This is a genomic window from Dactylosporangium sp. NBC_01737, assembly GCF_035963215.1.
Classification (GTDB): domain Bacteria; phylum Actinomycetota; class Actinomycetes; order Mycobacteriales; family Micromonosporaceae; genus Dactylosporangium.
On the sequence record NZ_CP109153.1, the window covers coordinates 9053965 to 9506076 of the forward strand.

426 protein-coding genes, 1 tRNA gene and 12 pseudogenes (2 of these 439 cut by a window edge) are annotated in these 452112 nt (G+C 72.9%); 206 read left to right on the top strand and 233 right to left on the bottom strand.

Features of this window, described 5'->3' with window-relative positions; translation table 11 throughout:
* A protein-coding gene (locus OHA72_RS41255) for a glycoside hydrolase family 48 protein (protein ID WP_327001518.1) crosses the window boundary here: on the top strand, positions 1-2547 show its 3' portion. 378 nt of this gene lie to the left of the window's left edge; only the last 2547 of its 2925 coding nucleotides appear in the window; the start codon falls outside the window, past its left edge; it ends in the stop codon at positions 2545-2547.
* Between the two features lie 105 nt (positions 2548-2652).
* Here OHA72_RS41255 and OHA72_RS41260 read toward each other — a convergent pair whose 3' ends face one another.
* Together OHA72_RS41260 and OHA72_RS41265 are read right to left on the bottom strand one after the other, a co-directional pair.
* Positions 2653-6495, bottom strand: a complete 3843-nt coding sequence (locus OHA72_RS41260) for an ATP-binding protein (RefSeq protein WP_327001519.1) — start codon at positions 6493-6495, stop codon at positions 2653-2655.
* Positions 6496-6510: 15 nt separating this feature from the next.
* A complete protein-coding gene (locus OHA72_RS41265) occupies positions 6511-6885 on the bottom strand; it encodes a hypothetical protein (RefSeq protein WP_327001520.1) in 375 nt (124 codons plus the stop codon).
* A 79-nt stretch (positions 6886-6964) separates the two neighbouring features.
* Here OHA72_RS41265 and OHA72_RS41270 point away from each other — a divergent pair, with 79 nt between their 5' ends.
* The 4 genes from OHA72_RS41270 to OHA72_RS41285 all read left to right on the top strand — a co-directional run bounded on the left by OHA72_RS41270 (position 6965) and on the right by OHA72_RS41285 (position 11669).
* Positions 6965-7324: an MmcQ/YjbR family DNA-binding protein gene (locus OHA72_RS41270; protein WP_327001521.1), complete on the top strand. Its 360-nt coding sequence runs from the start codon at positions 6965-6967 to the stop codon at positions 7322-7324.
* Positions 7325-7366: 42 nt separating this feature from the next.
* A complete protein-coding gene (locus OHA72_RS41275; protein ID WP_327001522.1) occupies positions 7367-9124 on the top strand; it encodes a serine/threonine-protein kinase in 1758 nt (585 codons plus the stop codon).
* A gap of 217 nt (positions 9125-9341) precedes the next feature.
* Entirely contained in the window at positions 9342-9773 is a 432-nt protein-coding gene (locus OHA72_RS41280; RefSeq protein ID WP_327001523.1) for a class F sortase, read from the top strand.
* A 72-nt stretch (positions 9774-9845) separates the two neighbouring features.
* The gene (locus OHA72_RS41285; RefSeq protein ID WP_327001524.1) at positions 9846-11669 is read left to right on the top strand and encodes an ATP-binding protein; all 1824 of its coding nucleotides are present in this window, start codon (positions 9846-9848) and stop codon (positions 11667-11669) included.
* On the opposite strand, the gene OHA72_RS41290 is transcribed toward OHA72_RS41285, so the two are convergent.
* The 12 genes and pseudogenes from OHA72_RS41290 to OHA72_RS41345 form a co-directional block, all read right to left on the bottom strand.
* Positions 11664-12095: a hypothetical protein gene (locus OHA72_RS41290; protein ID WP_327001525.1), complete on the bottom strand. Its 432-nt coding sequence runs from the start codon at positions 12093-12095 to the stop codon at positions 11664-11666. The genes OHA72_RS41285 and OHA72_RS41290 overlap by 6 nt on opposite strands.
* Positions 12096-12160: 65 nt before the next feature.
* The gene (locus OHA72_RS41295; protein WP_327001526.1) at positions 12161-13009 is read right to left on the bottom strand and encodes a hypothetical protein; all 849 of its coding nucleotides are present in this window, start codon (positions 13007-13009) and stop codon (positions 12161-12163) included.
* Between the two features lie 304 nt (positions 13010-13313).
* Positions 13314-13502 carry a hypothetical protein gene (locus OHA72_RS41300; RefSeq protein WP_327001527.1) on the bottom strand — a complete coding sequence of 63 codons (189 nt, stop codon included), beginning with the start codon at positions 13500-13502 and terminating at the stop codon, positions 13314-13316.
* A 317-nt stretch (positions 13503-13819) separates the two neighbouring features.
* Positions 13820-15456 (bottom strand): annotated as a pseudogene (gene ptsP / locus OHA72_RS41305) (phosphoenolpyruvate--protein phosphotransferase).
* A complete protein-coding gene (locus OHA72_RS41310) occupies positions 15449-15724 on the bottom strand; it encodes an HPr family phosphocarrier protein (protein WP_327001528.1) in 276 nt (91 codons plus the stop codon). The pseudogene ptsP and the gene OHA72_RS41310 overlap by 8 nt, the downstream one beginning before the upstream one ends.
* A gap of 12 nt (positions 15725-15736) precedes the next feature.
* Entirely contained in the window at positions 15737-16777 is a 1041-nt protein-coding gene (locus tag OHA72_RS41315) for a zinc-dependent dehydrogenase (RefSeq protein WP_327001529.1), read from the bottom strand.
* Positions 16774-17208, bottom strand: coding sequence for a PTS mannitol transporter subunit IIA (locus tag OHA72_RS41320; protein WP_327001530.1), 435 nt, complete (start codon positions 17206-17208; stop codon positions 16774-16776). The genes OHA72_RS41315 and OHA72_RS41320 overlap by 4 nt, the downstream gene beginning before the upstream one ends.
* Positions 17201-17509 (bottom strand): PTS sugar transporter subunit IIBC family protein, encoded by a 309-nt coding sequence (locus OHA72_RS41325; protein ID WP_327001531.1) that lies wholly within the window; start codon positions 17507-17509, stop codon positions 17201-17203. Before OHA72_RS41325 ends, OHA72_RS41320 begins: the two co-directional genes overlap by 8 nt.
* 5 nt (positions 17510-17514) lie before the next feature.
* Positions 17515-18660 (bottom strand): mannitol-specific PTS transporter subunit IIC, encoded by a 1146-nt coding sequence (locus tag OHA72_RS41330; protein WP_327001532.1) that lies wholly within the window; start codon positions 18658-18660, stop codon positions 17515-17517.
* 11 nt (positions 18661-18671) lie between these two features.
* Entirely contained in the window at positions 18672-19625 is a 954-nt protein-coding gene (pfkB, locus tag OHA72_RS41335; protein ID WP_327001533.1) for a 1-phosphofructokinase, read from the bottom strand.
* A complete protein-coding gene (locus OHA72_RS41340; RefSeq protein WP_327001534.1) occupies positions 19622-20383 on the bottom strand; it encodes a DeoR/GlpR family DNA-binding transcription regulator in 762 nt (253 codons plus the stop codon). Before OHA72_RS41340 ends, pfkB begins: the two co-directional genes overlap by 4 nt.
* A 9-nt stretch (positions 20384-20392) precedes the next feature.
* Positions 20393-21004 carry a hypothetical protein gene (locus tag OHA72_RS41345; protein ID WP_327001535.1) on the bottom strand — a complete coding sequence of 204 codons (612 nt, stop codon included), beginning with the start codon at positions 21002-21004 and terminating at the stop codon, positions 20393-20395.
* Positions 21005-21051: 47 nt separating this feature from the next.
* On the opposite strand from OHA72_RS41345, the gene OHA72_RS41350 reads away from it, so the two are divergent.
* Positions 21052-22176, top strand: a complete 1125-nt coding sequence (locus OHA72_RS41350; RefSeq protein WP_327001536.1) for a sensor histidine kinase — start codon at positions 21052-21054, stop codon at positions 22174-22176.
* Between the two features lie 236 nt (positions 22177-22412).
* Complete coding sequence (locus OHA72_RS41355) at positions 22413-23045, top strand: response regulator (RefSeq protein ID WP_327001537.1); 633 nt, start codon at positions 22413-22415, stop codon at positions 23043-23045.
* Positions 23046-23062: 17 nt separating this feature from the next.
* On the opposite strand, the gene OHA72_RS41360 is transcribed toward OHA72_RS41355, so the two are convergent.
* Complete coding sequence (locus OHA72_RS41360) at positions 23063-24523, bottom strand: glutamate synthase subunit beta (RefSeq protein ID WP_327001538.1); 1461 nt, start codon at positions 24521-24523, stop codon at positions 23063-23065.
* 204 nt (positions 24524-24727) lie between these two features.
* Between OHA72_RS41360 and OHA72_RS41365 the strand changes: the two genes are divergently transcribed.
* The 3 genes from OHA72_RS41365 to OHA72_RS41375 all read left to right on the top strand — a co-directional run bounded on the left by OHA72_RS41365 (position 24728) and on the right by OHA72_RS41375 (position 28866).
* Positions 24728-25051, top strand: a complete 324-nt coding sequence (locus OHA72_RS41365) for an ArsR/SmtB family transcription factor (protein ID WP_327001539.1) — start codon at positions 24728-24730, stop codon at positions 25049-25051.
* Positions 25048-25530 carry an SRPBCC family protein gene (locus OHA72_RS41370; protein ID WP_327001540.1) on the top strand — a complete coding sequence of 161 codons (483 nt, stop codon included), beginning with the start codon at positions 25048-25050 and terminating at the stop codon, positions 25528-25530. The genes OHA72_RS41365 and OHA72_RS41370 overlap by 4 nt, the downstream gene beginning before the upstream one ends.
* Positions 25531-25713: 183 nt before the next feature.
* Complete coding sequence (locus OHA72_RS41375) at positions 25714-28866, top strand: glycosyl hydrolase family 95 catalytic domain-containing protein (RefSeq protein WP_327001541.1); 3153 nt, start codon at positions 25714-25716, stop codon at positions 28864-28866.
* A 185-nt stretch (positions 28867-29051) separates the two neighbouring features.
* Here OHA72_RS41375 and OHA72_RS41380 read toward each other — a convergent pair whose 3' ends face one another.
* Positions 29052-30524, bottom strand: coding sequence for a penicillin-binding transpeptidase domain-containing protein (locus OHA72_RS41380; protein ID WP_327001542.1), 1473 nt, complete (start codon positions 30522-30524; stop codon positions 29052-29054).
* Between the two features lie 193 nt (positions 30525-30717).
* Between OHA72_RS41380 and OHA72_RS41385 the strand changes: the two genes are divergently transcribed.
* The 10 genes from OHA72_RS41385 to OHA72_RS41430 all read left to right on the top strand — a co-directional run bounded on the left by OHA72_RS41385 (position 30718) and on the right by OHA72_RS41430 (position 42604).
* Entirely contained in the window at positions 30718-30963 is a 246-nt protein-coding gene (locus OHA72_RS41385) for a hypothetical protein (RefSeq protein WP_327001543.1), read from the top strand.
* A gap of 427 nt (positions 30964-31390) precedes the next feature.
* Positions 31391-31810 (top strand): enolase C-terminal domain-like protein, encoded by a 420-nt coding sequence (locus tag OHA72_RS41390; protein ID WP_327001544.1) that lies wholly within the window; start codon positions 31391-31393, stop codon positions 31808-31810.
* Between the two features lie 44 nt (positions 31811-31854).
* Positions 31855-32892 carry a sugar ABC transporter substrate-binding protein gene (locus tag OHA72_RS41395; RefSeq protein WP_327001545.1) on the top strand — a complete coding sequence of 346 codons (1038 nt, stop codon included), beginning with the start codon at positions 31855-31857 and terminating at the stop codon, positions 32890-32892.
* Positions 32892-34379: a sugar ABC transporter ATP-binding protein gene (locus OHA72_RS41400; RefSeq protein WP_327001546.1), complete on the top strand. Its 1488-nt coding sequence runs from the start codon at positions 32892-32894 to the stop codon at positions 34377-34379. The genes OHA72_RS41395 and OHA72_RS41400 overlap by 1 nt, the downstream gene beginning before the upstream one ends.
* Entirely contained in the window at positions 34376-35368 is a 993-nt protein-coding gene (locus OHA72_RS41405; protein ID WP_327001547.1) for an ABC transporter permease, read from the top strand. Before OHA72_RS41400 ends, OHA72_RS41405 begins: the two co-directional genes overlap by 4 nt.
* A 90-nt stretch (positions 35369-35458) precedes the next feature.
* Positions 35459-35944: a nitroreductase family deazaflavin-dependent oxidoreductase gene (locus OHA72_RS41410; RefSeq protein ID WP_327001548.1), complete on the top strand. Its 486-nt coding sequence runs from the start codon at positions 35459-35461 to the stop codon at positions 35942-35944.
* Between the two features lie 59 nt (positions 35945-36003).
* Positions 36004-36339 carry a CU044_2847 family protein gene (locus OHA72_RS41415; protein ID WP_327001549.1) on the top strand — a complete coding sequence of 112 codons (336 nt, stop codon included), beginning with the start codon at positions 36004-36006 and terminating at the stop codon, positions 36337-36339.
* Positions 36336-37580 (top strand): S1 family peptidase, encoded by a 1245-nt coding sequence (locus OHA72_RS41420; protein ID WP_327001550.1) that lies wholly within the window; start codon positions 36336-36338, stop codon positions 37578-37580. The genes OHA72_RS41415 and OHA72_RS41420 overlap by 4 nt, the downstream gene beginning before the upstream one ends.
* Positions 37580-38512, top strand: coding sequence for an AAA family ATPase (locus OHA72_RS41425; RefSeq protein ID WP_327001551.1), 933 nt, complete (start codon positions 37580-37582; stop codon positions 38510-38512). The genes OHA72_RS41420 and OHA72_RS41425 overlap by 1 nt, the downstream gene beginning before the upstream one ends.
* Positions 38513-38515: 3 nt before the next feature.
* Positions 38516-42604, top strand: coding sequence for an FtsK/SpoIIIE domain-containing protein (locus tag OHA72_RS41430; RefSeq protein WP_327001552.1), 4089 nt, complete (start codon positions 38516-38518; stop codon positions 42602-42604).
* Here the strand turns inward: OHA72_RS41430 and OHA72_RS41435 are convergent.
* Positions 42592-44208 (bottom strand): amidohydrolase, encoded by a 1617-nt coding sequence (locus tag OHA72_RS41435; protein ID WP_327001553.1) that lies wholly within the window; start codon positions 44206-44208, stop codon positions 42592-42594. The two genes, OHA72_RS41430 and OHA72_RS41435, sit on opposite strands and share 13 nt — an antisense overlap.
* A gap of 166 nt (positions 44209-44374) precedes the next feature.
* On the opposite strand from OHA72_RS41435, the gene OHA72_RS41440 reads away from it, so the two are divergent.
* The gene (locus OHA72_RS41440) at positions 44375-45943 is read left to right on the top strand and encodes a putative Ig domain-containing protein (RefSeq protein ID WP_327001554.1); all 1569 of its coding nucleotides are present in this window, start codon (positions 44375-44377) and stop codon (positions 45941-45943) included.
* Positions 45944-46090: 147 nt separating this feature from the next.
* Positions 46091-46549 carry an Rv0361 family membrane protein gene (locus OHA72_RS41445; RefSeq protein WP_327001555.1) on the top strand — a complete coding sequence of 153 codons (459 nt, stop codon included), beginning with the start codon at positions 46091-46093 and terminating at the stop codon, positions 46547-46549.
* A gap of 9 nt (positions 46550-46558) precedes the next feature.
* Here the strand turns inward: OHA72_RS41445 and OHA72_RS41450 are convergent, their stop codons facing one another.
* Together OHA72_RS41450 and OHA72_RS41455 are read right to left on the bottom strand one after the other, a co-directional pair.
* Positions 46559-47563, bottom strand: a complete 1005-nt coding sequence (locus tag OHA72_RS41450) for a hypothetical protein (RefSeq protein WP_327001556.1) — start codon at positions 47561-47563, stop codon at positions 46559-46561.
* Positions 47564-47659: 96 nt separating this feature from the next.
* Complete coding sequence (locus OHA72_RS41455) at positions 47660-47968, bottom strand: hypothetical protein (protein ID WP_327001557.1); 309 nt, start codon at positions 47966-47968, stop codon at positions 47660-47662.
* A 495-nt stretch (positions 47969-48463) separates the two neighbouring features.
* On the opposite strand from OHA72_RS41455, the gene OHA72_RS41460 reads away from it, so the two are divergent.
* On the top strand, positions 48464-48685 hold the full coding sequence (locus tag OHA72_RS41460; protein ID WP_327001558.1) for a hypothetical protein: 222 nt from the start codon (positions 48464-48466) through the stop codon (positions 48683-48685).
* Between the two features lie 208 nt (positions 48686-48893).
* Here the strand turns inward: OHA72_RS41460 and OHA72_RS41465 are convergent, their stop codons facing one another.
* The 6 genes from OHA72_RS41465 to OHA72_RS41490 are packed head-to-tail and all read right to left on the bottom strand — an operon-like array spanning position 48894 to position 53265.
* The gene (locus OHA72_RS41465) at positions 48894-49574 is read right to left on the bottom strand and encodes a nucleotidyltransferase family protein (protein ID WP_327001559.1); all 681 of its coding nucleotides are present in this window, start codon (positions 49572-49574) and stop codon (positions 48894-48896) included.
* A 34-nt stretch (positions 49575-49608) separates the two neighbouring features.
* Positions 49609-50466 carry an MFS transporter gene (locus OHA72_RS41470; protein ID WP_327001560.1) on the bottom strand — a complete coding sequence of 286 codons (858 nt, stop codon included), beginning with the start codon at positions 50464-50466 and terminating at the stop codon, positions 49609-49611.
* Positions 50463-50666, bottom strand: a complete 204-nt coding sequence (locus OHA72_RS41475; RefSeq protein ID WP_327001561.1) for a hypothetical protein — start codon at positions 50664-50666, stop codon at positions 50463-50465. The genes OHA72_RS41470 and OHA72_RS41475 overlap by 4 nt, the downstream gene beginning before the upstream one ends.
* A 58-nt stretch (positions 50667-50724) precedes the next feature.
* Complete coding sequence (locus OHA72_RS41480; protein WP_327001562.1) at positions 50725-51510, bottom strand: HEAT repeat domain-containing protein; 786 nt, start codon at positions 51508-51510, stop codon at positions 50725-50727.
* Between the two features lie 20 nt (positions 51511-51530).
* The gene (locus OHA72_RS41485) at positions 51531-52193 is read right to left on the bottom strand and encodes a response regulator (RefSeq protein WP_327001563.1); all 663 of its coding nucleotides are present in this window, start codon (positions 52191-52193) and stop codon (positions 51531-51533) included.
* Between the two features lie 10 nt (positions 52194-52203).
* Positions 52204-53265: a sensor histidine kinase gene (locus OHA72_RS41490; RefSeq protein ID WP_327001564.1), complete on the bottom strand. Its 1062-nt coding sequence runs from the start codon at positions 53263-53265 to the stop codon at positions 52204-52206.
* A gap of 132 nt (positions 53266-53397) precedes the next feature.
* On the opposite strand from OHA72_RS41490, the gene OHA72_RS41495 reads away from it, so the two are divergent.
* Genes OHA72_RS41495 through OHA72_RS41505 form a run of 3 tightly spaced genes read left to right on the top strand, consistent with a single transcriptional unit; the run spans position 53398 to position 54714 of the window.
* The gene (locus tag OHA72_RS41495) at positions 53398-53685 is read left to right on the top strand and encodes a hypothetical protein (protein WP_327001565.1); all 288 of its coding nucleotides are present in this window, start codon (positions 53398-53400) and stop codon (positions 53683-53685) included.
* Complete coding sequence (locus OHA72_RS41500) at positions 53643-53999, top strand: chemotaxis protein CheW (RefSeq protein ID WP_327001566.1); 357 nt, start codon at positions 53643-53645, stop codon at positions 53997-53999. The genes OHA72_RS41495 and OHA72_RS41500 overlap by 43 nt, the downstream gene beginning before the upstream one ends.
* The gene (locus OHA72_RS41505; RefSeq protein WP_327001567.1) at positions 53950-54714 is read left to right on the top strand and encodes an aminotransferase class IV; all 765 of its coding nucleotides are present in this window, start codon (positions 53950-53952) and stop codon (positions 54712-54714) included. The genes OHA72_RS41500 and OHA72_RS41505 overlap by 50 nt, the downstream gene beginning before the upstream one ends.
* Positions 54715-54723: 9 nt before the next feature.
* Here OHA72_RS41505 and OHA72_RS41510 read toward each other — a convergent pair whose 3' ends face one another.
* Entirely contained in the window at positions 54724-55575 is an 852-nt protein-coding gene (locus OHA72_RS41510) for a DUF4262 domain-containing protein (RefSeq protein ID WP_327001568.1), read from the bottom strand.
* Positions 55576-55727: 152 nt separating this feature from the next.
* On the opposite strand from OHA72_RS41510, the gene OHA72_RS41515 reads away from it, so the two are divergent.
* Positions 55728-57743, top strand: coding sequence for an MMPL family transporter (locus OHA72_RS41515; protein WP_327001569.1), 2016 nt, complete (start codon positions 55728-55730; stop codon positions 57741-57743).
* Between the two features lie 177 nt (positions 57744-57920).
* On the opposite strand, the gene OHA72_RS41520 is transcribed toward OHA72_RS41515, so the two are convergent.
* On the bottom strand, positions 57921-60110 hold the full coding sequence (locus tag OHA72_RS41520) for a pectate lyase-like domain-containing protein (protein WP_327001570.1): 2190 nt from the start codon (positions 60108-60110) through the stop codon (positions 57921-57923).
* 270 nt (positions 60111-60380) lie between these two features.
* Here OHA72_RS41520 and OHA72_RS41525 point away from each other — a divergent pair, with 270 nt between their 5' ends.
* The 3 genes from OHA72_RS41525 (at position 60381) to OHA72_RS41535 (ending at position 62758) form a co-directional block, all read left to right on the top strand.
* Positions 60381-61292 (top strand): phytanoyl-CoA dioxygenase family protein, encoded by a 912-nt coding sequence (locus OHA72_RS41525; RefSeq protein WP_327001571.1) that lies wholly within the window; start codon positions 60381-60383, stop codon positions 61290-61292.
* A 38-nt stretch (positions 61293-61330) separates the two neighbouring features.
* Positions 61331-61708: a VOC family protein gene (locus OHA72_RS41530; RefSeq protein WP_327001572.1), complete on the top strand. Its 378-nt coding sequence runs from the start codon at positions 61331-61333 to the stop codon at positions 61706-61708.
* A gap of 153 nt (positions 61709-61861) precedes the next feature.
* Entirely contained in the window at positions 61862-62758 is an 897-nt protein-coding gene (locus tag OHA72_RS41535) for a Ppx/GppA phosphatase family protein (RefSeq protein WP_327001573.1), read from the top strand.
* 195 nt (positions 62759-62953) lie between these two features.
* Here the strand turns inward: OHA72_RS41535 and OHA72_RS65110 are convergent, their stop codons facing one another.
* The 3 genes and pseudogenes from OHA72_RS65110 to OHA72_RS41545 all read right to left on the bottom strand — a co-directional run bounded on the left by OHA72_RS65110 (position 62954) and on the right by OHA72_RS41545 (position 65671).
* Positions 62954-63880, bottom strand: coding sequence for an LppU/SCO3897 family protein (locus OHA72_RS65110; RefSeq protein ID WP_442788766.1), 927 nt, complete (start codon positions 63878-63880; stop codon positions 62954-62956).
* Between the two features lie 257 nt (positions 63881-64137).
* Positions 64138-64794, bottom strand: a pseudogene (locus OHA72_RS65115) (Hsp70 family protein); the annotation flags it as partial.
* Positions 64795-65158: 364 nt separating this feature from the next.
* Entirely contained in the window at positions 65159-65671 is a 513-nt protein-coding gene (locus tag OHA72_RS41545) for a group II truncated hemoglobin (RefSeq protein WP_327001575.1), read from the bottom strand.
* Between the two features lie 34 nt (positions 65672-65705).
* Here OHA72_RS41545 and OHA72_RS41550 point away from each other — a divergent pair, with 34 nt between their 5' ends.
* On the top strand, positions 65706-66038 hold the full coding sequence (locus OHA72_RS41550; RefSeq protein ID WP_327001576.1) for a winged helix-turn-helix transcriptional regulator: 333 nt from the start codon (positions 65706-65708) through the stop codon (positions 66036-66038).
* Here OHA72_RS41550 and OHA72_RS41555 read toward each other — a convergent pair.
* On the bottom strand, positions 66031-66504 hold the full coding sequence (locus OHA72_RS41555) for a zinc-binding dehydrogenase (protein WP_327011766.1): 474 nt from the start codon (positions 66502-66504) through the stop codon (positions 66031-66033). The two genes, OHA72_RS41550 and OHA72_RS41555, sit on opposite strands and share 8 nt — an antisense overlap.
* Positions 66420-66959 (bottom strand): alcohol dehydrogenase catalytic domain-containing protein, encoded by a 540-nt coding sequence (locus OHA72_RS41560; RefSeq protein WP_327011767.1) that lies wholly within the window; start codon positions 66957-66959, stop codon positions 66420-66422. Before OHA72_RS41560 ends, OHA72_RS41555 begins: the two co-directional genes overlap by 85 nt.
* Before the next feature lie 84 nt (positions 66960-67043).
* Between OHA72_RS41560 and OHA72_RS41565 the strand changes: the two genes are divergently transcribed.
* Positions 67044-67754, top strand: coding sequence for an HD domain-containing protein (locus tag OHA72_RS41565; protein ID WP_327001577.1), 711 nt, complete (start codon positions 67044-67046; stop codon positions 67752-67754).
* Positions 67755-67788: 34 nt separating this feature from the next.
* On the top strand, positions 67789-68166 hold the full coding sequence (locus OHA72_RS41570; RefSeq protein WP_327001578.1) for an SgcJ/EcaC family oxidoreductase: 378 nt from the start codon (positions 67789-67791) through the stop codon (positions 68164-68166).
* Here OHA72_RS41570 and OHA72_RS41575 read toward each other — a convergent pair.
* Genes OHA72_RS41575 through OHA72_RS41590 form a run of 4 tightly spaced genes read right to left on the bottom strand, consistent with a single transcriptional unit; the run spans position 68163 to position 72124 of the window.
* A complete protein-coding gene (locus OHA72_RS41575) occupies positions 68163-70364 on the bottom strand; it encodes an FtsX-like permease family protein (protein WP_327001579.1) in 2202 nt (733 codons plus the stop codon). The genes OHA72_RS41570 and OHA72_RS41575 overlap by 4 nt on opposite strands.
* Complete coding sequence (locus tag OHA72_RS41580) at positions 70361-71035, bottom strand: ABC transporter ATP-binding protein (RefSeq protein WP_327001580.1); 675 nt, start codon at positions 71033-71035, stop codon at positions 70361-70363. The genes OHA72_RS41575 and OHA72_RS41580 overlap by 4 nt, the downstream gene beginning before the upstream one ends.
* On the bottom strand, positions 71029-71583 hold the full coding sequence (locus OHA72_RS41585; protein ID WP_327001581.1) for a PadR family transcriptional regulator: 555 nt from the start codon (positions 71581-71583) through the stop codon (positions 71029-71031). Before OHA72_RS41585 ends, OHA72_RS41580 begins: the two co-directional genes overlap by 7 nt.
* Before the next feature lie 34 nt (positions 71584-71617).
* Positions 71618-72124 carry an HIT family protein gene (locus OHA72_RS41590; RefSeq protein WP_327001582.1) on the bottom strand — a complete coding sequence of 169 codons (507 nt, stop codon included), beginning with the start codon at positions 72122-72124 and terminating at the stop codon, positions 71618-71620.
* Between the two features lie 23 nt (positions 72125-72147).
* Here OHA72_RS41590 and OHA72_RS41595 point away from each other — a divergent pair, with 23 nt between their 5' ends.
* Entirely contained in the window at positions 72148-72666 is a 519-nt protein-coding gene (locus tag OHA72_RS41595) for a hypothetical protein (RefSeq protein WP_327001583.1), read from the top strand.
* Here OHA72_RS41595 and OHA72_RS41600 read toward each other — a convergent pair.
* Positions 72656-74413 carry a glycoside hydrolase family 76 protein gene (locus OHA72_RS41600; protein WP_327001584.1) on the bottom strand — a complete coding sequence of 586 codons (1758 nt, stop codon included), beginning with the start codon at positions 74411-74413 and terminating at the stop codon, positions 72656-72658. The genes OHA72_RS41595 and OHA72_RS41600 overlap by 11 nt on opposite strands.
* A gap of 4 nt (positions 74414-74417) precedes the next feature.
* Positions 74418-77690: a glutaminase domain-containing protein gene (locus tag OHA72_RS41605; RefSeq protein WP_327011768.1), complete on the bottom strand. Its 3273-nt coding sequence runs from the start codon at positions 77688-77690 to the stop codon at positions 74418-74420.
* A gap of 153 nt (positions 77691-77843) precedes the next feature.
* Between OHA72_RS41605 and OHA72_RS41610 the strand changes: the two genes are divergently transcribed.
* The 4 genes from OHA72_RS41610 (at position 77844) to OHA72_RS41625 (ending at position 80589) form a co-directional block, all read left to right on the top strand.
* Positions 77844-78257 carry a hypothetical protein gene (locus tag OHA72_RS41610; RefSeq protein ID WP_327001585.1) on the top strand — a complete coding sequence of 138 codons (414 nt, stop codon included), beginning with the start codon at positions 77844-77846 and terminating at the stop codon, positions 78255-78257.
* 53 nt (positions 78258-78310) lie between these two features.
* Complete coding sequence (locus tag OHA72_RS41615; protein ID WP_327001586.1) at positions 78311-78784, top strand: SecDF P1 head subdomain-containing protein; 474 nt, start codon at positions 78311-78313, stop codon at positions 78782-78784.
* A 298-nt stretch (positions 78785-79082) separates the two neighbouring features.
* On the top strand, positions 79083-79271 hold the full coding sequence (locus OHA72_RS41620; RefSeq protein ID WP_327001587.1) for a hypothetical protein: 189 nt from the start codon (positions 79083-79085) through the stop codon (positions 79269-79271).
* 52 nt (positions 79272-79323) lie between these two features.
* Positions 79324-80589, top strand: a complete 1266-nt coding sequence (locus tag OHA72_RS41625; protein WP_327001588.1) for an outer membrane protein assembly factor BamB family protein — start codon at positions 79324-79326, stop codon at positions 80587-80589.
* A gap of 120 nt (positions 80590-80709) precedes the next feature.
* Here OHA72_RS41625 and OHA72_RS41630 read toward each other — a convergent pair.
* Both OHA72_RS41630 and OHA72_RS41635 read right to left on the bottom strand, forming a co-directional pair.
* A pseudogene (locus OHA72_RS41630) lies at positions 80710-81075 on the bottom strand (EamA family transporter); the annotation flags it as partial.
* The gene (locus tag OHA72_RS41635) at positions 80976-81425 is read right to left on the bottom strand and encodes a DMT family transporter (protein WP_327001589.1); all 450 of its coding nucleotides are present in this window, start codon (positions 81423-81425) and stop codon (positions 80976-80978) included. The gene OHA72_RS41635 and the pseudogene OHA72_RS41630, both read right to left, overlap by 100 nt.
* 65 nt (positions 81426-81490) lie before the next feature.
* On the opposite strand from OHA72_RS41635, the gene OHA72_RS41640 reads away from it, so the two are divergent.
* The gene (locus tag OHA72_RS41640) at positions 81491-82390 is read left to right on the top strand and encodes a LysR family transcriptional regulator (RefSeq protein ID WP_327001590.1); all 900 of its coding nucleotides are present in this window, start codon (positions 81491-81493) and stop codon (positions 82388-82390) included.
* On the opposite strand, the gene OHA72_RS41645 is transcribed toward OHA72_RS41640, so the two are convergent.
* The 7 genes from OHA72_RS41645 to OHA72_RS41675 are packed head-to-tail and all read right to left on the bottom strand — an operon-like array spanning position 82362 to position 87737.
* A complete protein-coding gene (locus OHA72_RS41645; RefSeq protein WP_327001591.1) occupies positions 82362-83258 on the bottom strand; it encodes a phosphotransferase enzyme family protein in 897 nt (298 codons plus the stop codon). The two genes, OHA72_RS41640 and OHA72_RS41645, sit on opposite strands and share 29 nt — an antisense overlap.
* 1 nt (position 83259) lies before the next feature.
* Positions 83260-83889, bottom strand: coding sequence for a class I SAM-dependent DNA methyltransferase (locus tag OHA72_RS41650; protein WP_327001592.1), 630 nt, complete (start codon positions 83887-83889; stop codon positions 83260-83262).
* Positions 83886-84290 (bottom strand): cupin domain-containing protein, encoded by a 405-nt coding sequence (locus OHA72_RS41655; RefSeq protein ID WP_327001593.1) that lies wholly within the window; start codon positions 84288-84290, stop codon positions 83886-83888. Before OHA72_RS41655 ends, OHA72_RS41650 begins: the two co-directional genes overlap by 4 nt.
* Before the next feature lie 26 nt (positions 84291-84316).
* Entirely contained in the window at positions 84317-84706 is a 390-nt protein-coding gene (locus tag OHA72_RS41660; protein ID WP_327001594.1) for a VOC family protein, read from the bottom strand.
* Entirely contained in the window at positions 84706-84999 is a 294-nt protein-coding gene (locus OHA72_RS41665; protein WP_327001595.1) for an ArsR/SmtB family transcription factor, read from the bottom strand. The genes OHA72_RS41660 and OHA72_RS41665 overlap by 1 nt, the downstream gene beginning before the upstream one ends.
* Before the next feature lie 31 nt (positions 85000-85030).
* Positions 85031-85684 (bottom strand): SIMPL domain-containing protein, encoded by a 654-nt coding sequence (locus OHA72_RS41670; RefSeq protein ID WP_327001596.1) that lies wholly within the window; start codon positions 85682-85684, stop codon positions 85031-85033.
* Entirely contained in the window at positions 85647-87737 is a 2091-nt protein-coding gene (locus tag OHA72_RS41675; RefSeq protein WP_327001597.1) for a dipeptide ABC transporter ATP-binding protein, read from the bottom strand. Before OHA72_RS41675 ends, OHA72_RS41670 begins: the two co-directional genes overlap by 38 nt.
* Before the next feature lie 27 nt (positions 87738-87764).
* On the opposite strand from OHA72_RS41675, the gene OHA72_RS41680 reads away from it, so the two are divergent.
* Entirely contained in the window at positions 87765-88172 is a 408-nt protein-coding gene (locus OHA72_RS41680) for a periplasmic substrate-binding domain-containing protein (protein ID WP_327001598.1), read from the top strand.
* A 3-nt stretch (positions 88173-88175) separates the two neighbouring features.
* Here OHA72_RS41680 and OHA72_RS41685 read toward each other — a convergent pair whose 3' ends face one another.
* Genes OHA72_RS41685 through metX form a run of 3 tightly spaced genes read right to left on the bottom strand, consistent with a single transcriptional unit; the run spans position 88176 to position 91170 of the window.
* Positions 88176-88649 carry a CoA-binding protein gene (locus OHA72_RS41685; RefSeq protein WP_327001599.1) on the bottom strand — a complete coding sequence of 158 codons (474 nt, stop codon included), beginning with the start codon at positions 88647-88649 and terminating at the stop codon, positions 88176-88178.
* The gene (locus OHA72_RS41690; RefSeq protein WP_327001600.1) at positions 88649-89965 is read right to left on the bottom strand and encodes an O-acetylhomoserine aminocarboxypropyltransferase/cysteine synthase family protein; all 1317 of its coding nucleotides are present in this window, start codon (positions 89963-89965) and stop codon (positions 88649-88651) included. Before OHA72_RS41690 ends, OHA72_RS41685 begins: the two co-directional genes overlap by 1 nt.
* Positions 89962-91170, bottom strand: coding sequence for a homoserine O-acetyltransferase MetX (gene metX, locus OHA72_RS41695; protein WP_327001601.1), 1209 nt, complete (start codon positions 91168-91170; stop codon positions 89962-89964). Before metX ends, OHA72_RS41690 begins: the two co-directional genes overlap by 4 nt.
* 88 nt (positions 91171-91258) lie before the next feature.
* Here metX and OHA72_RS41700 point away from each other — a divergent pair, with 88 nt between their 5' ends.
* The 4 genes from OHA72_RS41700 (at position 91259) to OHA72_RS41715 (ending at position 93818) form a co-directional block, all read left to right on the top strand.
* Positions 91259-91807 (top strand): OsmC family protein, encoded by a 549-nt coding sequence (locus OHA72_RS41700; RefSeq protein ID WP_327001602.1) that lies wholly within the window; start codon positions 91259-91261, stop codon positions 91805-91807.
* Between the two features lie 2 nt (positions 91808-91809).
* Positions 91810-93027, top strand: a complete 1218-nt coding sequence (locus OHA72_RS41705) for an NAD(P)-binding domain-containing protein (protein WP_327001603.1) — start codon at positions 91810-91812, stop codon at positions 93025-93027.
* A gap of 102 nt (positions 93028-93129) precedes the next feature.
* On the top strand, positions 93130-93627 hold the full coding sequence (locus OHA72_RS41710) for a hemerythrin domain-containing protein (RefSeq protein WP_327001604.1): 498 nt from the start codon (positions 93130-93132) through the stop codon (positions 93625-93627).
* Positions 93628-93668: 41 nt separating this feature from the next.
* Complete coding sequence (locus OHA72_RS41715) at positions 93669-93818, top strand: hypothetical protein (RefSeq protein ID WP_327001605.1); 150 nt, start codon at positions 93669-93671, stop codon at positions 93816-93818.
* 5 nt (positions 93819-93823) lie between these two features.
* On the opposite strand, the gene OHA72_RS41720 is transcribed toward OHA72_RS41715, so the two are convergent.
* Entirely contained in the window at positions 93824-94633 is an 810-nt protein-coding gene (locus OHA72_RS41720; protein WP_327001606.1) for an alpha/beta fold hydrolase, read from the bottom strand.
* A gap of 57 nt (positions 94634-94690) precedes the next feature.
* On the opposite strand from OHA72_RS41720, the gene OHA72_RS41725 reads away from it, so the two are divergent.
* Positions 94691-95113, top strand: coding sequence for a MarR family winged helix-turn-helix transcriptional regulator (locus tag OHA72_RS41725; protein WP_327001607.1), 423 nt, complete (start codon positions 94691-94693; stop codon positions 95111-95113).
* 78 nt (positions 95114-95191) lie between these two features.
* The gene (locus OHA72_RS41730) at positions 95192-95809 is read left to right on the top strand and encodes a hypothetical protein (protein ID WP_327001608.1); all 618 of its coding nucleotides are present in this window, start codon (positions 95192-95194) and stop codon (positions 95807-95809) included.
* A 6-nt stretch (positions 95810-95815) separates the two neighbouring features.
* Here OHA72_RS41730 and OHA72_RS41735 read toward each other — a convergent pair whose 3' ends face one another.
* The 5 genes from OHA72_RS41735 to OHA72_RS41755 all read right to left on the bottom strand — a co-directional run bounded on the left by OHA72_RS41735 (position 95816) and on the right by OHA72_RS41755 (position 102547).
* Positions 95816-96844: a tetratricopeptide repeat protein gene (locus OHA72_RS41735; protein WP_327001609.1), complete on the bottom strand. Its 1029-nt coding sequence runs from the start codon at positions 96842-96844 to the stop codon at positions 95816-95818.
* A gap of 254 nt (positions 96845-97098) precedes the next feature.
* The gene (locus tag OHA72_RS41740) at positions 97099-98256 is read right to left on the bottom strand and encodes a helix-turn-helix domain-containing protein (protein ID WP_327001610.1); all 1158 of its coding nucleotides are present in this window, start codon (positions 98254-98256) and stop codon (positions 97099-97101) included.
* A gap of 283 nt (positions 98257-98539) precedes the next feature.
* A complete protein-coding gene (locus OHA72_RS41745) occupies positions 98540-101227 on the bottom strand; it encodes a DUF6493 family protein (RefSeq protein WP_327001611.1) in 2688 nt (895 codons plus the stop codon).
* Positions 101224-101787 (bottom strand): SWIM zinc finger family protein, encoded by a 564-nt coding sequence (locus OHA72_RS41750; protein ID WP_327001612.1) that lies wholly within the window; start codon positions 101785-101787, stop codon positions 101224-101226. Before OHA72_RS41750 ends, OHA72_RS41745 begins: the two co-directional genes overlap by 4 nt.
* On the bottom strand, positions 101672-102547 hold the full coding sequence (locus OHA72_RS41755) for a hypothetical protein (RefSeq protein WP_327001613.1): 876 nt from the start codon (positions 102545-102547) through the stop codon (positions 101672-101674). Before OHA72_RS41755 ends, OHA72_RS41750 begins: the two co-directional genes overlap by 116 nt.
* Before the next feature lie 217 nt (positions 102548-102764).
* Between OHA72_RS41755 and OHA72_RS41760 the strand changes: the two genes are divergently transcribed.
* The 6 genes from OHA72_RS41760 to OHA72_RS41785 all read left to right on the top strand — a co-directional run bounded on the left by OHA72_RS41760 (position 102765) and on the right by OHA72_RS41785 (position 108741).
* Positions 102765-102837: transfer RNA gene (locus tag OHA72_RS41760), tRNA-Arg, on the top strand.
* 20 nt (positions 102838-102857) lie between these two features.
* The gene (locus OHA72_RS41765; RefSeq protein ID WP_327001614.1) at positions 102858-104414 is read left to right on the top strand and encodes an ankyrin repeat domain-containing protein; all 1557 of its coding nucleotides are present in this window, start codon (positions 102858-102860) and stop codon (positions 104412-104414) included.
* A gap of 99 nt (positions 104415-104513) precedes the next feature.
* On the top strand, positions 104514-105935 hold the full coding sequence (locus OHA72_RS41770; protein WP_327001615.1) for an iron-containing redox enzyme family protein: 1422 nt from the start codon (positions 104514-104516) through the stop codon (positions 105933-105935).
* Entirely contained in the window at positions 105932-106267 is a 336-nt protein-coding gene (locus tag OHA72_RS41775) for a Rieske (2Fe-2S) protein (protein ID WP_327001616.1), read from the top strand. The genes OHA72_RS41770 and OHA72_RS41775 overlap by 4 nt, the downstream gene beginning before the upstream one ends.
* A gap of 93 nt (positions 106268-106360) precedes the next feature.
* Positions 106361-107380, top strand: a complete 1020-nt coding sequence (locus tag OHA72_RS41780) for a 50S ribosomal protein L11 methyltransferase (protein ID WP_327001617.1) — start codon at positions 106361-106363, stop codon at positions 107378-107380.
* Positions 107377-108741, top strand: coding sequence for an iron-containing redox enzyme family protein (locus OHA72_RS41785; protein ID WP_327001618.1), 1365 nt, complete (start codon positions 107377-107379; stop codon positions 108739-108741). The genes OHA72_RS41780 and OHA72_RS41785 overlap by 4 nt, the downstream gene beginning before the upstream one ends.
* On the opposite strand, the gene OHA72_RS41790 is transcribed toward OHA72_RS41785, so the two are convergent.
* Both OHA72_RS41790 and OHA72_RS41795 read right to left on the bottom strand, forming a co-directional pair.
* The gene (locus tag OHA72_RS41790) at positions 108728-109987 is read right to left on the bottom strand and encodes an ATP-grasp domain-containing protein (protein WP_327001619.1); all 1260 of its coding nucleotides are present in this window, start codon (positions 109985-109987) and stop codon (positions 108728-108730) included. The two genes, OHA72_RS41785 and OHA72_RS41790, sit on opposite strands and share 14 nt — an antisense overlap.
* 20 nt (positions 109988-110007) lie before the next feature.
* Entirely contained in the window at positions 110008-111381 is a 1374-nt protein-coding gene (locus OHA72_RS41795; protein ID WP_327001620.1) for a hypothetical protein, read from the bottom strand.
* Between the two features lie 135 nt (positions 111382-111516).
* Between OHA72_RS41795 and OHA72_RS41800 the strand changes: the two genes are divergently transcribed.
* Entirely contained in the window at positions 111517-112782 is a 1266-nt protein-coding gene (locus OHA72_RS41800; protein WP_327001621.1) for an MFS transporter, read from the top strand.
* A 90-nt stretch (positions 112783-112872) separates the two neighbouring features.
* Positions 112873-113889 (top strand): phytanoyl-CoA dioxygenase family protein, encoded by a 1017-nt coding sequence (locus OHA72_RS41805; RefSeq protein ID WP_327001622.1) that lies wholly within the window; start codon positions 112873-112875, stop codon positions 113887-113889.
* Positions 113890-113951: 62 nt separating this feature from the next.
* Here the strand turns inward: OHA72_RS41805 and OHA72_RS41810 are convergent, their stop codons facing one another.
* Positions 113952-115460, bottom strand: a complete 1509-nt coding sequence (locus tag OHA72_RS41810; protein ID WP_327001623.1) for an MFS transporter — start codon at positions 115458-115460, stop codon at positions 113952-113954.
* A gap of 85 nt (positions 115461-115545) precedes the next feature.
* Between OHA72_RS41810 and OHA72_RS41815 the strand changes: the two genes are divergently transcribed.
* Entirely contained in the window at positions 115546-116514 is a 969-nt protein-coding gene (locus tag OHA72_RS41815) for an Lrp/AsnC family transcriptional regulator (RefSeq protein ID WP_327001624.1), read from the top strand.
* On the opposite strand, the gene OHA72_RS41820 is transcribed toward OHA72_RS41815, so the two are convergent.
* Positions 116483-118969 carry a GH116 family glycosyl hydrolase gene (locus tag OHA72_RS41820; RefSeq protein ID WP_327001625.1) on the bottom strand — a complete coding sequence of 829 codons (2487 nt, stop codon included), beginning with the start codon at positions 118967-118969 and terminating at the stop codon, positions 116483-116485. The two genes, OHA72_RS41815 and OHA72_RS41820, sit on opposite strands and share 32 nt — an antisense overlap.
* A 225-nt stretch (positions 118970-119194) precedes the next feature.
* Between OHA72_RS41820 and OHA72_RS41825 the strand changes: the two genes are divergently transcribed.
* The 8 genes from OHA72_RS41825 (at position 119195) to OHA72_RS41860 (ending at position 128489) form a co-directional block, all read left to right on the top strand.
* Complete coding sequence (locus OHA72_RS41825) at positions 119195-120178, top strand: LacI family DNA-binding transcriptional regulator (protein ID WP_327001626.1); 984 nt, start codon at positions 119195-119197, stop codon at positions 120176-120178.
* 128 nt (positions 120179-120306) lie between these two features.
* Complete coding sequence (locus OHA72_RS41830) at positions 120307-121623, top strand: ABC transporter substrate-binding protein (RefSeq protein ID WP_327001627.1); 1317 nt, start codon at positions 120307-120309, stop codon at positions 121621-121623.
* A gap of 26 nt (positions 121624-121649) precedes the next feature.
* Entirely contained in the window at positions 121650-122597 is a 948-nt protein-coding gene (locus OHA72_RS41835) for a carbohydrate ABC transporter permease (protein WP_327001628.1), read from the top strand.
* Complete coding sequence (locus OHA72_RS41840; protein ID WP_327001629.1) at positions 122594-123430, top strand: carbohydrate ABC transporter permease; 837 nt, start codon at positions 122594-122596, stop codon at positions 123428-123430. Before OHA72_RS41835 ends, OHA72_RS41840 begins: the two co-directional genes overlap by 4 nt.
* Positions 123427-124050: a hypothetical protein gene (locus tag OHA72_RS41845; protein WP_327001630.1), complete on the top strand. Its 624-nt coding sequence runs from the start codon at positions 123427-123429 to the stop codon at positions 124048-124050. The genes OHA72_RS41840 and OHA72_RS41845 overlap by 4 nt, the downstream gene beginning before the upstream one ends.
* A 334-nt stretch (positions 124051-124384) precedes the next feature.
* A complete protein-coding gene (locus OHA72_RS41850; protein ID WP_327001631.1) occupies positions 124385-125377 on the top strand; it encodes a LacI family DNA-binding transcriptional regulator in 993 nt (330 codons plus the stop codon).
* Positions 125374-126855 carry an FGGY-family carbohydrate kinase gene (locus tag OHA72_RS41855; protein WP_327001632.1) on the top strand — a complete coding sequence of 494 codons (1482 nt, stop codon included), beginning with the start codon at positions 125374-125376 and terminating at the stop codon, positions 126853-126855. Before OHA72_RS41850 ends, OHA72_RS41855 begins: the two co-directional genes overlap by 4 nt.
* Complete coding sequence (locus OHA72_RS41860; RefSeq protein ID WP_327001633.1) at positions 126852-128489, top strand: fucose isomerase; 1638 nt, start codon at positions 126852-126854, stop codon at positions 128487-128489. Before OHA72_RS41855 ends, OHA72_RS41860 begins: the two co-directional genes overlap by 4 nt.
* Positions 128490-128584: 95 nt before the next feature.
* On the opposite strand, the gene OHA72_RS41865 is transcribed toward OHA72_RS41860, so the two are convergent.
* The 8 genes from OHA72_RS41865 to OHA72_RS41900 all read right to left on the bottom strand — a co-directional run bounded on the left by OHA72_RS41865 (position 128585) and on the right by OHA72_RS41900 (position 136155).
* Entirely contained in the window at positions 128585-129829 is a 1245-nt protein-coding gene (locus OHA72_RS41865) for a hypothetical protein (protein WP_327001634.1), read from the bottom strand.
* A complete protein-coding gene (locus OHA72_RS41870) occupies positions 129822-130361 on the bottom strand; it encodes a SigE family RNA polymerase sigma factor (RefSeq protein ID WP_327001635.1) in 540 nt (179 codons plus the stop codon). Before OHA72_RS41870 ends, OHA72_RS41865 begins: the two co-directional genes overlap by 8 nt.
* Positions 130362-130422: 61 nt before the next feature.
* Positions 130423-131061: a hypothetical protein gene (locus OHA72_RS41875; protein ID WP_327001636.1), complete on the bottom strand. Its 639-nt coding sequence runs from the start codon at positions 131059-131061 to the stop codon at positions 130423-130425.
* Positions 131062-131129: 68 nt separating this feature from the next.
* Positions 131130-132299, bottom strand: coding sequence for a winged helix DNA-binding domain-containing protein (locus tag OHA72_RS41880; RefSeq protein ID WP_327001637.1), 1170 nt, complete (start codon positions 132297-132299; stop codon positions 131130-131132).
* A 210-nt stretch (positions 132300-132509) separates the two neighbouring features.
* Positions 132510-133190, bottom strand: coding sequence for a GOLPH3/VPS74 family protein (locus OHA72_RS41885; protein ID WP_327001638.1), 681 nt, complete (start codon positions 133188-133190; stop codon positions 132510-132512).
* A gap of 48 nt (positions 133191-133238) precedes the next feature.
* The gene (locus OHA72_RS41890) at positions 133239-134471 is read right to left on the bottom strand and encodes a sugar efflux transporter (protein ID WP_327001639.1); all 1233 of its coding nucleotides are present in this window, start codon (positions 134469-134471) and stop codon (positions 133239-133241) included.
* A gap of 52 nt (positions 134472-134523) precedes the next feature.
* The gene (locus tag OHA72_RS41895; RefSeq protein WP_327011769.1) at positions 134524-135129 is read right to left on the bottom strand and encodes a response regulator; all 606 of its coding nucleotides are present in this window, start codon (positions 135127-135129) and stop codon (positions 134524-134526) included.
* A 396-nt stretch (positions 135130-135525) separates the two neighbouring features.
* The gene (locus OHA72_RS41900) at positions 135526-136155 is read right to left on the bottom strand and encodes a sensor histidine kinase (protein ID WP_327001640.1); all 630 of its coding nucleotides are present in this window, start codon (positions 136153-136155) and stop codon (positions 135526-135528) included.
* A 330-nt stretch (positions 136156-136485) separates the two neighbouring features.
* Between OHA72_RS41900 and OHA72_RS41905 the strand changes: the two genes are divergently transcribed.
* From OHA72_RS41905 to OHA72_RS41915, 3 genes are read left to right on the top strand one after another with little or no spacing between them, the layout of a single operon-like run.
* The gene (locus OHA72_RS41905; RefSeq protein WP_327001641.1) at positions 136486-137202 is read left to right on the top strand and encodes an ABC transporter ATP-binding protein; all 717 of its coding nucleotides are present in this window, start codon (positions 136486-136488) and stop codon (positions 137200-137202) included.
* On the top strand, positions 137196-137948 hold the full coding sequence (locus OHA72_RS41910; protein ID WP_327001642.1) for a hypothetical protein: 753 nt from the start codon (positions 137196-137198) through the stop codon (positions 137946-137948). Before OHA72_RS41905 ends, OHA72_RS41910 begins: the two co-directional genes overlap by 7 nt.
* Positions 137945-138475: a hypothetical protein gene (locus tag OHA72_RS41915; RefSeq protein WP_327001643.1), complete on the top strand. Its 531-nt coding sequence runs from the start codon at positions 137945-137947 to the stop codon at positions 138473-138475. The genes OHA72_RS41910 and OHA72_RS41915 overlap by 4 nt, the downstream gene beginning before the upstream one ends.
* Positions 138476-138489: 14 nt before the next feature.
* Here the strand turns inward: OHA72_RS41915 and OHA72_RS41920 are convergent, their stop codons facing one another.
* Both OHA72_RS41920 and OHA72_RS41925 read right to left on the bottom strand, forming a co-directional pair.
* Entirely contained in the window at positions 138490-138675 is a 186-nt protein-coding gene (locus OHA72_RS41920) for a hypothetical protein (RefSeq protein ID WP_327001644.1), read from the bottom strand.
* Positions 138676-138736: 61 nt separating this feature from the next.
* Positions 138737-138820 (bottom strand): annotated as a pseudogene (locus OHA72_RS41925) (hypothetical protein); the annotation flags it as partial.
* Here OHA72_RS41925 and OHA72_RS41930 point away from each other — a divergent pair.
* Positions 138780-139586 (top strand): MmyB family transcriptional regulator, encoded by an 807-nt coding sequence (locus OHA72_RS41930; protein ID WP_327001645.1) that lies wholly within the window; start codon positions 138780-138782, stop codon positions 139584-139586. The pseudogene OHA72_RS41925 and the gene OHA72_RS41930 sit on opposite strands and share 41 nt — an antisense overlap.
* Here OHA72_RS41930 and OHA72_RS41935 read toward each other — a convergent pair.
* The 3 genes from OHA72_RS41935 to lepB (OHA72_RS41945) form a co-directional block, all read right to left on the bottom strand.
* Positions 139579-139941, bottom strand: a complete 363-nt coding sequence (locus OHA72_RS41935; protein ID WP_327001646.1) for a Het-E N-terminal domain-containing protein — start codon at positions 139939-139941, stop codon at positions 139579-139581. The two genes, OHA72_RS41930 and OHA72_RS41935, sit on opposite strands and share 8 nt — an antisense overlap.
* Before the next feature lie 248 nt (positions 139942-140189).
* The gene (locus tag OHA72_RS41940; protein ID WP_327001647.1) at positions 140190-140327 is read right to left on the bottom strand and encodes a hypothetical protein; all 138 of its coding nucleotides are present in this window, start codon (positions 140325-140327) and stop codon (positions 140190-140192) included.
* 134 nt (positions 140328-140461) lie between these two features.
* On the bottom strand, positions 140462-141070 hold the full coding sequence (gene lepB / locus OHA72_RS41945; protein ID WP_442788381.1) for a signal peptidase I: 609 nt from the start codon (positions 141068-141070) through the stop codon (positions 140462-140464).
* Positions 141071-141119: 49 nt separating this feature from the next.
* Between lepB (OHA72_RS41945) and OHA72_RS41950 the strand changes: the two genes are divergently transcribed.
* Complete coding sequence (locus tag OHA72_RS41950) at positions 141120-141824, top strand: MOSC domain-containing protein (protein WP_327001649.1); 705 nt, start codon at positions 141120-141122, stop codon at positions 141822-141824.
* 55 nt (positions 141825-141879) lie between these two features.
* Complete coding sequence (locus OHA72_RS41955) at positions 141880-142923, top strand: DUF4331 family protein (RefSeq protein ID WP_327001650.1); 1044 nt, start codon at positions 141880-141882, stop codon at positions 142921-142923.
* 1 nt (position 142924) lies between these two features.
* Here the strand turns inward: OHA72_RS41955 and OHA72_RS41960 are convergent, their stop codons facing one another.
* Complete coding sequence (locus OHA72_RS41960; RefSeq protein ID WP_327001651.1) at positions 142925-143380, bottom strand: tellurite resistance TerB family protein; 456 nt, start codon at positions 143378-143380, stop codon at positions 142925-142927.
* Positions 143381-143493: 113 nt separating this feature from the next.
* On the opposite strand from OHA72_RS41960, the gene OHA72_RS41965 reads away from it, so the two are divergent.
* From OHA72_RS41965 to OHA72_RS41980, 4 genes and pseudogenes are all read left to right on the top strand, one after another.
* Positions 143494-144300 carry a 2-keto-4-pentenoate hydratase gene (locus OHA72_RS41965; RefSeq protein WP_327001652.1) on the top strand — a complete coding sequence of 269 codons (807 nt, stop codon included), beginning with the start codon at positions 143494-143496 and terminating at the stop codon, positions 144298-144300.
* Positions 144297-145220 carry an acetaldehyde dehydrogenase (acetylating) gene (locus OHA72_RS41970; RefSeq protein ID WP_327001653.1) on the top strand — a complete coding sequence of 308 codons (924 nt, stop codon included), beginning with the start codon at positions 144297-144299 and terminating at the stop codon, positions 145218-145220. The genes OHA72_RS41965 and OHA72_RS41970 overlap by 4 nt, the downstream gene beginning before the upstream one ends.
* Positions 145217-145399: pseudogene (locus OHA72_RS41975) on the top strand (4-hydroxy-2-oxovalerate aldolase); the annotation flags it as partial. The gene OHA72_RS41970 and the pseudogene OHA72_RS41975, both read left to right, overlap by 4 nt.
* A 7-nt stretch (positions 145400-145406) precedes the next feature.
* Positions 145407-145652 (top strand): hypothetical protein, encoded by a 246-nt coding sequence (locus OHA72_RS41980; protein ID WP_327011968.1) that lies wholly within the window; start codon positions 145407-145409, stop codon positions 145650-145652.
* Between the two features lie 57 nt (positions 145653-145709).
* On the opposite strand, the gene OHA72_RS41985 is transcribed toward OHA72_RS41980, so the two are convergent.
* A complete protein-coding gene (locus OHA72_RS41985) occupies positions 145710-146723 on the bottom strand; it encodes a helix-turn-helix transcriptional regulator (protein WP_327001654.1) in 1014 nt (337 codons plus the stop codon).
* A gap of 67 nt (positions 146724-146790) precedes the next feature.
* Between OHA72_RS41985 and OHA72_RS41990 the strand changes: the two genes are divergently transcribed.
* Complete coding sequence (locus OHA72_RS41990; protein WP_327001655.1) at positions 146791-147075, top strand: hypothetical protein; 285 nt, start codon at positions 146791-146793, stop codon at positions 147073-147075.
* Between the two features lie 7 nt (positions 147076-147082).
* On the opposite strand, the gene OHA72_RS41995 is transcribed toward OHA72_RS41990, so the two are convergent.
* Positions 147083-147481, bottom strand: a complete 399-nt coding sequence (locus tag OHA72_RS41995; protein WP_327001656.1) for an MmcQ/YjbR family DNA-binding protein — start codon at positions 147479-147481, stop codon at positions 147083-147085.
* A 114-nt stretch (positions 147482-147595) separates the two neighbouring features.
* Here OHA72_RS41995 and OHA72_RS42000 point away from each other — a divergent pair.
* Together OHA72_RS42000 and OHA72_RS42005 are read left to right on the top strand one after the other, a co-directional pair.
* A pseudogene (locus OHA72_RS42000) lies at positions 147596-148120 on the top strand (penicillin acylase family protein); the annotation flags it as partial.
* Positions 148121-148407: 287 nt separating this feature from the next.
* Positions 148408-150552 (top strand): penicillin acylase family protein, encoded by a 2145-nt coding sequence (locus OHA72_RS42005; protein WP_327001657.1) that lies wholly within the window; start codon positions 148408-148410, stop codon positions 150550-150552.
* Here the strand turns inward: OHA72_RS42005 and OHA72_RS42010 are convergent.
* From OHA72_RS42010 to OHA72_RS42020, 3 genes are all read right to left on the bottom strand, one after another.
* Positions 150494-151066 (bottom strand): RNA polymerase sigma factor, encoded by a 573-nt coding sequence (locus OHA72_RS42010; protein ID WP_327001658.1) that lies wholly within the window; start codon positions 151064-151066, stop codon positions 150494-150496. The two genes, OHA72_RS42005 and OHA72_RS42010, sit on opposite strands and share 59 nt — an antisense overlap.
* Positions 151059-152051 (bottom strand): maleylpyruvate isomerase family mycothiol-dependent enzyme, encoded by a 993-nt coding sequence (locus tag OHA72_RS42015; protein WP_327001659.1) that lies wholly within the window; start codon positions 152049-152051, stop codon positions 151059-151061. Before OHA72_RS42015 ends, OHA72_RS42010 begins: the two co-directional genes overlap by 8 nt.
* A 578-nt stretch (positions 152052-152629) precedes the next feature.
* On the bottom strand, positions 152630-153202 hold the full coding sequence (locus OHA72_RS42020; RefSeq protein WP_327001660.1) for an SDR family NAD(P)-dependent oxidoreductase: 573 nt from the start codon (positions 153200-153202) through the stop codon (positions 152630-152632).
* Between OHA72_RS42020 and OHA72_RS42025 the strand changes: the two genes are divergently transcribed.
* Together OHA72_RS42025 and OHA72_RS42030 are read left to right on the top strand one after the other, a co-directional pair.
* Positions 153195-153707, top strand: a complete 513-nt coding sequence (locus OHA72_RS42025) for a TetR family transcriptional regulator (RefSeq protein WP_327001661.1) — start codon at positions 153195-153197, stop codon at positions 153705-153707. The two genes, OHA72_RS42020 and OHA72_RS42025, sit on opposite strands and share 8 nt — an antisense overlap.
* 127 nt (positions 153708-153834) lie before the next feature.
* Entirely contained in the window at positions 153835-154947 is a 1113-nt protein-coding gene (locus OHA72_RS42030) for a hypothetical protein (protein WP_327001662.1), read from the top strand.
* Here OHA72_RS42030 and OHA72_RS42035 read toward each other — a convergent pair.
* The 4 genes from OHA72_RS42035 to OHA72_RS42050 all read right to left on the bottom strand — a co-directional run bounded on the left by OHA72_RS42035 (position 154941) and on the right by OHA72_RS42050 (position 158529).
* On the bottom strand, positions 154941-155786 hold the full coding sequence (locus OHA72_RS42035; protein ID WP_327001663.1) for an alpha/beta fold hydrolase: 846 nt from the start codon (positions 155784-155786) through the stop codon (positions 154941-154943). The genes OHA72_RS42030 and OHA72_RS42035 overlap by 7 nt on opposite strands.
* Positions 155787-155818: 32 nt before the next feature.
* The gene (locus OHA72_RS42040) at positions 155819-156436 is read right to left on the bottom strand and encodes a TetR/AcrR family transcriptional regulator (protein WP_327001664.1); all 618 of its coding nucleotides are present in this window, start codon (positions 156434-156436) and stop codon (positions 155819-155821) included.
* 40 nt (positions 156437-156476) lie between these two features.
* Entirely contained in the window at positions 156477-157862 is a 1386-nt protein-coding gene (locus tag OHA72_RS42045) for a hypothetical protein (RefSeq protein WP_327001665.1), read from the bottom strand.
* 130 nt (positions 157863-157992) lie between these two features.
* Positions 157993-158529: a mycothiol transferase gene (locus OHA72_RS42050; protein ID WP_327001666.1), complete on the bottom strand. Its 537-nt coding sequence runs from the start codon at positions 158527-158529 to the stop codon at positions 157993-157995.
* A 53-nt stretch (positions 158530-158582) separates the two neighbouring features.
* On the opposite strand from OHA72_RS42050, the gene OHA72_RS42055 reads away from it, so the two are divergent.
* From OHA72_RS42055 to OHA72_RS42065, 3 genes are read left to right on the top strand one after another with little or no spacing between them, the layout of a single operon-like run.
* A complete protein-coding gene (locus OHA72_RS42055; RefSeq protein WP_327001667.1) occupies positions 158583-159623 on the top strand; it encodes a helix-turn-helix transcriptional regulator in 1041 nt (346 codons plus the stop codon).
* On the top strand, positions 159620-161962 hold the full coding sequence (locus OHA72_RS42060) for an ATP-binding cassette domain-containing protein (protein ID WP_327001668.1): 2343 nt from the start codon (positions 159620-159622) through the stop codon (positions 161960-161962). Before OHA72_RS42055 ends, OHA72_RS42060 begins: the two co-directional genes overlap by 4 nt.
* A gap of 37 nt (positions 161963-161999) precedes the next feature.
* Entirely contained in the window at positions 162000-165314 is a 3315-nt protein-coding gene (locus OHA72_RS42065) for a DUF4132 domain-containing protein (protein WP_327001669.1), read from the top strand.
* A gap of 234 nt (positions 165315-165548) precedes the next feature.
* Here OHA72_RS42065 and OHA72_RS42070 read toward each other — a convergent pair whose 3' ends face one another.
* The 3 genes from OHA72_RS42070 to OHA72_RS42080 form a co-directional block, all read right to left on the bottom strand.
* Positions 165549-166256, bottom strand: a complete 708-nt coding sequence (locus tag OHA72_RS42070) for a class I SAM-dependent methyltransferase (protein ID WP_327001670.1) — start codon at positions 166254-166256, stop codon at positions 165549-165551.
* Positions 166257-166514: 258 nt separating this feature from the next.
* On the bottom strand, positions 166515-167480 hold the full coding sequence (locus OHA72_RS42075) for an alpha/beta hydrolase (protein ID WP_327001671.1): 966 nt from the start codon (positions 167478-167480) through the stop codon (positions 166515-166517).
* A gap of 60 nt (positions 167481-167540) precedes the next feature.
* Positions 167541-167846, bottom strand: a complete 306-nt coding sequence (locus OHA72_RS42080; protein WP_327001672.1) for a putative quinol monooxygenase — start codon at positions 167844-167846, stop codon at positions 167541-167543.
* Between the two features lie 194 nt (positions 167847-168040).
* Between OHA72_RS42080 and OHA72_RS42085 the strand changes: the two genes are divergently transcribed.
* Positions 168041-168325, top strand: coding sequence for a hypothetical protein (locus tag OHA72_RS42085; RefSeq protein ID WP_327001673.1), 285 nt, complete (start codon positions 168041-168043; stop codon positions 168323-168325).
* 103 nt (positions 168326-168428) lie between these two features.
* Here the strand turns inward: OHA72_RS42085 and OHA72_RS42090 are convergent, their stop codons facing one another.
* The 4 genes from OHA72_RS42090 to OHA72_RS42105 all read right to left on the bottom strand — a co-directional run bounded on the left by OHA72_RS42090 (position 168429) and on the right by OHA72_RS42105 (position 175655).
* The gene (locus tag OHA72_RS42090) at positions 168429-169496 is read right to left on the bottom strand and encodes a DUF2855 family protein (protein ID WP_327001674.1); all 1068 of its coding nucleotides are present in this window, start codon (positions 169494-169496) and stop codon (positions 168429-168431) included.
* A 179-nt stretch (positions 169497-169675) separates the two neighbouring features.
* Positions 169676-171307, bottom strand: a complete 1632-nt coding sequence (locus OHA72_RS42095; RefSeq protein ID WP_327001675.1) for a cellulose binding domain-containing protein — start codon at positions 171305-171307, stop codon at positions 169676-169678.
* Positions 171308-171520: 213 nt separating this feature from the next.
* The gene (locus OHA72_RS42100) at positions 171521-174265 is read right to left on the bottom strand and encodes a beta-L-arabinofuranosidase domain-containing protein (RefSeq protein WP_327001676.1); all 2745 of its coding nucleotides are present in this window, start codon (positions 174263-174265) and stop codon (positions 171521-171523) included.
* Positions 174266-174455: 190 nt separating this feature from the next.
* Positions 174456-175655, bottom strand: a complete 1200-nt coding sequence (locus OHA72_RS42105) for an amidohydrolase family protein (protein ID WP_327001677.1) — start codon at positions 175653-175655, stop codon at positions 174456-174458.
* Between the two features lie 54 nt (positions 175656-175709).
* Between OHA72_RS42105 and OHA72_RS42110 the strand changes: the two genes are divergently transcribed.
* Together OHA72_RS42110 and OHA72_RS42115 are read left to right on the top strand one after the other, a co-directional pair.
* On the top strand, positions 175710-176291 hold the full coding sequence (locus OHA72_RS42110; RefSeq protein ID WP_327001678.1) for a TetR/AcrR family transcriptional regulator: 582 nt from the start codon (positions 175710-175712) through the stop codon (positions 176289-176291).
* Positions 176288-176965, top strand: a complete 678-nt coding sequence (locus OHA72_RS42115) for a maleylpyruvate isomerase family mycothiol-dependent enzyme (protein WP_327001679.1) — start codon at positions 176288-176290, stop codon at positions 176963-176965. Before OHA72_RS42110 ends, OHA72_RS42115 begins: the two co-directional genes overlap by 4 nt.
* A gap of 94 nt (positions 176966-177059) precedes the next feature.
* On the opposite strand, the gene OHA72_RS42120 is transcribed toward OHA72_RS42115, so the two are convergent.
* Positions 177060-177872: a helix-turn-helix domain-containing protein gene (locus OHA72_RS42120; RefSeq protein WP_327001680.1), complete on the bottom strand. Its 813-nt coding sequence runs from the start codon at positions 177870-177872 to the stop codon at positions 177060-177062.
* A gap of 60 nt (positions 177873-177932) precedes the next feature.
* On the opposite strand from OHA72_RS42120, the gene OHA72_RS42125 reads away from it, so the two are divergent.
* Entirely contained in the window at positions 177933-178667 is a 735-nt protein-coding gene (locus OHA72_RS42125) for a helix-turn-helix transcriptional regulator (RefSeq protein WP_327001681.1), read from the top strand.
* A 1-nt stretch (position 178668) separates the two neighbouring features.
* Here the strand turns inward: OHA72_RS42125 and OHA72_RS42130 are convergent, their stop codons facing one another.
* Positions 178669-179274, bottom strand: a complete 606-nt coding sequence (locus OHA72_RS42130) for a VOC family protein (protein WP_327001682.1) — start codon at positions 179272-179274, stop codon at positions 178669-178671.
* 131 nt (positions 179275-179405) lie between these two features.
* Here OHA72_RS42130 and OHA72_RS42135 point away from each other — a divergent pair, with 131 nt between their 5' ends.
* On the top strand, positions 179406-180806 hold the full coding sequence (locus OHA72_RS42135; protein WP_327001683.1) for a TerD family protein: 1401 nt from the start codon (positions 179406-179408) through the stop codon (positions 180804-180806).
* 9 nt (positions 180807-180815) lie between these two features.
* Here OHA72_RS42135 and OHA72_RS42140 read toward each other — a convergent pair whose 3' ends face one another.
* Entirely contained in the window at positions 180816-181775 is a 960-nt protein-coding gene (locus tag OHA72_RS42140) for an NADP-dependent oxidoreductase (RefSeq protein WP_327001684.1), read from the bottom strand.
* Between the two features lie 90 nt (positions 181776-181865).
* Between OHA72_RS42140 and OHA72_RS42145 the strand changes: the two genes are divergently transcribed.
* Entirely contained in the window at positions 181866-182465 is a 600-nt protein-coding gene (locus OHA72_RS42145) for a TetR/AcrR family transcriptional regulator (protein WP_327001685.1), read from the top strand.
* 34 nt (positions 182466-182499) lie between these two features.
* Here OHA72_RS42145 and OHA72_RS42150 read toward each other — a convergent pair whose 3' ends face one another.
* Positions 182500-183732: a glutamate-cysteine ligase family protein gene (locus tag OHA72_RS42150; protein WP_327001686.1), complete on the bottom strand. Its 1233-nt coding sequence runs from the start codon at positions 183730-183732 to the stop codon at positions 182500-182502.
* Between the two features lie 84 nt (positions 183733-183816).
* A complete protein-coding gene (locus OHA72_RS42155) occupies positions 183817-184854 on the bottom strand; it encodes a methyltransferase domain-containing protein (protein ID WP_327001687.1) in 1038 nt (345 codons plus the stop codon).
* 101 nt (positions 184855-184955) lie between these two features.
* Between OHA72_RS42155 and OHA72_RS42160 the strand changes: the two genes are divergently transcribed.
* The 4 genes from OHA72_RS42160 to OHA72_RS42175 are packed head-to-tail and all read left to right on the top strand — an operon-like array spanning position 184956 to position 188100.
* On the top strand, positions 184956-185381 hold the full coding sequence (locus tag OHA72_RS42160; protein ID WP_327001688.1) for a TOBE domain-containing protein: 426 nt from the start codon (positions 184956-184958) through the stop codon (positions 185379-185381).
* An 11-nt stretch (positions 185382-185392) separates the two neighbouring features.
* On the top strand, positions 185393-186190 hold the full coding sequence (modA, locus tag OHA72_RS42165; RefSeq protein ID WP_442788767.1) for a molybdate ABC transporter substrate-binding protein: 798 nt from the start codon (positions 185393-185395) through the stop codon (positions 186188-186190).
* A gap of 6 nt (positions 186191-186196) precedes the next feature.
* On the top strand, positions 186197-187039 hold the full coding sequence (locus tag OHA72_RS42170) for an ABC transporter permease (RefSeq protein WP_442788768.1): 843 nt from the start codon (positions 186197-186199) through the stop codon (positions 187037-187039).
* Complete coding sequence (locus tag OHA72_RS42175) at positions 187036-188100, top strand: ABC transporter ATP-binding protein (RefSeq protein ID WP_327001691.1); 1065 nt, start codon at positions 187036-187038, stop codon at positions 188098-188100. Before OHA72_RS42170 ends, OHA72_RS42175 begins: the two co-directional genes overlap by 4 nt.
* 4 nt (positions 188101-188104) lie before the next feature.
* On the opposite strand, the gene OHA72_RS42180 is transcribed toward OHA72_RS42175, so the two are convergent.
* Positions 188105-188467 (bottom strand): cupin domain-containing protein, encoded by a 363-nt coding sequence (locus tag OHA72_RS42180; RefSeq protein WP_327001692.1) that lies wholly within the window; start codon positions 188465-188467, stop codon positions 188105-188107.
* A gap of 23 nt (positions 188468-188490) precedes the next feature.
* Between OHA72_RS42180 and OHA72_RS42185 the strand changes: the two genes are divergently transcribed.
* Together OHA72_RS42185 and OHA72_RS42190 are read left to right on the top strand one after the other, a co-directional pair.
* Positions 188491-189081, top strand: coding sequence for a TetR/AcrR family transcriptional regulator (locus OHA72_RS42185; protein ID WP_327001693.1), 591 nt, complete (start codon positions 188491-188493; stop codon positions 189079-189081).
* Positions 189082-189107: 26 nt separating this feature from the next.
* On the top strand, positions 189108-189863 hold the full coding sequence (locus OHA72_RS42190; RefSeq protein WP_327001694.1) for an SIR2 family NAD-dependent protein deacylase: 756 nt from the start codon (positions 189108-189110) through the stop codon (positions 189861-189863).
* A gap of 6 nt (positions 189864-189869) precedes the next feature.
* Here the strand turns inward: OHA72_RS42190 and OHA72_RS42195 are convergent, their stop codons facing one another.
* Positions 189870-190025 (bottom strand): hypothetical protein, encoded by a 156-nt coding sequence (locus OHA72_RS42195; protein WP_327001695.1) that lies wholly within the window; start codon positions 190023-190025, stop codon positions 189870-189872.
* Between the two features lie 235 nt (positions 190026-190260).
* On the opposite strand from OHA72_RS42195, the gene OHA72_RS42200 reads away from it, so the two are divergent.
* Both OHA72_RS42200 and OHA72_RS42205 read left to right on the top strand, forming a co-directional pair.
* The gene (locus OHA72_RS42200; RefSeq protein WP_327001696.1) at positions 190261-190941 is read left to right on the top strand and encodes a hypothetical protein; all 681 of its coding nucleotides are present in this window, start codon (positions 190261-190263) and stop codon (positions 190939-190941) included.
* A 42-nt stretch (positions 190942-190983) separates the two neighbouring features.
* Positions 190984-191658, top strand: coding sequence for an HAD family hydrolase (locus tag OHA72_RS42205; RefSeq protein WP_327001697.1), 675 nt, complete (start codon positions 190984-190986; stop codon positions 191656-191658).
* Here OHA72_RS42205 and OHA72_RS42210 read toward each other — a convergent pair.
* On the bottom strand, positions 191627-192364 hold the full coding sequence (locus OHA72_RS42210) for a class I SAM-dependent methyltransferase (RefSeq protein ID WP_327001698.1): 738 nt from the start codon (positions 192362-192364) through the stop codon (positions 191627-191629). The genes OHA72_RS42205 and OHA72_RS42210 overlap by 32 nt on opposite strands.
* Positions 192365-192368: 4 nt before the next feature.
* Positions 192369-193004, bottom strand: coding sequence for a class I SAM-dependent methyltransferase (locus OHA72_RS42215; RefSeq protein ID WP_327001699.1), 636 nt, complete (start codon positions 193002-193004; stop codon positions 192369-192371).
* Positions 193005-193104: 100 nt separating this feature from the next.
* Between OHA72_RS42215 and OHA72_RS42220 the strand changes: the two genes are divergently transcribed.
* Positions 193105-193629, top strand: coding sequence for a DUF4240 domain-containing protein (locus tag OHA72_RS42220; RefSeq protein ID WP_327001700.1), 525 nt, complete (start codon positions 193105-193107; stop codon positions 193627-193629).
* A 24-nt stretch (positions 193630-193653) separates the two neighbouring features.
* Positions 193654-194124, top strand: a complete 471-nt coding sequence (locus OHA72_RS42225; protein WP_327001701.1) for an AAA family ATPase — start codon at positions 193654-193656, stop codon at positions 194122-194124.
* 120 nt (positions 194125-194244) lie between these two features.
* On the opposite strand, the gene OHA72_RS42230 is transcribed toward OHA72_RS42225, so the two are convergent.
* Positions 194245-194667, bottom strand: a complete 423-nt coding sequence (locus OHA72_RS42230; protein ID WP_327001702.1) for a hypothetical protein — start codon at positions 194665-194667, stop codon at positions 194245-194247.
* A 117-nt stretch (positions 194668-194784) separates the two neighbouring features.
* On the opposite strand from OHA72_RS42230, the gene OHA72_RS42235 reads away from it, so the two are divergent.
* Genes OHA72_RS42235 through OHA72_RS42245 form a run of 3 tightly spaced genes read left to right on the top strand, consistent with a single transcriptional unit; the run spans position 194785 to position 196850 of the window.
* Positions 194785-195576, top strand: coding sequence for a helix-turn-helix domain-containing protein (locus OHA72_RS42235; protein WP_327001703.1), 792 nt, complete (start codon positions 194785-194787; stop codon positions 195574-195576).
* A gap of 24 nt (positions 195577-195600) precedes the next feature.
* Positions 195601-196107 (top strand): GNAT family N-acetyltransferase, encoded by a 507-nt coding sequence (locus tag OHA72_RS42240; RefSeq protein ID WP_327001704.1) that lies wholly within the window; start codon positions 195601-195603, stop codon positions 196105-196107.
* Entirely contained in the window at positions 196104-196850 is a 747-nt protein-coding gene (locus tag OHA72_RS42245) for a hypothetical protein (protein ID WP_327001705.1), read from the top strand. Before OHA72_RS42240 ends, OHA72_RS42245 begins: the two co-directional genes overlap by 4 nt.
* A 55-nt stretch (positions 196851-196905) precedes the next feature.
* Here OHA72_RS42245 and OHA72_RS42250 read toward each other — a convergent pair whose 3' ends face one another.
* The gene (locus OHA72_RS42250; protein ID WP_327001706.1) at positions 196906-198582 is read right to left on the bottom strand and encodes a diguanylate cyclase; all 1677 of its coding nucleotides are present in this window, start codon (positions 198580-198582) and stop codon (positions 196906-196908) included.
* Positions 198583-198686: 104 nt separating this feature from the next.
* A complete protein-coding gene (locus tag OHA72_RS42255; RefSeq protein ID WP_442788382.1) occupies positions 198687-199820 on the bottom strand; it encodes an NYN domain-containing protein in 1134 nt (377 codons plus the stop codon).
* Positions 199821-199993: 173 nt separating this feature from the next.
* On the opposite strand from OHA72_RS42255, the gene OHA72_RS42260 reads away from it, so the two are divergent.
* Both OHA72_RS42260 and OHA72_RS42265 read left to right on the top strand, forming a co-directional pair.
* Positions 199994-200713: a hypothetical protein gene (locus OHA72_RS42260; RefSeq protein WP_327001708.1), complete on the top strand. Its 720-nt coding sequence runs from the start codon at positions 199994-199996 to the stop codon at positions 200711-200713.
* Between the two features lie 188 nt (positions 200714-200901).
* Positions 200902-203211 carry a cellulose binding domain-containing protein gene (locus OHA72_RS42265; protein WP_327001709.1) on the top strand — a complete coding sequence of 770 codons (2310 nt, stop codon included), beginning with the start codon at positions 200902-200904 and terminating at the stop codon, positions 203209-203211.
* Between the two features lie 56 nt (positions 203212-203267).
* Here the strand turns inward: OHA72_RS42265 and OHA72_RS42270 are convergent, their stop codons facing one another.
* The 3 genes from OHA72_RS42270 to OHA72_RS42280 form a co-directional block, all read right to left on the bottom strand.
* On the bottom strand, positions 203268-205688 hold the full coding sequence (locus OHA72_RS42270) for an ATP-binding protein (protein ID WP_327001710.1): 2421 nt from the start codon (positions 205686-205688) through the stop codon (positions 203268-203270).
* A gap of 113 nt (positions 205689-205801) precedes the next feature.
* Positions 205802-206191, bottom strand: coding sequence for a helix-turn-helix domain-containing protein (locus OHA72_RS42275; protein ID WP_327001711.1), 390 nt, complete (start codon positions 206189-206191; stop codon positions 205802-205804).
* A 70-nt stretch (positions 206192-206261) separates the two neighbouring features.
* Positions 206262-208502, bottom strand: a complete 2241-nt coding sequence (locus tag OHA72_RS42280) for an AAA family ATPase (RefSeq protein ID WP_327001712.1) — start codon at positions 208500-208502, stop codon at positions 206262-206264.
* Positions 208503-208657: 155 nt separating this feature from the next.
* On the opposite strand from OHA72_RS42280, the gene OHA72_RS42285 reads away from it, so the two are divergent.
* Positions 208658-209065: a hypothetical protein gene (locus OHA72_RS42285; RefSeq protein ID WP_327001713.1), complete on the top strand. Its 408-nt coding sequence runs from the start codon at positions 208658-208660 to the stop codon at positions 209063-209065.
* Here the strand turns inward: OHA72_RS42285 and OHA72_RS42290 are convergent.
* The 5 genes from OHA72_RS42290 to OHA72_RS42310 all read right to left on the bottom strand — a co-directional run bounded on the left by OHA72_RS42290 (position 209060) and on the right by OHA72_RS42310 (position 213457).
* Positions 209060-210412, bottom strand: a complete 1353-nt coding sequence (locus OHA72_RS42290; RefSeq protein WP_327001714.1) for a condensation domain-containing protein — start codon at positions 210410-210412, stop codon at positions 209060-209062. The two genes, OHA72_RS42285 and OHA72_RS42290, sit on opposite strands and share 6 nt — an antisense overlap.
* Before the next feature lie 27 nt (positions 210413-210439).
* Positions 210440-210802 (bottom strand): PadR family transcriptional regulator, encoded by a 363-nt coding sequence (locus OHA72_RS42295; protein WP_327001715.1) that lies wholly within the window; start codon positions 210800-210802, stop codon positions 210440-210442.
* 178 nt (positions 210803-210980) lie between these two features.
* Entirely contained in the window at positions 210981-211838 is an 858-nt protein-coding gene (locus tag OHA72_RS42300; protein WP_327001716.1) for an alpha/beta hydrolase, read from the bottom strand.
* Positions 211839-211934: 96 nt separating this feature from the next.
* On the bottom strand, positions 211935-212774 hold the full coding sequence (locus OHA72_RS42305) for a hypothetical protein (RefSeq protein WP_327001717.1): 840 nt from the start codon (positions 212772-212774) through the stop codon (positions 211935-211937).
* A 137-nt stretch (positions 212775-212911) separates the two neighbouring features.
* Complete coding sequence (locus tag OHA72_RS42310) at positions 212912-213457, bottom strand: hypothetical protein (protein WP_327001718.1); 546 nt, start codon at positions 213455-213457, stop codon at positions 212912-212914.
* A gap of 289 nt (positions 213458-213746) precedes the next feature.
* Between OHA72_RS42310 and OHA72_RS42315 the strand changes: the two genes are divergently transcribed.
* Together OHA72_RS42315 and OHA72_RS42320 are read left to right on the top strand one after the other, a co-directional pair.
* Positions 213747-215105, top strand: coding sequence for an esterase/lipase family protein (locus tag OHA72_RS42315; RefSeq protein WP_327001719.1), 1359 nt, complete (start codon positions 213747-213749; stop codon positions 215103-215105).
* Positions 215102-220828 carry an AAA family ATPase gene (locus OHA72_RS42320; RefSeq protein WP_327001720.1) on the top strand — a complete coding sequence of 1909 codons (5727 nt, stop codon included), beginning with the start codon at positions 215102-215104 and terminating at the stop codon, positions 220826-220828. Before OHA72_RS42315 ends, OHA72_RS42320 begins: the two co-directional genes overlap by 4 nt.
* On the opposite strand, the gene OHA72_RS42325 is transcribed toward OHA72_RS42320, so the two are convergent.
* The 3 genes from OHA72_RS42325 to OHA72_RS42335 all read right to left on the bottom strand — a co-directional run bounded on the left by OHA72_RS42325 (position 220797) and on the right by OHA72_RS42335 (position 222922).
* On the bottom strand, positions 220797-222089 hold the full coding sequence (locus OHA72_RS42325; protein ID WP_327001721.1) for a glycosyltransferase family 4 protein: 1293 nt from the start codon (positions 222087-222089) through the stop codon (positions 220797-220799). The two genes, OHA72_RS42320 and OHA72_RS42325, sit on opposite strands and share 32 nt — an antisense overlap.
* Before the next feature lie 19 nt (positions 222090-222108).
* Positions 222109-222303, bottom strand: a complete 195-nt coding sequence (locus OHA72_RS42330) for a DUF397 domain-containing protein (RefSeq protein WP_327001722.1) — start codon at positions 222301-222303, stop codon at positions 222109-222111.
* 112 nt (positions 222304-222415) lie between these two features.
* On the bottom strand, positions 222416-222922 hold the full coding sequence (locus OHA72_RS42335; RefSeq protein ID WP_327001723.1) for a cupin domain-containing protein: 507 nt from the start codon (positions 222920-222922) through the stop codon (positions 222416-222418).
* A gap of 120 nt (positions 222923-223042) precedes the next feature.
* On the opposite strand from OHA72_RS42335, the gene OHA72_RS42340 reads away from it, so the two are divergent.
* Positions 223043-223609, top strand: coding sequence for a TetR/AcrR family transcriptional regulator (locus OHA72_RS42340; protein ID WP_327001724.1), 567 nt, complete (start codon positions 223043-223045; stop codon positions 223607-223609).
* A 10-nt stretch (positions 223610-223619) separates the two neighbouring features.
* Here the strand turns inward: OHA72_RS42340 and OHA72_RS42345 are convergent, their stop codons facing one another.
* The 4 genes from OHA72_RS42345 to OHA72_RS42360 form a co-directional block, all read right to left on the bottom strand.
* Positions 223620-224009 carry a trypco2 family protein gene (locus OHA72_RS42345; RefSeq protein WP_327001725.1) on the bottom strand — a complete coding sequence of 130 codons (390 nt, stop codon included), beginning with the start codon at positions 224007-224009 and terminating at the stop codon, positions 223620-223622.
* A 45-nt stretch (positions 224010-224054) separates the two neighbouring features.
* The gene (locus OHA72_RS42350; protein WP_327001726.1) at positions 224055-226385 is read right to left on the bottom strand and encodes an MMPL family transporter; all 2331 of its coding nucleotides are present in this window, start codon (positions 226383-226385) and stop codon (positions 224055-224057) included.
* A gap of 69 nt (positions 226386-226454) precedes the next feature.
* Complete coding sequence (locus tag OHA72_RS42355; protein WP_327001727.1) at positions 226455-227132, bottom strand: DUF899 domain-containing protein; 678 nt, start codon at positions 227130-227132, stop codon at positions 226455-226457.
* Entirely contained in the window at positions 227129-228505 is a 1377-nt protein-coding gene (locus tag OHA72_RS42360; protein WP_327001728.1) for an FAD-binding oxidoreductase, read from the bottom strand. Before OHA72_RS42360 ends, OHA72_RS42355 begins: the two co-directional genes overlap by 4 nt.
* A 65-nt stretch (positions 228506-228570) precedes the next feature.
* Here OHA72_RS42360 and OHA72_RS42365 point away from each other — a divergent pair, with 65 nt between their 5' ends.
* Entirely contained in the window at positions 228571-229428 is an 858-nt protein-coding gene (locus OHA72_RS42365; RefSeq protein ID WP_327001729.1) for a DUF6597 domain-containing transcriptional factor, read from the top strand.
* Here the strand turns inward: OHA72_RS42365 and OHA72_RS42370 are convergent.
* Both OHA72_RS42370 and OHA72_RS42375 read right to left on the bottom strand, forming a co-directional pair.
* Positions 229375-230091, bottom strand: coding sequence for an Hsp70 family protein (locus OHA72_RS42370; protein WP_327001730.1), 717 nt, complete (start codon positions 230089-230091; stop codon positions 229375-229377). The two genes, OHA72_RS42365 and OHA72_RS42370, sit on opposite strands and share 54 nt — an antisense overlap.
* Positions 230092-230107: 16 nt before the next feature.
* Positions 230108-230923: a GDSL-type esterase/lipase family protein gene (locus OHA72_RS42375; RefSeq protein WP_327001731.1), complete on the bottom strand. Its 816-nt coding sequence runs from the start codon at positions 230921-230923 to the stop codon at positions 230108-230110.
* A gap of 87 nt (positions 230924-231010) precedes the next feature.
* Between OHA72_RS42375 and OHA72_RS42380 the strand changes: the two genes are divergently transcribed.
* The gene (locus OHA72_RS42380; RefSeq protein WP_327001732.1) at positions 231011-232693 is read left to right on the top strand and encodes a sensor histidine kinase; all 1683 of its coding nucleotides are present in this window, start codon (positions 231011-231013) and stop codon (positions 232691-232693) included.
* A 3-nt stretch (positions 232694-232696) separates the two neighbouring features.
* Complete coding sequence (locus OHA72_RS42385; RefSeq protein ID WP_327001733.1) at positions 232697-233371, top strand: response regulator transcription factor; 675 nt, start codon at positions 232697-232699, stop codon at positions 233369-233371.
* Between the two features lie 10 nt (positions 233372-233381).
* Here the strand turns inward: OHA72_RS42385 and OHA72_RS42390 are convergent, their stop codons facing one another.
* Positions 233382-234302 (bottom strand): FAD-dependent monooxygenase, encoded by a 921-nt coding sequence (locus OHA72_RS42390; RefSeq protein ID WP_327001734.1) that lies wholly within the window; start codon positions 234300-234302, stop codon positions 233382-233384.
* Positions 234303-234311: 9 nt separating this feature from the next.
* Between OHA72_RS42390 and OHA72_RS42395 the strand changes: the two genes are divergently transcribed.
* Positions 234312-234728, top strand: coding sequence for a hypothetical protein (locus OHA72_RS42395; protein ID WP_327001735.1), 417 nt, complete (start codon positions 234312-234314; stop codon positions 234726-234728).
* On the opposite strand, the gene OHA72_RS42400 is transcribed toward OHA72_RS42395, so the two are convergent.
* The 6 genes from OHA72_RS42400 to OHA72_RS42425 all read right to left on the bottom strand — a co-directional run bounded on the left by OHA72_RS42400 (position 234679) and on the right by OHA72_RS42425 (position 240497).
* On the bottom strand, positions 234679-235374 hold the full coding sequence (locus OHA72_RS42400) for a class I SAM-dependent methyltransferase (RefSeq protein ID WP_327001736.1): 696 nt from the start codon (positions 235372-235374) through the stop codon (positions 234679-234681). The two genes, OHA72_RS42395 and OHA72_RS42400, sit on opposite strands and share 50 nt — an antisense overlap.
* Positions 235375-235493: 119 nt before the next feature.
* Entirely contained in the window at positions 235494-235832 is a 339-nt protein-coding gene (locus tag OHA72_RS42405; RefSeq protein ID WP_327001737.1) for a DeoR family transcriptional regulator, read from the bottom strand.
* A 4-nt stretch (positions 235833-235836) separates the two neighbouring features.
* Complete coding sequence (locus OHA72_RS42410; protein ID WP_327001738.1) at positions 235837-237342, bottom strand: glycoside hydrolase family 36 protein; 1506 nt, start codon at positions 237340-237342, stop codon at positions 235837-235839.
* Positions 237343-237415: 73 nt separating this feature from the next.
* Positions 237416-238762, bottom strand: a complete 1347-nt coding sequence (locus OHA72_RS42415; RefSeq protein WP_327001739.1) for an ABC transporter substrate-binding protein — start codon at positions 238760-238762, stop codon at positions 237416-237418.
* Positions 238763-238791: 29 nt separating this feature from the next.
* Positions 238792-239673, bottom strand: coding sequence for a carbohydrate ABC transporter permease (locus OHA72_RS42420; RefSeq protein ID WP_327001740.1), 882 nt, complete (start codon positions 239671-239673; stop codon positions 238792-238794).
* Complete coding sequence (locus tag OHA72_RS42425) at positions 239673-240497, bottom strand: carbohydrate ABC transporter permease (protein WP_327001741.1); 825 nt, start codon at positions 240495-240497, stop codon at positions 239673-239675. Before OHA72_RS42425 ends, OHA72_RS42420 begins: the two co-directional genes overlap by 1 nt.
* Positions 240498-240779: 282 nt before the next feature.
* Here OHA72_RS42425 and OHA72_RS42430 point away from each other — a divergent pair, with 282 nt between their 5' ends.
* From OHA72_RS42430 to OHA72_RS42445, 4 genes are all read left to right on the top strand, one after another.
* Positions 240780-243116, top strand: a complete 2337-nt coding sequence (locus OHA72_RS42430; RefSeq protein WP_327001742.1) for a DUF4832 domain-containing protein — start codon at positions 240780-240782, stop codon at positions 243114-243116.
* 56 nt (positions 243117-243172) lie between these two features.
* Positions 243173-245686, top strand: a complete 2514-nt coding sequence (locus OHA72_RS42435; RefSeq protein WP_327001743.1) for a DUF4832 domain-containing protein — start codon at positions 243173-243175, stop codon at positions 245684-245686.
* Between the two features lie 154 nt (positions 245687-245840).
* Complete coding sequence (locus OHA72_RS42440) at positions 245841-246068, top strand: hypothetical protein (protein ID WP_327001744.1); 228 nt, start codon at positions 245841-245843, stop codon at positions 246066-246068.
* Positions 246065-246634, top strand: a complete 570-nt coding sequence (locus OHA72_RS42445) for an ATP-binding cassette domain-containing protein (RefSeq protein ID WP_327001745.1) — start codon at positions 246065-246067, stop codon at positions 246632-246634. Before OHA72_RS42440 ends, OHA72_RS42445 begins: the two co-directional genes overlap by 4 nt.
* Before the next feature lie 4 nt (positions 246635-246638).
* Here the strand turns inward: OHA72_RS42445 and OHA72_RS42450 are convergent, their stop codons facing one another.
* On the bottom strand, positions 246639-247898 hold the full coding sequence (locus OHA72_RS42450; RefSeq protein WP_327001746.1) for a Gfo/Idh/MocA family protein: 1260 nt from the start codon (positions 247896-247898) through the stop codon (positions 246639-246641).
* Positions 247899-247945: 47 nt separating this feature from the next.
* On the opposite strand from OHA72_RS42450, the gene OHA72_RS42455 reads away from it, so the two are divergent.
* Together OHA72_RS42455 and OHA72_RS42460 are read left to right on the top strand one after the other, a co-directional pair.
* Positions 247946-249118, top strand: coding sequence for an ROK family transcriptional regulator (locus tag OHA72_RS42455; protein ID WP_327001747.1), 1173 nt, complete (start codon positions 247946-247948; stop codon positions 249116-249118).
* 131 nt (positions 249119-249249) lie between these two features.
* A complete protein-coding gene (locus OHA72_RS42460) occupies positions 249250-250137 on the top strand; it encodes a haloalkane dehalogenase (protein WP_327001748.1) in 888 nt (295 codons plus the stop codon).
* A gap of 9 nt (positions 250138-250146) precedes the next feature.
* On the opposite strand, the gene OHA72_RS42465 is transcribed toward OHA72_RS42460, so the two are convergent.
* Positions 250147-251712: a DUF2334 domain-containing protein gene (locus OHA72_RS42465; protein WP_327001749.1), complete on the bottom strand. Its 1566-nt coding sequence runs from the start codon at positions 251710-251712 to the stop codon at positions 250147-250149.
* 95 nt (positions 251713-251807) lie between these two features.
* Between OHA72_RS42465 and OHA72_RS42470 the strand changes: the two genes are divergently transcribed.
* From OHA72_RS42470 to OHA72_RS42485, 4 genes are all read left to right on the top strand, one after another.
* The gene (locus OHA72_RS42470; protein WP_327001750.1) at positions 251808-253274 is read left to right on the top strand and encodes an ankyrin repeat domain-containing protein; all 1467 of its coding nucleotides are present in this window, start codon (positions 251808-251810) and stop codon (positions 253272-253274) included.
* Between the two features lie 11 nt (positions 253275-253285).
* A complete protein-coding gene (locus tag OHA72_RS42475; RefSeq protein ID WP_327001751.1) occupies positions 253286-254503 on the top strand; it encodes an MFS transporter in 1218 nt (405 codons plus the stop codon).
* Between the two features lie 69 nt (positions 254504-254572).
* Entirely contained in the window at positions 254573-256195 is a 1623-nt protein-coding gene (locus tag OHA72_RS42480; protein WP_327001752.1) for a M28 family peptidase, read from the top strand.
* A gap of 68 nt (positions 256196-256263) precedes the next feature.
* On the top strand, positions 256264-256650 hold the full coding sequence (locus tag OHA72_RS42485; RefSeq protein WP_327001753.1) for a hypothetical protein: 387 nt from the start codon (positions 256264-256266) through the stop codon (positions 256648-256650).
* Positions 256651-256914: 264 nt separating this feature from the next.
* On the opposite strand, the gene OHA72_RS42490 is transcribed toward OHA72_RS42485, so the two are convergent.
* Entirely contained in the window at positions 256915-257562 is a 648-nt protein-coding gene (locus OHA72_RS42490) for a hypothetical protein (RefSeq protein ID WP_327001754.1), read from the bottom strand.
* Positions 257563-257777: 215 nt separating this feature from the next.
* Here OHA72_RS42490 and OHA72_RS42495 point away from each other — a divergent pair, with 215 nt between their 5' ends.
* The gene (locus OHA72_RS42495; RefSeq protein WP_327001755.1) at positions 257778-258467 is read left to right on the top strand and encodes an FKBP-type peptidyl-prolyl cis-trans isomerase; all 690 of its coding nucleotides are present in this window, start codon (positions 257778-257780) and stop codon (positions 258465-258467) included.
* Positions 258468-258515: 48 nt separating this feature from the next.
* Here the strand turns inward: OHA72_RS42495 and OHA72_RS42500 are convergent, their stop codons facing one another.
* The gene (locus OHA72_RS42500) at positions 258516-260810 is read right to left on the bottom strand and encodes a transglycosylase domain-containing protein (protein ID WP_327001756.1); all 2295 of its coding nucleotides are present in this window, start codon (positions 260808-260810) and stop codon (positions 258516-258518) included.
* 108 nt (positions 260811-260918) lie between these two features.
* Between OHA72_RS42500 and lepB (OHA72_RS42505) the strand changes: the two genes are divergently transcribed.
* A complete protein-coding gene (gene lepB, locus OHA72_RS42505; protein WP_327001757.1) occupies positions 260919-261434 on the top strand; it encodes a signal peptidase I in 516 nt (171 codons plus the stop codon).
* Between the two features lie 25 nt (positions 261435-261459).
* On the opposite strand, the gene OHA72_RS42510 is transcribed toward lepB (OHA72_RS42505), so the two are convergent.
* The 3 genes and pseudogenes from OHA72_RS42510 to OHA72_RS42520 form a co-directional block, all read right to left on the bottom strand.
* A complete protein-coding gene (locus OHA72_RS42510; RefSeq protein ID WP_327001758.1) occupies positions 261460-261768 on the bottom strand; it encodes a hypothetical protein in 309 nt (102 codons plus the stop codon).
* A gap of 64 nt (positions 261769-261832) precedes the next feature.
* Positions 261833-262999, bottom strand: a complete 1167-nt coding sequence (locus tag OHA72_RS42515) for an outer membrane protein assembly factor BamB family protein (protein ID WP_327001759.1) — start codon at positions 262997-262999, stop codon at positions 261833-261835.
* A gap of 446 nt (positions 263000-263445) precedes the next feature.
* Positions 263446-264075, bottom strand: a pseudogene (locus OHA72_RS42520) (Hsp70 family protein); the annotation flags it as partial.
* Between OHA72_RS42520 and OHA72_RS42525 the strand changes: the two are divergent.
* Positions 264054-264449 (top strand): hypothetical protein, encoded by a 396-nt coding sequence (locus OHA72_RS42525; RefSeq protein WP_327001760.1) that lies wholly within the window; start codon positions 264054-264056, stop codon positions 264447-264449. The pseudogene OHA72_RS42520 and the gene OHA72_RS42525 sit on opposite strands and share 22 nt — an antisense overlap.
* Positions 264450-264531: 82 nt before the next feature.
* Here the strand turns inward: OHA72_RS42525 and OHA72_RS42530 are convergent, their stop codons facing one another.
* A complete protein-coding gene (locus tag OHA72_RS42530; RefSeq protein ID WP_327001761.1) occupies positions 264532-268176 on the bottom strand; it encodes a helix-turn-helix transcriptional regulator in 3645 nt (1214 codons plus the stop codon).
* Between the two features lie 177 nt (positions 268177-268353).
* On the opposite strand from OHA72_RS42530, the gene OHA72_RS42535 reads away from it, so the two are divergent.
* Positions 268354-268554, top strand: a complete 201-nt coding sequence (locus tag OHA72_RS42535) for a hypothetical protein (RefSeq protein WP_327001762.1) — start codon at positions 268354-268356, stop codon at positions 268552-268554.
* A 26-nt stretch (positions 268555-268580) separates the two neighbouring features.
* Here OHA72_RS42535 and OHA72_RS42540 read toward each other — a convergent pair whose 3' ends face one another.
* The 7 genes from OHA72_RS42540 to OHA72_RS42570 are packed head-to-tail and all read right to left on the bottom strand — an operon-like array spanning position 268581 to position 282133.
* Positions 268581-270467 (bottom strand): N,N-dimethylformamidase beta subunit family domain-containing protein, encoded by a 1887-nt coding sequence (locus OHA72_RS42540; RefSeq protein WP_327001763.1) that lies wholly within the window; start codon positions 270465-270467, stop codon positions 268581-268583.
* Positions 270464-271804: a condensation domain-containing protein gene (locus OHA72_RS42545; protein WP_327001764.1), complete on the bottom strand. Its 1341-nt coding sequence runs from the start codon at positions 271802-271804 to the stop codon at positions 270464-270466. The genes OHA72_RS42540 and OHA72_RS42545 overlap by 4 nt, the downstream gene beginning before the upstream one ends.
* Entirely contained in the window at positions 271797-272057 is a 261-nt protein-coding gene (locus OHA72_RS42550) for a phosphopantetheine-binding protein (protein ID WP_327001765.1), read from the bottom strand. The genes OHA72_RS42545 and OHA72_RS42550 overlap by 8 nt, the downstream gene beginning before the upstream one ends.
* Positions 272054-272251, bottom strand: a complete 198-nt coding sequence (locus OHA72_RS42555) for an MbtH family protein (RefSeq protein WP_327001766.1) — start codon at positions 272249-272251, stop codon at positions 272054-272056. Before OHA72_RS42555 ends, OHA72_RS42550 begins: the two co-directional genes overlap by 4 nt.
* Entirely contained in the window at positions 272248-275172 is a 2925-nt protein-coding gene (locus OHA72_RS42560; protein WP_327001767.1) for a non-ribosomal peptide synthetase, read from the bottom strand. The genes OHA72_RS42555 and OHA72_RS42560 overlap by 4 nt, the downstream gene beginning before the upstream one ends.
* Positions 275169-276620 (bottom strand): class I adenylate-forming enzyme family protein, encoded by a 1452-nt coding sequence (locus tag OHA72_RS42565; protein WP_327001768.1) that lies wholly within the window; start codon positions 276618-276620, stop codon positions 275169-275171. Before OHA72_RS42565 ends, OHA72_RS42560 begins: the two co-directional genes overlap by 4 nt.
* Complete coding sequence (locus OHA72_RS42570; RefSeq protein WP_327001769.1) at positions 276617-282133, bottom strand: non-ribosomal peptide synthetase/MFS transporter; 5517 nt, start codon at positions 282131-282133, stop codon at positions 276617-276619. The genes OHA72_RS42565 and OHA72_RS42570 overlap by 4 nt, the downstream gene beginning before the upstream one ends.
* A 236-nt stretch (positions 282134-282369) precedes the next feature.
* On the opposite strand from OHA72_RS42570, the gene OHA72_RS42575 reads away from it, so the two are divergent.
* Complete coding sequence (locus OHA72_RS42575; RefSeq protein WP_327001770.1) at positions 282370-283623, top strand: IS110 family RNA-guided transposase; 1254 nt, start codon at positions 282370-282372, stop codon at positions 283621-283623.
* Positions 283624-283693: 70 nt separating this feature from the next.
* Here the strand turns inward: OHA72_RS42575 and OHA72_RS42580 are convergent, their stop codons facing one another.
* Entirely contained in the window at positions 283694-286717 is a 3024-nt protein-coding gene (locus tag OHA72_RS42580) for a non-ribosomal peptide synthetase (protein ID WP_327001771.1), read from the bottom strand.
* Positions 286718-286909: 192 nt separating this feature from the next.
* Between OHA72_RS42580 and OHA72_RS42585 the strand changes: the two genes are divergently transcribed.
* The 3 genes and pseudogenes from OHA72_RS42585 to OHA72_RS42595 all read left to right on the top strand — a co-directional run bounded on the left by OHA72_RS42585 (position 286910) and on the right by OHA72_RS42595 (position 289893).
* On the top strand, positions 286910-287788 hold the full coding sequence (locus OHA72_RS42585; protein WP_327001772.1) for an esterase/lipase family protein: 879 nt from the start codon (positions 286910-286912) through the stop codon (positions 287786-287788).
* 210 nt (positions 287789-287998) lie between these two features.
* A pseudogene (locus OHA72_RS42590) lies at positions 287999-289023 on the top strand (aldo/keto reductase).
* Between the two features lie 60 nt (positions 289024-289083).
* Entirely contained in the window at positions 289084-289893 is an 810-nt protein-coding gene (locus OHA72_RS42595; RefSeq protein ID WP_327001773.1) for an SAM-dependent methyltransferase, read from the top strand.
* A 16-nt stretch (positions 289894-289909) separates the two neighbouring features.
* Here OHA72_RS42595 and OHA72_RS42600 read toward each other — a convergent pair whose 3' ends face one another.
* The 3 genes from OHA72_RS42600 to OHA72_RS42610 all read right to left on the bottom strand — a co-directional run bounded on the left by OHA72_RS42600 (position 289910) and on the right by OHA72_RS42610 (position 291852).
* Positions 289910-290935: a Gfo/Idh/MocA family protein gene (locus OHA72_RS42600; RefSeq protein ID WP_327001774.1), complete on the bottom strand. Its 1026-nt coding sequence runs from the start codon at positions 290933-290935 to the stop codon at positions 289910-289912.
* Positions 290936-291027: 92 nt separating this feature from the next.
* The gene (locus OHA72_RS42605) at positions 291028-291309 is read right to left on the bottom strand and encodes a hypothetical protein (protein WP_327001775.1); all 282 of its coding nucleotides are present in this window, start codon (positions 291307-291309) and stop codon (positions 291028-291030) included.
* A 321-nt stretch (positions 291310-291630) separates the two neighbouring features.
* Positions 291631-291852, bottom strand: coding sequence for a hypothetical protein (locus tag OHA72_RS42610; protein WP_327001776.1), 222 nt, complete (start codon positions 291850-291852; stop codon positions 291631-291633).
* 81 nt (positions 291853-291933) lie between these two features.
* Here OHA72_RS42610 and OHA72_RS42615 point away from each other — a divergent pair, with 81 nt between their 5' ends.
* Positions 291934-293010: an Hsp70 family protein gene (locus OHA72_RS42615; protein ID WP_327001777.1), complete on the top strand. Its 1077-nt coding sequence runs from the start codon at positions 291934-291936 to the stop codon at positions 293008-293010.
* 63 nt (positions 293011-293073) lie between these two features.
* Here the strand turns inward: OHA72_RS42615 and OHA72_RS42620 are convergent, their stop codons facing one another.
* Entirely contained in the window at positions 293074-293493 is a 420-nt protein-coding gene (locus OHA72_RS42620; protein ID WP_327001778.1) for a DUF4328 domain-containing protein, read from the bottom strand.
* A 315-nt stretch (positions 293494-293808) separates the two neighbouring features.
* Positions 293809-294462, bottom strand: a complete 654-nt coding sequence (locus OHA72_RS42625; RefSeq protein WP_327001779.1) for a 2'-5' RNA ligase family protein — start codon at positions 294460-294462, stop codon at positions 293809-293811.
* Positions 294463-294555: 93 nt separating this feature from the next.
* On the opposite strand from OHA72_RS42625, the gene OHA72_RS42630 reads away from it, so the two are divergent.
* From OHA72_RS42630 to OHA72_RS42660, 7 genes are all read left to right on the top strand, one after another.
* Positions 294556-295695, top strand: a complete 1140-nt coding sequence (locus OHA72_RS42630) for an NAD(P)/FAD-dependent oxidoreductase (protein ID WP_327001780.1) — start codon at positions 294556-294558, stop codon at positions 295693-295695.
* Positions 295696-295879: 184 nt separating this feature from the next.
* Positions 295880-296305 (top strand): YbaB/EbfC family nucleoid-associated protein, encoded by a 426-nt coding sequence (locus tag OHA72_RS42635; RefSeq protein WP_327001781.1) that lies wholly within the window; start codon positions 295880-295882, stop codon positions 296303-296305.
* A gap of 1 nt (position 296306) precedes the next feature.
* A complete protein-coding gene (locus OHA72_RS42640; protein WP_327001782.1) occupies positions 296307-296639 on the top strand; it encodes a type VII secretion target in 333 nt (110 codons plus the stop codon).
* Positions 296636-297337, top strand: coding sequence for a WXG100 family type VII secretion target (locus OHA72_RS42645; protein WP_327001783.1), 702 nt, complete (start codon positions 296636-296638; stop codon positions 297335-297337). The genes OHA72_RS42640 and OHA72_RS42645 overlap by 4 nt, the downstream gene beginning before the upstream one ends.
* Before the next feature lie 5 nt (positions 297338-297342).
* A complete protein-coding gene (locus OHA72_RS42650) occupies positions 297343-297948 on the top strand; it encodes a hypothetical protein (protein WP_327001784.1) in 606 nt (201 codons plus the stop codon).
* Between the two features lie 45 nt (positions 297949-297993).
* Positions 297994-298329, top strand: coding sequence for a hypothetical protein (locus OHA72_RS42655; RefSeq protein WP_327001785.1), 336 nt, complete (start codon positions 297994-297996; stop codon positions 298327-298329).
* 3 nt (positions 298330-298332) lie between these two features.
* Positions 298333-299184, top strand: coding sequence for a metallophosphoesterase family protein (locus OHA72_RS42660; RefSeq protein ID WP_327001786.1), 852 nt, complete (start codon positions 298333-298335; stop codon positions 299182-299184).
* Here the strand turns inward: OHA72_RS42660 and OHA72_RS42665 are convergent.
* Both OHA72_RS42665 and OHA72_RS42670 read right to left on the bottom strand, forming a co-directional pair.
* Complete coding sequence (locus tag OHA72_RS42665; RefSeq protein ID WP_327001788.1) at positions 299090-301744, bottom strand: ATP-binding protein; 2655 nt, start codon at positions 301742-301744, stop codon at positions 299090-299092. The genes OHA72_RS42660 and OHA72_RS42665 overlap by 95 nt on opposite strands.
* Before the next feature lie 186 nt (positions 301745-301930).
* On the bottom strand, positions 301931-302377 hold the full coding sequence (locus OHA72_RS42670; protein ID WP_327001789.1) for an SRPBCC family protein: 447 nt from the start codon (positions 302375-302377) through the stop codon (positions 301931-301933).
* A gap of 180 nt (positions 302378-302557) precedes the next feature.
* On the opposite strand from OHA72_RS42670, the gene OHA72_RS42675 reads away from it, so the two are divergent.
* The 3 genes from OHA72_RS42675 (at position 302558) to OHA72_RS42685 (ending at position 304295) form a co-directional block, all read left to right on the top strand.
* Positions 302558-302884, top strand: a complete 327-nt coding sequence (locus OHA72_RS42675) for a hypothetical protein (RefSeq protein ID WP_327001790.1) — start codon at positions 302558-302560, stop codon at positions 302882-302884.
* Positions 302885-302898: 14 nt separating this feature from the next.
* Positions 302899-303783 carry an arginase family protein gene (locus tag OHA72_RS42680; RefSeq protein WP_327001791.1) on the top strand — a complete coding sequence of 295 codons (885 nt, stop codon included), beginning with the start codon at positions 302899-302901 and terminating at the stop codon, positions 303781-303783.
* A gap of 74 nt (positions 303784-303857) precedes the next feature.
* A complete protein-coding gene (locus tag OHA72_RS42685) occupies positions 303858-304295 on the top strand; it encodes a hypothetical protein (RefSeq protein ID WP_327001792.1) in 438 nt (145 codons plus the stop codon).
* 64 nt (positions 304296-304359) lie between these two features.
* Here OHA72_RS42685 and OHA72_RS42690 read toward each other — a convergent pair whose 3' ends face one another.
* Positions 304360-304527, bottom strand: coding sequence for a hypothetical protein (locus tag OHA72_RS42690; RefSeq protein ID WP_327001793.1), 168 nt, complete (start codon positions 304525-304527; stop codon positions 304360-304362).
* Positions 304528-304708: 181 nt separating this feature from the next.
* Between OHA72_RS42690 and OHA72_RS42695 the strand changes: the two genes are divergently transcribed.
* The 4 genes from OHA72_RS42695 to OHA72_RS42710 all read left to right on the top strand — a co-directional run bounded on the left by OHA72_RS42695 (position 304709) and on the right by OHA72_RS42710 (position 307753).
* Positions 304709-305308, top strand: a complete 600-nt coding sequence (locus OHA72_RS42695) for a hypothetical protein (protein WP_327001794.1) — start codon at positions 304709-304711, stop codon at positions 305306-305308.
* A gap of 165 nt (positions 305309-305473) precedes the next feature.
* Complete coding sequence (locus OHA72_RS42700) at positions 305474-305824, top strand: hypothetical protein (protein WP_327001795.1); 351 nt, start codon at positions 305474-305476, stop codon at positions 305822-305824.
* Positions 305825-305969: 145 nt separating this feature from the next.
* Entirely contained in the window at positions 305970-307256 is a 1287-nt protein-coding gene (locus OHA72_RS42705) for an ArsB/NhaD family transporter (RefSeq protein ID WP_327001796.1), read from the top strand.
* A complete protein-coding gene (locus OHA72_RS42710; protein ID WP_327001797.1) occupies positions 307253-307753 on the top strand; it encodes a cation:proton antiporter regulatory subunit in 501 nt (166 codons plus the stop codon). The genes OHA72_RS42705 and OHA72_RS42710 overlap by 4 nt, the downstream gene beginning before the upstream one ends.
* On the opposite strand, the gene OHA72_RS42715 is transcribed toward OHA72_RS42710, so the two are convergent.
* From OHA72_RS42715 to OHA72_RS42725, 3 genes are all read right to left on the bottom strand, one after another.
* Positions 307750-308703, bottom strand: coding sequence for a hypothetical protein (locus tag OHA72_RS42715; RefSeq protein ID WP_327001798.1), 954 nt, complete (start codon positions 308701-308703; stop codon positions 307750-307752). The two genes, OHA72_RS42710 and OHA72_RS42715, sit on opposite strands and share 4 nt — an antisense overlap.
* A gap of 37 nt (positions 308704-308740) precedes the next feature.
* Entirely contained in the window at positions 308741-309355 is a 615-nt protein-coding gene (locus tag OHA72_RS42720) for an MBL fold metallo-hydrolase (RefSeq protein WP_327001799.1), read from the bottom strand.
* Positions 309356-309441: 86 nt separating this feature from the next.
* Positions 309442-309708 (bottom strand): hypothetical protein, encoded by a 267-nt coding sequence (locus tag OHA72_RS42725; RefSeq protein WP_327001800.1) that lies wholly within the window; start codon positions 309706-309708, stop codon positions 309442-309444.
* A 74-nt stretch (positions 309709-309782) separates the two neighbouring features.
* Between OHA72_RS42725 and OHA72_RS42730 the strand changes: the two genes are divergently transcribed.
* Positions 309783-309977, top strand: a complete 195-nt coding sequence (locus tag OHA72_RS42730) for a hypothetical protein (RefSeq protein ID WP_327001801.1) — start codon at positions 309783-309785, stop codon at positions 309975-309977.
* Positions 309974-310627: a DUF2306 domain-containing protein gene (locus OHA72_RS42735; RefSeq protein WP_327001802.1), complete on the top strand. Its 654-nt coding sequence runs from the start codon at positions 309974-309976 to the stop codon at positions 310625-310627. The genes OHA72_RS42730 and OHA72_RS42735 overlap by 4 nt, the downstream gene beginning before the upstream one ends.
* A gap of 205 nt (positions 310628-310832) precedes the next feature.
* On the opposite strand, the gene OHA72_RS42740 is transcribed toward OHA72_RS42735, so the two are convergent.
* Positions 310833-311033: a ferredoxin gene (locus OHA72_RS42740; protein ID WP_327001803.1), complete on the bottom strand. Its 201-nt coding sequence runs from the start codon at positions 311031-311033 to the stop codon at positions 310833-310835.
* A complete protein-coding gene (locus OHA72_RS42745; RefSeq protein ID WP_327001804.1) occupies positions 311033-312292 on the bottom strand; it encodes a cytochrome P450 in 1260 nt (419 codons plus the stop codon). The genes OHA72_RS42740 and OHA72_RS42745 overlap by 1 nt, the downstream gene beginning before the upstream one ends.
* A gap of 103 nt (positions 312293-312395) precedes the next feature.
* Between OHA72_RS42745 and OHA72_RS42750 the strand changes: the two genes are divergently transcribed.
* The gene (locus OHA72_RS42750; RefSeq protein WP_327001805.1) at positions 312396-312668 is read left to right on the top strand and encodes a hypothetical protein; all 273 of its coding nucleotides are present in this window, start codon (positions 312396-312398) and stop codon (positions 312666-312668) included.
* A 42-nt stretch (positions 312669-312710) separates the two neighbouring features.
* On the opposite strand, the gene OHA72_RS42755 is transcribed toward OHA72_RS42750, so the two are convergent.
* Complete coding sequence (locus OHA72_RS42755) at positions 312711-312995, bottom strand: hypothetical protein (RefSeq protein ID WP_327001806.1); 285 nt, start codon at positions 312993-312995, stop codon at positions 312711-312713.
* 243 nt (positions 312996-313238) lie between these two features.
* A complete protein-coding gene (locus OHA72_RS42760) occupies positions 313239-314375 on the bottom strand; it encodes an Hsp70 family protein (protein WP_327001807.1) in 1137 nt (378 codons plus the stop codon).
* Positions 314376-314496: 121 nt separating this feature from the next.
* On the opposite strand from OHA72_RS42760, the gene OHA72_RS42765 reads away from it, so the two are divergent.
* The 3 genes from OHA72_RS42765 (at position 314497) to OHA72_RS42775 (ending at position 319390) form a co-directional block, all read left to right on the top strand.
* Entirely contained in the window at positions 314497-315243 is a 747-nt protein-coding gene (locus tag OHA72_RS42765) for an alpha/beta hydrolase (protein ID WP_327001808.1), read from the top strand.
* A 126-nt stretch (positions 315244-315369) separates the two neighbouring features.
* The gene (locus tag OHA72_RS42770) at positions 315370-317712 is read left to right on the top strand and encodes a putative bifunctional diguanylate cyclase/phosphodiesterase (protein WP_327001809.1); all 2343 of its coding nucleotides are present in this window, start codon (positions 315370-315372) and stop codon (positions 317710-317712) included.
* A gap of 400 nt (positions 317713-318112) precedes the next feature.
* Positions 318113-319390, top strand: coding sequence for a PP2C family protein-serine/threonine phosphatase (locus OHA72_RS42775; RefSeq protein WP_327001810.1), 1278 nt, complete (start codon positions 318113-318115; stop codon positions 319388-319390).
* A gap of 48 nt (positions 319391-319438) precedes the next feature.
* On the opposite strand, the gene OHA72_RS42780 is transcribed toward OHA72_RS42775, so the two are convergent.
* Entirely contained in the window at positions 319439-319822 is a 384-nt protein-coding gene (locus OHA72_RS42780; protein WP_327001811.1) for a hypothetical protein, read from the bottom strand.
* A gap of 53 nt (positions 319823-319875) precedes the next feature.
* Between OHA72_RS42780 and OHA72_RS42785 the strand changes: the two genes are divergently transcribed.
* Complete coding sequence (locus OHA72_RS42785) at positions 319876-320790, top strand: helix-turn-helix domain-containing protein (RefSeq protein WP_327001813.1); 915 nt, start codon at positions 319876-319878, stop codon at positions 320788-320790.
* 168 nt (positions 320791-320958) lie between these two features.
* On the opposite strand, the gene OHA72_RS42790 is transcribed toward OHA72_RS42785, so the two are convergent.
* Positions 320959-321201: a hypothetical protein gene (locus tag OHA72_RS42790; RefSeq protein WP_327001814.1), complete on the bottom strand. Its 243-nt coding sequence runs from the start codon at positions 321199-321201 to the stop codon at positions 320959-320961.
* A 69-nt stretch (positions 321202-321270) separates the two neighbouring features.
* The gene (locus tag OHA72_RS42795) at positions 321271-322239 is read right to left on the bottom strand and encodes an ArsR/SmtB family transcription factor (RefSeq protein WP_327001816.1); all 969 of its coding nucleotides are present in this window, start codon (positions 322237-322239) and stop codon (positions 321271-321273) included.
* 76 nt (positions 322240-322315) lie between these two features.
* Between OHA72_RS42795 and OHA72_RS42800 the strand changes: the two genes are divergently transcribed.
* Positions 322316-323530: an MFS transporter gene (locus OHA72_RS42800; protein ID WP_327001817.1), complete on the top strand. Its 1215-nt coding sequence runs from the start codon at positions 322316-322318 to the stop codon at positions 323528-323530.
* On the opposite strand, the gene OHA72_RS42805 is transcribed toward OHA72_RS42800, so the two are convergent.
* Entirely contained in the window at positions 323522-323698 is a 177-nt protein-coding gene (locus OHA72_RS42805) for a hypothetical protein (protein ID WP_327001818.1), read from the bottom strand. The genes OHA72_RS42800 and OHA72_RS42805 overlap by 9 nt on opposite strands.
* A gap of 88 nt (positions 323699-323786) precedes the next feature.
* On the opposite strand from OHA72_RS42805, the gene OHA72_RS42810 reads away from it, so the two are divergent.
* Positions 323787-324278, top strand: a complete 492-nt coding sequence (locus OHA72_RS42810) for a MarR family winged helix-turn-helix transcriptional regulator (protein ID WP_327001819.1) — start codon at positions 323787-323789, stop codon at positions 324276-324278.
* Here OHA72_RS42810 and OHA72_RS42815 read toward each other — a convergent pair.
* The 4 genes and pseudogenes from OHA72_RS42815 to OHA72_RS42830 form a co-directional block, all read right to left on the bottom strand.
* On the bottom strand, positions 324260-325915 hold the full coding sequence (locus OHA72_RS42815; RefSeq protein ID WP_327001820.1) for a glycoside hydrolase family 6 protein: 1656 nt from the start codon (positions 325913-325915) through the stop codon (positions 324260-324262). The two genes, OHA72_RS42810 and OHA72_RS42815, sit on opposite strands and share 19 nt — an antisense overlap.
* A gap of 139 nt (positions 325916-326054) precedes the next feature.
* Complete coding sequence (locus tag OHA72_RS42820; RefSeq protein WP_327001821.1) at positions 326055-326564, bottom strand: GtrA family protein; 510 nt, start codon at positions 326562-326564, stop codon at positions 326055-326057.
* A 57-nt stretch (positions 326565-326621) separates the two neighbouring features.
* Positions 326622-327371 (bottom strand): FAD-dependent oxidoreductase, encoded by a 750-nt coding sequence (locus tag OHA72_RS42825; protein ID WP_327001822.1) that lies wholly within the window; start codon positions 327369-327371, stop codon positions 326622-326624.
* A 256-nt stretch (positions 327372-327627) separates the two neighbouring features.
* Positions 327628-327804, bottom strand: a pseudogene (locus OHA72_RS42830) (NAD(P)-binding protein); the annotation flags it as partial.
* Between OHA72_RS42830 and sigJ the strand changes: the two are divergent.
* Positions 327803-328654 (top strand): RNA polymerase sigma factor SigJ, encoded by an 852-nt coding sequence (sigJ, locus tag OHA72_RS42835; protein ID WP_327001823.1) that lies wholly within the window; start codon positions 327803-327805, stop codon positions 328652-328654. The pseudogene OHA72_RS42830 and the gene sigJ sit on opposite strands and share 2 nt — an antisense overlap.
* Before the next feature lie 6 nt (positions 328655-328660).
* Here sigJ and OHA72_RS42840 read toward each other — a convergent pair whose 3' ends face one another.
* From OHA72_RS42840 to OHA72_RS42855, 4 genes are read right to left on the bottom strand one after another with little or no spacing between them, the layout of a single operon-like run.
* Positions 328661-329560: a hypothetical protein gene (locus OHA72_RS42840; protein WP_327001824.1), complete on the bottom strand. Its 900-nt coding sequence runs from the start codon at positions 329558-329560 to the stop codon at positions 328661-328663.
* 45 nt (positions 329561-329605) lie between these two features.
* Complete coding sequence (locus tag OHA72_RS42845) at positions 329606-330250, bottom strand: response regulator (RefSeq protein WP_327001825.1); 645 nt, start codon at positions 330248-330250, stop codon at positions 329606-329608.
* Positions 330247-331443, bottom strand: coding sequence for a sensor histidine kinase (locus tag OHA72_RS42850; protein ID WP_327001826.1), 1197 nt, complete (start codon positions 331441-331443; stop codon positions 330247-330249). Before OHA72_RS42850 ends, OHA72_RS42845 begins: the two co-directional genes overlap by 4 nt.
* Before the next feature lie 52 nt (positions 331444-331495).
* Positions 331496-332386 (bottom strand): hypothetical protein, encoded by an 891-nt coding sequence (locus OHA72_RS42855; RefSeq protein WP_327001827.1) that lies wholly within the window; start codon positions 332384-332386, stop codon positions 331496-331498.
* A 121-nt stretch (positions 332387-332507) separates the two neighbouring features.
* Here OHA72_RS42855 and OHA72_RS42860 point away from each other — a divergent pair, with 121 nt between their 5' ends.
* Positions 332508-332921, top strand: coding sequence for a VOC family protein (locus OHA72_RS42860; protein ID WP_327001828.1), 414 nt, complete (start codon positions 332508-332510; stop codon positions 332919-332921).
* A 247-nt stretch (positions 332922-333168) separates the two neighbouring features.
* On the opposite strand, the gene OHA72_RS42865 is transcribed toward OHA72_RS42860, so the two are convergent.
* The 4 genes from OHA72_RS42865 to OHA72_RS42880 all read right to left on the bottom strand — a co-directional run bounded on the left by OHA72_RS42865 (position 333169) and on the right by OHA72_RS42880 (position 337345).
* Complete coding sequence (locus OHA72_RS42865; protein WP_327001829.1) at positions 333169-333597, bottom strand: hypothetical protein; 429 nt, start codon at positions 333595-333597, stop codon at positions 333169-333171.
* 121 nt (positions 333598-333718) lie between these two features.
* Positions 333719-335980, bottom strand: coding sequence for a catalase (locus OHA72_RS42870; protein WP_327001830.1), 2262 nt, complete (start codon positions 335978-335980; stop codon positions 333719-333721).
* Between the two features lie 188 nt (positions 335981-336168).
* Positions 336169-336450 (bottom strand): DUF4193 family protein, encoded by a 282-nt coding sequence (locus OHA72_RS42875; RefSeq protein WP_327011770.1) that lies wholly within the window; start codon positions 336448-336450, stop codon positions 336169-336171.
* 220 nt (positions 336451-336670) lie between these two features.
* Complete coding sequence (locus tag OHA72_RS42880) at positions 336671-337345, bottom strand: hypothetical protein (protein WP_327001831.1); 675 nt, start codon at positions 337343-337345, stop codon at positions 336671-336673.
* Between the two features lie 127 nt (positions 337346-337472).
* Between OHA72_RS42880 and OHA72_RS42885 the strand changes: the two genes are divergently transcribed.
* From OHA72_RS42885 to OHA72_RS42905, 5 genes are all read left to right on the top strand, one after another.
* Positions 337473-337919: an Hsp20/alpha crystallin family protein gene (locus OHA72_RS42885; protein ID WP_327001832.1), complete on the top strand. Its 447-nt coding sequence runs from the start codon at positions 337473-337475 to the stop codon at positions 337917-337919.
* A gap of 39 nt (positions 337920-337958) precedes the next feature.
* The gene (locus tag OHA72_RS42890; RefSeq protein ID WP_327001833.1) at positions 337959-338150 is read left to right on the top strand and encodes a hypothetical protein; all 192 of its coding nucleotides are present in this window, start codon (positions 337959-337961) and stop codon (positions 338148-338150) included.
* A 325-nt stretch (positions 338151-338475) separates the two neighbouring features.
* Positions 338476-338940: a DUF6582 domain-containing protein gene (locus tag OHA72_RS42895; RefSeq protein ID WP_327001834.1), complete on the top strand. Its 465-nt coding sequence runs from the start codon at positions 338476-338478 to the stop codon at positions 338938-338940.
* Between the two features lie 148 nt (positions 338941-339088).
* A complete protein-coding gene (locus OHA72_RS42900; protein ID WP_327001835.1) occupies positions 339089-339307 on the top strand; it encodes a hypothetical protein in 219 nt (72 codons plus the stop codon).
* Between the two features lie 39 nt (positions 339308-339346).
* Positions 339347-340225 carry a universal stress protein gene (locus OHA72_RS42905; RefSeq protein WP_327001836.1) on the top strand — a complete coding sequence of 293 codons (879 nt, stop codon included), beginning with the start codon at positions 339347-339349 and terminating at the stop codon, positions 340223-340225.
* Here the strand turns inward: OHA72_RS42905 and OHA72_RS42910 are convergent.
* Positions 340210-341418, bottom strand: coding sequence for an FAD-dependent oxidoreductase (locus tag OHA72_RS42910; protein ID WP_327001837.1), 1209 nt, complete (start codon positions 341416-341418; stop codon positions 340210-340212). The genes OHA72_RS42905 and OHA72_RS42910 overlap by 16 nt on opposite strands.
* Before the next feature lie 202 nt (positions 341419-341620).
* Here OHA72_RS42910 and OHA72_RS42915 point away from each other — a divergent pair, with 202 nt between their 5' ends.
* A complete protein-coding gene (locus tag OHA72_RS42915) occupies positions 341621-342130 on the top strand; it encodes a hypothetical protein (protein WP_327001838.1) in 510 nt (169 codons plus the stop codon).
* A gap of 34 nt (positions 342131-342164) precedes the next feature.
* On the opposite strand, the gene OHA72_RS42920 is transcribed toward OHA72_RS42915, so the two are convergent.
* Genes OHA72_RS42920 through OHA72_RS42940 form a run of 5 tightly spaced genes read right to left on the bottom strand, consistent with a single transcriptional unit; the run spans position 342165 to position 347549 of the window.
* Positions 342165-342932: a BPL-N domain-containing protein gene (locus OHA72_RS42920; protein ID WP_327001839.1), complete on the bottom strand. Its 768-nt coding sequence runs from the start codon at positions 342930-342932 to the stop codon at positions 342165-342167.
* Between the two features lie 29 nt (positions 342933-342961).
* Positions 342962-344488, bottom strand: coding sequence for a heparan-alpha-glucosaminide N-acetyltransferase domain-containing protein (locus tag OHA72_RS42925; RefSeq protein ID WP_327001840.1), 1527 nt, complete (start codon positions 344486-344488; stop codon positions 342962-342964).
* A complete protein-coding gene (locus tag OHA72_RS42930; protein ID WP_327011771.1) occupies positions 344485-345231 on the bottom strand; it encodes a BPL-N domain-containing protein in 747 nt (248 codons plus the stop codon). The genes OHA72_RS42925 and OHA72_RS42930 overlap by 4 nt, the downstream gene beginning before the upstream one ends.
* Entirely contained in the window at positions 345228-346040 is an 813-nt protein-coding gene (locus OHA72_RS42935; RefSeq protein ID WP_327001841.1) for a dimethylarginine dimethylaminohydrolase family protein, read from the bottom strand. Before OHA72_RS42935 ends, OHA72_RS42930 begins: the two co-directional genes overlap by 4 nt.
* A 54-nt stretch (positions 346041-346094) precedes the next feature.
* Positions 346095-347549: a hypothetical protein gene (locus OHA72_RS42940; RefSeq protein WP_327001842.1), complete on the bottom strand. Its 1455-nt coding sequence runs from the start codon at positions 347547-347549 to the stop codon at positions 346095-346097.
* Positions 347550-347812: 263 nt separating this feature from the next.
* Between OHA72_RS42940 and OHA72_RS42945 the strand changes: the two genes are divergently transcribed.
* On the top strand, positions 347813-347977 hold the full coding sequence (locus OHA72_RS42945) for a hypothetical protein (RefSeq protein ID WP_327001843.1): 165 nt from the start codon (positions 347813-347815) through the stop codon (positions 347975-347977).
* A 371-nt stretch (positions 347978-348348) separates the two neighbouring features.
* Here OHA72_RS42945 and OHA72_RS42950 read toward each other — a convergent pair.
* Both OHA72_RS42950 and OHA72_RS42955 read right to left on the bottom strand, forming a co-directional pair.
* Positions 348349-350043 (bottom strand): annotated as a pseudogene (locus OHA72_RS42950) (non-ribosomal peptide synthetase); the annotation flags it as partial.
* A gap of 420 nt (positions 350044-350463) precedes the next feature.
* Complete coding sequence (locus OHA72_RS42955; protein WP_327001844.1) at positions 350464-350889, bottom strand: hypothetical protein; 426 nt, start codon at positions 350887-350889, stop codon at positions 350464-350466.
* Here OHA72_RS42955 and OHA72_RS42960 point away from each other — a divergent pair.
* Positions 350851-351054, top strand: coding sequence for a hypothetical protein (locus tag OHA72_RS42960; RefSeq protein ID WP_327001845.1), 204 nt, complete (start codon positions 350851-350853; stop codon positions 351052-351054). The two genes, OHA72_RS42955 and OHA72_RS42960, sit on opposite strands and share 39 nt — an antisense overlap.
* A gap of 9 nt (positions 351055-351063) precedes the next feature.
* On the opposite strand, the gene OHA72_RS42965 is transcribed toward OHA72_RS42960, so the two are convergent.
* The 4 genes from OHA72_RS42965 to OHA72_RS42980 all read right to left on the bottom strand — a co-directional run bounded on the left by OHA72_RS42965 (position 351064) and on the right by OHA72_RS42980 (position 353402).
* Positions 351064-351540 (bottom strand): hypothetical protein, encoded by a 477-nt coding sequence (locus OHA72_RS42965; protein ID WP_327001846.1) that lies wholly within the window; start codon positions 351538-351540, stop codon positions 351064-351066.
* A 2-nt stretch (positions 351541-351542) separates the two neighbouring features.
* Positions 351543-351899: a PadR family transcriptional regulator gene (locus OHA72_RS42970; protein ID WP_327001847.1), complete on the bottom strand. Its 357-nt coding sequence runs from the start codon at positions 351897-351899 to the stop codon at positions 351543-351545.
* A gap of 62 nt (positions 351900-351961) precedes the next feature.
* Complete coding sequence (locus tag OHA72_RS42975) at positions 351962-352399, bottom strand: TIGR03618 family F420-dependent PPOX class oxidoreductase (RefSeq protein ID WP_327001848.1); 438 nt, start codon at positions 352397-352399, stop codon at positions 351962-351964.
* Between the two features lie 25 nt (positions 352400-352424).
* Positions 352425-353402 (bottom strand): SDR family oxidoreductase, encoded by a 978-nt coding sequence (locus OHA72_RS42980; RefSeq protein ID WP_327001849.1) that lies wholly within the window; start codon positions 353400-353402, stop codon positions 352425-352427.
* Between the two features lie 189 nt (positions 353403-353591).
* Between OHA72_RS42980 and OHA72_RS42985 the strand changes: the two genes are divergently transcribed.
* From OHA72_RS42985 to OHA72_RS42995, 3 genes are all read left to right on the top strand, one after another.
* A complete protein-coding gene (locus tag OHA72_RS42985) occupies positions 353592-353906 on the top strand; it encodes an MmyB family transcriptional regulator (RefSeq protein WP_327001850.1) in 315 nt (104 codons plus the stop codon).
* A 198-nt stretch (positions 353907-354104) separates the two neighbouring features.
* Positions 354105-354974 carry an AraC family transcriptional regulator gene (locus tag OHA72_RS42990; RefSeq protein WP_327001851.1) on the top strand — a complete coding sequence of 290 codons (870 nt, stop codon included), beginning with the start codon at positions 354105-354107 and terminating at the stop codon, positions 354972-354974.
* A 57-nt stretch (positions 354975-355031) separates the two neighbouring features.
* Positions 355032-355619, top strand: a complete 588-nt coding sequence (locus OHA72_RS42995) for a methyltransferase family protein (protein ID WP_327001852.1) — start codon at positions 355032-355034, stop codon at positions 355617-355619.
* A gap of 12 nt (positions 355620-355631) precedes the next feature.
* Here the strand turns inward: OHA72_RS42995 and OHA72_RS43000 are convergent, their stop codons facing one another.
* The 3 genes from OHA72_RS43000 to OHA72_RS43010 form a co-directional block, all read right to left on the bottom strand.
* On the bottom strand, positions 355632-355886 hold the full coding sequence (locus OHA72_RS43000; RefSeq protein WP_327001853.1) for a Fic family protein: 255 nt from the start codon (positions 355884-355886) through the stop codon (positions 355632-355634).
* Between the two features lie 159 nt (positions 355887-356045).
* The gene (locus tag OHA72_RS43005) at positions 356046-357515 is read right to left on the bottom strand and encodes a sensor histidine kinase (RefSeq protein ID WP_327011772.1); all 1470 of its coding nucleotides are present in this window, start codon (positions 357513-357515) and stop codon (positions 356046-356048) included.
* 185 nt (positions 357516-357700) lie between these two features.
* Entirely contained in the window at positions 357701-360664 is a 2964-nt protein-coding gene (locus OHA72_RS43010; RefSeq protein ID WP_327001854.1) for an AAA family ATPase, read from the bottom strand.
* Positions 360665-360829: 165 nt separating this feature from the next.
* Here OHA72_RS43010 and OHA72_RS43015 point away from each other — a divergent pair, with 165 nt between their 5' ends.
* Both OHA72_RS43015 and OHA72_RS43020 read left to right on the top strand, forming a co-directional pair.
* Positions 360830-362299 (top strand): serine/threonine-protein kinase, encoded by a 1470-nt coding sequence (locus OHA72_RS43015; protein ID WP_327001855.1) that lies wholly within the window; start codon positions 360830-360832, stop codon positions 362297-362299.
* Positions 362300-362426: 127 nt separating this feature from the next.
* A complete protein-coding gene (locus OHA72_RS43020) occupies positions 362427-363614 on the top strand; it encodes an MFS transporter (protein WP_327001856.1) in 1188 nt (395 codons plus the stop codon).
* A 30-nt stretch (positions 363615-363644) separates the two neighbouring features.
* On the opposite strand, the gene OHA72_RS43025 is transcribed toward OHA72_RS43020, so the two are convergent.
* Complete coding sequence (locus tag OHA72_RS43025; RefSeq protein WP_327001857.1) at positions 363645-364259, bottom strand: dihydrofolate reductase family protein; 615 nt, start codon at positions 364257-364259, stop codon at positions 363645-363647.
* A gap of 120 nt (positions 364260-364379) precedes the next feature.
* Here OHA72_RS43025 and OHA72_RS43030 point away from each other — a divergent pair, with 120 nt between their 5' ends.
* Positions 364380-364712 (top strand): cupin domain-containing protein, encoded by a 333-nt coding sequence (locus OHA72_RS43030; RefSeq protein WP_327001858.1) that lies wholly within the window; start codon positions 364380-364382, stop codon positions 364710-364712.
* 43 nt (positions 364713-364755) lie between these two features.
* Entirely contained in the window at positions 364756-365424 is a 669-nt protein-coding gene (locus tag OHA72_RS43035; protein ID WP_327001859.1) for an MBL fold metallo-hydrolase, read from the top strand.
* 434 nt (positions 365425-365858) lie between these two features.
* Here OHA72_RS43035 and OHA72_RS43040 read toward each other — a convergent pair whose 3' ends face one another.
* Positions 365859-366272 (bottom strand): (R)-mandelonitrile lyase, encoded by a 414-nt coding sequence (locus OHA72_RS43040; RefSeq protein ID WP_327001860.1) that lies wholly within the window; start codon positions 366270-366272, stop codon positions 365859-365861.
* Positions 366273-366287: 15 nt separating this feature from the next.
* On the bottom strand, positions 366288-367322 hold the full coding sequence (locus OHA72_RS43045) for a zinc-dependent alcohol dehydrogenase family protein (RefSeq protein WP_327001861.1): 1035 nt from the start codon (positions 367320-367322) through the stop codon (positions 366288-366290).
* 163 nt (positions 367323-367485) lie between these two features.
* Here OHA72_RS43045 and OHA72_RS43050 point away from each other — a divergent pair, with 163 nt between their 5' ends.
* Entirely contained in the window at positions 367486-368013 is a 528-nt protein-coding gene (locus OHA72_RS43050; protein WP_327001862.1) for an aldo/keto reductase, read from the top strand.
* A 133-nt stretch (positions 368014-368146) separates the two neighbouring features.
* Here the strand turns inward: OHA72_RS43050 and OHA72_RS43055 are convergent, their stop codons facing one another.
* Entirely contained in the window at positions 368147-370948 is a 2802-nt protein-coding gene (locus OHA72_RS43055) for an AfsR/SARP family transcriptional regulator (protein ID WP_327001863.1), read from the bottom strand.
* Between the two features lie 201 nt (positions 370949-371149).
* On the opposite strand from OHA72_RS43055, the gene OHA72_RS43060 reads away from it, so the two are divergent.
* Positions 371150-371494 (top strand): hypothetical protein, encoded by a 345-nt coding sequence (locus tag OHA72_RS43060; RefSeq protein ID WP_327001864.1) that lies wholly within the window; start codon positions 371150-371152, stop codon positions 371492-371494.
* Between the two features lie 137 nt (positions 371495-371631).
* Here OHA72_RS43060 and OHA72_RS43065 read toward each other — a convergent pair whose 3' ends face one another.
* Positions 371632-372093: a hypothetical protein gene (locus tag OHA72_RS43065; RefSeq protein ID WP_327001865.1), complete on the bottom strand. Its 462-nt coding sequence runs from the start codon at positions 372091-372093 to the stop codon at positions 371632-371634.
* A gap of 24 nt (positions 372094-372117) precedes the next feature.
* Positions 372118-372633 (bottom strand): hypothetical protein, encoded by a 516-nt coding sequence (locus OHA72_RS43070; RefSeq protein ID WP_327001866.1) that lies wholly within the window; start codon positions 372631-372633, stop codon positions 372118-372120.
* 255 nt (positions 372634-372888) lie between these two features.
* On the opposite strand from OHA72_RS43070, the gene OHA72_RS43075 reads away from it, so the two are divergent.
* Positions 372889-374184 carry a hypothetical protein gene (locus OHA72_RS43075; protein ID WP_327001867.1) on the top strand — a complete coding sequence of 432 codons (1296 nt, stop codon included), beginning with the start codon at positions 372889-372891 and terminating at the stop codon, positions 374182-374184.
* Positions 374185-374256: 72 nt separating this feature from the next.
* Here the strand turns inward: OHA72_RS43075 and OHA72_RS43080 are convergent, their stop codons facing one another.
* Positions 374257-375240, bottom strand: a complete 984-nt coding sequence (locus OHA72_RS43080; RefSeq protein WP_327001868.1) for a cation diffusion facilitator family transporter — start codon at positions 375238-375240, stop codon at positions 374257-374259.
* A gap of 32 nt (positions 375241-375272) precedes the next feature.
* Between OHA72_RS43080 and OHA72_RS43085 the strand changes: the two genes are divergently transcribed.
* Positions 375273-375629 (top strand): ArsR/SmtB family transcription factor, encoded by a 357-nt coding sequence (locus tag OHA72_RS43085; RefSeq protein ID WP_327001869.1) that lies wholly within the window; start codon positions 375273-375275, stop codon positions 375627-375629.
* A gap of 13 nt (positions 375630-375642) precedes the next feature.
* Here the strand turns inward: OHA72_RS43085 and OHA72_RS43090 are convergent, their stop codons facing one another.
* The 3 genes from OHA72_RS43090 to OHA72_RS43100 form a co-directional block, all read right to left on the bottom strand.
* On the bottom strand, positions 375643-376968 hold the full coding sequence (locus OHA72_RS43090) for an MFS transporter (protein WP_327001870.1): 1326 nt from the start codon (positions 376966-376968) through the stop codon (positions 375643-375645).
* An 85-nt stretch (positions 376969-377053) separates the two neighbouring features.
* On the bottom strand, positions 377054-377326 hold the full coding sequence (locus OHA72_RS43095; protein WP_327001871.1) for a GlsB/YeaQ/YmgE family stress response membrane protein: 273 nt from the start codon (positions 377324-377326) through the stop codon (positions 377054-377056).
* Positions 377327-377526: 200 nt separating this feature from the next.
* Positions 377527-378441 carry an ABC transporter permease gene (locus tag OHA72_RS43100; RefSeq protein ID WP_327001872.1) on the bottom strand — a complete coding sequence of 305 codons (915 nt, stop codon included), beginning with the start codon at positions 378439-378441 and terminating at the stop codon, positions 377527-377529.
* 39 nt (positions 378442-378480) lie between these two features.
* Between OHA72_RS43100 and OHA72_RS43105 the strand changes: the two genes are divergently transcribed.
* Together OHA72_RS43105 and OHA72_RS43110 are read left to right on the top strand one after the other, a co-directional pair.
* Positions 378481-378708 (top strand): acyl-CoA-like ligand-binding transcription factor, encoded by a 228-nt coding sequence (locus tag OHA72_RS43105; RefSeq protein ID WP_327001873.1) that lies wholly within the window; start codon positions 378481-378483, stop codon positions 378706-378708.
* 67 nt (positions 378709-378775) lie between these two features.
* Positions 378776-379708 carry a nucleoside hydrolase gene (locus tag OHA72_RS43110; protein WP_327001874.1) on the top strand — a complete coding sequence of 311 codons (933 nt, stop codon included), beginning with the start codon at positions 378776-378778 and terminating at the stop codon, positions 379706-379708.
* Positions 379709-379775: 67 nt separating this feature from the next.
* On the opposite strand, the gene OHA72_RS43115 is transcribed toward OHA72_RS43110, so the two are convergent.
* The 12 genes from OHA72_RS43115 to OHA72_RS43170 all read right to left on the bottom strand — a co-directional run bounded on the left by OHA72_RS43115 (position 379776) and on the right by OHA72_RS43170 (position 393669).
* Positions 379776-381203: a cytochrome P450 family protein gene (locus OHA72_RS43115; RefSeq protein WP_327001875.1), complete on the bottom strand. Its 1428-nt coding sequence runs from the start codon at positions 381201-381203 to the stop codon at positions 379776-379778.
* A gap of 87 nt (positions 381204-381290) precedes the next feature.
* The gene (locus OHA72_RS43120) at positions 381291-381797 is read right to left on the bottom strand and encodes a flavin reductase family protein (RefSeq protein ID WP_327001876.1); all 507 of its coding nucleotides are present in this window, start codon (positions 381795-381797) and stop codon (positions 381291-381293) included.
* Positions 381794-382306, bottom strand: coding sequence for an NADPH-dependent FMN reductase (locus OHA72_RS43125; protein WP_327001877.1), 513 nt, complete (start codon positions 382304-382306; stop codon positions 381794-381796). Before OHA72_RS43125 ends, OHA72_RS43120 begins: the two co-directional genes overlap by 4 nt.
* Positions 382303-383460, bottom strand: a complete 1158-nt coding sequence (locus OHA72_RS43130) for an LLM class flavin-dependent oxidoreductase (protein ID WP_327001878.1) — start codon at positions 383458-383460, stop codon at positions 382303-382305. Before OHA72_RS43130 ends, OHA72_RS43125 begins: the two co-directional genes overlap by 4 nt.
* On the bottom strand, positions 383460-384653 hold the full coding sequence (locus OHA72_RS43135) for an SfnB family sulfur acquisition oxidoreductase (protein WP_327001879.1): 1194 nt from the start codon (positions 384651-384653) through the stop codon (positions 383460-383462). The genes OHA72_RS43130 and OHA72_RS43135 overlap by 1 nt, the downstream gene beginning before the upstream one ends.
* On the bottom strand, positions 384650-385816 hold the full coding sequence (locus OHA72_RS43140) for an acyl-CoA dehydrogenase family protein (RefSeq protein ID WP_327001880.1): 1167 nt from the start codon (positions 385814-385816) through the stop codon (positions 384650-384652). Before OHA72_RS43140 ends, OHA72_RS43135 begins: the two co-directional genes overlap by 4 nt.
* Positions 385813-387492, bottom strand: coding sequence for a dipeptide ABC transporter ATP-binding protein (locus OHA72_RS43145; protein ID WP_327001881.1), 1680 nt, complete (start codon positions 387490-387492; stop codon positions 385813-385815). The genes OHA72_RS43140 and OHA72_RS43145 overlap by 4 nt, the downstream gene beginning before the upstream one ends.
* Entirely contained in the window at positions 387489-388331 is an 843-nt protein-coding gene (locus tag OHA72_RS43150) for an ABC transporter permease (protein ID WP_327001882.1), read from the bottom strand. Before OHA72_RS43150 ends, OHA72_RS43145 begins: the two co-directional genes overlap by 4 nt.
* Positions 388328-389269: an ABC transporter permease gene (locus OHA72_RS43155; RefSeq protein ID WP_327001883.1), complete on the bottom strand. Its 942-nt coding sequence runs from the start codon at positions 389267-389269 to the stop codon at positions 388328-388330. The genes OHA72_RS43150 and OHA72_RS43155 overlap by 4 nt, the downstream gene beginning before the upstream one ends.
* A gap of 7 nt (positions 389270-389276) precedes the next feature.
* A complete protein-coding gene (locus OHA72_RS43160) occupies positions 389277-390911 on the bottom strand; it encodes an ABC transporter substrate-binding protein (protein ID WP_327001884.1) in 1635 nt (544 codons plus the stop codon).
* Positions 390908-392329 carry an NtaA/DmoA family FMN-dependent monooxygenase gene (locus tag OHA72_RS43165; RefSeq protein WP_327001885.1) on the bottom strand — a complete coding sequence of 474 codons (1422 nt, stop codon included), beginning with the start codon at positions 392327-392329 and terminating at the stop codon, positions 390908-390910. Before OHA72_RS43165 ends, OHA72_RS43160 begins: the two co-directional genes overlap by 4 nt.
* Positions 392326-393669, bottom strand: a complete 1344-nt coding sequence (locus OHA72_RS43170) for an LLM class flavin-dependent oxidoreductase (protein WP_327011773.1) — start codon at positions 393667-393669, stop codon at positions 392326-392328. The genes OHA72_RS43165 and OHA72_RS43170 overlap by 4 nt, the downstream gene beginning before the upstream one ends.
* Positions 393670-393992: 323 nt before the next feature.
* On the opposite strand from OHA72_RS43170, the gene OHA72_RS43175 reads away from it, so the two are divergent.
* The 3 genes from OHA72_RS43175 (at position 393993) to OHA72_RS43185 (ending at position 399475) form a co-directional block, all read left to right on the top strand.
* The gene (locus OHA72_RS43175; protein WP_327001886.1) at positions 393993-394910 is read left to right on the top strand and encodes a LysR family transcriptional regulator; all 918 of its coding nucleotides are present in this window, start codon (positions 393993-393995) and stop codon (positions 394908-394910) included.
* A gap of 46 nt (positions 394911-394956) precedes the next feature.
* Positions 394957-395796 (top strand): pentapeptide repeat-containing protein, encoded by an 840-nt coding sequence (locus OHA72_RS43180; protein WP_327001887.1) that lies wholly within the window; start codon positions 394957-394959, stop codon positions 395794-395796.
* A gap of 307 nt (positions 395797-396103) precedes the next feature.
* Complete coding sequence (locus OHA72_RS43185; protein ID WP_327001888.1) at positions 396104-399475, top strand: SIS domain-containing protein; 3372 nt, start codon at positions 396104-396106, stop codon at positions 399473-399475.
* 67 nt (positions 399476-399542) lie between these two features.
* Here OHA72_RS43185 and OHA72_RS43190 read toward each other — a convergent pair whose 3' ends face one another.
* Entirely contained in the window at positions 399543-400814 is a 1272-nt protein-coding gene (locus tag OHA72_RS43190; RefSeq protein ID WP_327001889.1) for a M48 family metallopeptidase, read from the bottom strand.
* Positions 400815-401110: 296 nt separating this feature from the next.
* Here OHA72_RS43190 and OHA72_RS43195 point away from each other — a divergent pair, with 296 nt between their 5' ends.
* Entirely contained in the window at positions 401111-401614 is a 504-nt protein-coding gene (locus OHA72_RS43195; protein WP_327001890.1) for an OsmC family protein, read from the top strand.
* 24 nt (positions 401615-401638) lie between these two features.
* Positions 401639-402442: a class I SAM-dependent methyltransferase gene (locus OHA72_RS43200; RefSeq protein ID WP_327001891.1), complete on the top strand. Its 804-nt coding sequence runs from the start codon at positions 401639-401641 to the stop codon at positions 402440-402442.
* 590 nt (positions 402443-403032) lie between these two features.
* Here the strand turns inward: OHA72_RS43200 and OHA72_RS43205 are convergent.
* The 8 genes from OHA72_RS43205 to OHA72_RS43240 form a co-directional block, all read right to left on the bottom strand.
* Positions 403033-403863, bottom strand: coding sequence for a metal ABC transporter permease (locus tag OHA72_RS43205; RefSeq protein WP_327001892.1), 831 nt, complete (start codon positions 403861-403863; stop codon positions 403033-403035).
* Positions 403853-404710 (bottom strand): metal ABC transporter permease, encoded by an 858-nt coding sequence (locus tag OHA72_RS43210; RefSeq protein WP_327001893.1) that lies wholly within the window; start codon positions 404708-404710, stop codon positions 403853-403855. Before OHA72_RS43210 ends, OHA72_RS43205 begins: the two co-directional genes overlap by 11 nt.
* Positions 404711-404719: 9 nt before the next feature.
* Positions 404720-405475, bottom strand: coding sequence for a metal ABC transporter ATP-binding protein (locus tag OHA72_RS43215; protein ID WP_327001894.1), 756 nt, complete (start codon positions 405473-405475; stop codon positions 404720-404722).
* A complete protein-coding gene (locus OHA72_RS43220; protein WP_327001895.1) occupies positions 405468-406400 on the bottom strand; it encodes a metal ABC transporter substrate-binding protein in 933 nt (310 codons plus the stop codon). Before OHA72_RS43220 ends, OHA72_RS43215 begins: the two co-directional genes overlap by 8 nt.
* A 126-nt stretch (positions 406401-406526) precedes the next feature.
* Positions 406527-406919 carry an SCO5389 family protein gene (locus OHA72_RS43225; RefSeq protein ID WP_327001896.1) on the bottom strand — a complete coding sequence of 131 codons (393 nt, stop codon included), beginning with the start codon at positions 406917-406919 and terminating at the stop codon, positions 406527-406529.
* Positions 406920-407046: 127 nt separating this feature from the next.
* Entirely contained in the window at positions 407047-408018 is a 972-nt protein-coding gene (locus OHA72_RS43230; protein ID WP_327001897.1) for an ATP-binding protein, read from the bottom strand.
* Positions 408019-408068: 50 nt separating this feature from the next.
* Positions 408069-408983, bottom strand: coding sequence for a phosphotransferase (locus OHA72_RS43235; protein WP_327001898.1), 915 nt, complete (start codon positions 408981-408983; stop codon positions 408069-408071).
* Positions 408984-409943 (bottom strand): GlxA family transcriptional regulator, encoded by a 960-nt coding sequence (locus OHA72_RS43240; RefSeq protein WP_327001899.1) that lies wholly within the window; start codon positions 409941-409943, stop codon positions 408984-408986. It abuts the gene before it with no gap.
* A gap of 81 nt (positions 409944-410024) precedes the next feature.
* Here OHA72_RS43240 and OHA72_RS43245 point away from each other — a divergent pair, with 81 nt between their 5' ends.
* Entirely contained in the window at positions 410025-410213 is a 189-nt protein-coding gene (locus OHA72_RS43245; RefSeq protein WP_327001900.1) for a hypothetical protein, read from the top strand.
* A gap of 15 nt (positions 410214-410228) precedes the next feature.
* Here OHA72_RS43245 and OHA72_RS43250 read toward each other — a convergent pair whose 3' ends face one another.
* Entirely contained in the window at positions 410229-410729 is a 501-nt protein-coding gene (locus tag OHA72_RS43250) for a hypothetical protein (RefSeq protein WP_327001901.1), read from the bottom strand.
* 384 nt (positions 410730-411113) lie between these two features.
* Here OHA72_RS43250 and OHA72_RS43255 point away from each other — a divergent pair, with 384 nt between their 5' ends.
* Both OHA72_RS43255 and tnpB read left to right on the top strand, forming a co-directional pair.
* Positions 411114-411692, top strand: coding sequence for an IS607 family transposase (locus OHA72_RS43255; RefSeq protein WP_327001902.1), 579 nt, complete (start codon positions 411114-411116; stop codon positions 411690-411692).
* Positions 411689-412642: pseudogene (tnpB, locus tag OHA72_RS43260) on the top strand (IS607 family element RNA-guided endonuclease TnpB); the annotation flags it as partial. The gene OHA72_RS43255 and the pseudogene tnpB, both read left to right, overlap by 4 nt.
* Positions 412643-412723: 81 nt before the next feature.
* Here tnpB and OHA72_RS43265 read toward each other — a convergent pair.
* Positions 412724-414424, bottom strand: coding sequence for an IS1182 family transposase (locus OHA72_RS43265; RefSeq protein WP_327001903.1), 1701 nt, complete (start codon positions 414422-414424; stop codon positions 412724-412726).
* A 93-nt stretch (positions 414425-414517) separates the two neighbouring features.
* On the opposite strand from OHA72_RS43265, the gene OHA72_RS43270 reads away from it, so the two are divergent.
* The 4 genes from OHA72_RS43270 to OHA72_RS43285 all read left to right on the top strand — a co-directional run bounded on the left by OHA72_RS43270 (position 414518) and on the right by OHA72_RS43285 (position 418009).
* Complete coding sequence (locus OHA72_RS43270; protein WP_327001904.1) at positions 414518-414907, top strand: zinc ribbon domain-containing protein; 390 nt, start codon at positions 414518-414520, stop codon at positions 414905-414907.
* A 17-nt stretch (positions 414908-414924) separates the two neighbouring features.
* Entirely contained in the window at positions 414925-416175 is a 1251-nt protein-coding gene (locus OHA72_RS43275) for a hypothetical protein (protein WP_327001905.1), read from the top strand.
* Between the two features lie 50 nt (positions 416176-416225).
* Entirely contained in the window at positions 416226-417404 is a 1179-nt protein-coding gene (locus tag OHA72_RS43280) for a GNAT family N-acetyltransferase (RefSeq protein ID WP_327001906.1), read from the top strand.
* 101 nt (positions 417405-417505) lie between these two features.
* Complete coding sequence (locus OHA72_RS43285) at positions 417506-418009, top strand: TolB family protein (RefSeq protein ID WP_327001907.1); 504 nt, start codon at positions 417506-417508, stop codon at positions 418007-418009.
* A 14-nt stretch (positions 418010-418023) separates the two neighbouring features.
* Here the strand turns inward: OHA72_RS43285 and OHA72_RS43290 are convergent, their stop codons facing one another.
* On the bottom strand, positions 418024-418314 hold the full coding sequence (locus OHA72_RS43290) for a hypothetical protein (RefSeq protein WP_327001908.1): 291 nt from the start codon (positions 418312-418314) through the stop codon (positions 418024-418026).
* Between the two features lie 161 nt (positions 418315-418475).
* On the opposite strand from OHA72_RS43290, the gene OHA72_RS43295 reads away from it, so the two are divergent.
* Genes OHA72_RS43295 through OHA72_RS43305 form a run of 3 tightly spaced genes read left to right on the top strand, consistent with a single transcriptional unit; the run spans position 418476 to position 420982 of the window.
* Positions 418476-418985, top strand: a complete 510-nt coding sequence (locus OHA72_RS43295) for a GNAT family N-acetyltransferase (RefSeq protein ID WP_327001909.1) — start codon at positions 418476-418478, stop codon at positions 418983-418985.
* Complete coding sequence (locus OHA72_RS43300) at positions 418982-419347, top strand: DUF2004 domain-containing protein (protein WP_327001910.1); 366 nt, start codon at positions 418982-418984, stop codon at positions 419345-419347. Before OHA72_RS43295 ends, OHA72_RS43300 begins: the two co-directional genes overlap by 4 nt.
* A 36-nt stretch (positions 419348-419383) precedes the next feature.
* On the top strand, positions 419384-420982 hold the full coding sequence (locus OHA72_RS43305) for a TIGR03086 family metal-binding protein (RefSeq protein WP_327001911.1): 1599 nt from the start codon (positions 419384-419386) through the stop codon (positions 420980-420982).
* A 16-nt stretch (positions 420983-420998) separates the two neighbouring features.
* Here OHA72_RS43305 and OHA72_RS43310 read toward each other — a convergent pair whose 3' ends face one another.
* On the bottom strand, positions 420999-421325 hold the full coding sequence (locus tag OHA72_RS43310; protein WP_327001912.1) for a hypothetical protein: 327 nt from the start codon (positions 421323-421325) through the stop codon (positions 420999-421001).
* Positions 421326-421410: 85 nt separating this feature from the next.
* On the opposite strand from OHA72_RS43310, the gene OHA72_RS43315 reads away from it, so the two are divergent.
* The 3 genes and pseudogenes from OHA72_RS43315 to OHA72_RS65120 all read left to right on the top strand — a co-directional run.
* Complete coding sequence (locus OHA72_RS43315) at positions 421411-421806, top strand: GntR family transcriptional regulator (RefSeq protein WP_327001913.1); 396 nt, start codon at positions 421411-421413, stop codon at positions 421804-421806.
* The gene (locus OHA72_RS43320) at positions 421803-422669 is read left to right on the top strand and encodes an ABC transporter ATP-binding protein (protein WP_327001914.1); all 867 of its coding nucleotides are present in this window, start codon (positions 421803-421805) and stop codon (positions 422667-422669) included. The genes OHA72_RS43315 and OHA72_RS43320 overlap by 4 nt, the downstream gene beginning before the upstream one ends.
* A gap of 225 nt (positions 422670-422894) precedes the next feature.
* Positions 422895-423206 (top strand): annotated as a pseudogene (locus OHA72_RS65120) (ABC transporter permease subunit); the annotation flags it as partial.
* Between the two features lie 420 nt (positions 423207-423626).
* Here the strand turns inward: OHA72_RS65120 and OHA72_RS43325 are convergent.
* Positions 423627-424601, bottom strand: coding sequence for a serine hydrolase domain-containing protein (locus OHA72_RS43325; protein ID WP_327001915.1), 975 nt, complete (start codon positions 424599-424601; stop codon positions 423627-423629).
* 89 nt (positions 424602-424690) lie between these two features.
* Here OHA72_RS43325 and OHA72_RS43330 point away from each other — a divergent pair, with 89 nt between their 5' ends.
* Entirely contained in the window at positions 424691-425038 is a 348-nt protein-coding gene (locus OHA72_RS43330) for a hypothetical protein (RefSeq protein WP_327001916.1), read from the top strand.
* On the opposite strand, the gene OHA72_RS43335 is transcribed toward OHA72_RS43330, so the two are convergent.
* A complete protein-coding gene (locus OHA72_RS43335; RefSeq protein ID WP_327001917.1) occupies positions 424992-425867 on the bottom strand; it encodes a hypothetical protein in 876 nt (291 codons plus the stop codon). The genes OHA72_RS43330 and OHA72_RS43335 overlap by 47 nt on opposite strands.
* A 40-nt stretch (positions 425868-425907) precedes the next feature.
* Here OHA72_RS43335 and OHA72_RS43340 point away from each other — a divergent pair, with 40 nt between their 5' ends.
* A complete protein-coding gene (locus OHA72_RS43340) occupies positions 425908-426561 on the top strand; it encodes a DUF998 domain-containing protein (protein ID WP_327001918.1) in 654 nt (217 codons plus the stop codon).
* On the opposite strand, the gene OHA72_RS43345 is transcribed toward OHA72_RS43340, so the two are convergent.
* On the bottom strand, positions 426556-427686 hold the full coding sequence (locus OHA72_RS43345; protein ID WP_327001919.1) for a hypothetical protein: 1131 nt from the start codon (positions 427684-427686) through the stop codon (positions 426556-426558). The two genes, OHA72_RS43340 and OHA72_RS43345, sit on opposite strands and share 6 nt — an antisense overlap.
* An 80-nt stretch (positions 427687-427766) precedes the next feature.
* Here OHA72_RS43345 and OHA72_RS43350 point away from each other — a divergent pair, with 80 nt between their 5' ends.
* The 3 genes from OHA72_RS43350 to OHA72_RS43360 are packed head-to-tail and all read left to right on the top strand — an operon-like array spanning position 427767 to position 431553.
* Entirely contained in the window at positions 427767-428354 is a 588-nt protein-coding gene (locus tag OHA72_RS43350) for a PadR family transcriptional regulator (protein ID WP_327001920.1), read from the top strand.
* Positions 428351-429079, top strand: a complete 729-nt coding sequence (locus OHA72_RS43355; protein ID WP_327001921.1) for an ABC transporter ATP-binding protein — start codon at positions 428351-428353, stop codon at positions 429077-429079. Before OHA72_RS43350 ends, OHA72_RS43355 begins: the two co-directional genes overlap by 4 nt.
* Entirely contained in the window at positions 429076-431553 is a 2478-nt protein-coding gene (locus OHA72_RS43360; RefSeq protein ID WP_327001922.1) for an FtsX-like permease family protein, read from the top strand. Before OHA72_RS43355 ends, OHA72_RS43360 begins: the two co-directional genes overlap by 4 nt.
* Before the next feature lie 45 nt (positions 431554-431598).
* Here the strand turns inward: OHA72_RS43360 and OHA72_RS43365 are convergent, their stop codons facing one another.
* Positions 431599-435468 (bottom strand): ThuA domain-containing protein, encoded by a 3870-nt coding sequence (locus tag OHA72_RS43365; protein WP_327001923.1) that lies wholly within the window; start codon positions 435466-435468, stop codon positions 431599-431601.
* A 432-nt stretch (positions 435469-435900) separates the two neighbouring features.
* Here OHA72_RS43365 and OHA72_RS43370 point away from each other — a divergent pair, with 432 nt between their 5' ends.
* The 3 genes from OHA72_RS43370 to OHA72_RS43380 all read left to right on the top strand — a co-directional run bounded on the left by OHA72_RS43370 (position 435901) and on the right by OHA72_RS43380 (position 440472).
* A complete protein-coding gene (locus OHA72_RS43370) occupies positions 435901-439035 on the top strand; it encodes an ATP-binding protein (protein ID WP_327001924.1) in 3135 nt (1044 codons plus the stop codon).
* A 24-nt stretch (positions 439036-439059) separates the two neighbouring features.
* Positions 439060-440259 carry an FAD-dependent monooxygenase gene (locus OHA72_RS43375; protein WP_327001925.1) on the top strand — a complete coding sequence of 400 codons (1200 nt, stop codon included), beginning with the start codon at positions 439060-439062 and terminating at the stop codon, positions 440257-440259.
* A gap of 69 nt (positions 440260-440328) precedes the next feature.
* Entirely contained in the window at positions 440329-440472 is a 144-nt protein-coding gene (locus OHA72_RS43380) for a hypothetical protein (RefSeq protein ID WP_327001926.1), read from the top strand.
* Positions 440473-440799: 327 nt separating this feature from the next.
* Here OHA72_RS43380 and OHA72_RS43385 read toward each other — a convergent pair whose 3' ends face one another.
* Positions 440800-441261, bottom strand: a complete 462-nt coding sequence (locus OHA72_RS43385) for a hypothetical protein (protein WP_327001927.1) — start codon at positions 441259-441261, stop codon at positions 440800-440802.
* 92 nt (positions 441262-441353) lie between these two features.
* On the opposite strand from OHA72_RS43385, the gene OHA72_RS43390 reads away from it, so the two are divergent.
* Both OHA72_RS43390 and OHA72_RS43395 read left to right on the top strand, forming a co-directional pair.
* The gene (locus tag OHA72_RS43390; RefSeq protein ID WP_327001928.1) at positions 441354-441929 is read left to right on the top strand and encodes an ArsR/SmtB family transcription factor; all 576 of its coding nucleotides are present in this window, start codon (positions 441354-441356) and stop codon (positions 441927-441929) included.
* Complete coding sequence (locus OHA72_RS43395; protein WP_327001929.1) at positions 441926-443188, top strand: MFS transporter; 1263 nt, start codon at positions 441926-441928, stop codon at positions 443186-443188. The genes OHA72_RS43390 and OHA72_RS43395 overlap by 4 nt, the downstream gene beginning before the upstream one ends.
* On the opposite strand, the gene OHA72_RS43400 is transcribed toward OHA72_RS43395, so the two are convergent.
* From OHA72_RS43400 to OHA72_RS43415, 4 genes are all read right to left on the bottom strand, one after another.
* Positions 443150-445084, bottom strand: coding sequence for an amylo-alpha-1,6-glucosidase (locus OHA72_RS43400; RefSeq protein WP_327001930.1), 1935 nt, complete (start codon positions 445082-445084; stop codon positions 443150-443152). The genes OHA72_RS43395 and OHA72_RS43400 overlap by 39 nt on opposite strands.
* A complete protein-coding gene (locus tag OHA72_RS43405; protein ID WP_327001931.1) occupies positions 445081-447699 on the bottom strand; it encodes an MGH1-like glycoside hydrolase domain-containing protein in 2619 nt (872 codons plus the stop codon). Before OHA72_RS43405 ends, OHA72_RS43400 begins: the two co-directional genes overlap by 4 nt.
* A gap of 64 nt (positions 447700-447763) precedes the next feature.
* Positions 447764-448108 carry a VOC family protein gene (locus OHA72_RS43410; protein ID WP_327001932.1) on the bottom strand — a complete coding sequence of 115 codons (345 nt, stop codon included), beginning with the start codon at positions 448106-448108 and terminating at the stop codon, positions 447764-447766.
* Positions 448105-448503, bottom strand: a complete 399-nt coding sequence (locus OHA72_RS43415) for a DUF6292 family protein (protein WP_327001933.1) — start codon at positions 448501-448503, stop codon at positions 448105-448107. Before OHA72_RS43415 ends, OHA72_RS43410 begins: the two co-directional genes overlap by 4 nt.
* 121 nt (positions 448504-448624) lie before the next feature.
* Between OHA72_RS43415 and OHA72_RS43420 the strand changes: the two genes are divergently transcribed.
* The 3 genes from OHA72_RS43420 to OHA72_RS43430 all read left to right on the top strand — a co-directional run bounded on the left by OHA72_RS43420 (position 448625) and on the right by OHA72_RS43430 (position 451673).
* On the top strand, positions 448625-449749 hold the full coding sequence (locus OHA72_RS43420; protein WP_327001934.1) for a glycoside hydrolase family 19 protein: 1125 nt from the start codon (positions 448625-448627) through the stop codon (positions 449747-449749).
* Positions 449750-449809: 60 nt separating this feature from the next.
* On the top strand, positions 449810-450310 hold the full coding sequence (locus OHA72_RS43425) for a GNAT family N-acetyltransferase (protein ID WP_327001935.1): 501 nt from the start codon (positions 449810-449812) through the stop codon (positions 450308-450310).
* A 67-nt stretch (positions 450311-450377) separates the two neighbouring features.
* Positions 450378-451673, top strand: a complete 1296-nt coding sequence (locus tag OHA72_RS43430) for an EAL and HDOD domain-containing protein (protein WP_327001936.1) — start codon at positions 450378-450380, stop codon at positions 451671-451673.
* Here the strand turns inward: OHA72_RS43430 and OHA72_RS43435 are convergent.
* Positions 451667-452112 carry the 3' end of an alpha,alpha-trehalose-phosphate synthase (UDP-forming) gene (locus OHA72_RS43435; RefSeq protein ID WP_327001937.1) on the bottom strand. Its footprint extends 955 nt past the window's final position, so 446 of the gene's 1401 nt are visible here — the last part of the coding sequence; its start codon lies off the right edge, out of view; it ends in the stop codon at positions 451667-451669. The two genes, OHA72_RS43430 and OHA72_RS43435, sit on opposite strands and share 7 nt — an antisense overlap.

The window sequence follows — 452112 nt, forward strand, 5'->3', positions numbered from 1 at the left end:
AGCTTCTCGCTCAACGGCGTCGCCTGCACCGGGCCGAACACGGCGCCGACGGCGACCATCACCTCGCCGGCCGCCAACACCCGCTACACGGCGCCGGCGACGATCCCGATCGCCGTGACCGCCACGGATCCCGACGCCGGTGACTCGATCGCGAAGGTCGAGTTCTACCACGACGGGCTGCTGCTCGGGTCCGACACGTCCGCGCCGTACACGTACAGCTGGACCAACGTGCCGAGCCAGAGCGGGGCGTACTCGCTGCAGGCCAAGGCGTACGACAGCAAGGGTGCGGTGGGCACGTCGACCGCGGTGCCGGTGTTCGTCGACCCGTTCGTCGGGCCGTCGATCGTGGCCGCGCCGTCGCCGCTGACCGTGCCGGAGGGCGGCTCCACGCCACTGTCGGTGAAGCTGAACCAGGCGCCCTCCTCGAGCGTCACGGTGGCGGTGGCCCGTACCGGCGACACCGACGTCACGGTGTCGCCTGCCTCGCTGACGTTCACCACCGCGAACTGGAACACCGCCCAGACGGTCACCGTCGCCGGCGCCCAGGACGCGGACACCACCAACGGTGCCGCCACGATCAACCTGACCGCCAGCGGCTGGGCGTCCGCGGCGGTACCGGCGAACGAGAGCGACGATGACGTCGCCGGCGGCGTCTACGTGCAGCGCTTCCTCGAGCAGTACACGAAGCTGCACAGCTCCGGGTACTTCTCGCCCGAGGGCGTGCCCTACCACTCGATCGAGACACTCGTCGTCGAGGCGCCCGACTGGGGTCACGAGACGACGTCGGAGGCGTTCAGCTTCTGGCTGTGGCTCGAGGCGCAGTACGGCCGGGTGAAGCAGGACTGGGCCCCGTTCAACAAGGCCTGGGACACGATGGAGAAGTACATCATCCCGACCCACGCCAACCAGCCGACCGGCGGCTACAACCCGAGCGACCCCGCCGACTACGCGCCCGAGGCCGGGCAGCCCAGCCTGTACCCGCAGCAGGGCGGCCACCTCGACTCGTCGGTGAAGGTCGGCGTCGACCCGCTGTACACAGAGCTGACCTCGACGTACGGCAACACCGACGTGTACGGCATGCACTGGCTCGAGGACGTCGACAACGTCTACGGCTTCAGCTCGTGCACCCCGCAGGCCGGCTCCACGGTGTCGTACATCAACACCTACCAGCGTGGCCCGCAGGAGTCGGTGTGGGAGACCGTCGCCCACCCGTCCTGTGAGGACTTCCGCTACGGTGCCAAGGCCAACGGCGGCTTCCTGCCGCTGTTCATCGACGGTACCCCGGCCAAGCAGTGGCGCTACACCAACGCCCCCGACGCCGACGCGCGCGCCATCCAGGCCGCGTACTGGGCGCAGCAGTGGGCGACCGCGCAGGGCAAGGGCGCGGACGTGGCCGCCGTCGTGGCGAAGGCCGCGAAGATGGGCGACTACCTGCGCTACGCGATGTACGACAAGTACTTCAAGAAGCCCGGCTGCACGTCGACGGCCTGCGCCGCCGGCACCGGCAAGGACTCCGCGGCGTACCTGCTGAACTGGTACTACGCGTGGGGCGGCGACGCGGGCGGCCAGTGGTCGTGGCGCATCGGCTCCAGCCACAACCACCAGGGGTACCAGAACCCCCTGGCGGCCTACGTGCTGTCCAACGTGTCGGGCTTCGCGCCGCTCTCGCCGACGGCGAAGGGCGACTGGCAGACCAGCCTCGGGCGGCAGCTCGAGTTCTACCAGTGGCTGCAGTCCTCCGAGGGTGCCTTCGCCGGTGGCGCCACCAACAGCGTCAACGGCAACTACTCCGCGCCGGCGTCCGGCACGCCGACGTTCTACGGCATGTTCTACGACGAGAAGCCGGTCTACCACGACCCGCCGTCCAACCAGTGGTTCGGCTTCCAGGCGTGGTCGGTGGAGCGGGTCGCGGAGTACTACTACGCGACCGGTGACGCCAAGGCCAAGACCATGCTCGACAAGTGGGTCTCGTGGGCGATCGCGAACACCACGTTCACCGCGGACGGCGACTTCAAGATCCCAGACACGCTGCAGTGGACCGGCGCGCCGGCCACGTGGAACCCGTCCAGCCCGGCCGCCAACACCAACCTGCACGTCAGCGTCGTCAGCTCCGGCACGGACGTCGGCATCGCCGCCGCCTACGCCCGGCTGCTGACGTACTACGGCGCGAAGGCGAACAACACGGCGGCGAAGACCACGGCGAAGAAGCTGCTCGACGGCATCTGGCTGCACACCGACAGCAAGGGCGTCGGTATCCCGGAGACCCGCAACGACTACAACCGCTTCGACGACATCTGGTCCTCGTCCAACCAGCAGGGCCTGTACATCCCGTCCGGGTACAGCGGCGTCATGCCCAACGGTGACGTCATCGCCCCCGGCAAGTCGTTCCTCGACACCCGTTCCTTCTACAAGAACGACCCGAACTGGCCGGCCGTGCAGGCCTACCTGAACGGGACCGGCCCAGCGCCGACGTTCACCTTCCACCGGTTCTGGGCACAGTCCGACATCGCCATGGCGATGGCCGACTACGGCCTGCTGATCGGCTAGCGCTCCACCGTTCGACCCCGGCGGCCATCGTCCCTGACGGTGGCCGCCGGCCCTTTCCTGTCGTACCCCGCCGGTAGGTTCCTCGGCATGACGGGGGTCGTGCGGCTACTGCGGCAGTTGTTCCAGCGCGGCTTCCGCGCGGGCCTCCGCGCCCGCGTAGTGCAGCTTCCGGGCGACCAGCAGGGCCGCTTCGGCCTCGTCCTGGTCACCGGTGGCGAGGGCGTGGACGCGGCGCAGGTCGGGTTCGGCGAAGCCGGTCTGCCCCGGCAGGCCGCCCTCGAGGGCCTTGCCGGCGACGGCGGCCGCCTCCGCCGTGCGCCGCAGCGTCAGGCAGGCGTCGGCGTGCAGCGCCTCGAGCCGGCCGAACCTGCGCATTGCCTCGCCCAGGTGGGTGCGGCCCTCGACGATCCGGGCGAGCCCGCCCTCGTCGCCGGCGCGGACCTCGGCCCAGCCGAGCAGGATCGCCGACATCGCCCGGTATTCCAGGTGCCCGCCGCGCACCGCGAGCTGCAGCGTCGTGCGGGCGGCCTCGGCGGTCGCGGGCGCGTCGTAGCGGTCCGCCGCCACGGACGCGGCGTAGTGGCTGACGTACATCTCCAGGAACGGCTCACCCACGCGGGCGGCGCGTTCCCTGGCGGCCCGCAGGTGCTTGGCGGCGGTCGCGTGGTCGCCGAGCATGCCGCACACGATCGCCGCGGGTGCCTGCGCCCCGATGACCGGGTCCCAGTTCACGATCGGAAACTTCGGCAGGTCCCCGGCGGGCAGCGCGTCCAGGGCGGTGTCGAAGCACTCGCGGGCCTTCGGCAGGTCCAGCACCGCCAGGGCCGCCGCGCCCTCGTGCACCTCGGCCACGATCGACGCCCACGGGTCGGTGCTGCCGTGCTCGCTCGCCGAGCGGGCCATCGCGACCGCCCGCGCGACGTCACCGGATGCGGTGTGGAACGACGCGTATCCCCACAGCGCCGGCAGGATGTCCAGCACCGGCCGGCCGCGCAGCCGCACCAGCAGCGGCTCCATGGCGGCGTACTGGGCCGTCACGAAGGGCGCCAGGTAGCCGTCGGTCGCCTGGTGCATGTAGGCGAGCCGGATGCGCAGGTCCAGCTCCGCGACGTCGCGCCGCTCCCCGGCCGGCGCCCGGTGCAGCACGCCGACGGCCTCCTCCAGCAGCCCCGAGGCCTCCTCGTGGGCCGTCTGCTCGTATGCCTCGCCGGCCGCCTCGATCAGCGCCGGCACCACGTCGAAGGGCGACAGCACCGGCAGTGCGGCCCGCAGGTGCGCGGCCAGCTCCGGCACCGTCGCGAGGCCCGTGTCCCGCAGCGCCTGCGCGGCCCGCGCGTGCAGCCTCGCTCGCCTGAGCGGCCCCTGGTCGAGGTAGGCGGTCTGCCGCACCAGGTCGTGGGAGAAACGCAGCAGCCCCGGGTCGTCGGTCGCGGTCAGGATGCCGCTGACCACGGCGGTGTCGAGGGTGTCGAAGAGCGCCAGCTCGTCGATCTGCACGACCTCGCGCAGCACCGGCACCGACACGTCCCGGCCGAGCACCGACGCGACGGCGATGACGGCGTTGACCTGCCCGGGCAGCTTGGCGAGCCGCCTGCGGACGACCTCCTGCACCCGCACCGGCACGTGCTCCGGCGCCAGGGTGTGCTCGGCGACCAGCACCCGCAGCAGCTCGACCACGAAGAACGGGTTGCCGCCGGTGCGGTCCAGCAGCATCGCCACGGTCTGCTCCGGCACGTCGGCGCCGGTCACGTCCCGCGCCAGGGCCGCGACTCCGTCGGCGCCGAGGCCCTGCAGCGGCATCCGCACTGCCGACGGGTCGGCGAGCAGCTCGCCGAGCGCGCCGGCCAGGGGCGCGTCCGGGGCGAGTTCGGCCTCCCGGTATCCGACCGCCAGGAGCACCCGACTGCGCCGGACCGCCGTGGCGAACATGGTCAGCAGCACCGTCGACGGCGCGTCCAGCCAGTGCGCGTCGTCGACGATGAGCACCAGCGGCCGGTGCGCGGCGAGGCGGCACAGCCCGTCGACGATGCCCTGATACAGCCGCGACCTGGCCAGCTCCGGGTCGGCGATGCGCTCGGCGGCCGCCAGCGGCAGCGCCTCGATGAGCGTCGGGTCCAGGACGGCGGGCAGATTGCCGTAGGGCGCGAACGCGACGGCCAGGGCCTCGGCCGCGTCGGGGGCGGCGGCGATGGAGCGCAGGATCTGCGCCCACGGCAGGAACACGGGCGGTGCCTCACCGTCGACGCCGGTGCCGGTGCCGACGAGGGCGGCGGCCGCCCGGGCGGACAGCTCGCGCAGCAACGCGGACTTGCCGATGCCGGGGCTGCCGGACACGAGCAGCAGGCGTCCGCGGCCGGTGGCGGTGCTGGTCAGGAGCCCGTCGACGGTGCGCAGTTCAGCGTCACGCCCGACCAGCCCACCGTCGTCGCCGACGTCCCGGCCGCCTGATTGCCGGTGATCCGGCGCGCCGATGCCTGCGTGGCTCTGGCCGGGCGCACCGCTCCCCGGGCCGCTCCAGCCCGCGCCGCCCGCACCGCTCCCACCCGCAACGCCCACGCCCGCGACGCCCGCACCCGCACTGTTCCAGCCCGCGCCGCTCCAGCCCGCGCCGCCCGGGGCCGCACTGCTCCCACCCGCAACGCCCGTGCCCGTGCCCGCGCCCGTAACGCCCGTGCCCGCACCACCCGCGCTCGCGCCGCTCCAGCCGGCACCGCTCCCACCTGCACCACCCGCACCCGCGCCGCTCCCGCCACTCCCGCCCGCACCGCCCGCGCCGCTCCAGCCTGCGCCACTCCCACCTGCATCGCCCGCGCCCGCAGCGCCCGCACTGGCACCACCCGCACCCGCACCCGCTCCGCTCCCACCTGCACCGGCCGCGCCGCTCCCGGCCGCACCACTCCCGGGCGCACCACTCCAGCCCGCGCCTGCACCGCTCCCGGCCGCACCGCTCCAGCCTGCACTGCCCTCGCCCGCACCGCTCTCGCCCGTGCCGCCCGCGCTGCTCCAGCCCGCGGCGCCCCAACTGGTCGCGCCGGGAGCGGTTGCCGCTCCCTGGCCACTGGCGCCGGTGGCTGACGTGCTGGTGGCTCCACCGGCGCTGCCACTTTGAGCGGACATTTCGGATATGTCCGTGCTGCTCGGGCGGATCGGGGCCGCGGGTGGTGGGGGTGCGGTCAGGTGTGCGGCCTGGCGCAGGATGTCCTGCTCCAGCTGTTGCAGCGCCGGTCCGGGTTCGATGCCGAGCTCGTCGACCAGTCCCGCACGGGCCCGGCCGTACGCGGCGAGGGCCTCGGCCTGCCGGCCGGAGCGGTACAGGGCGAGCATCAGCTGGCCCCACAGCCGCTCCCGGTACGGCGCCTCCGCGAGCGCGCTCTCGCTCAGGTACGCCACCTCCGCGGAACGGCCGAGTCGCAGCAGGGCCTCGGAGCGCTCCTCGACGGCGATCAGTCGCAGTTCCTGCAGGCGGCCACGTTCGGCCCGGGCCAGGGGCGAGTCGCCCAGCTCCGGCAGCGGGTCGGCGCGCCACAGGTGCAGGGCGTCCGTGAGCACTCGCAGCGCCTCCGCCGGGTCGGTGCCGGTGCGGGCGTGCTCGACGGCCGCGGCGAAGCGGGCGGCGTCGATCGCGTCGGCCGGCACCATCAGCTGGTACCCGGGGGCGCGGCTGACCAGGACGGTCGAGCGGTCGCGGGCCGTCCGGCCGGGTTCCAGGGCGCGGCGCAGCCGGGAGACGTACGCCTGGAGGGAGGCGATCGCGCGCTCCGGCGGCTCGTCGGCCCACAGCTCGTCGATCAGCCGCTGCACCGACACGGTCCGGCCGGGCTGCATCGTCAGCATCGCCAGCACGGCGCGCTGCTTCGGGGTGCCGGTGTCCACCGGCCCGCGCTCCCCGACCACCTCGAGCGGGCCCAGGATCCGAATCTGCAGGATGCGAAACTCCCGGAACTCCACCTCGGCCGCGGAGGTCTACAACTCCACGGCGAACGACCCGTCGTCGAACGGTCCGAAGCCCGCTCGACGCAGCAGCTCCTCGCCGTGCGCCAGAGGCGCCGCGACGAGCCTACGGGCTGGACCGGCCCGCAGGGCGTCCACCAACGAGATCAGCACCTGAACGGCGAGGTCGCTGCGTCCGCCCGGCGTCACGAGACCGACCAGTCGGACGATGGACTCCCCCGGTCGCACGGCGGCGAGCGCCGCCGCGGGCTGCTCGTCGCCGTCGGCCGGGTCGATGAGCTCCCACCACTCGAGCCCGTCGAACAGGAACTCGTCCACGACGGACACGCCGAGCGCGAGCCGGGTCACGGCGCGCCGCCCGGGCGGTACGCGCCGCACCAGCCGCATTTCTTCTCCCACCGCCACAGCAAACCCGGCCCGACTTGCAAACGGCTTGCCACCCTTTCCACTTGGTAGCGTCGCAGGTGTGACGCGTGATGAGCTGATCGCACATTGCCTGGCGAAGCCCGGGGCGTGGCAGGACATGCCGTGGGAGGGCGACGTCGTCGTCAAGGTGGGGACGAAGATCTTCGCGTTCCTGGGCGGGGGCGGTGAGGGCGCCGACCGGGCGAGCGTGGGTGTCAAGTGCGCGCCGACGCGGGAGGTCGCCGACGAGTGGCTGCAGCGGTTCCCGGACGACGCGGCAGCGATGCCGTACATCGGGCGGTCCGGGTGGAACTCGCTGACGGTCGGCGGGGCGATCCCCGACGAGGAGATCCTCGAGGCGGTCGACGAGTCGTACCGGTGGGTGGTGTCCAAGCTGCCGAAGAAGGACCGGCCGCAGTAACGGCGGACCCATCCGTACCAGGGTCGTCTCCGAACAACATTCATGGATTCGGGGACGGTCGCCGGGCGGTACCGGCTGCTGCGCGTCATCGGCACGGGCGGGATGAGCCGGGTCTGGCTGGCGCGTGACGAGATCCTCGCACGGGAGGTCGCGGTCAAGGAGGTCCTCGCGATGCCCGGGTTGCCGCCGGGGCAGGCCGACCTGTGGGCCAGGACGATCGCCGAGGGGCGGGCCGCCGCGCGGCTGGCGCATCCGAACGTGGTGCGGGTCTACGACGTGCTGTTCACCGGCGGGCGGCCGTGGATCGTGATGGAGTACGTGCGGTCGCGCTCCCTCGAGGACGTGGTGCGCGGGGACGGGCCGCTCGAACCCGACGTCGCGGCACGGGTGGGGCTGGCGGTGCTGGACGGGCTCGCCGCGGCGCACCGGGCCGGGGTGCTGCACCGCGACGTCAAGCCGCCCAACGTGCTCATCACCGACGACGGGCGGGTCCTGCTCGGCGACTTCGGCATCGCGGTCCTGCACGACGAGGTCGACGGGCCGGAGACGCTGCTCATCGCGTCACCGAGCTATGTGGCGCCGGAGCGGGTGCGGGACCACGTGTCCAGCGTCGAGACCGATCTGTGGTCGTTCGGCGCCACGGTGTACTGGTGTGTCGAAGGCCGTCCGCCCTATGGGCGCGCGACCACGGCGGAGGTGCTCGCGGCGCTGGCCGCGGGGCCGCCGGATCCGGTGGAGCGGGCCGGGCCGCTGCGGGAGGTCCTCGAGGGGTTGCTGCGGCGCGACCCGGCGGAGCGGCTGACGGCCCAGCAGGCCAGGGCGATGCTCGCGGACGTGGCGCCGGTGCAGCAGTCCTCGGTGGTGCCGGCGCTGGTCGCCCCGCTCGCCGCGACCATGCGGCTGTTCCGGGCGGCCGCGGCGCCGGTACCGGCGCCCGCACCCGTGGTGCCGGGGCCGGTGGACGGGCCGGACGGTGTGCAGGAGGACCGGCGCCGGACGGTCGCGCGGATCCTCGTGGCGGCGCTCGGGGTGCTGCTGGTCGCGGGTGGGGTCGTGGGCCTGCTGTCGGCGACCGGCGGTGACGGGCGGCCGGTGTTCGTCGACCGCGGGCAGAGCGCGCAGGACGGCGGGTCCGGGCCCGGCGGCGAGGCGACGAACGGGGCGGCCGCCGCGGCACGGGCGGCCGCCAGCTGTGCGGACGGGGCCGTTCCGCCCGGGGTCGCGCTGCTGGGCACCGGCCCGGCCGGTGGCGGCCCAGCGGGCACCGGAGCGGGCGGACCTGTTTCCGGCCCGGCGGCCACCGGAGCGGGCGGTGCCGGCGGGCCGGGCGGCGGTTCCCCGTTGCCTGGTGGGGTGGGGCTGCCGGCGGGGTGGGTGTGGCAGGACGATCCCGGCGGGTTCCGGATCGGGCGTCCCCGCGACTGGGTCCGGGCCGCCGGCGACGGCGTGGTGTGCTTCCTCGACCCGGCCGGCGGGCAGCGGCTCACCGTCGGCGTGGGGCCCGTCGCGGTGGCCGACCGGGTTGCGTACTGGCGGGCCGCCGAGCAGGACCTGCTGCGGCTCGGCCCGCCCGCCGGATACGCCTCGATCAGCATCAGTCCGGTGGTGTACGCACGGGGCGCCGCCGACTGGGAGTTCACCTACGACGGGGCGGGCGGGGCGCGGTGGCACACGCAGCGGCGGCTGTTCGGGGTGGGCGACGGGCGTGAGCTGACGCTGTCGTGGACGACGGGCGACGGGGTGTGGGGTCCCGGGCAGGGGGCGTTCCGTGCGTTCGCCGCGTCGTTCGAGGCACGCTGAAAGCATGGCGGTGCGACGGGCCACGGTGGCGGCGCTCGGGGTGCTGCTCGTCCTGGCCGCCGGCGGGTTGAGCCGGGCAACCACACCGCCCACGGGGCCGGGTGGGGCGACCGCCCCGCCGGCCGGCGTTCAAGACGGTTCGCCGCCTTCTTTGGTGGCGGGAGGCGCCAGTCGTAAACCTGGAGCAGCGGCAACCGCGATGGACGGATCGCCTCCGGTGAGGGTCTGGATTCCCCGGTTGCGCGTGGACAGCGGGCTCGTCGCGTTGACGCTGCTGGGTGACGGCACGATGGAGGTGCCGGACGACGCTTCGACGGTGGGGTGGTTCACGGGGGTGCCGACGCCCGGGTCGAGCGGTCCGGCCGTCCTCGCCGGGCACGTCGATCGGCGCGGGCGGGACGGGGCGTTCGCGCGGCTCGCCACGCTCGTCGCCGGGGACGAGGTGCGGGTGGAGCGGCTGGACGGCAGCGTGGCGGTGTTCGCGGTGACGACGTCGGGGCGGTACCCGAAGGACCGGTTCCCCACCGACGCCGTCTACGGGCCGATCGACCACGCGGGGCTGCGGCTCATCACGTGCGGCGGCGAGTTCGACCGCGCGACGGGGCACTACCGCGACAACATCGTCGTCTGGGCCGTGCTGCGCCCGTGAATCGCCCGCCTGCGTGCCACCGGCAGACTAGGTTGGAAGGGGCCTGGGGGCGACGCGGCGGGGGAAACACGCGTGCCGAATCCGATCGCGGTCACACTGCGCCGGCAGTTCGTCTGGCTCGTCATCGTGCTGCTGTCGGTCGGCGCCGCGCGGTTCGTCGGCGGGCAGTACCTCGGCGACGTCTACGACGGGCAGCTGCGGCGCATCGCCGACGCCGCCCATGCCAACCAGCGGATCCTGCAGGACCTCACCGACGTCGAGACCGGGGTCCGCGGGTATCAGCTGACCGGCGACCCGCTGTTCCTGTCGCCGTTTCGCACCGGCGCCGCCGACTATCCCCTGGCGCGCGCCGCGGCGCTGCGCGCGGCGCCCGACGACCGCACCCGGGTCCTCGTCCGCGACCAGGACCAGCTGGCGCAGCAGTGGCTGGCGCAGGTCGCGCTGCCGATCAGCGCGCTGCCGCCGGGGTACCCGGGCATCGACGCGGACCGCAGCGCCCGGGGCAAGGAGCTCTTCGACGCCGTCCGCGCCGCGAACGCGGCCGTGGCCACCGCCGTCGAGGAGGCGCACCGGGCGGCGAGGGCGTCGTACCGCACCGCGAGCACCGTCCTCGAGGCGGCGCTCGCCGTGCTGGCGCTGCTGTCGGTGCTGGTCGCGCTGCGCATCCACCGGGCCGCCAAGCGGATGCTCCTCGCGCCGCTCGCCGCGCTGCAGGACCCGCTCGACCGGCGCGCCGGCGGCGACCTGACCGCCCGGGCCGCCGTCACCGGGCCGCCGGAGGTGCAGCGGCTCGGCGCCGCCCTCAACGCCGGGCTCGACGAGGCCGGCCGGGCCCGCGAGCGCACCGTCGCCGCGGCCGAGGCGGTGGCCGCGCAGAAGGCGTACCTCGACCAGGTCCTCGACGTCATCGAGGTCGCCGTGCTCACCTGCGACACCGACGGCCGGATCGTGCACCTCAATCGAGTCGCCCGCGGCCGGCGCGCGGACGGGGTGCCGCAGACGATCGCCGACCTCGACCCCGTCCACGTGCCCGGCACGGGGGCCGCCGACCCGCGGCCGCACCCGCTGGCACGCGCGCTGGCCGGGGACGCCGTCACCGCCCAGGAGATGGCGCTCGTCGGTGCCGCCGGCGAGCGGCGGGTCGTGGCCGACGCCCGCCCGCTGCGCGACGACGCCGGCCGGGTCATCGGCGCCGTCCTCACCGGCTATGACGTCACCGACCTGCGCGAACGCGAGGCGGACCTGGCCGCGTTCGCCGCGATCGCCGCGCACGACCTGCGCTCGCCGCTGACGACGATCTCGGGGTACACGGAGATCCTCGCCGAGAGCCTCACCGACCCCGACGACGCCGCGGTCGTCACCCGCATCGGCTCGGGCGTGGAGCGCATGCGGAGGCTGATCGACGATCTCCTCGCGTACGCCACCGCCCGCGACGCGCCGCTGGAGCCCGCGCCGGTCGACCTGTCCTCGCTGGTCGCGTCGATCTCGCCCGTCGTGCGCGTCGCGGGCCCGCTGCCGGTCCTGGACGCCGACGCGGGGATGATGCGGCGGCTGTTCGAGCACCTGATCGGCAACGCGCTCAAGTACACCCCGCCGGGTCGCCCCGCCGACGTCTGCGTGTCCGCGTCGCCGTCGCCGTCACCGTCGGCTGGTGGGGGCGTGCGCGTGACCGTCGCCGACCGCGGCATCGGTATCCCCGCCTCGCAGCGGGCCCAGGTGTTCACGTCATTCCACCGCGTGCACGGTTACTCCGGTACCGGTCTGGGCCTGGCCATCTGCCAGCGGATCGTCACCCGCCACGGCGGCACGATCACCGCCGCGGACAACCCGGGCGGCGGGACCTGCATCCACGTCGACCTGCCGACCGCGTGCGTCGCGCAGCCGGTCGGCTCATGACCGCTTCCTGTACGAGTACCTGTCCATGCCCAGCACGATCACGTCGTCCGGCTTCGACGCGCTCATCCGCGTGCTGTAGCCGCCGCTCGTGCCGGGCACGCCGCGCAGGTCGAGCTCGACGATGTTGCGTTGATCCTCGTCGCCGCCGATCGGCGAGGTGATCCGCCAGGTCCCGGTGCACGACCAGGGGCCCGCCGCGCCGGACGCCTCCGACGCCGGCAGCACGTCGGCCGGAAGGTCCCGCGCGGCCAGCGTCCCGTCCGCGGCGAACACGAACGTGCCCGCGCCCTCCGTCGCGGTCCAGGTGCCGATCACCTGCTGCTCGGTGACGTCCACGGGCAGCGGCGGGCCGAAGATGTCGCCCATCGCGCACGCGGGCAGCAGGCACGTCAGCACCAGCAGCAGCGTGCGGCCTCGGTGAGCCATGCTCCGGACGATCGCGTGCCCACCGGTACGCCGTCAACGGCCGCCGCGCAATCTCCCCAACCTCTTCACGCCCCTGCCGGCGACTGCTTCGTGACCGTCGCCTTCGTCCGCCCGGCGATTGCCACGACCAGTGCGAGGGCCGCGGCGATGACGAGGAGGCCGACCGGGTCGACGAGCCGCGTGCCGTGCTCCCACGGAGGGGCGCTGTTGCGGACCCAGCCGTGCCCGAGCGGCAGGAGCCCGTCGATCGCGGCGGCCACGACGGCGGCCGTGACCATCGCCGCGACCACCGCTCCGATGACCGCCGCCGTGCTCGTGGTCCGGCCGTCCCCGGACGGCTGCGACCGGCCGCGTTCGATGAGGCGGGCGGCGATGACACCGGTCGCCAGCATCGCCAGGACCGCGGGCACGTTGCTCGCCGCGACCCAGGGCGCGACCGCCGCGAGGCCGAGCCACACCGCCGCCGCCGCAAACCCGCACCCGGCGGCGATGCCGACCGCGGCCGGCCGGAGCCCGGTGTGCCGGCCGGTCACCCGCACCACGGCGAGCAGAACCAGCCCGAGCAGGAGCACCCACACGACGAGGACGGTCGTGGCGTCACTGGTCCGCGGTCCCCCGTCGCGCGTGATCGGCGGCAGCACCCGGAACAGCTGCGTCACCCCCAGCACCTCGAACGCGACCACGCACCCGACCGCGCCCCGGACCACGGCGCCGAGGCTCCCCCGCGCCGCAGCCGGCCCGACCGGGACCGCTGTGACGAGGATGAGCACCGCGACCGCCGCGATCATGAACTCGACGCGGTGGCGCAGCACCTCGAACCCGACGTCCCGCGCCAGCACCGCCGCCGCGACCAGCGCACCCGCGGCCGCCAACCACAGCAGCGCCGCCCCCACGTACCCGACCACCTTCGCCATGGTCCGTAACTCTATCTAGATAGAGTTATTCGCGGAAGCCCCTCGTTTGATGACACTGCTGAGCGAAGGTGACGTCCTCGAAGCGGCCGACGTCGCCGTGATCGGCGAGGTCCTGACCTCCGGCGACGCGGGCATCGACGGGTCGCCGAGATGCACCTCTATGCGGATGCGGGCATCGGCCGGCATCTGCTGCTGGAGCAGGAGCCGTCAGCGCTGCGGCTGCTCACGGTTCGACGGAGCGCACCACGTCGAGCATGCGGCCGTAAGCGGCGGCGGAGTCCTTGAGGTCGAGGTGCCCTTCCGATCAGGGGCAGCCGGACCTGGCCGTCAGCGAGGTGACGCGCGCACAGGTTGCCGGGCCGGCGGGGGCGGACAGGCGGTGGGTGGCGGCGAGACCGATCCCGGCGAGGGACAGCAGCGAGGCCGCGACGAGCAGGAATGGTGCGAGGAATGTCCGGATCGTGCCGTGCTCTGCCAGGTCGTCGGTATCCAAACGCTGCTCCGTCGCTCGTCGGAAGGGTCGGCCACGGTGAGACTAGCCGCAATGCCGCCGTCCGGGTAAGGCGGCACTTGTCCTGTGGTGATGCGGGAACCGGCGGCCGGCGTGGGGACGCGGAGGTGCGCCGATCCTGCCGCCGCGATGTCCCACAATCCCGGGCCTGGCGGAGCGTCCGGGCATCGCAACGGCAGGATCGGCGCGGCCCCTGGCCGGATGGGGCGGACCACGCCTGCCGGCGCTGCGAGGAGGCATCGAGACGTCGGCAGGCAAACGGTTCGTCGGACCGGCCAAAGAGGGCAACGGGGCAAGCGTCAGGGGCGCACGACGGCGCGGGCGGCGGTCGGGGTGTCGGCAGCGAGGGCGGCCTTGGCGAACTGGACGCATTCGTCGTAGGTGTGGGTGGACAGGGCCTCGCGGACGGCCGGAATGCTGCGGGCGGCCATCGACAGGCTGGTGATGCCGAGGCCGACGAGGACGAGGGCGAAGTCGGGGTCGGCGGCCGACTCGCCGCAGACGCCGACGGGCTTGCCGGCTTCGCGGCCGGCGGTGGCGCAGGCGGCGATGAGGGCGATGAGGGCCGGCTGCCAGGGGTCGAGGAGTTCGGCGAGGTCGCCGCACATCCGGTCGGCGGCGAAGGTGTACTGGCTCAGGTCGTTGGTGCCGATGCTGAGAAAGTCGACGTCGCGCAGGACGGTGCCGGCGCGCAGGGCGGCGGCGGGGACCTCGATCATGACGCCGGCGGTGCGCAGGCCGTGGTCGCGGCAGGTGGCGGCGAAGGCGGTGGCCTCGGCGGCGGTGGCGACCATCGGGGCCATGACCCAGACGTCGGCCGGCGTCGTCGCGGCGGCGGCGGCGATCGCGGAGAGCTGGGTGTCCAGGACGGAGGGCATGGCACGGGCGACGCGCAGGCCGCGGATGCCCAGCGCCGGGTTGGGTTCGTCGGCGAGGTGCAGGAACGGCAGGGGCTTGTCGGCGCCGGCGTCCAGGGTGCGCACGACGACCTTGCGGCCGGGCAGGGCGGCGAAGACCTCTGCGTACGCCGTGACCTGCTCCTCGAACGACGGGGGGTCGGTGCGGTCGAGGTAGAGCAGCTCGGTGCGGAACAGGCCGACGCCTTCGACGTCGACGCCGGCGGGCAGGTCGCGGGCGGAGCCGATGTTGGCCAGGAGCGCCACGGAGTGGCCGTCGGCGGTCGCGCCGGGGCCGCTGGAGGCCGAGCGGCGGTCGAGCAGGGCCCGCTGCGCGTCGTTGACCGATTTGACGGACATGTCGGATATGTCTACCGCGACGGCGCCGGACGAGCCGTCCAGGCTCACCAGTACGCCATCCGGAATGTCCAGCACAGCGCCGCAGCGGACCACGGCGGGGATGCCGAGGGTCCGGGCCAGGATCGCGGTGTGGCTGGTCGGGCCGCCCTCTGCGGTGATCAGGCCCAGCACGACCGAGGGGTCGAGGCCGGCCGTGTCGGCGGGGGCGAGGTCGCGGGCCACGAGGATGAACGGGTGGCCGGGTGACGGCACCCCGGGCATCGGCAGGCCCAGGCACGCTGCGACGAGCCGGTCCCGCAGGTCGTCGAGGTCGCTGACGCGTTCGGCGAGGTATCCCCCGGCGGCCTCGAAGGCGGCACGGTGCTCGGCGAGCGCGTCGGTGATCGCGTGGGGCGCGTCGGCGCCGCCGTCGATCGCAGTGTCGACGGCGTCCAGGAGTGTCTCGTCGGCGGCCATGAGGACCTGGGCGCGCAGGACCTCGGCCGCGGTGGCGTCCGCGGCGGCGTCGGCGCGGCGGGTCAGGTCGGCCGCGACGGTGGTGACGGCGGCACGGGCGCGGGCCCGTTCGGCGGCGATGTCGATGACCGGCGGCGCCGGCGGAGCGGGGGCGGCGGGGCCAGCCGGTGGACCGGCCCCGCCGCACGCCCGGGACTCACGCCGATGCCCGAGAGGTCACCCATCTTCGGCGTCCAGGTCCCGCTCCAGGAGGGCGGCGAGCGCGTCGACGGCGTCCTGCGCGCCGTCGCCGTCGGCCTCCAGGGTCACCTCGGTGCCCTTCTTCGCGCCGAGCGACAGCACGGAGAGCATGCTGCGGGCCGGCACGGGCTTCTTCTCACCGGTGCGGATGGTGACCTGCACCGGCTGCTTCGCGGCCGCGGCGACGAACAGCGCGGCGGGACGCGCGTGCAGGCCGCTGGCGGAGCCGACGAGGACGGTCCGAGTGGGCATCGCAAACCTCCTTCAGGGCTCGATGGTCACCTTGATCGCCTCGCCGCGGGCCACGATGCCGAAGGCGTCGAGGGCATCGGCGAGGGGCAGGCGGTGGGTGATGAGGTCGGCGACGGGGACGGCGCCGGAGGCGATGAGCTGCAGCGCCTCCTTGTTGTGGGCGGGGCTGGAGCCGTTGGCGCCGACAATGGTGAGCTCGCGGTAGTGCACGACGTTGGAGTCGACGGAGACGACCGGCTTGTCCTTCGGCAGGCCGCCGAAGAAGCTGATCCTGCCCTGCCGGGCGGTCATCTGCAGCGCCTGCTCCTGGGCGGCACCGGACGCGGCGGCGGTGATGACGACGTCGGCGCCGCGGCCCTCGGTGAGCTTCATGACGGCGTCGACGACGTCGGTCTCGGCGCCGCAGATGGCGGCGTCGGGGCGGACCAGATTCGCGGCGAGGTCGAGCCGCTCCCGGTTGAGGTCCACGAGGAAGACGCGGCCGGCGCCGCGGGCGCGGGCCAGGCGCACGTGCAGGCAGCCGATCGGGCCGGAGCCGACCACGACCACGTCGTCGCCCTCGCCGACGCGGGCCAGGTTCTGGCCGTTGAGGACGCAGGCGAGCGGCTCGGCGACGGACGCCTCGGCGTAGCTGACGCCGTCGGGGATGCGGTTGAGGCCGTCGACGTCCAGGACGTTGTGCGGCACCACCATGTATTCGGCGAAGCCACCGTCGAAGTGGTACCCCATCGACACCTGCTCGGAGCAGACCGTCATGTGCCCACGCCGGCACTCGCCGCAGCGGCCGCACGGGATCGCGGCGATGACCTGGACCCGGTCGCCGGGTGCCCAGCCGGTCACGTCGGCGCCGACCTCGACGACCTCGCCGGCGATCTCGTGGCCCATGACCCGCGGCGGCACGATGTGGTGATGGCCGTGGTTGTAGATCTTCACGTCGGTGCCGCAGGTCGAGCAGGCCCGGACGCGGATCTTCACGTCGGCGGGGCCCGGGGCAGGCTCCGGCGCGTCTTCGATGCGGACGTCGCCGGGGGCGTGGAACGTCAGGACTTTCACGATGCTTCCTCTGTGAGTAGGCGGATGACGAAGTCGGCATCCGTCGCGTTTCGCAAGGCCTCCGCGCGGGCGGGGTCCATCAACACCTCGGCGAGCGAGGCCAGGATGTCGATGTGGCCGTCCCCGGCGGCGGCGATGGCGACGCAGACGCGCACGTCGTTGCCGTCCCAGTCGACGCCGTCGGGGAAGCGCAGCACCGCGAGCGCGTCGCGGCGCACGTTCTCCTTGCTGTTCAACGTGCCGTGCGGGATGGCGACGCCCTCCCCGATGTACGTGGAGACGCTCTGCTCGCGGGCGAGCATGGCATCGACGTAGTCCTCACTGACGGCGCCCACCGAGACGAGCACCTCGCCGCAGCGGCGGATCGCCTCGTCCCGCGATCCGGCCCGCTCCTGGAGCCGGATCGCGTCGTCGGTCAGCAGGTCAGCCACTGAGCTCACCGCCGCGTTGGACGGCGTTGACCACCTTCGTCACCGCTGGGTCGCCGATGAACACCTGGATGGGCACGATCACCTTGTCGGGGGCGCTGACCCGGGCCCGGGCGGCGAGGCCCTGGTGGCAGATGACCACGTCGGCGTCGGCCGGGATCCTGTTGACCGGGGTGTGCTCGACGATGACCGAACTCTTCGACAGCTGCCGCCGCAGGGTGCTGGCGAGCATGACGCTGCTGCCCATGCCGGCGTCGCATGCGACGACGACCTTCTTGATCTCGGTGCCGTTGATGGTGGGCATGAGCGCTAAACCTCCTGGCGGGCCGGGCGGGTGGGTGCGGTGCTCCCGTCAACGGCACCGTCTTCGAACGAGGCGGCGCCGTCGGCGTCGTCCGGGTCTGCCGGCGGCTCACCGCGCCCGAAGCCCAGCAGCAGCGAGGCGACCGCGAAGGTGACGGCGGCGGAGATCGCGATGCCGAGCAGGACGACGAAGTAGCCGCCCTTCGGGGTCACCGCCATGTAGGCGAAGATGCTGCCGGGCGCCGGGGTGGCGACCAGTCCGGCACCGGTGATCATGAAGGTGCCGACGCCTGCCGCGCCACCGGCGATCATGGCGAGGATCAGCTTGGGCTTCATCAGCACGTACGGGAAGTAGATCTCGTGGATGCCGCCGAGGAACTGCACGATGATCGCGGCCGGGACGCTGGGGCGCAGCGCGCGGGGGCCGAAGAGCATGAACGCGAGCAGCAGGCCGAGGCCCGGGCCGGGGTTCGACTCGATCATGAACAGGATGGACTTGCCCTTGTCGGCGGCCTCGGCGACGCCGAGCGGGCCGAGCACGCCGTGGTTGATGGCGTTGTTGAGGAACAGCACCTTCGCCGGCTCGACCAGGACCGAGGTGAGCGGCAGCAGGTCCTTGTCGACGAGCCAGTCGACGCCCGAGCCGGCGCGCTTGGTGAGCCACTCGACGACGGGGCCGATGCCGTAGACGCCGCCGATGGCCATGGCGCCGCCGATGATGCCGGCGCTGAAGTTGTCGACCAGCATCTCGAAGCCGGGACGGATCCGGTTCTCCACGAGCCCGTCGAAGAGCTTGAGGATGTACGCGGTCAGCGGGCCGATGATCATGGCGCCGAGGAACATCGGCACGTCGGCGCCGATGACCAGGCCCATGGTGGCGACCGCGCCGACGACCGCGCCGCGCTGGCCGTGCACCAGCCGGCCGCCGGTGTAGCCGATCAGGACCGGGAGCAGCACGGTGATCATCGGGCCGACGAGCCCGGCGAGCTTCGCGTTGGGCAGCCAGCCGGTCGGGATGAACAGTGCGGTGATCAGCCCCCAGGCGATGAAGGCGCCGATGTTGGGCATGACCATGGCGGCCAGGTAGCCGCCCACGCGTTGCACGGAGGCCTTGAAGCCGCCGCCTTGGACCTGCGGGGTGTAGGTCGACACGGGGTTCTCCTTCAGGAGGGCGGGCCGGAGCGCAGCAGGGGGCGGAGCTGGTCCGGTTGGGGGTGGATGGTGACGTTGTGGCGGATCAGGTCGGCGGGGCCGGGCATGCGGCTGCCGGGCAGGCTGACCGCGGCGGCGCCCCAGGCGAGGCCTTCGGCGAGGGCGGCGGCGCCGCGGGCGCCGGCGGCGAGGAATCCGGCGAGCAGCGCGTCGCCGGCGCCGACGGTGCTGCGCGGGCGCACCACGGGGCAGGTGCCGGCGATGACGCCGTCGGTGTCGACGAGGACCGCGCCGTCGGCGCCGAGGCTGGCGACGACCGCGCCGGCGCCCCAGGCGCGCAGCTGCTGGCAGGCCTCGACGACGGCGGCGAGGTCGGGCAGCGGCGCGCCGACGACCTCGGCGAGCTCGTCACGGTTGGGCTTGAGCAGGGTCGCCCCGGCCAGCGCGGCCTCGCGCAGGGCGGGGCCGCTGGTGTCGACGGCGACCCGGATGCCGGCGGCCCGCAGCCGGCGGCAGAGCAGCGCATAGGAGTCGTCCGGCAGCCCCGGTGGGACGCTGCCGCACAGCACGACCCAGTCGGCGCTGCCGGCGCGGGTCAGGACGCGGTCGGTGATCTCGTCGAACTCGGCGCGGAACATCGCCGGGCCGGGCTCGTTGACCTTGGTGACCGTGCCGTCGGGCTCGGCCAGGGTGATGTTGGAACGGGTCCGGCCGGTGATCGGGACCGCGAGGACCTCGACCCCTTCGCCCTTGAGCAGCCGGACGAGCTGGCCGCCCTCGTCGCCGCCGCAGGGCAGGACCGCCACGGACGGCACCCCGTTGGCCAGCAGCGCCCGGGACACGTTGACGCCCTTGCCGCCGGGGTCGAGGTGGGCGGCGGTGGCGCGGATGACCTCGCCGCGGGTCAGCGCCTCCACCTCGACGGCGCGGTCGAGGCTCGGATTCAGCGTGACGGTGACGATCATGCGCGGGTCACCCGCACGCCGGCGGCCTCGAGGTCGCCGACCAGGTCGCTGTCGGCGACGGTGTCGGTGATGAGCAGGTCCAGGTCGGCGAGCTCGCCGAAGCGGGCCAGGTAGTCGTTGCCGAGCTTGGTGTGGTCGGCGAGCAGGACCGCGCGCCGGGCGGCGCGGATCATCGCCCGCTTGACCGCGGCCTCGGCCGGGTCGGGGGTGGTCAGGCCGCGCTCGACGGAGATGCCGTTGGTGCCGAGGAACGCCACGTCGACGTACAGGTCCGCGAGGGGCCGCAGCGACCAGTCGTCGACGGTGGCGAGGGTCTTGCCGCGGACCCGGCCGCCGAGCAGCAGCACGTTGAGGTTGGGGCGGACCCCGAGGGTGGTGGCGATGACCGGGGAGTTGACCACGACGGTCAGCTCCCGGTCGGCGGGCAGGAGCTGCGCCAGCCGGGCGGTGGTGGTGCCGGCGTCGAGGATGATGGCGCCCTCCTCGGGCACCTCGGCGAGCGCGACCTTGGCGATGCGCTCCTTCTCCTCGATGAGGACCGCGTCGCGGGCCGCCAGGGCGGGCTCGAAACCGATCCGTTCGACCGGGATCGCCCCGCCGTGCACCCGGCGCAGGACGCCAGCCCGCTCCAGCATGGTGAGGTCCCGGCGGATGGTCTCCGACGTGACGTTGAGCTCGTCGGCCAGCCCGGCGACCTCGACCCGGCCCTGCTCGCGGGCGATCCGGAGGATCTCCTGCTGCCGTTCTTCGGCGTACATCGTGTTGTTTCACCGCCGTTTCGTTTTGCTTGTGCTTTGTTTACGCCCGCTTGTGTTGGAAGTCAAGAGTGGGCCCACAACGAACCAGATGGCGAGCACGAGGGACACCTGACCGGCGCCGGCCTTGAGCGCGACGGTGCGCGCGGGGTCGCCGATCCACCAGATGCCGACGCCGAGCAGTGCGCAGGTGATGGCCCACGCGATCGCCGCGAGACCGAAGAGGCGCCACTCGTGCGCGCGCTTGTCGACGGGCTTCTGCGGCGCGGGGCCGCCCGCGAAGCGGTGCGCGAACCGCACATCGGCCCAGCGCACCATGGACGGCCCGAATGCGAGGGAGAAACCGAGGTACAGCGCGGCGAGCGCGTGCCGCGGCCCGGCCGTGGCGCCTCCGTGCAGGTCCGCCGCGCACGCGACGAGCAGCACCAGGTCGACGAGGGGCACGGCGGCCAGCACGGCCGCACCGGCCCGAGGGCGGCGCAGCGGGTACCGCAGGAGCAGGCCGACCGCCAGGACGGCCCAGAAGGCAATCTCACAACCGATGATGAATCCGATGACCATGTCCTGAGCGTCGCGTGCGGCACGCCCCGACGCGTCGGCCGCGGCGACGGCTCGGGTGTACATCCTTCGTCGCATATCGGGAGTTGCCGCCCGGGTGGTGGAATCGGGGCATGAAGGGACGCACCGTCGACGTCGTGCTGGCCGGCACCGGGCTCGGCGTGGGCCTGCTCATGCTCGTCACCGGGCAGTACCACGCCAGGGCCGGGGTCGGCTGGCTGCTGCCGCCCCTCGTCGTGTGCTGCGCGGCGCTGCTGCTGCGGCGCACCGCACCCCTGGCGTCGGTGCTGATCGGCACCGCCGCGGTCACCGCCGACGTGGTGGTCGGGCCGTCGCTGGCCACGCCGCTGGTCTACACGCAGGTCCTGTACGACGCGTGCGTGCACGGCCGCCAGTCCCTGGCCCGGGCGCTGCTGGCCTGCTCCGTCGTCGGCTCGGTGGTGACCGCGGTCGTGGCCCTGGTGGTGTTCCGTGACGTGCAGGCCCTCGGCCTGGCGATCCTGCTCGCGCTGGTCACCGTCGTGCCGGTGCTGACCGGCACGCACGTGCGGCACCACCGGGAGCAGGCGCAGATCGCGCGGCAGCTGGTCCGTCTCGCCGAGCTGGACCGGGCCAACGCCGTCGCCTCCGAGCGGGCCCGGATGGCCCGGGAGCTGCACGACGTCATCGCCAACCACCTCAGCGCCGTGGCGATCCACGCGACCGCGGCGCTGAGCACCGACCTCGGGCCCGGCGGCACCCGCGACGCGCTGCGGGTCATCCGCGAGAACAGCGTCCGGGGCCTCACCGAGATGCGCCAGCTGGTCGGGTTCCTACGTGACCCCGCGGGCGGGTCGGCCGCCGAGGACGTCACGGCCGGGCTGGCCGACCTCGAGGATCTCGCCGGCCGGGCCAGGCGTTCGGGTCTGGCGGTGGCGGTGTCGGTACGGGGTACGCCCGCCGACCTGCCGACCTCGGTGGACCTGGCCGCCTACCGCATCGTGCAGGAGTCGCTCACCAACGCCCTCAAGCACGGCGACGGCGGCCGGGTCACGGTCGAGGTCGCCTACCAGCCGTCCACGGTGGACATCTCGGTGGCCTCATCGCTGATCGACAAGGCGACCCGGGCCGACGGCGCCGGCGCGGGCGTGATCGGCATGCGGGAGCGGGCCGAGCTGCTCGGCGGCTCGTTGGACGCCGGCCCGCGCGACGGCGGCTGGCTGGTCGCGGCGCGGCTCCCCCGCGAGGTCACGGCATGACCGGCCAGCGCAGCGGCTCGGGCCGGTCATCAGCAGAGCAGTCCTGGGTCACGCGCCCGGAACGAAGTGAGGACGCATGACCGGCCAGCGCAGCGGCTCGGGCCGGTCAACAGCAGAACAGCCCCGGGTCACGCGCCCGGAACGAAGTGAGGACGCATGACCGGCCAGCGCAGCGGCTCGGGCCGGTCAACAGCAGAACAGCCCCGGGTCACGCGCCCGGAACGAAGTGAGGACGCATGACCGTGCGGGTGCTGGTCGCGGACGACCAGGGCGCGGTGCGGGCCGGCCTGGTGCTCATCCTGGGCTCCGCGCCCGACCTCGAGGTGGTCGGCGAGGCCGCCGACGGGCAGCAGGCGATCGACCTGGCCCGTGAGCTGCGCCCCGACGTCGTGGTCCTCGACGTGCGGATGCCGCGCCTCGACGGCATCGCCGCCACCCGCGAGCTCGTGGCCGCGGGCGTGCCGGGCGTGCTGATCCTGACCACGTTCGACCTGGACGAGTACGTGTTCGGCGCGCTGCGGGCCGGCGCCGCCGGCTTCCTGCTCAAGGACGCCGAGGCCGCCGACCTGCTCGCCGCCGTGCGTGCGGTCGCCCGCGGCGACGGGGTGATGGCGCCCGCGGTGACCCGGCGGGTCATCGCCACGTTCGCGGGCCCGCCCGCGCCGCCGGTCGACCTCGACGGGCTCACGGAGCGTGAGCGCGACGTGCTGCGCTGCCTCGCCGACGGGCTGTCCAACGCCGAGATCGCCACCCGGCTCGGCATCGCCGAGGCGACGACGAAGACGCACGTGAGCCGGGTCCTGGCGAAACTCGGCCTGCGCAGCCGGGTCCAGGCCGCGATCGCCGCCCGGGGCCTCAGCATCGACTGAGGCCCCGGGCGACTTCGTCAGCTCAGTGGCACCGAGGCCGGGGTGATCGGGGCCGGCAGCCGGCCGCCGCCGCCCAGGTACTGGTGGACCGCCGCGGCCGCGGAGCGGCCTTCCGCGATCGCCCAGACGATCAGCGACGGGCCGCGACGGGCGTCACCGGCCACGAACACGCCCGGGGCGGAGGTCTGCCAGTCCTTGTCGGTGTCGATCGTGCCGCGGCGGTTGCGGGTCAGCTCGGCCTGCTCCAGGTGCGGGCCGGGCTGCGTGCCGGCGAAGCCGATCGCCAGGAACGCCAGGTCGGCCGGGATCTCCCGGACGGTGCCCTCGACCTCGGTCAGCGTGAAACCCGGGCCGAGGACGACGTCGACGAGCTCGACCGCCCGCAGCTGCCCGTCGTCGTCGCCGATGAAGCGGCGGATCGTGCAGCCGTAGTTGCGCTGGCCACCCTCCTCGTGGGCGGAGGCGGTGCGCAGCATGATCGGCCAGGTCGGCCACGGGTTGCGGCTGGCGTCGCGCTGCGGCGGCGGCAGCGGCACGACCTCGACGAGCTGCACGCTCACCGCGCCCTGGCGGTGCGCGGTGCCGAGGCAGTCCGCGGCCGTGTCACCGCCGCCGACGACGATGACGTGCTTGCCCGCCGCGGAGATCGGCGGGGCGTCCAGCTTGCCGGCGACGACCTTGTTGGAGCCCTCCAGGTACACCATCGCCTGATGGATGCCGGCGAGGTCGCGTCCCGGGGTCTCGGGCACGTCGCGGGCGTCGAGCGCGCCGCAGGCCAGCACGACGGCGTCGTGCCGCTGGCGCAGCTCGGCGAGGGAGACGTCCACGCCCACAGCGCAGTTGGTGACGAACGTCACGCCCTCCGCCACCATCTGGGCCAGCCGCGCGTCGATGTGATGCTTCTCGAACTTGAAGTCCGGGATGCCGTAGCGCAGCAGACCGCCGGGTGCGTCGCTGCGCTCGTACACCGTGGTCGCGTGCCCGGCGCGGGCCAGCTGCTGCGCCGCGGCGAGGCCCGCCGGTCCGGAGCCGACCACGGCCACCGTGCGGCCCGACGGCGCCACCGACGGGAAGGGCCGCAGCGGCCCGTCGTCGGTGGCGCGGTTGATGATCTCGACCTCGACCTGCTTGATCGTGACCGGGTCGTCCCCGATGCCGAGGACGCAGGCGGCCTCGCACGGCGCCGGGCAGAGCCGGCCGGTGAACTCGGGGAAGTTGTTGGTCGCGTGCAGCGTGTCGGCGGCGCGGTCCCAGTCGCCGGTGCGCACCAGGTCGTTCCAGTCCGGGATCAGGTTGCCCAGCGGGCAGCCGTTGTGGCAGTACGGCACGCCGCAGTTCATGCACCGGCTGGCCTGCTCGTGGATCAGCTGGCCGTCGGCGCGCTGGTAGACGTCGTGCCAGTCGGCGACCCGCTCGGGGACCGGCCGCAGCAGCGGGAGTTGACGACCGTACTTCATGAAGCCAGTCGGGTCTGGCACAGCTGACCTCCACCGTTGCCTGGCGGTGCATCGGAACACGGTGGGACAGCGTTGGCCCGGCCTGTCGGTGCGGCCGTGCAAAGCCGCGGAACGCACCATAGCCGTTACGCCCATGTTTCCCACAAGGGGCCCGTCCTGCCCAATGCGCCACACCCGGCCGGCGCGGTCTTGACATGTGACCTATTGGTCACATAACTTTGGGTAGTGGATGACGACGACCGCGTGTTCAAGGCCCTCGCCGATCCCACCCGCCGGTTCCTGCTCGACCTGCTCTTCGCGCGTGACGGCCGCACGCTCACGGAGCTCGAGTCGGAGCTGGAGATGTCCCGCTTCGGCGTCATGAAGCACCTCAAGGTGCTCGAAGAGGCCGACCTCGTCGTGACCCGGCGGGCCGGGCGGGAGAAGTTGCACTTCCTCAACCCGATCCCGATCCGCCAGGTCCACGACCGGTGGATCGACAAGTACACCGAACACCACGTCACGGCACTGCTGGAGCTGAAAGCCGAACTCGAGGAGAACGAACCATGAGCAGCACGCAGGTGTACAAGGTCTACATCAAGGCCACCCCGCAGAAGATCTGGGACGCGATCACCACTCCCGAGTGGACGTCGCGCTACGGGTACCGCGGCGCCAACCACATGGACCTGCGCCCCGGTGGCGAGTTCCGCGGCATGTCGAACGAGGGCATGATCGCCGCCGGCGCCCCGGAGCTCGGGGTCGACGGCGAGATCGTCGAGGTCGACGCGCCGTTCCGCCTGGTGCAGACCTGGCGGATGCTGATGGACCCGAACAACGTGCCGGAGGGGTTCACCCGGCTCACGTACCAGCTGAAGGAGGGCAAGGACGGCGTCACGTCGCTGACCGTGACCCACGAGATCGGCGACGAGGCCGGCCTGGCCGAGATGCTCGCCGGTGACCTGGAGGACATGGGCGCCGGCGGCGGCTGGCCGTGGATCCTCAGCGATCTCAAGTCGCTGCTGGAGACCGGCGTCGCGATGGCCGGCTGAGGCAGACCTGGCCGCCGGTGGCGCGATACATCCCATGTATCCGCCAGCGGCGGCCGTGTCATCACGGGTCGTCTCGGACGATGCAGGCATTGACGAAGCCAGACGTCCAATGTTGACTGCATGTCACACGAGAGGGACTCGACGGCGCGAGGCACCCGCTCCCAGATTCGAAGGAGAGTTTCTGTGGGCAAGCCCCGCCGACTCGCCCTCCTGGCGGCCGCCACCGTCCTGTTGGGCACGTTCGTCACACTGATCCACGGCCCGAACGCCACCGCGTCGACGACCGACGAGGCGTTCAACCCCGGCACCGGCGCGCTCGACGTCAACTACGCCGGGTACATGGGCAAGCACGACATCGTGTACAACAGCCCTCAGACCAACCCGCTGCACGGGCTGACCGTCGGCAACGGCAGGACCGGCGCGATGGTGTGGAACGCCAACGGGCTCACCATGCAGGTCTCCGGCGTCGACCTGTCGCAGCAGTCGGCGTTCGCGGCGGGCCTGGTGAACCTCAACACCAGCCCCGGCCTGGACACCGGCGCCGACGGCTACCAGCAGCGGCTGTCGCTGTACAACGGGACCCTGACCACCCGGTACACCTCCGGCCGCAGCGTCACCGTCATGGGCGTGCCCGGCTCCGAGGTGATGGGCGTGCACGTCGAGGACGACCGCACCGGCCTCGGCACGACCACGCTCGACCTGAGCATGTGGGACCCGAACTCGGTCACCAACAGCGCCGACGTGCCCAACCTGGACACCTGGAAGCAGGTGAGCACGTTCGCCGACGCGACCGCCGCCGGGTTCAGCCGCGGTCAGAGCGACCCGAACGGGTTCGGCTACACCTTCGCCGCGACGGTGGAGGGCGCCGCGTACACCACGCAGGTCGTCAACGGCACCCGGGTGCGGCTCAACATCACGCCGACCGGCAGCTACACGATCTGGTTCACCGCGGCGAGCCGGGTCAACTCCCCCGGCGCCAACTCGGTGACCCAGGCCCGCAACCAGCTCGCGGCGGCGAAGAGCACCGGGTACCTCACCAACCTCAACAACTACCGCGACTGGTGGCACGCGTTCTGGGCGAAGAGCTTCGTGCAGTACAGCGGCGCCCCTCAAGGGCAGTACGGCAACACCGGCGACTACCTGGAGAACGTGTACTACCTGTCGACGTACATGATCGCCGCCGGCGGGTACGGCAACTACCCGCTGCACTTCATCAACGGCGTGTTCCGGGCGACCGAGGACCGCACCAAGTGGAGCAACGGCTACTGGTTCTGGAACCAGCGCGACGTCTACAACTCGTTCCTGGCCTCCAACCACGTCGACCTGTTCGCCACCGAGAACAAGCTGTACAGCCGCAACCTCACCGCGTTGAAGGCCTACACGCAGACCAGGTACGGCATCGACGGGCTGTGGGTGCCGGAGACGATGGGCTGGGACGGCAACGCGCGCGGCACCGTCGGTAGCGACTTCGTCAACGACATCTACTCCACCGGCACCGAGGCCGCGTACAACATGTACCTGCAGTACCGGTACACGAACGACACCGCGTACCTGCAGAACACCGCGTACCCGTACATGCGCGAGGCGGTCAAGTTCTACCAGTCGAAGCTCAGCTACGACGCCGGCACAGGCCGCTACTACATGGCCACGTCGAACGCGCACGAGACGTACTGGGACGTCAAGAACGCCATCACGGACCTCGCCGCGGTGCGGCTGCTGTTCCCGCTCACGATCCAGGTCAGCAACCAGCTCGGCCTCGACGCCGGCCTGCGCGCCGGGTGGCAGAACGTGCTGGACCGCATCGAGCCGTACAAGACCAGCAACGGCGCGTGGCTGCCGCACGACCCGCCGGCGCCCGCGCAGCAGCGCAACGGTGAGAACGTCACCTCGGAGCTGATCTGGCCCTACGACCTGACCGGCATCGGCGCGCCCGACTACCAGACCGCGCTCAACAGCTGGAACACCCGGCCCAACCCGTACAGCAACGTCTGGGCCAACGACGCCGTCCAGGCCGCCCGCCTCGGCCTCGGCGACCAGGCGCTGCAGGGCATGAAGCTCATGCTCCAGCGCTACCAGAACTACCCCAACGGCATGACCAACAACACCAACGGCGTCTTCGAGTACCTCGGCGTGCACCTCGCCGCGATGAACGAGACGCTGCTGCAGTCCTACAACGACAAGATCCGGGTGTTCCCCGCGGCGCCGAACGACACCAACTTCGTCGGGAAGTTCACGCTGCTGGCCAAGGACGGGTTCCAGGTCAGCTCGGAGCGGGAGGGCAACGAGACCAAGTACGTGGGCCTGAAGAGCCTCTACGGCAAGCAGGCCCGGGTGGTGAACCCGTGGGGCACCGCCGAGATCCGGGTCCGCCGGGCGTCGGACAACGTGACCGTCACGACCACCACCGCCGGCGAGGTCACCTTCGCCACCGCGGCCGGCACCGTCTACATCGTGGAGCGGACCGCGAAGCCGCTGACGTCGTACACCTCGACCTCGCTCAACGGCACGCAGAACAACGGCGTGAAGGCGCTGTCGGGCACCGCCTCCACGCTCGGCACCGGCGGATCGGGCACGCCCGGCCTGGTCAACGACACCTCGCTGACCTACGACGCGAACTGGTTCCACACCACCGGGCGCGGCTACGGCGACTACAACGACGACACCCACCACTCCACCACCGTCAACGCCGCCGCCAGCTACACGTTCACCGGCACCGGCGTGGAGCTGCTGTCGGAACGGTTCAGCGACATGGGCAACGTCGACGTGTACATCGACAACGTCCTGCAGGCCAACGTGAACCTCAACGCGTCCGGCGCCCGCCAGGCACAGCAGGTGGTGTACAGCAAGACCGGCCTGACCAACGGCAGCCACACCATCCGCATCGTGAACAGGACGACCTCGGTCGGCATGGTCGACGCGCTGCGGATCATCACCGGCGGCACCCCGCCGATCAGCGGCTCGACGCTCATGGCACAGGTCAACAGCCGCTACGTCAGCGCCGCCTCCGGGCCGCTGATCGCGAACACGACGACCGTCAGCGTGTCGGAGCAGTTCGACGTCGTGGACCTCGGCAACGGCAACGTCGCCCTGAAGGCCAAGGTCAACGGTCAGTTCGTGTGCGCGGAGAACGCCGGCGCCAACCCGCTCGTGGCCAACCGCGCGGCGGCCGGCGCGTGGGAGACGTTCAAGCTGATCCGCAACTCCGACGGCACCGTCAGTCTGCAGGCCACCGTCAACAGCAAGTACGTGGTCGCCGAGAGCGCCGGCGCCGCCGCGCTCATCGCCAACCGCGACGCGATCGGCCCGTGGGAGAAGTTCATCCTCGCGGCGTCGTAGGTCACCCGCCGGGTGGGGCCCGCCAGCCCCACCCGGCGCCACCGGAAGGACACACCCGCATGCATCGCACCCGCCTCACCCGGCGTGGGCTGCTCGGCGCCAACCGCACCGCTGTCGGCCAGTGGGAGAAGTTCGACCTCGTCACCCCGTGACGCGGCGCCGTGCGAGCCCTCGCCCCGCGGCCGTCACGGGGCGAGGGCGAGCTCCCGCGGCGGGGCGGTGAAGTCGCGGGCGGGCAGCGGGCCCAGGCCGTCGTGCACGACGGTGGCGACCGCCGCGACGGCGCCCTCCGGCACGCCGTCGGCGACCGGCACCGGGCCGCCGTTCACTCCCGGCGGGGCCCCGATCATGCCGGCGGTGGCCAGCTGCGGGGAGGCGACCACGACGGAGAACGCACGGCGGTTGCCGGTCAGACCGTACTGGCCGGACACCGGGCGCCCCACCGCGTCGCGCACGGTCGTGGTCAGGACCTTGCCGGCGCCGCAGCGGTCGCCGAACGCGGAGTGGTCGCCGAGCGGGCAGCGGCCCGCGTCGATCGCGGCGCGGGCCACCTCGGGCCGCAGCACCGGCTCGCAGCGCGGCCCGACGCCGGGAACCGCCCGGCCGGCGGCGTCGGCGACCCGGGCGACCGGGAGCGGATCGCAGCGGGTGCCGTCCGCGGCGAGGGTCGCGTACACGTTGGCCAGGTCCAGCGCGGTCGTCGCCGAGACACCGAGCGTGAACGCGCCCCACGACGCGCCGCTCGCCGGCTTGCTGAGCATCTGGTCCTCCTTGGCCCGCAGGACGATGCCCAGCCGCTGGGCCACGGCGATCGCCTTGTCCACGCCGAGCCGCTCCTGCAGCGCCACGAAGTAGGTCACCACCGAGTGCCCGAACGCGTCCCACATGGTGCGCCGCCCCGACAGGTACGCCGGATCGCCGGTGTTGGCGGGGCACCAGTGCCCGCCGTTGCAGGCCACCGGGCTGTGCGGGTCGATCCTGTAGTTCGACTCGTACACCCGCTTCGTGTCGATCGCGTGGTCCAGCCTCAGTCCGCTGTCCAGCGCCGCGACCAGCGTGAACATCATGAACGTCGCCCCGGCCTCGTCACCGGGCGTGTCCTCGTCGCCGGAGACGAGCGGGTCCACCAGATCGGGTCCGCCTGACCGCCACGGCGGCTGATCCTGACCCGCCGGGCTCGGCGGCGGCGGCGGGCGGCGGAAGTTGCGGTTCGCGGCCATCGCCTTGACCAGGCCGGTGCCCGGCTCGATCGTGGCCAGCGAGAACACCTTCGGGTCGCTGACCGGCAGGGTCGCGTCCACCCGCTGCTTCGCAACCGCCTGCAGCCGCGGGTCGAGCGAACCGCCGATGCGATACCCACCGTGCCGCAACCGGTCGAGCCGCTGCGGCACGTCGACCCCGAACGCCTCCTGCGCCTGCCACCACGTGACCACGAGGTCGCAGAAGTAGCCCCAGTCGTTGACCGGCACCCGCAGGCAGCTCTCCCGGGGGTCGTCGGCGTCGAATCGGGCGATCAGCGTCGTGCCGTCGGCGGCGTACAGCTCCGACGCCCGCCGCGGCTCGGGTGACGCCGCCGCCGGCGTGGCGGGCTTCCCGCTGTCCTGTGAACGCCACAGGACGACGCCCAGCGCCGCGGCGAGCACCACGACCACAGCCACCGCCAGCACCGCACGCCTGCTCACACCCGGCCCGGATCCATGCCCCGACTCGATGGTCGACTCACTCGTCGATGCGCCCGTCATTGCCGTTCCCCGTTCACCGCGCCTTGCTCCCCGTAAGGGGTTGGATGCTATCGATTGCCCGGCCCGGCCGCTGACCCTTCAGCATGTTCCTGCCTGTACCGTGACCTCTATGCGACGTGGGGTGGACCCGTTCGAGCAGCGGCTCGTGTCATCGACGGACGTGCTCGAAGGCACGGTGGATCTCAACACCTATCCGCACCGCTATCTGCTCGTCCACGCCGACACCGGCATCACCGCATCCCGCCAGGCGATGCCCCGCCTGCTCGCCGCCGTCGAGGCCCTCGAGGGCCGATCGTGGGAGCTGGTCAACATCCTCGCCAAGGAAAACTTCTACGCCGTCATGCGCCGCCCCTGACCCGGCGGCTCCGCCACCGCCGCACTTCGTGATCGAAGTTCCGCGATCACGAGGGCGGGCGGGCATGCTGACCGTCGTGAGAAACAGGCTTGAGTGCGGCGCGCAGCGTCGCGGGGTGCAGCACAGCACAATATCGGCTCTGGAGGGGCCCCTCCAGAGCCGATATCTACCCTGCTCGGCGTCGGCGTCGCTCTGCAGGGTGTCGTCCGCAGGCCTTCGAGCGGTGGGTCCGCTCATCGAACCATGGACAACCCTCGACACCGAGTGAACATCGGAGGTATCACTTCGTCAAGAAGGGTTCCGAACTTCTGTCCCATCGAACAAAAGCCACAGCCTCCAAGATTTTACCCCTTGCCGATCCCGGTTCGCGCCTGCTAGACATCGGATGTCTTCGTGGGAGCGGCCGTATTTGATCGAGGGAGGGACAATGACCGACCGATTCGCGTCGCTGGACACCACCGACGCCGCCGGCGGTCACGACGACGGCACCGATGCACAGGGGCACGGGTTCGCGTTCACGATCGGCCGCGGCGACGAGGTGCAAACCGCCGCGATCGCGGTCGACACCAACCAGCGCTGGGACGTCGGCGCCGCCGTCGACTGGGTGCGCGCCCTCGCGCCGTTCGACCCGTGGTGGGTCGAGGAGCCCACCTCCCCCGACGACGTCGTCGGGCACGCCGAGATCGCCCGGCGGATCGCCCCGATCCCCGTCGCCACCGGCGAGCACGTCCACAATCGGATCATGTTCAAGCAGCTGCTGCAGCTCGACGCGGTCTCGTTCGTCCAGCTCGACGCCGCTCGCATCAGGCATGCGGGCCGACAGCCGCGCCCGCCACGCGTTCCCTGACGGCCCCATCTGGAAACACGCCCACACCCCCTGAGGATCCCGCCATGAAGCTGCTACGACCGGCCTTGCTGGCCACCGCCCTGGTCGTCTCCCTCACCGCCTGCGACTCCACCGCCACACCCGGCAACTCCGCGTCCGGCGACCAGAAGCCGATCGCCGTCGACCTGCCCCGCGCCGACTCCGACTTCTGGAACTCCTACGCCAAGTACGTCCCGCAGTTCGCCAAGGAGAGCGGCATCAACCTGATGACGCCCACGAACTCGCAGAACGACATCGCCAAGCTGGTCGCGAACACCCAGGCGCTCACCAGCCAGGGCGCGAAGGCCATCGTCATGGCGCCGCAGGACACCGGCGCGATCGCGACCACGCTGACCCAGCTGGAGCAGAAGAAGATCCCGGTCGTCACCGTCGACACCCGGCCCGACAAGGGCAACGTGTACATGGTCGTGCGGGCCGACAACCGGGCGTACGGGCAGAAGGCCTGCGAGTTCCTCGGCGCGAAGCTCGGCGGCAAGGGCAAGGTCATCGAGTTCCAGGGATCCCTGTCCAGCGTCAACGGCCGGGACCGCTCCGAGGCGTTCGCCGAGTGCATGCAGAGCAAGTTCCCCGGCATCACCGTCTTCGCCGAGCCGACCGACTGGGAGGGGGCGAAGGCGTCCGCCGCCCTGCAGACCCGCCTCGCCCAGCACCCCGACATCAATGGCATCTACATGCAGGCGGGCGGCGTGTTCCTCGCACCGACGCTGCAGCTGCTGCGCACCAAGAACCTGCTCGTCCCGCCGAGCGACCCGAAGCACATCTTCATCGTGTCCAACGACGGCATCCCGCAGGAGTTCGAGGCGATCCGCAAGGGCGAGATCGACGCCACCGTGTCGCAGCCCGCCGACCTGTACGCCAAGTACGCGCTGTTCTACGCGAAGGCGGCCGTGGACGGCAAGACGTTCCAGCCCGGCAAGACCGACCACGACAGCACCATCGTCCAGGTCCGCGCGGGCCTGCTGGAGGACCAGCTGCCGGCGCCGCTCGTGACCAAGGACAACGTCGATGACTCGGCGTTGTGGGGCAACCAGATCGGCAAGTGATGACCGACGCACCGGCGGTGGAGGCCGTCAACACGAGCAAGCGCTTCGGCGCCACCACGGCGTTGCAGGACGTGTCGGTGACGATCGCGCCCGGCAGCACCCACGCCCTGGTGGGGCGTAACGGCGCCGGCAAGTCGACGCTCGTGTCGCTGCTCACCGGGCTGCAGAGCGCCGACGCCGGCTCGATCCGCTTCGACGGCGAGCCGGCCCCGCCGGTGTCGGACCGGGCCGCGTGGCGCCGCCGCGTCGCCTGCGTCTTCCAGCGCTCCACGATCATCCCGGACCTGTCGGTGGCGGAGAACCTCTTCCTCAACCGCCAGGGCAACCTGGTCCGCTGGGGTACGCTGCGCCGCCGGGCGGCACGGCTGCTGGACGAGTACGCCGTCGAGGTCGACCCCGCGGCCCGCGCCGGTGACCTCGGCGTCGAGCAGCGGCAGCTGGTCGAGATCGCGCGGGCCCTGTCGCAGGGCGCCCGCTTCATCATCCTCGACGAGCCGACCGCCCGGCTCGACGCGACCGCCATCGAACGGCTCTTCGGCCGGCTGCGGGCGTTGTCCGCGACCGGTGTGACGATGCTGTACATATCCCACCACCTGCAGGAGATCTACGCGGTCTGCGACACGGTGACCGTGCTGCGGGACGCGCGGCACGTGCTGACGGCGCCCGTCACCGACGTCGACCACGACGCGCTGGTCGCCGCGATGACGGGCGAGGCGGTCGGGCTGACCACGGTCGAGGCCCGTCAGCCGGTCCAGCCCGACGCCCCGGTCGCGTTGCGGCTGGCGGGGTTGACGTTGCGCGGGTCGTACACCTCGATCGACGTCGACGTGCGCGCCGGTGAGATCGTCGGGGTCACCGGCTCCGGCAGCAGCGGCAAGGTCGCCCTCGCCGAAACCGTCGGCGGGCTGCGGCGCGCCACCGCCGGGACCGTGACCGCCGGCGGGACACCCGTCCCAGCGGGCAGCGTGCCGGCCGCGCTCGCCGCCGGGATCGGCCTGGTGCCGCAGGACCGGCACCGGGAGGGGCTGATCCCGCTGCTGTCGGTGGCCGAGAACGCCACGCTGCCGATCGCCTCGTCGTTCGGCCGGCTCGGTTACGTCGCCCCCGGGAGGCAGGCGGCGACCGCGCGGTCATTCATCGAGCGGTACGACATCCACACCTCCGGGCCGTCGGCGCCGGTGAGCAGCCTGTCCGGCGGCAACGCGCAGAAGGTCGTGCTCGCCCGCGCCCTGAGCACGTCGCCGTCGGTCCTGGTCCTGATCAACCCGACCGCGGGCGTCGACGTGCGCTCCAAGGAATCACTGCTCGGCGCGGTGCGTACCGCCGCCGACACCGGCACAGGAGTACTGATGATCTCCGACGAGCTCGACGACCTGCGCCACTGCGACCGGGTCCTCGTCATGTTCCACGGCCGCGTCGTGGCGGCCCTGCCCGCGGGGTGGAACGACACCGACGTGGTCGCCGCCGTCGAGGGAGTCACGCGATGACCGCGCTCCCGGCCCGGCTGTCCGGGATCCGCCTGGCCAGGATGCGGGACCTCACCCTCGTCCCGGCGATCCTCGTCCTGCTCGTCGTCGGCGCCCTCGTCGACCCGGTGTTCCTGACCAGCGCCAACATCACCAACGTGCTGCAGCAGCAGACCGAGCTGTCACTGCTGGTCCTCGCCGAGACGGTCATCCTGATCGGCGGCCGGTTCGACCTGTCCCTCGAATCGACCGTCGGCCTGGCACCGGCGCTGGGTGTCGCCCTGGTCATCCCCGCCGCCAGCAACGGACTCGGCACCGGCTGGCCGTCCGCCCTGGCGGTGCCCCTCATCCTGCTCGTCGGCCTGCTCGTCGGCGCGCTGAACGCGCTGCTGATCCTGCGCTTCGGGCTGTCGGCGTTCATCGTCACGCTGGGCATGCTGATCACGCTGCGGGGGCTGCAGATCGGCATCACCGGCGGGCAGAGCCTGTTCGAGCTGCCGCCGTCGGTGCTGTACCTCGGCAACGCCACGTGGCTCGGGCTGCCCCTGTCGGTCTGGATCTGCGCCCTCCTCTTCGCCGTCGGCATCGCGGTGCTCGGCTGGTTCCGCCACGGCCGCGCGGTCTACGCCATCGGCGGCAACATCGACGCGGCCCGCGCCGCCGGCATCCGCAGCGAACGCGTCATGTGGGTCGTCTTCATCGTCGCCGGCGGCCTCGCCGCCTTCGCCGGCCTGCTGATGACCGGCCGCCTCGGCTCCATCGCCGCCGGTCAGGGCGACGGCATGATCTTCACCGTGTTCGCCGCCGCCGTCATCGGCGGCGTCAGCATGGACGGCGGCAAGGGCACCCTCTTCGGCGCGCTCTGCGGCGTGCTGGTCCTCGGCCTGATCACCAACATCCTGACCCTCGCCGGCGTCTCGGCGCAGTGGATCCAGGCGGTGTACGGCCTGATCATCCTCGTGGCCCTGATCCTCGCCCGCGTCACCACGGGCAAGGCGCAGGACTCCTAGAACCGGCATGGTGGGCGGTGTCTTGGCGGTCGCCGCCCACCATGTCGTCAATGCGTTGACGCACGCCGGCGCACGGACCAGGCTGGAACCATGACCGAACCGGCACCCGGCGGCCCGCAGCGCCGACGCCCGTCCCGGCAGTTCCGCCGCAGCCGCACCCGCCGCATCGGCGACGCCGTCATCGGCGTCTTCGTCCAGGCCGGCCTGATCCCCAGCACGTACATGCTGACGACGACCGGCCGCAAGACCGGCCGCGCGGTGACCCACCCGGCCACGATCGTGCAGGACGGCGACCGGCGCTGGCTGGTAGCACCGTACGGAGCCGTGTCATGGGTCCACAACGCCCGCGCCGCCGGCCGCGTGAGCCTGGCCCGCCGCGGGGACCGCAGCGACCACGCCGTCCGCGAGGTGCCGCCGGCCGAGGCCGGCCCGATCCTCAAGCGCTACGTCGCCGTGGCCAGCGCCACCCGGCCGTACTTCGACGCGGACCGGCACGCCCCCGCCGAGGCATTCACCGCCGAGGCCCATCGCCACCCGGTCTTCGAACTGCTCCCGATCGCCTCCGTCGTCCCGTGACGCGCGACCGGCCGGAGTGCCGATAGTGAGCACGATGCATGCGGCAGTACGGTGTGGCGATGAGCGAGGCGGCGGTGGCTGACGGTGTTGTGGTGCAGGTGGTCGAGTTGGCCGGGGGGCGGGAGATCTCGTGGGGTGACGGGGCCGTGGAGCGGCTGCGGGACCGGATGGGCGACGTGCAGGCGGCGGTCGTCGCCGGGGTGCGGGCCGTCGCGGCGAGCGTGACGCCGGACCTGTCGGGGTGGGAGGTCGCGGAGCTGCAGGCGAAGTTCGGGGTCACGCTGACCGCCGAGGCCGGCGTCGTGGTGTCGCGGGCCACGACCGGGGCGACGTTCGAGGTGACGGTGACGCTGCGGCGCAAGGCCGCGCAGGACGAGGCCGGCCAGAGCGAATGATCGACGGGCGGATCGTCGCCGGCGGCGCGGACCTGGGCAGCGGCTTCTGCCTGACGGACCGGATCGTGGCCACGGCGGCGCACGTGGTCCGGCAGCGCCGAGCGGAAGACCTCGAGTTCGTCACCGCCGCGGGGGTACGGCTCGCCGTCGAGGCCGTGCACGCCGACCCGGCGATCGACGTGGCGACGCTGCGGGTCGCGGAGTCCCTGGCGATCGTGCCGGCGCTGACCCACGCGGTGCTGCGCGCCGACTGGCGGGTGACCGCGCGCCCGAAGGACCACGACGCGCAGCTGACCGGGACCGTGACCGCGACCGACCACCTCGTCGTCAACCAGGGCGGCCACGAGATGACGGTGCTGCAGCTGCACGTGGCGGAGGCGTTGAGGGACTACCGGGGCTACTCCGGCAGCGCGGTCACCGTCGACGGCGCGGTCGTCGGGGTGCTGGTCGAGCAGGTGCCCGAGCGGGCCGCCGTGGCGGACGGCCGGCGGGCGGCGGCGAACGTGCTGTACGCGGTGCCGGTCGCGCTGGTCGTGCGGCGGTTCCGGCTCGGGGTCGCGGTCGGGCGGGCGGACCGGGCGCTGCCCGTACATCAGCTGCTGGACACCGCATACTTCGACCTGGACCGGCTCAAGACCGCGATCCTCGACGCGATGGCCGGGGACGGGCAGCGGGTGCTGGTGTTCGGCGTCGACGCCGGCGAGCAGGCCGTGGTGGAGAACCTGTGCGCGTGGCTGCGGCTGTATGTCGGCGACATCGACCGCAAGCACTGGCTGGACCTGAGCGCCGAGCTGCACTCCGTCGACACGGCGGCGCGGGCGGTCTCGCGCTACGCGGCGGTGCTGGGGGCCCGCAACGTGATCTGCCCGGTGTCGGTGCGGGGAGCGCCGGCCGGCGACGTCGCGGAGCTGGTTCGGCGGGTCCGGGAGGCGTACGGGCGGCCAAAACGCTGGTACATGCTCTTCCTGCTGGGCGTGCCGGACGGTGGGTTCCCCGACGGGGTCACGTTGCTGCCCCCGCCGCGGTTCGCGCACCGTGACGTCGAGCAGTGGGCGAAGCACGTGATCGCGTACAAGCGCTGGCCGCGGCCCCTCGCGGCGGCGTGGACCAGCGGCATCGTCGCACGGATCGGCGAGGAGCTCGACGTGCGCTACACGTATGAGGAACTCACCGACTGCATCGACCGTGTCCGGCACGAACCGGACAAGCTGCTCGGCGAACTCGAAGACCCGGAGGCCTGATGCTCACCCGCCACAGCGTCGACACGTCGCTGCGATTCGACCGGCTCGCGGAGCTGCCGGACCGGCGCGACATCGAGGTCGCCGGTTCATCCGACGCCCAGGCGCGGTTCGAGTCGCGGCGGCGGGAGCCATACCGCGCCTCGGCCGAGCTGGAGGAGGCGGTGAACGTGGCGGTCGCGCTCGGCCGGCCGCTGCTGCTGCAGGGCGATCCCGGCGCGGGCAAGACCCGGCTCGCGCACGCCGTGTCGTATGCGCTCGGGCTTCCCCTGGAGGAGGCGTACATCAAGTCGACCAGCCGTGGGCAGGACCTGCTGTACGTGTACGACGCGGTCCGCCGCCTGTACGACACGCAGGCGGGCCGTGGCTTCGGTCGCAGGGTCCCCGATGAGGGCGACTACGTGCGGCTCGGCCCGCTCGGCCGGGCGATCGTGCGGGCCGGGCACGGCCGGCGGTCGATGGTGCTCATCGACGAGATCGACAAGGCCGACATCGACTTCCCCAACGACCTGCTCCGGGAGCTGGACCAGCTCGCGTTCGACGTGCCCGAGGCGCGCGGCGAGCGGCACGCGGTGCCCGCCGACCGGCCCGACCTGCGGCCGGTCATCGTCGTGACGAACAACGAGGAGAAGGCGCTGCCGGCCGCGTTCCTGCGCCGGTGCGTGTTCCACCACGTGCGGTTCCCCGACTCGGCCGCCGAGCTCGACGCGATCCTCGCCCTGCACGGCATCGGCGACGTCGAGCTGCGCGCGGAGGCGATCGACACGCTGCTGCGGCTGCGGGCCCTGGAGCTGGCGAAGAAGCCGGGCCTCAGCGAGCTGCTCGACTGGGTCAGCTACCTGCACGCGGTCGGGGCCCGGCCCGGCGACGGCCGGCTGCCGTTCGCCGGGGTGCTCATCAAGCACCACGCCGACGCGCAGCGGCTGGAGCGCTGAGGCGTGCCGCCGTTCGTGCACGCGATCATCGGCCAGCTGCGCCGGCGCGGCCTGCCGCTCGGCGTCGACGACTGTGACGCGCTGCGCCGGGCCCTGGCGGCCGGGTTCGGCTGGACGTCGGCCGCCGCGCTGACGGAGCTGTGCGTGACGCTGTGGGCGAAGACCGCGGCGGAGGCGGACATGGTGCGGGCGGCGTTCGCCCGGGCCGACATTCCACAGTGGACCGTCACGGCGGTCACCGTCGGCGCGGGCATGCCGGCCGGCACGGTCCCGGCGGCACCGTCCGCTGTGGACGGTCCGACGCCGGCTCTTGTCGTTGCCGCGCAGCCCCAGCCGCCGCCGGTGGCCGCGCCCAGTCACGACCTGCCCGCGGCCCCGCCCGGCACCGGCCGCGTCGACTCCACGCTGGTGCTGACCCCGCAGTACCCACTGACCGAACGCGAAATCGTCCAGGTGTGGCGGGGCTTGCGCCGCCCGACCCGGCACGGGCCGCCGGTCGAGCTCGACGTCGCAGAGACCCTGGACCGCTCCGCCCGCCTCGGCGTCCCGGTGCCGCCGGTGCTGGTCCCGGCCCGCCGCAACACCACCCGGCTGCTGCTGCTCGTGGACCGGCAGGGGTCGATGGCGCCGTTCCACCACTACGTCGAGCACATCCAGCAGGCCATCCGCCGCGCCGGCCGGCTCAGCGCCCTCACCGTCGTCTACTTCCACAACACCGCCGGCGGTTTCGCCGGCCCCGCGCTGCTGGACGGCGTCCCGGACCCGTTCGACCCCGCGATCGACGCGGTCCTGCCGCTGGTCGAGCCGCTTCAGGACGGCACCGTGTACCGGGATCCGGCGCTCACCGACCCGCTGCCGCTGCGCGACGTCCTCGACACGGTCACCGCGACGACCGGCGCCGCCGTCATCAGCGACGCCGGTGCGGCCCGCGGCGCACACAGCCCGACCCGCCTGCTGGACACGGTGGCGCTGGGCAAGGCGCTGCGGGCCGCCGCGGGCGCCGTCGCCTGGCTCAACCCCGTCCCGCCGCACCGGTGGCGGCGCAGCACCGCCGAGCAGGTCGCCCGGCACGTGCCGATGTTCCCGCTGACCAGGGTCGGCATGTACCAGGCGGTCGACGTCCTGCGCGGCCGCCCGTTCCCGGTGCCGAGGCCCCTTGACCGCCGGCGCCTGGGTCCGCGCCTCCCCGTCGCCGCCCGCCTCGCCGCCGCGCGGTCCCGGCTGCCCGCGGGCGCCCTGGAGCTGGCCTGCCACGCCGCCGTCCCGGTCGCGGTCGACGCGGGCCTGCTGCACCTGCTGCGGATCAACTTCTTCCTCGACCCGCCGGCCGTCCTGCCCTATGAGGCGGAGGCGGCGCTGCTGCTGTCGCCGCTGTTCCGCGAGGTCGGCGAGGACCTGTACGAGATCGATCCGCCGCTGCGCGACGCCCTGCTCACCGCGCTCGTCGCCGGTTTCGGCCCCGAACGACCGGCGCGGGTCGCGCTGCTGCTGGAGCAGTACACCGACCAGCACCCGGCGTGGCACACGCAGCCGGAGCTGGAGCACGCCCAGCGCCTCACCGCGCTGAACCTCGTCGACCCTTCGCGCGCCACGGACTGGCTCGCCGCGAACCGCACCTCCGCCGGCGGCCCGGCGCTGACCCGCGAGTGGTTCGTCGCCATGACCGACCGGCTGCGCCCGCGCGCCTCGCTGCAGGACCGGCTCGCTGATGCCCTCGCCGCCGCCGACGCTGCGTCGCACGACCTGCGGCTCGCGGCGATCACCGAGCTCGGCGAGCTGGCGATGCTCCCGGGCGCGGACGTGCGGGCCATCGCCCTGCAACTGGAGCGGTCGACCCGCATCGAGGACGCCGAGCTGCGGGCCCTCGCCGGCGACGTTCTGAGCACCGTCACGCACCTGGTCCCGCCGCCCCCGCCGCGCCGGCCCGTCGAAGCGGCGGCGGACGGCTACGGTTCGTTGCCCTTCCCTCAGCTGTACGGCATCGACCCCGCCACCTTCGACCCCGAGCGCGCGTGGGCGGCGCCGGGGAACCTGACCGTGCCGATCGGCACCGACCCCGACGGCCGGCCGGTCCTGCTCGACCTGCGCGAGCCGGGCCACGGCGGCATGGGTCCGCACGGGCTGATCGTCGGCACCACCGGCTCAGGCAAGTCCGAGCTGGTCCGCTCGCTGATCCTCGGCCTCGCCGTCACCAACAGCCCCGCCGAACTGCACATCCTGCCCGTGAACTTCCACGGCGGCGACACGTTCGCGGGCCTGGAGTCCCTGCCGCACCTCGCCGGCATGGCCACGGGCCTCGGCGAGGACTTCTCGCTGCTGGAACGCTTCATGGACGTCATCGCCGGCGAGATCACCCGCCGGCAGCAACCGGCCACGGACCGCCGGGCACACCTGCTCGTCGTCGTCGACGAGTTCACCGACCTGCTCGCCGCCAACCCGGCGGTGCTCGACACGTTCCTCACCCTCGGCCGGGTCGGGCGTTCCCTCGGCATCCACCTGCTCCTGACCAGCCAGCGGCTGGAGGAAGGCAGGCTCCGCGGCCTGGACACACACCTGTCGATCCGGATCGGCCTGCGCACCGCCTGGACGAGCGAGTCCCGCACCGTCCTGGGCGTCCCGGACGCCGCCGAACTGCCGCACGGCCCCGGCCACGGCTACCTGCGGACCAGGGACGACGACCTGCGCCGCTTCCGCGGGACACCCGTGTCAGGCCCATTCCCGCCGCCGCCACCGTCCTGGAGCGACGTCCTGGACCCCTTCGCCGCGCGCCACACCGCGACGCTGCTGCAGCTCCTCGTCGAGCGGATGGCCGGCCACGGCGGCCCGGTGCATCAGATCTGGCTGCCGCCCCTGTCGAACGGGCTGGCCCTCGGCGACCTGCCGAGGCCTCCCGAGGAGGGGTGGATCGCGCTGGGCGAAGTGGACGTTCCCCGAGACCACGGCCGCGCGCCATACTTCGTGGACCTGACCGGTTCGGAGGGGCACGTCGCCATCGCCGGTGCACCCGGTAGCGGCAAGGTGACCGCGTTGCGCACCATCGTGACCGCCATCGCGCGCAGCGGCAGGGCGTTTCAGGTGTACTGCATCGGTGGCGAGCTCAGCACCTTGGCCGGCCTGCCGTACGTCGGCGGCGTCTACCACCGCGACGACCGGGGCGCCATCGCCGACCTGATCAGCTTCCTGCTGCACCGCCCGGCGAACGCCGGGCCGACGGCTGTGCTCGTCGTCGTCGGCTGGTCACGCACCCTTGAGGAACACCCGGATCTGGACCAGTTGGTCTTCGCGGGCAAGGCGGTGATCGTGGCGAGCACCGACCTGCTCCGCAACATCGGCGCCGACTACCTCCCGGCCTTCGGCACGTTGGTGGAGCTCCGGCTCACCGACCCGGGCCAGTCATACATCTCCCGCCTCGACGCGCGGCAGGTTCCGTTCCTCCCGGGCCGCGGAATCGTCGTCGGCGGGCACCAGATACAGGTCGCCAAGCCCGTCCGGGCGGCGGGCGGCGGGCACGAGGACTACGTGCGGGACCTGGCCATGGCATGGACAGGTCCCCGCGCCCCGCGGCCCGAGCCGAACCTGCGGGTGCGGCTCGGCGCTTTCGAGGACGACGACACCGAGTTCGCCGTGGATTTCGCGGCGGACCCGCACCTGTTGATTCTCGGCGACGCCGACAGCGCCGCCCCGCTCCTCGGCCGGATCGCCCGCTCGGTCGACGGCGCCACCGTCGGCCCGGACCTGTCCGAGGACATCGCCCGGACGCTCCGGACACGGTTGCCCGGGCCGACCGTCACCCCCGATCAGCTCCGACGACGCTCGTGGTGGAGCGGTCCGGACCTGTGGGTGCACGCCGTTGAGGATCTGGATGCGCTGGGCTCCTTGGTGGAATTCCTCATCCAGGCGAAGGACCTCGGGTTCCACCTCGTCGTGGCAATGCGCCGCACGCATCAGAGCATGTCGCACCCTGTTGTCCGGCGGTTGCTCGACGTCGACACCACGATGATTCAGATCATGGGCGACCCTCGCCGCGGCAGCCTGATCGGGCGTGGCGAGTTGCCGCGACTGATCCGGTTCGACGACACCTACGACTCGTGAACCACGTCGCCGTCGACGAAGACCAGGTCGGCCTTCGTCTCGTAGAGGGCGGCGCCCGGCTCGAACGGGTCGCGGTCCAGGACGACCAGGTCGGCGGCCTTGCCGACCGTGATGGAGCCGGTGAGGTCGTCGGTGCCGTTCACGTACGCCGAGCCGAGCGTGTACGCGGTCAGCGCCTGCTCCAAGGTCAGCGCCTCCTGCGGCAGCATCGGGACCTGGGACGTGGGCCAGTCGGCCTCGCCTGACACCGGGGGCTCGGTGCGGTGGACGGCGACGTGGATGGCCCACCACGGGTCGGGGGTGGTGACGGGCCAGTCGCTGCCGGCGGCGAGGCGGCCGCCGGTGCGGGCGATCGAGCCGAACGGGTACTGCCAGCCGGAGCGCTCCGGGCCGAAGAACGGCACGCACAGGGTGTCGTTCTGCTCGTGGTGGGTCGCCCAGAGGGCCTGGATGTTGGCGGTGACGTCCAGGGCGGCGAAGCGCGGTACATCATCGGGGTGGACGACCTGGAGGTGCGCGAGGTGGTGACGGGCGCCCGAGGTGCCAAGAGCGCGGGCGGCGGCGACGGCGTCGAGGCACTCGCGGACGGCGCGGTCGCCGATGGCGTGGAAGTGCACGCCGAAGCCGGCGGCGTCCAGCAGACTCACGTAGTCGCGCAGGCGCGCGGGGTCGACGTTGGACTGGCCGCAGTGCCCGCCCTGGCCGACGTACGGGTCGAGCATGGCGGCGGTGAAGTTCTCCGCCACGCCATCCTGCATGATCTTCACCGCGGTCGCGCGGAACCGGCCGTGCGCGGCAAGCGCGCGGCGGGCCTCGAACGCGCCGATCTGCGTCTCGTCGCCGCCACGGTCCCACCACAGCGCGCCGGTGACGCGCGCCCGCAGTACACCTGCCGCATCCGCCGACACGTAGGTGTCGAACTGGTCACGGGCGCCGGCATAGGCGCCGACGATCGCGTCCTGCCAGGCGGTGACGCCCAGGCTGAACAGGTAGCGTTGCGCCTCGATCAGGGCCCGGTCGTAGTCCTCGGCGGTGTCGGCGGGCAGCAGCCCCGTGATCAGGTCCATGGCGCCCTCGTGCAGGACCCCGGTCGGCTCCCCCGCGGCGTCCCGCTCGATCCTGCCATCGGCCGGGTCCGGCGTGCCACGGTCGATGCCGGCGATCCGCAGCGCGCGGCTGTTCACCCACGCCGAGTGATGGTCCCGGTTGGGCAGGAACACGGGCCGGTCCGGGGCGACGGTGTCGAGGTCGTCGCGGTGCGGCAGGCCGCCGGGGAACGCCGCCATCGACCAGCCGCCGCCGGTGATCCAGCCGTCGCCCGGATACGCGGCGACCGCGGCGAGGTAGTCGGCCTTGGTGTGCCACGGGGTGAGGTCGCAGCGCAGCCGCTCGAGGGCGCCGGACACCGGGTGGATGTGCGCGTCCTGCAGGCCCGGGACGAGCGCGCGGCCGTCGAGGTCGACGACGTCGAACGCACCACCGGACAATTCGGACAGGACGGTGGAACGGTCCCCGGCGGCGACGATCCGCCCGTCGCGGACCGCGACCGCCTCGGGCTGCCCGGGCGCGAACACCCGGCCGCCGATGAACAACAGCGCACTCATCCGCGCAGCATGCATGGCAACCGTGGGGGTACGCAAAGGGTCCACCCCGTTGACCGGCATGCCCGTCGATGTGATGGTGCCATCACCACATCGACGGTCGGCGAAGTGTTCGCGGTATCCCCGCGGCGCCCGCTGCGTACCCCCAACCGGAAGGGACCACCCACCCATGCGCAAGAGACGGGTCATCGCGATCGGCGCGGCCATCCTCGCCGTCGCCGCGAGCGTCGTCGCCGGCCCCGCACCAGCCCACGCGCTGCAGGTCACCGGACTGACCGCGACCATCGCCCTGAACAACTGCTCGGGCGCCCTGGTCCGGTACCCCAGCTCCGTCGACAGTGACCGGGCGATGCTGCTCACCAACGGTCACTGCTACGAGGGTGGCTTCATCAACGACGGCGTGGTCCTGCAGAACCGGACCAGCTCCCGCACCGGCACACTGCTGGGCAACACCGGCAACTCGCTGGGCACCGTGCGCGCCGACAAGCTGATCTACGGCACGATGACGAACACCGACGTCGCGCTGTATCAGCTCACCCAGACGTTCGCGCAGATCAAGACGAGCTACAACACCACCGCCCTGACCATCGGCGCCACCCGCCCCGCCGACGGCACCGCGATGACGATCCCGTCCAGCTACTGGAAGCAGGTCTGGACCTGCTCGATCAACGGCTTCGTGCCCACCCTGCGCGAGGACCAGTGGACCTGGCACGACTCGATCCGGTACAACACCGGCTGCCAGACGACCCACGGCACGTCCGGCTCGCCGATCATCCGCTCGTCGGACAACACGATCATCGGCATCAACAACACCGGCAACGACGACGGCGCCAGCTGCACCCTCAACAACCCGTGTGAGGTCGACGCCAACGGCAACGTCACGGTCCGCCAGGGCCAGAGCTACGGTGAGCAGACCTACTGGTTCACCACCTGCCTCAACTCCTCGCGGGTCATCGACCTGACGGTCGCCGGCTGCCTGCTCACCAAGCCCCCGGGCAGCGGCAACACGGTCACCGTGACCAACCCCGGCGCGCAGACCGCGACGGTCGGCACCGCGAAGTCGCTGCAGATCTCGGCGTCCTCCTCCGGCTCGGGCCAGACGCTGACCTACTCGGCGACGGGCCTGCCCTCGGGCCTGTCCATCAACGCGAGCACCGGCCTGATCTCGGGCACGCCGACGACCTCGCAGACGACGACCTCGACGGTCACGGTCAAGGACACCACCAACGCGACCGGCACGGCCACGTTCAGCTGGACGGTCAGCGGTGGCGGCGGCGGTACGTGCAGCGGCCAGAAGCTGCTCAACCCCGGCTTCGAGTCCGGCGCAACGTCGTGGACGGGGACCACGGGTGCCATCGGTCAATGGTCCAGCCAGGGACAGCCGGCCCGCACCGGCACGTACTCGGCGTGGCTGCTCGGCTACGGCTCCACCCACACCGAGTCGGTGTCCCAGGCGGTCACGATCCCGGCGGGCTGCTCGGCGACCCTGACCTTCTACGTGCACATCGACACCGCCGAGACGACCAGCTCGACGGCGTACGACAAGCTCACGGTCACCGCCGGTTCGACCAGCCTGGGGACGCTGTCCAACCTGAACAAGGCCTCCGGCTACCAGCTCAAGACCTACAGCCTGAACGCCTTCGCCGGCCAGACGGTCACCCTCAAGTTCAACGGCACCGAGGACTCGTCCCTGCAGACCTCGTTCGTCCTGGACGACCTGGCCGTCACGGTCAGCTGACTCCACCGTCCCATGCGCGGGCCGGGCTCCTCGGAGCCCGGCCCGTCGACGTTCACGGCCGTGGTGCACGGTCCTGCCCTTGCGGACGCGCACGAGCCGGCTCCCACGGGACAACGGACCGTGCCGCGGTCCCCTATCGTGATCACCGTGGCCAATCCGTACCAGGTACCCCAGCCGCCGCGGCAGCGCAGTCCGTGGAAGACGATCCTGATCGTGCTCGGCGTGGTGCTCGTGTTGTGCTGCGCCGGCGCGGGCTTCGGCGGTTACCGCCTGTTCAAGGGCGTGCAGGAGGCCACCGAGCCGGCGCGCACGGCCGCCGAGACCTTCGTGACGAACCTGGAGAACGGCGACACCGACGCGGCCTACGGGCTGCTGTGCAAGGCGACGCAGTCGAACTACACCGTGCAGGCCTTCAAGGACGGCGTGGCCAAGCAGCCGAAGATCCGCAGCCACTCGTTCGGCGGCGTCAACGTGATGAACTACAACGGCAAGACCTCCGCGACCGTCACCCTGATCCTGACCGACGACAGCGGCTTCACCAACCGCCACACCTTCCCGCTCGTCAAGGACGACGGCCAGTGGCGGGTGTGCGGCCAGCCGTACTGATCCGCGACCTCACACCGGCCCGGCGCCGGCCCAGGCGGTCCACGCCGCCAGCCAGTCGTCGTGGGCGGCGTGGTGGGCCTGCGGGCGCTGGTCGGCGCCGTCCTGCAGCCGCCGCCACGCGAGGTGCGCGGCGCGGCTGGGCACGGCGTCGCGCAGGCCGGTGCCGGACAGCAGGGTCTCGGCGATGGCCCGCTCCCGCAGCACCCGGTCCTCGCGAAACCAGGCGGCGTTGCGGTGCAGGCCGGCCAGCTGGTCCACGATGCCGCGCACCGACTCGCGGGCGACCGGCTCCGGCTCGTCGGTCAGCTCCGTGTGGCGCTGCACGGCGGCCCGCCACAGCGTCGACCAGTACCGCGGCAGGTCGGGCAGCGTCCCGCCGTCGGCGAGCCAGTCGGCGTGCTCCTGCGTGGCGGTGAGGACCATGTCGACGAGCGCGCGGTGCGGCTCCCGGCTCAGGCGATCCGGGACCGGTTCTGCCGCCGGTGCCTCTTGAGCGCCCGACGAGGCCGGTGCCCGGCGACGGTCCAGCATCGCCGCCACGTCGGCGACGGTCTCCACGGCGATCACGTCCGGGTGCCAGTCCTGGGCGCCGACGCTGATCTCCAGCTCTCCCGCCCTGCAGCGGGCCGCCCACCACCGCTCGCCCGCCCGGATCATCCGGCCCGCGACCGGCACGCCGTCGACCACTACGGCGGCGTCTTCCTCGGTCCAGGCAAGCGCGGAGAACCGCTCACCCGCCCGGCGCAGCTGCCGCTCGACCATCCAGCGCAGCGGCCGGCCCCCGGACCACCGCGCGGTCTCCACGACGACCTGGACGTCGCCGGCACTGTGGACGACCTCGACTCCCAGCACCGCCCCGTTGCCGCGGCGCAGCCCGCCGAACAGCGGCTCCGCGGGGCGGATCGCCGCAGACATCGCGACGACCCCGATGCCACTGCCCTCCAGCGCCCGCCGGATGCGTCCGGTCTGGGTGGCATGCATCTCGCCCGCCGTGCGGAACTGATCGGATTCCATGCGCCGCACCTCCCGTGCCGTGGCCGGACCCCATTCTGCCATCGCGGCCTGCTCCAGGCGCCGCCGACGTGCGACGGCACCCGCAGCGTTATGACCTCAGTTGATGGTTGTCGTCGTGCTGGGCGAGTAGGAGAAGCAGACCCATGCCTCGGAGGTGATCACGAAGCTTCCCCCGGTGACCCGCGCCCTGGCCGGTCCCGGTGTCAGGTGCAACGGTTGGCCGTAGAGCGTCCACGAGAACGATCCGGTGAAGCCGTCATACTCATCGTAGTAGGGCGCCGAAGTACCACCATTGTCCTTGATTTCGACGGTCCAGTGGACGTCCCAGACGCCACCTGCGTCCGGGACCAGCCGCACCCCCGAGGTCAGGGTCGCCCAGGCATTGCCGGTCGGGCTGAGGTTCACCCATGATGTGCCACAGTTGCCACTGATCTCGCCGTAGTTGCTGGCCGGGACGCCTGCGGACTTCGGGGGCAGTACCCCTGTGGTGGGCCTGTACGTGCCCGCCCGAGCCGCAGCGGCCTTTGCGGAGAACCGACGCGCGGGCCCCGTCCGGCAATGTCACGATCTCCATGCCGTTGGCCTTGGCGGCCGCCTCGTCGAAGCCGGCCAGCACCATGTTGGCTTCACCCGGCGTTTGGGCCGGCGGCCCGGCTGGGGCCGCACCTGCGGCTGCGGGTGCCAACAGCGAGCACCCGACGATTGCCGACGCGGTCATGCCGACCGCGAGCAGGTTCCCTGCTGCTACCGCCCTTCGGGCAGCGCTTTGTGGCGCCATCCTGCCTCCCCGTGAGAGATGATCGAGCCTCAAATCTGATCGATCGATCGACATATCGGCAGATCGTTATCGCTGAATGTTGCCGATTGACTACTCAACGGCGCAACAGTCGGCGATCGGCGGTGAAGGCGTCGATCAGTCGCACCCGGCAGTGCGGGGGCGCGGCGGAGGCTGACGGCGCGTTGCAGGTCCAGTGGCGGCATGCGGAGCTGCCGGCACCGACCGCGGAGACCCCGAATGCCCACGTCGACTACGGCAGCCACCTGCACGTCGGCGCCCGGACATTCATCAACTTCGTGATGATGGGCCGCCTCCTGCCCGGACCGCCGCCAGGCGACCGGTAGTCCCTGACCGGCCCGGTCATTGGCTCGGGTGACCAAGAGGACACGGAAGACGCAGAGGTAGGGCCGGTGGCGATGCTGGGCCGCATCGACGAGCTGCGAGAGCGGGCACACGCCGGAGACCTCGGGGCCGCCTGGCGATTCCGCGACCTCTGACCAGAAACCGTCGATGGCCCGAACACCAGACGCCAGGACAGGCCACGATCAAGCCTCAGGCGGATGCGACGGTGCCGGCGGTGAAGGCGTCGATCAGCCGCACCCGGTCGTGCAGGCCGCGGCGGAGACTGACGGCGCGTTGCAGGTCCAGCGGCGGCACCCGGAGCTGCCGGCCGCGCCACGGCACGACCTGCATGCGGGCGGCGGCCGTCGGGCCGAAGTCGGTCGTCTCCGGCTCGTCGGCGGCAGGGCCGACGCCGCCGACCCACTCCACCCGCGCGCCGAGCATCGCCCGGCCCCACCAGCGGCAGAACCAGTCGGCGGGGGCGACCGGCTCGACGAGGCCGTCGAGCAGCAGGTCGCCCACGCGGCGGGCGTCGGCGTCGGACACGACCAGGTCCAGGTCGCCGGGGGTGACGGGGATGCCGCGCACGGCCAGGGCGGCGCTGCCGACCAGCCACCAGTCGATGCCGGCGGGGTCGAGGCGGCGGCACACCTCCTCCAGAGCGGTGTCCCAGGGCACCGGGTCGAGCCCGGCGGCCTGGCGCAGCATCGGCAGGATCAGCCGCTCGAAATTCGTCCAGGCGTGGTCCAGGTGCGGGGTGCCGGCCGGGAACTCCTTGAACCAGTAGCCGTCGCGCGAGGCGAACGCGGCCTTGCGCACCGCGGGCACCAGCTCGTCCGCGACCTGCACCAGCCGGAACTGCGAACCGTGCCGCTCCACCACCACATCCATGCCGTCGATACCACCACATGGGTACGACAGAAAATCAGCGCCGCACGACCAGCAGGGCGGCGAGCAGGCCCAGGACGATGGTGGCGAGCGCGCAGACCAGCAGGGTCTCGCGGGCGCCGAGGCCGGCGACGAGCGGGCCGCCGAGCACGGTGCCGACCGGGACCGCGAGGACCAGGACCGAGCCGTTGGCGGCAAGGACCTGGGGCAGGTCGCCGGCCGGGGTGGTGCGCTGGAACAGGGCCATGGACGTGGACATGTACGGTGCCCAGACACAACCGGCCAGGGCGAAGCTGGTGACGGCGAGGACGGTCGGCGCGCCGAGGCCGAGCGGGAGCATCGCGGCGCCGAAGGCCAGCACGATGCCGATCGTGGTGGGCCACAGCGACCAGCGCCTCAGGTAGCCGGTGGCGAGCCCGCCGAGGAGCGCGCCGGCGCCGAACGCGGTGTAGTAGGCGCCCAGGACGGTCGCCGGGGCGTGCAGGTCGGAGGCGACGTGGACCGGCATCGCGACGTAGAACGGCCCGAAGAGGAAGAAGAACGCGAAGGAGAGGACGAGCAGGCCGAGCAGCGTCCGGTTGGCGCGGATGACGCCGAACCCGCCCGCCGCCGGCGTGGCCGGCGCGGCGGGGGCGTCGGTGGGGACGGCGAGCCGGTAGGTGAGCGCCAGCACCGCGAAGCTGGCCGCGTCGACGGCGATGACGGTCGCCGGGTTGGTCCAGCCGATGAGCAGCCCGGCCAGCGGCGGGCCGACGATGGTGGCGACGTTGGCGATGCTGGTCATCACGGCGTTCGCCGGCAGGTGGTGTACGGGCGGCAGCAGCTCGGCGATGAGCGTGTAGTGCCCGGCCGAGCCCCAGGCCGCGAGGAGCGACGACACGGCCAGCAGCGTCACGTGGCAGAGTAGGCGGCGACGGCGACCGCGACCCAGGTGGCGCGGTGCGCGTCCGGCGCCAGCTGCAGCGCCAGCCAGGTGACGGCGACGAGGGACATGCCGTCGCCGAGGGCGGAGACCACCAGTCCGGGCAGGACCCGCCCCAGCTGCGGGTGGCTGACGACGGGCCAATAGGGCGAGGAGCGCACGCCGATGCTCATCCACCCACTTGACCGCGGCGGGGGCCCGCAGCGGAAGGGTGCTCTGCGGTCAGCAGATTCAGCCGCGGGCGGCGATGGCGGTCTGGATGCGGCGCAGGGTGCGCAGAGCCTTCTTGGCCGCGACGTCGACCCGGCCGTCGAAGACGGTGGCGGCGTGGTCGGTGGCCATGAGGTGCTCCAGGGTCGGCGCGGCCCGCTCGTCGCCGGTGGAGCCCAGCGCGATCGCCGCCCAGTACCGCTGGTTGGGGTCGGGGCTGGTGGTGGCCTGCTCGAGGCGGGGCAGGATCTCGGGCGTGAACCGGGCGAGGTTGCTGGCGACGTACCCGATCCGGGCGAAACGCCGGTGCTCGAACTCGTGCCACAGCGCGGCGAGGGCCTCGGGGCCGCCGATCTCGCCGAGGGCGTCGGCGGCGTGCTGGCGGGTGTACTCCTGCGGGTCGGCGAGCAGCGGGGCGAGCGCGGGCACGACGGTGGCGTCGCCGAGCCGGCCGAGGGCGCGCATGGCCTGCTCACGCACGTTCCAGTCGTGGTCGTCGACCAGGTAGACCAGGGCGGGCACGGCCTCGGTGAAGCCGCCGGCCGCGCAGCCGATCGCCGCCCACGCCTGGCAGTTGTACCGGGTGTCCGTGAGCGCGGCGAGCAGTGGCGCGCGCAGCGACTCGTCGACGAAGAGCTCCGCCTGGTTCAGCGCCCTGGTGTACAGGGAGCGGTGATGATCCTGGTAGTCGCGCACGACGGTGCGGACCGCGGCGGCGGCGGTTTCGTCGCCGTGGTCGCGGAGCCGGTCGAGGAGCTGGTAGAGCTGCTCCTCGCGTTCTTCGAGGGGGCCGGAGCGGAGGTCCACCGCCCAACGGTACACATGCCTCAGATCGGGCCGGCGGGCCGGACCAGGCCGGACTCGTACGCCACGACGACCGCCTGCACGCGGTCGCGCAGCCCGAGCTTGGTCAGGACGCTGGAGACGTGCGTCTTGACGGTGTGCTCGGTGACGAACAGCTCCGCGGCGATCTCCGCGTTGGACAGGCCACGGGCGACCTGGCGCAGGGTGTCCAGCTCCCGGGGCGTGAGCGAGGAGAGCGGGGCGAGCGTCGACAGCGGCGCCGCCGCCCGGTGGCGCAGGACGTCGGCGATGAGCCGGCGGGTGACGGTCGGCGCGAGCAGCGACTCCCCCGCCGCGACGGTCCGCACGGCGGCGACGAGCTCGGTGCGGTGCATGTCCTTGAGCAGGAACCCGGAGGCGCCGGCGCGCAGCGCGTCGTAGACGTACTCGTCGAGGTCGAACGTGGTGAGGACCAGGACGCGGGCGCCGGTGGCGGCGCAGATCTCGCGGGTGGCGCCGATGCCGTCGAGGTTCGGCATCCGCACGTCCATGAGGACCACGTCCGGGCGGTGGGCGCGGGCGGCGGAGACGGCCTCAACACCGTCGGCGGCCTCGGCGACGACCGTCATGTCCGGCTGCGAGGACAGGATCATGCACAGGCCGTCACGGACGAGGGCCTGGTCGTCGGCGACCACCACGTTGAGCACGGCGGTCAACCTACCCGGCCGGCAGCAGGGCGGAGACCTCGAACCCCGGGCCCTGCTCCACCGGCCCGGTCCGCAGGGTGCCACCGGCCGCCGCGACCCGTTCCGCCATGCCGGACAGGCCGTGGCCGCCGGGCTTCGGCACGCCGCCACGGCCGTCGTCGCGGACCCGTACCCGCAGCGACGGGCCTTCCGCTGCCAGTACCACGGCGACATGACGCGCCCCGGCGTGCTTGACGGCGTTCGTGAGGGCCTCCTGGACGATCCGGAACGCGGTGGCGCCGACGTCCGCGGGCACGGGCGGCACGGCGTCGCGGGTGAGGGTGACGTCCAGACCCGTCCGGCGGGCCCGTTCGACCAGCGACGCCACGGCGTCCAGGCCGGGCGGGTCCGGCCGCTGCTCGCGCAGGACGCCGAGCGCGTGCCGGAGCTGGACGAGGGCCTCCCGGCCGGTGTCGGCGATCGCGTCGAACGCGGCCTCGGCCCGGGCGGTGTCGCTGCGCACGACGGAGGCGCCGCCCTCGGCCTGCACGACCATCAGCCCGACGGAGTGGGCGAGCACGTCGTGCATGTCGCGGGCGATCCTGGCCCGTTCGGCGGCGGCCGCGGCGGCCTGTTCCTCGGTGAGGCGCAGCGTGCGCTCCTCCAGGAATGCGATCCGGTCGCGGCGGGCCCGCACGCCGGTGCCGAGCGCGTACGCGGTCACGAACATCATGCCGACGTAGCCGATGGACGGCGGGCTCTCCTGCGGCACGATGAGTGACAGCGCGACACCGATCACGGTGCCGGCCGCGGCGAACAACCGCCAGCGGAACGTGGCGAGCTCGGCCCAGGTGTAGGTGGCGACGAGCTGGCCGTAGGGCAGGTCGAACAGGCGGTCCTGCATCGACAGCCAGGTGGTGCCGATGCCGCAGATCAGCGCGACGAGGACCGGGGCCCGCCGGCGCCACAGCAGCGGCACGGAGGCGAGCAGCGACAGCGCGACGTCGGCGGTCGTGCCCCACCGGGCGGCGGGATACACGCTCGCGGCGGTGACCGCGACGGTGATCAGGATGTCCACGGCCCGGATGCGCATGGCAGCCATTGTGTCCGCCGCCCGGCCGGGGGCGCCTCAGTCGTAGGAGCGGTTTCCTCTCAAGGCCGGGGGTGTCCCGCCGAACATCACGATGCATCATGCTCGCACCGCCGCGGTACCCGAGGAGCACCCGTGCCGGACCCGATCGGCCTCGTCAACGACACCCACGGTCCGGCCCTGGCCGAGGCGTCGCTGAGTCTCCTGGTGCAGGAGCGCATGATCGTGGTGCTCAACGCCAAGAACGGCACCGTCGTCTCGGTGAACGACCGGGTACTGGAGACCACCGACCTGCCGCTGGCCGACCTGGCCGGGAAACGGCTGGAGGAGGTGTGGCACCTGCAGTCGCAGATCGTGGACCAGCTCATGGACAGCGCGCGGTGCGCGGCGTCTTCACCCACCAGCGCGCGTCCGTGCCGCTGATCTGCCTCACCAGTCTCCTCGGCCGGCACGTCGAGCTCGACGAGGCGACCGCCAGGGTGCTGCTCATCGAGGCCCGCGGCACCCGCGTCGGGTTCATCGTGGCGCACCTGCGGGCGATCGAGGAGTCGGTGTGGGAGGAGTGCCGCGCCGACGCCGACCCCGGCGCGCCGGTTTCCCTGGCCGGCAGTGCGCTGGTGAAGATCGGCGGCCGGATGCTGTCCCGCATCGACCTTGAGCAGGTCGTGCGGACTATGGTGACCGATCATGAACGGTCTGATCCGGCTGGAGATCGACGGGCATTCGCCCACGCCTGAGGAGCTGTACTTCCCGGCGCTGGTGAACTACGGCCACCTGACCGCGTTCCAGGTCCGATCGGGCCGGGTGCAGGGCCTCGGCCTGCACCTGAGCCGCCTGGCATCGGCGTCGCTCGCCCTGTTCGACGTGCCGCTGGAGCCTGCGCACGCCCGCTCGCTGCTGCGCCACGCGGTCCGCGACGTGCCCGACGCGGCCGTGCGGGTCAACGTGTACCAGCCGGCGCCGGGCGGTGTGCTGTCGGTGCTCGTCGCGGTCCGCCAGCCGGTGTACCCGTCGCCGGCGCCGCTGCGGCTGATGTCGGTGCCGTACCAGCGTCCCGTCGCGCACATCAAGCACCTCGGCGGGTTCGGTCAGATCTACTGGGGCCGCGCCGCGGTCGAGCACGGCTTCGACGACGCGCTGCTGACCGGCCCGGACGGTTCGGTGAGCGAGACCGCGGTCCACAACATCGCCTTCTTCGACGGTACGCACGTCGTGTGGCCGGACGCGCCGGCCCTGCCGGGCATCACCATGCAGCTGCTGGAGCCGCTGCTGCCGTCGCGCCGGGCCGAGGTGACGCTGGAGGACCTCGGCGCCTACCGGGCGGCGTTCGTCGCCAACTCGATCGGCGTCGTGCCGGTCGCCGCCATCGACGAGCATGTCTTCGACGTCGACGACGCCCTTATGTCCATGGTCACCGGCGCCCTGTCTTCCGTTCCGTGGGACGAGCTCTGACCCGGCCCGTCACGCGGGCCGGTCCGCTCCGACCTGGCTGCGGTGCCACGTGCCGTCCTCGGCGAGCCACGCCTGCTCGCCGGGGCGCAGGTCGGCGACCGCGCGGATGTGCGGCTGGCGGGCCAGCACGTGGTGCAGGTGAGCGGTGGTGATGTCCGCCCGGGTGACGGCGCCGCCGTCCAGGAACTGCCAGGACCCGTCGTGGTCGCAGACGACACCGCTGACCTGCGCGCCCGCGACGACCCGGTGCAGGGTGAACACCGGGGTGCGCGCTCCGGCGCCGGTGAACGGCCACGGCATGACGTCGTCGAGGTCCGACCAGATGCTTGGCGGGTGCTCGTCCCGGGCAAGCCACGCGTTCGGCTGGTCCGCCCGGCAGTTGTCCCCGCTGCCGGCCTCCCACGGGAACAGCCCGGTGCGGTCGGGCCAGACCACCTGGACGACGGGCAGCGGCGGCCGCTGGTAGAAGTTCAGGGCGGAGCCGAGCAGCCGCGGATACCAGTCGGCGTGCACCGGCCTGATCTCCAGTGCGAAGCCGTCCAGCACATCGTCACGCGGCTGGCCGGCGATCAGCGGGCGGCCGGCCTCGATCTGCCCGGCGAGCCGGTTGAGCCAGCGCTGCATGTCCCGCAGCCCCAGCCCGAACATGGCGAGCTCCGGACTGCCGAGCGTGTGCCAGAGGCCGACGGTGCACGCCCATGCGGGCACGTCGTGCTCCGCGTCGATCCCCGTGACGCTCCAGCCGTGCCGCCGGATCAGCGCGGCGGTCGCGTCGCGCCAGTCCAGGCATCCGTCGTCGGTACGGTCGGGCGCGCAGATGTGGCATGAGCACGCTCGGTCAGGGTCCAGCCAGGTCGTCACAGTCGCTGAGCGTAGATGATCATCGGCAGGACGGTCCGGCTCATTCCTGCGGTCCGGCTCACTCCTGCGGTCCGGCTCACTCCTGAGAGGGAGGGCGAAGACCGCTCCCTACGGCGACGCGCCGGCGCGGTGCGGCGACGAGCATCGACGCCATGTTCCGAATGCTGACAGCGCTGGCGTTGCGCCGGCCCGTGATGGTCATCGTGTTCTGGGTCGCCGTCGTCGCCGTGGGGTTCGGCGTCGGCGGCGGGGTGTTCATGAAGCTCACCGCGCAGGTCGCCACCGTGCCCGGCTCCGAGACGGAGCGGGCCCTGGACCTGCGCGACCAGGCCGCCGGCCCGCGGCCCGCGCAGCTGACCGTGGTCGCGACCGGCGGTGTCGACCTGTCCGCCGCGCTGACCGAGGTGCGCGTCATGGCCGGCGTCACCGAGGTCGGCACGCCGCTGCCGTCCGCCGACGGCAAGGCGGTGCTGCTGCAGGTGACGGTGGCGCCGTCCGGTACCGAGGCCGCTGCGAAGGTCGCGGATCGGTTGCGGGCCGTCGACCCCGCGAGGGTGACCGTCACCGGCGGGCCGCTGACCGACAGCGAGTTCTCCGCGCAGGCCCAGTCCGACGTGCAGCGGGCCGAGCTGTTCACGCTGCCTGTCGTGCTCATCCTGCTCGTCGTCGTGTTCGGTGGCATCCTCGCCGGTGCGATGCCGCTGCTGGTCGCGCTCGCCGGGATCGGCGGCACGTTCGGCCTGCTGTACGCGCTCAGCTTCGGCACCGACATCTCCGTCTACGCGATCCAGGTCGCCACCATGCTCAGCGTCGGCCTCGCCGTCGACTACGGGCTGCTGCTCATCAGCAGGTTCCGCAACGAACGCGCGGCGACCGACGACGTCGCCACCGCGCTCGCCGCCGCCGTCGACAAGGCCGGCCGGACCATCGCCGTCACCGGCCTCACGGTCGCCGCCAGCCTGCTCGGCCTGGCCGTGTTCCCCGACGCATTCCTGCGTTCGATGGGTCTCGCGGGTACGGGCGTCGTGCTGGTCAACATGCTGGCCGTGCTCACCCTGCTCCCGGCGGTGCTCGCGCTCGTCGGCCGCCGGGTCCGTCCCGCGGCGGAGCGGGCCGGCGGCGGGGTCTTCGGCCGGATCGCCGTCGCCGTCCAGCGCCGCCCGGTCCTCACCACCGTCCTCACCGCCGCCGGCCTGCTCGCCCTCGCGGTCCCGGCCGTGCACATGCGCCTCGGCAACAGCGACGCCCGCGCCCTGCCGTCCTCGACGCAGACCCGCCAGCAGTACGACCAGCTTGCCGCCCACTACCCGGCGCTCGTCGGCCCCGACGACATCCTCGCCGTGGTCCGCTCCCCCGCCACCGACCCTTCGACGGTGCAGTTCGCCGACCGCGTGCGCGGCGTCCCCGGCGTCTCCGCGGTGCAGGTCGAGCCGGTGTCGCCGTCGATCTCCCTGGTCCGCGCGACGCCCGTGCACCGCCCCGAAACCCCGCAGGGTCGCGCGACCGTGACCGCCGTCCGCTCCGTGGCGGCACCCTTCGAGGTCCTGGTCACCGGCGACGCGGCCCGCCTCGTCGACTACCGCGGCATGCTCGCCGACTACGGCCCCCTCGCCGCCCTCATCGTCGTCGCCGCGACGGTGCTGCTGCTCGCCGCGTTCACCCGCTCGCTGCTGCTGCCGCTGAAGGCCGTGCTCACCAGCATCCTGAGCATCGGCGCTGCGCTGGGCGTGGTCACCCTCGTCTTCCAGGACCGCGGCGACCTCGGCATGATCGACCTGACCGTGCCGGTCCTGGTCGCCGCGATCGCGTTCGGCCTGTCGGTGGACTACGAGGTGTTCCTGCTCGCCCGCATCCGCGAGCACCGCCTCACCGGCGCGGACTCCCGCCGCTCGGTCGCCGTCGGCCTGCAGCAGACCGGCCGGATCGTCACGTCGGCCGCGCTGCTGCTCGTGGTGGTGTTCGCCGGGTTCCTGCTGGGCGGGTTCGCACCGATCCGCGAGATCGGGCTGGGTCTGGTCGTGGCGATCGTGCTGGACGCGACCGTGGTCCGGATGCTGCTGGTCCCGGCGACGATGACCCTGCTCGGCAGGGCGGCCTGGTGGCCGGGCCGGGTCCCGCCCGCGAAGTCGCCCGCGGGGGTGGGCCGCTACGAGGATGCGTTGGTCTGACCCGGTTCGGGCCGCAAGCAGATGGGCCCGTCCGGCGCTCCCATGCCGGACGGGCCCCGCTCCAGAGTGGCCGCGCCCGGGTCGGTGGCGGCCGACCCGGGCAAGCCTGCTGAGAGCGCTCTCACAGAGTTGTACGTCGATGGAACAGGATTGTCAAACGGTGTTAACTGAAAACTTTCACGGGAAGCTCACCAGATACACCGGAACTGTGTTGGTGCCCTGGGCCGGGCCGCCGGTGCTGTTGATGACGTGGGCGATCGTGCCCTTGCCGCCGAGCGAGACCGTGAGCAGGCTGTGGAACTTCACGTTCGGGTTCACCGGGGTCTCGAAGCCGTGCTCGTTCACGATCGACGGGTCGGCCGTGAAGTTGCAGTAGCTGCCCATCCCCCATGCCTCGTGTGACGTGACGGTATCCGCGACCTTGTACGCCGCGTAGCCGCGGGCGCCGGTCCGCCACGCCGACTGGCTCGGCGGGTCGTACGGCTTCTCGTTCTGGAAGAAGATGGTCCGGCCGCCCTGACCGTTCCAGATCACCTCGTCCTTCTGGTAGTGCTCGACGAACAGGCCGTACGCCGAGACGTTGTTGCCGTTGACGATCAGGCCGTGGTCGGCGGTGTTGACGGTCCAGCCGACGCCGGCGCCGTGGTCGGCGCGCCAGGCCCAGATGTGGTCGATGATCGTGTTGTTGGAGTTGACGACCAGGCTCTTGGTCGCCTTGCCGGGGCCGGCGCCGCCGATGCGGAAGAAGACGTCCTGGACCGTGGTCGGGTTGGCGGAGTGGCCCGCGGACGAGCCGGCCTGACCGACGGTGAGCAGCGTGTCGGAGTTGACGGTGCCCGCGTCGAAGAGCACGCCGGCGATCTTCACGCCGTCGACGTCGGCGACGGTCATCGCGTTGACCCCGTTGTCCGGGATCAGCGTCGGGTACCCCTCACCGAGGATGACGGTGTTCGGGTTGGTGACGTTGAGCGTCTGGTTGAGGTGGTAGACGCCCGGGGCGAAGAACAGGTGCTTACCGCAGGCGAGGGCAGCGTTGATCGTGGCGGCACCGGTGCCCGGTGTCACGACGAAGAAGTCCGAGATCGGGATGGACGAGCCCGGCGTGGAGCCCCCGGACCACGTGGTGCCGATCGCGTTCGTGCGGAGGTTCGGCACGAACACCCGGTAGGTGCTGCCGTCGAGGTACAGGTAGGGCTTCTCCCGGATGACCGGGGTGTTCCCGACGACGGTGTACGGCGGGCTGGGGAAGCTGTTCGCCGGTGCGCCCTGCACGCCGGAGAACACCATGTTCCACACGCCGTTGACCCAGCTGCCGATGGAGCTGTCGCGGGTGTACCACTGCTGCTGTGAATACGGGCCGACGCTGCCGTCGATCTTGCTGTCGGCGATGTAGCCGCCGCTGGCCCAGCCGTAGCCGTTGGGGGCCAGGTTGAGCTTGCCCCGGATGTGCACCCGGCGCATCGGTGCGGCCTGCGCGACGGCCCAGCGGTCGCCGTTGTTGGCGTTGCTCGGCACGATCGACAGGTTCTCGATCGACCGCCAGAAGTTCTGGGTCGCGTTGCCGCCGAACCAGCCGGCATCCACCGTGACGTCGCCGTTGATGACGACGTCGTCGGGGTTGCGGCCGAGACCGATCACCGAGGTGTAGAAGCCCGTGTTGACGTTGATGCCGCTGTACGTGCCGGGCTTGAACGCCAGGACGTACCGCTGGGTGCCGAACTGGTTGGCCTCCTGCTGGGCGAAGACCGTGTTGACCTGGGCCTGGATGCTGGCCGCGGACATGGACGGGTCGAACACGATGAACGTGGGCGGCAGCGCGCCGGACACCGGCGGGTTCGTGCAGACCGGCGGCTCGGTGGGCGTGCCGCTGTAGACGGCCAGCTCCTTGATGGAGTAGCCGTAGCCGGTCGCCCGCTGGGTGCCGTAGACGCGCAGGTAGCGGCCGGTGCCGGCGACGTTGAGCGTCTGCGTGCCGCCCGTGCTCGTGGTGGTGGAGTAGATCGAGGTCCAGCTGCCGGCCGCGGCGGTCGGCGAGACCTCGACGCTGAACGCCTTGGCGTAGGAGTTCTGCCAGGTGATGACGACCTGGCAGACGTCGGTGGCGGCGCCGAGGTCGACCTGCAGCCACTGGGGGTCGCTGAAGGCGCTGGACCAGCGGGTGCTGACGTTGCCGTCGACGGCCTTGTTCGGGGTGAGGCTGCCGTTCTCGTTGGAGGAGGACGTGGCGGGCTTGTTCAGCGCGACGTTGCTGGTGCCGCAGGCCGCGTGCGCGGCGCCGGTGGTGGCGCCGAGGACCGCGACGGTGCCGCCGAGCAGCAGTACGGCGCTGAGCAGGGCTTTTGCCGCCCGTTTCTGGGCATGGGGCATTGGTGCATCTCCCTCATTTGGCGGGGTGGGGACATGTGCCTCGGACGGTAGTGACCGGGCTCTCCAGGCGGCAATCGTTTGCCATCCATTTGCCAATTTCGATCTTGACCTGCCGGTTCGTCGACACCGGGTCGGCCGATCACCCGAGGACGTACCAGCCGCTTCAGTCAGAAAGCCGACGTACCCGGTACCAACTGGGGACCCGGCTGTCGCGGGACCCAGGGGATGCCTAGGCTCACCAGCGAATGTTTCTTCGGGGAGGAAAGTCAGATGGCCGTTCACGTCGACCTGCAGGCATCGCCCGAGGTGCTCCGCCAACGCCTGTATGACGGTCACCTGCTGGTGATGACGAAGTTGCCCTCGGTAGCCAAGTTCGTCGACCACGCCCGGCAGCAGCTCACCGAGCTGTTCGCGCCGCACGACCCGGAGCACGCCCACGAGCACTTCGAGCCGACCGCCATGGCCGCGCTGCTCGGCCCGTGGAAGCCGCGGTTCATCCACGACGAGCGGTCCAAGAAGCTGGTCCGCAACATCATCGAGGAGGCCGGCTTCACCGCCGAGGAGACCCACTTCGACGTGCCGAAGCCGCGCACCTCGTTCCCGGTCGGCCACCTGACCACCGGCGTCGCGTTCGCCTTCCCCTGGCACCGCGACGTGTGGTACTCCGCGCCGAACCAGCAGCTCAACTGGTGGCTGCCGATCTTCCCGGCCCGCGACGACAACGCGATGTCCTTCGACCTCGACCGCTTCAACCGGCCCGTCGACAACAACTCCGGCGACTTCGACTACTACCGCAACAACGTCGGCCGGCTCACCACCGCCGCGTCGGTCAAGCAGGAGGCCCAGGTCCGCCCCGGCGCCACCGACCACAACCCGCCGAACGAGCTGGTGGTGCTGCCCGCACCCGGCCAGGTGCTGCTGTTCTCCGGCGCCCAGCTGCACCGCTCGACCCCGAACACCTCGGGCCTGGCCCGCTACAGCGTCGACTTCCGCACCGTGCACGTCCCCGACGTCATCGCCGGCCGCGGCGCGCCGCTCGCCGACACGTACTGCTCGGGCACCGCGATCCGCGACTTCATCAACGTCGCCGACGAGTCGCGCTTCGAGGAGGCCACCGTCCGCTCCATCTACGGCGACCCGCCCGCCGACGCCATGCTCGTCTTCGAGGCCCCGAAGGCCTGAGCGCTGCGGCACGCCGGCAGTGCGGCAGGATGGGTGCTGTGCTGACTGTGGGTGCGATCGTCCTGGGTGTTCACGACGTGCCGCGGGCCGTGCGGTTCTGGCGGGAGGCGCTGGGCTACCGGCTGCACGAGACGGGATTCGGCGGCGCGGCGACGATCCTCGTGCCCGCCGACGGTGCCGGGACGCCGATCGCCTTGCAGCGCAACGAGACCCCGCCGCAGGATCACCCGCGGATTCACCTGGACCTGCACGTCGCCGACGTCGCCGCGCAGGAGGCGGAAGCGGCGCGGCTGGTGGCGCTGGGTGCGCAGCGGGTGGCGTGGGACAGGTATCCGGAGGATCCCGACTTCGTGGTGCTCGCCGACCCTGACGGCAACCGGTTCTGCATCGTCGACCTGGGGCACGTCCCGGCCTGACCCGCAGTGTCCACTATGGACTACTGTGGTGTGTCTTCCGTCTCGTGGCGCCGATCCGACCGTTTCCGGTGACAGGGTCGCAATGTTTCGGTGGGAGAATGCTCGGGTAGCGCGTCTTGACCGGATGGACCTGGACGCTGGGAGGGGGTGCCGATGCGACTGGCCGTGCTCGATGTGGGCTCCAACGCCGCGCACCTGCACGTCGTGGACGCACGTCCCGGAGGCCCGCCGCAGTCGGTGTTCCGGCTCAAGGCACCCACGCTGCTCGCCGACTCTGTCGACGACGACGGGGCGCTGTCCGACGACGCGGTCGACCGGCTCGTCTCCGCCGTCACCGAGACCGTCGACGCGTCACGCCGCCACGCCGTCACCGACCTGATCCCCCTCGCCACGGCCACGATCCGCGACGCCACCAACGTCCAGGAGATCCGCGACCGGGTCCGCGAGGCCGCCGGCATCGAGCTGCGGTCCCTCAGCGGCGAGGACGAGGCCCGCGTCACCTTCCTCGCCGTGCGGCGCTGGCTCGACCGGCCCGCGGGGCCGGTGCTGCTGCTGGACATCGGCGGCGCGACGACCGAGATCGCGGCCGGCTCCGGCGAGCTGCCCGACATCGCCGTCTCCCTGCCGCTGGGCGCCGCCCGCATCACCCGCACGATGCTGCCGTGCCACCCGGCCCGCACCCGCGACGTCGCCGCCGTCCACCGGCACGTCCTGCGCTCCGTGCGGCCGCACGCGGCGGGCCTGCCGGACGGCGCCCGCCACATCGCGACGTCCAAGACGTTCAAGCAGCTGGCCCGGGTCGCGGGCGCCGACGGGCGGCTGACGCTCGGCGGCCTCCTCGAGTGGATCCCGCGCCTCACCGCGATGCGCCCCGAAGAGCGCGCGGCGCTGCCGGGGGTTGCCGCCAGCCGGTCCCGCCAGCTGCTCGCCGGGGCGGTCGTCGCCGCGGCCACGATGGAGGCCCTCGACATCACCCACGTCGACGTCTGCCCGTGGGCACTGCGCGAAGGCCTGCTCCTGCGCCGCATCACGGAGCTGTCGCACCCCTGACCCCACGCGTCGAACGGGCGGGACGTCCGGGGCCACGGGGATCAGGGGCCGAAGTGGCGGTTCGGGCTGGTCTGTTTCGGGGGTCGACGTCTGCCCGTGGGCACTGCGCGAAGGCCTGCTCCCGCACCGCATCACGAAGCTGTCGCGCCCCCGACCCCAACACGTCGAGCGGGCGTGACGTCCGACCCACAGGGATCAGGGGCCGAAGTGGCGGTTCGGGCTGGTCTGCTTCGGGGCGGCAGGCGTCGGGCCGATGGGCCTGCGACCGGCGGGCTCTTGGACGGCGGGGTTCTGCGCCGCTGGGGCAAGGCAGAGCTGGGTCCGTTCCTGCATGGCGTAGGGCTGGGCCGGGTCGGGGCATGAGCCGGCGGGGTAGACCCGGGCGGTGACGGTGTACGCGTCGGCCTCCGTGCAGTCGACGCGGCGGGCCTGGGCGCCGTCCTGGCGGACGCATTGGCCGACCTGAATCGTGGAGAACGACTCCGACGGTGCCACGACGAAACCGACCCAGACGCCGGCGGCGACCGCGACCGCCGAGCCGGCGAGGGTGCCGGCGGTGATCTTCGCGGCCCTGGCGGCCTTCGCCTTCGTGGTCTTGACCCGTGCGGCCTTCGTCGCGGTCGCGCCGGCCGCGGCGGTGGCCCAGCCACCCCGGGCCGCGGCGCCGCGGGCGGGCGCGCCGTGGAAGCAGCCGGGTGCACCGTGGCGCCGGTTCCCCGCGACGCGGAAGCAGCCGGATGCGCCGTGGCGCCGGTTCCCCGCGACGCGGAAGCAGCCGGATGCGCCGTGGCCCCGGTTCCCCGCGACGCGGAAGCAGCCGGATGCGCCGTGGCCCCGGTTCCCCGCGACGCGGAAGCAGCCGGATGCGCCGTGGCCCCGGTTCCCCGCGACGCGGAAGCAGCCGGATGCGCCGTGGCCCCGGTTCCCCGCGACGCGGAAGCAGCCGGATGCGCCGTGGCCCCGGTTCCCCGCGACGCGGAAGCAGCCGGATGCGCCGTGGCGCCGGCGGCCGGGGTCGTGGCGGCCGCCGGATGCGGGCGGCGTCGGCGGAGGCGGTCCAGGAGCGACGGCGGGCGCTGGCCCGGGACGTCGATAAGTTCGACGACAGGAGGCTCGGGCCACTGCCGAGGCTGCACCGCCCCGGTTGCCGGCCCCGGCGCCTTCGCGGGACCGAACGCGGCCGGCTCGAACGGTGGTACACCGGCATCCGGCGCATCGGCGGCGGGCGGCTCAGTGACCGCAGGCGCCGCGACGGGCGCAGGGCACGGCCGGCTCGGGGCGGCGGGGGCGGCGGGCCGGGGTGCGGGGAAGACCGGGAGGCAGCCGTCCGCGACCGCCAGCTTCGGGCGCCGGATCGCCGTCGGCTCCACGCCCAGTGCGTCGCGCAGCAGCCGCGCCACCAGGGGAATCCGGGACGAGCCGCCGATGAGCAGGACGCCCGCGACCTCGGCGCGGGTGACGCCGGGCTCGGCGGTCGCGGCGACGGTCGCGGCGACCGTCCGGTCCAGCAGGGGGCGGGCGATCCGCTCCAGGTCGGCGCGGGTGAGCGGGACCGACTCCTCGAACAGCGGCACCAGGACCGTGGTGGACTCCGCCACGGACAGCATCTCCTTGCCGACGCGGGCCTCGTCCAGGAGGCGGCGGGCGGCGCGGCGGTCCTCGACGGTCTGCGGGCGGGTGAGGCGTTCCCAGCGGATGGTGTCGTCGGCGAGCAGGTTGCCGAGGTGGGCGACGACGGCCGCGTCGAGGTCGAGGCCGCCGGCGTCCGGCAGGCCCCGCTGGGCGAGCACCTCGAACGTCCCGGCCGACCGGCGCACCACGGCGGCGTCGAAGGTGCCTGCGCCCAGGTCGTACACGATGAGCGACGAACCGGCAGGGACCTCGAGGATGCCGGAGTCCACGACGTGCAGGGCGGCCGCGACCGGTTCGGCGAGGAGCCGGGTGGGGCTGAGGCCGACCTTCGCCGCGGCCCGGGTGAGGGTCGCCTGGCGGCGGCGGTCCCAGCAGGCCGGGTGTGTGAGGGTCACGGTGCTCATCGGCTCGCCGGCGACGCGGCGGGCCTCGGCGGCGACGCGGGCGAAGACGGCCGCGTACAGGTCGCCGACGGGGCACTCCACGCCGCCGAGGACGACGGCACCGCTGTCGGCGGCGCGCTTGGGGTAGGCGGCGAGCCGGTCCGGGTGCGCCTGGCCGAGGACGAGTGCGTCGCGGCCGACGAGCAGGTGCGGCGCGTTGTCCAGGCAGGTCGCGGACGGCAGGAACTCCTCGCCGTCGAACAGCAGCGGATGGTGCACGCCGTCCGGCCCCGCGAGCACCGCGACGGTGCTCGAGGTGCCGAAGTCGACGCTCAGCTGATAGCCTCCCACCCTTTCAGCCTAAATGTCCGACAGGCCCGTTGTCTCACGGTTGGTACGGTGGTGCCACGCCCCATCCCCAGCGTGGCACCGGTGCCTGGCGCGGCGGGTCGGCGCCGGGCTGCGAGTTGTCCCGGGCGAGCCTCGTCCCCCACTCCAGGTAGCCGACGAACGCCGCCCGGAACTCGGGATCGTCCGGCAGGCCGACCTCGTCGGCGGCGTCGAGCATCAGGTTCACCCAGCGGCGCCGCTGCGGCTCGGTGATGCCCTTGCCGAGGTGCTGGCTCAGCATGTACGGGTAGCCGCCGTGCTCGGCCGTGTACGTCCCCGGCCCACCGAACACCTCGGCCAGCCACACCGCCACGTGCTGAGCGTGCCGCGGATGCATGTGCGCGAACACCGGCGCGAGCAGGTCGTCCTGCGGGACCTTGCGGTAGAACGCCTCGGTGAGTTTGGTCAGCGCCTCGGTCCCGCCGGCCCACTCGTACAGCGTCGGCGGTTGCTGCTTGTCCACGTCGTCCATGGGAACACCCGACCACATCGCGCTGTTGGTGATCAAGTACGCACCGTCCGGTAAGTAGGGGGCCCGCACGATGGAGAAGCGCTACCACTGCCCGGTCGAGCTCGCCGTCGACGTGATCGGCGGTCGCTGGCGCCCCGTGATCCTCGCCCACCTCAAGGAGGGCGTGCACCGCTACGGCGAGCTGCGCCGGCGGATGCCGCACGTGAGCGAGAAGATGCTGGTACAGCGGCTGCGGGAGCTGGAGGCGGACGGCCTGGTGTCCCGTCACGACCACGGCACGGTCCCGCCCCACGTCGAGTACCGCCTCACCGACGAGGGCGCGAGCCTCGCCCCGGTCCTGCAGGCGCTGTACGACTGGGGCGCCGCCCGGGCCGCGCGCACCGGGACGCCCGTCGCTACATGATCAGCAGTGTCTTGCCGAGGACCTGGCGGGACTCGATGGCGGCGTGGGCGTCGGCGGCGCGCTCCAGGGGGAACGTCTGGCCGATGACGGGGCGCAGCCGGCCCTCCGCGGCGGCCCGCAGCGCGCGGGCGGACAGCTCCGGTGCGCGCTGGCCGATGCGCATCAGCTCGGGGAAGCCGAAGCCGGTCACGCCCTCGCCGGGCTGGGTGAACGGGCCGCCGGCGGCGCCGTGGACGACGAACCGGCCGCCCGCGGCCGTCGCGGCGAGGGCCTCGCGTCCGATGGTGCCGCCGACGCCGTCGTACACGACGTCGAAGCCCTTCACCGGGTCGGTCCAGCCGGGCACGGTGTAGTCGACGGCCTCGGCGCCGAGGTCGCGGATCAGGGCGAGTTTCCGCTCGCCGGACGCGGCGCCGATGACGCGGGCGCCGGCGGCGAGGGCCAGCTGGACCAGCAGGCTGCCCAGGCCGCCCGCGGCCGCCTCGACGAGGACGGTCTCCCCGGCCGCGGCGCGGCGAGCTCGTGCAGGCCGAGCGCGGTGCGGCCGTCGGTGATCAGCGCGGTCGCGTCGAGGGTCGCCACGCCGTCGGGGATCGGCACCACGTTGCGGGCGGCGGCGACGGCGAGCTCGGCGTAGCCGCCGGTGCCGTTGAGGCTCGCCACGACCCGCCGGCCGACCAGCGCCGGGTCGCCGCCGGCACCGACCTCGGCGACGGTCCCGCCGACCCCGTTGCCGAGCACGGCCGGCGGGACCGCGCCTGCCTTCGGGGCCTTGCCGGCCCTGGTCTGCGTCTCGATGAACGTGATCCCGGCGGCCTCCACCCGGATCAGCACCTCATCCGGCCCGGGGACCGGCTCGGGGGCCTCCCCCGGCTCCAGCACCGACGGGGGACCGACCGCACGCCACCACACAGCTCGCATCACGGCACGAGTCTCCAACCTCAACCAAGGTTCAAGTCAACCACCGGATGCCGCGGCGTCACCGTGATCCGCTATATGTTGACGATGAGCTATCCGGCGTATCTCGCGACGATGCCGATGCACGCGATCACCGAGGTCTACGGGGAGGACGGGCTGCGCGAGCGGTACCGGCTGGAGATCCAGCGGTTCGCCGAGGACGCCCGGGTGCGGCTGGCCGACGCGCTGGAGCTGGCGGGGCGGCTGCACCAGGACGACCGGCGGGTGCGCGAGCCCTACGTGAACCATCTGCTGCGGGTCGCGATCCGGGTCATGCACCACTACGAGGTCAGCGACGTCGACGTGATCGCGGCGGCGGTCCTGCACGACTCCGTCGAGGACCACCCCGACGAGCTGGCCGGTGCGCCCGGCGCGACGGCGCAGCAGGCCCTGGCGGTGCTCGCGGCGAGGTTCGGCGCGCGCACGGCCCGGCTGGTCGAGGCGGTCACCAATCCGGTCTACGACCCGGGCACCGACAAGCACGAGCAGTACCGGCGGCACGTCCGCGACAGCCTCGAACGCGAGCCGTGGGCGCGGGTGCTGAAGGTCTCCGACTTCACCGACAACGGCGTCGGCGTCATCCACACGACCGGCCCGAAGGTGGCGTCGTCGGCGGCGAAGTACCGGCCGCTGGTGCCGGTGCTGCGGGAGCTGGTCGCCCGGCCGGACACGCCGCTGTCGCGGCTGGTGAAGCAGCACATCTTCCGCCAGCTGGATCTGGCCGAGGAGCGGTTCGCCGCGATCCTCGACCCGGCTTGACCTCAAGCGGGGTTCAGGTCGCACGGTGGGCGGCATGGATACGGAACTGGACGCCATCCGTGACGTCGTCGCCAGGGTGCAGCACGCCCAGCAGCGGGAGCTGGCCGAGGAGTTCATCGCGCTGTTCCGGCACGACGCGATCTGGACGACCGGTCACGGCCGGCGCCTGACGGGGCGGGACGAGATCGGCGTCTTCACGCGCAAGGTCCTGCCGGGCGCGATGCGCGGCACGACGGTCACCTACGAGATGCTCGACGTGCTGTTCATCCGCCCCGACGTGGCCGCGGTACGGGTGCGGCAGACGACCAGCGGACCCGACGGCACCGCCGAGGGCAGTCCCGTCTACGTCATGGCGAAGGAGGACGGCCGCTGGCTGCTGACCGCCTGCCAGAACACGCCGGTGGTCGGTTAGGCACGGCGCAGCAGGTCGGCGGTGACGCGTTGCCGGGCCGCGGCGGAGGCGATCGCGGCCAGGACGGGCAGCAGCGCGGCGGCCGCCCACAGCGCCGGCGCCGCGGCCCGCAGCAGGTCCGATGTGGACAGTGACAGCGCCTGCGCCCAGACGGCGACCGCGGTGACCGCGCAGGCGGCCGCCAGGGCGACGCCGAGGACGAGCGGGATCGCGGCGGAGGCGAACTCCGCCGCGGCGACCACCCGGCGGGGCGCGCCGGCCACGGTGAGCCGGGCGTTGCCGCGGCGGCGTTCGATGATCCGGTCGACGGCGGCGATCCCGAACGCCGCGCCGGCAAGCAGCGTCGCCACGGCGAGGCCGACGGACGTGAGGGTCATGGCCGCCGCCCCGCCGAGGCCGAGCGGCAGGCCGAGGTGCCCCTTGGGGTGCCTGGAGAACTCCCTGGGCCCCTCCAGGCGGGTCGCCGGATGGTGCACGGCGAGGTACTGGGAGAACGCCTCGATGGCGCGCGGGCCGGTGGAGAGCGTCACGGTCGCGGCGGGCGCCCTGGTGGACAGGGTGGCGCCGGAAGGGACGGCGCCGCTGCTCACGAACACCGACGGCCAGCCGGAGGACTCCTCGCCCCGCGCGGTCACGTCCAGCGGCGAGGGGTCGAGCTCGACGACGACCTCCTTGCCGCCGATCTCGAACGTGACCTCGTCGTCCCAGCCGCCGTTGAGGTCGTACGCCCTGCCGTCCTGGCAGGACTCCGCGCCGTGGAAGGTGTGGCGCAGGTCGTCGCAGGTGCCGACGAAGACGCTGTCGCCGGTCGACGCGATGTCGTACCGCACGAGCAGGCCGGCGACGCCCGGCGCGGCGCGCAGGTCGCCGGCGGGGCCGTACACGTCGAACGTCGCCGTGGCGGTGCCGGTCCGCTGCCAGTCGGCGTAGCCGGCCGCGGCGGCGAGGCCGACCCCGGCGAGGAACACCGACACGACGATCGACGCGACCAGCCGCGGCGCGTGGGACAGGGTGTGGTCCAGGCGGCGCCCGGCCAGGCGCAGCAGCACCGGGACCGCGGCGGTGGCGAGGCGGCGGCCGGTCCACGCGGTGAGGACCGGGGCCGCCGGCAGGCCGGAGGCGCACAGCAGGACCCCGCCGAAGAACAGCGGGCCGCGCAGCACCAGCGGCAGCCCCGGCACCAGCACGGACGCCACGGTCGCCAGCCCGAGCGCAGGCACCAGCAGCCGGGCCGGATGCGGGCGCGGCGACGGCTCCTCGCGGTGCACGGCCAGGGGATCCGGCGGCGGGGCACCGTACGTGGCGATGGACACGGCGAAGACGACCAGCACCGCCACGACCCCGGCCAGCATCGCCGGCGGCGTGTGGATGTCGGCGGGGTACCAGTGGAAGCGGCCGAGGTGCCAGGTGCCGGACACCGGCCGCAGCAGCAGGAACCCGGCCGTGCCGAGCAGCGCGCCGACCGCCGAGACGAGCCCGGCCTCGGCCGCGGTGACCAGTTGTGCCTGCCGACGGGTGGCGCCGAGGAGGCGCAGCGTGGCGAGGCGCCGGTCCGGGGCGCCGGCGGACATCCGGGCACACGTGCCGAGCAGCACGGCGAGGGGCAGCAGCAGGAACGGCGCGAAGATGACCGCCATGGCGAGGATCGCCGTCCACAGCTCCACCGGCGGTCCGGTGCCGGGCCCGAATCCGGTGACGACGTCACCGTCGGCCAGTTCGGCCGGGTCGACGCCGACCCAGGCGCGCAGCTCGTCGGGGGCGACGAGGCCTGCCGGCCCGATCGTGCCGATGATCCGTTGCGGGAACCGGGCGCGCGCCCGCTCGTCGGTGCGGATAAGCTCGGCGAGCGCGGGCGAGACCACGGCCTCGTCCCGCCGCGGGAGCGCGGCCACGCCCGGCGGCAGTGGTGCCCCGCCGGTGCCGGTGACGGCGGCCGCGATCCTGACCAGCCGGCGCCCGCCGATGCCGTCCTGGACCTCGGCGATGCGCAGTCCCCCGCTGCTGCCGGCGAACTCCTGCAGCGGGTTGCGTTGCTCGTACCGGTCCTGCTGGGCGTCGACGACACCGGGGGCGGCGAGCGCGCCGAGCAGCAGGACCGCGCCGATCGCGGCGCCGGAGGCCAGCAGCGCCATCCACGTCCAGGCCCGGCGGCCGCCGCCGAGGGTGAGCCGCAGCCCGAGGCGCAGCCACGGATTCATGACGGCGCGCCGAGGCGGTCGTCGGTGGCGAGGCGGCCGTCGTGGAGGAAGACGGTGCGGTCGGCGTACGCGGCGGCGCGTGCCTCATGGGTGACCAGGAGGACCCCGGTCCCGCGGCGGCGGGCGGTGCCTGTCAGCGCGTCGAGGACGAGCTCGCCGGCGGCGCTGTCCAGGGCGCCGGTCGGCTCGTCGGCGAACACGAACTCGGGGTCGTGCACGAGCGCCCGGGCGACCGCGGCGCGCTGCGCCTGCCCGCCGGACACCTGTCCGGGGCGCCGGCCGGCGACGTCGGCGATCTCGAGCTCGACGAGGAGGCGGGTCGCGGCGTCGCGGGCGTCGCGGCCGCGGCCCTGCAGGCGCAGCGGCAGCTCCACGTTCTCCTGCAGTGACAGCTCCGGGATCAGGTCGCCGAACTGGAACACGAACCCGAAGCGCCGCAGCCGGATCGCGCTGCGGGCGTCGTCGGAGCGCTGGTCGAGGGTGTACCCGCCGATGGCGACGGAGCCCTCGTCGGGGACCAGTACCCCCGACATGACGTGCAACAGGGTGGACTTGCCGGCGCCGGAGGGGCCCATGACGGCGACGACCTCGCCACGGTCCACGGACAGGTCGACGCTGTCGAGGGCCTGGGTGAGGCCGAACGCGAGCCGAAGCCCCGCACCGGTCAGCACGGCTTCTCCTGCACGGTCGCATTCTCCTGCAGGGTCGTGCGGATGCGGTCGAGACGCGGGGCGGCGGCATCGATCCAGCGCAGGTCCGCCTCGAGGTGGAACATCTCGAAGTCGGCGTCGAGCTGCTCGATCGGCTCGCCGGTGGCGCGGATGTCGCGCAGCTGCCGCATGCGGGCCATGTGCGTCTGCCGTTGCCGTTCGAGGATGTGCTGCGGCCGCCGGCTGGTCAGCAGCGCGACCACGATCTTGGCGAACAGGATCTGCCGGGAGGCGCGCAGGTCGGGCAGCTCGGGCTCGGCGAGCCAGCGCTCCAGCTCCTCGACGCCGGCGCCGGTGATGCCGTAGAGGCGCCGGTCGGGGCCGCCGCCGGGCTCGACGCCGACCTGCTCGGTCAGCCCGGCGTCGGCGAGGCGGCGCAGCGACGCGTACACCTGGGCGGAGGCCACGGGATGACCTCCGGCGAACCAGCGGTCGTAGCGTTGACGCAGCGTGTACCCGTACTGCGGCTGTCCTTCGAGCAGCCCCAGCAGGGATCGACTGACCGACATGCGCCGGACAGTACCGCAACTAGCAACCGCGTTGCTAGAGGCCCGGGAAGTCCTCCGGAATCCGGGCGAGCTCGTCGTACTCGGTGCTCAGCCGCGCGATCTCGGTGGCGAGGTCGTCGCGGAGCCCGTCGTGGCCCGGTCCCAGCGGCACCATCCGCGCCGCCGCCGGGTAGTGGCTGACCGGGCCGCGGAGCAGCTCGGGCGGCTCCCACCCGTACCGCGGGTGGATGTGGGCGTGCAGGATCGGGTCGAGGTTGCCGAAGACGCTGTAGTTGACCCGCCGGAACTGCGGGTCGTGCCGCGAGCAGACGATCTGCACCGCCTCTCCGACGAGGTCCATGTCGGCCAGGAACGCCAGGCGGCGGGCCCGGGGCAGGTCCGCGAGGCGGTCGGCCTTGGGGTCGTCGGAGAGCAAAAGGCAGTAGCCCGGCAGGAACTGCGTGTCGCCGATCACCGCGAAGCCCGACGACAATCGCGCCAGCACCGTGGGGTTGCGCCCCTGCAGTGCGGACCGGATACGGTCTTTGCGCCAGTCGTCCATCGCCGTCACGGTACCGTCACGGCATGGGGACGAGCTACCAGACGCTGCTCGTGGCCGCCGCGATCGACCCGGTCTGCGACGCGCTGACGGCGGCCGGCGTCGACGCGATCGCGCTGCCGGCGGCGGCGAACCGGACCGCGGTCATCCCGCGCGAGGGCGCCCTCGACTTCGCCGACCCCGGTGACCTGGCGGAGCGGATCGGCGCCGGGACCGGCTGGGCGACCCTGGCCAACGTGGTCGAGGACTCCGACTGGCTGCAGCTGGAGGCCTACCGGGAGGGCCGGTTCGTGCACCGGTACCGCTCGGACCGCCCGGCGCCGGACGACGCGGTGCGGCTCGCCGGGTTCGGCACCGGCGAGGTCGACACCGCGCGCCTGGGCAAGGCGCTGCGTGGCGAGTTCGACGGCAAGGGACCCGTCTACGCCGAGTTCCAGCACCGGCTCATCCTCAACGCGCTGCACCTCGACCCGCGCGGCCTGACCACCGCATTCCGCTGGGCAGACACGGGCGACCTCCCCGGCGCCGTCCGGGTCAACCCGTGAGGATCGCGGACAGGGCGCTCGCCTGGGTGCGCCAGTCGCCGGTCGAGGGCGCGGCCCAGCGGGACCCGACGCGGTTGAGGCCGTCCCTGCCGTTCCACACGGTGGTGGCCTGGGTGGTCCGGAAGGACTGGAACTGGGCGCCCGCCTCCGCCAGGTAGCCCATGAAGATGCCCTTGAACTGCTTGGCGTTGTCGTCGCAGGTCTGGCCGGTCGCGTCGCACGACTCGGCGAGCACACCCGAGCGGACCAGGGACGAGGCGAGCGCCGCCGTGCCGAGCTGCCGGGCGCGGTCGAGGTAGGCCGTGGTGCCGGTGGCGCGGTACAGCTCCGTCGCGGCGCCGATCGCGAGGCCCTGGTTGTAGCTCCACACCGTCTGGCCGTTGTTGGCGCAGCCGGCGGTGAGGCCGTCGTTGACGAGTCCGGCGGCGTTGACCAGGCCGCTGGCGGTGAACCAGTTCCAGCCGGTCACGGCCCGCTGCAGCCACGTCGTGTCGCCGGGCAGGCGGTTGTGCAGGGCCGCGGTGAGCCGCACGTACAGGCCGATCGTGACCGCGTTCTTGTACGTGCGTTCCCGGTCCCACCACACACCCCCGCCGCAGGTGGAGGTGTCCCAGAAGCCGTTGACGTACGCGGCGATGGTGACCGCCTCGTCCAGGTATGCACGGTCGCCGGTGAGGTCGTACGCGGCCAGCCACGTCAGGCCCCACCAGGCGCTGTCGTCGATGGAGCGGCTGATGAAGTGCCCGTCGATCGGGTCGGAGGAGCGGGCGCCGGCCGGGAACGCGACCCGGTTGACGTCGAAGGTCCGCCGCACCGACCAGAGGTACGTGGTGTCGCCGGTGCGGCCGGTGTAATCGATGACGGTGCGCAGCGCGACCGCGGAGTTCCACCAGCTCGACGGCCACCAGGCGGTGCTGGGGTCGTAGGAGTACATCAGCGCGTCGGCCATCGCTCTGGCGCGGTTGGACGACGGGCGGGCCCACGCGGTGCACGCGCCGTTCTGGCCCTCCACGGCCCGCCCGCAGGCGCGCACGGCGCCGCCGTACAGCAGCGACGTGGGATCGGCGGTGTTGAACCTGGTCGTGCGGGTCGCCGTGGTGCGGCCGAGTGAGGAGCCGCCGGGCCAGCTCGCGCCGGCGTCCCAGGAGCGGTCCAGCCAGATCTCGTCGCCGGCCCGGCCGCCGCTGACGGTGCCCCAGGCCATGCCTGCCGCGTCCAGGTGCAGGCCGAACGTGCGGCCGTTCAGTCCCACTGTTCTGACCGTTTCCGCGTCGGTACCGCCGGCGGCCCCGTCGCACGTCGGCGCGCACAACGGCAGGTGGGACCAGGCGGTGCAGGCGATGCCCCGCGCGTCACCGCAGGCGCGGATCACGCCGCGGCGGTGGTGCGACGGGTCGCCGACGTTGTACATGAGGGTGCGGGTGCCGGTCCACGTGCCGGGGATCGACGCCTTGCCCAGCAGCCCTTCCCAGCTGGTGCCGCCGTCGAAGGACCGGTCCAGCCAGACCGCGTCGCCGAGGACCCCGGCGTCGATGCTCCCCCACGCCATACCGTCCACATCGGACACGTGCAGCACCAGCCGCCGGCCGTTGACGGTGACGGCCGGGACCGGGAACGTCTCCTGCCGGGCGAGGGACGGGTCGCGGGTGTCGCAGTACAGCGCGCAGATCGCGGTCGCGGCGTGCGCGGCCGGCGCGGGTAGCAGCACGGACCCGAGCAGCAGCAGGGTGATCAGGGCACGGCGCATGTCCTCACCTCATGACTCTGACGTCTGTGGTGCTCAGGGCGCGGCTCCACACCCTGACCTGGTCGACCTGGCCGGGCAGGAAGTCGGCTGTCGCGCCGTTCCACTTCCCGCGGCCGATGGCGAACGCGCCGCTCGCGGCCCAGGCGGCGCCTTTCGCGGCGGTCCCGGCCAGGACGCCGTTGACGTACAGGCGCAGCTGCCCGGCGGCGGCGTCGCGGACCCCGACCAGGTGGGTCCAGCCGCCGGCCTGCGGCGGCAGCGGCGCCACCGCGCGGGTCGCGGCCGCGCCGGCGGTGTCCGAGGCCAGCATGGCGAAGGCCCAGGCGTTGTCGACGGCGGAGTACTGCAGGTAGAAGCCGCTGCCCTGGACGCCGTCCTGGCTCAGCACGGTGGCGAAGCTGGTGCTCGCGGTGAGGTTGACCCACGCGGCCACGGTGAAGCTGCCGGAGGTGTCGACCAGCGGGCCCGCGCTCGTGGCCGCGCCGCCGGTCAGGGCCAGCGCTCCGCCGCTGTAGACGGCGCCGCCGGACAGGGTGAGACCGGTCTCGGCGCCGTCGAGCTCGAAGCCGCGCACCAGGCCGTCGCCGAGGTGGGCGGCGGCGGTGACCTCGGCGGCGGTGAGCGCGTGGCCGAACGTGGCGACGTCGTCGACGGCGCCGATGAAGAAGTCGGCGGGCGCGCCGTTCCACCTGGCCCGGCCGACGGCGAGACCGCCCGTGGAGCGCCAGCCGGCGCTGTACGCGGCGCTGCCCTGCAGGGTGCCGTCGACATACAGATGCAGCTGCCCGGCGTCGGCGTCGTGGACCCCGGTGAGGTGCACCCAGGTGTTGACCGCGGGGACCACAGTGGACAGTGCACGGGTAGCGGCGGCGTTGTCGGTGTCAGCGGCCGCCATGGTGAACGCCCAGCGGTTGTCGGCGGCGGAGTACTGCAGGTAGAACCCGGACAGGCGCAGCCCGTCCTGGCTGAGCACGGTGCGGAACCCGGCGAGGTTGCCGGGGTTGACCCGCGCCATGACGGTGAAGCCGCCGTCGGTGCGCACGACCGGGCGGGCCGTGGCCGGTGCGGCGGCGCCGGTGAGCGCGAGCGTGCCGCCGCTGACGGTGCCGCCGGCGCCGAGGTCGTTGCGGTTGCCGCTGCCGTCCGCGACCCCGGTCGTGAAGGGCCACGATCCGGTGAGGCCGTTGGGGGTGTACCGCAGCGTCATGAGCGCGAGGGCGCCGCCCATGACGGGCCGCGCGGCGAAGCCCTGCCCATTGCCGGTGTTGGTGTCGTGCCAGTCGGTGAACGGCACCCGCGACCCGGTCGTGTTCGCGAACTGGTACGCCTTGCCGATGAGCGCGTCGCGGGCGGCGGGCTGCGCGGCGAGGAACCCGGCGGTCCACAGCTCCCAGTCCACCTTCGTGTACTCGTGCCGCGGGTCGAGCGGCACCCCGTAGGCGTGCTGCTGCGACAGGTACCAGGCGGCCTCCTCGGCGGCGATCGCGGGCGGCACGAGGTTCGTGCCGAGCAGCCGGTCGGCGAACCCGTTGTACTTGAGGCTCCACGTGGTGTCGGCGCCGTCGTAGGTGAGCTTCAGGTGGGTGTGGCCGGTGTTCTGCGCCATCGCCGCCCACTGTCCGATGTAGACCTTCGCGGTGGCGGCGTAGGTGGTGGTGACGCCGGCGGCGCGGGCGATCGCGTCCATCGCGGCGATGCCGACGATGCCCTTCAGCGCGAGGTTGACGCTGTGGGCGATGAAGCCGGTGAAGTCGTCGGTCTGGTTCTGGTTGCCGGGGTCGGGCAGGTTCGCGACCAGATAGTCGGCCCACTGGCGCAGCTTGGTCAGGTGCGCGGTCGCGTAGGCGGTGGCCTTCGCGGCGGGCATCCGGGCGATGAGCGCCGCGACCATGATGAGCATGTTCGCGGACTCCTCGACCGGCATGTCCTCCTCCTCGGTGCCGATCCGCCCGAACGCGTTGGGGTAGACGCCGAGGTCGTGCGGGGCGAACGGCTTGTCGAACCCCTGCACCTCCGTGTAGTCGAACAGCGGCGCGAGCAGCAGCTCCAGGTAGCGCGGGCTCAGCGCGAGATACGCGGGGAACGCCGGGTAGATGACGTCGACGGTGCTGAAGTCCCCGTTGGACGAGATCTCCTTCAGCACAACCCAGGGCGCGCCGCCTCTGCTGACCAGTTCGGTACCCCCGAACGCCTGCCGGAGCACGAGCGCGCACAGCGCCGCGTACTGGGTGCCGCCCGCCTGCTGCGCGGCCGCGGTGACGGCCGCATCGGTCGCGGCCCCACCCGCGCGGGCGGCGTCGCGGTCGGCGCGGAACCAGCGCAGCATGTCCTGCCACGTCGCCCACTGCGTGCGCCAGTACGGGTCGAGGTTGCCGCCCAGGTATGACACCGCCGGCGTGCGCACGTGCCCGATGACGAACACGACGGCCGGGCCGGTGGCCGCGCCGACCTGGCCGAGGTCGCGGGCGAACGCGAACACGGGCCAGTTCGTGTTGATGGCGCGGGGCTGGCCGGTGTCGCCGGTGTTGAGCAGGGTGGCGTTGCCGGCGCCTCTGGCGCGCACGGTGCCGTCGGCGCCGGTCTGCCAGGTGAGACCCGCGACCTCGTCGGTGGAGAACACGACGGTGCCCCAGCCGGCCTGGTCGCCGACCTCGCCGAGCACGGTCGGGGCGCTGGGCGTGCAGGTGTGGACCCGCTGGTCGCCGACGACCTGGGTGGCCCAGGTGATCTGCTTGGAGCGGTCGCCGTGCGCCCACTCCCCCGAGATGTCCAGGTAGATGCTGACGGCGTGGCTGCCGCCGTCGGTGGCGATGGCGGTGACGCTCAGGTAGCTCATCGGGACCGACTGGCGGCGCAGGTTCGCGGGGTCCACCGGGCTGAGGAACTCGACCTCGAGGCGGACCGCGCCTGCCGTGATGGTGAACGTGGAGCGGGTCGCGGTGACGACGAGCGCGGTCTGCGTCGCGAGCGGCCAGCCGCCGCTCGGCGAGCCCATGAACACGTACGGCTGGTTGTCCACGCGCACGATGCCGGTCATCGCGGTGGCGGCACCGGTCCAGAACGTCGGCCAGTTCCCGGGCAGCGTGTCGGCGCGCAGCCAGGTCGACAGGTACGGCGAGCGGACCGCCAGCGGCGTGGCGGGCGGCCGGATCGGGCTGAACGTGGACGCGGCGTACGCGGGCCCACCGTCCAGCCCGACCCCTGCCGCGGCGGCGACACCTGTCAGGCCGCCGAGCGCGGCAAGGCGGAGGACGTCCCGGCGGGACGCGTGTGGCATCGATGTCACGCGGGGCTCCCCATGGCGGTGGAAGGGCCGGACGGATTCGACATCAGCAAACATTTCCCGACGCAAACTGTCAACAGTCCTTATCAATATTTACGTGTCTCTGTTTGATCGCGTCCGATTGATCGACGCCCGTAGAGTGGCCGCATGGCGTTGCGGGGGCGGCAGGTGGTCGTGCTGGTCGCGGTGGTGGTGGCGGTCCTGGCTGTCGCGGTCACCGGAATCGTGCTGGTGCTGTCGAGGGTCGGCGGCGGTGGTCCCGTGGTCAGCCTGACCGTGACCGCCTCCGGGACGGGAGACCTCGAGGTGACACGGGCGATGGTGCTCGCCCGCATGAAGGCCGCGAAGCTCGACGACCCGTCGGTGACCCGCTCGGGCGACCGGCAGCTCGTGCTCACCGCCCGCGGCACCACGGCCGCACAGCTGCGCGCGCTCACCGCGCCGGGCCGGCTGCACCTGCGCCGGGTCGCGGCGACCGCCGACGGCTCGGGCTCCGCCACCACGACCCTGCCCCCACCGACATCGACGCCGGCCGTCGCGGCAACGCTCGGCGATGCGTAACGGCGGCGGCCGCCGTCACCACCGAGCGCGAGGCGCAGGCGCTGCCCGGGTCGGTGCGGGCCGCGTTCGCCGCGCTGCCGCCGCAGGATGTCGCGACGCTGCCGGCGCGGATGCGACTGCTGATCCCGGAGATCCGCTGCGAGCAACTCGCCGGCCGCCCCGCCGACGTCGCCGGCGAGGCCGTCGTGGCCTGCGAAGGCCCGGCGAAGATGCTCCTGGACCCGGCAACGATCACCGGCGCCGACATCAGCTCCGCCTCGGCGGGCCGATCGGAGCAGGGCACGTGGGTCGTGACGGCATCGTTCAAGCCGGACGCGCAGGCGAAGTTCACCAACCTGTCGAGGGATCTCGCCGGCGCGCAGGGGCGCCTGGCGATCGTGCTGGACAACACGGTCATCTCGGCGCCGGAGGTGGTGGGGGTCATTCCGGGGGACGTGCAGGTGACGGGGATGTTCACCGAGCCACAGGCCCGGGCGCTGGCGGCTCAACTCAGCGGGGGTGGCGAGCTACCGCTGACGCTCGCGTGATGCTCCCCCTGCGTTGCGGTTCGCGTGCTCGGACAGCGATCTTCCGCCCTGGCCGATGATCGAAGGACGGCCGTGGTCGTCCGGACAGCCATTCCGGTCCTTCGATCGACAGGGCAGAGGCGGCGAGCTTCCACCAACGATGATGGGGGCGGACGGCGTTTGGTGGGAGGGCCGGCTTCGCTTGATCGTTGCCTGAGGCTGCCCGGTGTGGGTGGTCGGCGCTGGGGGCTGAACCTGGACCGGCGGACAGGCCCGGAGCTTCGACACGGCCGCCGGGCGCTGGGTGGCCGCCGGGCGGATGCCGCTGGTGCAGGTGCCGCTGGTGCAGGTGCCGCTGGTGCAAGTGCCGCTGGTGCAGGTGCCGCTGGTGCAAGTGCCGCTGGGCGTGGGTGGCCGCCTTCCCTGTTGCCGGGCACGGGTGACCGCCTTCCCGGGTAAATCCGGCGCAAGCGCCAGATTTACCCGACATTTCGTAAATGTCGGGTAGAGTCGCGGACGTCAGTCGACCGCTCCCCCGGTGCAGACCGAGGGATGTTGTCATGACCGTGCTCCTGCGGCGGATCGCCGCGCTGGCGACCGCCGGCGCCATCAACGCCGCCATCGCCGCCACAATCGTCATCGCCGTCGCGCCGGTGCCGGCCGTCGCTGGGATCGTTCCGCCGCCACCGCCGCCTCCCATGCCATGGCCGGTGCCGCTGCCGACCTCGTCGCCGGCGGTTGGTGGAGGGTGGACGCATGACGGGGTCGATGCCGCGAACGGTGGGTACAACCCGGACGAGCGGGTGGTCAAGGCCGGCAACGTCGGCAAGCTGAAGTTGCGGTGGTCGGTGACGCCCATGGCCGGGGCCGAAGGGTGTGCGCCCGCGCTGCCGCCGCCGCTGGTGGCCGGTGGGCGGGTGTACGTGCTGGACAGCGAAGGGGTCACGGCGCTCGACGCGGGCAGTGGCAGGAAGGTGTGGCGGGACACCAGAATCCTCGACAGCCTGGACTTCCGGCGGATCGTGGTTGCCGACGGGATGCTGCTCGTCGCCGGGTCGTCGTGTTACGCCAACAGCGATCCCGACGGGTTCCTGTTCGCGCTCGACGCCGGGACCGGGGTGCGGCGGTGGGATGTGGTGCAGGAGCCGCCCGTCAACGAGCTCGTGGTGGACGGCGGGACGGTCGTGACGTCCGGGTGGGCGACGGCGACGAATGAGGACACGGTGATCGCGTACGGCGTCCGCAACGGCGAGCAGCGGTGGAGCCGCAGTGGGGCGGTGCTCGCCGGGCCGGTGTCGTCCGCGGGGTGGGTGCTGCTGCACGACGCGAAGGGCACCACGGCGGTGACCGTCGGCGCGGGCAGGACGCTGTGGCAGGCCGGGACCCGGTGGACGCCGCTGGCCGCGACCGCCGAGCAGTTCCTCGCCGTGCCGGACCCCGTCGGGCAGGGCGACCAGACGGGGCTGGCGGCGATCCGGGCGGCCTCCGGCGGGATCCTGTGGCGGCAGCCGGGCACGGTCGAGTCCGTGGCGACCGACGGGCGGCGGGTCTACGCGGCGGGCGGGACCACGCTGACCGCCTTCCACGCGGGGAAGGGCTCGAAGCTGTGGTCCCGGCAACTGGCAGGTGCCGCGCAGCGTCCCGTGCGGGCCGGCGGGCTGCTGTACGTCACCGTCGAAGGGCACCCGATGGCGGTCCTGTCACCGGTCACCGGCCGGGACGTGCCCGGCGCAGGCCGGTTCGACGGTGCGACCGGGCACGCCGTGGTCACCGGCGGCCGGCTGTACCTGACCGACGGCAGGACCCTGCGGGTCTACGGGCCGTGAGCCGGCGGCAGGAGGCTGCGGGTCCACGGGACGTGCGCCGGTGCGGGCCGCACCGATCCCGGCCGCGACCACCAGGGCGACGCCGAGCACCGACAGCGGGCCGGGCGCCTGGTGCAGCAGGACCCCGCCGACCAGCAGGGCGATCGCCGGTTCGAGGCTCATCAACGTGCCGAAGGCGCCGGCGGTGAGCTTGCGCAGGGCGTACATCTCCAGGCTGAACGGGACCACGGCCAGCAGGACGGCCAGGCCGAACCCCGCGGCGAGCACGGGCCAGGTCAGGCCGGCGACGACGGACGGGCCGGCGACCGCTGAGGCGACGAGCCCGGCGACCGCGGTGGAGACGGCGAGGCCGGCGTAGCCGCTGACGTGGTCGCCGACGTGCTGGGTCAGCAGGATGTAGCCGGCCCAGCAGACGGCGGCGGCGAGGGCGAACGCGACGCCGACGGGGTCGGTGCCGCCGTGCCAGGGTTCGGTGAGCAGCAGCACGCCGACGCCGGCGAGGACCGGCCAGAGCACGGCGGCGCCGCGGCCGCGCCAGGCGGCGACGGCCAGGGGCCGAGGAACTCCAGGGCGCTGGCGGTGCCGAGCGGGAGCCGCGCGACGGCGGCCATGAACGTCAGCGTGAGGCAGGCGGTGACGACGCCGAGGGCGACCGTGGCCAGGATGCTGGCGCGGGTGAAGTCGCGCGGGCGCGGGCGGACGATCGCGAGCAGGAGCAGCGCGGCGCAGGCGAGGCGCAGGCAGACGGCGCCGGAAGGGCCGACGCTGTCGAACAGCCCGACGGAGGCGGCCAGCCCGAGCTGGATGCAGATCATGGAGGCGATCGCGGCGAACATGCCCGAAGTACACGGCATCGGGACCGTCCATGTCCACGTGAGATTTGCTGATGTACCGTTCGGAAATGCTGAACAATGACCGCCTGTTGCTCCTCGCGGAGCTGGCGCGGCTCGGCTCGATGCGGGAGGTCGCCGACGAGCTCGGCACCACCACGTCGACGGTGTCGCAGCAGCTCGCGGTCCTCGCCAGGGAGGCGGGGACGGCGCTGATCGAGCCGGACGGGCGGCGGGTCCGGCTGACCCCGGCGGGGCGGCGGCTGGCCCGCCACGCGGTGACGATCCTCGCCGCGGTCGAGGCCGCGCGCCTCGACCTGGACCCGTCGGCCGAGCCGGCGGGCACGGTGCGGGTCGCCGGGTTCGCCACCGCGATCCGCCGGTCGCTGCTGCCGATCGTCGCGGCGCTGCCGGCCCGGCACGAGCGGCTGCGGGTCCTGATCCACGAGCACGAGCCGGCCGAGGCGCTGCAGCTGCTCGCCGGCGACCGGGTCGACCTGGCGCTCACCTACGACTACAACCTGGCGCCGGCCGGGTTCCCGGACACGTTCGAGGTCACCGCGCTGTGGAGCAACGACTGGAGCCTCGGCGTCCCGGAGAGGTCTACAGTGGACGGCGACTCGCTGGAGGTCTTCCGGAAGTTCCGGGACACGCACTGGCTCGTCAACTCGCGCAACACCGCCGACGAGGACGTGGTGCGCACCGTCGCGTCGATGGCGGGGTACGCGCCCCGCATCGCGCACCGCGCCGACAGCCTCGAGCTGATTCAGGACCTGATCGTCGCCGGGCTCGGCGTCGGGCTCCTGCCGGCGGACCAGCCCACCATGGACGGTGTCGCGCTGATCCCGTTGCGCCGCCCCGACGTGCGGATGCGCGCGTTCGCGGTGACCCGGCCCGGCCGCCGCGCCTGGCCGCCCCTCAACGTCGTGCTCGACCTGCTGGCTACCGCAGCGCCGCCAGCACGTCCGTGAGCTGCCGGGCGGTCGGCAGGATCCGCAGGCCCTCGTCGATCTCCCGGTCGGCCCAGGCGCGGTGCCGGGGTTCCGTGGCAGGGTCGACGGCGATCCGCAGCTGGACGAGCAGGAAGTTGAGCCGGGAGGCCAGCAGCGCCGTGAAGTCGGCGGGGTCGGTGATGCGGCCCGGGCCACCGGCGCGGACGTAGGCGGCGTACAGGGCGCACATGGCGTCGAGGTCGAGGGCCGGGCCGTCGCAGTACCAGTCGAACAGCATCCGGGCCAGTTCCCGCTGCGGCGCCGCCGGGCCGAGGCAGTCCCAGTCGACGACGACCAGGCCGCCGTCGGGGGCGGCGAGGACGTTCTCCGGGTGCAGGTCGCGGTGGCAGACGATGAGGTCCGCGGGGTCGGCCGGGGCGCACAGGTCCGGCAGCGCGGCGATCCGTTCGGCATGCGCCGGCCAGTGGTCGGCGGCGGGGAACTCCTCGTACCAGGTGTCGCCGTCCGGGGGCGTGGGCGGGGCGCAGCGGTGCAGGCGGGCCAGGAGCGTGCCGAGCTGGTCGGGCGTCGACGGCGCGGCCGGGTCCACGGGGCGCAGGTCGATCCAGTCGTAGAGGCGCAGCCAGGTCCCGCCGGGCGTGCGGTGCAGGTACCTGCCGTCGCGGTCGGGGTGGCTGAGCGGCAGTCGTACACCCGCCGCCGATGCCAACGCACAGAACCGCAGCTCGGCGTCGACCGCGGCCTCCGACGGCGGACGGCGGAAGATCTCCTTGAGGGCAAAGACGTCGTTGACCCGCCAGATCTGGCCGAGGGCGCCGCGCGGGCCGGCGGACAGGGAGATGTCGCCGTCCCAGCCATACGCCTGCCGCAGGTGCTCTAGGTCCATGTCAGGCCTTCCTGGCAAGCAGGAACGCCTGCGGGAACCGTTCGGGGGCGACCGGTGCGCGGACGAGCCGGGCGGTGACCGGCAGGCCGAGCGTGGCGAGGTCGGCGGCGAGGCGGTCCGGGTCGGGCAGGTGCCAGTCGAGGGGGACGGGGTGGCCGTAGGCGGTCTCGTTGCGGTGGCTGGTGCCGCCGGCATGGAACGCGAGCAGCAGATGGCCGCCGGGGGCGAGGACGCGGTGCAGCTCGGCCAGGATCGTCGGCAGGACCGCCGGTGGCGTGTGGACGATGGAATACCAGGCGAGCGCGCCGGTGAGCGACCCGCCGGCGAGCGGCAGTGCGGTCAGCGACGCCACGCCGAACGGCAGCCCGGGGTGCCGCTCGCGGGCGATCGCGACCATGCCCGCCGACAGGTCCAGGCCGAACACGTCCAGGCCGTGCCCGGCGAGGTGGGCCGCGACCCGGCCGGTGCCGCAGCCGAGGTCGCCGACCCGCCCCGGGCGCACCGTCTCGGCGAACGTCGCCAGGAACGCCACCTCCGGCGGCTGCTCGGCCTCCAGGGCCGGCAGCAGGCGGGCGTAGTCGGCGGCGACCGTGTCGTAGGCGAGGCGGGTGCGCTCGAGGTGGGGCGTCACGGCTCCACAGTAAGCGGGTGGCCGGTGGTGCTGTCGACGTGGCCGGGCACCGCGCCGTCGTGACGGTCGCCGGTCGTGACGGTGCCGGTCGGCTCGAACATGAGGATCGCGCCGCCGGGCGAGGACGGGCGATGCTCGACGCCGCGCGGCACCACGAACGTGTCGCCCTTGCCCAGGACCACGGTCCGCTCGCCGTGCTCGTCGCGGATCGCGACGTCGAACCGGCCGTCCAGGACGAGGAAGAACTCGTCGGTGTGCTCGTGCGTGTGCCACACGTGCTCGCCCAGGGTGTGCGCGATCCGCACGTCGTAGTCGTTGACCCGGGCCACGATCCGCGGGCTGTACACGTCGTCGAAGGAGGCCAGGGCCTCGGTCAGGTTCACGGGTTGCATGCCGTCCATGCTCCACCCCGTGTCTTGTACGTTCCTTACGCGCTCTGGTGGGCGATCTGGATGAGGTTGCCGCAGGTGTCGTCGAAGGTCGCGACGGTCACCGGGCCCATCTCGGTCGGCTCCTGGGTGAACACGACGCCGAGGCCGCGCAGGCGCTCGTATTCCTTGTGCACGTCGTCGACGGCGAAGGACGTGAACGGAATGCCGTCCTCGACGAGCGCGGCCCGGAACGGCCCGACGGCCGGGTGGTTGGACGGCTCGAGGACCAGCTCGGTGCCGTCGGGGCGCTCCGGCGACACCACCGTCAGCCAGCTGAACTCCCCCATCGGGATGTCGTGCTTCACCACGAAGCCGAGCACCTCGGTGTAGAAGCGCAACGCCGCACGCTGGTCGTCGACGAACACGCTCGCCAGGTTGATGATCATCAGGTGTCCTTCGTCCGTGGGGTCAGCCACCGCTCGACGATGTCGCGCAGCGGGCCCGTGTCGAGGTGATGGAACTTGTAGCGCCCCTCCCGCCGAGCCACGACCAGCCCCGCCCCCTCCAGCAGCTCCAGGTGCTGCGAGATGGCCTGGCGGGACGAGCTGATCTGGTGCTTCATCGTGAGGCGCGAGCAGAGCTCGAACAACGTCTGCCCGTCGCGGTCGGTGAGCTCGTCGAGGATCGCGCGGCGGGTCGGGTCGGCGAGCGCTTTGAAGACGTCGCTCACCTCACTCATGATAGGCAAGTATCTGCTTGCATATCAAGTCTCACAGCACGGTCGGCGTGGTGACGGTGAACCGCGCCTCCACCTCCGCCCGCACCCGCTGCCGCTGCGGGTCCAGCTGCAGCGGCGCCGCGCCGCCGTAGGACGCGCGCGTCTTCGCCTGCATGTCGTACGTCTGGAACTGCCCGAACGACTCCGATCCGCGGCCCAGCCCCGGGTCGGCCAGCTCCAGCAGGTCGACGACCTGCGAGCCGAGCGCTTCGGCGTACTCCTTGCCGCGGGCGATCGCGTCGGCGACCGCGTCGCGGCGGACCTCCTTGTAGACCGGGCTGTCGGGCCGCAGCGACCACGTCGGGCCGTTCAGGTGCGTCTGGTCCTGGTTGGCGAAGGTCAGCATCATCTCCCCCAGCGCCGCGAAGTCGCGCACCACCACGGTGGTCGACACGCTGCCGGAGTAGGCCGTGACCTTCTCGCCCTTCTTCGCCGTCTCCGGGTGTACGTGCAGCCCGCTGGTCTCACGTCGCTCGATCGCCTCGCCGTGCCGCTCCAGCAGCGCCCGCAACGCCTCGGCCCGCTCCCGCAGCCGCGTCAGCGTCGCCTGCCGGTCCTTGTCCCGGGCGACGACCACGACCGTGAACTCGGCCAGCTCCGGATCGACCTCACGCAACGCCTCGCCCCGTACCGCCACCACCGTCATGCGCAGAGCCTATGTGGTGGCAGGCCGCCCGGTGATCGCCACCGCTGGGCTCCGGTTCCGTGGTCTCGCAGATCGGGCGCAGGGGCGGCTCCAGGGTGGCGTACAGGGGGCAGCGCGGACGGAAGCGGCAGCCGGTGTGCCGCGCGTCCGCCGCGGGCGGGTCCCCGGGCAGCAGGATCCGCTCGCGCTGCCGCTCGGCGACCGGGTCGGGCACCGGGACCGCGGACAGCAGGGCGCGGGTGTACGGGTGCAGCGGCCGGCCGAGCACGTCGGCGACCGGCCCGGTCTCCACGGTGCGGCCGAGGTACATGACGCTGACGACGTCCGCGATGCGGGCGACGACGGCCAGGTCGTGGGTGACGAACAGGTACGCGAGGCCCAGGTCGGCCTGCAGCCGGGCGAGCAGGTCCAGCACCGCCGCCTGGACGGTCACGTCGAGGGAGGACACCGGCTCGTCGAGCACCAGCAGCTCCGGCTCGACGCTGATGGCCCGGGCGATCGCGATGCGCTGACGCTGCCCGCCGGAGAACTCGTGCGGGAAGCGCCGGGCGGCGGCGGGGTCCAGCCCGACGAGGCGCAGCACTTGCGTGACCCTGGCCCGGGCCCGCGCCGGCGGGTGCCCCTGGGCCAGGAGCGGCTCGGCGATCACGTCGCCGACCGGCAGCCGCGGGTCGAGGCTGGCGAACGGGTCCTGGAACACCAGCTGCATCCGGGCCCGCAGCGCGGCGCGGTCCGCCGCGGTGAGCGCCTTGCCGACCGTGCGGCCGAACAGCTCGATCGTGCCGCCCTCCGGCGGTCGCAGGCCGAGGATCTCCAGCAGGGTGGTGGACTTGCCGCTGCCGGACTCCCCGACGAGCGCGTGGGTCTGTCCAGGGTGGACGGTGAGGTCGACGCCGTCGACGGCGTGGACGCTGCCGATCCGGCGGCGGAAGACCCGGCCGCGGTGGATGCCGAAGGTGCGCCGCAGCCCGCCGACCCGCAGCACCGGCGCCCCGGTCGCGGGTCTGCGTGGCACCAGCGCCGCGTCGAGGCGGGGCTGCGCGTCGAGCAGTTCGCGGGTGTACGGCTCGCCGGGCCGCTCGTACAACTGGCGCACCGGCGCCTGCTCGACGATGTGCCCGGCGCGCATGACGGCGACGGTGTCCGCGATCCCGGCCACCACCCCGAGGTCGTGGCTGACCAGGATGAGGGCGGCGCCGGTGGCCTCGCGCACGTCGTGCAGGACCCGCGGGATCTGCGCCTGCACGGTGACGTCGAGGGCGGTGGTGGGCTCGTCGGCGAGGATGAGGTCCGGGTCGTTCGCGATGGCCATCGCGATCATCACCCGCTGCCGCATGCCGCCGGACAGCTCGTCGGGGAACGCGCGGGCGCGCAGCTCCGGCGACGGGATGCCGACCAGCCGCAGCAGGTCCACCGCGCGGCGGCGGGCCTCGGCGCGCGAGACGTCGCGGTGCGCGGTGACGGCCTCGGCGAGCTGGTCGCCGACACGGTACACGGGAGTCAGCGCCGACAACGAGTCCTGGAAGACGACGGAGGCGGCGTTGCCGCGCAGCCGGCGCAGGTCGCGCGGGGCGGCGCCGAGGACCTGGGTGCCGCCGAGGACGACGCTGCCGGTCACGGACGCGTTGGCGGGCAGCAGGCCGAGCGCGGCGAGGACGGTGACGGACTTGCCGGAGCCGGACTCGCCGACGATGCCGAGGACCTGTCCACGGTGGACGGTCAGGTCGATGCCGTCCACGGCGGGCGGCCCGTCGCCGAAGGAGACCCGCAGCCCCCGGATCTCCAGCACCGCGGCGGCATCCGCCGTGTCCTTCGTGGACGGTTCGGTCACCGGTTGCCGCCGAGGGACGCGGGCCGGGCGGGAGCGGGGGTCGACGGCGTCGCGCAGGCCGTCGCCGACAAGGTTCACCGCGAGGACGAACACCACGAGCAGGCCGGCCGGGAAGAAGAACATCCGCAGCAGGTCGACGACGAGCACGAGGAGGCGTTCGGTCCAGCCGCCGACGTAGCCTGCCACCGCGCCGACGACGGCCGCCAGGGCGGTCGCGACCACACCGATCTGCCGCAGCTGATCCAGAACATGCTCGCCCAGGTCGGCGTCGACGTCGAGCTGCGCAAGGTGCCCAGCAACGACTTCTTCGCCAAGTACGTCAACGTGGGCGCGTTCGACCTCACGTACTTCCGCAACGTCGACAACATCTACCCGTCGCTGCTGTTCCCCGTGTACCGCAGCGACGGCGAGCAGAACTACGGCAAGGTCGGGGCGCCGGAGATCGACAAGCTGCTCGACCAGGCCGGCGCGGAGACGAACCGGGCCAAGGCCGTCGAGCTGCTCAACCAGGCCGACGTGCTGCTGTGGAAGGCCGGGCACTCGGTGCCGCTGTTCCAGACCCCGCAGATCTCCGCGGTCCGCCCGGGCCTGGCGAACTTCGGCGCCTTCGGGCTGAGCAGCGAGCGGCAGTACGTCGACGTCGGCTGGACCTCGTAACGGCTACTGCAGGCCACCGCGGACGGACGTGATGCGCTGGGTGTTGAATCCGAGCCAGTGCATCCGTCCGACGTACCGGGCGTGCTCGACCTTCAGGCAGCGGTCCACGATCACGGTGAGCCCGCCGTCCTCGGCGATCCTCGCGCCCTCGGCGTTGATCACGCCGAACTGGGTCCACAGGGTCTTCGCCCCGATCGCGACCGCGTCCCGGGCGATGCCGGGCAGCGCGTCCGGGGCGCGGAACACGTTGACGATGTCGACCGGCACCGGCACGTCGTGCAGGCTGGGGTAGCTGGTCTCGCCGAGGATCTCCGGCTCACGCGGGTTGACCGGGATCACCTGGTACCCGTGCCGCTTGAGGTAGTAGCCGACGAAGTGGCTCGCGCGCAGCTCGTTGCCGGACAGCCCGACGACCGCGATGGTTCTCGCGCCGTGCAGCACCCGTTGGATGGTCAACGGGTCCTGGTAATCAGTCATCAGGCACCTGCCTTGACGTTCGCGAAACCCTGCTCCAGGTCCCAGATCAGGTCGTCGACGGACTCGGTGCCGACCGACAGCCGCACCGTGCCGGGTGCGACGCCGGCCGCGCGCAGCTCGTCGTCGCTGAGCTGGCGGTGCGTGGTGCTGGCCGGGTGGATGATGAGGCTCTTCGCGTCGCCGACGTTGGCCAGGTGCGACCACAGCTGCACGCCGCGGATCAGGTCCTGCCCGCCCTCGCGGCCACCCGCGCACTCAAAGGAGAACACGGCTCCCGCGCCGAGCGGCAGGTACTTGTCCACCAGCGGACGGTAGCGGCTGCCCGGCAGCCCCGGGTGGGTGACGTTCGCGGCCAGCTCGTGCGTCTCCAGGAACTGCGCGACCTTCAGCGCGTTGGCGACGTGCCGGTCCATCCGCAGCGACAGCGTCTCCAGGCCCTGCAGGAACAGGAACGCGTTGAACGGCGACAGCGCCGCACCGAGGTCGCGCAGCGTCTCGGCGCGCAGCTTCATCAGGTAGCCGTAGGTGCCGAACGTCTCGTGGAACTGCAGCCCGTGGTAGGCGGGCGACGGGTCGGCAACGACCGGGAACCGGCCGTTGGACCAGTTGAAGGTGCCGGCCTCCACCACGACGCCGCCGATGCTGGTGCCGTGCCCGCCGATGAACTTCGTCGCCGAGTGGATGACGATGTCGGCGCCCCATTCGATCGGGCGGCACAGGTACGGCGTGGCGAACGTGTTGTCCACGATCAGCGGCAGGTCGTGCTCGTGCGCGATGCCGGCGAGGGTCTCGATGTCCAGGACGTTGCCGGACGGGTTGCCGATCGTCTCGCCGAAGAACGCCTTCGTGGTGTCGCGCACGGCCTTGCGCCACGCCTCCGGATCGTCGGGGTCGACCCAGGTCACCTCGACGCTCATCTTGCGCAGCAGGTGCTTGAACTGGTTGACGGTGCCGCCGTACAGCGCGGAGGACGACACCACGTGATCGCCGGGCTGCAGCAGCGTGAACAGCGCGGCCGCCTGGGCGGCGATCCCGCTGGCGAACGCCACCGCGCCGCTGCCGCCCTCGAGGTTGGCCACCCGCTCCTCGAAGACCGCGACGGTCGGGTTCATGATGCGCGAGTACGTGTTGCCGTACTCCTGCAGGTTGAAGTAGGCGGCCGCGGACTCGGGGTCCTCGAAGACGTAGCTGGTCGTCTGGAAGATCGGCACGGCCCGTGCGCCGGTGTTCGGGTCGGGTCGCTGCCCGGCGTGCAGCTGCCGGGTCTCGAACCCGAACTCCCGCGCCTCCTCGGCGCGCAGGGGTCTGTCGGTCACGGTGCCTCTTCCTCATGGTGGAGAAACGCCCGGATCAAGGGCGTCTGCCGGGCTTCCTCCAGCAGGAAGCAGTCGTGGCCGTAGGGCGCGTCGATCACGTGCAGCTCGACGGGCTTGCCCTGCTCCCGCAGCGCGTCGTGGATCTCCTGCGACGCGACCGGTGGGTACAGCCAGTCGGAACTGAACGCGATCAGCAGCGTCCGGGCCTCGATCGTCTGCAACGCCCGGCCGAGGGAACCCTCGCCGTGCTGGCGGGCGAGGTCGAAGTAGGTCAGGGCGCGCGAGGTGTACAGGTAGGTGTTGGCGTCGAACCGGCGCACGAACGTCTCCGCCTGGTGCCGCAGGTAGCTCTCCACCTCGAACTCGGCGTCGGTGATCGTGTAGCGGATGTCGTCGGCGTGCTGCAGCCGCCGGCCGAACTTGTCGCCCATCGACGCCGAGGACAGGTAGGTGACGTGCCCGACCATCCGCGCCACGCCCATGCCGGCATCGGGCTTGCGGCCGGTGCCGTGGTAGTGACCGCCCTGCCAGCCGGGATCGCGCATGATCGAGTCGCGGGCGATCGCGTTCCACGACAGGCCCTGCGGGTGCAGCGCGTGCGTGCTGGCGATCACGACGATCGCGTCGACCTGGCCGGGATACGACACCGCCCACTGCAGCGCCTGCATCCCGCCGAGGGAGCCGCCGGCGACCGCGGTGAGCCGCTCGATGCCCAGGACGTCCAGCAGCGCGCGCTCGGTCCGCACCATGTCCGCGACGGTGATGACGGGGAAGTCCGAGCCGTATGCCCGGCCGGTCGCGGGGTCGATCGAGGACGGCCCCGTCGTGCCGCTGCAGCCGCCGAGCAGGTTGGTGGACACGACGAAGAACCGGTCGGTGTCGAACGCCTTGCCGGGCCCGATCATCCCGTCCCACCAGCCGAGGCCTTTGGCGGCGGTGCCGTCGCGGTCCTCGGCGCCGAAGCCGTCGCGGGTGCTCTCCCCCGGCCTCGTCGAGCGGCCCGCGGCGTGCGCGTCGCCGCTGAGCGCGTGGCAGACCAGGATCACGTTGTCCCGTTCGGGGGACAGCGCGCCATACGTCTCATATGCGACACGAACGGTGGCCAGTTCCCGACCGGAGTCGAGCCGGAGGGGCCCTGGCAGGTCGGCATACTGGGTCTCGACCACACCGACCGAGCCGGCCGCGCGGGTCGAGGCTGGTGTCATAAGCGCGATCATAGCCGGACGCCCGTCGGCCGATGTACTGTCAACCATCCCGATCGGGAATGTAGTTGATCGAAGGGAGCTTCACCTGATGACAACGGTTTCCAACGGCGTCAATGTGCAGGCACTGCTCGACGCGCGCACCGCGCTGCAGGGCGCACCCGAGGCCGCGCAGTTCACCTGGCGGGCCACCTCCAAATGGGAGCACGGCGTCCACAGCACCACGCGGGTCCAGCAGTTCTACGGCCTGGGCGCGGAGCAGAGCCACAAGAACGAGTCGGTCTTCGACGCCGACCACCCCGCCGTCTTCGCCGCCGAGGACAACGGCATCACCCCGATCGAATACCTGCTGGTCGGCCTCGCCGGCTGCCTGACCGCGGGCGTCGCGTCCGTGGCGCAGAACCGCGGCATCCAGCTGCGCTCGGTCGACGCGGTCGTGGAGGGCAAGCACGACATCCGCGGCATCCTCGGCGCCGACAGCGACGTGCGCAACGGCTTCAACGACATCAAGGTGACGTTCAACATCGACGCCGACGCCTCCAAGGAGGAGATCGAGGCCCTCGTCGCCCAGTCCCAGAAGCGCTCCGCCGTGTTCGACGCGCTCACCAACCCGACCGACGTCACGGTCGAGGTCGCCTGAGCGTGGACGTCACCACCGTCGTCATCGGTGCCGGGCACGCCGGCCTCGCCGCCAGTCACTTCCTGCGCGAGCGGTCGATCGACCACGTCGTGCTGGAGCGCGGCGAGGTCGCCAACTCGTGGCGCCGTGAGCGGTGGGACTCCCTGCGGCTGCTCACCCCCAACTGGCAGTCCCGCCTGCCCGGGCACCGCTACGAGGGGCCGGATCCCGACGGGTACATGACGATGGGCGAGGTGGTCGACTTCGTCGAGCGCTTCGCCGCCGTCACCGGCGCGCCCGTGCGCACCGGGACCGAGGTCACGTCGGTGCGCCGCACCGACGACGGCTACCACGTCACGACCGGCACCGGCCCGCTGCGGTGCCGCACGGTCGTGATCGCCAGCGGCGCCTGCAACCGGCCCGTGGTCCCCGCCTTCAGCGATGCGGTGCCCGCCGGCATCGAGCAGTTCACGCCGTTCGACTACCGCGGACCCGAGAAGCTCCCCGACGGCGGCGTCCTCGTCGTCGGGGCCTCGGCGACCGGCGTGCAGCTGGCCGCCGAGCTGCAGCGCTCGGGCCGTCCGGTGACGCTGTCCGTGGGCGAGCACACGCGCCTGCCCCGCACGTATCGCGGCCGCGACATCCTGTGGTGGATGGACGCCTCGGGCGTGTGGGACCAGCGCTACGACGAGATCGACGACCTCACCCGCGCCCGCCGGCTGCCGTCGCCGCAGCTGGCCGGGACCCCGGAGCGCGCCACCCTCGACCTCAACGCGCTGACCGCCCTCGGCGTGCGGCTCGTCGGCCGCTGGGCCGCGATCCGCGACGGCCGGGCGCTGTTCTCCGGCGGGCTGCGCAACGTGTTCGCCCTCGCCGACCTCAAGCAGCAGCGGCTCCTCGACACGTTCGACGCGCTGGGACTGGTTGAGGACCACCCGCCGGAGCGGTTCGCGCCGACCACCGTGCCGGCCTCGACCACGCTGCAGCTCGACCTGCGCTCCGGCGAGATCCGCAGCATCGTGTGGGCCACCGGGTTCAGGCCGGACTACCACTGGCTCGACGTGCCCGTCCTCGACGCGAAGGGCCGCCTGGACCACGACGGCGGGGTGCTCGCCAGCCCCGGCCTGTATGCGCTGGGCCTGCCGGTGCTGCGCCGCCGCAAGTCCACGTTCATCCACGGCATCGAGGACGACGCCCGCGACGTCATCGACCACCTCGCCGGTCACCTCGCCACCCGCTGAGCTTGCCGGGGCGGGTGGCCCCGTGATTGGGTGGCCGCAGCATCGCGTGCCGGTGGCGGTCTGCGCCAGGCATGGAGGTGTGGAACCGAAGGGCCGCCATTCATGGCTTCCCATGACCGCGACCGCGCCGTCGCGCTCAGCCTGCAGCTCGCGCGGGCACATCAGGAACTCCGCAACCGGCTCAGGGCCCTCAAGGCCGACCTGGGCCGCCACCCCCGGCCCGCCTCCGGCGCCGACGGGCTCGTGGCGCACTGCCTCGCCTTCTGCGCCGCGATCACGGCCCACCACCAGGGCGAGGACGCGGGCATGTTCGCCGAGCTGCTGCGGCTGCGGCCCGACCTCGCGCCCACCGTCGGCAAGCTGGTCGAGGACCACGAGATGATCGCCTGGATCCTGGCCCGCATCGCCGAGCTCGCCGACGCACCCGAGGCCGCCCTCGACGCGATCAGCGCCGAGCTGGACGGGTTGACGGCCATCGTCGAGTCGCACTTCAGCTTCGAGGAGCGGGCGATCAGCGCGGCGCTCGACGGTGGTACACCCGACACCGGCTGGTCTGCGATGGTGTTCGGGTTCCGGTCCGCGCCGTCGCCGCCCCGTTGACAGGGTTCGATCGTTTCGGTCGACCGCTTCGAGCCGTCGACGTGGCGCTCGCCGGCACGCTGTTCGTGATCGCCGGGGCCGGCGCTGCGGGCGGGTCCTCGCTGGCCGCGCCGAACATCGTCGGGATCCCGCTGCTGATCGGCGCCGTCATGCTCCTCAACGCCGCCGCCCGCCGCCTCGCCCCACGCTGAGGCCGTCAGTCGGCCAGGAGCTCGCGGACCCGCCGGGCGAACGCGCGGGGGTGGGTGAGGTTGCCGTTGTGGCCGCCCGGGAAGGGGTGCGCGGCGACGGCACGGTGTGCGGCGAGCGCCTGGGCCGCCAGGTAGTCGAAGCCGTCGGGTGGGCTGGTCTGCCCGACGGCCGGCAGGATGCGCGCGTCGCCGGGGACGTCGTCGAGGGTGAGGGTGTCGGCGAGGGCTGCGGCGAGGTCGTTGGTGAGGAAGTACTCGAAGTTGGCGGCACGCTGGTCGGTGAACGGGAACGCGGTGATGCCCGGCTCCGTCTCCTGGTCGCGCGGGTCGATGCCGAGCACGGCGGCGACCCGGGCGGCGGCGGCGCGCCAGCCGTCCTGCCGGTGGGCGGCGCGCACCGACTCCAGCTGCGCACGGGCCGCCGCCTCGGCGTCCGGGGTGAGGAACCGCAGCGCGATCGGCTCGTGCGCGATGAGGGTGCCGACGGTGCCCGGGTGCTCGGCCAGCAGGTGCAGGCCGATCGCGGCGCCGAGGCTCAGCCCGAGCATCAGCGCGGGCGCGTCGGTGACCTGGCGCAGGACGGCGGCCGCGTCGTCGGCGTGCCGGCGGATCGACACCGGGGCGGCCAGGGCGGCCGGGTCGTCGGGGCGGCTGCGGGACAGGCCGCGCCGGTCGTAGGTCACGACGGTGAACCGGTCGGCGAGGTGGCCGACCAGGTCCACGGACCGGCCGGCGTCGCCCTCGCCGCTCTGCGCGATGAGCAGGACCGGTCCGCGGCCCGTGACCTCGTAGTGGATGCGTTCGCGATGTGCCATGCTCCGGACGGTAATGCATCGTTTCTGATGCATCAAGAATGATGTACTCTCGCTCACATGGGACCCGTGGAGCTGATCCTGCTCGGCCGCACGCTGATGAAGATCGGCGAGCAGGCGCTGCCATCTGCGGGCGGTGGCGAGCGGACGGTCGTCATCGTCATGAGCGACATCTACGAGCACGAGCGCACCACGGTCGGTGAGGTCGCCGCGCGGACGGGGCTGCCGCAGAGCGCGGTCTCGGGTGCCGTGGCCCGCCTCCGAGAGGCCGGCTCGGTCATCGCCGAGCCCGACCCGGCCGACCGCCGCCGCCAGCTGCTGCGCCGCAACCCGGAACCGACCGCCCGGCAGCGCGAGGTCGCCGCCACCGACATCACGCCGGCGCTCGCCGCGGCGCTGGACAACCACGAGCTGGCCGAGGTCCTCGCGGCCTTGGAGGTGCTCGGCCGGCGGCTCACCCCGCAGACGCTCGCCCGCCGGTAGCCCCGCGTCGAGGTGGCGAGCTGCGCATATGGTCGCAACAGGATCTCGGGTGTGTCCGCAGCGGGAGGTGTACGGGGGGTGAGGGCCGTCGTAGGACGAGGGGCCGCCGGTCTCGTGGCGCTCGCCGTCGCGCCGGTCGCGACGCTCGTCCTGGCGCGCTCCAGCCTCGGCGGCGTGTGGTTCACGGTCGCGGCCATTGCCATCTGCGTCGTCGGGTTCCCGCTGGTCGCGGCAGTGATCACCACGCTGTTCGGCGAGGACCCCGGCGGCAGGATGGACCGCTGGGCGACGGCGGCGGTGCTCCTCGCCTTCGCGACCCCCGTGCTCGTCAGCACCGGGATACGCACCGAGGAGGTCCGCGCCTGGCACTGGACGGACGCGACCGTGCAGCAGGTGCGGTGCGCCAGGGCCGAGGACGGTGGCTGCATCGAGGAGTACCGGATCTCCGACGCCCGGACCGAGGCCGACCTCGGCTGGCTGTCCTGCGGCAACACCCGCTACCAGGTGGGCTCGCCCGCCCGGGCGCACGTGAACGCGGCCGGCACCCGCGCGAAGCTCGCGCCGTGCGGGTACACCTCCGGCTGGTACCCGGTGATCTTCTGGACCATCGTCGCGCTGCACGTCCTGCTCGCGGCCGCGGTCATCCGCCGCACCGTCACCGACCTGACGCTGCCCACGCCCGCCGACGCCGGCTGACCGCGGTCAGAACCGTTGCGTCGGCGCCGCCGGCCTCGCCGCCAGGCGCGCCCGCAGGTGGTCGGCCTCCGGCATGCCGAGCTCGGCGTAGATCGCGAGAGCCCGCTCGAGGTGCGAGCCGGCCGGCGCCAGGTTGTACAGCGCCTCGTGGGCGTCGCCGAGACCGTGGTGGGCGCGGGCCTGCTGGTCGCGGGCGGCGGCGATCGTCGCGGCGGCGAGCGCGGCCACGTGGTGGGTGAGCGCGCCGGCCGGGTCGCCGAGGGACAGCGCCGCCTCGCCGAGACCGTTGCGCGCCCACGCCTCGCCGGTGCGGTCGTGCCCGTCGAGGAACAGCGCGAGCGCCCGCCCGTGGTACTCGGCGGCGGACTCGATCCGGCCGAGACGGTGCTCGACGATGCCCAGGTCGGTCAGCGCGCTCGCCTCGCCGAGCACGACGCCGGTCTCCCGGTACAGGTCGAGGGACTGCTGCTGGTGCTCGGCGGCGGGGCCGTAGCGGCCCATCCGGTCCTCGACGAGGCCGAGCAGGTTCAGGGCCCGGGCCTCACCGATCTGGTCGCCGGCCTGCCGCCACAGCCGGATCGCGTGCTCGAAGGAGGCCACGGCCGACGGGTGCATGCTGAGCCGGGCCGCGACGACGCCGAGGTTGGTGACGGCGCGGGCCTCGCCGGCCGGGTCACCGAGGTCGGCGAACAGCGACGCGGCGCAGGAGAGGTGCTCGGTGGCGGCGTCGAAGCGGCTGAGCCGTATCAGCGCGACGCCCAGGGCGGTGCGGGTCGTGGCCTCGCCGGCCAGGTCACCGACGGCCCGCACGGCGTCGAGGGCGTGGCCGTGCACGGCGACCGCGTCGACCGGCTGCCCGGCGGCCAGGTACCGCGTCAGGATCGAGGCCAGGTGCACCGCGTGCGACGGCCAGCCGTCGGTGGCGGTCTCGGCGACGATCGCGAGCAGCGTCGCCCGCTCGCCGTCCAGCCAGGCGCGCGCCGGTCCCGGTCTGCCGGCACCGGGGGCACGGTGCCGGGCATCGGCGCCGGGCACACGGTGCAGGTCTGCGGTGCGGCCGGACCGTGGACGGCGTCGCCGGTGAACAGCACGGCCGTCGCGGTGGCCGCGGCGGCCAGGTAGTGGTCGAACATCCGGCTGCGCGGGCCGTCCACCGGACGCTCGGCCTGCGCGGCGGCGTACGCCCGGAGCAGGTCGTGCATGCCGTAGCGGCCCGGCCCCGTCCGGTGCACCAGGTGCGCCCGGGCGAGGACGTCCAGGGTCGCCCGGGCCTCGGCGGGGCTGGGCCGCTACGGCATGCTCGGCCTGCGCGGCGGCGTACACGTCGAGGTCGGGGCCCGGGTGCAGGCCCAGCAGCCCGAACGCACGCGCCGCGCCCGGCGGCAGGTGCCGCACCGACCATGACAGCACCGCCGACACCGACGCCCGCGGGTCGTCCCCGCCCACCAGCAGCGCCAGCCGCCGCCGCTGGTCGTGCAGCTCGGCGACCAGGTCGGCCAGGGTCGCGTCGGGCCGGGCGACGACCAGCTCGGCGGCGACGCGCAGGGCCAGGGCAGCCGGGCGCACTGCTCGGCGAGGGTCGCGGCGTCGCCGGGCTCGGCCTGGGCCCGCGCCCCGATCAGCCGCCCCAGCAGCGCGTTCGCGTCGCCGGGTGGCAGCAGGTCGACCTCGACGCGCTGCGCGCCGTCCACGGCGACCAGCCCCGGCAGGGTGTCGCGGCTCGTCACGAGCGCAGTGCAGGACGCGGTGCCCGGCAGCAGCGGCCGGACCTGGTCGACCGATGACGCGTTGTCCAGCAACAGCAGGACGCGCTGGTCAGCGATCTCGGTGCGGAACCGGGCGGCCCGGTCGTCCTCGTCGACGGGGATGTCCTGCGCGGCGACGCCGAGCGCGGTCAGGAACCGGGCGAGCGCGTCCGCGGCGGCCACCGGCTGGGCCGGGTCATACCCGCGCAGATTCACATACAGCTGACCGCCGGGGAACCGGTCCCGGACGTGATGGGCCCACCGGACGGCGAGGGCGGTCTTGCCGACGCCGGCGGCGCCGGTGACGACCGCGACGAACACCGCGGTCGGCTGCTCGGCGGCCGCGGCGGCCATCGCGTCCAGCGCGGCCAGCTGCGCCTCCCGCCCGGTGAACGTCGACACGTCCGGCGGCAGCTGCGCCGGCACCCGCCCGGCCGGCGGCGCGACCGCGGCGGTCTCGACGGCGACGCCGGCCGCGCACCGGTGGAAGTCGGCGGCGTCGGTGCCGGTGAGCCCGAAGACGACGGCGAGCAGCCGCACGGTCGGCGGCCGCGGCACCGCGGTCCTGCCGCCCTCCAGCTTGACGATGCTGCGGACGCTCAGGCCGGCCTTCGTGGCCAGCTCCTCCTGTGTGAGGCCCAGCCGCTGCCGGTGGGCACGGACCAGGGCACCGAACGCCCTCGAACCATCGGCCTCGCTCATCGCCATCCTTGCGTCGGCGCCGTCCCCCTGCCCGCTACCGTACCCGCCGCCCGGTATGACAAGTACCGATGAAGTTCCGGCGAACGTCCTGGAGCTCCGCGCCGCCCTCCGCGACGATTGACCCACCAGAACGGCACCGGTGGCACGGGGGCACCGGAGCCGGCGAAAACGACTGCAGCGGCACCGGCGACACGAGGGCACCGGTGCCGGTGAGACGGGGGCGGGCGCGGGACCGCATCGCGGATCAGCCAGTGATCCGGCCGATGTGGAACCGCGTCGCGGATCAGTGGGCGGCCAAGGTCCGATGGAGGCGCTTCGCCTCGACGACCAGCCTGGTCGAGCCTGTCCGAGCGGAGAGCTCGGTCAGGCCCGGCACGTCGCCCCGCGACCCTGAGGCCGCCGCCGCGGTCGTCGCCAGGGTCAGCAGATCCGGCAGTCCGCGCGGCGTCACGTGCGCGGACTGCGCCCCGCCACCGCGCCCGCGGCCAGGTCCCCCTTGGGCCGCGGGTGTGGTGGCGGGGCCGGGCGACGGCCTGGTGTGCTCCGCCGGCAGCAGACCGGCGAGGGCGCCGGCCGCGACCTGCCACGTCATCGCCGGCGCGATCCGGGACGCCTCCTCCAGCTGGGTGACGGCGCGGCTCAGGACGATGAGCTTCGTGCCGGCCATGCGGGCGAGCTGCGCGCCGAGCTCCGCGCCGTCGAACCCTTCCAGGCCACCGACCGCGACCAGCGCGTCCAGCGCGGCGATGCGCTGGTCGGCCTGCGAGGCGGCGAGCCCATAGGCGATGGCGGTCAGGGTCGCGGCGCCGACCGGTCCGTCCAGCTCGGCGAGCAGCGGCAGCAGCCTGGCGTCACCGCGATGGTGCTCGACGTCCGTCGCCGAGGCGATGACCGGCAGCAGGCAGGCCGCGACGACCTCCCGCTGCGACGGCAGCACCGACGGCCACAGCGCCGCCCAGTCGTGCCCCCGCAGGTCGCCGTTGACGACCTGCGGCGCGGTGAGCTCCGTCAGCCAGTACGGATCCACCGCGGACCGGGCCGGTGCCGACGCCGCGTAGAAGCGGGACTCCGGCAGCCACTCGACGTTGCGGCCGAGCTCGGTGCGCTGGCGGTGCACCCGGACGACCCGGATCTCGGGGCGGCCCGTGCCGCCCGCGTCCATCCAGTCCACCAGCGCCCGGCCGGCCTCCGAGTGCAGGGTGCGGGCCTGCCGCAGCACGTCGGCGTCGACGTGCAGCGGCAGCCGATACAGCGCCTGGCGCAGGTCCCGCTTCCACGGCTGCCAGCCCTCCCGCTCCGCGCGGGCCAGCCGCTCGACCAGCGCCGCCGGGTCGAGCAGCCCGTTGACCTGGGTCGGCGTCGCCACCAGCGCCGGCACCGGCTCGGTCGACAGCCGCACCACGACCTCCGCGAGGCGCAGCATCAGCACCCCGTGCAACTTCACATACGGGTTGCCGATCCGCACGTCCGCCGGTGTGCCGCGCAGCACCCTGGTCGCCTCGGCCAGCAGGAACGGCAGCCCGGCGGCCTTGTTGAGCGCGGCCGTGAACAGCGCCCCGGCCTCCCGGTGCGAGTCGGCGACCCACCAGCTGGCGCCGATGCGGTCGCCCATCCGCTGCAGCACCGGGGCGAGCGCGGCCCGCAGCGCGACGGGGTCGCCGGCGTGCAGGCGCACCAGCCCGGCGAGCACCCGCTCGACCGGCACCGTCTGCCACTCCGCCTGGTCGAGGGCGGCGACCTCCTCCGCGAGCTCGTCGGGTGAGACGATCGGCTCGGGCATGTCCGCGGCCGGGACCGGCCCGGGCAGCAGGTCCGGCAGCCGCTCGGCCACCAGCGCGCCCCCGGGCGAACCGTGCGCATCGGCGTGCCCGTGCCGGGCGAGGAACGCCGCCGCCCGGTCCCGCAGCTGCACATCGGGGTGCTCGACGGCGACGGCGACCACCTCCGCGATCTCGGCGGCGCGGGCCGGCAACCGCTTCGCCAGCTTCTCCAGCCAGATCAGCTGCGCCTTGACCAGTCCCTTCTCGCTGCGGCCGAGCACCGTGCGGGACGCGTCCAGCAACGACTCCAGCTCCAGCGTGCCGGCCGCGTCGGCGTCCTTGAGCACCTTCTGCGCCATCGTCGCCGCCGACCCCGTGGCGTCGGCGAGCAGCTTCAGATAGATCGTGGCGCGCTCGGCCACCTCGGCGCCGGTCGGGGCGAGGGCGTCGTGGAACTGCACGAAACCGTGCAGCACCATCTTGGGGCGGGTGCCGAGCAGCACGTCGAGGCACCGGTCGAGGGCGGTCGCGCGGTCGAACCGGCCCTCGCCGACCAGCGCGGCGACGGCCAGCAGGACCCCGGGCCCGGTCTGCCACTCGCGGGTCACCTGGTCGTAGACGCCGACGGAGGAGGCGATCGCATCCCGCTCGAACGCCAGCGGCAGCAGCGCGTCGGTGAACGGGCTGGCCCGAAGCTCGCCGAGCACGGTCTTGTCCCGCTGCATGACCCGCACCGACAGCAGCCACCCGTCGACGAACCGCTCCCCGGTCGGGGCCGGCGCCCCGGCGGCGAGCAGCAGGTCGGCGGTAAGCTGCCACGAGGCGAACGTCGGGTCGCGCGGCAGCCGCGCGGCGAGGCGGGCGGCGAGGTCACCGAGCCACGGCACGCCCCGGTCGGCGGCGGCGCGCAGCACCGGCTGGGACCGGATCGTCGACCACGGCCAGCCGTGCCGCGCGATCACGGTGACGGCCTTGGCCGCGGTCGATGCGCACCCGACGGCGGCGACCGCGTAGGCGGTGGCCTCCTTCTCGTTGAACCAGCTGCCGGCGTCGCGGCGCACCGCGACGAGCTGCTTGCCCAGCTCCGCCCGCTGGGCCTCGTCGAGCCCGCGCAACGCGTCGACGACGGCGGCGAACTGGCCCTTCTGCACCAAGGCGTGCAGGGACGGCCAGTCGATCGGTCCGGACGGGCGCAGGCCGAACAGGTTCACCTGGTCACCGCCGGGGTGGCGGCACGGGCGAGCTCGGTGGCCAGGGCATGCTTGCAGGGGCCGCGGCCACCGCGATACTTCGCCCACCACGGGCAGGTGCAGTGCAGGGCGCCGTCGGCGGCGCGGACCCGATAGACCTCCTCACCGCTGCGCACGGTCGCGCCGGTCGCGTCCAGGCTCACCGCGCCGGTCTCCACCAGCGTGCGGGCCCCGACCAGGCGCGGGTTGTGCCGCTCGGCGCGCTGCGCGTCATAGGGCAGCACCCGGTGGAAATAGGCCGCCTCGGACACGTCGAAGCCGACCTGCCCGGCGGTGCCGAGCTGGGTGAGCGCCGCCCTGACGCGGGCCGCGGTCATCGCGGCCTGCTCGGCGAGCGCGTCGACGTCAACGGTCGGGTCCCAGGCGAGCAGCGTGCTGATCAGCTCCGCGTCGTCGACCACGTCGTCACCGGCCAGGGCGGCGAGCACCGCGCCCTCGCCGGAGAACCCGCGGCTCGGCTGCGGCGACAGCGTCAGCGACAGGCGCAGCTCGCCGGTGTCCAGCTCCCACGTGCTCGACACCGGCCCGCTGCCGGCGGCGACCGCGGGCCCATAGACCCGCAGGTGCTTGGCGAAGCGCAGCACCGGCTTGAGCGCGGCGAGCCGGCCCGGCCCGGGCAGGCACACCGCGCCGGGCACCGGCCGGGACCGCCCACAGCACCGAACGCTCACCGGCGGCGGGCAGTCGGCGCAGGAACGCGGTCGCGTCGGCCGCGGACAGCTCGGCGCGCGGGTCGAAGCCGGACGCGATGACCTGCACCTCAGCGAACCCGCGCAACCAGCGCGTGGGCAGCGGCACCTTCTTCTCCACGACCGCACCGTCCATCGTGGACACCGTCAGGTCGTCGGGGCCGACGGAGACGTGCAACGGGTCCGCCCCGGCGACGCGCTGCAGCGCCTGCCGCAGCGGCGTGTTGACGTCGACGTTGGTGGTGCCGTGGTCGACGATCTCACCGTCGAGCCCGGCGGGCAGGACGTCGAGGCGGGCATAGACACCGCAGCAGCCGGAGAACGACTCGAACCGCAGCCGGTCCCGGCTGCCGGTGACGACCGGGTCCAGGCTCGCCGGGCTCAACGGCTGGAAATAGCGGGTGCGGGCCACCTCGGCCACCGCGAGCAGCCCGGCCGACGCGGCGGCGGGCGTGGTCAGGAACCCGGTGAAGAACCGCGGGTTGGCCGTGGCGGCGCGCTGCGCCACACCACCGGCGGTCTGCAACTGCAGTCCCCCGTCCCGCAGCGCCGACGGGGCCAAATAGCTCAACGACTGGACGGCGTTCGTCATGCCGCAGAAGGTAGTCGCCGGGTACGACATTTTCTGTCGCCGGAACGGTCACCGCAGGCCAGGCACGCCGCCGAACGGGTGGGGCCGGGTCCGCCGAGCCGGATTCCGCCGGCGTGATCCGGCCCGGCGGTGTCCACCGTCCGGCGGCCCGGTGCGGGATCATCGGCGGACACCCCGGTCGGCTCGCCCGCGGCGCGTGTCCTACGCTCGCGGGCGGTAGGTCGTAGTGCAGAGGTCGTCACGCCACCTTGCGAAGATGGAGGACGCCGGTTCGAATCCGGTCGGCCTACCGCCCCATCATCGTGCGGAGGTGCTCTTGCGTCCTGATCTGCCGCAGTGGCGCCGGATCCGGGCGGAGTCGCTGCCGCTGCGGGTCGTGGACGCGGCCGCGGCGGCGCGCGCCGCCGGGGACTGGCGCGGCGCCGCCGCCCTGGCGCTGTGCGATGTCGACGTCACCTTCGATCCGGGTCGCTTCGGGGCCGAGGCGGTCGCCGCACTCCAGGACGACCTGCGGCACCTGAGCCTGGACCTGCTGCGGTGGCACCTGCCCCGGCACCGGGGCGGCATGAGCACGCTGCAGCCGATGGTCAGCGCGGTCCTGGCGCCGCGCGCCGGCGCGGACACGGCGCCGCTGATCCGGGTGCGGCTGCCGAAGTCGCCGACCGGGCCGCAGCGGCTGCAGCTGACCGTCACGACCATGAACGACCTGGACAACGAGCGCTGGTACGTCGCGCCCCGCCACACCTGGGACGTCAGGGAGTCCGCCGGCGTCCGGGCCGCGTGGGGCGGCTCCGCCGAACGGATGCCGTTCCTCACCCCGGACGGGCTGCCGCTGCCGCCGGACTTCGCCGGCACCGACGAAGCCTTCGAGACCGAACGGATCTATCGTCAACTGATCGCCGGTGACCTGGTCGGGGCGTGGCATGCGGCAGGCATCGACGTGTCCGCGGTCGAGACCGAGGCGCTGCAACGGCCCTCAGCACCGCCGACGCTGCCGGTCGGGGTCGCCGAGGAGGCCCGCGCCGCCGCGGCCGCGTTCGGCCAGGACCAGGTCAGCACCCTGTACGGCGCGTCGCTGAGGTTGACGGTCGCCGACATGACCGCAGAGGCTCTCGACGTGAGCGAGTACCTCGAGGTCCCGGTGCGGATCCTGACCGGGTCCGTCCCGCCCGACCTGGCCCTCATCGCGGCGGGGATGCAGCGCCCCGGCGACCTGCACCCGCTCGTGCGCGAGGCGCTGTTCCCGTCGACCATGGCCGAGCACGGCGCGCCCGTCCCGATGAGCACCGCGGCCCCGACGCGCGTGCGCTGCCAGGGGGTGTGGCACCGGGTCGAGGTGACCGGCGGGGCGCTGCGCCTGCATGGCCACGACGAGGAGGAGCAGCTGCGCGAGCGGATGCTGCGCTCGCTCGGCGGCACCAGCTCCGGCTGCTACGCCGTCCAGGCCGCCTGGACCACCGGCACCGGGCGGCTGCCGCGCGCCCTGGCCGACCAGGTCCGCGAGGTCAAGCACCGCATGCAGCACGGCGACACCGCCTGGCTGCTCGACGGCCTCACCCGCGGCGTGATCGACCCGCAGATGCGCGACGCGAACGGCTGGTCGCTGCTGCACCTGGTCATGTGGGTCGACTTCGCCCAAGTGCTGCCGGTGCTCCTCGCCGCCGGTGTACCGGTGGACGCGCGGGACCGCATCGGCCGGACGCCGCTGTACCTGGCGGTGATGAACGGCGGTCCCCCGGACCTGATGCGGCGGCTGCTCGCCGAGGGCGCCGACCCGCGCGCCGAGACGGTCCACGGCGCCTACCCGGCCCACGTCGCCCGTTCCCGGCAGTACTGGCAGGATCTCGCGTTCGTCGCGGAGGCCTGACCGCCAAGGCCCACCCTGTGGGATCACAACGGGTCCGATAAATATGTACACTCCTCGTGCTCGACCTTGAAGCAACTTCGACGGGGAAGTTGGGTACATATGGCGATCGATGCGGACATTGTTCGTCCAAGGCCAGTCGATGATCTCGGCCGACGCGTCGCCGCATTCACCAACGACAACCTCTTCACCGGCGTTCCGCAGCTGCTGCACCCACCCAATCCGTATCGGCGGATGCTGGTGCCCGACGCGGTCGCCGAGGTCGACTTCACCCGCCCGCTGGGCACCGCCGAGGCGACCGGCCACCGCGCGCTGGTGGCGCACCGGCTGCTCGGCACGTTCTACGAGGCCGACACGGTGCTGCTGCCGGAGCAGGGCCTGGGCGCCCTGCGCGGCGACTTCGACCGCTTCTACGGCGACGGCCTGCGCCGGCTGCGCGAGGCGTCGCTGTCGGACCTGGAGCGGTTCGCGTTCGCCCTGCTCGACGACGAGATCGACGTGACCGGGGCGTGGAGCGTCGCCGATCTCGCCGCGTACTTCGAGCACGCGGCCGCGGAGGCGGCGGGTCCGGCCGAGTCGCTGACGGCGATCGCGGCGGCCCGCCGGCCGCAGGTCGCCGCCGACACCTACCTGGTGCAGCTGGCGCTGGACGGGCTCACCGAGGCGTCGGCGATGTCGAAGAACCTCGGCGGCGCATTCGGCCCCGAACAGTCGGCGCTGTTCAAGGTGTTCATCGACGAGTTCGGCTACGGCGTGCACGAGGCGAAACACACGACGATCTTCCGCAAGATGCTGCGGAGCCGGGCGTTGCAGACGCATGTCCACGCCTACTGGAACTTCTATCTTGCCGGACCCTTGGCGACCAACAACTACTACTACTTCGTCTCCCGTGATCACGCGAGTTTCTTCCGCTACATCGGCGCGGTCACGTATGCGGAGCGGGTCTTCGCGCCGAGCTTCGTGCACATGATCGAGACGTACCGCGGCGTCTTCGGCGACGACGTCGACCTGCACTACTGCGAGGAACACGCGCACATCGACGCGCATCACGGGCGGATCACGCGGGACGAGATCCTGCTGGCCCTGGCCGAGCGGCACGGCACCGGCGTCATCCCGGAGCTGGTGCGCGGCATCGCGGAGGCCCGGCTGCTCGGCGGCTGGTTCGAGCAGGACGCGGCGGCGCAGATCCGCTGGTCCGACGAGCTGGACGCCTACCGGTCACCCGGCGCGGGCTCCGGGCCCGCGCGGCGGGTGGAGCTGACGGCGCTCAGCCCGTTCGGCACCCGCAGCCACGACGCCGCGGTGATCGTCACGGTCGAGGACGGCGAGGGCGAGCTGATCACCGGCCCGACGGCAGCACCCGAGCCGATGGCCCGCGGCGACGCGGTCCTGGTCCCCGCCGGCCGCCTCTACGGGATGCGGGCCGCCGGCGGCCGCTGCGCCTACACGATCCGCGACGCCGGAACGAAAACCGACCCGGACGCCGCAAGCGACGCCGGGGCGGTGACCCCATCGGCATCGTGACCATCGACCTGCGCCGGCACAACACGGTGCTGGCCGGGGACGAGCGGTACTTCATGTTCGACGACGACGGCCGGGCCCGGATGGTGCACGACCGCTGCCCGCACCGCGGCGGCCCGCTGAGCCTGGGCCGGCGCACGCCCGACGGGCGGCGGCTCACCTGCCCGTGGCACGGCACCAAGGTCGGCGTCGCGGCCCTGTGCCGCACGGCGCTGCCCATGGTCCGCTCCGGCCGCACCGCCGTCGTCGTGCTGCCCGACGACGCCGCCACGCCGGTCACCACGATCCACCGGCACATCCTTGCCAACCTGCCCACGGACGGCGGGACACCGTAGCCGGACGGCGAGACAGCGCAGGCGGGTGGCGCCGGTCACGAGCCGGCCCGCCCGCCGGACACGATTCGGGGGACGATGAAGATCCGCACACCTGTGAACCATCTGGAGCTCGCCGGGAAGCTGTTCCACGACGGGCGTTACGAGGAGGCGGCCGAGCACTACCGCTCGGCCCGCGAGCTCGATCCGCAGAACTGGCAGGCGGTCACCGGGTACAACCGCGCGATCCGCCGGATCGTCCCGCGATGGCACTTCGAGATGATGCACGACCACGAGCGGGCCGTGCAGTACGAGGCGGCCATCAAGCAGGTCGTCACCGCCGACCATCTCGTGCTGGATGTCGGCACCGGCTCCGGGATGCTGGCGCTGATGGCGGCCCGCGTCGGCGCCGAGCGGGTCGTCGCGTGCGAGGGCCAGCCGGTCGTGGCGCGGACCGCGCACCGGATCGTCGCGGGCGCCGGGTACGCCGCGCAGGTCGACGTCGTGCCGAAGATGTCCACCGACCTCGTCGTGCCCGGCGACCTGCCGCGCCGCGCGGACGTGCTCATCACGGAGACGGTCGACTGCGGGCTGCTCGGTGAGGGCATCCTCGCCTCGATCAGCCACGCGCGGGAGCACCTGCTGAGCGACCAGGCCGTCATCGTGCCCGGCCGGGCCAGGGTCCTGGCGCAACTGGTGGAGAGCCAGGCGCTGTACCAGAAGAACACCGTCGGCGAGCTGCACGGCTTCGACCTGTCGCAGTTCAACGAGCTGGCGTCGCTGGAGTACTTCGACTCGCGGCTGCGCCGGCACGAGCACCGGGTGCTGTCCGCGCCGTTCGAGGTGTTCCGCTTCGACTTCCACCGCGACGGCCCGGCGCCGCAGCACGCGACGCTGCGGGTGCCACCGACGGCGGCCGGCACCTGCCACGCGGTGGTGTTCTGGTTCGAGCTGGAGCTGGTGCCGGGCATCACCGTGACGAACGCGCCCGATCATCCCACGACGCACTGGAAGCAGGCGGTGCAGTGCCTGCCGCACCCGGTCGGCGTACACCCGAACGACCCGCTCGACGTGGACGTGCGCCACGACGGGCTGCGCATCTGCTTCACCGGGATCCGGAAGGAGGACGAGCGATGACCGTCGCCGAGGCCGTCGAGCGGTACTGCGGGCAACGGCTCTTCCAGGCGGGGCCGGAGGTCGTCATCGTGGGCAACCCGTACCGCCGCACGATCGGGCTGGAAGACCTCGCCGACCGCGACTTCGCCCGGCCGGTGACCGAGGCCGGGTTCCTGGAACACCGGCACCTGGTGATGAGCCGGATCCTCTGCAATGCCTACGAGAGCAGCATGATCCTGCTCCCGGAGGGCAGCGTCGGCCCGGTCAAGGCGGACTTCGACGCGTTCTACGGCGACGAGGCGCGGCGGCTGCGCGACGCGGTGTGGCCGGACCTGGAGCGGTGCTCGTTCGGGTTCCTGCGCGACGCCGCGGCCACGCCGCCGGTGCGGACCCTGGAGGAGCTGCGGGCCTGGTTCATGGCCGAGGTCAACGCGGTCGGCTCGCCCGCCGACGGCAGCGGCAACAACCCGGAGGTCACCGCGACCGCCCCGCTGCGCGGCACCATGCTCGCCATCACGCAGTGCCGCCACGCGGAGGAGGCGGCCGCGCTGTACCTGTTCCAGCTGGGCCTGGACGCGCTCACCGAGGCCTCGGCGATGGCCCGCAACCTCGGCGGGTCCTACGGTCCCGAACAGTCCGAGCTGTTCAAGATCTTCATCGACGAGTTCGGCTACGGCGTGCACTCCGCCAAGCACAGCACCATCTTCCGCGGCCTGCTGCGCAGCATCGGCCTGCACCCGGACGTGCACGCGTACTGGAACTTCTACCTCACCAGCTCCCTGGCCGGCACCAGCTACTTCAACCACGTGAGCGAGAACCACGCCGGCATGTTCCGTTACATGGGCGCGGTGACCTACCTGGAGTGGCTCTTCGCGCAGGGCTTCGCCGACATGGGCACCATGCTGCGCGCCGTCTTCGGCGACCGGGTCGACACGCGGTACTGCGACGAGCACGCGCACATCGACATCCACCACGGCCGGATGACGTTCGAGCACCTGCTGCTCGGCTTCGCCCGCGTGCACGGTGACGCGGTCATCCCCGACCTGGTCCGCGGCGTCGAGGAGACCAAGGTGATGATGCGCCTCGGCGAGGAGGACTTCCTCGCGCAGATCCGCTGGGCCGACAACCTCGATGCGCACACCACCTCCGGCGTCACGGCTGACGGGGGCGAGACGCGGCACCTCAAGCCGGATTCGCCGTTCGTGACGCGGGTGTACGACGAGGACACCGCCCTCGTGGTCGGCGACGGCGAGGTCGACGTGTACGCCTGGGCCACGCAACGACCGCACCGGCTGCGCCGCGGCGACGCGCTGCACGTGCCGCGGGGCCGCCTGCACGGACTGAAGGCGGCCACCGCGTCAGCCACCGTCACGGCTCGATGATGAGCTCCTTCTCCAGGGCCCGGATCGCCTCGCGGTCGGCGTACACCTGCTCGACGTCGTCGTGGGCGAGCAGGATGTACCCCATCGTCATGCTCGACACCAGGTCGGTGGTGGCCGCCACCCGGTCCCCGGTGCGCACCAGGAACACCGACCTGTTGTAGCTGGGCAGGTCCCGGGCCCGGTCGAAGACCTCCGCGTTGCGCACGACGCCGGAGGTCTCGGCGATGAGGAACACCGCCATCACCCGCTTGTGCAGGGTGAAGCCGGGCGGCAGGCCCGCGCCCCGGCCCGCGCAGATGTCGACGATGCGCGACACCTGGCTGCTCTCCCCCGCCGTGGCGACCTCGCTGCACAGCGGCTTCATCGCCCCCGCCGGCCGCGGGTTGATCTCGACCAGGCGCATCCCGTGCTCGGTGTCCATGACCTCGGTGTGCGCGGCCCAGTATCGGAAGCCGACCGCGTCGAGGCAGCCGAACGTGTAGTCCAGCACGTGGCCGTACTCGTCGAGGTCGTACGGCAGCCACTCGACGTTGTCGTAGATGGCCCAGCCGTTGGCGTTCTGCACCTTCCGGTAGCGGGTGATGTCGGTCAGCGAGTGGTGCCCGTCGTAGCTGACCGTGTCGATCGCGTACTCCATGCCGGTGATGTACTCCTGCACCAGCACCTTGTCGTTGACCGCGCCGTACCGGTTGACCGCGCCGATGAGCCCCTCGACGAGGTCCTGCCAGCCCTTCCCGCCGAGGGCGAAGCCGACGCCGTCGGTGCCGGCGCTGGTCGCGGGCTTCACGACCAGGTCGCGGCCGGCGAGACCCTCCCGCTCGATCCAGGCCGCGATCTGCACCGGGTCCGACGAGTACGTCTGCTTGATGATGTCCAGCCCGGCCGCCGCGACCGCCTGGTGCGACAGGTACTTGTTGCGCCGCGCGGCGGCCAGCGCGGGCACGTTGATCCGGTCCGGGGTGAGGATCTCCCCGAGCCGGCCGCAGAGCCCCTCGATCCGGTCGGTGCCGGGCACGATGCCCACGGTGTGCCCCAGCGCGCGGATCCGCTCGGCGGTCGCCGCGTCGTCGCCGTGGTGCTCGATCACCGCGGCGTACTCGCCGTCGCGGAACGCGGTGAGCACACCGATCCCGGCCACGGACGGGTCGATGAGCGCGACCGGGGTGAGGCCGGCCTCGCGCAGCGCGGCGGGGATCAGGCTGGCCGAGGAGAACGGCTCGGCGAGCACGACGACGGGTCGGTCCATGACTCCTCTTTCCACCCGCGTCATTGCGGGTCGGGTTCGGGTTCCGGGTAGGTGAACGCGCAGCTGAACGCGGAGCCGGTCGCCTCGTTGACCACGGCGCCGGCGTCCGCCCGCGACACCCGGATCAGCGTGCCGGCGTAGCCGTGCTCGAAGACGAACACGCCCCAGACCGGCAGCCAGTCCGACCTGCCCGCACCGTCCGGGACGGGCTCCAGGACGCCGTCGACCCGCTCCTGCACCACGAACGACCCCGCGAGCGCCGCGGTGAGCGCCCCGTCCCACTCGGCGTCGGTGGCCTCCCAGCCGGCGGTCACGCCCGCCCCGCTGGAGCCCGAACCCGGCTTGAGCACCAGCCGCCGCCGCTCGGCGCGGCACCGGTCCAGCAGGTCCGGCGTCAGCCGGCGGGTCCACGGCACGATCCGGTCGACGGCGGCGGCCTCCTCCGCGCTGAGGCGCCCCTCGTCGCGCAGCTGCGACACGAGCGCGAGGCAGCCCTTGTTGGCGGTGATGCCGTGGTCGAACGAGGCGAAGAAGACCACGGTGCCCTTGTCCTGCGCGCGCAGGACCGGCGCGAGCCACTCCTCGGCGCGCGGCTCGGCGCAGAACTCCTCCAGCGTGAAGTACCGCATGACCACGTCGACGGGGGTACCGCCGGCGTGCAGCCGGCCGTCGCGCTCGACGAGATCCGCGATGTGGGTGATGCGGATGTCGATGCCGCGATCGGCCATGTGCTCCACGAAGGACACGTAGTTGGCGTGGTAGGTGGCCATCGTCTTGGAGATGTCGGCGAGCGCCACCACCGGGTCCGCGCCGCCGGTCACCGGCGCCGCCAGCCGGCGCAGGTAGGTGGCGATCTCCCGGCCGGTGTCGACGTGGCCCAGGTCGTGCTCGGCGGCGAAGCGGCGGAAGTCCGGCAGGCGCAGGTAGGCGTCGTTGATCGCGGCCCAGTCGACACCGCCGAGCTCGCTGCCGGCGTTGAGCTCCAGCAGCCGGAAGCCGGTGCCGTCGTAGTACAGGTCGGGCCGGGCGTACAGCGGGGTGCCCGCGCCGGGCGGGACGGCGCAGGCGAGGTCGGCGGCCCGCCCGTCGATGCCGAGCCACGCGCACAGGCGCCGCCGGTCACCGTCGAACAGCCGGTCCGGCAGCGACGCCACCAGGTCCACGACGGTGCGCAGGTCGGCGGCGGCGCGGCGCACCGCGGGCTCCGGCACGAACAGCGGCCGCGACAGCATCCGGGTGCCGTACACGCCGCCGAACGCGGGCTCCAGCGGCAGCTCCCGGCCGACCGCGGGCACCGCGGCGGGGAACGTCTCGAGGTACGCCCCGGTGACCCGGTTCATGCCGTCGGCGATCGACGTGCGCCATTGGCACGGGGTGGAATACGCATCGATCATCCTCCACAATGCGAGACGGTCCACAGACTACGCCGATCATCTTCACGAGGTGACCCCCGTGAATGTCTCCGTCGAATGGAGTTTTCCGCGATGACCTCAGAGTCTCCACCGACGGTCATGCAGACCGTGCGCGCCATGACGTTGCCGGTCTGGGTGCTGCTCGTCGGGACGCTCGTCAACACCGTCGGCAGCTTCCTGATGCTGTTCCTGACGCTGTACCTGACGCAGAAGGGGTTCTCGCCGTTCCACGCAGGGCTCGCCCTCGGCGCGTGGGGGGCCGGCCGGATCGCGGGCGCGTTCGTCGGCGGCACGATCGCGGACCGGGTCGGCTACCGCTTCGCGATGGCCCTGTCGATGTTCTCCACCGCCGCCCTGATCACCGCGCTGATCGGCGCCGCCAACCTGGGCAACCCGTGGCTGGTCGTGCTCGCCGCGCTCGCCGCCGCGCTGCTCAACGGCGTCTGGCGCCCACCGGCCCAGGCGATGATCACCGAGGCGACCCCGCCGGGGCACCTGGTCATGGTGATGGCGTTCTGGCGGCTCGCGTTCAACCTCGGTGTCCTCGTCGCGCCGCTGCTGGGCGCGCTGCTGTCGCGGGTGTCGTGGGACCTGCTGTTCTGGGTCGAGGCGGGCTCCTCGGCGCTGTTCGGCGTGCTGGCGCTCACCGCGCTGCCGGCGGTCGCCGCGCCCGCATCGACGCCCGCCGCTCCTTCCGCGCCCGCGCCGCCGACCGGTTACGGCCGCGTGCTGCGCGACGGCGCGTTCGTGCTGTTCCTGTTCGCCCTGCTGGTCAACGGGATCGTGTACATCCAGGGCCCGGCCACCCTGCCGCTGCACCTCAACGGCCTGGGCTACCGGCCCGAGGTGTTCGGCGCCCTCGTCTCGCTCAACGCCCTCGTCGTCATCTGCCTCGAGGTGCCGGTCACCCGGCTCACGCAGCGGATGCGGCCACGGACCGCGGTCGCCGCCGGCATGGCGCTGACGGGCATCGGCCTGAGCCTGTGGAGCGTGGAGCTGGGAATCGCCGGTCTGGTCGTGGCGACGCTGGTGTGGACGATGGGCGAGGTCGTCGCGAGCCCGTCGATGTTCGCGTACCCGGGGCAGGTCGCGCCCCCGCACCTGCGGGCCAGGTACATCGCCGCGAGCACCGTCGCCAACCAGATCGGCTACTCCGTCGGCCCGGTCCTCGGCACCGCGCTGTGGGCCGGTGTCGGCGGTGCCGTGTTCTGGATCTGCGGTGCCCTCGCCGCCGTGGCCGTGCTCGCCGTCCTGGCCGGCGTCCGTACCGTCGACACGGTCAAGGCATCGACTCCCGCCGAACCCGAATCGGTTGCTGCATCGACCGACGCCGACCCGAAACGGGTGAGCGAAGGGGCAGCCGTCGATGGGTCGGTGCCGTAGTCTGCGAGGCACCGTTGGGAGGTTCGAAACCCCTGGCGACCGCACGGGGGTCCACCTCTTTGGATCAAAGATGATCAGGAGGTCAGCTAGGTGAGTGGCACCGACACGTTGACAACCGAAGGACCGGGCACACTCGGGCCGGACGGTGTGGCGAGGTTCTGGCGCGAAGGATTCGCGGGCCCGTTCCCGCTCGGCCTGCCCGACAAGGAGCTGGCCGAGCTCGCCGACCGGTGTGAGCGCATCGTCGAGGAGCGGCACATCCAGCCGCTGTACGGCCGGTACGCGCTGCGCGACTGGCACCTCGTCGACCGCGACCTGGAGCGCGTGTTCACCCAGGAGACGATCATCGGACGGGTCGCCGAGCTGCTCGGCCCCGACCTGCTCCTGTGGCGCTCGAAGATCTTCTACAAGCCCCCGGGCGCCGACGCGATCGGCTGGCACCAGGAGTGGGGCAAGTTCGACGGCGAGGAGATCGGCAACTCGACCCCGTCGTTGCAGCCCGCCGGGTCCGGCGACGACGTCTGGGACCTCACGGTCTGGGTCGCCCTCGACGACGTCACCCCGGAGAACGGCCCGCTGCAGTTCGCCACCGGCACCAACACGACCAAGGTGCCGTGGGTGAAGGTGCCGATGACCCAGTCGGCGTTCTACGAGGAGCCGTTCGTCGGCCTCACCAAGGAGCAGGTCGCCGAGCGGACCCGCCGCAGCGAGCTGGTCCTGGACATCGACACCGCCAACTGGCTCGACGGCTACGACGTGGACGCGGCCGGCCTCGACGAGCTCACGGCCTACCTGCACGGCCGCTTCGACGAGCTGCTGGCGAAGTTCACCGACTTCGAACCGGCCCCGGGCACGATCGCCACGATGGTGATGCCACGCGGCAGCTTCGTCATCTTCAGCGAACGCACCATGCACGGCTCCCCGCCGAACAACTCCGACCGCCGCCGCATGGCCGTCAACTGCCGCCTGACCCGCGCCGACACCCTGGTCTACCCGGGCCGCCTCACCGGCACCGTCATCGACGGCTCCAACCTCGACATCAGCAAGCACGAGAGCCTCCTCGTCGCCGGCCGACCGACCGAAGCTCGCAACGTCATCCGCAACTGACACCGCGCACCGCGGCCCGGCCGGCCCACCTCAGACCGGCCGGGCCTTGATCCCGCACGGACTCAGCGGCGCGGGGACGCCATCCAGGCGGCGCCCCGCGGCGAAGGTTGCGGGTGGCGCGGCGCCGGGTGGCGCAGCAGGGTCAGGACCGCCACGCCGGCCACGGCGGCGATGACGGCGCTGATGAGGAAGATGCGGTCCAGGCCGGCGGCGTACGCGGCCTGCAGGACGCCTGCGGGCGCCTGCCGGAGCAGGTCCGGATAGTCGCCGCCCGTGAGCCGCCGGGCCGCGGCGGGATCGGTGACACCGCCGGCGGCCAGGACGGTCCCGGCCCGGCCCGTCACCAGCGTGGCGAAGGCCGGCAGCGCCAGGGCGTAGCCGAGCTGGCGGAACGTGTTCGACGCGCCGTTGGCCATGCCGGCGCGGTCCGGTGGTGCGGCCGCGAGGGCCGCCGAGGCCAGGACCGGGGTGCTCAGGCCGACCCCGAGGCCGGTCACGCACAGTCCGGGCACCAGCGCGGCCCAGCCCGACGACGGGCCGACGAGCATGCACAGCGCGGTGCCGGCGGCGACCAGCAGCAGTCCCCAGCCGATGCTGTGCCGCGGCGGGACCGCGTGCAGCAGCCGCCCGCCCGCGGCGGCGACCACGAACGCGACCACCGCCATCGGCGCCAGGACCAGCCCGGCGGCCATCGCGCCGAGGCCGAGCACGGACTGCGCCCACAGTGACACGAAGACCAGGTTGGCGAAGGCCGCCGCGGGCAGCGCCGCCGCGCCCAGCATCAGCACCGCGAACGACGGCCGGCGGAACAGTGCCAGGTCCAGCATCGGGTCGGTCCGGCCGCGTTCGACCAGCACGAACCCCACGGCCGCGGCGGCACCGGCGGCGAGCACGACGGCGGTCGCGGGGTCGGTCCAGCCGGTGTCGCCGGCGCGGATGAGCGCGTACACCACGAGGCCGGCGGCGGCGGTGAAGGTCGCCACGCCGGGGACGTCGATCCGGCCCTGTCGCGGTCCGCGTGCGCCGCCGGGCATGGCGAGCCTCGCCAGTACCGCGGCGATCACCGCCACCGGCAGGTTGACCAGGAAGATCGACCGCCAGCCGACGTGCTCGGTGAGGAACCCGCCGAGGATCGGCCCGGCGGCCGCGGCGGCACCGTTGGCCGCGCCCCACACGCCGAACGCGACGGAGCGGTCCCTGCCCGCGTAGACGGTGCCGAGCAGTGCGGCGTTGGTGGCGTACATCGCCGCCGCGCCGGCGCCCTGCACGCCTCGGGCGGCGATGAGCGCGCCGATGCCGGGCGCGAGGCCGCAGGCGAGGGAGGCGGCGGCGAAGACGACCAGGCCGGCGATGAACACCCGGCGGTGGCCGAGCCGGTCGGACAGGGAGCCGGCCGCCATCAGCAGCGCCGCGAGGACCAGCACGTACAGGTCGACGGTCCACTGCAGTGCGGCGAAGGACGAGTGCAGTTCCCGGGCCAGGTCGGGCGCGGCGACGCTGACGATCGTCAGGTCGACCAGCAGCATGAAGGTGCTCAGCGAGACCGCGAGCAGGGGCAACCATTTGCGCATGACCAGCACGGTGCAATGCGCCGCGCCGATTCGGCGTTCGCCAGGCGCATTTCGGCGGATTCTGACACGCTGCTACGTTCGAGCGGTGGATCCACTCACACTTGACGAGCTGGACCGGCAGCTGGTGCACGCGTTGCAGGTCGACGGGCGCGCCCCGTTCAGCCGGATCGCCGCCGTGCTCGGCGCCTCGGACCGCACGATCGCCCGGCGGTACCGGCGGCTGCGCGAGTCGGGTGCGCTGCGGGTCGTGGGGCTGCCGGATGCTGCCGCGCTCGGCCACGTCGACTGGCTGGTGCGGATGCGGTGCTCGCCGGACGCCGCGATGCCGGTGGCCGCCGCGCTGGCCCGCCGCGAGGACACCTCATGGGTCACGCTGGTGTCAGGCGGCACGGAGATCACCTGCATCACCCGGACCCGGTCGCAGTCCGCAGACGGCGACCTGCTGCTGCAGAAGCTCCCCCGCACGCCGCGGATCACGGTCGTCAGCGCGCACTGCATGCTGCGCGGCGTGGCCGGCCTGCACGGCTGGCCCGGCCGGACCGCCGCCCTCACCCCGGACCAGGTCGCCGCGTTGCGCCGGCCCCCGCCCACCCAGGAGGCGGCCCCACCGCCGACGGCAAGCGACAACGGCCTGCTCGCCGCGCTCGCCAAGGACGGCCGCGCGAGCCTCCCTGCCCTCGCCGCGACCACGGGATGGTCGGAGACGACGGTCCGGCGCCGGCTGGACGAGCTGTGCCGCGGCGCCGTGCTGTACTTCGACGTCGAGATCGAACCCGTCCTGTTCGGCTACACGGCCGAGGCGATGATGTGGCTCACCGTCGCACCGTCCGCGCTCACCGCCACCACCAAGGCCCTCGCCACGCATCCGCAGATCGCGTACGCGGCGGCCACGACGGGGCCCGCCAACGTCTCCGCGTCGGTGATCTGCCGCGACCTCAACGAGTTGTACGAGTACATCGCCGGCGACATCGGCTCCCTCCCCGGCATCACCCAGGTGGAGACCGCGCCGGTCGTGCGTCGCGTCAAGGGCGGCGGGACGCTGCTGGTGCCGTGACCACCACGTCGACGGGCAGCGTGCCGCCGAGGACGTCCAGGTCGACCGTCCCGTCGGCGGCGACCGTGACGGTGCCCCAGGCGGTGCCGGCCACGAACGGGAACCGGCCCGGCCGGGCGCCGACGCGCAGCGTGCGGGTGACGGCGTCGTAATGGAAGCCCGTGTAGGCGTCCAGCATGGACCACCCCGCCATGGCGCGCACGTAGTGGTCGCCGCACTCGACCTCGTTGAACGGGTTGCGGCGGGTGCCGTCGTACCGCTGCTGCAGGCCGGTCAGGATCGCCGTCGCCTCCTCGTGCATGCCCTCGTACAGGCAGTGCGCCGCGACCTGGTACTCCACGCCGGTCCACACCTCGTCGCAGTAGCGCAGCGGGATCGCCGGGCGCCCGCCGTGCGGCCAGGAGCACACGACCAGGCCGGTCTCGTCGCCGTCGGCGAAGACGCGGTAGCCGTGCTCACCGAAGCCGGTGCGCAGGTTGTACCGCACGATCGACGCGAGGGCGGTGCGGACCCGGTCGGCGGGCAGGATGTGGCCGAGGTCCAGCTGGTGCGCCCACCACTGGCCGAGCAACTGGTCGGACAGGCAGCCGCGGCCGAAGTCGTACGCCTCGCCGGTGGGCGGCTGGGCGTAGAACTCGCCGTTCCACAGCAGCTTGTCGTAGGTGTCGCGGCCGATGGTGAACCGGTCCAGGAACGCCGCGGCGGCGGCCGGCTCGACGATGGCGGCCATGCGGTGCATGGCCAGCAGCGCCGCGAGCCACAGCCCGCCGACGAACATGTTCGGGCCGTGCAGGCTGATGTCGTAGGTGACGGGCTGGTCGCCCTCCAGCACGCCGTCGCCGTCGGGGTCCCAGGTGTCCCCGACGTGCGCCATGAGGCGGCGAAGCGCCGGCCAGTGCCCGCGCAGCCAGTCGTCGCCGGCGCCGTCGAGCACGGAGCGGTAGGTCTTGAGCACGGCGCCGAGCATGCCGTCCAGCGCCGGGCGCTCCGGGCCGCCGATGGCGACGCCGTGCAGTGGCGGCAGGTACCGGGGCAGCACGACGCGGTGCGGCACGGCGCCGTCGGGTGCCTGCGCCGCGAGCTCGGTGTCGCGCAGGTCGCGGCCGACGTCGGGGAAGAGCCGCGACAGGGCCTGCTCGTAGTTGAAGACGTGGTTGCAGTTGAGCGGGCAGGAGCCGCCGACGTCGCCGTTCCAGTTGCGGGTGGAGGCGCCGAGGGCACCCTCGAAGCCGTAGGCGTGCCCGTCGGCGGTGCGGAACAGCGCCGGCGAGCGGACCAGAGTGCCCTGCGCCGACACGGTCTCGCGCAGCGCCGGTGGCAGGTCGCTGTGCCGCACGGCGTCGGCCCAGGCACGGGAGGCGGTGTCGAGGCGCTCCCGGTCGGCGAGGTAGGCATCCAGCACGTCGAGGGCACCACCGAAGCGGGTCGCGTAATGGTTGCCCACCCAGAATCGGCTGCGGGTGTACGGGTGCTGCGGGCCGAACCGGTCGAACTCGGCGTACCGGTTCGGGAACCACCAGGCGTGCACGACGTCGATCGTGGCGGTCTCGCCGGGTTGCAGTGCGAAGGCTGCGGCGACCGCGGCGTCCCAGGTGTGCCCGGCGGGGCTCGGGCCGGTGGGTGCGCGCTGCGGTGACACCCCTGCGGCGACGGCGGCGCGCATGGCGGCGTCGCTGTAGTCGCCGAGCTGGATCGGGGTCACCAGCTTCGCGGTCTCCACGAAGCGCAGCATCGCCTCGGCGCTGTGCGCGCGGGGCAGCGCGGCGGCGGGGGCGTCGGTCCACAGCAGCATCTCGCCGTGGGCGGCGTCGTCCTCGTCGAGACCGGGGTGGTCCATCAGCACGCCGGTCTGGCCGGGGCGGCGCAGCAGCCGGTTGACGTTGCCGCCGTAGCCGGCGCCGCGGGTGCCGTCGATCGGGGTGACGCCGTCCCAGCCGACCGCGTTCTGCAGCGTGCCGAGCAGCCAGCCGTGCCGGAACTCGGTGCTGGTGTTGGTGACCGTGAACCGGTAGCGCACCAGCGGCAGCGCGCTGGCGTGCGAGTCGAGGGGCACGAACGGCGTGAACGCCGACATCGCCACCGCGACCGGCAGCGCCTCGTCGGTGTACGTGACGTCCGCGAAGGGGTACGCCACCTCCATCGACGTGCTCTGCACGGTGGGCCAGGGCGGCAACCGGTCGGCGTCGGGCACGTCTGCGTCGTTGACGTTGGGTGCCGGGTGCGGGTGCGGCGGCAGCGGCGCGGCGCGCAGCAGCCGCACGACGTCGGCGGGCGGCTCCAGGGAGGAGACCCGCAGCGCGAAGAAGCTGTCGGGCACGAACCCGAGGTGGTTGGCCACGCCGGACAGCTGCCACTGGCGCAGGGCGCCGTCGCCGCCGAGGGCAACGTGGCCGGTGCCGAAGCCTCCGAGCGGGAACGCAACGGCGCGCCGGGCGTCGCCGGAATAGCGCTTCATCGGACACGCTCCGCCATGGTCACGCCGGTACCATCCTTCGTCGGCCCTCGGAGGGCAGGAGTCCACGCAATGCCCGGTCCTGCAAGGGGACCGCGCCGTGAAATCGATTTCACACAAGGTAGACGCGGGCTTCGGAACCTGTCAAGAGCGGGTCACCGGCCGGAAAGTCGTAACGCAGCGTCACTGATGCCGAAGAGGCAAGCATGTCACCTAAAGTGATCTGCCATGGCCACCATCTACGAGGTTGCGGCGCTCGCCGGGGTCTCCCCCGCGACCGTCTCGCGCGTCTTCAACGGGCTCACGGTCTCGGAGGAGAAGAAGCGCCTCGTGCACGAGGCGGCCACCAAGCTGGCCTTCACGCCGAACAAGACCGCCCGGCGTCTGCGGCGGCAGAGCTCCGAGATCATCGCGCTGCTGATCCCCGACATCGAGAACCCGTTCTTCACCGCGCTCGCCCGCGGGGTCGAGGACCGCGCCCGGGAGGCGGGGTTCTCCCTCGTGCTGTGCAACACCGACGACGACCCGGCCAAGGAGCTGCACTACCTGGAGATCGTGGCGTCCGAGCAGATGGCGGGCGTGATCCTGGCGCCGGCCTCGGACGAGGTCGACCTGGGCGCGATCGTGTCGCTGGGCCGTCCCGTGGTCGCGGTGGACCGCACCACGCCCTATCCGGTCGACGCCGTCAAGATCGACAACCGGGCGGCCGGCATCGGCGCGACGACGGCGCTGTACGACGCCGGGTACCGCCGCATCGCCTGCATCGCGGGACCCGCCGGGATCGAGACCACCGAGGACCGCTTCCTCGGCTGGCGCCAGGTCGTCGCCGCCCGCAAGACCGTGCTGCACGACGGCTACCTGCAGCACGCCGACTTCCGCGTGGACGGCGGACGGGCCGCGATGCGGGCGCTGCTCGCCCTGGACACCCCGCCGGACGCCGTCGTGACGACCAACAACCTGATGGCGGTCGGCGCGTTGCAGGCCCTCGCGGCGGCGGGCATCGCCCCGGACGCGTTCGGCCTCGCCGTGCTCGGCGAGCTGCCCTTCATGGCGCTGACGCCGGCGCCGTTCGTGCAGGTCAGGCTCCCCGCCCGGCACCTCGGCAGGACCGCCGCGGCGATGCTGCTGGAGCGCATCGGCGGCGACACCCAGCCGCCCCGCACGGTCATCCTGCGGGCCGAGGTCAATCCGCAGGACGAGCAGGCTCTGTAATCGATATCAGGGTGTTGCGTCCCTGATCAGAGGCGTGGAGAAGGCACGAAGTCTGGAGTCTTGACGAAATCGATTTCTTGGACTTCACTGTGCCCGACCGCTTCTCAACGGAGAGGGACAGCACGCTTATGAACATTCCGTTCCGCAAGGTCGCGCTGGTCATCGCCACAGCCGCGATGACGGCGACCGCCCTTGTGGGTTGTTCCAGCGACAAGGACGCCAAGTCCGGCGACCAGTCGCTCGAGATCGCTTACTGGAACTACGGCCCCGCCGCCGAAAGCGGCAACAAGGCCACGGCAGACGCCTTCATGGCGGCGCACGCCGGAGTGAAAGTCACCCTGACCCCGGTCACCGGCGAGAACTGGGGCACCTACTACGCGAACGTCGCGACGCTCATCGCCTCCGGGAAACACCCCGACCTCATGGTCATCTCCGGCGAGGGCGCCCAGTTCGTGCACGCCAACAAGCTCGTGGTCCCGATCAACAAGTACATCGACAAGGACCCCGAGGCGAAGACCCTCCTCGCCGACATCGCACCCGGCCTCATCGACGGCTTCAAGGTCAAGGGCGACATCGTCACCCTCACCTACGGCTGGAACGACATGGTCGTCTACTACAACACCGACGTGTTCAAGAAGGCCGGGATCGACCCGCCGAAGGCCGACTGGACCTGGGACGACTTCAAGGCCACCGCCAAGAAGCTCACCGCCGACACCAATGGCGACGGCAAACCAGACCAGTACGGCTTCACCTGGGCCAGCAACGAGATCTTCCCCGGCATCATGCCCTGGGTCGCCAACGCCGGCGGCAACCTCACCAGCGACGACGTCTGCACGGCGACAACCGACACCCCCCAGGTCAACAAGGCCGTGTCGTTCCTGCGCGGCCTCATCACCGACGGCATCGCACCCGCGCCGATGCCGATGAGCGACGTCTTCACCCGCTTCCAGAACGGCCAGATCGCGATGTTCGGCGCCGGCCGCTGGCCGATCGGCACCTTCGTCCCCGCCGGGTTCAAGGCGTTCGACATCCAGCTCTACCCCAAGGGCGACACGTACAAGACCGTCTTCGGCGGCGCCGGCTACCCCATCCTCAAGTCGTCGAAGAACCCGGACCTCGCCTGGGAGTACCAGAAGTTCACCCTCAGCGACGCCATCGAGCAGCAGTACGTCGGCACCCCCGACAAGCCCGGTGACTCCATCCCGTCGCGCCGCTCGGTCGCCCAGACGATCTCCAAGGTCGGCGTCCCGCCCGCGAACTCGGACCTGTTCTACAACAGCATCGACAAGTACCCGACCCTCGTGCCGTACCCCGCCCCCGCGAAGTACAGCACCTTCGAGTCCACCGTCCTCCGCCACCTGCAACTGATCTTCGCCGGCGAGGCTTCGGTCTCCGACGGCCTCAAGAACATGCAGAGTGAACTCAGCAGCATCGTCACCTGCTGAACCGTCCCACACCCGCAAGGCGGACCATGAGCACCAGCAAGACGCCCCGGTCCGGGGTCGGCGGCCAGCCCGTCGCCGACCCCGGCCCCCGGGTCCCCCGCCGCCGCGGCGACGGAATCCCGGCCCTCGCGTTCCTCACCCCGTCGATCATCACCTTCCTCGTCTTCGTCCTTGCCCCGACCGTGGGCGTGCTGGTGCTGAGCTTCTACGACTGGAACCTGCTCAGCGACGGCACGTTCGTCGGCCTGGACAACTTCGACCGGCTCGCCCACGACGACCGCCTGCTCGGGGTCTACGGCTCCACCACCTACATGGCGCTGGTCATCCTCGCCGTCAACGTCGCCGTCGGGCTCCTGCTCGCCGTGCTCCTCGAAACCCGGATGCCGGCCTGGCTGCGCGGATTCTTCCGGCTGTCCTTCCTGTTCCCGTTCGTGGTGTCCGCCTCGGCGGTCGCCCTGATCTGGCGGTTCCTGCTCAACAAGGACCTCGGCCTGGTCAACTACCTGCTCGGGCTGCTGCACGTGGACCGCATCGACTGGCTCGGCTCGTCGGCGTTCGCACCGGTCTCGGTCATCATCGTCAGCTCCTGGAAGACGATCGGCTTCTCGATCCTGGTGTACATCGCCGGCCTGCAGTCGATCCCGGCGCAACTGAAGGAGGCCGCGATCGTCGACGGCGCCGGCGCCTGGACCCGCTTCTGGCGGATCACCTTTCCGCTGCTGTCGCCGACGATCTTCTTCCTCGTCGTGATCAACACGATCAACTCGTTCCAGATCTTCGCCGAGCCCAGGGTGCTGACCCAGGGCGGGCCGGGCGACGCCAGCCGCACGATCGTGGAGTACCTCTACGACCGCGCGTTCGGCGACTTCGACCTCGGCTACGCCTCCGCCATCGGCATCACCTTCACGCTGGTGCTGATCGTGCTGACCGCGATCCAGTTCCGGCTCTCACGCAGATGGACCTACTACGAATGAGTCGCCTCAGCCGCACCGGCTCCCGCATCGCCACGTTCGTGATCCTGGGGATCGCGGCGCTCGCGATCACCGCGCCGTTCCTGTGGATCTTCCGTGGGGCGTTCTCCGGCTCCGACGCGGAGCTCTACCGCCTGCCGCCGACGTTCGAGCCCGGCAACGTCACCACGGACAACTTCGGAAAGGTCACCGAGCAGGTCCCGTACTTCCGGTTCTTCCTCAACTCGATCATCGTGTCCACGACGATCACCGTCGCGCAGGTCATCACCTGCTCCACGGCCGCCTACGCGTTCGCGCGGCTGCACTTCAAGGGCAAGGGCGTGCTGTTCGCCGTGGTCATCGGCTCGCTGATGATCCCGATCCAGGTGACGATCGTGCCGTTGTTCCTGGTCATGTCGAAGCTCGGGCTGACCAACACGCTGTGGGCGCTGATCCTGCCCGGGATCTTCAGCGCCTTCGGGATCTTCCTGCTGCGCCAGCACTTCCTGGCGCTGCCGATGGAGATCGAGGAGGCGGCGAAGCTCGACGGCGCCGGGCACCTGCGCACGTTCGCCCGGATCATCCTGCCGCTGTCCGGGCCATCGATCGCGACGCTGGGCATCCTGTGCTTCACCTACTGGTGGAACGACCTGCTCCTGCCCCTGGTCATGATCAGCGACACGGAGCGCCAGACGCTGCCGGTCGGCCTGGTGCTGCTCGCGGGGCGGTTCTCCACCGGGTCGCTGGGCACGATCGCGGCCGGCATCGCGATGGCGATCGTCCCGGTCCTGATCGTGTTCGTCCTGGCGCAGCGCTACATCGTGCAGTCCATCGCATCGAGCGGATTGAAACTATGATCACCATCCCCCGGCTCGCCACCCACGGTGCCGTGCTGTGCTGGCACGAACTGCCCCGCGCCCTTGCCGCCGGCGCCGCCTGGCTCGCCACCGCGCTCCCACTCGTGCTGGCCTTCCTTGTCGGCGCCCCCGGCTGGATCCTCGCGGCGGCGACCGTGCCGCCCGCGCTCATCCTCACCGGTCTGGCGGCCTTCGCCGCCACGGTCGCCCGCGGTGACGGTCCCCGGCTGGCGCTGCTGCGCCGCGTCGATCCGGTGCTGGCGCTGCTGCTCGCGGGCGGCGCGAGCCTCGCCGGCCTCGGCCTGACGGCCGGCGGACCGGCTGCGGTCGCCGGTGGCGCCGGCGGGGCAGTGCTGCTGCTCGTCGCCCCCTACGCCCTCGCCTACGGCGCCCTGCGGGACCGGCGCGGCCTCGCAGCACTGCGCGGCGGCGCCATCCTGGTCGCGTTCCGGCCCGCCTGGGCGTTCGCGCTGGTCGTGCTCTGCGCTGCGGGCGGGCTCGCCGCGGTCGCGTCGGCCGGGATCCTCGCCGTCGTGGTGCTGCCCTTGCTCCTGGCCGTCGCTGCGGCCATGACGACCGCCCTGCTCGACGAGATCGACACGCTGCAGGGCCGGGCATGACCGGCCAGCGAAGCGGCTCGGGCCGGTCATCATGTGGCAGTTCTGGGTCAGGGCGACGCCGCAGCGCAGCGGAGGTGGCGGCATGACCGGCCAGCGAAGCGGCTCGGGCCGGTCATCATGTGGCAGTTCTGGGTCAGGGCGACGCCGCAGCGCAGCGGAGGTGGCGTCATGACCGGCCAGCGAAGCGGCTCGGGCCGGTCATCATGTGGCAGTTCTGGGTCAGGGCGACGCCGCAGCGCAGCGGAGGTGGCGTCATGACCGGCCAGCGAAGCGGCTCGGGCCGGTCAACAGCAGAACAGTCCCGGGGCACGCGCCCGGAACGAAGTGAGGACGCATGACCCAGCCCCCGATGGTGACGATCTACCAGGTGGCCGCCCGGGCCGGGGTCTCGCCGGCGACCGTGAGCCGGGTCATGAACGGCACCAAGGTCTCCGCGGAGTCCGAGCGCCTCGTGCGCGCGGCCGCCGCCGAGCTGGCGTTCACCCCGAACCGGACCGCGCGGCGGCTGCGCGGCCAGACCTCCGAGGTGATCGCGCTGATCATCCCGGACATCGAGAACCCGTTCTTCACCGCGCTCGCCCGGGGCGTGGAGAACCGGGCCCGGGCCGCCGGCTACTCCGTGGTGCTGTGCAACACCGACGACGACCCGGCGCGGGAGGCGACGTACATCGACATCGCGCTCGCCGAGCACATGGCGGGGGTCATCCTCGCGCCCGCCGACGACGCCAGCGACGTCAGCCGGCTCATCGCCAGCAACCGGCCCGTCGTCGCCGTCGACCGCAGCCTGCACCGCCCCGACATCGACGCCGTCACCGTCGACAACCGCGCCGGTGGACTGTCCGCGGCCGAGTTCGCGGCGGGATTCTCCCGGGTCGCGTGCATCACCGGGCCGAGCTCGGTGGAGACCGCGCAGCTGCGCATGGAGGGCTGGCAACGGGCCACCCGGCGGCGCCGCGACGCGGCCGGTGACGACACGCTGCTGCGCTACGCCGACTACCGCGTCGACGGCGGGCGCACCGCGATGGTGGACCTGCTGAGCCTGCCGGAGCCGCCGGACGCGGTGTTCGTCGCGAACAACCTGATGGCCGCCGGGGCCCTGGAGGCGTTGCACGACGCGGGGCTCGCCCCGCCGCGCTTCGGCCTGGCCGTCTTCGGTGACCTGCCGTTCGCGTCGTTCGACCGGCGCGGCATCCGGGTCGTGCCGCTGCCCGCCCGGGAGCTCGGCGAGGCCGCCGCGGCGCTGCTGCTGGACCGCATCGCCGGCGACGACGGCCCCGCGCGGACGGTGGTCCTGCGCACCGACCACCGATCGCAGGAGCAGCGGTGAAGGCATTCCTGGGCGTGGACATCGGCACGTCAAGCAGCAAGGGCGTCCTCGTCGACGCGGCCGGGCGGGTCCTCGCCACCGCGGTCCGCGAGCACGAGGTGTCCCGCCCGTTCCCCGGCCACGTCGAGATGGACGGCGAGGTGTGGTGGGCGGAGTTCACGTCGATCGCGGCCGAGCTGACCGCCGGCGGTGCCACCGTCGCGGCGGTCGGGGTGAGCGGCATGGGCCCATGCGTCCTGCTCGCCGACGACGCCGGCGTCCCCTTGCGTCCCGCGATCCTGTACGGCGTCGACACCCGCGCGACCGCGCAGATCGAGGCCCTGACGGCGGAGCTCGGCGGCCCCGAGGAGATCCTGGCCCGCTGCGGGTCGGTGCTGTCCTCGCAGGCGGTCGGGCCGAAGCTGCGCTGGGTCGCCGAGCACGAACCCACCATCTGGCGGCGGGCCCGGCGGCTGTTCATGCCGGCGTCGTGGCTGGCGTACCGGCTGACCGGCGCCTACACCCTCGACTACCACTCGGCGAGCCAGTGCACGCCGCTGTTCGACACGCGGGCCCTGGACTGGTACGCGCCGTGGGTGGCTCGCGTCGCGCCCGACCTGGAACTGCCGCGCCTGGCATGGTCCGACGAGGTCGCCGGCGTGACCCGGGCACCGGTCGCGGGCATCCCCGCCGGTACCCCGGTGATCACCGGCACCATCGACGCCTGGACCGAGGCGGTGAGCGTCGACGCGCAGAACCCCGGGGACCTGATGCTCATGTACGGCACGACGATGTTCCTCATCGCGACCGTCCGCGAGCCGCTGACGTCACCGTCGATGTGGGGCACCGTCGGCGCGCTGCGCGGCTCCCGCAACCTCGCCGGCGGCATGGCGACGTCGGGCGCCCTCACCGGTTGGCTGCGCGACCTCGTCGGCGCGCCCGGCTTCACGGGCCTGCTCGCGGAGGCGGAGGCGTCCGGGCCGGGCGCGCGGGGGCTGCTGATGCTGCCGTACTTCGCCGGCGAACGCACCCCGCTGATGGACCCGGACGCCCGTGGCGTCATCGCCGGGCTGACGCTGTCGCACACCCGGGGCGACCTGTACCGGGCCGCGCTGGAGGCGACCGCGTTCGGGGTCCGGCACAACGTCGAGGCGCTGCGCGACGCCGGCGCGTCCGTCGAACGGGTCGTGGCCGTCGGCGGCGGCACCCGCGGCGGCCTGTGGACCCGCATCGTCAGCGACGTCACCGGCCTGCCGCAGGTCGTGCCCGCCACCACGATCGGGGCGAGCTACGGCGCCGCGTACCTCGCCGCGCGCACCGGCGTCGCGGCGCGCATCGCCGACTGGAACCCCCCGGCGGCGACGGTCGTGCCGGACCCGGCGACCCGCGCCGGCTACGACGAGCTGTACGCGCTGTACCGCGAGCTGTACCCCGCCACCCGCACCATCGCCCACACGCTCGCCGCACGGCAGCGCTTCGCAACGGAGGACGCACCATGACCCCCTACGCTCTGCCCGCACCACCCTCCCGCCCCGCCGCGGAGCCGAACACGGCCTACCTCATCGCGAGCGGCGACCTGCGCCCGAAGGCGAACCTCGCCGGCTGGCCCACGCAGGTGCAGATGGAGGCCGACGTGACGGCCGCCTTCGCCGAGTTCGGCTGGACGGTGCGCCGGGCCAACCCGGTCGACCCCGCCACCGGGCACGGCTTCATCTCCAGCCAGCGGATGGGCCTGGAGGTGTTCAAGTCCATCCCCGCCGACGCGCCGCTCATCGTGGCGGAGGCGGTCTGGCAGTACAGCCACCACGTCCTGGCGGGGCTGCGCACCCACCGCGGCCCGATCCTCACGGTCGCGAACTTCGCCGGTACCTGGCCCGGCCTGGTCGGGCTGCTCGGCCTCAACGCCGGCATGGCGAAGATGGGCGTGGCGTACTCAACGATCTGGAGCGTCGACTTCACCGACGACTGGTTCAAGGCGGGCCTGCGCAGCTGGACCTCGACGTGGCAGATCCCACACGACCAGTCCCACGTGCGGCCGCTGCCCCCGCTCGCGCCATCCCCGGAGCTGGACCTCGGTCAGGCGCTCGCCCGCCAGCTCCTCGCCGACAAGGCCATCATCGGCGTCTTCGACGAGGGCTGCATGGGCATGTACAACGCGATCATCGACGACGAGCTGCTCAACCCGATCGGCGTCTACAAGGAGCGGCTCTCCCAGAGCACCCTGTGGGCCGAGATGCTCACCGTCTCCGACGACGAGGCCGACGCCGTCGGGCAGTGGCTGCTGGGCGCCGGCATGACGTTCCGCCTCGGCACCGACGAGGCCACCGAGCTCACCCCGGCGCAGCTGCGCTGGCAGTACAAGATGTACATCGCGGCGCTGCGCATCAGCGACGACTTCGGCCTCGACGCGGTCGGCATCCAGTACCAGCAGGGCCTCAAGGACCTCTCCCCCGCCTCCGACCTCGCCGAGGGCATCCTCAACAACGTCGAACGCCCGCCGGTCACGTCCCGCGACGGCGCCCGCATCCTGTGGGACGGCAAGGCACTGCCACACTTCAACGAGGCCGACGAGGGCGTCGCCGTCGACGCCCTGGTCACCAACCGCATCTGGACCGCGATGGGCCTCGACCCCGCGACCACCCTGCACGACGTGCGCTGGGGCGAGGACTACGACGGCGAGTTCGTCTGGGTCTGGGAGATCTCCGGCTCGGTCCCCCCGTCGCACCTCACCGGCGGCTACGCGGGCGCCGTCGGCTGGCGGCAGGACCCCGTGTACTTCCCGCTCGGCGGCTCCACGATCAAGGGCGTGTGCCGCCCGGGCGAGGTCGTCTGGAGCCGCGTGTTCGTCCAGGGCGGCGCGCTGCACGTCGACCTGGGACGCGCCTCGGCGGTCGCCCTGCCCGACGAGGAGACCGAACGCCGCTCCCAGGCCACCACACCCGCCTGGCCGATCATGCACGCCGTCCTGCACGGCGTGACCCGCGACCAGTTCATGGCCCGCCACAAGGCCAACCACCTCAACGTCGCCTACGCCCCCGACGCCGCCACCGCCGACAAGGCCCTCCTGGTGAAGGCCGCGCTGTTCACCTCGCTGGGCGTGCACGTCCACCTCTGCGGCGACGTCTCCCTCTGATGGATTCCGCGCCCACTTTTCCGCGGGCGCGGAACTTCACAGGCCCGGGCTGCCGCCGCAGGTCCGTGATCGAAGCGGTGGTGGCGGCAGAGCTGTCACGGCTGGAAGTAGTCGCCGTTCCAGGTGTAGTGGCGTTCCTGCTCCTCGCCGTTCGTCGGGGCGAAGCGCAGGGTCAGGGTGCCGTTCGTGTGCTGCCAGCCCGTGATGTGCGTGCCAGCGGGTGCCTGGAGGGCGTCGAGGGCGACGAACGAGCCGTCGGCGCGGCCGTCGAGGACGGCGAGGAAGCCGTGCCCCGGGTCGGCCGCGTCGCGGCCGCAGGTGATCGACACCAGCAGGAGGCGGCGGCCGTCGCCCGACAGGTCGGCCAGGTGCTGCTCGGAGTCCGGTCCGGACGGCTGGAACAGGTCCCAGGTCGTGCCGGTGGACGTGGCGCGGCCCTCGGCGTCGAACCGCAGCGTGGCGGACGGGCAGCCGGTCAGGCCCGCGACGGGGGTCAGGTCGACCGCCGGTGCCGTCGCGCCAACGGCAGGCACCATGCCGGGGTAGCCGGAGTCCTCCTCCGTGAACGCCTGGCCGGTCCACCGGTACGCGCGGGCGGCGCCCAGCCGGTACCCCCAGTCCGTGTAATGCGGCTTCACGTCCACGTACAGGCGGCCGGCGTCGACCCAACGGTCGTCGTACAGCCCGCCACGCGGTCCGACCCAGGCGATGGCGCGCAGGGTGGTGCCGTCGCGGCGGACCGCCAGCAGCTGCCCCTGCCCGTCGCCGGAGTCCTCCTCGGTCAGCCAGCACGTGGCGTGGATGAACGCCTCGGGCCGACCGTCGCCGGTGACGTCGCCGTAGGTGACGGGATCCGGTTGCAGGGTCACCCGTGGCCACGTGGTCGGCCCGATGATTGCGGCGTCGGAACCCTTGAACGCCTGGGTGCGGAAGGTGACCGGACCGGACGGGCAGTCCCGGTTCGCGGGGAAGGTGATCGTGGCGGTCGCCCACTGCACGCCGGACCAGACGGCCGGCACCTGCGGCGTCTGCCTGGCGGGGACCGACCGGCTTGGCCGAGGCGAGGCGGATGGGGTACCGGAAAGGGAGGGCGACGGTGAGACACCCGGCACCGGCGGGGGCTTCGGGGCCGCGCCGTTCCAGATCAGGCCGCCGCCGACGAGGGCCGCTCCCACCAGTCCGGCGGCGACCAGGACGGTGGCGGTCCGGCGGATGCGCAGCCGGCGGTCGGCCCGGTGGCGCAGCTGCGCGGCGGCGGGTTGCGCGACGGTGCGGCGCACGTCCGTCCGCAGCCGGGACAGTGCCGCGGACAGGTCGATGTCGTGCTCCTGGTCAGTCACGGTAGGTCACCTCCTCGGTGGGCTGGGCGAGTTCGGCGGCAAGCGTGGCGCGGCCGCGGTGCAGCCACGACTTGACGGTGCCGACCGCGGCGTCCATCTCCCGAGCCACGTCGGCGACCGGCAGGTCGATCAGATGGTGCAGGACGACCGCCCGCCGCTGGTCGGCCGGCAGCCGGCGCAGCGCGGTGACGAGCGCGACGTGGTCGGGGTCCAGCGGCGGGACGTCGAGCGCGCGTTCGCGGCCCAGGTGGGCGCTGGCGACCCGGCGCCGGCGCCACCGTGACGTGGCGAGGTTCGCCGCGACCCGCCGGATCCACGCGAGGGGGTCGTCGTACCGGGACACGTCGCTCCAGCGCTGCCAGGCACGGCAGAACGACTCCTGGGCGAGGTCCTGCGCCTCGGCGAGGTCGCCGACGAGCGCATAGACCATCGCGACGACGTCGCCGTACCGCGCGTCGTAGAGCGCATCGAAGTCGGCCGCGGCGGGCGGCCCGTGGGTGGCGCGGCGGTCGTGTTCTCCGAAGGCGGGCATGTCACGTCACACGCTATGCCCGTCGATCCGGTTGCGGCCGCCGTGCGCCGCGGACTGTCGTTCAGCCGACGGGTGCGGTCCGCGCCGGTTCGGGTGTCGCACCGGTCCTGGTGTACCGGACGGTGAGCACGATCGTGGCCAGCAGGACGAGTTCGCCGAGGTTGCCGAGCCACGGCACCGCGAACCCGCCGGCCGCGGCGGCGAACATGGCGACCGCACCGGCGAACAGCCACGGCCACCCGTCGCGCCGCCACAGCACCGCGCCGGCGGCGAGGAGCACGAGGATCGCGACGACCGCGGGCACCGGCGGGCCGGCCGCGTTGTCGTTGACGTAGCGGAGCGTGTCGGCGTAGCGCTCAGGCACCAGCCGCAGCCGCACGATGTCGGTGTACACGCCCAGCGCGACCAGTACCGCGGCGAGCCCACCGGCGACGGTCAGCAGCGTGCGGCCGGCCCGGGCCAGCAGTGCCCCGACGACGATGAGCAGGGGCGTGAACAGCGCGTGCCCGGCGAACCTGCCGGCGTTGAGCCCTTCGAGCAGCTCACCCTGGCCGAGCGGCCGGCCCAGCGCGATGACGCCGTTGTCGTACGCCAGCGCGCCGGCGACGACCACGACGATCCGGGCCTGCAACTGGATCGCGGCGACCCCGACCCCGAGCACACCGATCGCCAGCACCGCGAAGATGACGGACACCATCACCGGTCCACCGTTTCACTGAAAGAAACACAGTTCCACTGATGGCAACGTAGGGCAGTCGGGCACGCCGGTCAATGCTGCGGTGCCGTCCGCATGGCCGGGGAGGCGTACACCGAGGGCACGCGGAAACCGCCCAGCCATGCGGTCAGGCGGGCCGCCTCGGCGTCCAGCGCACGGCGGGCGGCGGCGGAGACCTCCTCCAGCAGGCGCACCTCGACGACGCCGGCGGCGTCCTGGATCCAGCAGCCGACGACGCGACCGTCGACCCAGGCCGTCGTGCCGGCGTTGCCGCGCCGGTCGAAGATCTCGTCGCGGTGCGGGCCGAGGTAGAAGTCGCGGTGCCGCCAGCCCATGACGGTCGCGTCGAGCACCGGCAGCAGCGCCGCCCACGGGCCGGGCTCGGGCACGTCGTCGACGTCGTCGGGCAGCAGCCAGCCGGTGCCGCCGTGGTCGAGGGAGACCGCGACGGCGTCCAGCCCGGCAAGCGCGGCCCGCACGACCGCCCTGGTCGACCCGAACCACCAGACCAGGTCGTCCTCGGTGCCGGGCCCGAAGGTGTACAGCCAGCGCCGGACCAGCTCCCGGTAGCCGTCGGCGGGGTCCCACGACGGCGGGACGTCGCCCAGCCAGTCGCGCATCAGGGTCCAGCGCGGGCGTGAGGTGTGCCAGCCGCCGGTGTTGGCGGCGCGCACGATGTCGGCGGACGCACTCAGATAGGTGAGCACCCGGCTCGCCGCCCGGGGATCGGCGGTGGCGATCTCCATCGTGACGTCGATCATCGGCACCGCCCCGCGGATCTCGGTGGCCTGCCGGCCCGCGGGCGCGCCGGCGAGCACGTCGAGGACCGCGGCGCGGGCACGGTCGAGCCAGTCGTCGCCGTCGCGGGCGACGCCGGCCCTGACGACGTCCTTGACCAGCTTTGCCCGCTCGTTGCCGGCGACCCGGGCGGACGCGCTCGGCCACACCGCCGGCAGCAGGTCACGCGGGAACACGAACAGCGTGCGGCGCATCGCCAGCTGCTTGACCAGGCTCCGGTCGTGATACAGGGCGCGGTCCACGTCGGCGGGCCGCACCACCGCGACCCGCGCCCAGCAGGACAGGTAGACGGTCGCCGGCTCGGTGGCATGCAGGACCGTCATCGCGGCGGTGGCGGCTTCCGGCGTCCCGGCGAAGCACGCCGGCGCGAGTGCGTGCCTGACCCCCAGCCTGGCGCGGCGCTGCCGGTCGGTCACGTGGTGCATCGGGCCCATGCTGTCACATCACCGAATTCCATCCGTGAATGTGCCGCAGCCAGGTGCCGTTCGGCGAGAGCCGGATGAGGGTTGCTGACGCGTTCTACGGGTCCCTGTCAACACTCCGTCGTGCTGGGCCGCGTACATGCATGCCGGCGCCTGAGCCCGGTTGCCTGCGCGATGGCGGCGGGCACTGGGGGCGTGCCCGCCGCAGGGGTGTCAGGTGCGGGCGGTGCCGAGTGCGGTCTGGATCGCCTTGACCAGGACGCTGACGACGAGGGCGACCGACGGGCGGATCGAGGACTCCTCCATGCTGACCGTGCCGGTGAAGCCGGCGGCGTCGCTGATCTGCTCCAGCCGCTGGTGCGCCGCGGCGATCGCGTCGCCGGACAGGTACAGCGCGGGCTCCATCCGGGCCGCCGCGACCAGGGCGGCGAGCGCCGCGGTGCGCTCGTCCGGCAGCTCGTCGCTGGTCAGGGCGCGGCCGAGGCGGTCACGCAGCTCGGTCTCCACGGCCGGGTCGGCGGTCGGGTAGCGGTGCAGGTGGATGAAGCCGAGCGTGGTCTCGTCCACGTCGTGCAGGATGCCGCGGGCGCAGAGGTCCGCGAGGACCCGGTCGCGCAGTCCGTGCCGCAGCCGCTGCACCCACGACGCCGGCGTGTGCGGTGTGTCGGCGACGACGCGGCCGAGCACCTCGTCGGCGATCGGCTCGCCGGTCGGCGCCGCGTTGACGACCACGATCATCCCGCCGGCGTACGCCAGCCGGCCGGCGAGCGCCAGATCGACCAGGACCGCGGCGGCCATGCCCAGGTCAAGGGCGATGTGGGAGCCGGTGGCCTTGCCGGAATCGTCATCGTAGGCGAGGAGGAGCAACTCCTCCGCCAGTGCAACGGAACTCATGGCTCGGAACGGTAGCGCGCGTCCGCTCGTCCCGCATTACCGTGTCGGCTACACCCGGGCCGCGACGGCGGCCGGAGCGGCCTGGCGGCGGCGCAGACCGGTCGCGAGCAGGAGCAGGAAGCCCGTCGCGCACAGTGCCGTGGACATGCCGTACGCGGAGCGGTAGCCGAAGTGCGCGGACAGGCCGAGCAGCGGGCCGGCGACGATGGCGCCGATGGGGAACGTGTTCGTGTACAGGGTCGTGGCCCGGCCCGGCTCGCTGGGCAACAGGTCCTGCACGTAGGAGATGCCGACGCCGGAGATCGCGGCGATGAACAGGGCGTTGACCAGCTGCGCGGCGGCCAGGAACCAGATGTTCGGCGCCACGAAGGCGAGCGCGTAGTAGGCGATCCCGCACGCTGCGCCGATGAGGATCAGCGGCCGCAGGCGGAACCGGGTGGTCAGCACGCCGAGGGCGAGCATCAACGGGATCTCCAGGGCGGCGCACAGGCCGAGGATGAGCCCGGCCCTGGAGGGGTCGCTGTGCAGGTCCTGGCCGATGAACAGGGGAAGGGCCTGCACGCCGAGCGTCATCGGCACCTGTACCAGGACGAATCCGGCGACGGTGAGCGACAGGAGCCACCTGGGCGGCCGGGGGCCGGCGGTGGCGGTGCCGCCCGCGGGCTCCTCCGGGTCGGGGGCGGCGTTGCCGACGTCGTCGAGCCAGAACACGGCGACGAGGACGGCGAGGCCGTACATGGCGGCGGCCAGCCCGTACACCAGGCGGAAGCCCCCGGCGTCCAGCAGGACCGCGGCGAGCGCCGGGCCGCCGACCCAGGCCAGGGAGAACACGGTGCGCATTGTGCTGATGCCCATGGCGGAGCGGCCGGGGTTGTCGCGTTCGAGGATCTGCCGGGCGTAGGCGAAGGACTGCGGGAACAGCGCGCCGGCGAACGCGTACGCGGTGACGGCCATGGCGAGCAGCACCCAGTAGTCCCGCACGACCATCGCGATCAGGCTGCCGATGAGACCGGCGCAGGCGGCGGCGATGAGGATCGGGCGCCGGATCGGCCAGCGGTCCGACGCCCGGCCGACGATCGAGGAGACGAGCACGCCGCTGAGCGGCGAGGCGATCAGGAACACGGTGACCCGCGCCGGCCCGGCGTGCACCTCCGTGCTGAGGAACAGCGCCAGGAACGGGAAGACCAGTGCGACGGAGATGCCGACGGCGAGGAACATCAGGCCGAGCGGGAGGAGCGCAGGACTCAATGGCCGCTTGCGCGGCGGAGCGGCCAGATGCATTGCGACACTGTACCGCTACAGTTCGGAGAGCGCGATCCCGTTTCACGAGCTTTCATGGGCGCGGCCGTACCAGGCCGGCGTCGAAGGCGGCGATCACCAGCTGCGCCCGGTCCCGCGCCGCGAGCTTCGCCATCAGGTGCGTGATGTGGGTCTTCACCGTCTTCACGGAGATCATCAGGGCGGTGGCCATCTCGTCGTTGGACAGCCCGCCGCCGATGAGCGTCAGCACCTCGACCTCGCGGCCCGTCAGGCGCCGCAGCGCCGGCGTGGGACGGTCCGGGCGCGGCGCCGCGACGTAGTGCGCGACGAGCCGGGTCAGGATCCTCGGCGCGAACAGCGACTCGCCGCGGTGCGTGCGGCGGATCGCCTCGATCAGCTCCTCGGGGCGGGCGTCCTTGAGCAGGAACCCGGACGCGCCCGCGTGCAGGGCCTCGTAGACGTACTCGTCGAGCTCGAACATGCTCAGCACCAGGACCCGGGCGGCGGCCAGGGCCGGGTCGGCGCAGATGCGGCGGGTCGCCTCGAGGCCGTCCAGGCGCGGCATCCGCACGTCCATCAGGATCACGTCGGGGCGGGTGGCGCGGGCCTGCATGACCGCGTCGGCGCCGTCGCCGGCCTCACCGACGACGGACAGGTCCGGCTCGTTGTTGATGATCATCGCGAGGCTGTGCCGCAGCAGCGGCTGGTCGTCCACCAGCAGCACCCGGACCTCGGTCACGTCGCCACCTCCGCTGCGCTCCGGCGTCGGCGTGACCCAAGACTGCGCCCATGCTTCGCGGCTCCTCCGCTACGCTCCGGACCGCTCACCCCGCCACCTCCGCTGCGCTCCGGCGTCGGCGTGACCCAAGACTGCGCCCATGCTTCGCGGCTCCTCCGCTACGCTCCGGACCGCTCACCCCGCCACCTCCGCTGCGCTCCGGCGTCGGCGTGACCCAAGACTGCGCCCATGGTTCGCGGCTCCTCCGCTACGCCGCCACCTCCGCTGCGCTCCGGCGTCGGCGTGACCCAAGACTGCGCCCATGGTTCGCGGCTCCTCCGCTACGCTCCGGACCGCTCACGCCGGCTCGTCCGGGATCCGGGCGGTGACGCGGAAGCCGGCGTCGACCCGCTCCGCGGTCAGGGTGCCGTCGAGGCTGCCGACGCGCTCGCGCAGGCCGTCGAGGCCGTGCCCGGCGCCGGGCGAGGCACGCCAGCCGTCGTCCGCCGGGCCCGCGTCGGTCACGGCGACCACCACGTACCGCCCGTCGCGGTGCACCCGCACGCGCACGTCGGTCGGTCCGGCGTACCGCGCCGCGTTGCTCAACGCCTCGCGCACGGTCTTGCACACGGCCACCTGCACACCCTGGGACACCTCGCCGAGCGGGTCGACGGTGAGCCGGGTCCGCAGCCCGGCGACCGCCGCCCCGTCGACGATGCGGGGCAGGTCGTCGATGCCGTCCAGCGGCGCGCGCAGCCCGCCGGCGGCCGGCTCGCGCAGGACCGTGAGCATCCGGCGCAGCTCGGCGGTCGCGTGCCGGCTCGCGTCCTCGATGTCGGTGAGCGCCGCCGCCACCTCGCCGGGCTTCGGCAGGTGCCGGGTCGCCGCCGCGCGGACCGTGATGAGCCCCAGCCCGTGCGAGACGATGTCGTGCAGGTCGCGGGCGATCCGCAGCCGTTCGGCGAGGACCGCCTCGAGGCCGCCCACGCGGTGAGCCGCTCCTCGTAGGCCCGGCGGTCCTTGCGGGCGCGGCGCACGGCCCACACCGCGGCGGCGACGGCCGCGCCGACCATCAGCCACGGCACCACGACCGCCGCGGGCCCTTCGCCGCCGACGGTGCACATGGCCATGCCGAGGACCACGGCCACGGCGACCACCACCGGCGCGACGCTGGTGCGCCCCGAGGGACGCGGATGCGCTGTCACCACGCCGACTGTAGTTCTCAGACCAGGGTCTGACGGCCCACGGTCCGACACCGCTCCCGGGTTGCGAGCCCGGCCCGATGTACGCCGCCCGCCGCCCCGATTGACTCGCCCTATGATCACGATCGATCACGTCAGCAAACGCAAGGGCAGGGCGCAGATCCTGCACGACGTCACGTTCGAGGCCCGGCCCGGGCGGGTCACGGGCTTCCTCGGCCAGAACGGCGCCGGCAAGACCTCCACGCTGCGGGTCCTGCTCGGCCTGGACCGCCCCCAGCAGGGCACCGCGCTGATCTGCGGCCGCGCGTACCGCGACCTGCACCGCCCCCTCACCACAGTCGGCGCGCTGCTGGACGGCAGCGGCGCCCATCGCGCCCGCACGGCCCGCGCCCACCTGCGCTGGGTCGCGGCCAGCAACGGCCTGCCGGACTCCCGTGTCGCCGAGGTCCTCGACGTCGTCGGCCTCACCGGCGATGCCCGCAAGCGCGCCGGCCGCTACTCCCTCGGCATGAGCCGCCGGCTCGGGCTCGCCGCCGCGCTGCTCGGCGACCCCGAGGTCCTCGTCCTCGACGAACCGGTCAACGGCCTGGACCCGGCAGGGATCCGGTGGATGCGCCAGTTCCTGCGGGGGCAGGCCGCGCGGGGCCGCACGGTGCTGCTGTCCAGCCACCTCATGGGCGAGCTGGCCGAGATCGCCGACGACGTCGTCGTCATCCACCGGGGCCGGGTCCTGGTCCAGGGCCCGCTCGCCGAGGTCACCGGCGCGCACGCCACGCTGGAGGACGCGTTCTTCGCCCTGACCGGCGCTGAGACCGGGGCCGGCCCGTGGTGAACCGCGTCCGCGCCGAGCTGCGCAAACTGCTGGGGCTGCCGACCGCCTGGATCGGCCTGGTCCTGGGCACCCTGCTGGCGCCCGTGATCGTGCTGGTGAACGCGCCGTACACCCGCCGCGCCATCGCAGACGGCACCATAGCGGACACGTCCGACCTGGGCCTGCAGGACCTGGGCATCGGCCTCATCGGCCCTATGGTCCTCGGCGTCGTCATCGTGAGCAGCGAATACACCTCTACCGGCCACGACGCCCCACGCGCCCGCCAGCTGACCGCCACCCTCACCGCGATGCCGGGGCGGCTGCGGCTGCTGGCCGCGAAGACCGTCGCGCTGATCCTCGTCGCCGCGGCCCAGGCATCGGTCACCGCCGCCGCGACGCTCACCCTCACGCAGGTCCTGCACGGCCCGCACGTGCCGGCACCCGCACCCGCCCGGGTCGCCGCCGCCATCCTCTACTGGACGCTGATCGCGCTGCTGTCCTACGCGATCACGCTGATCACCCGCAACGGCATCGTGCCGCTGACGTTCCTGATCGTCAACAGCACGATCGTGTCGGTGTCGTACCTGCTGACGAAGGTCACCGACCTGGCCGTGTACCTGCCGGACATCGCCGGCGCGCAGATGTTCATCCACACGGCGGACTTCCCGGTCCGGGTCGCCCCGGTGACGGCCGGGCTGGTGATGACGGCGTGGATCGTCGTGCTGCTCGCGATCGGTGCGGTCCTGTTCCACCGGCGCGACCCGTGAAGCTCGCCCGCGCGGAGCTGCGCAAGCTGCTGACGCTGCCGTCGCTGCGGCTGACCGTCCTGCTCACGATCGCCGCGTCCCTGGTCTGCCCGGTCCAGTACACGCAGGCGGGGTTCGTGGTGTTCGGCGTGCTGACCGCCGCGTCCGAGCATCAGGGCGGCGACCAGATCCGGGCCACGCTGCTCGCCATGCCCCGCCGGTGGCCGCTGTTCGCCGCGAAGCTGCTCACCCTCACGGCGGTGACGGCGCCGTTCGCCGCGGTGGTCGCCGTGACCAGCGCGGTGCCGCTGACCCTCACCACGCTGCTCGCCGCCGCGGTCGGCGGGCTGATCCGGCGCGCGGAGGCCGCGGCGGTGCTGCTGCTGATCGTGTACTTCGTTGCCTGCCCGCTGCTGCGCGCCCGGTTCGCGCCGTTCCTGCCGGACACCGCCACCCTTGAGGAGTCCCGGGGCGGCGTGGCGGCGGTGGTGTGGACGCTGACGGCCGTGGTCCTGGCCGGCTGCGCCTTCCACCGCCGCGACGCGTGATGGTCCGCCCCGCCTCAGGTGCCGAGCCGGACGAGCATCTTGCCGGTGTTGGCACCGCGGAGCACGCCGAGCAACGCGGCCGGGGCCTCCTCCAGGCCGTCGACGACGGTCCCCGCGGTGCGCAGCGACCCATCGCGCAGCCAGCCGCTCGCCCGTTCGATCCACTCGGGGAACCGGTGGAAGTGCGAGCTGACCAGCATGCCGCGCCCGGGAGCCGGCGACCACACCGACCGCGCCGCCCTGCAGCGCGACGCCGACCTGGAACGGCGGCAGGTAGGACGGCGCGTCGTCCATCCGCCCGCGCATGTACGGGTCGACCGACATCCACGTGTTGCGCACCAGCACCTGCCCGTCCTCCAGAGGCGGAACCGGGACGCGGACGAGCTCGAAGTGCTGCGGGCCTGGCGCAAGCGTCACCCACTACACCCGGCTGGAGCAGGGGCACGGCCGCAGCGTGTCGGCCGAGGTGCTCGACGCGGTCGCCGGCGCGCTGCGATTGACCGCCGACGAGCGTGAACACCTGACGAACCTCGTCCACCCGCCCCGCGCCGATTCCACCCCCGGCGACCTCGGGGTCCGCGTCGACCTGCGATGCCTGATCGACGGCATGGACCACACCCCCGCGTTCGCGCACGGCCGGCACGGCAACATCCTGGCCTGGAACGACGCCGCCGGCCGGCTGCTCGGCGACCTCGACGCCCTGCCACCCGACCGGCGCAGCTGGCCGCACCTGCTCGTCCTGGACGGACCGTTCCGGTCGCTGCTCGACGACGCGACCTGGGAACCGGTGGCCCGCCAGTTCGCCGCTTACCTGCGGCTGTGCCTCGGCCGCTATCCCCACGACCGTTCGGTGGCCGCGGTCATCGGGTCACTGCGCGCGGCCAGCCCCGGTTTCGACCGGCTCTGGGCCGAGCACCACGTCGCCGACTGGCCCGGCGTCACCTGCCGCCTGCGGCACCCCACGGCAGGCGACATCGAGATCGCCATCGACGTCATGCGCTCCAGCGGCGAGCCGGACCAGTGGCTGGTCACCTTCACCACCGAGCCGGGTTCGCCGTCACGTGCGGCACTGCGCAGCCTGGCGGCGGATCACCCCGCAGGCGTCAGTTGAACGTGTTGTGCTGGACCGAGTGGTCGCCGATGATGACGCCCTTGGCCGAGGACGCGTCGACCACGAACTTGCCGCGCTCCCGCGACTCCAGCAGCTCCATCAGCTCCTGCGCCATCTGGCGGACCGTGTCGTCCACGCCGACCGCGTGCAGCTCCTCGGCCAGCCTGGCCTGGGCGGTCTCCGATCCCGGCGCCTCGTCGATCACCTGCGGGTCCCTGCCCGCACCGCTGAGCCGCCCCGCCACCAGCCGCTTCAGCGCCTGATAGGCGTCGCTGATCGCCGTGCTCACCGTCGCCGTCGTGCCGGCCGCCGCACCAGCCACGAGCGCAGACACCACCAGGGTCACGGGGTCCATGTATGAGCCTCCTGCCGCCACCCGCCGCCAATGCCGCCCTTCACTCTACGGCCGCGCCCCAGCGTGGCCGAAAGGTGTGACGAGGCAGCTCTGGATCTGACGGTCGCGCAATTGGCGGGCGCGGTCGTCAGCCTGCTCGGCGTGCTGTCGTCCCGGAGGCCGGTTCGGCGGAGGGCGGCTGAAGGCGAGCGGGCCACGACCGATGGACATCGCCCCCGGTCGTGGCCTGCTGCTATGGGGTACGCCGATCAGCCGTTGCTGATCACGAAGTGGAAGTCCTGCAGGGACACCTTGCCCGACGCCTGGGCCGGGGCGGCGGCGAGGAAGGCCGACGCCGCGGCTGCGGTGAGGGCGACGGCGGCGATGCGGGCCCACTTGCGATGCATGTGTTGCTCCTCTGGTTGATGCGGATGGGTCGGCCCGCCACGGTAGGGGCATCGCGGGCGTTCGTCCCGTCAGTGATCAACACCCGACTCCGGGCTGCGCTGTGCAACCGTCCGGTCGGTTCATGAGTCCGCGGTCAGTGCGGGTCGGGCACCGCGGCGAACGTGGCCGGGACGCTGAGGGATCGCCATCTCGACAGGGGCCAGGAGGTGACGAAGGCGCGGCCGACGACGCGATCGACCGGCACCGTGCCGTTGCCGGCGTTCAGGTGGGCACGGGAGTCGGCGGAGGCGCTGCGGTGGTCGCCCATGACGAACAGGCAGCCGCCGGGGACGGTCACGTCGAACGGGGACACGGATGGCACGTCGCCCGGGAACAGGTAGTCCTCGTCGAGGGCGGCGCCGTTGACGGTGACCCGGTGCCGGTCGTCGCAGCACATCACGTGGTCGCCGCCGACGCCGATGACCCGCTTGATGTAGTCCTCATCGGGGGCCGCCGACCACGCGACTGGCGGCCGGAACACCACGATCTCGCCGCGGTCGGGGTCGCGGAAGCGGTAGACGCCCTTGTTGACGACGACCTGGTCGTTGATGAGCAGGGTCTGCTCCATCGAGCCCGACGGGATGTAGAACGTCTGGACCACGTAGGTCCGCACGACGATGGCGATCACCGCGACCACGGCGAGCACGATCAGGTTGCCCACCCAACGCGATCGTCTGCTGTTCACGTTCCCCGTTGGTGGCACGGCCGCAGCGTACAACGTCGACGCCAATGGATCTTCTAGGCTCGGGGACGTGCAGGTCGTCGAGATTCGCCGGTACCCGGTCAAGTCGATGCTCGGCGAGGCGGTCGCGGCCGTGGACGCCGGGGCTCGCGGGCTGGACGGTGACCGGTTGTGGGCCGTGCGCGATCCGGACGGCAAGTTCGGCAGCGGCAAGAACACCCGCCGGTTCCGCCGGATGCCGGGACTGTTCGGCCTGCGGGCGTTCATGGCCGGGCGGACGCCGGTGGTGGAACTGCCCGACGGGCGCCGCTTCGCCGCCGACGACCCCGAAGGGCACCGGGCGGTCGGCGCGGTGCTCGGCCGCGACGTGACGCTCGCGCCGGAGGCGGCCGTCCCGCACCACGACGAGGGCCCGGTCAGCATCATCACCACGGCCGGCCTGCGCCGGCTGACCGAGCGCAGCGGCGGTGAACCGGACGGCAAAGGCATCGACCCGCTGCGCTTCCGGGCCAACCTGCTGCTCGACGTCCCCGGCACCGGCTTTCCCGAGGACGGCTGGCCGGGCCGCCTGCTGCGGGTCGGCCCGCACGCGGTGCTGCGGGTCGTCCGGCCGCTCACCCGGTGCGTGATGATCGACATGGCGCAGGACGGCGCCTGCGAACGCAACGACCTGCTCAAGCTCCTCGCCGATGAGCACGCGCTGACGTTCGGCGTCGTCGCCGCCGTCGAGCACCCGGGCCGCATCACCGTCGGCGACGCGTGCTCGCCGGACTGAACGTCGCGGCAGCGGGCAGATGCGGTCGGCTGGACGCACAGAAGGAGATGACCCGATGTCGCATCATCTTGACTCCCCCGCCGCCCGCAAGGACGTGCGGCTGGACATCAGTGACCTGTTCGTGTTCCGCGGCGAGCACGGCACCGCGTTCGTCATGAACGTCAACCACTCGATCGCCACTGAGGTCACCGGGCACCAGGTGCCCGCGGGCTTCCACCCCGACGCGCAGTACGAGTTCAAGGTCGACACCGACGGCGACGCCCTGGAGGATCTCACGTTCCGGTTCACCTTCGGCGAGCTCGACGCGGACGGCGGCCAGGCATTGCGGCTGCACCGGCTCACCGGGACCGATGCCGCCGATCCCGGCGCCGGCGGGACGCTGCTGGCGGAGGGGCGCACCGGCGGGACCGTTGACGGGCCGGACGGCCTGCGGCTGTGGGTGGGGCGGGCCGGCGATCCGTTCTGGATCGAGCCCGACGTGCTGCACGCCGTCGGCCACGCGCTGACCGACGGCACGCGGGCCGACCTGGCGGGCTGGGATCCGGCGCGGGCGAGCAACCTGTTCGCCGGGCACACGGTGTACGCCGTCGTCCTGGAGGTGCCCGACCGGCAGTTGCTGGCGGCGGCCTTCGGCAGGGACATCAACGTCTGGGCGCGGACCAACCTCGCCACCGACGCGGGTGGCTGGCGCCAGGTCAACCGGGCCGGCCACCCGATGATCCACGCGCTGTTCACCCAGTATCATGAGACGCTGGGTGATCAACTGAACCTCACCGTCCCCACCGAGGACGCCGCCAGCCACGGCAAGCTCCTCGCGGAGGCGGTCGCGTCGGTCGTGGCCGCCTACGGCACCGCGGAGGACCCCGGTGCGTACGGCGCCGCCGTCGCGGCGAGGCTGCTGCCCGACATCCTGCCGTACACGGTGGGTACCGCCGCCGTGTACGGCTTCAACGGCTTCAACGGGCGCGCCCTGACCGACAACGCCCCGGACGTCATGTTCTCCCTGGCGACCAACACGGCCTTCACCATCGGCCTGTCCAAGGACTCGGTGACCAGCAGGCCGAGGACACGGTTCCCCTACGTGCCCGAGGCCCGCTGACTCAGAGGTCGAACTCCGCCGGTGCGATGCCGACGGCGAAGCACGCCTCCCTGACGGCCTTCTTCTCGTAGTCGTCGAAGTTGCCGTCGGCGCCGCCGATGATGATACCGATCTGGATCACGGCCCGGGCGTGGTCCGGCTTCGACTTGAGCTTGGCGATCGTGGCGATCGCCTCGACCTTGCCGAACTCGAAGTCGCGGGTCAGCCGGTCGGCGTAGAAGGCGAACTTCTGCCGCAGCTCGTCCGGCGGGAAGATCGCCAGGATGTCGTTGCTGGTGATCACGCCCTCGGTCCGCTGCCGCTCGAGCGGGTCGATGTTGCCGTCGGCGGCGGCGATGAGCGCGCACATCGCCATGCTCGCGTTGGCGAACTCCTTGCTCTTGAACTGTCCGGCCCTGGTCTTGAGCTGGCCGCTCATCTCAGTGGTGCGGCTGCGGAGCTGGTCGAAGAATCCCATGCTGCTTCCCCCAAAGTGTTGAAGCCCCCGAGGCAACCGTACCCGCCGCGAGGTGTTCCGCTGAGCGGGACTGTGCTCTGGCCCGGGTCCGGGCGTGCGGGCATCGTGTGGACATGACCTCCCTGCCCGCCACGGCAACGGCAACACACCGCGCCGCGGCGCGGCTGCTCGACGCGGCCCGGGAACGCCGGCCGTGCCCGCCGGTGCGTGACCTGATCGGCGCGGGTGACGTCGCCGCCGCGTACGCCGTGCAGCGCCGCCTCACCCGCGGACGCCTCGACGCCGGCGCCCGGCTCGTCGGCCACAAGGTCGGGCTCACGTCGGCGGCGGTGCAGCGGCAGCTCGGCGTGGACCGGCCGGACTTCGGCGCCCTCTTCGACGACATGGACGTCAGCGGCGCCGCCGAGATCCCGTTCGACCGCCTGCTGCAGCCGAAGATCGAGGCCGAGGTCGCATTCATCCTCGGGGAGGACCTCGAAGAAGGTGACCTGAGCGACGCACGGGTCCGCGCCGCCGTCGCCCACGCCGTGGCCGCGCTGGAGATCGTCGACAGCCGGATCGCCGGGTGGGACATCACCATCGCGGACACCGTCGCCGACAACGCCTCAAGCGGGATGTTCGTGCTCGGCTCGCGCCACACCACCCTCGACGGGTTCGAACCGGCCGGAACCGTCATGGAGCTGTCCACCGACGGTGCCGTGGTGTCCCGCGGCACCGGCGCCGCCTGCCTCGGTGACCCCCTCAAGGCCCTCGCGTGGCTGGCCCGCGCCGCCCGTGACCTCGGCGACCCGCTGCGCGCCGGCCAGGTGGTCCTGTCCGGCGCCCTCGGCCCGATGGTGCCCGTCACACCCGGCATGCAGGTCACCGCGACGCTGTCCGGCCTCGGCACCGTCACCGCACGATTCGGGCGACCCGCATGAAGGTCGCCGTGATCGGCTCCGGCAACATCGGCACCGACCTGATGATCAAGGTGCTGCGCCTGTCGAAGTCCCTGGAGATGGCGGCGATGGTCGGCATCGGCCCGGCCCCCGACGGGCTGGCCCGCGCCGCCCGGCTCGGCGTCGCGACCGTCGCCGACGGCGTCGACGGCCTGATCGCGCTGCCAGGGTTCGGCGAGATCCGGATCGTGTTCGACGCGACCTCGGCCGCCGCGCACCGGGCCAACGCGGCGCGCCTGGCCCCGCACGGCCCGAGGATGATCGACCTGACCCCGGCCGCGGTCGGACCGTACGTCGTGCCGGCCGTAAACCTGGAACAGCATCTCGGCGCGCCGGACGTCAACATGGTCACCTGCGGCGGTCAGGCCACCATCCCGATCGTGGCGGCGATCTCGCGGGTGACGCCGGTGCCGTATGCGGAGATCGTCGCGTCGATCGCGTCGCGCTCCGCGGGCCCGGGCACGCGCGCCAACATCGACGAGTTCACCGAGACCACGGCGCACGCGATCGAGGCGGTCGGCGGCGCCGGCCGCGGCAAGGCCGTCATCGCGCTCAACCCGGCCGAGCCGCCGCTCATCATGCGCGACACCGTCCTGGCGCTCATCGACGACCCGGCTCCCGCCGTCCACGACGCCATCCGCGCGTCCGTACAGGCGATGGTCGCGACGGTCGCCGCCTACGTGCCGGGGTACCGGCTGAAGCAGCGGGCGCAGATCACGCCCCTGGACGGGCAGCCGGTGCACACCCTCGCGGCCGGGAACGCGACGCATCAGGTGACGGTGTTCCTCGAGGTCGAGGGCGCCGCGCACCACCTGCCGGCGTACGCCGGGAACCTCGACATCATGACCTCGGCCGCCCTGCGCGTCGCCGAGCGGATCGCGGCCCTGGAGGCAGTGCTTTGACCAGGTTGTTCATCCAGGACGTCACCCTGCGCGACGGCATGCACGCGGTGCGGCACGGGATCGCCCCCGCAGACGTACGGCGGATCGTCGCCGTGCTGGACGCGGCCGGCGTCGACGGCATCGAGGTCGCACACGGCGACGGCCTGGCCGGCGGGTCGCTGACCTACGGGCCGGGCAGCGGCGGGCATGGTCGTCGAACGCGACGACCGGCCGTCACACCCGATGTCCCACCCGGACGCGGCGGCGTTCTTCGCCGCCCACACTCGCGCCGGGCCGATGCGCCCGCTGGTCACGGCCCGGGGTGACGCGTTCGCCGACCGGCTACGGGCGCAGTTCCTGCGCCGCTCCCCCGCCGGCGAATGGCACCACCGGCCGAGTGCCCGGCACCTCGTCGCCCGCCGCGGGCATGCATCGCACGCGTCGACGGGGTAGGCCCACGCACGTGCGCCGGCAGTGACCACGTGCGTCGCGCGGGCACGCCGGGAGGGGTCAGGCGGTGCCGAGGGCGCGCGAAAGCAGGGTGCGCCGGTTTCGGGTGCCGGTTTTGGCGAACACCGACTTGAGGTGGTCCTGGACCGTGTTGGGGCTCAGGAACATGTCGGCGGCGACGGCTCGGGTGTCGGCGCCCGCGATCAGGTGGCTGAGCAGCTCCGTCTCCCGCGGGGTGAGGCCGAACGCGCGGGCGAACACCGCCGAGCGCTGCGCCGGTGACGCCTCCTCGATGGTGACCGCGATCCGGCCGGCGGCGCCGAGCCGGGCGGCGCGCAGCGTGAGCCACCGCCCGGCGGCGAGGTGCACCCGGGCGGACGGCGGCTGCGGGTCGACGCCGGCCTCGGCCGCCACCAGCTGCGCCGCGACGTTGTAGACGGCGGCCGGGACGGGCTCCGCGCCGGCGTCGGCCGGCAGCAGCCGCATCAGGTGCTCACGGGTCTGCGGCGTCTGCTCGACGACCTCCATGTCCGGGGAGAGCAGCAGCACGACCGGACCCGGCGACCCGGACCCGCCGGTGGCCGTGAAGGTGGCCGCCTGGCAGCGGCGCAGGTCGCCGGTCAGCGACCCGGTGACGTCGTCGAGGAACGCCAGCTCCGGTGCGGTGAAGACCCCGCCGGTCCGCCACAGGTCCAGGAAGCCCCAGCAGCCGTGCCGGTCACGGAACACCGCCGAGGCGACGTCGGTGACGCCGTGGGCGCCGAGCAGCTCCCGCCACAGCAGGCTGTCGCCGGGCTCGGTGAGCCGGGCGGCGGCGGTCAGCGACGTCCACCGGTTGGCCGGGGTGAGGTACTTGAGCCGGATCAGCCGGGGAAGGGCGGGCATCAGCGCCGGTGGCACCGCTGCCAGGGGATCCGTCCCGACGGACGTCTCCGGGTCCGTCAGCGCCCACACGTACGCGTCGAACGGCACGACCCGGCCGATCCCGGTCAGGGCCTGAGCCCGCAGCGTGCGCGAGCCGGCCGCCGCGGCGCCGATGCGCCGCACCCGCTCGGCCGCCGCTGCGAACGTCACCGGACCACCATAGGACCCCAGATTCCTGGGATACGCGACGCGCCCGGCGGTCGTTAGCGTCGGTGCCATGCCGACCTTACGTATCGAACACCCGATCGTGGACTTCACGCTGTGGCGCCGCGCGTTCGACAGCTTCGCCGAGGCCCGCGACACGGCGGGCGTGCTGCGCCACCGTGTCATGCGACCGATCGACGACGAGCACTACGTCGCGGTCGACCTGGACTTCCCGACGGCGGAGGCCGCCGCGGCGTTCGAGCGGTTCCTGCGCACGACCGTGTGGGCCGACCCGCAGCGGTCACCCGCGCTCGTGGGCTCCCAGAGCACCAGGATCTTCGAGACCGACGACACCTGAGCCGGTGTCAGGACGGCCGGGCGTCCAGGGCCGCGACCCGGCGGCGGCCGGCCGTGCGCCGGTAGCTGGCGTCCAGCAGCTCGCCGATCTCGGCCCAGTCGGTGTCGCCGGTGAGGTCCACGCCGATCCAGCCGGCCGGCCCCAGGTATGCCGGGACGTAGCTGCGGGTGTCCTCCAGCAGCGCCTCGCGCTCGGCCGGGTCGACCAGCACGACCACCGAGTGCTCATGCTGCCGGTAGACGCCGTCGACCTTCACGGAGCCGCCGTAGTAGGCGAAGACCTTGGTCGTGTAGAACGCCGGATGCCCGTGGGAGATCTTCTCCGCGGCGTCCGGGAAGGCAAGGGCGAGCGCCCGCAGCCGGCCGAGGACGGGGTCGGCGTCGTCGAACATGATGGGATGCGCCACACCGAAGACCATAGCCACCCTCCATCCAGCGACCGCACCTGACCGAATCAGCTATCGACCGGGGTCAACACCGACCCCGGCCGTTACCTGCTTCCCAACGGTGAGGAGCACCTGATGCGCCAATCGCGCGTCGCCCTGCTCACGGCCGGCATCGTCGCCGCCGGAGCATTCGTCGTCCTACCGGTCACCGCCGGGCATGCGGACGTCGCGGGCCGGGTCGAGGTACCCGGTCTGCGCGGACCCGCCTCGGTGGTCCGTGACGTCGAGGGCGTCGCCCACATCCGGGCGACCAACCAGCACGACCTGTTCTTCCTGCAAGGCTGGGTGCACGCGGACGACCGCCTGTTCCAGATGGACGTGAGCCGCCGCCAGGGCTCCGGGACGCTCGCCGAGCTGCTCGGCACCGGCGCCCTGGCCGGCGACGTGCAGATGCGCACCATCGGGCTGCGGCGGGCGGCGGAGCGCAGCCTGCCCGCGCAGTCGCCGGAGGTGCGGGCCACGCTGCAGGCGTACGCGGACGGCGTCAACGCGTTCGCCGCCCGGCACGCGCCACCGCCGCAGTACGCCGCGCTGCAGCTGAGCAGGGTGGCGCCGTGGACACCGGTGGACAGCCTGGTCGTCATCAAACTGATCGCGTTCGGGTTGTCCTTCGACCTGGACATCGATCGGACGCTCACCGCGCAGGCGTACCGCGCGGCGGGCGCGCAGGCCGGTTTCGACGGCGTTGCCGCGGTGTCGCAGGACCTGTTCCGGTTCCAGCCGTTCTCGCCGGCGGCGGCGGTGCCCGACGCCACCGGGCGGCCAGCGGCCGACCCTCGACCACCGCGCCGGCGGCGGCCGGCGGTGGCGGCGGTGGCGGCGGCGGCGCCGAGGTTCCCGAGGCCGCGCTGCGGCTCGCCGCGGACTATCAGCGGCTGGCCGGGCAGGTGCCGGCCATCGCCGACGCGCTCAACCGCGAGGTCGACCACGGCTCCAACTCGTGGGTCATCGCCGGGCGGCACACCGCGACCGGCAGGCCGATCCTGGCCAGCGACCCGCACCTGGCCCTCGAGTCGCCGTCGGTGGCGTACCCGGTCGCGCTCAGCGGCGGCGGGTTCGACACCCAGGGCGACGGCTTCCCCGGCAGCCCGTACGTGATCCTCGGCGAGAACCGGACCGTCGCGTGGGGCGCCACGATGAACCCGCTGGACGTGACGGACACGTTCGTCGAGCGGATCCAGCGCGACGCCGGCTCCCCCAGCGGTCTGTCCACTGTGTACCAGGGCCGCCTCGAACACGTGCAGGCGGTCGACGAGACGTTCCGCGTCAACAGCCGCGCTGCGGGCCGCTCCGACGCGGTCGACGTCGTCCCGCCGGGCGGCGCGATCCCCGCGAAGACGTTCGTGGTGCCGCGGCGCAACAACGGCCCGCTGCTGTCGATGGACATGGCCGCCGGGACCGCGCTGTCGGTGCAGTACACCGGGTTCTCGCCGACGCGGGAGCTCGACGCGTTCCACCGCATCGACCTCGCCCGCAGCGTCGATGACTTCCGCGCCGCGCTGCAGTTCTTCGACGTCGGCTCGCAGAACTTCACCTACGCCGACGTCGACGGCCACATCGCGTACTTCACCAGCGGCGAGCTGCCGCTGCGCGAGGACCTGCAGGCGGGCGCGGTGCGCGGCAACCCGCCGTTCCAGCTGCGCGACGGCACCGGCGGCAACGAGTGGCTGCCGGTGCGCCAGCAGCCCAAGGACCAGGCCGTCGCGTTCGAGATCCTGCCGTTCGACGAGATGCCGCAGGTCGTCGACCCGGCCGCCGGCTACGTCGTGACCGCGAACAACGACCCGGCCGGCAACACCCTCGACAACGACCTGCTCAACCAGTTCCGGCGCGGCGGCGGCATCTTCTACCTCGGCGTGGTCTACGACGGTGCCCGTGCCGGCCGCGTCACGGACCTGCTGCGCGCGGCGACCGCCCGCGGCCGGATCACCATTGGCGACGTGCGGGACCAGCAGGCCGACGTGACCCTGCTCGACGCGCAGTTCTTCACCCCGTACCTCGTCGCCGCGCTGGACCGCGCCCGGCGCAGCGGCACACCCCAGCTGGCGGCGCTCGGCAACGACCCGCGGGTCGTCGAAGCGGTCGGCCGGTTCGCCCGGTGGCAGCACACGACGCCCACCGGCATCCCCGAGGGGTACGACGCCGCCGACCGTGACGGCAGGCTGGGCGCGCCGTCGCAGCGGGAGATCGAGGAGAGCGTCGGGGCCACGCTGTACGCGGTGTGGCGCGGCCAGTACATCCGCGGTGTCATCGACGCGCACCTGACGTTTCCGGTGCCGGTACCCGGCGACCGCGACTCGCTCAAGGCGATCAGGCAGCTGCTCGTCGACTTCGACGCCCGGCGCGGGGTCGGGCGGTCCGGGATCGACTTCTTCGCCGTGCCCGGCGTCGCCGACGCCGCGGACCGCCGGGACGTGCTGCTGCTGCGCGGCGTGGCCGAAGCGCTGGACCTGCTCGCGGGTGACGCGTTCGCGCCGGCGTTCGGCCGTTCGACGGACCAGCGCGCGTACCGATGGGGCAAGCTGCACCGGGCGACGCTGACCTCGCCGATCGGCGCCCCGTTCAGCGTGCCGTCGGCCGGCAACCCGTTCGGCACGCCGCTGCCGGGGCTGTCCGGCATCCCGGTCGACGGTGGCATGTACACCGTGGACGTCGCCAACCACAGCACGCGCGGCAACACCGCCGACGGGTTCCTGTTCCGGTTCGGGCCGGCCCGGCGGTTCGTGGCGCAGCCGTCGGCGCTGGGCATGCGGGCGGAGTCGTCCCTGGCAGGGCCGATCAGTGAGACCCTCGGCGAGCCGGCGAAGGTCGACCTGCTGCGCGGGTGGCTGACCAACGACACCTACCGGCTGCGGCTGCACCCGGCGGACCTGGCCGCCGGGACCGCCTCGGTGACGACGTTCGTCCCCGGGGCGCCGCTCGTAGTCCACCGGCGACAGGGGACCCCGGATCCACCGGGGTCCCCTGTTCGTGTCAGCGGCCTTCGACGTGGTCGGCGAGCTGGACCGCGATGCGGCGCAGGGCGCTGCTGAGGCGGTACTTGGCGGTGCCCTCGGGGATGCCGAGCGCCTCGCCGACCTCGCGGTAGGTCATGCCCTGGTAGTAGGCGAGCAGCACCGCCCGCCGGTGGCTGTCCGGCAGGTCGTTGACGGCCTTGCGGACCTGCTTGTGCGCCAGCGACGTCATCACCGCGTCCTCCACGTAGGGCAGGACGATGTCGGGTTCGGCGACGGCGTGGCGGTACTGCTCGCGGGTGCGCTGCCGGCGCAGCCAGTCGATGGCCCGCCGGCGGCCGATCATGCACAGCCAGCCGCGCAGCCGGGACCGGGACGCGTCGAAGCGTTCCGGGCGCTGCCACAGGTCGGCGAAGACCTCCTGCACGATGTCCTCAGCGGTGCCGGAATCCCTGGTGATGTGCAGTGCCAGCCCGTACACGGCGCCGGCGTGCGTGTCGTACGCCTCGGCGAGGGCGCTCTCACGCCCGGCCATCAGCGCGTCACGGATGCGCAGATCGTCGTCCTCCGGTGAGTCCCACACGTCAGTCACACCCCATCGTCGCGGCGACACCCAGGAAGTCGGCGGCGGCAGTGGCGTCACCGCCGACGGCCACGCCCGCCATGTCGTGCGTGGCCCTGCCCGCGACGAGCCGGCAGAACAGCTCGGCGGCCAGTGCCACCTCGCCCACGACGGTGCTGCCCGTGGTGGGCGTCGCCGCGGACAGCGCGACGAGGCGCTCGCCGCCGCCCGGGCCGGTCAGCGTCAGGCGGATCACCTGATGCGGCCTGCCCCGGCCGGCCGCATCCATCGCCCCCGGCAGCAGCCGCAGCGCGAAGTCCGCGATGTTGCGCAGCTGCCGCGGCGGCGGGGGCTCCGGCGGCAGTGCCAGCAGGCTCCTGACGTCGTCGGCGTGGATCCACGTCTCGAACGCCCGCTGCGTCAGCACCTCCCGCAGCGGCCTTCGCATCGGTACCCGTCCCGCCAGCGGAGCGGGCCGGTCCAGGGCGGGTGCCCGCACCGCGGCAACGGTGCGCACCAGCTCGTCGGCCTGCGACCGCCACTGCCGCCGCACGTCCACTGTGGACCCTTCGGGCCGGCCGCGCCGCACGATGCCGTCGCCGGCGCCCGTCGCGGCGGCGACCATGGTGTCGTTGGCCCGCAGGTGCGTCACCAGCGCGCGCACTGTGGCGTGCGGCCCGACCGGCCGCAGCCACAGCGGGGCGGCCAGCCCGCCGAGCAGCCGGTCGAACGCGGCGACCTGGGCGACGTACGGGGCGAGCAGCCCCTCGATCTCGGCGTCGCACGGCGGCCTGGCCGCACGGGCCGCCGCCAGCGCCCTGGCCCGCAGCTCCCGCGGTGGCCGCCGCTCGGCGATCTCCCCCACCCACTCGGCGGCGGTGCGCAGGCGGTCGGTCTCCGCGGCGCATCCGGTGCAGTGCGCCACGTGCCCGGCCACCGCCGCCCTGTCCTCATCGGAGCACGCATCCATGACGTACGCGCCGAGCAGGTCTACGGGATGGACCTCAGGCGTCATCCGGTACCTCCAGACTGAAGGCACGCCGCGGACCAGCTCAAGGGTATGCGTCGATGTGTCGACGTCCGGGCGCGCTCGCAGAGGGTGTTCGCCCGATCAAGCCGGCCGGACTGGCGCAGTGACCCAGGTCACATTTACCGTCCTCATGCATGCGTGCTGTTCAATGGGCGCCGTGATTCGGCGCGCCCGCGGGGTGTGCTGCTCGCGCTGGCCGGGTGCGCGGTCCTCGTGGGGATCTGGGCGGTGCCGGCCGCCGTCGCCGACCTCACCAGCGGGCCGCCCGGGGCGCCGCGGCGGGCGCGGGCGTGGTGCTCGTGCTGCGCGACCTCAGTGGCGGCGCGGACCTTCCCGAGCCGGCCTCCGCGACCTCGTGCACCCAGGGCATCCTGGCACCCGGCGCCTACCTGCGGCCGTGCGTGGCCGACCGCGACAATCTGCGGCTGGACGCGTTCACCCTGCCGGGCGGGCAGCAGGCCGGGTCGGTCACGCTGCCGCTGGGCGCTGCCGGCCAACGCCGGCCAGATGCTCACCGTCGCCCCGGGCGCCGTGGCCGCCTGGTCGCCGCGCCGTCGCAGCGTCTACGGCCTCGCCTGAGCGGCGCGACGCCCCACGGGCTGCGGCGGCGCGGGCGCGTCGGGCACCGAGCGGGCCACCAGCTTCGCGATCGCGGTGACCATCCGGCGCGGCCGGCGCGGCACCAGGTGCGCCGTCACCTGGTTGCCGAGGCCCGGCACCACGTAGGCGCGGTCGCGGTCCAGAGCGCGCGGCCCGGCCCGCACCACGGCCTCCGCCGTCATGAAGCGGCCCACGGCCGCCCGCTCGCCGACCACGTCGAAGAACTCGGTGCGGGTCGGGCCGGGGCACAGTGCGACGACCTTCACCCCGCGCCCGCGGTACTCCGAGCGCAGCGCCAGGCTGAAGTTGAGCACGAACGTCTTGCCGGCGGCATACGTGGCGAAGTACGGCGACGGCTGGAACGCCGCCGTCGACGCGACGTTGATGACGGCGCCCTGCCCACGCGCCAGCATGCCCGGCATGAGCGCCCGGGTCAGCCCGACCAGTGCCACCAGGTTGACCATGAGCTGGTCCTCGTCGCGCCCGTCGGGGATCTCCTCGAACCGCCCGGCCGTGCCGAAGCCGGCGTTGTTCACCAGGCCGACCGCGTCGCTGGAGCACGTCGCCGAGGCCGCCGGCGTGGCCCGCACGACGATCCACCGGCGGTTCGCCAACCGGCAGGCGCTGGTCGACGCGCTCGCCCTGGCCGCCGCCGCCCAGCTGCGCGACGCCGTCGACAGCGCCCACCCGGACACCGCGCCCCCGCTCGTCGCGCTGCACCAGGCCACCGCCAACGTGCTGCGGACCAAGCGCAGCTGGCGCTTCGCCCTGGAGCAGGCGGACATCCCCGGCTCGGCCGCGTTCGCCGACCAGGTGGCGCTGGCCCAGCGCTGCGTCGAGCTGCTCGGCCGCGCCCGCGACCAGGGCGTCCTCGCCCCCGACGCCGACCTGGACGGGACCCGCCGGGTGTTCTACGCACTGATCGGCGAGGCCATCCACGGCCACACGTTCGACGGCACCGGCGAGCCCGAGGCGGACCCGGACACGCTTGCCAGCCGGATCGTCGACACCCTGCTGCACGGCGCCGGCCCACGATCGTAGTCCGACACCCGGTCCGACCACCGCGCCGATCGGACGATCCGCCGGTTCCAGCGATTGACAGGCCGGGCACCGGTGCCGACCCTGAGCGGGCCCTAGCAGTCACCGTGCCTCTTGGAGTCCGCCGCAGATGTCGTACCGCCGCCGCCTGGGCTCCGTCGCCGCGCTGCTGGGTGCCGTCCTGCTGTGGGTCGCGCCGGACGTGTCGGCGGGCAGTGCCGCGGCAACCCGTGCCGTCACCGGCGTCTCCCTGGTCAACGCCGCGACCGGCCGCCCGCTGCTCGGCCTCTCCCCGCTCACCGACGACACCGTGCTCGACCCCGCCCCCGTGCCGTTGACCCTCCGCGCCGATGTCGCCGCCCGTCCGGGCAGCGTCACGTTCACACTGACCGGCGCTCACGGCACCCGCACCACGCACACCGACGCGCGGGCGCCGTACCTCTGGCCGCTGCCGAGCACACCGGACGCCTACACCCTGACCGTCCAGGCCTCCACCGGCGGCGCCCCGCTGTCCGTCCGCTTCACGGTCGCCGCGACCGCCACCGCCGCCGCGCCCCTGGACGTGCTGTTCGTCGGCAACAGTCTGCTCGGCACCGTCAACCACGGCAGCGGCGAGGACACCCCCGCGCTGGTGCGCCACCTGGCCTCCGCCGCCGGCCGTACGCTCAACGTCACCGAGGTCATCCACTCCGGCTACACGCTGCGCCAGACCTGGGACGACGGCCTGGTCGCCACCGCGCTCGGCGGCGCCCGGCGGTACGACGCCATCGTGCTGCAGGAGTACAGCACCCTGCTCGCCACCAACCCGGCCGCGGCCGGGCACACCCTGCTCGACCTGTACGCCCCGACCTTCGCCCGCGCCCTGAAGCCGGGCGGCCGCGTGGTGCTGTTCAAGAACTGGGCCCTGGTCGACCCGTCCCCGTTCCCCACCCGCGCCGCCGCGACATCAGCGATCGACACCAACGCCGCGGCCCTGTCGGCGGCACTGTCGGCGGCCCTGCGCACCCCTCACGTGATCGCCCCGATCGGCGACGCGTTCGAGACGCTCATCGCGGCCCACGGCGCGTCGTACCTCATCACCCCGGACGGCAAGCACCCCAACGACACCGCCGTCTACCTGGACGCCGTCACCCTGTACGGCATCCTCTGCCGCGACTCCCCGCGCACCCTGCCGGACCTGTACCTGCCATCCCCCACAGCCACGGAACTCCGCGCCGTCGCCGCCACCGCGATCGGCTACTGAACCCCGGAGGTGAAGTCGCGCAGGAGGGTGGTGAGGTGGGACGGCTGGTCCAGCGGTATCAGGGTGTAGCTGTCCTGCACCACGGCCAGGCGGCCCCGCGGGAGCAGTGCGGCCAGGCGATGACCGTGGGCGGGTGGCATGACGCGGTCGCCGGCGGCCCAGATCACCAGGGCGGGGCGGTCGAAGGTGGGCAGGGCCTGCGCGGTGCGGGTCAGCAGGGCGCGGTCGGCGAAGGTGGCGCGCAGGGCCCGGACCGTGTCCGCGGCGATGCCCGGCACGTCGAGGACGGGACGGATCCAGCGGGCGGTGGTGGCGTCGCCGCGCTTCGTCAGGCGGCCGAAGGCGAGTGGCAGGCGGCGCATGGGGCGCAGGCGCATCTGCTGCATGAACAGGCGGAAGGCGGCGGGCGGGAGCTTCGCGGTGAGGGCGAGGGTGCGGCCGGTCAGGCCCGGCGGGAGGTTGTCGAACGCTTCGCAGGAGACCAGGGCCAGGCGGGAGACGCGCTTGGACGCGGCCGGGTCGGCGGCGATCAGCTGGGCGATCGCGCCGCCGGTGTCGTTGCCGACGAGGGTGACGTCGTGCAGGTCGAGGCGGTCGATGAGCTCGTTGACCAGCCGGGCGACGCCGGGCAGGGACAGGTCGGTGCCGGGCCGGACGGGGTGGCGGTGGGCGCCGAGTGGCAGGGTCGGGACCACGCAGCGGTGGCCCGCCAGGCCGGGCAGGACGGCGTCCCAGAGGGAGCCGTCCATCAGCAGCCCGTGCAGCAGCAGCACGACGGGTCCGGTGCCGCCGGTGTCCTGGTGGTCGATGGTTCCCGCGGACAGTTCGATGCCGGCCATGCGGCAAGTGAACCACATGGTTCACATTGTGCCTAGACGTCGGCGGCGGCCTCCTCGCGTTCCAGGGCGCGCAGCAGGGCGGTGAGGCCCGCCTCGACGGAGGCCGGGTCGGCGCCGATGACCCGGTTGAGCAGCAGGCCGCGCAGCGTGGCGAGGATCAGCTCGGCGACCTCGCGGCGGCGCCGGTCGGACCATTGCGGCGGGCACAGGGCCAGCAGCGGCGGCAGGTACTGCTCCGTCGCCTCGCGGCCGAACTTCGAGTACCGGGCGGGGTCGTACATCGCCAGGCCCGTGGACTGCTCCAGCACCCGGTGCCCGGAGCGCGGGTCGACCAGGACCGGCCACAGCGCCTGGATGCGCGACGCGAGGGTGCCCCGGGCGGGCTGCAGCGCCGCGGCCGCCATGCTGTTGTCGATGCGCCGGGCGCGCAGCTGGTCCACCGCCTGGACGAGCAGGTCGTCGGCGCCGTCGAAGTAGTACAGCAGGACCTTGTGGGTGGTGCCCGCGGCCCGGGCGGCCCGCCGCAGCGAGAAGTCGACGAGGCCGTGCTCCGCGAGGTCCTCGGTGACCAGGTCCAGCAGGGCACGCCGCCGCGCCTCGCCGCGGGCCGAGCCCGCCGAGCGCCGGTACCCCTTGCCGTCCGTCTCCATCCTTGAAGCATCGCAGGCGGCGGGCCGCGCTGAGGATCGCTCACGCGGCCGGCAGCACGCGAGCGATCCGGATCGTGGTCGCGGTGCCGCCGGCCGCGGCGTAGGCGACGCTGCCGTCGGCGTAGGCCTTGAACGCCTGGTACGCGTGGTCCTTCGCGTCGATCGTGAACGTGCCGCCGACGGTCTTGCCGGCGCCGGTGTCGTACACCTGCGCGGTCATCGCCGAGCCCGACTCCCACGCCAGCAGCATCCGGGTGGCGCCGTAGGCGACCAGGTGCGGATGTGCCGTCTTCGCCCCTGTGGTGACGCGCGTGTCGGAGGCGCCGGTCGTGAAGTGCTCGAGGCGGGCCGTGCCGCCCTGGCTCCACGCGGTCCAGTACCCCTTGGTCTGTGCGAGGACCAGGTCGCCGCCGAACAGGGTGCCGTCGCAGGTACCGGAGGCGACGGTGCGGTACGGGTTCGGCTGCGCGATGCGGCACGCGTTGTCGGTGGCGCAGACCATCGCGAAGCGCTTGACCCGCGGGTCCCAGGCGATGCGCGTCGTCCAGCTGTGGCTGCACCCGACCTCGAAGCTGTCGTGGCCGGGGACCGGCGCGCCGCCGGGCCCGACGACCTGCATGCGGTCGCCCTCGTGGATGTCGACGCACGCGCCGTTCTTCACCGTGATGGCGACGCCGAAGTACGCCGCGTAGTTGGTGCCGTCGTACGCGAGGCGGCCGTGGTGCTGATACCACCAGATGAACCGGGCGCCGTCGTCGTAGCCGGTGCGGCCGCCGCTGAGGTTCGTCACCTGCCGCTCCCACACCTGCTGCCCGGCGTTGTCGAACCGGATCATGTGCATGGTGTTGCACGGGCTGGACGAGCCGCCGCACAGGGTGCCGCCGCCGCAGGAGCCCTTGCGGGTGAGCAGCAGGACCCCGCCGTCGGCATCCGCCTGCACGTCCTGCAGGTCGATGCCGGTGAAGCTGGTCGGGGTACCGGTGAGCTTGTCGTCGCAGCCGAGCCGGCCGAGGTGGACCTTGCCGTCGGTGCCCAACCACGCCAGCCACGAGCCGCCGTCGGGCCGGGCGGCGATCGCCATCGGCAGCGGGTCGGTGTCGCCCTCGCGGCCGTAGCCGGTGACCCGGGCGCCGATGGTGACGTCGGTGACCTTCACGGCCGGCTTGGCACCGACGGGCCGGGCGCACGGCCCGGCGGTGGCCGGCGACGCGGAGGCCGAGGCGGGCGCGGACCCGGACGGGCCCACGCCCGCGACGCCCGATGACGTACCGTCGGCGGGCAGGCCCGCCTGCTGCGCGCGGGCCTGCGGCGTCGTATCGTCCCCGCCGCCCCCCGTCACGAAGTAGACCGTCGCGGCGAGTGCGAGGGCGGCCGTCGTACCGGCGAAAACGCCCACAATCAGGCGGCGCCGCGCGTTCGGGTCCATGGTGGGTCCACACATCCATGCGTCGAGGGGTTGCCGGGGAGGAGTCAACCGCCCGAAATCCTTTTCGGCAACCGATGTGACGGCGCATGGGGAACTCTTCACGAAGACGAAAGGCTCCGCAAAGAGATCGTCACAGCGGCGGGTCCTCGCCGACGAGCCCGTCGACCGCCTCGCGCAGCAGGTCGGCGTGGCCGACGTGGCGGGCGTACTCGTCGTGCAGGTCCACCAGGAGTCGCCGCAGGTTCGGCGCCACGCCGTTGTCGTCCCGGCGGTACTTGGCCGGCTGGTCCAGTCCGCCGTCGGCGAGCGCCGCCGCCATCGCGGCCCGGGAGTGCTCCACCGCGCCCTGCCACAGGCCGTAGAGGTACTCGGGCGTGTCGTCGGCGGCGCTGCGCCACTGCCAGTCGAAGTCGGTCCTCGCCTCGGGGGCGTCCAGCGGCGGGCCGGGCGCCTCGCCCGTGTAGTCGATCGTGTACAGCTCCTCCACCAGTGCCATGTGCTTGAGCAGCCCGGCGAGGGTCAGCGTCGACGGCGGCTGCGGGCGGCGCAGCCCCGCCGCGTCCAGGCCGCCGGTCTTCCAGGCGAACTGGGCACGGGATCGTTCGAGGGCGAACAGCAGCATCTCGGTCTCGCCGGCGGTCGCCGACGGCTCGTTCAGGAAGGCCATGGCGGTCACGATAAGCTCGGTTCCGGACGGTTCGCGTCCGGAAAGGACCTGCCGTGGACTCCGGTGTCAGTCCCGCGGCCCGGGCGTTGCTCGCGCTCGAGGTCATCCAGGCCAGCCCCGGCATCACCGCCGACCGGCTCGCCGCCAAGCTCGACGTGTCGGAGCGGGCCGCCCGGCGCTCCGTCGGCGTGCTGCGCGAGGCCGGCATCCCGATCGAGTCGGTCCGCGGGCCTTACGGCGGCTACCGCGTCGGCCGGGGGCTGCGGCTGCCGCCACTGACGTTCACCGCCGCGGAGGCGCTCGGCCTGGTCATGGCGGTCCTCGACGGGCACCACGACGCGAGCGACCCGGCGAGCCCGGTCGGCGGCGCCCTCGGCAAGATCGTGCGGGCGCTGCCGGAGCGCGTCGCCGCCCAGGCCGAGGCGGTGCGGCGGGCGACCGCGCCCGCACCGGACCGCGCCGCGGCGCGCCCCGATCCGCAGATCACGGCCACGCTCGTGGGGGCCTGCGAGGACCTGCAGCGCCTGAGGGTGTGGTACCGCGCCGAGTCCGGCAACCAGTGGGACGCCGAGGTCGACCCCTGGGCGGTCGTCGTGCGGCACGGGCGGTGGTATCTGGTGTGCTGGTCGCACGGGTCCGGCGGGCGCCGGGCGTACCGCATCGACCGTGTCCGGCAGGTCGAGGTGCTCGACGCCGGATTCGAGCGGCCCGCGCCGTTCGACCCGGTCGAGGTCCTCGAGGAGCACCTCGCGGTCGGCTGGGAGTACACCGCCGAGGTGATCATCGACGCGCCGATGGACACGGTGGCGCCGTGCGTACCCCGGACGCTGGGGAAACTCGAAGCACTCGACGCCCGCACGTGCCGCCTCGTGGGCTCGACCGGCAACCCGTGGTGGTATGCCGAGCAGCTCGCCGCGCTCCCGGCCGCGTTCCGGATCGCCGGCGGTCCGGAGCTCCGGCACACCGCGCGGGTCGTCGGCCAACGGCTCCTGCGTGCCTCGGGAGTCTCCTTGGATGATCAGGAATCAAGAAGCACCGGCGACGCCACAGCCACTAGCGTGGACGGCGTCGCATCGCAGAGGGGTAGGCCATGAACCACGAGTTGATCCGGGTGCAGGGTGCGCGCGTCAACAACCTCAAGGACGTCAGCATCGAGATCCCGAAGCGTCAGCTGACGGTCTTCACCGGCGTCTCCGGCTCGGGCAAGAGCTCGCTGGTGTTCGGCACGATCGCCGCGGAGTCGCAGCGGCTGATCAACGAGACCTACAGCACCTTCGTGCAGGGGTTCATGCCGACGCTCGCCAGGCCCGACGTGGACGTCCTCGAGGGGCTCACCACCGCGATCATCGTCGACCAGCAGCGGATGGGCGCCGACCCGCGCTCCACCGTCGGCACCGCCACCGACGCCAACGCGATGCTGCGCATTCTGTTCAGCCGGCTCGGCCAGCCGCACATCGGCTCGCCGCAGGCGTTCTCGTTCAACGTCGCATCGATCAGCGGCGCCGGCGCGGTCACCGTGAAACGGGCCGGGCAGACCATCAAGGAGCGTCGCAGCTTCAGCATCACCGGCGGCATGTGCGCCCGCTGCGAGGGTCGCGGCAAGGTCAACGACATCGATCTTTCCCAGTTGTACGACGACAGCAAGTCCCTCAGCGAAGGCGCGCTCACGATTCCCGGCTACAGCATGGACGGCTGGTTCGGGCGCATCTTCAGCGGCAGCGGCTACTTCGACATGGACAAGCCGATCCGCAAGTACACCAAGCGGGAGCTGCACGACCTGCTGCACAAGGAGCCGACGAAGATCAAGGTCGACGGGATCAACCTGACGTACGAGGGGCTGATTCCGAAGATCCAGAAGTCGATGCTGTCCAAGGACGTCGACGCGTTGCAGTCGCACGTGCGCGCGTTCGTGGAGCGGGCGGTGGTGTTCGCGGTCTGCCCGGAGTGCGGCGGCACCCGCCTGAGCGAGGAGGCCCGCTCCTCGAAGATCGACGGCAGGAACATCGCCGACGCGTGTTCGATGCAGATCACCGACCTGGCCGAGTGGGTCGGCGGCCTCGATGCGTCCTCCGTCGCGCCGCTGGTCGCCGCGCTGCGGCACACCTTGGAGTCGTTCGTGGAGATCGGGCTGGGGTACCTGTCGCTGGACCGGCCGTCGGGCACGCTGTCCGGCGGTGAGTCGCAGCGGGTCAAGATGATCCGGCACCTCGGCTCGCCGCTCACCGACGTCACGTACGTGTTCGACGAGCCGACCATCGGCCTGCACCCGCACGACATCCAGCGGATGAACGACCTGCTGGTGCGGCTGCGGGACAAGGGCAACACGGTGCTGGTCGTGGAGCACAAGCCGGAGGCCATCGCGATCGCCGACCACGTCGTCGACCTCGGCCCCGGCGCCGGGTCGGCGGGCGGGACGGTGTGTTTTGAAGGGTCTTTGGAAGGGCTGCGATCCAGCGGTACGGTCACCGGCCGGCACCTCGACGACCGGGCCTCCTTGAAGAAGACCGTGCGGAAGCCGGCTGGGGCTCTGCAGGTCCGCGGCGCGAACACGCACAACCTGCACGACGTCGACGTCGACATCCCGCTCGGGGTGCTGTGCGTGGTCACCGGCGTGGCGGGCTCCGGCAAGAGCTCGCTGGTGCACGGCTCGATCCCGTCCGGTTTCGACGTGGTGTCGGTCGACCAGGGCCCGATCCGCGGGTCGCGGCGTTCCAGCCCGGCGACGTACACGGGCCTGCTCGAACCGATCCGCAAGGCGTTCGCGAAGGCCAACGGCGTGAAGCCGGCGCTGTTCAGCTTCAACTCCGAGGGCGCCTGCCCCAACTGCAACGGCAACGGCGTCATCTACACCGACCTGGTCGTGATGGCGGGCGTGGCGACCGTGTGCGAGGTGTGCGAGGGCAAGCGCTTCGAGGCCTCCGTGCTGGAGCACCACCTGGGCGGTCGCGACATCAGCGAGGTCCTGGCGATGCCGGTGAGCTCGGCGCTGCCGTTCTTCGGCCCGGGCTCGCAGGCGCACACCCCGGCGGCGCATGCCGTCCTCGGGCGGCTCTCGGATGTCGGGCTCGGGTATCTCAGCCTCGGCCAGCCCCTGACGACGCTGTCCGGCGGTGAGCGGCAGCGGCTGAAGCTGGCGACCCACATGGCGGACAAGGGCGGGGTGTACATCCTGGACGAGCCGACCGCGGGGCTGCACCTGGCGGACGTCGAGCATCTGCTCGGGCTGCTCGACCGGCTGGTCGACGCCGGGAAGTCCGTCATCGTCGTCGAGCACCACCAGGCGGTCATGGCGCACGCCGACTGGATCATCGACCTCGGGCCGGGGGCCGGGCACGACGGCGGGCGGGTCGTGTTCCAGGGGACGCCGGCGGATCTGGTCGCCGACAAGTCGACGTTGACCGGCTCGCATCTCGCGGCGTACGTCGCCCGCTGACGATTTCTTGTCGGTGCCCGTCACTACAGTGGCGGGCATGGACGACGAGGACCTGTTGGTGTTCACGCCCGCGTGGCGCAAGGTGTTCATCCCACGCCGCGGCGGAGCGCCCGGGCCCGCGTTGAAGCACGACAAGGCCCGGGGCGCCGGGCTCATCGACGCGGCACAGCACGCGATCGGGACCCGGCTCGCGCACCCTGACAGCGACCCAGCCCTCGCCGAGGCCGGGCTGGAATATCTCGCCGACCCGGCGACCGGCCCGGCCGCCGGCGCCGGCGTCGTCACCGCGGTGGTCTCGTTCCACCTGGCGTGGACCAACACGGCGCGGCTGGCCTGGCTCGCCGACCTGTGGATCGCCACGCGGGGCGTCGTGTTCGCCGCCGAGGCGACCGTTTCGGCGGTCGGGCTGGACGTCGGCGGCCACTCGCACAACGGCAGGGCCATCCCGCCCCGCCTGCTGCGGCGCACGACCGGCGGCTGGGGCTTCTTCCCGCACTGGGTCGCGCTCGCCGGGCGGGTGCGGGCCGCCCTCGCCGTCGCCTCCGACGACGACCACGCGGCGGCCGTCGCCGTGCTGCAGGCTCACCGGGCGCAGTCGCCGCAGCACCGCCTGGCGACCTCGTTCCTGGTGCCCGGCCGGCGGTCATGGGTCGACGAGGACTGCGCGGCCCTGGCCGGCGGCACCGATCAGTATCTGTCCAAGCTGGCGTGGTGCACGGCCAGCACCGCCGAGCACCTGGCCCAGGTCGCGCCGTCCAGCTCCTGGTGGCTGATCCGTGACGCCGAGGCCCTCGCCACCGCCGTCGACGGCGCCGGCACGGCGGTGACGCCGCATCTCCTCGAATGGCTGGACCTCGGCCACGCCGACGCCGAATCCCAGCAGCGGATCGTCGGCATGCTCGCCCAGTTCCCGACCGACGAGGCGTTCGCCGCGCTGGTCGCCCGCCTCGACCGCAAGTATGTGCCGCTGGCCGCGCTCGACGCGGCCCGCCGCTTCCCGCGCCGTGCGCTGCGCCTCCTTGCCGCCGACGACGCCCGGGCAGCCCGCGACATGCTGCGGGTCCATGTGCTGGCCAACCGGGATCTCGTCGCCGAGGAGCTGCCGGCGCTGCCCCATGCCGCGCGGGAGCGGGTCGAGGCGATCCTGGCCGATCTCAGCGTCGTGCCGGAGGCGCCGGCGTCGGCGCTGCCGGAGCTGCTCGTCACGCCGCCGTGGACGGTGCGACGGCGGCAGGCCTCGCCACCGGTCGTCGCCGGTCTCACGTGCACGGCGGCGCCCGTCATCCGCTGGGCGCCCGGCGAGCGCGACGCCTGGGCCGCCATGCGGGCCCGCCCCGCCGACTGGTGGGCCCTGGAGACGTCGATCGAGCAGGCGGCCGAGCACTACCGGGCCGGCGACCTGCTGGGCCACCACGAGGTCACGCTCATGCTGACCGCCCCCGACGACCTCGTGGCGCGGCTGCTGCCGGGCTGGCGGCCGAAGCGGATCTGGGACGGCCCGCAGTGGTTCCCGCAGCTGGTCGCCCGCTTTGAGCTCGCCGCACTGCCGGCCGCCCTGCACCTCGCCGCCGCGGAACCGGCGTCGTGCACGGAGCTGCTGCTGCCGTTCGCGGCCCCCGAGGTCGCCACGCACATGGCCGGCGCGCTGATGCGGCTGAAGTCGCTGCGCAGCCTCGTCATGGCGTGGTTCGACCGGCACCCGGCGGATGCCGCCCTGGCACTGGTCCCGGCGGCGCTCGGCCCGTCCGGCCCCGCCCGGCGCGCGGCCGAGGAGTCCCTGCGGATGATCGCGGTCCGGCACCGCGCCGAGGTGCTCGCCGCCGCGGCCGCGTATGGTCCCCCGTCGGCCGCCGCGCTGGAGACGCTGCTCGGCGGCAGCTCGCTGCAGACGCTGCCGGCGAAGATCCCCGACCTGCCGGCGTGGGCCGACCCGAGCCTGCTGCCGCGCATCCTGCTCAAGGACCGCACCGCCGCCCTCGGCAACGACGCGACCCGGCACCTGTGCACGATGCTGGCCATCTCCAGGCCGGGCGAGGTGTATGCCGGGGTGCCGGTGGTCCTCGACGTGGTCGACCGGCGCTCGCTCGCCGAGTTCGCGTGGGCGATGTTCACGCAGTGGCAGGCGGTCGGCGCCCCGCCGAAGGAGCCGTGGCCGCTGCACGCGCTGCAGTGGCTCGGCGACGACGACACCGTCCGCCGGCTGTCCCCGGTCATCCGCGCGTGGCCCGGCGAGGGCGGCCACGCCAAGGCCGTCACCGGTCTCGACGTCCTCGCCGGGATCGGCTCCGACCTCGCGCTGACGCACCTGAGCGGCATCGCCCAGAAGGCCAAGTTCAAGGGCCTCAAGGAGCGGGCCACGGAGAAGGTCGCCGAGGTCGCCGCCAACCTCGGCCTGACCGCCGACCAGCTCGCCGACCGCCTCGTGCCCGACCTCGGCCTCGACCCGACCGGCACGCTGCGCCTGGACTACGGTCCACGCCAGTTCGTGGTCGGCTTCGACGAGCAGCTCAAGCCATACGTCACCGACGCCACCGGCGCCCGCCGCAAGGACCTGCCGAAGCCGGGCGCCCGCGACGACCAGGACCTCGCGCCGGCGGCGTATGCGCGGTTCGGCGCCCTGAAGAAGGACGTGCGCACGATCGCCGCGGACCAGATCCACCGCCTGGAAGCCGCGATGGTCAGCCGGCGCCGGTGGACGGCCTCGTCATTCCACGACCATCTGGTCACACACCCACTGCTGGGCCACATCGTGCGACGCCTGGTGTGGACCGCCCACGTCGACAGCACGGTGGCGACGGTTGCGTTCCGGGTCGCCGAGGACGGCACGTATGCCGACCCGTCCGACGACACCTACGAGCTGCCTTCCGGCGCCACGGTCGGCCTTGCCCACCCCCGGCTGCTCGCCGACCAGCTCAGCGCGTGGGCCTCGGTGTTCTCCGACTATGAGATCCTCCAGCCGTTCGCGCAGCTCGGCCGTCGCGTGGAGGCGCTGACCGCCGAGGAGCGGGCGTCGACCGAGCTCACCCGGTTCGCCGGTCTGAAGGTGCCGACGACGACGCTGCTGGGTCTCGAGCGTCGCGGCTGGCAGCGCGGCACCCCACAGGACGCGGGCGTCCAGGGCTGGATCTGGCGCCCCGTCCCCGCCGGCCGCGCGGTCGTCATCGACCTCAACCCGGGCATCCCGATCGGCGCCCATAGCTACGCCCCCGACCAGGAGATCACCACCATCTGGCTCAACGACCGCCCGTGGGGCGACTGGCTCCCCCGGCAGCTGACCCGGACCTTCGGCGAGCTCGACGACGTCACCGCCTCGGAGATGCTCCGCGACCTGACCGACATCCTCGGCCTGTAAACGGTGGCCAACCGTCGGCGCGATGGTCGATCTACGCACCGGCAACCCGCGCTGCCTGCATGTCAACGTTTCGGCGCATCGATCCAGACCTTCGTGCCGGGAGTCGCCGGAGGATTTCGCCGGGTGACCCGTCATGGGCGGGTCGCCTGGCGTGGGACGCACCGGTCTTCCCGGCGGGCCGGCGCCATCGACCCTGTGTCCTACGTTCCAGGTTCTCCACCGCCGAATTGAGCCTCAGCATCCGGCGAGCCAGGCACGGTGTTCGTTCGGCGCCTTCCGGAGACCGACCGGGACGCGGGGGCGGCGGCAGGAGTAGACGAATGCGGGTGGCACGTTGGCCCAGACGGTCCGGCCGACGACGACCTCCTCGAACCGGTCGTCCAAGGATCGTCGCAGCCGGCGGGCCGGAGGGGTCCACCGCGTGTGGATGTAGGCGAATGTCGTGAACGCGCCGTGCGGGGCGAGGCTGTCGGTGACGGCGCCGAGCAGGTCGTCCTGCAGGCTCGGCGCGAACGCGGCCCATGGCAGGCCGCTGACGATGGCGTCCGCGTGGTGGTGGCCGCGCACCGCCAGCACCTCACGGAGGTTGCGGGCGTCGGCCACGGCGACGTCGACCTGCGGGTAGCGATCGGTCAGCCGTTCCGCGAAGCGTTTGTTGATCTCGATGGCCAGGTGGTGACCGCGGCCGGCGAGCCGTTGCTGGATGCCTGCGGTGAACGCGCCGGTGCCGGGGCCGAGTTCGACGACCAGTGGGGCGCCGGTGCCCGGCACGGTGGCGGTGACCATGCCGGTCAGCGGCGCACCGCTCGGTGTGACGGCGGCGACGGTGAGCGGGGCACGGAGAAACTCGCGCAGGAAGGTGGCGCGGTCGCGGGCGTTCGCGGATCGTGCGGTCGACGCTGATCCTGCGGCTCGGGGCTCGATGTCGGCAATCGCGGTCATGGTGCGGCGCTCCTTCGGACGGTCCGATCGGCAGGACGGCGAGGTCGGCGGTGCGGGCACGGCCCTGCCTGGGGCCGGGCTGCCTCGTTGGAGGGCGGCTGTCACCGGTCCGGCCCCGCCCCCAGGACCCGGGGCACGGCACCTGGGCAGCGGTCACCGGTCCGACGTCGCGCCCAGGACCCGGGAGCGGCGTCTGGGGCGGCTGTCACCGGTCCGGCGCCGCGTCCAGGACCCGGGGCGCGGCGTCTGGGGCGGCTGTCACCGGTCCGGCGCCGCGTCCAGGACCCGGGCGAGCCAGTCGGTGCGGGTGCGGCGCGCCGCGGCCGAGACCCGCGCCTGCGGGTAGAGCGCGTCGAATCCGTGGAAGCCGCCGGCCCAGACGTGCAGCTCGGCCTGGCCGCCGGCGGCCCAGATGCGGGTGGCGTAGTCGACGTCCTCGTCGCGGAAGACCTCCGCGGTGCCGGCGTCGATGTAGGTGGTCGGCAGGCCGGTGAGGTCGTCGGCGAGCGCGGGCGAGACGTAGCTGGACACGTCGCCGTCGGCACGGTCGCCGAGCACCGATCGCCAGCCGAACTCGTTCATCTCCCGGGTCCAGACACCAGGCCCGCCGGAGTACTGCCGGCTGGACGTGGTGACGTTGCGGTGGTCCAGCATGGGGCAGATGAGCACCTGGGCGGCGATTGCCGGGGTGCCGCGGTCGCGGGCCATCAAGGTGACTCCGGCGGTGAGGCCACCGCCGGCGCTCGTGCCCGCGACGATGATGCGGTCAGGGTCGACGCCGAGTTCGTCGGCGTGCTCGACGGTCCACAGCAGGCCCCGGTAGCAGTCGTCGACCAGGGTCGTGCCGGTGGCCTCAGGGGCCAGCCGGTAGTCCACCGAGACGACGACGGCGCCGAACCGGTCGAGCCACTCCAGTGGGATGTCGATCTGCGAGAACCGGTCCCCCATGACCATCCCGCCGCCGTGCATCCAGTAGATGCACGGCGCCGGCGTGGCCCGGTCGGTCCTTGCGGGGCTGAAGATCGACAGTGGCAGGTCCGGGCCGGCGATGGTGATCTCACGCCGGTCGATCGCGCGGCCCTCGAGGAGGGGTTCGATCGGCATCGAGGAGTAGGGGCGGACCTGCGCGAGGACCTCGGCGTTGAGTTCGGGCACCAGCGGCACCTCGGCCAGGAGCGCATCCAGCTCGGGGTCGGTATCGGGTCGGGCGGGCGTCGCAGCCATCATGGGTTCCTTTCCTCGGCGTGCTGTCGGTTGATCAGGAAGTGACCGGCTGAACCGGGGTCAGAAGGCGGCCTTGCCGCCGACCGGGATCTCGTCGACGTACTGGGACTCGCCGGCGAGCAGCGGCTGAAGCTTCGCGACCAGCGCCTTCGCCTCCTCGGAGGCGAAGAACGTGCTGTGCGCCTCCTGGCTGGTCCAGCCCTCGGTGACGTGGACGATGTCGCTGTTGCCGGCCGAGCGGCCGACCAGGAAGACGACGCAGTCCTCGTTCGGCAGCGACGGCGCGTTGAGCAGCAGCTCGATCAGCTCGTCACCCTTGCCGGGGCGCGCGGTCATCGTGGCGTGAAAGCCGTGGTTGATCGCCATGGTGGCGTTACCTCCTCATTCGTGGAGCAGTCACGTGCTCCCAGGACTTCGATGAACTCATCAAAACACTGCTACCAGCAGAAACGTTAGAACGATGCTGTCATGCTCTTGCCTGTTCCTACCGCTGCGGCGAGTATCGGTGCAGTGGTCGCCTCGTTCCGCCGGCTTGTCGCGGCTCCACGTTGGGCGTCGGCGTGACCGCGACAGCGCGGGGGCTCGCCGCCGGGTACGACCCACAGCATCTGGCCGGCGCGGGACGAGACGCCGAGCTTCGGGTAGATCCGGTAGAGGTGGGCGCCGACGGTGCGGTGCGAGCCATCAGCACGCCGCTGTTGTTCGCCGCCAACCTGGGCATGGCCGCCGTCGTCTGCCTGTGGTGGCTGTACTTCGACATGACGTCGCTCGCGGCGAGCACCGGCTCGTCGAAGCGCGCGGGCAGGCCAGGGTCAACCTGGCCGTCGAGGCCTATACGTACGTGAGAGCGAGCCGCTGGGCGTCTTCTCCACAGTGCCGCTCTTCGGCGGCTTTGCGCTGTGCCTCGGAAAGCAAGGCCGTGGTCGGCCGGTACTCCAAGGTGCTGGGTCAGAGTTGGACGACGCGGCCGGTGCGGGGGGCGGTGCGGCCGGCGAGGACGTCGAGCCAGGCGTCCCGCAGGGCGGCGGGGCCGGTGCCGGCTTCGATGTCGACCCAGGCGGTGACGACTGCGGCGAAGCGGTGCCAGGCTTCGCTGAAGCGGGCGTCGAGGCCGTCGCGGCCCCAGTCGGTGGTGCGTTTGCGCATCTGGGTCGGGGCGAAGAAGACCTCGCCGGCGGCTTCGGCGTTGGGGACCTGGTTGGTGAGGCCGACAGCCACGTCGCGCACGAGGTGGGCGCCGAAGTGCTCGCGCACCGCGGCTCTGGTGGCGGCGGCGCCGGACAGGTCGAGGTAGGCGGTGGGGGCGACGTCGAGGGTGGTGACGGCGTCGTACGGCACGACCTGGTCGTAGCAGCCCAGGGACTCGGTGAAGGCGACGTTGCCCGGTGAGGTCAGGCCGATCAGGCGCGGGCCGCGGCCGTGCAGCTCGAAGGCGGCGGCGTAGGCGGTCTTGCTCGACGCGGAGGACAGCAGCAGCTGCGATGCGCCGTAGCAGGAGTTGTCGAGGAACTGGTCGGCGAGCATGAACGAGGTGAAGAACAGCGGGCGGAACAGGATCAGCAGGTCTTCCTGGCCGGCGCGGTAGGCGGCGTCGCCGGTGGTCAGCCGGTAGGCGTTGTACGGCGTAGGCAGCTCGGCGCGGTGCGGGGCACCGTCGCGGAAACCGGTGTGGTCGACGCGCACGGGGCGCACCACCACGTGGCTGGCGGGCGGGAGGTAGCCGTAGACGCGCTGTCCCGCCTCGACCCCTTGTACCGTGGACGCCGCCACCTCGGCGAAACCCCACAGGGGCACGAGACCCTGCTCGGCGGGGAGACCGCGCGGCGAGGGCGGGAAGAACTCCCAGTAGCGCATCGACTCGCCGAGCACCGCGTAGGTGACGTTGTTGGCGGTCATGCCGACGCGGTCCACGCGCAGCAGCGCCTCACCGTCGGCGAGGTCGGGCAGCGGGCCTTCGACGAGGGTGGTCTGTGCGAGGTCGTCACGGGCGACGGCGAAGGTCCAGGCGGCGGGCATGGCGCGAGGCTAGGCGCCGGTTGGGCGCCGGGCAACGGCGCGCCGGGTGACATGTGCCATCGCCGGGCACCGGCGCGGTGCGGCCGCACACCGGCAAACGCCCTGGTGGGCGAGGTGACGGCGGGCCATCCGGGTGGATGGCCCGCCGCGCGGGTGAGGCCGACCGCACGGCCTCCGGTTCAGACCTTGGTGCAGGTGGCCCCGTTGAGGGTGAAGGTGGCCGGGACGCCGTTGGTGCCGGCGACCGAGGTGGCGCTGAAGCCGAAGTTGAGGCTCGCGCCGGCGGGGATGGTGGTGTTGTAGCTCGGCGGGTTGGTGGCGGTGACCTGTTTACCGCTCTGGGTGGGCACCGCGTTCCACATGTTCGTCACGACCTGGTTGCCGGGGAAGCTCCATCGCAGCGCCCATCCGGTGATCGGGGTGCTGCCCGTGTTGCGGATCGTCACGTCGCCGTTGAACGTGCTCCCCCAGTCGGAAAGTCCATAGTGGACCGTACAGGAGCCGGCGGGCGGCGGGCTGACGGACGCGGACGCCGACGGTGAGGCCGAAGCCGAGGGCGAGGCCGACGCGGAGGCGGAGACCGAGACGCTCGGCACCACGCCCCCGCTCTTCGTGATCATGTTGGCGGAGTGGGTACGGAACGGCGCCAGCTCCGGTGCGCCCCGCATGACGCCGAACTTGCCGTCGACGTTGGTGGCCGAGTACCACCAGAAGGCGCTGCCGTCGCCGCCCGCCGCCTCGAAGTCGGTGAACAGCGCGGTGAACCAGGCGGTCCGGTCGACGTTGTGGACGTTGAACTCGCCCATGAAGAACGGCTTGCCCACGACGGTGTGCGAGTCGTTGATCCAGGCACGGACCAGGGTCTTGGTCTGTTCGATGCCGAGGTTCGCCCACGACTCGGTCGGGTACGGGTGCGCGGAGGTGAAGTCGATGTACGGCGACTGGTGGATGTACACGAAGGGGTTGCCCTCGTCGCCGCCGAAGCCGTACCGCGTCTCGTGGCCCTCCAGGCCGGTGCCGAGCAGGTGGTTGGGGTCGATCCCCTTGATGAACGCCCCCATCTCGTCCACCCAGGCGCGCAGGGTGGTGCCGCTGGTGTTCTCGTTCGGGGTCTGGTTCTCGTAGCGGGGCTCGTTCATGAGCTCCCACGCCATGATGGTCGGGTCGTCCTTGTACTTGACGCCGCTGTAGTGGTTGGTGCGGTTGAGGGCGTGGGAGACGTAGTTCTTGTAGCTGGTGAAGCAGCCGGGGCACTTGGACTTGTTGAAGAACTGCCCGCGGCCGGGCTGCCCGCCGGACAGGCCTTCCCACTGCAGGCGCCGGTCGATGCCCCCGTACGCCTCCCAGTAGTTGTCGAAGACCGGGATCAGCCGGATGTTGTTGCGGCGGGCGGATTCGATGATGTAGTCGAACAGGGCGAACTGCTGGTCGTTGTAGACGCCCTTGGCGGTCTCGAAGCCGTGCCAGCTCTCCATGCTGAACATCCACAGCCGCAGCACGGTGACCTTGTCAGCGGCCAGGTTCGCCATGTGCGTGTCGATCTTCGCCTTGTCCATGTACTGGGTCTCGGTGTCACCGGATCCGGCACCGTAGGTGAACAGGTCGTAGGTGTTGGTGCCGGCGAAGTAGAAGTCCTTGCCGCCGAGGCAGAAGCGGATGCCGCAGCGCTGGACGAAGGCGGTGGCGGCGGTGGCCTGGTTGGCGCCGGTCAGCACGACGGCGGCGCCGACGGTGGCCATGACGGCGGCCGCGAGTGCGGCCAGCCATCGGCGGCGGCGGGTGGGGTGTGTGCGGGCGGGTGATTGGCTCATCGGGTTCCTTTGATGCCGATCGGGCGGGGTGTGCCACCCGGTCGGCGCCACCGGGCAGCGAGCGATCATGGTCGACGTAACCGCTTAAGCGTCGCCCACATTACGAGCCTCCGGCACACCCGTCAACACTGAACTTAGTCGCTTCAGTTCCGGATACAGGCACGCCGCCCCCGGCGTGGAGCACAGAGGCGGCGCGGGTCCTGCGGGGTGGGGTCAGACGAAACGCCAGAGGTGGTCGTTGGTGCCGTTGTCGTCCCAGATGAGGACCTGGGCGCCCTGGGCGGTGGAGGCGCCGCTGACGCCCAGGACGCGCCCGCCGTTGGCGGCCTGGATGCGGAAGTAGCCGTTTGCCCCGTACCGTAGCCGCCAGCGGCGGTCGGCCGAGGACGTGTCGGCGAGCTGGACGGCGCGCGCGCCGTTGGCGGTGCCCGCGTTCTCGACGCCGAGGACCAGGTTGCTGTTGGCGTTGCGCAGCCGCAGGTAGCCGCCGGAGTCCACGACGGCGGTCCACAGGTGATCCGCGGTGCCGGTGTCGCCCCACTGCAGGACCAGGGCGCCGCTGGCGGTGGACATGTTCGTCACGCCGAGGACCAGGCCGCTGCCGAGGTTCTGGATGCGGCGCGCGCCGTTGGGCACGAAGCGCCACAGGTTGTCAGCGGTGCCGTCGTCCGGTGCCTGGACGGCTTGCGCGCCGTTGGCGGTGGAGTTGCTCTGGATGGCGAGGACCTTGCCGCTGTTGACGTTGCGGAGCTTGTGGCTGCCGTCGCCGTTGTCGACGAGGGTCCAGCGGTGATCGGCGGTGCCGTTGTCGGTCCACTGCAGCACGACGGCGTTGTCGGCGGTGGACATGTTCGTCACGCCGAGCACCTTGCCGCTGTTGAGGTTGCGCAACCGGACGGCGGTGCCGTCGACGACCAGCTCCCAGTTGTGGTCGGCGGTGCCGCTGTCGGTCCACTGCACCGCCAGGCCGCCGTCGGCGGTGGACATGTTCTGCACGCCGAGGACCAGGCCGCTGGCGGCGTTGACGAGCCGGTAGTTGGCGACGCCGGAGCCACCGCCCTGCCCGTTGGCGCTCCAGTAGACCGTGTAGTTGTAGCCGTGCGCGTCCTGGAACGGATTGAGGGCGACCGTCGCGCCGTTGGCGGTGGCGGTGAACGCGAGCGAGGTCGTGCCGGTCCGGGTGACCGAGGTCGTGGTGAGCGCCGGCAGCGCCGAGAGGGCGGTGTTGCCGTAGTTGCCGGCCAGGACGACCGGGCCGTAGGTGACGGCCACGACGTTGGCGTTGTCGTTGGCGGGGCGCACGACGACCTGCATGGGCAGCCGGACGGCGACGGTGTCGCCGGAGGTCCAGGACCGGGTGAGGGTCGCGTAGGTCCCAGGCGTGGTCGTGATGCCCTGCACGGTGCCGTTGACGCTGACGGTCGCGCCGGTTGCCCACGCGGGGATGCGGATGCGCATCGACCAGGAGCCGCTGACGCTGCCGGTGACCTGCAGGGTCGTGGTGTCGCTGGCCGGGTACGTGGTGGTCTGGGTGACCGTGATCCCCCGCTGAGACCAGTTCAGCACCGACGGCACGAACAGGTTCACGGTGAGCGTGGTGCCGTTGGAGAAGTAGATGGACTCCATCAGCTTCGTGTTGGTCTCCACGCCGGTGCCCTGACAGCACCAGAAGCTGTTGTAGTCGGTGCTCCAGGTGCCGCCGCCCCATGCCGGGCCGACGCCGCGGCGGCCGCCGGCCTGCAGCGGCGTGAAGTAGGTGACGTGGCCGTGGCTGTCGGCGGGGTTCTGCGCGCCGATGAGGTGGTTGAGCAGCGCCCGCTCGTAGAAGTCGAAGTAGGCGGCGTTGTTCGGGTCGAGCAGCCACAGCTCGCGGGTCAGCTTCAGCATGTTGTACGTGTTGCACTGCTCGCATGTGTCGTTGGTGAGGTACGCCGCGATCGCGTTCGGCCCGCGGAAGTGCTCGGCCTGGCTGTTGCCGCCGATGACGTACGTGTGCGCGGCGGTGGTGATGTTCCAGGCGTTGGTGGCGATGTCACGGTACCGGGTGGTGCCGGTCGCCTTGTACTCGCGGACCGCGCCGATCCACTTCGGCACCTGGGTGTTGGCGTGCAGCCCGTTGAGCTGATCCGAGTTGGACGCCAGGGGGTTGAACACGGCGGCGTGGTCGAAGCGCTGGGCGGCGGTGAGCCAGCGGCCGTCGCCGGTCTGCTGGTACAGGTCGGTGAGGACGGCGTTCATGCCGCCGAACTCGACGTTGAGGACGGTCTGCATCTGGCCGGAGCTGAGCCGGCCGGTGCGCCAGTCGACCCAGCCGGCGAGGGCGAGCAGCACGTCACGGGCCTGGGTGCTGCCGATCAGCCGCCACACGTCGAGGAGCCCGGCGAGGGTCTTGTGGATGCAGTACCAGGGGACGTTGCCGTTGCTGAGGGTGCCGCCCTCCAGGGCGGTGAAGTCGGACTCCGGGAAGCCGGACAGGTACCCGGCGGTGAATCCGGCGGTGCCGTTGTTGGCCTGGCAGGCCGCCATCCCGGCGACCATGGCGTTGGCCTTGTCGCGGCAGGTGGTGTCGCCGAGCACCGCGTACGCCTGCGCCCACGCGGTCAGCAGGTGCCCCTGCATGTGGGTGCGGAACGGGAAGGTCGGCGCGTCCCAGCCGCCGGTCGCGGCGGCGCCGTTGGTGGACAGCCGGTGGTTGGCACGGAAGTTGTACAGCAGCCGGTTGACGTCCACGAACCGCAGGTACGTCAGGGTCCGGTTCTGGTTGTCCAGGAAGCGGCCGGAGCTCAGTTGCACCTGGCCGAGGTCGAACGCGTAGGCGGAGACGCCGATGTCGGAGCGCACCGGGGCCACGGCGGCGCCCGCGGTCGCGTCGCCGAACAGGGGTGCCGCGGCGGAGGCGGCCGCGACGACGCCGGTGGTCTGCAGCAGCCGGCGGCGGCTGACGCTGGGATGAGCCATGGGGTGTGATCCTTTCGAACCGGGGCGGCGGCAGGTCATGTTAACGCTCACATCACGGGCCTGCGGTGGTGATCGTTCAGAAGCGGCGGACTCCAGAAGATCGACGTTAGCGCTCACATGGCGGTGCCGAATATCGGCGCTGATGAGCGGCGCCGATGCATGACGAGATTGCCAGAGTATTTCCGAGTCTTCAAGAGGAGCCCGGGACTTGGCCCCCGGCGACGGCGGCACGGCCGCGTGACACGACGGCCCGGACGTTGCGGATCGCCGCGATGTCGGTGGTCGGGTCGCCGTCGACCAGCAGCAGGTCCGCGGCGAGCCCCGGCCGGAGCCGTCCGGTGCGCTCGGCGAGGCCGCAGGCGCGGGCGGCGAGGCTGGTCGCGGATGCCAGGGCGGCGCCCGCCGACGCGCCCACGGCGGTAAGTTCCACGATCGCGAGGGGCAGCACGCCGTGCGCCTTGGCCGGATGGATGCCGGAGTCCAGCCCGCTGATCAGCGTGACGCCCGCCCGCTGCAGCTCGCCTGCCTGGATGAGGCGGTCCTCGACGTGCCGCCGCAGCCCGTCTGCGACCGCCGGGGTGGGCGAGGGAATCCGGCTCAGGTCGTGGCCCAGCGTCGGGCACACCATGATGCCGGCCGCCGCGAGCCGCGCCGCGAGCTCCGGCGGCGTGCGCATCCCCTGTTCGTCGACGCAGCTGCAGTGCTCGATGCCGTCGACGCCGGCCGCGACGCACTGCCGCACAGCGGCGACGGCGTGCGCGTGGGCAGTGACGGGCAGGCCGAGCCGGTGCGCCTCGTCCACGACGGCGCGCAGCTCGTCGAGGGTGAACTGGCAGGCGCGCAGGTCGGTGCCCGGCGACAGCGCGCCGCCGCTGGCCATGATCTTCACCAGGTCGGCGCCGCGCTCGGCGCGCTCCCGCACCGCCCGCCGCAGGCCGTCGACGCCGCTCGCCTCGCCGCCCATGGACGCGCAGTGCCCGCCGATGCTGGTGATCGGCGGGCCGGACGCGACGACCACCGGTCCGCCGGGACGGCCGCGGTGCCGGTCGACGACCGCCCAGTCCTGGTCGCCGAGGTCCCGCACGGCCGTCACGCCCCCGGCGAGCTGCGCGGCGAGGGACTCGGTGACGGTCTCGTCGAGCTCGTCCGCGCTGAGGCCGGGCAGCCGGTCCAGCGCGTCGAGCCGGCTGTTGCCGCACAGGTGGCTGTGGGCGTCGATGAGGCCCGGCAGGAGGGTGGTGCCCGGCAGGTAGGTCACCGGGCAGCCGTCCGGGGCCGGCGCCGAGCCCGGCTCGACCGCGACGATGACCCCGTCACGGACCAGCACCAGGGCGCCGCCCGGCAGCGCCGCCTCCCCGTCGAACGCCACGTCCGCGCGATATCCCTCCATGCCGACAGCGTACTACGATTGCAGTGATCGGCACTACTATCGTAGTATGACGGCATGGCGAACCGGCGTGAGGACCTGCTCGACGCGGCGATCGCCGTGCTCGGTGAGCGCGGCATCCACGCGCTCACGCACCGCGCCGTGGACGCCGCCGCCTGGTTGCCGGCCGGCTCCACGTCCAACCACTTCCGCACCCGCGACGCGCTGCTCGACGCGGTGGTGGAGCGCTTCGCCGCCCGCGAACGCGCCAACTGGGAGAACCTCGCGGCACGGATCGCACCGACCACCCCGTGGGAGCTCGCGCAGACGCTCACCGCAGCCGCGCACGAGGCGACCGGCGAGCAGCGCACCCTGACGCTGGCCCGCTACGCGATCCTCATCCAGGCGGGCATCCAACCGGCGCTGCGCGCCCAGCTCATGCGCACCGGCGGTCGCGTCAACGCCTATTTCTTCAACTGGCTGCGCACCGCCGGCTCCGTCGACCCGGGTCGCGACGGGCCGATCATCATGAACCACTGGACCGGTCTGGTCCTGCACCAGCTCGCCACGCCCGACCCGGCGTTCGACCCGTCGGAGCAGATCGAGGCGCTCGTCACCACCGTCATCCGTCCCCGCGCAGCGGAGGTTCCGCCGTCATGAACCAGGACCAGATCTGGCACGCCATCGACACCCAGCGCACCGGCCTGACCGCGCTGCTGGACACCTTGTCCGACGAGGAATGGCGGCGGCCCTCGCTGTGCGAGGGGTGGACGGTGCGCGACGTCGCCGCCCACCTGACCCAGCAGCAGCTCGGGCCCGGCGCCGCGTTCAGCATGATGCGGCACTGGCGCGGCAGCCTCGAGCGGACCATCCAGGACGCCGCCTGCCGCCGCGCCGCCGAGCTCACCACGGCGCAGATCGTCGCCGGGATCCGCGGCACCGTCGGATCGCGCCGGCACAACTTCGGCGTCACCTCGCTGGAGACGCTCATCGACATCCTCGTGCACAGCCAGGACATCGCCGTGCCGCTCGGCCGCCCCTTCGACCTGCCGACGGACGCCGCCGCGGTCGCGACCACGAGGACGCTGTCGATGCGGTGGCCACCGCCGCTGCCGTCCGCGAGGAAGCTGGCCGGGTTCCGGCTCGTCGCCACGGACACGACCTGGTCGCACGGTGCGGGACCCGAGGTCCGGGCGCCGATCGGCGCGCTGCTCCTGCTGGGGTGCGGGCGGATGACGGCGCTGCCGCAGCTGTCCGGCGACGGCGCCGCGGACCTGACCGCCCGCCTGACCGCTGTGCCACCGCGAGCAGCGTCCCGGCCGCCGGAGCGCTGAGCAGAGCCGGCCCGGCCGCCTGGACGCCGAGCGGGGCCCGCAGGCCGCAACGCTGAGCAGCGCCGACACCCGGCGGGTGCCCGCGCGGCCCGCCTCAGAGCAGGCCAGCCGCGCGGGCCCGTCGCACCGCGTCGCCGCGCCGGGAGACCTCCAGGGTGCGCAGGATGACCCGGACGTGCGCGCGGACCGTGTGCGCCCTCGAACGCGCCGCCGAGCTGACCACCGACGCGAAGCGCCGCTCCACCGTGCTGCTCGCCGCCGCCAGGGCCCGGCTGGACGCGGGTGCCGCCGCGCTGGTGCCGGACCTGCTGTCGGCCGCGGAGCTCGGCCCGCTGGATCCGTTGCAGCAGGCCGGAGCCGAGCGGCTGCGGGCGCAGGCCGCCCTGGTGCTCAATCCTGGCCACGCCGCCGCTCCGCCGCTGCTCGCCGCCGCCCGCCGCCTGGAGGAGCTGGACCCGGCCGCCGCGCGGGAGACGTACCTGGCGGCGCTCGGGGCGGCCCTGCACGCCGGCGGTCCCGGCGGCGACGACCTGCGCCGGGCGGCCGAGGCGGCGCGGGGCGTGCCGGCCGGGACCGACGCGACGGGGCTGCTGCTCACCGGCCTGGTCACCTGGGCGCTGGACGGGCCGGCCGCGGCCGTGCCGGCGCTGCGCCGGGCCGTCGGCGCCGTCGAGGCGGCCGGGGAGCTCGACCTGCTGTGGCTGGCCGGGCCCGCCGCGCTGGAGGTGTTCGACGCCGGTGCCGCGCACCGGCTCGGCGGGCAGGCGATCGGCTTCGCCCGGGCGGCGGGCGCACTGTCGCTGCTGCCGGCCGCGCTCGCCTTCCACGCCGGCACGCTGCTGCTCATGGGCAGGTGCACCGACGCCGCGGGCGTGCTCGCCGAGGGCGACGCGCTCGCGGCGGCCACCGGTGTACCGCAGTCACCCGCGGCGGGCCTGGTCCCGGCCGCCTACGCGGCCCCGAGGACGTGGCGCTGCGGCGCATCGAGGACGCCGAGGACACGGCGCCCGGGCCGGCCCGGCTCGCCAGGGCGGTGCTGCACAACGGCGCCGGCAACGCCCCGGCGGCGCTGCGGGCGGCCCGGCAGGCGGCCGCCGGCGAGGAGCTCGCCGTCTCCGGTCCGGCGCTCGCCGAGTTGGTCGAGGCCGCGGTACGGGCGGGCGAACCGGCACTCGCGGCGGACACCCGTGACCGGCTCGCCGCACGGGCCACGGACGCCGGGACCGACTGGGGCCTCGGCGTCCTGGCGCTCGCGGACGCGCTCACCGCGGCGCCCGGCCGGGCCGGGGAGCACTACCGGGAGGCCGTCGCCCGGTGCACCGCCGCCGGCCTCGGACTGCTCACCGCCCGCGCCCGGTTGCTGCACGGCGAATGGCTGCGCCGCGAGGGCCCCCGCGCCGAGCTGCGCGCCGCGCACGACGCGTTCGCCGGCATGGGCGCCGGGGCGTTCGCCGGCCGGGCCGGCCGGGAGCTGGCCGCGACCGGTGAGACGGTCCGCAAGCGCACGCAAGGCCCGTCGGAGGGGCTCACGGCGCAGGAGGCGCAGATCGCCCGGCTGGCCGTCGCCGGCCACACCAACCCGGAGATCGGCGCCACGCTGTTCCTGAGCCCCCGCACCGTCGAATGGCACCTGCGCAAGATCTTCGCCAAGCTCGGCATCGCCTCCCGGCGCGAGCTCGCCGCGGCGCTGCGCGACAGGTGAGTCACGCCTCCATGCCTGCCGCCTTCGCCATGTAGGCGGCGTACCAGGCCGGCCAGTCCGGGTCCTCGCGGCCGATCTCCTGCTCGTGCCGGCCGTGGGCCGCGGCGGCGTCGCGCAGCGCGTGCTCGAGCTCGGCCGCCGAGCGGTAGATGGCGTGCTCGACCCGGCCCGGCAGCCGCCGGGTCACCTCCTGCAGCACGAACATGTTGCCGTCCGGGTCGGTGAACGTCGCGAACGACCCGTAGGACTGCCGCTGCGGGTCCGGCCCGGGCAGCCGCGCCTCGGTGCCGGCGTGGTGGAACACCCCACCGGCGTCGTGGAACACCTCGCTCACGTCGGCACCGCGGGTGGCCAGTTCCTTCTGGGCGGCGACGATGTCGTCCACGACCAGGTACACGCCCCGCGTCGAGCCCGGCACGGCGTCGGTGACCCGGCTGCCGAAAATGATCGACGCGGTCGAGCCCGGCGGCGTGACCTGCACGACGCGGAACCCGCCTTCGCCGGAGAAGTCCGCGTTCTCCCGGAATCCGATGCGGTTGAAGAACGCCTTGGCCCGGTCGACGTCCGAGACGGGCAGGACCACGATCTCGAGTTTCAGATCCAGCATCCGCCCGCTATGCCCATTCCACGGCGCATCTACCCCGTCCCTCGAGGGGTGCTGCGCCGACGGGTGGCCGCGTGCCACCTGGTGACGCTGTGCGCCGTATTGTGGTGCTCTGGGACGGGGAGGGTGATCACATGTCGATGCTCAAGGGCGCCAACCTGCCGGTGCAGGTGCCCGCGGTCCGGGCGGTGCTGGGCTGGCGCAGCGGCGCCGGGGTGCCTGACGCGGACGGGTCGGCGCTGCTGCTGGTGAACGGCAAGGTCCGCGACGACAACGACTTCGTGTTCTACAACCAGCCGGCGCACCCGGCCGGTGCGGTGCGACACGAGGGCAAGACCGGCAGCGCCGGCGGCCCGATCACCGACACCCTGTTCGTGGATCTCGCCCGGGTCGAGCCGGCGGTGGAGCGGATCATCCTGGCCGCGTCGGCGGACGGCGGCACGTTCGGGTCGGTGCCGGAGCTGAACATCCGCCTGCTGGACGCCACGAGCGGCGCCGAGGTGGCCAGGTTCGACAGTCCCGGCGCGACGACGGAGACCGCGTTCATCTTCGGCGAGTTGTACCGGCGGGCCGGCGCCTGGAAGTTCCGCGCGGTCGGGCAGGGCTACGACTCGGGACTGGCCGGGCTGGCCCGCGACTTCGGCATCTCCGTCGACGACGAGCCGGCACCCGCCGCTCCCCCGTCCCCCGCGCCCCCGGCTCCCGCTCCCCCGGCCCCGACGCCTGCCGCGTCGGGCTGGCCGTCGGTGACCGTGACGGGGCCAGACGGGCAGCCGCAGCAGATCGCCCTGCCGGGGACCTATCCCCCGCCCACGGCCCCGCCGCCGATGGCCCCGCCCGTCGCGCCGCCCGTGGCCGCACCGCCGGTCGCGCCGCCCGTGGCGCCCGCGCCGGTGCGGCTCACCAAGGTCACGCTGACCAAGCAGACGCCGACGGTGTCGCTCGCCAAGCAGGGCGGCGGCTCCGGCGCGCTGCGGGTCAACCTCAACTGGACCATGCGGTCGATGGAGAAGCGCGGCCTGTTCGGCAAGAGGAAGGCTGCCCACATGCCCGACCTCGACCTCGACCTGTGCTGCCTGTGGGAGCTCAGCGACGGCCGCAAGGGCATCGTGCACCCGATCGAGAACAACTTCGGTGCGCTGCATCAGGCGCCGTACATCCTGCTCGACGGTGACGACCGTACCGGGGCGTCGGAGTCCGGCGAGAACCTCACCATCAACCTCGACCACACCGCCGACTTCCGCCGGATCCTCATCTACGCCAGCATCTACGACGGCGCCGAGTCCTTCGTCGGCCTCGACGCCGTCGCGACCCTGTATCCGCAGCACGGCGCCCCGATCGAGATGCGCCTCGACGAATGCACGGTGCAGTCGCGGGCGGCGGCGCTGTTCCTCATCGAGAACGTCAACGGGGAGCTGGTGGTGCGCCGCGAGTCGCGGTTCATCGTCCAGGCCCCCGGCCAGTTCCGGAACCAGGCCGTCGACCTCGCCTACGGCTGGGGCATGGACTGGGTGCCCGCCAAGCCGAAGGAGTGACCCCGCCGGTCAGATGACGACGACGAGCTTGCCGGTGGTGTGCCGGCGCTCGAAGTCCAGGCACGCCTGTGCGCCCTCGTCGAGGGTGTACCGGCGGCTGATCGTGGCCCGCAGGCGCCCGGCGGCGGCGAGCTCGGCGACCTCGCGCATCCCGCCGAAGGCGCCCTCCATGTCCAGCACGAACCGCAGGTCGACGTCGTCGCGGCCGATCCAGTCCTGCTGCGGCACCGGATACGTGATGGTCAGCAGCCGGCCGCCGGCGCGGACCGCCTTGGCAACGCCGGTCAGCTGGTCGCTGGGCAGGGTGAGGTTGAACGCGGCGTCGACGCCCGAGGGGTAGTCGCCGTAGCCGATGACCTCGGCGGCGCCGAGTCCGCGGACCACGTCGGCGTCCTGCCCGGTCGCGGTGGCGACGACCGTGGCCTGGGCGGCGGCCAGCAGCGGGATGAGCGTGGTGCCGACGCCACCGGTCGCACCGACGACCAGGACCCGTTCGCCGGGACGGACGTCCGCGATGGCCAGCAGCGCCCGCACGGTCAGGCCGGTGGTCGCCAGCGCCGCGGCCTGCTCCACCGTCACGCCGGCGGGCCGGTGCGTAACGAACGGGGTGTCCGCCTCGACGACCGTGTACTCGGCGAGAGAGCCGGTGCTCATCGACGGGCGTGGGCCGAGCATCGCGCGCAGCGCCCGTGGCGCGGCGTAGCCGAACACCTCGTCGCCGGCGGCGTAGCCGAACACGCCCGGCCCGACCTCGGTGACGGTGCCGGCGAAGTCGTTGCCGGGCACGTGCGGGAACGACAGTGGGGTGACGTCGCGGAACCGGCCGCTGGGAATGACGACGTCGCCGGGGTTGATCGCGGCCGCGGCGACGCGGACCTGGAGCTGTCCGGGCCCCGGCCGGGGCGCCGGCAGGTCGGCGACCACGTACCGCTCCGGTGGGCCGTAGTCGCTGACGACGACTGCCTTCATGCCATCCTCCATAAACGGACCGCTCGGTCATATTGTCGGGGCCGACCCTAGCCATAAACGGACCGTGCGGTCAACTTGTAGGATGGCGGCATGACCGACACCCGCCCGCTGCGCGCCGACGCCGTGCGCAACCGGGCGGCGCTGCTCGCGGCCGCCGCGGACGAGTTCGCCGAGCGGGGTCTGGACGCGTCCGTCGCCGACATCGCGCGGCGGGCCGGGGTCGGCAAGGGCACGGTGTTCCGGCACTTCGCGACGAAGGACGACCTGATCGCCGCGATCGTGCTCGACCGGGTCGGCGAGCTCACGACCGCGGGCGAGCGGCTGCTCGCCGCGGCGGACCCGGGCGCCGCCCTGCTGGAGTTCCTCACCGTCGCCGCGCACCAGCGCCAGCAGCGGGACCTGTCGTTCCTGCATGTCGCCGGCGACGTGAACGCGGCGGTGACCCGGGCCCGCGAGCAGATGTACCGCACCGTGCACGACCTGGTCGACCGGGCCCGCACCCACGGCGCGCTGCGCACCGACGTCACGGGCACCGATGTCATCCTGCTGATGTGCGCTCCGAACTACGTCGCGAGCTACGCGCCCGGCGCGTCACCGGACCTGTGGCGGCGATACCTCGGGATCCTCTTCGACGGGCTGCGCCCGCAGGGCGCGCACCCGCTGCCGGAACCGCCGCCACCGGCCCTCTGAGCGCCGCGTCACGGCACGGCCCGTGCACCGTCCATCATGGACGGTGCAGGTGCGGCCACGCCTTGCGGAAGCGTTGCTCGACGGCGTCGGCCACCTCGTCGTGCAGTGCATCCGGCAGCCCGTCGCGCTCCAGCACGTGCAACGCCAGGTCCAGCACCGCGGGCGCGGTGCGGGCGACGACCGCGTCGGTGAGGCCGTAGCGGGCCGCCTCGACCCACCGGCCGACGGCCGGCGCGCACAGGTCGCGGGCGGTGTCGATGGTGGTGCGGTCGGCGAGCAGCGCCGCGAGCACCGCGACCGGCGCGAACCACGCGTCGCCGGGCTGGGTGTCCAGATACCGGACCTGCAGCTGCCCGCGGGGGCGCACGAGCGGGAAGAGGGTGCCGAGGTGATAGTCGAGGTCGCCGAAGGTGGGGTGGCCGGGCAGCGCGCCGTTGATCCAGTCGGCGAACGTGACGCCGGGCCGCACCGCCCAGCTACCGGCGGGGCGGCGCACGCAGAGCAGCGGCGCCCGCAGCGCATACCGGGCCCACGCCTCGGCGGGGTCTGCGCCGGTCGGCACCGTGCCGGCCCGGCTGGGGTCGATCCCATACCAGGTGCGCATGCGGGTGGACGCCCAGCCGGTGTCGCGGCCGGCGTGCACCGGGGAGTTGGCGAACACGGCCAGCAGCGTGGGGCCGAGCTCGTGCACGGCGGCCCACCGGTCCGCGAGGCCGCGGGCCGGTCCGGCGTCGAGGCTGGGTCGCAGCCCGGCGGTGCTGCACATCATCGTGCGGCCGTCGCTGCTGCGCCGCGCGAAGGACGCGGCCATCGCCTGGTAACGGCGGGAGGACAGCACCCGCCGCGGCGGATGGTGCGGGTCGATGCCGGCACCGGCGAGGCCGAGGCCGCCGCGGGTGATCAGCGCGGTGAGCTGCGCGAGCTCGGTGTTGACGGTGGCGTGGAGCCGCTCGAGTGAGCGCTGCGGCCGGGCCGCGAGACCGATCTGACCGCCGGGAGCGATGCTCAGCGTGCCACCGTGGCGCAGCGGGTCATGGGGGCCGTCCGGCGCCAGCGCCAGCGGGGCGTGTCGGCCGAGCGCGGTGGCGAGCGCCACGGTGTCCAGCGGCCGGGTGGGGTGGTCGGGGGTGTGGACGATGTGCTCGAGCTCGACGCCGATCGACGTGGGTGGGCCGGTCTTGAAGCAGATCGAGGCGATGTAACCCTCGGCATCCTCGATCTGCCGGATCTCGGCACCCGTGTCGACCGCACGGGGTGTGGTCGTCATACCCCGGATGCTACCCGCGACCCCACCCCGGAATCACTACCTGCACATCGATGGCAACTGTAGGTAAGATGTGCGGCCGCGGCCCTATGCGTCGCGCCGGGCGACGGCCAGGAACCGGTGTGGCGGGTCGTCGTGGCGGATGAGCCGCCAGCCGGTGCGCACGGCCGTGATGCGCAGCGGTCCTTCGGCGAGTGGCTCGCCGGGGCGCAGGGCGCGGCCGTGGCGGGCGGCGACGGCGGCACGGCCGGACGGGTGGAAGGGCACGAGCCGGCCGCCGGGGCGGGTGACGCGGGCGAGTTCGCGCAGCCCGGCATTGATGTCGGGCAGATGCATGATGAGGCCGGCGGCGAAGATCGCGTCGACGGCCGCGGCGGCGAACGGGAGCCGGCGGGCGTCGGCGAGCAGCAGACCGGCGGCCGCGGCCGCGGCGGGGGTCCGCGCGACGGCCAGCATCTGCGGGGTCACGTCCAGGCCGACGACGGTGCCGGTGGCGCCGACCGCGGCGCGCAGGGCGGGCAGCACGCGGCCGGTGCCGCAGCCTGCGTCGAGCACGGTGCCACCGATCGGCAGGCCGCTCTCGGTGACGGCGGCGGCGTAGGCGGCCTGGTCGTGGCCGAACCTGGCGTCCCACGTCGCGGCGCGGGCGGCGAAGAACGCCCTGGACTCGGCGAGATACCACCGGTCGCGGTCGGTCAGTGCCGCGTCGACGTGGCGGATCACCGGCCAGTCCGGGTCGTGCAGGTCCACCACGACGTGGGCGCCGCCGCTGCGGTCGCCGCCACCGTCCGCGCCGTTCCCTGCGGCGGGTGGCGCGGTGCGCAGCCAGACGACCACCGTCCAGCCGTCGGCCGGTGGCCGGGCGCGACGGTGCGGGCCGTCCGCAACGGCGACGGCGCCGTCGGCCCGCCACCCGTCGCGGTCCGCGGGCGGTGCGTCACGGCTGAGTCGCACGCACGACCGGCCGGCGGCACGCAGCGTCGCCGCGAGGCGGTCGGCGACGACGCCACGGTGCGCGTCCATGCCGTCGACGATCACGCCGGCCGGGCCGGTCGGGACGACCTCGGCCAGCAGCTGGAGGACCTCCGCCCATCGCCGCGCCCCTGCGCTGATGTGACCGGTCATGACTCCATCATGCAGATGCGAGGCAGATGAGACCAGTGTCTCGAAGACGCCAGCCAAAATGGCGGTTTCCGTTGGCAGCTGCGACGGTCTACGGTGATCGCATGACGGTGTTCCGGATCAGTGAGGCGGCCGAGCTGCTGGGCGTGAGCGTGGACACGGTGCGGCGCTGGGTCGATGCCGGCCGGCTGACGGCCAACCGGGACGAGCACGGCCACCGGCTCATCGACGGCGTGGACCTCGCGCAGTTCGTGCGCGCCCAGGGCACCGAGCCGGACGACCGGGCCGACGGGTCCTCGGCCCGCAACCGGCTGCGCGGCATCGTCACGGCGGTCGTCAAGGACACCGTGATGGCGCAGGTCGACATCCAGGCCGGGCCGTTCCGGATCGTGTCGCTGATGAGCCGGGAGGCCGTCGACGACCTCGACCTGCGGGTCGGGTCGGTGGCCATCGCAGTGATCAAGTCGACCACGGTCGTGGTGGAGCGCTCCACCCCGGCCGTCGCCAGCAAGGGGAGGAACAGCTCGTGACATCCCGTTGGATCCGCGGCACCCTGGCGGCGCTCACGGCCTTGACGGTCGTGGGTCTCACCGCCTGCGGCGACGACACGAAGACCGCCGGCCCTCAGGCCACCACGGCCGGCGCCACCAGCGCGGCGACGGCCACCGGCACCGTGACGGTGTTCGCCGCCGCGTCGCTGACCGAGTCGTTCACGAAGATCGGCAAGGACTTCCAGGCCGCCAACCCGGGCGCCAAGGTCACCTTCAACTTCGCCGGCAGCTCCGCCCTGGCCACGCAGATCAACAATGGCGCGCCGGCCGACGTGTTCGCCTCCGCGGCGCCGGCGAACATGAAGACCGTCACCGACGCCGGCGGCGGCGAGGGCACCGCCACCACCTTCGTGAAGAACCAGCTGGTCATCGCGGTGCCGAAGGGCAACCCGAAGGCGATCAAGGGCTTGGCCGACCTGACGAAGCCCGGCGTGAAGGTCGCCCTGTGCGCCGAGCAGGTGCCGTGCGGCGCCGCCGCCAAGAAGGCCCTCGACGCCGCCGCGGTGAAGCTCACCCCGGTGACCCTGGAGCAGGACGTGAAGGGCGCGCTGTCCAAGGTCAAGCTGGGCGAGGTCGACGCGGCGCTGGTGTACCGCACCGACGCCAAGGCCGCCGCGGCCGACGTGGAGGGCGTCGAGTTCCCCGAGTCGGCGGGCGCGATCAACGACTACCCGATCATCGTGCTCAAGAAGGCGCCGAACCCGGCAGGCGCGAAGGCGTTCGTCGCCTACGTGCTGTCGGACAAGGGCAGGACCGTGCTCGGCACCGCCGGCTTCCAGGCACCGTAAACTCCGCTGATGTCGATCGTGGATGACGCCGGGGCGCCGCGCACCGCGCCGCCCCTGCGCCGTGCCGGTCGGCAGCGGGTCCCGGTCGCGCTGCTGGCGCCGGCCGGGCTCGGGCTGCTGTTCCTGATCCTGCCGCTGGTCGGGCTGCTGGTGCGGGCGCCCTGGTCCACGCTGCCGCAGCGGCTGACCGAGCCGGCGGTGCTCACCGCGCTGTGGCTGTCGCTGCAGTGCGCCACCCTCGCGACCGTGCTGTGCGTCGTCTTCGGCGTGCCCCTCGCCTGGCTCCTCGCGCGGATCGAGTTCCCGGGCCGGCGGCTCGTCCGGGCCCTGGTCACCGTCCCGCTCGTGCTGCCGCCGGTCGTCGGCGGGGTGGCACTGCTGCTCGTCTTCGGCCGCCGTGGCCTGCTCGGCGAGTGGCTCGACGCGACGTTCGGGATCACGCTGCCGTTCACCACCACCGGCGTCGTGCTCGCCGAGGCGTTCGTGGCGATGCCGTTCCTGATCATCGCCGTCGAAGGGGCGCTGCGCGGCGCCGACAGCCGCTACGAGGAGGCCGCCGCCACTCTCGGCGCCGGCCGCTGGGTCACGTTCACCCACGTGACGCTGCCACTGGTCGCGCCCGGCGTCGCCGCCGGCGCGGTGCTGTGCTGGGCGCGGGCGCTCGGCGAGTTCGGCGCCACCATCACCTTCGCCGGCAACTACCCCGGCAGGACGCAGACCATGCCCCTCGCGGTGTACCTGGCCCTGGAGACCGACCTGGACGCGGCGATCGTGCTGAGCCTGATCCTGCTCACCGTCTCCGTCGCGATCCTCGCCGGCCTGCGCGACCGCTGGATCACCAGCCCGTGACGCACGACAGCGCCGTGGACGCGCACCTCGTCGTGGACCGCGGCACGTTCCGCCTCGACGTCCGGCTGCGCATCGACCCCGGGCAGGTCGTCGCGCTGCTCGGCCCCAACGGCGCCGGCAAGACCACCGCCCTGCGCGCCCTCGCCGGGCTGCAGCCGCTCACCGCCGGGCACATCACCGTCGACGGCACCGACCTCGACCGGCCCGACCTGCGCCGCTACACCCCGCCGGAGCGCCGCCCGATCGGCGTCGTCTTCCAGGACTATCTGCTCTTCCCGCACCTGACCGCGCTCGACAACGTGGCGTTCGGACCCCGCCGCCACGGCGTGGACCGGCGCACCGCCCGAGAACAGGCCGCAGGCTGGCTCGCCAGGGTCGGGCTCGCCGAACACGCGCGCCGCAAGCCCCGTCAGCTCTCCGGCGGGCAGGCGCAGCGGGTCGCCCTGGCCCGCGCTCTGGCGGTGCACCCGGCGCTGCTGCTGCTCGACGAGCCGCTCGCCGCCCTCGACGCCCGCACCAGGCTCGACACCCGGGCCGAGCTGCAGCGGCACCTTGCCGAGCACCGCGGCGCCGCGCTGCTGGTCACCCACGACCCGCTCGACGCGCTCGTCCTCGCCGACCGCCTCGTCATCGTCGAGGACGGCACGGTCGTGCAGGAGGGCGACGCCGCGACCATCACCGCGCAGCCGCGCACCGACTACGTCGCGCGGCTCGTCGGGCTCAACCTGTACCGCGGGCGCGCCGACGGCCACACGGTGCACCTGGCGGACGGGTTCAGCCTGACGGCCGAGGACCGGCTCGACGGTGAGGCGTTCGTCGTGTTCCGGCCCTCCGCGGTCGCCCTGCATCCGGGCCGGCCCGACGGCAGCCCTCGCAACACGTGGGCCGCGACCGTCGGCGGCATCCAGCGCCACGGCGACAACCTGCGCATCCAGCTGCACGGCCCGATCACCGCCGCAGCCGACGTGACCCCGGCCGCCGCCGCGCACCTGCACCTGTCCCCCGGCCAGCAGGTGTGGGCGGCGGTCAAGGCGACCGAGACCCGCGCCTACCCGGCCTGAGCGGCTACGCCGCCGACGGCCCCAGCGGTGTGTCCGATGTGGACGGCGCAGCCGGGGCGGGCTCCTTCAGCTCGATGAAGACCGCGTGGGTGTCCGTGGCGCCGATGTTCTCGCCGGCGTGCTCCTGAGCGCCGACCCACCGGGCGTGGGCCGCCGGCAGCTCGACCTCGACCTGACGGTCGCCGGCGAAGACGCGGCGGCGGAAGGCGCTCAACGTGACCATGACGCTGTCCGGGTGCCGGTGCGGGTGGGTCGTGTCGCCGGGGTGGTCGCGGTATTGCAGCACTCGGACCCGGTCGTTCTCGAACAGCACCGAGTAGAGCGCGGGGTCGGTGAGGACAGGATCTTTATGGGACTCCAGTACCATGGGACTACGGTACCATGAAGATGATGTCGACTCCATATGAGGCGACCGGCCGCACGCACCAGAAGACCCGGACCCGGGAGGCGCTGGTCGGGGCGACCCGGGCGCTGCTCGCCGAGGGCTCCACCCCGCAGGTGGAGGACGCCGCCGAGCGCGCCGGGGTGTCCCGCACGACGGCATACCGCTACTTTCCGAACCAGCGCAGCCTGCTGCTCGCCGCCCATCCGCAGATCTCGCCGGACACGCTGCTGCCGCCCGGCGCACCCGACGACCCGGTCGCCCGGCTCGATGCGTTCATGGCGGCGTTCACCCGCTACAACTTCGAGTGGGAGCCGCAGCTGCGCACCTCGCTTCGGCTGTCACTGGAGGAGTCCGGCGCCAGGCCCGCACTGCGGCAGGGCCGCGCCATCGGCTGGATCGAGCACGCCCTCGAGCCGCTGCGGCGCAGCCACCCCACCCTCGACGTGCACCGGCTCGCGGTCGACATCCGCTCCGCGACCGGCATCGAGTCGCTGATCTGGCTCGTCGACATCGCCGGCCAGTCCCGCGTCCAGGCCGCCGAGACGGTGCGCCGCACCGCGCAGGCCCTGCTGTCCGCAGCCCTGCGGGACGGTTGACCCGGCGGCGATGGCAGGATCTGCGGATGCAGATCGACGTGCCGGCGACCCTCGGCGCGACCCTCCGCGGGGCCCGCCGGGTCGTCGTGTTCACCGGTGCCGGGATGTCGGCCGAGAGCGGCGTGCCGACGTTCCGCGACGACCTCACCGGCCTGTGGTCCCGCTTCGACGCCGAGCGGCTCGCCACCCCCGAGGCGTTCCACGCCGACCCGGATCTGGTCTGGGGCTGGTACGAGTGGCGTCGCGCGCGGGTACGCCGGGCCGAACCCAATCCCGGGCACCTCGCCACCGCCGAGATCGAGACCCTGGTCCCGGGCAGCGTCGTCATCACCCAGAACGTCGACGACCTGCACGAGCGGGCCGGTTCCCGCGCGCCGATCCACCTGCACGGCAGCCTCTTCGCGCCCCGCTGCATCGGCGAGGACGCCCACCCGGCCGACGTGCCCGACACCGACCCCGGGGACGGCGGCCGCATCCCGCCGCCGCGGTGCACGCATTGCGGGGCGCTGGTGCGGCCCGGCGTCGTCTGGTTCGGCGAGCAGCTGCCCATTGCCGCGCTGAACGCGGCGGTCGAGGCCGCGTCCAGCTGCGACGTGCTGCTGACGGTCGGCACGTCCGGCGTCGTGTACCCGGCCGCGGAGATCCCACGCATCGCGATGCTGTCCGGCGCCATGGTGATCCAGGTCAACCCGGAGCCGACGCCGCTGGACCGGATCTGTGCCGTCAACCTGCGGGGCACCGCCGCCCAGGTGCTGCCCGCGCTGATCGCATCGGCGCGGTGAGCCTTGCTACCCCGTCATGCGCCGGCGCTCGGTGGCCTCCCGCACGCCGGGCTCGTCGTTGAAGCCGGCCACGTGCCGCTCCCAGTGGTCCCGGGGCGCATCGGACACCTGCCGCGCCAGCCGGTCGACGACCACCGCCCCGCCGGCTCGGAACTCGTCCACCTCGGCCGGCAGCAGCTCGACGGCCAGCTCCTACAGTGCCACCGACCCGCACACCACGCACAGGACGTGCCGGTCCCCGTCGGCGTACAGCAGCCACGCCCACCGGCTCTCCGCGACCACGTCCACGCACCGATCATCGCAGCCATACCCGGGCGTGATTCGGCGGCCGATGCAACGGGTACGGTTCGGGCACCACACAGGTTCGCACCAGGGGACGCCTGACTTGACTGAAGCAATGACGCCGCGCTGGCAGGAGGCCGACGAAGCGGTGGAGTCGCTGGTCGCCACCTTGGTGGCCGCGGCCGCGCGCACCGCGGACCACGGCGGCCGCAAGGGTCCCCGCGGCCGGGCGCGCTCGGAGCGCCGCCCGCAGAGCACCCGGCGCCACATCGCCGACGTCGTGCGCGCCCACAAGCTCGCGCCCGGTGTGCGCGTGGACCGCAACGTGATCGCGGCGCTGTTCATCGGGCACCGCGACCACGTCAGCAACCCGGTCCTGGTCGTTGCCGTCGCCCAGGCCTGCAGCATCCTCGCCGGCCGGAAGCTGAGCGCGAAGAAGGCCGCACGGATGCGTGCGGCGAGCCAGCGCGTCGCGGAGCTCATCGCGCTGGCGGACGCCGACACGCTGCTCGCCGTGCCGGCACCACGTTCCCCGGTCGAGCCCGCGGCGGCGTCGGTCGAGCCCGCGGCGTCATCCGTGGAGCCCGCGGCGTCATCCGTGGAGCCCGCGGCGTCGCCTTCGGTGGAGCCGGCCGTCGTCGCGGATCGGCGCCGGAGCCGCGCGCGCCGCCGGCATCAGGCCCGCCAGCGGCTGCAGGCGCGCCGCCGTCGTCGTCGCCGTGCCCGCCTCTGGTGGTGCTCCGCCGCCGCCGCGCTGGTGATGGTCGTGGTCGCCGCCCTGCTCCTGTCCGGTTGACGGGTCCCCGCCGACCGCATTCCGGCAAGTAGGCTGTGTTCGATGCGGGTCAGGGGCGTGCTCTTCGATGCCGGTGGGGTGCTGACGCGGCCGGTCGGCGGGCGGTGGAATCCACGGTTCGACTTCGAGACCATCGTGACGGCGCACCATCCCGACGTCCGCCAGGACCTGTTCGCGGCGGCCATCGACGCCGGGCAGCGCTTCCTGGACGCGTCACCCACGACGGCGCGGCGCACGGCGTACCACCGCGAAATGCTGACCGTCCTCGGCATCGGGGATCCGTCCGAGCCGCTCCTGCGGCAGTTGGAGGCTCCGGCGGCCGGGCCGGTGATCGAGGTGTACACCGATGTCCGCCGCGTCCTGGAGCAGCTTCGCGCCGCGGGCGTCCGCATGTCGGTCGTCTCCGACAACTGGGCGGGCCTGGAGGCCACGTTCGCCGGCCTGGACATCGGGCACTACTTCGAGGGCTTCGCCATCTCCGAGATCCTCGGCTGCCGCAAGCCGGACCCGCGCATGTACGCCGAAGGCAGCCGCCTGCTCGGGCTCGAACCGCACGAGTGCCTGTTCATCGACGACGACCCGGCCCTCGTGGCCGCCGCGGTGGCCCTCGGCTACCACGGCCTCACCCTCGACCGGGAGGCGGCACCGCCCGCCCCGGCCGGCGTCATCACCACCCTCGACGACCTCATTCCCGCGCTGCGGACCGGCGCGCGCTGACGATCCACGCGCGGGAGCCGAACCAGACGCCGTCGTCGCTCAGCCGCGTGGCGAGCATGTCCCGCAGTCGCTCAAGGCCGCCGTCCTGCGCGGACGCGAAACCCCGCACCCACTCCAGGGCCGCCTGCGGGTCCGGGCCGTAGTAGACGGGTTCGTCGACGTCGGTGAGGGTGACGTCGGCGAACCCGGCGGACCCCAGGATCCGCTCCACGGTCGGCGGGTCGGCGAGCGAGAACGCATTGGGCCCGTTGCCGGGCGGTGCCGTCCCGAGCGCCTTCCGGATGGCGACGGTCCACTCGTTGCGCTCGGCGGCCTGCCAGACCATCATCACCAGGCGTCCACCGGGGCGCAGCGCCCGCCCGATGTTGCCGAACGCGGCGACGGGGTCGGCGAAGAACATCGTGCCGAACCGGCTGATCGCCAGGTCGAACGCGCCCTGCGCAAAGGTGTGCACCTGCGCGTCGGCACACTCGAAGGCGACGTTGCGCAGCCCCTCGGCCCGGGCCCGCTCGCCGGCCCGCTCGACGGCGGCCACCGACACGTCGACGCCGAGCGCACTGCCGGCCGTGGCCATGCGCGCGGCCTCGCGGGTGGTCTGTCCGGCACCGCATCCGACATCGAGTATCCGGTCGCGCGGCTGCACGGCCCATGCTTTGCGCAGCACGGCGGTATGCCTGCTCAGCTCGGCGTCATAGTCGACAGGCACGGTTTCAGCCTCCCGGGTTGCGCTGCAGGGTCAGTGACTGGAACCGGCGGCCGCCGCCGGCGTCGACGGAACGGAAGTCCACGACGTCGAAGCACGCCGCGGCGAAGGCCAGCAACTCCTCGTCCTTGCGCCACGAGAAGAACCGCGGCGGCACGTGCTCGTCGCCGTCGATGGGACCTTCGGCGCTTTCCGTGCCGCCGTACACACCGGCGTAGAACAGGCCTCCTGGGCGCAGGACCGTCCGGACGGCCGCCAGCACCGCGGGCAGGTCGTCGTTGGGCACGTGGAGCAGGCAGTTCATCGTGTACACCGCGTCGAACGAGCCGGCCGGGACGTCCAGCCGCAGAAAGTCCATGACGTGCGCCTCAACACCTTTGGCCCGGCAGCGCTCGACCATCACCGGCGACAGGTCCGCCGCGACCACTGCGAGGCCTTCCTGCTGGAAGTAGACGCTGTCCTGCCCGGTGCCGGCACCGATCTCCAGCAGCCGCGCGCCCGGGGCCAGCCTGTCCCGGAACGCCTGCCGCTCCGCAACCTTCCACGGCTCCTTGCCGAGCCCGTCCCGCCAGTCGGCCCGCGCGTCGTAGGCCGCCCGCAGCGAACCGAGCACCTCCTCGTACCGCACCCCCATGCCACCCATTATCAACGGACCGGATCTTCGGTGGAACGTCGGCGGGAATTGACGGATGTGCAGGCGCTCACGTCGGAAAAGTGTCGGGGGGTCTGGGTACCCTCGGGGCGTGATCGAGGATGGCGTGGGTCGGGTGCCGGCCGCGGCTGAGGTGGCGCGGTTCTGGGAGCTGGTCGAGGCGGCGTGGGCCGCATGCGGGCCGGAGGCGGCCGGTGTCCGGCGGGCGCTGGTTGAGCGGGCACCGGCGGAGGACGACGACGGCAGTGCGCTCGAGGCGTTCATGGATGAGTTCCTGACGCAGCTGGGGCGGCTGTGTGCGGGGATGTCGAGTGCGGAGCTGACGGATCTGGACCGGGTGGTCGAGCGGAAGCTGTTCGAGCTCGACCGTGAGGAGATCCATGAGCACACGGACGGGTCCGACGACGGGTTCCTGTATTGCCGTGGGTTCATCGTCGCGGCGGGTCGCGAGTTCTACGAGGCGGTCGACGCCGATCCTGCGAAGGCGGTGATGGACGCGGAGTGCGAGGCGATGTGCTACTTCTTCGCGCACCTGCATGACGAGCGGTTCGGGGCTTACCCGGACACGGGTTCGGGCATCTCGCGGGAGTCGGGGCGCAACCCTGCCGGCTGGTGAGGTCGCCGGTCGTAGGGTTGCCGCGTGGCGCGGGTGTTGGTGACCGGCATGTCCGGTGCGGGCAAGACCACGGTGCTCGAGGAGGTGGCGCGGCGTGGGTATCTGACCGTCGACACCGACTACGACGGGTGGACGTTGGCGGACGGCACCTGGGACGCGGGGCGGATGGCGGCGTTGCTCGACGGGCAGGCGACGGTGCTCGTCTCCGGCACGGTGTCCAACCAGGGGCGCTTCTACGGCCGCTTCGACCACGTCGTGCTGCTCAGTGCGCCGTTGGGCGTGCTGTTGGAGCGGGTCACGCGGCGGGTCGGCAATCCGTATGGCAGGACCGCGGCGCAACGGGCGGAGATCGAGCGGCACGCGGCTGAGGTCGAGCCGTTGCTGCGCCGTGGTGCCACGGTGGAGCTCGACGGGCGGCGGCCGGCGGGTGAGCTTGCCGACGCCGTCGAGCGGGCTGCTCTCCACGCCGTCCTGAGCCGCCGTGGGAGGGACTGAGCGGCCGCGGGAGCGGCATCGATCGGTGGAAACGGGCCAGCACGTGCCGGCCGCGCAGCACCAGCAGGCAGGCGACGCCGGCGCCGCTGTTCAGGTTATGGCTGCGGACCTTCGCGGCGCTCACCCCTCGATGAACTGGTAGTCGCCGACGATGCGCCCGTCCGCGCCGAGCACGAGGATCTCCAGCCCCGACCCGGCCGGGGCGCCGCCGTCGCGGGGCACCATCTCCCAGCGGAACTTGACCACGTCGCGGAGGCGGTCGGCGTCGCCGCGGGCGCGGAACACGTAGGTGCCCGGCGCGACGAACTCGTGGTAGGCGCGGGCCACCCGCGACTCCAGCTCGGCGTGCCCGCGGGCCTCCAGCACGAGGCGGTCGAACCCGAGGCCGGCGGCGGCCTGCCGCAGCTCCTGCGGTGCCTGCAGGACGTGGACCGCGTCGTCGGACCAGAGCTCGCGGACGGCGGCGCGGCGGCGGTCCGCGTCGGGTTCGCCCCACACGGCCACGTACCGGTCGGTGAGGTTCTGCAGGTCGGTGTCTGCCATGAGGGGATCCTTCGGTCGTGAACGACGGTGGCCACCACGACTGTGCTGCGCCGGCCGCGCCGCGGCAATTCCCCGGAAGGAATCGCCGGGCGGCGGCGGAACCGGTAGACAGGAGCAATGACCAGCCAATCGGCCGGCGGCACGCTCGCGGGCGCGCTGCGCACCTGGCGCACCCGGCGGCGGGTCAGCCAGCTGGAGCTCGCGGCCCGCGCCGGCACGACGCAGCGGCACGTCAGCTTCATCGAGAGCGGGCGGTCCAGCCCTGGGCGGTCGATGATCATCCGGCTGGCGGAGTCGCTGGAGGTGCCGATCCGTGAGCGCAACGAGCTGCTGCTCGCCGCCGGGTTCGCGCCTGCGTACCCCCAGCGCGACCTCGACGATCCGCAGCTCGCGCCGGTGCTGGCGGCGCTGGAGCGCATCCTGCGCGGGCACCTGCCGTTTCCGGCGGTCATCGTCGACCGGCAGGGCGACCTCGTCTCGGCCAACGCGGGGTTCCACGTGCTCACCCGCGGCGTCGACGCCGGCCTGCTCGTCGCGCCGGTCAGCGTCCCCCGGGTCCTGCTGCACCCGGGCGGTCTCGCGCCGCACATCGTGAACCTCGACGAGTGGGCGTGGCACGTCATCGACCGCGTCCACGCCGAGAGCCTGCGCAACCCGAACGACCGGCTGCGGCGCCTGGCCGAGGAGCTCGCCGGCCTGGCGCCGCCGCGCCCGCGGCAGTTGCCGGCGCAGCATCTGGGCTTCGCGGTGCCGCTGCACCTGCGCCTGGGCGAGCGGGAGCTGCGCCTCATCACGACGCTCACCCATTTCGGTACCGCCACCGACGTGACCGTCGCCGAGCTGCGCCTCGAGGCGTTCCTGCCGGCCGACGACGCGACGAGCGCGGCACTGACCGAACTCGTCACGTGAGCTTGCATGGGCGACGATGAGGCAATGGCAGTGGTGGTACGACGCGCACAGGCCCGCGACGGCGCGGGGCGGGCCCGCCTGTGGCAGGAGGCCGGCGCGTTCTTCGCCGCGCTGGACCCGCACACCGCGCAGGAGCCGTCGCCGCAGGGTCTCGCGGACTGGCACGACGAACTCTACGAGCGGTTCGCGGCGGATCCGTCGGTCCTGATGCTGGTGGCCGAGCTGGACGGTGAGATCGTCGGCACGGCGGTCGCGCGCCTGCACGAACCGCTGCCGTCGTCCGGCTGGCAGGTGCAGCGGGACCTCGGCCGGCGCCGCGTCCACGTCGACGCGCTGGCCGTGGCCGGTGCCGCCCGCCGGTCCGGGATCGGCACGGCGCTGATGGCCGAGGTCGAGCGGTGGGCGGTCGAGCTGGACGCCGCGGCCATCACGTTGGAGACCGGCCTGGACAACCCGACCTCGATGCCGTTCTACGAGGCGCGGATGGGGTACACCCGCCATGAGGTCGTCTTCCGCAAGCAGCTGCCATGACGCCGCCCGACCACGATCTCGGCCCGATGCTGGAGGACCTGCGGCCGTCGGAGGTGGCGCTGCGGGACTGGGTGCGTACCCGGTTCGACGCCTCGATCGTGCGGGACATCGCCACCTTCGACTACGGCATGAACGTCGAGCAGTACGAGCACGCCATCGAGGACCTGGTGATGGACCGGCGGCTGCCGGCGGGCATGCCGTGGCCGGCGGGCGCGGTGCTGGAGATGTCCGGCAACACCAGCCCCGACGCGACGGACCAGCGCGGGCACGTCGCCCGGCTGTTCTCCTGCATGATCCAGGCGGGCACCGGCGACACGCTCTACCCGGCCGGCGCCCTGGCGGGGCTGGTCGAGTCGGCGCTGGTGCTCGGCCCGGAGGCGACCGCGCCGGCGCTGCGCTTCGTGGCCTGGTGCCGGCAGCACGAACGCGGCAGCTGGCGTGAGCAGCCCGGGTCGCGTCCGTTGCTGACCTTGGGGCTGCTCGTGCTGTACGCCGCGAACCCCGACCACGATCCCGCCGTCGTGGCCACGCTGCTGGACGTGTCCGCCGCCGAGGTCCGTGCCGCCGTGCCCGACGGCGAGCCGCCGTTCGCGTCGTTCAAGGCCGCCTGCGGCGGCGAGCGCCGACGGACCTGGCGCGCCCTGGCCGCCCCCTACCTGACCGGCCACGACCCGGCCGTCGCGACGCTGCGGCCCTGGCTCAAGATGGACCCGCCCGCCAAGGCGCTGCGCAAGCGACCGTGAACGACGCAGGCTTGGCTTCCCCAGCCGATGGCGGCGACGAGGGTCACGCCGCTCGTCACCGCACGCGGACGGATGCTCCGTTCGTCGTCGTCGTCGGCGGCCGGGTCGCGGGGTGCGCCGGGCCCGTCACCCGGTTGCGGCCGTTGCGCTTGGCGGACAGCAGGCGGCTGTCGGCGAGGGCCAGCAGTTCGATGCTGGTCGCGGCCTCGGTGCCGAGGGCGGCGCCGAAGCTCGCCGTCACCGCCAGGCCCGGGGCGAGCGCGGCCCAGTTGTGTGTCTCGATGGCGGCGCGGGTGCGCTCGGCCAGGGTCAGCAGCGCGTCGGGCTCGGTCGCCTGCAGGACCAGGGCGAACTCCTCGCCACCGAAGCGCAGCGCCGTGTCGCCGCGGCGGCAGCTGGCCCGCAGGAGTTGGGCCAGCTCGCGCAGGACCGCGTCGCCGACGAGATGGGAGTAGCCGTCGTTGATGCGCTTGAAGAAGTCGACGTCGACGACCACGACCGCGCAGGAGCTGAGATCGGAGGCGAGCAACTGGTCGAGGCGGCGCCGGTTGGGCAGCCCGGTCAGCGGGTCCTCCAGGGCCTGACGGCGCAGGTCCTCGGAGCGGCGGTTGAGCGTCTCGTTCGACCGCTGCAGGGCGGTGGCCTGGGCCTGCAGTGCCATGGCCCGCGCCTGGGCCTGGGCGGTCTCCAGCCGGACGGCCGCGACGCTGGCCGCCCGTTTGGCGTGCTCGGACGTCTGCTCGGAGACCAGGACGAACAGGCGCTTGTAGTGCTCCAGCGCCCCGCGTAGGTCGCCGAGCTCCTCCAGCAGCTGCGCGAGCGCCTTGCGCGCCGCGATCTCGTGCTGCCTGGTGGGTGCCTCGGCGAGGCTGAGCGCGAGCAGTTCGGCGGCCTCGTGCCGGCGGCCCAGGCCCATGAGCACGATCCCGCGGGTCTCCAGGTGGTGCACCCGGTTGGCCACCGAGTCCAGGGCCGGGTCGGCGGGCCAGCTGTCGAGCAGTTCCAGCGCCTCCTGTGCGCGGCCGACGTCGGCGAGGGACTCGGCGAGGTTGGCCAGGCAGGTGTTCTCGCCGCGGCGGTTGCCGGCGGCGCGGGCCATCAGCATCGCGGTCCGGGACAGCACCACGGTCTGCTCGTGCCAGTCGGCGGCCCGCTCGTGGTCGCCGCGGTCGGCGGCCTCGACCGCCATCCCGCCGTAGATGAACGACACCGTCTCGATCGCGGCGCTCTCGGCCACCGGGTCGCCGAGCAGGCGCGCCGTCTCGCGGTAGCGTTCGGCGAACTCCAGGGCCTTGTCCCACTGCTGCAGCGCGGCGTACACGTTGGCCATGGCCCGCATCGCGGCCGCGGTTGCCTCGAGGTCCCCGCTGGCCTCGGCGGCGCGGGTGGCGGCCAGGCCCTCCTCGAGCGCGCCGGCGGTCTCGCCGACGTCGAGCAGGATGCGGGTCGCGACCTCGTGCGCCTGCGCCGTGGAGGTCAGGTCCGCGACCGCGATGCTCAGGTCGATCGCCGTCAGGACGCGCCCCATCGCCTCGGGGGTCTCGCAGCGGATGTAGAGGATCCGGGCCAGCAGCGTCGCGGCGCGGGCGTGCATGAGCTGGTCGCCGACCGCCTCGGCGAGCGCCGTGGCCCGCTCCGCGAGGGCCTTGGCGGCGTCGAGGTCGGACGCGACGAGCGAGGCGTACGCCTCGGCCAGCAGCGTTGCCGGTGACTGGGGTCGCGGGTCCGGCATCCTCCGGCACCTCCGATCATGATCGGACGGACTATCGGCGCACCACATGCCGACTGTAGCGTTGCGTCACCTCGTCCCTTCGGCCGAGAATGCGGGCCGACCGGTCACGCGGTCAGCAGGTAGTCGTCGGCCTCGGGGCTCCAGCGCAGCTGGACCACGCCGGCGGTCGCGGCCGCCTTGCAGAACTGCAGGAACGTGCGGTAGCCGAGTTTCTTCTCGCTGAAGTCGGGCCGGACGCGGCGGACCTGGTTCTTCAGCCCCGACAGTGCGACCCCGCCGTCGGAGGAGCCGCCGGCAGCGTCCTGCACGACGGATCGCAGCAGCGCGAACGCGGCCTCCTGGTCGCCGTGCTCGGGCAGCGCCACCTCGGGGTCGCCCTTGGCGGGGCCGTCGACCAGCTCGATCACGTTGCGTGACGCGAGGTGCCGCAGCAGTTCGCCGAAGGTGCGGAACCCGTGGTCGGACTCGCTGAACGTCGGGTCCTTGCGCAGCAGGGTCCGCTTCAGCCTGGACGCGGTGACCTCCCCGCCGGAGCTGCCCTGCATGCCCGCGACCGTCTGCGCGACGAGCACCGCGAGCGCGTCGACGTCACCGACCGCCTGCGACGCCGGCTCCAGCTCCGGCTCCAGCGATGGCAATGGCGACGACGATGGCGACGGCAGTGGCGACGGCAGCGACGAGGGCACCGGCAAGGACGACGGCACCGGCGCCGGCTCGGCCCGGCGGCCGGTGCGGCTGCCACGCGTGCGGGCCGCGGGGACCTCGACGCCTTCGAGCCGGTCGTAGTACAGGAACTCGTCGCACGCCGGCGGCAGCAGCGCCGACGTCGACTTCTCCACCCCCACGCCGATGACCCGCTTGTTCAGCTCGCGCAGTTTGTGGACCAGCGGGGTGAAGTCGCTGTCGCCGGTGCACAGCACGAACGTGGAGATGTACTCGCGCTCGAAGGCCAGCTCCATCGCGTCGACGGCCATCTTGATGTCGGCGGCGTTCTTGCGCGAGGCACCCATCCGCTGCGGCATCTCGATCAGCTCGACGTGCGAGCGGGTGAGCATCCGGCGGTCCTCGTCGAAGTAGGACCAGTCGGCGTACGCCCGGCGCACCACCACCCGCCCCCGTTCGGCGAGGGCGTCGGCGATCGGGCGGAAGTCGAACGTCATCCCGCCGAGATTGTCGCGGGCGCCCAGCGCCAGGTTCTCGTAGTCGAGGAACAGCGCGATCCGCTCTTCTTGATCCACGCCCATCAGCGTACGCCGGGCAACGCGCCGTCACCGGGCCGGTACGGGCAGGTTGCGATGCTGACTTCCGGCGGCTTCTCCGGTACTGTCCGCGTGGCGTTCTGCGCTGGCGGCGTCGTGGGATCACCCCGTGCCGGTCCCATCGCAACCGCCGCCGAGGAGGGGCAGGAGTCATGACACAACACGGGATGCGGCCATACGACGAACGCCTCGCCAACGGTCAGGCGTCGCTCAACAACACCGCGGAGCAGCAGCTGCCGCGCCACGACATCAACGCCCAGCAGGTCAACGCCCAGCAGGTCAACGCCCAGCATCAGGCGCTGCAGGTGCTGACCATGGCGCAGCGCACCGCCGAGGAGCACCTCGACGGTGCACGGCGCGAGGCGGAGCAGATCCGCGCCGGGGCGCACGCCGATGCCGCGCAGATCGTGTCGAAGGCGCAGGCACACGCCGACGCGCTGCACGACGAGGCGGAGAAGATCATCGCCGAGGCGCGCGCGCAGGCGGAGAGCATCGCCCAGTCGGCGGAGGCGTTCGCCGGCGAGACGGAGCAGAACGCCAACGACATCCTGGCCGAGGCGCAGAGCCGCTCGGACAAGATCATCCAGCAGGCGCGGGCCAACGCGCACGACATCAAGCAGCGCGCGGAGCAGATCTACGAGGACGTGGTCGGGGGCCTGACCGCCAAGCGGCAGGCGCTGCAGCAGCAGATCGAGGCCCTTGAGGGCTTCGACCACGAATACCGCTCCCGCCTCACGTCGTTCATGCAGCAGCAGATGCGCGCGCTGTGGGTGAGCCAGCCGCAGGTGGAGGCCGAGTTCCAGGAGGCCGAGGCGGTGCCGGGCGAGCTCGTGGCCGCCCCGCGCAGCGACGAGCCCGAGGCCCAGGCCTGACGTAGAACGCACCGAAGGCCCGCCGGCGTCCGACGCCGGCGGGCCTTTTCGTCGTGCCCGCGGTATCGGTGTGCTCCCGGCCTGTATCGGCGGTTGTACCGCCGTTGGTACCGCAGTGTCACCTATCTGGGTGTCCGTTCCCGGTGACCTAATCGATGCACACCCACACCTGGAGGCATCGAATGCACGTGGCAACACTCCGACGGCGAGCTCTGCTGGCGGGCACCGGGCTCCTTGCCCTGGTGGCCGCCGTCCTGCCGCCCGCCACCGCCCATGCCGCACCCGCCACCCCGTTCACCCCGACGGCGACGTACAACGGCGGCGGCACGCGGTACACCGGCGCCACCGTCACCTCCCCCGAGGGCGTCTACCGGGTCGCGACGAACCTGTGGAACCCGGCAGTGAGCGGCGGGTTCACCATGAACTACGACACGGCGCAGTCCGGGTTCTCGGTGACCAACTACACCGCCAACTCGTACTTCGGCTCCGACGCCAACACCGGCCCGGCCTGCACCAACGGTGCGGACTCCTTCGACCCGAACTGCGACTGGGCCGGCACCGGCGACCCGTGGATCAACCCGAACAGCGGCGTCCGGGACCAGTACGCAACGACCGGTGGCACGGCGCCGTTCGTGGCGCAGCAGCCGCCGGCCGACGGCGTCAACCACACGACCGGCACCGCGAACGAGTTCAGCCACCAGATCCACGCGCCGGCCGCGTACCCGAGCATCATCGCCGGCTGCCACTGGGGTGAGTGCGCGCCGACGGGCACGACACCGCCGGGCGCGCCGTTCCCGAAGCAGGCCGCCGGGGTCGCCCGGATGGACTCGGTGTGGAACATCAGCACCCCGGCCACGGCGGGGACGAATGAGGCGTGGGACGCGTCCTACGACATCTGGTTCGACTCGAACTGCCGGCCGCAGCCGACCGGCTGCGCCACCCAGGGCAGCACCCTGCCGACCAACCCGGCCGCGCTCAACAGCCCCGGTCAGAACGACGGCGCCGAGATCATGATCTGGGTCAACAACCAGGGCTACAACAACGCCAACGCGGCCGACGCGCAGAACCCGGCCAGCTACGCCGCGCACGCCGGGAAGATCCAGCCGGCCGGTCAGCCGCTGCTGGTCAACGTGTCCATCCCGGGCATCCGCACCGTCGTCAACGGCGTGCCGACGGCGACCACGTTCGACGTGTGGGGCGGCCGGGTGCGCAGTTTCGACAACGGCGTGCGCTGGAATGTCATCTCGTTCGTGGCCCGCACGAAGGGCACCGGGCTCGTCGGTGACCCGGCGGTGCCGCAGTCCGTGGCGGCCAACGGCGGCTTCGACAGCCACATCTTCACCAAGTACGCCGCCAGCCTCGACGACATGGGCATCTACTGCGCCACCGATCCCGGCTCGCCGATCACCCCGGAGCAGACCACCTGCCTGGAGATGCGCTGGTGGCTGACGTCGGTCCAGGCGGGCTTCGAGATCTGGAACCTGCCGCAGGCCTCGACGATCGCCACGACCAAGTTCAGCGTGAACCCGGTCGCGGTCAGCGGCGGCATCAACACCGGCGGCCGGGCGACCGCCGACGGCACGCCGCTGGTGCACTGGGACGACGTGTTCACCATCAACGCCACCGGCTGCACCCCGTCGACCGCCGCAACGTGGAAGATCGTCGGGCGTAACTACGCGACCACGCCGCCGACGGAAGGGTTCACGCTCAGCGGCAACCTCACCGACACCGGGTCGGGCACCTACACCGCGACCGGCGTGGGCCCGCTGCGAAATCCGAACGCCGGGTACATCCTGCACGACGAGGCACAGGTGATCATCTCGATCACGTGCGGCGGCACGACGTTCACCAGCACCGGCAACCTGTTCATCGACCCCAGCGGGCGGGTCTTCAACACCGCCGGGGCGCCGGTGAGCGGGGCGACGGTGACGCTGTACCGCTCGGCGACGCAGAACGGCACGTACACCGTGGTACCCAACGGCAGCACCACCATCATGTCACCGCGCAACCGGGTGAACCCGTCGATCACCAACGGCTACGGCTTCTACCGCTGGGACGTCTCGCCGGGCTGGTACAAGGTCCGCGTGGCCAAGGCCGGCTGCACCCAGCCGGGCACGACGCAGCCGTACGTGGACTCCGCCGTCAAGCAGGTGGCGGTGAACCTGCCGCCGGTGACGAACCTCGACCTGGTGCTGTCCTGCGGCGAGACGCCGAGCCTGCCGACGACCGTGGTGGTCCGGGCGCCCGGTGTGCGGCCGATCAGCCAGGGCGGCTACTGCGCGGACGTGTACGTCACCAACAACACCGGCACCGCGAAGGAGTGGTTCACGACCTTCGCGATCCCGGCCGGGCAGCACATCAGCCAGACCTGGAACATGGTGCTGACCCAGCAGGGCGCGACGGCGACCAACGTGCACGCCGACCCCGCCAACCCGTGGAACAAGATCCTGCAGCCGGGCCAGACGACCAGCAACGTCGGCTTCTGCACGGGTCCGTGACACGCGGCGGATGAAGACTGGCGGGTGCCGGCGTTGGGAGGCCGGTACCCGCCCCTTCACGTCCCGTCGGCGGCGGCGTAGGCGACCGCCTCGGCCAGGCTCATCCGGGCGCCCAGCGCCCAGGCCCGCGCCATCGCCTCATGGTCGAGGTCGCGGTGCACGACCGCGAGGTCACGGTCGTGGATGGCCCGCTCCACCGGGTTCATGGACACCCAGCTCGACTCCGCCAGCAGCGCCAGGGCGCCGAAGAGCCGCGCCGCCCGCTGCGCCTGCCGCCGCACCACGGCGAGGCTGGCCAGCCCCGCGAGGGACCGCACGATGCCGGCCCGGTCCGCCTCCGCCTGGTTGAGCTCCAGGCTGCGCCGGAAGCAGTCCAGGGACCGCGTCGTGTCGCCGGCGGCGAGGGCGGCGTGGCCGAGGTGCTCGAACGAGGTCGCGATCCCCCACGTGTTGGCCAGTTCGTCGAACAGGCCCAGCGCCTCGCTGAAGCGCTCCTCGGCCCGGGCGTGGTTGCCCTGCGCCAGGTCGGCCAGGCCCAGGTGGTCCAGCGTGATGGCGCGGCCCCAGGCGTGGCCGAGCCGCTGGAACAGGGCGCGGCTCGCGTCGAACAGCGCCTCGGCGCCGGTCGGGTCGGGCAGGCCGAGGCGGCTCTGGCCGAGGTGGTCCAGGGTCCACGCGATGCCTTCGGTGTCGTCGAGGCCGCGGTACAGCTGGAGGCTCTCCTCGAACAGCGCAAGGGCCTCGGCGTTGCAGCCCGACGCGTGCAGCATGGTGCCGACGCCGTGCAGGGCCTCGGCGATGCCGCGCGGGTCGCCCAGCGAGCGGAACAGCGCCAGGCTCTCGTCGAAGCAGGCCTTGGCGCGGACGTGGTCGCTGCGGTCCACGGCGATCCAGCCGGCGCCGCAGAGCACGTGGGCGCGCACCGCCGGGTCGTGGTCGCCGGCCAGCTGCATGACCAGCGTGACCCATCGGCTGGCCTCGGTGTGGTGCGAGCGGATGTGCCAGAACTTCCACAGCGCCGCGACCAGGCGCAGCCCGGCGTCGGCGTCGTCGCGCTGGATGTGCCATTCCAGGGCGCCGCGCAGGTTGTTGTGCTCGACGCCGAGGCGGTCCAGGTCGCTCTCCTGCTCGGCCAGCGCCAGGTAGTAGCGGGCGTGCCGGGCCCTGATGCGTTCCTGCTCGCCGGAGGCGACGAGGCGTTCCAGGGCGTACTCGCGGATCATCTCGAAGAAGTCGGCGTACCGTTCGCCGTCGGCGCGGACCTCCTGCCGGAGCAGGTTCTTCTCCGCGAGCCCGGCGACGCCGTCGAGCACCGTGACGCCGTCCCGGACCGCCGCGCCCTCGGGGTCCATCACGGCCTCGGCGGCGTCGGGGTCCATCACGGCCTCCGCGGCGGCCAGGCTGAACCCGCCGGTGAACACCGCCAGCCGCGCGAACAGCAGCTGCTCGGCGGGTTCGAGCAGGTCGTAGCTCCAGTCGATGGTGCGCCGCAGCGTCTGCTGGCGCTCGGGCAGGTCCCGCGGGCCGTCGGTGAGCAACGTCAGGCGGTGGTTGAGCCGGGCCAGGATCGCGGCCGTGGACAGCAGCGCGACCCGGGCGGCGACGAGCTCGATCGCGAGGGGCAGGCCGTCGACGCCGGCGCAGATGGCCGCGACGTCGCCGGCGTTGGCGTCGGTGAGCCGGAACGCCGGGTCGACGGCGGCGGCCCGCTCCACGAACAGCTCGACCGCCGCGGCGGTCGCGTCGAGCCGGGCGTTGGGCAGCGCGAGCGGCGGGACCGGGATGAGCCGTTCGCCGCGGATGTGCAGCGGCGCCCGGCTGGTCGCGAGGATCCGCAGCTCAGGGCAGGCGGTGAGCAGCTCCGCGAACAGCCGGGCCGCGCCGAGCAGGTGTTCGCAGTCGTCCAGCAGCAGCAGGAGCCTGCGGTCGCGCAGGTGGTCGGTCAGCACGTCGCTCAACGGGGTCCCGGCCACCTCGCGCACGCCGAGCGCGGTGGCGAGGGTCGGCACGACCAGGGCCTCGTCGCCGACCGGTGCGAACGCGACGAAGCAGACGCCGTCGGGGAACATCGCCCGCAGCTCGCCGGCGACCTCGACGCTGAGCCGGCTCTTGCCGATCCCGGGCGGCCCGACCAGCGTGACGATCCGGACGCTGCGCTGCATGACGGTGTCGCGGACCAGGTCGACCTCGGTGTCCCGGCCGATCAGCCGGGTCAGCGGCGCCGGCAGGTTGGACCATGCGGCGGGCACCGGCTCGTGGCGGCCGAGCCCGACGAAGGCGCTGCGCTGCTCCGGGTCGATGCGCAGGCAGTGGGCGAGGCGCTCGGCGAGCTCACGGGACGGGCGGCGTTCGTCCGTCTCGACCTTCCGGATCGTGATCACCGAGTAGCCGACCTGGTTGGCCAGGTCCCGCTGGGTCATGTCCAGTGCGCGCCGCCGGTGCTTGATGACCTGTCCGAACGTGGCGACGGCGGCCACCGGAACCTCCCCAGGAACATGAAACGGGATCACGGGACGTAACACGCCCGGTACACCGTGGAAACGCTTCCAAGGTGCCCCGTCGTCCCGGCGGCGTCATGAGTGGGGACTGCTCAGATTTCGGCGGCGGGGCTACTCAGGCCGGCCGCCAGCCCGGCGCGGCCGTGCACGCCGAGCTTCAGGTACACGCGGGCCAGGTGGTTCTCCACGGTACGGCCGGACACGGTGAGCCGCACGGCGATCTCCCGGTTGCTCAGCCCCCGCGCGGCGAGCTGCGCGACCTCCCGCTCCCGCCGGGTCAGCCGGTCCGCCGTCCCGCCCCGCGACAGCAGCGGCGTGTGCAGTCCCGGGCACTGCGCGGCGAGCGCGGCGGCGGCCGCGATGACGCGTGCCGGTTCGCGGGACGTCCCGCTCGCCGCGACCGCGGCCGCCGACATCGCGTCGACGGCGTACACGGTGAAACCCAGCCGCGCGAACCCGTCCGCGGCCGTCTCCAGCGCCACCGGGTCCCCGCCGCGGCGGCGGTGACGAACGCCGCGATCGCCGCGCCGAGCGGCCACCCGTCCGGCAGCGCTACCCCGGCCAGGACCCCGGCGGCGAGATCCGCCCGGCCGAGCCGGGCCAGGTCGTTGGCGAGCACGACGGCCGGCATGACCGCGCCACGGTCCGACCAGTGCCGGGCCCGCTGCGCGAGGATCCCGCATGCGGTGTCCGTGTCGCCGGTGTACGCGGTGTGCCAGGCCACGGCACGATCGATCTCGTAGTGGTAGAGCCGGATCTGGCGCAGCTCCGGCCGGGTCTCGGCCAGCTCGGCGCGCAGCACCGCCGCGCGGGGACCGTCGCCCTGGTGCACGGCGACCAGCAGCCCGATGGCGAGGACCCAGCCGAGCCCGATCGGCGAGTTGACCTGCCGGAAGTAGGCGGCCGCCTCGACCGCGTGCCGGCGGGCCCGGTCGAGGTCACCGGCGGGCAGCTCCAGCGACGCCAGGCCCGCGGTGATCCAGGCGAGCCCGTGCGCGTCGCCGGTCGCGGCGGCCGCCCTGCCGCGGCGCCGCCGAAGTCGCGGGCCTCCGCGGCGTACCCGGCGTCGGTGATGACCCGCACGCACAGCCCGGCGAGACCGGTGAGGACGCCGATGTCGCGGTGCTCCCGGTCGGCCTCGGCGATCAGCCGGTACGCCCGGCGGGACAGGCGCATCGCGGCCGGGAACCGCCCGGCCATCATGCACGCGATGCCGCCGGCCGCGGCGGCGCGCAGCGACGGCTCGCCGCCCGCGCGCCCGTCCAGCAGCGGCTCCAGCAGTGTCAGGGCCTCGGCCGGGGTGCCGGACGCGGCCAGCAGCATGCTGCGCTGGGTGGCCAGTTCCGCGCGCCAGACCGCGTCGGTGACGCCGGCCTCGGCCGTCTCCAGGACGTCGAGGGCCTCGTCGAGGCGGCCGGCGCCCCAGCCGCGGTAGAACGCACGGGTCAGCGCGACCCCGGCCCGGCCTTCGTCGGAGTCCACGGTCGCGGCGAGCTCGTCCAGGGTGCGGTACCCCTCGGCGAACCGGCCGTCGTCGAACTGGGCGGCGCACACCAGCAGGCCCGCCTCGACGTCGCCGGTGGCGAGCCACGCGTGCCGGGCGAGCCGTTCCCGCAGCCCGGCGCGGGCCCGCAGCAGCGTCGCACGGCGGGCCGCCTCGCTCATCCAGGCCGGGTCGAACGGGCCGCCGCCGGTGAGCCGCCACACCGCCCAGCGCAGCAGGTCGTCGACCCGCCGGGCACCGGTGCGCTCGTACAGGTCGGCGAGGGTGCGGCTGTGCCGCAGCCGGGCCGACGCCGGCAGGGTGGCGCGCAGGATCTCGCCGTACAGCGGGTGCGCCAGTTCGGCCGGCAGCCGGCGGCCGTCGCGGCGGACCACGATCAGGCCGCGCCGCTCCAGCGACTCGACGGCCTCCGGGTCGCACAGCTCGTGCAGCCAGCGCAGCCCGAGCCGGCCGGCGAGGGCGAGCAGCTCCAGGGCCCGCCGCTCCGCCGGGGTGGTGCTGCGCAGCCTGGCGTCGAGCAGGTCCGTGAGGCGCTGCGAGGCGGTCTGCGCCGGTCGCAGGTGCCACAGCCCGTCGACCACGGTCAGGGCGCCGGTGTCCAGCGCGTCGCCGAGCAGCTCCCTGACGTACAGCGGGTTCCCGGCGGAGACCCGCTGGATGAAGGCGACCGTGATGCTGGAGACCGGCCCGGAAAGGACCGCGGCCAGCAGCGCGCCGATCGCGGGCGGCCCGAGCGGGTCCAGGTCGATCCTGGCCAGCCGTCCTGTGCGCAGCAGCGCGGCGACGAAGTCGGGCGCCGGCGCCCCGGACCGCAGCGTGGCGACCACGTCGAGCAGCCCACCGGCGACGATCTGGTGGATCACCAGCGCGGACAGCGGGTCGAGCAGGTCGATGTCGTCGACGAGCAGGACCGCCCGGCCGTCGGCCTTGTCGGCCTTGTCCGGCCCGTCCGTCAGGTCGGCCGCCGGGCTCGCGCTCACCGCCCGTACCACGGCCGCCACTGCACCGCCGGCGTCGTCGACGGCGCGCGTCCGGGCCGGCAGCCAGCGCGCGAAGGCGCCCAGCGGCACGTCCCGGCCGGCCTCCGACGCGTGCACCCGCAGCACCCGGCCGGCGGAGCGCACGGCAAGCACCTCGTCGGCGAGGCGGCTCTTGCCGATCCCCGCCGGCCCGATCACCAGCGCACCGCCTGCCTCCGCGGCGCCGATCGCGCGCAGCACCGCGGCCCGCTCGGCGTCGCGGGCCACGAACGGCCACCGCCGCTGCGGCTGGTGTGTCTCGACGGCCATGCCCCTCCGAACTCCCCAAGACGACTACATCACGTCTGCGCAACCGACCCTGGCACGCCCGTCACGGAACTGTCGCATCGGCCGCGATCGTTCCGTGACCAGCGCGGGTCACGCTGGACGCAGGCGGTCGCACTGCGACGGCGAGGTGAGCCAGCGTGAACCGGTCATCGATGCGGGTCCTGCTGCTGTGCTGCCTGGGTGCCGGCGCCGCGCTGCCGACCGGCTGCACCGGGGAGCCCCCGCCGCCGGTGCGCCCGATCGTGTCCTCGCCGGTGCGGCAGCTGCGGCCCGGCACCACCCTGACCGTCACCGCCGTGGTCACCGAGGTCCGCGGCGACCGGGCGTTCGTCCTGGCCGACGCGGACCTGCCGGTGTCCGGGCAGCTCGTCGTCGCGGCCACGCCGGTGCGCGTGGCCGTGGGTGAGCTGGTCACGGTCACCGGCACGGTGATGCTGCTGGACCCGCCGGCGCTGCAGCGCTACGGCGTCGCGGCCGAGTTCGGTGCCGTCACGGTCGTCGCCACGCAGGTGGTGCAGTACCCGCCGAAGACGCCGCCCCTATGAAGGGACCGGGGCATGCTCCCGGGCCAGCGCCGCGGCGACCGCGACCTGCTGCATGCCGCGCACGCACGCCTCGGCGGCGGCGGGCGCGATGTGGTGGGTGTCGAAGGCGATCCGCACCTCCACCGCGCCCACCGCGTCCTCGACGTTGACCATCAGCCGCTCGTGCGGGTTGTCGCGGGCCACCGGCCAGTCGAACCGGGTCTGCGCCAGCGCGTCGCTCATCCGCTGCAGGGTCACGTCGGAGGCGTCCCCGCCGGCCAGCTCGGACCGGTCGCCGGTGCGGCGGTCGTTGAACAGCACCGACAGGTCGAGGTGCTCACCACGCTCCCGTTCGACGTCCGCGATGGCCTCGGCGAGCCGCAGCGGGTCGAAGCTGGCGTACTTGTACGTCGACATGACCGTCCGCCGCACCCGGTCGAGCACTTCCGGGAACGGTGCGCCGGCGATGTCGACGACGCACAGGCCGGCCTGGTTGACCGGGCACACCACGTCGGCGAGGCCGGGCCAGAACCGGTTGCCGACGATGGGGCGGATCACCACCGGGTCGACGCCGGTGACCCGGACGACGGCCATCGCGAACACGGCCAGCAGCGCGGCCGCCGGGTCCACGCCCTCCCGTGCCACGATCGCCCGCAGCGCCAGGTGCATGGCCGGTGAGTGCAGCAGCCCCTCGCGGTAGCGCGGCTCGCACCGGTCGTCGGACTCCGGCACGGTCCGCGCGGGGATCGTGCGCAGCTGCCGCCGCCAGTACCGCAGCGCGGCCTCGTTCTGCCGCTGCCCCGCCGGGGACCGCTGCCGGCGCACCTGCTCCAGCGGCTGCAGGCCGGCGACCGGCGCCGGCTCCCGGCGGGTGACCTCGTCCATCATGATCGCTCCGCCGAGCGCGTCGGTGACCAGGTGCGAGGCGACCGTGACCTGATGGGTGAGCGCGCCGCGCTGCCGGACCACGCCGACCCTGACCGGCCAGTCCTTGACGTAGTCGTAGTCCCACGTGCGGAACCAGTCGTACAGGGCAAGCGCGAACCTGTCCGGGTCGGCGTCGTCCGGCGCGTCGAAGACCTCGATCACGAACTCGCCGCGCGCCGACACCTCCTGGCGCACCCGTCCGTCGTCGCTGAACCGCAGCCGCGTGCGCATCGTCTGGTACCGCCCGAGCGTGTACTGCAGATCGTCGACGACGTCGTCGAGCGTGGTGCCGGCCTTGAGCCGCCCCGGGCCGCCGATGGGGATCCAGCTGCGCTGGCGGACCATGGCGAGCCAGATCTCCTGCTGGCCCCACGCCAGGTCGTCCACGCCGGACCCGTCGCCCGCGAACTCGAACCGGACCTCATCGGACTTGACGAACATGGCAGCTCTTTCGCAGATGGTGATCGTTCAGTGTGATCTGACCGCCGGCCGGGCCGCCTCGTCGTTGCGCCGCGCCAGCCGCAGCCGCCGGTCCGCCGCGGCCGCGTTGCGGTGCAGCCGGTCGGTCTCCGCGCTGAGCAGGTCGAGCCCGGGCGTGGTGAGCCGGTAGTAGCGCCGCAGCCGCGAGGCGACGACCTCCTCCCGGTCCAGCTCGATGAGTCCGTCGATCCGGAGCCGTTCGAGGATGCCGTACAGCGTGCCGGCCTGCAGCTGCACCCGGTCCTCCGAGATGCGCCGCACGTCCTCCAGGACCGCATACCCGTGCTGCGGCTCGGCCGCGAGCGCGGCCAGAATGAGAAACGTCGGTTCACGCAGCGGCAAGCCCGTCATACCTTTCACACGACCCCGATGACGTTCATCGCTGCCCGACGCTAACACCGCCGGCACGGCGTGAACCGTTCACCAGGTGATACAAAAACCGATACACCGGGGCCGGGCGCGGTGTCACCGTCCGGGCGGGTGCGGCGGCAGTCCGCACTCCGCGAGATCCTTCCCCCCGCGTGCGTCTTCACCTCGACTGGCAGGCCTGGTTCGCGGCGGCCACGATCTGTCCGGTGACGGGCTCCGGGTGGGAGATGAGCGTCAGGTGCGAACCGCCGGGGACCTCCAGGACCTTGGCGTTGGCCCGCTTCGCCATCGCCTGCTGCGACTCCGGCGTGATGATCTTGTCGGCGGTGCCGATGACGTACCACGACGGGATCGTCTTCCAGGCCGCCGCCTTCGACGGCGTGGTGAACGCGCGCATCGTGGCCGGTCGCTGCCCCGCCCAGAGCATGGTCGCGACGGGCTTCGGCAGGTCGGGGCCGAACGACTGCAGGAACACCGGCTGCTTCAGGTACAGCTCGACGTCACCGGCCGGCGCACCGGCGTACGGCACCTGGTCGTACAGCGTGCCGGGCTGCGCGCTCAGCGCCGAGGTCTTGCCGCTGAGCTGGCCCGTGTTCTCACCCACCGCGGGTGCTGCCGCGTCGACGTACACCAGCTGCTTGACGTTGGCGTTGCCCGCCGCGCCGTTGGTGATGACGGAGCCGCCGTAGGAGTGTCCGGCGAGCACGATCGGCCCGTCGATCGTGTCGAGGAACGCCGCCAGGTCCGCGGCGTCACTGGTCAGCCCGCGCAACGGATTGGCGAAGGCCCGCACGGTGTACCCCGCCCGCTGCAGCCGCTCGACCTCGCCGTTCCAGCTGGAGGTCCCCGCCCACGCCCCGTGCACGAGCACGACGGTCGGTTTCGCGGCGCAGGCGGCCGCCGACGGCACCGGCGCCGCAACGGTCGCCGGCGCGGTCGCTCCCCCGATCACGCCGAGACTCACGGCCAGGACCGTGGCCATCGAGGCGAGCATCGGAGCACTCCGGAACGTCTTCATCGCATGTCCCCGCTTTCCGGCGGTGTACCCATGAAGCATCCGTCGTGCCAATGATCAGCTCACGGCCGTCCGGCGCCGGGTGGGGCTCGGGGTGATTCAGCCCGTGGCGCAGGTGGCGCAGCCGGCGATGCCGCAGCCCCTGGCGGACAGCAGTTCCTGGCGCTCCAGCTGCAGGGCTGCCCACCGCTCGGCGCGGGACCTGCGCCGCCGCACCCGCAGCGCCCAGATCGACAGCGGCACGAACGTGAACAGCAGGATGCCGAGCATCACCCCGAGCAGCGGCAGGTTGTCCTCGATCATCGCGCACCCGGCCAGCAGCACCGTGACGCCGCCGAGGATGAGGACCGCGTTCGCCCGGCCGACCTGGCCGTCGGTCGGCTCGGGCCGGACGAGCGGCGTGGCGGCGAGCTGCCGCTCGACCTCGGGCAGCAGCCGGCGCGCGCCGGGCCAGTCGTTTTCCCGCTCGTGGGCGCGGACCCTCGCCGCGTGCTCGCGCAGCTCCTGCTGCCGTTGCCGCCGCGCCTCGCGGCGCCGCCGTTGCTCCTCCTCGGCGGCCGCGTTCGCGGCCTGCTCGGCGGCCGCGAGCGCGGCGGCCACCTGCGCGGCCTGGCACAGGACGCACTGGTCGGTCATCACCCGCACCGCGGAGCCGTCCGCCGGGCGGTCGTAGCTCTGATGCGACTCGCAGAACGTGTGCCGGCAACCGGAGCAGCGGCCCGCCGCCACCGCCCCGCAGCCCGTGACGACGTCGCAGCGCAGGCCGGAGGCACGCCATCGGACCCTCGCGGCGGCGACCTCCGCGGCCCGTGCCGCGGCGGCGCGGTCCTGGGCGGCGCGCCACGCGAAGTACTGCTCCTGCTGCTGCCGGACGAGCTGCTGCGCGGCCGCAGGCGAGCCGATCGCGGGCCCGCCGGGCCCGCCGATGGGACCGAACATCCTCGCAACGTATCGGCGTCACCCGCCGCGCCCCAGCGTCGTTCGAGTGCAAACAACAGACCGGGAGGAGCACAGGTCGGGCCGATCATGCACCGCGAAACCGCGCCCCCCGTCCGTCATGGAGGCGCGGCCGGGCGTCAGGCGGCGGGGGCGGTCTCGTAGGTCATGAAGGTCTGCGAGTCGGCGGTCTCGCTGCGGACGCGGCCGTTGGAGATGCGGCGCAGCCACGTGGCGATCGCGCGGTCCAACCGGTACGCCTCGATGTTGTGGCGGCAGATGTCCAGTGAGATGACGCCCTCTTGCTCCTCGGCGTGGCGGTACATCGCCTCGATGAGCTTGACGAACACGCCGTGCTCGTGGCCCGGGACGGCGACGAAGCCGCAGTACCAGATCCGGTTGTCGGCGTAGTGCGCCGGCCAGCGGCGGGCGAAGTACTCCGGTGAGATGAGCGGCCACGCGCTGAGCTGGTTGGTGTAGGTCGCGAGACCCAGCAGGACGCCGTCGTCGGAGTAGGCGAGCCACTTCTCGATGCGGCGGTCGGTCATGACGTCGTCGAATTCGGCACGGTACATGAGGTGGCGCTGCACGGTGAGCGCGTTGAGATGGCGGAACGCGGTGCAGTACAGCTCCCACGCCAGTTCCAGCTGCTCGTCAACGAGATCCGTGCGAACGTCGATCTTCATCTGACGCCTCCCGAGTCACCTTCGGTAAGGACCATGTCAACAGACCGTACGCACGGATCGGGATACCGACAATCGTCAAAATCAGCGCCATAAGGGAGGCCCTAACCGCACGTTCAGTACTCGGAGTCCTACGCTTCGGGCCAGGTCAGGCCCCGTCCGAAGATGTTCACGCAGTCGACGCACGCCGATATCCGCCCGGGGTGCAGCAGGCAACCTGCATGTTCCACGGCGCACCGTCGCGACGGTGTCGTTTCTAGGTTCCGTACCGGTGGTCTTCTAGGCTCGTGGCGTGGATGCGCTTCGCTCGGGCACGAGCAGCGACCTGGTGGTCGTCGTGCCGGGCATCATGGGCAGCGAGCTGACCGACGCCGTCACCGGCGAGACCCTGTGGGGGTTGCGGGACCCGCGGTGGTACGTGAAGGCCTGGGCGGGCGGGTCCGCACTGCGCACCCTCGCATTGACCGACGACGAACGGGCCGGCCGCTACGGGCGGGTCCGCGCGACCGGGCTGCTGCGCTTCCCCGCCTTCGCCCCGGTCCTGCGCGGCTTCGAGCCATACGGGCGGCTGCTCGACGGCGTCCGGCGGGTCACCCTGGACCCGTCGGCGGTGGTCGAGTTCGCCTACGACTGGCGACTGCCGGTGCACCACAACGCGGCCCTGCTGGCGGAGTTCATCGACGCGCGACTCGGCGAGTGGCGCGCCCGCCCAGGGCTGCCCGCGCCCGGCGAGGCGCGCGCCGTCGTCGTGGCCCACTCGATGGGCGGGCTGCTCACCCGGCACGCGACGGCGATACCTGGCGTCGCGGGCATGGTTCGCAGGGTCATCACGCTCGGCACACCGTTCTACGGTGCGGCGAAGGCGGCGGTACTGCTCAGCTCCGGCGAGGGCGGCCCGTTGCCGCTGCCGAAGGCCCGGCTCCGGGACCTCGCCAGGACCCTGCCGGGCCTCTACGACCTGCTGCCGACCTACCGGTGCGTCGACACCGGCGACGGCGCGCGGCGGCTGGAGCCGTCCGACGTGGCCGGCTTCGGCGGCGACGCGGAGCTGGCGGCCGAGGCCCTCCAACGCTCGGCCCTGGTCGCCGAGGTCGGCCTGCCGGAGCACGTTCAGGTCGTCGGCGCCCACCAGCCGACCGTCCAGTCGATCGTCCTGGACGCCGGCACGGTGCAGGGCCGCCTGTACACCTGCAAACCAGCCGCCGCGGGCGGGCTCGAACGCGTCGACCTGGCCGGCGACGGCACCGTCTACCGCGAGTCGGCGCAACTGCACACCGTCGCGGCGATGCCGCTGGCGCAGTCGCACGGGGCGATCGCCAGGAGCGACGAGGCCGTCATCGCCGTCGTCGACGCGCTGACCGACCGCCGCACCGGGCCGTGGCTCGGCGCCGGCGACCTCGGCCTGGACGTGCCCGACCTGGTCGAGCCGGCGGTGCCGTTCACCGTCGCGGTCAGCGGTGTCGACCACCCGCTCGACGTGTCGTGCCGGCTCGTCGACGCCGCGACGGAGCGCATGGTCCAGGCGGTGGCGTTGCAGCGCCGCGACGGCCGGGTCGCCGGGCTCGCGACCACGCCGGCGCCGGGCGTGTACCGGGTCGAGGTGACCGGCGGCGGCGCCTCGGCCGTGACCCAGCTGCTCATGGCCGCATGAGCGGTCCGGAGCTGTTCCCCGTCGTCATCGGCGCGTACGAGGAGCACCCAGGCCTCGACGTGGAGCCGGAGCTGGCCGTCGTGGCCGAGCTGTTCGCGGAGTTCGGCGCCGAGCCGGTGCCCTGGGCCATGCCGATGGAGGACCGCGGCGGCGACGCCGTCAACCGGCGGCTGCGTAAATGGTCGCGGCCCGACGTACCCGCCGACTCGGTCCTGTACTGGCTCGGGCACGGCTGGTCCGACGGCCTGGACGTGTCCCTGGCGCACGCGGTCAGCCCGGCCGCGGTGCGCCAGTCGGGGGTGACGCCGGCCCAGCTCGCCGAGGCGGTCCGGGCCCGGCACGCCACCGCCGACGACCAGTGGACGATGGTCGTCGTCGACACCTGCTGGTCGTCGCGGTTCGTCGACCGGCTCAACGCGGAGCTCGCCTCCGGTGTCCTCGGCGCAGACCGGGTCCTGCTCATCGGCGTGTCCGGCGACGGCTCCACCGCGCTGGGGCGCTTCTCCGCGGCACTGCGGCGCTGCCTGGCGGAGAACTTCCGCACCGACGAGCGGATCGAGCTGTGGCGGCTCGCCGCGGAGCTGGACCGGCGGCTGCCGACCGGCCTGGTCGTGGGCCGCCGGCTCGGCGACACGGCCCTGGTGCGCCGCGTGCCGCCGGTCGCGGCCGCGGTCAGCCTGCCCCTGGACCTGTTGCGGGAGCTGGAGACCGCCCTGGCCGCCGGCGAGCGGTCGCACTTCGTCGACAAGGCCCGCAGCGCGCAGGAGGGCGAGCTGGCATGGTTCTTCGAGGGCCGGGCCGCCGAACGCGCCCAGATCGTCCGCTGGCTGCGCACCGCCTCGTCCGGGCTGCTGGTCGTCACCGGGCCGGCGGGGTCAGGCAAATCGGCGCTGCTGGGTCACCTGCTCGTGCACAGCCTGCCCGACCTGCGCTCGCTCCTGGTGCGGGCGCGGCTGGTCGACGCCCTCGCCGACGACCAGCAGCCCGCCGACGGCGTCTTCGACGCGGCGGTCCATCTCACCGGCATGACACTCGACGCGCTCGTCCGGCGGATCGCAACAGTCGCCGGATACGACGCCGGTGACGAGACCGCCGCCGACGCCCTCGACGGGCTCGTCGCGCACCTGCGGCGCCGTGAACGTCCCCTGACGCTGCTGGTGGACGCGCTCGACGAGGCGGTCGAACCCCTGGCGGTCGCACGCACCGTGCTCAGGCGCATCGCCGGCGTGCCGGGCGTGCGGCTCGTCGTCGGCACCCGCGCCTCCACGCACGAGGGCCTCGCCCAGCCGGAGCCGGACGACGAGGACCTGCTCGACGCGCTGACCGCGGCGGCGCCGGCCGGGTTCGCCCGGACCGTCTGGCTCGAACAGGACCCCGACGCGGTGCGCCGCTACGTCACCCGGCGGCTGTCGCTGGCCCGCGAGCGCGGCGCCCTGACCATCGACGGGCAGGCGCCCGGACCCGAACAGGTCGAGCGGACCGCGGAGCTGCTCGGGCGGCGCCGGGGGCAGTTCCTGTACGCGCAGCTCGCCGTACACGAGATCCTCGCCGAACCACGGCTGCTGGCGAGCGCCGAAACGCTGCCGGGCGACCACCGTGGACTGTTCGGGCATGCGGTCGACCGGCTCGCCCGCCGGTCCGCCGCGTTCCCCACGTTGATGGAGGCGCTCGCCCTCGGGCGCGGCCGCGGCGTGCCGATCGCCGGCGGCGTCTGGGCGGCGATGGCCTCCGCGCTGGCCGGGCGGCCGGTCGCCGACGCCGACGTGTCCGCGTTCCTCGAGGCCGCGCGCCCCTACGTGGTGGTGGACCAGGAGGGCGGGCAGACCGTGTACCGGCTGGCCCACCGGGCGTTCGCCGAACGGTTCCTCGGCGGCACCCCGTCGCGGCAGCCGCTGCTGGCGCGGGCGCTGATCGCGCTGACCGGCGACGGGAACCCTTACGTGGCACGGCACCTGTCGGGGCACGTCGCCGACGCCGGCCTGTGGCAGGAGCTCGCCGACGCCCCTTCGGTGCTCGACCGGCTGGACCCGCACGCCGTCACCGCCGACCTGCTGCGCACCGCGTTCGGCGGGGCCGGCATGCCCGCGCCGCTGGCCGGGGTCGTCCACGCGCGGCACCGGCTGGCCGCCGCCGCATTGCCCGACCGCGCCGGCATCCGCCACGTCGCCTGCGCCCGCCTCGGCGGGCGGGCCTTCACCGAGACGCCGGCGCCGGCCCGGCCGTGGACGCTGCGCGCGGCCCACCTCGAACGGGTCGCGCTGCACGTCGTGCTCTCCGGCCACGCCGGGTACGTGTCCGGGCTCGCGTTCCTCGACGACCCGCGGATCGGCCCGGTCCTGGCATCGGCCGGCGACGACGGCACGATCCGGCTGTGGAGCCCGGCGACCGCCCTTCCCGTCGGTGCGCCGCTGGCGGGCCACCGTGGCGCGGTCGCCGCGGTGTGCCCGGTCCCCGGCCCCGGCGGCCGGAACCTGCTGGCGTCCGCCGGCGCCGACGGGACGGTCCGCCTCTGGGACCCGGCCACGGCGCTGCCGGCGGGCCCGCCGCTGCACGGTCACACCGGTGCGGTGTCGGCGGTGTCCGCGGTACCGATGGACGACGGCCGCACGATCGTCGCCTCCGGCGGCGGCGACGGGACGGTGCGGCTCTGGGACGTCGACGCGTCCGCGCCCCTCGGCCCGCCATTGACCGGGCACGACGGTCCCGTGGTCGCGGTCTGCGTCGTGCCCGGCGCCCTGGTCGCCTCGGCCTTCGGCTCGGTCACGTCGGGCGGCGGCTCGGTCGCCTCGGCCGACGGCTCGGTCACGTCGGGAGGCGGCTCGGTCACGTCGGGAGGCGGCTCGGTCACGTCGGGAGGCGGCTCGGTCACGTCGGGAGGCGGCTCGGTCACGTCGGGAGGCGGCTCGGTCACGTCGGGAGGCGGCTCGGTCACGTCGGGAGGCGGCTCGGTCACGTCGGGAGGCGGCTCGGTCACGTCGGGAGGCGGCTCGGTCGCCTCAGCCAGCGGCTCGGTCGCCTCAGCCAGCGGCTCGGTCACGCCGGGCGGCGGCTTGGTTGCCTCAGCCGGCGGCTCCGTCACGTCGGCCGAAGGCTCGGATGCCTCGGCCGGCGGCTCGGTCACGGCGGCGGCCGGCGGCTCGGTTGCCTCGGCCGGCGGTCTGGTTGCGTCGGCCGGCGTCGACGGCACGGTCCGGCTGTGGGACCCGGCGACCGGCGCCGCGGTCGGGCCGCCGCTGCGCGGCCACACCGGTGTCGTGTCGGCGGTGCGCGCCGTGCCCGGCCCCGGCCGGACGTTGCTGGCGTCGGCGGGCGACGACCGCACCATCCGCCTGTGGGACCCGGCGACCGGCGCCGCGGCCGGGCCGCCGCTCACCGGCCACACCGCCGGCGTCGCGCAGGTCACCGTCGTGCCGGGCCTGCGCGGCCGTGACCTGCTCGCGTCGGTCGGCGCGGACGGCACGGTGCGGCTGTGGGACACCGTCGCCGGCGCGGCCGTCGGCACCCCGCTCGGCAGCATGGCCGGGGCGCTGTGGGCGGCCGCCGCGGTCCTCTCCGGCACCGGCGAGCCGCTGCTGGCCTCGGCCGGCGAGGACGGCACGGTCCGGCTGTGGGACCTGTCGGCCGCGTTCGACACGGCCCGGCCACCGGCGGCGATGCCGGGCCTGGTGTGTGCCGTCTCCACCGCGCACCGGACCGGCGGCGGCACCGATCTCGTCTCGGTCACCATGGACGGTCAGGCCCGGCGGTGGGACGCCGCGACGCTCCTGCCGACCGGCGCCCGCACCACCCTCGAACCCGGCCTGGTCGTGATGGCCCGGGTGGTCACCGCCGGCGGGTCGGCGCTGCTCGCCTCGGCGGAGCACGACGGCACCGTCCGCCGGTGGCACGCGGGCACGTTCGAGCCGTACGGCGCGCCGCTGCGCGGCCACGAAGGCCCGGCGCTGGCACTGGCCACGGTGCCGGGCCCGGACGGGACGGACCTGCTGGTCTCGGGCGGCGGCGACGGCACGGTCCGGCTGTGGGACCCGGCGTCGGACGGTCCAGCGGTCGCGGTGCTGACCGGTCACCGCTCGGCGATCCGCTGCCTGTCCGCCGTGGAAGGCGCGGACGGTCGGCCGCTGCTCGCCTCCGGCGACATGGACGGTGCGGTGCGGCTGTGGGACCCGCGGGCCGGCGCCGCCGTCGGCGCGCCGCTCACCGGGCACGACGGGCCGGTGCTCGCGATGGCGTCGCCACGCCCGGGCGTGCTCGCCGTCGGCCGCGTCGACGGCTCGATCGCCTGCTGGGACGTCGCGGCCGGCGCCCCGGCCGGGCCGCCGTTGCGCGCACACCCGTCGTTCATTCGCGCGATGTGCGCGGTGCCGCCGTGGCTGGCGTCCGCCGGCGCCGACGGCCGCATCAGGCTCTCCGACCACACGCTGTCCGGCGCCGGCGCCGACCTTCCCGGGCACGGGATGACGGTCCGCGACCTGTGGCCGGTGCCCGGCCCGGACGGGCGGCCGCTGCTCGCGTCCGGCGGGCACGACGGCATGCTGCGGCTGTGGGATCCGCGCGGCCGCACGCCCGTCGGCCCGCCGGTCGGCGGCAGGCCCGGGTCGGTCGACGCGGTCGCCACCGTGACCGGACCGGCCGGCACGCCATTGCGGGTGCTCGTCGGCGAGGCGGGCACGGTCCACCTGTGGGACCCGGCGCTGCACCGCCGGACTGCGCTGGACCTCGGCCGGATGGTCACCGCCGTCGCGGCCGGGCCACCCGGGTCGGCACTGGCCGTGTTCGGCGCGGTGGACGGCTGGGCTGCCGTGGTCGACGTCGTCACCGGCGAGGTCGCCGGCGTGCCGTGCCTGACCGGTGACGCGCCGGTCGTCGCGGTGTGCCGGCTCGCCGCGGGACTGCTCGCCGCCGGCACCGCCGACGGCCGGCTGTCCATCTGGGACACCCGGTCCGGCACGGCGGTCCACCGTGCCGACCCGCTGCACGACGCCCCGATCCGGGCGGTGTGCACGACACCGGCCACCACGAGCCAGGACGACACGGACCGGAACGACACGGCGCCAAACAGTCCGCCGACCACCACGGACCGGAACGACACGGCACCAGACGGTCCGCCGATCACCACGGACCGGGATGACACGGCACCAGACGGTCCGCCGATCACCGCAGACCGGGATGACACGGCACCAGACGGTCCGCCGGCCACCGCGGACCGGGACGGCGCGACGCGCACGGCACCAGACGGTCCGCCGACCACCACAGGCCAGGACGGCGCGGCGGGCACGGCACCGGGGGGCCTGCTCGTCACCGCGGGCCAGGACGGCGTGGTGCGCACGGTCGACGCGGCCACCGGAACACCCGTCGGCGCCGCGATGCGCGGCCACGAGGGGTGGGTGTGGTCGGTGGCGCTCTCCCCCGACGGCACCCTCGCGGCCTCCGCCGGCGCCGACGGCACGGTCCGCCTGTGGGACCTCCGCAGTGGACACGGCACCGTGCTCGCCGGCCACGGCGACCAGGCCCGGGCCGTGCGGTTCCTCACCGGCCGGGCACTCGCCTCCGGCGGGCACGACGGCACGGTGCGCATCTGGGACGTTGCCACGCACCGGTTGCACGCCACCCTGCCCGTCGGCGTGCCGGTCCACGCGCTGGACCACGACGGCCGCACGATCACGGCGGGCACCGCCGACGGCGTCATGGACCTCACCGTCGACGGGTCGCTGCTGCCCGGCTGAGGATCGTCTCCCGGTACCAGTCTGCGGTGCGGGCGGCGGTGCGCTGCCACGTGTAGCGCTCCAGGACCCGCGCCCGGCCCGCGGCACCGAGCCGGGCACCGAGGTCCGGGTCGTCCAGCAGCCGCCGCATTGCCGCGGCGAGCGCGACCGGATCGGCCGGCGGCACGTGCAGCGCCGTCGTCCCCGGCGCCCCGACGATCTCGGGGATCGCCCCGGCCGTGGTCACCACCAGCGGCGTGGCGGTCGCCATCGCCTCGACCGCGGGCAGCGAGAACCCCTCGTACCGGGACGGCACGACCGCCACCTGGGCCGACCCGACCAGCGCGGCGAGCCGCGACGAGGTCAGCCGGGACTCGACGCGCACCACGTCGCGGAGGCCGAGCCGCTCCAGGGCCTGCTGCGTCGCCCCGCCCGGCAGCGTCCTGCTGGCGACCAGGACCACCTCGAGGCGCCGTTCGGCGTGCAGCCGGGCGACCGCCTCCAGCAGGTCCGCGACGCCCTTCAGCGGCCCCTCGGAGCTCACCACGGCGACGACGCGGCCCGGCACCCGCGCCTCGCGGGGCGGGGCGAACAGCTCCGCGTCGACGCCGGCCTCGATGACGCGCACCCGGTCCGCGGGTACCCCGAACGCGTCGACGAGCGCGTCGCGTGCCGTCCAGGAGACCGTGGCGAGCCCGCTGATCCGCCGGGCGACGCGGCCCTGCATGCGGGTGAAGCCGTACCAGTGGCGCATCGCCAGCCGCCGGTGCCACCCGCGCTCGGCGGCGACGTCGAAGTCACGGTCGACGGTGGCCGGGTGGTGGATGGTGGCGACCACCGGCGCCGCGCCGCGCAGCCGCAGCAGCCCGTAGCCCAGGTCGGCGTTGTCGTGGACGATGTCATACGGCACGCCGGACCGGCGCAGGTAGGCCTGGGCGCGCAGCGAGAACGCGAGCGCCTCCGGATACACGCCCCAGCAGTGCAGCGTCGCCCACTCCAGCGCGTCCACCGGCCCGCGGACCCGCGACAGCGACGGCCACCACCGTGGGTTGCCGTCGCGGTACAGGTCCAGGCCCTGCATCTGGGTGAACGTGACGCCCTCGGCGGCGTCGGGATACGGCGGCCCGGAGATCAGGTGCACCCGATGCCCGAGCCGGGCGAGCTCACGGCTCAGCGCCGACACGTAGACACCCTGGCCGCCGGTGTACGGGTTGCCGCGGTGCGTCAGCAGCGCGATCCGCAACGAGTCCGCCGGGTGCGGCGCTGACGCGGCGTCGCGCACCGCACCCGGCCTCGAATCGTCACGTGAGATCGTCGAACTCCCCGTCCTTGACACCCTTGATCCAGGCGTCCATCTCGGCACGGGTGAACAGGATCGTCCCCCGGTCCGGGAAGTTGCTGTTGCGCACCGCGATCGCGTCGTCCCCGACGATCGCGACCTCCACGCAGGTGCCACCCGCGGTGGTGTAGCTCGACGTCCGCCACTGCGCGTCCATCGCCGCCCCCCTTCGGTGAGAATGACTACTGGCATCGATGCTGCCGCCCACCACCGGACGGGTCAACGCCGCCGACACCCAACGGCCAAAGCGACATCTCGGCTGGGGCCCGTCACGACGTGGCCAGGCCGTAGCGGTCGATGACGCCGGGCAGCCAGTCCGGCTCGGCGAACCGCAGGCCGTAGCGCTCGATGAGCTCCGCGCCCCGCTCGGCGGTGGCGGATCCGTCGGCGGCGAGCTCGGCGACCTCCCGGAAGAAGTGCTCGAACCCGGCTGGGCTGATGATCTCGATCATGCGGGCGGGCACGGAGCCCGCGTTCCACATGGCGTGCAGCTCTCCGCGCGGCTTGGTGATGTAGCCGCCGGCGCCGAGCACGACCTCGCGGTCGCCGGAGCGGAAGCCGATCTCGCCCTCCAGCACGATCGAGTACTCGTCCTCGAGGGTGTGCAGGTGCGGCGGCACCAACGCGCCGACGGGGAACGGGTGCTCGACGATCGACAGCGCGCCGCCGGTGTCGTGGCCCCAGAGCTTGAACTGCACGCCGATGGCGCCGAGGTCGCCGGTGGGTCCCTCGCCGGGCCGCACGACCGTGAGCGGCGGCGGGTCCGTCTGTGTCATGCGGGTCACCTCTCCAATATGATGGAACACCAGTGTTCCATGAAATCGTGGGACCTCGGCGACGGGACGTCAACTCCATTGAGTGAACAGCAGCGTTCTTCGAATTCGCGGACGTACCGGATGGCCAAGCGGGCCGACAACGTGACCGGGACCCGGCAGCGCATCGTCGAGGCGACCGTCGCGCTGCACGGCACGGTCGGCCCGGCCGCCACGACCGTGTCCGCGATCGCCGAGGCCGCCGGCGTCACCCGGCTGACCGTCTACCGGCACTTCCCCGACGAGGACGCCCTCTTCGCGGCGTGCACCGCACACTGGGCCGCCGGGCAGGTCCTGCCGGACCCGGCGGCCTGGGCCCGCGTCGACGACCCGGTCGCACGGCTGGCGGCCGCGCTGGCGGACCTGTACCGGTTCTACCGCGACGGCGAGCCGATGCTGACCAACGCCGGCCGCGACCGGGCCGCCCTGCCCGCGCAGGTCCGCGCGGCCGCCGAGGCCGGTGAGGCGCGGCAGATCGACCTGCTGCTGCGGCCGTTCGGGGCCCGCGGCGCACGCCGGCGGCGGGTGCGGGCCGCGATCGGGCACGCGATCTCGTTCTGGACGTGGCGGTCGCTGTGCCACGAACGCGGGCTGCCCGACGCCGATGCGGTCCGTCTGGCGACCGCGATGGTGACCGCCGCCGCGCGGTGACCCTCGGCGGTCACTCCTGCAGCCACGCGCGCACCGCGACCGCGCGCTCCAGGTGTTCGCCGCCGTCGGGGACGTCCTGGAGGATCCCGATAGCTTCGGTGACCGCCCCGACGGCGTCCTCGGCGGCGCCGGAGACCAGCAGGTCGCCGCCGCCGGGGCGTTTCGGGTTCAGCACCACCTTCACCCTGTGGGTGCGGCCCCGCGACACGCCCGCCTCGGCGTCACCGGACAGGACCCAGGCCCAGAACCCCAGCTTCGCCTTGGCGTCCTGCCGCAGCTCGACGGCGAACTCCAGCTCGATCGGGCCCACCACGGACGCCACGTCCTGCGCCGCACCCCGGGCGGCGGCGATCAGCTCGTCGCGCACCACCGCAACCGCATCCGCCAAGTCGATGTCCATGCGGCCATCATCGCGACCGGCCGCACCGGCCGGTCACCCGTTGCGTCAGGTCCGCTCCGGCGGGGGCTCCGTGGACAGGACCCGTTCCTCGGCGGCCACCGGCTCGCGGGCCACCGGGACGAACGGCTCGCGCGCCGCCGCCCGCTCCGCCGCGTCCTGTGCCGCGTCCTGTGCCGCCGCCTGCCGCTCCGCCGCGTCGTCCGCCGCGGTGGCCGGTTCGACGGCGGAGCCCAGGACCGACAGCAGCATGGGTGCCAGCAGCGACCGCACAATGAACGCGTCGATGAGGATGCCGACGGACAGCGCGAAGGCGAGCTCTCGGAACGGCCGCAGCGGCACGAGGGCGAGCAGGCCCAGGCTCACCGCGAGCGTGACCGCCGCGGTGCGGATCGCGTGCGCGGACTGCGGCAGCGTGATGGCAAGGGCCTCACGCCAGGCCGGCCCGATGCCGAAGATGTTGTAGTCCGAGCCGAGCGCCACCAGCAGCACCGCGGCCGCGAACGGCACGTAGAACGTGAGGCCGTCGTTGCCGTACACGTCCTGGAAGACCCACGTCGTCAGCCCCAGGGTCGCGCCGATGGCGAGCACGCTGCAGGCGAGCAGACCGATCGGCGCGATGAGCGCGCGCAGGAAGAGCATCAGGAACACCAGGTTGGCGATGAGGGCGGCGACGGCGATGCGGCCGAGGTCGTGGACGGTCTGATCGACGATGACTTTGGCGACGGCCGTGTCGCCGCCGAGGCTGGCCTGCGCGCCGTCCAGGCCCGCGGCCCGCAGCAGGCCGGGCAGGTCGCGCTCCAGGCGCGACAGCGTCCCGATCGCCGTGGCGCCGAGCGGCTCGTCGGTGAGGACCAGCAGGAAGCGGACGGCGGTGCCGTCGGCGGACCGGAACACGTTGAGCCCCGGCGGGAGGCCCTGCGTCCCGGGACCGAGGACGCCGGCGACCCCCGTGGCCTTCGCCAGCGACTGCTGCAGCCGGGCCAGTTCGTCGGCGCGGCCGGCCACGCCGGTGCCCTGCACCAGCAGCTCGGTCGGCGACAGGATCCCGTCCGCGAAGCCGGTCTCCGCCTGCGTCGCGGCGGTGCGGGCGGGATGGTTGGTCGGCAGCGCGTCGACGAACGACAGCCCGAGCCGCAGGTGCAGCACCGGCGCCGCCATCGTGATCATCGCCGCGGTCAGCAGGAGCAGCATCGGCGCGGCGAACCAGCGGCGGGTGAGCAGCCACGACCAGCCGCGGCGCGGCCGTGCCGGGCGTTCGGCGGGCGGCGCGGACGTCCGCCGGCGCAACGGCGACCAGAACGCGGCGGAGCCGAAGATGGCCAGCAGCGCCGGCACCAGCGTGACCGCCACGAGCATGCCGATGAGGATCGCGAGCGCCATCCCCGGGCCGAACGCCCGGAACGCCGGCGAACCGGCGACCAGCAGCGCGCCGGTACCAGCGGCGGCGGTCGCCCCGGCAGTGGCGATGATCGGGGTGAACCGCGCGGTCGCCTGCCGGGCCGCCGTGAGCCGGTCCGTGCCGGACGCCAGCTCCGTCCGCACGGCCGAGAAGTAGAACACGACGTAGTCGGTCACCACCCCGAGCAGCAGCGCCACCAGCAGCGGCTGGGTCTCCTGCGGGACGGGCACCCCGAACCGGGCGGCCACCGCGCCGCCGATCGACAGGGTCAGGACGATCGCGACCCCGGCGACGGCCAGCGCCAGCAGCGGCGCGACCAGCGACCGGAACACGACCGCGATGATCAGGAACACCGCGATGACGGTGATCAGCTCGAGCCTCGGCAGCGACGACAGCACGATGCGGGTCTGCTCGACCCGCGCGGGCACGGAGCCGGTGATGCCGACCACGCCGTCGTCGGCGTCGTAGTGCGTCGCCACGAACTGCTCCGCCGCTGCCTGCTGCCCGGCGAACGTCACGCTCGGGTCGGTGAACAGCAGCGTCACGATCGTCGTGCCGTCCTCCGCGGATCCGGGGAACAGCCCGAGCGTGTTCATCACCGGCACCGCCGCCACGATCGGCTTCGCGTCCGGGTCGCTGCCGTCGCTGACCGCCCTGGCCCGCGCGACCGCCTTGGCCTGCGTCGCGGCCGACAGCCCGGCGGGGTTGCGCTGCACGACCGCGACCCGGCTCAGCACCGGGAACCCGAACTTGTCCACGGACTGCAGCTCGCTGCGCACGGCCGGGTTGTCCGCCGAGATCAGCTGCTCCAGGTCGTTGCCGCCGGTGCCGTACGCCGGGATGTAGGCGATCGTCACGGCCGCCGCGGCGACCCAGAACGCCACCACCAGCCAGCGCAGCCAGACGACGATGCCGGCGTACCACTCCAGCAGCCGGCTCGGGTACCACCGGCTCCTGGGCGTTCTGGGCTCACTCACCGGTCGTACTCCGATCCGTCACGTGTCGTGTGGCACGCGGTTACCCCGCCACGACCGGACGGAAACGGCTCAGGCCGCGGGACCGTACAGCCGGGCGATGTCGGGCGAGTCGAGCCAACCGCTGTAGGTGGGTGACTGCGGCCAGCCCTCCGGGGAGTCCTGCCACTCCTCCTGCCGGCCGTAGGGCAGGAGGTCGGCGAGGGCGAATGTGAACGTGAGCTGCTCGGTGCCGCGGCCGCTGGTGTGCCAGGTGCGGTAGACGGTGTCGCCGTCGCGGAGGAAGACGTTCACCGCGAACCCGCCGCCGGGCGGCGCGTCGACGTCGGCGCCGAACGGGCTGTCGGCGGTGGAGTACCACGGCATGGTGTTGCCGACGCGTTCGGCGTAGGCGAGGGCGGCGTCGATCGGGCCCTGCGTGACGATCACGAAGCGGGCGTCGTAGTTGGCGAGGAAGTCCAGGCGGGTGAACGACGAAGTGAAGCTGGTGCAGCCGCCGCACTGCCACTCCGCATCCGGGTTCCACATGTGGTTGTACACGATCAGCTGTGATCTGCCGTCGAAGATGTCGGCGAGCCGGACCGGCCCCTGCGCCCCGGCCAGGGTGTAGTCGGGCATCCGCACCATGGGCAGCCGCCGTCGCTGCGCGGCGATCGCGTCGAGCTCCCTGGTGGCCGCCTTCTCGCGGGCGCGCAGCTCGGCCAGCTCCTTGCTCCAGGTCGCGTGATCGACAACCGGTGGCAGCTTCATGATCCGTCTCCTTCGTTCGGGTCGAGTGCCCCGAAGCATCCGTCGGGGTCGTAGGCCGACTTGACCTGGCGCAGGCGGTGCACGTTGGCGCCGAAGTACGCCGCGGCGGCGTCCGGAAGGTCCGGGTCGGGAAAGTTCTGGTATACACCGCCGGACCGCCACTCGGCAGCCAGACGGTGGGAGTCGTCCAGCCACCGGCGGGCGGTGGGCGCGTCCCGCGGGTCGGCGGTGGTGAGGTGCTGGAGCAGGAACCGCTCGCCGCGGTGGACGAAGGCGGTGGCGTCCGCCGGTACCCGGTTGTAGGCGCCGCCCATCGGCATGAGGTCCAGCATGCGTGACTGGCCCGGCCGGCGCGACCCGGCCAGGTGCCCGGTCAGCGCGACGATCGCGGAGCGCGGCAGCGGCTCGGCGACGAACCCGGACCTGCGCAACGTGTACGCACCGGCGCGGTCCGGGCCGTCGCCGGCCAGCAGCCGCTTCGTCTCGTGGAAGGAGGCCGCCCGCCGCTCGTCGGACGCGGGCGCGACGCCGACCCGGGCGATGCAGTCGCCGAGCACGGCGGCCGCCGCGGACGGCGGGCCGGCCATCGTGCCGACCACCGCCGCGCCCGGCGGTGCCGCGGGATCTGCGGGGACGGTCAGGTGCAGGCTGGCGGCGAGCTCGTCCGGCCCGGACGGCGCCCACGCCTGCCACGCCTCGACGACGGCCGCCGCACGGTGGTACGGCCAGGTCAGGCGGAAGCTGACCATCTCCGGCGCCGGCACGGTGGCGAACGTCAACGCGGTGACCGCGCCGAACCGGCCGGTGCCGCCGCGCAGCGCCCAGAACAGCTCGGCGTGGGTGCGCTCGTCGCAGGTGACCACGCGGCCGTCGGCGAGCACCACCTCGGCGGCGCGCAGGCGGTCGCTGGTGAGCCCGTGCAGGCGGCCGAGGACGCCGAGCCCGCCGCCGAGGGTCAGACCGGCGATGCCGACGCCCGGTCCGCAGCCGGCCGGGATGGTGCGCCCGGACCCGGCCAGGGCGGCGTACACCTGCGCGAGGTTCGCCCCGGCGCCGACCCGCGCCACGCCGTCGCCCACCGTCACCGCGTGCAGCGGCGTCGTGTCGATCACCACGCCCGTGGTCGTGGAGCGACCGGCGAAGTCGTGTCCGCCCCCGCGCAGCACCGCGGGCAGTCCCGCACGGCGGACGAAGGCGATCGTCTCGGCCACGGCCGCCGGCGTGGCGCACCGCACCACCGCCCGCGGCCGCACGTGGTGGAACCGTGGGTCGACCGGCCGCCGTGCCGCCTCGTAGCCCGCCGAGTGCGGCAGCAGGACCTCCCCCGCGACCCGGGCCAGTGCCGCCCAGTCCGCCGTCGTCACGTCCGTCATGGCTGCCGACGGTAGGGCCGCGGGCGTGGGCGGCGCTTGAACAAAACGGCCAGTACGGTGGGCGGATGCGGCACAGCTATGTGGAGCGGCTGCCCGTCCCGGCGCTGGGGGACCTCGTCTCCGCGGTGTTCGTCCAGCGGGTCGGCCCCGGCGGCGCCGGGTTCCCGCATCGCAGCGTCCCCAACGGCAGCACGGAGCTGACCTGCCGGGTCGGTGCCGCGCCGGTGGTGCTGGGGCCGTGCACCGACCCGGTCACGCGGGTGCTGGCGCCCGGCACGACCGTGGTCGGGCTGCGGTTGCGGCCGGGCGCCGCGCCGGCCGTGCTCGGCCTGCCCGCGTCCGAGGTCGCCGGCCGGGAGCTGGACGCCGACGCCGTCTGGGGTCGCGCCGCCACGCAGATGCTCGGCGAGCTGGTCGCCGCCGCGCCGTCGGCGCAGCAGGCGCTGGCCGTCCTGCAGGCGCACGTCCTGGGCCGGCGCACCGACGCCGATCCGCTGGTGGCCCACGCCGTCCGTCACCTGATGCCCGGGCGGGCCGGGGGCGTCGCCGAGCTCACGTCGGTGCTGCGGGTCTCGGCCCGTAACCTGCGGCGCCGCTGCCTGGCTGCGGTCGGCATGCCGCCCAAGACGCTGCACCGGCTGCTGCGGTTCCAGGGCGTGCTGGCGGCGGCCCAGCACGCCATCGCGCAGGGCCGCGCGCCGGCCGAGGGTGGCGTGGCCCGGCTGGCCGCCGACGCCGGCTACGCCGACCAGTCCCATCTGGAGCGGGAGTGCCGGCGGCTGACGGGGACGTCCGTGCGGGCGTTCCTGCTGGAGACCGCCGAACAGTGCGCCTGCGGGCACGACCATGCCGCCTCCTACACCGCCCTGCTAACCGACGCTCCGCTGCTCGACGCCCGGCTGCTGCCCGACGCCCGGCGATGACCCGGCCGGGCGCACCGCCGCCGGTGCGCTCGTCCGCCACAGGCGGATCGTGTGGTCCTGGCTGCCGGTGGCCAGGGTGGCCCCGTCCGGGCTGAACGCGACCGCTCGGACCCACGCGGTGTGGCCGGTGATCGTGACGGTGTTGCGGCCGCCGTCGCCGCTCCAGAGCCTGACCGACTGGTCGGCGTTGCCGCCGGTGGCGATGGTGGCCGCGACCGGCTCGGCCAGGACCCGCGGGCCCGGCAGGCCGGCGGCCTCGGCGGCGCCGACGAGCACCGCCTGGCGGCGGGCGCCCCAGCCGGCCGGGCAGGTGAGCACCGCGCCCGGCACCGGGCCGCCGGCGACCCGTCCGGCCTCCGCGGCGACCGGGCGCAGGACGGCGGCGAACACGTCGACGACCGGGAACTCGCGGCCGCCGAGCAGCAGGGTGCCGTCGTCGACGCTGCGTTTCGGGTGCGGCTCGTACCCGCCGGGGTAGGCCCGCGCGGCGTGCACCGCGTCGCGGCCGACGAGCAGGTTGCCGTCCTCGTCGGCGCACACGGCCGACGGCAGCAGCTCCGCGCCGTCGAACAGCAGCGGTCTGGGCCGGCCGTCCGGGCCGGCCAGCACGGCCACCGTCGTGGAGGTGCCGAAGTCGACTCCCAGGCCACTGTGGTTCTGCATCAGGTGATCGCCCTTCTCAAGCGCGGGTCAGCACGAGCGCCGCCAGGACGCGGTGCCCGGCGGTGCTGGGATGGCTGTCGTTCTCGGCGCAGAGCAGCGTCAGCCGGCACAGGACCTTCCGCCTGGCCGTCGCGTCGCCCGGCGGGTTGAAGATCGGCGCAGGGTCCGCGAAGCGTGCGCCGACCGAGGCCCCTGCGGCCGCCATGGCCGCGTTCAGTGCGCCGATCAACCCGTCGGCGGCCGCCAGGTCGGTGAGCTGGACCGTGAACGCGCCCACCAGCACGATCCGCGCCCGCGGCGCCGCGGCCCGCAGCCGGGTCAGGGACTGCCGGAGCCGGTCGGCGAGGGCCGCGATCTCGGCCGGCGCCCGGTCGAGCACGCAGGCGACGTCCGGGCAGGACTCCAGGAACAGCCGGATGTCGTTGCCCCACAGGGTGAGCGTGATGAGGGTGTGCGGGTCGCGGCGGTGCCCGGCGAGGAACGCCTCGGCCGCGGCGAGCTGGCTGCCGGGGTAGTCGTCGTGCAGCCCGAAGCCGGCGGCGCGCCAGCCGCACGGGCCGGTGATGAAGGTGCCGGTGGTCTCGCCGGGGCAGGAGTAGTTGACCGTCCGCAGCCGGGCGGCCCGCGAGACGAGGTCGGTGAAGCCGGTGAACGCCGACGGTGGCAGGCCGGCGCGGGCGCCGGCGGTGGTGAAGCCGTAGGGCAGCGAGTCGCCGAGAGCCAGGTGGTAGCGCGGCGACGGCGGGTGGGCCGCCGCGGGGCCGGATGCCGCGGCGGTGACCGAGGCGACGGTCAGCGCGGTGGCGAGCAGCCGGGTCAGGTGTCGGTTCATGGGCTCGATCGTCGGTGGAGGGCCCCATCGGGGGCGTCGGTAGTTCTACGCATGTCCGGTACTGACCGCAGGTGCCATCCTGAGCCGGTGAGAACCCGTGTCGCCGTGCTCGCGGTCGCCGTGCTGCTGATCGCGGTGCGCATCTGGTACTTCCTGCCCCTGGGCGGCTGGCTGTGGCTGATGCTGATCACGGCCGCCGTGCAGTTCGCGGTGATCGTGGCCGGTCTCGTCGCCCTCAGGCGCCGGCCGGACAGCCGCGTCGGCCTGATCCTGCTGGCATGGGGACTGTTCGTCCTGCTCAACGGCCCCGGCACGGCCGAGAGCGGGCTGCTGCTCGCGGTCGAGGGCGCCCTGCAGCCGCTGTACTGGACGCTGCTCGCCCACGCGATGCTGACCTACCCTGACGGGCGCACGCACAGCCGCCGCGAACGGGTCTTCCTCGCCGTGACCTATCTGTGGCCGCTGGTCTGGTTGATACCGTGGCTGTTCGCGGAGCCCGGCTGGATGGTCGTCTGCCCGCCGGACGGCTGCCCCGACAACCCGCTGCTGATCTCGCCGGAGCGCACGGTCGTCGAGCTGTGGTTCACCGTCAACGACGCGCTCGCGATCGGCCTCGGTGCCTGGTTCCTCGCCCTGGTCGCCCTGCGTCGCCGCGGGATGGCCGCACCGCAGCGGCGTAGCGCCGCGCCTGCGCTGTGGGCGATCGGCGTGCTGACCGCCGCGTACCTGATGTATGCCGGTCTGTCCCTGACCGGCGCCGCCGACGGTGACCTCTGGGCGGTGATGTGGTGGACCCGGCGCCTGGCGACGCTGCTCGTGCCCGTCGGGCTGCTGATCGCACTGGTGAACACGAAACTGGCCCGCGCCGACGTCGCGACCCTGCTGGTCCGGCTCCGCACCGCCGACATCGCCGAGCTGCAGAGCGGCCTGGCGACCCTGCTGCGCGACCCGAGCCTGCGCATCGTCGCCGGCGAAGGGGGCGAGGGCGACGTCACCGACCTCGGCGACGGCTACACGCTGCACCACCACCGCAGCGCCCGCACCGAGGACCCGGAGCTGTTCGAGGCCGGGGTCGCGGCGGCCCGGATGACCATCGAGAACGCGCGCCTGCACCGGCAGGTCCACGCCCAGCTCGACGAGGTGCGAGCGTCGCGGGAGCGGCTCGTCCAGGCCGCGGACGCGGAGCGCCGGCGGGTGGAGCGGGACCTGCACGACGGGGCGCAGCAGCAGCTGATCGGGGTGGGCATGGCCCTGGAGACGGCCCGGATGGAGGTCCCGGACACCCATCCCGCCGCCGCGATGCTCGACGACGCCAGCGGCCAGCTGCGTCAGTCGATCGACGAGCTGCGTGCCCTGGCCAGAGGGCTGCGCCCGGCGATGCTCACCGAGCGCGGCCTGTCCACCGCCCTCGCGGAGCTGCGACGGCGCGCCAGGGCCGATGTGACACTCGACGTCGCGGGGGTACCGCGGCTCGCCACCGACGTCGAGACGGCCGCCTACTTCGTGGTGAGTGAGGCGCTGCAGAACGCGGTCCGGCACGCGGCCGGCGCGCGGGTGCACATCCGGGTCGCCTTCGAGCCCGGCGAGCTGGTGGTCCAGGTGCGCGACGACGGCCACGGCGGCGCCGACGTGCGGGGCGGGTCCGGGCTGCGCGGGCTGGCCGACCGGGTCACCGTCGTCGGCGGCGCGTTCGGCGTGCACAGCCCGCCCGGCGGGGGCACCACGGTCGAGGCCCGCATCCCCGCCCAGCCCGTCGCGCGAGCGGAGTGAGTGATGCGCATCGTCATCGCCGACGATTCCCTGATCGTGCGCGCCGGGCTGACCAGGCTGCTCGGCGCGATCGACGCCGTCGAGGTGGTCGGCGAGGCCGGCGACGTCGAGCAGCTGCACCGCATCGTCGCCCACGACCGCCCGGACCTGGCCATGGTCGACATCCGCATGCCGCCCACCTTCACCGACGAGGGCATCCGCGCCGCCGGCCGGATCCGGCGCGACCACCCGCACGTCGCGGTGCTGGTCCTGTCGCAGTACGTCGAGACCGCCTTCGCGATGGAACTCCTCGACGGGGGCCGCACCCACGTCGGCTATCTGTTGAAGGACCGGGTGATGCAGCGCGCCACGCTGATCGACGCGGTGCGGCGCGTCGGCGCGGGCGAGGTGGTGGTCGATCCGGCCCTGGTCGAGCTGCTGCTGGCCGCCCCCGCCGTGCCGGAGTCCCTGGCGGTGCTGTCCGACCGCGAGCGCGAGGTGCTGGTGCTGATGGCCGAGGGGCTCACCGACCGCGGCATCGCCGAGCGGCTCTGCGTCTCGCCGCGCACCGTCGGCACCCACATCCAGCACATCTTCGACCGCCTCGGCATCGCCGACACCGCGACCGACAACCGCCGCGTCCGAGCCGTGCTGTCCTACCTGGACGCATCCTCCGAACGCCGGCGCCCGGGGCCGTAGCGCGGGCACGTCAGCCGCCGGTGCAGGTGGTCAGGGTGGCCTTCAGGTCGGTCGCGGGTGCGCCGGACGCGGTGCGGCTGCGCCAGGCGACGTGGCCGTCCGGGCGGACGAGGACTGCGCCGTCGGGTGCGACGCCGTACAGGTCGGGCCATCCGGGTTCGGTCAGGACGTGGCAGGCGACGGGCACCGCCGGGCAGTGCGCCGCAGCGTCGCGCCAGGCGCCGCCGGGTCCGGCGGTCAGCAGCACGAACGTCCGGTCGAACAGGTCGACGGTGGAGGTGCCGTCGGCCAGCCACAGGTGCGGGGCCCGGCAGCCGGGCGCGGCGGTCTGCCGGTAGTCGGCGCCGGGCGGGTCGGCGTCCGGGCCGCCGTCACCGGCGACGATCGGCGAGCGGTACTGGTGGCCCATGTCGAGCTGGGCCAGGCTGCGGCCGCTGAACGGCGCCCCGTCGCCGGTGAGCAGCCGCGACCAGGCGGCGCCGGTCTCCTCGGCGTTGCGCCGCCCGACCGGCTCCCGCTCGGCGGCGTAGCTGTCCAGCAGGCCCGCACCGGCGTGGCCGTGGACGACGGCGGCGATCTTCCAGGCGAGGTTGTGCGCGTCGTGCATCGCGGCGCTCACGCCGGTCGCGCCGGCCGGCGGGAAGCGGTGGGCGGCGTCGCCGGCCAGGAACACGGGGCCATGCGCGTAGCGGGCTGCGGACTGCGCGGCGGCCGTCCACGGGGCGCCGGCCAGCACGTCCAGGCGCAGGTCGGGCAGGCCCAGCACGGCACGGACGGTCGTCGCCGGGTCCGCCACCGGGCCGGGCACGCTGATCACCCAGCGGTCGTCGGCGTGGGTCCAGATCAGCGCGGCGCCGGTGGCGGTGAGGAAGTAGATCCCGCGCGGGCGGGCGCCGGTCCAGCCGGTCAGGTCGGCCCGGAACTCGATCATCGTCTGTCGGTGCTCGACGTCGACCGGACCCACGAGGAGGCCCTCGCGCTGCCCGACCCGCGCGACGCCCTGCGCCTGTGCGCGAATCTTCAGCGCCGGCAGTTCGAGCAGATGTACGACGTGATCGACATCTACCAGGAGGCGGCCCGGACCGACCCGGACATCGCCGAGGACCTGCGCACCATCGCCGCCAACCGCGAGCGCGCCTTCCGCCGCCAGGTCGAGTCCGTCGCGGCCGACCTGGCGCCCGGGGTCGGCGTCGAGCACGGCGTGGCCGTCTATCTCACGCTGGTGCTGCCCGAGGTGTACCGCACCCTCGTCGTCGAACGCGGCTGGACCGACGACGACTACGAGCGCTGGCTCGCCGACGCCCTGATCACCCAGCTCCTGCGGCGTCCTGGCGGCGGCGGGCGAGATGCACGATGATGTCGGCGAAGAGTTCGACCGTGTCCGGCAGGGCGCGCTCGATGTGGTCGTACACCTGCGCGCGCACCGCGACCGGCAGCTCGAGGTAGGCCGAGACCGTCGAGAGGTGACCGACGTAGTCGGCGGCGGACACCGTCACGCGGCGCTCGATCACGCACTGCCGCACGTCGTCGAACCCGTCGGAGCGCTGCAGCTCCGTGCCGGGCCACTGCATCGCGTGCCCCTCGGGGGTCCCGTCGGGCGACGGGATCTCGTCGCTGGCCAGGAACGGCGCACGGGCCGCGCGGACGGTCTCCTCCACCGCCGGGTCGGCCGGCTTGAACGGCCCGCCGAACGAGGCGAACACGCCCCCGGGCTCCACCAGCGCCGCCATGCGTGACCACCGGCCCTGCGGGCTCGTCCAGTGCAGCGCCGCCGCCGCGAAGACCAGGTCGTGGCGCTGCCCCGTCGGCAGGTCCTCGAACGCGGCCCGGACGGTCTTGACGTCCGCCGGCACGTGCTTGCGCAGCTCGGCGAGCATGGCGCCGTCCGGGTCGGTCGCGGTCACGACGGTCCCCGGCCGTGCGAACAGCCGGGTCGCCTTGCCCGTCCCGGCGCCGATCTCCAGTGCGGTGCGCACCGGTCGGCCGGCGTACGCCAGCACCATGTCGTAGAGCGCTTCGGGGTACCCGGGACGGAACCGTTCGTATGTTTCCGCGACCGCCCCGAAGCTCAACGCGCGACCAGCCATGCCACGCATCCTGCCATGATCTGCGCGGCCGACGCTCAACGTGTGGCGGCGCGGCGCAGGCGGTCGCAGGCGGCCAGGGCCTGGTGCAGCGCGTGCTCGACGCCCCTGAGGTCGTGCCGGTCCAGCGCGTGGCGGCCCTGTGCGAGGCACGCGGCGAGCAGCCGGGTCTCGCCGCGTGGTGCCGGTGCCCGCGTGGCGCCGCCGTGCAGGCGGGTGATGGCGCCGCTGCGGGCCAGGTTCGCCAGGTCGCGCTGGGTGGTGGCGAGGGAGGCGCCGGTCGCCTCCCGGATGTCGGTGATCGTCACGTACTCCCGCTCGGCCAGCAGGTCGATGATCCGCTGATGCCGCACGGACGGCAGCATGGAGGTGGGCATGGCGTCACGAGATGGGGTACAGCTGGCCGCCGGTGTCCGCGGCGGCCGCAGGGCCGAAGTCGACGTCGCGGCCGTCGAGGCTGAAGCGGTACCGGCCGAGCCGGCGGATCGCCGGGGTGGCCTCGAGGTAGTCGCGGAGATCCTCGAGCTCGGCGGGGGTCAGCCAGCTGGGCGGGTCGGAGACGGCGCGGAAGCGGCAGATGTCGGCGAGGTCGCGCAGCCACCGCAGCTGCTGCGGGGTGAGCAGGTTGAGCTTGCTGCGGAAGTAGATGACGTCCGGGTCGACCTCGACCAGCGGCGACTGCCACAGCCGGTGCAGGCTGTTGACGACGGCGTTGCGGGCGGTGGCGTCGGACGGGTCGACCGAGGCGTAGTTGTCCCACATCGGGGCGACGTCGGGGCCGCTGCGCAGGCCGTCGAGCAGGCCGAGGGACGGCAGCAGCATCGCGCCCGAGCCGAGCAGGTAGACGTCGTCGCCGGCGGTCTCCCGGATGACCCGCAGCCCTTCCCGGTAGAGCTCCTCGCGGCGGCGATCGGAGGCGGCGCCGGGGACGGGCGAGGCACCGGCGTTGATGAAGTCGAGCTTGAGGTAGCGGAACCCCCACTCGTGCACGACGGTCCGGATCAGCGCGGCGACGTGGTCGCGGGCGTCGGCGCGAGCCAGGTCCAGCGCGTAGTACGGGCCGCCCCAGTTGTACCCGGCGACGACCGGCTGCCCGTCCGGGCCGCGCAGCAGCAGCTCCGGCCGCTCGGTGGCGGTGCGGGAGTGCGGCAGCGCGATGAACGGGGCGAGCCACAGCCCCGGGGTGAACCCGGCGTCGCTGATGCGGTCCGCGAGGCTGCGCATGCCGCTGGGGAACTTGGCGTTGGGCTGCCAGTCGCCGACCTGCTCCTCCCAGCCGTCGTCGATCTGCACGACGTCGAAGGGCAGCCCGGTGAGGTCGGCGATGTCCTTGGTCAGCTGGGTCTCGGTGATGTTCTCGTAGTAGGCGTACCAGCTGCACCAGACGTTGCCGGCGCGGCGGGTGCCGGCGCCGAAGCGCGCCGCGAGCTGGTCGGTGTAGGCGCCGAACACGTCCTCCTCGGCGCCGTAGGCGAGGAACCAGTCGGCGCCGGCGGCGGCGTACCAGCCGGTGAGCGTGTCGTGGTCGGCGACCAGCCGCGGGGTGTCCAGCCCGAGCGCACCCAGCAGGAGCGTCCGGCCGTCGGGGCCCTCCAGGGCGGCGACGGCGGAGGAGTGGTGCCGGGCCGGGTCGTCGAAGGTGGGGTCGTCGGCGGTGACGAGCCGTTGCGGGTTCGGCACGCGCAGGGGAGGTTGGCTCAGCCGCCGCCAGCCGCAGGGGCTCCACGAGTTGTGTCCGTGCCGGTAGAACGACGCGTCGCCGAGTCCGTGCAGGATCGCGATCCGGCCCGGGGGCAGCACGACGCCGCCGGGGACGGGGCGTGGTGTGCCGTGGGCGGAGTGCTGGAGGGCGAAGTGGTGTCCGCCGACCTCCACGAGCTGTGCCATGGTTCTCCTTTGCGGGTGCGGTGCGGCGGGGCGCCTCATACACGCCCCGCCGCGGTCAATAACCGGGGAACGGCTACTTGAACAGGCCGTTGACCTGGTCGTTGGCCTTCTTCAGGGCGTCGGCCGGGGCGGCCTGGCCCAGCGCCACGGACTGGATGGCGTCCTGCACGATCTGGCTGACCTCGTTGCCGTGGTCGGTGATCGGCAGGAAGAAGGTGCCGCCGGACGCGGCCGCCTGGTCCGTGAAGGCCTGCACGTTGCGGCCGGCGGCCTTGTGGGCGGCGAGGGCCTTGTCGGTGCCGGACTTGACGGCCGGGAAGACGACGGCCTTGTCGCCGACGATGTCCTGGCAGGCGGAGGAGCCGAGGAACTTGACCCACGACCACGCCTGGTCGGGGTGCTTGGTGCCGGCGTAGATCGCGTCGGAGAGGCCGTTGATGGCGGTCTTGCGCCCGGACGGGCCGGTGGGCAGCTGCGCGAAGGCGTACTGCTGCTTGGCGCCGGTGCCGAGGTAGGTGCCGATGGTCCAGGAGCCGACGATGGTGAACGCGGCCTGCCCGGCGTCCATCGTGGCGTCACGGCCGATGGTCGACTGCTTGTCGAACTTCGGGGCGTAGCCCTTGTCGATCAGGTGCTTGAACCAGCCGATGGTCTCCGCGAGCTTCGGGTCGTCGTACTTGTACTTGGTGCCCCAGGGGTTCTTGTCCAGGTAGCTGAAGCCGTTGGCGACGGCGAGGTCGCCCCAGCCGTTCTGGCCCTGCGAGCCGTCCGCCCACTCGGGCAGGAAGCCGTAGACCTTCACGGTGTTCTTGTCGAAGGCGGGGTCGAGGCCGTTGCGGCCCTGGGCGTCGACGGTGGCCTTGGCGATGGCCTGCTCGAAGCTGCCGCCGTCACCGGGGTTCCAGGTGAGCTTGTCCAGGCCGGCGGCGTCGGTGACGAGCTTGGTGTTGTAGACCAGGGCCATGGTGTCCCAGTCCTTCGGCAGCCCGTAACGCTTGCCGTCCTTGACGAACAGGTCGGCGAGGCCGGCCTGGTACTGCCCGAGGTCGACCTTGTCGCGGTCGATGAACGGCTGGATGTCCAGGATCTGGTTGCTGGTGACGAACTGCGGATAGTAGGACGCGTGGTCGGTCCACACGTCCGGCGCGCTGCCGCTGGCGAGCTGGGTGGTGAGGTTCTGCCAGTACTGCTGCCACGCGGTCTGCGTGAACTTGATGGTGGTGTCGGGGTTGGCCTTGCTGAACTCGTCGGCGCAGGCCTGGTAGGCGGGCAGCTGCTTGTCGTCCCACAGCCAGTAGTTGAGGGTGACCTTGCCGCCGTCGTCGCCGGAGTCGGAGGAACAGGCGGCGAGCGACAGGGTGGCGGGCAAGGCGAGCGCCGCGGCGGTCAGCGCAGCCGCCGTGCGGAGTCGTTTGTTCACGGGGGTTCCCTTTCGCAACATAAGGGGTGTCATTTGATGCCGGTGAAGTTCAACGACTGCACCAGCCGCTTACCGAGGAAGATCAGCAACAGCAGGACGGGCAGGACGGACAGGGTGGAGGCGGCCATGAGGCCGGTCCAGTCCGGCTGGGTGTTGGGTGACTGCTGCAGGAACACGCCGAGGGCCACGGTGAGCACCCGGTTGTCCTCCCCGCGGCCGACGAGCAGCGGCCACAGGTAGTCCTTCCACGCCCACACGGAGGTGGTGAGCGCGATGGTGATGAGCGGGCCGCGGCTCATCGGCAGGATGACCCGCCAGAAGATGCCCCAACGGCTCGCGCCGTCGATGATGGCGGCCTCTTCGACCTCGGCCGGCACCGAGAGGAAGAACTGCCGCAGGAAGAACACGGCGAACGGGGTCATCAGCAGCGACGGCGCGACCATGCCGGCGAAGGTGTCGATGGCGTCGAGGCTGCGCACGAGGGCGAAGTTGGGCAGCAGGGTGAAGATGGGCGGCACCATGAGCGCCGCGATGACGGCGCCGAAGAGCAGGTCCCGGCCGGGGAAGCGCAGGCGGGCGAAGGCGTAGCCGGCCATGGCGCAGCAGAAGGTCTGCACGCCGGCGATGAGGCCGCTGTAGATGACGGAGTTGAGCGTGTACCGCAGGAAGTTGATCTTCGCGCCGGAGCCGCCGGCGTCGCGGGCGGCCTGTTCGTCGACGAGGCCGAGGATCCTCCAGAAATTGATCATGGTCGGGTGCTGCGGCACCAGGCCGGAGCTGTCGGAGTAGATGTCCGCGGCGGGGGTGAGCGCCGTGCGGATCATCCAGTAGAACGGCAGGATCGTGACGACGAGGAACACGATGAGGACGGTCCAGGCCAGCAGCCGGCCCGGCCGCAGACGGCGGGTCATCAGGTGAGGTCCGATCGCGAGGCGCGCAGCAGCCACATCTGCACGGCGGTGAGCAGGCCGAGGATCAGCACGAGCGCCATCGCGACGGCCGAGGCGTAGCCCATGTGGAAGTACGTGAAGGCCTGCTGGTAGATGTAGTAGTAGATGACCCTGGTGGCGCCGACCGGCACGACCTTGTCGGTGACGGCGACGGTGTCGAAGATCTGGAACGAGCCGATCAGCGACACGACGAGCACCAGGGCGAGGATCGGGCGCAGCAGCGGCAGCGTGATCCGCCGGAACATGCGCAGTTCGCCGGCGCCGTCCAGGGCGGCACTCTCGTAGAGGTGCGGCGGGATCTGCAGCATGCCCGCGTAGAGCAGCAGCGCGGTGTATCCGGTGTAGGCCCAGGTGTTGATGAGCGCGATGGACGGCAGCGCCAGGTCCGGCGACCGCAGGAAGCCCTGCGGCTCCAGGCCCACCGCGGACACCAGATGGTTGACGAAACCGAGGTTGGCGTCCAGCAGCCACATCCACAGCAGGCCGACGGTCACGTTGGGCACCAGCCAGGGCAGCAGCATGGTGGCCCGCAGCACGACCGAACGGGTCAGCCGGTGCATGAGCGCGGCCACGCCGAGCCCGAGCAGCGTCTGCGTGCCGATGTTGACGACCACGTAGTAGGCGGTGATGCGCAGCGACTTCCAGAACTGCGCGTCGGTCGCGAGCTTCTCGTAGTTGTCGGCGCCGACGTACGACGGGGTGTTGAGCAGGCTGTAGTCGGTGACGGAGTACCAGACGCCGCGGACCGTCGGGTACAGGTAGAACACGGCGAAACCGACCAGCACCGGCGCGAGGAACAGCCAGGCGACCCGCCGGTCGTCGCGGTGACGGCGCGGCCCCCCACCGGCCGGGCGGGCCCGGTGCCGGCGGGGCGGTCACCGCCAGGGAGTTACGCATCGTCACGATCCGAGCCTCGATTCGTCCATCGAAAATCTTCGAGTTTTGCGTCTTGCGGCGAGGGGTGGGCGGCCGTTAATAATGATGAAGCTCAGGGAAACTTTGTCAACACCTCCTCGTATCAATTCGAGGTACGGGGACCGCACACCCCACGTCCCGGAGGCTCATCCATGCGTACCGCCCTGCGGCGGCGAGGCATCGCGTTCGCCGCCGCACTCTGCACGGCCGCCGCTACGGCCGTGCTCGCCGTGGCCCCGCCCAGTGCCGCGGCCCCGGCCGGCCCGCCGGCCAGACCGGCGCCGCCCGCCACCCCGAGCCCGTCGCTGACCGACCATCCGCTCACCGCCGCCCCGAGCCCGCTCGACAACCCGCTCAAGGGCTTCGCCCGGTTCTACTTCCCGGGCGACAACCAGAACTCCGGCTATCCGCGGTCGCTCGCGTGGAGCTACTTCGGCCTGTCCGAGGTGATGACCAACGCCGCGAACTGCGGCAGCTACGACTGGTCGATCGTGGAGTCCGCGCTCAACGAGATCGCCTCCTACGGCAACCAGGCGGCGATCCGCTTCTTCATGGAGTACCCGGGCGGCACCGGCAGCCACCCCGGCAACTCCATCCCGCACTGCCTCGACGGGCACGTCACGTACCGCAACAACACCTTCTGGGGCACCGTGTCCCCGGACTACGACAGCCCGTACCTGCTCAGCGCGGTGTCGAACTTCATCGCCGCATTCGGCGCCCGCTACGACGGCGACCCGCGCATCGGGTTCATCAACCTCGGCATCGTCGGCCTGTGGGGCGAGTGGCACACCTGGCCGTTCGACACCGACACCGCCGACGGCTACCCGAACCTCATGCCGACCGACGCCCACGGCGCGCAGATCATCCAGGCGTTCGACGCGGCGTTCAACACGACCAAGCTGGAGATCCGCTACCCGGACTCCGCCGGCGGCGCCGCCAACACCCGCGACATCGGCTACCACGACGACTCCTTCTGCTACAAGGAGGGCTCGCCGCTCGCCGGCGTCACCCTGCCGCAGTCGCTCGGCGGCGCGAGCTACTCGCAGCTGCAACGCGCGATCACCATGGGCGTCGAGAACAAGTGGATCACCAGTTCGATGGGCGGCGAGGTCCGTCCGGAGATTCAGAGCTCCGCGTTCTCCTCATGGCCCGGCGGCTCGGGCCAGGTCGACAACATGAAGGCCTGCATCGAGCTCGAGCACACCACCTGGAAGATCAACCAGACCAGCCAGAGCTACTCCCCCACGGACGCCAACGTCGCCGCCGCGGTCCGGCTCATGGGCTACGACCTGACCGCCACCCACGCCTACTTCGCGAACACCGTGACCGGCAGCAGCGCCACCGTCGGCGTCACGCTCGTCAACAACGGCGTCGCCCCGTTCTACTACCCGTGGACGATGACGCTCGGGCTGAAGAACTCCGCCGGCACGGTCGTCAAGACCTGGGACACTCCCTGGGACCTGCGCACCGTGCAGCCGCTGAAGATCCGGGCGTTCCCCGACTGGGGCGTCGGCGCCGACCCGACCTACCGCGACTTCGGCTACCCGCAGTACTTCCAGTCGAACGTCAGCCTCACCGGCGTGGCGACCGGCTCCTACCAGCTGGTCCTGCGGGTCAGGAACCCCCTCGAAGCGCTCAGCCCGGCCGCGAAGAAGCTGCGCTTCGGCAACGCCACCCAGAACGCCGACGGATGGCTCGGCCTCGGCGGCATCGGCGTCGGTACCGGCGGCGGCACCGACACGACGCCGCCGTCCGTCCCGGCCGGGCTGGCGTCACCGGCGAAGACGGCCGCTAGCGTGTCGCTGACCTGGAGCGCGTCCACCGACAACGTCGGCGTCACCGGCTACCGCGTCCTGCGCGGCGGCACCCAGGTCGCCACCACGGCGGGCACGTCCTACACCGACAGCGGCCTGTCCGCGTCGACCGCCTACACGTACACCGTGCAGGCCTATGACGCCGCCGGCAACACCTCGGCCGCGTCCGGCCCGCTGACCGTCACCACCAACGCCAGCGGCGGCGGGGGTGGCGGCGGCATCGGCCTGGACGACTTCGACGGCAATCCCGCCTACCCGTCGGCGGCCAAGAACGACCTGGCCAAGTGGACCGGCGGCAACTGCTTCGGAAACGGCGGCGGCAACGGCGTCGTCTCCGGCGGTGCGCTGACGTTGCAGTACAACAACTGCGGCTGGTTCGGCAGCGACGTGGCCACCGACGTGTCCGCGTACACCTACCTCGTCGTGCGGATCAAAGGCAACGCCGGCGGCGAGCAGACCCACTTCAACCTGAGCCTCGGCGGCACCACCAAGGTGTTCGGCGACTACACCCTCGACGGCGGCGCACACCCCGTCATCACCACCACCTACCAGGACATCAAGATCCCCATGGCCGCCAACGGCATCAGCCGCACCAGCCCGGCCCAGCTCGCCATGGGCTTCTGGTTCGGCGGCAACAGCAGCATCTCCATCGACCACTTCTCCTTCACCAACTGACCCATCGTGCCGGCGCCGTCCACAGTGGACGGCGCCGGTCGCTGCAAAGGAGAACGATGACCCTCACCCTCCGCAGGATCGCCGCCGCCATGGCGGTCCTCACCCTTGCCCTGACGGGCGCCTCCGGCGCCGCCCACGCCGACCCGCCGACCACGACCGCCACCTACACCGGCGACCTCGGCACCGTCTTCACCAACCCCGAGCGCGGCTTCCACAACCGGTACGAGATCATCGACGACCCGGCCGTCAACGACTACGCCAGCAACACCATCCCCGGCTTCAACCCCGACCAGCTCGACCGCACCTTCGCCCGCGCCCGGGCGAACGGCAACACGCTCATCCACAGCTACCTGCACCTCGACAAGTACCAGACCGCCGACCTGCCACCGGCGCTGCTGACGAACCTCGGGACCGGCCTGGCCGCCGTCCGCACGCAGGGAATGAAGCTCGTGCTGCGGGTCGTCTACGTCTGGGACGGCTACTCCGCCGTCACCGAGCCGCAGATGGAGCGGCACATCGACCAGCTCGCGCCGGTCCTGGCCGCCAACGCCGACGTGATCCTGCACCTGGAGGCCGGGTTCTTCGGTGCCTGGGGCGAGTGGCACTCCAGCCCGTACACCGCCTCGTCCGAGGAGAGCCAGGCGCCCGTGCGGTACCGCCTGGTCAAGAAGCTGCTCAGCAGCACCCCGGCGACGATGCCGATCGCCATCCGCTACCCCATCTTCAACTACGAGTTCGCGCAGCGCACCACGCCACCGGCAGGCTGCCCGCTGCCGGACAACTGCCTCATGACCACCCAGGACCGCGACCGGCTCGGCTTCCACGACGACTGCTTCCTCGCCGACACCGCCGACATGGGCACCTACGACCAGAACTCGTGGCTCGGCTGGTTCGACGTGTCGGTCAAGAAGCAGTGGGTGTACGACATGGCGACCACCACCGGCGGCAACAAGATGATCGGCGGTGAGACCTGCAACGCCAGCGGCGCCAACGACGCCGCCGGGGTCAACGCCCAGTACGAGCTGTCCCACCAGCACTGGACCGAGATCAACGAGGACTACGCGCCGGTCAACACCGACATCTGGAAGGCCGCGCACCTCGCCCCGTCCGGCAGCGACCCGGCCGAGACGCTGTTCACCCGCATCGAACGCAAGCTCGGCTACCGGCTGCGCCTGCAGGACGCCACCTACACGGCGCAGGCGACGGCGGGCGGCCCGTTCACGTTCGCCGCGCACCTGTCCAACGACGGCTACGCCGGCATCGTCAAGCCCCGTCCCGTGTTCCTGGTCTTCGACAACGGCACGTCCCGTTACAACGTGCAGCTCAACGGCGTCGACCCGCGCACGTGGCGGCCCGGCGCCGTCACCGTCCCCACCCAGACGGTCACCCTGCCGGCGATGACGGCCGGCACGTACAAGCTCGCGCTGTGGCTGCCCGACCAGGCCACCGGGCTGCGCGCCAACCCCGCCTACTCGGTCCGCCTCGCCAACACCGGCACCTGGGACGCAGCCAAGGGCTACAACATCCTGGCGAACGCCGTCGCCGTCGGCTCCTGCACCGCCGACTGCGTCGCGCCCACCCCGCCGACGCTGACCGCGACCGGCGTCACCGGCACCTCCGTCGCACTGGCCTGGAGCGGCGCGACCGACAACGTCGCGGTCACCGGCTACCAGGTCCGCCGCGACGGCACGGTCGTCGCCACGGTGACCGGCACATCGTACACCGACACCGCCGTGCCGACGGGATCGCACGCCTACACGGTGACGGCCCGCGACGCCGCCGGGAACACGTCGGCGGCCAGCAACACCGTCACCGTCGGCGTCGGCTGCACCGACTGCACGGCACCGTCGGCACCCACCGGGCTGGCCGTCACGGCGACGACACCGACGTCGATCGCGCTGTCGTGGAGCCCCGCAACCGACAACGTCGGCGTCACCGGATACCTGGTGTTCCGCAACGGTACGCAGGTCGCCGCGCCCGCCGGTACCTCGTACACCGATACGGGCCTGGCCGGCGGCTCGTACACGTACACCGTGCGGGCCCGCGACGCGGCGGGCAACCTGTCCCCCGCCTCGGCACCGCTGACCGCCGCGACGGCCACCCCGCCGCCGGTCGGCCTGGTCCTCGACGACTTCGACGGCACCCCGGCCTACCCGTCGGCGGCGAAGAACGACCTGGGCCGCTGGACCGGCGGCAACTGCTTCGGAAACGGCGGCGGCAACGGCGTCGTCTCCGGCGGGGCCCTGGCGTTGCAGTACAACAACTGCGGCTGGTTCGGCAGCGACGTCGGCACGGACGTGTCCGCGTACACCTACCTCGTCGTGCGCATCAAGGGTGGCGCGGGCGGCGAACAGTCCCACTTCAACCTCAGCGTCGGCGGGGCCAGCAAGGTCTTCGGCGACTACACCCTCGACGGCGGCGGGCACCCCGCCCTGACCACGGCGTTCCAGGACGTCCGGATCCCACTGGTCGCCAACGGCATCAGCCGCACCAGCCCCGCTCAGCTCGCCATGGGCTTCTGGTACGGCGGCAACAGCACCGTCACCATCGACAGCATCTCCTTCCAGTAGCCGGTCCGGCCCGCACCGGTCGCCACGGCCGGTGCGGGCCGCCGCCGGTGGCATAAGCTCAGCACGGACACCGACACGAACAGGAGATCGATCATGAGGACATCCGGCGGTTGCCCCGGTTCCCTGGCCATCTCCCCCGCCGGAAAGGCGCCCCGTGTTCGGTCCGTTCGAAAATCCCGTCAACCCGTTCCCGGCCGCCGATGAGCGGCCCCTGCCCGGCGACGTCCGCCGGTTCGTCGTCGAGGTCTTCCGGCCGCTCCGGCCGGTCGTAGTCGCGGCGGTCGCCACCACGGTCCTGTGCGCGGCGATCGAGGTGTGGCTCGTCGGCTATGCCGGCCGCCTGGTCGACACGCTCGCCGCCGGCCGGCCGGGCACGCGGTGACCCAGGACAGCCTGCGCGAGCAGATCTCGATGGTCGCGCAGGAGGCCACCCTGCTGCACCGCTCGATCCGGGAGAACATCGCCGGTCCGGACGGCGCCGACGACACGCGGATCGGGGCCGCGCTGCGCCGGGCGTCCGCGGACGGGTTCGTCGCCGCGCTGCGGGACACGGCCGGCCGCGCCGGACTGGACGCCCACGTCGGCGAGCGCGGCGTGCGCCTGTCCGGTGGCCAGCGGCAGCGCATCGCCCTGGCCCGCGCGTTCTACCGGGACGCCCCGATCCTGGTCATGGACGAGGCGACCTCGGCGCTGGACTCCGAGGCGGAGGCCGCCATCCACGACACCCTCAGCGAGGTGATGACCGGACGTACCGTGATCGCGATCGCCCACCGGCTGTCCACCATCGCCCACCTGGACCGGATCGTGGTCCTCGACGCCGGCCGGATCGCCGAGGAAGGCACGCACGACGGGCTGGTGGAGCGCGGCGGGCTCTACGCGCAGCTGTGGTCGCGGCAGTCCGGCGGGTTTCTCGGCACCGCCGTGGGACCGCCCGCCCCGCCGCGCTGAGCGTTCACAGGCTCACCACGGTGCCGGTGGTCCTGGCCCGTTCGGCGGCCCACACCACGCGGTGCGACGCCAGGCTCGTCGCCATGTCGGAGCTCAGGCGGGCCGGGTCGCGCTCGGCGACGGCGGCGAGGAACGCCGCGACCAGACCCTCGTCGCCGCCGTCGTGGCCCGCGCCGGCGTGACCGCCGGCACCGTGCGTGTCGACGGTCTCGGTGAGCCCGGTGCGGAAGTCGGTGACCCGCAGCAGCCGGCCGTCGCCGTCGATGCTGCCGTGGGTGCCGAACAGCCGCGTCTGCCGGCGCTGCATGGGCGTGAACGCCGTCATCGTGAACGTGGCGGTGACGCCGGTGTCGTACTGCAGCGCCACCACCTGGTGGTCGACGACGTCGTTGTCGCAGTCGTAGACGCAGCGGCCGTAGGGGCCGTCCCGCAGGGCCTCCAGCACCGCCTCCCGGGTCCCCTGCCCGGTCACCGCGTTCAGCGGCCAGTCCTCGCCGTCGTCCAGGCAGCGGGTGTACAGCCGAACCGCCGAATACGGGCAGGCCGCCTCGACCGCGCAGTCCACGCAGCGGTCCGCCGCGCGGGCCGGGCGGTGCTCGGGGCGGAAATGGGCCAGGCCGCCGAAGGACGCCACCGACCGCGGGGTCGCGCCGATGAGGTACGCCAGCCAGTCGAGGTCGTGGCAGGACTTGGTCAGCAGCATCGGCCCCGAGTCGGCCTCCCGGCGCCAGTTGCCGCGCACGAACGAGTGCGCCTGATGCCACCAGCCGACCGGCTCCAGGTGCTGGACGCTGACCAGGGCACCGATCCGGCCCGCGTCGAGCAGCGCCTTCAACGCCCGGGTGTAGTCGGTGTACCGCAGCACGTGGCACACCGCACCGATCACCCCGGCCTCATGGACGGCGGCCGCGATCCGCCGCGCCTCGGGCTCCGTCGGCGCCATCGGCTTCTCCAGCAGCAGGTGGTACCCGAGCCCGGCGAGTGCCACGGCCGGCTCGACGTGCAGCCGGTCCTGGGTCGCGACCACGGCCACGTCTGCGAGCCGCCCGGCGTCCGCGAGCCCCCGCCAGTCCGTGAAGACCGACGCGGGCCGGTGCGCCTCGGTGAACGCCGCCCGCCGCGCGGGGTCGGGTTCCGCGACCGCGACGACCCTGCCCGCCCCGGTCGTCTCGGCCAGCCGGGCGTACGTCTGACCGCGCAGACCCGCGCCGACCACCGCAATCGTGACGGGCTTGCGATTCCCGAGGTACTTTGTAAACTCCATAGCAATATTGGTGGGGCACTCGCCATCGCACGTCAAGGGGCGTAACTGTGACAGATCAGGTCATCTCGGGGACCGACCTGACGCGTCTGCGTGAGCTCAACTCGCTCACGATCGTCAGCGCCCTGCGGGACCAGCCGCCGGCCACCGTCACCGAGCTGGCGAAACTGACCGGCCTGTCGCGCCCCGCCGTCGACGTGATCGCGCAGGGACTGGTCACCGGCGGATGGGCGACCGTCGTCGAGCCGGACGGCAGCAGCGTCGTCGGCCGCCCCGCCCGGCGGTACCGTTTCCGCGCCACCGCCGGGCACGTCATCGGCGTCGACGTCGGCGCCCACAAGGTCCTGGCGCTGCTCGCGGACCTCGACGGCAACGTCGTGCACACGGCCCGCCGGCCGGTCGCCGCGGACGCCGACCCGAGCGAGCGCCTCGCCGCCCTCGACCAGGTCCTCGTCACCTGCCTCGCCGAGTCGGGCAAGTCCAACCAGGACATCTGGGCGGTGACCGTCGGCGTCACCGGCCCGGTCGACGCCACCGGCAAGACCACCCTGTTCACGCCGCTGCCCGGCTGGCAGACCGTCGACCTCGCCGCGCACCTCAGCGACCGGTTCACCTGCCCCATCATCGTCGAGAACGACTGCAAGCTCGCCGCGCTCGCCGAACGCTGGCGCGGCGCCGCCCGCGACGCGAACGACATCGTCTTCCTCCTCGCCGGCATGCGCATGGGCGCGGGCCTCATCATCGACGGCGTCCTGCGCCGCGGCTTCGGCGGCGCCGCCGGTGAGATCGGCGCGCTGAAGGCGGTGCGCTGGCTCGCCGCGCCGTCGCACCTCGAGCGGTGCCCGGGCGTGCCGCCCACCGTCAGCCCTGACGACGCCGCCGCCTGGGTCTTCAACGCCGCCCGCGACGGCAACCGCGACGCCCTCTCGGCGGTCAGCCGCTACGTCAAGGACATCGCCGTCGGCACCGCCGCCCTGGTGCTCGCCCTCGACCCGCAGGTCGTCGTCTTCGGCGGCGGCTTCTCCCGCTCCGCCGACCTGGTCCTCGACCCGCTGCGCCGCGAGCTGCAGAAGCTGTGCCTGCGTGTCCCCGACGTGCGCGCCTCGACCCTCGGCGCGGACAGCGTCGCCCTCGGCGCGCTCCGGCTGGCCCTCAACGAGGTGGACCGCCGCCTGTTCACCGTCGGCCTCAGCGCTCCCCCGGCCGCCCCCCGCCGCGACTGAGCCGGGGTCAGCCGCCGCAGCTGCCGCACCGCTTGTCGCCCCGCCCGGCGGGTTGATCTTGGCTGGCGGGGCGTAAAGGTCCATGACGCGGGCAGCGATGGTGTTCGGCTACTCCCGGAGGGAGCGAGGACATGGTCTCTGCGGCGTTTCCGTACCAGAAGCAGCGCCGGCAGGTTCTCGGCGTCGAGATGGCGTACGTGGAGGTCGGGGAGGGTGACCCCATCGTGCTGTTGCACGGCAATCCCACCTCGTCCTATCTCTGGCGCAACGTGTTGCCGCACCTGGAGCCGCAGGGCCGCTGCATCGCCCCCGACCTGATCGGCATGGGCGATTCCGGCAAGCTGCCCGACTCCGGCCCCGGCTCGTATCGCTTCGTCGAGCACCGCCGCCACCTCGACGCCCTGCTCGATGCTCTGGGGGTGCGCGAGCGGGTCACCCTCGTCGTTCATGACTGGGGCTCGGCCCTCGGCTTCGACTGGGCCAATCGCCACCGCGAGGCCGTGCGGGGTATCGCATACATGGAGGCGATCGTTCGGTCGCAGGCCTGGGACCACTGGGACACGATGGGCAAGCGCTCGCTCCTGCAGGCGCTGCGCTCGGAGGCCGGCGAGGAGATGGTCCTGCGGGACAACATCTTCGTCGAGGAGGTGCTGCCGCAGGCCGTCCTGCGCACCCTGTCCGCCGAGGAGATGGCGCAGTACCGGCGACCGTTCGACGAGCCCGGTGAGGGGCGGCGGCCGACACTGACGTGGCCCCGGGAGATCCCCATCGAGGGCGAGCCGCCCGACGTCACCGCGATTGCCGACGCCTACGCGGACTGGCTGGCGACCAGTGAGGTGCCCAAGCTGTTCGTGAAGGCCGAGCCCGGCGCGATCCTCGCCAGCGACTGGTTGCTCGACACCGTCCGCGGGTGGCCGGCGCAGACCGAGGTGACGGTCGCCGGGATCCATTTCGTCCAGGAGGACTCGCCCGACGAGATCGGTCAGGCCATCGCCGGCTGGATGAGGACGCTGGGCTGACGGGAGCCTTCACAGCAGCGAGGTCGCGGGGACGAAGGTGTAGCCCAGCTGCTGGATGCCGTCGACCAGTTCGGGGAGGTACTGCAGGCCCAGGAACGGGTGGTAGAAGAAGCTCGCCACGTTGTCGCGTACGACCAGCTGGCGGCGCGCGGAGGCGAGCAGGTCGGCGCCGAGCCGGACCCCGTGCTGGTTGAACCGCTGGGTCGCCACGTTGCCGAGGGTCTCGGGGATGACGGGCGTGCCGTAGGCGTCGTCGACCACGTACGGGAAGAACTGGCTCACCGACCGGGTGCCGGCCGGGGCGCCGGACAGGACGCCGGAGAAGTACAGGACCTGCTCGTAGCGGGCGCGGATCCCGGGCGCCGACGCGATCGCGCGATAGTCCGCGGCGCTCGCCGTGTAGTGCGGGAACTCCCAGATGTCCGGCGGGGTCAGCCCGGCCGCCGTCCACTCCTTGCGGGCCTCGGCGAGGCGGCCGAGCGCCCACGCCGCCGAGTCGTCCGGGACCGGGCCGTCCAGCACGACCACGCCGTCGGCGTCGACGTGGGCGCGGTAGAACTCGTAGTCCTCGGCGCTGACGCCGTACGGGTTCTTCGCGCCGGCCATGCCGTGGGTGTAGCCGTGCATGAGCAGGGCGCCGCCCCGCTCGACCATGTACCGCAGGGCCTCCACGACGGCGGGCGCGCCGCTGAGCGTCTTGTGCGCGGGCACCCCGCCGGAGTAGACGCCGCCGGCATCGTCGTACACCGGGAACACCGCGACCGCGAAGGGCACGTTGCGCGCGGCCAGGTAGTCGGCGATGGTCCGCAGCTGCGCGGGGTCGGAGTGCGGGCCGACGTCCTCGATGCGCACCAGGGCCCGGTGCCGTTGCGGCGCCGCCGGGTCGAGCAGGTCGAACATGAGGTCGGCGAGGATGAGGTACCGGTCGTCGAATGTCACGTAGGTCAGCGGCACCTCGGTGAGGTACGTGAGGTGGCCGACCCGCACCGCGTACGGGGCCACGGCACCGCCGGGCAGGACGGCGTCGGCGAGCGTCGTCGCGTCCGCGCCCGCGGCGATGCCGACGCGGACCATGGCGCCGGCCGCCGGATTGCGGGTCAGTTCCGTGCCGTGATACCGGACCGCGGTGACCGCGGCCTCGTCGATCGTCGCCGACTGCAGGCCCGTGCCGCCGTACCTGCCGATCAGCTGCCAGATGTTCGCGCCCAGCCACAGCACCTGCGCGCCGCCGGCGACGTCGGCCAGGAACGCGTCGGGCAGCGGCTCGTCGTACGTCGAGCCGACGTAGATGGTCAGCCGGTGCCGCCGCGCGCTGCCGGCCGTGTACCGGGTCACCGGCAGCGCCTCCCACGCGCCGAAATGGGAGGCGAGATTGCCGGCCTGGACCGCGTACAGCTCGCCCAGGTCGCCGAACTGGCCGGTCGTGTCGTACAGGACCAGCACCCCGGACGGTGGGGGCGCCGACGACGCTCCCGACCCCGGTGCGGTCCCAGGGGCGCTGCTGCAGGCGGCGAGCACCACCACGGCGAGGACCGCGGCGCAGATCCGCCGGCACATCGTCTCCAGCCTGCCCACCGTTTCGACGGTAACGGGCGGACCGCCCCGACCTGCCGTGAATCACGGATCTCGTAGGGCCGACGCCCGAAGCCGCCAGGATCTAGGATTCATCGATGAGCGCTGACACTTCACCGCTTGCGGGCTGGCGGCGGGTGCGGCGCTTCGCGGTGCCGCGGTGGATGATCGAGGCGGCCACGTCGCGGCGGCTGGCCGGTGACTGGCGGGGCGCGTGTGCCGCCGCGAACGTCGAGGTGGACGTCGACCTGACCGCCGTCGCCCGCGACCACGGCCGTGACGTCGCCGGGGCGGTCGAGGACGACCTGCGGCACCTGGCGCCCGACCTGCTGCGGTGGCACCTGGCCCGGCTCCTGCCGGGCTCTGCCACGCTGCGCCCGCAGCCGACCCTGCTCAGCTCCCACCCCGGCGGACACCTGCAGGTCGTGCCCCGCTACCGCAACACCCCCGGACCGCTGCTGGTGCTGCGCTTCGCCGGCCCGGCCGATCTGCGCTGGGGGCTGCACGCCAACCGGGAGCGGTGGGACGCCCGCCGCACGGGCGACCTGCTGGCACGTCACGGCGGCCGGTTGCCGTTCCTGAGCTCCTCCCCGCACGGCACCGCGGAGGAGGTCATCGCTCTGCAGGACGCCGGGAAGTGGCGGGAGGCATGGCGGCTGGCCGGGTTCGCCATCGACGCCCTCGACTCGGAATCGCCGCTGCTGGAGGAGCGCATGGCCGCGACCAGGTTCGACCTGACCACGCTCGCGGCGGCGGCCCGCGAGGTCGGGCGGCCGGAGGCGCTGATCGACCTCGACGGTGAATGCCTGTGGATCGACGGTTTCCAGCGGCGGGTCCGCACCAAGGCCGACGAGCGCGCCGACATCCCTCCGGTGCTGCCCTTGGCCCGGGTCGAACGGCCCGTCGACCACGACCTGGTCCGGCTCGGCGAGGTGTCCCTGGACGAGCTGCACCCGCTGGTGGCCGCCGCAATGGTCGCCGGGCACGACACCGCGCTGGGTCCCGAGCCGATGGTCGACATGTCGCCGTTCACGGTGCGCTGCACCACCGGAAAGCACGAGATCGGACCGGGCGGGATCCCGCACCCGCCCGAGGAGATCCGGCGGGAGCAGAGCCTGTACGCACTCGGCGGGCCGCGACCGGCCGGCTGTTTCGCCGTGCACATCGGCTGGCGCGACCCGAAGGTAAAGCTGCCGGGTGTGCTGCGCCGGCGCCGTGCGGCGGTGGCCGAACTGGCCCGTTACGGCGACGGACCGGCGTTGACGGCCTGGCTGGACGCCGGCCTCGACCCGCACCTGTGCACCGAGGAGGCGCTCACCCTGCTGCACCTGATCGTCTGGCTGCCCGACCCGGCGTCGCTGCTGGCTCGGCTGCTCGCCGCCGGGCTCGACATCGACGCCCGTAACCGCAACGGGGACACGCCCCTGCGGTACGCCATCACCCAGGGCGGCACGGTCGCCGCGATCCGGGCCCTCGCCGGCGCCGGCGCCACCACCGAAGGCTGGGAGGAGGCCGCCGACAAGGCCCGCCGGCTGGCGGAGTTGCAGTTCCTGGCCACCCCGTGAAGATGCCGGGCGTGCTCGACGCGCTGCGGGTGCGCGACTTCAGGCTGCTGTGGGCCGGGCGGTTCGTCAGCCTGCTCGGCACGTGGCTGCTCACCGTCGCGGTCCCGGCCTACGTGCTGGAGCTCACCGGCTCGCTCATGGCCACCGGCCTCACCCTCGCCGCGGAGTACCTGCCGCTGCTGCTGCTCGGCCCGCTCGCCGGGGTGCTCAGCGACCGCTGGGACCGGCGCCGGGTCATGCTCGCCACCGACCTGTTCCGGGCCGTGGTGGTCGCCGCGATGCTCGTCGTGGACTCCCCCGGCACCGTGTGGGTCATCTACGCCGCGCTTGCGGCCGAGAGCGCCGGGTCGATCCTCTTCCGTCCCGCGGCGCACGCGTACACCCCGATGGTCGTCGGCACCGGCCCCCTGCTCAGCAGCGCCAACGCGCTGACCGCGCTCACCGACGGCACGGTGCGGCTGATCGGCGCCCCGCTCGGTGCCGTGCTGCTGCTCGCCTTCGGGTTCCCCGTGCTGATCTGGGTCGACATCGCCAGCTACCTCGCGTCGGCGCTGGCCATCTCCCTCACCACCCGCCGTCCGGTCGCCGCGGCGACCCCTACCACCGTCGCGCAGCTGCGTGCCGACCTGGAGCACGGCCTGCGCACCATCGCCGGGCACCGGATGACGCTGTGGCTGCTGATCATCAGCACCGTATTCACCCTCGCCAACGGCTCGCTCAGCGCTCTGCTCATCCCGCTCGGCGTCAACGAGCTCGGCGGCCCCCGCCAGGCGGGGCTGGTCGTCTCCGGGATCGGCGTCGGGTTCCTGCTCGGCGCCCCGCTCACCCGGGCGCTCATCGACCGGGTCCAGCCGCGGCGGCTGTACGCATGGAGCCTCCTGGCGACCGCGGCCGGCTTCCTGATGCTGTTCACCGCGCACGGCCTGGCCGTAGCGCTGCCGGCCGCCGTCGCCATCGGCGTGACCGGGTCGATGTCCTGGGCCGTGCCGCAGACCACGCCGCAGCGCACGCTCCCGAACGATGTCCTCGGCCGGGTCAGCGCCGTCTTCTTCAGCGGCGAGGCCCTCGCAACCCTGATCGGCGCCGTCGCCGGCCCAGCCATCGCGCAGGCGGCCGGGCTGGTCACGCTGACCGTCCTCGCCTCCGGGGTCGCGGCGGCGAGCGCGCTGCTGGCGGCGGCGATGCTGCCGACCCTCGACACCCTGATCCCACAAATAGATGATCAGTGACTATCATCGATCTCTCGCGTCTGCCTACATTGCACCCCTGAACCTCGACTACGGAGGGGAGAACACATCGTGGTGTCTCGCTCGGTTCGCAGATTCCTCGGCGCGGCCACCGCCGCGATCCTGGTGGGGTCGATCGGCCTGACGGCTCCCGCCGAAGCCCACGGCGGCTCCACCATCACCACCCCGAAACAGCTGACCAAGGCCGTGACGCTGCCCGGTGTCCTGCGCCACCTGCTCGCGTTCCAGCTCATCGGCGACCTCAACGGCGGCAACCGCGCGTCCGGCACCCCCGGGCACCGGCGCAGCGCCGACTACGTCGCGGCCCTCCTGCAGCACGCCGGTTACCAGGTCACCCGGCAGCCGTTCCAGTTCAACTTCTGCGACGAGACCAGCTCGTCGTTCGCGCAGACGGCGCCGGTACCGGCAACGTACGTCGAAGGCACCGACTACGACCTCATGACGTGCTCGGGATCCGGCGACGTGACCGCGGCGGTCGTGCCCGTCGACCTCAACCTCGTCGCACCCCGCGTCGCGGTCACCTCCGGCTGCGAGGCGGCCGACTTCACCGCCACCCCCGTGACCGGCCGCATCGCGCTCATGCAACGCGGGGGCTGCCCGTTCGGTACCAAGGTGGCCAACGCCGAGGCAGCGGGCGCCGTCGGCGCGATCGTGATGAACCAGGGCAACGGCGACCCGGCCACCGCACCCGACCGGTATTCGCTGCTGCTCGGCACGCTCGGCGCGCCCGTCGGCATCCCGGCCGTCGGGGTGTCCTACGGCACCGGCGAGGCGTTCTCCACCACGCCCGGCCTGACCGTCCACCTGACGGCCTCGACGATCGCGGAGATCCGCGACACCGAGAACGTCATCGCGGAGACGAAGACCGGCAAGGCCGACACCGTCGTCATGGCCGGCGCCCACCTCGACTCCGTGCCCGAGGGCAACGGCATCAACGACAACGGCAGCGGCAGCGCCGCCCTGCTGGAGACCGCCCTGCAGATGGCCAAGACCAAGCCGGTGAACAAGCTCCGCTTCGCCTGGTGGGGCGCCGAGGAGGCCAACCTCGTCGGCTCGACCTTCTACGTGGGCGGGTTGACCCCGCAGCAGCAGGCGCAGATCAAGCTGTACCTGAACTTCGACATGGTCGCCTCGCCCAACTACATGTTCGGCGTGTACGACGGCGACGACTCCGCCGCACAGGGCTCCGGCCCGGGTCCGGCCGGCTCCGCGCAGATCGAGAAGCTCTTCGAGGCCTTCTTCGCCTCACGGGGCCAGTCGACGAACGCCGCCGACTTCACCGGCCGCTCCGACTACGGCCCCTTCATCGCGGCCGGCGTCAACATCCCGGCGGGCGGCCTGTTCACCGGGGCGGAGGGCATCAAGACGGCGGCCGACGTCGCAAAGTACGGCGGCGTCGCGGACGTCGCCTACGACCCGTGCTACCACGACCCGTGCGACGACCTGTTCCGCGTCGTCCAGAAGGGCGGCGACGCTGCCCTCTACGGCCAGCTGCGCAGTCAGTACCTGCTGGTCGGGAACATCAACACGTTCGCCCTGGACACGAACGCGGACGCGATCGCGACCGCCGTGATCACGTACGCCTTCGACACGTCCAGCATCCCGCCCCGCACCGCCGCCCCGGCAGCGGCCAGGTCGGCGGCGCCCACCGCTGACGGCCAGCTCTCGCAGTGATCACGGGCCGGGCACCGGCACGCTCCGGTGCCCGGCCCAGTGCTGTACCCAACGCTATGCTGGCGACAGTGAGCAGGCAGGAGTCACCGAGGTTGTCGCTACCCGAGCTGCTGGCTCAGATCGCGGCCTCGCCCGTGAGCGGGGCACGTGTCGTGGCGGCCGCGGAAGGCCTGAGCGCCGAATACGCGCGATACAACATCTGGTGCTACGGAAGGAAAGGCGCGGCGACGACCAGCGAGCTGTGGCATCTTGCCGCGCTTGCCGGCAGGCAACTCGCTGACGTCGAGACGGCCTGGACCACGTTCCGGACCGCCCCTGCCGAGGAGGCGCGCGACGCCGAGCGTCTCGTCCTTGCAGCGGAGCTGCAGCGCCTGCACGCGGAGCTGCGGGAGGTCATCACGACCGGCGCCAACACCTACCGCGATCCCGACATGCCGGCGGAGTTCAACGACTGAGACTGATCCCGAAGATCATCGTCGGGTTCAAGAAACCCCCTTCAGGCATCAAGCCCGAAGTCAGACGGAACCTCGGCGGGGGCCGACGGTGGGTGCGGGCAGGCGGGCCTCCGGGACGCCTCGGGCGCGCAGCGCGGCCGTCAGCGCTCCTGGGCCGCTCGGGAAGAGCCCGACCCGCATCCATCGACATCACCTCGACGTGCGCATGCGGCCGTCTCCTCCGCGGCCCAGGCCCGCGGAGGAGACGGCGACGGCGAGCCGGGGTCAGGCCTCCAGCAGCCACCAGGCGACCGGCACACCACCGGCCGGCGCGGCGGCGTTGAGGTGCAGGCGCAGTTCGCCGGTGGCCGGGTTCGGCACGGCCGCCTTCACCCACGCGGCGGTGCTGCGCTGGGCGAGTGCGAGCGCGCGGGTCGAGGCGTACACGTGCAGGCCGGTGACGGTCACGCTGTTCGCGCCGGCGGGCACCGTGACCGTGCCGCTGCGGCTGAAGCGGGTCTGGCCGCGCACGGCGAGGGCGGTCTTGCCGTACTCGTCGGGGGCGGAGGCGACGATGCCGATGCCGCCCGCCTCGCCGGCCACGCCGATGATGCCGTAGCCGATGTCGCTGCGGCCGATGAGGCCGTTGCCGTTCGAGGAGTAGCCGATGACGCCAGCGTCGAAGCCGGTGGCCTCGACGGCGACGGTGGCGGTGTTGCGCACGTCCAGCGTCGCGGCGTCGGACGTCGAGCGCAGGATGGTGGGGTCCGCGCCGGCGTTGTTGTCGGCGCCCTGGACGACCGGGTCGCCGGGTGCGGCGGCGGCCGGGCCGCCGGTGGTGACGGCGGCGGCGACCGCGGCCACACCACCGGCCCCCGCGCCGGTAAGGATGCCGCGGCGGCTGATCCGGTTGCGTGCGTTCTGCTGAGCCATGACGAAAAGCCCCCTCGTGTCGTGCTCATCGGACCCGTCCAGCGTCGCGGCCGGCGCAACGGATATCGAGCGGCAATCCGTCATTGATGCACGTGAATAGTGGTTGATTCACCGTTCAACGAATTGCGACGGTACAGAATCATTCTTATCCTAACGAGAAAGTGGTGGGTACGGCCTGGGGTGGTGTTCCCAGGTTCGTTGCGTATGGTGTTGCCGTGACCGATCGCGTGGCGAACAAGCAGCGTGGCCCGGCGCCGAAGCGCGCCGGCGCCAGCACCCAGCTGGACAAGAGCAAGGCAGAGAAGCGCGCGGCGGCGAAGGCCGCCAAGGCCCGGGCCGTCGCGGCGGAGAAGCGCCGGCGGGTGCTCAGCATCGTCGGTGCCGCCGCGGCCGTGCTGGTGCTGATCGTCGGCATCACGCTGTATGCGCGCTCGGGCGACGACGATCCGTCGACCCCGGCGGCCGGCACCAGCGGCGCCGCGTCCGACGCCGCCTCGCAGCCGGCCGCGTTCCCGCCGCTGCCCGCGGACGCGGACCCGGCGCTGAAGACCAAGCCGACGGCCACCGCCGGCACCGGCACCGTGTCCAAGCTCGTGGTGACCACGCTGGTCGAGGGCAAGGGCGCGGCCACGCAGAAGGGTCAGAACCTCACCGTGAACTACGTCGGCGTCACGTATGCCGACGGCAAGGAGTTCGACTCGTCCTGGAAGAGTTCGCAGCCGCTGGACTTCCAGGTCGGCATGGGCGGCGTCATCCAGGGATGGGACGAGGGTCTCGTCGGGGTCAAGGTCGGCAGCCGGGTCCAGCTGGACATCCCCGCCGCGATGGCCTACGGCGACAACCCCGAAGGCGGCCGGCCGGCCGGTGCGCTCCGGTTCATCGTGGACGTCCTCGCCGCCGCGTGACGACTCGGGCGGGGCTGCCGCCGACCGCGGCAGCCCCGCACCGCAGGCTCACGGCCCGGGTGAGATCCCGGTGCCGACCTTCTTGTCGCCGGTGCCCTGCTTTGCCGGGAAGACCGCCGGCGGCGCCTTCAGCGCGGTGAGCGCGTCGTCGAGGAAGTCGCGCCAGATCGTGCCGGGCAGGGTACCGCCGATGATGCTCCTGCCACTGCTGTCCACGATCGCCTGCTCCTGGGCCTTGTTGCCGACCCACACCGCCACCGCCAGGCCGTTGGACTTGTCGGCGGGGTCGTAGGCGTTGTACCCGACCATCCACGCGTGGGCGTTGGCCGTGGTCGGCCCGAGTTGCCACGACGCGGCCGCGCCGGCGACCTGCCGGTCGTCGTGCATCTTCAGGCCGTAGTGCTGCGGCACTGCCTGCAGCACGCCGTTGAGGTCGTCGGCCATCTGCTCGGTGAAGCCCGGGATGCGCTTCGGGGCCACCACTTCGGTCCAGGTCTTCTTGCCGTTCGTCCACACCTCCTTCAGGAAGTGTGTCCGGGCCGCGAGGCCTCGCGCGGCGAACGTGGCCATGCCGGCGGCCTGGTCGAGCACGGTCACCGGGTACTGGCCGATCGCGACCTCGGTGTTGAAGTACTTCGGGAAGACCGCCTGGCCGTTGTTGCCCGCCACGTCGACCTTCTGCACCTTGCCGTCGACGGTCGCCCACATCTCGGTGATCCCCGCGGCGCGGGCCGTGTCGATCACCTTGGCCGGCCCGACCTTCTCGGCGACACCGAACAGCGGCGCGGTGAGCGACATGACGGCGACCTCATCGAGGGTGCACCACTTCGGGGACCCCGACCTGCACTGCGGTGCGGCCGCGGTGGTCTCGCCGACGTTGCGCACCGGGTTGTTCATCTTGATGCTGCGGCCGCTGCCCGGGAAGTCCTGCGGCGACTCGCCGTTCCAGTACGAGTCGGTCGAGTACCCGTCCATCAGGGCGGTGGCGAGGGTGTACACGCTGAACGGGGCGCCCGGGTGGCCGCCGCAGCACGATTCCTCGCCCGTGCCGAGCACCGGATCGCGGTGGTAGCCGGCGTAGTCGCCGGCGTTGCCGCTGTCGCCGCCGTAGTAGGCCTTGACCGCGCCGGTGCCGGGCTCGACCGCCACGAGGGCGGCCTGCAGGTTCGCCGGCTGCTGGCCCATGTTCGACTCGGCGTTGCGGCTCGCCTCGCGGACCGCGATCTGCTGCACGGTCCGGTCGATGGTGGTGACGATCTTCAACCCGCCGTTGCGGATCGCGTCGAAATGCTTGACGCCGTCCGGCGCGGTGCCCTCGTACAGCCGCTGCCCGGTCTTCGGGTCGGTCAGCGCGGCGACCTCGGCGAGCACGTGGTGGACGATCAGCCCTTCGGGCTTGTCCATGCCGCCCTGCACGTTGACCGCGTTGGCCCGGGCCTCCGCCGCCGTGAGCACCTTGGCCGGATAGGCCGTCTTCTGGTCGGCGTCCTCCGGCGTCACGAAGTGCATCGCGATCATCTGCCGCTTGATCTCGTCGAAGCGTGCGTGGGCCTGCTGCGCGTCGACCGTCGGGTCGAACGGGCTGCCTTTGCCGCTGTTGCCCTCCGGGTTGTCGATCAGCCCGGCCAGGACGATGCCCTCGGCGAGCGTCAGGTCCTTCGCCGGTTTGCCGAAGTACGCCAGCGCCGCGGCCTGGATGCCGTAGGCGCCCCGCCCGAAGTAGATGATGTTGAGGTACATCGCAAGGATCTGATCCTTGGTGTACTCGTCGTTGAGCTTGATGGCGATGACCGACTCGCGCAGCTTCCGCGAGTACGACGCTCCCTCCAGCTCGGCCCACTGCCGCGCGTACTGCTGGCTGATCGTCGACGCGCCCCGCCGCCCGTCGCCGGTGACGTGGTTCCATGCCGCCCCGACCGCGTCGCCGTAGTCCACGCCGTTGTTGGTGTAGAACGTGTCGTCCTGCGCCGCGACGACCGCGTGCTGGACGTCGACCGGGATCTGGTCGATCGTGAGCACGGTGCGGTTCTTGTCACCGATGCGCGCCATCGGCGTCGTGCCGTCGGCGTAGTAGATCGTGGTCGACTGCTCCAGGCTGAGGTCCTCGGGGAGCGCGACCTGGTCGAAGTAGTAGGTGCCCCCGACCGCGCAGAGCGCGGCGACGACGACGAGCGCCACGAGCGACCGGACCAGGATCTTCCGCCCGCGTCCCCGCCGCGCGCCGGTGGCCGCTTCGGCGGGGACGTCGCCGGAAGCCTCCGGCTTGGCGGTGGGCCCGGCCGGTGCGTCGCCGGCAGCGCCCGCCGGCGGCGGTGGGCTGTTCAGGTCGTCGCCTTCGTCCATGTGCCCGCTCCAACCGTCGCGTCGTCATGTGATCGATCGCGGCAGATCATACTGAACCGGGCAGCGCAGGGTGACCCCGCTCACGGCGCGCGGTGTATCGTGCGCCGGATGTGGTCACGGTCCCTGCTGTGCGTGGCGTTGCTGCTCAGCGGCTGCGCCACGGCACCTGAGCTGCCGGAGACGAAGCGGTACACGATGCCGACCGACGCCATGCAGCCCCTGCTGACGTCGGGCCAGAAGTTCACCGCCAAGGTCGTCGCCGAGGGCACCTACCGGCCCACGGCCGGCGACGTGGTGGTGTTCCGTCCCCCCGAGTCCTGGGGTCGCGGGTCCGGGCCGTCGGTGGCGCGCGTGGTCGCGGTCGAAGGGTTCGTGATCGCGTGCTGCGACATCGAGGGCCGGGTGACGGTCGACGGCGTCGCGCTGGACGAGCCGTACCTCGGGGAGAACTCCTCGATCGAGCAGCCGCCGGAAGCGGGCCGCTGCATCTCCCGCCGGTTCGGCCCGGTCGAGGTCGAGGCCGGCCACGTGTTCGTCATGGGTGACAGCCGGGGCATCTCCATGGACTCCCGCTGCCTCGGCGCCCTGCCCACCGACCGGGTCATCGCCGTGGTGGTCCCGTAGGACCACGGCACAGCGACACGCACCGTCAGGCGGCGCGGCGGGGCAGGCGGACGCCGACCGCGGCGAAGCCGAGACCCTGCACGGCGGCGCCGGCGACCTCCAGCCACTCCACGCCGGCGACCAGGCCCGCGATGTGCGTCGGCGGCCACACCATGACGGCGGCGGCCGCCCAGCGGGCGACCTCCCGCGAACGCCACAGGGCGAGGCTGAGCAGGAACGTGCCGACGATGTTGCCCAGGACGAACAGCAGGAACACCCACGTGCCGGCCGCGTCCTGCTGCCGCGCGTCGAGCACGGCGGCGAAGTCGGCCGTGGGCCCGCCGACCCGCGCCATGGCCAGGGTGGTGAGATCGGAGAGCAGGACGGCGCGCGGGAAGCGTGGTCGCGGCGCCGGCAGGTCAGCGCGGCGGGCTGCTGCCGAGCGGAGTCGGCAGGGCCACCAGCGCACCCTTGTCGGTGGACCAGACCGACCAGCCGTCGTACGCCGCCTTCGGGGCCTGGGTCCAGCCGGCCTCGACCTGCCGGCCGGTGCGGGCGTCGAGGACCAGGCGGCTGGTGCGGGTCGTCACGTACACCCGGCCGCCGTAGACGCTGCGGACGCTGAGCCCCACGCCGCTGGTCTGGCTCGACGGCAGCGACCACAGTTTCTCCGCGGTGCCGAGGTCGTAGCCGGCGAGGCCGGAGGAGGTCTGCACGCCGGTGGCGGTGGTCGGGTCGATGGTGAGGCACGCCGGGACGGAGCCCTCCACGACCGTGGCGCCCGTGCGGGCGTTCAGCACCAGCGGGATGCCGGCGCCCATCACGACGAACGTGTCGGCGCGGCCCGCGACGCATCGAGGCTCGTCGCGCGCGTCGACCGTGCGCCGCCACAGCCGCGTGCCGGAGCCGATGTCGAAGCCGCTGAGCTCGATGCCGACGGCCGTGAACCGGGTGGTGAGCAGGACACCGCCGTGCACCCCGACGCCCGTCAGCCGCGGGGGTGAGTAGCCCGGGTCGACGACGCGGCTGGGCAGGCCGGGGCGGATGCCCTGCGTGTACACGAACGGCGACGTGCCGATCGCGTCGGGCACCGTCAGCACGACATACCCTTTCGGGTCGACGCCGATCACCCGGAACGACATCCACGTGGTGTCCGACGACCCGCGCGGGGGCGCCTGCGGAGTGTTCGTGTCGACGATGCGTTGGCGGGTGCGGCGGCTGTACACCTGGACGCGCCGCTCCTCACGTCTCGGGTTGAGACCCTGCTCGGGCACGACGACGCTGAAGAAGAACGCCACGAGCGTGTCGGGACCGCCGTCCTCGACGTCGACGATCACCGTGTGGGAGACGGTGCCGATCCGGTTCGGACTGCCCACGGCGATGCTGATGCTTTCCTCCTCGGCGCCGGTACGCGGGTCGACGAACGTCACGGAACCCTTGCCCTGCTTGGCGATCGACCGGTTGGACAGCAGGGCGTCACCGAGGCCGATCGCGGTCGGCGCGGCCTGCGCGGCGGTGCGGGAGGTTCCGGTGCCGGGCCCGCGCCCGCCGTCGGCGTCGCCGGACAGCAGGCCGGCGACGGCCACGTGGTGAGCACCAGGGTGATGACGAGCAGCGCGACGGCGGTGACCCGCCCGCTCGGCTCCGGTTCGGGCACCGGGGTCGTTGGCCGCCGGTCGTCGCCGCCTGGCTGTTCGGCGGCCGACGCGGCCGCGACCGCGGGCCACGGGTCGGGCGGCGTGAGTGGTTCGGCGGCCGGCTGCGTCTCAACCGGCGGCGGCTCAGCGGGCGGTTCGACCGGCGGCGTTGCAGCCCGCGGTGCTGTCGGCGGAGGGTCGGTCACGGCGGGCCACGGGTCCGGTGGGGTTGGCGGTTCATCGTTCGGCCGCCGGTACCCCGACAGCGCCGGATGCGCCACGGGCGGTTCCGTGACGGTCGTGGCGAACGTGGCCGCGCCGTCCGGCGTGTGCAGCGCCCCCTCGGCGACGACCAGCTCCGGCTGCTCGGGCATCGTCGGCGCGACGCCCAGCAGCCGATGGATCATCGTCGCGACCAGCGGGATCCGGCTCGACCCACCGACCAGGAGCACGGCCGCCACCGAACGCCGATCCACCCGCGAACCCCGCAGCAGCGCCGCCGCCGTCTCCACCGCATGCCGGATCATCGGCGCGGTCAGCCGCTCGAACTCCTCCCGCCCGAGCGGCACCTCGTCGCCGACGATCGGCAGGTACAGCGTCGTCGCCGTCTGCCGCGACAACGTCTCCTTCGCCGCGCGGATCTCGTCCCACAGGGTCGTTCGGTGCCGAAGGTCATCCAGCGTCTGCGGCGAGGCCAGGCGTTGCCACGCCTCGGGATGCCGCTCGCCGTACACGGTGCCGACGTGCCGCACGAGCGCCTCGTCCAGGTCGAGACCGCCAAGGGTGTCGAGCCCGCCCGTCGCGACGACGTCGAACCGCGGCCCGTCCGGGTGCTCGCGGCGGCGGCCCGTGCGCCGCAGGACGGACACGTCGACGGTACCGGCGCCGAAGTCGAACACCACGAGCGCCTGCCGCCGCCGCACCCGGTGACCGAGCACCTCCCGGAAGTGATGGACCGCCGCCACGGGCTCCGGCAGCAGCCGCGGCGCGTCGATGCCCGCGAGTGCGGCGGCCTCGACCAGCACGCCCCGGCGCCGCGCCCCCCGCCGCCGGGAAGGTCAGCGTCGTCGCGGCCGGCGCGTCGTCGGTCACCCGCCGCGCCTCGTCGACGACCCGCCCGAGCACGGCCGCGAGCGCCGCTGCGACGGTGACCTCGGCGCCGCCGAGCAGCAGCCGCCCGTCGTCGATGCGCCGCTTCGGGTTCGGCTCCAGCCCACCGGGCTCACCGAGCGCCGCCCGCAGCGCATCCCGCCCGACCACCGGCGACCTGCCCCGGCTCACGTGCACCGCCGACGGCAACAACGGCGACCCGTCGATGACCACCGACCGGATCCGCCCGTCCGGCAACCCCAGCATCGCGACGGTGTTCGTGGTGCCGAGATCGATGCTCAATCGATGACCGGCCATGCGCCGAGTGTACGAGCCACCGCCCACCACCCGGTGCGGTTCGGCCCGGCGTGGACGGCACGGATCGAAGCGTGCTAGCCGATCTCGCCGACGATGGCAGGCAGGGCACTCGGCTCATCCTTGAGCAGCCATGGCAGGACTGCGTCCCATCGGGCGAACGCGAGTGCCTCGGCAATCATCTTCCGTCTGACCGGCCGTTCGAGGTTGTCGGCGATCCCCAGCAAGGCCTTGGCTCGCTCCGCGGGCAGGTCGATGCTGCGAGCCACGGCCAATGCCCGTTCGAGATCGCCGGTGGCGAGCATCGCAGCGGCGACGGCCGCGAGCGCCCCCGATCGTTCCTCAGCGAACCGCACGCCACGGGCGACTTCCTCGGCCGCAGCCGCGCGCTCAGTGTGACCTGGACTGTATGCCGCCACAGTGGCCAGCCCCTTGGCCCGTTCATAGTCCTGGGGGATCGCCAGGGCTGTCCGCTCGGCGACGTCGACCCAGCCGGCGCTGCAGGCGGGTTCCACGACTGCGGCGAGCGCCCAGCTACGTTCATCGAGATCGTCGATCTCCATTGCCCAGGACGTCGCCATCTCGAACCTGCCACGCTCGGCCAGCGCAGTGCAGATGGCTACCCGCTCGTCGGATTCGGCCTCTCGGAAGATGGCGTGCAGTGCCGGCTCGTGGTCCACGTACGCAAGCGCCGCGAACCGCTGGGTTGGCTGCTCTGCATCCTCGGTGGGATCAGCGTGCTGGATCGCGGCAATGAATGCCGGGTCGACGAGCCGCGCCGCACGATCGGGCAGGCCGGCTTCGACGAATCTGGCCGCAACGACCTGTCGAATCCAACTGTCACCGCCTGGATCGACGGCCAGGGCCAGAGTCTCAGCCTCGTCGATTGCCTGGGCATTTGCGAGCTCCATGGCCAGTCTCTCGCAGAGAAGGTCCGGATCGTAGAGCGTGTCCCGATCGATCGCCTTGGCAATGCGAAGGGCGAGAGCCGTTGCCTCGTCACGACATCCCTGCTCCAGCAACGCGAGAGCGAGTCCCGCCATCGCCTCGACCGGATGTTCCGTCCCGATCTCGTTTCGGCACAGGCGTTCTACCTCAATGGCAACCATCGTCGCGCGATCATGGTTGCCGACGCCGACCAGCCGGTCCGCAACAACCGTTAAGGCGAGCGCGCGAGATCTGGACTCGAGACCACCTGCGATCACCTCGGCGCGGTCAAGGTCTCCCACGTCGGCAGCCGCCTGCACGAGCGCCAGCCACGGCGATTCCGAGAGAGGATGTGAGCGTCGTGAGATGCGCGCCAGGCTTGTGGCTTCATCGATGCCGCGAGTTGACGCCAGTATCGGCACCAACAACGACAGCGCTCGGTTGAGCACGAAGTCGTCATCCATCTGCTTCGTCACATCAACTGCCGCTTGCACTTCCCCGGCACCGATCCACGCCCGCACTACGCTGAGTTGCGCTCCGTTCCTTGCCCGCTCCGGAACGTGCTCCACGAGGACGGCTGCGGCACGCGCATACCCGGCCGCCTTCGAGGCAGGCGTTACCGCCGCGAGCGCAGCAAGTGACCGGCAGCGCTCGACGGGATCTGTGACTGCTCGAAGCATCGTTTCCGCGCTCACGACGTCGCCCGTTGCAGCGGCAAGCCGTACGAACTGGCCGAACGCCCACTGGGGCGGATCGTTGATGACTTCGGGACTCCAGAAGCGCGTGAGGACATGGACGACATCGGATCGCTCTGAGCGGGCTGCGGCGACTGCAATACGTGTCAGCGCCTCGCCGTACTCTCGGCCGAGAGTACGCATTTCGGACAAGATCTCCACCGCGCGAACGACGTCACCGGCGACGGCAACCACCCCCGCGAGTGCTGAGAGTAAATTGTCGTGCAATTCATCATCTGTGGTCACCGCGTTGACCGCAGCGTGTGCCGCATCGGTCAATTCGTCCCTAACGTCCAGGCGACCCGCTTCGGCTGCGATTGCGATTAACCCGTGCAGTGCGGTGCGCCGCTGGTGGAAACGAACCGCTGCGTCCTCGGCCAGTAGTCGAGCCGCCGTAAAGTCGCCGCTGCGCGCGACCTCCTCCGCGAGCAGGATCAACGGATCTCCTGTTGCCGCCTCGCCATGCATCATCGTCCGGGCCAGCATCTCCGCACGTGAACGATTCCCCAGTGCCTCCCAGACGGCGGGGAACTCGTCCGGAATGCGGGCGTTGCGGTACAGCAGGCGTTCCCGGTGAACGGCCAGCCGGCTCATCGCCACTAGATCTGGCTGGTCGGCCGCGAGCAGGACGGCACGGGCGGCTTCGACGTCAGCCAACGCGGCGCTGTCGCTGCCGCTCACGTCGAGCATGCGGTCGTGTCGTTCGCGATCGGCGGCGTAGGCCACCATGCGGTCCGTGTCGCCGATGTCGATCAAGAACTGGACATATCTGCGAAGGAGGAACTCGGGCGCGTCCCGAGGCCAGTGGGCCTGCTGATAGGAGTCGGCCCAGCGGTGCAACGTGTTCCGGAAGCCCTGGAGTCTGGTGGGGCCGAGCGCCCGGACCGCTTGCTCCTGCAGCTTCTCGTGACCGAGGGTGTACACGCTCTCCTCGGGTCGCCACCGTGCGGCGCCGCTCGCGAACGTACGGCCCGTCACTGCGCGTAGCAGGTCCTCGATCTCAATCGGGTCGAGTTCGGTCAGTGCCGCGAGGTCGTTGCCGGTAAGACCGCCACCGGCCGCCACCAGGATGCCCAGCAGGCCCTGCTCCTGCGGGGTACCCCGCAGGAGGTGGCGGAGCTCCCGCTCCATCTCGCCGCGCACGGCGGCGGCGTGTGGTGAGCGTTCGAGGTTCCGCACCACCGACGGGCTCCGCAGCGGGTGTGTGTCCGAGACGTCGAACGGCAGGGGCGGGTTCGGGCGGCCCGTCACGACCACCTTCATGCCGTGCGGCAGCCGTTCCGGCAGGAGTGCGGCAATGCTGTGCGATGCGGCGTCTGCGGTGACGCCACGGTCCTCGTCCAGGCCGTCGACGACCAGAACGAGACGGAGCCCCTGCCTGTTGCACTGGGCGGCCGCTTCGGTCAACAGGTCGAGCAGGTGCGCCTCGCGGGTGGCGACGGTCAGCAGCGCTGGGGGCGGGATGCCGAGCAGGCCACCGAGTTGTTCCAGCAGCACATCAACGAAGCCCGCGCGGTCGTGGTGTCCGGGCCGTCGGGCCGTGACGAAGAACGAGATCACGCGGACGTCGGCGGGCGGGTGGAGCACGAACCAGGCCATGAGCGCTGACTTGCCCGCCCAGGCGGCCGCCCGCCACCACGTGTATCCCGGCCCTGCGTCGTGGCGGCAGAACGCCTCGAGGTCAGCAAGCTCGGCGGCCCTGCCGAGCAGTTCGCCGCCGACCCTCTCCTTCACCAGCTCCATGTACGCCGACCGCATGGGGAGCGTGGTGCCGCCCTCCGCCGCACGGCGGGCAGGCCTGTCGGCCGCTGCCCCTTCGGCGTATCTGCGGGCCGCGCGCTGTTGCTCGCCGGACGCACCCAGTTCCCGGGCAATGGACTCGGCGGTCTCCGGACTCGGGATGGCCTTGCCCGCGAGCGTCGCACTGAGATGGCCGAGGGAGAACGGCGCTGTCTCGGCGACCTTGCGTAGTGACCGGCCGTCGAGGGCGCGAAGCTCGTTGAGGAGGTCGACCAGGTTCCGGTGATCTCCCACCGGCACACCTGAAATCCGAACCGCCATCAGGGCAGGGTACCGAGCACCGCAAGAAGGTTCACCCGTTCGGTGAACGGCTGGCAGCGGGCGGCCGTTGCCGCAGGTCATCGCGGGTGCGCGCCAGCACACGTTCGCCAGACGAAGGCGAACGGTCCAGGCGGTCTTTCGATGGTGCCAACGAAGCCGACCTGTGGAGGACCCATCATGAACGACCGCCGCCAGCTGTTGAGCGTGCGCACAACTCTCATCCTGGCCCTCGCCGCCACCACCGGGGTCGCTGTGGCGGCGCTGACGGTGCTGTCAGGTCAGGACTGGCCGGTGGCACTGCTCGCCGCCGGCGCTGCGACGGCCACCGCCACCGGACTGTTCGACCAGATCATCGGTGACACGACCGACGGCCCGTGAGAAACGTGAGGTACCGCCACCGTCGGTCAGTGCGGCGGTGGGAGGCGGTGGCGCAGTGGGGTGCCGGGGCCGGCGCCGATGAGGCGGCCGGCGTGGGCGGCCAGGGTGCGGCTGCCCGCCGCGTCGCACACGTCGGTGAACGGGTGCGGGCTGGGCACGGGTGGGCGGCTGACGACGCGGTCGGCGGGGGTGACGCCGTACAGGCGGCCGCCGAGCGTGGTCAGCGCGACAGTCCCGCCCGCGGTGCCGATCGGGCGCCAGGCGCCGGTGCCGAGGTTCAGTGCGGGCAGGTACCAGAGGGTGTCGCCGGCCGCGGCGGCGAAGAGGCCCGCGTCGCACAGGGCGAGGCTGTGGGTGCCCGGCGGGGCGGCGGTCACGTCTGTCCACGGTGGGGCGTCGTGGGCGGGGTCGCGGTAGCAGAGGCGGCCGGAGGAGGTGACCGCCCACAGGCCCTGCAGCATCGCCCCGGCGGCCTCGCGCGGGGAGGCGAGGCACACCACGGACGGGGCGTCGTCGATGCGGCGCCACGGCAGGTTCTGGGCGCAGGCCTCGCGGGTGAGCAGGCCGCCGTCGGCGGCGGCGTAGAACGCGCCGTCGCAGGTGGTGAGGGCCCGCAGCTCCGCCGGTGGGCCGATGACCGTCCAGTCGCCAGCGGGCCGGTGGGGCGGGGCCTGGCCTGTCATGCGGCCGCCGGCCGGGCCGGTAGCGCAGAAGCGGTCCAGGACGTTGCGGGTGATGCGGTCCACGACCGGGTCGCTGAGGCCCTTGCCCCAGTTGACGGTCGCGGCCGTGAAGACCGTGCCGGCGCCGAGGTCGAAGACACCCATGGTGGCGGCGCCGCCCTGGCCGTAGCGGCGCCAGTGGCGCAGGTCGGCGGTGGCGAGCACGACGAACGACGGCGGGGTGCCGTCGCGGCCCGTGGCGCGCGGGACGCCGTCGACCTCGACGATGTCGGCGGCGTCGGTCTCGTAGCCGAGGGTGCCCTGGCCGAACTTGTCGCCGTCGCTGAGGCCGGTGCCGTCGAAGACCCAGTGCGAGGCGAACCTGGCCGTGAACGTCTCCTGCCCGATGACGGCCATGCCGTCGCCCCAGGCGCCGGCGCCGCGGCGGAAGCTGACGCCGGTCATCGTGTTCTCGGGGCGGTTGACGGGGGCGCTGGACCATTCGACGGTGGTCCGGCCGGGGTCCACTGTGGACACGGGGTCGGTGGTGGCGTCGCGGTGGCAGCGCATGGTGCGGCCGCCGTCCTCGAGGCGCATCTGCCACCAGGCGGTGTTGGCGCCGAGGACGGCGAGGTTCCCGCCGCGGCGGACGAAACCCTCCACGGCGTCGCGCTGCTCCCATGTCCAGTACTCGTCGTGGGCGCACACGATGAGGGTGCGGTGTGCGTCGAGGATCGCCGGGTCGAGGTGCAGGTCCAGGTTGGAGCAGTACTCGACCGGGTACCCTGCCGAACGCAGCCACCGCAGCAGCGGCTCCTCCCACCGCTCCGGGGGTGGGCCGCCGCCCGGCCGGTCGAAGGTGACGGCGGTCGCCCGGGTCGGCTCCTCCGCGTAGTAGAGGCCCTCGCCCGGCACGCCGGCCCGGTTGTACGCCTGCCACGTCGCGAACGGCACCGAGACCAGCAGCGGTGCGGCCGGGACGGCGGAGCGCACCACGAACCAGGCCTCGTCGTCGCCGGCGCCGTCGATGCGTGGCACGGCACCGGCGGCGGCGAACGTCGCGCGGTACAGCGACGACGGCCAGGACGCGGGCACCCGCAGTGTCCACGCGGGACCGTCCACGTCGGACCGGAGCATGACGAGGCCGGTGACCGCGTCGGTGACGACGACCCTGGCGGCGCCGGTGACGGCGAACGACAGCGGGGTCCCGGCCACGCAGGAGGTGGCCCGGGCGTACGCCTGCGGGATCACAGCAGTCCGGTCAGTGCGTTCATCGGCACGTCTTCCCGGGCGGCGCGGACCAGCAGTTCCTCGATGGCCCGCAGCTGGCCTTCGATCGCGGCCGGTGGCAGGTAGGCGGTGTCCGCGGTGAGGGTCACGACCAGGGCCGGCCCGTCGCTCGTGATGTGCAGGCAGTAGCGGCACGCGACGCGGTCCTGCGTGGCCGGGAAGTCGAAGGTGGTGTCGCGCAGCTCGGTCGCGGCCTGCGTGGGGCGGCCCTCGACGAGCCGCATGTCGTTGAAGCAGGTGTACGGGTGGACCTCCACGCCCCGGGCCGCGGCCGCGTCGGCGAGCATCGCGTCCCAGGCTGCGGGGTCGTAGGCGGCGGCGCGGTAGCCGCGCAGCGCGGCCTGCCAGCCGGGCCGCAGCAGCGCGCTGAACGTGGGCCGGTCGACATCGAGGACGAACAGGCCGTCCTGCGACAGGGTACTGACGAGGTCGCGGTGCCCGGTGGTGAAGCGGTTGCCGACGATCGGCATGACGGCGGTGGTCGGGTGCCCGCCGGCGGTCGCGGCGAGGGCCCCGGCGGCGGTGAGCAGCACCGTGGAGCCGCTGACGCCGTGCTGTGCGGCGAGCGCGTCGACGGCGCCGCTCAGCACCGTGGAGACGATCCGCCCGGTCCAGTAGCGCGGCGTCCGGGGCGGTGCGACCGGCGTGGCGAACATGGTCGCGGGGATGCGGGCGAACTGTTCGGCCCAGTACGCGAGGGCGGTGGTGCCGCGGCGGTGCCCTTCCGGGGAGTGCTGCTCCGCGGCGAGGTCGAGCGGTGTGGTCTCGGGGGCGCGCAGGCCGCGGGTGCCGCGCCGCACGAGCAGCCGCAGATCGCGGGCGAGAACCTCGGCGCCGTGGCCGTCGGTGGCGAGGTGGCACAGCACCAGGACCAGGTGGCTGACCGCGCCGCCGGTGGTGACGAGCGCCGCCCGCAGCGGCCATTCGGCGCGGTAGTCGAACGCGGTCCCGGCCAGCAGGTCCCGGACGCGGGCCGCGGCGGCGGCCGGATCGGTGCCGCCGTCGACGACGTGCACGTCGAGGACGCCGTCGGCGGCAAGCACCTGACGGGTTGCGACCCCGAGCCTGGTGCGCAGCGCCTCGTGCCGGGCCACGAGGGCGGCCAGTGCGCCGAGCGCGGCGTCGACCGGCACGGTGCGCGGGCCGAGGTCGACGATCCGGTCCAGGTTGAAGTAGTGGTCGTTCGGCACCGTACGGCCGATCGCGTGCCAGATGGCCCGCTGCCCCCACGTCAGCGGGCCGCTGCCGGAGCGTGCGCCGGCGAACGGCACCCGTGCCGGGGCGAGGAGCTCAGTCATCGCGGACCGCCCGTTCCTGCACGGTGCGCACCAGGTCGTCGAAGTCGTCGAGGTGGGTGCCGGGGGCGTCCAGGTCGAGCTGGACGCCGAGTTCGTCGTCGAGGGCGTCGATGAGCCGCAGCACCGCGAGGGAGCCGACGCCCAGCGCGGCAAGGGATCCGCCGCCGGTCAGGATCTCCTCGGTGGTGACCTCGCCGTCGGTGGCGGAGCTGACCATCGTCGCGACCCGGCCGCGCAGTTCGAGCGTGCTCATCGCGCGGCCAGCCGCTGCCGCAGGCTCAGCGGGCGGATGTCGGTCCACACCTCGTCGATGTGGGCGACGCACTCGTCCCTGCTGCCGGTGAACCCGGTGCGCCGCCAGCCGGCGGGCGGCTCCTCGGCGGCGTTCCACAGCGAGTGCTGTTCCTCGTCGTTGACGACGACGGCGAACGTGTCCGGTGTGTTCATCGGGCCTCCCGCAGTTCGGCGATCGCGGCGGCCACGCCGTCGATCGTGGGGGTGTCGAAGAAGACGTCGAGCGGCACGTCGACGCCGAGGCGCTTGCGGATGCGGACCGCGATCTGGGTGATGGTCAGGGAGTGCCCGCCGAGGTCGAACAGGTCCTCGTCGGGACCGATGTCATCGATGCGCAGCACCTCCTGCCAGATTCCGGTGACCGTGGCGATCGTTTCGTCGCCGGTACCGCCATCGGCCGGCGCCGTGGTGCCGACGGTCCCGGCCGGACGTTCGCCGGCGGGGACGGGCAGGGCCGCCCGGTCGAGCTTGCCGTTCGGGGTGAGCGGAAACCGTTCCAGGACCACGAACTCGGCCGGCACCATGTACCCGGGCAGTGCCCGGGCCACGTGTCCACGCAGGGCGTCCGGGTCGACGGGCCCGGCCGGCACCACGTAGGCGACGAGGCGGGCGCGCGGCCCGTGCGGGTCGGCGAGCGTCACCGCTGCCTGCGCCACCGTCGGGTGGGCGGCGAGCCGGGCCTCGATCTCGCCGGGTTCGATCCGGTGCCCGCGCAGCTTCACCTGGTTGTCGACCCGGCCGAGGAACTCCAGGCCGCCGTCGGGGCCGCGCCGCACCCGGTCGCCGGTGCCGTAGATTCGGGTCCCGGGCGCCCCGAACGGGTCCGGGCGGAACCGGTCGGCGGTCAGCCCGGAACGGCCGCGGTAGCCGTGGGCGACGCCGAGCCCGCCGATCCACAGCTCCCCCGCGATGCCGTCCGGCACGGGCCGCAGCGCGTCGTCGAGGACGTGCAGGGTGGTGTTCGCGACGGGCCCGCCGATGGTAACGGGGCCGCCGGGCGTGATGTCCGCGAGGGCCGACCACACGGTGGTCTCGGTCGGGCCGTACGCGTTGACGAGCCGCCCGACGAGCGGGCCGAGCTGCGCGGCGAGGTCGGCGGGCAGTGCCTCGCCGCCGGTGACGGCGACCAGGCCGCCGCGGGTCAGGCCGGCCTCGAGCAGCAGCCGCCAGCCGGACGGGGTGGCCTGCACGTGGGTGACGGCGTGCCGGTCGATGAGCCGCAGCTGCGCGGCGGCGTCGCGGTGGCCGTCCGGTGGCACGAGCACGATCCGGGCGCCGACGGTCAGCGGCAGCAGCAGTTCGACGGTGGAGATGTCGAACGACAGCGACGTCAGGCCGAGCCACGTGTCGCCGGCGTGGGTGCCGAGGTGGTCGCGCATCGAGTCGACGAGATTGGTGAGCGCGCCGTGCGGGACGGCGACGCCTTTCGGCCGCCCGGTCGACCCGGACGTGTAGATGACGTATGCGAGGTCATCGGGGGACGGCGCCTCGTCCGGCGCGGCGTCGCCGGTCCCGTCGAGGGACACGTCGTGCGGGGTCAGCACGAGCGCGGCGCCGGCGTCGTCGCGGATGAACGCGATCCGCTCCGCCGGGTAGGACGGGTCCAGCGGCAGGTATGCGGCGCCGGTCCGCAGCACCCCGAGCACCGCCACGAGCAGCTCCGCGGTGCGCGGCAGCGCGATCCCGACGAGCGCGCCGGGTCCGATCCCCTGCCGCCGCAGCCGCCCCGCGAGGGCGTCGGCGGCCGCGCCGAGCCGGCCGTAGCTGACCTGCCGGTCCCCGCACACGACGGCGACGCCGCCGGGGTTCGCCGCGACCTGGGTCAGGAACCGGTCCACGACGGTGTCCCGCGGGCCAGGCCCGACGGTGGAGGCGCCCGAGAAGGCCGGCAGCGGCAGGGCGCCGATCGCGGTGTCCGGGGCGGCGACCGCCGCGGCGAGCAGCGCCTGGAACTGCGCGGCGACCTGTTCGGCGGCGAACGAGCCCGCGACGAGCTGGAGGCTGCCCTCGACGACGGACGGGCCCTCGACGAGCTGGAGGTTGGCGGTGCCGCGCACGGCGCCGCCGAACACCAGCCAGTCGACGGTGCTGTCCACGCCGGTGAACGCGGGTGGGTCGGCGCGCCGGCGGTAGCTGACGGTCAGCGGGGCGAGCGCGGCCCGTGGGGTGAGCCGCACGGCGTGGCTGAGCGGGACCCGGCGGTGGGTGTACAGCTCGCGCAGAGCAGTGCGCAGGGCGCGGGCGAACGCGGCGAACGGCTGCGCCGGGTCCGGTGCGCTGGTGACGGGGAGCTCGTTGACGTGCAGGCCGATCCGGGGCGCGTCGCGGTCCGCGGTGGACAGTTCGAGGGCGGTGGTGACGGTGTCGTTGCCGTACCGGCGCAGCAGCGCGTGCCAGGCGGCGAGGAGCAGCTCGAAGCGGGTGACGCCGATGACCGAGGCCGCGGCGGCGAGATCCGCGGCGGGGACGGTGAACGGCACCGCGACGCCGCCGGTCCCGGGCGGGGTGTGCCGCAGGCCGGGCAGCTGCGGCAGCGAAGGCTCCCGCCAGCGCGAGGCCCAGTACGCCGCGGCCCCGGCGACATCCACAGTGGACGGGGGCAGGGCGCTGTCCGATGTGGACGGCACGGCGCCGTTGTAGGCGGCGGCAAGCTCGGCGACGAGGATCTGCTTGGAGGCGCCGTCGAAGACCAGGTGGTGCGCGACGACGCACAGCAGGTGCTCGCTGTCGCCCGTGCGCAGCAGGGTGAACCGGGCGAGTGGCCCGCGCCGCAGGTCGAACGGCGCGGCCACGAGCGAGGGCAGCTCCGAGGCGTCCCCCGGCCGGACGGCGAGGGCGACCGGGTCACCGGCGGGCACGATCGCCAGGAGGTCGTCGTCGACCGCGCCGCCGAGGGCGGGGTGGCGGGCGACGACCGTGGCGCAGGCGGCGCGGAGCCGGCCGACGTCGAGCGGGCCGGTGAAGCGGACGGTCACCGCGAGGTGGTAGGCGGCGCCGGCGGGCAGGGCCCGCTCGGTGATCCAGACCCCGTGCTGGGCCGGGGTGAGCTGGTCTGCAACAGTCTGGGTGGTCACTGGGTCGCCCTGTCGTCGAGGAGCTGGCGCAGCTCACGCTTGAGGATCTTGCCGTTGTCGTTGCGGGGCAGCCGGTCCAGGAACAGCATCCGGCCGGGGACCTCGTGCCCGGCGAGCCGTTCGAGCAGGAACGCGCGCAGCTGCGGCGCGGTGAGGGGGCCGGCGGTGACGACGGCGGCGGCGACGGCGGTGCCGAGGACCGGGTGCGGCACCCCGACCGCGGCGGCCTCCCGCACCAGGGGGTGTTCGTGCAGCGCGTGCTCGACCTGCAGCGTCGACACCTTGTGCGCGCCGGACTTCACCACGTCGCTGTCCCGGTCGAGCAGGTACAGGTAGCCGTCGGCGTCGAGGCGGCCGACGTCGCCCATGCGCACCCACCGGCCGTGGAACACGTCGGAGGATGCCTGGTCGTCCCGGTAGTAGGAGCGGGCCGCGACCGGGGAGCGCAGCCACACGTCGCCGATCTCCCCCGCCGGCAGCGGCCGCCGGTCCGGCCCGGTGATCATCAGGTCGGCGGCGACGGCCGGCCGGCCCAGCGCCGCGGGTCGTTCGGGGTCGAACACCATCGACGTCTGCGCCGGGGCGGCCTCGGTCGAGGTGTAGTAGTTGACGACGGTCGCGGCCGGGAACGCGGCGGTGAGCTGCAGCGCGACCGCCGGTGGCAGGGCGGCGGCGGTGGAGCCGATCAGCCGCACGGCGGACAGGTCGTGGGTGGTGTGGACGCGGGCGTGGAGCATCTCGATCGCCATGGCGGGGACGATGAAGATCGTGCCGGCGACGTACCGCTGGATGAGTTTCGCGAACCGGCCGGGCGTGAACGTGCCGGCGGTGAGCGCGGCGGCACGGGCGTTGAGCGCGTTGACGAGCATCGTCTGGCCGGCGTTGCTGCCGACGGGGAAGGCATGCACGAAGTGCGCCGAGTGGCCGAGGGGCCGGCGGCGCCGGTCGAGGGTGCAGCCGTACGCGAGGTTGCCGTGGGTGGCGCCGACGCCCTTGGGGACGCCGGTGGTGCCGGACGTGTAGAGGATCTGCGCCAGGTCCCGCGGCTGCGGCGGCTCGGGCGGTGTGCCCCCGGCGGCCTCGATCCCGGCCAGGGTGGCGGGTTGCAGCACGACGCCCGCGCCGCTGTGGCTGAGCACGTGCCGCACCTCGGCGGGGGCGAGCCGGTCCGAGATCGGCACGGCGACGAGGCCGGCCCGCAGCACACCCGCGAACGCGACGGCGTAGTCGTTCCATGCCGCGGTGCCGAAGTGCAGCGCGACCCGGTCACCCGCCGCCAGGCCACGGCCGCGCAGCCCGGCGGCGACGGCCTCGGCGCGGGCGTGCCACGCGCCGAACGTGACCTCCTGATCGGCGGCGACGAGCGCGACCCGGTCCGGTTCCGTCGCGGCCCGGGACGTGAGGAGGTCCGGCAGGGTCGCCGGCACGGCCGGTGCGGTGGCGGTCATCGGGCCGGCTCCAGCTCCCGGTCGGCGGCCGGGACGCGGCGGCGCAGCTCCTGGATGCCGACGAGATCGTCGGGCAGCGCGTCGGGCACGTCGGTGTCGAAGCGGCGCAGCACCGGGATCCGCAGCCCGACCGCGACCATCGCCGCCATGGCGACGCCGAACACGACGTACATGAGCCCGATCCCACGGCCGGGTCCGGTGCCGATGACGGCGCCGACGGACCCGGCCAGGGCGCCGCCGGGGGCCAGAAGCGGCTCGAAGAACCTGGTGCCGAGCGGCGCGACGATGCCGTGCCCGATCGGCAGCGTCGACCAGGCGACCATCGTGTTCAGGGCGAAGACCCGGCCGTGGAAGCGCTGCGGCACCTTCACCTGCACGATCGTGGTGTACACGCCGTTGACGAGTGACAGCGCCGCGGACAGGCCGAACGCGCACGCGCCGACGATCCACACGCTCGGGTGGGTGCCGCCGAGGACCGCGGCGACGGCGAGGAGCGCGGCGAGGCCGAGCATGCCGCGCAGCCGCTGCCGGCGCGGGCCGCCCCAGAAGCCCATCGCGATGCCGCCGACGATGACGCCGGCGCCGCCGCACATGGCGACGCGGGCGGCGGCGTCGAGGTCGGCGAAGGACAGCACGAGCGGCGTCATGAGCAGGAACAGCGGGGCGAGGAAGATGTTGAGCCCGGCGAACCACAGCAGCATGGCCCGGAACCCGCGGTGGTGCCACGAGTAGGCGAAGCCGTGCCGGATCTCGGCGAGCAGCGTCTCGCGGCGCCGCCACGGCAGGGTCCGCGGGAACTTGACGACGGCCAGGACGGCGATCGCGACGGTGTAGCTGAGCACGTCGAGGATCAGGATGCCCTTCAGGCCGATGCCGGCCATGAGACCGACGGCGATGAGCGGCACCACGAACGCGCTGACGCCGCCGGCGAGCTGGACGATGCCGTTGGCGTGGCCGAGGTACTGCTTCGGCACCAGCTGCGGTACCGCGGAGGCGTATGCGAGGCGCTGGAACGTCAGCGCGATCGACAGCGCGGCGAGCAGCGGGTAGATGTGCCACGGCACGAGGACGCCGGTGACGAGCAGAGCGAGCAGCGCTGCCTGGGTGGCGCCGGCGGCGACGTCGCCGGCGAGCATCACCTTGCGCCGGTCGAACCGGTCGACGATCGCGCCCGCGAGGGGCCCGGCGAGGATGCCGGGGAGCATGCCGATGACGGCGTACAGGGCGTACCGGGCGACGGACCCGGTCTCCAGGTAGATCCAGATCGGCAGGGCGAACTCGGTGAGCGCGGAGCCGGTGATGGACACCAGCTGGCTGAGCGCCACGATCAGGAACCGGGCCATGCCGGGCTGCGCGACGGGTCGCGCGGCCGCGGGGTCGGCGGGTGCGGGCGCGGCGGTGCCGGTGCCGTGCAGCCACCATGACGTCTCCCCCGCCGCCGACGGCAGCACCTCCTCGGGCGCGGGGCCGCCGGGGGTGAGGGTCGGGTGGGCGCGGCTGACGATGTCGGCGAGTTCCTTCGCCCGGTACTTGAGGAAGAAGTGCCCGGCCTCGTCGAGGAGCACCAGTGCGACCCGGTCGGAGACCAGCAGCCATTCCCGGTACCGCTCCTGGTAGAAGTCGGCGGCGGGGTCGCGGGTACCCATGACGGAGACGATCGGGGCGCGCAGGCGCGTGTTCCCGCCGTCGAGAGTGGCGCTGAAGTACTCCTCGGCGGCCACGGAGTCGCGGCGCATGTTGCCGATGATGAACCGTTTCTGGGTCTCGTCGAGGTCGGCGACGTCGGCGCCCATCGAGGTGAGCCAGTTCTCGTAGACCCGGTTGCCGAGCAGCGGTTCGAGGGCCGCGAACCGGCTCAGGGCGCTCAGCACCCGGCTGCGCGGGCGGGCGAACGGGAACTGGGCGCCGATGTAGACCGCTTCGAGGTCCCGGCCGATGTTCTCGAGACGGCGGGCGACGGCGACGATGAGGGCGCTGCCGACGCCGCAGTGCCCGTACAGGGCGATCGGCCCGCTGACGCGTTCCTGGATCTCGGCGGCGACCCGGTCGGCGAGCTCCTCGAACGGCAGCCGCTGCTCGGTGAGGCCGACGTCGTGGCCGGGGATGGCGACGGACCACAGGGCGTGCCCGGCCGGGAGGGCGTCGGCGAGGGGCTGGTAGACCACGGCGCTGCCACCGCCGTACGGGACGCAGACCAGCGACAGGTCCGGCGCCGTCGCGTGCTTGGTGAGGCGGTGCAGCAGCCGTCGCGGGCCGCGTTCCTCCTCCGAGGTGGACGCGAACGCGGCCAGCTCACGGATCGTCTTGTGGGTGAACACGTCCATGACGCTGACCGGCTGCCCGATGCCGGCGAGCTGCTTGCGGGCGCGGGCGACGACCTGGGTGGCGAGCAGCGAGTGCCCGCCGAGGTCGAAGAAGTCGTCGTCGACGCCGACGGACGGCAGGCCGAGGACGTCGGCCCAGATCGCGGCGAAGACCAGCTCGGCGGGGGTGGTCGGCGGGGCGGCGCCGGCACCCGCGGCCGCCACGACGGGCGGCGGGAGCGCGCGGCGGTCGAGTTTGCCGCTGGGGCCGAGCGGGAGCCGGTCCAGGCCGACGAACGCGGTCGGCACCATGTAGTCCGGGAGGGACTGCTTCAGTGCCGTCTTCAGCGCCGCCGGGTCGGGCCCGGTGTCGCCGACGAGGTAGGCGACGAGGCGTTTGTCGCCGGGGCGGTCCTCGCGGACGGTGACGGCGGCCTCGGTGACGCCCGGCTGGGCGCGCAGCGCGGCCTCGATCTCGCCGAGTTCGATCCGCAGGCCGCGCAGCTTCACCTGGTGGTCGATGCGGCCGAGGAACTCGATGGTGCCGTCGGCGCGCCAGCGGGTGAGGTCGCCGGTGCGGTACAGCCGCCCGCCGGGCGGGCCGAACGGGTCGGGGACGAACCGGGTCGCGGTGAGCCCGGGCCGGTCGTGGTAGCCCAGGGCCAGGCCGACGCCGCCGATGTGCAGCTCGCCCGGGACGCCCGGCGGCACCGGCTGCCCGGCCGGGTCCAGGACGTAGAGGCGGATGTTCTGGATCGGCGCGCCGATCGGCACGGTGCCGGGGTCGCCGGTGCACTCCCAGGCGGACACGTCGACGGCGGCCTCGGTGGGCCCGTACAGGTTCCACAGTGGCGTCGCCGGCAGCGCGGCGGCGAAGGCGCGGGCGGTGTCCGGGGGCAGTTCCTCGCCGCTGCACACGACGCGGCGAAGGCTGGTGCAGGCGGCGACGCCGTCCTCGGCGAGGAACATGGCGAGCATCGACGGCACGAAGTGGGTGGTGGTGACGCCCTCGCGGACGATCAGGTCCCGCAGGTACGCGGCGTCCTTGTGGCCGCCGGGTTTGGCCAGCACGAGCCGGGCGCCGGCGATGAGCGGCCAGAAGAACTCCCACACGGACACGTCGAAGCTCGCCGGGGTCTTCTGCAGCACCACGTCGGTGCCGTCGAGCCGGTACGTGCGCTGCATCCAGTCGAGTCTGTTGACGATGCCGCGGTGGGTGTTGGGCACGCCCTTCGGCTTCCCCGTCGACCCGGACGTGTAGATCATGTAGGCGACGTCACCGGCCTGGGGCGCGTCGGGCACCGGCGGCAGCTTCCGGGCGAACCCTTGCTGGAACTCAGACGGGTCGTCGAGGAAGACGACCCTCGCGGTGGTGTCCGGCACCGGCAGCCGCGACTGGGTGAGCAGGACCGGCGCGGCGGCGTCGGCGAGCATGAACGCGAGCCGGTCGGCGGGGTAGTCCGGGTCGAGGGGGACGTATGCGGCGCCGGACTTGAGCACGCCGAGGAGCCCGACGACGAGGTCGATGGAGCGTTCGGCGCTGACGGCGACGAGCCCGCCGGGGCCGGCACCCTCGGCGCGCAGCCGCCGGGCGACGCGGTCGGCAGCGGTCTCCAGGTCGCGGTAGGTGAGGCGGCGGTCCTGGAACTGCACGGCGACGGCGTCCGGGGTACGGGCGGCCTGCGCGGCGACGAGCCCGGGCAGGGTCGCCTCGGCCGGGAAGTCGGCGGCGGTGTCGTTCCAGCGGTGCAGCACCTGGTCGCGTTCCGCCGCCTCAAGCAGGTCCACCGTGGACACCGGCAGGTCCGGGCGGGCGACGACAGCGCGCAGGAAGGCGTCGAGGTGCCGCCCGAGGCGGGCGATGGTGGCCTCGTCGAACAGGTCGACGTTGTAGTTGAAGGCGCCACGCAGCCCGCTCGGGTCCTCCATGACGAACAGTTCGAGGTCGAAGCGGGTGCCGGTGGCCCGCAGCCCGAACGGCGTGACGTCGAGGGGGCCGGTGGGTTCCGCGGCGGCGGCGTAGTTCTGCACGGCCAGGACGGCCTGGAACACCGGTGAGCGGCTCACGTCGCGGGGCACGTTGAGCTCGGAGACCAGCTGCGCGAACGGCAGTTCCTGGTGCGCGTACGCGGACAGGCACGTCTCGCGCGTCCGCCCGATCAGCTCGGCGAACGTCGGGTCGCCGTCGAGGCGGGCCCGCATCGCCAGGACGTTGACGAACATGCCGATGAGCCGTTCGAGCTCCGGCTCGGGCCGGCCGGCGATCGGTGAGCCGACGGCGAAGTCCCGCTGCCCGCTGTGCCGGGACAGCACGACCTGGAACGCCGCGAGCAGCACCATGTAGACGGTGGCGCCGTGGGCGCGGGCGAGGCCCGTGAGCCCGTTGAGGAGGTCCCGGTCGATGTCGAAGCCGTAGCCGGCGCCGGCGAACGTCTGCTGTTTGGGGCGGGGCCGGTCGGTGGGCAGTGCGAGGGGTTCGACGCCGGCGAGTTCGGTACGCCAATAGCCGACCTCGCGGGCCAGGGCTTCGCCGGTGAGTCGTTCGCGTTGCCACGCGGCGAAGTCGCCGTACTGCACGGGCAGCGGCGGGACCGGCGACGGGACCCCGGCGGCGTGCGCGTCGTAGCCGGCGAGGACCTCACCGACGAGGACCTCGCTGGACCAGCCGTCGCTGATGCTGTGGTGGGTGACGAGCAGCAGCACGTGGTCGTCGGGCTCCAGCCGCGCGTCGGGGCCGGCGATGCGGACCAGCAGTGCGTGCAGCAGCGGGCCGTGGACGAGGTCGAAGAGCCGGCCGACGGCCTCGTCGACGATCCGGGCGGCGGCGTCCTCGTCGGTGGCGTCGACGACGGTGAGCGTGACCTGCGCGTCGGGGCTGCCGGGTTCGGCGAGTGCGAGGACGGGCCGGCCGTCGTCGGTGACCGGGTAGCGGGTGCGCAGCGACTCGTGCCGGGCGACGACGTCGTCGAGGGACCGGGCGAGGGCGGTCGCGGACAGGACGCCGCGCAGCCTGCGGGCGACCGGGATGTGGTACGCGGCGGTCCCAGGCGCGAACTGCTCCATGAACCACAGTCGTTCCTGGGCGAACGACAGCGGCGGGGTGGTGCCCGCCGGCCGGACCGGGACGGTGGCCCCAGCGGCGGCAGGTCTTCTGCGTAACCGGGCGGTGAGCAGGGCCCGCTTGGTGGCGGACAGGTCTTCGACGGTCACTAGGGCACCATCCTTCTGACAGGGCCCTCTGAGAGGGTTGTTGTTGGAACTCGGCGAGAACTGAGAGACGGCCTGTGCCGGTCGCCCTTCGAGGGCCTGCATGACACCGCCGCTCTCGGTTCTTGTCGGGGCTGCCGACCGGCAACAGGGAGAAGCGCCGTAGAGCGCCGGTTAGTGACCACCCGGCAGTCAGCCCCGTTCGTCGAGTCACATCGCTGCCAAGCTGAGGAGAACCGTTGTCGCTCAACGTTGTTGGAGCTGAGTTCTTCGTCGGGATCGATTGGGCCTCGGCCACCCACGCGGTCTGTGTCCAGAACAGCGCCGGGCGGCGGGTCGCCGCGTTCACCGTGGAGCACACCGCCGTCGGTCTTGCCGGGCTGCTGCGCCGCCTGGCCGGTCTCGGGCACCCCGAGGCCATGCCGATCGGGATCGAACGACCCGACGGTCGGCTCGTCGACATCCTCCTGGAGGCCGGACACCCTGTGGTGCCGGTCAAACCCAACGCGATCAAAACCTGGCGGGACGGCGAAGTGTTGTCCGGCGCCAAGTCCGACGCGGGCGATGCGGAAGTCATCGCCGAGTACCTGCGGTTGCGGCACCACCGGCTGCAGCTGGCCACCCCGTACACGGCGCAGACGAAGGCGCTGCGCACCGTGACCCGGACCCGCGGGGACCTGGTCGACATGCGCGTCGCGGCCACCAACCAGCTCACCGCGCTGCTGGACACGCACTGGCCCGGCGCCGTGGCCGTCTTCGCCGACGTCGAGTCCCCGATCGCCCTGGACTTCCTGACCCGTTACCCGACCGCCCGCCACGCAGCGCACCTCGGCGCGAAACGCCTCACCGCGTTCTGCGTCAAACACGGCTACTCCGGCCGGCGCACCGGCGAGCAGCTCCTCGCCCGGCTGCGCGCCGCCCCAGCGGGGACTACCGACGAAGTCCTGTGCGAGGCCGTCCGCGACGCGGTGACCGCCCTCGTCACCGTCCTGCGCGCGGTCGTGGCCGCGTTGAAAACGCTCAGCCGCAGTGTCGTCGCCACACTCGGCGAACACCCGGACGCCGAGATCTTCACATCGCTGCCAAGGTCTGGTCAGATCAACGCCGCGCAGATCCTCGCCGAGTGGGGCGACTCCCGCGAAGCCTACGCCGGACCCGACTCCATCGCCGCGCTCGCCGGTGTCACCCCGGTGACCAAGGAATCCGGCAAACACCGAGCCGTGCACTTCAGATGGGCGTGCAACAAACGCTTCCGCGTCGCGGTCACCACCTTCGCCGACAACAGCCGCCACGACAGCGACTGGGCAGCAAGGGTCTACGCCGCCGCCTGCGCCCGCGGCCTGGACCACCCACACGCCATCCGCGTCCTCGCCCGAGCCTGGATCCGCGTCATCTGGCGCTGCTGGACCGACCAGACGCCATACAACCCCGACCGGCACGGCAACGCTGTACGACTGAACCAACCCACACAAACCACGTTGGTCGCTGCCTGAGGTTGACACAGGGAGTGTCATGCCGCCACCTCCGCTGCGCTCCGGCGACGGTCTGCCCTGAAGCCTGCGGTCATGACTGGTCCCCCGTGAGCAGGTGCTGTGCCGTCTCTTCGCTCATCGCCTCGATCTCGGCGATGAGCAGCGCTTCGACGGCCGCGGCGAACCCTGCGACCGTGCGGTGGGTGAACAGGGTGCGGATCGGCACGGTCAGCTCGACGGCGGCGCGGATGCGGGCGACCATGCGGGTCGCGAGCAGCGAGTGCCCGCCGAGGTCGAAGAAGTCGTCGAACGCGCCGACCTTCTCCACGCCGAGGACCTCGGCCCAGACCCCGGCGACGAGGTCCTCGGCGTCGGTGCGGGGCGCGACCCAGCCGGTCGCCGAGCGGACCTCCGGGTCGGGCAGGGCGGTCTTGTCGAGCTTGCCGTTGACGGTGAGCGGCAGCGCGTCCAGGGCGACGATCGCGTTCGGCACCAGGTGCGCCGGCAGTGTCGTGGCGAGCGCCTGCCGCAGCGCGGCGGGGTCGAGGCCCGCCGGGACGACGTACCCGATGAGGGCGTCGGAGCGGGCGACGACGGCGGCCTGCCCCACGCCCGGCAGTGCGAGGAGCGCGGCGGTCACCTCGCCGGGTTCGATGCGGTAGCCGCGGACCTTGACCTGCTCGTCGAGGCGGCCGAGGAACTCCAGCTGCCCGTCGGGCCGCCAACGGACGCGGTCGCCGGTGCGGTACCGCCGGGCCCCGGGCGGCCCGTCCGGGTCGGGTTCGAAGGCGGCGGCGGTCCGCCCAGGCCGGCCGAGGTAACCGTGGGCGACGCCGGCGCCGCCGACGCGCAGCTCTCCGGGGACTCCGGGCGGCACCGGGCGGCCGTGCCGGTCGGTGACGGCGACCGTGGTGTTCCACAGTGGACGCCCGATCGGCGGCCGGTCGCCGGCGTCGCCGGGGTCGCCGGTCAGGTCGGCGACGGTGGCGATGATGGTGGTCTCGGTCGGGCCGTAGGAGTTGACGAGCCGGACCCGGTCGCCGAACGTGGCCCGCCAGGCCGCGACGGCGGCGCCCTCGACCTGGTCGGCGCCGAGGATGACCAGGCGCAGGCCGTCGGGCCAGCGCACGCCGCCGAGGTCGTCGACCAGGCGGTGCCAGTACGGCGTCGGCAGGTCCAGGACGGTGACCGCCGCACCGGCCGGCGTCGCCAGGAAGTCGGGCAGGTCCGCGTCGGCGAAGACGACGGTGCCGCCCGCGGTCAGGGCGGGCCACAGCTCCTCGGCGTGGGTGTCGAAGCTCAGCGCCGCGAACTGCGCGACGGTGTCGGCGCCGGTGATGCCGTAGCCGTCGCGCATCCAGGCGGCGCGGGCGGCGAGGGCCCGGTGCGGCACCAGGACACCCTTCGGGGTACCGGTGGAGCCGGAGGTGTAGATGACGTAGGCGGTGTCCTCGGCGTCCGGGGCCATCGGGGCGGCGGTGCCGGTCGCGGTCACCGGGACCGTCCGGACCCCGTCGAAGGCCCGGCCCTCCTCGGCGATGACGGCGGTGGCGCCGCTGTCGGCGACCATGAACGCGAGGCGGGCGGCCGGGTACGCGGGGTCCAGCGGCAGGTAGGCGGCGCCGGCCCGCCACGCGGCGAGCATGGCCACGACCGCGTGCGGGCCGCGGGGCAGGCACACGCCGACGATGCGGGGCGGGTCCTGCGCCTCCAGCAGCGCGCCGGCCAGGCTGCCGGACGCCTCCCAGAGCGCGCCGTAGGTCATGGCGTCCAGCGCCGCCTTGGCAGGGTGTTGCGCCACCCGCGCCGCGAGCTCGTCCAGCACGGCACGGGCGGGCGGGGCGGTGGTCGTACCCACGACGTCCAGAAACGAACGGTCGGCTCCGGTGAGGACGGGAAGGTCACGGACGCGGGTGTCGGGGGCGGCGAGCGCGGCACGGAGGAGGACCTCGAAGCGCTCCGCGAGCGCGGCGATCGTGGCGGGGCGGAACAGGTCGCGGCGGTAGCCGAACACGGCGACCAGGTCGTCGCCGGAGCGCCACACGTCGAGCATCACGTCGACCTTGGTCTGGGTGTGGCCGCCGTCGATCTCGACCGCGGTCAGCGGGCCGAACGGCCGCGGCACGCCGTGCCGGTCGCCGTCCTGGCTGTGCACGGTCAGCAGCGTCTGGAACAGCGGGTTGCGCGACAGGTCCCGCTCCACGTGCAGCTCGTCGAGGAGCCGCTCGAACGGCAGGTCCTGGTGCGAGAACGCGCCGAGGGCGGTGCGGCGGGTGGCCCGCAGCAGCTCCCGGAACGTGCCGTCGCCGCGCAGGTCGCCGCGCAGGACGAGGGTGTTGGAGAAGTAGCCGACGAGCGGTTCGAGGTCCGGGTCGTTGCGGCCGGCGACGGGCACGCCGACGCTGACGTCGTCCTGGCCGGTGTGTCGCTGCAGCAGCACCTGGTACGCGGCGAGCAGGACCATGAACGGGCTGACGCGCTGTTCCCGGGCGAACGCGTCCAGGGTCGCCGCGACGGTGATGCGGCGGGTGTGGAACGCGCCGTCGGAGGTCCTCGCCGCCGGTCGCCGCAGGTCCGGCTGGAGTTCCAGCGGGGCGGCGCCGGTGAGCTGCTCCCGCCAGAACGTGGTGTCCTGCTCCGCGCCGCCGTCCCGCTGGGCCTGCGCGAACGCGGCGTAGGTGGTCGGCAGCGGTGGGCCGTCGAAGGTGCCGGCGTAGCGGGCTGCCAGCTCGTCGCGCAGGACGTTGAGCGACCAGCCGTCGGCGACGATGTGGTGCACGACGAGGCTGAGGACGTGCTCGCCGGGCCTGTCCGTGACCTTGACGAGGGTGGCCCGCAGCAGTGGCCCCTCGGCGAGGTCGAACGGTGCGTTGCTGCACTCGGCGAGCCGTGCGTCCAGTTCGGATGCGGTACAGCTGAGCTCGCGCAGTGCCGGTGCCGGGCCGGGGGTCGCGGACGGGCGCCCGTCGGCGGCGGGGAACCGGGTGCGCAGCGTCTCGTGCCGCTCGACCAGGCCCTGCAGCGCGGCGCGCAACGCTTCTGCGTCCAGTTCACCCGTGAGGCGCAGCACCAGCGGGATGTTGTACGAGGCGTCGCCCGGGTCGAGCTGGTCCAAGAACCAGAGTCGTTCCTGACCGAAAGACAATACTCCCGACACGAGTCCCCCTCTCGTCGGCGTGACCAACGGTAAGGTACGAGTCGATGCCTCAACTGTCAACAATCCTTACGATTAACCCCGGCATGCGCGTCCACGCCCCGCCTGCGTAGCGGTGCGTATCATGCCGGTAACGCCCCGACGGGAGGCCTCATGCTCACTGGCGACCTCGTGCTCATCCACGGATTCTGGTCATCGACGCGCACCTGGGACCGCCTCGCGCGGCTGGTGGAGTCCGATGCCGACCTTGCCGGCGTGCGGGTCGACCGGTTCGGCTACGAGTCGCCGAAGGTGCGCCTGCCGCTGTCGCCGACCCGCATCCCCGACTACGACGACATCGCGCACTCCCTGCGCAGCCACCTCGCGCTGCTGGACCCCGCCCGGCCCCTCGTGATCGTCACCCACAGTCAGGGCGGGCTCATCCTGCAACGGCACCTCGCCTGGATGGTCCACGAGGGCCGCGCCCGCGAGCTCGCCCGCATCCGCGCGATCGTCCTGCTCGCCTGCCCGAACGAGGGCTCCGAGTATCTCGGCACGATCCGCCGGGCGCTCGGCTTCGGCCGGCACCCGCAGGCCGCCCAGCTCGCCACGCTGGTCGCGGACGCCACCGAGGCCCGGCGGACGTTCCTGCGCTCGGTGGTCAACGCCCGGGCCGCCACCGATCGGGACTGCCCGATCCCGGTGCACGCGTACGCCGGCCGCACCGACAACGTGGTCACCCGGGCGTCGGCGCAGAGCGTGTTCCCGAACGTCGGCTCGCTGCCGGGTGACCACTCCTCGATCCTCGACCCGCAGTTCCCGGGCAGCCTCACCTTCCCGACCCTTCGGACCCACGTCATCGAGGCGCTGTCCGCCACCGCTGCCGGGCCTGCGCCTGCTGCGGGGGCCGCGGCGGCGCCTTCATCCGGTGCGACGCCCGCTTCATCCGGTCCGTCGACCTCGAAGTACAGGATCAACATCGAGGGTGCGCAGGGCGTGCATATCGGGGACGGCAACACGCAGACGAACACGTTCGGCGCGCCACCGCGGTGAACGGCCCGCAGCGCCCGGAGGTGTCCGTCACCGCCGGGCCGCGTCCTCGGCGACGACCACCCCGACGCGCTCCTCACCTGCGAGAACCTCGAAGCAGCCAGGGAGCGGCCCTCCCATGATGAGCGCTCCACTCCCCCGTCCGCCGGTGCCGGCGCATCGTGAATGCAGGCGACGCCATCCGCGTCGTGTTCGCAACGGTGGGAGACACTCATGCAGTACCGCACCCTCGGCCGGACCGGCATCAAGGTCAGCCCCTACGCGCTCGGCGCCATGATGTTCGGCAAGGCGGCCGGCGTCGGCAACGCCGACCACGACGACTCGATCCGCATCATCCACAAGGCCCTCGACGCCGGATCGACACCGCCGACGTGTACTCCTACGGCGAGTCCGAGCAGATCGTCGGCAAGGCACTCAAGGGCCGCCGCGCCAGCGTCGTGGTCGCCACCAAGTTCGGCCGCCCGATGAGCGAGGACCCCAACCAGCAGGGCACCTCACGGCGCTGGATCATGGCGGCGGTCGAGCAGTCGCTGCGCCGGTTGCAGACCGACTACATCGACCTGTACCAGATCCACCGCCTCGACCCGGGCACCGACGTCGAGGAGACACTGTCCGCGCTCACCGACCTGGTCCGCAGCGGCAAGGTCCGCGCGATCGGCTCGTCCACGACCCCGGCGTCTGAGATCGTCGATGCCCAGTGGGTCGCCGAGCGCCGCGGCCTGGAGCGGTTCCGCGCCGAGCAGCCGCCGTACTCGATCCTCAACCGCGGCATCGAGGCCGAGGTCCTGCCGCTCGCCCAGCGCTACGGCATGGGCGTGCTCGTCTGGGGCCCGCTCGCCCAGGGCACGCTCACCGGCCGCATCCGCAAGGGCGCGGAGACCGACCTGCGCCGCACCGCCTTCTTCAAGCACATCAGCGACGAACGCCGCCTCGACACGGTCGAGAAGCTGATTCCCGTCGCCGACAAGGCCGGCCTGCCGCTGACGCACCTCGCCATAGCGTTCGCGATCGCCCATCCCGGCGTGACCAGCGCCCTGCTCGGCGCACGCACCATGGAGCAGCTCGACGACCTGCTCGCCGCCGTCGACGTCACCCTGACCGACGAGATCCTCGACCAGATCGACGAGATCGTCCCGCCGGGCACGGACGTCGGCGCACTCGACCAGGCGTACGTACCCCCGGCGCTGCTGGTCCCGCACCTGCGCCGCCGGCCGGCCGAGTCACGCTCCGCCGCCTGAACACCGCACCGGCATCGATCATCTCCTGTGTCCGGCCTATGCTTCGGCAGAGGATTGTCGATGGATGATGGAGGGGCCGTGGCCGAGCCGATGGACACCGGGCGGGCGCATCCCGCTCGTGTGTACGACTTCCTGCTCGGCGGCAAGGACAACTTCGCCGCCGACCGGGAGGCCGCCGCCGCCGGGCTCAAGGTCAATCCCAACGCCGCCACGGCGCCGTTGCAGAATCGGGCGTTTCTGCGGCGGGTGGTGCGGTTCCTGGCCGCCGAGGCAGGCATCCGGCAGTTCCTCGACATCGGCACCGGCCTGCCCACCTCGCCCAACGTCCACGAGGTCGCTCAGGCGGTGGACCCGGCCGCCAGGATCGTCTACGTGGACAACGACCCGATCGTGCTGACCCACGCCAGGGCACTGCTGACGAGCGAGCCGGAGGGGCGCACGGCGTACGTCGACGCCAACCTGCACCACGTCGACCAGATCCTGGCCGCGCCCGACCTTCGCGGCACCCTCGACCTCGACCGGCCCGTCGCGGTGCTGCTGCTGGCGATCCTGCACTTCTTCGACGACGATCACGACCCGTATGCGATCGTCGAACGGCTGACGGCGGCCCTGCCCAGCGGCAGTTACCTCGTGGTCTCGCACATCACCGCGGACTACGAGCCGGAGCAGTGGGCACGGTTCACCGAGATCATGCGCCGCCAGGGCATCACCACCCGGCTGCGCTCGCAGCCGGAGGTGGCCCGGTTCTTCACCGGCCTGGACGTCGTCGAGCCCGGTGTCGTGCCGATCCTGCAGTGGCGGCCCGAGCAGGAGGCGCAGCTGAGCGACGCGCAGGCCGCGCTCTACGGCGGTGTCGGCCGCAAACCCTGAGCGCGGCCCGGGCGCCTTACTCGTTGGGGTACACGAGACCGATCTGGCGACGGATCTCATCGAGGGTCTGCATGATCGACAGGGTTTCGCCGAGGGGCAGCAGCGGCGACTCGGTCGCTCCGGCCGTGAGCAGGTCCGCGAAGTGCGCGGCCTGATAGACGAGGCCCTCGTGGCCGGCGACGGAGCCCGGCGCGGTCGCCTGCGTGTCGCCCGCCAGGTCGGTGAAGCGCACGGACTGCGGCTGGTAGAACGGGCCGGCGATCTCGACCCGGCCGGCGGTGCCGGAGATGCTGGCCGTGGTCGGCGACGCGGCCGTCTGGGTCGTGGAGATGATCCCGTGCGCGCGCCCGGTCCGCAGCACCGCGGAGACCTGGGCGTCGACGCCGGTGTTCGTCATGGTGCCGGTCGCCTGGATCTCCTCGGGTGCGCCGAGGACGAACGACGTGAACGAGATGGGGTAGATCCCCAGGTCCAGCAGCGCGCCGCCGGCCAGCGCCGGGTTGAGCAGCCGGTGCGCCGGCTCCAGCTCGAAGTGCTGGCCGTGGTCGCTGATGACCGTCTGCACCTCGCCGAGGACGCCGTCGGCGATCAGCTGCCGCACGACGTCGTAGTGCGGCAGGAAGCGGCTCCACATCGCCTCCATCAGCAGCAGCCCCGACCCACGGGCCAGGTCGATGAGCGACGACGCCTGCGACGCGTTCTGCGTGAATGCCTTCTCGACGAGGACCGGCTTGCCGGCGAGCAGCGCCAGCCGGGTCTGCTCGAAGTGGTGGCTGTGCGGCGACGCGACGTAGACGGCGTCGATGTCGTGATCGGCGACGAGCGCCTCGTAGGAGCCGTACGCCCGCTCGACGCCATGGCGCGCGGCGAACTCCTTGGCACGGTCCGCCGAGCTGGACCCGACCGCGACCACTCTGGACTTCGAGTGCCGGTGGAGCGCGCCCGCGAACTGCCCCGCGATCCACCCCGGCGCGATGATGCCCCACTTGATGGGCGGTGCATCCGAGGGGTCGGCGATTCGCGTGGCGGGCAGAGAAGTCATGTTCGTCCTTCGAGTTGGCTGTTCAGGTGCTCACGGCGAAGGTACACCGCGCAGCCCGCTCACCCGTCAGAACGACTCCGGCAACGGCGGCCTCAGCTGGCGGCCCGGTGCAGGTCCTCCCGGCCGACGCGCAGCTCGACCACATCACCCGACACGCCGCTGACCTGGTTGCCGCCCGCGTAGGCGTCGTTGGACAGGAACCCGGCCCCGTCGATGCGCAGATAGCCGGTGGCCATCAGGTGCTCCGTGATACCGGCGATGGTGTCCGGGCGCACGTCGGTCCCGGACGCCTGGACAGCGCTCACCGTGCCGACCTGTTCCCCGGCCGGGTCGACGACCCGCATCCCTACCTGGACGAGGGGCAGAGCGTCCACGTTCCCCACTGGCGTGCCTGGTTGCATGCTGAGACGGTGCCCAGACGGGCTGAAACGAAACGTCTGCGGTCGCACCGTCGGGGCGGCGACGCCGGCGGCCGACGGGCCACCCCTCAAGAAAGTCGCACTCGGCGACCTCGAAGGCCGCAAAGTCGGGCCGATCGGCGGTTGACGTCGCCAGGGCGCGTTTCTTGACGGGCAGTCGCGTCCGAATCGAAGGGAAACCGGTTCACCAATGAGCACCGTCTCGCTGGGCCAGATCATCGTATTGCTGGCGCTGATCGTGCTGATCATCGTGGTGGTGCGGCTCCTCCGGCGCAGTCAGCGCCGGTCCGTGGCGCGGACCCCGGCACGGCCACCGGCCGTGGTGAACCGGCCCGTGCCGCCTGCGCCGACGGTCTCCACGCCTCCCGCGCCTCGGGTACCGGCCGCGCCGGTGTCCGCACCACCGGAGGCCGCGTTCCCCGTTTCCGGGGCGTTGTCCGCCGCCGCGCCGCAGGCGCCGTTGCCGGTCTCGGCACCGCCTGCGGCGTCGCCGGTCACCGCGCCGCCGCGCGAGCCGATACCTGCGGCGGTATTCGAGCCGGCCCCTGGTCGCCGGCGCCACCGTCCGTGGGCGGCGGCATGCCGGAGCCGGGCGGGCCGCATGTGGGCATCGACTTCGGGACCTCGAACACGGCCGCCGTGCTCCGCACCGCCGACGGCCGGCGCCTGCCGCTGCTCTTCGACGGCTCGCCGCTGCTGCCCTCGGCCGTTTTCGCCGAGGCGGACGGCCGCATCGCCGTCGGGCGCGACGCGCTGCACCTGGCCCGCACCGCGCCGGAGCGGTTCGAGCCCGCGCCGAAGCGCTGCATCGACGACGGGCATCTGCTGCTCGGCGACCGTGAGTTCGCTGTTACCGACCTGATCGCCGCGGTGCTGACCCGGGTCCTGGACGAAGCGCGGCGGACGCTGGACGGGGTCACGCCCCCGGTCACCATCACCCACCCCGCCGCGTGGGGCCCGACCCGCCGCGAGACGCTCGTCGCCGCCGCGACCCGGGCCGGCGCCCCGGCGGTCGACCTGCTGCCCGAACCCGTCGCCGCGGCCCGCTTCCTGACCCGCCTTCACGGTGCGTCGGTGGGACCGGACGTCGCGATCGTGGTGTACGACTTCGGCGCCGGCACGTTCGATGCCACGGTCCTGGTGCACCGCGACGGGGGCTTCGACGTGGCCGCGGCCGAGGGTCTGACGGACACCGGCGGCCGCGACGTCGATGCCGCGTTGCTGCGCCACATCGCCGCTGTCCACGCCGGGCGCGACCCCGGGGCCTGGGCACGCCTGGAGCATCCCGCCACGCCCGCCGACCGCCGCGCTCGCTGGACGCTGCTCGAGGACGTTCGCACCGCGAAGGAGATGCTGTCGCGGGCGCCCTCGACACTGATTCAGGTCCCGCTGTACGACGACGAGATGCTTGTGACTCGCGAGCAGTTCGAGGCCGTGGTCGCTCCGATCGTCGAGCGCACCGTGGCCGCGACCAAGTCCGCGCTGTGGGCCGCAGGCCCGGCCGCGGCCCGCCCGGGCACGGTGTTCCTGGTCGGCGGCTCCAGCCGGATCCCGTTGGCCAGCACCGCGCTGCACCGCGCGATCGCGGTGGCTCCGACGACGCTGGAGCGTCCCGAAACGGTCGTGGCCGAGGGCGCACTCGTCGCGGTCCGCTGACTCTCGGGCGACGAGCGGACGGCGCGGCAGGACCGCGGTCGCGGCCCTGCCGTCGTCACGAGGTCACCTGGTGGCCGAGGTGTCCTGCCAGACCGAGATGCGGCGCACGATGGCGATGCCGAGGATCGCGGCGAGGATGCCGGCGCCGCCGGTGACCACCGCGAGGAACGCCGGGGTGTACACCGTGGTCACGGACGCGGCGGTCCCCGTGGCGGCGTGCACGGTGGTTTCGGTGTAGCTGAGGAAGGTCACCAGCAGCGTCGTCCACCACAGGTTGACGAGCTGGACCGAGGACCACGCCTTCTCCGGGTAGGAGCGGGTGTAGACCTCCTTGACCACCTGGCCGGGGATGACGAGGTTCGCCACGGGGATGAACCAGCCGGCGATCACCCAGGGCTTGCGCCACTCGAGGGGGTTGTTGCGACGGCGGAAGTTGTCGTGGGCCAGGTACAGCCAGACGATGAACACGACCAGGGTGAGCACCCGGGCGGCGGTGACGACCTGCAGGCCGAGCTCGCCCTCGATGGACCAGCCGAAGCCGAACGCGGCCCGCTGCGCGACGACCTCCCCGGCGACGTCCCCGGGGGCCTACAAGGCTTCGGGCGATGAAGAACGCATGGGCCAGTCCGGCGACCACCAGGGCGCCGACGGCCACCCAGCCGATCGTCTGCAATCTATGGGGTTGCGCATTGCGCGTTTCGCTCATGCCTCGGGGAGCTTAGGTGCCAGCGGCACGGGTCCATGTTCATGGTCAACTATCGGACTGCAACCGATCTTGTACCGCGGGCGTGCAACCGGTCAGGTCCCGGGTTGGTCCACGCGGCCGGTCAGCGGGATGCGGGCGAGAGGCTCATGCCAGCGGTACTGGCTGCGCGCCGGGTCCTGGATGACGTCGAGCAGCCACACCGCCGCGACGCTCAGCCGCGTGCGGGACGGGCGGACCGTCCGGCGCAGGTGGCCCTGCACCTCGCCGGAGTCATCGTCGCCGGCCGCGTACGCGAGGCTGATGTGCGGGACGTCCGGGTCGTAGCGCAGGCCGTCGTCGCCGAACACCGCGCCGATCGCGGCCCGGACCCCCGAGCCGAGCACCGCGAACGGCTCGCCCGGCAGGTCCTGGTCCAGGTCGAGCACGACGCCGGAGCGGGTCGCCAGGACCGAACCTGCGGTTGCGGTGAACGGGGCGAGGCCGCCGACCCGCTCGCGCAGCGCGTCGACCAGCGCCGCCCGCTGGGCGTCGGTGACGTCGTCACCCGCCCGGCCGGTCACCATCTGCATCGTGGCGTGCAGCCACTGGTCGGGCACGACCGACAGCGCCGGGTACCGCGACATGACGGCCCGGCTCTGCCCCACCAGCCGTCGCAGGTCCGGGTCGGCGTCCAGGTCCGGCAGGACGTACACGTGCCAGCGGGTGCGCTCCGGCCAGGTCCGCTCGGCGGTGATGAACCGTTGCATGCCCATCACGGTAGTGGTGGCGGTGTGCAGGTCCGGCGCACATACCGTGCACACCGTCGCCCGGACGCGATTGCGGCCCTACCGTCGCCTGGTATGCAGGTAGTGGATGTACTGGTCGTCGGCGCGGGTCTGGCGGGGCTGCACACGGCGCGGTTGCTCGCGGGGCAGGGCCTGGACGTGATGGTGGTTGACCGGCGCAGGTCGTTGTCGGCGGGGATCCGGACGACCGGGATCTTCGTGCGCCGCACCCTCGACGACTTCGACGTGCCCGGGCACCTGCTCGGGCCCGGGGTCCGCGACGTGCTGCTCTACCCGCCGTCGCGGCGCTCACCGATCCGGCTCACCAGCGACCGCGACGAATACCGCGTGGCCGACATGGCGGGAGTCTACGAGCACGCACGCCACGCGGCGCAGACGGCCGGGGCGCGAGTCCTGCTTGGCGTGCGGTACGCCGGTGTCACGGCCGGTGTGGTCCGCTTCGAGGGTGCGGAGCCGCTGCGTGCCCGGTTCATCGTCGGCGCGGACGGCGCCCGTTCCCGCGTGGCCCGCGACCTCGGCCTGGACGTCAACCGCCGGATGCTCGTCGGCGCCGAGCTCATCCATCCGGTCGCGTCAGGCACCACGACGCCGGCGTTCCATTGTGTACTGGATCCCCGCGTCGCCCCCGGGTACCTGGGCTGGGTGATCGACGACGGCCGGCACGCGCACGTCGGCATCGCGGGATACCCGGGTGCGATGCGGGCCGGCGTCCGGCACCTGCTGGAGACGTTCGCCGCCGACGCCCCGGGCCGCGCACCGTCGACCGGCCCGATCGAGCGGCGCGGCGGTCCGATCCCGGTCGGTGGCGTGCTGCGCCGCTTGGCGTGCCCGGCCGGCCTGCTCGTCGGCGACGCGGCCGGCGCGGTGTCGCCGCTGACCGCCGGCGGCCTGGACCCCTGCCTGCGCATGTCGGAGCTCGCCGCCACCGTCACCGCCGGATACCTGCGCACCGGCGACGAGCACCTGCTGCGCCGCTACGACGGCAACACCTTCCGCGCCCGCTTCCGTGGGCGGCTGCTGCTGCGCCGGGTGTTCGCCGGCATCCGCTCCCCCGTCGCGGCCGAGGCGGCGGTCGCCGTGCTCCGCGGCGGGACCGGCCGCGCGCTCGCCGCCCGGGTCCTGTTCGGCGACGGCTCGTTCCCCGACGTCGACCCACGCCCCGCCGGCCCGCCACTCGGCCACGCACTCCGGTGACACCCGTGCCGTGGCGGCATGGATCCGTGTGTCTGCGGCTGCGTGGCTGACCCGATCAAGGCCGACAATCTCGCCGAAACCACTCCCCGGCCCACAAAGGCCGCAGGGTGGGCACGGGCATGCTGTGACGGTGGTCGGCGCGTATCTTCTTCGATGTGGGCGGCGGCGATCGAGGGGGCATCACATGACGGCCGGCGTTGCTGGCGGGGACGGCATTCTCGACCCGGGCGGGGCGATGGACCGCATCGCCGCGTGGCGGGGGCAGATCGACAAGCTGGCCGCGGACACCAAGGCGATGAGCGAGCGCCTGCAGGAGCTGCGGGTGAGCGCCACCGACCCCAACGGGCTGGTCGAGGTCACGGTCGACTCGACCGGCGCGCTGGTCGACCTTCGGCTGGGCCAGCGGATCCAGCGGGTGGACCCGGACGTGGTCGCCAGGACCATCATGGCGACGATCCAGGAGGCCAGGGGGGTCCTGGCGGGCAGGGCGCAGGAGATCCTCGCCGAGACCGTCGGGACCGACTCGCCCGCCGGGCGGGCCGTCGCCGAGCGCATCGGCCGGCAGCTCCAGGGGCCCGAGCCGGACCGCTTCGGCGGATGGGAGCGCTGAGATGGGCGAATACGACAGTTCCAGCGTCGACACCGGGCAGCTGCGGACCCACGCACGCAACATCGAGACGATCAACGCGCGGTTCGGCGCGGTCAAGGCGGCCAGCGCGCACATCGCGCAGGACGACGCGGCGTACGGGCTGCTGTGCGGGTGGATGGCCGGCATCCTCGAGGGGCGGCACACCCGGCAGGACGAGCTGATCGCGTACGCGGAGGAGAACCTGACCCTGATCGCGGCGCAGCTGCGCAAGACCGCCTACGCCTACGACGGTGTGGAGGCGGACAACAAGCAGCTGATCGGCAAGGCCCACCGCGTGATGGACGCGGGCGGATGACGGACGGCTCGCTGATCGCCGGCGTCGACTCGACCCGGGAGGTGTGGACGGGCATCGGGCTGGCCGACAGCTTCGAGGGTCTCGTCGACGCGATCCGCAGCGAGGGGTGGGTCGACGACCTGCTGGCGGGTGCCGCGTTCGGCCTCGAGGTCGCCGCGACCGTGATGGACCCGTTCAGCGCGCTGCTGGCCAGCGGGATCGGCTGGGCGATGGAGTACTTCGAGCCGCTGCGGCAGATCCTGGACGCGCTCACCGGCATGCCGGACGTGGTCGCCTCGCACGCCGCCACCTGGGACAACATGGCGGCCGAGCTGCAGAGCATGGCGAAGGACCTGCAGGCCCGCCTGGCCGCGGACATGCCCGACTGGCACGGGCCGGCCGAGCTGTCGTACCAGACGCTCATGATCAACAACGTGGACGGCATCGACGCGCTCAGCGGGATCTCGGCCGCGATGGCCTCGGCCACGCAGGGCGCCGGGAACCTGGTGGCGTTCACCCGCGACCTGGTGCGGGACCTGATCGCCGACCTGGTGGCGCGGGTGATCGTGTGGGCGGTCGAGGCGATCTTCGTGGTCACGATCCCGGTCATCGCCATGCAGATCGCGGCCGCCGTCGTGAAGTGGGCTGCGCGCATCCTCAGCTACACCTCGGCCCTCGTAACCAGCCTGACCAACCTGTCGCGCCTGGTCAACGGGTAGCGGCCGTGGCGAAACCGAAGAAACCCAAGGGCGGCGACGACGGCACCGGCGGCGGGTCCGGGCCGCGGCGGCACCGCACCGGCGACGCGCCCCAGAACGTCCCCAGGGCGCAGGACATCGCCGGGGAGACGCTGGGCGACGGCCGCCTCGGCGGGGGCGGCAACCGCGGCGGCAACCAGGGCGGCGGCGCCCGGCGCAACCCCAACGTGCCGGAGGGGTTCCGCGACTTCCAGGACTTCCAGCAGTACTCGACCCGGGTCCGCGACCGGATGCGGGAGCAGTACCCGGACCTGGACATGGGCTTCCAGGGCAGCGCGGTCACCGGTCGCAGCGCGGACAGCGGCGCGCCGTTCGACCAGGGCCGCACCAGCGACTACGACCTCGCCGTGTCCGGTGAGTCGATCTACGCCGCGGCACGCGAGCGCGGGATCACCTTCCGCGGCGACGGCGTGTCCACCGGCCCTCTGAGCGAGGCCGACCTGCACGCGCTGGGCCTGGACGGCATCGTCGCCGACGCGTCCGCGGATGCCGGGCGGCCGGTGCACCTGATGATCTTCAGGACGATGGACGACGCGGTCGCTCGCCGGCCGACCATCAGGGTATGGTTCTGACCGGTTCGGGCCACAGCACCGGCCCACGGCGAAACGGGAAGTGGATTGCCAGCCATCTATGACGTGTACGGGTTCGGCGCTGACGACCTCGGCGGTGAGCCGGATGGGCTCGCCGAGGTGCTGGGCGTCGTGTGGGAGCCGCACGACAGCGACTATCTCGGCCCCCATCTCGTCGCGTCGGGGCAGCCCCTCGGCGGTGGCCGGCTGGTGCTGCAGTCCAACGACCTGCACGACAGCGACGGCGGCTATCTCCAGCTGCCGGACTTCCCCCTCGCGCGGTTCCTGCTGTTCGTCAACAAGGTCCCCGACGCCGACGGCGTGCGGGCACGGCTCACCGCCCGGCCGCAGTGGAAGTTCCTGCAGCGCCGGGTGCTGGACTGAGCGATGCGGCTGCTCGACGGGCGACCTGAGCGGCTGGCCACGATCCCCTATCAGGCCGCCGGTCCCGGTGGCGGCACCCAGCACGTCCAGCTGCCGGTCGACCGGCTGTACGTCGACGCGCTGCCGGCCGGCTGCCGCGCGCTGATCGCCACCGGAGACCTGCAGGGTGTCGCGGCGTCACCGTTCGGCGGCGCGCCGGGCCTGCTCGGCATCGCGTTCGCCGACTACCTCACGGTGTGGGCCGACGGCGGGCTGCTGCCCCCGCCGGACGAGGTCGGGGTGCTGCTGACCGGCGACCTGTACTCCGCCCCCGCCGCCGACGTGCGTGGCGCGTCCGGCGCCGTCGCCGACGTGTGGCTGGCGTTCGCCGCGGCGGGCTGCCGGGTCGTCCTCGGCGTCGCCGGCAACCACGACGAGGTGACCAAGGCCCAGGTCGCCGAGCTCGGCCCCGACCTGGCCCTGCTCGACGGCGACCGGCGCGCGTACGGCGGCCGCACCTTCGCCGGCGTCGGCGGGGTGATCGGCGACCCGGGCCGGCCGATGCGGCGTACCGAGAAGGACTTCCTGACCCTCGTGAAGAAGGTCGCGGCGGCGCCGACGGACGTGCTGCTGCTGCACGAGGGCCCGGCCGGCACCACCCCGGACCAGCTGGGCAACGCCGCCGTGCGGGGCCTTCTGGAGCGCCGTGCCCCGGCCCTCACCCTCTGCGGCCACGTGCACTGGGACCACCCGGCGGCGAGGCTCGGCGACGGGCACGTCATCAACGTCGACGCCCGCGCGGTGGTGCTGACCGCCGGGGCGACGACGGGTGCTCCAGGACCCGGGCGACCGTCGTCAGGAGCTGCTGGGCACTGACCGGCTTGGTGAGCAGCGTCGCGCCCGCCGGGATGGTGCTGCGGGTCGCCAGGACCGTCTCGGTGTACCCGGACAGGTAGACGACCGGCAGGCCGGCATGGGTCTCGTGCAGGGCGGCGGCCAGGGCCGGGCCGTGCATGTCGGGCAGGATCACGTCGGTGAGCAGCAGGTCGACGCCCGGGCGGGTCGCGGCGAGCCGCTGGGCGTCGGCGACGGAGGCCGCCGACAGGACCGTGTAGCCGTCGCGGAGCAGGATGCGCTCGGTGATCGCGCGGAGGCTGTCGTCGTCCTCGACGAGCAGGATCGTCTCGCCGCCGCCGGGCCGGTGCCGCTCCTCGGGCGCCGTGTCCGGTTCGGCGGCGGCGTCGACGGCCGGGAGCAGCGCGGTGATGGTGGTGCCGTGGCCGAGCTCGGAGTAGATCTGGGCGTGGCCGCCGGCCTGGGTGATGATGCCGTAGATGGTGGCCAGCCCCAGGCCGGTGCCGTGGCCCTTGGGTTTGGTGGTGAAGAACGGCTCGAAGGCCCGCTCCAGGGTGGCTCTGCTCATGCCGGTCCCGGTGTCGCTGACCCGCAGCCGCATGAACCGGCCGGTGCGCGCGCCGGGGTGCTGGGCGGCGTAGTGCTCGTCGACGGTGACCGGTGCGGTCTCGACGGTGAGGGTACCGCCGCCCGGCATCGCGTCGCGGGCGTTGACCGCGAGGTTGACCAGCACCTGTTCGAGCCGGCCGGGGTCGGCCCGGACCGGCCACGGCCGGTCGGTGAGGTGCGTGACGACGGTGATGTCCTCGCCGACGGCGCGCCGCAGCAGCGTGTCGAGGTCGGTGACGATGCTGTTGAGGTCCAGGGTGCGCGCCTCCGGCGCCGGGTCGGCCCGGGCGAAGGACAGCAGCTGCCGGGTGAGCGCGGTCGCGCGGTCGCCGGCGGCGACGATCTCGGTGAGGTCGGCGTGCAGGGTGCGCCAGGTGGGGTCCGCGGCGGCGGCCGGCTCGAGGTCGGCGGCGGCCATGCCCGCGTAGCCGTTGATGATGCCGATGAGGTTGTTGAAGTCGTGCGCGACACCGGCGGCGAGCTGGCCGAGGCTCTCCAGCCGGTCCGACTGCCGCAGCCGCCGCTGCAGGTGCTCACGCTCGGTGACGTCGGTGATGACGGCGCAGCGGACCTTCCGCCCGGCGAACGACGTCAGGTAGGACGTGACACTCACCTCGGTGATCGTGCCGTCGTGCTTGACGTGACGCTGCGCCCGGTCGCGTTCTACCGGCGTGGCCGCCGCGAAGCCGGTGGTCACCGCCTCCACGTCCTCGGGCGGGCAGAGGCCGGTGAACCGCATCGCCAGGAATGCGTCGCGCGGCCGGCCGTGGTACGCCACCGCGGCGTCGTTGGCGGCGATGATGTCGAGGGTGCCGGGGTCGAACAGCACGATCGGGTACGGGCTGGCGTCGAACATCTGCCGGTAGTTGCGCTCGTGCTCCCAGGCGGACTCCTCGGCGCGGCGGCGCTCCTGCAGCTCCCGGTCGACGGTGGCCAGCAGCGCGGTGAACTCCTCGCCGAGCTCGGCGACCTCCCGCGGACCGGTGACGGTGACGGTGGTGTCCAGATTGCCGGAGGCGGTGGCGGTGCGCACCGCGGTGCGCAGGTTGCCGATCGGCCCGGTGACGCGCCGCTGCACCACCAGCGTGGCCAGCAGCCCCGCGAGCAGTCCCAGGGCCACGACCGCCGCCTGGCGCCGGGCCACGCGGTCGGCGGCGGCTAGGGCCGCCGACCGGTCTGCCCCGGCGAACAACTGCCAGCCGAGGCCGGCGACGGCCGCCCGTCCGTAGAGCCGGTGCAGTCCGGTCACGTCGACGCCGGTACCGCCGCCGCCGGCCACCGTGAAGCGGCTGTCGCGCACGCTGGTGTCCGCCCAGCGCCGGCCGTCGGGCCACCGCGTCAGCACGGTCGCGCGGTCCCCGGTGGTGATCACGAACTCGAGGTGGCGGGACCCACCGAACAGCTTGCCCACCGCCGCGCCCAACGTGACCAGGTCGACGAAGGCCACCACCAGACCCAGCTCCGGGATCACGGCGGTGATCAGCGCGGCGGGCCGCCCGGTGCGGTCGTCCACCGCCGGCGCCACGGTGTGCGGTGCGCGCGCCGCGCCGGGCAGCCAGGCGGCCTTCGCATAGGCACCCACCTCCCGGGTGTCCACCGGTGGCCTGGACGAGCACACGACGGTCCCGTCGGGGCGCAGGACGTCCACGTGCCCGTCGTCCGCGCCGCCGAGGGAGAACGTCAACCGGCAGGAGGCCGGGTCCGCGAACACCTGCCCCACGGCGGGGTTGGCGGCGAGAGACTCGACGGTGCCGCGCACGACGGTGAGGCTGTCGTCGATCTGCCGCGCCGCCAGACCGGCCGCCACGGACGCGTCCTGCCGCGCCATGGATACGGCGTCGTGGCGGGCCTGCAGCCAGCCGGAGCAGATGCCCGCCCCGGCCGCGGCCACGAACAGCACCAGCAGACAGACCAGATACGACCGCAACGGCCATCGCCGGCGGCCGGTCGGCGCCGGGGTCCGCGTGCTCATGTGGCGGCCACCTTCCCGGCTTGGCTGCCGAGCCACCACCGACCAGGTCGGCAGCCGATCACCCGCCGGCCGGCGGGTGATCTCCCTCGACCGTACGCCGCCGGTCGGGCCGGGGCCGGGCACTCGGCGCATTCGGGGGGTGCCGGGACGGCCGGGTTGCCCGTCGAGGCGCCGCGCCCGCGCGGATCAGTGGCGGTCCTCCTGGGCGTACCGGTCCAGGGTGGTGGCATACATCCGTGACACCAGCCGCCCCGTCGGACCGTGATGGAGCAGGAACAGCAGAGGCCGCTGCAATGCGCGCGCATTGGTGCTCGTCCACTCGACGTGCAGCCGGCTGCCTCCGCCGGCCCCCGGCGCGATCCGCACGAATCCGTCGCCGCCGCCCCCGTAGCTGCTCTCCACGACCGTCCAGCTGATGACCGCGGGGTCCGACCAGTCGTAGCGGGCGACCACCCAGAACGGCGAGCCGGGAGTGCTCTCCCGCGCGACCGCCCACGTGTCGCCGTGCTCGCGCAGCTCGTACTTCTTCGCATCGAGGGTGCGGCTCCAGACCTGCGCCCGGCGCTCGCTGAAGTCCGTGAAGGCCCGGCGCACCTGCTCGGGTGAGGCCTTCGTTTCGACGTCGAACCGCATCCCTCCATCGGAGCACACCCGCCCCGGGCCGTCCAGACGCGCTACCCGCCGGCATGAGCTGTGCGGGTCCCGGCGCGCTCCATCACGTCGTGGACCGCGGCACGGACGCACTGGCGCAGCCAGCGGTGGCCGCCGTCGCTGTCGTAGCGGGGGTGCCACGCCTACGCGAGGTCCCTGGCGGTGGTGGCGGCCGGCCTGGGCCTGTGCGCCCCGGCGCTGACCGGCGGCATCCTGGCCGGCCTCCCGGCCGAGCGGGCCGGGCTGGGGTCCGGCCTCAACTCCGCGGCCCGGGAGATCGGCGCGGCGCTGGGCGTCGCGGTCGTCGGCACGGTGCTCAACAGCCACGGCGGCCTGGCCGGCGGCATGTCGCCGGGCTACCGGGTCCTCGCAGGGGTGCTGCTGGTCCTCATCGTCCCCGTCGTGCTCTGGTGGCGCCCACCGGCGCACCGGCCCACGGCCACGCAACCCGTGCCCGCGGGAGCCGGCGCTACCGTCGACGGTGGATGATCGGAGGACCCGCAGTGCACGCTGTGATCGCCGCCCCCTCGACGCTGGGGCTGCAGACCGACGGGGTGGCCGGGCTGCCCGACGCGTTGCTCGCGGCGGGTCTCGGGTCGCTGCTCGGCGCCCGGATCGCCGGGCGGGTCGAGCCGCCGCCGCGCGCCGCTGGCGTCGACCCGGTCACCGGGGTCCGCAACGCCGCCGGCGTCGCCGCCTACGCGCGCCGGCTCGCGGTGGCGGTCGGGGAGGTCCTCGACCGGGGCGAGTTCCCTGTCGTGCTCGGCGGTGACTGCTCGATCCTGCTCGGCAGTCTCCTGGCGCTGCGCCGTCGGGGACGGCACGGGCTGCTGTTCCTGGACGGGCACGCCGACTTCTACCAGCCGGACACCGATCCCGAGTCGGAGGCGGCGTCGATGGAGCTGGCGTTCGCGACCGGTCGCGGGCCCGCGCTGCTCTCCGGCCTCCACGACGAAGGGCCGCTGGTCCACGACGAGGACGTGGCGGCCTTCGGCATGCGCGACGCGGCGGAGCAGGCGGCCGCGGGCTGTGCGCCACCGCCGGCCGGGCTGCGGTCGTGGGACCTCGACCAGGCACGGCACACCGGCGTGGCGCGGGCCGCCGCCGAGGCCGTGCGGCACGTCGCCCGGCCCGACCTCGACGGGTTCTGGGTGCACGTCGACGCCGACGTCGTCGACGACGCACTCATGCCGGCCGTCGACTACCGCCTCGCCGGCGGGCTGAGCTGGGAGGAGCTGGGCACCGTCCTGGCCACCGCGATGGGCAGCGGCCGCGCGGTCGGCTTCGAGGTCACCATCTACAACCCGGAGCTCGACCCGGACGGCACCGCCGGCCGCGCCCTCGCCGCCACCATCGGCCACGCTTTGGGCGCCACCACCGCTATGTGACATGTAGACACGTTGTAGGTTGACCGGGCGGGCCCCAGCCGGGGCCCGCCGACCCACATACCGGGGCGAGGACCGTGGACATCAGTGCCGGGCTGGTCAGGCGGATGGTCTGGCTGATCCAGAGGACGCTCGAACAGGAGCACACCGTCGCGCAGGTGCGGCGGCGGGCGGCGCAACCGCCCGTCGACGTCGACACGGCGCTGGACGCCAACCTGCTGCGCACCGCCGCCTGGCTGCTGACCCTGCTGCTGACCGTGCCCGTGGTGTTCGTGTACAGCCTGGTCGACGGCCTCCTGCCGGACACCGCCGCGGACGTCGGATGGACCGTCATCATGGGCCTGCTCGCCGGTTGCGCGCTGCTGGGGGTCGGGCACGCGGTGCGGGCCGCCATCACCGGAAAGACCGACGACGAGCAGTGGGCGGCCCGGCGCCGGTGGATCGCGCCCGGCAACGTCGACGTGGTGGTCGTGCTCCTGGTGGTCCTGGCCGGGATCGTCGTCAGCCGGCTGTGAACCGGCGGCTCCGCATCAGTGCCGGTGCTCGGCCCGCTGTGAAGCGGCGGCTCCGCGTCAGTGCTCAGCCGGCGGCGACCTGGAACGGTGTGCCGGGGCGCTGGTGGAACCCTGGGCGTGGCGCCCGCAGCACGTCCGGCCCGCGGGCGAGCGCCTCCATCCCGACCACCGCGCGGGTGGACAGGTCCACGATCGGCTGGAACACCGGCTGCACCAGGCGCCCGTCCAGCACCGCCGCGATCAGAGCCCCGGCGCAGAGCGCCCCCTGGCATCAACGGTCCGTGTCATCCAAGCACCCAATCCGCAGCAGACGTGCTCCCCTCATCGGCTGCCTTCCGGCACTCTGAGTGAGACGCCCGTCGTGAAGCTGACAGCGGGGAACGCCGGCGGCCGCGGCGAACGTCGGAGCTGGCATGTCTCGCAGCATCGTCAAGGGCCTGCTGGCCGTCGCGGTGGCCATGACCACCGCCCTCACCGCCGGCTGCCGCGCCGCGCAGGACCCGCCGCGCCCCGGCCCGGAGCCGGACCCGGTCACGTCACCGACGGTGGCGCCGGCCGGCGGCCCTGTCCCGTTCCGCATCCGGCTCGAAGCGGGCCAGCGCCTCATCCCACGCTCGTCCGGGCGCGACGGCTGCCCCGGCTACGACACGGCGGTCTACCTCGGCTCGGCCCGCACCGTCCGGCTCACCGCCTACGCCACCACCTGCCCCACCGGCGACGGGCAGCTCATCAACGGCCACCACGGCGTCTACCGCACCACCGCGGACATCCCGGCCGACCGCCGCGCCGGCGCCGTCACCGTGCCCACCCCGCTCGGCGAGGCGACCGTGTTCACCCAGCCCTACTCGGAGTACACGAACTCCGCCAACCACTACACGGAGCCGGTCGCCGTCATCACGCTGGCGCACCCGGCCGATGCCGCGTACCAGGCGCTCACCGTCGTGGCCGAGAAGGGCACCCTGCCGCTGGAGCAGCTGACCAAGGTCCTGCAGGAGCAGTTGCTGGCTCCCTGAGCGAGGCGGTGCGCCGCCTGAAGCTCGCGTGCTGCGTCACCCGCCCCACGTGCCCGTCCCGGCCCTCGCCTTCCGGACGGGCACGTCTGTCCACTTGCGACACTCGACCGCGTGACCGCCGCGCCTGGTAGGGTAGACGGTTCCAGAAGCGGCGGGAGGTGCGGCGTGCGGTATTCCTCCGCGCTGCGCGCGACCGCCGTCGGCCTGGCGCTCAGCGCGTGCGCGCTGCTGCTCGGGCTGTCCCGGGCCCAGCACGCCCTGCCCGGCGACATGTTCCAGGTCGCCCGCACCACGGCCGCCGTCGCCACCGTGGCCGGCGCCGAGACCCCGCAGGGCAGGAAGCTGCCCGAGCCGCGGGACCACCGAGCCGACGCACCGCACTGGCTCGCCGTCCTGCCCCGCATCACCGGCGCCGAGCCCGGTCTCGGGCCGGTGTGCGACGTGCCCGCCACCGCGACCCTCCACGATGGACGGTCCGCGGGGACGCCGGGCTGCCGGGGTCCACCCACCTCCTGACGCACGAGACGACACACGTCCCACAGCCGTGACCCACCGGGGTCGACGGCATCGTCGCGTTGCCCTTCAGGAGGCCTTCCATCATGGACCGCATACCACCGCGCCACCGTCAGCTCGTCACGCCGCACGGCCCGCCGGGCCGCCGATGAGCGCCCTGGCCGCGATCGCCATCTTCACGATCGCGTTCGTCCTCATCGCCACCGAGAAGGTCCACCGGGTCGCCGTGGCCCTGTTCGCCGCCGGCATGATGGCGCTGCTGGGTCTGGTGCCCGGCAAGGACGTGTTCTTCTCCGAGCACGCCGGCATCGACTGGAACGTCATCTTCCTGCTGCTCGGCATGATGATCATCGTCGGGGTCATCAAGCAGACCGGCCTGTTCGAGTTCCTCGCCATCTGGGCCGCAAAACGGTCCGGCGGCCGCCCGTACAAGCTGCTCGTGCTGCTCATGGTCATCACCGCGGTCGCGTCGCCGTTCCTGGACAACGTCACCACCATCATGCTGGTGGCGCCGGTGACCGTCCTGGTGTGCCGCAAGCTCGGGATTCCCGCGGCGCCGTACCTCATCGCGGAGGCCCTCGCCTCCAACATCGGCGGCGCGGCGACCCTCATCGGCGACCCGCCGAACATCATCATCGGCAGCCGCGCGGGGCTCACGTTCAACGACTTCGTCGTGCACATGGCCCCGATCGTCGCGGTCCTGTTCGTGCTGTTCGTGCTCCTCGCCTGGGTCATGTTCCGCAAGCGCTTCGAGTACCACCCGGAGCGCGTCGCCGAGGTCATGGCCATGGACGAGCGCGCGTCCATCACCGACCGGCGGCTGCTCGTGCGCTGCCTGGCGGTCCTCGCGCTCGTCGTCACCGGGTTCGCGCTGCACGCCGTCATCCACGTCGAGCCGGCCATCATCGCGCTGCTCGGCGCCGGCCTGATGGTGCTCGTCGCCCGCGTCGACACGGCCGTGTACCTGCAGGAGGTCGAGTGGTCGACGCTCGTCTTCTTCATGGGCCTGTTCGTCATGGTCGGCGGACTGGTGGAGACCGGCGTCATCCACCGCATCGGCACGTGGGCGACGGGCCAGGTCGGCGACGACTACTTCCTCGCCGCGACCGGGCTGCTGTTCGGCTCGGCGGTCCTCGGCGCGTTCTTCGACAACATCCCGTACGTGGCGACGATGGCCCCGATCGTCGAGGACATCGTCGCGACCACCCCGGGCCCGGCCACCGGCCAGTCGCTGTGGTGGGCGTTCGCGCTCGGCGCCGACTTCGGCGGCAACGGCACCGCGGTCGCGGCGAGCGCCAACGTCGTCGTCCTCGGCATCGCCGCCCGCTCGGGCGAGCCGATCAGCTTCTGGCAGTTCACCCGCTACGGCATCGTCACCACCGTGATGACCACGGTCGTCGCGTGGGGCTACGTGTGGCTGCGGTACTTCTCATGACCGCTTCAGGAGGCATCATGCACATCACCAGCGCTCCCCTGCCCGGCGTCGGCGCCCTGCACGTGCTCGCCGCGCAGGACGGCCACCGCGTCGGGGTCGTCCGGCACGCCGACGACCGCCGCGAGCTGGTCGTCTACGACCCGGCCGACCCGGACACCCGCCTCACCGGCGTCCTGCTCACCGCCGCCGAGGCACGCGTCCTCGCCGACCTCGTCGGCGCCGCCGGCCCGATGACGCACTGCGCACGGCTCGACCGCCACGACGGCGGCGTGTCCGTCCTGCAGGTCCTGATCGGCGCCGACTCACCCCGGGTGGGCCGCCCCCTGGCCGGCACCGGCGTCCAGGGCGCGGTCGTCGCCGCCGTCGTCCGCGGCGAGGACGTCATCGCGTCCCCCGGCCCGGGCCTGCGATGCCGGGCCGGTGACATCGTCGTGGTCATCGGCCGCCCCGACGCGGCGTTCGAGGTGATCGACGCGGTGACGGCGGCCGGACCCTAGCTCTGCTGGTAGTTCATGGCGGCGAACCCGCACGGCGCGTGGACGTGCAGGTAGTACGCACCCTCGCCGTACTCGTCCAGGTCCGAGCCGACGACCATGCCGGCGTAGTCCATCAGCTGCCGGCAACCGGGACACTCGACGTGCTCGGCGTCCTGGATCCAGTCGGGGTGCCCGCCCAGCGTCGAGCCGCCCTGGCTCCACGCGCTGCCCTGGTACGGGCTCGGCCGCTCCGGGCCCGTGCCGGGCAGCAGCGTCGGCGGCTCCTCCGGCCCGGCGCCGGCCGGGAGGTGGTCCGGCCCGGTGTTGCCGGCCCACCAGGTGGCGGCGCCGGCCGGGGTGACCTCGCTGTACACCGTCGTGGAGCAGGCGCAGAAGATGCACGCCCGGAACACCAGCCGCCCCGACCAGCCGGTGTGCGCCAGTGCCGCACCGACGGCGGGCTCGGCCGTGTCGATGTCGGCGGCCGTCCACAGCGGCGAACCGCACCACGGGCAGTCCGGATTCCCGGCCGCACGCGGCGCCTCGCGCATCAGCCACTGATACGCGGTGCCGCCGCACAGTTCCCGCCGGCTACCGTCCGGCGCCACGGTCCACCCGCCCTGGCTCGCGTACCGCAGCGCCCCCACGTGCAGCTTGTCGGACCCCTGCGGGGGCTGCTCCTCCCAGCGGCGCAGGGCGTCCTCGGCGAGCGGGTGACCGCTGTGCGCCAGGACGAGCAGCAGATGGTTGAGCTGATCCGGGGTCCGGCCGTCGTCGACCCGCTCGACGACCCGGCCGACCACGTCGTCGCCGGCCCCGCGGTACAGCGTCGGCGGCCACAGCACGTCAAGGTCGAACATGAGTCCGTGGTACGGGGTCAGCCGTTGCGGCTCCCCGCCCGCGATGCCCGTCAACTCCTCGGCAGCGTCCTCGTCGTCCTCGGCGACCCGCCTGATCAGCTCCTCGATCATGCCGGCATGCTACTGCCCTGGATCGCCCCGCCGCCCCTCAGGTGAGGTCGACCGAGCCGCCCAGCGGGACGCGGGTGTAGTCCGTGCCGGCCGTCTCGTCGAGCCAGTCGTCGAACGACGCGAGGCCGTGGGTGCTGAGGTTGACGTCGTGGATCGGGAAGGCGCGGGCCGGGCGCACCCGGCGGGTGAACTCGATGACCTCGCCGAGCTTCACCCACGGGCCGGACGCCGGGACGAGCAGGGTGTCGACGGGCTCGGCGGGCACGAACAGCGCGTCGCCCGGGTGGTAGACGCCGTCGACGACGAAGCCGACGTTGGGGCAGCCGGGCAGGCCGTCGATGATCTCCGCGTGCACGCCGCCGACGACGCGGACGGTGAACCCGGCCGCGGTGAACGTGTCGCCGACCTCGACGGCGACCGCGTCCAGCTCCGCCGCGAGCGCCGGGTGCGTGTACACGGTGAGCGACGGGTCGGCGGCCCGGGCCGCGGCGAGCGCGGCGACGTCGACGTGGTCGGCGTGCTCGTGGGTGACGAGCACCGCCGTGGCACCGGCCAGTGCCGCCGGCTCGGAGTAGACCCCCGGGTCGATGACCAGCGCCCGGTCCCCGTCGTCGAGGCGCACGCAGGCATGGCCGTACTTGGTGAGCCGCATCCGGTCAATCTACCCGTGCACGGTCGCGACGCCGCCGACACGGGCGGTGATGCCGCGCGCGGTGGCGGTGGCGGTCGCGAGGACGGCTACCGCCGCTCCTGCTCACGGGCGCGGAGCCGGAACTGCAGGACGTCGAGCGAGTGTGGCATCCGGATCGGCGGGTCGGCGAAGTGCATCGCGGCGACCGCCGGGACGGCGCCCACCTCGATGGCCTCGTCGATGGCCCGCTGCGTGTCCAGTGGCAGCGCCTCCCAGGTCGCCACCGCGGCGCACCTGCCGCAGGGTTCGGCGACACGGCCGGGGTCGCCCACCATGCCGCGCCGGCCGCAGCCCGGGCACTGATACTCGTGCACGCTCGCAGTATGCCCTGCTCGACGGCGAGCTCGGCCTGCTCGGGTACTTCCTGTTCGCCGGCGGGTACCTCATCATGTTGAGCATCGAGGTCATCGGTCTGGTCGTCCTGCCGTCCATCGCGCACACCGCACCCGGCTACGTGGGCGATGTGCTCGCGGTGCCCACCGGCGTCGCCCTGATCGGCCTCGGCTGTCCGCTGTGGCGTGCACGGGAGGCCTCGCTGCCGAGCGCCACCGATCCACGGCTGGACCCGGCGGTTGCGGCATGAGGACCCGGACGGGTGCGTGGGTGCCGGTCGCGCTGATCGGCCTGGCCCTGATCCCGATCGTCGCCGGTACGTCACGGCTGGTCGAACTGGCCGGCGGCCCGCACACCCTGCCCGCGAACCCGCGGATCGCCGCCTCACCCGCGCCAGTGGTCGTGCACATCGTCAGCGCGATCCTGTACGCCATCCTCGGCGCCCTCCAGTTCTCCTCCGCGCTGCGGCGGCGCCGGCCCGGCTGGCACCGCGCGGCGGGGCGGGTCCTGGTGGTGCTGGGCTTCGCGGTGGCCGGCTCGGCGCTGTGGATGACGCAGTTCTACCCGTACCAGGAAGACACCGGGGCCCTGCTGTACGTGTTCCGGCTCGCGTTCGGCTCGGGCATGGCCGCCGCCATCGTCCTCGGGTTCGCCGCGATCCGCCGCCGCGACATCGCCGGCCACCGGGCGTGGATGACCCGCGCGTACGCCCTCGCGCTCGGCGCCGGCACCCAGGCCTTCACCCAGGGCATCGGCGAGTCGCTGTTCGGCGCCGGCGCACCGAGGACCGACCTCATGCTGGGCGCGGGCTGGGCCATCAACCTCGCGGTCGCCGAGTACGTCATCCGGCGGGGCCGCGCCCGCACGCGCGGTCGCAGCGCCGCGCGGGTGACGGCATGACGCTGCCCGCCGGGTACCGGATCCGGGTCGGCGGGCACCTCGACGAGCACTGGGCCGCCTGGTTCGGCGACCTCGCCCTGACCCGCGACACCGACGGCACGAGCAGCATCAGCGGCGCCGTCGCGGATCAGGTGGAGCTGGACCGGCTGCTGACGAGGATCCGGGACCTCGGTGTCACCCTGATCTCCGTGGAGCCCGCCGCCGGTCAGCCGGCCTCGTGGATCTCGATGACGGCCGCCGGGCAGCGGGTCGCGGCGTCGTGCACCGACTCCTGGTGCTGCGCGGCGGGGCGCTCGGTGAGCAGCACCACGACGCCGTCGTCGTCGCGCTGGTCGAACACATCCGGCGCGACCAGCGCGCAGACCCCGGACCCGATGCAGAAGTCCGTGTGCACCTCGACCCGCATCAGACGCCCGTTTCCAGGGCCGGGACGATCTCGTCCCATGCGGCGGGCACGGCGGCCGGGCCGAGGACCGTGCCGCCGACCTTGAACCGGATCTCGTCGAACGGCACCGCGAGGCGCAGCGACGGGACCCGCCGTGGCACGGTGCCGAGGACGGCGGTGAGCTCCAGGCGGGCCAGTTGCTGCCCGACGCACTGGTGCGGGCCGTGGCCGAAGCCGAGGTGCGGGCCGCTGGTCCGGCCGATGTCGAGCCGGTCCCCGTCGGCGTACAGGGCGGTGTCCCGGTTCGCCGACTGGATCGCCACGACCACGTAGTCGCCGGCCTTCACCGGCTGCCCGGCGATCTCGGTGTCCTGGGTGACCTCGCGCAGCAGGCCCGAGCCCACGCCGAGGTAGCGGACCAGCTCCTCCGCGGCGGTCACGGCCAGGGACGGGTCGGCGCGCAGCCGCTGCAGCTCCTGCGGGTGCTCCAGCAGCGCGACGATGCTGTGGCTGATGAGGCTGGCGGTGGTGTCGTAGCCGGCGATGAGCAGCGCCGCGGCCATCGAGATCAGCTCGGTGTCGGTGAACGGCCGGTCCGTCTGGTCGCTGCGCACGATCATGCGGCTGATGACGTCCTCGCCCGGCTCGGCGCGGCGGGTCACGACCATCATGTACAGGTATTCGAACAGCGGCTGCAGCGCCGCCGCGACGTCGCTGCCGCTGGACTCGCCGGCCGACAGCGCCTCCGCGGCCCGCTGGAACAGGCCGCGGTCGGCCTCTGGGACGTCGAGCAGCTCGGCGATCACGGCTGTGGTGACGGGCCTGGCGAAGTCGGCGTAGAGGTCCACCGGTGGCGGGGCCGCCGCGAGGACGTCCAGCCGCTGGTCCACGATCTTCTGCACGAGCGGGCGCAGCTGGTTGATCCGCTTGATGTTGGAGACCTCGGGTGCCATGTGCCGGCGGAACCGCAGGTGCTCGGCGCCGTCCATGCGGGGGAACTCGCCCTCGCCGATCGGGGTGTCACCGCCGTAGCCGAGCAGGATGTGGGCGGCGACGCCGGGCCGGTTGCTGAACAGCTGCGGGTCCCCGAGGACGTGGCGCACGTCGGTGTACCGGCTGACGAGCCACGCGTCCACACCCGTCGGGCACGCCACCCGGGTCACCGGGCTGCCGGCGCGCAGATCCTCGTACTCCGGCGGCGGCCCGAACGGACAGTTGCGCTCCCCGGGCAGTGGGAGCGCCGGCAACGCCCCGGCCTGGTCCTCGCTGACAGCTGTCACAGCAACCCCCGACGGTGTGGCACCCGATGGCAACGCGATCCATCTTCATCGAACCATCGATGAAACGCCACAGGCAAGTTCCGCCGGCGTACCGTTGCCGGCGATGGCTTCGATGCGGATCGAGGACGCGTTCGCCGGACCCGGCGGGCGCACCGTGGTGACCGGCCGGCTCCACGGCGGTGACGTGCAACTCGGCACCCGCCTGTGGCTGGTCGGCGGCGCCGCCCGGCACGCGGTGCTGGTGACCGGCTTCCTGCGGGTCTGCGGCCGGCACGACGCGACGCTGGCGCGGGCGGGCGAGAACACCGCCATGATCCTGGACGGCGTCCCACCCGGCGTCGCGCTGACCGGCCTGGTTCTGGACACCGGCGAGTAGCCCGTGTCGTCAATGCGACCGGAGGCCTGACCCGCGGCCGGCTCAGAACGGGGCGACGTCCTCGCCGAGCAACGCCAGCGTGGTGCCGTTCTTGCCCGTCTTGAGGCTCTGCACGACGACCTTGCCGGTCCTGCCGTCGGGCATCTCCAACGTGAAGGTCTTGCCGACCGCGTCCTTGGGGCTGCGAGCGTCGGCAGCGGGCCGGAAATCGCCCGCCCACGGTGCGATCCGGCCGTTACGGCCGGGCTCGGTGAAGAGCGCAGCGGTGCCGGCGGTCCTGGCGCCGTCTGCGGAGAGCAGTGCCGCGGCACTGCGAAAGGTTGGCATGGTCAGCAACACTACCGGGGATGGCAACCGCCCGCGGTTCGTCGAGCGGGTGGAAGCGGTGGAGTGCACCGGGCCGTACGCTTCCGGCACATGCGACGGCGATCGGTCTGGTTCGTCGCCGATGGCCTGCTCGCTGCGGTCGCCGGTTGCTCGACGAGCCGGTGCCGCCCCCGGCGCCGCGGCGGTCGTCGGTGTCCCACGGCGCCTGTTGCGCCACGCCTCCAGCCATCCACGCAGCGAGGATCAGCGGGGCGAGGGGCCCGGCGGCTGCGCCGGTCTTCCCGTCACCGGCGGGCCGCCGTGGGGCCACTGCGGGTAGAGGATGCCGCCGACCGGTCGCTGGGGCACGGGCTGGGGACGCCACGACGCCGACGCCCGCGAGGCCGGCGACGTCCAGATGTGCAGCGCCCCCTCGACGACCGCGAGTTCGGGCACCTCGATCGCCGTCGGGACGACGCCCAGCCCGGCGTGGATCAGCGAGGTCACGAGCGGGATCCGGCTGGAGCCGCCGGTCAGGAACACACCGGCCAGGTCGCCGGGCGCGAGCCCGCTCGACTCGATCACCCGCCGGAGGCAGTCCACGGTCCGGTCGAGCACGGGGCGTACCAACGCCTCGAACTGCGCACGGGTCAGGTGGGCGTTCACGTCGAGGGCCGGCAGGTGGATGTCGCTGCCGGTGTCCCTGGAGAGCGTCTCCTTCACGCCCCGGACGTCCTGCGCGAGCAGCAGGCGCGACTGCGGCCGCGAAGCGCCGCCGTAGGTGGCGTCGAGGTGCGCCAGGATCAGGTCGTCGAAGGCGAGCCCCGCGGCGTCGGGCAGGCGCTGTGTGGCCAGCACCTCGAAGCCCGCCGGCGTGCGCCGGACGACGGTGGCGTCGAACGTGCCGCCGCCCAGGTCGTAGACCGCGATGCCGCGGCCCACGGGGACGGCCGTGCCGAGCACGACCGTGAAACAGGTCGCGGCGGCCACCGGCGCGGCGATCAGCCGCGGCGCCGGCAACCCCGCCATCCGGGCCGCGTCGATGAGCCACCAATGCCGCGGCAGTCCCATTCGCGGCGGGTGCGTCAGGCGTACCTCGTCCGGCTCGGCGCCGTACTGCCGCCGGGCCTCCCCCATGACCGTCGACAGCAGGTGCGCGACGAGCCCCGGGTCCGGCCCGTCGCCGACGTGCTGCCGCAGGCTGGGCGTGAACCGGGCGGGGTCCAGGCGCGCGTCGCGCTCGGCGCCCCGGCCCGTGATCACCCGCCCGTCGGCGTGGACGTAGAGCGCGGACGGCAGCAGCGGATGCCCGTCGAACAGCAGCGGCCGCGTCCGGCCGTCCGGCAGCTGGATCATCGCGGCGGTGTTCGACGCGCCGACATCGACCGCCATCACCCGCATACCCCGCAGCCTAACGCCGCACGTCCAGCCGGTTCCCGGTGTCACGGATCCGGACGGCCCGCTCGGGACACCGCGATCCGGTCGGCGCCGCTAGGATCGGGAGCGCTCCCAAGGAGGTCGTATGCGCCGCACCCTGGTCCCACTGCTCGCGCTGCTGCTCGCCGCCTGCTCGGACGGCTCACCCGCGCCCGAGCCGTCGCCGGACGGGCCGAGGGCGGGCTCCGGCTGTGCCGACATCGCATCCCATGGCAAGCAGGCCCGGTTCGCCACCCCGGCGGGCACGCGACTGGTGGGGATCGAACTCGGCGCCGGCCCGAAGGGTGTCGTCCTCGCCCACCAGAACGCGTCGAACCTGTGCGAATGGCTGCCGTACGGCGAGCGCCTCGCCGGCCGCGGCTACCACGTGCTCGCGTTCGACTTCGGCGGCGACGGCGACTCCGACGCGCACCGCGGCGACGACCGCCTCGACGACGACGTGGCCGCGGCCGCCGCCCACCTGCGCGCCAACGGCGTCACCGCGGTCGTGCTGATGGGCGCGTCGAAGGGCGGCACCGCATCGCTCGCCGCCGCCGTCACCGTCGCCCCGGTGGCGGTCGTCACCCTGTCGGCCCCGAAGCTGTTCGCCGGCGTCTCCGCGGCCGACGCGGTCCCCCAGCTCACGGCACCGGCCCTGTTCCTGGCCGGCGAGAGCGACCACCCGTTCGCCGAGGCCGCGCAGGAGTTCGACGCGACCGCCCCGAAAACCGTCGCGCACCAGGTGTTCCTGCCGATCGGCGGGGAGCACGGCACCGGCCTGCTCGGCGGCGGCCAGGCGAAGAAGGTCAACGACCTGATCGACGCGTTCCTCCAGCAGCACGCCCCGGCGTAGGCGCCCGCTCCCCTGCGAACGGACCCGGCAGTCATCACGGCCGGTCGGCAACTCCGGTGCGCAAATCGGTGAACGCTAAACGTTCGGGTGAGATCTGGTATACAACCGGCACGATAATCTCGGGCGGTGACGCGGGAGGCGCTTCGATCAACGGCGATTCCCGCGGTCGATGCCGCCGCCCGGCGCTACGTGTGGGCCGCCGCCGGGGTCGCGGCCCTCGGCACCGTCTGGTGCGTGGCCTTTCTCGCCGGCGGCGTCGGCACCGAGGCGTTCGCGTACCCGTTCGTCCCGGTCGGCGGGCTGATCACCGGCGCGGCCGTGCGGCACATGCTGCGGGACAACGACCTCGACCCGGTCGCCCGGCGGTTCTGGCGGACCATGTTCGTCTCGATCGCCGCGATCACGGTCGGCTACGGCTGGCTGGCGGTCGACATGCTGACGCACGCCGTCCAGGCGCACACGCGCACCATGCCGCTGCCCGCCGCGGGCTGCGTCGCGATCGGGTTCGGGGTCGCCATCTGGGCGGTGGGCCGGGTGCCGGTGGTCACGACCGGGGGCGTCGAGTGGTGGCGCATGCTGCTGGACCGCACGATCGCGTTCCTCGGTTGCGCGGCGGTGCTGTGGTACGCCGGACTGGCGCCGATGCTGTCGGCGCGCGAGCCGTGGAGCCGGCAGGCCATGGTGCTGGTCGGGCTCGCGTTCCTGGTCGCGGTCGGCGCCGCGACCAAGGTGTCCTACGTCGCGGGCGGCCCCGTCGACCGCGTCGCGATCCGGCTCATCGCGGCCAGCGGCGGCGTCACCGCCGGGATCGTCGCGGTCCTCGCGGTGCGGTTCGGGTTCGCCGCCTCCGTCCCCGCCCAGGCGATCGTGATGCCGCTGACCCCGGTGATGGCCACGCTGGGCGTCGCGGCGCAGTGGCGCGCCAACGCCGGCCCCCGCCGCGACGCGGCCCGCGTCGGGGTGCTGCTGCCCTACCTGGCCGTCGCGGCCGTCGACGTGCCGCTGATCGCGGTCGCGTTCGGTGCGCCGCTGCGCTGGCCGGTCCGTGTGGTCCTGATCGCCGCGGTGGCGGTGACCGCGCTGGTCACGGTGCGGCAGTACATCGCGTTCCGGGAGAACGCCCGGCTGCTGCGCAACACCCGGGTCCAGGAGGAACGCCTGCAGTACGAGGTCAGCCACGACGGCCTCACCGGGCTGGCCAACCGGGCGCTGTTCCGCGGCCGGCTCACGACCGCCCTGGCCAGGACCGGACACGCCTCGGTGCTCCTGGTCGACCTCGACGACTTCAAGACCGTCAACGACCTGCTCGGCCACGGCGTCGGCGACCGCCTGCTCGTCGCGGTCGCGCAGCTGCTGCGCGCCGAGGTCGGCGACGACGGCCTGCCGGTGCGGGTCGGCGGCGACGAGTTCGCGGTGCTGATCACCGGCTCCGCCGACGCCGAGGAGCTCGCCGCCCGGCTGCTGGCCGCGCTCAACCAGCCGATCAGCGAGCACCGCCTCCTGGTGCAGGCCAGCATCGGCATCGCCGACGCCGTGCCCGGCGCCACCGCCGACTCGGTGCTGCGCGACGCCGACGTCGCGATGTACACCGCGAAGCAACGCGGCAAGGCCGGCTTCGTGCGATACGTCGACGGCATGGGCGAGCCGGTGCTCGCGCACATGCAGCTCGGCGGGGAGCTGCGGCGGGCCCTGGACGAGGACGAGCTGCGCGTGGTGTACCAGCCGATCGTGCGGCTCGCGGACCTGCGGGTGGTCGGCGTCGAGGCGCTGGTGCGCTGGCACCACCCGGTCCGCGGCGTCGTCGCCCCGGCCGAGTTCATCCCGGCCGCCGAACGGACTGGCCTGATCGTGCCGCTGGGCCGGTTCGTCCTGCGCGAGACGTGCCGTCAGGCGGCCGCGTGGCTCAAGGAGTTCGGGCCGGACGCGCTGCACGAGGCGGGCCTCAACGTCTCCGCCCGGCAGCTGCACGACCCCGACTTCGTCTCCGACGTGACCGCCGCGCTCGCCGGCAGCGGCCTGCCCTGCGAGCGGCTGGTGCTGGAGGTGACGGAGTCCGCGGTGCTGCGCGGCCAGCAGGTCTCCCGCACCCTGTACGAACTGGACCGCATGGGCATCCGCCTGGCCCTGGACGACTTCGGCACCGGCGAGTCGTCGCTGAGCCTGCTGCGCGCGTTCCCCGCCTCCGTCGTCAAGCTCGACAAGTCCTTCGTCGACGGCATCGAGATCGACGACGGGCAGCCCGCCGCCGCCGACGCCCGGCAGGCGGTCGCCCGCGCGGTCATCCAGCTCGCCGACGCCCTGGGCCTGGCCACCGTCGCCGAAGGCGTCGAGAGCGCCGAGCAGGCCGCCGTGCTCCGCGAGCTCGGCTACACCGTCGGCCAGGGCTACCACCTCGCCCGCCCGATGACCGCCGAGAGCGTCTCCACCCTCCTGGCCCGCCAGCAGTCCCTGGCCGCCGCCGACCACTGACCGCGGCCGCCTCAGACGTGGCAGTGCAACCGCACGACGACGACATCGTCGGAGAGCCGTTCCAGATAGGCCGCCATCTCCGCCCGCGTCCACGGCTCGGTCATGCCCGCACGATGCGCACAGGCGTCGAGACTCTCGCAGGCGCCGTGCACCGGCGGGCGGCGGCGCGGTCACACTGGCACGCGCGGATGCGGTCGGGGGTGCGCGGTTCGGGCGCGGTGTTGCGCAAGCTCGGCACCGGCCGCTCCGGCTGACCCGCCGGGTGATCAGGTGCCGCGTCTGCGCGGAGCGGCCCGGGCGGGGCGGCGCCGTGTGTAGATTGACATGACGCCGCCGCAGGTCCGGTGCGACGTGGAAGGCTCGGCCGTGGCGAGCGGCAGCGACCCTGACGGAGGTGGCGGTGGCGGAGCCGTATCGTGCGATGCAGCGGCTGCTGGCGACCGGGCACCATGCCCGCCCGGAGGATCTGCCGACATTGGCGATGCGGATCGCACCCGACCTGGACGCCTCGGCGGTCGTGCTGTATCTCGTCGACTACGACCAGCTCAATCTGATGCCGATGGCCGGGACGGGCACGCCGGCGCGGGACCCGGTCCCGGTGGACGGCACGATGCCCGGCAGGGTGTTCGCCGTCGGGCGGGCGCACTACGGCGACCCGGCCCGCGTGTGGCTCCCGCTCATCGACGGCACCGAACGCCTCGGCGTGCTCGAAGTGGTGTCGAGGAGGTCGTCGCGCAAGCGCCGCACGACCGACGACGCCACCCTTGCCTCGGCGTTCGCCGAGCTCATCGTGGCCCGCCGGGTCTACGGCGACGCGATCGAACACACCAGGCGGCGGGAGCCGATGCAGGTCGCGGCCGAGATCGTCTGGAGCCTGCTGCCGCCGTTGACGTTCGCCACCGACACGGTCACGGTGACCGGCATCCTCGAACCCTGTTACGACATGGGCGGCGACACGTTCGACTACGCCGTGCACGGCGACGTCCTGCACTTCGCGATCTTCGACGCCATGGGCCACGGTATGGCGGCCAGCACCCTGACCGCGATGGCGCTGTCGGCGTACCGCAACGCCCGCCGCTGCGGCCTGGACCTGCTCGATAGCTGCAAGTCGGTCGACAAGTGGATCGCCTCCCAGTTCCCGGCCCGGTTCGCCACCGCGACGTTCGCCGAGTTGGACACGGCGACCGGCGTGCTGCGGCTGATCAGCGCCGGGCACCCGGCGGCGCTGCTGCTGCGCGACGGCCGGCACGTCAAGACGCTGCCCGGCCCGACCTACCTGCCGCTCGGCCTCGGTCTGGACGTTGAGGCGCCCGTCGTGGTGGAGGAGGCGCTGGAGCCCGGCGACCAGGTCCTGCTGTACACCGACGGGGTCATCGAGGCCCGCACGGACACCGGCGAGTTCTTCGGGGTCGAACGGCTTGTCGACTTCATCGGCCGGGCGCTCGCCGACAAGTTCTCGGCCCCGGAGACGATGCGGCGGCTCGTCCACGCGATCCTGGCCCACCAGCACGAGCAGCTGCAGGACGACGCGAGCGCGCTGCTCGTGCGCTGGCACCCGGACACGGGCGCGACCGCCCACCCGCAGCTGACCGGCACATCGATCCGGCGCCGGTACCCGCTGCCGAAGGTCCTGCGCCGGCTGCGTACGGTCATGCGGCGAACCGGCCCAGCGCGGTGACCTGGCCTGCCGAGCGCCGGGTGTACGGACGATACGCGACGCTTGTCGTCAGCGGCGGCGGTCGCAGTCGCACCGGAGGCCGGGATCGAGCTCCTCGGCGCGTTCGTGCCGGATCGCGTGTGCCCGGTCGTTGACCTGCTGCAGCTGCGCGGCGGTCAGTCGGCGGGCGTGCCAGATCAGCTCGGCCGCCTCGACGGCGTCGGGGTGGGCCGCCGGTGCACCGTCGGGCAGGGCGATCCCGGTCAGCGCGCTGACGTCGCGGGGCGCGATGTCGAGCAGGGCCGCGAACGCGGCGAGCAGGTCGACGCCATCCAGCACCGACGTGACCGCATGCTCGTCGACGGCCGCCCGCAGGGCCAGCGAGCCGGGATCGTCGCCGCGCAACCCGGCCAGCCGCAGCAGCTGCACCCCGAACGACGGCAACATCTGCATCGCACCACCGTACGACTTGAGCTGCCAGCGGGTGGAAGCTGCAGGATTGGCGGGTGGATCGCGATGTGCAGCTGTACACGATCGGCCAGCTCGCCGAGCGTGCGGGCGTGCCGGCCAGGACCGTGCGGTTCTGGTCGGACAGCGGGGTGCTGCCGCCCGTGGAACGCTCCGGCGGAGGCTACCGGCTCTACGACGCCGTGGCGGTCGCCCGGCTGGAGCTGATCCGGACCCTGCGGGACCTGGGCCTCGGCCTCGAGGCGATCGCGGCGCTGCTGGCCAGGCAGGTCACCCTCGCCGATCTGGCGGCGGCGCACGTGAAGGCCCTCGACGCCGAGATCCGCACGAAGCGGTTGCAGCGCGCGGTGCTGCACACCGTTGCCCGCAGGCAGAGCACGACAGAGGAGGTTGTGGTGATGAACGGGCTCGCCAGGCGGTCCGTGCGGGAGCGGCAGCGCATCATCGACGCGTTCGTCGACGCCGTGTTCGAGGGTGCGAGCGACCCGGACGGTGCGGTGGTGGCCGGCTGGATGCGGGAGCTGCCCGCCGAGCTGGGCTACGACCCCACCGACGCGCAGGTCGACGCGTGGCTGGAGCTCGCCGAGTTGGTCGCCGACGGGGACTTCCAGCGCACGATGCGCGCCATGGTGCTCAGCGGCGCCGCCGACCAGCGCCTGGACTTCGGGCTGACCGTCCGGCCGGTGGTGCTCGCCGAGGCCGGCGGCGCCGTCGAGCGTGGGGTCGCCGCAGGGTCCGCCGAGGGCCGCGACACGCTCGACCGGATCGTCCCGGCCGACCTTCCCGCGGCGGAGGCGACCGCGTTCGTCGCCTGGCTGGAGCTGGTCGCCGACGCGAGAATCGAGCGCTACTGGCAGCTGCTCGGCGTGCTCAACGGCACCGATCCGGGGCCGCCCGCCGTGCCGGCGTTCGCGTGGCTGCTCGCCGCGCTGCGGGCCCACCGGTGCCGATGACGGCGACCGGTGGCTGCCGCCGCTGCTCCGCCTGCCTGCCGCCGCGATCGCCGCCTTTCCGGCTTGCCGATTCGCTGGCTGGGTCCGGTCGCGGTTCGAGACCTCTCGATGCAACGGAATCCGCGACATGGCCAACCAGGACTGTCTGGCCCGCGGCAGGTGTTCGGATCAGGCGACCGGCGCGCCGTGGCGGGCGCACCGCGGGCACCCGTGCGGCCCGCCCGCGGAGCGTTCGCCGACCCAGCCGTACCGCCGCAGCAGGCTCCATGCGAGATCCCAGCGGTGCAGGACGGCGCCGAGACCGCGCACGATCAGTCCACAGCCGTCGCAGCGCAGATGGAAGTCGGTCCCGTCGGAGCGGTGCACCGCGGTCATCTCGGGCCCCCCGTCGCCTGGATCGGCGGTCGTCACTGCCACCATCCTCACGCGGTGGCATGGCAACAATCCCTCGGAAATATGACAGCTGGACGACAACCCGGGTCAGCCGACGAGGGCGTCGCCGAGCGGGGTGCGGCGGTACAGCACCGACCGGCCGGACCTGGCGCGCTCGACCAGGCGGGCCTGGTGCAGGACGGCGAGGTGGTCGCCGACCGCACCGGTGGCCATGCCGAAGGCGCGGGCGAGCTGGCTGGTGCTGGCCGGGTCGGCGAGGGTGACCAGGAGCAGCGCCCGCGACCGGCCCAGCAGCGCCGACAGATACGCCGGCGCCTCCGGTGGTCCGTGTTCCAGGAGGGTACCGACGCCGCGGGCCGGATACACGATCGCCTTGGGCCACGGCTCGTCGGCGAACACGGCGATCTCGGGCCAGACGAACACCGACGGCACCAGCAGCAGCCCGGCGCCGTCGAGCCCGGTCTCCCGGCGCGCTCGGACGAGCAAGTCGATGCCGCCGTCGCGCCAGCGGACCTTCGGGTGCAGCCCGGCGAGGGCCGCGGCCCAGCCGGCCCGGCCGAGCTCGCCGACGCGGTGCACCACGTCGCGCTCGCACAGCAGGCGCAGCCGCGGCCAGTCCTCGGCGAGCAGCGCCACCCACGCGGCGGCGAGCAGCTCGGCCAGCCGGCCGGGGACGTCGGGGCCGGTCAGCACCGCACGCGCCGCGTCGCCGATGTCGCGGCGGCGCAGGTAGAAGTCGATCTCGGCCCGGACCGTGGCCGGTGGTGCGGCGCGCAGGGCGGCGAGGTCGTCCTCGATCGTCTGCGCGAGCCCGCGCGGCGGCGGGGAGAAGAACGTCGCGCCGGACCGTGGCATGTGCAGGGCGAGGACCGCGTCCAGGGCCGGGTCGGCGCGCAGCGGCGCGAACCGCGGGCGGAGCCGCGCCAGCCACGCCTCGGGGACGCCCTGGTGGTGCGGGCTGGCGAGGGCGCGGATCAGGTGGTGCAGCTCGAAGATCGGCGAGAGCGCGAACCTGGTGCGCAGCAGGTCCTCGGCGCCCACGACGAACCGCAGCATCCCCGGACCCTACGCTGACCTTACGCCACACGGCGAATCATTCGTGCCCTGACGGGCTCGCCCGCACGCTCATGGCATGACTGTCGCCGACCACCCGGCCACCTACCGCGAGGTGTTCGCGGAGCGGTCCTTCCGCGCCCTGTTCGCCGCCCGGACCCTGGCCATCGGCGCCATGTCGCTGCAGATCTTCGCGCTGTCGGTGCTGGTGTACGCGGGCACCGGCTCGCCGCTGCTGAGCGCCCTCGCGTTCGGTGCCGGCTTCCTGCCGCAGGTCGTCGGCGGGCTGCTGCTGGGCTCGCTGACCGACCGGCTGCGGCCCCGGCCGCTCATCGCGGCCGGTTACGCCGTGGAGGCGCTGCTCGCCGCCGCGCTCGGGCTGCTCGACCTGCCGGTTGCGGTCAGCCTCACGCTCGTCGCCGTGATCGCCTGCGGTACCCCGGTCTTCGCCGGCTCGGCCGCCCGGGTCATCGCCGAACGGCTGACCGGCGACGCCTACGTGCTCGGCCGGTCCGTGTCGAACATGTCCTCGTCCGCGGCGCAACTGCTCGGGCTCGCCGGCGGTGGCGTCGCGGTGGCCGCTGTCGGGCCGCGCACGGCGCTGCTGTTCGCCGCGGGCTGCCACGTGGCCGCGGCCGTCGTCGTCCGCTTCGGCCTGCCGGCCACAGCGCGTTCGCCCGTGCTGTCACAGGAGCCGAGGCCGGACCGCGCTGGGGCGGTCCGCGACAGCTGGAGCGGCGCGGTCGCGCTGCTGTCCGACCGCGCCATCCGGCCGCTGCTGCTGGCGCAGTGGCTGCCGTCGGCGTTCGTCGCCGGCGCCGAGGCACTGTTCGTCGCCTACGGTGCCGGCCGGGGCTTCCCCGCCGGGACCGGTGCCGTGCTGATGGCCGCACCGGCGGTCGGCATGCTGCTGGGCAACTTCGTCGCCGGCCGGTTCATGCGGCCGTCGCTGCGGGAGCGGTCCTCCCCGGCGTTCCTGCTGGTGCTCGGCACGCCGCTGCTCGTGCTGCCGGCCGCGCCGCCGCTGCCGGTCCTCGTGGGCCTGCTGGTCGTGGCCGGCACCGGCTTCGCGTTCGGGCTGGGCCTGCAGCGCGCCTTCCTCGCGGCCGCCCCGGAGGACCGCCGCGGGCAGCTCTTCGCCCTGTTCTCCACCGGCATGATGGCGTTGCAGGGCATCGGGCCCCTGGTGCTGGGCGCGGTGGCCGAGCTGACCTCGCCGGCGCTCGCCATCGCGGTGGCGGGTGCGGCCACGGTCCTGGTGGCGCCGTCGCTGCGCCGCCTGCGCTCAGGCTGACCGTGCCGCCTTCTGCCGCTCGCGCATCTGCTTGTACTGCTCGCGGGCCTCCGGGCTCCAGCCCTGGATGGCACCTTCCACCGTGGCCGGCCCGAAGATCTGGAAGAAGAAGTTGCCCATCCGGTCCTTCTTCACCTTGGGCTGCCGTGCACCGGAACGCTTGAACATGAGGCCACATCCCTGCGGTAGAAACAATTGGTGTACCAATTATTGGTGTACCATGAGTATTACACGACCGCCGACCTGCTGAGGAGCCATGAGCGACGTGACCCATCCCGCACCCGTGGACGGCCGCGATCCCCTGGCGCTGGACCAGCAGGTGTGTTTCGCCCTCGCCGTGGCCTCGCGCAACGTCATCGCGCTCTACCGGCCCCTGCTGGAGCCGATGGGCCTGACCCACCCGCAATACCTGGTGATGCTCGCGCTGTGGCAATACGCGCCGCTGTCGGTCAAGGACCTCAGCAGGCTCCTGCAGCTCGACCCCGGCACGCTGTCGCCGCTGCTCAAGCGCCTGGAGGCCGCCGGGCTCGTCCGGCGCGGCCGGTCACCGCAGGACGAGCGGGCCCTCGCCGTCACGCTCACCGGGACCGGTCAGGCGCTGCGGGCCGAGGCGGAGAAGATCCCGGCCGCCGTCGTCGCCCGGCTCGGCATGCCCCTGGAGGAGCTGCTGCAGCTGCACGCCGCCCTGACCAGGGTCATCGCGGTGACGCAGGAGATCCAGCCGGACGATCACGGCAGCGCCGGGTAGGCGTTGGCCAGCAGCTGCCGGAACGACTCGGGGAACCATTCGCCGGCCGGCGGTGCGGCCGGCAGGGCACCGGTCGGGTTGTAGCCGTTGCGGATGCCGCCGGCGTAGGTCGGGTCGCACATCGGCTGCATCGTCCGGCTTTCGGTGTCGGGGCGCAGCGGGTCGCTGGAGCCGTCGGACTCGCCCGGCGGCTTCATCCACACGTAGGCGTCGATTCCGGCGGCCGGGTTCGCCCTCGGCCGCTCCCCCAGCCCGGCGCCGGCCTGGTTGCACCAGTTCATGATGTGCAGCCGGCGGTCGACACGGGACTGGTCGACGAACACGTTCAGGTCCACCGACGTGCTCGCCAGCGCCGGCCGGGCCGGGCCGCCCCAGCCGTTGCGGGACGTGTCGATCAGCATCCCCGTCCCCGTGGGGAACCCCTCGGCGATCAGCCGCGTGCGCAGCGCCTTCGCGAAGGACAGTTCGTCCACGAACGTGTTCCAGTCGACCCACCGCGAATTGCGCACCGGCTGCCCGTTCACGATCGTGGTCGCGTCGAAGTGCGGCTCGTCCAGCGTGGAGTAGTCGGCAAGGTTCGTGATGAACCCGTCGACGCTCGCGAACCCCGCGGCCGTGCCCCGGGCGACGTCGGCGAACAGGTCCGCGGCCGCCTCGAACGTGCTCTCCCAGCCGATCCACCCGTGATGGGCGGCGGACAGGTAGGTGTACACGTTGGAGAACGGGTGCAGCTTGTCCAGCGCGTACCGCAGCGCCTGCTGGTACACCCCGGTCGTGGCCGCCTCGGTGCACTGGTAGGTGTAGGTGCTCAGGACCAGGTTCGGCACCGCGTTGCCCTCGACGACCGTGACGATCCGCAGCCTGCCGTACCTGGGGTCGCCGACGATGGCGGCGATCGGGTCGACGAACTCCGTCCGGTAGCGGGCCAGCTCGCCGAGCGCGAAGTCGCCGGTGGAGAACGGCCGCTCGCAGTCGCGCCCCGGCAGGTCGTTCAGCACCAGCTGCACGTAGCCGGCGCCCTGCGCGAGGGCCGCGTCCAGGTGCGCCCGCAGGCCCATCCGCCCGGCGGTGCCCTGGATGTCCGCGACCCGGTCCAGCCAGATCCCGGTCGGGTTGTCCGACACCCGCGTGCCGCCCGGGACGCTGTCGGCGTCCGCCTTCCACTCCGGGTTCACGTAACCTTTCGCTCCCGTGTACGGATTGTCCACATGGGAGTCCGGGTCGCTCAAGGGTCCGGTGCACGCCTGCCCGTTGAGGGTGAACGTCGCCGGCGCCGGGTTGCTGCCGGTCCACGTGCCGATGACCCCGAGCCACACCGAGCCGCCCGCGCCGATCTGCGCGTTCCAGGCCGCGTTGCCCACGGTGACGTGCCGCCCGTCCTGCCGCACGACACCGTTCCAGGCCTGGTCGACCCGCTGGTTGGGGTAGTCCCATTCGAGGGTCCAGCCGTTGATCGCCGGCCCGTGGGCGGTGATCTGGAGGTCCGCGGTGAACCCGCCGGGCCACTGCCGCGCCGTGTACGCGACCGTGCACCCGCCGGTCGCCGCCCGCGCCGCCCCGCCCGCCGTGACGGCGCCGCCGGCGGTGGCCAGCACCACCGCGAGCGCCGCGAGACCGTGCCGTGCCCACCGTCGCATGCCCGGACTCCTCGCACCTCGACGCCACCCCGACGCGTCATATTGACAAACATCAGGCTCCGTCGGCATGGGCGAGGTCCGGCACGGGCCCTCCGCGGGCCCGCTGATCTGCGCGGACGGCCGTGCCGGGGCGTGAAACTCACATGGTGCTGTGGCCGGCGACCGCTTCCTCCAGCGCCGCCACGGCAGGGGTCGGCCGGTCCCGGAACACCCACCAGCGTGAGGCGGTGTAGGTGAAGACGGCCACGGTGAAGGACGCGGCGAGCCGGGCGACCCGGAAGTCCAGGCCCAGCGCGGCCAGCCCCGAGGACACGCCGACGGTCAGCAGGTAGTCGCCGCACGCGACCAGCGCGTAGCGCAACACCTGCGGGCCGACGGGCGCATGTGAACGGAAGTTGACGGTGCGGTTGAGCACGAAGTTGAGCCCGAACGCGGTGAGGTACGCGACCGACACCGCGACCGGCAGCGGCAGCCTGGTCGTGTGCCGCAGCAGCACCAGCAGCGCCAGGTCCACGGACAGGGTGAACGCGCCGAGGATCGCGAAGCCGACGAGGTCACGGGGCAGGAACCGGCGCAGCCGCGGCGGCAGCCGGTCCACCCAGCCGGTCAGCAGGTCCCCGGCACGCTCCGCCGATCGCGTCGACCCCATGCGGCAGATCCTGCCGTACCGGCCCGGCGCCGCCGCATCCGCACCCCCGCCCCCGTCCTACCCGGCGGGCCGGGCGCAGGCGAGCCGCGCGGCGGTGACGGCGCTGTGGAACGACACCTCGCTCAGCAGGCCGGGCGCGGCGACCATGTCACCTGCCAGGTACACGTCGCCGCCGCGGTCGACGGCCTGCCTGTCCCGCCACGTCTGCCCCGGCAGGTCCAGCGCGCCGGAACGGCGGTTGGCGACGCCGTCGCGCCGCCAGGTGGTCCGCTCCCGCCAGCCGGGCAGGGCAAGGTCGGCCAGGGTCTCCAGCCGCGCCAGCCCGGCGGCCTTGCCTTCGCCGTCGCGCAGCGGCAGCTGTGCCTGGACCAGCGACTCCCCCGGCGGCGCCAGGGTCGGATCGGGCAGCGTGTACCGCTCCAGCCAGCCCGCCTGGTCCAGGTCCGACACGACGAAGGCGTCCCGACGGTCGGCGCGCACGGCGAGGTCCAGCAGCACCGTCCGGCCGCTCTGCACGCCGGTCGGCGACACGTCCCCGAGCAGGCGGGCCGCCGCCTCGAGGGTCGTCGCCACGATGACCGGCGGTGCGGGCAGTTCGGTGACGCGGGCGCCCGTCTCGACGGCGACGCCCAGACTCCTGGCGTGGGCGGCGAGCCGGTCGACGAGACCGTTCCAGCCGCCGGTGAGGTACCGCGCCGGCGGACTCGGCGCGAAGACCCGCAGCAGCCGCGGCCAGACGAACGCGGCCGACAGCCGGCCCGGCGCGGCGTCGAAGGTCGCCACGCCCATGAGGTTCGACGCGGCCACCGCCGCCGCCTCGCCGTGCCGGTCGCGGATCCAGGTGTGGAAGTCGGCGTCGACCGGGCGCGGCGCCCGCGGTACGCCAGCACCCGCAGCAACGCCGCCGGCGGGTGCGCCGCAGCCGGTCGCCGTGCCGGAACCGGAACCCGGCCAGCCCCGACAGCGGCACGCCGGACGACGGCCCGAGCAGGTCACGGTCGGCGAGCCAGCGCCACCACGGTCCGTCGCGGTAGAGCACGTGCGGCCCGTCGTGGGCGACGTGCGGCGGTGCCGTGGCGCGGGCGCGGCCGCCGAGCGTGTGGTGCGCCTCCAGCAGCCGGACCCGCGCTCCGGCCTCGGCGCAGGTGACGGCGGCGACCAGACCGGCGAACCCGCCGCCGACAATGGTGATGCGTCTCTGCATGACCGGGTGACGACGTAGGCCACAATCGTGTGACATGGACGATGGCGAGGAGCACCGCCGCTACCTGTTCGCGGTCGCCTACCGCCTGCTGGGCAGCGCCGCGGACGCCGAGGACGCCGTGCAGGAGGCGCTCCTGCGGCGGCTCACCGCCGCGCCCGCCGACCTGGAGCAGCCCCGGGCCTGGCTCACCACCGTCACCTCGCGGATCTGCCTGGACCTGCTCGGCTCGGCCCGTGCCCGCCGCGAGACCTACCCCGGCACCTGGCTGCCCGAGCCTCTCGTCGGGTACGACGACTCGGACCTCGGCGACGCCACCGCGATGCGGGAGTCGGTGCGCACCGCGGTCCTGCTGGTCCTGGAGACCCTCAGCCCCGCCGAGCGGGTCGCGTTCGTGCTGCACGACGTGTTCGGCATGGACTTCGACCGGCTCGCCGCCGTGGTCGGCCGCACCCCGCCGGCGTGCCGGCAGCTCGCGTCGCGGGCGCGCCGCCGCGTCCGCGCGGAGGCGCCCGCGCGCACGCCGGTCTCCGCCGACGAGCACCGGCGGGTCACCGCCGCGTTCCTCAAGGCCACCGCGGACGGTGACGTCGCCGACCTCGTCAGCCTCCTCGATCCGCGGGTCGTGCTGCGCTCCGACGGCGGCGGCGAGGTCCTGGCGGCCCGCAAGCCGGTCCACGGCCCGGAGCGGGTCCTGACGCTGCTGTCCGGCCTCGGCCGCCGGTACGCCGGGGCGCGGGCCCGCCCGGTGCGGCTGGCCGGGGGCGCCGGCTTCGCCCTGGAGCTCGGCGCGGCGCTGATCGGGGTGCTCGGCGTCGAGGTCGCCGGTGGCCGGGTCGTCGAGCTGAACCTGGTGGTCAACCCGGCCAAACTGCGACGGCCGGCGTAGCCGGGCTCAGCTGTCCCGCTCCGCGATCCAGCGGAACCGGTCCTGGGTGTTCTGGTTGGCGTCGAAGTGGATCGCCTCGCCCTCGCGGAAGTACTCCGTGGCCTTGAGCTGGCCGTGCTGGTCGCGGAACTCGGCGCGGGTGTCCGTGCCCCAGTACACCTGGAACGCGCGGAACCCGGTGTCCAGCGCACGCAGGAAGCCGATGGTGCAGCTGTACTGGGTGATCGTGCCGACGGCACCGTTGCCGATCAGCCATGGCGAGATGCCGGAGAACACGGGTTGCTGCATCGTGAACCCGACCGTGGACTCGTTGAAGGTGGTGCCCCAGAACTGGCGCTCGCCGTTGCCGTCGTTGAAGTGGTGCAGCTCCCGCATGGTGCCGACGAAGGTGCCCTGGTGGGTGCGGATCGTCCAGCTGGACTTGGCAGCGTTGTCGACGGGCAGCGTGAACGGTGACGAGGAGGCGGTGGCCTTCCAGAGGAACGGCCCGTTCTTGGAGTAGCCGGTGCCGTTCCAGATGTACTGGTAGAACTCCCCACCAGGCCCGCCCGCGTCGCTGAAGTTGTACCGGGTCCGGTAGATCTGGAACTCGTTGAGGTTCACGTCGGCGAGGCGGGCGAAGTTGAGTCCGTTGGTGGAGCTGAAGTCCCCGAACGCGAGCAGCGGATCGCCGAAAGCGTTCGCGATGAGTCCGCCGTCGACCTGGAACGCGCTGTACGGGTGGCTGTTGTGCAATCGTTCGTGGAAGTCGATATGCGTGGTGAACCCGTTGGCCATCAACGGCCACGAGACCGCCGCGGACGCGGTCGCGGGTTCCGTGCCGAGCATCATCGTGGCGCCGAGGCCGGCCGCCGTCGCGGCGCCGGCCTTGATCAGGCCGCGCCGGGAGATCGCAGTGTTGGTCATACCGGCGACGCTAGGGACCGGCGGCAGTGGTCACTGTGTATTCGTTCACGGTGTGACGTCCGACGCGCGGATCGCGAGCATGGCGAGGCGGACCCGGTTGGGGCTGCCGGTCTTCGTCATCAGGCTGGTCACGTGCGTCTTGACGGTGGTGATGCCGAGGTGCAGCTGGTCGGCGATCTCCTGGTTGGTCAGCCCGGCCGCGACGAGGCGCAGCACGTCGCGCTCCCGCGGGGTGATGCTCGGCAGCGCGGTCTTCGGCTCCGCCTCCCGGGCGCGGACCGCCCGGTCGACCAGGCGGCGCAGCACGCCCGGGCTGAACGGGCTGTCGCCGTCGGCGGCCCGGTGGATGCCGGCGAGCAGCTCGGCGGGTGCGGCGTCCTTGACGAGGAAGCCGCAGGCGCCGGCGGCGAGGGCCGGGTACAGGTGGTCGTCGTCGTCGAACGTGGTGACGACCACGACCCGGCAGGCGGGGTGCGCGGCCCGGATCCGCGCGGTCGCGGTGGTGCCGTCCATGCCGGGCATCCGCAGGTCCATCATCACCACGTCGGGGTGCAGCTCACCGGCGAGTCGGACGGCGTCGCGGCCGTTGTCGGCCTCGGCGACCACCTCGATGTCCACATCGGACTCGCACAGCATCCGCAGCCCGGCCCGCACGAGTTGCTGGTCGTCGACGAGCAGCACCCGGATCATGCCGGCCGCCCGGTCAGGTCGCGGTCGGCGGTCGTCGCCGGCGGTGGCAGCGCCGCCCGCATCCGCCAGCCCCCGGTCGTGGTCGGCCCGGCCTCGAAGGTGCCGCCGATGACGTCGACGCGTTCCCGCATGCCGATGATGCCGTGCCCGGTGCCTGGCGGGCTCTTGTGATCGGCGCCGTTGCCGTCGTCGGTGACCTCGCACTCCAGCACCGGTCCCCGCATCGTCACGCTCACCCTGGCATGGGCGTCGGGGCCGGCGTGGCGGGCCACGTTGGTGAGGCCCTCCTGGACGAGCCGCAGCACCGCCAGGCTCCGGATCGCGTCCAATGTGGACACCGCCGGGTCGACGGCGGTCTCGACGGTGACGCCGCCGCCGCGGGCGCGGTCGACGGCCGCGGCGATCCCGGCCGGCAGCGCGGCGGGTTCGATCGACATGACGGCCGCGTCCCCGACCGGCGCGTGCGGGTCGCGCAGCAGGATCAGCAGCCGGCGCAGATCGGCGAGGGCGGCGCTGCCGGTGGCGTGCACGTCGTCCAGGACCGCGCCGGTGCGGGGATCCCCGCCGGCGATCACGTGCCGGGCGACGCCGACCCGCAGCACGATCGAGGCGACGTGGTGGGCGAGCACGTCGTGCAGCTCCCGGGCGATCGCGGTGCGCTCGTCGGCGCGGGCGGCCCGGGTGTCGGCGTGCCGGCGCTCCCGCGCCGCGGCCCGCTCCTCGGCCTGCCGGGCGATCTGCCGGGCCGAGCGGATGTTCGCGCCGAACAGGACCGGCACGCCGACCATGATGACGATGTTGTAGAGCACGCCGACCGTCTCGCCGGGCAGCAGCCGCCAGTCGTCGGCCAGGTGCACCACGCACAGGGCGGCGACCGCGGTGCCGAGGCGGCGGCCCGGCACCCGCAGCGCCAGCTCGAGCACCGCCCAGCTGGCGCCGACCACGGGCACGACCGGCTCCACCGGCGAGGTGACGTCCGCGACGGCCACGACCGCCGCGAGTGCCAGGGCGCCGGCGAACGGCCACCGGACGCAGCCGACGGTCAGCAGCAGCGCCGCCGCGTCGGTCGCCCACGTGACCCAGGTGCGCGGCTCGGCCGGGTCGCGCAGCAGCACGACATACCCGAGGCCGCACAGTGCCAGCAGGGCGAGGCGCTGGACGGCGTACCGCTCGTCGAACAGACGGGTGAGCACCGCCTCACCATAGGGCCTGCGGCTCATCGGTGGCCGGGCGTCCGCAGCACCGTCACGGCACCCGCGCACGCCGCCGCGGCCAGCAGCCCGAGCGCGGCCCAGGTCGCCGGGTCGGGCAGCAGCGGCTGCCCGCGCAGCGCCTGCCAGGTGAGCAGCACGACCAGCCCGACGTACGCCGCCGCCCCCACCAGCACCAGGCGCCCCGGCGGACCTGGTCGAGCCCGGCCCGGGAGCCGGCGACGGCGGCCAGGAGCATCGCGAGCAGCGGCAGCGCCTGCAGCCCGTGCATGCCGACGAAGTGCGCGATGCGCAGGTCGCCGCCGGTCAGGCTCCAGCCGGTGAGCGGCATGCCCGGTCCCCCGTCGGGCACGCCGACGCTGTGCGCCCCGACGACCGTCTCGACGTCGGCCGCCCGCTGCTCCGGCGTGGGCCTGAGCATCAGCAGCCCGACCGCCATCCCGCCGAGGGCGACGAGCACGCCGAGGCGGACTGCCCACCGGCTGGCCGGGTCCCCGATCGGGGCGAAGAACAGCACCACGGCCAGGACCAGGGTCGCGACCCACAGCACGCCGATGGTGATGCCCATCCACATCCACAGCGTGTCGTCGAGGTCGGTCGCCACGTTGTAGTGGCTCAGGTGCCCCCTGGCGGCCTGGAACGCGATGATGCCGACCTCGGCGGCACCGGCCACGGCGACCGCGGTGCCGGCGGCCTCGGCGATGCGGCGCCCGCGCGTGACCAGCGTCAGCATCCACGCGAGGGTCATCGCGTACACGGCGAACGAGATACCGAACTTCAGCGGCTTGAGCCACACCGACACGCCGAGCAGCCGGCGGTCGTCCACCAGCAGGCCGGTGACACAGACCAGGACGAGCAGCGCCATGACGGCCGCGAGCATCAGCAGCGGCCGATGCCAGCGCAACACGGGACGGAAAGTCATCATGCCGTCGACGATGCCGACCGCCGCGGACCGGCACCTCCTGCCCGGCGCCGCACCTGCGGCCGGTGGATGGTGGTGCGCCTCCGACCAAAGGAGGACCCCCGGGTCGTGCAAGGATGCGAAGGTGGCCGAGTATCCGCAGCTGCTGCACACGGTCCTGGACACCACCGACGCCCGCGGGCTCGCCGAGTTCTACCGGCAGCTGCTGGGCCTGCGGTACCGCCCGGGCGACGAACCCCCGGCCGGCGGCCCTGACGACGGCGCCGACTGGCTCGTGCTCGTCGACGCCGGCGGCACCCGGAAGCTGGCGTTCCAGCAGGTCGACCGCCTGGAGCCCACCACGTGGCCGGAGCACGACGTGCCGATGCAGCTGCACCTGGACTTCACCGTCTCCAGCGTCGAGGAGCTGCAACGGCAGCGGCAGCGCGCCGAGGCACTCGGGGCGCGGCTGGCCCTGGACCGGACCGCCGACCACGACGAGCCGCTCTACGTCTTCCGCGACCCGTCCGGCCACCCGTTCTGCATCTTCGTCGGCTGATCCGCGTTCACGCGTCGCGTCGCGGCCCAGGCGAGCGCGACTGCCGCGGCGTCCTCCGCCAGTGCGGCCGGGACGCTCAGCGAGCGCCGGGCGGCACCGGCGCGCCAGTGCGCCCCGGCGTAGCTGGCCGCGACCGCGGCGGCCGCCCCGACCAGCGCGGGCAGGACGACCCCGGCGTCGCGCCGCCGGGCGTACCCGCCGCCGACGAGCGCACCGGAGACGATCCGGCCGGCCAGCGGCGCCGGCTTCAGCCGGCTCGGGGTCCGCGGCAGCTTGTCGGCGCCGAGCTCCCCAGCGCCGCGACACCGGCCACCCCGCGCAGCCAGCCGGACCGCTGCGCGGCGAGTGCGGCCAGTGGTGTCATGCTGCGGGCGCCGGCCGCGGCGCCGAGCATCGCGCTGCGGACGAGGACGTCGGTGGCCATGCCGTCCGGCCTACCCGGCCGGGCCGTCCGGAAACGTGTCCGTGAACGCCGCCCGGTGTCGCCGCGCCCAGCTCCGGAATGTGGCGGGGCACGCCCGAGGACCGTGGACACGTCGCCGGTGAGGACGGCGTTGTGCCCGGCGCGTGCCCGGGCCGTGCCGACGACGGTGGCCTCGACGACCGCCGGGTGCATGCCGAGGCCCAGCAACTGCCCGAACTCGCCGCCGACGCCGGCTGCTACGACCAGTCCCACATGGGCACCACCCCGCACGCGTTCACCCTGCGCCGCTGGCCGCCCGCCGATGCATGCGCTCCGCCCGCCGGCTGACCGCGCCGTCCCGCTCGTGGGGACACAGGACGGCGCTGGTACAGGCTCAGGCGACGGACGCGGGGAACCGTTCCCAGACGCGGTGTGCGCCCATCAGCTCCAGCAGGTCGGGGAAGACGGCGGCCGGGGTGTCGCCCGTGACGACGCCAGGTGAAGCGGCGACGCCGGCGGCGGTCAGGACGGTCGTGCCGTCGCCCCAGGCGCCGATCGCCTTGGCGTGGCGCCAGCACTCCTCGACCAGCAGTTGCACCCGCGGGTCCACGGTGCTCGAGGCGCGGGCGCCGGCCTTCGCGTCGCGGGCAGGGATGGCGTCGGGGGCCGGGACAGGTGCGCCGGCAAGCAGCAGCGCGTCGTACTCGATCGATCGTGCGGTGGCGAACGTCCGCTGGACCGGCATGCCACCGACGACGCCGCCGTGCGGGGCGATCAGCAGCGGCACCATGCCCGCGGCGAAGACCGTCTCGCGCAGGGCGCCGAGGCCGTCGAGGTCGCCGGCCGGGTCCACGACGATGCCGACGGTCCGCCCGTCGGCCGGCCACACCTGCCCGACCTGCGACAGGGCCGGGCTGGGCGTGACGTCGGCGAGCGGCACGGTCGGCTCCGGTGCCGGCAGGCCAAGCCCGGTGGCGACCTGCGCGCACAGCACCGGGTCGATGTTCGCCAGAGACAGCAGCTGCCGTTCCCGGATCGGCTGCTCGTAGCACTTGCCGAGCTCGAAGGTGTAGGCGCGGATGATGTGCTCCCGCTCCACCGGCGACATGCTGAGCCAGAACAGCCGGACCTGGCTGTAGTGGTCGTCGAAGGACGCGGGGCTGGCCCGCACCTTGCTCGCCTCGGCGACCGTCACCGGCACGTCGAGGAACGCCTGCTCGGCGTCACCGGCGACGGACGGGTTGCCCGCGTCGAGGGAGTTCGGCCGGTACGGCGCGACGCCGGCGTGGACCGCCTGCTGGTGGAACCCGTCGCGGAGCATGTCGTTGACGGCGGCGTGCGGGCGATTGATCGGGATCTGCGAGAAGTTCGGCCCCGCGAGGCGGGTGAGCTGCGTGTCCACGTAGGAGAACAGGCGCGCCTGCAGCAGCGGGTCGTTCGTCACGTCGATGCCGGGCGGCAGGTTGCCCAGGTGATAGGCGACCTGTTCGACCTCGGCGAAGAAGTTCGTCGGGTTGCGGTTCAGCGTCATCCTCCCGATCGCCTGCACCGGCGCGAGCTCCTCGGGCACGATCTTCGTCGGGTCGAGCAGGTCGATGCCCTCGAACGTCTCCTCCGGGGTGTCGGGGAACACCTGGATGCCCAGATCCCACACCGGGTGCGCGCCGGCTTCGATTGCGTCGTACAGGTCGCGGCGGTGGAAGTCCGGGTCCATGCCGCTGAGCATCTGCGCCTCCTCCCAGAACAGGGAGTGCACGCCGAGCTTGGGCTTCCAGTGGAACTTCGCCAGGACCGTCTCCCCCGCCTCGTTGACCAGGCGGAAGGTGTGGACGCCGAAGCCCTCCATCATCCGGAACGAGCGCGGGATGCCCCGGTCGGACATGTTCCACATCGTGTGGTGCTGCGCTTCGGTGTGCAGCGACACGAAGTCCCAGAACGTGTCGTGGGCGCTCTGTGCCTGCGGGATCTCCCGGTCCGGGTGCGGCTTGCCCGCGTGGATGATGTCAGGGAACTTGATCCCGTCCTGGATGAAGAAGACCGGCATGTTGTTGCCGACGAGGTCGAAGGTGCCCTCGTCGGTGTAGAACTTCGTCGCGAAGCCGCGCGTGTCGCGGACCGTGTCGGCCGACCCGCGCGAGCCCAGGACGGTGGAGAACCGGACGAAGACGTCGGTCTGCTTGCCCTTGCGCAGGAAACCGGCTCGGGTCACGCCGTCAGCGGTGCCGTACCCCTCGAACACGCCGTGCGCGCCGGCGCCGCGGGCGTGCACGACCCGCTCCGGGATGCGCTCGTGGTCGAAGTGCGTGATCTTCTCGCGGAGGTGGTGGTCCTGCAGCAGTGTCGGCCCGCGCGGCCCGGCCTTCAGCGAGTGGTCGGTGTCGCGGAGCCTGGCGCCCTGCGACGTCGTGAGGTATGCGCCCTGCTGTCCGATCTCGGCGGCGGGCCGGCCGGTCTTCGCGCCGGTCGGGGTCCGCGTCTGCGGGCCGGCCTGCTCCTGTTTGGCCGGCAACGGGTCGTGCGGGGCGGTCGGCTCCTCGACGGTCGGCGTGGCGCTGCCCGGCTTCCCGGGGACATCTGGGGTCAGCAGATCGACCACCTTCTCGGCGGCGGATTCCACGGCGTTCTTGATGGCCTTGCCGGGCTTGCTGCTGCCCATCTGACGGCACCTCCATGAAGTGGGAACATGCAGGTCTCCCGCAGTACCCGGGGGCAGGTCAGGCAAACAGGCTCCCGCACGTGCAGGTCCTCAGAGGCGCGGCGGCCCGCCACGGTGTGGCGCGGGCGGCGGTGTGCTCAAGGCGCGCCGTTGTGCGGGACCGCGCCGACCGTTCGGCGGTCCCGCGGTCAGGCGCAGTCGCGGCAGATCTGCATCCCGGAACGGTCCGCGAGCCGGCTTCGATGGTGGACAAGGAAGCACCGGCCGCACCGGAACTCGTCGCCGCGCATCGGGACGACCGGGACGGAGAGCTCCTCGTCGACGAAGTCGAGGCCGGATGAGTCGACGGCTTCGGCGGTGTCGTCGACGTCGGCGGTCTTGCCGGTGCTGCGCCGGATCGTGAGCGCGTCCAGGTCGTCGTCGGTGTCGTCGGTCGGGGTCTGCCGTGGCGCGTCGTAGTCGACGGCCATCACGCGCCGGTCCCTGATCGGTTGTGACGCATGTCTGCTCCTTCGCTGCGCGGCCGTGCACGGGCTGCCGGGTCCGGGGCAAGACTTCGACAAGGCGTCAACGAGGACTGTACTCCTCGTAGCCGATCGTGCCAGCGCTCACGCCGGCGCCTGCCGGGACTACGTCCTGCGGGCCGGACACGTGCGGGGCTGCCCAGTTCTCCGTGCAGCCACATCCGGGTCATCGAACGGAGCGGTCCAGGTTCACCGCGTGCTCGCCGCCCGTCCTCGTGGGAGGCTGCTGCTCGTCGCGGCGCTGCTGCGTGTGGCGCAGGACCTCACTGGTGCTGGCGGCGACCGCGTCGACCTGCTCGGCCAGGACCGGGTGACGGCCGAGGTGCTGCCGGACGGCGGCGAGGAGCGCGGGCAGTGCGGTCGCGTCGGGGTCGGCGAGCGCGCGGTGCAGCCGGTCCAGGTCGGCGGTGGCGGCGACGGGCGCGTCCTGCAGCCCCGCGACCTGGCCGGCGAGGCGGCGCAGGTCCGCGGTGTTGGCGGTGGCCCACCGGGCGACGGCCCGGACGCCCGCGCGGTGGTCCCGCTCGGCGCGGACCCGGTCCTCGCGGGTGCCGCCGCTGCTGGGCCCCGCGATCGACGCGGCCTGGAGATAACGCCGCTCCGCGGCCTGCCGGCTGGCCACGCCCAGTGCGGGCGCGAGCGCCTGCCAGCTGACACCGGCCCGCCGGGCGGCCGCGATGAGCTCCGGCTCGGTCGCGGCGAGCTGCTCCTGCACCCACCGGAGCACTGCCAGTGCCTCGAGGACAGCGCCCGCGTCGACGGGCTCCGCGTCGTCGGCGCACTGGTCGGCCACCGCCGTGATCGCTGCCACGGCGGCGATGAGCGCGTCCGCTTCGGCCATGTTCGGCAACCCTTCCCATCATCGCGTCAACTTTTCGTTGACACCGAGCTTGTCATCGGAACGATGACGTGTTACAACCAATGTATCGCGCATTGACCGACCAGTCGAGACCCAGGAGGTGGCACCAATGTTGATGCGCAGCGAACCCTTCACCGAGGTCAACCGGCTCGCCCAGCAGTTGTTCGGCGCCCCGTCGACCGGCACGTGGTCCCGGCCGACGACCATGCCGGCGGACGCCTACCGAAACGGCGACGAGTTCGTGATCGTGTTCGACCTGCCCGGCGTGGACAAGGACGCGATCGACATCGACATCGAGCGCAACGTGCTGACGGTCCGCGCCGAGCGGCGCCCGGTCGACCTCGGCGAGCAGGCCCAGGCGACCTTGACCGAGCGGCCACTCGGCGTCTTCTCCCGGCAGATGTTCCTCGGCGACGCCCTGGACACCGACCGCATCGACGCGACGTACCACAACGGTGTGCTCGCCCTGCGGATCCCGATCGCCGAGAAGGCGAAGCCTCGCAAGATCACGGTCGGCGGTCACGCCGAGCAGGAGCACAAGATCCTCGACAGCTGATCCGGAGCGCCACACCGCAGGACAAGGTGGTGAGCTGCGATGCACACAGGGCTCTCCCCAGAGTGGGACCGCAGGTTCGACGAGGCGTTCACCGACCTCGTCACGCATGACGACGACCTCACCCGCGCGGAGTTCACCGGGCTGATCCGAGCATCATGGCCGGCCCGGCCGGCACCGGACCCACGGCTCCCCGGCGCGGGTCCGGCAGGATCGGCCCGGGACCACCGGTGATCCCACCGCGTCCGGCGGTCGGCGGCGCCCAGCCGCCGGCCGCCGTGGCGCATGCCGCCGTCCGGGTGGCCTCACCGGCCCCCGGTGGCGGAGTCGCCGGCAGGCGCTGGCTCCGCAACCCTTGAAGGACGTGAAAGCCGCGCCGTCGCCCGGCCAGCTGCCACTGGCCTCCGCCCGCCCGGGTGCGCGGGCCTGTCCGGGTTGCCCGCCGTGAGACTTTGCCGGAGAGGGGGAAGGGGTCCCCGGGTGGTGTCCACCCGGGGACCGTCTTACCTTGACCGCGGTGGCATGGGTATGGATGGCCGTTCGCGGGTAACCACACGGCATGGCTGCACGCAGACAGAGCACGAATGAACTGGACGCCGAGGACCGCAACGCCTTGTCCGGCAAGTCGTTTGCGTTTCCGCGGCTGCGCAAGGAACCGCTCAACGACGCCTCGCACGTGCGCAACGCGATCGCGCGGTTCGACCAGGTCCAGGACGCGACCGACGCGGAGCGCGACGAGGCGTTCCGGCGCATCAAGCGGGCCGCAAAGCGTCACGGCGTGGACATGACCGAGACCCGCTGGCAGGAACTGGGCAAGCCGTCGGCGAAGAAGGGCAAGTCCGGAACCGCGACGAAGGCCAAGTCCGGCACCGCGACGAAGGCCAAGCCGGGCACCGCGACGAAGGCCAAGCCCCGCGCGGAGCGTTCCCGGGACGAGTTGTACGCCGAAGCGAAGCGCCGCAACATCAAGGGCCGTTCGGCCATGACCAAGGCGGACCTGGTCCGCGCACTGCAAGGCAAGTGATCTGACCGACGCGTTCCACATCACCCCGGTACACGACGTGTGCCGGGGTGATGTGCGGGGTGACGCGAACCTGGCACTGGTCGACTCCGGCCGCGGCGAGAAGTGTGGAAGGAGCACCACGCACCCCGCCGAACGAGGAGATGACGCCATGACCTGGCAGTTCACACCGAAGCGACGCACGCCGGTCTGCGGGACCGTGCCCACCACCGACCCCACCGACGCGGTGATCCGCCTGCGCAGGGTGGAGTTCCGGCTCGAAGTGCTCGCCGCGGCGCTGCGGACCCTGACGGAGGCCGACGCCGGCACGCCGGCGCAGCGGCAGCGGGCGCGCGACGCCGCGGCGATGCTCGACAGCGCGTGCCTGTGACACCGCCGCGGGACCGCGCCGCACTAGGGAGGCATCCCGGTGACGACGACATCCGTGCCGGCGACCGCCGTCGTCGTCGGCGTCGACGGGTCATCCGACGGCAGGCGCGCCGTGCAGTGGGCCGCGGCGGACGCCGCACGCCGGCGTCGGCCGCTGCACCTGTTGCACGGGCACGAGTGGCCGACGATCACGTACCCGATGGCCGGGATGGCGCTGCCCGTCATCTACGAGACCGAGACCCGGGAGAGCCCGGCACGGATCCTTGCCGACGCGGTGTTGCAGGCCCGCGACGTGGACGCCGAGCTGCAGATCAGCACCGAGGCGACCGCTGAGCTGTGCGTGCCCGCGCTGCTGGAGGCGTCTCGGCACGCGTCGCTGGTCGTGGTCGGCAACCGTGGCCTCGGCGGCTTCACCGCGCTGCTGGTCGGCTCCACCGGCGTCGAGCTCGCCTCCCACGCCACCTGCCCGGTGGTGATCGTCCGCCACGCCGAACACCCGGACGGCGGCAACACCGGCCGGGTCGTCATCGGCGTCGACGGCTCCCACGGCGCGCACGAGGCCCTCGGCGTCGCGTTCGAGCAGGCCGCGTTCCGCGGTTGCGGGCTGACCGCGATCCACGCGTACCACCGGCCGCCGGCCGGCGCCGATCCCGGCACGATCCGTCACGGCGAGCGGCTGATGCTCGCCGAGTCGCTCGCCGGGTGGCGGGAGAAGTACCCGCAGGTCGACGTCCGGCTCGACGCCGCACCCGGCCGGGCCGGCGGCGTGCTCACCGACGCGTCGGCCGGCGCGCAACTGCTGGTCGTCGGCGCACGCGGCCGGGGAGGGTTCGTCGGGCTGCTGCTCGGCTCGGTCAGCCAGGCCGTCGTCCATCACGCCTGCTGCCCCGTCGCGGTCGTGCGTCACCCCGATCGGTGAACCGCCGGCAGGGCCGTGGGAATCCGCCGGGCGAATGACGGCGCGTGTTCCGGGCGCAGGCCTACCCCGATGAGGTACGCGGGCACGAAGGACAGCCGCGGGAACCGGCGCAGCAGCGCCAGTATCGGCCTGGGCGGGCCGATCCGCCGCCCGGCGAGCGTCCGCGCGATCAGGCCCCGGTGCATGAGGCGTTGCAGGGTCTGCACGGCGACGGTCGGCAGGAGCCGGCGGGCGCGGACCGCCGCCAGGTCGGCCGGGGTCACGGTGCCGCGGCGCATCGGCCCGGCGAGCAGGGTCGCGGCGGCGACGGCGTCCTGCACGGCGAGGTTGATGCCGACACCACCGACCGGCGACATCGCGTGCGCCGCGTCGCCGATGCACAGCAGGCCGTCGGTGTGCCAGCGGCGGAGCCGGTTCAGCCGCACGTCGAGGTGCTTCACGTCGTCCATCGAGGTGAGGGTGTCCACGCGGTCCGCCAGCTCGGGCATGAGCGCGGCCACGTCCCGCCGGAAGTGTTCGATCCCGGCCGCCCGCAGCCCCGGGTCGCCGCCCTTCGCGGCGAGATACGCGATCTGCAGGTAGCCGACGCGTGGAATGACCACCGCGAGCCGGCCCGGCCCGCCGCGTGGCGTCAGCGCGCCGGAGTCCCGCGGTGAGCGCGGCAGGCGGAACCACCAGACGTCCATCGGCACCGGGAACTCCCGCGGCTGCATCCCGTCCCCGGCGTGGGCGACCGACCAACGGCCGTCGCAGGCGACCGTCAGCGTCGCCCGCAGCTGTCCGAGGGTGCCGTCCTGGGTGCGGTACCGCACGCCCTGCACCTGTCCGGCGGCGCGGATCAAGCCGGTCACCTCGGTGTTCATCCGCAGCGTGAAGGACGGTTCCTGCTGCGCCGCCTCGGCGAGCAGGTCGAGCAGGTCCCATTGCGGCACCATCGCGATGTACGGGTGCGCCTCCCGCAGCCGGCCGAAGTCGGCCAGGACCACGCTGCGGTCGCCGTCGACGGGCCAGTCGACCCGGTGCAACCGGGTCTGCGGAAGCTCGGCGAACCGGCGGCCGAGACCCAGCTCGTCCAGCAGCCGCTGGGTGGACGGGTGCACGGTGTCCCCGCGGAAGTCGCGCAGGAAGTCGCCGTGTTTCTCCAGCACGGTCACCGGTACGCCGGCGCGCGCCAGCAACAGCCCGAGCGTCATACCTGCCGGGCCACCTCCGATGATCACGCAGTTCGGGTCGGCCATGCGCACCGCCTACCCGCCGGGCGCCGATCCATGCCGGCCTCACCCTCGGTGGTGATCCTGGCGGACCGGCCCGGGTGGTGTTCCTGCGCCGGCCCGGAATCGGCCGCCGCAGCTGCGAGATTGGCGGGCGGAGGATCGCGCGGGGAGGGGTTTGCCGGTGTACGACGGTCAGGTGCGGCGGCACCGGGCGCCGCGCAGATTCGGCCGGCTGGGCCGGGCCATGGCGGGCGCGGCGTTCCTCGCCGCGGGCGGGCTGAGCGTCTGGCTGCTCGTCCAGTCCGTCGCCGCGCTGAATGACGCCGGATCGGCGGACCGCCCGGCGACCACGTCGTCGGAGGCGGCGACGGGCGTCGATGCGGCCGCGAGGGCCACGGCGGGCGCGGCGGACCGGGCCGTCTTTCCCGAGGTGCGCGGGCTCAAATGCGGTCAGGCGTTGCAGCGGCTGCGGCTGCTGGGCTTCGACCAGGTGACGCTGGTGTCGGTGGACATGAAGATCGTCGACATCGCCGCCCCGAACCAGTGGTCCGTCGCCGCCGAGGCCGCCCTGCCGTACAAGGCCGGTGACGTGGTCGCCCTGAGCGCCCTGATCACGGTGCGCTGCCAGTGGGACGGCGCGGGCCTGGTGACCCCGCCCGCGGAGCCCCGCGCGGGCCGGCCGGGCGCGTAGGCCGCCACGTGCTCGGCCGGTGTGCACGCGGCGGTCAGCCGCCGCGCAGGGTGCTCTCGATCAGGTCGTGGCCGAGGTCGTACCGGATGCCGTCCGGGTTGGTGAGACCGGAGTCGGCGTACCACGACGGGTCGGCCTCCGGGTGGGGGCCGACCAGGCCGACCCGCCCGGCGCCGTAGCCGGTGATGACGGCCGCGACGCCGCCGGTGTCGTACCTGGCCAGGACGGTGGCCGCCGCACCGGCGCGCGGGCGGAACAGCGCACCGTCCTGGAAGTACATGTGCCGCCGCCGCCCGCGCCAGTCGACGCCGATGACGGTGTCGTCGGCGTCGCGGACGCGGGCCTCGGCGCTGTAGATGTACCCCTCGACGCCGACCCCGTCCAGCAGGCCGAAGCCGGGGTCGGGGCCGGCGAGGTAGGCGCCCAGGCAGAACCCGAGGTAGTGCCCTCCGTTGTGGACGAAGGTGCGGACGTCGTCGGCGTACCCGCGCACGCGGCGCCACGCCTGGCGTACGTCGCCGCCGCCGGGCTGCGCGTACACGGCGGCCCCGGCGAGGGCGGCGGCCGAGACCTTGAGGTTCTCGCCGGGGCCACAGAACTCGGTGCGGAACCCGCCGGGGGTGCCGCGCAGCAGCGCCGCCACCGCCTCCGAGCAGCCTGCGCAGGCCGCCGGGCCCCGGTAGACGAGGGCGAGGGGCCGGTCGTCCCCGGACAGCACGGCGTAGCCGACGCCGGCCATGCCGCCGAGCGCGGCGAGGACGCCGGCGGCGCCCGCGCCGAGCAGCACCCGCCGCCGGTTCACGGGCCGCCGCCCTGCCCGCCGGTGCCGGTTCACGGGCCGCTGCCCTGCCCGGCGCCGCTGCCCTGCCCGGTCCCGGTGCTCTCCCCGGTGCCGCCGCCGTCCCCGATGTCGGGCCGCGCCCGGCGCTGGGCGATGCGGCGACGGCTGCCGTCCGGCCGGTGCGGGCGCCGGGGCGCCGGTGGCCGCACCGGCACGACCTCGCCCTGCACGACGTCGCCCTGCACGACCTCGCCGTGCAGCACCGGGCGCGTCGCCACGGAACGCGGCACCGCCTGACGCAGCGCGGCCGGCGCGGGCGCGTCCGCCTGGGCCGGGACGCGCGACGCGGCCCACCGGCGGGCGCGGGTGGCGAGCGCGGTGACCGCCGCCTCCAGCGGACCGCGGCCGACCGTGCCCCGCACCGCAAGGGCGATCAGCACCGCACCGATGACCTGGACGAGGCAGCCGCCGGCGGCGCTATACGTGTCGAACTCGGAGTTGATGAACAGGATGTGCGCGGAGTAGAACGTCAGGGTCATGCTCCCGGCCGCAGCGAGCGGCACCAGCACGACCGTGCACAGTGGACCCAGCACCCGGTGCCGGACGTGACCGGCGAGCAGCAGCAGACCCAGCACCGCGACCGCGCAACCGGCCGCGCCCAGGATGTCGAACGGCGTGCCGGTGTGCGGGGCGTCGATCGCCAGCCACCACCACGTCGACGTCGGCGTGTTGCCGTCGCCGCCGAACCTGAGCAGCTCCGTCGTCTCGGCCTCCGTCAGTCCACTGCCCGGCTGCGCGGCCCAGATGTGTCCCAGCCCGCCGAAGCGGTACAGCAGCAGCGCCGAGATCGCGTTCGCCCAGACGGCCAGCGCCGTCCCGCCGGCCAGCAGCACTGCGGCGACCCGCACCTTCGTCAGGTCCAGCCGGCCGATGACGATGCCGGCGGAGATGTACGCCAGCCACGTCGGCGACGGATAGAAGCCGGTCAGCGTCAACTCGGTGAGCATCCCGGCCGGGTCCTCGACGAGCCGCCCGAACGTCGGGTTGCCCAGGACCGGATCCGGCAGCCGTGGCAGCAGCACGTGGTCGGCCACCGGCCCGGCCGTCGCCAGCAGCACGCCGATCGCCGCGACGACCCAGGTCCGCAGGAACACCAGCGGGATCGCCAGCAGGAACACCACCGCGAAGTACGGCAGGATCACCGCGTCCAGGACGGTGTCGGCGCTGCACAGCAGGAACCCGATCACGCCGATGGCCAGGGCCCGCACCGCGATCATCGCGGCCACCGGGCGGAGGTCGGCGGCGGGGACCTGGCGACGGCCGGTCGCGAACGCGATGCTGACCCCGGAGAGCAACGCGAACGCGGCCGCGGCCCGCCCGCTGAACACCAGCGCCGACCAGGTCGGGTTGCCGGCGGCGTCGGCCTCGTACAGCGCGTGCAGGCTGATCATGCCGAGCAGCGACACGCCCCGGGCCGCGTCGACCCCGGCCAGCCGTGCCCGTTTCGGCGGTGCCGCGGCCGGCGCCGTGCCGTCACCGGGGTGTGCGGGCGCGGCGCCCAGCGCGAGCTGTGTCATGCGGTCATCACCGCATCCACCAGGTCGAGACCCAGGTCGACGCCGAGCCGGTCGACGCGCAGCCCGGCGTCGGCGTACCAGTCGCCGGTCGCCTCCGGGTGCGGGCCGACGACCCCGACGCGGCCCTGCCCGAAGCCGACGACCAGCGCGGCGACCTTGCCGTTGGGATACGTGGCGACGACGGTCGCGTCCGCGCTGGGCCGCACCCAGAAGTACGGGCCGTCCTGGAAGAACAGCGTCCGGGTGCTGCCCCGCCACGCGACCTCGACGAGGGTGTCGTCCGCCGAGGCGACGGTGGCCGCGGCGGAGGCGATGTACTGGTCGGTGTCCCCCGGCAGCAGGCCGAAGCCGGGGGTGGCGCCGGCGAGGTACCCGCCGAGGCAGAACCCGAGGTACCTGCCGCCGGCGTGGACGAACTCGCGGATCGCGGTGCGGTGCCGGCGCAGGTGCTGGTAGCCGTGGGAGAGCAGGCCGCCGCCGGGTTGGGCGTACACGGCCGCGCCGGTGAGGGCGAGCGTGGAGACCTGCGTGTTCTCGCCGGGGCCGACGTAGCGCACGTCAAAGCCCCAGCGGCTGGCGCGCAGCAGGGCGGCCACCGCCTCGGGGCAGCCGGGCGAGGACGCCGGTCCCCGGTACACCAGCGCGACGAGAGGCTCGGCGTCCTCCCAGCCGGGCAGGGTCGACGGCACCTGGGACGCCGCCGCGGTCATGCGGTCGGCGCCCGGCAGCCGGGATGCGGTCACCGCGACCCCCGTGGTGGCGGGTTGTCCAGTGTGAGGGCGGTGCACCGCACGCCACCGCCGCCCTTGGCGAGCTGGGTGGTGTCGAGTTCGACGACGCGCAGGCCGCGGTCGCGCAGCGCGGCGGCGAGCTTCGGCGCGCCGCGGGTCATGGTGACGGTTCGGCCGTCGCTGATCAGGTTGAGCGCGAGCCGGGTCGCCTCGTCCAGTCCGACCTCGATGAGTTCCAGTCCGAGCCCGTGCAGGCGCCTGAGGCTGGGTTCGTCCAGGGCTTGCGGGCAGTAGGCGAGGGTGTACGGGGGTTCCACGACGGCGATCGCCAGGTCGAGGTCGTACCAGCGGGGGCCGACGGTGCGCAGCGGCACCACGTCGTAGCCGAGCTCCTCGGCGAGGACGCGGTGCATGCGCTGGTCGGTGCGCTGCCCGTAGCCGGCGAACAGCAGGTCGCCGCAGGCGAGGGCGTCGCCCTGGCCGCTGAACGGGTAGGGCGCCTCGAGGACGTCGAAGCCGCGGTCGACCAGCCACTCCTGGAAGTACGAGATCTCGGCCTTGCGTTCCGGCGGCGGGAAGCCCAGCACGGCCCGGTCGCCGCGGACCACCGCGGCGTTCGCGGTGAAGACCATGTCCGGGCACTCCGGGGCGGAGGCCACGTGCTCGACGCGGCGCCCGGCCGCGAGGTGCGCCGCGACGATCGCCGCGTGCTCGGCCGTCGCTGCCGCTGCGTCGGGCTGCAGCTCGGTGTGCATGTAGGGGTTGATCTCGTAGTCGATGCGGAAGTGCGCGGTGTCGGATACCAGCAGTTCGGTGTTCACCGGGTGGTGCGCTCCTTGTTGTGTGGTGGAACTCTGACGGACAGACGGGAGAGGTCAGGCGGCGATCGCCGTCTTGCTCTGGCGGGTGGTGATGCCCTGCGCGGGGATGCCCCGCCATCGGCTGCCGGGCGTGAGGTGCTCGCCCTTCATCAGCAGCGACAGCGAGCCGAGCGACACGTCGTCGCCGACGACCGCGTCGTACAGCACGACCGCCCGGGTGCCGATGGTGGCGCCGGCGCCGACGGTGACGACGGACATCTTCATCACCCGGTCCTCGAACAGGTGGGTCTGCAGCGACACCTCGGCACCGACCGCGGCGTCGTCGCCGATCTCGACCAGGTCGAACTCGGTGAGGTACGTGGTGCCGATCCAGGTGCGCCGGCCGATGCGGGCACCGAACCAGCGCAGCACCGGCGGCAGGAACGGCGTGCCGACGAGCATCCCGACGCCGGCCGGGATCGCGGCGGCCTCGTACATGCCGGTGACGAACTCGGTGCGCCGCACGAACGTGCTCCACAGCGGCTCGACCCGCGGCCGGTAGGTGCCGATGATGCTGCGTTTGGTCGCCGCGCAGCACCCGATGACCGCGGCGCACGCCGCCATGACGACCAGCGGTGAGGCCAGCGCCGGCACCGGCAGGTCCCGGCCGCGGGCGAGCGTGGACAGCACCCACAGGTACAGGTAGACGCTCATGCCGAGCAGCGAGGCGGGCGCGGTCGCCCGGGCGAACTCGACCGCGAGGCGGTGCGCGACCAGCTTGCGTGGCGGCCGGAACGTCTGCTCCTCGCTGAACGTACCGCTGCTCTGCCGCAGCGGCAGGTGCATCGCCGGCGACCCGAGCCACGACGTGCCCTCGGGAACGTGGTCGTCCGGCGGCAGGGTCTGCACGCCGACGAGGCTGCCGGCGCCCAGGGTCGTGCCGGCGGGCACGAACGCGGCGTTGCCGACGAACGCCCGGTGCCCGACCTTGGTCGGCAGCAACGCCATCCGGCCGTTGGCGAACGTGGCGGCGCCGACGCTGGCCATGTCGGCGACGAAGCTGTCCGGGTCCAGGGTCAGCAGGTCCGGGTCCAGGTGCGCGGCGGTGGAGACCTCGGCGCCGCGGCCGACGCGCGCGCCGAGCAGCCGCAGCCACGGCACGGTGTACAGCGTCGAGTACAGCGAGTTGGTGAACAGCAGGCTGAACTCCAGGAGCTTGTCCGTGATCCATTTGCGGATGCCGAGGCCCGAGCGGGCCGGGTGGATGCCGACGGGCGCGTGCCGCAGCACGGCGCGTTTGCCGAGCGCCACCACCACGCAGGTGGTCAGTACGTACAGCGGCCCGGCGGGTACCGTCGCGGCCAGGCCGGCCAGCAGCCCCCACTGCAGCAGCGCCCACCACACGAGGACCACGCTGGGCACGATCGTCGCGATGGCGCACAGTTCCAGGCCGACGACGCCGGCCACGGCGGCGGCCAGATGCTTCGGGTGCCAGCCCCGGCCGAGGCCGCGGCCCGTCGAGCCGAGCATGACCTCGACGGTCGGGCCGAGCGCGGCGACCGGCGCCGCCGGAGCCGGCCCAGCGCGCGCCCGGCGGCACCGCCTCACCCTGGGTGAGCACGGACTGCTCGCCGAGGGCGGCGCCCGCCCCGACCCTCGAGCCCGGTTCGAGCACGACGTTCGCGCCCACGAACGCGTGCCGCGCGACCGTGATCGGTTCGACCACGACCCAGCCGTCCTCGACCCGCCACGGCCGCATCGACACGCCGTAGCCGACGGTGGCGTCGGCGCCGATGTCGACGAGCGTGGGCAGGCTGATCGAGCTGGTCGCGATGGTGGTGCGCGCGCCGGTGCGGGCGCCGAGCAGCCGCAGGTATCCGGCCATGAGCGGCGAGCCGCTGAGCACGGCCATCGGCCCGATCGCCAGCACCAGGTCCAGGGTCCAGAGCCGCACGTAGGTCGGGCTCCATAACCGGTACCGGCCGGGCTTGATGCCGGCGGCGACGGGCCGGGCGAGCACGACCGGCACGACCCAGCGCACGCCGAGGTAGCTGATCAGGATCGCCATCATCAGCTGCATCAGGACCTCGACCGACACGTAGCCGTTGTTCCAGGTGTACACGTAGGACACCGGCAGCGTGACGAGCAGCACCAGCAGGTAGAGGACCAGTGCCTGCCCCGCGCCGGCGGCCGCGATCCGCCGGCTGTCGTGGCGCAGCGGCGCCGGGCGGGGCGGCGCGGTCAGCCCGCCGGCCGCATCGGACTCGCGCAGCCGCCGGGCCATGCCGCGCACGGTCGGGTGGCCGTACAGGTCGCGCACGGCCGCGCCGGCACCCACGTTGCGGGCCCGCAGCATCGACACGACCCGCGCGGCGAGCAGCGAGTGCCCGCCGAGGTCGTCGAAGAAGTGCGCCTCGACCGACAGCGACTCCGGTGGCAGGCCGAACGCCTCGGCCCACACCGCGCAAACCTGCTCCTCCAGCGTCCCGTCGGCGGCGACGTGCAGCCCCCCGGCGGGCCGCCGGTTGACCGGGGTCGGCAGCTGCCTGCGGTCCACCTTGCCGCTCGGCATGGCCGGCAGCGCGTCGACGACGTCGAGGTACGCGGGCACCATGTAGCCGGGCAGGCGCTCCTGCAGCTGCTCGTACAGGCGGCGGACCAGTTCCTCGGCGGGCTCGTCGCTCCCGTGCGGGCGCACGACGTACCCGGCGAGCTCCCGGGGTGCGTCCGGCGCGTCGGACACCGCGACGAGCGCCGCGACCGCCTCGGTGACGCCCTGGTCCTCCAGGAGGACGTTCTCGATCTCGCCGAGGTCCACCCGGTGCCCGCGGATCTTCACCTCGGCGTCGGCGCGGCCCAGGTATTCGATCTCGCCGTCGGCGGTGAGCCGGCCGAGGTCGCCGGTGCGGTACAGCCGGAACCCGGCCTGCGCCAGCGGGTGCTCGATGAACCGGTCCGCGGTCAGCTCCGGTCGCCCCACGTAACCGCGGGCCACGCCGGGCCCGCCGATGCAGATCTCGCCGATCTCACCGTCGGGGACCACCTGGCGCTGCTCGTCCAGCAGCACCACGGAGTACGTCGGCAGCGGCCGGCCGATGGTGACGATCCGCCCCGGCAGCAGCTCGCACCAGGTCGCGGTGACGGTCGCCTCCGTCGGACCGTACGTGTTCAGGATGCGCCGGCCGGGTCTGCTCCACCGCTCCACCAGCTGCGCCGGGCAGGCCTCGCCGCCGACGAGGAGGTTGCGGATGCGGGGCAGCTCCCGGGGGATCGTGGCGAGCAGGGTCGGCACGCAGTACAGGACGGTGATGTGGGCCGTGTCGAGGAAGTCGGCGAGCTCCCCGCCGAAGCGCCGCGAGTCCGTCGGCCCCGCGACGAGGGTCGCGCCGACCGACCACGTCGGCCAGATCTCCTCGATCGAGAAGTCGAACGCGATCGTCATGCCCTGGTAGACCCGGTCGCCGGGGCGCACGTCGTACAGCTGCGGCACGACGTCGAGGAAGTTGCAGATGCTGGACTGCGCCACCTCCACGCCCTTCGGCCGGCCGCTGGAGCCCGACGTGTAGATCACGTAGGCGGCGGGGTCGGCGGCGGCATCCAGCGCCGGCCGGTGCTGCACGGTGCCGGTCACCTCGTCGGCGATCAGCACCGGACAGGGCAGCCCGTCGGCGCGGTCGGCGAGATCCGCCGACGTCAGCACCAGCGCGATGCCGGAGTCCTTGACGATGTAGGCGACCCGGTCCGCGGGTGACTCCGGATCGATCGGCACGAACGCGCCGCCGGCCTTGCCGACGGCGAGCAACGCCACGTACGTGGCGACCGAGCGCTGCAGCAGGATCGCGGTCCGCGCGCCGCCGCTGATCCCGAGGTCACGCAGCTGGTGGGCGAGGCTGTTGGCGCGTTCGTCGAGCTCCCGGTAGGTGAGGCGCTCGCCGTCGCACTCGAGCGCGACGGCGGTGGGAGTGCGGTCGCACGCGGCCTCGAACACGTGGTGCAGGCGTCTAGGGCGCACCCCGCCGTCCATCGCCTGCCGGACGGTCGGCACGGTCGCCCTGGTGGTGCGTGCGTGGCTCAAAGGTACTGCCTCTTTCTGCTGATGCCCGATGCGACGCCGGGGCGGACCGGCATCGAACCTGTCGGGCACGGCGAAGGCACCCACGGTGGGACGTGGGGGGCGATGCTTGATCGTTTCCGGTCAAACGAAGAAGCGACACCTGGGTGGGTGTCGCTTCCTCAGATTGCCGTTGTGTTTCGGGCCGCGTGGCCGACGTCAGGCAGTCTCACCACGAGACCACCCTTTCACCGCCGCCGGGCGGCGCCTGCCCGCTCCGCGGCCTCACACGCCACTTCACGCGTGTCATGGTGGAAAATCCGGTTCCTCGTAGCAGTCCGGCGAGCTCCTCGCGGCCGGTGATGCCGAGCTTCGTATACGCCCCCGGTGACCTCACGGACGAGGTCGGCGTGGCAGACGCGCGGGTAGAACATGCGCTGGGTGATGAGGCGCGTCACCAGGCTTTCCACCCCTGCGCCGGTCGCCCTGCGACGCAGCCCGGACGGCTTCGATGTGCTGGCGGCGCGCGACGCCGCCACCGATCAGGTCGCGGATCCGGTTGTTGACCGTCTCCATGAGGCGCACCCGGTCCTCCTCGGCTCGCCGGGTCCGCCGGGTCACCGTCTCCACGGCGTGTGCGGGCAGGGGCGTGCCCGGCTCGGTCAGCAGCCAGCCGAGCTCGACGGCCGCGATCAGCATCGGCATGAAGTGGTAGATGAGGTTGTAGAAGTGGATCAGGGACTCGGCGTCGAGGATGCGCCCGTCCGAGTGGACGACCGCGTGCCAGACGTTGTTGAGACTCCGCTTGTCGGCCTCCACCCAGCGCTGCCGCTGGAACATGAGGTCGACCCGCACGGCACCGAACGCTGGTGCACCACGAGCCAGCTGCAGGAGCTGCTGCGCCGCGACGGGCTCGACATCGGCGACCTCACCGCCGCACCGCAGCCGCCCCGCATCACCGACGCGTTCGACGGCTGCGAGTAGCGTGCGGCCTCAGCCGGCCAGGTCGTCGCCCGCGTTGTGCCGGCGGCGACCGCTCGTGCCCTGCAGGATGGCCGCGACGACGGCGGCCACCACCGACAGCACTGTGAGCAGCAACGCCGGCGCCACGACGCCGGTGATGTCCTCCCCTGTGCCGCGGGCCAGCACCATGACCGTGACGATCCCGGCCACCAGCAGGCCGGCGGCGGCCAGCGCAAGGTACTTGACGAGCCTGAAGACGTCGGTTGCATTCCTGGTCATGGCCAACCTCGCAAGGTGTGTCGCGCGCTCCCGGACGATGCCGGCGAACGTCTCGATGAACATCCAGAGGATGAACGCGCCATGCCCGTGGCCCTTGGCTCCGGCCCGTTCACGGCAGAGGTCGGTGAACGTCTGCTCCATGCTTTCAGCGAAGCGGTCGCGGTAGGACCTCGGATAGAGCCCGAGCAGCATGCGGTACCAGCGCCGATATCGTGCCTGTCCGTCCACGGCTAGATACCCGCCGGCCCGGGCAGCAGGAACCGCTCGTGGGCGACCGCCACGACCTGCCGGTATCGCTGCAGCTCCGCCGCGAGCGTCTGTTGACCGGGCGCGGTGATGCTGTAGTAGACGCGGCGCTCATCGTCCAGGTTCGGGTCGATCTTCTTGTCGCTCTCGCAGATCAGGCCCGCTTCGGTCATCCGGCGGATCGAGCCGTACAACGTCCCCGGCCCCATCCGGACCTTCCCGCCGGAGTCGGATTCGACCTGCTTCATGATCCCGTAACCGTGGCGGTCCTGGGTCGAGAGCGCGAGCAGGATGTGCAGCACCGCAGGGGTGAGGGGTCCGCCCTCCCTGCTGTTTGCCATGACTCGAAACTATATCCGCGACGGATATACGTCAAGCACGACGGACGCCGGCAGCGCGGCGCTCAGCTGCCGTAGATGCGGGCCGGGGCGAGCAGGACGGCCGTGCGGCGCTGCTCGGCCATGACGCGGTCGTATTCGTCCCAGTCGTCGTGGGTGCCGCCCGCGGCGGTGAAGACCTCGCGCAGCAGGAGCCGCAGGTCCTCGGCGTCGATGCCCGGCGCCGGGTCGTCGGGGCCGATGAGCGTGGCCGTGCCCTCGACGGTGGACCAGGTCCAGCCGGAGCGGATCGTCACGCTCAGCTGGGGACGCACCCGCAGGTTGCCCAGCTTGACCTTGCCGTACGTGACGAAGCCGAGCGCCGGGGCGCCGGTGAGCGGGTGCGGCAGCACGCCGGCGTTGACGACCGACGCCTGGATGGTGCCGTCGGCCCGCAGCGTCGACACGACGACCAGGCCACGTTCCTTCGCCGCCAGCGCGGCGAACCCGTCCAGCGTTGCCATCTCCGCTCCCGTCTCTACGACCGCATCATCGCACGTCGCCCCTCATCTCGGTCATCGACAGCGCACCCGGGAAGGAGGTGTGGGTGAGATCTTCGGAGAGCTGCCAGATCCGCCTGGCGTCGTCCTCACTGCGCAGCCGGGAGTACACGGCCTGCTCGGCGGGCGCGCCGGACAGGTGCCCGAGCCCGCTCGGACCGTAGAAGCGGCCGCCGGACGCGTCCGGGGAGGTGGCAGCGAGCAGGGCCGGCAACAACGCCGTCTCGACCGTACCAAGGAGAATGCCGCGACGGGAGAGCACGCGGATGACGCGCACGCCGGCGGTATCCTTGGCCCGGCCCATCTCGGGGCGTGCGGCGAGCAGGCTGGTGGGTGCGACGCCGGGGTGGGCGATGTTGCTGGTGATGCCCCAGCCGCCGGCCCGGCTGCGCCGGTCCAGTTCGAGCCCGAACAGGCCGAACGCGATCTTGGACTGGCTGTACGCGCGGCGGCCGTGGTAGGACCGCTCCCAGTTCAGGTCGTCCCAGTTGATGGCGTTCTCGTTCGCGGCGACGCTGAGCTGGGAGGTCACCCGCGCCCGCCCGGCCCGCAGCAGCGGCAGCAGGTGACCGACGAGCGCGAAATGACCGAGGTGGTTGCTGCCGAACTGCAGCTCGTACCCGTCGGCGGTCGTCTGCCGGTCCGGTGGCGTCATGACCCCGGCGTTGTTGATCAGGATGTGGATCGGACGGTTCTCGCCGCGCAGCGTGGCGCCGAGCGCGGCGACCGAGTCCAGCGACGACAGGTCGAGCGCTCGCAGGGACAGGGCGGCCTCCGGGTACCGCTGCCTGATCTTCGCCATCGCCGCTTCGCCCTTGCCGGGATTGCGGACGGGCATCACGACCTCGGCGCCGGCGGCGGCGAGGCGGGCAGCCAGGCCCAGTCCCACGCCGTCGCTGGCGCCGGTGACCACGGCGAGCTTCCCGGAGAGGTCGGGAACGTTGATGTCCGGTTGCCTGCGTGCCATGTGGTGCTCCTCAGTGTCCGCGGATCGGTTCCGTCACCGGATGTGCTCTCAGGTTGCGGCTGATCCGCGGGGATAACCACGGCCTCTCGATCCCAGGTTGACCCTGGTGAGGGGGATCAACAGTCCGTGGCTGCGACCCGGCGCCGGTGGTAGAACGGGACGGAGGCGGAGGCGGAGGGAGGACGCAGCGTGATTGATCGGGCCGGTCTCGCCGGGTTCCTGCGCCGCCGCCGGGAGTCCATGCAACCCGAGGACGTCGGTCTCCCCCGCGGCCAGCGCCGCAGGACCACCGGCCTGCGCCGCGAAGAGGTCGCCACCTTCTGCTTCGTGCACCCGGAGCTCGGCGTCCTCGACCTCGCCTGCCAGGCGCTGCTCGACCCCGACCAGTCACATTCGCTGCTGGTGTACACCGCGGTCCCCGGCACCGAAAGCTACGACAAGCTCCAACTGCTCGCCGTCATCGGACCGCAGCCCGTCATCGGAGCGGCCGGGCCGCATCGGTGACCCGTTGCCGCCACGCCTCGACAGCGCATCGGCGCGCAACTCCTGCACGTTGCCGGTGACGGCGCGATCTGGAACCGGGCGGCCCGGCGGCCCTGACCTCCCTGGTCCCTCACCTCCAGGCAGATGATCGGATCGGACCACAGCGGTCGGGCGCGGGCCGGGCACCTTCGGCCAGGGTTGACGTTGAAAGGAGGGCCAATGATCTCGGCACTCAACCGGCTCGTCGACCTCGTCGAGCAGCACCTCACGGACGAGCTCGACGTGAGCGGACTGGCCAGGACGCTCGGCACGACCGAATACCACCTGCGCCGGATGTTCTCGTCGCTGGCCGGCATGCCGCTGTCGGAGTACGTGCGCCGGCGGCGCATGACCGTCGCGGCCGCCGCCGTCGTGCGGGGTGAGGACGATCTGCTGAGCATCGCCGTCCGGCACGGATACGGCTCGACCGAGGCGTTCGGACGCGCGTTCCGGGCGGTCCACGGCGCCAACCCCGGTGACGTACGCCGCGACGGAGGCCCTCTTCGCACACAACCGCAGATCAGGTTCCGCCTGACCGTCGAAGGGAGCATCCCCATGGACACCCGCATCGCAGACCGCCCCGCATTCCGGCTCGTCGGACACGCAGCCCGGGTCCCACTGATCCACCACGGCATCAACCCGCACATCCAGCACCTCATCACCGCGCTGCCGCAGGAGGAGCATGTCCGGCTGAAGACCCTCAGCAACACCGAACCGGCGGGCCTGCTGCAGATCAGCGACGACGTCGATCCCGACGGCACCGAGGGCAGCCCATTGACCTACGTGCACGGGGTCGCCGTCTCCCAGGACACGCCGGCCCCCGAGGACCTCCACGCCATCGAGGTACCGGCCGGCACATGGGCGATCTTCCGCACCGCCGGCCCCTTCCCGCAGACGCTGCAGCAGACCTGGGCCGCCACCGCGACCGAATGGTTCCCCTCCAACCCGTGGCGGCTGCGGCCAGGCCCCTCGATCGTCACGATCCTGGAGCGCGCGGCCGACTTCAGCACCGCGACCTGCGAGCTGTGGCTGCCCGTCGAACCGACCTGACGGACCCTGCCGGCGTTCCGGTTGTGTGCGGCGACGTGGTTCGGTGATACTCGCGGCGTGCCCGTGCCGTACGAAGAGGTCTCGCATACGGCGCGTGTCGTCTTCCTCGCCAGCGTCGGTGCCTTCGCCGCGGGCGAGCTCTCACAGGCGCTCCGCCTGCGCCGAGGCGCGACGCACGTCAACATGCGCGCGGAGATCGTGTTCAGAGCGATGTTCTTCGGTGCGATCCTGCTGTTGCCCGCCGGTCGAGATGCCGCCCCGGGTGCCGTGATCGGCGGTGGTATGTGGCCGTTCGCGCTCGGGGCGGCGATCGGGTGGTCCGGCCTGCTGCTGCGCTGGTGGTCGTTTGCGACCCTGGGGCGCTACTTCACGGTGGTGGTGCAGACCAGTGAGGACCAGCCGGTGGTGGAACGCGGTCCGTACAGGGTTTTGCGACACCCGAGCTACACCGGCCTGCTGCTCGCCATCGCGGGCGGCGGCCTGATGCTGGGAAACTGGGTCGGTGCCGTGGGTGCGACCGGCTTGGTGCTGATCGCCCTGATCCACCGCCTCCGGATCGAGGAGCGCGCCCTGACCGCCGCACTGGGCGACCGCTACCGGGAGTTTGCGGCCGGCCGCGTCCGACTCATCCCCTACGTGTGGTAACCCTTGCCGCCGTCAGCCCGTTGACCGGGCATGGCGGCGGGTCCGCTCGACGAGTGCCGCGACGTGCCTGGCCATCGCCTCGGCACCGCGCGTTTCGCCGGCTGGGCGCACGGTCATCAGCAGTGACGCCGCCTGGTCCAGCACCACGCCCTCGCGGGCGAGGACGAAGTACAGCGCCAGCGCCGCCGACCGGGCGTTGCCGTCGGCGAACGGATGGAAGAACGCCACGTCGAGGTACACCCGTGCGGCCCGCGACGGCAGCGGCACCCGCAGGTCGCCGGCCTCGGCGAGACACGCGTCGAACGCCGCAGGCAGATCCGGCCGGTACCCGTACCACTCCCGGCCATTATCGCCTCACCACAGCAGTGACCCGAGCCGACGAAGCAGAAGCAGCAGACGCGGTGGATCTGTTCTCGCCAGCATCGATCACCGTGATCCGGTCGCAGAACTCATGCTCGACCTGATCTGCTCAGAGGCTGGGAGCAGCACGCGGAAGGTGGTGGACCGGCCCGGGTCGCTCTCGACCTCGGCGGTTCCTGCGTGCGCGGCGACGATCGCGGCGACGATCGCCAAGCCCAGTCCGGTGCCGGTCTTCTCGCTGGTCCGGGTGCGGGCCGGGTCCGCGCGGTAGAACCGCTCGAAGACGTGCTGCGCCTCGTCGGGGCCGAGCCCAGGCCCGGTGTCGGTCACCTCGACCACCGCCTGCCCGGGGCGGCGTGACAACCGCACCGTCACATCGGCGTCGGCACCTGTGTGCGTGAGGGCGTTGGCGACGAGGTTGGCGATGACCTGGCGCAGCCGTTGCTCGTCGCCGGTGACGACCAGCGGCGCCGGCGTGGCGACGTCCAGCGCGAGCGGTCGGTCGCGCGCCACAGCGTGGAAGCCGTCGAGGACGTCGGAGGCGAGCGCAACCAGGTCGACCGGCTCCGCGGCCAGGGGGCGCTGCTGGTCGAGGCGGGCCAGCAGCAGCAGTTCATCGACGAGCACGGCCATCCGCCGGGCCTGGTCCTCGATGCGCCCCACCAGCCCGGCGGTTTCCTGCTGGCCCTGGACGGCGCCGTGGCGGTACAGCTCGGCGAACCCACGAATGATGGTGAGCGGCGTGCGCAGCTCGTGCGAGGCGTCGGCGACGAACCGGCGCATCTTCTGCTCCGACGAGCGGGCGGTCGCCTCGGACGCCGACCGGGCCGCGAAGGCGTCCTCGATCTGCTCGATCATCAGGTTGAACGCGCGGCCCAGCCGGCCGACCTCGGTGCGTGGGTCGAGTTCGGGTGCCCGCTGGGACAGGTCGCCGGCCGCGATCACCGCCGTGGTCTGCTCGATCTGCGCGAGCGGCCGCAGGCTGGCCTGGATGAGCCAGACGGCCAGGACGGCCACCGTCGCGACGATGCTCAGCCCGACCAGCAGCACGAACCAGACCAGCCGGCCGACGGTACCGTCCACATCGGACAGCTGGGCGCCGATGACGATGTGGTGGCCGCCCGGCGCGCTGACGGAGAGGACCCGCCACCGCATCGTGCCGTGCACGCCGCGCACCGTGAACGGCCCGGTCCTGGACAGGTCGGCGCGCTTGAGGTCGGGCGGGTCCGCGGGCAGTTGGCGCGGCAACGAGCTGACCAGCCTGCGGTCGGTGTCCAGCGACTCGATGAGGAACAGGTCGGGGAACTTCAGGCTCGCTTTCTGCTCCTCCGGTACCGGGAACTGCAGCTCGGTGTGCCCGGCGGCGATCTGCTTGCGGGCCTGGTCGCCGAGGTCGGCGAGCTGCCGGTCGATGCGGCCGGTGAGCTCCTCGCGCAACGCGGTGACGGTGGCCGCGCCCACGACCGTCACGGCGCTGGTGACCAGCCCGAGCACCGCCACGACGAGCTTGACGCTCAGCGGCGTCCGGCCGAGCACGTCGGCCGTCCCCGCCCACGGCGGGACCCGGCGGCCGATCCCGGGCGTTGCCTGTGACACCAAACGCATCCAATATGGTGCGACCGGCAACCTTGGGCCCGGCTGCGAACCACCAGGGGATCTGCTGGGACCTCGGCATCGCCCGCATCCCTTCCCAAGCCATGTCGGGCCTTGGGGCCGCGGGCTCACGCCGGCGGGCCGACCAGCCAGAGCCGTCCGGCATCCACTCCGTCCGCCAGGAGCATCTGAGGGTTCGCGCTGCCTCCAGACACGTCACCCGGCTCCGGACCGTCGCCGAGGCCCAGCAAGCCGAGCCGGGCGACCGCCGCGCCGAACGCCTCCTGCATGCTCCGGCCGTACGCCAGCGTCTCGTACAGGGACTGGGCGAACTCGATCGCCGCGGTATCCGACATCCGCTGCCGCATGCCTACGACACAACCGGACACCGGGACGATCGCCCGCGCCTGCTCCAGTGACCAGCACGCGTTGAGCACGACCAATCGCACGTTCCTGCCGATCGCCTCGAAGAGCCGGGCCAGCGCCTCCCCGGTCACCTCGGTCGCCACGTCCTCCAGGACGATGCCTTTGGACTTCAGCCCGTGACCCGCGAAGTGCACGATCGTCGGCTCGTACCGGAGCAGAGCTGTCTGCAGGTCCCGTACCCGCACCGCGAACGCTGTGTGAAGATCGACGATGTCGCGCAGCCCGGACGAGCGCAGTGCGGCGTCGACTTCGCGGTACTCCCGGTCCACCGCCAGCCGTGTGGAGTCCATCGGGTTGGCAGCGAGGAACAGGATCGTCGCCTTTCCATGTAACGGTGCCGTTGCGGTGTTCATCGGCGGGGCGTGGGAGAGGCCGACCGGATCCAACCGAGGAGGCGGTGCTGACGGATCCGTATGCTGCTGGGCTTCGACGGTGGCGGGAGCCGGGCTGTCACCGCCGGTCAGAAAGGGCGGAAGGGCCGGGAAGAAGAAGGACGGGCGCGGGCCGAAGTCCTCATTTTCGCTGCGCCAGATGTCGACCAGGATCGGCTTGACGGACCCGTCGGCGGGCGCAATCCCCCAGAAGGTCCCGAGCAGTTCCCATGCCGTCTCATACATCCCGGCGGCGTCGTAGCACAGCGAGAGCAGCCACGCCATCTGCTGGCTGCGCCCCGTCTCGAGATTGACAATGCCGGCCGCTGCGAGGGCAATCCCGACATCTCCCGCGAATAGCGCCGCGAAGATCTCCTGCCCCAGCAGCGGAATGTACGTGCCGTTGGCCTCCCGCCACGCACGCGCGACGGCGTGCACCTGTGTCCATTTGTGATCCGAAGCGAGGCGGAGGATCGAGGACAGGACCTGCTGCCTGTCCTGCAGCACCGCGTCGACCCTGGTCCACCACCCAAGCGCCGCTTCCCGTTCGTCGTTGTTCACCACGCGACCGAGGAGCACGTACAGGATGGACTCCGCGATCTTGTAGCCGGACCTGATCTTCCCGCTCGTCAGGCCGTTCAGGGAAAGGGTGACGGCGGCACCGAGGTCCCGGCGGCGGGTATGCAGCTCAATACCGGCCTGATAGAGGGAGAACAGGCTCTGGGTAGGCGGGACGCGCTTGATGCCCTCGTTAAGCAAGGCAACAGCAGCATCGAGATCCTGGCGGCGGATATGCAGCTCAATACCGGCCTGATAGAGGGAGAACAGGTTCTGGGTGGGCGGCACCGCGGCAATCGCGCTGTTGACGACAGGAACGGCGTCCTCCAACCGGCCGAGATCCTGAAGTCCTGCCACCTTCATCAACCACAGCGGTGCATACCCGGGTTGCAACCTCAGCCCATAGTCACATTGTTGTATCGCAAGTTCCGCATCACCCTTCCCGGCGCGGGCGTTGAGCAGGCGGGCATAAAAGTCGTGCGCTCCCCAGGACCGCGGCCGATCCAGCACGGCTCCGAGCTCCGCCATCATCTCCGCCATGGTCTCGGCATCCTGCGGCACTTGCGAGGTCGACGAGTACTTGTTGACGATGTGCGTTGTGAAACCGGCGGTGATCTCATCCAGCAGGGGCTGCTCGCCGGCCGCCACGAGATGGTGGCGGGCCTCGGCGTAACGCTGGCCGAGGTGCCTGCCGGACACCTGCTTCGCGTTGAAATGGCGGGCGTAGTACCGCCCGGCCGCCACATGTGCGGCCCGGAGTTCCTCCGGATCGCGACGCAGCTCAGTCAGGGCCAGCTCGCGCGCCACCGGCGTCACCCTGTACCACTTCCGGTCCAGCTCGACGTGAAACTTCGACATCAGCTCGGTGATCATCCCGAAGGTGTCGCCGTCAGCGACCATGTCGATCATGGTCCGTTCGAATCCGGTGCGGTGGACGGCCAGGCCGCGCAGCCGCCTTCGCATCTCCGGCCGCAGCAGCTTGAGCGTCCGTTCCGTGAACTGCTGCTCGAGGGCGGCGATGAGCTCGGGCGCCAGGGTGACGTCCTTGTCGAGGTCCAGGTCGACCGGTACGAGCTGGACCAGGTCCTCGAGCGGCTCGTACCGCAGCAGGACCGCCGTCGTCCTGAGCGCTCGGGGGTTGCCGCCGAACCAGACGGAGACCCGGCGCAGGTCGGATCGAGAGATTGTTGAGCCATCAGGGATCAGGGCGGTCAGCAGGTGCTCGCCCTCGGCCGGCTCCAGCGGGCCCAGAAGCCGGAACGCAAAATGCTCTTCCCAGGTCAACTCCTCGGGTGCGGTGTTGCCGACGAACAGGAGCCGGCCCCGGCAACGCGACCGTCGAGCGAGTCGTTGCAGCACGGGCCAGACCGGGCGGCTCATCGTCCGGTTGCGAGACAGCAACCGCTGCGCCTCGTCGATGATGACGAGGACCGGTTCGACGTGCAGGAGACGCTCCAGGGCGTTGGCGATCGCCTGCGGGCTCGACTCGAGCGGTGTGCCCTCGGGCTGGAGCTGGTCCCAGATCTGGAAAAGCACTTCGTCGCCTGATTGCTCGCCTGGCGGTACCTCGACCTCGACGACGCGGAACCCCGAGACCTCGGCGGCGACCGCACGGGCCAGCGTCGTCTTGCCGACACCAGAGAATCCGCCGACATAACAGGCGACGGGTCCGGAGCTGAGCCAGGTCCCGGTCAACCAGGCCGACAACGCCTTCTGGCGGTTGCTGAGGTCGGTCACGACGTCAGGTCGGTGGACGCGAACGGTCTGCAGGCTGGGCGCACTGTGCGGACAGTAGCAGTCGGTAGCACACCGCACAGTAAGCCATACGGACCGTTGAGGCCGATACCGTTCGGAGACCTGTGGGGAGGTGTCGGCGTCGCTCGTTCGGGGGAAAAGGTCCGGATGCAGCAGGAGCAGATTCTCGGTGGTCGGTACCGGCTGACCGGGCAGCTCGGCGTCGGGGGCATGGCGGTGGTGTGGAAGGCGCACGACGAGTTGCTCAACCGGCACGTCGCGGTCAAGGTGCTCGCCGGGAGGCAGGCGGAGAGCGCCGCAGCCCGGCGACGGGTGCAGGCCGAGGCGCAGGCGGCCGCGCAGCTGTGGCATCCGAATGTGACGAATGTGTACGACTACGGCGAAGCGCCCGACGAGGCCGGCAGGTGTGTGCCGTACGTGGTGATGGAGCTGCTGCCCGGTCGCACGCTGTCGCAGCGGCTGGCCGCCGGGCCGTTGCCGCCGCAAGCCGCGCTGCGGATCTGTGCCGAGGTCGCCGATGCGCTGGCCGCCGCCCATGACCGGCACGTCGTCCACCGCGACGTCAAGCCCGCCAACGTGATGCTGACGCCGTCCGGGGCGAAGGTGCTCGACTTCGGGCTCGCCGCCGTCGCCGGGCAGCCAGACCTCGACGAGGAGGGCCAGCTCCTCGGCACCGCCGCCTACCTCGCCCCGGAGCGGCTCACCGGGGACGAGGTGCTGCCGGCCTCCGACGTGTACGCCCTCGGGCTGCTGATCCACCGGGCCCTGACCGACGAGCTGCCGTGGGAGGCGGACACGCCGTCGCAGATGCTCAACGCCCACGTGTACGTCGAGCCGGACCCGCTGCCGCCGATCGACGGCGTGCCCGCGGCGGTCAACGAGATCTGCGACCGGTGCCTGATGAAGGAGCCCGCCGACCGGCCGTCCGCCGCCGAAGTGGCGGCCGTGCTCACCGCCGCCGCCGGCATCGTCCCCCGCCCGTCGGATGACCTGCCTGCACCGGCCGGCGACCCGTCGGCGCCGGCCGCAGCAGCGACCGCGGCAGTGACAACACCGGCCACAAAGGCACCGCAACCCGCCCCCAGGCGCATTGCGGTCCTGGTCGGCGCGGCCGTCGCGGGAGCCGTCGTAGCAGCCGTCGCCCTCTCCCAGACCGGCACCGGCCCCCGGGAAAGGGAGCACAGCACGGCGGGCGCCGCCCGCAACCCCACCGCCGCACCGGGCCCGTCAGGAGACCCGACCTCCACCCCACAGGCAGCCGGCTCCAGCGCGGCCACCCCGACCGGATCGGCGGCCGTGGTGGCGCTACCGGAAACCTCCGCCGCTCGACCTCCGACGACCACCCCGACCCCCGAGGCGACGACCCCGCCGACGCCCGAACCGGGCGTACAGATCAGCGCCTACGGCGGCACGGCACGGGTGTCGTGCACCGGGAAGAAGGCACAGATCCTCAGCCTCGACATCGCCGACGGCTACACCCTCGGCGAGTACCGGCCCGGCCCGGCCGACGAGGTCAAGGCCGTGCTCATGTCCAGCACCAACACCAGCGAGATCAAAGCCAAGTGCAGCAAGGGCGCGCCCGTGCCCATCGTGAAGGAGACACCGCCCAAGCCGTAGCCAGATGTCAAAAAAACCATTTGACGGCCGCGATACGTTGATCCTCCGTACCTTCGGGCGGCCGTAGCCGGCGCGCATCGGGAGTTTCGAGGGGGGCCATGGCCCCTTCCGAGACCCAGGAGTCACGATGCGCCGGGCACCCGCCCTCTCCTTCCTCCTCGTCACCGTCTTCATCGACATGCTCGGCCTCGGCCTGATCGTGCCGATCGTCCCCGCCCTGCTGACCGACCTCACCGGGCACGCCGGCGGCGCCGCGCGCTGGAGCGGGCTGATCGGCTCCGGCTACGGCCTGCTGCAGTTCCTGTCCGCGCCGTTGCTGGGGCGGCTGTCCGACCGGCACGGGCGGCGACCCGTCCTGCTCGCGTCGCTGTCCTGCCTGGGCGTCGACTACCTCGCGCACGCCGCCTCGCCGACGGTGTGGCTGCTGGTGCTGTTCCACGCGGTTGCCGGCGCGTGCGCGGGGACGAACACCGTCGTCAACGCCTACATCGCCGACGTCACCGCGCCTGAGCTGCGGGCCCGCGCGTTCGGGCTGGTCGGCGCCGCGTTCGGGCTCGGCTTCGTCGCCGGGCCCACGGTCGGCGGGCTGCTCGGCGCCGTGGACGTGCGGCTGCCGTTCTACGCCGCGGCCGGGCTGGCGTTCGCCAACGTCTTGTACGGCTGGCTCGTCCTGCCCGAGTCACGGCCCGGTGACCGCGGCACGCCGTTGGGCCGGGGCGTCGTGAACCCGGTCGGTGCGCTCGCCGCGGTGCTGCGCCGGCCGGTGCTCGGGCGGCTCGCGTGGGCGCGGCTGTCCGCCGACGTCGCCCGGATGACCGGGCAGGTGATCTGGACGTTCTTCGTGACGGTCCGGTTCGGCTGGGGCACGGCGCAGGTCGGTGTCGTCATGGCCGCGGGCGCGCTCGCCGGTGTGGCGTTCCAGGCCCGGCTCGTCGGCCCGATCGTGCGACGGCTCGGTGACAAGCGGGCCGCCGTCCTGGGCGGGGCACTGGGCGTCGTGACGCTCGCCGGTACCGCCGCCGCATCGGCACCGTGGGTGGTCTACGTGCTGCAGGCGGTCGGCGTGCTCGGCTCCGTCGGCGGGGCGGCGGCGCAGGCGTGGCTGTCGCGTGCCACCGGCGCCGACGAGCAGGGCACCGTCCAGGGCGCTGTGACCGGGATCGGCGCCATCGCGGAGACGGCGGTGCCGGTCGCGGCCGGCGCGGCGTTCGCGTGGTCGCTGACCTGCGACCAGCCGGGCCTGGTGTTCCTCGGTGCTGCCGCCTTCGCCGCCGTGTCGGTGCTGCTGCTGGCCGCGACGCCCGCCACGAACTGACGGGCGTCGCGAGGGGCAGGAGGACCCGTCCTACTGTCCTTTCGGCGCCTGGTCCTTGATGTCGTCGTAGCCGGCCGGGGTGGGCGCCTCGGCCGGCGCGTAGATCACGCGGATCACGCCCGTCGGGAAGGTCTCGGTCGCGGTCACCTTCAGGTGGTACGGCGCGTCGCCGTCGTCGAACAGCCTGCGGCCCTTGCGCGCCGCCACCGGGTGCACCAGCAGCCGCAGCTCGTCGACGAGCCCGGCGGCGAGCAACTGCTGCACCACGGAGATCGAGCCGGGGATGAGGACGCCCTTGATGCCGCCGTCGGCCTTGAGCGCCGTGACGGCGTCGACCAGGTCGCCCTGGATCAGCTCCGAGTTGCGCCAGGCGAACTCGAGCGGCTGGCGCGACACGACCACCTTGCGCACGTCGCCGAGCTGCTTGGCGAACGGCGCGTCCTCGCCGCCGGCCGCCTCACGGCCGGGCCACGCGCCGGCGAAGCTGTCGTAGGTCTCGCGGCCGATGAGCAGCACGTCGGCGGTGTCGTAGTCCTCGGTGACGGCACGGCCCATGTTCTCGTCGAAGTACGGGAAGTGCCAGTCGGGGTCGATCTCGGCCACGCCGTCGGCCGAGATGAACAGCGTGGAGATGACCTTTGCCATCGGGAGGTTCCCTTCGCGTCGGGTGATGCACTTGCTGGCCTGACCCAACCATCCAACCGCATTGTCGCGGATGTACGGGTTCCGGTTGCAGTAACACGGCGGTGCGACGACTGTGGACCCATGCACCCGACGTCGCTGACCGCACTGATCGATGAGCAACTCGGCACGGCCCGCACGGCGGCCGGCGGGCGCAGCGCGCACACCGTCTACGGCGGTCACACCCGCACGCTGCGGCAGACCCTGATCACCCTCCTGGCCGGGCAGCGGCTCGACGAGCACGAGAACCCGGGCGAGGCCACGATCCACGTGCTCGCGGGGCGGGTCCGGCTGATCACCGCCGACGAGTCCTGCGACGTGGCACCGGGCGACCTGCTCGAGGTGCCCGACACCCGGCACGCCCTGGAGGCGCTCGACGACGCGACGGTACTGCTCACCGTGGCCATGCCGCGCTGACCGCCCGATCCTCGACCGGCCCGCGGGTGCGTAGATTGAACGCATGCGCCAGGTGGCCGACGGGGTCTTCGAGATCAGCATCGCGTTCGTGCACGCGCACCTGGTCGTGGTCGACGACGGGGTCGTGCTCGTCGACACCGGGCTGCCCCGCCGCTCGGCGAAGATCGAGCAGGCGTTGCACGAGGCCCGCCGCACCGTCGGCGACATCCGGGCCGTCCTGCTCACCCACTGGCACGCCGACCACACCGGCGGCGCCGCCGAGGTGCACCGCCGCAGCGGCGCGCGGATCGTTGCGCACGCGATCGACGTGCCGGTCATCATCGGCGCGGTGCCGGCGCCGCTGACGGCGCTGCAGAAGGTCAGCAAGCTGTTCACCGGCGTGCCGGAGCCGGTCGCCGTCGACGAGGTGGTCAGCGCCGACGGGCCGGTGCCGGTCCCTGGCTTCACCGCCGTGCACACGCCGGGCCACACCGACGGTCACGTGTCCTACCTGCTGGACCGCGACGGCGGGGTGCTGTTCGCCGGCGACGCGGCCGGCGGCGCCGGCACGAAGGTCCGCCGGACGCCGCGGCTGATGACCGCCGATGCGACCGCGGCGGACGCCAGTGTGGCCCGCCTGGCGCAGCTGCGCTTCGAGGTCGCCGTCTTCGGCCACGGCGGCGCGGTCACCACCGCGGCCGCCGACCGCTTCCGCGAGCTGGCGGCCCGATAACGCGAAGGCCCCGACGGAGTCCTGCGGCGACAGGACCCCGCCGGGCGTTCGGTGCGTGCCGGCCCGTCAAGACTGGCTCAAGCAGGCACGGCAGGCATCAGTGAAAACACTGAAAGCCGTCATGAGGACCGGTGATCGTCGGCGGGGCACTGCCCGACATGGAAGCCGACCGCCGGCAACAGGGCCAGCAGCGCGTTGACCAGCCCGCCGCGCTGGTCGCGTCGGTGTTCATCGCCTGCAACAAGCGCCTGCACGGCCGCGGGTCGAGCTCGCCGCACCGGACCCGATGCCGGCGCTGTCCCCGGCGGTGGAGCTCGCCGCGTACCGCATCGCCGTGGAAGGCATCACGAACGCGCTGCGGCACTCCACCGGCCGGTCGTGCCGGGTCGCGGTGAACGTCGACGGCGGGCTGGACGGTGCGGGCCCGCCTGCTGCTACAGCGCTGACGCCCGCTGCCCCGCGGCGTACTGCTCGTCCGTGACCTTCTCCAGCCACTGGATGCCCTGGCCGTCGCGGACGCCGGTGAGCGCGATGTGCGTCATCGCGGTCGCCGGCGAGGCGCCGTGCCAGTGCTTGACGCCGGGCGGGCACCAGATCGCGTCGCCGGCCCGGAACTCCTCGACCGGGCCGCCCCACTGCTGGGTGCGACCGACCCCGTCGGTCACGATCAGGCGCTGACCGGCGGGATGGGTGTGCCACGCGGAGCGGGCACCCGGCTGGAACGTGACGGCAGCGCCGCCGTACGCCGCCGCGTCCTGCGCGTCGAACAACGGCTGGACGCGCACGTCACCGGTGAAGTACTCCTCCGGGCCCGGGTACGGGGCCTGCGAGCCGCTGCGGGTGATCATATGGAGCTCCTTCGGTCAGGGACGAATGAGGACCTTGAGCGCCTGGCGGTCCGCCATCGCGCGGTACCCGGCGGGCACCTCCTCGAACCCGATCGTGTGGTCGAAGACGCGGCCCGGCTCGATGTTGCCCTCCAGGACGTCGGGCAGCAGATCCTCGATGTAGGCGCGGGCCGGTGCCACGCCGCCGGTCACGGTGATGTTGCGCAGGAAGGTGTCGAAGCCCAGCGGTACCTGGGTGTACTGGGCGGCGCCGACCCGGCCGATGACGCCGCCGTCGCGCACGACGCCGATGGACATGTCGATGGCCTGCTGGGTGCCGACGCACTCCAGCACGGCGTGGGTGCCGTCGCCGCCGGTCAGCTCCCGGATCGCGGCGACGCCCTCCTCGCCGCGATCGGCGACGACGTCGGTGGCGCCGAACTCGCGGCCCAGGTCGGTGCGGTCCTTGTGCCGCCCGGCGAGGATGATGCGTTCGGCGCCGAGGCGCCTGGCGGCCAGGACGGCGGACAGGCCGACCGCGCCGTCGCCGATCACGGTCACGGTCGTGCGCGGGTTCACCCCGGCGGTGACGGCGGCGTGGTGGCCGGTGCAGAACACGTCGGACAGCGTCAGCAGCGACGGCAGCAGCTCCGAGTCCGCCGCCACGGGCAGCTTGACCAGGGTGCCCTCGGCCTGCGGGACCCGCACCGCCTCGCCCTGCCCGCCGTCCACGCCGTCCATGCCCCACCCGCCGCCGTGCCGGCAGGACGTCTGCAGCCCTTCGCGGCAGAAGTCACAGGTGTTGTCCGCCCACACGAACGGGGCGACCACCAGGTCCCCCGCCCGGAATCCGGACACCTCGGCGCCGGTCTCCTCGACCACGCCGAGGAACTCGTGCCCCATGCGCCGCCCTTGCTCGCTGGGCGGCATCGACCCGTACGGCCAGAGGTCGCTGCCACAGATGCAGGACGCGGTCACGCGCACGATCGCGTCGGTCGGTTGCCGCAGGACGGGGTCGGGGACGGTCTCCACGCGCACGTCGCCGGCGCCGTACATGATGGTCGCTCGCATTGTCGTTCTCCTTCGTGGCGTCCGTTCCGACGCTACGACCGTGCGGGCGGCGCCGGGAGGTACTGCTATTACCTGGAACGGCAGTGACTCCCTCACCTGCGTGGAATGAGGTTGCCTGGGTATCGGCAAGTTGAGCGCATCACCGACGAAGGAGTGCACCGCCATGCAGCACCGCGCCGGCACCATCCGCCGCGCCCATGCCGTGCAGCCGGTGACCGCGGTCCAGCACGAGTACTCGCTGTGGTGGCGGCGCCCGGAGGCGGAGGTCCTGCCGACCTGCGACGAGCTCGGCATCGGCCTGGTGCCCTACAGCCCGCTCGGCAAGGGCTACCTCACCGGCACGATCGCCCAGCACACCGCGTTCACCGCCGGCGACATCCGCGCCACCATCCCCCGCTTCGACGCCGAGGCCCGCGAAGCCAACCAGGCCCTCGTCGACCTGATCGGCGGGATCGCGGCCCGCAAGGACGCCACCCCGGCCCAGATCGCCCTGGCGTGGCTGCTGGCGCAGCGGCCGTGGATCGTGCCGATCCCGGGCACCCGCCGGCTGTCCCGGCTGGAGGAGAACCTCGGCGCCGCCGGCGTCGAGCTCACCGCCGACGACCTGCGGGAGATCGCCGAGGCCACCGCGAAGATCGAGATCCACGGCGACCGGTACCCCGAGCACCTCGAACGCATGACCAACCTCTGACGGTCACCGCTCGCAGGACACCATCAGTTGGGCGAAGGAGACGTGGCCGAAGTACGGGTCGGTGAAGGTCTCGAAGATCTGCGGCTCACCGTCGATGGTGCACTCGCCGTAGTACCCCTCCGACTGCGGAGCCTCAGGTGGTCTCCAGCAGTGCGCGGACCTCGGCCGCTTCGACGTGGCCGATCGCGTCGAGGAGTCGCAGGGAGCTGCGCCAGAGGTCACGTGCCTGGCCGGTCTTCCCGGACAGCTGGTAGGTCTCGCCGAGGCACCGGAGCACTCCGGCCTCGCTGTAGCGGTCGCCCGAGCGGCGGAACAGGTCGAGGGAGCGTCGCAGGCAGCCGATCGCCTCGTCGGGCCGGCCCAGTGCACGGTGGATGTGCGCGAGGCTGTCCCAGGTGTGCGCCTCGCTGTAGTGGTCGCCGAGCTCCTGCTGGAGCAGCAGCGCCCGCTCGCAGTGCTCCAGTGCCTCGTGATGCCGGCCGAGCCTGGTCGCGTACCAGCCGAGGTTGCTCAGCGAGATCGCCTGGCCCACCGCGTTGCCGGCGGTGCGGTACAGCGCGAGCGCCAGCCGGTTGTGTTCCAGGGCCTCCTCGCAGGCGTTCTGCGCGCCGTCGATCCAGGCGATGCTGGCGTGCGCGTGCGCCACCCCGATCAGGTAACCGGCCTCGCCGAACAGTTCCATCGCCGCCGTGAACTGGGCCCTGGCCTCGTCGAAGCGTTCGGCGCCGCGGTACGCCAGGCCGATGCAGCGCGTCGCGTGCGCCTGGCCGAGGCGGTCACCGGCGCGCTGGGCGCAGCGCAGTGCGGTCCGCTGCACCGACAGCAGGTCGTGCCAGCGGTTGGTCCGGTGCAGGTGGGGGTTGAGGCACCAGGCGAGGCGCCACACGTGCCCGTCGAGCCCGGAGGCCGCCGCGTGCGCGACCACGGTCAGCAGCACCTGCTGCTCGCCGTGCAGCCAGTCGCGGGCGGCGTCGTGGTCCCGGATCGCGCCGACCACGACGCCGGGCGCCGCGGCGTCGAGCGTGATCGAGTCGACGTGTGGACCCAGCCGCAGGGCGGCCTCGTGTGCGGTGTGCAGGTGGTGATCGACGAGCCGGCGCAGCGCCTGGGATCCCTCTGCGGCGCCGGCCTGCTCGGCGGCGTAGGCGCGCAGCAGGTCGTGCAGCCGGTAGCGCCCGGCCAGATGCTCGGTGATCAGGTTTGCCCTGGTCAGCTCGCTCAGCAGGGGGCGGACCAGCCGCACGGGGAGGCCGGCGGTGCTGGCCGCCGCGTCGACGGTGATCTCCGGGCCCGGGTGGAGACCGAGCAGGCGGAACAGCCGCGCGCCGGGTCCGCTCAAGGTCCGGTAGGAGCACCAGAAGACGACCCTGACGTCGGTGCCGGCGTCACCGCCGTCGAGTACCGCGAGGGTGTCCTCGGCCGTGCGCAGCTCGGCGGCGAGGGCGGACAGCGACAGGGCCGGTTCGGTGGCGGCGCGGGCGGCCGCGATGGCCAGCGCCAGTGGCAGCCGTGCGCAGCGGGACACGATCTCACCGGCCGCCGCCTCCTCCTGCGCGACCCGTGCCGGCCCGACCCGGCGGGCCAGCAGGTCATTGGCCTCGGCCGGGGCCAGCAGGTCGAGCGTCACCGGCACGGCACCCTCCACCGCCACGAGCGGGGTGAGGCGATCGCGGCTGGTCACGACCGCGAGGCAGCCGGGAGACCCGGGCAGCAGCGGGCGGACCTGCTCGGCGTCGCGGGCGTTGTCCAGCACCACCAGCACCCGCCGGTCGGCCAGGACGCTGCGGTACAGCGCCGCCTGCGCCGCCGCGCCGGCCGGGACGGTCTGCGGCGCGACACCGAGCGCGTCGAGGAGGTCGGGGATGATCTGCGCCGGGTCCAGCGCGGCCCGGCCCGGGTCGTAGCCGCGGAGGTTGACGTACAGCTGGCCGTCCGGGAACCGGTCCGCCACCCGGTGTGCCCAGTGCACGGCGAGCGTCGTCTTGCCCACCCCGGCCGTGCCGGAGACCGCGGCGACCGCCGTCCCCGCGCTCGGTGGGCCGTCCAGCAGCGCGTCCAGCCTGGCGAGGTCACCGGCCCGGCCCGCGAAGTGGCGCACGGCCAGCGGCAGCTGCGCCGGCACGGGCGGACCGCCGCCGCCATCGGGCCCGCCGGCTTCCGGCGGCGCGGCGCTCACGGTCGCGCCGCCCGGCACGGTTACGCCGCCCGGGAGGTCCAGGCCGCTGTCCTGCCGCAGGATCGCGGTCTCCAGGTCGCGCAGCCGCTGCCCCGGCCGGACACCGAGCTCCTCGTCAAGGGTGTGGCGCAGCCGTTGATACGTGGCGAGCGCGTCGCTCTGCCGGCCCGCGCGGTACAGCGCGAGGATGAGCTGCCAGTGCAGCCCTTCGTCGAACGGATGGTCCCGGGCCAGCTGCCGCAGCTGCGGGATGAGCGCGGCGGACTCCCCGAGCGCGAGCCGTGCGTCCACGAGCGCCCTGGTGATGTTCTCGTGGAGCCCGCGCAGCCGGGCCGTCTGCTCGTCGAGCCAGGCCGAGCCTGCCACGTCCGCCAGCGGCTGCCCCCGCCACAGCGCCAGTGCCTCCCGGAGGTGTGCGGCGGACACGGCCGGGTCGCTCGCGCGGGCCGCGCGTCGGGCGAGCCGTTCGGCCCGCCCGACGTCGGTGCCCTCGGCGCCGAGATCCAGCACGTACCCAGGTGCGCGGGCGACGATCGCGGCCCGGTCGCCCAGCGCGTGGCGCAGCTGCGACACGTGGCTCTGCAGCGTGTTGAGCCCGGTCGGTGGCGCGTCGTGCCAGACCCGGTCGACCAGCTGGCCGGCGGGCACGACCTCGCCGGCGTGCAGGGCCAGGACCGCCAGCACCGACCTGCGCCGTGTTCCGCGCACCGGGCGGGCCGCGCCCGGCACGTCGACCGGTCCGAGCAGCCGGACCAGCACTTCCGCTCCATCTCCGGTGTCACCCACTGCCGAGGAACGATATCCACCTCGGCTGATCCACCGGATCGATGAGTCGGACACCGGACCCGGGCGCTGACGCCACTGCTCAGCGCCGGCTCAGGGCCGGCTCAGTGGCCACGGCGACAGTCGTTTCCGACGGTGCGTCCGAGGGGGGCGCGCCACACGATTGGAGCACCGCACATGAGCAAGGTTCGAACAGCGGTCAGGGCCCTCGCGGGCACCGCCGTGGCCGTCGGCACGGCGCTGGCCGTCGCGTCTCCGGCGAGTGCCCACCCCGAGATCTTCCTCGCCTGCGACATGGGGGCGGGCAGGGTCGACTGCATGGTGACCGACGTCGGCGGCGGACCGCCGTACACGGTCCGCTGGTGGATCAACGACGTGCAGGTCGCGGACTTCGACAACGACTTCGGCATGACCGGCACCTGTGTCATCGGCCGCAAGACGACGGTGAGGGTGACGGTCTGGGACTCGCACGGCTCGGACACCGACAGCCGGACCACCTACTGCCCGAGGTTCATCCCGTAGCACGGTCGTGAGCGGGGCGCCTGCGCCGCCGCGCCCGGCCCGGGGCCGTCCCGCCAGGTCCCGGGCCGGCACACCCGGCCGCGCGGACGGGGTCGCCCCGCCCACCTCGAACGCATGACCGCGCCCGGCACGGGCCGTCAGTCGCGGCTGGTCTCCAGCTTCGCCTTGTCGAGGGTCTCCCGGATGTGGGTCCACGGCTCCGTCTCGGGCCACGCGTAGTCCTCGACGACGAGCAGCAGCAGGTCGAAGCGCTGCGTCCACTCCGCGTAGCCCAGCGGCCCCATGTCCGCCAGTGGCGACTGCGGGTGCAGGTACACACTGGTGCTCGGCACCCGCAGGTATTCCACGACCAGCGGCAGCAACGCGTCGTCACCGGCCGGCATCGGCACGTCCACACCGTCCACGCTCACCGCGGTCAGCTCCAGCACGCCGTGGTGCCCGGCGCGGGCCCGGTGGGTGCAGCGCAGCTCGAGGCGCTCCGGCCGATCGACCCCCATCCACCGCGACCGGAGCCGGACGGTGGCCGTGTCCGCGTCCAGGTCGAGCTCGACGGAGCCCGACCCGCTCCCGGTGGCGAGGAAACTGTCGAATCGCTGCACCGGGCCGACTGTAGCGCCTGCCCGTCACCCGTCCGCGAGTTTCGCCACGGCCACGGCGAAGGCGACCTGGCGCTCGAAGTGGTCGCCGAAGCCCGGTGGGATGCCCAGCTGATACTTCGTGTCGCCGGCGGTCAGGTGGAAGATGTTGCTGGAGACCAGTGTGGACTCGACGTCCCTGAGGTCGTACGTCAGCACCTGCGGCGCGGGCGCCACGAACACCAGCCGCCGCGACGTCACGGCGAAGACGCTGTTGATGGTGCCGTTCATCCACTTGACCCCGCCGCTGCAGATGTGCCAGACCTCCTCCGTCGCCGGGAGGTGCTCCCGCAGCAGGGACAGCGCCGCCAGGCAGGGGCCGGTCAGCTGCTGCTGCACGTCCGGCGGGCAGGCGGCGATCGCGGTGTCGATGTCCGTGCGCGGTTGCCGTCCCCGCTGCGTCGCGGGCGCCGCGTGCGCCGGTGGTGCCGGGTTCCCGGCCGGCTGCGCGGGGACCTGGTCCGCCTGGTGGCCGCGTGCCGGGCGGCTGTAGTTGATGCCCACGGGATCCTCCTGCCGCGTTGAGGTCACCGCCATCGTGCCGCCTTCCTCCGACGGGCCGGCATCGGCCGACGCGGGCCGCCGTCACCTCGATCCGGTCGGCGCCGGCGCCGGTCGGCCGAGCCCGGACGCGGGACGGCCGAACCCGCGGGTGAGTCCGGAAACCGACACCGTCCGGTGCATCAGGCGGCGCCGTGCTCCGTCCTTCTCGGTGAGCCGGGGCGCCGCCCCGGCCGAGACGGAAGGACCGGTGCCGGCATGGACCCTGTACGGACCCCCACGGACCCCACGGCGGCGACGGAACACCACGCCGCGGCAATGGAGATGCTGGATGTGGTGCTGACGGCCCTGCCGCAGGCGGTCCTGCCGGACGGGACGTTCGACCCCGAGGTCCACACGAGGGTCGTCGAGCACCTGCAGCTCGCCCGGACCATGGTGCTGTCGATGCCGTTCGACCCGCAGACCGACCGGGCCACGCACCGGCTGCGGGCGCTGGCGCTGCGGATCGCCACCGTCAGGGAGGCCGTCACGGCGGCCGAGCTTCTCGCCGGCGTCGGTGGCGGCGGCGTGGAGCCCGTCCGGCGCGGAGCGCGGGTCACGTGGGTGGAACACGTCGCGGGCACGGCGCGCTCCGTGCAGGACGCCATGGACGCCTGCCGGTTCGTCGAGGACCTGCCGCCCGGCCTGCGGTCGGAACTGCCGGGCTGGTTCGACACCCACCTGCCGGGATACCTGCCGGACGAGTGGGTCCGGACGGTGAACCACATGCACCGCCAGGGCATCCTCGCCGCCGCGATCGGCCGGTACCTGCAGCGGCGTTCCAGTGCCCCGACCGACCCGTACGTGTCGCTCGTCGCCGCCACCGCCAACGCCATCGCCGCCACGCCTGGGCTCGCGCAGCGGTTCACCGTGCAGTACCTCATGACGCAACTGACCGGCAAGGTGGGCGTCCTGGACGAGCGTGCGTTCAACAAACGGCACGTCGACCAGCAGCTCGAGCAGTCCGCGAACCGGGTCGCAGCGCCGGTGGCCATGTGGTTCGGCGAGACGCACCTGGCCGTCGCCGAACTCGACGGCACCCTCGGCTTCACCTACGGCAACCGGATCAACCTCCGTGAGGAAGGGGTGACGACGTCGACCTGCGTGCACGAGAGCATGCATCTGTTGTCGTCGCTGCGCACCAGGTCCGCCTGGCGCGACCGGCTCGGCCCGTTCCTGGAGGAGGCGGCCGCGGAGTACCTCTGCCGGCTCGTCTGCGCCGGCAGCCACATCGTCGATCCCAAGCCCTACTACGAGCCCCAGGTGCAGGTGCTCACCGCCCTCATGGCGGCGGGTCTCACGCTCCCCACGGTCCTGGACGGTTACTTCGACGGCAAGATCGAGCCGGTACGAGCGGCGATCGTCGCCCTTTCCGGCGCGACCGGTCTCGCGGTGCTGCTCGACGACAGCGGCCGCCGCGCCCACGAGACCCTGGCGGCGTGGCGGACCCAGTTCGCGGCCGCCGGCGCGATCAGGACCGGGACGGCGACTCCGAGGGCAACCGCCGGCAGGTGATGCCAGGCCGCCGGGCACCTGACGTTCCAGGTACCGCCAGAACGTGCGGCTGCACCGCACCGGCCGCCGCGTTCACCGGTGGTGGGCGACGGCGGCGTGCGCGCCGGCGGTGGCCGGGTCGGTGTGGATCGTGGCGGCGGTGAGCCGGGGCACGGCGTGCAGCAGGCGGTGCTCGGCCTCGACCGCGATGGCGTGTGCCTGCACCACGCTCAGGGTGTCCGACACCAGCACGTCGGTCTCGGCGTGCAGCCGGTGGCCGATCCAGCGCATCCGCAGCGCTGCGACACCCAGGACGCCCGGGGTACCGGCAATCGTCTGCTCCGCCACGCCGACGAGACCCGGGTCCACGGCGTCCATGAGCCGGCGGTACACCTCGCGGGCGGCATCCTTGAGCACGACCAGGATCGCCACGGTGATGAGCAGCCCCACCACCGGGTCGGCCCAGCGCCAGCCGAGCGCCACCCCGCCGGCGCCGGCGACGACCGCGAGGGACGTGAACCCGTCGGTGCGGGCGTGCAGGCCATCCGCGACGAGCGCCGCCGAGCCGATCCGGCGGCCGACGGCGATGCGGTACCGCGCGACGACCTCGTTGCCCGCGAACCCGGCGACGCCCGCGGCGGCGACCCACCACAGGTGCGTGACGGCGGCGGGGTGCAGCAGCCGCTGCACGGCCTGGTAGGCGGCGAGCCCGGCGGAGGCCGCAATGGTGAGCACGATGACGATCCCCGCGAGGTCCTCGGCGCGCCCGTAGCCGTAGGTGTACCGACGGTTCGCCGCGCGCCGTCCGAGGATGAACGCGACGCCGAGCGGCACCGCGGTGAGCGCGTCCGCGACGTTGTGCAGCGTGTCGCCGAGCAGCGCCACCGATCCGGAGACCAGCACGATCGCGACCTGCGCGGCGGCGGTCGCCCCGAGGACCAGCAGCGAGATCCACAGGGCCCGCATGCCGTCCCTTGAGGACTCCATCGCCGCGTCGACCTTGTCGGCGGTGTCGTGGGAGTGCAGGTGCCGCTTGTGATGGTGATCGTGATGGTCGTGATCGTGGTCGTGCTGCATGGCCTCGCCTCCTCCTGGCAGGATATGTGCTCATGTACGCACGCGACAACGCTGCAACTGCCGGCGATGGGCAACAGCCACCGTCCCCCGCACAGGTCGACGCGGCGGTGACCGCGCTGCGGATGCTCGCCGACCCGACCAGGCTGCGGCTGCTGTGGTTCCTGCGGGACGGCGAGCACGACGTCACCACGCTCACCGCCGCCGTGGGTGCGGCCCGCCCCGCCGTGTCGCAGCACCTGGGCAAGCTGCTGCTCGCCGGCCTGGTCAGCTCCCGGCGGGACGGCCGGCGGGTGCTGTACCGGGCCCGCGGCGGCCACGTGCGGCGCCTGGTGACCGAGGTGCTGCACGCCGCCGACCACCACGTGACCGGCGCGCCCGAGCACGAGTGATGGGCTCCCGGCCTCATGCCGTCGCGGTCGCGGCGTTCTCGCCGGGATCCTCCGCGGGGCACCGGCCGGTCACGTACCCATAGCCGGCCGCGACGGCCGCCAGGCTGAGCGCGACGGCGACCAGCATCATCGGTGAGTGTCCGGTCTCCGGCAGGGTCACCGCGGCGAGGAACATGCCGGCGACGTAGGCGAGATTGAACGTCGTGTCGTTGACGCTGAAGATCCTGCCACGGTACTCGTCGGCGTACTCCTGCTGGATGAGCGTGTCCACGACGATCTTGACGCTCTGCGCGGCGACGTTGAGCACGAACACCACGGCCAGCAGCAGCGGGGCGATGAACGGCAGCCCCAGGCCGAGCAGCGCGACGGCGGCGACGGTGAGCACGGCCGTGATCCACTGCCGGCTGCCGATCCGGCGGGTGAACCACGGGGTCAGCGCCGCCCCGACGAACACGCCGACCGCTCCGGTGACGAAGACGCCGGTGAGCGCGGTCAGCGAGCCCTCCACGTCCCCGTCACCGGTGAAGTAGTTGCGGAACAGCAGGACCAGGGCGAGGGTGAGGATGCCGAACAGCACCCGGAACGCGGTCTGCGCCGCCAGCGCGCTCGCCGCCGCGCGCCGGGCCGCCAGGTGGCCGAAGCCGCTGAGCATGCCACGGCCCACCTCGACGACCGCCGCCCCGAGACCGCCCCGGGGTCGCGTCCGCACGTCCGGGCCCAGCTGGTGCGGCTCGAACGCCCGGTACCCCACGACTGCGGCCACCACGTACCAGACCAGTGCCAGCGCGGCGACGATGCCGTAGCCCTGGTAGCCCGCGGACACCACCGTCTGGACCAGCACCAACGCGCACCCCAGCCCGGCGGAGAACGCGATCGACCCCGTCGTGCCGGACACCGCGTTCGCGGTGACCAGCCGCCGTTCGTCGACCACGTGCGGGGTCGCGGCCGACATCGCCGCCAGCGAGAACCGCTTCAGCCCGATCACCGTCAGGGCGACCGCCAGGAACCCCACGCCCTGGTCGGCCACGCCGGTCAGCAGCGCCGCCGGGATCACCAGCACCGCCCGCACCACCGCCGAGGCCACGATCACCGACCGGCGGCTCCACCGGTCCAGCAGCACCCCGACATACGGCCCGAGCAGCGAATACGGCAGTAGCACGACCGCCGTGGCCACCGCGACCGCGAGCGCGCTGGCCTGCCGCTCCGGGTTGAACACCACGCTGCCGGCGAGGGCGGCCTGGAAGATGCCGTCGCCGAACTGGCTGCACGCCCGCACCGACAGCAGCCGCCGGAAGCCGCGCACCGACAGCGCCAGTCGTAACGGGTGGGCGTCAGCCATGACGGCCCGTGCAGCAGCGGCGCGGACCGGGTCCGGTCCGCGCCGCTGAGGTCGTGAGGTTCGTGATGAACCGCTGAGGATCCACTTACACGCTGCGGCGACGGCCGTAGAAGCCCGCGACGGCCCACACGCCGACCGCGGCCAGCACGACCTGGATGGCGATCTCGATCCAGTCCACACCGCTGGTGTCGGCCCAGCCGGCCGCCCGGGCGATCGCGGTGCCGATCAGCGCGGCCACGATGCCGATGACGATGGTCAGCCAGATCGGAATGTTCTGCTTGCCGGGCACGACCAGGCGCCCGAGTGCGCCGATGATCGCGCCGACGACGATCGCGGAGATGATGCCACCGACTGTCATCTGAGACCTCCAGGTTCCGGGGTTGTGCTGCATCGAGCTACTTCCCGACCCGGCAAGGTCTCAAACCGGTTCAGCCGCCGTGCAACTCCACCAGGCCGCGGATCGTGAAGTGCAGGGCGAGCCCGGCGAGGGCGACCGCGGCGAGCACGGCGAGCGTCTTGAGCAGGATACGGGTGCCACGGTTCATGAGGTTGCTCCGTTCACTGGTGGTTGAGGGTTTCGCGGATGGTGAGCCGGCCGGCGCGCCGGGCCGCGCCGAGTGCCGCGACGGCGGCGCCGGCGACGGCCAGGACGGTCCAGACGGCCAGTCCCGCCGGGGAGATCCGGCCGGGCAGCGGCAGGCCGAAGGTGAGCTCGCCCAGCACGTCACCCACGGCGCCGGACAGCGGGACGCCCAGCGCGACGCCGATCAGGCAGCCGATCGCCCCGGTGAGGACGCTCTCGGTGATGACGAGGCGGCGGATGGCCTTGGGGGTGGCGCCGACGGCCTGCATGACGCCGTACTCGCGGGTGCGTTCGGTGACGGCGATGCTCATCGTGGAGGCGAGGCCGAGGATGCCGACGACGGCCATGAGCGCGGCGAGCGCGATCAGTGTGGCGATGAAGATGGCCACGTGCCCGTCAAGGGCGTTGCGCAGTTCTGTCGTGCTCATGGTCCCGGCAACCGGTACACCGGCGGCCATGAGCGCCCGCTCCACCCGGTCGGTGACCGCTTGGACGTCACCCGAGGCGCGGATCCGGATGCCGTTCGCTGCGGCGGTACCGCGCACCGCGCCCGGGACGGTGTAGGCGGTGGCGGGACCGCCGACCTCGGCGACCACCCCCGCGACCCGCCAGGTGGCGGCGACGCCGTCGACGGCGATGCTCACCGACGCGCCGACCTCCGGGTCGCCGAGTCGCGTCGCGGCGCTCTGGTTGAGCACGACCGCGGTGGTGTCGTCGGGCCGCAGCCACCGGCCGGCGATGAGCTCGAAGTCGACCATGGTGGTGCCGGCGGGCAGCTCGGTCACCACGAACCGGCCGTGGCCACCGTCGGGGTAGGTCCGCTGGACCTGGACGGCGCCGCCGGTGGCCGGCGTGGCGGGCAGCGTCGTCACGGTCTCCACCGCCGTCACGCCCGGCACCGAGCGCACCACGTCGCTGGCGGCTCCGTCGTGCAGGCCCGCATCGCGCTGCTGATCGGCGAGCTGGTCCGCGAGCAACTGCACGACCGCCCGACCGACGTCCCGCGGGAGCTCATCGTCGACTGCGTGGTCGGCGCGTACACCAGCCTGCTGGCCCGCTGGGTGGACGACAACGACCCGCACACCCCGGCGCAGATGGACGCCGCGTTCCGCCGCCTGCTCGCCCCCGGCGTCATGGCCGCACTCGGCGGGCCCTGACCGCCGGAATGCGCATGACGGCCCGGGGCGCGCCGCCTAACCTGGCGGGGCCACACAAGGGGGACGGATGGAGCTCATCTGGGACATGGAGACCAGCGACCCGGACGACTTCGTCACGCTGCTGCTCCTGCTCGGGCACCCGCGGGTCGACCTGATCGGTGTCACGGTCACGCCGGGCACACCCGACCAGGTCGGTGTGGTCCGGCGGGCGCTGGACTGGTTCGGTCGCTCGATCCCGGTCGGCGCCTTCAACCTCGCGCACCAGGTCCGCGACCAGGGGCAGGGCCACCACGGCCGGCGCGGCGCCTGCGTGTCGTCATGGCACTACGCCGCCTTCGGCGACATGCCGCCGTCGACGGACGCGGCGTCCGGCCCCGAGCTGCTCCGCGACCTGTGCGGCCCCGCGACGACCCTCGTCACCGGGGCACCCCTGAAGAACCTCGGCGCCGCGCTGCGCCTGCCGGGATTCCAGCTCGGCGAGGTCGTCGTGCAGGGCGGCTTCGCCGGTGCGGGTGTCGTGCCCGAGGACCGTCAGCTGGAGAAGTTCCGTGGGCTGGTGACCTGCCCCTCGTACAACCTCAACGGCGACCCCAGGTCGGCGCTCGCGGTGATCGCGGCGGAGAGCATCGCCCGCAAGCGCTTCGTGTCGAAGAACGTCTGCCACGGCGTCGTCTACGACCGCGCGCTGCACGCCGAGGTCGCCGCCGTCCGCCACCGCGCCACCTCCCTGGACCTGATCTGGCAGGGCATGGACGTGTATCTCAACGGTCCCGATGCGCCGGCCGGGCATCACCGGGAGTCGGCCGACCCGCGCGGCAAGATGCTGCACGACCCGCTCGCCGCGTGCTGCGCGATCGACCCGTCGATCGCCGAGTGGGCCGAGGTCGACCTGTACCGTGAGCGCGGCGCCTGGGGATCGCGCCCCGCACCCGGCTCCGGCGTCCACATCACCGTCGCCCACGACCACCAGAAGTTCCTCGCAACCCTGCTGGCCTCCTGACCCCCGCCGCGCCCCTGCCGCACCGGCGGCGCGGACAGCCACGGGGACGCCGGCTGCGCCGGCGACGTCACCGGACCCGCTGGAAGCCGATGGTGTCGTCGATGAGGCTGCGCGGGGAGACGGGCATCCGCACCGGTTCGTCGACGTCGAGCCGGACGAACTCGATGCCGTTGTTCCAGACCGTCCGCAGGAACTCCTTGAGGAACTCCACGGTGAGCTGCTCCCCGCCGCACCGGCGGTAACCGAATCCGAACGGCGCATAGCCGGCCGCGTCACACACCGGATGCGCCGTGCCGTCGACGACGCTGTAGACGGCACCGAAGGCGCTGTTGGTCACCTCCGCCTGACGGCCGTCGTTGAGCTTGAACGGCGCGGGCGGGAAGGGGCAGCGGGCGAGCCCGGCCTGCCTGGCCTTCGCCTCGTCGTTGTCCACGCTCGTCGGCGCCGACAGGTAGCGGCCGGGATCGAACGCCTCCGGATCGCGCCAGTGGCGTGGGTCCCGGCTCACCGGCGGGTGCGGGGTGACGACGCTGTGGCGGCGGGACGTGACACCGACCTTCGTCTCCACTGTGGACAGGCTGCCGGCGTTCGGTGAGATCGTGCGGAACAGCTCCATCACGAACCGGTCGAGCGGGGTGAACGCGCCGGTGTCCGCCTCGTCCGGGCGCTCACGCATCGTCTGCGCGAACCACGACCTGACGGCGGGGTCACCGCCGGCGGGCGCCAGGGCGGCCATGGTCTGGTAGACCATGTTGCCCCACTGGCTGAACGCGACGAAGTTGTGGAAGCACTCGAAGACGACGTCCTGGCGGCGGAAGTGCTCTCCCCCTCCCCCGTTCTTCAGCCAGTAGTAGACGAAGGTCTCGTCGGCCGCCGCGACGTCGCCGTCGATCACGGCCTGGACCCGGCCGTCGATCCATTCCCGCAGCGCCGGGCGGAGCTCACGCACCCGCATGACGCTGTCGTGCACGACGTCGGAGGTCGGGTACCAGTGGCCGAGCACGTCGATGAAGCTGGCGCCGATCTGGCGGACCTCGGCCGGGATCGCCGCACCCGAGACGCCGAGGTGCAGGTCCCAGTAGAGGTCGAAGTAGTCCGCGTAGTACCGCTGCATGAGCGGCTTGCCGGCGTTGGCCTCGCCGAGGAGGCGGGCCATGAAGCCGCGGACCTTGCCGGCGTACTTGGCCTCGTACAGGTCCGGCGTGGTCGCCGAGTGATAGATCTTCTTCCGCTCGTTGTCCGGGCCCCGTTGCTCGTAGCCCTGGATGAAGACCGCGACGCCGTCCTGCGGATCGGGCTCCCATCCGTCGTACAGCATGCCCCAGAAGTGCGGCGGCGCCGCGTCCTGCTTGCTCAGCGCAACATCGATCATGGGCAGCGACGGCCGCTCACCCACGGACTGGTCGCTCAGCAGGAACGGCACGACGGCGTGCTCGACGTAGTCCGGGTCGTACGCCGGCGGCAGCAGCCCCGCCAGCTCCTTCGGAAGGATCATGACCTGGTTCCCCAATCGCGCGCGGACCGCCGCCTTCCATGCAAGCGGCGCCGCGCCGGCGGGGCATGACCCGAACCTGATGAGGTCTCAGGCGGTGTGCAGCTTGCTGAAGCGGCTGCGGTGGAAGACCAGGGGTGACGGGTCGGGCAGCCGGGACCGGCCGGCGGCGCTGAGGCGCAGCAGCACGATGGTGTGGTCGCCGGCGGGGACCTCGTTGTAGATGGTGGTGTCGAAGTGGGCGAGCCCGTCGTCGAGGGTGACCGCCCCTTCGGCCGTCACGATGAGCGGCAGCCCCTCGAACCGCCGCTCCACGGCACCCGCGAGCTGGCGGGCCACGGTGGAATGGTGGTCGGCCAGGATCGTGACGCCCAGGTGCGGCGCGCGGCGCAGGTCCGGCCACGTCTTGGAGGTGTTGGCGATGCAGAACGACACCAGTGGCGGGTCGAGGCTCACCGACGTGAACGAGCTCGCCGCGAGGCCGACCGGCACGCCGTCGACGAGCGCGGCGACCGCCACCACTCCGCTGGGGTAGATCCCGAACACCTCGCGCAGGCGGTCCGGGTCGAGGTCCTGGTTGGTCCGCAAGGTGCTCACGCACGCCCCCCGCGGGTCTCCAGGAAGGTCGCGACGATCGGCCGGGTGGCCGCCAGCCAGTCTGCGTACGCGGCGGGGTCGTCGTGTTGCTTGTCGATGATGAACAGGCCGCGGCCGGGGACGGTCGCGCCGATCTCGGTGAGCACCGGCCGCAGGGTCAGTTCGGCCGCGAGGGCGTGCTGCGGGCCGGCGCCGAGCAGCAGCGGCACCGCCAGGCCGCGCAGCCCGGTCCCGCCCGCGAACCGGTCCAGGAACAGCTTCAGCAGGCCGGTGTAGGTGCCCTTGTAGGTGGGGCTGGCGACCACGACGAGGTCGGCCGCGCCGACCGAGGCGACCAGCGAGGCGATCGACGGGTCGGCCCAGTCGAGGATCGCCGCGCCGAGCGTGGCGAGGTCGACGGTCAGGGTGGGTTCGACCCCGGTCAGCGACCGCGCGACGTAGGTGGCGGCGGCGAGGGTACGGCTGGCCGGCCTGGGGTTGCCGACCACAACGGCTACCTGGATGCTCATGAGGTCCTCCTAGGGGTCGCGCCGAACGGTACTGACGGCACCGGCCGGCGGCCGGGTGCCGGATGATGCCAGCGGCCCCGAGCGGTCAGCTCCGGCAGGACGCCCTCGCCGAACCGGTACGCCTCCTCCAGATGGGGGTAGCCGGACAGGACGAACTCGGTGATGCCGGCCTCCGCGTACTGCTCGATGAGGTCGGCGACCTGCTGGTGGCTGCCGACGAGGGCGGTGCCGGCGCCGCCGCGGACCAGCCCGACCCCGGCCCACAGGTTGGGGTGGATCTCCAGGCCGTCCTTGGTACCGCCGTTGAGCGCGAGCATGCGTTTCTGCCCCTCCGACTCGCTGCGGCGAAGGCCGTCCTGGACCTTGCGGATCTGCTCCTCGGAGATGCCGGCGAGCAGCCGGTCCGCCTCCGCCCAGGCCTCCTCCGCGGTGTCCCGGGCGATGGTGTGCACCCGCAGCCCGAACGCGAGCGAGCGGCCATGGCCGGAGGCGAGGGCACGGACCCGGCGGACCTTCTCCGCGACGGCGGCCGGCGGCTCGCCCCAGGTGAGGTACACGTCGACGTGCCGGGCCGCGACGTCCAGCGCCGCCGGTGACGAGCCGCCGAAGTACACCAGCGGCAGCGGGTCGGGGATCTGGGCCAGGACCGCGTCGGACAGCTGGAAGTGCGCGCCCTCGAACGTGACGGGCTTGCCGGACCACAGGTCCCGGACGATCGACAGGAACTCCCCGCACCGCTCGTAGCGGGCGTCCTTGTCCAGGAAGTCGCCGTACATGCGCTGCTCGTGGCTCTCCCCGCCGGTGACGACGTTGAGCAGCAGCCGGCCGCCGGAGAGGTTCTGGAAGGTGCCGGCCATCTGCGCGGCGAGGAACGGTGCGGTGAGGCCGGGGCGGAAGGCCACGAGGAACTTGAGCCGTTCGGAGACCGACGCCACCATGGCGGTGGTGATCCAGGCGTCCTCGCACCACGCGCCGGTGGGGGTGAGCGCGGCCTCGAAGCCGAGCTGCTCGGCGGAGCGGGCGATCTGGCCGAGGTAGGCGACGGAGGCGGGGCGCCCGGCGGCGCCGGCGGGGGTGCCGTGACCGCCGCCGACGACCTGCCGGCCGTCGCCGCCGTTGGTGGGCAGGAACCAGTGGAACTTGAGATCTGTCATCACGCCTGTCCGTGGTTCGGGGGTGGGATAGCGTCGACGGCCCAGCGACCGAGGTGCTGGACCTTCCATGCTGCCGGGTCGTGCAGGGTGTGGGTGCGGGCGTTGCGCCAGTGCCGGTCCAGGCCCAGCCCGGCGGCGGCGGAGCGGGTGCCGGCGACCTCGAACAGGCGGCTGCCGGCCTCCAGCGCGGCGCGGGCGGTGGCGGCCCTGGCCGCGGCGACGGCGAGGGACGCGGCCGTCGCCGTGGTGGCGGTCAGGTCGGCGTCGGCCCGGTCGACCGCCCGGGCGGCCTCCGCGAGGAGCGCCTCGCCGGCGCGGGTGGCGAGCTCGATCTCGCCGAACGCGTGCACCACGAGCGGGTCGTCGGCGGCGCGGTCCACCTGCGCGTCCGGGTGGGGGCGGCTGCGGTCCCGCACGAACCGGGCGGCGTCGGTGAGTGCTGCCCGGGCGATGCCCGCGTCGATCGCCGCGTGCAGCACCTGGGCGAAGGCGCCGTAGGTCTGCGGGCCGTCGAAGGTGGTGGCGTACGGGGTGATCAGCTCGTCGGGCACGTCGACGTCGTGCAGGACGACGGAGCCGCTGGCGGTGGTCCGCTGGCCGAGGCCGTCCCAGTCGTCGATGACTTCGACGCCGCCGGCGTGCCGGTCGACCCAGGCGACGTGCAGCGGGCCGTCCGGTCCCAGGTGGGCGAGGACCGGGATGCGGTGGGCGAGCAGCGCGCCGGTGGCGTAGAACTTGCGGCCGTTGAGCCGCCACCGTCCCGGACCGGCGGCGGTCAGGGTGGTCCTGATGTCGCGGACGTGTTTCGTGCCGGCCTCGGACTGGGCGTTGCCGAAGCGGCGGCCGGCGAGCACCTCGGCGAACAGCCGCCGCTGCTGGGCGTCGGTGCCCTGCAGGCGCAGCTGGTTGACGTAGGCGAAGTGGCTGTGCGGGATCTGGCCGATGTTCGGGTCGCCGGTGGACAGCAGCCGGATCACCTCGGTCACGGCCTCGACGGGCAACCCGGCGCCGCCGTGCCGGGCGGGGACGGTGACGGCCAGGAGCCCGGACGCGCTGAGCTCGTCGAGTTCGGCGAGCGGCAGGGTGCGCCGCGCGTCACGATCGGCGGCGCCGGCGGCGAAGCGGGCGGCGAACCGCGCGGCGAGCGCGACCGCCTCGTCACGGCCGAGGACCGGGGCGAGCACCTGGGTCACGGGCCCTCCCCCACGCCCTCGCGCAGTGTCGCGTACGCCGAGCTGGGGCTGGTGCCGTGCAGGAGGTACTGGCCCACGATCCTGTCACGGTAGATCACCGGGTTGTGCGACGCGAGGGTACGGGCGTTGCGCCAGTGCCGGTCGAGCCGGAACCGCTCGGTGACGGCGGAGGACCCGCCGACGTCGAACAGTTCGGTGGTGAGGTCCAGCACGAGCCGGGCCACGACGCCCTGCGCGCCGAACACGACGATGTCGGCCCGGTCCAGCAGTTCCTGCCCGGCCGGGTGCGACCGGTGCACCTCCTCCAGGGCGGCCGCGGCGGCCGCCACCGCCGCGCCGGCGACGATCGACGCACCGCCGATGCGGCCGACGACCTGCTGCACCTGCGGGTCGGTGCCGGGCGACGGGTGCGCCGGGTTGTGCAGGTTGCGGGTGCGGCCGGCCACGTACGCGACGGTGTCGGCGACCGCGGCCCGCCCGATCCCGGCGAGGGTCGCGAGGTGTACCAGCTGGAACACGGCGGCGAGCGAGGAGGCGGCGGCGAGGTCGACCACCTCCACGTCCTCCGCGGCGACGGCGACGTCCTCGAAGAGGGTGGTACCGCTGCCGGTGAGCCGCTGGCCGAAGCCGTCCCAGTCGTCGATGCGGGTCACGCCCGGCGCCGAGGCGGGGACCAGCACGTTCGCGGTCCCGCCGGTGTCGAGGGAGGCCGTGGTCTGGATCCAGTCGGCGAAGAGGCTCCCGGTGGAGTAGAACTTGCGGCCGTTGAGCCGGTTGCCGGGCGTGAGCGTGGTCTCCGGCGCGAACCAGGACGTGCTCGCGCGTTCGCTCTGCGCGTTGCCGACGATGACGCCCGCGGCGATGCGGCGCAGCCACCGCTCCCGGACCTCGCCGTCGGCGTGGGTCAGGCGGCTCTCGACGAAGCCGATGTGCCCGCGCAGCAGCTGGGGCAGGTTCGAGTCGGCCCGCCCCAGCTCGATGAGCAGCTCGGTGAACTCGGGGATCGTCGCGCCGAGCCCGCCGTACTCGCGTGGCACGCGCAGCTTGGTGAAGCCCGCCTCCCGCAGCCACTCGACCTCGTCGACGGGGAGCCGCCGGTCCGCCTCGCGTTCCACGGCGCCCTCGGCGATGCGGGCGAAGACCGGGCCGAACACGTCGTTCATGCCGCCCCCAGCCGTGGCACTGCGGTGAGCAGCTGCTGGGTGTACGGGTGCCGGGGCCGTTCGAAGACCTCGGTGGCGGTGCCGTGCTCGACGACCCGGCCGTCCTTCATGACCAGAATCCGGTCGCTCACGTGGTGGATCACCCCGAGGTCGTGGGAGATGAACAGGTAGCTGACGCCCAGGTCGTCCTGCAGGTCGGTGAGCAGGTCGAGGACCTGGGCCTGGATCGACACGTCCAGGGCGGAGACCGGTTCGTCGCAGACGATGACGGACGGTTCCGGGGCGAGGGCCCGGGCGATGGCGACCCGCTGCCGCTGCCCGCCGGACAGCCGCAGCGGCGAGGCGGTGAGGTGGGATTCGGTGAGGCCGACCTGCTCCAGCAGCCGCACGGCGCGTTCCCGGCCCTCCGCCCTGGAGCTGGGCGGCCGGACGCCGGTCGTGAGCGCGTCGGTGAGGATCCGCCCGACGGACCAGCGCGGGTCGAAGGAGCTCAGCGGGTCCTGGTAGACGACGCCGACCTGTTTGCGCAGCGGCCGGCGCCGGTCGGTGCTCAGCGCCGACCACGGCTCGCCGCGCAGCAGCACCTCCCCCGCGGTCGCCTCCAGGATGGCCAGGGCGATGCGGGCGGTGGTGGTCTTGCCGGAGCCGGACTCCCCGACGATGCCGAGGGTCTCGCCGCCGAACAGTTCGAAGGAGACGTCGTCGACGACGGTGCGGTCGACCTTGTCGGGGCCGCGGAACACCTTGGTGAGGTGGCGCGCCTCGAGCACCGGCCGCCCCCGGTCCACCGGGCGCCGGGCGCGCCGGCCCGACGTGGACGCCGCGCTGACGCTGAGCCGGCTGCCGCGGGTGTGCTCCGACGGGATCGCCGCGAGGAGCATCCGGGTGTACTCGTGCCGCGGGTCGTGCAGCACCTGCGCGGCGGGGCCGTGCTCGACGATGAGGCCGTCGCGCATGACGGCGACCTCGTCGGCGAGCCGGGCCACCACGGACAGGTCGTGGCTGATCAGGATGATCGACGTGCCCCGCTCCTTCGACGCGGCGAGCAGGTCGAGCACCTGGGCCTGCACGGTGACGTCGAGCGCGGTGGTCGGCTCGTCGGCGATGAGCAGCGGCGGGTCCAGGGCGATCGCGGAGGCGATCAGGGCGCGCTGGCGCAGGCCGCCGGACAGCTCGTACGGCCGCTGCCGGGCTCGGACCTCGGGTTCGGGCACGCCGACGGAGGCGAGCAGCTCGACCGCCTTCGTGGCCCGCTCGGCGCGGTTGCCCCACCGGTGCAGCCGCAGCGGCTCGGCCACCTCGTCGCCGACCCGGCGCAGCTGGTCGAGGGAGACCAGGGCGTCCTGCAGGACGAAGCCGATCTGCCGCCCGCGCAGGCCGCGCCAGGCCCGTTCGGTGGTGTGCAGCAGGTCGGCGCCGGCCAGGTCGATCCGGTCCGCGGTGACGCGGGCGCCGGGCCCGGTCAGCCCGACGAGGGTGCGGGCGGTGACGCTCTTGCCGGACCCGGACTCACCGACGATGGCGAGGCACTGCCCGGGCCGGGCGGTGAACGAGATGCCGGCGACGACCTCGGCGGCGCCGAAGGACACCCGCAGGTTCTCCACCCGCAGCAGGTCCGTCGCGGTCTCCAGCGCCCGGTCGGCGCGGCCGACCGGTCGATCGTCCACAGTGGTCATCGGGCGGCTCCTCCGAGTCGGTGCTGCAGCGTTCGGCCCAGTGAGGTCACCGAGATCGCGACCAGGACGATGACGACGCCGGGCAGGATCTCCAGCCACCAGGAGGTGGTGATGTGCAGGCGGCCGGCGTCGAGCAGGGCGCCCCATTCGGAGCTGGGCGGGGCCACGCCGAGGCCGAGGAACGACAGCGCCGATGCCCACACGATCGACTGGCCGACGCCGAGGGTCGCGACCGCGACGAGCGGCCGCATGGCGTTCGGGAACAGGTGCCGGCGGATGACCGTGAACCGCCGGTGGCCCAGTGCGGCGGCCGCCTCGATGAACCCGGCCTGCCGCACCGCGAGGACCTGGCCGCGGATCATCCGGGCGTACCCGGGCGCCGACCCGATGCCGACGGCGACGATCGACGTCGCCAGGGACGGGCCGCGCACGGCGATGACCAGCAGGGCCAGCAGCAGCGCCGGGAATGCGAACGCGACCTCGAGGACCCGGGTGATGGCGGCGTCGACGACACCGCCGGCAAGGGCCGCGGTGAACCCGAGCCCGATCGCGATCACGAACGCCAGGGCGGTCGCGCCGAGGCCGATGCCGAGGGACTCCCGGGCGCCGTGCACGACGCGGGTGAACAGGTCCCGGCCGGCGTCGTCGGTACCGAACGGATGCGCCCATGACGGCGACTCCAGCGTGGACCTCAGGTCGATCGCGGTGGGGCTGTGGCCGGTGAGCAGGCCCGGGGCGAGCGCGGCGGTCACCACGAACGCGACGACCAGCAGCGACAGCACTGTGCCGGTGGACGGCAGCCTCGTCGTGCGCGACCGCGCGGGTGTCAGTGTGCTCATGCCGCACGCAGCCGCGGGTCGACGATCGCGTAGGCCAGGTCGACCAGCAGGTTCGCCACCACGTAGATGGCGGCGACCAGCAGCACGATCCCGGACACGGTCGGCAGGTCGCGGGTGTTGACCGCGGTGACGAGCACCTGGCCGATCCCGGGCCGGCCGAAGATGTTCTCCGCGATGACGGCGCCGGAGACCAGCGCGCCGAGCGCCCACCCCGACAGGGTGATGGCCGGGAGGATGGCGTGGCGCAGCACGTGCCGCACCCGTACCCCCAGATCCGACATGCCTCGGGTGCGGGCGGTGGTCACGAACGGCTGCTGCAGGACCTGCTCGAACTCGTCGCGGGTCACCTGCCCGAGGAACCCCGCGAGCGGGATCGCCAGGGTCAGCACCGGCAGGACCGTGCCCAGGGCGGTGGTGCCCCCGATGATCGGGAACACCCGCAGCTGCACCGCGAAGACCACCAGCAGCACGACCCCGACCCAGTAGTGCGGCAGGCTGGCCGTCAGCGACTCCCAGGTGGTGCCGAGGCTGGTGAGGAACCTGCCGCGCTTGACCGTCAGCAGCGTGATGCCGAGCGCCAGGGCCCACGCGACGAGCAGTGCCGCGCCGGTCAGGGTCAGGCTCGGCAGCAGCTGCCCGCCGATGATCTCGGTCACCGGCCGTTTCTGCGTGTACGAGGTGCCAAGGTCACCGTGGAAGAGCCCGGCGACGTAGTCCAGGTACTGCACGACGACGGGGTCGTCGAAGCCGAACCGTTCGTTGAGCGGCGCGAGCTCCTCCGCCGACCACTTCTTGTCCTGCCCGGTCTGCAGGTTCATGAGGGTGTTGGCCCGGTCACCGGGCACGGCGAGCTGGGCGAAGAAGGTGACGGACGCGGCGGCCACGATCACGACCACCGACGTCACCGCCTTCACCGCGACGCCTCGCAGCGTTCTCATCGTCGCCTCATCCCGTGAAGTACGCGTCGGAGAAGACCGGCTCGCCCTGGCTCTTCTCGAGCCACACGTTCTTGAGGTTCTGGGCGACGGCATACGTGGAGTTCTGCGTGTACAGGCCGATGCCGGCCGCGTCGTCCTGGATGATCTGCTGCGCCTGGCCGTAGAGGTCGTTCGCCTTGGCCGGGTCGGCCTCGGAGTTGGCCTGCTGGATCACCGTGGACAGCGTCTCGTTGTTGTAGAAGGACCGGTTGCTGCCGTTGGGCTTGTCAGCGGTGGAGGGGCGCCACACGATCCACAGGATCGAGGGGGCCGGGCTGGTCCAGTAGGACGGGGTCGCGTCGAACGTGCTCGGGTCGGAGTACTTGCCGCCCCACAGCTCGGCCTGGGTCGCCGGGATCAGCTTGACGTCGAAGCCGATCTGCTTCCACTGCTCCTGCAGCACCTGCAGGACGGTCGCGCCCTCCTGGGTGAAGATGAACCCGGAGCCGTAGACGAGCTTGATGGTGAGCGGCTGGCCGTCCTTGGTGCGGACTTTGTCGCCGTTGCGTTGCGTCCACCCGGCCTCGTCGAGCAGTTGGTTGGCCTTGGCCGGGTCGTAGGCGTACGCCTTGGCGGCCTCGGCGTTGTAGCCCGGGGTGGCCTGGCTGACCGCGGGGTTGCCCTCGTAGGGGATCACGCCGTGGAACCCGGCCTCGACGGCGGCCTTGCGGTCGGCGCCGTAGGCGAACGCCTTGCGCACGGCCGCGTCGGTGAACGGGCCGGTCTTGGTGTTGATGTAGAACGAGACCGGCTTGCCGGGCGTGATGTAGCGGATCGTCTGGTAGCGCGACGTCGCGTCCTTCCAGTTGACCGTCGGTACCTCGTAGACGACGTGGGACTCGCCGGTGCTCAGCGACGCGTACCGGGACACCCCGTCGGCGACGAACTTCCAGCGGACCTCGTCGACGATCGCGGGACCCTCGTGCTTCGCGGTCGCCGGCCAGGACGTGTAGCCGGGGTTCTTGGCGAGAACCACCTCCTCGCCGTGCTTCCACTCCTTGACGGTGAAGCCGCCGGAGCCGATCGGCTTCTCGCAGTTCTCCTTCTCCGTGCGGGCCTTGAACGCCGTCGGCGACTGGATGCCGAAGTAGCCCTGGGTGATGAGCGTCAGGAACGGCGGGAACGGCTTGTTCAGCTCGATCTCGACGGTGCTCGCGTCGACGGCCTTGGCGGCCTTGTAGTACGGGTCGATGGAGACCTTCGCGGTGCTGTTGCCGCCCTTGTTCTCCCACAGGTCGAAGTTCCAGGCGATCGCCTCGGCGTCCACGGCCGTGCCGTCGGTGAACTTCACGCCGTCCTTGAGGGTGAAGGTGTACTTCGTGCCGTCCGGCGACACCGCCCACTTCGTGGCCAGCCACGGCTTGACGGTGCCGTCCTCGGCGAGGGTGACGAGGCCGTCGAGGACCTGCCGGGAGATGTACGCCTGCTGGATCCAGCCGCCGAAGATGCACGGCGGCTCCTGGACGTGGCCGTAGACGATGGTGCCGCCGGTCTTCGGGGTCCCGCCGCCGGCCGCGGGTTCGCTGCCGCAGGCGCTCAGTGCCCCGGTCGCGAGGACGGCGACGGCGAGGGCGGCCGTTTTGGCGCGGCTGGGTCTGATCATCGGTCTACTTCCTTCAGATGGGTGTGGTCCGGGTCGGTGATGCCGCTCACCGGGAGATGGGCGCCGCCGCGGTACCTGGTGCCGTAGTGCCGGTCGGGCAGCCGGTCGCCGTCGCCGAAGATGCGGTCGCGGAGGGTTTCGCGGTCGTCGTAGTCGCGGCGCAGGCGGCCGCGGTCGCGCAGGACGGGCACCACGAGCTCGATGAAGTCGCGGGCGGTGTCGTGGGAGTGGTACTGCAGCAGGTTGATGCCGTCGATGCCGACCTCGTCGAGCCAGCGTTCGATCTCGTCGGCGACCTGCTCGGGGTCGCCGACCGCGAGCAGCGGCTGGCGGCCCAGGTCGCCGAAGCCCTCCAGGACCTCGCCGACGGTCTGCTCCGGGTCGATGACCCGGAACCGGCCGGCGCGGCCGTCCTTGTCGCCGTCGCCGATCGCGTCCTTCACCTTCGTCTCCGGCGGCCATGCCGTCGGGTCCCAGGGCAGGCCCGCGTGGGCGAGGTAGCCGTCGGCGCTGGCGAGCTCCTGGTAGCGGGCGAACTTCTCCTTCGCCTCGGCCTCGGTGGGTGCCACGACGACCCCGGCGATGGTGATGAACCGCACGTCGTCGGCGCGCCGGCCGGCGGCGACGGCCGCCTCGCGGATGCCCGCGATCGTCTTGCGCAGCGCCTCCGTGGTCGGGCCGCCGGTGAAGACGACCTCGGCGTGCTTGCCGGCGAACCTCGTGCCGGCCGCGCTGGCGGTCGCCGTGAACAGCACCGGGGTCCGCTGCCGGCTCGGTGACGGCAGGTGCGGCCCCTCGACCTTGAAGTACTCGCCGTCGTGGTGGATCGGGCGGATCTTCGCCGGGTCGGCGAAGACGTTGCCGTCGCGGTCGGCGACGATCGCGTCGTCGTCCCACGAGCCTTCCCACAGCTTGTAGAGCACGTCGAGGTACTCGTCGGCCCGCTCGAACCGGTTGTCGTGCTCGACCTCACCGTCGTGGCCGAAGTTGCGGGCCGCGTTGGGCAGGTATGAGGTGACGATGTTCCAGCCGACCCGCCCCTTGGTGAGGTGGTCCAGGGTGCTGAGCCGGCGGGCCCAGGCGAAGGGCGGCTCGTAGGTGGTGGAGAACGTGATGCCGAAGCCGAGGTGCTTCGTCACCGCCGCCATGGCCGGCACCACCGAGGCCGGGTCGTTGTTGGGGATCTGCAGGCCCTGCCGGATGGCGGTGGCCGCGGAGCCGCGGAACGTGTCGTAGGTGCCGACGACGTCGGCGAGGAAGACCGCGTCGAAGCCGCCCTCCTCCAGCAGCTGCGCCAGCCCGGTCCAGTACTCGATGTCGTTGAACCGCTCACGGTTGTTGTCCGGCAGCCGCCACAGCCCGTGGGTGATGTGGCTGACGCAGTTCATCTCGAAGAGGTTGAGGATGAGGCGCTTCATGCCGGGACACCCGCCTTCCGGAACGCCCCGCGGTACCCGGCGGCCGGGTGGGTGCCGGGGAGACGGTCGCCCCGGCCGAACAGCTTCTGGCGCAGCGTCCCCTCGGCGTACTCGCGCTGGGCCAGGCCCCGCTCGCGCAGCACGGGGATGACGTGGTCGACGAACTCCTCGTAACTGCCGGGGATCTCGGCGTTGACCACGTTGATCCCGTCGACCCCGGCGGCCCGCCAACGTTCGAGTTGGTCGGCGATCTGCTCGGGGGTGCCGGTGACCCGGCCGTTGTGGGAGGTGTAGTGGGCCACGTCGCGCAGCGTCGGCTCGCGGTCGGTCACCAGGTCGTTGATCCAGCCGAGGATCGACTGGACGCCTTCGGTCTGCAGCTGCCCGACGGGCCGGTCGAGATCCTCGTGGCCGAAGTCGATGCCGATGGCGCCGGACATGTGCGACAGCTGCGCGTCGTAGTCGATCCACTGGTCGAGCTCGTCACTGCGGCGCTTCGCCTCCTCCTCGGTGGAGCCGACGACGAAGTGCAGGCCCTGGAAGAACTTCAGGTCGTGCGGCGAGCGCCCGTGCTGGACGGCACGGGCCCGGATGTCGGCGGTGTCGCGGGCCGCCGCGTCGACGGTCGGCGCCACGATGAAGACGGCCTCGGCGTTCTTCGCCGCGAAGGTGCGGCCGGCCTCGGACGCGCCGGCCTGGAACAGCAGCGGCGTGCGCTGCGGCGACGGGCTGACCAGGTGGGGTCCTTCGACCTGGTACCGGGGGCCCTCATGGTTGATGCGGTGGATCTTGTCGTAGTCGGCGTGGACGCCGGTGTCGCGGTCCTGCAGCAGCGCGTCGTCGTCCCACGAGCCCTCCCACAGCTTGTAGGCGACGTCGACGTACTCGTCGGCCCAGGCGTAGCGCTCGTCGTGCTTCGTGAGCCCTTCCAGGCCGAAGTTGCGGGAGGCGTTGGGCAGGTAGTTCGTGACGATGTTCCACGCGACCCGGCCCTTGCTGGCGTGATCGAGGGTAGAGATGCGCCGGGCAAAGTTGAACGGGTGCTCCTGCAGGATCGACGCGGTGAACGCGATGCCCAGGTGCTCGGTGGCGTAGGCGATCGCGCTGGCGAGGACCGACGGGTCGTTGCTGGGCACCTGCAGCCCCGCCTCGACGTACTTGCGCTCGTCGCCGCGGTACGGCGCGTACAGCCCGACGACGTCGGCGAAGAAGATCGCGTCGAACGTGCCCAGTTCGAGGGTCTTCGCGAGGTCGACCCACAGGTCGAGGCTGTTGAAATCGGCCTGGCGCGCGCCGGGACGGCGCCAGGTGCCCTGAATGATGTGGCCGGTGGTGTTCATCACGAAGGCAGCGAAATGGAGGGGTCGTTCGGGCATGCGTCTACTCCAGTGCAGCGTTTTGAGGTCCTGGCGCTCAGACGTGTGGACGCGGCATGGCAGCCGGCGTCAGGTCACCGGCACAGACAGCTGATGGGCCGCAGGGGTCCACCGCGAGCCGCTTCGCTCATCCGGGGCACCTCCCTGCGCGTCGTGCCAAGACCCGCGGCGGGCCTTGGCTATCTTGGTAAATACTATAGGCTTAGTAGGGTATCGAAGCGCAATACCCCGCATGGAAGGCGTTGTCGATCCCCCGGACGCCGTCCCCGATCACCCCGGAGTGCGCCATGCGTATCGAGCAGCTCAGCTACCTGGCCGCCGTGACCCGGCACGGCTCGCTGCGCCGGGCCAGCGAACAGCTGCACGTGTCCCAGCCGGCGCTGAGCGAGGCGATCCGCAAGCTCGAGCAGGAGCTCGGCGTGACGCTGCTGGACCGGCACCGCTCCGGCGCCCGGATCAGCCCCGCCGGGCAGGAGCTGCTCCAACCCATCGTCGACGTCCTCGAGTCGGTCGACCGGCTCAAGGCCGCCGCCGGCCACCAGGCCACCACCCGGCGGCTGCTGCGCATCGGCACCGTCAACGCCGGCACCGCCTCGCTGGTCCTGCCCGCCGTGCGGGCCTTCCAGACGGCGAACTGCGCCACGGTGGTCGAGGTCCGCAACCTCCAGCAGGACGAGATCCACGTCTGCCTCGCCGAGGGCACCCTCGACCTCGGCCTGGTCAACCTCCTCGACGGCGACGACGTGCCGCCCGACCTGGAGGCGACCCCGCTGCTGGTCGGCCGCCCCGCCGCCGTCCTGCCCGCCGGCCACCCGCTCACCGCCGGCGCGTCGGTCTCCGTCGACGAGCTGCGCGCCGAGCGCTTCGTCGCGATGCGCTCCGGCTACCTCATGCACCGCTTCGCGCACCGCCTCTTCGGCGCCGACCTGCCCACCCGGTGGCACTCCACCGACGGCGCCGAGATGGGCAAGATGATGGTCGCCGAGGGCATCGGACTCACGGTGCTGCCCGACTACAGCGTCCTCGGCGACCCCCTGGAACGCGCCGGCCTGATCGTGACCCGCCCCCTGCTGGGCGACACCACCGTCATCACCATGGCGGCGCTGCACCGCCGGCAGACCCGTCTCCCGCCCGCCATCGTCGAGGTCCTCGGCCACCTGCGCGAGCGCGCCCGCCACGCCCTGCCCGACCGTGCCGCGGCCTGACCTGCGCGGGTAGCCCGCGATGGACGGCAGACCGGACACTGTGGTCATGAGCCGACTTCGTCGCCGCCGCGGGCCGGGTCTGTGGCCGTTCTGGGCCGCACTCGCCTCCGTCATCGCGATCGGTGTGGCCGTCGCCGCGACCGCCGGCCTGCTGCTGTGGATCGGGCTCGGCCGCCCGTCCATGGCGGGCCACGCGCCGCTGACCGCCGCCGAACTGCTCGATCTGACCCGCATCGCGCTGGTCGTCACCGGCGGGATCGGCGGGGTGGTCGCCCTGGTCGTCGCGTACCGCCGCCAACGGCTGCACGAGCAGGCCGAGGTCCGCGAGAGCGGGAGGCTGTTCAACGAACGGTTCGTCGCCGCCAGCGCGCAACTGGGCCATGACGCGGCGGCGGTGCGCCTGGCCGGCGCCTACGCGATGGCCGGCCTCGCCGACGAGTGGCCCGACCAGCTCCACGCGTGTGTCGACGTGCTCTGCGCCTACCTGCGCCTGCCCTACGCGCCGGACCGGGACGCCGACGGGTGGAGAACCGGCGAACGCGAGGTCCGCCTGTCGATCATCAGGATCATCGGCGACCACCTTCGCCCCTCGGCCCGCACGAACTGGCGGGACCACAACTTCGACTTCACCGGCGCGGTCTTCGACGGCGGCGACCTCGACGAGGCGATCTTCACCGGTCGCAGGGTCAGTTTCCAGGCCGCGCGATTCATCGGCGGAGTCCTGCACCTCGAACGCGCGCGGTTCCTGGCCACGGTCAGCTTCGCCGACGCGCAGTTCGGCGGCGGCACCGTCGACCTGCGAGGCGCCGAATTCGCGATGCCTCCGGTCTTCAGCCACCCCGCGGACCAGCCACCTCCCGGCCTGCTCCTCGCCGGGCAGCCCTGAGGCCGGTCGGCCCGGCACCGCCGAGCATTCGGTCACCGTGCGCCAATCGGCCCGCTACGCTCGGCATTGAGCCGGGCGTCCGGCGATCACCGCACGATCAGATCGCGCATCTGACATGCGCAATTCTGCCATGGCGCTGAGCTGCTGATATCCTGCCGCGATGATCATCTGAGCGTCCCGGCGGCGATGTTGCGCGCACCACGGATGGGCGATCGCTGCTAGCGTCGTGGTGCCTTGCGACAGCGCCAAGGCGCACCGGGCAGGTGGTAGCGAAGGGGTTTACGAGGTGTGTGGGATCGTCGCCGCAGTGCCGGACTACAGCGTCCAACTCGAGGAGGTCACCGCCGAGCAGCTGCTGGAGAGCCTGCCTGAGCCTCCTGCCGCGGACCCCGCCGGCGCCGCCGGGCACGCGGGCCTGGCCGGCCTGCTGGACGTGCTGGTCAAGGACCTCACCAGCGCCGTGGCGCTGCACACCGAGCCGACCGGTTGCTACCGGCTGACGGTCGACGCCGGGCTGCGCACGCGGGTGCAGGCCCGGGTCGACGCGCACACCGCCTGGCTCGACGCGCTCGACCGTGGCCTCGACGACGGCGGGCACGTCCTGGACCCCGAGCAGCTGGAGTCGGTCCAGCGCCTCGCCGGGCAGGCCCGGGACCTGCTGTGGACCATCGCCAACGACCGCGTCCAGGTCGCCGAGCGGGTCAGCCGGCTCGCCCGGGGCGAGCTCGCCAACGTCAACGTGGGCCGCGCCTGCCTCGCCATCGACGCGACCCTCGAAGCGGTCGACCGCCTCGAGGTCCGCGGGCGCGACTCCGCCGGGCTGCAGGTCTGGGTGACGCTCGACGAAGCCGACCGGGCCGCGGCCGCGGGTCTGCACTCCGGGCGCACCGACCCCAGCTACGGCCACACCGCGGTCACGCTGCTGGCCACGGGCCTGACGCTGGTCTACAAGCGGGCATCCATCATCGGGCGGCTCGGCGACAACGTCGCGTTCCTGCGCGCCGCGATCGAGGCCGACGACTACCTGCACGCGGTGCTCGCCATGCCCAGCGCGCGCGTGACCGTGCTCGCGCACACCCGGTGGGCGAGCGTCGGGCGCATCAGCGAGGCCAACGCGCACCCGGTCGACAGCACCACCCGCGCGGCCGGCGGCAGCGGCTACGCGACCGCCGTGCTCAACGGCGACATCGACAACCACCTCGACCTGCGCGAGACCCTGGACCTGCCGGTCGACGAGGCCGGCATCACCACCGACGCCAAGGTCATCCCGGTCATGCTGCGCCGCGAGCTGGACGCCGGGGCCGACCCTGTGCGCGCGTTCGCCGCCTCGATCCGCCGGTTCCACGGCTCGTTCGCCATCGCCGCGCAGAGCGACGCCGACCCGGACCGGCTGCTGCTCGGGGTGCGGGGCAGCGGTCAGGGGCTCTACGTCGGTTTCGCGCCGGCCTGCTTCCTCATCGCCAGCGAGGTGTACGGGCTGGTCGGCTGGACCGATCGCTACCTGCGCCTGGACGGCGCGGTCGTCGACGGCGACGGCGAGCACGGCACGGTCGTGGCTCTCAGCCGCACCGGCGCGGGCACCCTGGCGGCCGTGGAGCGGTACACGGTGCTCGGCCGCCCGGTGCCGGTCACCGAGGAACACGTGAAGACCGCCGAGATCACCACGCGTGACGTCGCCCGCGGGTCGTTCGAGCACTACCTCGTCAAGGAGATCACCGAGGCGCCGTCGTCGTTCCGCCGCAGCCTCCGCGGCCGGATCGTGGCCAGTGGCGAGCACCTGACCACGGTGCTCGGCGAGGCGTCGCTGCCACGCAAGCTGCGGGACCGGTTCGCGGCGGGCGAGATCACCGAGCTGCTCTTCATCGGCCAGGGCACCGCCGCGGTCGCGTGCCGCGGCATCGCCAACGTCGTCCGGCCGCTGCTGCAGCCGGCGATCGCGGTCGAGGCGATGCCCGCGACCGAGCTCTCGGCGTGGGGGCTGCGGGCCGACATGTCCTCGGTGTGCATCGTGGCGGTCAGCCAGTCCGGCTCCACCACCGACACCAACCGCGCCGTCGACATGGTCCGTGCGCGGGGCGCGGCGGTGCTGGGCATCGTCAACCGACGCGACAGCGATCTGGCGCACAAGAGCGACGGTGTGCTGTACACCTCCGACGGCCGCGACGTGGAGATGGCGGTCGCCTCCACGAAGGCGTTCTACTCGCAGGTCGCCACCGGCTCGGTCCTGGGCCTGCACCTGGCCCGGGTGTGCGACCGGCTCGCCGTCGAGCTGGAGGACACGCTGCTGCACGCGCTGCTGGAGCTGCCCAACCAGCTCGCCGAGCTGCGCGCCCAGGAGCCGGTCATCGCGAAGATCAGCGAGGTCGCGCTGCGCTACCCGCACTGGGCGGTCGTCGGGTCGGGACCCAACCGGGTCGCCGCCGAGGAGGCCCGGATCAAGCTGTCCGAGCTGTGCTACAAGACCATCTCCACCGACGCGGTGGAGGACAAGAAGCACGTCGACCTGTCCGCCGAGGCGTTCATCCTCATCTGCGCGGCCGGGACGCCGCCGGGCCAGGTCCGCGACCTGGCCAAGGAGGTCGACATCTTCGCCGCGCACCGCAACGCGCCGGTGATCATCGTCGACGAGGGCATGGACGTGCCGTGGGCCACCGAGTGGGTCGTGCGGGTCCCGGCCGCACACCCGGTGTTCGCGTGGATCCTCAGCACCGCGGCCGGCCACCTGTTCTCGTACCACACGGCGCGGGCGATCGACGCGAAGGCCGACCCGTTGCGCGGCGCGCTCGCGGCCCTGGAGCTGTCCGTCGACAGTGGACAGGTCGCGCTGCAGGACATCGAGCGGGCCACCACGGACCTGCACCCGTTCCTCGCCGACGCCGCCGAGGGCACCATGCGCGGGGTCCTGTCCAGCGACACCGCGCTGCGGCTGTCCGACGCGGCGCTGCTGCTGCGGCACGGCGGCGCCATGCTCACCGCGCCACGGGTCGGCGGCGACCCGATCGACTTCACCCGGGCCCGGATCACCGCGGCCGTCGACGAGCTGACCCGTTCGATCGACTCGGTCAAGCACCAGGCCAAGACCGTCACCGTCGGCACCTCCCGCGGCGACTCCGACCTGGTGGACAACCCGCTGACCCGGGCCATCGCCGGCGTCGGCGCCGACCCGTCGACGATGAGCTACTCGGTGCTGGTCGCGCTGCGGGCGTTCGCCCGGGTGGTCGACCACGTCGACGGCGCCACCCGCTACCAGCTCGGCTGGTCCCCGCAGCGCACCACGATCCGCGTCGTGCGCCGGTCCGGGGTGTCGGAGCACCTGCCCAGCCGGGCGGGCGACGGCGCGGAGCTGAGCGGCTCGAAGTGGCTGGCGGTGCAGTCGCGGATGGTGCGCCTGGTGCGCGGCGCCCGCGACGGCCGGCTCGTCCTGCTGGTCCCGGAGCTGACCGGCGCCCGGATCAACGCCCTGACGCTGCTGCACGTCGGGCTGCACGAGACGGCGGAGGCGGCGCACCTCGGCGAGCTCCTCGACGCCACCGGCACCCGCCTGGACGAGATCCAGGCCACGGTGACCGAGCTGGACAGCCGCTTCGACGTCGACGCTCTGGCCAAGCTGCCGGTGGAGACGGTCCTGCTCGCACCGGTCGACGAGGTCGCCCGCTCCCTCGCCGGTTCGGCGGCGTAACGCCCGCCGGATTCCCGCTGCACCGGGCCGCCGCGCCGATCGACGTCTTGTCGGCGCGGCGGCCCGTTCACGGTGAGGGCGGCTGGTCGGTCCACGCCGCCGAAGGCGGCTGGTCGGTCCACACGGGCGCGGCGGGCGGCTGCTCGGTCCACGCGGGCGCGGCGGGCGGCTGGTCGGTCGTCGCGGGCGCGGCGGGCGGTTGCTTGGTCCACGCGGGCGCGGCGGGCGGTTCAGGGGTCGTGGCGGCGCTCGGCTCGGGCTGCGGAGCGCCGGGGCCCGGCCCCAGGGCCGGCCGTGCGGCGGCACCCTGCTCCAGCTCGGGACGCCGATTGCCGGTGATCCGGCGGCGCACCGACGAGCCGACCCCCTTGACGTTGGACAGCAGCGGCTCCGCCTGTCCCTTGATCCGTTCCGTGTAGTGGCCCGCGGAGTCGCGCAGCTCCTGCGCCATCGACGTGGCCCCGTCGTGGCGGCGCCGCGGGAAGATCCCGGACAGCAGCACGGCATAGTCGCAGCCGCGCGCCCACCGGTTGAGCTCGCCCGCCCGCACGACCGTCATCGGGTGCGTCCGGTCGTGCGCCACCATGAACCTGGCGACGTGGTCGCGGACGTCGCTCAGCTGCCCGTACTCGTCGGCCTGCAGCAGGAACTCGTCGAGGTCCATCTCACCGGCGTATTTGCCGCCGGCCAGCTTCATCAGCGCGCGCAGGCAGGTCTCACGGTCCTGGGTGACGAGCAGCCCGGCACGGTCGCTGGACAGCTCGGCCTTGCGGGACCATTCCAGCAGCGCGGCCTGGATCGCGTGCACGCCGATCCCGCCGAGCGGCACCGACGTCGCCATGCTGCCGACGATGATCAGGTACCGGGCGATGGTCTCGTACAGGGCGTGCCCGCTCATCGCGTGCCCCAGCTCGTGGCCGATGACGAAGCGCAGCTCGTCGGGCTCCAGCAGGTCGATCAGCCCGGTCTCGAGCACGATGAACGGTTCGTTCATGCCGATCGTGGACGCGTTGACCAGCGGGCTCTGCTTGATGTACAGCTCCGGCACCCGCTCGAGGTCCAGCACGTCCGCGGCGTCGCGCAGCATGGCGTGGATCCGTGCGAACTGCCGTTCGCTGGTGCGCACCGCCGAGCCGAGCTGCTCCATCCGCAGCGCCCGCTCCGGCAGCATGCTCTGCAGCTTCTTGACGGCCGTGTCCAGGCCGGGCAGCTTGCGCATCGCGACGAGCGCGGTCCGGTCGGCCGGGTGCTCGTAGGCGCGTGACGAGATCCCGGGGAACCGGACACGTCCGGAGCAGGCAGCCGGAAGATCACGGAACGCCACCTGCTTGTCACCCATGGATCAGACCGTAGTGCCGGCGCACCGATCCGAGATCCGCCGAACGATCGATCGTTCCAGCCGAGCGGCGCGGCAGGTCCACCCCGCCGGAGGCACCTGGGCATCACCCGAACCCGGCGGCGGCGTGCTGGAGTGCGCCCGCCAGGGGGCAGTTCACGGCCTTCGGCAGCAGCGGCCCGCCGCGGCGATCGACACCGACGCCGCGCTCCCGGTGCACGTCTGACGCTCTGTCATCACGAAGAAGGGAACCACGATGACCACGACGCCGCCGCGTTCCAGTTTCACGCCCGCAACGAGTGGCCCAGCGTCACCCACAACCGCAGCACCGTCCACGACTACTTCGGCGTCGGCGAGAAGCGCACCTTCCAGTTCGACGCCAACAACCCGCCGTTTTCGTCGGCCGCGACAACGGCCCGACCCCCACGGAGTATCTCCTGCACGCGCTCGCGTCCTACCGCACCGCGGGGCTCGCGAACATCGCCGCGGCACGCGGCATCCGCCTCACCGAGGTCCGCTCCACCGTCACCGGCGACATCGACCTCAACGGCGTTCTCGGCCTGAACCCGGACGTCCGCAACGGCTTCCAGCACATCAGGGTCCACTTCGTGGTGGCATTGCAGGTGGTGCCGGCCTTGCCTGCGGCCGTCACCTGCTGGGACGGCGCGGTGGGCCGGACTCGTCGCCGCACCCGCCGGCTGCTGACATGGGCACGTTATTGCGAATTTCCAGTAACGATCGGCGGGCGGGCTAGCGGCTCCACCCTGCCGTGCCTGGCATCGAGAATTGGGTGCCTGTCGTAGGAGCTGCGCTCGTACTCTCTGTTGGTGAGCGACAGCAATGACTCCGTGAGGTTGCGAGAGACCTTCAACGAGGACACCGCACGCTATGACCGTGCCCGCCCTTGGTACCCGGTGCAGATGTTTGATGATCTCGCTGCGGCCGGGGTAGCGCCTGGGGCAAGGGTGCTGGAGATCGGCTGTGGCACCGGGCAGGCGACCGTGCCGCTGGCCGAGCGGGGCTGCCGCATCGTGGCTGTCGAGTTGGGCGCGGACATGACGGCTGTGGCTCGGCGAAATCTTGCCGCGTTCGACGCGGTGGAGGTCGTTACGGCGGCGTTCGAGGAGTGGCCCTTGCCCGGTGAACCGTTCGACGTGGTGTTCTCCGCTACCGCGTTTCACTGGATCGACCCCACGGTGCGGGTGTCGAAGTCTGCTGACGCTTTGCGTCTCGGTGGCCTGCTGGCCACCGTGGGAACCCACCACATCGCTGGCGGCACCTGGACCGAGGCATTCTTCGTTGAGATCCAGAAGTGCTACGAGCGCTTCGATCCGTCGACCCCACCGGGTCTGCGTCTTGAGACCGCTCGTGACATCGTCGAGGACGATCGGGAACTCACCTCGTCGGGGCGATTCGGGCCTGCGAAGTTCTACCGATACGAGTGGGAACTGCCGTACTCGACAGCTGACTACCTGGATCTGCTGTTGACCTACTCTGGACACCGTGCCTTGCCGGACGTGCAGCGGAACGCACTGCTGAACTCCATCGCGCGGCTGATCGACGCGGACTACGGGGGGCAAATTATCAAGCGCTGCCTGACGGAGCTGAGGATCGCCCAACGAGTCCGGTGAATCGCTTCGACCACTGGCGGTTGAACTCAGCACAGCGCTCGTGCCCCTGCCGGGGAACTGGTTGAAGGGCAACAATGGCGCCCCGATCCGCTGCTGGACCGTGGCGTTCGCCAGGCCCGCACCGCTGTCCAGATGCACCAGCACGGCGCCGCGCGGGTTGGGACGGCTGAGCATGTCACCGATCCAAGCCGCGACCAGGTCCACGCCCGCGATGAGCGGGTCGGTATCGGCGTCGACTAGGAAGCGCAGGTGATCGTCAACGGCGCGTCCGTACGCGACAACGGTGTTCGGTGCGCGGCCGATGTTGGCATAGAACTGCAGCCACCAGTGCGCGTGCTCATGCTCGTCCACCAGGGGAAACTTGCCCCACGGAATCTCGATCATGGTCGACAACGGTAGGCAGGCCAGATTCCAAATATGCCAGCACCAGCAGCAGGACCGGTGCGCGCCGGAGCAAACGTCGCAACCACTGGTCCAACGGCTTCATCGGTACCCGATCCGCAGCGTCGGTCTGAGCCGAGTCTGAGCGCATACCCTGGCACCAGGCATGGGTTCAACGGGCACTCGTGCACGCCGATCGACGTCGCCCGTTAGCGAAAGCCCGCGCGGCGGTGCCACCGGGTCAGGGCGCCGTGGCGGGGACTGAGCAGCATGGAGGCGGCGAAGATGCCGGCGGCGGTGAGACTGATCGCGCCGCCGGCCGCGACGTCCCAGGTGCGCGACACCAGCAGGCCGGCGACGGCGCTGGTGACCGCGACGGCGACGGCGAGCGCGGTCATGGTGGCGATCCGGTCGGTCCACAGCCGGGCCGCGCCGGCCGGGGCGACGACGAGGGCCAGGGTGAGGATGGTGCCGACGGCCGGGGCGGCGGTGGCGACGACCACCGAGATCAGCAGCAGGACGCCGAAGTCGATCGCCGCCGTGTGGTAGCCCGCGGCCCGGGCGCCGTCGCGGTCGAACGCCGTGAACGTCAGGGCCTTGTTGCCCGCGGCGAGCACGACGGCGGCGAGGGTGGCCACCGCGGCGGCGACGGCGAGGTCCTGGCGGGTGACGGTGAGGATCGAGCCGACGAGGTACGCGGTGAGGTCCTTCGTGAGCCCGTGCTGGGCGGACAGCAGCGCGACGCCGAGGGCGAACCCGCCGGCGAGCGCGACGGCGGTGGCGGTGCTGGGGTCGTGGCCGCGGCGGCGGGACAGCGCGACGACGGCGAGCGCGGCGAGCGTCCCGGCCGCGGCGCCGCCGAGGTAGAGGTTCGCGCCGACGACCGCGGCCACCACGACGCCGGGGAACGTGGCGTGGGTCATGGCCATGGTGAAGAACGCGAGGCGCCGCAGCACGACCTGGACGCCGAGCAGGCCGGTGGCGGTACCCACGAGAACGGCCTCGATGAGCGCACGGTTGAACGCCACGTCAAGCGACACCGTTCCTCCTTCCCAGCAGGCGGCGGGCCGGCAGCGCCAGCAGGTACAGCCCGACGAGGGTGAGCACGACCGTGGCGCCGCCGGCCAGGCGCAGCCCGTGGGTGACCGAGGCGCGGTAGCTGACGGCGAGACCGAGGTAGCCGGCGGCCGCGGCGGCGAGGATGCCGACGGTGCAGATGACGGCGAGGCGGTCCGAGACGAGCCGGCCCGTCGCCGCGGGCACGACCAGCAGCGCGATCACCAGGACCGTGCCGACGGACTGTGCGGCCGCGACGACGACGAGGGCGATGCTCAGGTTGAGGACCAGGTCCAGTGCCCAGATGCGGTACCCCATGGCGGCGGCGGTCTGCGGGTCGAACGCGCGCAGCCGCAGCTCCTTGGCCAGCAGCGCGAGCGCGGCGAGCACGAGCACCCCGACGGCCGCGGTCTGCGCCAGTTGCGCGGGCGTGACGGCGAGCAGCCGGCCGAACAGGAAGGCGGTGAGGTCCGACCGGTACGACGTGCGCCGGGACACCAGCACCACCCCGACGGCGAACATGGCGGCGAGCAGGACCGCCATGGCGGTGTCGTCGGTGACCCGCCGGGAGCGGGTGAGCAGGGTCAGCAGCGCCGCGGTCAGCACCGCCGCGACCAGCGCGCCCGGGAAGACGCCCCTGGCGCCGCCGGCGACGAACCCGATGACCACGCCGGGGAAGACGGTGTGGGTCATCGTGTCCGCGACGAACCCGAGCCGCCGGATCAGCACGAACGTGCTCACAGCACCGGCCAGGACCGCGAGGAGGAGCAGCTCGGCGAGCGCGCGGCCCATGAACGGCACGGTGAACGGGTCAACGAGAACGGCACGCACGACGGCTCCTCACGGGCGGGCGACCATGACCCGGTCGCCGCGCAGTTCGAGGGCCTGGCTGCCGTACGTTGCCCGCAGCAGCGCGGCCGTGAGCACCTCATCGACGGGGCCGAAGCCGTACATGTGCCGGTTGAGCAGGCAGGCGGTGTCGCACGCCAGGTGGGCGAGGGTGAGGTCGTGGGTGCTGATCAGCACGGCCGCGCCCTGCCGCTTGAGGGCGCCGATGGCCTCCAGCAGCGCGTCCTGGCTGACGACGTCGACACCGTTGAACGGCTCGTCCAGCAGGAGCAGCCGCGGCTGCTGGGCGATGGCGCGGGCGAGCAGCACCCGCTGCCGCTGCCCGCCGGACAGGGTGCCGAACCGGGCGCGGGCCCGGCCGGCGAGCCCGACCCGGTCGAGGGCGTCGGCGGCGATGCGCCGGTCGGTGCGGCCGGGGCGGCGCAGCCAGCCGGTCCTGCGGTAGCGGCCCATGAGCACGACCTGTGCCACGGAGATCGGGAACTGCGGGTCGAGGGTGTCGGCCTGCGGTACGTAGGCGACGTCGCGCCGGGCGTCGGCGGGTGCGCGGCCCAGCACCGTGATCGCGCCGGACACGACCGGCACCAGGCCGAGGGCGGCCTTGATCAGGGTGGACTTGCCGGCGCCGTTGGGGCCGATCAGCGCCACCGTCTCGCCCGCGAGGACATGCCCGTCGACGTCCTGCAGGACGGGTTCGCCGTCGTACGCGACGGCGGCGCGCTCGATGCGCAGCGCCACGTCAGCCACCGATTGCCTTCACGATCGTGTCGGTGTTGTGCTCCATCATCTTGAGGTAGGTGTCGCCGGCGGAGCCCTCCGGTCCGAGGGTGTCGCCGTACAGGGCGTCCTCGCCCGCGACGACCTTCACCCCGGCCTGCCGGGCGATCGCCTCGGCCGTCTTCGGCGGCAGGGAGCTCTCGGAGAACACGGCCTTGGCGCCGGTCTGCCTGATCTTCGCGACGATGTCGTCGATGTCCTTGGCGGACAGCTCGGCGGAGGTGTCGAAGCTGGGGATGATCGAGCCGACGAACTCCAGCTGGTACCGGTCGATGTAGTAGCCGAACGCGTCGTGGTTGGTGACCAGCTTGCGGTCGCTAGCGGGCAGCTTGGCGATCTTCGCGGCGATGTTGGCGTCGAGCGCGTCGAGCTTCGCGCTGTAGCCGGCGAGGTGCTCGGCGAACGCGGCGGCGTCCGCCGTCGCCGCGGCCGCGAACGCCTTCTCGATGTTCTGCGCCATGAGCTTCGCGTTGCGCGGGTCGTGCCAGATGTGCGGGTCGCCGGTCTTCTCCTCGTCGCCCTCGCCCTGGCGGATCTTCACCCCGGTGCTCGCGTCGACGAGCGTGCCCTTGAACCCGGCGGATCCGACGGTCGCGTCCAGCCATCCCTCCACGCCGACGCCGCTCTTGACGAGCACCGTGGCGGCGCCGATCGCGGTCAGGTCGGCCGGGGTCGGCTCGTAGTCGTGCGGGTCGATGTTGGGCTTGAGGATCTGGGTGACGGCGACCCGGTCGCCGCCGATGATGCGGGCGAAGTCGGCGACCTGGGTCGTGGTCGCCACCACGGCGAGCTTGGTGCCGGCGGCCGGTTGGGCGGTGCTCGCCTCGCCGCACGCGGCGAGCCCGCCGGTCAGACTCAGCAGGACGGCGGCGACTGCGAGCGATCGCAGCTTCATGTCGGTGCTCCTCGTCTTCGTTCGGAGCCCAGACTGTACTGGTTTTCATTTTCAATAACGAGCCGTCGTATCGCTATGTACGCATCGGGCGCGGGCCCGCCGGAGCGCCGGCGGGCCCGCGCGGTGTCAGCAGTCGCGCAGGTGCGGCGACTGGTTGAGCAGCTGGCCGCGGGGCGAGACGAACGCCTGGTAGCGCTCGCCGCCGACGGCCGCCGGGGTGAACGCGGCGACCAGGTGGCAGTTCTGGAACGCCAGCCGCACCCCCAGGTGGCGCTCCAGGCCGCCGCGGATGGCGTCGCTGGCCAGGGCCCGCAGCAGCTGCCCGCGCTCGGCCTCGCTCGGCGGCGGGATCTCGTGGTCGGCGAAGTCCGCGCCGCCGGCGTGCAGTTCACCGGCGACACCGCTGATCACGGTCCAGGCGTACGGCAGCGAGTCGCGCACGCAGGCGACGAACTCGGCGTCGTCGACGGGTCCGGCCTCGGCCCGCTCCAGCAGTGCGGTGGGGACGTCGAGAGACATGATGCTCCTTCGTTCGGGTTCGTTCGGTCCACGGCGACACTCGCCGCGGGGCTTCAGTGCGCGGCGGCGGTCGCCGCCGGCCGCGGGGCTTCAGTGCGCGGCGACGGTCGCCGCCGGCCGCGGGGCTTCAGTGCGCGGCGACGGTCGCCGCGGGACGTAGAACGAAGTCGGGGTCGATCTGGGCGGTGAGGTCCGTGCCGGCGCGGGCGTTGCCCCAGGCGGCCGCGTTGCGGGCGTGGAAGTCGGCGGCCTGCGCCGCATACCGCGCCCAGTCCTTCTCGCAGCCGTCCAGCGCCGCGCGCATCGTGCCCAGCGCCGCGGCGTTGGCCGCCTCCAGGTCGCCGATCGGCAGGTGCCGGCCGTGTTCGGCGGCCTTCACGAACGCGGACCGGCCGATCCAGCACAGCAGGTCTTCGCCGACCTGCTCGCGCAGGAACGCCACGTCCCCGGCGTCCTCGACCTTGTTGCCGACGACCGCGACCCGCACCCCGTGGTCGCGGGCGTAGCCGGTGTACTGCCGGTAGACCCCGACGCTGCGCACGGTCGGCTCGCAGACCAGGAAGGTCAGGTCGAACCGGGTGAACAGTCCGGACGCGAACGAGTCGGCACCGGCGGTCATGTCGACGACCACGTATTCGCCGGGGCCGTCGACCAGGTGGTTGAGCAGCAGCTCGACCGCGCCGACCTTCGAGTGGTAGCAGGCGACGCCGAGGTCGTCCTCCGCAAACGGCCCGGTGACCGCGAGCCGCACCCCGCCGACCCGCCGCACCAGGCGGTCGTAGAGCGAGTTGTCGGCGCCCACCTGGATCAGCCGTGACCCGGCGCCGGGCGGTGTCGTCTTCAGCATCGCCGCCGCGGAGGCGATGCGCGGGTTGTCCCCGCGCAGGTGGTCCTTGATGACGTCGAGGTGGTCGCCGAGCGCCGGCAGCGCCGCGCCCTGGTCCGGATCCGCGCCGAGCGCGACCGCCAGGTGCTGGTTGATGTCCGCGTCGATGGCCAGGAGGTCGGGCGGGGATCCGTCCGAGGCAAGGTGTCGGGCGAAGAGCGCGGCCAGCGTCGTCTTGCCGCTGCCGCCCTTGCCCACGAAAGCAGTCTTCACGCCTTAGTGGTATCGGTTTTCATTTCCAGCGTCAACCGGAACGCCCGGATTCACCGCCGGCGGCGCAGCCACTCCACCGAGGCGAGTCCCAGGGCGGTCATCATGGCCACCAGGTTGCGATCCACGGACGGCCCGCAGGACATGGCGCGCTGCAGCAGGAACCCCGCGTGCAAGGCGAGGACCACGTCGATCTGCAGCGGGTCGAGGTCGCGGGTCAGCGGGTGCCGCTCGGCGAACGGCTGCGGGTCGACGCCGCTGAGCGCGGTGCTGGACAGCAGCGTCACGAGGTCGCAGTGCGGCGCGCCGACCCAGGCGTGCGGCCAGTCGACGACGAAGACCCGGCGGCCGGCCAGCATCAGGTTGAACGGGTACAGGTCACCGTGCAGCAGCGTGCGGCCGGCGAGCACCTGCGGTGCGTGCTCCTCCAGTGCCAGCAGCGCGTCGAGGTTGGCGGCGGCCCACGGCGACAGCGTTGCGAGCCGGTCGACGGCGACGTCCGCCCAGCCGCCGAGCCGCGGCGGGGTGGTGAGGTCGCCGATCGGTGTCGGGGTCATGACCTCGGTCAGGTCCGTGACGGCGGCGAGCACCAGGTCGAGCTCGTCGCGCCGCCACGGCTGCGCGGGCAGCCCGCCGTCGACCTCCTCGAAGACCAGGGCCACCCAGGCGCCGTCGTCGTGCGTCGCCAGCAGGCGCGGCGCCGGCGCCGCCGCCGGCAGCCGGCTCGCGACCGAGATCTCCCTGCGGTGGATCTCCGCGGTCATCGGCTCGCCGGCGGCCTTGACGAACGCCCGGCCGCCGCCGGCCAGGCGCAGGCGCGCGGCCAGGCCCTCGGAGAAGCCGCCGGGCTGGCCCGCCGCCTCGACGACCCGGTCGCCGAGCAGTCCCTCGATGGACGCTCGCACCGCCTCCGGCACGTCACCCCAGGTGATCCGCCGGCCGCCGGTCGCGTCCGGGGGCCGGACCATTCAGGTGGCGAACGTCTTGCGGTAGTCCCGCGGCGGCACGCCCCGCCGGCGGACGAACTGCTCCCGCAGCGTGGCCGCGGTGCCGAAGCCGACCCGCCGGGCCACCTCCTCGATCGGCAGGTCCCCCGTCTCCAGCAGCTCCTCGGCCGAGTGCAGGCGCTGCGACAGCACCCACGCGTGCGGCGTCGATCCGGTCGCCGCGGAGAACCGCCGGGCGAACGACCGCTGGCTCATCAGCGCCCGACCGGCCAGCGCCTCGACCGTCAGGGGCAGGTGCAGGTGCTCGCGGGCCCAGCCGAGCACCTCGGCGAGCCGTTCGTCGTCGCAGTCCGCCGGTACGGGTGCCGCCACGTACTGCGCCTGCCCGCCGTCGCGGTGTGGTGGCACGACCATGTCCCGGGCGATCCCGTTGGCGACGGCCGACCCGTATTCGCGGCGGATCAGGTGCAGGCACATGTCGACCCCGGCGGCCGCGCCGGCACCGGTGACGATGCGCCCCTCGTCGACATACAGCACCTCCGGCACCAGCTTCACGTCCGGGAAGCGCGCGGCGAAGGCGTCCGCCCAGCGCCAGTGCGTGGTCGCCCGCAGGCCGTCGAGCAGCCCGGCGGCGGCGAGCACGTAGCTGCCGGTGCAGTGGGCGGCGATGGTCGCGCCGCGCGCATACGCCGTCCTGATCGCGGCGATGACCTCCGGCGACGGCTCCAGGTCGAACTGCTCCCACGACGTCACCAGCACCAGGTCGGCCTCGGCGAGCCGGTCGAGGCCGTGCTCCACCATCAGCGTCAGCCCGCTGTCGGTGGCGACCCGGCCCGGCCGGTCGGTGCAGGCGGCGAACTCGAACCCGGGCAGCCCGCGATGCCGCCGGTCATAGCCGAAGATCTCGCTGACGACGCCGGCGCCGAACGCGCCCGTGCCGTCGTGCAGATACGCGGCGACCTTCCGGAAGGGGTGGCTCATGGATCCATGATGGCAGAAAACCTGCGATCGTGTGCAGGTCTGCCACTGTTGCTTTTCCACCGGCGGGACCAGGCTGAATACATGTTCGTCATCGACTGCCCCGCCCACGGCTCCCGCGTCCTGCTCTCCGAGCGGCGCATCCGCAACCTGCGCAACACCGACGCCGGCGTCCTGCTCGACGTCGAGTGCTACTGCGGCCACATCGAGAAGATCCGCACCGGCCGCCGGCACACCACCGCCCGCGCTCCCCGGGCCACGGTCCCCGAATGACCCGCCCACCTCGGGTCAGTCGCTGACGCCGAGGTGGAGCAGCCAGACCCGGCCGTCGACGCTGACGACCACGTCGATGTAGGCGGCCTCGTACCAGTCGCGGGCCTGGACCGTGAGCTCCCACGCCTCGCACCCGGCGGGCCACAGCCGCCACAGCAGCGCCACCACCCATGCGGCGAGCGCGTCGGCCAGCAGCCACGGCGGCGCCTGCCCGGACCATGCCTGCGGCTGGCGGCTCGGGACGAAGAACCCGGGCAGCGCCGCACCCACCACTGTGGACCAGTCGGGCACCGGTGCCAGGGCCGCGACCTCGCAGCGCTGCGGCAGCAGCGTGGTGACCGTCGCTGCCACCCCGGCGGCCGCCAGGGGCGCCTCGTCGAGGGTGAACGTGCACGCGTGGTCGGCCTCTTCGAGGAGGTCCTCGAGGACCCGCAGCGCGTGGCGGACCATGTCCGGCACCGCGTCGATCCTCGCGTTGCGCGCCGCCGACAGCGTGGACCAGTCGAATCCCGTCACGGCGCACACGCTACCGACGGACCGGCCGCATCACGCGGCCCCCGGCCGGCCCGCCGCTCAGGTTCCCCTCCGGATCAGTTGATCCAGCGGAAATCCGACAGCGTGAGGATCTGGCCGCCCAGCCCGGCGAGCATCACACCGGCCGGCAGCGCCCACATCAGACGCCAGTTGGACGCTCGGATCGCTTCTGTCATGCCACTTCCTCTCGTGAACGCAGGACACAGATGGACACCGCGTGACATCCAGCAATTCGCAGTAGTCACGACGGTGGATTGGTTGCCCCGTCCGTCCGCGCGTGGTCGACTGTCCGCACGGATGCACGAGGTCGCCAACTGCTGTTGTTGCGGTCGTCATTAGTGCTCTTTGGTTGGCTATAGTGATGGTGTGAATTTGAAGGAGTGGGCAGCGGCTACCGGAGTCTCGTACGCGACGGCGCGTCGGCGGTACGAGTCGGGGACGCTGCCCGTTCCCGCTTATCGGCTCGGACGCCTGATCATGGTCGGTGAGCCGCTGACCGGTGCCGCTCCGAACGTCGGCCGGGTGGTGGTGTACGCCCGGGTGTCGTCGGCCGATCAGAAGCCGGACCTGGACCGCCAGGTCGCCCGGGTGACCGTGTGGGCAACCGGGCAGAGGCTGGCCGTGGACGAGGTGGTGATCGAGGTCGGCTCGGCACTCGACGGGCATCGCAAGAAGTTCCTCGCCCTGTTGCGTGACCCGTCCGTGTCGACGATTGTGGTCGAGCACCGGGACCGGTTCGCCCGGTTCGGCGCCGAGTACGTCGAGGCCGCACTGTCCGCGCAGGGCCGGCGGCTGCTGGTGGTCGACCCGGCCGAGGTTGACGACGACCTGGTGCGCGACGTGACTGAGATCCTGACCTCGTTGTGCGCCCGGCTGTACGGTCGCCGGGCTGCCGCGAACCGTGCCCGCCGCGCTGTCGAGGCCGCCACCGGGCAGCCGGCATGAAGACCATCCAGGCGTACCGGTTCGCCCTTGACCTCACCCCGGGTCAGGAGCGTGCGGTGCTTGCACACGCAGGGGCGGCCAGGGTCGCGCACAACTGGGCACTCGCCCGAGTCAAGGCGGTGATGGACCAGCGGGCGGCCGAGCGCACCTACAGCGTGCCGGATGAACGGCTGACGCCATCGCTGTCGTGGTCTCTGGCTGGGCTGCGTAAGGCGTGGAATACCGCGAAGTCCGAGGCTGCGCCGTGGTGGAGCGAGGTGTCCAAGGAGGCGTTCAACACCGGCCTGGACGCCCTGGCCCGCGGGTTGAAGAACTGGGCCGACTCCCGCAACGGCAAACGCGCCGGCAGACTGGTCGGGTTCCCCCGGTTCAAGTCCCGGCGCCGAACCACCCCCAGCGTGCGGTTCACCACCGGAGCGATCCGCGTCGAGCCGGACCGGACGCACATCGTGCTGCCGAGGCTGGGCCGGTTGAAGTTGCACGAGTCCGCCCGCAAAGTCGCCCGCCGAGTCGAAGCGGGCACGGCCCGGATCATGTCCGCGACCGTGCGCCGTGACGCAGGCCGCTGGCACGTTGCGTTCACTGTCGAGGTTGAGCGCGCCGTGCGGCAACCGGCCCGGCCGGATTCCGTGGTCGGAGTGGACGTCGGTATCAAGCACCTCGCGGTGCTGTCCACCGGCGAGCTGATCGACAACCCGCGCCACCTGGCCGCCGCACGAACCCGGATGCGCGTGCTGGGTCGGGCTCTGTCACGCAAGACCGGCCCGGACCGGCGCACCGGACGGCGGGCTTCGAAACGCTGGGAGCGGGCAGCGGCCCGTCTCGGCCGGGCGCACGCCCGGGTGGCGAACCTGCGCCGCGACGGCCTGCACAAGCTCACAACCAGGCTGTCCCGCGAGCACGGCACCGTCGTGGTCGAGGACCTCAACGTCACCGGGATGCTCGCCAACCGCACACTGGCCCGGCACATCGCCGACGTCGGTTTCGCTGAGATCCGCCGGCAACTTGATCCTGCTGGCCAATTGTTGGGTTCATGCGGCTTGGGCGAGTCGGGCGAGGTGGCTGGTGCGGGTTCGTTCAAGGGGGTTGTCGTTCCAGTAGGCGGTAAGTCGTATCAGGTTGATCGCGACGGCGCTGAAGACGTTTTGCAGGTGGGTTTTGTTCAGTCCTCGGTAGCGGGCGTGGCGTGTGCCGGTGACGTTGACGGCTTGGCTGATGGTCCCTTCGACACCGGCGCGCCGCGCGTATTTCGCTTGCCAGGCTTGGGTTTGCTGCTCTGCGCGGACCTGTTGGATGGCTTCGTGGACCTGTCGGGGACGTATCGTCAGCTTCCGGCGGCCGGTGCGGTCGGTGGTGCACTGCTGACGCATGGGGCACGGCTGGCAGGTCGAGCGGGCGAACTGCACGACGATGACATCGTGGCCCAGGTTCGTGGTCGGACTCCAGACGGCGCTGCTGTGGCCTTGGGGGCAGGTGGCTTGCTGGTTGTCGAAGTCGATGGTGAACGCGGTGCTGTCGAAGCCGCCGGCAGCGCGCGCCTGGACGGAGTTGTTCTTCCGCAACGGGGTGACCAGCGTAATGCCGTAGCGAGCTGCGGAGGCGACGACCAGGTCGATGGACGGGTAGCCGGAGTCCAGGTAGTGCTCGTCAGGCAGCAGCCCACGCTGGTCCAACCGTTCATGGATCGGGGTCGTCATCACCGAGTCGTTCACGGTCGCGTCGGTGGTCATCACGTTGGTGACGAGGTTGGGCAGCTCATCTGCGGCCGGGTCCGGATCGTTGCAGGTTTCGCTGAAGTGGGCCTTGTAGCCGTGCCAGACCTTGCCGGCGGCGCGGGTGGTGCCCCACCGGGCGTCGGTGTCGTAGGGCGATGCGATGCGCTGTCTTCCCGGCGGGAGACCATCCACTGTGGACTCCCGCCGCCTGACCACCTCCCGCCCGTGCTCGTCGCGCTCACGGACGTAGTTCTGCAGCAGCACCACCCGCAGCACCTCCACGGCCGGGAGACGAGCTAGCCACGCCGGGCTCGCAGGGTCGTAGACCGCCCTCAACAGCCCGAACCCGTCACGGCCGTAGACGTCGGCCAACTCGGCCCGGGCGGGCCGCGACGACGGCAGCCGCCACTCGTGGACCCGCTGCCCGTATCGCTTCGCCAGGACCGGCACGTCGAGTGTCTGCCCGACCCAGTCCGGCGCCGCCACCGCCAACGCTTCCAGACAGGCCCGCACCGACTCCCCGGCCAGTTCCAGCCGGCTCAGATCCCGTACAGCCGCCACCACATGGGTGGCGTCCGTGCGCTGCTTGCCACCCGCAGTCAGCAGACCCTCACCAATCAGCCTGGCCAGCAGCAGATCAAGGACCCGCTCCTCCAAGCCTTGAGCGACCACCCGGGCGCGGAACTCACTCAACACCGACGCGTCGAATCCCGTGTCGGTCAGTTCCAGTCCCAGCGCGTACTTCCACGACAGCTTGTCCCGGACCGCCTCGGCCGCCTGCCGATCGGTCAGGTTCTCCACCATCTGCAACACCGTGATCAACGCCAACCGACCAGGAGACCAGCCAGGCCGACCTCTCACCCCAAACGCCACACCGAACTCCTCATCGGCGAACAGCTCCCCCAACCGATCCCGCACCACCACCGGCAACGGAGCCTCACGCCCGACATACATGGCACGAATCACCGCAGCGACCTGCGGATCAGGCTCAGGCCACGGCATCGGCTGCATCGACATCGCCGAACCCACCTCCACAACAACCAACAAACAGAAAGCCGCAGAAGCTACCACGCCGTCACGCCGGAACAGCTACCACCACAACACTCCCAATTGGCCAGCAGGATCCAACTTGCCTACAAGACCCAATGGAACGGCGGCCGACTCTTGGTGGCCGACCGCTGGTATCCGTCCTCGAAGACCTGCTCGGGCTGCGGCGCGGTGAAAGCCAAACTCGCCCTGCATGAGCGCGAATACGAATGCGAGGCGTGCGGTCTGGTCATCCACCGCGACCGCAACGCCTCACTCAACCTGGCCGCTCTAGCGGCCGAGTTCGACATCGCCGGGAGTGGTCCGGTGGCAGCACGTGGAGCCGACCAGAAGACCCGCATACGCGGGCAGGTGGCCGTGAAGCGTGAACCCGGCACGACACCAGTCGGTCAGACCGGGACCGTCCCACCGCAAGGTGCGACTACCAACCGTGTGCTCGCCAAAGCGCACTGAAAGGTAACGGGGACGGCATGTCTGGTTCGTCGTCGTCGACGGCGCTGCTTCCTTGGCAGGCCGGCCTGTGGATGGCGGGCTGCCTGGAGCGCCTCGCCCCGTACATGCGGACGTGGTGCACGCCCCGCCGCGCCGCGTGCTACCGCGACGGCGTCGACGCCTTCTGGACCGGCCACGGCGAGCTGGCCACGGCGGACGCGGCGCGGATCGAGGTGGTCGCCGCGGAGCTCGGCCGGCTCTGCGAGCAGTACAGCACCGAGGCGCAGGCCTTCGACCTCCTGGCGAGGGCGGCCGGCGCCGCCCGGCAGGCCAGCGCCGCACCGATGGAGCGGCTCGTGGGGTGGGCGGCGAACCTCTGGACGGAGCTGGAGCCCGAGCACGAGGACTGGGGCGAGCGGGAGGCGAGGGCGCAGCGGGACACGCTGGCGATGACGCGGCAGCCTCCGGCGCGGGCGGCGGCCCAGCTCAGGATCGTGTCGGCCCGGCTCGGTGCCGAGTGGGCCGCCGAGCTCCCCGCGCCGCGCGCCGCCGTGGCACCGCCGGACGTCGTGATGCCCGCGGGCGCCGCGGCGTACCGGGCCGGTGACGTGGTCGCGGTCTCCTGCCCGTGGACCCCGACGGTGGCCACCCGCCGCGACCGGTACCACGCCGCGGTGCGCTGGCCGTGGGCCCGGCTGGACTCTGAATCGCAGTTCTTCCGGCCGGACGGCACGTTCGCCTTCCCCGTCGAGGCGTCGGCCGACGCCTGGTGGCCGTATCAGCTGCGGCCGCCGGCGTCCGAGCTGCGCGACGGCGATCCGTGCGCGGTCGGCATCCCGCCGCTGCGGTGCTACGTGGTGCGCTCGCAGCGGTACGACCCGCCGCGGGAGGACGGCTTCCTGCCGAGGCTCGCGGAGAGCATCGCGCTGCTGCCCGTCGGCAGCGGCGATGCGGAGGCGGCCGACGTGTGGCTGGGCCGCGGCGAGCCCCTCGAACTGCGGCTGCTGCACCGTCCGTACGCGTCGCTGCGCCCCGGCGACCTCGTGAGCGACGCGGAAGGCCGGTGGCTGCGGTTCGTGCCGCCGTTCGTCTTCTACGACGCCGGCCGCCGCACGACACCCGCATGGCCGTTGACGCTGCTGTCACAGGACGGGGACGCGGCGCCGAAAGACGCGATCGCCGCCGCGACCGCCACCGGCGACCACGCCGGCGAGGTCGCGCGCTGGCTGGCCGCCGCGGAAGCGCCGTACCCGGCCGGCGTCGCCGAGGAACTCTTCGACGACACCTGACGGCCGCAATTCCGTGGACAATCCGGCCTGGGCGGCGTGAGGATCGGGTGGTGGAACTGCCCGGTGGACTCCAGCTGCGCGCGGCCCGGCCCGACGACCTCGACCAGATCGGCGCGCTGCTCGCCGACCGCGGGGACGCCGCCGACCCCCAGGACCACCGGCTCGTCGTCGAGGATCCCGACGGCGGCTTCGACGCCTGCGGGGTCGTGGTCCACGGCGACCGGGTCGTGTCCACCGCGACGCTGCTCGACGAGACCGTCGTCCTCGCCGGCCTGCCGATCCCGGCCGGTCAGGTCGAGCTGGTCGCCACGGACCGCGCCTACGAGGGTCGCGGGCTGGTCCGCGCGCTGATGGGCTGGGCGCACGAGCGGTCGGCCCGCCGCGGTCACCTCATGCAGGTGATGATCGGCATCCCGTACTTCTACCGGCAGTTCGGCTACCAGTACGCCATCCCGATCCCGCAGGGCCGGGCCGTGCGCTCCGTGCCGGCCATGCCCGACGGCTGCACGGTGCGTGCCGCCGGGCCCGGCGACATCGCGGCGATGGCGCGGCTGCAGGACGCGCTCCAGGTGCGGTTCGACGTGCGCATGCCGCACTCGCCGGTGTGCTGGCGGGCGCTGGTCGCCCGGGCCGGCAGCACGCAGCTGGTGGTGGAGCGCGCCGGGCAGGTGACCGGCACCGGCCGGGTCACCCCGCCGGAGGAGGGCGTGGTCCTCGGCGAGGTCGCCGTGTCGCGGCCGGAGGCGGTCGCGGCGCTGCTCGCCCACGCGGCGGAGCTCGCCGGCGGCAAGCAGTTCGAGGCGAAGGACCGCGCCGGGCTCCTCACGGACCATCTCGCGGCGCCGGACCCGCAGGCCCACGACTACTACCTGCGGATCCCGGACGTGGCGGCGCTGCTGGAGCACCTGCGTCCCGTGCTCTCGGCTCGGCTGGCGCACGACCAGGGCGACGACGACGTGATCGTGTCCTTCTTCCGCCATCACGTACGGCTGCGGCGCGCGGCCGGCGCGGTGACCGAGGTCGTTGCGGGCGGCCCGATGCAGGGGCCCGCCTCGCAGGGCGGCGCGGGCGTGGCACCGGACCTGATCGGGCCGCTGCTGTTCGGCCCGCACGGCATCGCCGGGCTCTCCGCCTGGCACGCCGACGTGTACCCGGGTCCGAACGCGGAGCTGATGCGGGCGCTGTTCCCGCCGGTGACCGCCGACCTGCTCACGTTCTACCTGCCCTGAGCCGGCCGCCGGCAATTGACCGCAGGGAACCGTTCAGGTGCCGGGAGGTTGCGCCGATGGTCTCAGCGTCACACGGACGCGACGGACCACAGGGGGCACGGATGAACACCACCACGATCACGAAGGCGCTCACGCTCGCCGGTTTCACCGCCATCGCCGGCCTCAGCACGATGGCCGGGGCGGCGTCGGCCGCGCACGCCACCGCTACCGACCACGGCGTGTTCGCCCGCCACGGTGTCATCTACATCAAGGACGGCAACCGCACCGTGCGCCTCACCGAGGACGAGGTCAGCTCGCAGCCGCGCCTGTCCCCCGACGGCACCAGGATCACCTACGTGCACAACGGCACCGTGTGGGTCATGGCCGCCGACGGCGCCGGCAAGCACCAGGTCAGCGACCGCACCGGGACCGCACCCGTGTGGTCACCGGACAGCACCTCGATCACGTACACCGCCCGGTCCTGCACCGGCGCCCCCGGCACCTTCCGCGTCGGCACCGACGGCGGCACCGCCTCCGAGCCGATCCTGCCCGCAGCGTGCCGCGACGAGGCCGCCCCGCAGATGGGCTACATCACCGACCAGCCCGGCACCGGCCCGCAGGCGTAACGCGCACCGACCGGCTACGGCTCGGTCGGCGGCTCCAGCGCCGAATACCGGGCACGGCGATGGTTGAAGTGCGCCAGGTACACGGTCGTGCCGTCGACGTCGAGCTCCATCGGCGGCGGATCAGGCACCCACAGCCACCGCCGCGGGCTGCTACGCCGAGCCGGACCGACGACCCACAGCCGCTCACCGCCGTCGCCGTTCCACGGCCGCGACACCCACACCAAGGTGGCGCCGGTGAAGTGTTTGAGCCCGCTGCGCACCTCGAGCTCCTCGCCGTGCAGCCGCTCCCGCACCACGTTGGCCACGACACCCAGCCGAGCACCTCCCCCGGCGGCACCGCGTCGATCGCCTCGTCGAGCCCCGGCCCGGCCAGCAACTCCGCGCACCGGTGCCCGCCTGCCACGCCAGATCCGTGGACACGATCACGACCCCAGTATGGCAACGGATCGGCCGGTATCGTCGTCGTGTGCCCGCGCTGATCGAACCCGACGCCCGCCTGCACGGCGCCTTCCTCCAGGCGCACGCCGAGTGGGGTCCGGGGCTGCACGAGGACGGTTTCGGGATCGCTCCGGCCGACGACGTGGACTCGCCCACCGGGTTTGCCGCCTGGGTCGCGCGGCTGGCCCGCCAGGCCACGCCGGACGACGGCCGGCACGCCTGCACGTACCGGTGGATCGTCGAGGACGGCGAGATCCTCGGCGGGATCGCGCTGCGCCACGGCGACGACGACTATGTGCGCTGGGCGGGCAACGTGGGCTACGGCATCCGCCCGTCGGCCCGCCGGCGCGGACTGGCCACCTGGGCGCTGCGCCGCATCCTCGACGAGGCGCGCACACTGGGGCTGCAGCGGCTGCTGATCGTCTGCGCGGTCGGCAACGCCGCCTCGGCGAAGACCATCGAACGCGCCGGCGGCGTCTTCGAAGGCGTCCAGGACGCGAAGTTCGGCCCGCTGCGGCGATACCGGGTCCACCTGTGACCGCGGACATCGAATGGGCGGGGGACGTCGACAGTGCCGCGGCGCTGCCGTTCGTCACGGACGTGGCGGGGTTCGACGCCCTCGCGCGGCAGGCGATGCGGGACGACGACGCCGACCTGGTCCGGGACTACCTCGACTTCGACGGCGCCGAGGACATGCTGCGGGCGGTGTTCGGCACGGGCGACGTCGGCACCGGGACGTTCCTCGCCGCGATGCGCCTGGTCCGCGTCGGCCTGCACCCGCAGGATCCCGGCGCCGCCGCGGTCTTCGACTACGCCCTGGGCCGGGACCTGACCGACCACGTCGTCGCGGTGACCTTCGACGGCACCGGACGAGTTCGCGGCGTCGCGGTCGAAAGCTGACCCCGTACGGTTGACTCTCCCACTATGGGAGACCCGATGGTGGGCCGTGTGCACGCGGACGACCCGACCCTGTGGAGCATCGGCGACCTGGCGAAACGGACCGGGCTGTCGGTGAAGCTGATCCGGCACTGGTCCGACATCGGGGTGGTGCCGCCGACGGACCGCACCCCGACCGGCTACCGACGCTACGACGCGCGCGCCCTCGCCCGCCTCGAGCTGGCGCGGACGCTGCGCGACCTCGGGCTGGGCATGGCCGCGATCCGCGGTGTCGTCGACCGCGAACGGAGCCTGGCCGAGGCCGCGGCGGTGCACGCCGACGCGATCGAGGCGCAGGTCCGCACGCTCCGGCTGCAGCAGGCGGTGCTGCGGTCGGTCTCGCAGCAGCCGACCTCGACCGCGGAGGACCTCGCCGACATGACCCGCCTCGCCCGCCTGACCGCCGCCGAACGCACCGCCGTCATCCACGAGTTCGTGACGGAGGCGCTCGGCGATCTCGACGTCCCGGCGTACCGCGACGGTCTGCTCGCCGCCACCCCGGACCTGCCGGAGCAGCCCACCACCGGGCAGCTCGACGCGTGGATCGAGCTCGCCGGGCTGGTGCGGTCCCCGCAGCTGCGCGCCGGGTTCGCCCGGATGGCCGCGTACGCCGCCGAACACGCACCCGGCGAGCACGACGAGCGGGACCTCGCGGCCGTCCGGGACCTCACAGACCTGTGGGTGCGGCGGGTCACGGCCGCGATCGACGGCGGGATCATGCCGGACTCGCCGGCCGCCGACCCGGTCGTGGCCGGCATCGTCGAGGCGTGGATCCCGACCCAGGCCCGCACCGACCTGTGCCTCGATGGTGACGGTGCGCGGGCCCGGCGCCGGCTGCTGGAGCAGCTGGAGGTCGCCGCGGACGCCGGCGTCGAGCGGTACTGGCAGCTGCTGTGCGTCATCAACGGCTGGCCGGTCCGCCCGAGCCTGGCCGTCGCCGGACAGTGGCTGATGACGGCGTTGCGCGCGAACCCCGCCCCGGGCGCCCGCGCCGCCGGCATCGCCGCGCTGCTGGACGACGACGCGCCCGACCCGCAGGGCCTCCTTGACGGCTGTACCCGCGTCCTGGCCGAGGTGCAGCGGCTCGTCGCCGGCGTGGACCCCGGCCGGTTCGGCGACCCGACGCCGTGCGCCGGTTGGGACGTGCGGGCCCTGCTCAACCACCTGGTGTGGGAGAACCTGCTGTGGACCGGCCTCGCCGACGGTGCCCCGCGCGCCGACTTCGCCGCCGACCACCTCGGCGGCGACCACGTGGCCGCGTTCCGCACCGCCGCCGCGGCGACCCTGGCCGCGTTCCGCCGGCCCGGCATGCTCCGGCAGCGGTACGGCGACGCGCCCGGCTGGCGGCTGGTCGAACAGGTCGTCATCGAGATGCTCGTGCACGGCTGGGACCTGGCGACCGCGACCGGGCAGCCGACGGACCTCGCCCCGGACGTCGCCGCGGCCACGCTACCCGCCGTCCAGGCGATCTACGGCGCCCTGCCCCGGACCGCCGGGGGTTCATTCGCCCCCGAACAACCGGTGCCCGCGGGTGCGACCGCCGCGGACCGGCTCGCCGCGTACCTCGGCCGCCGCATCCCTACCGGCCGCAGTGCCTGACGAGGATGCCGCGTCCCTACTGGTCGCCGTCGATGACGAGGATCAGGGAGTCGCCCGCCGGGACCCGCGCGACCCAGGCGGCCAGCAGATCGAGGTGCTCCGCCAGCTCTTCGCGGGCGTCGTCGACGTCGTCCAGCGGGTCGCCGTCGGCGTCGGCGAACACCGCGTCCGGCAGTGCCGCCTGCCACTCGGACCCGTCGGACCCGGTCAGCGCGCCGAACTCGGTGGCGACCGCGGCGACCGCGGCGGGCGGCACCTCCGTGACGACCGGCCACGTCGACCTGGGTTCGGTCCCCTGCGGCCACGGCCACGCCACGTTGGACGTCTCCCACAGGCCCTCCACCAGGCTAACCGGTCCCCTGGACCGCACCCCGGCGCCTCGTGTATTACTGTCCTAGTACACGAGGACGCGGTGCGATGGAGGTGTGATGTTCGCATTCCGGTTGGACGCCAGATCCGGTGTGCCGACGTATCTGCAGCTCGTCGAGCAGGTGCGCAGCGCCCTGCTCCTGGGCTACCTGGAGGACGGCGACCAGCTGCCGCCCGTGCGGGACGTCGCCGCCGCCCTGGTCATCAACGCCAACACGGTGGCGAAGGCCTATCGGGAGCTCGAACACGCCGGGCTCGTCGCGCCCCGGGCCGGGCAGGGGACCTACGTGGTCGGCGCCGTCGACCCGGTGCCACCCGCGACGTACGCCCGGCTGTCCCGCGACCTGCGCCGCTGGCTCACCGCCGCCCGCGAGGCCGGTCTCAGCCAGGACCAGGTCCGGGCCATGGTCGCCCTCGGCCTGGAGGACGAGCAGACCGGCACCGGTGCGGCATGACCGGCGAACCCGCGCTGCGCGCCACCGGCCTCGGCAAGCGGTACGGCCGCCGCGCCTGGGGCCTGCGCGACTGCACCCTGGACCTGCCCGCCGGGCGGATCATCGGCCTGGTCGGCGGCAACGGCGCCGGCAAGACCACGCTGCTGCAGCTGGCGATCGGCCTGCTGCGACCGACCGAGGGCAGCGTGTCGATGTTCGGCCGGCCGACGCGGATGGACCGGCCGGACGGGCTGGCGCAGGTCGGCTTCGTCGCGCAGGACCACCCGCTGTACCGCGGCTTCACCGTCGCCGACATGCTGCGCTACGGCGCCGCCATGAACCCGCGCTTCGACCTGGCCGAGGCCCGGCACCGCCTCGGCGAGCTCGACATCCCGCTCGACCGGCGCACCGGCGCACTGTCCGGAGGGCAGCAGGCGCAGGTCGCGCTGACGCTCGCGCTGGCGAAACGGCCCCGGCTGCTGGTCCTCGACGAGCCGGTGGCCAGCCTCGACCCGCTCGCCCGCCGCGACGTGATGCGGATGCTGGTCACGGCGGTCGCCGAACGCGACCTGACCGTCCTGCTGTCCTCACACGTCGTCGCCGAGCTGGAGCGGCTCTGCGACCACCTGGTGCTGCTGCACCGCGGGCGGGTGCGGCTCACCGGCGACATCGAGGACCTGCTCGCCGGGCACCAGCTGCTGACCGGCCCGCGCAGCGACGCGGCCGCCGGTCTGCCCGGAGTCATCGCCGTCACCCACGGCCTGCGGCACAGCAACGTGCTCGTCCGGCAGTCCGCGGCGCCGACGCACCCGCGCTGGCAGGCGCACCCGGTGAGCCTGGAGGACCTCGTCCTGGCGTATCTCGAACGACCCGCGGAGGGCTGAGCGATGCTGTGGGTCACCTGGCGCCAGCACCGCGCCGAACTGTTCGCCGCCGCCGCCCTGCTGCTCCTGATCGCGGCACCGCTGCTGTGGACGGGCTTCGCGATGCACGAGGAGTACCGGGCCGACGGCGTCGCCGGCTGCGTCGCCGACCCGTCCAGCCGGCCGGGCTGCGAGCGGCTGATCCAGGCGTTCGCCGACCGGCACGCCGAATGGGGGCGCCGGCTGATGTGGGCCGCGTTCCTGCCCGCCCTCGCCGGCGTCTTCGTCGGCGCGCCGCTGCTGGCCCGGGAGCTGGAGCAGGGCACCTGGCGGCTCGCCTTCACCCAGAGCGTCTCCCGGACCCGCTGGACGGTCACCAAGCTGGCACTGGTCGGCGCGGCCGTGGCGGCGATGACCGCCACGGTCGCCGGCCTGCTCGCCTGGTGGCGCGGGCCGCTCGACGACATCCACGGCCGGCTGAACGCCGCCTCGTTCGTCATCGCCGGGCCCAGCCTGACGTCGGCCGCGCTGTTCGCGTTCGCGCTGGGCGTGCTCGCCGGGGCGCTGCTGCGGCACACCATCGTGGCGATGGCCGCCACCCTGACCGGGTTCCTCGCGGTCCGGCTCGGCCTCGAGGAGTACGTCCGGCCGCACTACCGCCCGCCGCTGGTCCGCGTCACCGAGCCGGGCGCCGCGGTGGGCACCCCGGGCACCGACTGGACGGTCGCCGACGGCTGGATCGACCGGGCCGGCCGGGTGGTCCCCGAGCACGAGCGGGTGGCCGTCGTGCGGCAGCTCGCCGGCTCCGGCGGTTCGGTCGACCGGTACCTGCTGGAGCACGGCCTGCTGCACCGCACCGAGTACCACCCCCGACAGCAGCTTCTGGCCGTTCCAGGCGATCGAGGCCGGGGTCTTCGTGGCCCTTGCCGCCGTGCTGCTGACCGCTGCTGTCTGGCTCACCCGCCGCCGGGCCTGACCTCACGCCGGCACGACCTGCTCCAGCACGGCGGCGGGGGTACGCCACTGCTCGGCGTCGTCGTAGTTGCCGGCGGTGATCGCCACCGTGAGATCGAGGTCCGGCACGACGGCGAGCCGCTGGCCGCCGTTGCCCGCGGCCATCACCACCCGGTGCCCGGCGACGGTCTCCAGGTACCAGTGGTAGCCGTAGCCGGCGCCCCAGTCGGTCCGCAGCCGCGGCTGGACCATCGTGCGGATCCAGTCGGCGGGGACCACCCGCCGGCCGCCCCACTCCCCCTCGGCGAGCAGCAGCTCGCCGATGCGCGCCAGGTCGCGCGGCGCGAGCCGCAGCCCGGACGCCGCCGACGCGACCCCGTCGGTGCCGGCCATCCACTCGACGGGGCCGATGCCCAGCGGGTCGAACAGCGCGGCCCGCCCGAACTCGGCGAGGGGCTGCCCCGTCCCGTCGGCGACGAGCTGCCCGAGCAGCGCCGTGGCGCCGCCGCAGTAGCTCCACCGGGTCCCCGGCGCCTCGACGACCGGGCGTTCCAGCACGTACCGGTACCGGTCCGGGGCGAGCTCCATCGCGATCTCGGCGTTGGCCGGGCTGTCGTACGGGATTTCCTCGCGCCACTCGAGCCCGAGCGACATCGTCAGCGCGTGCCCGACGGTGAGCCGCGCCCTGTCGGCGTCGGCGGCCAGGTCCGGGTACCGCGGAAACTGTTGCAGCAGCGGCGTTTCCGGCGCAGGCACGCGGCCGTCGCCGAGCGCGATGCCGTACAGCAGCGCCGTCACGCTCTTCGTGACCGACCGCACGTCGTGCAGTGTCTCCGGACCGAACGCGACGGCGCCCAGCGACCGGCCCCAGGCGAAGTCCTCACCCTCGCCGTAGTACTCCAGCACCGTGCGGCCCCCGCGGACCGCCACCACCGCGTGCAGACCGTCCAACCGCCCGGCGCCGAGCGCCTCCCCGAGGCGGTCCCGCAACTGCGACATCAACGACCATCCCTTCGATTTGGAACACCGTGCAGAACGTCCACAGGATCTTCGCAAATCTCCCCGGCTCGCGTCTCTACGCTCACCTGATGATCGATGGACGCAGGTCTCGGCTCAGCGGGCTCTGGGCCTGCCTCATTGGAGGCACGGCCATCGTGCTGCTGCTGGTGTTCCTCGACCCGGTCATGCGGGTCGAGGACTGCCCCAACTACGGCGCCAACGGCAACGCGAGCGCCTTCTCCGACGCCGACTGGGATCTCTGGTTTCCGCTGGTACTGCTGAGCTGGCTGACCCTCATCGTCCTGGAACAGGCGCTGCCGGTGACCCGCCGGCACCGTGGCGGTGTCGAGGTCGCGGCCCGCGGGGTGTGTGCCTTCGCGCTGGCGCTCGTCAGCTCGTGCTGCCTGTTCCTGGATCTGTCGGTGGTGTGCCACTGACGCCCGTTGCGGCGGCCCAGCGCGGGATGGGATCCGGCCAGTCCTGCAAGGAGATCATGTACAGCCGCGCCCGCGCATGGCCGGTGCCGATCGCCGCAAGCGCGTGCAGGCAGCTCCGGGCGCCGGCCAGATCCTTGTCCGCATACACGAACCGTCCGAGCAGAAGCTGCAGCAGATAGGCGTCGCCGTCGTACCGCAGCCGCCCCAACGCCTCCACGACGTGCCCGAGCCGGGGCGGGCCGGCGTCGGAAACGGCCAGTTCGGCCAGCACCGGCGCGACACCGGCGAGCCCGGCGACGGCGGCCAGTTCGACGACGGCGTGGAACTCGTCCCAGCGGCCGCCGGCGGCGAGCCTGCGCACCACCATGCCCGCCGCCGCACCGAATTCGGGCTCCAGGGCCAGGATCCGGCGCGCGGCCTGCTCATCCACGGGCGCCGCCGGCAGGGCACCGAGCACACCGGCGGCGAGGCGGTCGATGCGGTCGATGCGTTCCGGGTCCGCCACCATCCCGTCGAAGGGCAGCGGACCGTACACCTCGGGGGGTTGCTCACCCCAGTCGTCGGCCCGCCACGGGATGTCCCGCCACGGCGACGCAAGTTTCCCGGCCGCGATCAGCGCCCGCGACTCACGGTCGTTGCGGTACGCGAGCGGAATCACCGTCAACGGCAGCGCCTCACCGGTCGTGCGGGATCGTGCGGACACCGGCCGCGTCCCGTGCCGCGGGCCGGGGCCCCTCGCCATCCACTCACGCAGCGGACGGTCGAAATCGGCGTACGGGTGGGCGACCACGACCACCACGTCGTCCGGATCCCACGCGCCATCCGTCACAGACCCGAAGTTTACGGCGCCCCGTGGCAGGCTGGACGGGATGAGGAATCGGGCTGGAGCGGTCGGGGCGTTCGCGGGGCTGGGCGTGTTGTGCGTGGCGGTGTCGGTGGTCCTGTACGGCGTGCTGCACGTGGTGCCGCCGTCGGCGGGGCTGGACTGGAGCAGCCGCACGATCAGCCAGTACGCGCTGCTGTCCAACGGGTGGGTGTTCGACGTGGCGACGCTGCTGCTGGCCGCCGGGTCGTTCGCCGTGCTGGTCGCGTTGCTGCGGGCCGGGCTCGTCCGCGGGGCGGCTGTTGCGGCGCTGCTGCTGTGGGTCGGCGGGCTCGTCGGCGTCGTGTGGTTCGAGAAGCACAACTGGGCGTCAGGGCCGTCGATGAGCGGCGACATCCACCGCGCGGCGAGCCTGGTCGCGTTCCTCAGCCTGCCGGCGGGTGCGCTCCTCGCGACCACGCCATGGTTGCGCGGCGACGGGGCGACGCGGCCCGCCCGGCTGGTCGCGCTCGGCGGGGTGGCGTCGCTGCTGTGCTTCTCGCCGATCCTGTGGGCGCTGGTATCCGAGCCGTGGACTGGGGTGCGCTGGTGGCGGGCCATCCCGCTCGGCGGCGTGGAGCGGCTGCTCGGCGTCGCCGAGGTCGTCACGGTGCTGCTGCTGGCGTGGTGGGCGGTGCGGGCGCCCCGCCCGCGCTCATGACCGGCGCACGGTGACGACCTGACCGTCGCCCTCGCGGGTGAGCAGGTACTCGTCGCCGGGTTCGACCTCGCCGACGTGGTCCGTCCGGCGGGTGAACAGGGTGCGTGACGTGGCCAACGGGCCGGCCATCGTCGTGAGCTCCAGAAAGCCCCGCCCCCGCAGGTACTCGTGCAGCCGCGGGTTGCCCGGCCAGGCGGCGACGTGCAGCGACTCGCTGCCGCACAGGCCGGCGTGCAGGCGGGCCCAGCCGAGGATCTGCGCGCCGATGCGCCGGCCCGCCAGGGCGCGCCGCACCGCGAGCCGGGAAAGGTCCATGGAGCGGGCGTCGGCGCCCGTGGTGAGGGTGACGGTCCCGGCGACCTCCCCCGTCGGCGCGCGCACCAGCCACACGTCGCCGCGGGCGACCGTCGGCGCGACCGTGTCCCGCTCCGACGGCCACAGCAGCCACTGCTGCAAGCCCCGGTCCCGCAGCCAGTCGACGCTCTCGTCGAGGAGGTCGAGCACGACGGGCACCTCATCGGGTCCGGCACGGCGGACCGTCAGCGACCCCTCGGGGAGCGGCCGGCGGTCCCAGGCACGCCGCCCGGCGCTCCACACGCGCGGGGTCCGGGCCGGCGGCGGTGACCGGTCCCCGGCGGCCTCGCGGTCCACGTGGTCGAGGAACCACAGCGTCAGCCGGATGTTCGCGAGCTGGTCGCCCGGATCGACGTAGTTCAGGGCGCCGTCGGTGATGCTGTCGGCCGATTCGTACCGGTGCGCCTCGTCCGTCAGCTCCCACAGCGCGTCACCGCACGCCTTGAACAGGTTGATGTCGAGGGGGCCGTCATATTGTCGGATGGCGTCGTCCTCACGCACGGGCCACCATTCGCGGTCCAGGACCACGGCGGCGTCCCGGACATCCTCGCCGGCCGCCGCCCGCACGGTGAGCCCGACGATGTCGTCGACGATGCGGCGGTACGCCTCGGGCAGGTCGTCCTGTTGGAACAGCCGCTGGTATTCCGTCATGAACAGGGCGAAACAGCGCAGGTACGCGTCCGGGGGCAGCGACGCCAGCCGGTCGTTCAGCCGTCCCCACAGCTCCCAGTCGTCGGCCCAGGCCAGCTCCTCGTCCGTCGGCTCGGCCATCGCCACAGGATGCCAGGGGGTTGCCCGGCGCCCAATATACTCAGTATCATACCGGGCATGATATCGAGTTCGGTGACGGCATGAGCATCCGGCACGCGCTGTTGGCGCTGCTCAGCGAGGGTCCGAAGTATGGGCTGCAGCTGCGCGAGGAGTTCGAGGCGCGCACCGGTGAGGTGTGGCCACTCAACGTGGGCCAGGTGTACACGACCCTGCAGCGGCTGGAGCGCGACGGCCTCGTCGAGTCCGACGACGACGCCGACCCCGGGCCGCAGAAGGGGTTCCGGATCACCACCGGCGGCGCCGAGGAGCTGGCCGGGTGGCTGCGCACGCCGCCGGACATGGCCTCGCCGCCCCGCGACGAGCTGGTCATCAAGGTCCTCGTCGCGGTGCGGCTGCCCGGCGTCGACGTGCACGAGGTGATCCAGACGCACCGGCGCTACCTGATCGAGCTGATGCAGCAGTGGACCCGGCTCAAGGAGGAAGAGGCCGAGTTCGACCTCAACCTCGCACTGGTCGTCGACGCCGAGCTGTACCGGCTGGACGCCGTCGTGCAGTGGCTCGACACCGCCGACGGGCGCCTGAAGCGGGCCGCGCTGGAACCGCCACCGCCCGCCAGGACATCAGATGTCGCGCCGCAGATCCGGCGCAGGGCGGGGGTCCGGCGATGAGCGGCGGGGTGCTGGAGCTGCGCGGGGTCTCGAAGACCTACCTGGACGGATCCGACGAGGTGCACGCGCTGCGCGAGGTGGACCTGGTCGTGGAGGCCGGCAAGATGGTGGCGGTGATGGGGCCCAGCGGCTCGGGCAAGAGCACGCTGCTCACCATCGCCGGTGCCCTGGAGTCGGCGACCAGCGGCGAGGTGCTCGTCGCCGGTCAGCCGCTGTCGTCGATGTCGCGGGACGACAAGAGCCGGCTGCGGCGGCGCGCGATCGGGTACGTGTTCCAGGACTTCAACCTGTTGCCGGGGCTGACCGCGGTGGAGAATGTTGCGCTGCCGCTGGAGCTGGACGGGACGAAGGCCGGCAAGGCCCGCGCCGCGGGGATGCGGGCACTGGAGGAGCTGGGGCTCGCCGACCGGGCGTCGCGCTTCCCCGACCAGCTGTCCGGCGGCGAGCGGCAGCGGGTGGCGATCGCCCGGGCCATCGTCGGCGACCACCGGCTGCTGCTCGCCGACGAGCCGACCGGCGCCCTCGACTCGACCAACGGTGAAGCGGTGATGCGGCTGATCCTGGCCGCGTGCAAGCGCGGGATGGCCGCGGTCGTGGTGACCCACGACGCGCAGCTCGCGTCGTGGGCCGACCGGGTGCTGTTCATCCGCGACGGCCGCGTGGTCGACCGGACCTCGCCCCGCCCCGGACCTGACTCACTGCTCGCCGAGGAGCCGGCGCGATGAGCGTCGCCGTGGAGGACCCGCCGCTGGTCCTCGGGAAGGGCCACGGTGGCATGCCCGCCCGGCGGGCCGTGGTGCGGTGGGCGTGGCGGCTGTTCCGCCGGGAGTGGCGCCAGCAGTCGCTGGTGCTGGCGCTGCTGCTGGTCGCGATCGCGGCCACCACCGTCGGGCTCGGCGCGGCCGCCAACACGGCGGGCGGGCAGGCCTCGACGTTCGGCACCGCGAACTACCTGGCGACGCTGAGCAGCACCCAGGACGCGCAGGCGGACGCCGACATCGCCACACTGCGCGCCTCGTTCGGCACGATCGACGTGATCAGGCACCAGAAGATCCCGGTGCCGGGCTCCGCGAACGCGGTCGACCTGCGCGACCAGGACCCGAACGGTCCGTACGGCCGCTCGATGCTGCGGCTCAACGCCGGCCGGTATCCGACCGGCGCGGACGAGGTCGCGGTCACCGACCGCGTGGCGACGTTGTTCGCCCTGCACCTGGGCGGCACGTGGGACCAGGGCGGCCGGCGCCGCACCGTGGTCGGCCTGGTCGAGAACCCTCTCGACCTGCGGTCCAGGTTCGCCCTCGTCGCCCCGGGCCAGGCCGGCCCGGTGGACAGCGTCACGGTGCTGATCCGGGCGACGGAATCGGAGTTCTCCGCCGTGAAGCGGCCGGACGGCATGAGCGTCAACGTGCGCGGCTACGAGCAGGAGGCCGCCGGCAGCATCATGGTGCTCATGCTCGCCACGATCGGGCTGATGTTCGTCGGCCTGCTGGCGGTGGCCGGGTTCACCGTCATGGCCCAGCGCCGGATGCGGTCGCTCGGCATGCTCGGCGCGATCGGCGCGAGCCACCGGCACATCCGCCTCGTCCTGGTGGCCAACGGCGCCGTCATCGGCGCGGCCGGCGCGCTCGCCGGCGCCGCGGCCGGGATCGCCGGCTGGGTCGCGCTCGGCCCGCAGCTGGAGCCGCTGCTCGGGCACCGCATCGACCGCTTCCAGCTGCCCTGGCTGCCGGTCATCGGCGCGGTGCTGCTGGCGGTCGTGACCACGGTCTGCGCCTCGTGGTGGCCGGCCCGTGGCGCGGCGCGGGTGCCCGTCGTCGCCGCGCTGTCGGCGCGCCCGGTGCCGCCGCGGCCCGCGCGCCGGTTCGCCGCGGTCGGTGCGGTGCTGATGCTCGGCGGGCTCGCCGCGCTCATCCTGTCGCGGCAGACCAAACCGCCGTACATCATCGGTGGCGTCCTCGGCACCGCCTGCGGGTTGCTGCTGCTCGCTCCGGTGGGTGTCGCCATCCTGGGCCGGTTCGCCCGGGTCGCGCCCCTGGCGCCGCGGCTGGCGCTGCGCGACCTGGCACGCTACCGGGCCAGGTCGAGCGCGGCCCTGGCGGCGATCGGGCTCGCCGTGGGCATCGCCGCAGTCGTCACGCTCAGCGCCGGGGTGTCCGTCGCGAAGGCGCAGGTGCCGACGGGTGGCAACCTGCCCGCCGACCAGGCGATCGTCTGGCTGGCCGAGGAGGGGCTCGGGGGGCCGCAGCCGCCGCTGACGCCCGCGCAGGTCGACAACGCCCGGCAGCGGGCCGACGCCATCGCCGCCGAGTTGCACGCCACGTCGGTGCTGCCGCTGCAGACGCTGGTGAACCGGAACGGGCCGCAGGACAACGGCGGCTATCCCGCGATGTGGCTGGCCCAGCCGCACCCGATCACGGAAGGGGGGCGCACCGGCGTCAGCTACAGCAGCGAAGGGGCGATCAAGCTGTTCGTCGCCACGCCTGAGGTGCTCACGCACTACGGGATCGACCCGGCGAGCATCGCCGCCGACACGGACGTGGTCACGTCACGGGCCAGCGTCGACGGCTACGACCTGATCCCCGCCGGCCGGGACGTCCAGTGGCACCCGAAGGTGCAGCACGTGGCGCTGCCGGCGTACACGTCGCTGCCGGGCACCCTGATCACCCAACGGGTCCTGGAGGCGCTGAAGCTCACCGCGGTCCCGGCCGGCTGGCTGATCGAGGCGCCGAAAAACCTGACCCAGGCCCAGATCGACCTGGTGGAACAGCGGGCGCAGGCCGGTGGGCTCAGCGTGGAGACCCGCCCGACCGGGGCGGACGTGGTCCGGCTGGCCAACTACATGACCGGCGGCGGCATCGCGGTCGCCCTCGGCGTGCTCGCCATGACCGTCGGGCTGATCCGCACCGAGACGGCACGCGATCTGCGCACCCTTGCCGCGGCCGGGGCCCGGCGCGGCACCCGGCGGGCCTTGACCGCCGCGACCGCCACGGCGCTCGCGCTGCTCGGCGCGGTGCTCGGCGTCACCGGTGCCTACCTGGCGCTGCTGGCCTGGCATCACCGCGACCCGCACTGGCTGGGGCACGTGCCGGTGCTCAACCTCGCCGCGATTCTGATCGGCCTGCCGCTGGTCGCGTATGTCGGTGGCTGGCTGCTGGCCGGCAAGGAACCGCCGGCCCTGTCGAGGCAGCCGCTCGAATGAACGAGTGGGGCGCGGGGACCGCCGACGATCCCCGCGCCCCGTGCCTCAGCTGTAGACCTCGAACTCGAACAGTGAGTAGCCCCACGCGGTGGCGCGGGTCGTGCCGTTGATCCGCACGTAACGGCCGGTCGCGTTGAGGGCCGTGTTGTCGTCGACCCCACCGTCCCCGCCGGTCACGCTGCGCACCGTCGTCCAGGTGGTGCCGTCAGCCGACGTCTGGATCTGGTACGCCGAACCGTACGCCGCCTCCCAGGTCAGCTTGACCCGGTTGATCGCGTAGGACTGGCCGAGGTCGACCCGGATCCACTGCGGATCCGAGAACGTGCTCGCCCATCGGGTCGTCCCCGAACCATCGAAGGCCGCCGACGCCGGGGTACCGGCGTTCTCGACGCTCGACGCCGTCGCGGTCTTGTTGAGCGCCAGGTTCCCGGCCGGCGGCTGCGTCGTGCCACCGCCGTACACCTCAAGCTCCCACAGCGAATAGCCGTATGCGGTGCCACGGGCCGTGCCGTTGATCCGCAGGTAGCGGCCGGTCGCGTTGAGCGCCGTGTTGTCGTCGACCCCACCGTCCCCGCCGGTCACGCTGCGCACCGTCGTCCAGGTGGTGCCGTCGGCCGACGTCTGGATCTGGTACGCCGAACCGTACGCCGCCTCCCAGCTCAGCTTGACCCGGTCGATGGCGTAGGACTGGCCGAGGTCGACCCGGATCCACTGCGGATCCGAGAACGTGCTCGCCCACCGGGTCGTTCCCGAACCGTCCACGGCCGCTGTCGCCGGGGTACCGGCGTTCTCGACGCTCGACGCCGTCACCGGCTTGTTCAACGCCAGGTTCGCCGACGGCGGTTGCGTCGTGCCGGAGGTGAACGTGAAGTCGTCGATGTCGAACAGCGAGCCCGCGCCGCCGGTGAACACCAGGTACAGCTGGTGCGTGCCGGTCGGTGGGCTGATCGTGCCGGTGACGTCGACCCAGGTCTCCCAGCCGCCGGTCGGTGCGACCTGCACCGTGCCGGCCACCGGGCCGGTCGGCGAGTCGACCCGCACGGTGATCGTGCCGCCGACGCCGGCCGAGGCGACCCGCGCCTTGATGCCGGTGGCGCCGGCCAGGTTGTACGGCGTGAAGGAGATCCAGTCGTTGTTCTCGATGTACCCGATGGCGTTGCCGCCGTGCGCGCTGGCCTTGGCGGCGAGCTGCACGCCGTTCATCGTGTTGAAGTGCTCGGCCTGCCGGGTCCGCGGCTGCAGCACGTGCTGGTCCTGGACCGCGACCCCGCTGACCGGGGTGTACACCGCGGCGAGCACCCCGAAGATGTTCGCGTTCGCGTCGTGCTCACCGTCCACTGTGGTCTGGATCGACCCGGTGCACCCGTTCTTGCTGGTGATCGGGTGACCGTGACTGTCGTGGCCCAGGACGTAGTTGACCACGACCCGGTTGCAGTCGATGGTGCCGGCGTTCGGATCGGTGACCCTCACCTCGAACGGCACCAGGTCGCCGAACTGGAACAGTGATCCGTCGGCCGGGGTTATCAACTGGACCGACGCCCGGCCGACGCCGATGACGGTACTGGCCGTCGCTATCTTGCCGCCGCTGTCGCGTACCGTCAGCGTCGCGGTGTACTCGCCGTTCGACGGGTAGGTGAACGTCGGGTTCGCCGCCGTGGAGTCGGTGCTGCCGTTACTGGTGAAGTCCCAGGCGTACGTGATCGCGTCGCCGTCCGGGTCGTTGCTGCCCGCCGAGCTGAACTGCACGGCCAGCGGCGCCGCGCCGGACGACGGGGTCGCGCCGATCTGGGCAATCGGTGCCCGGTTGCCGCCGCTGTTGTACTCGATGCGGTAGAGGGCCGAGTTGGCGTCGCCGCCGAACCAGGTCGTGCCGTAGTCGAGCACGTACAGGGCGCCGTCCGGCCCGAACTCCATGTCCATGATGGCGGTTCCGGTCCACGGGATCTGGGTGATCGCGCCGGCCGTACCGTTGGCGTTGATGGCGGCCGCCTTGATCCAGCGGCTGGTGAACTCGCCGAGGAAGACCTGCCCGTTGTAGGAGGCAGGGAACTTCACGTCGGAGACCAGGTTCGGGTTGAAGTTGTAGACCGGGCCGCCCATGGGGCCGCCGCCGCCCAACTCGGGCCGCCAGGGGCCCTGACCGCCGTACGGCAGCCAAGCAGCCTGCGACGCCGGCAGGGTGGTGATGCCGGTGTTGTTCGGCGAGTTGTTCGTCGGGCCCCCGGCGCAGTTGTACGTGCCGAGCGACGGACCGGTCGGGAACACGTACTCGTTGTAGGGGGTGTTGTAGTTGGAGCAGTACGGCCAGCCGAAGTTGCCCGGCGCCGTGATCCGCTCGAACGAGACCGTGCCGGCGGGGCCCCGGTTCGGGTCGGCGGAGCCCGCGTCGGGGCCGTAGTCGCCGAGGTACACCACGCCGGTGGCCTTGTCGACGCTCATCCGGAACGGGTTGCGGAAGCCCATCGCGTAGATCTCGGGCTTCGTCTTCGCGGTGCCCGGCGCGAACATGTTGCCGGCCGGGATGGTGTAGCCGCCGGTCGCGCCCGGCTTGATGCGCAGCACCTTGCCGCGCAGGTCGTTGCTGTTGCCCGCGGTGCGCTGCGCGTCGTAGGCGGGGTTGTGGTCGGCCCGCTCGTCCAGCGGCGCGTAACCGCCCGAGTCGAACGGGTTGGTGTCGTCACCGGTGGACAGGTACAGGTTGCCGGCGGCGTCGAAGTCGATGTCACCGCCGACGTGGCAGCACAGCCCGCGGCTGGTCGGCACGTCGAGGATCGTCACCTGCGAGGCCGGGTCGATCGTGTTGTCGTCCCGCACGGTGAACCGGGCGAGCTTGTTGGAGCCGTTGAACGGGGCGAACTGCGCCGCCGTGCCCGTGGCCGGTGCGTCGCCGCCCGGGGTGCTCAGCGGTGGCGCGTAGTAGACGTACACCCAGTGGTTGGTGGCGAAGTTCGGGTCGGCCTTGATGCTCTGCAGACCCTCCTCGTCGTGGCTGTAGACCTGCAGCGTCATGGCAATCTTCGTGTTGCCGTTGACGTCGGTGTACCGGATGACGCCGTCCCGCGCGGTGTGCAGCACACCCCGGTTGGGCAGCACGGTGAGACCCATCGGCTCACCGGTCTCCGCCACGCCCTTGGCCAGGTTCACCTGGCTGAACGTGCCGGCGGCGGACACCGAGCAGTTGCCGATGTTCTGCGCGGCGTACTTGATGCCGCCGAGCAGGTGGGTGCGGAAGTTCGCCTCGGTGTAGCTCTCCTGGGTGTGGCCGAGGCCGGTGTACCAGGAGCGGCCGCCGTCATACGCCCGGCACCACGAGATCGGGTGATCGCCGTTCATGGTGCCGCCGGTGTACGTGGCCTCGTTGAGGTTGGCCAGGACGTGCACCTGCGAGCGCGGGTTGGTCCGGTAGTTGTACAGCTCGTCGGTGCGGTTCCAGTTCGCCGGGATGCCGGCATTGGACGGGTGCGCGGTGTCCTCGATGCGCACCGTGACCGGCTGGATCGCCGGGTGGCTGGAGAAGTATGCGCCGACGAGGTTGCCGTACCAGGGCCAGTCGTACTCGGTGTCGGCCGCGGCGTGGACACCGACGTAGCCGCCGCCCGCCCGGATGTAGCGCTCGAACGCGGCCTGCTGGTTGGCGTCGAGCACGTCGGCGGTCGTGGACAGCCAGATGACCGCCTTGAACCTGGCGAGGTTCGTGTCGGTGAACTGCGCGGCGTCCTCGGTCGCTTCTACCGTGAAGTTGTTCTGCGTGCCCAGTTGCTGGATCGCGGTGATCCCTGCGGGGATCGCGTCGTGCCGGAACCCCGCGGTCTTGCTGAAGATCAGCACCGAGAAGTCGGCCGCGAATGCCGGGGCGATGTTGAAGCCTGCCCCGGCCAGCACGATGGCGACGCAGAGCAGCACTCTGCGGAACATGATCGGTTGCACCTCTCTTACGCAGAAAGCAGCGAACGACGTGCGCCGATCACGTCTGATCTCTGGCCGCGGTCAGGTGACCCCGCGGGCGGGTCCCGGAAAGCGCACGGCGGTGCCGCCCGCTCCGGCGGGTGGATGGGGATGTCGCACGGGCTTCGATGCCACGCGGATGTACGGCACGCCGCGCCTCGCCGAAGGTCGCGTGGTGCCTGGTTGGCCGGTGCCGTTGGCGGCGGCGACCCGGCCGGGGCGGGGGTGGTTGTCTCCTTCCACCTCGACTGACCACGCTCCAGAGAGCGCTCTCTCATCGAGGTGCCGACCAGTTAAACAGACTCGCCCCGAGGTCGCAATGGTTCATCGATTACCATTTATCAACGTCCTGGTCCGTGCCGCTGTGTGCCCACCCGGCGAGGCGCACGGCACAATGGACGGGTGCGGTTCGGCATCCTGGGCACGACGCGGGCATGGCGCACCGACGGCCGCGAGGTCATCGTCGGCGGTCCGGCGCTGCGCACGCTGCTGGTGCTCCTGCTCGCCCGCGAGGGCGAGGCCGCCAGTGCCGACAGCCTCGTGGAGGAGCTGTACGGCGACCGCCCGCCGTCCGACGCCGGGCATGCGCTGCAGTCGCAGATCTCCCGGCTGCGGCGCACGCTGGCGGAGGCCACCATCGACGCGCTCCCCTCCGGCTACCGGCTGCCCATCGGCGACCATCAGATCGACGTCACCGAGTTCGAGCGGCTGTCGCGGGAGGGCCGGCAGGCACTCGGCGACGGCGAGCCACGCCGCGCCGCCGAGCTCCTGCGCGCGGCGCTCGCGCTGTGGCGGCGCGCCGCCCTGGCCGACGTGGCGGACGCCCCGTCCGCGCGGGCCGTGGCGCACCGGCTGGAGGAGCGGCGGCTGACCTGCGTCGAAGACCGCGTCGAGGCGGAGCTGCGCCTGGGTGAGCACCGGGCCGCGGTGGCGGAGCTGCGCGAGCTGGTGGCGCGCCAACCGCTGCGGGAGCGGTCGCACGGGCTGCTGATGCGCGCGCTCGCCGCGTCCGACGAGACGGCCGCGGCGCTGAGCACCTTCGCGGCGTTCCGGCGGCGGCTGGTCGAGGAGCTCGGCGCCGAGCCGTCCGCGGACCTCACGGCCGTGCACCTGGCGCTGCTGCGGCCGCAGGCCCGGACGGGCGTGCCGATGACGCTCACCAGCTTCGTCGGACGGTCTGACGACGTCGCCGCGGTTGCGAAGCTGCTCACCGGCGCACGGCTCGTGACCATCTACGGCCCCGGTGGCGTGGGAAAGACCCGGCTGGCGGCCGAGGTCGCCGCGCGCCGCGCCGACGTGCTGTTCGTCCGGCTCGCCGCGCTGCGCCACCCGCCGGAGCTGCCCTCGGCGATCCTGACCGGGCTCGGCCTGCGCGACAGCGGGCCGCACCCGATGCCGGCCGAGGCGTCGCCCACGACGCGCCTGCTCGCCGCCCTGTCCACCCGGTCCACCCTGCTGATCCTCGACAACTGCGAGCACCTCGTCGACGCCGTGGCGGAGCTGGTCGAGCAGGTGCTGACGCATTGCCCCGGCGTGCGGGTGCTGGCCACCAGCCGGGAGACCCTGCGGGCGTCCGGGGAGCACCTCTGGCCGGTGAGCGTGCTCGACGAGGCCGCGGCCGCCCGCCTGTTCGCCGACCGGGCCGCGGCGGCGCAGCCGCGATTCGCGCCGGACGCGACCACCGCCGAGGCGGTCACCGAGATCTGCCGGCGCCTCGACGGCCTCCCCCTGGCCATCGAGCTGGCGGCGGCCAGGCTGCGGACGATGGACGTGGCGGCGCTCAGGCAGGCGCTGGCCGACCGGTTCGCCGTGCTGTCCCGCGGCAACCGCACCGCCGAGCCGCGGCATCAGACGCTGCGCGCGGCCGTGGCGTGGAGCTGGGATCTGCTCCCGGAGCAGGAGCAGGCGATACTGCGCCGGCTGTCGGTGTTCGCCGGCGACGCCGACGTCACGGGCGCGACCCACGTCTGCGCCCTCCCGGACGTCCCCGACGCACTCGACTCCCTTGTGGACAAGTCCCTGCTCTGCGTGGCCGCCGGGCGGTACCGCATGCTGGAGACGGTCGCCGCCTACGCCGACGAGCGCCTCGCCGAGGCGGGCGAGTCCGACGCGACGCGACGCGCCCACGCCGGGTACCTGCTGACGCTGGCTCAGACCGCGGACCCGCACCTGCGGACCGGCGAGCAACTCACCTGGCTCCGGACACTCGGCGACGAACACGCGAACCTGCTGGCCGCGCTGCGGTGGGCGGCCGGCGCGGGCGAGACGGACCTGTCGCTGCGCCTGGTGGCCGCGTCGGCGACGTACTTCTGGATGCGCGGAGCCCGTGGCCTGGCCGCCGAGCACGCCGCCGCCGTCCTGGACCGGCTGGCGGACGGCCCGCCGGCGGGGCTGGAGAACGAGTACGTGCTCTGCGTCCTGGCGGCAGCGCACCCTCCGGGGCACCCCGGCCGGCGGCACATCGCGGCCGCGACGCAGGTCGCGACGGCGCCGGGCCGGCCGTCGCATCCCGTCACCACGTTCTTCCTGTCGACCCTCGGCGCGGACGGCGACGCCGGTGCGCTGCTGTCGCTGATGCGGCGGGCGTGCGGCAGCGCGGACGCCTGGGAGGTCGCCTCCGCGCACCTGGTGCTCGGGTACCCGCAGTTCCTGCTGCGGGACGCCGCCGCGGCGCAGCGCGAGTTCGAGCAGGCGCTGGAGGGCTTCCGGTCGCTCGGCGAGCGGTGGGGCCAGGCGATGGCGCTGGGATCGCTGGCCGGCCTTGCCTCGTTCCAGGGCGGGCACGCGCGGGCGGTCGCCCTGACCGACGCGGCGCTGCGCCTGCTCGACGAGCTCGGCGCGACCGAGGAGCGGTGCGACCTGTCGTGCGACCGGGGCGACTACCGGGTGCGCGACGCCGTCGCCACGGGAACGGACCCGTCGATCGCCCGGGCCGACTACGAGGAGGCGGCGCTGCTGGCCGGTCGCGCCGGGCTGCCGGTCTACGAGGCGATGGCATCGCGCGGCCTGGCCGACATCGCGTACCTGCTCGGCGACGTGGCCGAGGCGCGCCGGCGATACGAGCGGGCACTGCCCGACGTCGACACCATCTGGATCCGCGGTGCCGGCATCCGGGTCGATGCCCTGACGGGCCTGGGCCTCGTCGCGCTGGCCGAGCACGACCCGGCCCAGGCCCGGGCGCACTGCCGGCAGGCGATCGAGATCGCGGCAGCGACGGGAGTGCTCCACCTCAACGCCCGCGCGGTCGACGTGCTCGCCGCGGTCGAACTGCGCGACGGTGATCCCGCCCGCGCGGCGTCGCTGCTCGGCGCGGCCCGGGCGCTGCGCGGACCGGCCGGCGCCGTGGAGCCGGCGACGGTGCGGCACGCGGAGACCGCGCGTCTGGCGCTCGGCCCCGCGCGGTACGAGGCGCTGTACGCCGCTTCGGCCCGGCTCGGCAGCCTCGACGCGCTGCGCCTGCTCGGCGTGCCCGAGCAGGTCATCGCGGGCTCACCGGCGCAGCGCCTGGCCGGTGAGTTGACGGTGAGCGCCCGGTGAGCGCGCCCCGTCACGCTCTGCGGCATGACCCTTCCGCCTGGACAACCCCAGGACATTCTGATCTCCGGTGCCGGTATCGCAGGCCCGGCCTTGGCCTACTGGCTGCACCGGCACGGACGCACCCCCACCGTGGTCGAGCGGGCCCCGGCCCTGCGTGACGGCGGGTACGCCGTGGACTTCCGCGGACCCGTCCACCTCGACCTCCTGGCGAGGATGGGCATCCGTGACGACGTGGAGCGCGCGCGGACGGGCACCGGGGACTCATGGTACGTCGACGCGCGGGGAAAGCGGCTGGCCCGCATGCCGGCTGAGCAGACCGGCGGCGACATCGAGGTCCTGCGCGGCGACCTGGTCCGCGTGCTGCACGAGGCGACCCGCAACGACACGGAGTACGTCTTCGGCGACTCGATCACCGCGCTGCAGGAGACAGCGGACGGGGTGCACGTGACGTTCGAGCATGCGGCACCCCGCACCTTCGACCTCGTGATCGGCGCCGACGGGCTGCACTCGCGGGTCCGCTCGCTGGCGTTCGGGCCGCAGCGGCCGTACCTGAACTACCTCGGCCTGCACTACGCCATCTTCACCACGCCCAACTACCTCGCGCTCGACCACAGCGGCCTGGTCTACGGCGAGCCCAAGCGCCTCGCCGTCGTCTACAGCGCCCGGGAGAACACCGAGGCCAGGGTGCTGCTGTACTTCGCCTCACCCCAGCTGTCCTACGATCGGGCCGACACCGAGCGGCACCGGGCCATCATCCGCGAGGCGTTCGCCGGGGCCGGCTGGGAGCTGCCCCGGCTGCTCGACCTGATGGCCACGGCACCGGACCTGTACCTCGACTCCGTCAGCACGATCAGGATGGACCGCTGGTCACGTGGCCGGATCGCCCTGCTCGGCGACGCCGGATACTCCCCGTCGTCGCTGTCGGGCATGGGCACCGGCCTCGCCGTCGTCGGGGCGTACGTGCTCGCGGGGGAACTCGCCACGGCCGGCGCCGACCACGCCGCGGCGTTCGCCCGGTACGAGCGCACCATGCGGTCCTATGTGGAGGGTTGCCAGAAGCTCGCCGGCTCGGCCAGGTTCATGGTGCCCGGCGGCCGCTTCACGGCCGGGCTCATGCGGCTGAACATGCGGATGATGCCGCACCTGCCGTGGCTGCGGGACCTGCCGGCGACGATGGCCCGCCGCACCGCCGGCGCCATCACGCTCCCGCGCTACGACACCTGATCCCTCGGCCGGCCGAGCCGACCCGATCGGTCCTGTCGCGCACAGGGCGCCCTCCGCTACGGTCCGGGGATGGTGAGCACCATTCTGTGGATCGGCGCGATCGGTGTCGCCCTGTGGATCGGCGGCGGCCTGATGAACGGCCGCAAGGTCATGTACCTGGGCATCGCGATGGTCGTCCTGGCGATCGCCCTGATCATCAGCGACAGCAACTGAACGGGCGCTCGCCGCTACCGGCGGGCGGGGGAACAGGGCGACGATGAGCGGCAGTGGCATCAGCGCGGTCATGGTGACTTCCGGGTGCACCGGGTGGTTGCCGGCGGCGGTGTTACCGCGCCGCCGATGTCGTGGCGGACCTGATTGAACGCGACTGGATCGAGGTCCGCGAGCCTCATGACGGAGTGTGGAACAACGCCGAACCCATGACGGCAGACCAGGTGGTGGCGATGCGGTCGTCATCCATGACGCGTCCATTGCCCGCAACACCGAATGAGTATTCACGGTCGCCAACGGCACCGGTCGAGACGAAGACCGCGTACGTCGCTACTGGGGAGCCAATTGCTGCGTGAGCCGCTCCAGACCGCTCCTGATCAGCCGGCCGTATTCGTCGTCGCCGAGCGCGCCGATCCCGGCCTGCGCCTGTTGGAGGTGCTCCCGAGCGCGGCGGCTGTCGCCGAGCCGGAGGTAGCACTCCGCCAGGTTCAGGTGCAGCGACGGATACAGACCTGCCACGGACAGCGGCACCCCGGCCTCGGCCACCCGATCGTCGGTCAGCAGGTGCGCCGCCGCCAGGGCACGCTGATCCCAGGTCAGTTCGTCGTGGACGTCGTCCTGCACGTCGGCCATCGAGTGCGCGAGCACGCAGACGTGCAGCGGGTCGCCCTGCTCGCCGCCGATCTCTGCCCAGATCTCGGCAAACACGCGGCGCGCGGCCTCGCGACGCCCTTGACCATGATGCAGTTGCACACCCTCGCCGATACGGGCCATCGTCGGATCGCTCACCATCGAAGGCTCCCTCCTGCCACAACGCCATCATGCAGCCGCACATTACACAAGAGATGATGCGCAAGAGTTCTTGCGCATGGCATGGTTGGGGCATGTCGAACCGGGATGTCACCCAGGTCCGCGATTCGCGGGTGCTCGCCGCCGCGTCGCATCCGTTGCGGCGGCGGCTGATGGACGTGCTCAAGGTCGAGGGGCCGGCGACCGCGAGCATCCTGGCCGCGCGCACCGAGCAGGCCGTCGCGAACGTCAGCCATCACCTGAAGGTGCTCGCGGGGGCCGGGCTGATCGTCGAGGTCCCGGAGCGCGCGCGGGACAAGCGGGAGCGGTGGTGGACGCTCGCATCGGCCGCGCTGCGCTGGTCCGAATCGGACTTCGCCGACGACCCGGTCGGGCAGGCGGTTGCCAGTGCCGCCGCGTCGATCAACCTGGACCGGCAGGTCGGGCTCGTGCGGGCGTGGCACGCGGCACCCGAGGAGCAGCGGGCGGTCTGGGACGACTCGGCGTTCTCCACCGACAAGTGGCTCTCGATGACCCCCGACGAGCTCGCCGCCTTCGAACGGGAGCTGCAAGGCCTCGTCGACCGGTGGGCCGCCCGGACGATTCCCGACGACGGCAACGAGCGCGCAACGGTGTTCTTCTTCGCCCACGGTGTCCCGGCGAAGCCATGACCGCCGCGGTGCACGGCGGCCCGCAGCCCGTCCGCGACGCCGGCCGGGCACGTGACTTCCGGCTGATGTGGGTCGGCCAGGCGACCAGCAACCTCGGCACCAGCGTGACCTCGGTGGCCTTGCCCCTGGTGGCGATCACCCTGCTGGACGCGACCGCGTTCCAGGTCGCCGCGCTCTCGGCCGCCACCTGGGTGCCGTGGCTGCTGATCGGGTTGCCGGCCGGGGCCTGGGTCGACCGGCTGCCGCCCAGGGCGCTGATGGTGTGTTGCGACGTCGTGTCGCTGGTGCTGTATCTGAGCGTGCCGCTGGCGGCCGCGGCGGGCGTGCTGTCCCTGGCGCACCTGTTCGCCGTCGCGTTCGGGGCCGGTGTGGCCGGGGTCTTCTTCAAGACCGCGTACCAGGTGTTCCTGCCCTGCCTGCTGCGTCCGGCCGACCTGCCTGCCGGCAACGCCCGGCTGCAGGGCACGGAGGCGATCACGCAGATCGGTGGGCCTGGACTGGCCGGCCTGATCGCAGGGGTGCTGGGCGCGGTGTGGGCGTTGCTGTTCGACGCGGCCACGTTCCTCGTTTCGGCCCTGTGCCTGGTGACGATCCGGCCCACAGGCCGGCGTCGTCGCGTTGCGGCGAGGGCACCGCTGCGGCGGCAGGTGGCCGACGGGATACGGTTCGTCGGACGGGACCCGTTCCTGCGGCTGTTCGCCTGGTACGGCGCGGTCAGCAACCTGGGACTGGTTGCCTACCAGTCGATCCTCGTGGTGTTCCTGGTCCACGACGTCGGTCTGGGACCGGCGGCGGTCGGTGCGGTCGTTGCGACGATGAGCCTGGGCGGCGCCATCGGGGCGTTCGTGGCGCCGATGGTGGGCCGGCGGTTCGGCACCGCGCGGGCCACCCTGGTGTGCCAGCTCGTGGCGATGCCGTCGGCGCTGCTCATCCCCCTGACGGGCCCGGGCCCGGGGCTGACGGCGGCCGTCGCCGGTGGGGTCCTGATCGGCACCGGCGTGGTCGCCGGAAACGTCATCAAAGGCAGCTGGCGGCAGGCGTACACGCCGCATCACCTGCTCGGACGGGTCGTTGCGAGCATGCACCTGCTCAACTTCGGGACCATGCCGCTGGGGGCACTGATCGGCGGCGCGCTGGCGACCTGGCTGGGCGTGCGCGCCGCCATCTGGTGCGCGGCGACGTGGCTGGCGTTGAGCTGCCTTCTCCTGCTGGCCGGCCCGCTACGCAGGCATCGCGATCTTCCCGACCGGCCGGGGTGAGCCGTGCACGGCGGCGCGGGCGCGGAGCAGTTCGGCGACCGACCAGGCCTGGAACGGGCAGCCGGTGGCGGCGTGCGGCGCGTCGCCGTCGGCGGTCTCCGACACCGAGCCCAGGCCCCATTCCCCCAGGTGCAGCTCCAGGCCGTCGAGCACTCCACCGACGTCGGCGCCGACCCGCTGGGCGGCGTCGACGAACGGGCCGATGAGCCACGGCCAGACGGTGCCCTGGTGGTAGGCGCGGTCCCGGTCCGCCGACCCGCCCTGGTGCCGGCCACGGTAGCCGGGCGAGCCGGGCGCGAGGGAGCGCGGGCCGAGCGAGGTGAGCAGCGCGCCGCGGCACGCCTCGACGATCCGCGGGTCGGCGGCCGGCACGTGCGGGAACGCCACGGCAAGGAGCTGGTTCGGCCGCACCGACGGGTCGTCGCCGCCGGGGCCGTCGACGACGTCGTACAGGCCGTAGCCGTCCGGGCGCGGGAAGCGGCGCGCGAACGACGTGGCGGCCCGCGACGCCGCGGCGTCCCAGTCGTTGCGGCGGCCGATGCGGTCGAACAGGGCCGCCGTCGCGGCGAGGCCCTCGATCCACAGGGCGTTGATCTCGACCGCCTTGCCCTGGCGTTCGGTGACCGGGTCGCCGCCGATGCGGGCGTCCATCCAGGTGAGGGCGAAGCCGGGCTTGCCCTGGGTGAGCAGGCCGTCGGCCGGGTCGGCGGCGATGCCGTAGCGGGTGCCGCGCTGATGGTGCTCGAGCACCGAGTGCATGCTGTCGGCGAGCGTGGCGACAGTGTCCAGGTCGCCGGTGAAGGCGGAGTACCGGTCGATCGCGTGCAGGAACCACAGCGCCGCGTCGGCGGTGTTGTACTCCAGGGTGCCGGTGTCGGCGGTGTTGGCGAGCATTCCCTCCGACACCGTCGCCCCGGCGCGCAGCAGGACCCGGCGGGCGTCGTCGTGCCGGTTGGTGGTGAGCAGCAGACCCTCGAAGGACGTCATCAGGTCGCGTGACCACTCCCCGAACCACGGGTAGCCGGCCACGGCCGACGGGCCCGTCGGGGTGTCGATGACGAACTGGTCGGCGGCGACCGCGAGCTGCCGGCCGACGTCGTCGGTCGAGCCGAAGACCCGGCCGAGCGAGCGCGCCCGGTCGCGGGCCGCGGCGACGAGATCGGTCGCGGCGGGCAGCACGCCGCCGAAGGGAGCCGCGGCGGCCGTGACACACGCCGTGTCGCCGGGCGACAGCGAGGCGGTGAACCAGCCTGCGGCCCAGAGGTCCTCGTCCGGGTTCAGCCCGCGGGCGGCCTCCTCGCGGGCGTGGACGCCGCGGTACCACTCTCCGCCTGGCTGCCAGTTCGGGCCGGTCACGCGGTAGGCGCCGTCGAACTCGAAGCCCTCGGCGACCGGGGTCACCCACGGCTCGCCGTCGCCGTGGCGTTCGCCGTGCGCGTCGCGCCAGGTGCACAGCGGAGTCAGTTCGAGCGTGACGGGGCGTGGGGCGCGCAGGACGCGGAACACGACCCCGACCGCGGACCGGCCGTGCGCCATCGCGATCTCCCGCTGCAGGACCACATCGCCGAGGTCCCAGCGCCAGCACGGCACGCCGTCCTCGAGGCGGAACTCCGCGAGGTGGACGTGCCCGACGGGGGCGACGGTGCCGCCGGCCCACTCGTCGGTGGCGAGCCGGAACAGGCGGTCGCCGGCTCGCACGACGGGGTCGAGGGCGGCCAGGCCGAGCATGCGGGAGCTCCCGCCGGGCGCCGCGACCGCCAGCAGGCCGTGGTACCGGCGGGTGCGCAGGCCGGCCACGGTGCCCATGGCGTAGCCGCCGAGGCCGTCGGTCACCAGCCATTCACGGGTGGAGGACTGGGCGAGGTCGCCGCACACCTGGCGGCCGAAGGTGATCACCGGCGGGCTCCCGTCGGGCGGGCGACCATCTCGGCGAGCAGACCGGTCCAGCCGGTCTGGTGCGTCGCCCCGAGACCGGCGCCGTTGTCGGCGTGGAAGTACTCGTAGAACAGCAGGTTGTCGCGCCAGTTCGGGTCGTGCTGCAGGCGGTCGACCCAGCCGAAGGCCGGTCGCCGGCCGTCGGGGCCACGCCGGTACAAGGAGAGCATCCGCTGCCGGAGATCCTCGGCGATCTCCCCCGCGGTGCACTGCCGCCCGGACCCGGTCGGATACTCGATCTTCACCGAGTCGCCGAGGTTGGCGTGGTAGTCCTCCAGGGTGCGCATCACCAGGTAGTTCAGCGGGATCCACATGGGGCCGCGCCAGTTGGAGTTGCCGCCGAACATGCCCGTGGTGGACTCGGCGGGCTCGTAGCTGACGCTCGCGGTCCAGCCCGGCAGCTCCACGCTGAACGGGTTCGTGGCGTGCCACCGGGACAGGGCGCGCAGCCCATACGGCGACAGGAAGCTCTCCTCGTCGAACAGATGCGGCAGGATGCGGCGGGCCCGGCCGTGCGCGGCCACCCCGACGGCCACGAGGCCGGTGTCGCCGTCCTCGCTGAGCACCTGGTGCGACGGCATCTCCGCGAGACCCTTGGACAGCCGCCGTACCCGCGCGAAGTCCTCCTGCCGCAGCGCCTTCGTGGCGAACAGCGGGATGACGCCGACCATGGAGCGGACCCGCAGCGGGGTGCTGGTGCCGTCGGGGGCGCGCAGCACGTCGTAGTAGAAGCCGTCCTCCTCGTTCCACAGGTCGTTGGTGCGCATCGCCTCGGAGATGAGGGCGAAGTGCTCCAGGAACTTCACGACCAGGTCGTCCAGCGCCGGGTTGTGCAGGGCCAGCTCGCGCGCCATCTCGAGGAGGTTCAGGCAGTAGAACGCCATCCAGGCCGTCGCGTCGGACTGCTCCAGCCGGTACCCCGGGGGCAGGTGCGACCGGTCGATCGGGCCGATGTTGTCCAGGCCGAGGAAGCCGCCCTCGAACAGGTTCCTGCCAGCGGCGTCCTCGCGGTTGACCCACCAGGTGAAGTTCAGCACCAACTTCGAGAAGACCCGGGTCAGGAACTGCAGGTCGCGCCGCCCGTCGATGTCGTAGACCTGCAGGGCGGCCCACGCCTGCACCGGCGGGTTGAGGTCCTCGAACGCCCACTCGTAGGCGGGGATCGCGCCGTTGGGATGCTGGAACCATTCGCGGCACAGCAGCACCAGCTGATACTTCGCGAAGGCCGGGTCGAGGTGGGCGAGCGCGACGGCGTGGAAGGCGGAGTCCCACGCGGCGAACCACGGGTATTCCCACGGGTCGGGCATCGACATGATGTCGGAGGCGTCCAGGTGCCGCCAGCCGGCGTTGCGGCCGACCTGCCGGCCGGGCGGCGGCGGTGGCTGCGCCGGGTCGCCGTTGAGCCACTTGGCGACGTCGTAGTTGTAGAACTGCTTGCCCCAGATCATGCCGGCGAAGCCCTGCCGCATGATCATGGCGTCCTCGTCGCTGGTCCCGGCCGGCGTCAGGTCCGCGTAGAACGCGTCGGCCTCGGTCCGCCGCTGCTCAAGCACCCGCTCGAACGCGGGCCCGAAGGCGGCCGGGTCCGCGGACGGCGCCAGCCGCAGCGACAGCGATACGGTCTCGCCGGGCTGGACCGTCACCTGGTACCAGAACGCCGCCTTGGTGCCCTCCCGCGCCGGGTTGACCGTGCCGGCGCCGTGCACCACGTGGTCGTTGATGCCGTCCTTCGGAAACGGCGTGCCGGACGCGGCGCCGAAGAGCCGCTGCGCGTTGGTCTCGTTCTCGCAGTACACCTGCCGCGGCATCGCGCCGTCCGGCCCGGGCGCGGCCTGCAGCACCATCGGGCCGAGCGCCTCGTGCTCCACGCCGATCGCGGCGTCGCCGGCGGCGGCCAGCCGGGGCCGCGCACCACCGTCAGGCGACCACGACCACGTGTTGCGGAACCAGACGGTCGGCAGCACGTGCAGGGTCTCCGGGTCCGGTCCGGGGTTGGTGATCCGGACCCGGATGCGCAGGTCGTCCGGGTCCGCCTTGGCGTAGTCGGCCTCGACGATCCAGTACCGGTCCTCGTCGAACGCGCCGGTGTCCAGCAGCTCGAACTCCGGCTCCTCCCGCGACCGGCGCCGGTTCTCGCTCGCCAGCTGCTCGTACGGGAACGCCCGCTGCGGGTAGTGGTATCGCCAGCGCAGCCAGGCGTGGCTGGGCACGGCGTCGAGGTACCACCAGTACTCCTTGGCGTCCTCGCCGTGGTTGCCCTCGTTGCCGGTGAGGCCGAAGATGCGTTCCTTGAGGATCGGGTCCCGGCCGTTCCACAGGCCGAGCCCGAAGCACAGCCGCTGCTCGGCGTCGCTGATGCCGGCCAGGCCGTCCTCGCTCCACCGGTACGCCCGGGACCGCGCGTGATCGTGCGGGAACGCCTCCCACGCCGTGCCGCCGCCGCTGTAGTCCTCCCGCACCGTTCCCCAGGCCCGTTCGCTGAGGTACGGGCCCCACCGGTACCAGGGACTGGCGTCGAGCAGCCCGTCCTCCGGCCGCCCGAAGGACGCGACCCGCTCCCGCTCCGCATTGCTCATGCCGCCAGCGGATCATCCCGCGGAGTGCCCGGGCCTCACCCCGGCGGCATGAGCGGGCGAAACCCTACTTCTTCCAGAAGAAGACCAGGTTGTAGCCGTCCGGGTCGGCCAGCTCGAACTCGATCATGCCGGCCTTCTTGGTGGGCTCGGTCGCGGGCTTCAGCCCGAGCGCCTGGACGCCCTCGTAGAACGCCTGGATGTCCTCGACCTTGATGTACAGGTAGGTGCCGGCGCCGCGGACGGGCACCTCCTCCTGCTGCGGCCGGAACGTGATCCAGAACCAGTTCACGTAGGCGGTGAGCTGGCCGGCGTCCCGCTTGAGCCGGAACCCGAGCGGCTCGTAGAACGCCGCCGTCGCGTCGAGGTCCTTGACGTAGCACACCACGCCCGAGATGCTGCTCATCTTCATCGTCCCGCTCCTGTCGCACCGTTGGAACCTTCTCCACCGTGTCTGACGTACCGGGGCCCCAGGATGTGACGAGTGGGTGGCACCTCGTCGGGCACCTCGGGGAGCGGTGCACCCGATCGCGCGGCCAGCAGCGCCGTCACCACCTCGTCGGGGGTTGCGGCCAGGGGCACCGGCAGCAGCCAGTGGTAGCCGCCCTTGCCGTTGGCGTAGAAGACGCCGAGACGCCAACCCAGTTGGTCGTCCCAGAACAGCGTCAATGCCTGATGGCCGGCGAACACACCGGCCGACGACCGCGCGACGCGGATCGTCGGTGTTGCAACGTCATGGTGTTCGACGCCGATGCCGGCGGTCTCGATCGCTGCCACGACCGCCTCGACGTACGGACCGTGGGCCACCGTCGCCCCTCTCGGACTTAAAGGAAAGACTCTTTACAGTTTCCTTTTTTTGCGATATGAAACAAGTCACACAGAGACCAGGGTCCATGTCCCGCCTCTCCCTCACCCCAGGAGCTCCATCATGGACAGAACACGATCGGCGCGCCTGCGCCGGGTCCTCGTCGCGGCGGTCGCCGTCGTCGTCGGCACCTTTGTCCTCATCCCGGGCTCCGCCGCCGCGGCGGGCACCGGCACGATCACCGGATACGGCGGGAAGTGTGTCGACGTCTCCGGCGCCGGCACCGCGAACGGCACCAAGGTACAGCTGTGGACGTGCAACGGCACCGCCGCGCAGAACTGGACCGTGGGCACCGACGGCACGATCCGGGCCCTCGGCAAGTGCCTCGACGTCTCCGCCGGCTCGACGGCCGACGGAGCCAAGGTCCAGCTCTGGGACTGCAACGGCACCGGCGCCCAGCAGTGGGTCGCCAACGCCGCCCGCGACATCGTCAACCCTCAGGCCAACAAGTGCCTCGACGCCACCGGTGTGAGCTCGGCCGACGGCACGGCACTGCAGATCTGGACCTGCGGCGGCGGCGCCAACCAGAAGTGGACGGTCCCGGGCGGTGGCACCGGCGGTGGCGGCGGGGGCGGCTTCGTGGTCAGCGAGGCGCAGTTCAACCAGATGTTCCCGAACCGGAACTCGTTCTACACCTACGCCGGGCTGACCGACGCCATGAAGAAATACCCCGCGTTCGCCACCACCGGCAGCGACACCGTCAAACGCCAGGAGGCCGCCGCGTTCCTGGCCAACGTCAGCCACGAGACCGGCGGGCTGGTGTACATCAACGAGATCAACACCGCCAACTACCCGCACTACTGCGACACCAGCCAGCCCTACGGCTGCCCCGCCGGGCAGGCCGCGTACTACGGCCGCGGCCCGATCCAGCTGAGCTGGAACTTCAACTACAAGGCCGCGGGCGACGCGCTCGGCGTCAACCTGCTCAACAACCCGAACCTCGTGGCGACCAACTCGTCGATCTCGTGGCAGACCGGCCTGTGGTACTGGATGACCGGCACCGGCGGCGCCGGCACCACCTCGCACAACGCGATGGTGAACAGCCAGGGCTTCGGCGTCACGATCCGCGCGATCAACAGCATCGAGTGCAACGGCGCCAACCCCGCCCAGGTGCAGAGCCGCGTGAACAGCTACAACCAGTTCGTCGGGCTCCTGGGCGTTCCCGCGGGCGGCAACCTGTACTGCTGACAAGAGGGGCCCGCTACCGTGTCCGACGGAGCGGGCCCCAACGATGTGACGAGGTGCGGCGTGGACCCGGCGACGATCACCACCGGGCGGCTGGTGCTGACGCCGCTGCGCGCCTCCGACGCCGACGCGATGGCCGGCGTGCTGCGCGACGAGGCCCTGCACGAGTTCACCGGCGGCGCCCCGCTCGGCCTCATCGAGCTGCGCCGCCGGTACGAGCGGCTCGAGGCCGGCTCGGGCGACCCCGACGAGTGCTGGCTGAACTGGATCGTGCGCCGCGAAGCGGACGGGGAGCCGATCGGCACGGTGCAGGCGACCGTGACCCGCCTCGACGGCGGCTGGACCGCCGAGATCGCCTGGATCATCGGCGTGCCGTGGCAGGGGCGGGGCTACGCCGGGGAGGCCGCGACGGGCCTCGTCCGCTGGCTGCGCGAGCAGGGGGTGCCGGTCGTCACCGCCAACATCCATCCGGATCATCACGCCTCGGCCGGGGTCGCGGCGCGGGCCGGGCTCACCGCGACGGCCGACCTCAACGACGGCGAGCGGGTCTGGCGCACCGAATGAGTGGTACAGCCGGTCCGTATTCCTCCGTTTTGCGGTAATCGGGGGATTTTCGGGCGATCATGACGAGGTGAGCCAGGAAACGGGAGGGCCTGACGGCGATCACGTGGTCCACGTCGGGCGGCAGCCGATCTACGATCGCGACGGGGCGGTGGTCGCGCACGAGTTGCTGTTCAGGGCCGGAGCGACCGCCTCGACCGCCTCCCGCCGCGACGCGCACGCCACCGCCAGGGTGCTGGTCGCCGCGTTCACCGAGTTCGGGCTGGACGAGGTCGCCGGCGGCCGGGTCTGCTTCATCAACCTGACCCGGGACTTCCTCATCGGGCAACTGCCGCTGCCGTTCGACTGCAGCCAGGCGGTCCTGGAGGTGCTGGAGACGACGGACGTGGACGAGGAGGTCCTGGCCGGCGTCACCGCGCTGCACGAGCAGGGGTACACCATCGCCCTGGACGACTTCGTGTTCGGCACCAGCCACGAGCGGCTGCTCGACGTCGCCACGTACGTGAAGATCGACATGCTGGACGCGGACGAGGCCGCCATCCGCGCGACCGTCGTCAACTGCCGGTTGTACAGCCACCTGCAGCTCATCGCCGAACGCCTGGAGACGCCGCAGGCGCTCGACCTGGCGATGTCGCTCGGCTTCGAGTTCTTCCAGGGGCACGTCCTGGGCCGCCCGCACGTCAGTTCGACCGTTGCGCTCGCCCCGTCGCGGCTGACCCGGCTGCGGATCATGGCCGCGCTCAGCGGCGACGACGTCGACATCGACGAGCTCATCGAGCTCGTGGGGCAGGACGCCGGGCTGAGCCTGCGGCTGCTGCGGGCCACGAACGCGGCGTCGTTCGGCCTCAACCGGACCGTTTCGTCGATCCGCGACGCGGTCGTGGCGCTCGGCCTGGCCCGCCTGCGCCAGTGGGTGACGCTCATGCTGGTCGCGGACATCACCGAGGCAGACCCGGAGCAGCTCAGCCGGCTGCTGATCCGGGCCCGATGCTGCCAGCTGCTGGCCGAGGCCGCCGGCCTGCCCGGCGAGCCTGCGTACATCGGCGGGCTGCTGTCGGCCGTCGCGGACCTGTTCGACGAGCCGGCCGACCGCATCCTCAACGGCGTACCGCTGGACAAGACGCTCACGGACGCGCTGGTCACCGGCAACGGCCCGCTCGGGCAGGTGCTCGCCGCGGTCCGCGCATACACCGCGCCGGGTGTCGTGCCGGACCCGGACGTGCCGCCGCCCGCGCCGGCCACGGACGACCCGGCGGCGCTCGCGTCGCTGTACCTGACGGCCGTGCGATGGGCGAACGCGACGCTGAGCGAGCTGTCCGGTGAACTGCGCCACCGCGAACCGGACCGGGTCGCCCAGGGTCAGTGACCTTCACCGGCGCCGGCCAGCGCGTCGAGGAACTGCCGCGCCCAGCGGTCGACGTCGTGCGCCTGGACGCGGGCGCGCATCCGCCGCATCCGCACCGTGCGGTCATCGGGCGGGGCCTCGAGGGCGGCGACGATCGCGCGCTTGAGGTCCTCGACGTCGTGCGGGTTGACCAGGAACGCGTCGTCGAGCTCGGCGGCGGCGCCGGTGAACTCGCTGAGCACCAGCGCGCCGAGTTCGTCGCGGCGGGCCGCGACGAACTCCTTCGCCACGAGGTTCATGCCGTCGCGCAGCGGGGTGACGAGCATGACGTCGGTGGCCAGGTACAGCGCGACCAGTTCCTCGGGTGAGCGCGACTGGAACAGGTAGTGCACGGGGACCCGGCCCACGGCGCCGAACTCGCCGTTGATCCGGCCGACCTCGCGTTCGACCCGCTCCCGCA

Excerpts from the sequence above, each read along its gene's own strand:
- OHA72_RS41340 (WP_327001534.1), bottom strand. The coding sequence starts at position 20,383 with ATGTACGCCGAAGAACGGCAGCAGGAGATCCTCCGGATCGCCCGCGAG.
- OHA72_RS41785 (WP_327001618.1), top strand. The coding sequence starts at position 107,377 with ATGACCGTCGCCGAGGCCGTCGAGCGGTACTGCGGGCAACGGCTCTTC.
- OHA72_RS41700 (WP_327001602.1), top strand. The coding sequence starts at position 91,259 with ATGACAACGGTTTCCAACGGCGTCAATGTGCAGGCACTGCTCGACGCG.
- OHA72_RS42075 (WP_327001671.1), bottom strand. The coding sequence starts at position 167,480 with ATGGCTGCGACGCCCGCCCGACCCGATACCGACCCCGAGCTGGATGCG.
- OHA72_RS43130 (WP_327001878.1), bottom strand. The coding sequence starts at position 383,460 with ATGACAGATCTCAAGTTCCACTGGTTCCTGCCCACCAACGGCGGCGAC.
- OHA72_RS42070 (WP_327001670.1), bottom strand. The coding sequence starts at position 166,256 with ATGACCGCGATTGCCGACATCGAGCCCCGAGCCGCAGGATCAGCGTCG.
- OHA72_RS42555 (WP_327001766.1), bottom strand. The coding sequence starts at position 272,251 with ATGAACACACCGGACACGTTCGCCGTCGTCGTCAACGACGAGGAACAG.
- OHA72_RS41720 (WP_327001606.1), bottom strand. The coding sequence starts at position 94,633 with ATGGCACATCGCGAACGCATCCACTACGAGGTCACGGGCCGCGGACCG.
- OHA72_RS41660 (WP_327001594.1), bottom strand. The coding sequence starts at position 84,706 with ATGATCATCAACCTGGCGAGCGTGTTCGTCGACGACCAGCGTGCGGCG.
- OHA72_RS42945 (WP_327001843.1), top strand. The coding sequence starts at position 347,813 with ATGTCGACGAGCGTGGGCAGGCTGATCGAGCTGGTCGCGATGGTGGTG.
- pfkB (WP_327001533.1), bottom strand. The coding sequence starts at position 19,625 with ATGATCGTCACCGTCACGCTGAATCCGAGCCTCGACCGCGCCGTCGAG.
- OHA72_RS43175 (WP_327001886.1), top strand. The coding sequence starts at position 393,993 with ATGCGTATCGAGCAGCTCAGCTACCTGGCCGCCGTGACCCGGCACGGC.
- OHA72_RS43090 (WP_327001870.1), bottom strand. The coding sequence starts at position 376,968 with ATGGCTGACGCCCACCCGTTACGACTGGCGCTGTCGGTGCGCGGCTTC.
- OHA72_RS42870 (WP_327001830.1), bottom strand. The coding sequence starts at position 335,980 with ATGGGCAGCAGCAAGCCCGGCAAGGCCATCAAGAACGCCGTGGAATCC.
- OHA72_RS41770 (WP_327001615.1), top strand. The coding sequence starts at position 104,514 with ATGGCGATCGATGCGGACATTGTTCGTCCAAGGCCAGTCGATGATCTC.
- OHA72_RS42180 (WP_327001692.1), bottom strand. The coding sequence starts at position 188,467 with ATGGTACTGGAGTCCCATAAAGATCCTGTCCTCACCGACCCCGCGCTC.
- OHA72_RS42420 (WP_327001740.1), bottom strand. The coding sequence starts at position 239,673 with ATGACCCGCCGTCTGCGGCCGGGCCGGCTGCTGGCCTGGACCGTCCTC.
- OHA72_RS41870 (WP_327001635.1), bottom strand. The coding sequence starts at position 130,361 with ATGCCCGCCTTCGGAGAACACGACCGCCGCGCCACCCACGGGCCGCCC.
- OHA72_RS41740 (WP_327001610.1), bottom strand. The coding sequence starts at position 98,256 with ATGAGCGAGGCCGATGGTTCGAGGGCGTTCGGTGCCCTGGTCCGTGCC.
- OHA72_RS42355 (WP_327001727.1), bottom strand. The coding sequence starts at position 227,132 with ATGAAGCTGCCACCGGTTGTCGATCACGCGACCTGGAGCAAGGAGCTG.
- OHA72_RS42805 (WP_327001818.1), bottom strand. The coding sequence starts at position 323,698 with ATGTTCAAGCGTTCCGGTGCACGGCAGCCCAAGGTGAAGAAGGACCGG.
- OHA72_RS41440 (WP_327001554.1), top strand. The coding sequence starts at position 44,375 with ATGCGCAAGAGACGGGTCATCGCGATCGGCGCGGCCATCCTCGCCGTC.
- OHA72_RS42100 (WP_327001676.1), bottom strand. The coding sequence starts at position 174,265 with ATGGCTCATCCCAGCGTCAGCCGCCGCCGGCTGCTGCAGACCACCGGC.
- OHA72_RS43050 (WP_327001862.1), top strand. The coding sequence starts at position 367,486 with ATGCAGCACCGCGCCGGCACCATCCGCCGCGCCCATGCCGTGCAGCCG.
- OHA72_RS41920 (WP_327001644.1), bottom strand. The coding sequence starts at position 138,675 with ATGCTGGTCAGCTCGCACTTCCACCGGTTCCCCGAGTGGATCGAACGG.
- OHA72_RS41655 (WP_327001593.1), bottom strand. The coding sequence starts at position 84,290 with ATGGACGGCATGCAACCCGTGAACCTGACCGAGGCCCTGGCCTCCTTC.
- OHA72_RS42625 (WP_327001779.1), bottom strand. The coding sequence starts at position 294,462 with ATGCAACGGTTCATCACCGCCGAGCGGACCTGGCCGGAGCGCACCCGC.
- OHA72_RS43405 (WP_327001931.1), bottom strand. The coding sequence starts at position 447,699 with ATGAGCAATGCGGAGCGGGAGCGGGTCGCGTCCTTCGGGCGGCCGGAG.
- OHA72_RS42205 (WP_327001697.1), top strand. The coding sequence starts at position 190,984 with ATGCGGGTCAGGGGCGTGCTCTTCGATGCCGGTGGGGTGCTGACGCGG.
- OHA72_RS41935 (WP_327001646.1), bottom strand. The coding sequence starts at position 139,941 with ATGGACCCCGTGACCCTGGTGGTGTCTGCGCTCGTGGCTGGTGCGGCG.
- OHA72_RS42385 (WP_327001733.1), top strand. The coding sequence starts at position 232,697 with ATGCGCATCGTCATCGCCGACGATTCCCTGATCGTGCGCGCCGGGCTG.
- OHA72_RS43240 (WP_327001899.1), bottom strand. The coding sequence starts at position 409,943 with ATGAGCCACCCCTTCCGGAAGGTCGCCGCGTATCTGCACGACGGCACG.
- OHA72_RS42435 (WP_327001743.1), top strand. The coding sequence starts at position 243,173 with ATGACCCTCACCCTCCGCAGGATCGCCGCCGCCATGGCGGTCCTCACC.
- OHA72_RS42695 (WP_327001794.1), top strand. The coding sequence starts at position 304,709 with ATGTCTCGCAGCATCGTCAAGGGCCTGCTGGCCGTCGCGGTGGCCATG.
- OHA72_RS43325 (WP_327001915.1), bottom strand. The coding sequence starts at position 424,601 with ATGTCGCAGTTGCGGGACCGCCTCGGGGAGGCGCTCGGCGCCGGGCGG.
- OHA72_RS41265 (WP_327001520.1), bottom strand. The coding sequence starts at position 6,885 with ATGCGGCTGGTGCGGCGCGTACCGCCCGGGCGGCGCGCCGTGACCCGG.
- OHA72_RS42940 (WP_327001842.1), bottom strand. The coding sequence starts at position 347,549 with ATGCTCGGCTCGACGGGCCGCGGCCTCGGCCGGGGCTGGCACCCGAAG.
- OHA72_RS42710 (WP_327001797.1), top strand. The coding sequence starts at position 307,253 with ATGACCGCTTCAGGAGGCATCATGCACATCACCAGCGCTCCCCTGCCC.
- OHA72_RS41625 (WP_327001588.1), top strand. The coding sequence starts at position 79,324 with ATGACCGTGCTCCTGCGGCGGATCGCCGCGCTGGCGACCGCCGGCGCC.
- OHA72_RS42160 (WP_327001688.1), top strand. The coding sequence starts at position 184,956 with ATGACGGTGTTCCGGATCAGTGAGGCGGCCGAGCTGCTGGGCGTGAGC.
- OHA72_RS41595 (WP_327001583.1), top strand. The coding sequence starts at position 72,148 with ATGGGGACGAGCTACCAGACGCTGCTCGTGGCCGCCGCGATCGACCCG.
- OHA72_RS41850 (WP_327001631.1), top strand. The coding sequence starts at position 124,385 with ATGACCCAGCCCCCGATGGTGACGATCTACCAGGTGGCCGCCCGGGCC.
- OHA72_RS42310 (WP_327001718.1), bottom strand. The coding sequence starts at position 213,457 with ATGAAGATCGACGTTCGCACGGATCTCGTTGACGAGCAGCTGGAACTG.
- sigJ (WP_327001823.1), top strand. The coding sequence starts at position 327,803 with ATGGACGATGGCGAGGAGCACCGCCGCTACCTGTTCGCGGTCGCCTAC.
- OHA72_RS41645 (WP_327001591.1), bottom strand. The coding sequence starts at position 83,258 with ATGGACCTAGAGCACCTGCGGCAGGCGTATGGCTGGGACGGCGACATC.
- OHA72_RS43060 (WP_327001864.1), top strand. The coding sequence starts at position 371,150 with ATGAGCAAGGTTCGAACAGCGGTCAGGGCCCTCGCGGGCACCGCCGTG.
- OHA72_RS43045 (WP_327001861.1), bottom strand. The coding sequence starts at position 367,322 with ATGCGAGCGACCATCATGTACGGCGCCGGCGACGTGCGCGTGGAGACC.
- OHA72_RS43140 (WP_327001880.1), bottom strand. The coding sequence starts at position 385,816 with ATGAACGACGTGTTCGGCCCGGTCTTCGCCCGCATCGCCGAGGGCGCC.
- OHA72_RS41670 (WP_327001596.1), bottom strand. The coding sequence starts at position 85,684 with ATGACGGTGGTGGCGGTACGGGGCGAGGCGTTGCGTGAGGTCGATCCG.
- OHA72_RS41525 (WP_327001571.1), top strand. The coding sequence starts at position 60,381 with ATGGCCGTTCACGTCGACCTGCAGGCATCGCCCGAGGTGCTCCGCCAA.
- OHA72_RS42045 (WP_327001665.1), bottom strand. The coding sequence starts at position 157,862 with ATGGACCCGAACGCGCGGCGCCGCCTGATTGTGGGCGTTTTCGCCGGT.
- OHA72_RS43235 (WP_327001898.1), bottom strand. The coding sequence starts at position 408,983 with ATGGTCCGGCCCCCGGACGCGACCGGCGGCCGGCGGATCACCTGGGGT.
- OHA72_RS42645 (WP_327001783.1), top strand. The coding sequence starts at position 296,636 with ATGACGGACGGCTCGCTGATCGCCGGCGTCGACTCGACCCGGGAGGTG.
- OHA72_RS42925 (WP_327001840.1), bottom strand. The coding sequence starts at position 344,488 with ATGACACAGCTCGCGCTGGGCGCCGCGCCCGCACACCCCGGTGACGGC.
- OHA72_RS43145 (WP_327001881.1), bottom strand. The coding sequence starts at position 387,492 with ATGACCACTGTGGACGATCGACCGGTCGGCCGCGCCGACCGGGCGCTG.
- OHA72_RS42260 (WP_327001708.1), top strand. The coding sequence starts at position 199,994 with ATGACACAACACGGGATGCGGCCATACGACGAACGCCTCGCCAACGGT.
- OHA72_RS42015 (WP_327001659.1), bottom strand. The coding sequence starts at position 152,051 with ATGACGCCTGAGGTCCATCCCGTAGACCTGCTCGGCGCGTACGTCATG.
- OHA72_RS42490 (WP_327001754.1), bottom strand. The coding sequence starts at position 257,562 with ATGGCTCAGCAGAACGCACGCAACCGGATCAGCCGCCGCGGCATCCTT.
- OHA72_RS42030 (WP_327001662.1), top strand. The coding sequence starts at position 153,835 with ATGTCGTACCGCCGCCGCCTGGGCTCCGTCGCCGCGCTGCTGGGTGCC.
- OHA72_RS41635 (WP_327001589.1), bottom strand. The coding sequence starts at position 81,425 with ATGTTCGCCGCGATCGCCTCCATGATCTGCATCCAGCTCGGGCTGGCC.
- OHA72_RS42470 (WP_327001750.1), top strand. The coding sequence starts at position 251,808 with ATGAGCGCTGACACTTCACCGCTTGCGGGCTGGCGGCGGGTGCGGCGC.
- OHA72_RS41880 (WP_327001637.1), bottom strand. The coding sequence starts at position 132,299 with ATGCACCACGTGACCGACCGGCAGCGCCGCGCCAGGCTGGGGGTCAGG.
- OHA72_RS42895 (WP_327001834.1), top strand. The coding sequence starts at position 338,476 with ATGGCTGCACGCAGACAGAGCACGAATGAACTGGACGCCGAGGACCGC.
- OHA72_RS42375 (WP_327001731.1), bottom strand. The coding sequence starts at position 230,923 with ATGAACCGACACCTGACCCGGCTGCTCGCCACCGCGCTGACCGTCGCC.
- OHA72_RS42190 (WP_327001694.1), top strand. The coding sequence starts at position 189,108 with ATGCAGATCGACGTGCCGGCGACCCTCGGCGCGACCCTCCGCGGGGCC.
- OHA72_RS41515 (WP_327001569.1), top strand. The coding sequence starts at position 55,728 with ATGTTCCGAATGCTGACAGCGCTGGCGTTGCGCCGGCCCGTGATGGTC.
- OHA72_RS41390 (WP_327001544.1), top strand. The coding sequence starts at position 31,391 with ATGACCGACCGATTCGCGTCGCTGGACACCACCGACGCCGCCGGCGGT.
- OHA72_RS42900 (WP_327001835.1), top strand. The coding sequence starts at position 339,089 with ATGACCTGGCAGTTCACACCGAAGCGACGCACGCCGGTCTGCGGGACC.
- OHA72_RS42245 (WP_327001705.1), top strand. The coding sequence starts at position 196,104 with ATGACGCCGCCCGACCACGATCTCGGCCCGATGCTGGAGGACCTGCGG.
- OHA72_RS42365 (WP_327001729.1), top strand. The coding sequence starts at position 228,571 with ATGCGGCACAGCTATGTGGAGCGGCTGCCCGTCCCGGCGCTGGGGGAC.
- OHA72_RS43365 (WP_327001923.1), bottom strand. The coding sequence starts at position 435,468 with ATGTTCCGCAGAGTGCTGCTCTGCGTCGCCATCGTGCTGGCCGGGGCA.
- OHA72_RS42135 (WP_327001683.1), top strand. The coding sequence starts at position 179,406 with ATGTCGATGCTCAAGGGCGCCAACCTGCCGGTGCAGGTGCCCGCGGTC.
- OHA72_RS42340 (WP_327001724.1), top strand. The coding sequence starts at position 223,043 with ATGGCCAAGCGGGCCGACAACGTGACCGGGACCCGGCAGCGCATCGTC.
- OHA72_RS43265 (WP_327001903.1), bottom strand. The coding sequence starts at position 414,424 with ATGTCGATGCAGCCGATGCCGTGGCCTGAGCCTGATCCGCAGGTCGCT.
- OHA72_RS43360 (WP_327001922.1), top strand. The coding sequence starts at position 429,076 with ATGAGCGTCGCCGTGGAGGACCCGCCGCTGGTCCTCGGGAAGGGCCAC.
- OHA72_RS43345 (WP_327001919.1), bottom strand. The coding sequence starts at position 427,686 with ATGGCCGAGCCGACGGACGAGGAGCTGGCCTGGGCCGACGACTGGGAG.
- OHA72_RS42330 (WP_327001722.1), bottom strand. The coding sequence starts at position 222,303 with ATGGACGCGCAGTGGCGGACGTCGAGCTACACCACCGCGGGTGGCACC.
- OHA72_RS42400 (WP_327001736.1), bottom strand. The coding sequence starts at position 235,374 with ATGGTGCTGGCGTACGCCGGCCGACCGGTGCGCACCGCACTGGAGATC.
- OHA72_RS41560 (WP_327011767.1), bottom strand. The coding sequence starts at position 66,959 with ATGCGAGCTGTGTGGTGGCGTGCGGTCGGTCCCCCGTCGGTGCTGGAG.
- OHA72_RS42635 (WP_327001781.1), top strand. The coding sequence starts at position 295,880 with ATGACGGCCGGCGTTGCTGGCGGGGACGGCATTCTCGACCCGGGCGGG.
- OHA72_RS41685 (WP_327001599.1), bottom strand. The coding sequence starts at position 88,649 with ATGACTGATTACCAGGACCCGTTGACCATCCAACGGGTGCTGCACGGC.
- OHA72_RS41505 (WP_327001567.1), top strand. The coding sequence starts at position 53,950 with ATGAACGGTCTGATCCGGCTGGAGATCGACGGGCATTCGCCCACGCCT.
- OHA72_RS41590 (WP_327001582.1), bottom strand. The coding sequence starts at position 72,124 with ATGGACGACTGGCGCAAAGACCGTATCCGGTCCGCACTGCAGGGGCGC.
- OHA72_RS41475 (WP_327001561.1), bottom strand. The coding sequence starts at position 50,666 with ATGAGCATCGGCGTGCGCTCCTCGCCCTATTGGCCCGTCGTCAGCCAC.
- OHA72_RS41355 (WP_327001537.1), top strand. The coding sequence starts at position 22,413 with ATGACCGTGCGGGTGCTGGTCGCGGACGACCAGGGCGCGGTGCGGGCC.
- OHA72_RS42545 (WP_327001764.1), bottom strand. The coding sequence starts at position 271,804 with ATGACTGAGCTCCTCGCCCCGGCACGGGTGCCGTTCGCCGGCGCACGC.
- OHA72_RS42095 (WP_327001675.1), bottom strand. The coding sequence starts at position 171,307 with ATGAGCCAATCACCCGCCCGCACACACCCCACCCGCCGCCGCCGATGG.
- OHA72_RS41535 (WP_327001573.1), top strand. The coding sequence starts at position 61,862 with ATGCGACTGGCCGTGCTCGATGTGGGCTCCAACGCCGCGCACCTGCAC.
- OHA72_RS42565 (WP_327001768.1), bottom strand. The coding sequence starts at position 276,620 with ATGACCGCCACCGCACCGGCCGTGCCGGCGACCCTGCCGGACCTCCTC.
- OHA72_RS41955 (WP_327001650.1), top strand. The coding sequence starts at position 141,880 with ATGTCGCATCATCTTGACTCCCCCGCCGCCCGCAAGGACGTGCGGCTG.
- OHA72_RS43040 (WP_327001860.1), bottom strand. The coding sequence starts at position 366,272 with ATGATCACCCGCAGCGGCTCGCAGGCCCCGTACCCGGGCCCGGAGGAG.
- OHA72_RS42780 (WP_327001811.1), bottom strand. The coding sequence starts at position 319,822 with ATGCAGATGTTGCCGTCGTTCGGGGTGCAGCTGCTGCGGCTGGCCGGG.
- OHA72_RS43025 (WP_327001857.1), bottom strand. The coding sequence starts at position 364,259 with ATGGCAAAGGTCATCTCCACGCTGTTCATCTCGGCCGACGGCGTGGCC.
- OHA72_RS42430 (WP_327001742.1), top strand. The coding sequence starts at position 240,780 with ATGCGTACCGCCCTGCGGCGGCGAGGCATCGCGTTCGCCGCCGCACTC.
- OHA72_RS41395 (WP_327001545.1), top strand. The coding sequence starts at position 31,855 with ATGAAGCTGCTACGACCGGCCTTGCTGGCCACCGCCCTGGTCGTCTCC.
- OHA72_RS41275 (WP_327001522.1), top strand. The coding sequence starts at position 7,367 with ATGGATTCGGGGACGGTCGCCGGGCGGTACCGGCTGCTGCGCGTCATC.
- OHA72_RS41585 (WP_327001581.1), bottom strand. The coding sequence starts at position 71,583 with ATGTCGGTCAGTCGATCCCTGCTGGGGCTGCTCGAAGGACAGCCGCAG.
- OHA72_RS41565 (WP_327001577.1), top strand. The coding sequence starts at position 67,044 with ATGAGCTATCCGGCGTATCTCGCGACGATGCCGATGCACGCGATCACC.
- OHA72_RS41665 (WP_327001595.1), bottom strand. The coding sequence starts at position 84,999 with ATGAGTGAGGTGAGCGACGTCTTCAAAGCGCTCGCCGACCCGACCCGC.
- OHA72_RS41435 (WP_327001553.1), bottom strand. The coding sequence starts at position 44,208 with ATGAGTGCGCTGTTGTTCATCGGCGGCCGGGTGTTCGCGCCCGGGCAG.
- OHA72_RS43170 (WP_327011773.1), bottom strand. The coding sequence starts at position 393,669 with ATGAACACCACCGGCCACATCATTCAGGGCACCTGGCGCCGTCCCGGC.
- OHA72_RS41710 (WP_327001604.1), top strand. The coding sequence starts at position 93,130 with ATGGCTTCCCATGACCGCGACCGCGCCGTCGCGCTCAGCCTGCAGCTC.
- OHA72_RS41490 (WP_327001564.1), bottom strand. The coding sequence starts at position 53,265 with ATGCGCATCCGGGCCGTGGACATCCTGATCACCGTCGCGGTCACCGCC.
- OHA72_RS41620 (WP_327001587.1), top strand. The coding sequence starts at position 79,083 with ATGCCGCTGGTGCAGGTGCCGCTGGTGCAGGTGCCGCTGGTGCAAGTG.
- OHA72_RS41370 (WP_327001540.1), top strand. The coding sequence starts at position 25,048 with ATGAGCAGCACGCAGGTGTACAAGGTCTACATCAAGGCCACCCCGCAG.
- OHA72_RS41550 (WP_327001576.1), top strand. The coding sequence starts at position 65,706 with ATGGAGAAGCGCTACCACTGCCCGGTCGAGCTCGCCGTCGACGTGATC.
- OHA72_RS41290 (WP_327001525.1), bottom strand. The coding sequence starts at position 12,095 with ATGGCTCACCGAGGCCGCACGCTGCTGCTGGTGCTGACGTGCCTGCTG.
- OHA72_RS42800 (WP_327001817.1), top strand. The coding sequence starts at position 322,316 with ATGACTGTCGCCGACCACCCGGCCACCTACCGCGAGGTGTTCGCGGAG.
- OHA72_RS42145 (WP_327001685.1), top strand. The coding sequence starts at position 181,866 with ATGACCGACACCCGCCCGCTGCGCGCCGACGCCGTGCGCAACCGGGCG.
- OHA72_RS43190 (WP_327001889.1), bottom strand. The coding sequence starts at position 400,814 with ATGGGTGACAAGCAGGTGGCGTTCCGTGATCTTCCGGCTGCCTGCTCC.
- OHA72_RS42510 (WP_327001758.1), bottom strand. The coding sequence starts at position 261,768 with ATGGCGCGGGTCGGCGGGCCCACGGCCGACTTCGCCGCCGTGCTCGAC.
- OHA72_RS43285 (WP_327001907.1), top strand. The coding sequence starts at position 417,506 with ATGAACACCACCACGATCACGAAGGCGCTCACGCTCGCCGGTTTCACC.
- OHA72_RS42740 (WP_327001803.1), bottom strand. The coding sequence starts at position 311,033 with ATGCGGGTCGAGGTGCACACGGACTTCTGCATCGGGTCCGGGGTCTGC.
- OHA72_RS42035 (WP_327001663.1), bottom strand. The coding sequence starts at position 155,786 with ATGGCCGGCATCGAACTGTCCGCGGGAACCATCGACCACCAGGACACC.
- OHA72_RS41400 (WP_327001546.1), top strand. The coding sequence starts at position 32,892 with ATGACCGACGCACCGGCGGTGGAGGCCGTCAACACGAGCAAGCGCTTC.
- OHA72_RS42040 (WP_327001664.1), bottom strand. The coding sequence starts at position 156,436 with ATGGAGACGGACGGCAAGGGGTACCGGCGCTCGGCGGGCTCGGCCCGC.
- OHA72_RS42185 (WP_327001693.1), top strand. The coding sequence starts at position 188,491 with ATGTCGACTCCATATGAGGCGACCGGCCGCACGCACCAGAAGACCCGG.
- OHA72_RS43115 (WP_327001875.1), bottom strand. The coding sequence starts at position 381,203 with ATGATCCTTCCGAAGGAGCTGGCGGGGCTGCTGCCGCCGGCGTACGAC.
- OHA72_RS42200 (WP_327001696.1), top strand. The coding sequence starts at position 190,261 with ATGACGCCGCGCTGGCAGGAGGCCGACGAAGCGGTGGAGTCGCTGGTC.
- OHA72_RS43150 (WP_327001882.1), bottom strand. The coding sequence starts at position 388,331 with ATGAGCACACTGACACCCGCGCGGTCGCGCACGACGAGGCTGCCGTCC.
- OHA72_RS42500 (WP_327001756.1), bottom strand. The coding sequence starts at position 260,810 with ATGGACGAAGGCGACGACCTGAACAGCCCACCGCCGCCGGCGGGCGCT.
- OHA72_RS41980 (WP_327011968.1), top strand. The coding sequence starts at position 145,407 with ATGGTCGTCGAACGCGACGACCGGCCGTCACACCCGATGTCCCACCCG.
- OHA72_RS42810 (WP_327001819.1), top strand. The coding sequence starts at position 323,787 with ATGAGCGACGTGACCCATCCCGCACCCGTGGACGGCCGCGATCCCCTG.
- lepB (WP_327001757.1), top strand. The coding sequence starts at position 260,919 with ATGTGGTCACGGTCCCTGCTGTGCGTGGCGTTGCTGCTCAGCGGCTGC.
- OHA72_RS42295 (WP_327001715.1), bottom strand. The coding sequence starts at position 210,802 with ATGACGGGCTTGCCGCTGCGTGAACCGACGTTTCTCATTCTGGCCGCG.
- OHA72_RS41860 (WP_327001633.1), top strand. The coding sequence starts at position 126,852 with ATGACCCCCTACGCTCTGCCCGCACCACCCTCCCGCCCCGCCGCGGAG.
- OHA72_RS42150 (WP_327001686.1), bottom strand. The coding sequence starts at position 183,732 with ATGACGACCACACCCCGTGCGGTCGACACGGGTGCCGAGATCCGGCAG.
- OHA72_RS42630 (WP_327001780.1), top strand. The coding sequence starts at position 294,556 with ATGCAGGTAGTGGATGTACTGGTCGTCGGCGCGGGTCTGGCGGGGCTG.
- OHA72_RS41885 (WP_327001638.1), bottom strand. The coding sequence starts at position 133,190 with ATGAGTTCCGTTGCACTGGCGGAGGAGTTGCTCCTCCTCGCCTACGAT.
- metX (WP_327001601.1), bottom strand. The coding sequence starts at position 91,170 with ATGACACCAGCCTCGACCCGCGCGGCCGGCTCGGTCGGTGTGGTCGAG.
- OHA72_RS42155 (WP_327001687.1), bottom strand. The coding sequence starts at position 184,854 with ATGACCGGTCACATCAGCGCAGGGGCGCGGCGATGGGCGGAGGTCCTC.
- OHA72_RS42140 (WP_327001684.1), bottom strand. The coding sequence starts at position 181,775 with ATGAAGGCAGTCGTCGTCAGCGACTACGGCCCACCGGAGCGGTACGTG.
- OHA72_RS42080 (WP_327001672.1), bottom strand. The coding sequence starts at position 167,846 with ATGGCGATCAACCACGGCTTTCACGCCACGATGACCGCGCGCCCCGGC.
- OHA72_RS43125 (WP_327001877.1), bottom strand. The coding sequence starts at position 382,306 with ATGAGCATCCAGGTAGCCGTTGTGGTCGGCAACCCCAGGCCGGCCAGC.
- OHA72_RS42235 (WP_327001703.1), top strand. The coding sequence starts at position 194,785 with ATGACCAGCCAATCGGCCGGCGGCACGCTCGCGGGCGCGCTGCGCACC.
- OHA72_RS43030 (WP_327001858.1), top strand. The coding sequence starts at position 364,380 with ATGCACCCGACGTCGCTGACCGCACTGATCGATGAGCAACTCGGCACG.
- OHA72_RS42110 (WP_327001678.1), top strand. The coding sequence starts at position 175,710 with ATGGCGAACCGGCGTGAGGACCTGCTCGACGCGGCGATCGCCGTGCTC.
- OHA72_RS41835 (WP_327001628.1), top strand. The coding sequence starts at position 121,650 with ATGAGCACCAGCAAGACGCCCCGGTCCGGGGTCGGCGGCCAGCCCGTC.
- OHA72_RS42130 (WP_327001682.1), bottom strand. The coding sequence starts at position 179,274 with ATGCTGGATCTGAAACTCGAGATCGTGGTCCTGCCCGTCTCGGACGTC.
- OHA72_RS42215 (WP_327001699.1), bottom strand. The coding sequence starts at position 193,004 with ATGGGTGGCATGGGGGTGCGGTACGAGGAGGTGCTCGGTTCGCTGCGG.
- OHA72_RS42660 (WP_327001786.1), top strand. The coding sequence starts at position 298,333 with ATGCGGCTGCTCGACGGGCGACCTGAGCGGCTGGCCACGATCCCCTAT.
- OHA72_RS43350 (WP_327001920.1), top strand. The coding sequence starts at position 427,767 with ATGAGCATCCGGCACGCGCTGTTGGCGCTGCTCAGCGAGGGTCCGAAG.
- OHA72_RS43165 (WP_327001885.1), bottom strand. The coding sequence starts at position 392,329 with ATGAAGCGCCTCATCCTCAACCTCTTCGAGATGAACTGCGTCAGCCAC.
- OHA72_RS42670 (WP_327001789.1), bottom strand. The coding sequence starts at position 302,377 with ATGCGGTTCGACGTCGAAACGAAGGCCTCACCCGAGCAGGTGCGCCGG.
- OHA72_RS43395 (WP_327001929.1), top strand. The coding sequence starts at position 441,926 with ATGACCGCCGCGGTGCACGGCGGCCCGCAGCCCGTCCGCGACGCCGGC.
- OHA72_RS42765 (WP_327001808.1), top strand. The coding sequence starts at position 314,497 with ATGCGCCGCACCCTGGTCCCACTGCTCGCGCTGCTGCTCGCCGCCTGC.
- OHA72_RS43160 (WP_327001884.1), bottom strand. The coding sequence starts at position 390,911 with ATGATCAGACCCAGCCGCGCCAAAACGGCCGCCCTCGCCGTCGCCGTC.
- OHA72_RS43155 (WP_327001883.1), bottom strand. The coding sequence starts at position 389,269 with ATGAGAACGCTGCGAGGCGTCGCGGTGAAGGCGGTGACGTCGGTGGTC.
- OHA72_RS42290 (WP_327001714.1), bottom strand. The coding sequence starts at position 210,412 with ATGTTCGTCAAGTCCGATGAGGTCCGGTTCGAGTTCGCGGGCGACGGG.
- OHA72_RS41820 (WP_327001625.1), bottom strand. The coding sequence starts at position 118,969 with ATGAAGCGCTATTCCGGCGACGCCCGGCGCGCCGTTGCGTTCCCGCTC.
- OHA72_RS43320 (WP_327001914.1), top strand. The coding sequence starts at position 421,803 with ATGACCGGCGAACCCGCGCTGCGCGCCACCGGCCTCGGCAAGCGGTAC.
- OHA72_RS42750 (WP_327001805.1), top strand. The coding sequence starts at position 312,396 with ATGGCTTCGATGCGGATCGAGGACGCGTTCGCCGGACCCGGCGGGCGC.
- OHA72_RS42585 (WP_327001772.1), top strand. The coding sequence starts at position 286,910 with ATGCTCACTGGCGACCTCGTGCTCATCCACGGATTCTGGTCATCGACG.
- OHA72_RS42980 (WP_327001849.1), bottom strand. The coding sequence starts at position 353,402 with ATGGCACGCAGGCAACCGGACATCAACGTTCCCGACCTCTCCGGGAAG.
- OHA72_RS43375 (WP_327001925.1), top strand. The coding sequence starts at position 439,060 with ATGACCCTTCCGCCTGGACAACCCCAGGACATTCTGATCTCCGGTGCC.
- OHA72_RS42665 (WP_327001788.1), bottom strand. The coding sequence starts at position 301,744 with ATGAGCACGCGGACCCCGGCGCCGACCGGCCGCCGGCGATGGCCGTTG.
- OHA72_RS42595 (WP_327001773.1), top strand. The coding sequence starts at position 289,084 with ATGGATGATGGAGGGGCCGTGGCCGAGCCGATGGACACCGGGCGGGCG.
- OHA72_RS42250 (WP_327001706.1), bottom strand. The coding sequence starts at position 198,582 with ATGCCGGACCCGCGACCCCAGTCACCGGCAACGCTGCTGGCCGAGGCG.
- OHA72_RS42720 (WP_327001799.1), bottom strand. The coding sequence starts at position 309,355 with ATGCGGCTCACCAAGTACGGCCATGCCTGCGTGCGCCTCGACGACGGG.
- OHA72_RS41755 (WP_327001613.1), bottom strand. The coding sequence starts at position 102,547 with ATGACGAACGCCGTCCAGTCGTTGAGCTATTTGGCCCCGTCGGCGCTG.
- OHA72_RS43420 (WP_327001934.1), top strand. The coding sequence starts at position 448,625 with ATGGACAGAACACGATCGGCGCGCCTGCGCCGGGTCCTCGTCGCGGCG.
- OHA72_RS41295 (WP_327001526.1), bottom strand. The coding sequence starts at position 13,009 with ATGGCGAAGGTGGTCGGGTACGTGGGGGCGGCGCTGCTGTGGTTGGCG.
- OHA72_RS42300 (WP_327001716.1), bottom strand. The coding sequence starts at position 211,838 with ATGAAGACGTTCCGGAGTGCTCCGATGCTCGCCTCGATGGCCACGGTC.
- OHA72_RS42370 (WP_327001730.1), bottom strand. The coding sequence starts at position 230,091 with ATGCAGAACCACAGTGGCCTGGGAGTCGACTTCGGCACCTCCACGACG.
- OHA72_RS41575 (WP_327001579.1), bottom strand. The coding sequence starts at position 70,364 with ATGAATCCGTGGCTGCGCCTCGGGCTGCGGCTCACCCTCGGCGGCGGC.
- OHA72_RS42735 (WP_327001802.1), top strand. The coding sequence starts at position 309,974 with ATGAGGACCCGGACGGGTGCGTGGGTGCCGGTCGCGCTGATCGGCCTG.
- OHA72_RS41405 (WP_327001547.1), top strand. The coding sequence starts at position 34,376 with ATGACCGCGCTCCCGGCCCGGCTGTCCGGGATCCGCCTGGCCAGGATG.
- OHA72_RS41310 (WP_327001528.1), bottom strand. The coding sequence starts at position 15,724 with ATGCCCACTCGGACCGTCCTCGTCGGCTCCGCCAGCGGCCTGCACGCG.
- OHA72_RS41420 (WP_327001550.1), top strand. The coding sequence starts at position 36,336 with ATGATCGACGGGCGGATCGTCGCCGGCGGCGCGGACCTGGGCAGCGGC.
- OHA72_RS42640 (WP_327001782.1), top strand. The coding sequence starts at position 296,307 with ATGGGCGAATACGACAGTTCCAGCGTCGACACCGGGCAGCTGCGGACC.
- OHA72_RS41385 (WP_327001543.1), top strand. The coding sequence starts at position 30,718 with ATGCGACGTGGGGTGGACCCGTTCGAGCAGCGGCTCGTGTCATCGACG.
- OHA72_RS41465 (WP_327001559.1), bottom strand. The coding sequence starts at position 49,574 with ATGGATGTGGTGGTGGAGCGGCACGGTTCGCAGTTCCGGCTGGTGCAG.
- OHA72_RS41800 (WP_327001621.1), top strand. The coding sequence starts at position 111,517 with ATGACGTTGCCGGTCTGGGTGCTGCTCGTCGGGACGCTCGTCAACACC.
- OHA72_RS41345 (WP_327001535.1), bottom strand. The coding sequence starts at position 21,004 with ATGTACACCCGAGCCGTCGCCGCGGCCGACGCGTCGGGGCGTGCCGCA.
- OHA72_RS42390 (WP_327001734.1), bottom strand. The coding sequence starts at position 234,302 with ATGATCGAGTTCCGGGCCGACCTGACCGGCTGGACCGGCGCCCGCCCG.
- OHA72_RS41990 (WP_327001655.1), top strand. The coding sequence starts at position 146,791 with ATGCCGACCTTACGTATCGAACACCCGATCGTGGACTTCACGCTGTGG.
- OHA72_RS41890 (WP_327001639.1), bottom strand. The coding sequence starts at position 134,471 with ATGCATCTGGCCGCTCCGCCGCGCAAGCGGCCATTGAGTCCTGCGCTC.
- OHA72_RS43390 (WP_327001928.1), top strand. The coding sequence starts at position 441,354 with ATGTCGAACCGGGATGTCACCCAGGTCCGCGATTCGCGGGTGCTCGCC.
- OHA72_RS41810 (WP_327001623.1), bottom strand. The coding sequence starts at position 115,460 with ATGCGCAAATGGTTGCCCCTGCTCGCGGTCTCGCTGAGCACCTTCATG.
- OHA72_RS41520 (WP_327001570.1), bottom strand. The coding sequence starts at position 60,110 with ATGCCCCATGCCCAGAAACGGGCGGCAAAAGCCCTGCTCAGCGCCGTA.
- OHA72_RS42715 (WP_327001798.1), bottom strand. The coding sequence starts at position 308,703 with ATGATCGAGGAGCTGATCAGGCGGGTCGCCGAGGACGACGAGGACGCT.
- OHA72_RS43180 (WP_327001887.1), top strand. The coding sequence starts at position 394,957 with ATGAGCCGACTTCGTCGCCGCCGCGGGCCGGGTCTGTGGCCGTTCTGG.
- OHA72_RS42450 (WP_327001746.1), bottom strand. The coding sequence starts at position 247,898 with ATGGAGTTTACAAAGTACCTCGGGAATCGCAAGCCCGTCACGATTGCG.
- OHA72_RS42535 (WP_327001762.1), top strand. The coding sequence starts at position 268,354 with ATGAACGACCGCCGCCAGCTGTTGAGCGTGCGCACAACTCTCATCCTG.
- OHA72_RS42460 (WP_327001748.1), top strand. The coding sequence starts at position 249,250 with ATGGTCTCTGCGGCGTTTCCGTACCAGAAGCAGCGCCGGCAGGTTCTC.
- OHA72_RS41570 (WP_327001578.1), top strand. The coding sequence starts at position 67,789 with ATGGATACGGAACTGGACGCCATCCGTGACGTCGTCGCCAGGGTGCAG.
- OHA72_RS42335 (WP_327001723.1), bottom strand. The coding sequence starts at position 222,922 with ATGACACAGACGGACCCGCCGCCGCTCACGGTCGTGCGGCCCGGCGAG.
- OHA72_RS43220 (WP_327001895.1), bottom strand. The coding sequence starts at position 406,400 with ATGAAGCTGCGATCGCTCGCAGTCGCCGCCGTCCTGCTGAGTCTGACC.
- OHA72_RS41845 (WP_327001630.1), top strand. The coding sequence starts at position 123,427 with ATGATCACCATCCCCCGGCTCGCCACCCACGGTGCCGTGCTGTGCTGG.
- OHA72_RS43385 (WP_327001927.1), bottom strand. The coding sequence starts at position 441,261 with ATGGTGAGCGATCCGACGATGGCCCGTATCGGCGAGGGTGTGCAACTG.
- OHA72_RS43085 (WP_327001869.1), top strand. The coding sequence starts at position 375,273 with ATGTACGCACGCGACAACGCTGCAACTGCCGGCGATGGGCAACAGCCA.
- OHA72_RS41325 (WP_327001531.1), bottom strand. The coding sequence starts at position 17,509 with ATGCCCACCATCAACGGCACCGAGATCAAGAAGGTCGTCGTCGCATGC.
- OHA72_RS43340 (WP_327001918.1), top strand. The coding sequence starts at position 425,908 with ATGAGGAATCGGGCTGGAGCGGTCGGGGCGTTCGCGGGGCTGGGCGTG.
- OHA72_RS42840 (WP_327001824.1), bottom strand. The coding sequence starts at position 329,560 with ATGACCAACACTGCGATCTCCCGGCGCGGCCTGATCAAGGCCGGCGCC.
- OHA72_RS43330 (WP_327001916.1), top strand. The coding sequence starts at position 424,691 with ATGATCGATGGACGCAGGTCTCGGCTCAGCGGGCTCTGGGCCTGCCTC.
- OHA72_RS42760 (WP_327001807.1), bottom strand. The coding sequence starts at position 314,375 with ATGCGGGTGATGGCGGTCGATGTCGGCGCGTCGAACACCGCCGCGATG.
- OHA72_RS43075 (WP_327001867.1), top strand. The coding sequence starts at position 372,889 with ATGGACCCTGTACGGACCCCCACGGACCCCACGGCGGCGACGGAACAC.
- OHA72_RS42815 (WP_327001820.1), bottom strand. The coding sequence starts at position 325,915 with ATGCGACGGTGGGCACGGCACGGTCTCGCGGCGCTCGCGGTGGTGCTG.
- OHA72_RS42345 (WP_327001725.1), bottom strand. The coding sequence starts at position 224,009 with ATGGACATCGACTTGGCGGATGCGGTTGCGGTGGTGCGCGACGAGCTG.
- OHA72_RS42820 (WP_327001821.1), bottom strand. The coding sequence starts at position 326,564 with ATGGGGTCGACGCGATCGGCGGAGCGTGCCGGGGACCTGCTGACCGGC.
- OHA72_RS43020 (WP_327001856.1), top strand. The coding sequence starts at position 362,427 with ATGCGCCGGGCACCCGCCCTCTCCTTCCTCCTCGTCACCGTCTTCATC.
- OHA72_RS42970 (WP_327001847.1), bottom strand. The coding sequence starts at position 351,899 with ATGGCAAACAGCAGGGAGGGCGGACCCCTCACCCCTGCGGTGCTGCAC.
- OHA72_RS43380 (WP_327001926.1), top strand. The coding sequence starts at position 440,329 with ATGGTGAGCACCATTCTGTGGATCGGCGCGATCGGTGTCGCCCTGTGG.
- OHA72_RS42845 (WP_327001825.1), bottom strand. The coding sequence starts at position 330,250 with ATGATCCGGGTGCTGCTCGTCGACGACCAGCAACTCGTGCGGGCCGGG.
- OHA72_RS42060 (WP_327001668.1), top strand. The coding sequence starts at position 159,620 with ATGAACCACGAGTTGATCCGGGTGCAGGGTGCGCGCGTCAACAACCTC.
- OHA72_RS42230 (WP_327001702.1), bottom strand. The coding sequence starts at position 194,667 with ATGGCAGACACCGACCTGCAGAACCTCACCGACCGGTACGTGGCCGTG.
- OHA72_RS42240 (WP_327001704.1), top strand. The coding sequence starts at position 195,601 with ATGGCAGTGGTGGTACGACGCGCACAGGCCCGCGACGGCGCGGGGCGG.
- OHA72_RS41610 (WP_327001585.1), top strand. The coding sequence starts at position 77,844 with ATGGCGTTGCGGGGGCGGCAGGTGGTCGTGCTGGTCGCGGTGGTGGTG.
- OHA72_RS43355 (WP_327001921.1), top strand. The coding sequence starts at position 428,351 with ATGAGCGGCGGGGTGCTGGAGCTGCGCGGGGTCTCGAAGACCTACCTG.
- OHA72_RS41970 (WP_327001653.1), top strand. The coding sequence starts at position 144,297 with ATGAAGGTCGCCGTGATCGGCTCCGGCAACATCGGCACCGACCTGATG.
- OHA72_RS43095 (WP_327001871.1), bottom strand. The coding sequence starts at position 377,326 with ATGACAGTCGGTGGCATCATCTCCGCGATCGTCGTCGGCGCGATCATC.
- OHA72_RS43080 (WP_327001868.1), bottom strand. The coding sequence starts at position 375,240 with ATGCAGCACGACCACGATCACGACCATCACGATCACCATCACAAGCGG.
- OHA72_RS41940 (WP_327001647.1), bottom strand. The coding sequence starts at position 140,327 with ATGCATCGCAAGTGGGCCCGCATCGCCGCCGTCGCCCTCACCGCAGCC.
- OHA72_RS43245 (WP_327001900.1), top strand. The coding sequence starts at position 410,025 with ATGTTCGTCATCGACTGCCCCGCCCACGGCTCCCGCGTCCTGCTCTCC.
- OHA72_RS41960 (WP_327001651.1), bottom strand. The coding sequence starts at position 143,380 with ATGGGATTCTTCGACCAGCTCCGCAGCCGCACCACTGAGATGAGCGGC.
- OHA72_RS43305 (WP_327001911.1), top strand. The coding sequence starts at position 419,384 with ATGGTGGGCCGTGTGCACGCGGACGACCCGACCCTGTGGAGCATCGGC.
- OHA72_RS42975 (WP_327001848.1), bottom strand. The coding sequence starts at position 352,399 with ATGGCAACGCTGGACGGGTTCGCCGCGCTGGCGGCGAAGGAACGTGGC.
- OHA72_RS42050 (WP_327001666.1), bottom strand. The coding sequence starts at position 158,529 with ATGGCCTTCCTGAACGAGCCGTCGGCGACCGCCGGCGAGACCGAGATG.
- OHA72_RS42305 (WP_327001717.1), bottom strand. The coding sequence starts at position 212,774 with ATGTTCGGTCCCATCGGCGGGCCCGGCGGGCCCGCGATCGGCTCGCCT.
- OHA72_RS42065 (WP_327001669.1), top strand. The coding sequence starts at position 162,000 with ATGGACGACGAGGACCTGTTGGTGTTCACGCCCGCGTGGCGCAAGGTG.
- OHA72_RS42320 (WP_327001720.1), top strand. The coding sequence starts at position 215,102 with ATGAGCGGTCCGGAGCTGTTCCCCGTCGTCATCGGCGCGTACGAGGAG.
- OHA72_RS42705 (WP_327001796.1), top strand. The coding sequence starts at position 305,970 with ATGAGCGCCCTGGCCGCGATCGCCATCTTCACGATCGCGTTCGTCCTC.
- OHA72_RS42990 (WP_327001851.1), top strand. The coding sequence starts at position 354,105 with ATGATCTCGGCACTCAACCGGCTCGTCGACCTCGTCGAGCAGCACCTC.
- OHA72_RS43225 (WP_327001896.1), bottom strand. The coding sequence starts at position 406,919 with ATGTCTCTCGACGTCCCCACCGCACTGCTGGAGCGGGCCGAGGCCGGA.
- OHA72_RS43035 (WP_327001859.1), top strand. The coding sequence starts at position 364,756 with ATGCGCCAGGTGGCCGACGGGGTCTTCGAGATCAGCATCGCGTTCGTG.
- OHA72_RS41450 (WP_327001556.1), bottom strand. The coding sequence starts at position 47,563 with ATGGAATCCGATCAGTTCCGCACGGCGGGCGAGATGCATGCCACCCAG.
- OHA72_RS42730 (WP_327001801.1), top strand. The coding sequence starts at position 309,783 with ATGTTGAGCATCGAGGTCATCGGTCTGGTCGTCCTGCCGTCCATCGCG.
- OHA72_RS43410 (WP_327001932.1), bottom strand. The coding sequence starts at position 448,108 with ATGAAGATGAGCAGCATCTCGGGCGTGGTGTGCTACGTCAAGGACCTC.
- OHA72_RS43275 (WP_327001905.1), top strand. The coding sequence starts at position 414,925 with ATGTCTGGTTCGTCGTCGTCGACGGCGCTGCTTCCTTGGCAGGCCGGC.
- OHA72_RS42105 (WP_327001677.1), bottom strand. The coding sequence starts at position 175,655 with ATGGAGGGATATCGCGCGGACGTGGCGTTCGACGGGGAGGCGGCGCTG.
- OHA72_RS42795 (WP_327001816.1), bottom strand. The coding sequence starts at position 322,239 with ATGCTGCGGTTCGTCGTGGGCGCCGAGGACCTGCTGCGCACCAGGTTC.
- OHA72_RS43015 (WP_327001855.1), top strand. The coding sequence starts at position 360,830 with ATGCAGCAGGAGCAGATTCTCGGTGGTCGGTACCGGCTGACCGGGCAG.
- OHA72_RS42360 (WP_327001728.1), bottom strand. The coding sequence starts at position 228,505 with ATGACGGACGTGACGACGGCGGACTGGGCGGCACTGGCCCGGGTCGCG.
- OHA72_RS41830 (WP_327001627.1), top strand. The coding sequence starts at position 120,307 with ATGAACATTCCGTTCCGCAAGGTCGCGCTGGTCATCGCCACAGCCGCG.
- OHA72_RS42410 (WP_327001738.1), bottom strand. The coding sequence starts at position 237,342 with ATGGCACAGCTCGTGGAGGTCGGCGGACACCACTTCGCCCTCCAGCAC.
- OHA72_RS43110 (WP_327001874.1), top strand. The coding sequence starts at position 378,776 with ATGGAGCTCATCTGGGACATGGAGACCAGCGACCCGGACGACTTCGTC.
- OHA72_RS41790 (WP_327001619.1), bottom strand. The coding sequence starts at position 109,987 with ATGGACCGACCCGTCGTCGTGCTCGCCGAGCCGTTCTCCTCGGCCAGC.
- OHA72_RS41965 (WP_327001652.1), top strand. The coding sequence starts at position 143,494 with ATGACCTCCCTGCCCGCCACGGCAACGGCAACACACCGCGCCGCGGCG.
- OHA72_RS42280 (WP_327001712.1), bottom strand. The coding sequence starts at position 208,502 with ATGGCCGTCGAGACACACCAGCCGCAGCGGCGGTGGCCGTTCGTGGCC.
- OHA72_RS41795 (WP_327001620.1), bottom strand. The coding sequence starts at position 111,381 with ATGATCGATGCGTATTCCACCCCGTGCCAATGGCGCACGTCGATCGCC.
- OHA72_RS42530 (WP_327001761.1), bottom strand. The coding sequence starts at position 268,176 with ATGGCGGTTCGGATTTCAGGTGTGCCGGTGGGAGATCACCGGAACCTG.
- OHA72_RS42615 (WP_327001777.1), top strand. The coding sequence starts at position 291,934 with ATGCCGGAGCCGGGCGGGCCGCATGTGGGCATCGACTTCGGGACCTCG.
- OHA72_RS42600 (WP_327001774.1), bottom strand. The coding sequence starts at position 290,935 with ATGACTTCTCTGCCCGCCACGCGAATCGCCGACCCCTCGGATGCACCG.
- OHA72_RS42115 (WP_327001679.1), top strand. The coding sequence starts at position 176,288 with ATGAACCAGGACCAGATCTGGCACGCCATCGACACCCAGCGCACCGGC.
- OHA72_RS41425 (WP_327001551.1), top strand. The coding sequence starts at position 37,580 with ATGCTCACCCGCCACAGCGTCGACACGTCGCTGCGATTCGACCGGCTC.
- OHA72_RS41640 (WP_327001590.1), top strand. The coding sequence starts at position 81,491 with ATGCTGAACAATGACCGCCTGTTGCTCCTCGCGGAGCTGGCGCGGCTC.
- OHA72_RS41600 (WP_327001584.1), bottom strand. The coding sequence starts at position 74,413 with ATGCGCCGTGCCCTGATCACCCTGCTGCTGCTCGGGTCCGTGCTGCTA.
- OHA72_RS41725 (WP_327001607.1), top strand. The coding sequence starts at position 94,691 with ATGGGACCCGTGGAGCTGATCCTGCTCGGCCGCACGCTGATGAAGATC.
- OHA72_RS41930 (WP_327001645.1), top strand. The coding sequence starts at position 138,780 with ATGTACGGGTCGACCGACATCCACGTGTTGCGCACCAGCACCTGCCCG.
- OHA72_RS41825 (WP_327001626.1), top strand. The coding sequence starts at position 119,195 with ATGGCCACCATCTACGAGGTTGCGGCGCTCGCCGGGGTCTCCCCCGCG.
- OHA72_RS42890 (WP_327001833.1), top strand. The coding sequence starts at position 337,959 with ATGCACACAGGGCTCTCCCCAGAGTGGGACCGCAGGTTCGACGAGGCG.
- OHA72_RS43315 (WP_327001913.1), top strand. The coding sequence starts at position 421,411 with ATGTTCGCATTCCGGTTGGACGCCAGATCCGGTGTGCCGACGTATCTG.
- OHA72_RS42405 (WP_327001737.1), bottom strand. The coding sequence starts at position 235,832 with ATGCCCACCTCCATGCTGCCGTCCGTGCGGCATCAGCGGATCATCGAC.
- OHA72_RS42885 (WP_327001832.1), top strand. The coding sequence starts at position 337,473 with ATGTTGATGCGCAGCGAACCCTTCACCGAGGTCAACCGGCTCGCCCAG.
- OHA72_RS42880 (WP_327001831.1), bottom strand. The coding sequence starts at position 337,345 with ATGGCCGAAGCGGACGCGCTCATCGCCGCCGTGGCAGCGATCACGGCG.
- OHA72_RS41410 (WP_327001548.1), top strand. The coding sequence starts at position 35,459 with ATGACCGAACCGGCACCCGGCGGCCCGCAGCGCCGACGCCCGTCCCGG.
- OHA72_RS41605 (WP_327011768.1), bottom strand. The coding sequence starts at position 77,690 with ATGCCACACGCGTCCCGCCGGGACGTCCTCCGCCTTGCCGCGCTCGGC.
- OHA72_RS42550 (WP_327001765.1), bottom strand. The coding sequence starts at position 272,057 with ATGAGCACGCTCGAACTGCGCGGCCGGGTCGCGACGATGGTCAGCTCC.
- OHA72_RS41905 (WP_327001641.1), top strand. The coding sequence starts at position 136,486 with ATGATCACGATCGATCACGTCAGCAAACGCAAGGGCAGGGCGCAGATC.
- OHA72_RS41350 (WP_327001536.1), top strand. The coding sequence starts at position 21,052 with ATGAAGGGACGCACCGTCGACGTCGTGCTGGCCGGCACCGGGCTCGGC.
- OHA72_RS42755 (WP_327001806.1), bottom strand. The coding sequence starts at position 312,995 with ATGCCAACCTTTCGCAGTGCCGCGGCACTGCTCTCCGCAGACGGCGCC.
- OHA72_RS42090 (WP_327001674.1), bottom strand. The coding sequence starts at position 169,496 with ATGCCCGCCGCCTGGACCTTCGCCGTCGCCCGTGACGACCTCGCACAG.
- OHA72_RS41840 (WP_327001629.1), top strand. The coding sequence starts at position 122,594 with ATGAGTCGCCTCAGCCGCACCGGCTCCCGCATCGCCACGTTCGTGATC.
- OHA72_RS41680 (WP_327001598.1), top strand. The coding sequence starts at position 87,765 with ATGCTCGCCCAGGTCGGCGTCGACGTCGAGCTGCGCAAGGTGCCCAGC.
- OHA72_RS42875 (WP_327011770.1), bottom strand. The coding sequence starts at position 336,450 with ATGGCCGTCGACTACGACGCGCCACGGCAGACCCCGACCGACGACACC.
- OHA72_RS42910 (WP_327001837.1), bottom strand. The coding sequence starts at position 341,418 with ATGACGCTCGGGCTGTTGCTGGCGCGCGCCGGCGTACCGGTGACCGTG.
- OHA72_RS42855 (WP_327001827.1), bottom strand. The coding sequence starts at position 332,386 with ATGATGACTTTCCGTCCCGTGTTGCGCTGGCATCGGCCGCTGCTGATG.
- OHA72_RS41895 (WP_327011769.1), bottom strand. The coding sequence starts at position 135,129 with ATGATCATCAACAACGAGCCGGACCTGTCCGTCGTCGGTGAGGCCGGC.
- OHA72_RS41415 (WP_327001549.1), top strand. The coding sequence starts at position 36,004 with ATGAGCGAGGCGGCGGTGGCTGACGGTGTTGTGGTGCAGGTGGTCGAG.